The sequence below is a fragment of the Bosea sp. PAMC 26642 genome (genome assembly GCF_001562255.1).
GTDB lineage: Bacteria > Pseudomonadota > Alphaproteobacteria > Rhizobiales > Beijerinckiaceae > Allobosea.
This window is the reverse complement of sequence record NZ_CP014301.1, coordinates 4,665,405-5,124,187: the sequence shown is the minus strand read 5'-3', so window position 1 is coordinate 5,124,187 and position 458,783 is coordinate 4,665,405. Positions and strand designations below refer to the sequence as shown.

Below are 458,783 nucleotides of genomic sequence, written 5' to 3'. Positions count from 1 at the left end.
AGATGAGGAGATGATCTCTTGAAGGCTCCCAAAATTTCAACGGCCATCGGCGCTCTTCTCCTGGGCGCTTCGCTGGGTTCGTCGCCCTCAGCCCTGTTCGCCCAAGATACAGGGACGCTAGACCAGTCCTCAGCCGACCGCCTGGCGCCGAAGCCGGGCTATTCTCCTTATGCCGGCCGCAACTTTCCGACACGACCGTTTTTTGGCGACACGCATCTTCACACGGCTTTCTCGATGGACGCGGGCGCATTCGGCGCTCGTCTCGGGCCGAAGGAAGCCTACAGGTTCGCTCGAGGCGAGGAGATAACCGCGTCGGCTGGAGAGCGCGCCAAGCTGTCCCGTCCGCTAGACTTCCTCGTCGTGGCCGATCACTCCGATGGAATGGGGTTCTTCCCTCTGCTCGTGGGCGGCGATCCCGTGATCATGGCGAGCCAGCAAGGCAAGAAGTGACATGAGATGGTCTTCTCCGGCCAAGGCGCAGCGGCCGCAATCGACATTATCCAGAGCTTCGGCAAAGGAGCGATCGACAAAGAGATCATGCCGCTGCCTGGAACGCGCACGTTCCAGTCGGCTTGGCAGCAGACGATCAAGGCCGCCGAGGAGGCGAACGAACCCGGCCGCTTCACGGCGTTCATCGGCTTCGAATGGACCTCGAACACGGGCGGCAACAATCTACATCGCAACGTCATTTTCCGTGACAATGCCGCGCGCGCCAGCCAAGTCGAGCCCTTTACGACGCAGGCGCCTCTTGGCAGCGACAATCCCCGCGATCTTTGGAAGTGGATGGCGGCCTACGAGGCGAAGACCGGCGGCAGCGTTCTGGCGATCGCTCATAATGGCAACCTCAGCAATGGCCGGATGTTTCCCCTGATCGAATCATTCACCGGTAAACCGGTGGATAAGGAGTACGCGGAGCAGCGCGCCAAATGGGAGCGCCTTTACGAGGTGACCCAGACGAAGGGTGATGGCGAAGCCCACCCCTTCTTGTCGCCCAATGATGAATTTGCCGACTTTGAGACCTGGGACAAGGGAAACCTCGACGGCAGCGCCGTCAAAACCAAGGAGATGCTTGAATTTGAGTACGCCCGCTCTGCGCTGAAGAACGGCCTGTTGTTGGAACAGCAGCTTGGTGCCAACCCCTACAAGTTCGGCCTGGTTGGCAGTTCCGACGCCCATACCGGGCTCGCGGCAATGGAGGAGGACAATTTCTTTGGCAAGACCACGCCGCAGGAGCCGAGCCCAGAACGAATGATGAAGACCTTCTTCGCCAACCCGCAGACTGGTGTGAAGATCATGGATTGGGAGGTCTCTTCGTCCGGATACGCCGCCGTCTGGGCAACAGAAAACACGCGCGAGGCGATTTGGGACGCGATGCAGCGCAAGGAGACCTATGCGACGACAGGTCCGCGCATGGCGGTGCGGTTCTTCGGCGGCTGGGAGTTCGACGAGGCGGACGCCCGTGAGCGGCTGCCCGCCTATGTCGGCTATCGCAAGGGCGTGCCGATGGGCGGCGACCTGAAGAGCGCTCCGGCTGGTAAAGTCCCGACATTCCTCGTGGCCGCGCTCAAGGACGCGATCGGTGCCAATATCGACCGGATCCAGATCATCAAGGGCTGGGTCGGCAAGGACGGCAAGACGCAGGAGAAAGTCTACGACGTCGTATGGTCGGGAGACCGCAAGCCGGGTCCTGATGGAAAGGTTTCATCGGTCGGCAGCACGGTCGATATCCAGAACGCCACCTGGACGAACACGATTGGTGCGCCCGAACTGATCGCCACATGGAAGGACCCGGATTTCGACGCAGCTCTGCGCGCCTTCTACTACGTACGCGTTCTCGAAATTCCGACGCCGCGCTGGACCGCTTATGACGCCAAGCGCTTCGGCACGAAACCGCTGCCCGGCACACGGATGACGGTCACAGAACGCGCCTATACCTCGCCGATCTGGTACACGCCGTGACATTCCGGCGCTTCCCTCGACATCTGCTTCCGACCATAGCTCTGGTCGCGGGGACGACGCTTGCGTCAGCCTGCGGTTTCGAGGACCCCAAGGGGGCCGATGCGGCGCGCGGCGCACTCAACTGGGTCTATCCCGAGGCACTGCACGTGACGTCTGCCGTCTGGAGGGCCCAGCTGGAGGGCACCATACTGCGCGACCAGCGGCCGGAAGCGGCCAGAGCCCTCCTGGGCTATCGCAGAGCAGCGGCGGATCTTTCCAGGCTTCGGGACAGGCTCGTCTTGGTGATGGACGTGGAGACTGTGCCCAGCCTTTCCATCCTACTGATCGGGCCGATGCTCTGGACCCGGTTTGCGCCCGCGCAAAGCGGGGTGAGTGTAGTTTCGCATGTCGACGGAGCTCAGGCATCCGACGTCGTCATAGTGACGGAGGAGTCCGTCGTCGCTGCGCTGATGTCGGGACGGATCACTCCGTCGGCCGCGCGACAGCAGGGATTGCTGCGCCTCTATGGTCCTATCGAGGGGCAAGGTCGGATTTCCGCCTGGCTCGATCGTCTGCCTGCACCGATGACGGCCGTGACGCTGCCGCCATAACGCCACGCAACGTCATGAACCGAGCTCTGCGATGATCCTACGCCTACTCAAAGAGCCCCTGGCACACTTCCTGATACTCGCGCTGGCGATCTTCGGGCTCTACGGGGCTGTCAACAGGAACGACGAGCCACGCTCCGGCGAGATCGTCGTAACTGGCCCCAAGATCGAACAGCTTGCGGGCCTCTTTACCAAGACCCGGCAGCGCCCGCCCACTACGAGCGAACTGAAGGGCCTGATCGACGATCACGTTAAGGAAGAGATCCTCTACCGCGAGGCGCTAGCGCTCGGGCTCGACAAGGACGACACGGTGATCCGCCGACGCCTGGGCCTGAAGATGGAGTTTCTCAGTCAGGCGCAGGCCGAAGCGGCGACGCCGAGCGAAGCGGAATTGGAGGCCTTTCTAAACGCGAATTCCGATCGGTTCTATGTCGAGCCGATGCTGGCCTTCCGACAGGTCTTCTTTAGCCCGCAACGCCGCGGGGAAGGGATCGAGCAAGACGTGAACTCTGTGCTCGAGGTTCTGCGTGCCAAGCCCGATACCGATCCCGCGACGCTGGGCGACGCGACCATTCTGCCGACCGACCTGCTACCGACGCGCAAGGCCGCGATCGGCCAGATTTTCGGCGCGGCCTTCGCCGAAGCGTTGGCCCAGACCCCGCCCGGGGCATGGGCCGGACCTGTGAAGTCGAGCTTCGGCCTTCATCTCGTTCATGTCGGGGAAAGCCAGCCGGGTCGGGTGGCGTCGCTCGTCGAGGGTCGGGCCATCGTCGCACAGGAATGGACAAATGAGCGGCGTCGGCAAGCCGAGGAGGCGAAACTTGCCGAGCGGTTAAAGCGCTACCGCGTGAGGATCGAGACGCAGGCAGAAAGCGCAATTCAAACGGGGCGAAGCCCGTGATACGCCTACTTACAGCTCTGGTCTGCCTTTGGCAGATGCTTTCGGCTGCGCCGTCGACGGCCCATGAACTGCGCCCGGCCTATCTCGACATCCGCGAAACGGCGGGCGGCGATTTTGCCATCGTTTGGAAGACACCCGCGCTGGGTGAGATGAGGCTTGGGCTCTATGCTCGCTTGCCGGAGACGTGCAGTCCGAAGGGCGAGGCGGTCAACTCCTTCGAGGCGGGCGCCTATTTCGAGCGCTGGACGGCGCGCTGTCCAGGCGGCCTGAAAGGCCGCAGCCTGACAATAGACGGCCTGCGCACAAGCCTGACCGATGTGCTAGTGCGCCTGGCCTATGCCGATGGCTCGACAGGTGGCGCGCCTGACCCCTGAGGTGCCGACCCTCGTCGTCACCGCGTCACAGACCACGTTCGAGGTGGCCCAGACTTATTTTCTGCTCGGCGTCGAACATATCCTGATCGGCTTCGACCATCTGCTGTTCGTGCTGGCGCTGATGCTTCTCATCCGCGACCGCTGGATGCTGCTGGCGACGATCACGGCATTTACGCTTGCCCACAGCATCACGCTCGCAGGCGCGGCGCTGGGTTATCTGACCCTGCCGCAAAAGCCGGTCGAGGCGACGATCGCGCTCAGCATCGCCTTCGTCGCAAGCGAACTGGCCCGGTCCAGACCTGGTCAGCAGCGCACATCAGAAACCTATCCCTGGCTCGTAGCCTTTGCATTCGGTTTGCTGCACGGCTTTGGTTTCGCCGGCGCCCTGAAGGAGATCGGCCTGCCGCAGACCGACGTGCCGCTTGCCCTGCTGACCTTCAATCTGGGCGTCGAGGCCGGGCAATTGCTGTTCGTCGCGGCCGTTCTCCTTGCGATCAAGGTAGCGACCGCGACGATCCGTATCCCCTCTGTGCCTGTGCGCCTTGCTACGACGTACCTTATTGGAACGATGTCGATGTTCTGGCTAGTCACGCGTATCGAGAGCTTCTGGAGCTGATCGCTGAATGTTGGCAATACAGGCATGCGTCCGTCTGCGTGCTCTTGCTTGGCGCCATCGTGACCGACCAGATCTCGGCCTCGCCATCGATCCGGCAGCGCGGCTTATTAGCGACTTCGTCGATAACCAGCATAGCCTCTCGCCCGGTGAGAGCAGGCAGGACGGTGAGTTAATCTAGTCCGACCTCATTTTTGAACTCGGCGCGGCTGAGAACGTCTGCTTTCGGGCGGCGTACCAACGTCAGGAAGTGGCGCTTTCCGCTGGCGACAGACGGTCTTCGAAAAGCCACCTTAGTAACGATGAACTCTATGGGCGCTGCTGTCTCTTGACCTTCCCATGTGGGAAGTCCCATCTGTCCCCTCGGCATCAAGCAAATCGGTAGGAATAGTGTGAGGTTGGTCGGCGCACTGGCAAGCGGACTGAAGGCGGCCGCCCTGGTCGTCCTGCTGGCGCTTGCCTGGGCCACGCCTGCCACCGCGCATTCTGGGCACGGCCAGGCATCGAAGGCCATAGTCCACACCGCCGTTTCCCAACAGGGCACGCAGCGGTCATTGAACGACGCTTCGCTGGTCGAGACGGCCGGCGTCTGCCTTTCGGAACGCGAGCACGCCTGGACCGCACCGGATGACCGGCAGCGCGACGGCACCTCGGGCCGAGCCTGTTGCGGCACGATGTGCACCGTCGCCCTCATCGAACGCGGCATCGCCCCTCTTCCCCTAAGAACCCATCACGGCATTCGGCTCGCACCGCCGCCGGAGACGCCCCTCCTCGCAAGGTCTTCGGGTATCCACGCTAGGCCGCCACGAACCCTCGACATCGCCTGATCGACGGCCGGCATCCCGCCGCGCCGCCGGGAATGCCGTGCCGATGTCAGTGGGTTCCTCCTCATGTTCTCCTTATGCCGCAGCCTCGCTCGCTGCCTGATCGCGCCGTTGGCGCTCGCCTATCTCCTGTCGATTCCCGTCGCGGCCCATGAGGGCCACGACCATGGCGCCCCGGCGGCCGCGGTGTCGGCTTCTGGAACGCCCCGCCTGGCGCGTCACTCCGACGCCTATGAGCTTGTCGGAGTCTTGCGTGCGGGTCGGCTGACGCTGTTCCTCGACCGCTATGCCGGCAACGAGCCCGTTGCCGACGCGCGCATTGCGGTCGCGGTCGCAGGGGGCGCCGAGGTCGCGGCGACGCCGACGCCGGACGGCACTTACGTTCTGGCTTCCGACCAGCTTGTGGGCGCGGGTCCGCTGGAAATCGTAATCTCGATCACCCACCCCGGAGGCGACGATCTCCTGATCGGAACGCTGGATCGCCCGGCGGCCTCGACCGCGTCCCCCGCGCCCGCCGGGTCGGCGCCGACCGAACCGCGGGCCGCGAGTGTCACGATCGCCGGGAAGCAGGTGCCGGTGCTTCACCTGGCCACCGGCGCGGCCCTTGCGTTCGGGCTGCTGCTCGGCGTCGGCCTCCGACACGCCCGTCCAGCCATCCCGGCGATAGGGCTCGTCGTGCTGCTGCTGATCGCGGGCACGGCGATCGCGACCGCCCATGAGGGCCATGACCACGGCGACGCCGCCAAGGCCGCCCTTCCGGCGGGCGACACGCCCCGCAGGCTCGCGGACGGGGCCGTCTTCGCGCCGAAGTCGACGCAGCGGCTGCTTGGCGTGCGCACCCAGGTCGCCAAGCCCGAAGAGGCCGGCAGGACCGTCGCCCTGGTCGGACGCGTCATCGCCGATCCCAATCGCTCCGGCCAAGTCCAGAGCATCACCGGCGGGCGGATCGTCGCGCCGGCGGAAGGGTTGCCTCGGCTAGGCCAAGCCGTCCGGCGCGGCGACGTGCTGGCGACCGTCGAGCAGGCGGTGCCGCAGGCCGACCGGACCACCATCGCGGAGCGCGTCGGCGAGATCGAGCAGCAGATCGCCATGGTCGAGGCGAAGCTCAAGCGCTCGCGCGGGCTGGCCGAAAGGGCCATCGCCCCCCAGAGCCAGGTTATCGACGCCGAGATCGAGCTCGCGGGCTTGACGAAGAGGCGCGAAATCGTCGGACGCATCCGGATCGAACCCGAGGTGCTGCGCGCGCCGCTCGACGGCGTGGTCTCGGCGGTCCGGGTCGTGGCCGGACAGGTCGTTGGATCGCAGGACGTCCTGTTCCAAGTTCTCGATCCCGGCGGGTTGTGGGTCGAGGCGCTGTCCTATGGCGATGTCGACCTGTCGCAACTCGGCGGCGCCTCCGCGACGTTGCCAGGCGGCAAGCCCCTCGCGCTGTCCTTCCGCGGCTTCGGTCGGGCGCTGCAGCAGCAGGCGACGGTGGTACAGTTCTCGATCGAGGACGCACCCGCCACTTTGGCGATAGGGCAGCCCGTCCGGGTGACGGCCCAGAACGGGGCCAGCGTCGCCGGCATCATCGTCCCGCGCGACGCGGTCGTGCGAGGGGGCAACGGCGAGGCGCTGGTCTGGCGCCACACTGATCCCGAGCGCTTCGAGGCCAAGCCCGTCCGCACCGAGCCGTTCGACGCGACGCGGGTCGTGATCCGTGCCGGCATCGCGACGGGGGACCGCATCGTCGTGCGCGGCGCCGAACACCTCAACCAGATCCGCTGAAGGAGACTGCGATGTTCAACCTCCTCGTCTCGGCCAGCCTGCGCAACCGGCTCTTCGTCATCGCCGCCGCGCTCGTCCTCGTCGCCTATGGCTCCTACGTGCTGCCGCGCGTGCCCGTGGACGTCTTCCCCGACCTGAACCGGCCCACGGTTACCTTGATGACCGAGGCCGAGGGGCTCGCCCCACAGGAGGTAGAACAGCTCGTCACCTATCCCCTAGAGACGGCGATGAACGGCATGCCGGGCGTGTTGCGCGTCCGCTCGGTGTCGGGCGTCGGGCTCTCGATCACCTACGTCGAGTTCGACTGGGGGACCGACATCTACCGCTCCCGCCAACTTGTGGCCGAGCGGCTTTCGCTGGTGCGGGAGCAGCTGCCGCGCGGCGTCGCTCCGCAGATGGGCCCGGTCTCCTCCATCATGGGCGAGATCATGCTGGTGGCGCTGACGGCCGAGCGGTCCTCGCCCATGGAGGTCCGGGAGATCGCCGACTTCACCATCCGGCCGCAGCTCCTCAACATCGCCGGCGTCTCGCAGGTCATCCCGATCGGCGGGCAGGTCCGGCAGTACCGGATCACGCCGGACGTCGCGGCCCTTCAGGCGCTGGACGTCACTCACGAGCAGGTCGAGGCGGCGGTCACGCGCTTCGGCACCAACACCGGCGGCGGCTTCGTCGACCAGCAGGGTCGGGAGTACCTGATCCGAAACGTGGGGCTGACACGACGGCTGGAGGACCTGCGCAACACGGTCGTCGTGCAGCGGCAGGGCCAGCCGGTCCTGCTGCACCAGGTCGCGGCCGTCGAGTTCGCCGCGCGGGTCAAGCGCGGGGACGCAGGCTACCAGGGCAAGCCGGCCGTGATCATCGGCATCCAGAAGCAGCCGGACGCCGACACCGTGTCGTTGACCAGGCAGGTGGAGGCGTCGCTGGCCGAGATCCAGAAGACGCTGCCCACCGGCATCTCCGCGACTAACGTCCAGTTCCGGCAGGCCACCTTCATCGAGACCTCGATCGCCAATGTCGAGCGCGTGCTGCTGGAGGCGGCAGGCGTGGTCGCCGTCATCCTGCTGCTGTTCCTGATGAACGTCCGGGCGACCCTGATCTCGCTGACCGCGATCCCGGTCTCGATCCTGACCACGGTGCTGGTCTTCAAGTTCTTCGGCCTGACGATCAACACGATGACGCTGGGCGGGCTGGCCATCGCGATCGGCGAACTCGTCGACGACGCGGTCGTGGACGTGGAGAACATCCTTCGGCGCCTTAAGCAGAACCGGGAAAGCGCCATGCCCAAGCCCGTCCTGGCGGTCATCGCGGCCGCCTCACAAGAGGTCCGGTCGGGCATCGTCTACGCGACAGCCATAATCATCCTGGTCTTCATCCCGCTCTTCGCCCTGTCGGGCATAGAGGGCCGTCTCTTCGTGCCGCTCGGGGTCGCCTACATCGTCTCGATCCTGGCGTCGCTGGTCGTCTCGATCACGCTGACGCCGGTGATGGCCTATTATCTGCTCTCGGGCACGGCCGGTGGGCATGAGAGGGACGCGTTCGTCGTGCGTCATCTCAAGCGCGGCAACGCGGCGCTGCTGCGCCTGGCCTTCGGGGCGCGCGGCCTGATCCTGTCGGTCGTAGGCATCGGCGTGGCCCTGGCCGTCTATGGCGCGACGCTGCTGCCGCGGACCTTCCTGCCGCCCTTCAACGAGGGCACGCTGGTGGTCTCGCTGCAATACAATCCCGGCATCTCCCTGGCCGAGAGCCATCGCCTGGGGCTCATCGCCGAACAACTGGCGCTCAAAGTGCCGGAGGTGAAGTCGATCGGTCGCCGCACCGGACGCGCCGAACTCGACGAGCACGCCGAAGGCGTCCACTCATCCGAGGTCGACATCGACCTGCATCGCTCCGACCGGCCCAAGGAGGCGATCTACGCCGACATCCGGGCTGCGCTGAGCGTCCTGCCGGTCTCGGTCAACATCGGCCAGCCCATCGGTCACCGGCTCGACCACATGCTTTCGGGCGTGCGGGCCCAGATTGCGCTTAAGGTCTATGGCGAGGACCTCGACACGATCCGCAGCCTGGCCGAGACGCTGCGCGAGCGGCTGGCGGTCGTGCCCGGCCTGGTCGACCTCCAGGTCGAGCGGCAGGTACGCATCCCACAGCTGCGCATCGACGTCGACCATGAGAAGGCGGCGCTCTACGGGCTGACGCCTGCGAGCGTCACCCAAGCGCTGGAGACCCTCTCCAACGGTCGCACGGTCTCGCAGATCGTCGAGGGCAACCGCCGCTACGACGTGGTGCTGCGCCTATCCGACCAGGATCGCTCGACGACAGGGCTGGAGGACCTGCTGATCGCGACGCCGGGCGGCCACGTGCCCCTGCGCATGATCGCCTCGGTCTCCGAGACGGACGGCCCCAACCAGATCCAGCGCGAGAACGGCCAGCGCCGCATCGCGGTCTACGGCAACGGCGACGGGCAGCGCGACATGACGGCGATTATCGCCGACATCCGGCAGGTCGTGGCCGCGACGCCCCTGCCGCAGGGCTATGTCACGCGCATGGAGGGCACCTTCCAGGCGCAGGAGGAGGCGACGCTGCGGATCGGGCTGCTGAGCCTAGTGTCGCTGGCCATGATCTTCGTCGTGCTGTTCACTCGCTACCAGTCCGCGGTGCTCGCCCTGATCATCATGGGCAACATCCCGCTGGCGCTGATCGGCAGCGTGGTGGCGCTCCACGTCGCCGGGCAGCCACTGTCCGTGGCGTCGATGGTCGGCTTCATCACCCTCGCCGGCATCTCGGCCCGCAACGGCATCCTCAAGGTCTCGCACTACATCAACCTGGCGCTCCACGAAGGCGAGAGCTTCGGGCGCGACCTCGTCATCCGCGGCAGCCTCGAACGCCTCACGCCGGTGCTGATGACCGCGCTGTCGGCGGGGCTCGCGCTCGTCCCGCTGCTCTACGGCGCCGACCAGCCCGGCCGCGAGATCCTGCACCCGGTCGCCGTTACCATCTTCGGCGGCCTGATCTCGGCGACCATCATCGACACGGTGCTAACGCCGCTCCTCTTCCTCGCCTACGGCCGCAAGCCGCTGGAACGCATCGCCGCCGGCCGTGCGTCGGAAGGCGGGGAACTGACACCTGCCGAGACCTACTGAAGCGAAAGGAAGAACGAACATGCTCAAACCGCTCACCGCCCTGGCCATCGTTGCCTTCGTATCGACGGCCGGGGCCCATGAGGTCTCGAAGGGCCCCAACGGCGGGCCGGTGGTCGACGTCGCGGGCCACCATGTCGAGATGGTGGCGAGGGGGACCGAGTTCGTCCTCTACCTCAGTGACGCAGCCGACAAGCCGCTTTCCTCCGCGGGAACGAAGGCGGCGCGCGCCATCGTCCAGGATGCCGGCAAGACCGCGACCGTGGCTCTCTCGCCCGTCGAACCCAACAAGCTCGTCGGCTCCCTCTCCCAAACCCTGGGTAAGGGCGCCCGCGTCGTTGTCTCCGCCACGCTCGCCGACGGCCATGCGCTGCAGGCGCGCTTCACCAACGACTGACCCCCTCGAAGAAGGAACCGACCCGATGAAACTCTCGATCCCCACCACGCTGATCCTCCTCGCCCTTGCCGGTCCCGCTTTCGCGCAATCGTCCCATCAGGGGCATGGCGCAGCCCCCCCGGCCGGTGCCGCGCCCATGGGCATGATGAACATGGATTCGATGCAGTCCATGATGAAGACGATGATGCCGGCAGCCGGCGACGCCGCCTCGACAAAGGACTTCAAGGCCGCCGACATGAAGATGATGCACGCCATGGCCGTGCCCTACACGGGCAATGCAGACGTCGACTTCCGAACCAAGATGATCCCGCATCATCAGGGCGCGATCGACATGGCCAAGGTCGCCCTGGCTCATGCCAAGAACGAGACGACGAAGACGCTCGCCGCCCAGATCATAAAGGACCAGGAGCGCGAGATCGCCGAGATGCGCGAATGGCTCCGCAAGAACGCGCCGAAGTGAGCGGGCCGTCGGGTCTGACCTGACCGGTTACGGAATGGCCATGGCCGGGCCGTAACTGCGAAGCCGGCCGTATTCGGCGATTTGGTCGGGCGTCAGCAGCTCTGCCATCAGCAGGTGGTAGCGCAAATGGGCGGCCCGCAGGGTGCCCTGGCTCGCCGCGATCAGCCGCGTGGCGTCCCGAAGGCTCGCCGGCGTGACCGTCCTCTCGGCGAACAGGCCATCGAGCGCGGTCTCCTCGCCGACGATCCGCACCCCGATCGGGATCCTCTCCGCACGCATGGCGTCCATCAGCGCCTGGGTGCGGCTCCGCTGCTCGACCGTGAGGCCCAACGCGTCCGCCAGGTCCAGCACGTGGAGGGGGCCGGGGTAGCCGTTCAGTTCGGCGGGCAGCGCCAGACCCATGCCGCGACCGGCTCCGAGATCTGCGATCTGCTGCGGCGAAAGTGCCTTGATCCGGCGCGTCTCCAGACCGGCATAGGGAGCCGAAGCCGTGCCGCCGTGATGGCCGCCGACATGGCTTTGGGCTGCTGCCGGCGCCACAGTAAGCGAGCAGGCGACGAGGACAAGGATGGGGATCGAGCGCATCGGAAACTCCGGTTCTTCTGCGCTCGATCTTGTCTGGAAGGCCCGACCGGCCGCATGATCAGGATCATGTTGGCCTCGACTTTGAACGAACTTTGGGCCGGAACGGGGCCGCGACCGCCGCCTGGAAGCGGGCGAGACGCTCTTCCGCAGCGGCGACGCCGTTGGTCGGCTTTATCGTGTCGTGGACGGCGTGATTGCGCTTATCCGTCCGCTTCCCCATGGTGCGGACCTAACCATCCAGCGTGCGCGAGCCGGGACCATCGTCGCCGAGGCGTCTCTCTTTGCCGACACATATCATTGCGACGCGGTGGCGAGGGACGCCGCTCGCGTTCAGGGCGTCCCGGTCGAATGGGTCATCGATTTGCTCGAACGACGTCCAGATGTGGCGCGGGCGCTGACGTGCCATCTCGCCGTCGAGGTGCGCCGGGCCCGCGCCAGAGCGGAGATCGCGTCGTTGAAGACGGTCGCCATGCGCCTTGACGCCTGGCTGGCGCTGGAAGAGGGCGAACTGCCGCCGAGAGGACGATGGCGCGAGGTCGCGGCCGAGATCGGCGTTTCGCCGGAAGCCTTTTACCGCGAGCTGGCCGCGCGGCGTGCCGTCGTGGATTAAGCGCTTCCGGCGGCCTGACTTAGTCAGAACAGGCCAAAGTGCCGTACTCGTGAAACGGCGCGGGATGGAAACGGTAGCCTGCTTTCAGGTAGCGTCTCGCAGCCCAACTACGGAGAGAACTTATGAAACTAATCGTCTTGACCCTCACCACGCTGGTCGTCCTGGCGGCTCCGGCTCTCGCGAGCTGCCCCAGTTGCCCCTAATCGGGGCTGACTGATGACGCCGAAGCCGCCTCCGGGCGGCTTTTTCATTTCCAGCGAAAGGTGACTAATTGGGCTTGGCATTCTTGTAGTTGATGCCCTCGATGGCGGCCGCGAGCGTCCGGTTTATGGAGAGGGTGTAATATCAGCTTGTGGCGCATTCGTTCCGGAAGCAGTCCTGTTTCTCGCCCTCGCTGCTTTCTTGCTGAGCGGCAGCGAATCGGTCAACGTAAGTGAATCAGGCCGCGCTTTCGCGCGGTGGCGATTGGTTGACCCTCCGCGCGCAGCGGACTGATCCCGAGAGGCTTCCTCAAAAAATCTGCGAGTTTGGCTGTTGCGACAATTGTGTCGAAGCAGTTGGCATCGAGTTTTATGGGGTCTTATGGGATGGCTGAGCGATCGAAGCGTCCGGGATCATGGAAAGTAATGGGTGGCTATACATCGCTTAGCGATGCAGCCGCAGCCAGCAGCGCTGCGACAATCAATAGAATTTTGAAACGCGCCGCCGACCGTGCCGCCAAGGACGCCAAGAAGCGCGTCCAACGGGCTGGAAAGGCCAACATGTTCCGCGGCCTCGCCCGGAACTCGAAGAGCTCTTTCGAGATGGCCATGGGCCGGTCGCTGAGCCGGCACTTCGGCAAGATGAAGTCGTCGTCGCGGCCCTCCATCAAGATGAAGGCGCCAGACACCGGCGGCCGTCCCTTCCACTTCGACCACACCGCCGTCTCCCACAAGACGATCGCGATCCCACCAGGCGCGAGCGTCCCCGGCGAGCACACCTACGGCAAGCGCAAGAAGGAATTTGCCAAGCCGAAGACTCACACCTCGAAGACCTCGGCGCACATGGCCTACATCGAGCGCGAGGGCGCCGAGGAGAGCTTTGACCTCCAGGCCGAGCTCGGCCGCGCTATAGGCGGGGTCGACGGACGCGAGCGCTCGCTGTCCGAGATCCAGGGTTACCTCGAGGATGAGGAGAAGATCGCCGCCAACGCCAAGCCGGGCGCGGCGGCCTCCAAGGTGACCGAGATCGCCTTCTCTTTCGGAACCGAGGAAATGGGCGAGACGACCGAGGAGCGCATGGCGTTTTGCGATTTGGTCGAAGAACATCCCGAACGCGCCAATGCCACGCTGCAGCACCGTTTTATTTTGGAGCTGCCGCACGAGTGCTCCGCGGTAGACCGGCGCCATATTATGGAAGAGTTCACCCAGAAGTACCGCCACGACAGGGTGCCGTTCTGGGTCGTCCTGCACGCGCCCGTCGCCGGTAAAAACGACAGTCGCAACTTCCACGCTCATATCGTGCTGCTGAATCGGCCGGCTTGGAAGGAGGCTTGGCCGGAAGGTGGAAAACATCACGGGCGGGCGTCGAAGCCAGACATTGTGATGTGGAATTTTGCCGCATCGGAGCTCGTGCCCAAGACGCGCGGCAAGGGCGAAAAGAAAATTTACCCACTGCGCCAAAAAGTCCCTTCGGACTACCGCGATCATTTCGTGGGGGATGAGCGAAAGCGCTTTGCCGAGGTGGTCAACGCCCGGATGATCGCCTCGGGCGTCCCCGTCCGCTACGACGCGCGCAGCTACAAGGACATGGGCCTCGAAGTCGAGGCGATGAAGTCGGTCAAGAAGATGATCGAGGACAAGGTGCGCTCCGGCGATCGCCTTCGCATCGACAACGACCTGACCAAGCGCCTCGTCGAGCACGAGATCGACAAGCTCACCCGCGAGCGGGCGGCCGGCTTCGCGACGGCGGCCGAGCTGAAGCGCGCCACGCAGGCCAGCCTCACCGCCCTTCTGAAGGTCGAGAAGGAGGCGCAGTACCTCGGCCGCCGCGGCGGCCTGGCCAAGCTCGCCTCGAGCGCGATGAAGCGGGCCTACCGGACGGCGGCGCTGAGGTTCGCGCAGGCCAAGGAGCGGCACGTCACCAAGGAGGTCGCGCTCGCCCACGAGCGCCTCGAGCTGGAGCGCCTTGTCAAGGCGACCGACCCCGACGACATCAAGGCGCTGACCGCGACCCTGCGCTCGCGCATGAAGGCCGCCGTCGCCAAGGACCCGAAGGGCGCGGAGGCGCGGCGCCTGAAGGAGGAGATCGTCTCGCTCGACCCGCACCACACGGCCTACGTCCACGACGCGGCCAAGGTCGAACTCGGCGACTTGGTCCACCGGCACTCGCGCATCGCCACGCGCACGCTCGGAGCCATCCGGAGCGCGCTCGGCGCCTGGCGCGAGGTCGCGGAAGGCAAGTCGCCCTCCGTGCTGCCGAAGTACACGGCCGCCGTCCTCCAGCAGCAGGCCGAGGCCGCGCAGAGGGCGGCGCAGGAGCCCAGGCCCCCGCAGCCGCCGAAGTTCTACCCGAGCTCGGCCGACGAGATGATCGACGCGATGTTCTTCAAGCCGCACCACCAGTTGGCGCTGAAGGTCGCGCGCCAGATCACCGGCTTCATCGCGGAGCTCGGCGCCGTGAAGGTGCCCGGCAAGTCCAAGGCCGACGTCGTCCGCGAAGGCGTCCACGGCCTCATCGACGCCTTTAAGAAGGGCCCTCTCGAGGCCCAGGCCCACATGGCGACCGCGCCTGAGGCCTACCGTCAGCAAGCCGCCGCGGCCAAGCCGGCGACCGGCGTCCCCAAGCGCGCCTGGACGCCTCCGAAGGAGGGCTTCCTGCGACCCGAGGCGCCATGGGCCGGGCGGCCCGATCCCGTCTTCTCGGTCCCGACGGGCCCGGTCGAGCGCGGCCCGAGGCCTCCCGTCAAACCGATCCAGGAGAAACCCGAGCCCAAGGCGCCCATCACCGGGCCAGAAGCCGAGATGCCGCCGCCCGCAGAGGCGCCCAAGAAGCGCAAGAAGAAGCAGAAGGAGCGCCAGAAGGCGATCCTGTCCAGAAGGACGCGCGACTTCGATCTATGACAACGCGCGTTCTGCGACGCTGGTCTTGATGTTGCCCTTGACACGTCATCCATGCTTTTTTGGCTCGGCGCTGACGAACCAAACCAAAGCGTTTGAGGTCCTCCCACTGGCGCCCGACGAGCCTGGCAATGTTGTCATCGGCGGCGTAGCCGAGCTTGTTCCCAAGCTCGGCCTCAAACATGCAAGGCTCGCCGTCTAAGACATAGAATTCGTACCCGTCATGGATGAACAGCGTCGGTCCGGCGGTGGTCGCGGAGGTCGTCTGGCTGTCGGCCATGGCGGCGTCCTTTTACGCGAATCAACGGGTGTCACTCGGAAGATCGTGCCTGAATCCGGGGTTCCGGGCGAATCCTGTCAGAATCGCCGAGCTCCGATTCAGCCAGCTCTCGACATCACGCAGCCGCCCTGTCAGGGTGGCGCGGCTCACATCGTGAGACGCGCGGGATGAGGCCGACCAGGCCGTCTCGAGAGCCATTCATCGGCGGCCGCGAAGCGCCCCGATAGCGTCTGCAAGACCCCTCGGAGAGACTGAGGGAGGCCCAGCGAACCGATAACGAAGGTGGTCCGAACGCCTCACAGGAGGCTGATGCAACCTTTGTATGTCGTGCCCTAATCCCCCTCCTCTGACAGGCTCTGAGCGTTGTAGCTCACTCCTTCTCGAGCCTGTCTGTAAGTCCTTGAATTTGCTCGTTGTAGGGCATCTGGCGAAGCCGTCTCAAGCGACGTTTGGAGGGCTCTATCCCTTAGCCCGTTGTAGGGCCCGGGCAGAGAGCGTAGCCCGGCAGCCCGCTAAACGTCTCCCGGATCGTTGTAGATATGGGAGACGTTGTTCCTCTAAACGGCGAGTTGACCCTCGACGCCCTTCCTGTCTCCCGCTGACTGTAGAAAGTGGGAGAATGCACTGAGATTACACCCAATAAGGCTTGCCATTTAGGAGATCTCTGAATCGAAAGTGCCGATTTGTGAATCTTCCGCTGATCAGGCATTATAGGATGACTGATTCAGAGCCGGGAGATTTACCTTCCGATCATTTTAGGAGAGCGGAGCCCATGCCGACAGCACTGTTCGAACGCGAGGGCGGCGCCGGCTACTACACGGCACGCCAGGTGGCTCGGCTCGCCCGCGATAGGGGAGAACCCGACGCAGCAAGGCTATGGGGATGCGTCGCGCGCCAGGTTGCCACCAGGTCCGGCCTCGTTCCCGGACACTCCACGATCGGTCGCCCTGAGAGCGAGTGGTAGGTCACTTACGTTTCAGCGCCCACTCCGCGTAGGATGTATTCTTCGCCATGTGGCGGTTGAAGTCAGGCGCGCCGTCCTCCCACCAGACCGGACCGCGCTCACCCAGCGCGACCTTGGCGGCGTTGACCTCTGCTCTTGCCTCCACCAGGTCGCCCAGCCCCGACCTGGCGTTCTTGACGGCACGTCGCGCGTCCATCAGCTGGCTGACCAGCCGCTGCCTCTCGGCTTCTGGGATCGCCGGATTTGTCGATCTCCACAGTCTGCCTGCGATCATGAAGTACCGACCGTCCGGCGTCGTCGGGTAGGTCCTGACCGCCAATCTGGGTGTTCCCCCTGCCGATGCTGCTCCAGGCGCCCACTCCTCGTAGGCGAGAATCCTTTGCCAAGTGAGCGATTGAAGTCAGGGGTGCCCTCCTGCAACCGATCCCCGCGCCCTGAAGCGAATTGAATGGGGCCAGCGGCGCAACGGATTTCGCGCGGCCGGCTCCATGAGGGACGTGTCAGCTGACAGTGCCACCACCATGGGCATTGTAGATCCCGCCAGTCGTGAAGCTGGCGTCTTCCGCCGCAAGCTGAACATAGATCGAAGCCAATTCGGCCGGCTGGCCCGGCCGCCCGAGAGCCGTCATCCCCCCGAACTTTTCGAGCTTTTCGTCCGTCGCACCACCGCTGACCTGTAATGGCGTCCAGATCGGGCCGGGCGCGACGCCATTCACGCGGATGCCCTTCTTGCCGAGCTGCTTGGCGAGAGAGAGCACATAGTTCGTCGTCGCGGCCTTGGTCTGCGCGTAGTCGTAGAGGTCTGCCGAGGGATTGGTTGCCTGTTCGGAGGTCGTGCCGATGATCACAGCGCCCGGTTTCAGATGGGGAAGGGCCGCCTTGATGATCCAGAACGGCGCGTAGATATTGGTCTTGATCGTCCAGTCGAATTCGTCGTTGCTGATGTCGAGGATCGACGCCTTGGTCTGCTGGCGGGCCGCGTTGTTGACGACGATGTCGAGACCGCCAAGACCTGCCACCGCATCGGCGACCAGCCTTGTGCAGAAGGCCGCATCCCGCAGATCTCCAGGCAGCGCCACCGCCTTTCGGCCTTCCGCCTTGATCAGCGCGACCACCTCGCGCGCATCGGGTTCTTCGTCGGGATGGTAGTTGATCGCGACGTCGGCGCCTTCGCGGGCATAGGCGATTGCGGCCGCCCGTCCCATGCCGGAATCGCCGCCTGTGATCAGGGCCTTCTTCCCTGCCAGGCGACCAGAACCCTTATAGCTCGTCTCTCCATGGTCCGGCCGGGGCTCCATTTTGCTGGCGAGACCCGGCCAGGGCTGGGACTGCTTCTGGAAGGGCGGCTTGGGATATTTGGTCGTCGGATCCCTCATGGGCGCAGCAGTCGTTGGCGCTTGGGCTTGCGCGCCCGTCGCAGCGGCGGCCAACGCCAGACCGGTGCCCGCGGCGCCGACCAGATTGCGACGGGAGATGGAGTTCGAATCGTGAGCCATTGCCGAATCCTATGCATTTTGGGGATGGCGTTGGAACGCATGGGCGCACCTCGCCGTTCCTGACCCGTGATGACAGATGAGTGATCGAGAGACGGAAGGGACGAGATCATGGCGAGCGGTTGGGCTCCAGACGGAGCCGTTCAAGACCAAATCGACGACAGCATCGGCGACGCGGTGCGCATTGCACGGTCGCGCCTTCCCTCGGGGCCGGGCGAGGTCAACTGTCAGAGCTGCGGCGAGGAGATTCCCGAGGCGCGCAGGCAAGCGATGCCAAGTGTCCGCACCTGCGTCGACTGCCAATCCACGCGTGACGCGCCCGCCTCTGTGAGTGCGTACAACCGCCGCGGTAGCAAGGACAGCCAGCTAAGGTGAGGCGTGCACGCGTTGCCGCGCGACATCAACTCAAGAAGGGATTCGAGCGGATGCAACTTGAGGGTGGCTGCAACTGCGGCGCGGTCCGGATTCAACTGGCGGGCGAGCCGATCCGCACCGGGCTGTGCCATTGCCTGACCTGCCGCAAGGAGACAGGGTCGGCCTTCATGGCCTATGCGGTTTGGGACCAAGCCGCCGTGACAGTAAGCGGCGAGACCCGGAGCTGGACGGGGTCGACTGACCGACGCCATTTCTGTGGCATCTGCGGAAGCGCCTTGTTCGCAACCGACGACAGCACCGAAATCGAAGTCCGCATCGGCAGCCTCGATCAAGTCCCGACGGGGCTGACGCCGGATCATGAGCTATGGGTGCATCGCCGCGAGCATTGGCAGACGCCCGTCGCCGAAGCCCGCCAGCATGCCGGCAACCGTCCCTGATGGACGCAGTCCTTCGACGCCATGCTTTTGGTCCGATGACTGATCGAACCATCCCGCCTGCCGCTCGTTCAGGTTCTTTGCCACAAGCGCGAGGGATACCTGTCATGGCTGCGAATTTGACTGGGCTGTTCGAGACAAGACGTGACGCGGAGATGGCGGTGGAGCGTCTGGTTCAGGAACACGGCGTCGATCGCAGCTTTATCCTCATCGCGCCTGCAGGAGATGCCAACAGTGCGGGCGAGCAGACGGCCGGGGCTGACAGCGATGCTGCCTCGCCGGGCACGGGTGAGCGGTCCGACGCCAAGCTGACCGGGCCGATCGAGGTCTCGGTCGATATCCAAGATGACGCGACAGCGAGCACAATTCGCGACGCGTTCGCGGAATTTGGCGCTCACGACGTCGGCCGCGGATGAGGGGCGGCCCTGAAGCGGTGCAGGGTGGTGCTGATCACCACACTGCCGCTCTGAGGCTAGATGCCGGGTCTAGTCCTTCGGTACGATGCTGATCTCGCCGCTCGCCTCGAGGACGGCGAATTTGATCTGATCCTGTCGTTCCAGACCTTGTTGGATGCGGGCAGCCTTGAGAACGTCATCGATGCTGACTCGGGCACGCCTCAACGCGCGCTCATCGGCCTGGCCATGGCTCAAGAGGATGGTCGGCGCGCCGTCGATCACCAGGCTCAACCCACTATGCCCCCTCTTGAGATAGGACAGCGCGATGTCGATCCCAAACAGCGTGATGATCAGAACGAATGCATTGGTGATGGAAAAATCGTCCCCGAGCAGCGCCTGCTGCGTGGTCTCAGCGATGATCAGCAGGAGAACGAGGTCGAAGGGCGTCATCTGCGCCAGCGTCCTGCGCCCCGACAGCCGAACGATGACAAGCAAGACGACGTAGATTGCAAAGCCGCGAAGAACGGTTTCCATGATGGATCCTAGGGAAGAATGATCAGGGTCACGGCCGCGGGCGCGCCGTCGATTGAAACGGTACCGCGTACGATACCGGGGGCGTCTGGCTTGATCCTGATCTTGGCCATGGCGCGATCGCCTGGTCGAACGTGGACGATCAGCTCTTCGCCCGCCGCCGTGGCCGATGATTTCGATGGCCGAGGCTGGGCCCCTTCGATCGCGATGCTTCTGCCGAAGTCGGGGGATAGAAGAATTCTGCGGTCAGCTTCGCCTGTTGAGGCAAACGCGATCGAGATGGTGTCCTCAGTCTGCCAGCGGGCGAACCGGGGGTAATCGATCTCATTGCCGGCCGCTTGGATTTGAGCGCGAGCGAACATCCCTCCTTCTCCTGAAAACCCCAGCAGCGCAGCGACGATGATGAGGCCGTATCCGACCCAGGCCCAGCGCTGGACGGTCCAGTACTTCTCTTGAAAGGCGCGGTGCTCATCGAGCTCGAGTTGTTCGGCCACGGTCTTGGTCCCCACTCGCAACCCGCATATGTGGCTATCGCCTCGATCTGTAACGCTACCGGCTGGAGTTGGTTGCGTTGCGGTCGACTGCGTCCTGTGCGTCACTGAACCGGCATCAGTACGCGTCGATGGATTCAGTACGTTCCCCATTCCCATCCGGATCCCGCGCCCGGCGACGGTCGAGCAGGCGCATGACCGGCGTGACCGTTATGCCGTGCATCAGGATCGAAATCAGAATGATCAGGCCCACGATCGCCCAGAGCCTATCGGCGCCCTCGACACCGCCCATGTGGTTCAGGCCATAGGCGAGATAATAGATCGATCCGACCCCGCGTATGCCGAAGAACGCAAGCGTCATCCTCTCGGTCCCGTTCGCATCGTGACCGATCAGTCCGATCAGCCCTGTGACCGGGCGTATGACGAGAAGGATGACCAACGCCAGCGCGACGTCGATTCCCGAAAGGGGCGCCAGCAGCCCGCTGACGAGTGCGCCGCCGAATGCCAGCAGCAGAACCATCATCGCGATGCGCTCGATCTGTTCGGTCAGCTCGTGCATCTCGAGCTGGAAGTCGTGATCGCGATGGGCGTTGCGGAAGGTCAGCGCCGTGACGAACACCGCTAGGAAGCCGTAGCAATGGATCAGTTCGGTCAGGCCATAGGAGACGAAAGTCGCCGAGAGCGCGATGAGGCCATCGCCGGTCTTGGCCAGCTTGGTCTTGGCCGGCGCGTTGAAGGTCAGCCAGCCAAAGGCGCGGCCGATGGCGTAACCGGCCGCTATGCCGGCACCGATTTCCCAAAGCACGTTATAGGTCAGCCACTCTGTCAGCCACGGCTCGCCCGTGGCTGACGCGGCTGCGAGAGCGATTGCGAGGTGGACGAATGGGAAGGCGAAGCCGTCATTCAGTCCGGCCTCCGAGGTCAGCCCGAAGCGCACATCGTCCTCTTGACCCGATTGCGGCGGGCCGACCTGGACGTCGGCTGCCAGCACGGGATCGGTGGGCGCCAGCGCTGCTGCAAGGAGGAGCGCCATGGCCCATGGCACGCCTAGCCACCAACCGGCCAGCAGAGTGATCGCCGCGATGCTTAAGTGCATCGTGATCGCGATCAGCCGCCAAGTGATCGCCCATTTTCGGAAGCTGAACAGCCTGTCGAGCTTCAGGCCAGCGCCCATCAAGGCGATGATGACGACGAACTCCGAGAAGCGTTCGGTGATCTCGGGAAAATGCATCGGCAAGGGATCGAGCGCCACCCAAGGCAGCGAGAAGATCGCTGCTCCCAAGGCTATGCACACGATCGGCAAGGATAGGGGCAGGCGCTGCAGCGCCAAGGGCAGCCAGGCCACGAGCGAGATGAGAAGTCCGGCCCCCGTGAGCACGAGGATGTAGGGGTCGGGACCGAGGTCGGTTAGCGGTTGCATGTCAGTCAACCGCCGTTCAGCCCATTCGATCCCAGATACCCACGAAGTTTCGGCTGCAACCGCTCATCTTATGGAAGCAACGCCTGTCCTATCTCCCTGCGCCGAGGTACCGCCCTCGCGCAAGCTGTCGTCATGGTCGGCTTCAACGGAGGAGACCGTCGGCTACAAACGCATCCCAGCCCTCCAACGGCGCTTGCACGCCGTCGTCTCTATGATCTTTGATATCGCCCGCCTTGCTGTCCCGATCCTTGGCCGCGCGCGCCAGTGCCGCCTTACCCGCCGCGCGCCGTCGGTTCTCCGCGGCGGTACGCGCATCCTCCTCACGCCAGACGACCAGGAGGTCGCCATCGAGGACGTCGGCGATGTGCTGCGGCTCGCAGACGTGAAACGTCACGGCCTTGGCGCGACCACGCAGTTTCACGGTGCGCGTTCCGGCGCTTTTCAACCGCCCATCCTTCAACCACTTGTGACGCTCACGCGAAGACATGGAGAGGATGTCCTCCGCCTCGCTCGGGAGGACCGGCAGAGCTTCAATCCCGACCAGCGCTTTGGCGATTGTCACCGAGGCGTCGTCGAACGCAGCCTGCTCTGCCTCGGACATCCGCAGCACGATCCCGCCAGCGATGGCGACGACGCACTTTCGTGTTGTCCAGGGCAGGTGGCGTCGGACCTCCCGCTCGATCCCTTTCAGCCGCACTGACGAACCGAGCGTCGCCGCCGACGGCAGTGGCCATTCGGCAACCAGCGCAGGCGAAATTTCGGCAACCTGCTTGGAAGGCATCATGCCAACTCATAATTGGGAATGTGCATGATGAACCAGATCCGATCACACGTGTTCCAGCACGCGGGTGCCAGTGCGCGCATAGCCGACATCACAGCAGCTGCGGCTGCACCGGCACGGTCGTCGGCGGGGCATCTGACATGTCACCGCGTTGGGTCAACTCCGTCGCGGCGCTGAAGCGCAGGTCGAGGTCGCGATCTGACGCCAGCTCGCGCAGTGCAGCGATTGAGAGTTGGTCCCAGCTCTTGCCGCGATCGGGGCCGGACGGCACGCGCGGCAGCAGCCCCGGCTCGCGGCTCCACGTGACAAGTTGATCAAGCGAGGTTTGGTTCAGCATGTCGCGCAGATGGTGCGCGGTGACATACGCGTCGGGCATGGCGCGATGCGCCGGAAGCCCGATCTCATGGACGAGCCCTGCCGGCATGCGCTGATAGCGTAGGAGCTGGTTCGAGAACCGCGGCAGATGCGGCCATAGCCGCAACGCGCATTTCCAGGTGCAGATCCAGTCTGTCCCGCCGCTCAGCCTGGCCGTGCAATAGCGTTGCTCGAAGGCTGCGCGATGGGCCGCCAGAGCCACAACCCCGCTTTCGGGACGCAGGACGGAGGGCGCGATATCCTTCCAAAACGGCGCGCCGGCGACGTCTTCGTCACGGATATGATGGATCGCCATCGTGTCGGGCGAGATCGGCCGGCCGGGGTTCACGAAGAATGCGCCGCGCTGCTGGTCAACGTGCCAATGGCCGTCCGAACCCAGGGAGACATCCTGCCATCCGATCTCGCAGACGTCGTGAGGTCCGTTTCCTGCGGTTTCAAGGTCGATGACGCGGACGCGCGTGGTGAGCATGGGCTGGAGATCACCATCGCGACCGACCGATACAAGTCAGGAGCGACGCTCTGTCTCGGTTCGACGCGGTGCACTTTCTGGACTGAGGGCTGATCCGGTGAACCGATGCTCGCCGGCAGGCTCCCAGGGTCCTCCACGATATCGCCAGAGCAGCAAGCCCGTCGCCTTGGCTTCGAAGGGCACGAACGAGGACGAGAGCTTCTGGAAGAGGGCCTTGGCGGTCGCCGCATCGGTCTTGTTCTGGATCGTGACATGCGGGCGGAAGCCTTGCGCGTCCTATCGGGTCAGATGCGCCGACCAGCGGCCCGCGATCTCGGCCCGAAGGCGCTGCAGCTCCGGGCTGTCGATCGCATAGGCCGTGCCCTGGCCCAGGAAGCGCAGGGACGATGCCATGAGATGGAACGGCGCCTGTCGGGCCACCACCGACGCGAGCCCGTCCGTGATCTCGCCATGGCGGTCACCAGGCAGATGGTGGAACAAGGTCAGATGGGCCGGGATGAGGTTGCGGGAAGGCGGGAAATGCATCCTTCGCTCCGCATCGAACCGCGCGAAGCTCTCCTTGTCGAAACGCAGCGTCAGGATCAGAGGGGCATCGTCCATGCGGCTGCGCCTCCCGTCAGCGCCACATGCCCCGCATCTGGGCGCGGACATCGATGCGCGGGCCCTGGCTCGCTGCACGCGCCGCGTCCGACGCAGCGAGCGGCCAGGCCGTGCGTTCGAACCGGCCGAGCAGCGCATTGGGAATGAAGCGCGTACGCGCCGCATAGACATGGCGGTCACCGGTCGCGCTCTGCCCATGCGTGAAGAAGCGCTGCGGGACGACGAGATGCAGATCGTCCTTGGCCCGCGTCATCGCGACATAGAGCAGCCTGCGCTCCTCCTCGATCTCGTCGCTGGTACCGACGCCGAGATCAGACGGGATGCAGCCATCGACGACGTTCATCACGAAAACCGATGTCCACTCCTGCCCCTTGGCCGAATGGATCGTCGAGAGGATGAGGTAGTCCTCGTCGAGCAGCGGCACGCCGGCCTGGTCGCTGGTGGCATCGGGTGGATCGAGCGTCAGTTCCGTCAGGAAGCGCTCGCGCGAAGGATAACCGCCGGCGATCTGTTCGAGCTGGACGAGGTCGGCCTGCCGCGTCGAGGCGTCCTCGTGGATGCGTTCCAGATGTGGCTCGTACCAGAGCCGCGCCCGCTCGATCTCGGCCGGCCAGCCCGCGCGGCCTGAGCGCAACTCCTCGATCGCGCCCAGGAACCCCGCCCAATCGTCGCCGGCGCGTGGCGGCGGCGGGGCCGAGGCCAGCGCCTCCATCGGATCGGTCGCCGCCGCGATATGGTCCAGAACGCGCTGTGCCGAGGTCGGACCAACACCGGGCAGCAGCTGCATCACCCTGAAGCCGGCAACCTTGTCGCGCGGGTTCTCGACGAAGCGCAGCAGTGCCAGGAGATCCTTGATATGGGCGGCGTCGAGGAACTTCAGCCCACCGAACTTGACGAAGGGGATGTTGCGCCGGGTCAGCTCGATCTCCAGCGGGCCGCTATGGTGCGAGGCTCGAAACAGCACCGCCTGCTGCTTCAGGGTTGATCCTGCCTCGCGGTTTTCAAGTACGCGGCCGGCGATGAAGCGGGCCTGGTCGGCCTCGTCGCGGACGTTGACGAGTTGCGGCGGCGCGCCCGTCGCGCGGTCGGTCCAGAGGTTCTTGGTGAAGCGCTCGCTGGCGAGGTCGATGACCCCGTTGGCGGCGTTGAGGATGGCCTGCGTCGAGCGGTAATTCTGGTCGAGCGTGATGATCTCGGCGGGCGGCGAGAAGGCAGCGGGGAAATCAAGGATGTTGCGGATCGTCGCGGCGCGGAAGGAATAGATCGACTGCGCATCGTCGCCGACCACGGTGAGGCCATGTCCGTCCGGTTTCAGCGCTAACAGAATCGAGGATTGCAACCGGTTGGTGTCCTGATACTCGTCCACCATGACATGGTCGAAGCGCGCGCCGATTTCGGCGGCGAGATCGGGATTGGCCATTGTCTGCGCCCAATAGAGCAGCAGATCGTCGTAATCGAGCACGTTCTGGCGCTGCTTGGCCACTACATAGGCCGCGAACAACTCGCGCAACTCGGCGGCCCAGGCGACGCACCAGGGAAACGACCGGGTCAGCACGGCCTCGATCGGCATCTCCGCGTTGACGCAGCGAGAATAGATCGCGAGGCAGGTGCCCTTCGCTGGAAAGCGGGTCTCGGTCTTCGAGAACCCGAGCTCGTGCCGCACGAGGTTCATCAGATCGGCCGCGTCCTCGCGGTCGTGGATCGTGAAGGCGGGATCGAGCCCGATCTGGTCGGCATAGTCGCGCAACAGCCGCGCGCCGAGCCCGTGAAAGGTGCCGGCCCATCGCAGCGCGTCGGTCATCACGCTCGCGCCCTCACCCATGACCTTGCGGGCGATGCGCTCGACGCGGCGGGTCATCTCGGCCGCGGCACGGCGCGAGAAGGTCATCAGCAGAATGCGGCGCGGGTCGGCCCCCGTCACGATCAGATGCGCAACGCGGTGCGCAAGCGTGTTGGTCTTGCCGGAGCCAGCGCCAGCGATCACCAGCAGCGGCGCGGCACGGTCGCCGCCGACGCCATGGGTCACGGCGCGGCGCTGCGCCGGGTTGAGCGTGTCGAGATAGGGCGTGGCGAGCGGCGGCGAATCGATGGCGAGCATGATCCGGATTCGACCAGTTTCCGGTTTTGTTCGCAATCGCGCATCGTGCCGCAAGCCCGCGCACCCTCCGGCCTTGCGGACCGGAACTCATGAGCCGAAAGCTTGTTTGGCTTCTCAACAGGGAGATGGTCATGCGCAACGATCAGAGGGACAGGCTCATCCGGGCGCTCGCGGCACAGCTCGCAGCCGAGCGTGAGACAAGGGCGGCCATCGCCAGCGCCGTGGCAAACGGCCCGATCGACCGCGAGGTTCTGCTGGCGTTGCTGGAGGATCCCATCCCCGCCTGGTCGCAGGAGGATCTGAACCGAGCCGATCGCCTTGCTGCCTCTACTGCACATCATCGCGCGATCGCGGCTTGATCGAGACTGCTTCAAGTGTGCCGCGGAGGTGTGCGTTGGAAAAGCTGAAGGCGTATCGCCAAAAGCGCGATTTCGAGAAGACCAAGGAGCCCGATGGCGAAGCCTCCGTCGCCGCGTCGAACCGCCTGCGGTTCGTGATCCAGAAGCATGACGCAACCCGTCTGCACTACGATCTGCGGCTGGAACTCGATGGCGTCTTTCGCTCCTGGGCTGTGACCAAGGGACCCTCGCTCGATCCCGGCGACAAGCGGTTGGCCGTCGAGGTGGAGGATCACCCGCTGCCCTACGGCGATTTCGAAGGCACCATCCCGAAGGGGCAGTATGGCGGCGGAACGGTCCAGCTCTGGGATCGTGGCTACTGGGAAGCCGAAGGCAAGCTCAGCCCTGAAAAGCAACTTGAGAAAGGCGAGCTCAAATTCGTCCTCGCCGGGGAGCGCCTGCACGGCAGCTTCGTCCTCGTCCGCATGCGCCACGATCGCAATGGCGGTAAGCGAACCAACTGGCTTCTTATCAAGCACCGCGACGAACATGCCGTCGAAAGCCATGGCGACGCGGTCCTGGCCGACGACAAGTCGGTGGCCTCAGGCCGTAGCATGGCAACGATCGCTGCAGGCAAGGGACGCTCGCCCAAGCCTTTCATGCTGGACGACGATATTCTCGCCCCTGACGCGGAGTGGGACAGTCAGAAAGGACTGGCAGCGAACAAGAGGCACGAACCGACTAAGCCCGCGTCTAGGTCGAAATCTCCGTCGCCTAAGGCGCCTGCCTCCCACAAGTCCGTCGCTTCGGTTGCCCTTCCAGCCTTCATCGCGCCACAACTCTGTCGGAGCATCGAGCGTCCCGCCAGCGGCACCGATTGGGTCCACGAGATCAAATTCGACGGCTATCGCATCCAGATGCGGATCGACGCCGGCAAGGTGACCTTGAAAACGCGGAATGGTCTCGACTGGACCCAAAAGTTCGGCGCGATCGCGAAGGCGGCCAAGGGTCTCCCTGACGCCATCATTGATGGCGAGATCGTGGCGCTCGACAGTCACGGCTCGCCGGATTTTGCAGCGCTTCAGGCCGCCCTTTCCGAGAATAAGACTGATGATCTGGTCTTCTTCGCCTTCGATATGCTGTTCGACAAGGATACCGATCTGCGCGAGCGACCTCTGCTGCAACGAAAAGAGCAGTTGAAGGCGTATCTGGAGGATCATGCTGACGGTGTCGTGCTGCGCTATGTCGAGCATTTCGAGACAGGTGGCGATGCGGTCCTGAAATCGGCCTGCAAGCTGTCCCTGGAAGGCATCGTCTCCAAGGCCGTCGATGCACCCTACATTTCCGGTCGAAGTGACACATGGACGAAGTCCAAGTGCCGGGCTGGCCATGAGGTCGTGATCGGAGGCTGGTCCACAACCGAAGGCAAGTTCAGATCGCTCCTCGTCGGCGTCAACCGGGGCTCCCATTTCGTCTATGTCGGCCGTGTCGGGACCGGCTACAGCGCGGCGAAGGTGGATGCATTGCTGCCGAAGCTCAAGGCCGTCGCCGCGGAGGCATCGCCCTTCACCGGCGTAGGCGCGCCCAAGCGTGAGCCGGGCGTGACCTGGCTGAAGCCGGAGCTGGTCGCCGAGATCGAGTTCGCCGGCTGGACCGGTGACGGCATGGTCCGCCAGGCGGCGTTCAAGGGGCTGCGCGAGGACAAGCCGGCGGACGAGGTCGAGACCGAATTGCCTGCCGATCCGGCAGAGACGCAGACGCCTGAGCCCAGGCCCGCTCGCGCTCGCGGACGCGGTGGCAGGGCCGATGTCATGGGCGTTGGCATCAGCCACCCCAACAAGCCGCTGTGGCCCGATGCCGAAGATGGCAAACCCGTCTCCAAGCAGGATCTGGCCGAGTATTTCGGAGCGGTCGGCGACTGGATGCTGCCGCATATCAAAGGCAGGCCCTGCTCCCTCGTTCGCGCACCTGATGGGATCGGCGGCGAAATGTTTTTCCAGCGCCATGCCGGCATGGGGACGTCGAACCTGTTCGAGCTCGTCCGGGTCTTCGGCGACAAGAAGCCCTATCTCCAGATCGACCGGATCGAGGCGCTGGCTGCGGCCGCCCAAGTCGGGGGTATCGAACTCCACCCCTGGAACTGCCTCCCCGGCGATCCGGAGACGCCCGGGCGTCTCGTCTTCGATCTGGATCCCGGGCCTGGCGTGACCTTCGGCGATGTGATCGACGCTGCCAAGCAGATGCGTGAGCGGCTCGAGGCGCTGGGCCTCGTCAGCTTCTGCAAGACCACGGGCGGCAAGGGCCTTCACGTCGTGACGCCTTTGGCGTCGGGCAAGCGCGCCACCGTCGATTGGCCGGCGGCCAAGGACTTCGCACGGCGGGTCTGTGCCGAGCTAGCAAGCGAGGAGCCGGCGCGCTATGTCATCAACATGGCCAAGCGGCTTCGAAACGGCCGCATCTTTCTCGACTATCTCCGCAACGACCGAATGGCGACCGCCGTCGCACCCTTGTCGCCCAGGGCGCGTCCAGGCGCCCATGCGTCGATGCCGCTCACCTGGTCGCAAGTGAAGGCCGATCTCGATCCGAGCCGCTTCACCGTCAGGACCCTGCCTGGCGTGCTGAGGAAGACCAAGGCTTGGGAGGGCTACGACGACGCGGCGGGGTCGATCGCCGACGCCATCAAGAAGCTCGGCAAGCGTAGTGAGGCGGCCTAACGAGCCATGTAAGCTATCGACCGGAACGAACGGGCTCAGCTCGGCGTTCACCGGCCATCGGGAGAGAAGACCATGGCGCCGCGGACATTCTGGAAGGGCTATCTGAAACTCTCGCTTGTGACCTGCCCGGTCGCGATGATGCCGGCGCGGTCGGAAAGCGAGAAGGTCCGCTTCCATACCCTGAACCGTAAGACCGGCAACCGCATCCAGAGCCGGTATGTCGATGCCGTCACGGGGAAGCCCGTCGCCGATGACGACGAGGTCAAAGGCTATCCCAAGGGAGATGACGACTACGTCGTCCTGGAGGATGACGAGCTGGATTCCGTTGCTCTGGAAAGCACCCGGACGATCGACATCCAGACGTTTGCGCCAAGATCCTCGGTCGGCTGGATCTGGTATGACGCGCCCCACTATCTCGTGCCCGACTCCAAGGTCGGCGAGGAGGCGTTCTCGGTCATCCGCGAGGCGATGAAGCGGACGAAGACGGTAGGGATTTCCCGCGTCGTTCTGTATCGCCGTGAACGGGCCGTGCTGCTCGATGCGCGCGACAACGGCATTGTCCTGTGGACGCTGCGCTATGGCGACGAGGTCCGGCCGGAGAAGGATTATTTCGCCGGGATCAAGGACGCGGAGCCTGAAGCTGATCTTCGGCCGCTCATGGATAAGCTGATCACGACCCGGACGAAGGACTGGTCGCCCGATCTGGCCAAGGACCCGGTTCAGGACGAGCTTCTTGCCATCATCAAGGCCAAGCAGAAGGGCCGCAAGCCCACGAAAGCGGCGAAGCCTCAGGCCAACGAAGGCAATGTCGTGAACATCATGGACGCGCTGAAGCGGAGCCTTGAGCCCCGCAAGGCGTGATCAGCCGGCCTTTCTCCGCGGGGCTTCCTTTGCAGCGGCGGCCGGTTTTGGAGACTTCTTGCCGGCTCCTCCTTTGGCGCTCTCGCGCAACGCATCCAGCAGGCTGACGACCTTGGTCGGCGAGGGCTGCTTCTGCGGCTTGATCTTGCGGCCTTCGATCTTCGCCTGGACGAGTTCGGCCAGTGCACTCTCATAGCGGTCGTCGAATTCCTTGGGATCGAACTCGCCGGCTTTCGTCTTGATAATGTGCTCGGCAAGCTCAAGCATCTCGTCGTCGATCTTGATCGCGGGCACGCCGCTGAACGCGTTCTCCGCAGACCGCACCTCATAGTCGAAGTTCAACGTGGTCGCGATCAGACCCTCGCCATGCGGGCGGATCAGGATAGAGCGCATGCGGCGAAAGATCACTGTCCGGGCAAGGGCTGCAGACTTCTGACCCTTCATGCCCTCGCGGATCAGCGCAAAGGCCTCGGATGCGACCGGCGTGCTGGGCGCTACATAGTAGGGCTTGTCGAAGAAGATGTCGTCGATCTCATCGCAGGGCAGGAACGTCTCCACGGTCAGCGTCTTGTCGCTTTCGGGGATGGCGGCTGCGATCTCTTCGGGTTCGAGGATGACGTAGTCGCCGTTGCCTTTGTCGTATCCCTTGACCTGATCTTCGGTCTCCACCGGTTTGCCCGAGACCTCGTCGATGAACTGGCGATGGACGCGGTTGCCAGTCTTGCGATTTAGCGTGTGGAACGAGATCCGCTCCGATGTGGACGCGGCTGTGTAGAGGGACACCGGGCAGGTCACCTCGGCGATCTTGAGAACGCCCTTCCAGACAGCACGCGGAGCCATGGCCGTTCCTTGATTTGCGTCACCGGCAACGCAGTCGAGGAACTAGCTGGGGATGATCATGGTTCCATGGCGGTGAGTCCAAGAAAGTCAGGTCAGATGTCGAACCAGGATGCCGTCATCGCCAAGGCGCTCAACGCCGGCCTTCGCCGCTTACTCGTTGTGGCATTTGCCCATCAAGATGATGTGGGTGGCCGATCCGAGCGGATGCCGGCGCTTCGTCATGCGCTCGAGCGAGAGATCAAGCGTCTTGTGATACGGGGGGTGTCTCAGGATGGGGAGGATGTGGAGCTGACGGCGGCGGTTCGGAAGGGTCTGCAGCTCTACCTCGATGCCGCTTATCGAGAGGCATCGGAGCACCTGCCGGCTCCAGATACGATACAGTGATCGGCGCACGAACATCGCGGGAGGCCGACATTAGGCAGCCCACCACCGCTTACTTGAGGTCTTCCTCCACCGAGATTCCCAGCAGCGCCAGTGATCCAGCATCCATCCTGGCAGCGAACCAGCGATCGAGGGCATCGCGAAAGGGACGGTCCTGTCGCGGAGACGCTATGGCGAAGAGCGTCATCGAGGAATGGAACTTGCGGTCGTCCGGGGAGCCGAAGATCTCCTGCACTGAGCGGTCGTGAGTGGCCAGCACTGCCTGCGTGACCTCTTCGAGGCGCGGCCCAAGGAGTGGGTGCGCGAGGTAGGCGCGTGCTTCCTCCAGCGAAGCGACGCCGTAGAATTGCGCTGTCGGGGTGCGGCCAAGACCGCGCAGTTGCGGGAAGATAAACCACATCCAGTGACTGCGCTTGCGGCCCTCACGCATCTCGCTGAACGCAGTGTCGAACGTTCTAGCTTGTGCCTCCACGAACCGCTGTAAGTTGAATGGATTCTGCACCATCCTATGATCCCCTCGCAGATGGCCTTCAGCGCCTCGCACCATCGGAAAGCTCGATCCAGACAGGAGCGTGGTCGCTCGCTTTTTCCCAGCCGCGAACGTCGCGATCGACGCCGGCAGTGGCGAGCCGTTTTGCGATCTGCGGGCTCAGCAGGAAATGGTCCAGGCGCAGTCCGGCGTCGCGGCCCCACGCATTCCGGAGATAGTCCCAGAATGTATAGATGCGTTCGTCGGGATGCAGCGCACGGACAGCGTCGGTCCAACCCTGGCCTGTCAAAGTATGAAAGGCGTCCCGAACCTCTGGACGGAAGAGAGCGTCGTCGCGCCAGCGTGCGGGATTATAGACGTCAAAATCTGTCGGGATCACGTTGTAGTCGCCGACCAGCATGACCGGAATGTCCAGCTCGAGCAGTTCCGCCGCGTAACTGGTCAGGCGGTCGAGCCAGCGGAGCTTGTATTCGAATTTCGGTCCGGGCGCTGGGTTGCCGTTGGGCATGTACAGGCATCCGATCAGCATGCCATCAACGGCCGCCTCGATATAGCGGCTCTGATCGTCGTCGGGATCGCCTGGAAGGCCGCGTCGGGTCTCGATCGGCTCCCTGCCACGCGCCATGATCGCGACCCCGTTCCAAGCCTTCTGACCGTGCCAGATCGCGCCGTAGCCGGCCTTCTCGATGTCTTTCCTCGGAAAGCGCGCGTCGGGCGCTTTCAACTCCTGCAAGCAGACGACGTCTGGCTGCGCTTCTGCCAGCCAGCGCAGCAGCACCGACAGCCGGCCGTTGATGCCGTTGACGTTGAACGTGGCGATCTTCATCGCTCTGTTCGGCCGGTGATCCGCTCGGCCCACGCGGAAACCTCTTCCGCCATGGTCTTGAGATGGTCGGCCGCACTCAGGCCCGAGATGCTCTTTCGGGGCTTCAAGTCGTGGTCGCCGTCCTCAAGCCAGAGAATGTCGATCGCCGAGGAAAGCTGGTAGCCGGAAACGTCATCCCGCGTGCCGAACGCGTCTCGCGTTCCCTGCACGATGAATGTCGGCGTGCTCAGCTCGGCGAGGTGCTTCGTTCGGACCTGTTCGGGCTTGGCAGGTGGATGGAAGGGATAGCCGAGGCAAAGAAGGCCCCGAATGCGGCCTGCGGCAAAAAGCTCGTCGGCGACCATGCTCGCGACGCGGCCACCCATCGATTTGCCGCCGATGATCAGCGAGCCCGTCGCGCCGAGCGCGTCCACAGCCGCGATGTATTGCGGGTTCAACTTCTCCGCTCGCGGTGGTGGCTTGCGACCGGCGCCCGTGCGCCTCCCGGCCATATAGTCGAATTCGAACCGGGCCACCCGCAAGCCCGCGCCGCCCAGTGTTTCAGCGGTCGCGGTCAGAGTGCCTGAATCCATCGGCGCTCCGGCGCCGTGAGCCAGCATGACTGTGATGGGGGCTCGTTCTGGACCGTCAAACAGGACGTTCATAGCCGCTCCTTTGGGCAAGGCCTTTGTCCGGCACTGTGGCCGCTTGCGCTACCGAACAGCGCGCATTGAACCGACAGCGCGAGCTGGCGTCGTTCAGCTCAACCGACCAACCCGTCCGTCTCGAACGCGTCCCAGCCCTCCAACTGCGCTCGCGTTACCTCGTTCCCACCGTACCCAGCTTCGTCTGGTTTGTTGGCGCAACCCTTGGTCACTCATGTCAGCGCTGCCCTGCCTGCGGCGCGCCGCCGGCTCTCGGCGGCGGCTCGAGCAGCCAAGGTGCGTTCCTTTTGGCATGCGCCGTGGTCGCGGGGCTTGGCGTTAAGGCAAGGGTCGTCACAAACGTCTTCATCTTCGGCAACACCGCGAGGGCCCCAGCTCCGTTGAGCTTGCGTTTGACGGCATTTGATGCTGCTCGACCCAGCCGGCAAGACATGACCGCACCATCACTCGAAGGTGGCCGACATTTGCGTGTGCATCCCGCTCCTTCGGCCACGGCATCCCACGAGCTTGACGCGCACTTGCACGGTGCGGATTGTCTCGGCGGCCAGTCGCGTACCGGGTCGGACTTCGGGGGAAGACCATGCCGCTTGCACCATTGAGCGATGATGAACCGGGTCCGCCAATCGGTTTACGCCAGGATCATGCAGCTTTGCGTTCCGACACTGTTCAGGCGCTCGTCGAGAGCGAGGCGTCGTACAAGGCAGCGCTTCAAGCCGGCAACATGGGCAGTTGGGAGACAAATCTCCGCTCCGGGCTAAGGATATGGACAGAAGAGGGCATGGCGCTGTTCGGGGTCGATTTGCCCGACGGCAAAGGATGCGTCGGAGGTCCTAACGACGAGTGGGTGGCTGCTATCCATCCCGAAGACCGTGACCTCGCATTGCAACTGCGCAGTCAGGCCCAGACATGCGACACCTTTCCAGCGGAATACAGGATCAAGCGGCCGTCCGGCTCTGTGGTCTGGTTGTCAGGGCGGGGGCGCGTGCTGGAACGGGACGACGGGGGCAGGCCGATCCGTCTCGTCAGCATCATGGCTGACATCTCGGACCGCAAGGTCGCCGAACTGGCATTGCGTGAAAGCGAGGCAAGGTTTCGAAGTCTGTTCGAGAACGCGGCAGTCGGTATGGCCTATGCTGATCTTGCTGGCACCTGGATAACGGTCAATCAACGCCTCTGCGACATGCTGCAGGTTGCCGAGGCTGACCTGATTGGCCGTTCCGCAAACGACATGGTCGAACCGGCAGAACGCGGGCGCGAAGCCCAGGAGTTGGAGCGCCTGCTCTCGCGAGAGATCGCGCACGCGGCCTTCGAAGTCCCCTATCAACGTCGCGATGGCTCACAGATATGGATCGGGCAGACGACCTCCCTGGTCCTGAATGGCCATGGCGTGCCCCTGCACTTCGTCTCCGTCTACCGCGACATCTCCGAGCGACGGGCAGCGCAGGAGCGCCAGCGCTTCCTGCTGGCCGAACTAGCGCACCGATCGAAAAACCTGCTTGCCGTTATCCAGGGCATCGCGGGTCAGACCATACGTTCGGTCGAGAACCTGGCAGATTTCAAGACGCGCTTCACCCAGCGCTTGCAGGGCATTGCCGCGACCCAAGACATCTTGGTGCGTCAGGACTGGACCGGCGGGGACCTGCGCCAGCTCGTCACCACGCAACTTGAACTCTTCGACCTGGGCGAAGGGCGCATCACCCTGTCGGGCCCAGAGGTCACACTATCTGCCGACGCCGTACAGAGCGTTGGTCTGGCCCTTCACGAGCTCGCCACCAACGCGCTGAAGTATGGTGCCCTATCAGCGACCACGGGTCAGGTCCGTGTCGCGTGGTATTCCGAGCCGGATGGAAAAATGGCGCTAACCTGGATAGAGCAAGGCGGCCCACCGGTTGTCGCGCCCTTGCGGACGGGCTTCGGCAGCACGGTCTTGGACAGGATGGCAGCTTCGAGCGTCGATGGTGTCGTGGAGCTCGACTATGCGAAAAGCGGCTTGAGGTGGACGCTCGCCATTCCTTCCGAGCATATCACTGTCCGCTCCGAATAACGGCTGCCAGAGCGACAGTAACTCATCGCCAGATCGCCGACCCTTCGCGACGTCCTCGCAATGCACGGGACCGCTCTGGTGATCAGCCAACCTGCGGTCAGGTGAACTTCGTGGCGCGCGATGGAATTCAGCGGGTGGAACTGCTCATTCGGTCAAGATTGAAATCGTGAGGTCGAGCCGTGTTGATCAACCCGCTCATCCGGTCCGCCGCCGTTGCGCGCTGACCAGTTGGTCCTCCTCCTCGATCATGCGATCGACGAGCTGCTGAACGCCTTCTCCACGCGCGCCCTCCGTGACGAGATCGACGACCTCCTTCAGGGAGGGAATCGCGTTCGCGACCGCCACGCGATAGCCGCAGGCACTGATAAACGAGTGATCGTTTTCCGCATCGCCGACACCGACCACGTCAAGCTCGTCCAGATCTAGCCGCTTGAGTGCCTCGGCCAGTCCGGTCGCCTTGTTGACCGCGCTGGGGAGGATCATCACCGCCTCCTTGTTGAAGACGATGTGAAGCTCTAGCCCGAGGTCGCGAATGGCCTCCAGCGCCTCGACCTCATTGGGTTTCCAAAGTGCGATGATGGACCGGCCGACCGAAATGTCGGGTACCCCTGCTGCTGTGAGGCGGTTGACGAGCTCCAGCGATGGCCCCCCGGACAAAACCGCTTCGAGCTTGTCGGTGGGGTCGTAAAGTACAGCGCCGTTCTCGGCGACGACGAGGTCAAACAGGTCGAGCCGCGGGCAGACGCGGATCAGATCGTCGAGTTCGCGACCCGTTACCATGATCAGCCTGCGTCCCGAGGCCCGCAGCCGTTCCAGAGCAACGATCGTCGCGTCGTCGACGACGCCGTCGCGCGCGATCGTCCCGTCGTAGTCCGTAGCCAGAGCCTGGAACCGCATCGGTGCTACTCCGCCGTGTTCGTGAAAGATGCGTTGCCGAGGCCGGTCCCGATCGTGATCGCCGCCCAGCGCTTGACGTCGGACATGAAGGGCCGTTGCGACATGCCCTGCACGACCGCATCGTTGTGCATGACGACGATGGTATCGTGGTCTGCGATCTTCGGGATGGCGGCCGCCAGCACCTTGGGTAGGTTAAAGCGCTTGTCGTCCCAGTTCCCGCCTGGGAGGTTCATGCCGCCACGCGAGATTGTGCCGTCTGCCTCGATGACGCCCGGGCAGCCGATGCCGATAAAGGGCGCGAGGCTGAGCCCATCTTTCTCTGCACGCGATATGAAGTCCTTGAGGGCATCGACAAGCCAGTCGACCGATTTCGTCCGCCGCACATTTTCGTCCGCATGGCGCCAGAGGTCGGATTTCCAGACACTCGCCTTGGACAGGTCCTTGGCATCCTTCAACTGAGGCAGGACCACCCCTGCGCGGATGTTGCTGCCACCGATATCCGCCGCGAGGATCGCGTCGTGACCTTTGAACATCCAGGATGGCATCAGATGCAGGGTGCCGATCAGGCCGGCCTCATCAGGGTGTTGCCTGACCGCGGCGAGGTCAACGCCAATGCCCCGGGATTTGAGGCGCAAGGAAGCGGCGGCGATGGTGCGTTCGCCGATGATGCCCTCCTTGAAGCCCCCGCCGACGACGATGCGTTCGACGCCGCTCCAGTTCTTATCTTTGAGGAATCGTTGCAGGACGTCGGCGATGTCGTTCGAGAATTCGTCGACCGCCGTCTGCACGATGGCGGCGGCCATGGGCTCTTCGCCATTCAGGAAGCTGCCGAGCTGCTTCTTGCTGAGATCGGCGGTGGGCAGGTCACCCATCGGATCGGCACCGAACCTGCGGAGGTCCTGGCGAAATCCCTCGAGCTTGTCGAGGAATGCGCCTTTGCGAACCCGGTTGTTGAGGATCTCGCCCTGGTGCTTGACGTCGAAATTATAATTCTCGACGGTCGCGGCCGGCAGCACACTCGTGCCATGTCCATGCATTCTGTCGCCCTTCGCCATTCCCAAGCCCATCCGGCGGCTGGTGCTCGACCGCCAATCTGCAACGGCTTATCCGTGCCCAGGTTCCTAGAGCCGCGCGGATGCCGTGTCCCACAGCACTCATTTGGCCGAAAAGGTCACGGCCTTCAGCTTGTTTTCCATCCGGATCCTACACGAACGCCCGTAACAGTTGGCGTCACCGCGCGGCCTCAGCCCCGGCGCGCCGTCGCTGGGCCGGCCCAGTTCAAGAGCCGTTGCGTAGAACCTGTCGACCATTGCGCCGGTCTCGGCGGCAAATGGATGTGGACACCATTGCCGATGGTCGCAGCTTCGCCGTTCACCGGGACTTCGGAGCTGAAGCTCTGGTGCCGCTGCCATATCCCAAGCCGCTCGCGCCGCTCGCCTTGAGCACCAGTCCGATCGTCGGCATAAGCCCATCATAAAAGCTTGGAGAGCGGGCAAGGTGATTGGTTCCGATAGAAACGTGATGGATCATGTCCCGATCTCGTCCACCATGCCCTCTTCGGCGATGGCCCTAGCCGCTGATGTCCCGATGCGCCTTCGGCTCCATCATCGGACAGCCATTGCGCTCGAAGCGGAAGCGGGCCGACATCCTGTAGGCCGGCTTGCGCAGCCGCATGATCGAACCGAGCGGCCGGTGCGCGGCAAGCCCGTGCCAGGGAGCAAATGACAGGCCGTCGTCGAAGGCTTTCGACCTCGCCTCGCTCCAGGCCTCCTGGGGCTCGACGAAGACGCGCGCCACGGTGACGAAGGGGCTTTTGTTTTCCGGCCATTGGACCGTCGAATCCTCGACCGGCATCGTCTCCAGATCGGTGCAGAGCTGCGCGCGTAGTTCCCAGACGGCGCCATGGAAGTGGAAGAAATCGATTGCGGCCCGTCGCAGACCGTCGGGTTTTCCTGACAGGTCAACCTTGGCATTCGTCAGCGCGGTCAGCTCGGTCGATAACGGGAAGAGCGCGAATTTCGCAATATACGCGCCGTAGAGCAGCGGCACCTGGGTGAAATAGGTTTCGCCAAGCGGATTGGTCTCGGGATGGCCGCCCAACTGCGTCAGGGTGGCGCTCTTGCCGCCGAAGGCTTCGACGAGGCTTTCGGCGGCCTGCAGCACAGTCGAGAGCCCCTTCTTGGCGCCCGCGGCTACATCTGTCGTCGCGGCGAGCAGCTTGAGTTTCTCCAGAAAGGCCTTGCCTGTCGGGGCAGCGAAGACGGGGCCATTGACCATGACGAAGTCCTGCGTGGTGTCGTCTTCGACCCCTCCAGGCGCTCGCCGGGCACGCCCAAAATCTTCAGCGCGAGCCCGCGCGGCACCGAGACGTTGTCGTCGAGGACATCGCCGGGGATCGTCGAGACGCGGATCGCGACGGGATAGGTCGCCGGGGTCGCAAACAGCCCCTGTGCTAGCACGGGCGGCAGGTCTGCCAGGATCTCGATCTGGCCCTTCAGCAACGCGTGGCTCTTGGCATGGACGCTGCGAAGCGGATGTCCGCTATCCTCATAGGTGGTCTCGCTGATCGAGCGCATTGTCGCGACCAACCCATCCGCCGTCGCCGCCTCGTCGGCCTCAAGCTGCTCCACGTCAGGGTGATATCGCAGGGGATCGGTCGGCGGAGTGGGATGCGTCAAGGCGGATCTCCAGACGTCTCTCGTGAGGGCGCGTGCTTCGGCAACACGGCCACTGCCGAACTGTTCCCCATGCGAAACTTGGGTACCTGCCCTGAGGCGGCGGTCGTCGCCATGTAGCCGAGTGGCTGAGCGGCACCCGCCGAAGCGATTTGCCAGGCCTCGTGCCGAGAACCCGAGGTGGTCCGGGCTGCCGATTGCGTGATCGACCGGTCGGGATCATTCCCCCGGCTGAGGCGTTCCCATCCGACAGACCGCAAAGGAGACACGCATGACCTGGGAAACCCCCACGATCGAAGACATTGCCTGCGGCATGGAAGTGACCGCCTATGCGCCGTCCAGCGAAGACGACGATCTTCACGCTGTGCCGGTTGTCGCGTCCGTGACCGACGCTGACAACTGATCATCGATGAAGGCCGTCGTTCTCGGCTCCGCCGCGGGCGGCGGCTTTCCTCAATGGAACTGCCGATGCGCCAATTGTGCACTCGCCTGGCAGCGCGATCCGCGCGCGCCCTGGCGCACACAATCGTCCTTGGCCTTGATCGATCATCAGGCCTGCGTGGTGGTGAATGCGTCGCCAGATATCGGACAACAGCTGCGTGCGACGCCGTCACTCTGGCCACGGGCTTCGCGCCATTCGCCGATCGAGACGGTCGTCCTGACGAGTGCCGAGATCGATCACGTGGGTGGCCTGCTCTCATTGCGAGAGCGGCACGCATTCGAGATCGTGGCGCTCGCTCCCGTACGTGCCGCGGTCGCAGATAATCCGATGTTCCAACCCTTGAGCGCCGGTTGGATGACGGCAGAGGCTGATCTGCCCATCTCCGTGGCATCATGCGAGCTGACGCTATTCCACGTGCCGGGCAAGGTGCCGCTATATCTTGAGGGCACCGACCCCATCACTGAGAGCGATGCCGGCGAAACCGGTGGCGTGGCCGTGTCGGGACCGAACGGGTCGTTCGTCTACATTCCCGGCTGCGCCGCCCTGAGTGACGAGGTTCGACGTCGCGCCGAACATGCCGACATCATCCTATTCGACGGCACCCTGTTCGACGACGACGAGATGCGCCGGGCCGATCTGGGCGAGAAGACGGGGCGACGGATGGGCCATATGCCGATGACAGGCCCCGGCGGCTCGCTCGACTGGCTGGCGAGCCTGCCGGCGAGGCGCAAGATATATACCCATATCAACAACACCAACCCCGTGTTGATCGCAGGTTCGCCTGAGCGAAGCTGCGTCGAAAACGCCGGGGTCGAGATCGCCTTCGACGGCATGGAGATCGCATTGTGAGCCTGCTTTCGCCGGAAGCATTCCTGGAGGCGCTGCGCGAGGTCGGCGCCCGGCGCTACCACGACCGGCACCCGTTTCATCAGCGGTTGCATTCGGGCCTGTGTAGCAGGGGTGAGGTCCAGGCCTGGGCGCTCAACCGCTATGCCTATCAGGCGGCGATCCCGCGCAAGGACGCGACCCTGATCGCGCGGCTGGAGGATCCCGCGCTGCGGCGCGCCTGGCGCCAGCGGCTGATTGACCATGATGGCGGCGCGGATGGCGAGGGCGGCATCGAGCGCTGGCTGCGCCTCTGCGAAAGTCTCGGTTTCGAAAGACGGGACGTCATCGCCTTCAAGGGCGTGCTGCCTGCGACGCGCTTTGCCGTGGACGCCTATGTCAACTTCGTTAGGGAACGTCCGCTGCTGGAGGCGGTGGCGTCCTCGCTCACAGAGCTGTTCTCGCCGCAGGTGATCAAGACGCGCGTCAGCGGCATGCTGGCGCATTACGACTTCGTCAGCAGCGAGAGCCTAAGCTACTTCACGGCGCGGCCCGAGCAGGCCTCGCGCGACGTCGAGAGCGCGCTGGCCTATGTTATGGCCAATTCCCGAACTCCGGCCGACCAGGGCGCCGTCATTGCTGCGCTCGAGTTCAAATGCGACGTGCTCTGGGCGATGCTGGATGCGCTCGATCATGCCTATGGCGAGGCCGGACACGTTCCGCCCGGCGCCTTCGAGCCGGCCGCACGATGATCGGGGCGACGTCACAGCCGCGGCTGGCCCGTGGCGTCCGCCTCCAGGCAGATCGCGTCCGCGGCGGCTTCAACCTGCTCGCGCCCGAGCATGTGCTTCGCGTCAACGCATCCTCGGTCGCCATCCTCGATCTGTGCGACGGCCAGCGCAGCCTCGACCAGATCGTCGACCAGCTCGCCACGAATTATGCGATCGACCGCGACCGCATCGAACGCGATGCGAGGGCGCTCCTCGATGATCTCGTCGCACGGCGGATGGTGGAGGCATGAGCGCACCCGCCCCCTTCGCGCTGCTGGCCGAGCTGACCCATCGCTGCCCGCTCGCCTGTCCCTATTGCTCGAACCCGCTCGATCTCGACCGCAAGTCCGACGAGTTGGCGACTTCGGACTGGATCAGGGTCTTCGAGCAGGCTGCCGGCCTCGGCATCCTGCAGCTGCATCTCTCCGGTGGCGAGCCGGCGGCGCGGCATGATCTCGTCGAGCTCGTCGCAGCGGCCGCCCGTCTCGGGCTCTACACCAACCTGATCACTTCCGGCATCGGCCTTCCTCGCGAGCGGCTGGCCGCGCTGGCGCAGGCCGGGCTCGATCATCTCCAACTCTCGGTTCAGGATACGCAATCCGATAATGCCGACCGCATAGCCGGCCTGCGTGGATCGTATCAGCGCAAGCGTCTCTTTGCCGGCATCGTGGCCGAGGTCGGCCTGCCGCTGACGATCAACGTCGTCCTGCATCGCGGCAATATCGGCCATATGGGCGCGATGGTCGATGAGGCCATCGCGATGGGTGCACGGCGGATCGAGCTCGCCCATGCGCAGTATTACGGCTGGGCGGAGCGCAACCGCGAGGCGCTGATGCCCGATATGGCGGACGCGCTGGCGGCTCGCGACGAGGTCGGTCGCCTGCGCGCCGAGACGGCCGACCGCATCACGATCGACTATGTCCCACCGGACCATTTCGCACGGTTTCCCAAGCCGTGCATGAATGGCTGGGGCCGGCAGTCGCTGAATGTCACGCCTCGGGGCCTGGTCCTGCCCTGCCACGCCGCCCAGTCGATCCCTGGCCTCGCGTTCTGGACCGTGCGCGAGCATTCGCTGGCCGAGATCTGGCGGGGCTCGCCGGCCTTCGAGGCCTTCCGCGGCACCGACTGGATGGCCGAGCCATGCCGCAGCTGCGAGCGACGCGAGATCGATTTCGGCGGCTGCCGCTGCCAGGCCATGGCCCTGACGGGAGATCCGCGCAATGCCGATCCCGTGTGCGTGCTATCGTCCTTCCACGACAGGGTCGAGGCCCTGACCACGGCACAACGTAGCGACTCTTATGTCATGCGCGGCCGCCCGCCGAAGGATGCGCCCGAGACGACACTGGCTTGGGGAACCGAAGCGCTTCAGGACATGGTCTCGATGCACGGTGACGACGGGCGTGCATCCGCGCCGGGACTCGACGGCAGCCGGCGTGCCGGCGCCGATATCGGTAGCTGACGGCCATGGACGCCGTGTCGATCATCGGCTTTCTAGCCGCGGCCTGCTCGGTGTCGAGCTTCGTGCCGCAAGCGTTCAAGATCCTGCGCACACGCGACACTTCCTCCCTCTCGCCGCCAATGTATGCGCTGACGACGACGGGGTTCGTGCTCTGGACGGTCTATGGCATCGCGCAAGGACAGTGGCCGCTGATCCTGACCAACGCCATCTGCCTCGTCTTCGCGGGCTTCATCCTGGTAATGACGCTGCTGTCCCCAGCGAAGAAGGATGCCGTCGCCGACGCCATCGACCCGCGCCAGTAGGCGGCGGCCTTCGTTCCGCTGGAACGAGCTGGGAGGCACGCTCGGAATTGGGCTTGGTGCGGTTTAAGATTTCGAGACGTGCTCGGGCTTGCCCTTGCGTTTGGTCGAGGCGAGTTCGTCGAGTTGGGCCTCGGTCATCGATTTCGCCATCGACTTCGACGCGCCCTTGATCTCGCTCTTCTTGATCTCGCCGCGCTTGGCGGCAAGCGCCGCTCCCGCCGCCTTCTGCTGAGCCGCTGACTTTGCCGGCATCTTCGCCTCCTGAACGATCGCCGCATCGCGCGGCATCAAAATCAACCAACACAACGTGAGAGCGGTCCCGCGCCGTCAGAAGGCGTGCGGTCATTCGACGGTCCACTGGCAGATCTTGTAGTCGCGGGGGCGGTTGCGCGTGCGGTGCTTCAGGCGCTTGCAATTTTTTGAAAAGCTATACCGACAGCCGGGCAAGAAGTTCCGGAAGGGAGCGCACCGAGCGCGCTCCCTTACATCATTAGCTTGTCGGCACGGTAAGGCGCCAGATCGCATTGCCGACATCGTCCGCCACCAGCAGACCGGCGCGCTGATCGACCAGAACCCCGACCGGACGTCCGCGAGCCTCACCCTTGTCGTTGAGGAAACCGGTGAGCACGGGCTTGGGCATCCCGGCGGGCTTGCCGTCGATGAAGGGCACAAAAATCACGCGATAGCCGACCGGCTGCTCCCGGTTCCACGAACCGTGCTGACCGATGAATGCGCCGGCCGGATAGGCGCGTCCCATGCGTTCATCCTTGACGAAAGTCATGCCGAGCGACGCGGTATGCGAGCCCAGCGCATAATCGGGCTTGATAGCCTTGGCGACCAGGTCGGGACGGGGCGGCTCGATCCGCTTGTCCACCGTCTGGCCGTAATAGCTGTAGGGCCAGCCATAGAACCCGTCGCGCTTCACCGAGGTCATGTAGTCGGGCACGAGGTCGTCGCCGATCTCGTCGCGCTCGTTGACCGCGACCCAGAGCTCCTTGGTCGTGGGGTTCCAGTCGATGCCGACGGGATTGCGCAGCCCCGTGGCGAAGACCTGGGTGGCGCCCGTCTTCGGATCGATCTCGAGCACGCCTGCACGCTTCTCCTCCTCGGCCATGCCGTTTTCGCCGACATTCGAGTTCGAGCCGACGCCGACATAGAGGCGCAAGCCGTCGGCGCTGGCGACCAGGCTCTTGGTCCAGTGATGGTTGCGGCCCGCAGGAAGCTCGGCGACCTTGATCGGTGCCGCGGCGCTCTTGGTCTCGCCCTCGACATAGGGCACGCGCACCACTGCGTCGGCATTGGCGATGTAGAGCTGGTCGCCGATCAGAGCCATGCCGAAGGGCGAGGTCAGGTTTTCGAGGAAGATGCTCTTGGTCTCGGCGACGCCGTCGCCGTCCTTGTCGCGCAGCAGTGTGATCCGATTGGCGCTCGGCGTCTGCGAGCCGGCCTTCTTCATGAAGAGGCCCTGAACCCAGCCGCGGATGCCCCCTTTCTTGTCTTCCGGCTTGGGCGGCGCGTCGCTTTCGGCCACGAGGATGTCGCCATTGGGCAGCTCGTAGAGCCAGCGCGGATGCGCCAGGCCGGTGACGAAGGCGGTAACCTGCCCGCCATCGGCGGCGGTGGGCTTCTCGCCCACCTTCCAGCCAACCGCATCGGCGATCTTGAGCGTCGGGAACCAGCTCGACTGCGGTTCCGGCAGCGTCGGATTGGGGCCGTAGCCCGCCTCCTCCGGCAGGACGGACTGGCTGTTGCAGGATGCAAGCGCCAGCGCCGATATGGCAGCACTGGCGATGAGGATGGCGCGGCGGGCACTTGCCATGAGGTTTTGTCTCCTTTCGCCGACGGACGGCCGGCAGGTCATGGAAGCTCAACGTCGGCCCGGGGCTTTGGTTCTCAGGCGTTTGCGTGCATGGCCGTGCCGGCGGAACCACAGGGCCGGACAGATCGTTGCCCGTCAGGGGGGACACGCGACTTGCAAGGCATTTCCGATCACAGCGTCGCGACGAGCGGTGGCGACGGCGCCGCGGCGGCGCTGGTCAGCGCCGGCCTGGTTGCGGGCGTTGGCCTCGTTACGGTCGCGATGGTCGAGATCGGCCCGCTTTCGCTCCAGATGCTCCAGCATCTCGCCGTGATGAATGTTGTAGCCCCGCTGGCCGCACTTGGACTGGGTGCCCGGTTCGCGCCGGGCGGGCCGCAGGCGATCTGGATCGCCGGCCTGCTCCAGATGCTTTTGCTCTGGGCTTGGCATGCCCCTGCCATCCAGCAGGCCACGGCGCAGTTCGCGTTCCTGCAGGTCCTGCTTTTCATTCTGCTGGCGCTCTCGGCCGTGGTTTTCTGGAGCGCCGTGATCGCTGCCGGTTCGTCGCAAGGATGGCGCTCGCTTGCCGCCCTGATGCTGACCGGGAAGCTTGCCTGTCTGCTCGGCGCCCTGCTGATCTTCGCCCAGCGCGATCTCTATGAGTTGCCCGGGCTCGTGTTGGCACTATGCACGACAGGACCCTCGACGCTGGCCGACCAGCAGCTTGCGGGCTTGCTGATGATCACCGCCTGCCCGCTGAGCTATCTGGTCGTCGGCATAATCCTGGCCGCGCAGATGCTGGCGCGCCTCGACACCGGCGATGAGCCTTCCTCGCACCGGGCGGATGGCGATGTCGCTGCTCGCGCGCGCTAGGTCGGCAAGCCTGTCGGCGCTGGCGAGCTGGCGCCGCGTCGCGCTCGCCGCATCGGCGCTTGTCGTCGCGGTTCTGGTCGGCGCAACGCTGTTTGCGTGGCTGGGCGTCTACAACGTTGCGGCAAGCACGGGTCATTTCCGCTTCGTCGATGCCATCCTGCGCTTTGGCATGGAGAACTCGGTTAGGGCCCGCGCACCCGATACCACCCTGCCCGCCGGCGAGGACGCCGACATGATCCGGCTGGGAGCCGGGCATTTCCATGCCGGCTGCGCCTATTGCCATGGCACTCCGGGCACGCCGATCACGCCGGTCTCCGCCGCCATGCTGCCGCCGCCCCCCGATCTTGCGGACAAGGTCGGCCTCTGGACCGATGGCGAGCTGTTCTGGATCATCAGGCACGGGCTGAAATATGCGGGTATGCCGGGCTGGCCGGCGTTGGACCGCGAGGACGAGGTCTGGGCGCTGGTGGCCTTCCTGCGCAAGCTGCCGTCGCTCGACGCCCAGAGTTATCGCGCGCTGGCGCTGGGTGAGGTCGAACCCAAGCCACAGGACGGTCGGTCGATCGCGACAGGCGCGACGCCGCCCGACGCCGTCGGTGCCTGCGCGCGCTGCCATGGCGCGGAGGCGGCGCCGCTAAGCCGTCTGGTGCCGATCCTTCACGGCCAGCCCAGGGATATGCTCGCCAGCGCGTTGCGAGCCTATGCAGCGGGGACGCGACCAAGCGGCGTGATGCAAATGGCGGTATCAGGATTGTCCGACCGCGCCATCGAACAGCTCGCGACCTACTACGCCGGCCTGCCTTCGCCGATTTCATCAGATCCGTCGGCCGATGCCGGAGCCCTGGAGCGTGGTGCGGTGCTGGCCCGCGAGGGCGTGCCGTCGCGCGGTGTTCCCGCCTGCCTGAGCTGTCATGGTCCGGAGGCGCGGCCGGATTATCCCCGGCTTGCGGGGCAATCCGCGCGCTATCTGTCCGGCCAACTGGGCGTCTGGCGTGCCGGCCTCAACGATCGCAGCGAGACCGGCATGATCATGGCGCCGATCGCACGCCGGCTGAGCCCGGAGCAGGCAGCCGATCTCGCGGCCTATTTCGCGAGCCTCTCGCCATCTGCGGGCAAGGCAACCCCATGACGAGCCCGGCCCTGCCCGGCATCGCCATGGGCGCTCTGCTCATATCGGGCTGCACCGGGATCCAGTCCGCCCTCGCCCCGGCCGGCGACGAGGCAAGCCGCGTCGCGCTCCTGACTTTGATCCTGTTTGCAGGCGCGGGCGTCATCCTGCTGATCGTCGGTGCAGCCTTGGCCCTTGCCATTGGCGGATCGGATCGCACGCGGCGCCTGCTTGGCTCGGACCGCGCGATCAAGCTCGGCGGCATCGCCTTTCCGGTAGTGACGCTGACGGTACTGCTCGGCTACGGGGTCTGGCTGATGCGCGAGACGATCGCGACCGACCGGCCCGCCGCCCTGCGCATCGAGGTCACCGGCGAGCAGTGGTGGTGGCGCGTCGCCTATGCCGGCGCCGACGGAAAGCCGGTCGCAGAGGCCAATGAGCTGCGCATCCCGGTCGGGCGCGAGATCGATATCGTGCTGCGCTCGGCCGATGTGATCCATTCCTTCTGGGTGCCGAGCCTCGGCGGCAAGCTCGACATGATTCCTGGCCGCACCAACACGCTTCGGCTGAAGGCCGAACGACCGGGCGTGTATCGCGGCCAGTGCGCCGAGTATTGCGGCGGCCCCCATGCGCTGATGGCGCTGGAGATCGTAGCCCTGCCGCCGGCCGAGTTCGAGGCCTGGCTCGCCGCCGCAGCAGCGCCGCCGGCCCGCGCGGGCCAGGAGCGCGGCCGGGCCCTGTTCGAATCCGCCGGCTGCGGCGCCTGTCACGCGGTGCGCGGCACGGCGGCCGCAGGCGTGGTCGGGCCCGACCTGTCGCGCATCGGCGGCCGGCGTGCCCTGACCGCCGCCACGATTCCCAACACGCCCGAGAACCTCGCCCGCTTCATCGCGCATGGACAATCGGTCAAGCCAGGCAACCTGATGCCCGAGTTCAGGATCTTTTCCGATGAAGAGCTGCAGGCCCTGGCGGCCTATCTGGCGAGCCTGACATGACATCACCTTCGACGGCCGCCGATCCGACCTACCCCAATCTCCTGCCGAGGCCGGCGGGCGAGCTTGCCGCGCTGGAGAAGGTCTGGGCGGGCCCCAAGGGATGGCGCATCATCAGCGACGTCAACAACACGGTCATCGGCTATTTCTACATCGCCACGGCCTTCCTGTTCTTCCTGGCAGCCGGCATCCTGGGATTGCTGATCCGGCTGCAACTGGCCTTGCCGGGCAATGACTTTCTCTCGCAGGAGACCTACAACCAGATCTTCACCATGCACGGCACGGTGATGATGTTCCTGTTTGCCGTACCGGCCGTCGAGGCGGTCGGCGTGCTCTTGCTGCCGGCGATGCTCGGCGCCCGCGACATGCCCTTCCCCAGGCTTGGCGCATTTGCCTTCTGGGCCTATTTCGTCGGCGGCATCGTCTTCTTCTGCACGCTGTTCTTCGGCGTCGCGCCCTCGGGCGGCTGGTTCATGTACCCGCCCCTGACCGGCGCGCGCTTCTCGCCTGGCGTCGGTGCCGACTGGTGGCTGCTCGGCATCGGCTTTATCGAGATCTCGGCGATCGCCGGCGCGATCGAGATCATCGTCGGCGTGCTGCGGACCCGGGCGCCCGGCATGACGCTGGCGCGAATGCCGATCTTCGCCTGGACCATGCTGATCTTCGCCGGGATGATCGTCTTCGCCTTCCCGGCCGTGATCCTGGCGACGATCCTGCTCGAGCTCGAGCGCGCCTTCGACTGGCCGTTCTTCATCGCCGAGCGCGGCGGCGACCCGCTGCTCTGGCAGCATCTGTTCTGGTTCTTCGGTCACCCGGAGGTCTACATCATCTTCCTGCCGGCGGCGGGGATGGTCTCGATGATCGTGCCGACGATGACCGGCACGCCGATCGTCGGCTACCGGCTGATCGTCGTGGCGCTGATCGCGGTCGGCTTCTTCTCGTTTGGACTGTGGGTCCACCACATGTTCACCACCGGCATCCCGGCCCGCTCGCTCAGCTTCTTCTCGGCGGCGAGCATGGCGGTCGCGATCCCCAGCGGCATCCAGATATTCGCCTGGATCGCGACGATCGCGGCGGGACGGCTCAGGGTCACCGTCGCTTCGCTCTTCGTCATCGGCTTCCTTACGATCTTCACGCTCGGTGGACTGACCGGGGTGATGGTGGCGATGGTGCCGTTCGACCGGCAGGCGCATGACAGCTACTTCGTCGTCGCCCACCTGCATTACGTGCTGTTCGGCGGCATGGTCTTCCCGCTGTTCGCTGCGGTCTACTACTGGACGCCGGCCTTCAGCTCGCGGCCGCTGTCGGAGCGCTTGGGCAAATGGGCCTTCGGCCTGATCTTCGCCGGCTTCAACATCGCCTTCCTGCCGATGCACATCACCGGGCTGATCGGGATGCCGCGCCGCGTCTACACCTATCCGGCCGGCATGGGCTGGGACTGGCTCAACCTCGTCTCCACCATCGGCGCCTTCATGCTGGCGGCCGGCATCATGGTGTTCTTGATCGATGTCGCCCGCAATCTGCGGCTCACGAGCCGCGAGCCCGCCGGCAATGTCTGGGGTGCGGGCACGCTGGAATGGCTGCCTAACCACAGCTTCGGCATTCGTAGCACGCCGCGCGTGACGTCGCGCGAGCCGCTCTGGCGTCAGCCGGGCCTAGCCGACGCCGTGGATGCGGGGCGCTATTACCTGCCGCGCACCGCGACCGGCATGCGCGAAACGATCGTGACCTCCCCGGTCGAGGCGGAGCCGCAATATGTGATGCGGCTGAGCGGACCGGGCTGGGCTCATCTGGCCGCTGCGGTCTTCACCGCAGGCTTCTTCCTGCTGCTTACTGTCAAGGCCGTCGTGCTGGCCTCGATTTGCGGCGTGCTGGCGGTCGTTTCGATCATCGCCTGGATGTGGGACAGCGATCCCGCCCCTTCCGAGGAGGTCGATATCGGCGGCGGCATCGTCCTGCCGACCTACGCGTCCGGTACGCTGTCGCACAGCTGGTGGGCGATGGTGATCCTGATGCTGGTCTCCGCCGCGCTCTATCTCTCCTATCTGTTCGGCTACCTCTATCTCTGGACCGTCGCGCCGCAGAACTGGCCGCAGGCCTCCGCGCTGACCTCGGCCTGGTCGCCGCTCGCTCCCGTCGGGCTGCTGGTCGCGAGCGCGGTCCTGCTGTTCAGCGCCCATCGCCTACTGACCCGCAAAGGTGGGGCGATGGTCAGCCTTTCCCTGCTGATCGTGCTCGGCATGCTGGCGCTGCTGTTGGGGCTCGCGCTCGACAGCCTGTCGCACTGGCGCGATGGCTTGCGCCCGCAAGCCAGCGGCTATGCCGCGATGGTCTATGCCAATGCGGCGCTGCAGCTGCAGATCGCCGGCGCGGTGCTGGTCATGGCCGGCTTCGCCATCGCCCGCATCCTCGCCGGACGGCTGACCTCGGTCCGGCGCGTGGTGTTCGACAATCTGGCGCTATTCTGGGCGTACGCGATCGGCCAAAGCCTGTTCGGCCTGCTGCTGACCCATGGCTTCCCGCGGATGGTCGCTTCATGAGCAAACCGACGTTGCCGATGATGCGTGCCGCTTCTGCCCTGACGGGGCCGATCGTCTGGGCCGCGCACTTCCTCATCATCTACGCCCTGGAGTCGATCCTGTGCCGGGCCGATGCCGGGCCCTGGCACACATTCGTCGTGATGGTCGCGACGGCCATCGCGGCCGCGGTTTTGGTTCTGCACGCCGCCAGACAGCTGCGGTCGCTGCCCATCGAGGGCGTTAACGGCTTCCTTCCGCGCGCGGCGCTGACGCTGGACGGCTTGTCCATGCTGGCGATCGCACTGGCAGCCGCAGCCGGGCTTGCACTGCCCGCCTGCCGGTAGGAACCGGCGTCGGAGCTGCTGGTTATCGGCGCACGATCCGCATTCCAAGCAGGACGATGCAGATGAAAGAACTGGTTCTTCTTCGACCCGAAGCCCGCGGCTTCGTGCCTAACAACCCGGCCCTGCCGGTCATCCTTTACCGAGGCGCTTTTGAGCCGAAGAGCGCCGACCTCGCCGCTGAGATGGAAACGCGGTTCGAGGCCAATGGCTGGCCCCCGCAATGGCGCAACGGGATCTACGACTTCCATCACTATCACGCGACCGGCCATGAGGTTCTCGGGATCGCCGCCGGGAGCGTGGATCTGGTCATCGGCGGCGAGGGAGGTGAGACGATCGCGGCGAAGGCCGGTGATGTCCTGCTGCTGCCTGTTGGCACTGGACACTGCCGTGCGAGCGCAAGCAGCGACCTCTTGGTGGTGGGCGCCTATCCGCCCGGCCAGGGCGGTGAAATCATGCGCGAGGCGGCGACGGCTGCTCTGCTCCGCGACATGCGCCACCTCGCTATCCCGCGGCTGGACCCAGTCCAGGGCGACGGCGGACCGCTCGCGCAGCACTGGTCGACGCGATTGTCGGGATGACATCGCACCGGCCCGTGATCGCGGGGAACTCAGCGCCCGAGCTGGCGGCCGAGGAAGTCGGCGGAGCGGGTGGCGGCGTCGAGCTGGGACGCACCACTGAAGCCGTGCCCCTCGCCAGGATAGATATGCTTCTCGACGGGCACGCCCCTCGCCCGGAGCGTGGCCTCGATCTGGTCGGCGTTCCGCACCGGCACGACACGGTCGGCGTCGCCGTGCAGGATCAGCGTTGGAGCCTGCGGCTTGCCGGCATCAAGATCGCCCGGCCGGAACCCGAAATAGCTGATCACGGCCTTGATGCGTCGGTCCTGCGCGGCCAGCGACAAGGCCAGCGCACCGCCAAGGGAGACGCCGACCAAGGCAAACCGGGCGGGGTCGATCGCCGGATCGGCCAGCACCTCATCGATGACCTTCCTCAACCCGCCGAGCCAGAGCGGATACTTGGTGCCGATTTCGCCGTAGGAGGCACGGCGTTCGCGGGAGAGCTCGAAATAATGCGGAAACAGCACGGTGTAGCCCTGGGCGGACAGGGCTGCAGAAGCGAATTGATACTGCGAGCGGCGGGTGATGCCGTCGGCACCATGGAGGAGCAGCACGGCCGGTCTGCGCCCGGCACCCACGCCATCGCTGCGATCGATCGTGACGGTGGCGGCGGCCATCGCCGGGCCGGCGGCGAACGTTCCGGCAAGGCTCCAAAGCGCAGTACGGCGATCCAAGATCAAGCTCCGATGGGATAGATAGATGGGGATCGAAAGAGACCACGGGCCCGCTCCGGGAGCGGGACCTACTTTCAGAATAATCGCTGGCGCAAACGGGGATCGTTCAGGTAATCCGCAAAACGCCGCGTAATGGTCACATGCCGCCGAAGCCCTTCTTGATCTGGGCCACGGCCAGAGCCTGTGCTTCCTTGGCCTTGGCGACGACGGCGTCCATGCCGAAGAACTCGTGCGTCACGCCGGTGTAGATCTGGTGCGTGGTCGCGACGCCGGATTCCCTGAGTTTGGCAACGATCAGGTCGCCGTCCGACTTCAGCGGGTCGATCTCGGCATTGATAACGGTGGTTGGCGGCAGGCCCTTGAGATTAGCCGCAACCAGGTTGAGCCTCGGGTCCTGCGTGTCGCTGCCGCCATTGGTGGCGTGCTGGACGAACCAGGCCATCATCGGCGTGTTCAACGGCTTGGCAGCCGCCTGCTCCTTCTCCGACGGCGTGTCCATGCTTGTGGTCACCACCGGATAGACCGAGACGATCGCCACTGGCTTGGCCAGGTTCTGGTCGCGGGCGGCGATGGCGGTGTTGATCGCCAAGTTGCCGCCGGCGCTTTCGCCGACAAGCGCGATCTTGGTGGCGTCGTAGCCCCAGCCCTGCGCGTTCTTCAGGACGTATTTGTAGGCCTCGATCGCCTCGTCATGGGCGGCAGGGAACTTGTTCTCCGGGCCCATCGGATAGTCGACGGAGACGACAGCCGCGCCGGTCTGCTTCGCCAGCGCCGCCGGCGTCGAGTCATAGACGTCGAGATCGGCGATCACCCAGCCGCCGCCGCGGAAATAAACGATGATCGGCAGGTTCGACTCCTTGGTCGCGTTCTCTGGCACATACCAGCGCAGCTTCAGGTTGCCCATGTCGGCGAAGCGGCTGTTGGAGACCTTAAGACCTTCATGCGGCTTCACGTCGAGCTTCTTGTCCTTGATGATCTTCATCACCGCATCGGTCGGCGTCGGCTGCTTGCGCGCCTCGCTCGGCTCCAGGCTTTCGATCGGCTTGCCGCCGAGGCCGGCGAGCACGGAAAGGACCTCGGCCATGTCGACGTCGGGCTTGGAGGCAGTCATGACCATGGCCGCCGGGGCAGGCGCCGCCGTCTGGGCAAGAACGGGGGTCAGCGCGCTCGTGGCGAACAGCAACGTAAGCGAAACGGTCTTCAGGTGGATGGTCTTCATAAGGTCGAGAATTCCTCGTTGGGGTCGGTGCTCAACAGCCCCATCCGGCACATGTTCCCCGTTTGTCGGGCCGCCGGGCCCCGAAACGGCCCTCGTTGCCGGGATCGTGATTACCGGCAGTTTCAGGCCGCCGCGGTGTCAGTTGCTGCCGAAGCGCATTGGCGCGGTCGCCGGCACGATCCCTGCCATGCGCATTCTCAAGCACTGCCGGCGTTGCCGAGCGGACCGCGACGACATGTCCGGCGATAGACGAATTGTTCCAATCCGAAACTGTGGAACATGCCGCGGCGGCTCCTGTTGTAGGGCAACCGGCATCGGATCAGGCGCTCGCCCCGGATCATTACCGCTCTCGCCCGTCGGTCGCAGGAGACCAAGCCTTGCCCGCCCACGCCATCGTCGGGACCCAGACCGTCCCCACCGAGATCACCCTGAACGGCGAGCGCCGGTCGCTTGACGTCTCACCGTCGACGACGCTGCTGGATCTGCTGCGGCACGATCTGGTCCTGACCGGCACCAAGAAGGGCTGCGACCACGGCCAGTGCGGCGCCTGCACCGTCATCATCGACGGGCAGCGCATCAACAGCTGCCTGCAGCTTGCGGTGATGCAGGACGGCAAGACCATCAACACGATCGAGGGGCTGGCGCAGGACGGCGTCCTGCACCCGCTACAGGCCGCCTTCATCGAGCGCGACGCCTTCCAGTGCGGCTATTGCACGCCGGGCCAGATCTGTTCGGGCGTCGCCCTGATCGAGGAGGGCCACGCGGTCACGCGCGCGGAAATCCGCGAGCATATGAGCGGCAACATCTGCCGCTGCGGCGCCTATCCCAACATTGTCGATGCGATCGAGGACGTGCTCGTGCAGCGCGGCCAACTGCAGAGAGAGGCCGCCGAATGAACCGGTTTTCCTATCATCGCGCCGGCACCATCGAGGAGGCCGTGAAGGCGCTCTCCGACCAGCCGGCGGCGCGCATCATCGCCGGCGGCACCAATCTCGTCGATCTGATGAAATACAATGTCGAGAAGCCTTCGACGCTCATTGACGTCACGCGGATCGATGCCCTGAAGGGTATCAACGAGACCGAGGATGGCGGGCTGCGCATCGGCGCGCTCGTCCCCAACAGCACGGTCGCCTATGACGAGCGCGTCAACGTGCGCTTTCCGCTGCTGGCGAGTGCGATCTTGGCCGGCGCGACCCCGCAGCTGCGAAATGCCGCGACCACCGGCGGCAATCTGAACCAGCGAACGCGCTGCTACTATTTCTACGACGTCCAGACACCGTGCAACAAGCGCGAGCCGGGCTCGGGCTGCGGCGCGATCGGCGGCCTCAACCGAATCCATGCGATCCTGGGTGCCAGCGAGCACTGCATCGCCACGCACCCGTCCGACATGTGCGTCGGGCTCGCGGCGCTCGGTGCGGAGGTCCACATTGCCGGGCCCGCCGGCGAGCGTGTGATTCCCTTTGCCGACTACCACCGCCTGCCGGGCGACACGCCCCAACATGACAACACGCTGCAGCCCGGCGAGATCGTGGCTGCGGTCGTGCTGCCGCGCGGCAGCCAGGGCTATGCGGGCCATTACAGCTATCTGAAGCTCCGAGACCGGTTGTCATATGCCTTTGCGCTGGTCTCGGTCGCGGCCGCTTTGGAAATCGAGGGCGGCGTGATCGCCTCGGCGCGCATCGCGCTTGGCGGTGTCGCGCACAAGCCCTGGCGTCGACAGGACGCCGAGGACGCGCTCGCCGGCAAGACCGCAGACGAGCGGGCCTTCTCGGAAGCGGCGAGTCTGCTGCTCTCCGGCGCGCGGGGCCATGAACACAACGCCTTCAAGATCGATCTGGCGCAGCGCGCGATCGTGCGCGCGCTTGCCCAGGCGGCTGCCGGCACGCCGCAATCGCAGACCGACAAGCGTATCGCCTGAAAGGCTTCGGATCATGCTGAAGAACAGCACCTATGTCGGCTCGCCCCGCAGCCGGGTCGACGGCCCCGCCAAGGTCACCGGCACCGCGACCTATGCCGCCGAATTCACCGCGCCCGCGCTCGCTCATGGCTACATCGTCGAGAGCCGCATCGCGCGGGGCCGCATCACTACGATCGATGCGGCCGCGGCAGAATCCGTGCCCGGCGTCATTAAGGTCTTCACCCATGCGAACCGGCCCAAGACGGCCTGGTTTTCCTATAACTATCAGGACATGGTCGGCCCGCCTGGCAAGCCGTTCCGACCGCTCTACAGCGACAAGATCCAGTACAACGGCCAGCCGATCGCGCTGGTCATAGCGGAAAGCTTCGACGTCGCGCGCCATGCCGCGTCGCTCGTGTGCGTCAGCTATGACGAGCATCCGCATGAGACCGATCTCAGCCAAGCCCGCAGCAACAGCTACGAGCCGCCTAAAGGGCGCACTGGCATCGCGCCCCCGCCGCCAGCGCGCGGCGATGCGGTGAAGGCGTTCAGCGAGGCGCCCGTTCGGATCAGCGCCGAGTACACGATCGCCACCGAGCATCACAACCCGATGGAGCCGCACGCCACGACCGTGATCTGGAAGGGCGACGGCAAGATCACCGTCCACGACAAGACCCAGGGTGTGCAGAACAGCCAAGCCTATGTCGCGGCCGTCTTCGGCCTGTCGAGCGACGACGTCCAGGTCGTCGCACCTTATGTCGGAGGCGGCTTCGGATCTGGGCTACGGCCGCAGCACCAGCTTTTCCTGGCGGTGATGGCGTCGCTTTCGCTCGAACGTTCGGTCCGGCTCGAGCTGACGCGCCAGCAGATGTTCGGCCATGTCTTTCGGCCTGAAACCATCAACATGCTCTCGCTGGGTGCGGGCGAAGACGGCCGACTGCATTCGATCCAGCATCAGGCGGTGGCGGCGACCTCGCAGTTCGAGGATCACCAGGAGGTGGTGGTGAACTGGTCGGGCCTGCTCTACCCGGCCGAGAACGTCGATCTCCGCTATGAACTCGCCAAGCTCGACACGTATTCGCCCGGCGACATGCGCGCTCCTGGTGCGCCGCTTGGCCTCTTCGCACTCGAAAGCGCCATGGACGAGCTTGCCATCGCCACCGGCATCGACCCGCTCGAACTGCGGTTGCGCAACTATGCCGAGCGCGACGAGAACGACGACGTCCCGTTCAGCTCGAAGGAGCTGCGCGCCTGTTACCGGGAAGGCGCCGAGCACTTCGGCTGGAGCAAGCGCAGCGCCAAGCCCGGCTCGATGCGCGAGGGCCGCGAGCTGATCGGCTGGGGCATGGCCACGGGCGTCTGGGAGGCCAATATGATGAAGACCTCCGCTCGTGCTGTGCTCGGCAGCGACGGCAGGCTCTCCATCTCCTGCGCCACCTCCGATATCGGCACCGGCACCTACACTATCCTAACTCAGATCGCCGCCGATGCGCTTGGGCTGGCGATGGAGGATGTGAGCGTCTTGCTCGGCGATTCCTCGTTGCCGACTTCGCCTGTCCAGGGGGGCTCATGGACCGCCGCCTCGGCCGGCAGCGCCGTCATGGCGGCCTGCCAGACCCTGCGGGAAAAACTCGTCAAGCAGGCAAGCAAGATCGAGGGCTCGCCGCTTGCGAACGCCGCGATCGACGATGTCGCTTTTGCCGGCGGCAGGATCCTGACGCGGACCGATGCATCGCGATCGGTCTCCCTGGCCGATGTGGTAGTGGCGGGCGGCGGCGGTGAGATCGAGGCCGAGGAATCGGCGGGTCCAGGTCTCGTCGGCATGATGCTGCCCAAGCGCCATTCGTCGTATACGCATTCGGCAGTCTTTGCGGAGGTCCGGATCGACCAGGACCTCGGCGTGCTACGCGTCACCCGGATCGTCAATGCCGTGGCCGCCGGCCGGATACTCAACCCTAAGACCGCACGGAGTCAGGTCGTCGGTGGCATTGTCTGGGGCATAGGAATGGCGCTGCACGAGGAAACGCTGACCGACCATCGCCTCGGGCGGATCATGAACCACTCGCTGGCAGAGTATCACGTGCCGGCCAATGCTGACATTCACGACATCGAGGTGATCTTCGTCGAGGAGCATGACGACAAAGTGAGCCCGATCGGCGTCAAGGGGCTAGGCGAAATCGGCATTGTCGGTACCGCAGCTGCTATCGCGAACGCGGTCCATCACGTCACGGGCAAGCGGATCCGCAGTCTGCCCATCACCATCGACAAGATCCTCGCAGGGTGAGTGAGCCCGGCTCAATGGGCGAGGTCGGCTGGCTATGCTGCTCATCTGCGCTGCGGTGGGCTGCGCTTGTGTAGAACCGTCTCCCAGATCACTCGGATGTGGGGGGACGAATCCGCTTCGATACGGAACTCGGTTCCGAAGCGTGCTTCGTGGAGACACGAGCCAGTTCGAGACAGCCTTGGTCAACATGGCACTGAACGCTTGCGATGTACGAGCCGGGCGTGACACCGGGCGACATCAACAGAGTCGGATCAACACCGAAACGGCACGGTTCTCATCCTCGCGCCCCATTTCATCAGGGCCACTGCAGGGTCGGCGATCAGCCATACGTTCGAGCCTTTTCGAAAGCTTCGCGCTTATAGATCACGGGCGAAACGTGGGTCTACGCTGGGCACATGCGCGACATCATGCAAGGACTCTCGCCAGATCCCCTGCGCCGTAAGGCTTAGGCAGAAGCCTGGTACGGCTGTCCATTTCAACCTCCAGGATCTCGTGGCGCCCCGTCGCGAAGACGACGGGGAGTTGAGGATGCAGTTCACGAACGCGCCTCGCCAGTTCCATGCCGTCCATGTCCGGCAGACCTATGTCGGTGACCAGACGGTCAATCGCCTTCGTCCTTGCGATCCCGAGCGCCTCCTCGGCCGTCGCTGCCTCCACTACGACGAACCCTAGCGACTCGATCAGTGAAGCGGTGTCCATTCTGATCAGGGCATCGTCTTCCACCAGCAACACCGTTTCCGAAGCGCGGCGATCTTCAGCCTCAGGCGATGTCACTTCTGGAAGGACCTGCCGGATTTTCCGCGCCAGGGCTTCACGCGTATACGGCTTCGACAACAAGTTGACGCCGTCATCCAACCTGCCGCCGTGGACAATCGAGTTCTCGGTATAGCCTGAGGTGAAAAGGACCGTGAGTTGTGGCAGGCGCAGCTTCGCCTGTCTCGCAAGGTCCGCGCTCTTCAGGGGACCCGGCATCACAACGTCGGTGAACAGCAGGTCGATCTCGACCCCGCTTTCGACAATGCTCCGCGCGCTTTGGGCATCGGAGGCCTTGAGCACGTTGTATCCGAGTTCGGACAGGAGCCCGATGACTGTTTCGCGGACGGCGTCGTCGTCCTCGACGACGAGCACGGTCTCGTTCCCGCCCACGATAGGGCGCGCGTCATCGGGCGCAGTGTTTTCCTCTGCGCTCATCGACCGAGGGAGGTAGATCTTGATCGTCGTGCCCAAACCGACTTCGCTGTAGATCTTCACATGGCCGCCCGACTGCTTGACGAAGCCGTAGACCATCGACAGCCCGAGTCCTGTTCCCTTGCCCATCGGCTTCGTCGAGAAGAACGGCTCGAAAACCTTCGACATGACGTCCGGTGCAATGCCCGAGCCCGTGTCGGTCACGCTGACGACGACATATTGACCGGATGTCACATCCGCATGGCGCGCGACATAGACGTCATCGAGGAAGGCGTTTCCCGCCTCGATCGTCAAACGACCCGAGCCCTCCATGGCATCGCGCGCGTTGATCGCCAGATTGAGAATGCAGTTCTCGACATTCGTCGGATCGGCGAACGTGTTCCAGAGGCCTCCGGCGATGACAGTCTCGACTTCGATGGCCTCGCCGATCGAGCGACGCAACAGGTCATCCATGCCGCGGATAAGCCGTCCGACATTGATCGGCTTGGGTGCGAGCGCCTGACGGCGTCCGAACGCCAACAACTGACTGGCAAGCTGCGAGCCCCGCGCGACGCCTGACATGGCATTGGCAAGCCGTCCCCGCCCCTTCTCGCTCAGGTCCGCCTCACGGCCGAGCAATTCGAGGTTGCCGCTGACGACCTGCAGGAGGTTGTTGAAGTCGTGGGCGACGCCGCCGGTGAGGTTGCCGACGGCCTCCATCTTCTGTGACTGCGCCAACATGGATTCGACGCGCAGGCGTTCCTCGCCCTCCTGCTTGAGGCGTTCGTTGGCCCGTTCCAGCTCCGCTGTGCGCGCCTGGATCCTGCCCTCGAGCTCCGCACTATTGGCACTGAGCTGGGATGACGCTTCGGACATCGCGTCCCTCAAGGCGACGAACTCGCGCAGCCGTGTCGGCGCGGCGATGGGGGACGATAATTGCCCGAGCTTCGAACTTGCTGCCGTCAACGCCTTGAGCGGAGTTTCGATCAGGCGCCACAACAGAAGGGCAAGGGAAGAGGCGACCAGAAGCGCCATCGCGCCGCCTGCCACTAGCGCCTGGAGGGCCTCGCGCAGTGGTCGCTCTATCACACTTTGCCGGATGTTGGCGGCGATCAGCCAGTCTGACAGCTCGGAGCGGGCATAGCCGACGAGAACGTCCTCGCCGAGCGCGCTCTGGCCGATGAAAGTGCCCTCTCTGCCGACGGCCTTCTCCAGGAAGGCCGGCACGCCAGGGCGGCCCGTGAAAGCCTCATGCTGTTCTGATCGGGTCACGTAGACGCCGGCCCGATCACCGACCGCGACGAACCAGCCTGGGGGCGTGACCGTGCGGATGACGTCGTAGAACAGTTTGGTCTCGGCGCTGACATGCAGCAGATAGCGCGGCACGCCCCCAATCGAGACCGGAACCACGACCGCGACTAGAGGCGCATTGGCAATAGCCCCGGTGAAGACATCCGCCACATAGGGCTTCTGCGACGAGATGATCTGCCGGTCGACCCCCATGGGGGTCAGAGGCAGCGCCCTGCCGAAGACCTGACGCGTATTGACGAGTTGCTGGCCGTCGAGGTCTCGCAGGCCGATATCGGCGCCGATGAACGTCTTCACGGCCAGCGCCTGACGATAGAACGCTTCGAGGTTGCCGCTCCGGAGATTCTCCGAAGTGCCCAGCGTCTGGAGTGTCGCCTGCCACCCGCGTATGTGCTGGTCCACCACGGAGGCGGCCGTGCTCGCGACCTCCCTGGCCTCCTGCTGGAAGCGGCTGCGCTCGGCTTGTGCAAAGCGTGACATGAGCACGCTTGCGAAGATGGTGCCGGGCAGCACGATCACGCCGAAGAACGCGATGATGACGACCCTTGTCGGGAGGCCGGTTGCGACGGACCGCAGCATCAAATCTCGTTCCTGGCAGCGAATTTGGGGCCGCAGTTCACATGGTTTGGTCACCCGACACAAGGCAACCGATCAGGGGGGCGCCTATTGTGCGTGCCGGAGCCGACTGTAGATCGGAAACCGGCACTTCTCATTAAGGCAGCGACGGCTTGACGATAACGAATGAGCCATATCCCCCGCCTCAACGGGGCAAACTTGCACGCCGAAACATTCTTGGCCTGCGACGCTAAGCCCTAAGCCCCGCTTTAACGCGCTCGGGGGTCAACGGCAGTTGCCGCAAACGCACTCCGATCGCGTCGGCGACGGCATTGGCGAGTGTTGCCCCGGTTGGCCCCTGCGAGGCCTCGCCGGTGCCCAGGAACGCCGCTCCCTTGCGGTCGATCAGCACGACCTCGACCGGCGGAGTCTCGCTGAACGTCAGGATCGGGTAGCTGTCCCAGCCATCCGACAGGATGCGGGTATCGTCGAACTTCACCTCTTCCTTCAGCGACCATGACAGGGACTGGATCAGCCCGCCCTCGATTTGGTTGGCGATGCCGTCCGGGTTGACGATCTCGCCGGCCTCGTTGGCGGCGGTGGCGCGAAGGACACGCACCACGCCGGTGGCCCGGTCGACAGCGACCTCCAGCGCCACGGCGCAATAGGCGGCGATGTTCTTGTAGCGGGCGAAGGCAATGCCGCGGCCATGGTCGGGCCGTTTCTGCCAGCGCTCCCAGCCGAAGGCCTCTGCAGCCTTCACCAGGACGGCGCGGGCGCGCTCGTCCTTGAGGAAACGAAGCCGGTAGGCGACCGGATCGACCCCGGCTGCCAAAGCGAGCTCGTCGATGAAGGATTCGATCGCGAAGACGTTGCCATAAGCGCCGAGCCCGCGCGTCGAGGAGACGCGAACGGGCATCTGCGTGATGAAATGCGTCGTGACCTTGTGGCCGGGAAATTCGTAGAGCGCGATTGCGTTTCGGTCGGCGGCATAATTCGGCGGACCGCCATTCTGCGGCACTGGGATTACGAAGGGTTTCTCCAAATAGCGTGCCGACAGGAGGTTTCCGGCCTGGCCGCCGGGCCGCGTGCCGTGCGGGGTCGACCAGAGGTCGAGCGTCCAGTCGAGCACATTGCCGTCCTTGTCGAGGCTCGCCTGCGTCTTCACCACCATGGCCGAGCCATAAGGTTCCCAGAGATGCTCCTGGGCGCGGGTGTATTGCAGGCGCACCGGCTGCCCCGGCACGGCGGCCGCCAGCAGGGCCGCATCCGCCGCGGCGTCGTCGGCCATGTTGTGGCCGTAGCAGCCCGAGCCCTGGACATGCTGGCAGCGGACCTTGTCGTCAGCCAGCCCGAGCATCTGGGCGATGGCGGCGCCGGTCTCGAAGACTGACTGGCTGTGGGTCTGGATTGTCATGACGCCGTCGGCGAGTGTGGCGACCGCCGCCGAGGGGCCGATCGAGGCATGCATCTGGTAGGGCCGGCGATAGCTCGCCTCGAGCGTGCGGGCGACCGGCGTGGCATCGCTGCGCGTCTGAGCCTTGATCGGGATGTCGCGGGCCGGTTTGGTCGCGAGCAGCCAGTCATAGATGCCCTCATGACCTGGCATCGAGGCCTCGACATTCCAGCGCGCCGCGGTCTCCAGCGCCTTCATGGCCGCGAGAGCCTGGTCCTCGGTCTGCGCGACCACGCCGAGGAAGGAGCCGTTGCGGACGATCTTGACCACGCCCGGCATGGCCTCCACGTCTTTCGTCCCCAGCGAGGCCAGCGTCGCACTGTAGGCCGGCGGGCGCACGACGCGGCCATGCAGCATGCCGGCGGGCCGCAGATCCTGCAGGAAGATGTCGCCGCCGCTCAGCTTGGCCGGCAGATCGAGGCGCGGCACGGGCCGGCCGATATAGCGGTGGGCGCTCGCGGCCTTGAGCGTCGCCTGGCCGGCGGCGTCGACTGCGAGTTCCTTCCCGGTCACCAGATCCCAGAACGCCGCGCTGGCGCCACCCGGGGCGCTGACCATGCCATCGGTGACGCTGAGGCTCTGGGCCGGCTGGCCGAGCTTCAATGCAGCCAGGCCAACGAGGATGCCGCGTGCTTCGGCCGAGGCGTGCCGGACGGCGGTGGCGCAGTTGGGCATCGAGAAGGATCCCGCAGTGACGCCCTCATTGGGGACCAGCGCGGTGTCGCCGGAGATGATCCGGATCCGGCCGATGTCGATGTCGAGCTCTTCGGCGCAGACTTGCGCAACGGCGGTCAGGATACCCTGGCCGAGCTCGACCTTGCCGACCATCAGCGTGACGGTGCCGTCGGCGTTGATGCGAAGCCAGGAATCCAGGCGGGGCGTGGTGGCGAGGTCGCCCGGCAGGCGCGGGCGCTGCGGTGCAGGCGCCTGCGCTTCGGCATTGAGCGGGATCGAGAAGGCCAGCGAGAGCGAGCCTGCGGCCTTCAGAAGGCTGCGGCGATCGAGAACGGTCGTCATCGGTCAGGCCTCCCTGGAGGCGCGCTGGATGGCGCGCACGACACGGTTCTGCGTGCCGCAGCGGCAGAGATTGCCGTCGAGCTCGGCGCGGATCTCCGCCTCGCTCGGGTTGCGCTTTCGCGCCAGCAGCGCCTGCGCCGTCATCAGGATGCCGGCTGTGCAGTAGCCGCATTGAGCGGCCTGCTCGGCGATGAAGGCCTGCTGCAGCGGGCCTGGCTTGCCGTCGCGCATCAAGCCCTCCAGCGTGGTGACCGAGCCGCCGGCGGCGGCCTCTACCGGCTGCACGCAGGAGCGGACCGGCTCGCCGTCGACAAGCACCGTGCAGGCACCGCACTGGGCCTGCCCGCAGCCATATTTTGGCGAATTGACCGCGAGCTCGTTGCGCAGCGCCTGCAGAAGGGTCAGCCCCGGACGCGGTGCGACCTGCGCTGGCTTGCCGTTGAGTACGAAGTCCATGGCTTTCTCCTGCAGTCTCTGCGTGACGGCCGGGACCCGGCGCTCAGCGCCTGGCCAGCGCCTCAGGAAGGATGGTCGCGTCGATGTAGCGCGTCGGGTCATCGAGGGTCTTGCCCGCTGCGGCGTAGGTTGACCGCAGCCGCAGGACGGTGCGCAGCCCCTCGATGTCGATCATGGCGTCGCGCTTGATGCCGCGCTGCGGATCGGTCAGGCGAGCATGGATCTTCTCGGCGAGCTCGGGCGAGGTACCCTGGACGCGCTCTCGCAGAAGCGCGATCGCCTCGACCTTGTTGGCAGGGTCGACGAGCCAGGCGACGGAGGCATGGAAGGCGCGCAGGAAGCCCTTGGCCGGGTCGCGGTTTTCCGCCAGCCAAGTCTTGCGCGCCATTCCAGAAATGCCTTGATAGGGGCCGATCAGGCCGCGCATGTCGGCCAGACGCACCGAGCCGGCATTCTCCGCGATCAGGTCGAGCGGGGCGTTGAGGAGGGTCGCGGTCTGCTTCTGCTCGCGTAGGGCGGCTAGGCGCTGCGCGCCGCCGCCGACCGCGACGATGCTGACCTCGTCCGGCTTGATGTTCGACTTCGCCAGCGCCTCGCGCAGCACGAAAGCGAAGCCCGTCGTCATCGCATCGACCGAGAGCGTCTTGCCCTTAAGGGCGTCGATCGAAGCCGTGCCCGGGACCGCCATCAGCGCGAGCATGCCGTCGTCGATCCCCATGAAGGCCACGAAATCGGCCTGTCCAGGTAGCTGCGCCTCGCCTTGGCCCTCGACATAGGCGACGACATTGTCGATCGAGGTAAGGGCTATGTCGAAGTTGCCGCCGTAGACGTCGGCCGCCATCTGACGCGAATTCGGCGTAATCTCGAGCGTCGCCTGCAGCTTTTCGGCGGCAAAGAAGCCCTTCTGCTGGCCGACCCAGACCGGCCAGTTCGAGGCACCGGCGAAAGCCACGAGCCTGACCGGCTTGAGTTCCTGGGCCGGCGCTGCCGCGCTGCCGAGCATGAGGGCGCAGGCCGCGAGCGCGGCCCTGCGGGTGAGGTTCCATCCCCTGGTCATCTGGCGTTCTCCCGTTTTTATGATTGATGCGGTCTCAGCGTGTCATCAGCTCGGCAGCCTGGCGCTGCAGGTCGCTCGCCGCCCTGGCGATGTCGCGACCGATGAAGGCGCCGGTGCGCTTGATCGGCTCGCCATCGACGAGGACGGTGTCGACCATGCCGATATGGGCCTGCATCACCACGGCGGCGATCGGATCATGCAGCGGCGTCGTCGCCAGCCCGCGGCCCTTAAGCATGACGATGTCGGCGCGCTTGCCGGTGGCGAGCGAGCCAGTCTCGGATTCGATGCCGAGCAGGCGTGCGCCGTCGATGGTGGCGGCCGCGAGCACCTGGCGCGTCGTCAGCGTCACGGCCTTGAGCGGCTCCTTCTTCTGCTTGGCGGCGAGATTGTCCGACAGCCGCTCGGCCGCGAGCGCTGTGCGCATCTGGGTGAACATGTCGCCGCCTATGCCGGTGACGACATCGACGCCCAGGCCCGGCCTGCCGCCATTGCGCAGGACTCGGCCGGTCGCCGGCTGGCCATGGCCCATCAGCATCTCGACCTCGGGTGTGACGGAAAACTTGGCGCCCGCCTCGGTGGCGATGCGGTATTCGTCCTCCTCGAGATCGTTGGCGTGGACCAGAATCGATTTCGCGGAGAGCAGCCTGTCGGCGGCGAGCTGCGCCACGGCGCGCGGTCGCCGGCCCTGATAGAGCCAGGCGCCAACATGGAATTGGTGCAGCAGGTCGAGCTCGCGGGCCATGTTGAAGTCGCTGGTGGTGTCCTCCGGCGAGGATGAATCGGGCCCGCGGATGCCGAGGGCCAGCCTGACCCGCCCCTCGCGGCTGGCGAGTGGCCCAGCCAGGACGCGGCGGATATCGGCTTTCACCGCCTCGCCGCCTTGGGCCGCGCCTGGAATCGCATAGCCGAGGAAGGCACGGATGCCGGCGCGGCGCATCGCGTCGATGGCGGCGTCGGCATGGGCCGGCGTCAGCACCTCGCGGCTCCAGTCGAAGATCGTAGTGACGCCGGCATCGAGCTGCTCGAGCGCACCGGCATAGTCGCTGGCGGCGAGATCGGTCGCGCTCAGCTTGGGGCTATAGCGCCCGACGACGACCTGGAAGTACTGGCCCAGCGTATGATCGGCCGAGAGCCCCCGGATGATCGCCTGGCCGAGATGGATGTGGCTGTTGATCAGGCCGGGAATCAGTATGTTGCCCTGTGCCTCGATCACCTCGGCCTCGCCCGCGGGCAAGTCCTGGCCGATGGCCGCGATGCGACCGTCGCGGACCAGGAGGTCGCCGTTGCGCACTCCGCCATCGGGCGCATCCATCGTCACCAGCGTCGCGCCGCGGAAGAGCAGCGGCCGGTCGCTGCGCGCCTGGGCATGGACCTTCGGCAGGGTGGCGCCAGCGACCGCGAGCACGGCAGTGCCGCCCAGCAGCAGATCGCGACGGTCGGGTCTCGGTGCAGTCACAGCGTCTCTCCCTGGATTGTCGCTTTTTTGGTTTGGTCCGGTGGGCGCTCTGCGGCGCCCTTGCCGTCGTCTTCGGCGTCTTGTTGGCGACTTGGCGCGAGCCCCTGGGTCAGCCGCTAGCGGCGGCGACGAGCTTGCCGTAGCGCTCGGCATCGCCGCGGAGGTCGGCGTCGAAGGCCTCGGGAGTGGAGGTCGTGATCTCGACGCCTTGTGCGGCGAAGCGCCTGGCGAGATCGGGATCAGCCATCGCCTCGCGAACATCCTGGCTGACCTGCGTCACGATCGCCCTGGGCGTCGCGGCCGGCGCCATCAGTCCAAACCAGCTGTCGTAGACGAAGGCCGGCAGGCCGGCCTCCGCGAAGGTCGGGACATCGGGCAGCTGTGGCAGTCGCGCCGTGCCGGTAACCGCGAGTGCCCGCAATTGGCCGGACTGGATCAAGTCGCCGCCCACGCTGAAGAAGGTGAAAGCCATGGCGGTATCGCCCCGCAGCACGCTGAGCTGGGATTCGGGCAGGCCGCGATGCGGTACCAGGACCATCTGCGTGCCGGTCAGCTGCTTGAACAGCTCGGCGGCGATGCCGGTCGAGCTGCCGATGCCGGCCGAGCCATAGCTAAGATCACCGGGCTTGGCTTTAGCGGCAGCGATGAAGTCAGCCAGCGTCCTGAAGGGTGCGTTGGACGGCACGATCAGCAGCGACGGCGTGGTCGCGACGCGGCTGATGCCGGCGAAGTCCTTGATCGGATCGAAGCCGACATTCTTATTGACCACGCCGATCACCGTGTGACCGTTGGAGGTCAGCATCAGCTGCGAGCCGTCGGAGGGGCCTTTCACGACGCTGCTGGTGCCAGCGATGCCCGGCTTGTTTTCGACGATGACCTGCTGCTTCCAGCGCATCGAGAGCTTGTCGGCGACCGAGCGGGCAACGATGTCGGTCATACTTCCGGCTGAGAACGGCACGACGAGCCGGACGAGCTGGCTTGGATAGGCTTGTGCGGCGGCGCGACCGGCGGACAGGGCAGCGCCTGCGGCGAGCCCCGTGCCGATCATGAACTGGCGACGATCCATGGGTGTCCTCCTTGGAGACGAGCCGGGCTTTCAGCCTCTGGCGGGGGTGGGCGGCGATGCGCCGGGCAGTGGCATGGCGAGCAGCACGGTGGCCGGTCGCTTGGTTTCGTTGCGAAGCGCGCGCGACTCATTGGGGGCGATCCGGCAGGAGTCCCAGACGCCCAGCGTCACGACGCCTTCGGGCGTCTCGAAGGTGACCTCGCCTTCGAGGACCAGATAGAGCTTCTCCTCGGGCGAGACAGAGGGATCGATCCGCCCACCAGGCAGAAGCTGGCTCATACCCATCCACATCACATCGGAAGGGCCAGCCTCGCGGCCCTGCAGGCGGAACATCCGCATGTCGTGATGGCCAGGGGCCTCGTAGCGAGGGGCATCAGTCAGGCGCACGACATGCATGGCGGTCATCCGTTCGGGAAAAACACGACGCGGTCGCGGGACGAGCCCAGCACCGCGGCATAGGCTTCGCGCGCCCGCTCCAGCGGGTAGATCGCACTCGGCTCAATCTGGAAGGGCTTCAGGGCGCCCGAGCTGAAGCCGGACACCAGGTCGCGCAGTACCTCGGCCGTGGCGATTGAGGACAGCGACAGGGTGTCGATGCCGACATAAGTGTGCCGGCCGCGATAGAAGGCAAAAATGTCGAAGGGCACGGTCTGCTTGAAAGCGGCGATGAAGATCATTCGGCCGAGGATGGCCAGCGCCTTGGTGCCGGCCTCGTAGTAGGGCTCGCCGACCGTGTTGTAGACGATGTCGGCCCCCTTGCCGCCCGTCAGCTCGCGCACGCGCTGCGCCACATCTTCGCGGCTGGAATCGATCACCGTGACCGCGCTATGGGCGTGGCCGACATGCGGCTCGTCCTTGCGCACGACGCCGATGACACGCGCGCCCTGCCAGGAGGCGATCTGGGCGGCGGCCTGGCCGACCTTGCCGTTGAGACCAAGGATCAGCACGGTCTCGCCCGGACGGGGCATGCCGGCGCGGCGAAAGCCCTCCTGGGCGGTGACGAAGGGCACGCCGATTCCGGCTGCTTCTGCCAGCGTCAGACCCGTTGGCTTTTCGACGACGGCATCCACCTCGACAACGAGATGGCTGGCATGGGTGCCGTCACGGCGGATTCCGAGATCGCCCGACGACCCGAAGACCTCGCGGCCTAGCAGCTCGGCGGGGCCCTCGACGACGACGCCGGCGAAGTCGCGCCCTGGGGTCCGCGGAAACACGGCATAGGGCATCATCCCGATTGCGGCTTTTGCGTCGGATGGGTTCACGGCCGCGGCCCTGACCTCGACAATCACGTCGCCGGGGCCGCCCAGCGTTAGCGCGCGCCGCTCGATGGCGGGTGCGACCGCCTCGATCGTCTCGGCCTTCGCCTGCAGCCTCAGCGCCGTCGCCGTAGTGGAGGTGATCTTCGCCGGTGCGTTCATGCCCGTTCCCGTGCTCGTTTTCGTGTCATGACGCTCGTCCAGGCGAGGGGCCAACCGAAGGCAGGCCGAAGAGTTCGCGTGCCTGGGCGGGGGTGGAGATCTGCGCGCCGAGCTGCTCGATGATCAGCCGCGCCTTGGCGACCATGGCGGCGTTGGACGGTGCAAGCGTGCCCCTGTCGATATAGACGGCGTCCTCCAGGCCGGTGCGGGCATGACCACCAGCCAGCACCGACTGCGCCACCATTGGGAAGGTCGAGCGGCCGATACCGATCGCGGTGAAATGCGCGCCTGCCGGTAGCAGGCCGCGGGCATAGAGCACCGTTTCCGGCGAGGCCTGGAAGCCGTATTTCACGCCCATCACAAAGGAGGTCAGCGCCGGTCCTGACAATGTGCCGTCGGCCAGCAGATCGTGCAGCAGGGCGATGTCACCTGAATCGAACAGCTCGATCTCCGGTTTGACGCCGGCCGCGCGGATCACCTTCGCCATGCGCCGGACATTGCCGGGCGTATTGATCACGACCTGGCCACCCGAGTTCATGGTGTTGAGGTCGAGCGTGCAGATGTCGGGTTTTAACGCCGCGATATGGGCGACGCGCTCCTCCGGGTTCATCAGCGTGGTGCCGGGGTCGGCGATCTTCGGATCGTCCTGCGAGGGCACGAAGCGCCCGCCGGGTCCCGTGGTGATGTTGAGGATCAGCGCGCTGTTGCGGGCCCGGATGCGCGCGACCACGTCCTGATAGTAGTCGAGCCGCATCGAGGGCGCGCCGGTGCCGGGCTCGCGGACATGGATATGGGCGATCGCGGCCCCGGCCTCCACCGCGCCCAGGCAGGCATCGGCGATTTCTTCTGGTGTTACCGGTAGGTGAGGTGTCTGGTCGGGACGCGTCAGATTGCCGGTGACGGCGCAGGTGATAACGACCTTGTCAAGCATCGCGCGCATGGTCATCGCCTCACAGAGCCCTGCCGCCATCGACGATCAGGATCGATCCGGTCGAGTAGGTCAGATGCGTCGCGCAGGCGGCGATCGCGCGGGCGACATCCTGTGCCGTGGCAACCCGCTTCAGCGGGATTGTGGGAGCCACCTTCTCCAGCGCGGCGGCGTCGCGTCCCGGCACGAAGTCGGTCGCGACGATGCCGGGCGACACCGACATCACTCGGACCTCGGGGCTGAGCGCGCGGGCTAGCGACTTCGTCATCGTGTCGATGCCGGACTTGATCGCGGCATAGGCGAGGTTGGAGCCGACGCCGTTGAGCCCGGCAATCGAGGAGACGTTGACGATCAGCCCGTCGCCCGAGGCCTTGAGCAGCGGCGCGAAGGCACGGATCGCGGCAAACTGGCCGCGCCAGTTCACCTTGAACATGTCGTCGATGAAGTCGTCGGTCAGCGCGTCGAGATCAGCGATCGGGATCGGCCGGGTGTAGCCGGCGCTGTTGACCAGGATATCGCAGCGGCCAAACCGCTCACGAACCTCGGTGGCAAGGGCAACCAGCGAGGCGCTGTCCTCGACTGTGGCGGGACTAGCGAGATGGCCTGAGCCCGGCAGGCTCGCGACGACCGCGTCGGCGGCGGCCTTGTCGCTACGCCAGGTCACGACGAGGCGCGCGCCCTCCGAGGCCAGAGCCACGGCGGCGGCGGCGCCGATTCCCCCTGAGCCACCGAGCACGACCGCGACCTTGCCTGCGAGTACTTGCGTCATCGGGATCGGCTCACTTGATAGGGGGCGTCGGGAGCACGGCGTCGCCTTGCTCCATCACAAAAGTATAGGCGAGGGAGAACCAATCTCCGGACACGTCGGCGGCGGGTGCTGGACCCTGACCTTTACGGAAATCGCCGATCAAAGCCCGTGTCACGCCGAAGACGACGTCGCTTTCCAGATGCGCGTCGTCGTCGACGAAGACCTGGGTGATCAGAGTCTTGAAGCCGGGCTTGTAGGCCAGCACATGCAGATGCGCCGGCCGGAAGGGGTGGCGCTGCTGGGCGGCCAGCATCTCGCCGGTCGGGCCATGGGTCGGGACTGGATAGCCGGCCGGCTTCACCGACCGGAAGGCGAAGCGCCCCTGCGCATCGGTGGTGAAGACGCCGCGCAGGTTCATGTCGGCCTGGCTCTCGTCCTGGTTCTCGTACATCCCGCTGGGAGAGGCCTGCCAGACATCGACGCGAACGCCCTCGATCGGTGCGCCTTGCCCGTCGCGGATGAGGCAGTCGACGAAGAGCGGGGCGCCGGGCGTCGGCGATCGAAGGATCGAGCCGCCAGTCTCCGTCATCGGCGCATTGGCACGCCAAAACGGGCCGAGCAGCGCCGCGGCGGTCTCGGTGGCGCCGCCCTGGCCGTTGTTCAGAAGACAGACCAGCGTCGAGAGCCCGACGGCGTCGGAAAACAGCACCCCCTCATTGTGGCTGTCATTGGTCGCCTGGCCGATGCGGTTGAGGAAGTCGATCGCGTGCTCGAACTCGGCCTCGGTCAGCGAGACCTCGCGGGCGAAGGCGTGGAGATGGCGCACGAACGACGCCATCACGGTGCGCAGCCGCACATCCTCGGCTCCGTCCATGGCGGCGAGAACGGCCTGCGTCACGTCTTCCTGACGCGCGATGATCATTGAACCTCCCTGGCCGGACATGGTGCCGCCGGCTCCCGCGTCGCGGCCGATCCGGCCGCCGTTGCGCTTCACCATCAGGCTGCGCAATCGATTGCGCAGACCGTATGGCAGTCGATTGCAGCCGTCAAGCGCGGCCGCTACAAGCGGATCATGGCTGGGCTGGCGACGATCAAGGACGTGGCGAGGGAGGTGGGCGTGCACCCCTCGACAGTGTCGCGCGCGCTCGACCCTATGCAGCGCGACCGGCTCGGCGAGCCGATGGTCAAGCGCGTCCTGGAGGCGGCGGCGCGGCTCGGCTACCGGCCCGATGCGGCGGCTGCTAGTCTGAGGAGCGGGCGCTCCCGGCTCATCGGCATCATCGTGCCCGATATCGCCAATCCCGTGTTCTCGCCGATCATATCGGGGCTGGAGCGCACGCTCGCGGCGCATGGATATGCGCTGATCGTCGCTGACCAGCCGCCCGACCGCTTGGAGCAGCCCGACATCCTGCAGATGCTGGTGGCGCGCCGGGTCGACGGGCTGGTGCTGGCCAATGTCGCGCTGAGGGACGACGCGGTGGCGCGCTGCCTCGACTGGAAGGTGCCGGTCGTGCTGGTCAACCGTGCCGAGGCTTCGGCGCGGGTGCCCTCGGTGGTGTCCGACGACGTCGCCGGAATGAAGCTGGCGGTCGATCACCTGATCGGGCTCGGACACCGCGCTATCGTTCATGTCGCGGGGCCGCAATCGCTGTCCACCGGATCATTGCGCCGGCTCGGATTCGTCACGGCGATGGCGGCTGCGGGCATTGCGGCGGGGGAAGACGCCATCGTCGAAGCCACCGCCTTCACGCGCGAGGCTGGGCTTCCCGCCGCGCGCGAACTTCTCGCAAGGCGGCCAGACGCGACTGCCGTGGTCGCCGCCAACGACCTTCTGGCGCTCGGCGTTTACGAGGCCTTGCGCGAGCAGGGCCGGTCCTGTCCCGGCGACGTCTCGGTGATCGGCCACAATGACATGCCCCTGGTCGATATGGTCAGTCCCGCTCTTTCGACCATCCGGATCAGCCATCGCGAAATGGGCGAGCGCAGCGGAGACCTGCTGCTCGCTATGATCGGCGGCGCCAGAGAGGCGACGCCGCAGATCGTGACGGAGCCGGTGCTGGTGGCGCGGGGCTCGACCGTGCCGCCGCGCCACTGAGGCGTCAGTTCAGCCGCGGCTGGCCCGCGGTGTCCTGGTACCAGTCGAAGGGCTGATCACCGGTGTTGATCATGACGCTCTTGGTGTCGAAATGATCGTCGAAGGATTCTGGACCGAATTCGCGGCCGATGCCCGAGAGCTTGACGCCGCCCCACGGCGAGGCCGGATCGAGCCGATGGTGGTCGTTGATCCAAACGATGCCGCATTCGATCGCGGCCGCGACGCGGTGGGCACGGGCGATGTCATTGGTGCGGATCGCTGCCGCCAAGCCAAAGGGTGAATCATTGGCGAGCGCGATCGCCTCGGCCTCGGTCGAGAAGGACGTGACCGAAGTGAAGGGTCCAAACACCTCCTCCTGGAAGATGCGCATCTTCGCGGTGACGTCGGCGAAGACGGTCGGCTGGACGAAATAGCCGCCGCTCTCAGCGAGATCGGCGGGGATCTCCCCGCCCGCGACGAGGCGGGCACCATCCTCCAGGCCGTATTTCACATAGGTGAGGACGCGGTTGCGCTGCTTCTCGGAGATCACCGGCCCGAGCTGCGTCTCGGGGTTGGTCGGGTCGCCGATGCGGATCGTTTTGGCCTTGGCGGCGAGCTTCTCGACGAACTCGGCGTAGATCGATTCATGGACGATGTGGCGGCTGCCGCAGACGCAAGTTTGGCCGGCGCCGATGAACGCGCCGAAGGCGGCATAGTTGACCGCACGGTCGATGTCGAAATCCGGGAAGACCAGTACCGGTGTCTTGCCGCCCAATTCGAGTGTCTGGTGAGCAAAGTTGCGGCCGGCCTGTGCGCCGGCGAGCTGACCGGCTTCAGTGCCGCCGGTCAGGACCAGCTTGTTCAGGTCGCGATGCTCGCAGAGCGCCTTGCCGGTCGAGGGGCCGAGGCCCGTGACGACGTTGAAGACGCCGTCGGGCAGGCCGGCCTCGGAGAAGATCCGCGCCAGCGCCAACGTCGTCAGCGGGGTATATTCCGAGGGCTTGACCACGGTGGTGCAGCCCGAGGCGAAGACCGGCGCCAGGCTCTTGCACATGATCATCAGCGGGTGGTTGAAGGGCGTGCAATTCCCAACGACGCCAATCGGCGTGCGCAGCGTGTAGTTCAAATAGTTGCCCTCGACGGGTATGACCGCGTCACGGCGCGAGAGCGCCAAGCCGGCGTTGTAGCGGAAGAAGTCCGGCAGGCGGCGTAGCTGGGCGCGGGTCTCGTTGAGCGGCCGGCCATTGTTCATTGTCTCGAGATAATAGAGCTCATCGAGATGAGCCTCGAAGGCGTCGGCGATCTTATTGACCAGCCGCGCCCGGCTGCGGATGTCCATCTTCCCCCAAGCGACACTCTCGAAGGCGGCGCGGGCGCTCTTGACCGCCCCGTCGACGTCGCCAGCATCGGCATGGGCGATGCGGGCGATGACCTGTCCGTTGGCCGGATTGCGCACATCGAGCAGGGCGGGCGAGGTGGCGGGCACCTCGCGACCGTCAATGAACAAGCCGTGGGTCTCGATCTCGCTACCGGCTGGCGGCTGGGCGTGAATGGTCATCTGGAATCCTCCTAGTTTTTTGTGGGTTAGGCCTGGACGGCCGACCATTCGAGGGCGGACATGAAGCGACGCTCGGCGGCGCCCATATGCGCCTTGAGCAGGGCCGCCGCGGTCTTGGGGTTGCGCTCCTGGACCGCATCGATGATCCGGGCGTGCTCCTCGACCAGCTTCTGCGGATCGCGGCCGCGCACCACGCTGACACTGAGCCGCACCAGTCGGTCCATCTCCTCGATCAGGTCGCAGGTCGTGCGGCTCATCCGGGCGTTGCCGCAGCAGCGCGCGAGCTCGCAATGGAAGTCGCGGTTGTAGGAGACGAAATCGGGCCAGACTTCGTCGGAGAAGGTCCGGAAGCGGTCGAGCCCGGTCAGCATCTCGACGCCCGCGGTCTTGGCAGCCTCCGTGACGGCGGCGAGCTCAAGTACCTCGCGCAGGGCGAACATGTCGTGCGCATCCGCCATCGAGACCGGCGAGACGCGGTAGCCCTGGCGCGGCATCACCATCACCAGCCCGTCGCGGACGAGGTCCTGCAGCGCCTCGCGCACCGGCGACTTGCTGACAGCGAACTTCGCGGCGAGTTCCTGCTCGCGCAGTTCTGCACCCGGCGGCAGCGCGCAGGTGAGGATATCCTGCCGCATGATCTTGTGGATTTCGGTCCGTCTCATCGTCTTTCTGAAACCATCATTGATACCCCATTATGCGAGCTGTGAGATATTAGGTCAACTTAAAACTCGGACGGTGAGAGCCCCGCGACAGGAGAGCGCCCGATCATCGGTAAGCGATAATAGAGCAACATAAGCCATTTAATTCAATGCTTTATTGCAAATTCAGCCCATGCACCCCGAATGTGAACATGGTTTGAGCGCTTGACACCCCCCAAGGGACGGTGCGATGCAGGCTTCCAATAAGCGATGATATGTAAAGTATCACGAAACAAGTTTTGGGAGGAATTTGATATGCTGAAGCTCACTGCTACCGTCTCGCTCGCCGCGCTTTCGGTCGGGTTCCTCATCGAGGCCGCTCAGGCCCAGGGACAGGGCCCGATCAAGGTCGGATTCATGACCGTCCGCTCCGGGGCCCTCGCCGCCGGCGGCCGTCAGATGGAGGAAGGCCTCCAGCTCTGCATCGACCAGCGCAACGGCATGATGGGTGGCCGCAAGGTCGAAGTCGTCACCGCCGACACCGCCGGCCAGCCCGCTTTGACCAAGACCAAGGCGCAGGAATTGGTCGAGCGCGACAAGGTCGATGTGCTGATCGGGCCGCTGGCCGCCTTCGAAGCGCTGGCCATCGACGACTATATCCGCCAGGCCAAGATCCCGATCATCTCGCCCTCGGCAGCCGCCGAGGATCTGACGCAGCGCAAGCCCAATCCCTGGTTCGTGCGGGCCGTTGGCACCTCCGCCCAGGCGCATCACCCGCTGGCCGAATACGTCGCCAAGGAGCTGGGCTACAAGAAGATCGCCATCATCGCCGACGACTTCGCCTTCGGGCACGAGATCGCGGCCGGCTTCCAGCGGGTCTTCGAGGAGAATGGCGGTAAGGTCGTCCAGAAGCTCTGGCCGCCCCTGAACACCGCCGATTATGGTTCCTACGTCACCCAGCTCGACCCCGACGTCGATGCGGTCTTTGCTGCCTTCGCCGGCGGTAACGGCATCAAGTTCCTCGGCCAGTACAAAAATTACGGCAGCACCAAGCCGGTGATCGGCGCGATGACGACGGTCGACGAGGGGGTGCTCAAGAGCATGGGCTCCGAGGCCGTAGGCGTGATCTCATCGGGCTGGTACAGCGCCGCGATCCAGACTCCCGCCAACACCAAGTTCGTCGAGGCGATCCGCGCCAAGTACAAGGCCGATCCCGGCTACTATACCGTCGGCGCCTATATGGCCTGCGAGTTCCTCGCCAGCGCCGTCGACCAGCTCAAGGGTAAGGTCGACGACAAGGATGCCCTGATCAAGGCGCTACGCGAGGTCAAGATCAGCGAGAGCCCCTATGGCGCGGTCAAGATCGACGAGCTCGGCCAACCGCTGATGGACATCACCATCCGCAAGGTCGAGCAAAAGAACGGCCGCCTGCAGAACGTCGTGCTGAAGACCTATCCGGCTGTCAGCCAGTTCTGGACGTGGAAGCCCGAGGCATTCCTCAAGAGCGCGGTCTATGGCCGCGGCAACCCCGAGCCGATCGCGCGCTGAGCGGGTGCCGGCTGGGAGGGAGCGATGAATTTCTGGATTATCCAGGGCCTGAACGGGCTTGCGTTCGGCTCGCTCCTCTTCATCCTGGCGGCGGGCTTCTCGTTGATCTTCGGGCTGATGCGCGTCGCCAACCTTGCCCACGGCGCCTATTTCATGCTCGGCGCCTATGTCGGGCTGGCGGCACTTGATGCCGGGCTCAACTTCTGGCTTGCGGTGCTGGCGGGAGCGGCCGTGGTCGGCGTGCTAGGCGGCATCGTCGAACGGCTGGTCTTGCGCCGGCTCAGCGGCAAGCCCTTGGCGCAGGTGCTGGTGACGCTTGGCATCGCCTTCATCATCGCCGACGGCTGCCTCTGGCTCTGGTCTGGCGATCCGCGTCCCGTGCCAATGCCGCCGGGCTTCGAGGGCGTGTACCGCTTCGGCAGCGTCGCCTTCCCGAAGTACCGCCTTTTCGTTGTCGCGGTGGCGGTCGCGCTGGCGGTCGCGCTCTGGCTGCTGCTGGAGCGCAGCCGTCTCGGCGCGATGATCCGCGCCGGTGTCGACGACATGGACATGGCACGCGCCATGGGCATCCGCACATCGCTTCTCTTCACCACCGTGTTTTGCCTCGGTTCTGTGCTGGCGGGCGCCGGTGGCGTTCTGGCCGGGCCGATCCTCTCGGTCTATCCCGGCCTCGACTCCGACATGCTGCCGCTGGCGCTGGTCGTGGTCATCCTGGGCGGCGCCGGCAGCCTGACCGGCGCCTTCATCGGCAGCCTTATCATCGGGTTCATCTACAGCTACGGCCAAGCGCTGCTGCCCGATCTTGCTTATGTCATCCTGTTCCTGCCGATGGTGCTCGTCTTGACGCTGCGCCCATCCGGCCTGCTTGGCCGGAGGCTGGCATGAGCCGCCCGATCGCCTTGGCGCTCGCCGCCGTCATCGGGCTTGCGCTCCTCCCGGCAGCGATAGGCTCCGACTACTATGTCAACCTGGCAAGTCAGATCCTGATTGCCTCGATCCTGGCGATGAGCCTCAATTTACTCGTGGGCTTCGGCGGCCTGACCTCGCTCGGCCACGCCGCCTATATGGGGGCCGCCGCCTATCTGACGATCTACGCCACCGCCCATGCCGGGTTCGGGCATCTTGCGGGGCTTTGCATCGCGCTCGGCGGCACGCTGCTCCTGGCAATGCTTTTTGGCTATCTCGCCTTGCGCGCCACAGGCCTCGGCTTCCTGATGATCACACTGGCGCTCGGCCAGATCCTGTGGGGTCTTGCCTTCCGTTGGGTGAGCTTCACCGGCGGCGACAACGGACTCGGCGGCCTCAAGCGACCGCAGCCCTTCGGCATCGACCTCGCCCAGGCGACCAGCTTCTACCATCTTGTGCTGATCGTCTTCGCGCTGGCCTTCCTCGCCATCGCCTGCTTCACGCGCTCGCCCTTCGGCCAGAGTCTGGCGGGAACGCGCGACCAACCGCGCCGGATGCGCGCGCTCGGCTACAACGTCTCGCTCATTCAGTGGATCAGCTTCGTCTACGCTGGCGTCTGGGGCGGCGTGGCGGGCCTGCTCTATGCCTACTACCACCAGTTTGTCAGCCCGCAGGCGCTGCACCTGACGACCTCAGCCGAGACCCTCCTGATGGTGATCGCCGGCGGTGCCGGCACGTTGACTGGCCCCGTCGTGGGGGCAGCGCTGGTGTTGATCCTGAAGAACGTCGCCAGCGTCTACGTCACACGCTGGGTCATGCTGCTTGGCGTCGTCTTCGTCGTGATCGTGCTGTTCGTGCCCGAGGGGCTGGTGCCGGGCGTCGCGCGCTGGAGCCGCCGCCTGACCGCGCGCTGGCGCAGGCCGGCCGCGTCTGTCCCGGCTCCCCTGACCGCGGAGCACAATTCATGACGGCAGCTCTCGAGATCACCGGGCTGCAGCGCTTCTTCGGCGGGCTTCCGGCCGTGAAGGACGTGACGCTCTCGGTCTCGCCCGGCGAGCGGCGGCTCCTGCTGGGCCCCAACGGTGCCGGCAAGACCACCTTGTTCAATCTGATCACCGGCGACATCTCCGTCTCAAAGGGCGAGATCCGCCTGTTCGGCAACGATGTCACCGCTGCAAGGCCCGACCAGCGGGCTCAGCTGGGGCTCGCCCGGACCTACCAGATCATCACCCTGTTCCCGAAGAACACGCTCGCCCACAACGTCGTCATGGCGCTGGCCGGCCTGCGACGGGATAGGTTCGAGGCCTTCACACCGCTTAGCGCCCGCACCGCGCTCTGGGTCGAGGCGGAGCGCGTGCTGGGGCTCGTTGGGCTCGGTCCCCTGGCGCAGCGCCTGGTTTCCGAGACCAGCTATGGCGAGCGCCGCCGGCTTGAGATCGCCATGGCGCTGGCGCAGCAGCCCAAGCTGCTCTTGCTCGACGAGCCGCTGGCGGGCTTGTCGGCCGCCGAGCGCAGCCAGGTCCAGCAGGTGCTCGAGGCGATCCCGCGCAGCGTCACCATCATCATGATCGAGCACGACATGGACGTCGCTTTGGCCTTCGCCGACAAGATCACGCTGATGCAGCGGGGCCAGATTGTGGTCGAGGGTTCGCGCGCCGAGGTCGTGGCCGACCCCCGGACGAGGGAGGTGTATCTTGGCCACTGACCTATCGCCCACCGACAGCCTCGCCCGTCCGATCCCGGCTTCAGTGCCGGTCGCCGCAGACGCGCTCGTCTGCGTTGGCCTCAACGCCTTCTATGGCGAGAGCCATGTGCTGCACGACGTGTCCCTGCGCGTTGGAGCCGGGCGCGTGCTGGCGCTGCTCGGCCGCAACGGCGCCGGCAAGACAACCGCCATCGGTGCCATCGCCGGGCTCGTCCAGTCGCGGGCTCAGCGCATCACGCTCTTTGGCGACAACCTGGCGGGGCTAGGACCCGAGGCGATCTCGCATCGCGGCATCGGTCTTGTGCCGCAGGGACGTCGGATCTTTCCCTCGCTGACAGTGCTCGAGAATCTGACCGTCGCGGCGCGTCCGCCGCGCTGGGGCGATGCGCCGGGCTGGACGCTGGCGCGGGTGTTTGCCGCCTTTCCACGCCTGCAGGAGCGCCAGCGCCAGTTTGCCGGATCGCTATCGGGTGGCGAGCAGCAGATGCTGGCCATCTGCCGTGCGCTGATGACCAATCCACGCCTCATCCTGCTCGACGAACCCTCAGAGGGCCTCGCACCGCAGATCGTCGCGGAGGTAGCAGCGGTCCTGAAGCAGGTGCGCGATTCAGGCCTCGCCGTGGTCCTGGTCGAGCAGAATCTGAAGCTCGCCATCGAAATCGCCGACGACGTCGTGATCTTCAACAGCGGCCGCGTCGTCCACGCCGGGTCGGTCGCGTCACTCCATGACGACCCCCAACTCCTCGACCAGCATCTCGGCGTGTTCTGAGATGCGACACGCCATGCGACACCACCACCCAGAAGCGGGGACATGATGACTCAGATCCAGATCGACGACGCCATCCTGAACGTGGCGGAGCATGGCGCCGGCAAACCGCTCATCTTGCTGCATTCGCTGCTGGCCGATCGGTCGGTTTTCGATACGGTCGTGCCGGTATTGGCCCGTAGTCGGCGCGTCATTGTGCCCGACCTTCCCGGCTTTGGCGGCTCGTCATCGGCGGGCTCGACCATCGCAGGCGTCGCAGACCGTCTGGCCAGGCTGTTCGACGCGATGGATCTCGGAAACCAGGCCGACGTCCTCGGCAATGGTCTTGGCGGCTTCGTCGCCAGCACATTGGCCATCCGCCATGGCAAGCGGTTCGATCGGCTCGTGCTCGCCGGCACCGGGGTCGGCTTCACCGATCAGGGCCGGGCCTCGTTCCACATCATGGCCGAGCGCGTGCGCGGTCACGGCATGGAAGGCGTCGTTGACATCGCCATGAAACGGCTGTTCCCGGAAGAGTTCCTGACTGCGAACCCGGCGATCCTGGCGGAGCGCCGCGCCGGACTGGTCAAGACCAACCCGGCCTTCTTCGCACAAGCGTGTGAGGCGCTGGCGGGGCTCGATTTGAGCGCCGAGATGGGTACGATCTCGAATCCGACGCTGGTCGTGGTCGGCGAGTTCGACGCCGCGACGCCACCCGACATGGCGCATCAACTGGCGGCTGCGATCCCTGGCGCGACGCTCGTCGAGCTGCCGGGTATCGGCCATGCGCCAATGGCGCAAGCGCCCGAGAGCTTCATCGCCGCGATCTCCGGATTCCTTGGGCTCGACAAGGCCTGATCCCCTATCGAAAGTTAGTAAGCCGATGCCCGTCGCCACGATCGGACGCTACCAGATCAACTATATCGACGAGGGAGAGGGGCCGCCCGTCGTGCTGATCCACGGCCTCGCTGGCGACCTTTCCGCTTGGGCCGCACAGGTCGCCAGCCTTCGCCAGCGCCATCGTGTCATCGCGTTCGACAACCGTGGGGCGGGACGCAGTACACAGGTCGATGAGCCGATCTCAACGACCGATCTTGCCCATGACACGATCGGGTTGATGGAGCATCTCGGTATCGCGCAGGCCCATATCGTCGGCCGCTCGATGGGCGGGGCTGTCGCCCAGATCATCGCTCTGGAGCGGCCGGATCTCGTCGCGTCGCTGGTGCTGTGCGCCTCATTTGCGAAGCTCGACCCGCTTGGCATGCGCGTCCTGACCAACATGCGCCAGGTCCTCGAGTGGCGAGGCAACTGGGGCGACCATGCCCGGCATTCGATCCAGAACTTCGTCGGCTTTGCCTTCTATAACCGCGAGCCGGCCCAGATTGCTCGAATCGAGGCGCTTATCGGAGGGGAGACGCGATTGCCGGCCTGCTACATCCGCCAGAACCATGCCTGTCTCGAACACGACACGATGGATCGTCTGTCGGAGATCAACTGCCCGACCCTGATCATGGCCGGCGGCAACGATCCGATCTGCTCGCCGACCTGCACGGAGTGGATGTCGCGGGGGATCCCCGGTGCGAAGACCGTCATGTTCGACGGCTGCAGCCACTTTTTCCTGATGGAGGAACCGCAGCGGTTCATGTCCACTTTGGACGCGTGGCTTGCGAGTCATGCGAATGCGCAGCCTTGACTGTGCTGCCCTGCTGCCGGTCGCGGGGAGGTCGGGCTGGGGCCAGCCCTGTTTGAGGGGTCACACCATCACGCCAGATAGTGCCCTTGCTCGTCGTGGCCCATAATGCGGTCTTTCAAACAATAAGATCATGAACAGCGAGACGCGCATGTCGCGTCGGGTTCCGACTTGTCGAGGCCCCCACCCGAAACACGTTCACGAGCCGGCGATCTGGAGGGACGGCAAAGCGTTCGACAAGTGCGCGGTTGCTCAGGGGCCAACAGCCAGCACCGAGATTGGACAGGCGGCCAATCCGGTCATCTCCATCGCCAGCCAAGCTCTTTAGAACGCCCTCCCCGTTTCCAGCGCATTGAATAGTTCCTAGATTTGAGGACGCCTTCTTCCCTAATTTTGAGGCAAGGAGGCCATGATGGGGCCCGGTCATTTCAGCGACGATTTCAAGCGTGACGCCGTCGCACAGATCACTGAGCGGGGCTACCCCGTTTCAGAGGTGTCCAAGCGGCTCGGCGTGAGCCAGGCGTGGGGAAGCGCGTTCATCGCGTGCAGATGCAGCCGCATCTTGATGTCCTGGTTGTGATTGCCGAAGCCGCGGCCGAAAATGTTGACGCCGCCGGGCCTGCCCTCCTTTTCGTGGATGCCGATGCGCACCTTGATCGAGTGGTGCCGGTCGAGGTCGAGCTCCGCAGGCGTGACATCGCTGAGTCTGCGCTCGCCGAGGAACGTGCCTTCGGCCGTGATGCGCCAGATCGTCAGGATGCCGTATTGCGACCCTTCCAGCTTCCACCAGTGCGGTGTGTAGGCGCCGCGGCGGTCTCCATAATCGCCGGGGCATGTCCAGGTTCCGATCTTGCGCTCGTTGACCCACAGACTGATGTCCGAGGGCCAGTCGGAATTGGTCCCCGGCACCTCCGACGACATCTCCATCTCGAACTCGAGCGTCTCGACCTTTCGGTTCAGGACCTTCGCATTGTTGGGGAACTTGTATTCGACATAGCCGCGACCGAACCAGATCAGCGCCGCCTGCACGCGGCGCGGATCAAGAAACAGTTCCGGCACGTCGAGCACGCCGAGAATGCGCTCAGTCGAGCATAGGCCGCATGGGGCGGAGACGTCCGAATTCGTATAGAGCCCGAGCGGCATCTCGACCTCGACGACGTTGTTCTCGCGGCTCGGATCGTCAGGGTCGAGATTGACGACGATCTCGGTGTAGCGCGCGGCGCAGACCTTCTGCTGACCCTTGGTGGCCTTGCCGAGCGAGGTCGAGATCAGCTCGGCCTCCTCCAGCACCTGGACGTTGGTCACGATCGTCGATTGCGGCAATCCGAGTATCTCCGCGATCTGATTGATGTTCTTCGGGCCCTGCCGGTTGAGCAGCCTCAGGATGCGAAGCCTGACCGGAGAGGCCAAGCCGCGCAGCACCTGATATTGCCGGTCGGCGTTGACGACGAGGAAGCCCAGGTCACGCGGCTTGACCGCCCCTGATGTATCGCGGCGATTGCCGCGGGGGCCGCGCTGGAGTCGTGGCAGGCTCTCGTCCATCGTCACGGGCTTCTGTCAGCTGTCCAGCCTGATCACATTCCACGAAGCGGGCTGCAAGGCCAGCGTGATGCTGTCGGGCTTCGTCGAGACCTTCTTCAATGTGGCTGGTTTGACCTTGAGCGGCTGCTCCTTGCTGTTGACCGCCTTCAGGTCGGCGTGGCGCAGTTCAGTCGCTTCCGCGACCTTGAGCTTGCCGAAGCCGCGCGCATCGATGGTCACCTCGACGCTCTGTTCGAGGTCGCGATTGAGCAGGAAGAGCGAGACTCCCTTGTCGTCGCAGACCACGGACACTTTCAGATACGGCGCGTCGATCGGATAGAAGAGATCCTGCTTGCCCCTGGGATCGAAATAGGAGGCGGCGTAGCTTTCGGATTTGACGATCGCCTTGAGCACGGTCCCGCGCCCGAGCCGGCTCATCTGCGCGAAGGGCCAGAAGATGGTCTGGCGCCAGGCCGGGCCACCGGTTTCGGTCATGATCGGCGCGATGACGTTGACGAGCTGTGCGAGGCAGGCGCTCTTCACGCGATCGGCGTGATTGAGAAGCGAAATGCAGGCGCCGCCAAAGACCAGCGCGTCCTCCATGGAGTAGATTTCCTCAAGGATCGGCGGCGCCACCGGCCACCCTTCCTTGACGCGGTCGGCCCGCACGCGCCGCGTCCGGTACCACACGTTCCATTCGTCGAAGCTCAGCATGATGCGCTTGTCGGAGCGTCGCCGCGCCGCTACCGCGTCCGATATCGCGACGACCTCCTCGATGAACTGGTCCATCAGGTCGGGGCTGGCGAGGAAGGCCTTCGTATCGCTGGCATAGTTGTTAAAGTAGGTGTGCAGCGAGATGAATTCGACCTGGTCGAATGTGTGCTCGAGCACCTCGTCTTCCCAGCGGCCATAGGTCGGCATGTTGCGCCCGGAGGAGCCGCAGGCGGCGAGCTCGATCGACGGATCGATCCAGCGCATCATCTTTGCGGCCTCATGCGCGACGCGGCCGTATTCCGTCGCGGTCTTGTGCTCCATCTGCCAGGGCCCGTCGACCTCGTTGCCGAGGCACCAGAACTTGATGTCGTGCGGCTTCTTCCAGCCATGCTTGATGCGAAGATCCGACCAGGCCGTGCCGCCGGGATGGTTGCAGTATTCGACGAGGTTGCGCGCCGCGTCGCCGCCGCGCGTGCCGAGATTGACGGCGAGCATGGGCTCGATTTTCGCCGCCCGGCACCAGTCCACGAACTCGTTGGTGCCGAAGCTGTTGGGCTCGGTGGTGAACCAGGCGAGGTCGAGGCGCGCCGGCCGGTCCTTGATTGGGCCGACGCCGTCCTCCCAGTTGTAGCCGGAGACGAAATTGCCGCCCGGATAGCGCATGATCGTCGGGCCGAGTTCCTTGACGAGTTCGAGCACGTCCTTCCGGAAGCCGCGCTTGTCGGCGGTGGGGTGGCCGGGCTCGTAGATGCCGCCATAGACGCAGCGGCCCAGATGCTCGACGAAGGCGCCGAAGAGCCGCGGATCGGTGTCGCCGATGGCGAAGGCGCGGTCGAACGTGATGCTGGCTTGTCTCATGACGTGGCTCCGGGGGTTTTAACCGCTTTGCGTGAATGGGTGGCTCGGAAGGCTCCGGCGCTGTCGGGCGTAAGCACGGCGTCGCGGAGTTGGCGGGAATAGGGATGCGTGGGTGCCGAGAGCACGGCGCGAGCCGGTCCCTGCTCGACCACGACGCCCTCCTGCATGATGATCAGCCGGTCGCTAATGTAGTAGGCGGTGGCGAGATCGTGGGTGATGTATACGATCGACAGCCCGAGCTCGTCGCGCAGCCGGCCGAACAGGTTGACGATCGACATGCGCAGCGATGCGTCGATCATCGAGACAGGCTCGTCGGCGACGATCAACCTGGGCTTTGCGACGAGCGCGCGGGCGATGGCGACGCGCTGCAGCTGGCCGCCGGAGAGTTCGTGCGGAAACCGGCCCTTTATTTCCGGGAGCGACAGTCCGACCTGCCGTAGCGCCTCATCGACCGGTCCCTCGACTGCGCTTGTGCCGGTCGCGCCGCCGAAGCGCTCGGCCGTCATGAACAGATAGCGGTCGAGCCGTTTCAGCGGATTGAACGCCTCGAACGGGTTCTGGAAGATCGGCTGGACCTCGGCCATGAAGGCGCGCCGCTCATAGGTCGCAACGTCGCGTCCCCCGAGCCTGACCTGGCCGGAGCTGGGCGCGTGGATGCCGAGGATCATCCGCGCCAGGGTCGACTTCCCCGAGCCCGACTCGCCGATCACGGTGAAGATCTCGGGCTTATCCGCATCGAGGGCGAAGCTCACCTCCTTCACAGCCTCTACGCGCCGCGTCGAGAACAATCCGCCGCGCGAGAAGCTCTTGCTGACCCGGTCGAGTTCGAGCAGCGCGCTCATGCCGCCGCCCCTTCGTTAACGGCGTGGCAGGCGACCCGGTGGCCGGGAAGGGTCTCGATCATGGCAGGCGCGGTGGTTACACAGATCGGCATCGCCAGCGGACAGCGCGGATGGAAGCGGCAGCCGGGCGGAGGCGCCGCCAGATTGGGCGGGGTCCCTTCGAGGCCCTCGCGTTGCTGCGTGTCGCCGATACGCGGCAGGCTCGCGATCAGGTGCCGCGTATAGGGATGCAGCGGCCGCGAAAAGATCTCGGGCGTCTCGCCGTCCTCGACCAGCCGCCCCGCATACATGATGCCGAGCCGGTCGGTCAGGGCGGCATGGACGCCCATGTCGTGGGTGATGAACAGTACGCTCGAGCCCATCTCGCACTGGATCGTGCGGATCATCGCCAGCACGTCTTTCTGCACCACCACGTCGAGGGCCGTGGTCGGTTCATCGGCAATGATGAAATCCGGCCTGCAGATCGTCGCGAGCGCGATCACCACGCGCTGGCGCATACCGCCGGAAAGCTCGTGCGGATAGGCGTCGAGCACAGACGGATCGAGCTTGACGCGCTCCAGATGCGCTACGACCCGTGAGTCGAATTCGGCCTTGCTGCCGCCGAGATGGCGCCAGGCGAAGTCGCGAAAACTGTACCTGACCCGCCTGAGCGGATTCAGCACGTTCATCGAGCCCTGCATGATGTAGGAGAGGTGGCGCCAGCGGATGGCGCGCACCACGTCCGGTGGCGCCCGGCCGATCGCGTCCCAATCCGGCAGGAAGGAAAAGCGGGCCGAACCACCGACCATTTCGAGTGGCGGCTTCAGCAGCCCCGCGATCGTCTTGACCAGGGTCGTCTTGCCGGAGCTGGACTCGCCCGCAAGACCGTAGATCTCGTTGCGGTTGACCTCGAAGGTGACGCCGTCCACCGCCCTGACCTCGCGGTTGACGCCGAAATAATGGGTACGGAAATGCGCCTGGAGGTCACGGACCTGCAGCACCGGCACCGCATTGCCCGCATCGCTCATCGGCTGCCTCCCATTCGGGCGAGGCGGCTGCGCGGGTCGATATACTCGTTCATCGAGACAGCGAGCAGGAACAGGCCGATGAAGGTCATCGCCACCAGCGCCACCGGAAAGGCGATCCACCACCAGATGCCGGCCACGAGAGCGGTATGCTGGTTGGCCCAGTAGATCATCCCGCCGATCGTCGGTGTGTTGATGTCTGTGAAGCCCAGCACGGCGAGCGTGACCTCGATGCCGATCGACCAATTCATGTTGTTCATCGTGGTGGAGAACACGATCGGCAGCACATAGGGCAGGTGTTCGCGCGCCAGAATCTCGTGCGTCTTCATTCCCGAGAAGATGCTCGTCTGCGTGAACTCGCGCGTCTTCAGACTGAGCGCGATGGAGCGGATCAGCCGCGCGTCATAGGCCCAGCCGAGGCAGGCCATGATGGTGGCTAGCAGCGGCGTCGACATCGTGTCGCGCAGCACGAAATAGAACAGGATGAGGATGGGGAAGAGCGGGATGATGATGAAGGTGTCGTTGATCGACATCAGCACGCGGTCGATCCAGCCGCCGCTGTAGCCGGCAAGCAGGCCGACGACGATCGCGATCACCCGCGACAGCACGGCGACCATGATGCCGAAGCCCAGGGTGTTGCGGATCGCGAGGGTGAGCTGCCAGAAGACGTCCTGCCCGCGCGAGGTCGTGCCCAGCCAGTAGGTGACTGAGGGCGGCATGTCGGGCGGCACGACGAAGACGTCGCCCGCCGGATAAGGCGAGACGAAGGAGAGCCCGGCCATCACCAGCACGATGGCGACGAGCGCGAGCCCGATGCGGAATTCGAGGTTGTAACGGAGGAGGTCGCGCAGGATCGCCAGCATCAGCGCAGCTCCACGCGCGGGTCGATCAGCGGGTAGAGCAGGTCGATGACGAGGACGCCGACCGAGACGGCGATGATCGAGACGGTGGTGACGCCGAGCACCAGCCCGTAGTCGCCGGCATAGACAGCATCGACCAGCAGCGTGCCGACCCCGGGATAGCCGAAGACCTTCTCGGTGATCACGGCTCCGTTGAAGATGCCGCCGAGCGACATGGCGAGCCCGGTGACCTGCGGCGCCAGCGCATTGCGCATCACGTAGGAGCCGAGCACCCTGCGGCTGTCGAGCCCGGCGGTCTCGGCATAGACGACATAATCCTCGGTCACGATGTTGGAGACCAGCGAACGCATGCCGAGGAACCAGCTGCCGAGCCCGATCAGGATGAGCGACAGCGCCGGCAGGATGGAATGCAGGACCACGCTCGAGATGAAGGCCCAGTTCCAGCCCTGCTGCAGGTTCATCGCCGACCCGCCGGTGATCGGCAGCACCGGCCAAAGGAAGCCGAAGACGATGAGCAGCAGCAGCGCGACGATGTAGTAAGGGATCGGATGGACGCCCATGGCGACGACGCCCATCAGTTTCAGCGTGCGGTTGCGCTGGTAATAGCCGGCGAGCCCACCGAGCAGGTTGCCCAGCACCCAGGTGATGAGCGTCGAGACGATTAGCAGCCCGGCCGTCCAGGGCAGCGCCCGGCCGATCAGCGCCGAGACCGGCGTGGGGAAGGCGGAAAGAGAGGGGCCGAAATCGCCGCGCACGACCCGGCTCCAGAAGGTAAGGTATTGCTCGGCCAGCGTGCCTTTGAGCCCGTAGAGCTCCTGCAGCGAGGAGCGCATCGCCGCGATCGCCTCCGGCGCGGTGCTGCCGAAGGAGGTCACGACCGCGATCGACTGCTCGACCGGGTCGATCGGCGAGGCATGGGTGATCACGAAGGCCAGGTTGACCCCGATGAAAACCACCATGACGAACTGGGCCAGACGTTTCGCGAGATAGGCAGGGTAAGCGCTCATGCGATCCCGAAAGCTCCACCGGTCCGTGCGACGCGGGGCGTCACCGGCTGGCGATTGTCTTGGGAAGAAGGCGGGCCGCCCGGCGAGGCGGCCCGGGTTCCTTAATTGGCCGGCTTCAGGCGCACGAACATGTAGCGCGAGTTGCCCCAGTTCGTGACCGGATTGGCGTAAGGGTCTTCCGCGGTCGGGTAGCCCTTCCAGTAGGTCTGATCCATCGCGGTGAAGACGTTGTAGGCCATCAGCGGGATGATCGGCATTTCGCGGGTCATCAGCTTGACGTAGTCGCGGCCGAGCTCGACGCCCTTGGGATCGTCGAAGTCGATCTTGCGGATATCCTCGATGATCTTATCGATCTCGGGATGGGTCCAGCGCTGCCAGTTGCGCAAGGGCTGCGGCTTGCCGGGCTCGGCGACGAACTGGGAATGCCAGCTGTCCATGAAATAGGACAGGTCCTGGTGCCCGCCCCAGGTCTCGACGCTCCAGCCGATGAAGGCATCGAAATCGCCGGCCGCGCGCCGCGTCAGCAGCGTGCCCTGCGCGACGTCGATGCGCGCATCGATGCCGGCCTGCTTCCATTGCTGCACGATCATGGTGCCGGCCCGCGTCATCACCGGCCGGAGGTCGCCCTCGACCATGAGCCTGACCACGAAGGGCTTGCCGTCGGGCGTCAGCCATTGGTTGCCCTGCTTGCGGAAACCGGCGCGCGTCAACAGTTCGCCCGCCGCCGCGACATTGGTCTTCCACCAGCCGAGGCCGAAGGAATTGGCGATCACTGCCGGATCGGAGGGAATCTGGTCGCCCATGGAGGGACGCAGCATGTCGGCGATCTGCTTGCCGACCGTCGGATCATAGGGCTTGACCTTGCTCTTGCCGGTATCGATCTCGAAATCCTTGAGCCAGGCCTCCATCGGCTTGTGATAAGCCTCGGGATGAATGCCGGTCGGCGGCACGGCGATCGCCGAGATGGTCGCGGCACCGCGATAGGCCGCCATCGTCACCGCCTTGACGTCGATCATCAGCGCCAGCGCCCAGCGGACGTCGCGGTTCTTCAGGTGCTCGTTTTGGGTATTGAAGATCACCGCCGGCAGGGTCGGATCCGGGTGGCCGTAGGGGAAGCCCTTGAACCAGGCGCGGGTGCCCTTGTCCTGCTTTGCCAGCGTGAACATGCCCTCGGGTGCGATGTCGTGAATGACGTCGAGCTCATGATTGAGCTGCGCGATGACGCGCTTGTCCGGCGGACCCGGGTCGATATAGGCGAGATATTTCGGTCCCGGCTTGCCATACCGGCCGAGCGAGCTGCGCTGCCAGTCCTCGCGCAACTGCCAGATGTACCATTTCCCGTCAGGATCGAAGGAGTGCAGCGTATAGGCGCCGAGCGAGACCGGCTTGTTGAAGTCGAACTTCGCGGGATCCTCGACCTTGTCGAAGACATGCTTGGGCAGGATCCAGATCGCCCCCCAGCGCACGGTGAAGTTGGTGTGGAAGCGCGAATTGGGCTTCTTCAGCTTGAAGATGACCGTCTCGGCATCAGGCGCTTCGACGGAGGCGACGTTGTTCGCTAGCACCGCCGAGAAGCGCATGCTCCCCGCCTTGACCTGGATGTCGACGGTCGCCTTGACGTCCGCGGAGGTGAATTCGACGCCGTCGCTCCAGAACAGGCCGCGCCGCAGCTTGACCCGCATCTCGGTGAAGTCGGCGTTGTAGACCGGCTTCTCGGCAGCCAGGGAATTGTCCCAGGCGCCGTCGAGCCCCTTTTCGGGGTCGATGTACCAGAGGGTATCGAGCGCCGCCTGCTGCAGCCCGTTCGACTGGCTGCCGGCGTTGATCGCCCAGATGTTAAACCAGGCTGCGTTCTTGATCGTCCCTTCCGGATTCTCGAGAATCAGGAGTTCCTTGCGGGGAATGTTCTGCGGAATGCCCTGGGCCGCCGCCGGCGTCGGCAAGAACGGTATTGCGGGCGCAAGCAGCGCGGCCGTTAGCAGCCAGGCGCGTAGGCGCGTCATCGTCACCTCCCTGAAGACGGGGCGTTGTTCGCCCTTCGATGACACGAGCTTAGGCGGTGCCTAAAAGGGGGGCAACGATGGATGTGGTCCATATCAGAAGGTTAGATATGAATGGCATAAATCATTGAAAAATTTAGATATTACAAATCGTATTTTAGGACCTCGCCACATCCGGCAGTGCCGCTCGTCGCGCCACCGAGATTGCTCTCGGACTAATACTTCGGCGATCCGGCGAGACCGCGAACGATATTCTGGGTTCTGGCCGTCCTGGCGCGCCAAGATCGGGAGGAAGGTCAGGTCGGCGACGCTCCGGTTGAAGAATCCATTCTCGTCCATGCTATGTGGTGCAGAATCGGTAGATGGAGACGGGCCAGTATCGCTCGCTTGGCTCCAGCCGAGGCGAAGCGAAGTCGGGACGATTGCGTGCGTTCGGGCATAGTTGCGGCTCAAGACAGAAGTGGCCTGCCCCGATTGAGTGGTCCGATTTCAATCAAATGCATGGTCGGCTTTGCGGTCATGCCTGACGATGGGTTTGACGGCGGCATGCCGGCCCCGGAGGCCTGAAATCGAAAGCTAGCTGCCGCGGCGGCTCCATCATCACCCCGGCGTAACCGCCCCAACCTTTCGCCAGCATGCTTGTGAGTATGGAGTTGTTGCTGTGTGCCATGCCGGGCTAACAGCCGGCGGTGACGATGGTTCCCACTGTCCGTATCGCGCAGACCCGAGTCTGTTATCGGCGGCACCAAAGAGCCCAAGCGATCAAATGCCTTCCAGGAGTCTGGTTTCGGCGGCGGCTGTTGGGAAGGTGTCGTTTTCGGATATGCAGGGCACGTCTGCTTTCGGAAAGAGAACCGGCGTCTGGCTTTGGCGCGTCTCGGAATGCCGCCCAGCGGCACTGCAAGCTTCTTGCGGAGGTTTCCGCCTGTCTCCCGCGCGTTCTCTATTCCTGCAATCTGATTGAAATCTCTCTGGCGATATCAGCGAGATAGCTGCATTCAGCGGCAGACTCATTGTCCCACCACATTGCGCAGAGATTGTGGGACGGGATCGGCGGCTTCGTCTCCAGCACGCGCAAGGAGAGATCGTCGCCAGAGACCCTGATCATCTCGCGCGGGATCAAGGCCGCGCCGGTGCCGGCGTTGGCGAGCCTTGCGATCACCGTCAGCGGGTTGCAGGTGTTCATCCGATGGGGTTTGAGCCCCTTGGTGCCGAACCACATCTGGATCGTCGTAAATAGGCCCGAGGGCGAGCTGTTGGTGAAGATTGGCAGGTCAACCAGATTTTCCGGCGTGGCGACGTCGCCCTCGAAGGGCAGGTCCTTGCCCACGACCCAGACGAGGTCGATCAGCCAGAGGGGCACGATCGTGATTCCAGCGTGGGCCCTGGGCTGCGACAGGAAGGCGATATCGATCGAGCGGTCGAGCAGAAGCTGTTCCAGCCGCGTGCTGAAATCCACGGTGACGTCGACTTGGAGGGCTGCATGCCGTGCAGCCAGCGCCGCCAGCAGATCGGGCAGGATCAGCGCCGCAAAAGAGTCGGCGGCGCCGATGCGCAGGAGACCGCGCCCCGGAAGCGCGTCCTTCGAGCGGCGCTGAACCTGTTCGGCATGGGCGAGCATCCGCTCGACATCGGCATAGATCGCGCTGCCCAGCGTCGTCGGCACCGGCCGATACAAGGCGCGGTCGAACAACTCCGCTCCCAGAATTCGCTCCAGCTCCTTGACGCGCAAGCTGACGGTTGGCTGAGCGAGATTGAGATGGGTTGCTGCGGCCCGGAACCCTCCGAGCCGGGCCACCCAATAGAAAGCCTCAGCCTGACCGAAAGTGTAGCGCATGGGCAAAGACGATAGCGGTCGGCTATCGAGGCGCCAAGAGTTCTTATTTTCATTCGGCTTCGCGCAGGTGTTACGCTTCTCCCTGTTCAGCGCCACGCCAGACGTTCCGCGCGGTCGAGGTTCGCCACATAAAAGGGGATGTTCGATGGTCAATCTGCCGACGGATCGCCGACAATTTCTGACAGCGGGCGCCGGTGGCGCGCTGGCCGCGATGCTGCCGACCAGCTTGCTTTACGCTCAACCGAACGCGGGCAAGACGCTGACGATCGTCCTCCCGAGCAATCCGATCACGATCGACCCGATCAACCAGCTCAATCATGACGCGATGGTGCTGGGCCAGACCGTCTTCGAGAACCTTGTCGAATTCGATGTCGACGGCGTACTGAAGCCGCAGCTCGCCAAGGACCTGCCGACGATCTCGGCCGACAAGAAGACCTACACCTTCGAACTGCGCGACGACGTCACCTTCCACAACGGCAAGAAGATGACCGCCGAGGACGTGAAATACTCGTTCGACTATCTGCTCGACGCCAACAACAAGGCGCTGCGCCGGCCGCTTTTCACCAAGATCGCCAAGGTGACGGTGCTGGATCCGCTGAAGGTCCAGGTCGATTTGTCCGAGCCTTATGGCCAGTGGCTGTACTTCCTGACCAAATATATGGGTATCTTCCCAGCCGGCTCGCGCAAGGAACATGGCGACGACTATTTCAAGTCGAAGCCCGCGGGCATGGGCACCGGCTTCGGCATGTTCGAGGAGTGGAAGCCCAACGACTCGATCAGCTTCAAGAAGAACCCGAATTACTGGCGCAAGGGCCTGCCCGCCTGGGACCGGCTCGTCGTCAAGATGATCCCGGAGGACGCGACGCGCGTCGCCTATCTGCTGACCAACCAAGTCGACATCATCAGCGCGCCGCCAGCGCGCGAATTCAACCGCCTCAAGACGATGCCAGGCATCACCGGCGCCTCGCGCCCGACGCTGGGCGGCGCGCTGCTGATGTTCACCAACAACCTCAAGCCGCCGCTGGATGATCTCAACTTTCGCAAGGCGTTGTCCTGCGCCATCGACCGCAAGACAATCGGCGACAAAGTCTATTACGGCCTGCTCGATCCGGCCGCCGTGCTCGCCCCGCCGCGCGGTTGGTGGTTCAACGCCGAGGCCGAGAAGGAGCTCGGCTTCGATCTCGACCGTGCCAAGGAGTTCCTGGCGAAGTCGAAATATCCGACCGGCGCGGAAATCGACATCTCGATCCAAGCCGAGCCCTATCTGCTCGACACCAAGGATGCGGCGATCTTCCTGCAGGCCCAGCTCGCCAAGATCGGCGTCAAGATCAACCTGAAGGTCTACGAGTTCTCGGTGCTGATCCAGCAGATCGCGCGCGGCGAGCACCAGATGGCGATGCAGGTCTTCATGTCGCCGGGTGAGGCGACCTACATCATCGCCAACACGGTGATGCCAGGGCAGTTCCTCTCCAAGAGCACGGGCTATGATAACCCCGAGCTCAATGCGCTGATGGCCGCCTCCTTCCTCGAGACCGAAGAGGCCAAGCTAAAGGACCTCTACGGCAAGATGCAGGCGATCCTGGCCCGCGACGCGCCCATCGGCGTTCTCGGCTTCGTCCACGCCTCCAATCTCTGGAGACAGGGCGTCCAGGATTTCAAGGTCAACCAGGCGCTGACGATGAGCGTCGGCGAGGTGAAGGTCTAAGGCACGCCGCCCACCCCGGAACCATCACACATGCTTCGCCTCGTCGCCGGCCGGATCGTCTCGTCCTTCGGCACCCTTCTCTTCGTCGGCTTCGCGTTGTTTGCGCTGACGCGCGCTGGTCCGGGTTCGCCGGCCCGGATCGTGCTCGGGGCGGACGCGACCGCTGAGCAGCTGGCGCAGTTCGAGCAAGCCAACGGGCTCGACCGGCCTTTCCTGGCGCAGTATGGTGCCTGGCTCTCCGACATCCTGCGCGGCGATTTCGGGAAATCATTCGTCACCGGACGCGATGTCGGCACCGAGATCGTCAACGCCCTGCCGGTGACGCTGTCGATCGTGCTCTTCGCCTTCGCCATCGCGGTGGTCTTTGGGATCAGCATCGGCGTCGCGGCCGCCTTGCGCCCCGGCGGCGTGTTCGATCGCGTGTCGCGGCTTTTGTCGGTGGTCGGCCTGTCGGTGCCGGCCTTCTGGCTCGGCATCGTGCTGATCCGCTTCATCGCGGTCGATATGCGTTGGCTGCCGCCCGGAGGCTATGCGCCGCTCTCGGCCGGGCTGTCGGCGCATCTGCAGACGATCCTGATGCCGTCGGTCTCGCTCGCAGTGTACTACATCGCCGTGCTGGCGCGGATGACACAGGCCAGCCTGCAGGACACGCTGCGCGGCGACTATGTCCGTACCGCCCGGGCAATGGGGCTGTCCTCGCCGCGGGTCGTGGCCTACGCGCTGATCAATGCGCTGCCGCCGGTGATCAACCTCGCCGCATTGTCTTTCGGCTATATGTTCGGCTGGGCGCTGATCATCGAGCAGGTCTTCAACGTGCCGGGCCTGTCGCGCGCTTTGCTGAATGCGATCTCGCAGCGCGACTTCCTTCTGCTACAGGGCATCGTCTTCCTCTTCACCGTGATCTTCGTGTTGGCGAATCTCGCTGCTGATCTCGTCAACCGCGTGCTCGATCCGCGCCAAAGGGTCGCCGCATGAGGGGCCTCGCATCCACGCTGCGGATGATCGACTGGACCGGCTGGCTCGGCGGCGCGATCGTTCTCGTCATGGTCGCCGCCGCGATCTTCGCCCCGCTGATCGCGCCCTACGACCCCGTCGCACTCAGCATAGAGGACAGGCTGCTGGCGCCGGACATGGCGCATTGGCTCGGCACGGACCAAGCCGGCCGCGACGTGCTCAGCCGGGTCATCTTCGGCGCGCGGGCGTCGCTCGCGGTCGGCATCGGCGCCGTGGTCATCGGGGCGCTGATCGGCGTCTCGGCGGGGCTCTTCGCAGCCTATAAGGGTGGGCTCGGCGACCAACTGGTGATGCGCATCGTCGACGGCGTGGCCTCGATTCCCCTGCTGGTCTGGGCAATCGCGATTGTCGGCATCCTCGGCGTCGGGCCGGTGCGCGTCGGGCCGCTGCTTCTGCCGAACGAGATCAAGATCGTGCTCTTGGTCGGCGTGCTGTTCTCGCCGGTCTTCGCCCGGGTGACCTATGCGGTGGCGAGCCGCGTCGTCGGGGCCGACTATGTCCAGGGGCGCTATCTCCAGGGTGCGACACATTGGGACATCGTCACCGGCGACGTCCTGCCCAACTGCCTGTCGCCGATCATCGTTCAGGGCACGCTCCTGGTCGCGATCGGCATCGTCGTCGAGGCCTCCGTCTCCTTCGTCGGATTGGGGGTGCAGCCGCCACAGGCGAGCTGGGGTTCGATGCTGTCAGATGCGCGCAGTGCGATCTATTCCGGGGAATGGTGGCTGCCGGTGTTTCCCGGGCTGGCGATCTCGATCACCGTGATCGGCTTCAATCTGCTCGGCGACGCGGTGCGCGAGCTGTTCGATCCGCGCAGCGAAGCCAGGACACTTGTCGCATGAGTGTCGCTGGTCGCATGAGTGCGCCTCTGCTCGGCATTGAGGGTCTGCGCGTCGGCTTTCGCAGCGCGGATGGCGGTGTGGTCGAAGCGGTACGCGGCGTCGATTTCTCGGTGGCGGCCGGCGAGGCCGTCGGCGTCGTCGGCGAATCCGGCTCCGGCAAAAGCCTTAGCATGCTCGCGGTGATGCGGCTGCTCGGCTCGCCGGCGCGCACGACCGGCGGGCGCGTGATGTTCGACGGGCAGGATCTGCTGGGCCTCGACGAGGCCCCCATGCGGGCCATTCGCGGCCGCGACATCGCCATGGTGTTCCAGGACCCGCAAAGCTCGCTGAACCCGGCGCTGACCATCGGCCGGCAGATCACCGACGTCGTGCGGGCGCATCGACGCGTCTCCGGCACGGAGGCCCGGCTGATCGCGGCGGAATCGCTGGAGCGCGTCGGCATCCGCGAGGCTGGAAAGCGGCTCGACGCCTATCCGCACGAGTTCTCCGGCGGAATGCGCCAACGCGCTTTGATCGCCATGGCGATCGCCTGCCGCCCGCGCCTGCTGATCGCTGACGAGCCGACGACGGCGCTCGATGTCACCGTGCAGGCCCAGATCGTCGACCTGATCGCGGAGCTGCGACGCGATCTTGGCATTGCCGTGATCTTCATTTCGCACAACCTTCAGCTCGTCGCCGAGATCGTCGACCGTGTCGTGGTGATGTATGGCGGCAAGGTCGTCGAGGACGGACCCGTCGAGGCGATCGAGCGCGAGCCACGCCATCCCTATACCGGCCTGCTGCAGGCGTGCGTGCCGAGCCTGACCGGGCCTGTCGGTCCGCTGGTGTCGATCGAGGGCGCGCCGCCGCGTCTCGGCCGCATGCCGCAGGGCTGCCCGTTCTCGCCGCGCTGCCCGCATGTCGTCGAGGCCTGCGTCGAGGAAATGCCGCCGCTGGAGCGCGAGGCCGAGCGCCGCTTCGCCTGCTGGAGGCCGCAATGACCGTCCCGATCCTGTCGCTGCGCGGCATCACCAAATCCTATGGGCAGGGCACGGCCTTCGACCGCCTGCTGGGCCGCGACACGCGCTTCGTGGCGCTCGCCGGCATCTCGCTGGAGATCGTGCGCGGCGACGTCGTCGGCATCGTCGGCGAAAGCGGCTCGGGCAAGTCGACATTGGCGAACATCGCGACAGGGCTGACCAGGCCGACCTCGGGCGAGGTTCTGCTCGACGGCGAGCCGCTTTCAAACCTGATGCGCGACCATGGCGGGCCGTGGCGGCGGCGCATCCAGATGGCGTTCCAGGATTCGAGCAGCGCGCTCAACCCACGCAAGACAGTGAGCAGGTGCCTGACCGAGACGCTGGCGCTGCGCGGCGTGGCGAAGCCTGAGCGCGAATCCGAGGCATTCGCGATGCTGGCGCTGGTCGGTCTCGGCGCTGAACTGGCGCCACGGTTGCCGCATGAACTCTCCGGCGGACAGCGGCAGCGCGTCGGACTGGCGCGGGCACTGGCGATGAAGCCCGACATTCTGATCGCCGACGAGCCGGTCTCCTCGCTCGACGTCTCGCTGCAGGCGCAGGTGATCAATCTGCTGAGCCGGCTGACGCGCGACCTCGGCCTGACGCTGCTCTTCATCAGCCATGATCTGGCGCTGGTGCGCACGCTCTGTTCACGGATCATCGTGATGCGCAAGGGCGAGATCGTCGAGCAGGGACCGTGCCTCGACGTGCTCGATGCGCCATCCCACCCCTACACGCAGCTCCTGATCGCCGCTGTGCCGAAAGGCATCAAGGGGCGTCGCGGCCAGGCGGCCGCCACCCTTCCCAGCCCGCTGCGCGAGAGCGCCGGCTGATCTCTCCTCCGACCTCACGAGACCAAGACCATGGCGCAGCATAGCTACAGGATCGGCATCGATATCGGCGGTACGTTTACCGATATCGTGATTGCCCGCGACGACGGGCTGATCGAAACCCGGAAGGTGCCCTCGACACCCGACGACTATAGCCGCGGCATCGCCGAGGCACTGAGCCGGCTCGTCGCGGACTATGAAACCACGCCAGACCGCATCACCGGCATCGTTCACGCCACCACTGTCGCGACCAATGCGATCCTGGAATACAAGGGCGCCCGCACGGGGCTTTTGACCACCGAGGGCTTCCGAGACGTGCTCGAAATGCGCCGCCTGCGCATCCCCGTGCTCTACGACCTGCAATACGACAAGCCCAAGCCGCTGGCGCCCCGGTATCTGCGGCTGGAAGCGCGCGAGCGGCTCGGACCCGACGGTTCGGTGCGCCTCGCACTGAACGAGGGTGATGTTCGGCGCGCGGCCGCGCAGTTTCGCGAGCAGAAGGTCGAGGCGGTCGCAATCAGCTTCATGCACGCCTATGCCAACCCCGACCACGAGATCGCAGCCGAGGCGATCCTGCGCGCGGAGCTTGGCGAGGAGGTCTATATCTGCCGGGGCTCGGAGATCCTGCCCGAGATCCGCGAATATGAGCGCACTTCGACCGTCGTCGTAAACGCCTATATCGGGCCGGTGGTGCGCAATTACGCCGCCGCGCTGACGACGCGGCTGGCCTCGATCGGCGTCACCTGTCCCGTCGAGATGATGCATTCGGGCGGCGGCATCATGCGGCTGGGTTCAGCGGTGAAGCGCGCGGCCTCGCTGGTGGAATCCGGGCCTGCGGCCGGCGTGATCGCTTGCGCGCGGCTGGTGTCGGGCGGTAATGAGCCCAGCATCATCTCCTTCGACATGGGCGGCACCACCGCCAAGGCCGCGCTGATCGAGGATGGCGAGCCAGCCCGCACCACCGAATACGAGGTCGGGGCCGGCATCAACCTCTCCAGCAAGCTGGTCAAGGGCGGCGGCTATCCGATCAAGATGCCGTTCATCGATGTCTCGGAGATCGGCGCCGGCGGCGGCAGCATCGTTGCGATCGACAAGATGAATCAGGTGTCGGTCGGCCCCCAAAGCGCCGGTGCCTATCCCGGCCCGGTCTGTTACGGGCTCGGCGGCAAGCAGGCGACGCTGACCGACGCCTTCCTGACGCTCGGCTACATCAACGATGTGGCGCTGGCCGGCGGCACCTTTCCCTTGCAGGCCGATGCAGGACGCGCGGCGCTGAACGACCAGGTCGCGCGCCCGCTCGGGCTCGACCTAACAACGACGGCGCGCGGCGTGCTGACGCTCGCCGTCACCACGATGACGCGGGCGGTGAAGGCCGTCTCGACCTATCGCGGCCGCGATCCGCGCCATTCGACGCTGGTCGCCTTCGGCGGCAACGGGCCGGTCGTGGCCGCCGAAGTCGCCAAGGCGCTCGGGATCAGGCGCGTGGTGATTCCGCGGGCCGCCGGCGTCTTCAGCGCACTCGGATTGCTCCGCTCGGATGTCGAGCAGGAGTTCGTGCGCCCCTCGCGCCGCAGGGCCGGCGAACTCGACGACGCCGGTCTGGCCCGGCTCTACGCCGAACTGACCGAGGATGCCCGTCGGGTGCTGGTGCTGGAAGGCTACGAGCTTTCGCGCGCCGAATTCCGGTTCGCGGCCGATCTGCGCTATGTCGGGCAGGCCTATGAGCTGACAGTGCCGGCGCGGCGCCTCGCCTTCGATGAGCTGGCCGAACTGTTCCATCAGGAGCATGAGCGGACCTATGGCCACCGCTCGCAGAAGGATCAGGTCCATCTCGTCAATGCGCGGCTGACGGCGCGGCTGCCGCTGGTGGCGCCGCCGCAGAGGTTCGGCGCGGCACCGCCGCAGCGCCGGGTCGACCGGCCCGTGTCCTTTGAAGAGCGGGGCGCGGCCACGGTCGCTGTGATCGGCCGGGCCGATCTCGACGCACTCCCCCGGCACGGGCCCTTCGTCATCGAGGAATATGACTGCACCTGCGTCATCGGGCCGGGCCAGACTGCCCGCCTCGACGATGCCGGCAATATCGACATCGCGCTGGAGGCCGCATGATGACTGACGCGATCGACCCGATCACGCTTGAGGTGATCCGCAACGCGCTCGCCTCGACCGCCGACGAGATGGCGCTAATCGTGATGCGCAGCGCCTATTCGCCTGTGGTGCGCGACATCATGGATTATTCAACGGCGCTCTGCGACGCGCAGGGCCGCGTGATCGCGCAGGGGCTGACCCTGCCGATCCAGCTCTGCTCCTTTCCGCGCGTGATGCAGTTCGTGAAACAGCGATATGGCGCGACCCTGAAGCAGGGCGACGTGCTGATCGCCAACGATCCCTATGGCTCCGGCGGCCAGCATCTGCCTGACATCTACATCCTGAAGCCGATCTTCGTGGAGGAGCGTCTTGTCGGCTTTGCCGCTACGGTCGCCCACCACACCGATATCGGCGGCATCGTGCCGGGCAGCGTCGCGATCTACGCCACCGAAATCCAGCAGGAAGGCCTGCGCCTGCCGCTGCTCAAGCTCTATGAGGCCGGCGAGCCGGTCGATGCGGTCTTCCGTATCATCGAGGCAAATACACGCGCGCCGGTCGAGGTTCTCGGCGACATCCGCGCCCAGATCGCCGCCTGCAACGTGGCGGAGGAAGGGCTACGCTCGCTGATCGCGCGCTACGGCGCGTCCCTGCTCGACCGCTATATCGACGCGCTGCACGATCATGCCGAGGCGATGATGCGCGACGTGATCCGCGCCCTGCCTAACGGCGTTTACAAGGCGACCGACTATATCGACGGCGTTGGCGAGCATCCCGAGCCGCTGGCCATCGTCGCGACCGTGACGGTCGCGGACGACACGATCGATATTGACTTCGCCGGCACGGCCGGTCAGGTCGCGGCGTCGATCAACTGCCCGATCTCGCTGCCGGAATCGGCCGCCTTCTGCGCGATACGCTGCCTGTCGCAGCAGGACATCCCCAACTGCGAGGGCTATCTGCGCCCGATCACGGTGCGTGCGCCCGAAGGCTGCCTGGTCAATCCGCGTTATCCGGCAGCATGCGGCGCGCGCGGCGTCGTCGGCTACCGGGTGTTCGATGCGATCATGCAGGCGCTGGCGCAGATCGTGCCGGAACGTGCGATCGGCGGCTCGGAGGGCGGCCCCTATCTGCTGGCCGGCGGCGGCATCGATGAGGGCAAGCCCTTCGTGCTCAACGAGATGGTGGTCGGCACCTGGGGCGCCCGGGCCGGCAAGGACGGCATCGAGGGCATTTCCAACCCCGCTGCCAATCTTTCGAACCAGCCGATCGAGATGGTCGAGACCGACATGCCGGTCGAGGTGCTGCGCTACGGGCTCGTGCCGGATTCCGGTGGCGCGGGCGAGTTTCGTGGGGGGCTCGCCTTCGTTCGCGAGTTCCGCTTCCTGGCCGACGCGCGCTTCACGCTGCGCGGCGACAGGCGCGACCACCCGCCCTTCGGCATCGAGGGCGGCGGCACGGGCGCGCCCTCGGCGCATCTGTTCATCAGGACGGATGGCACGCAGCAGCATCTGCCGACGATGCCGATGGAGAGCTTCAACGCCAAACGCGGCGACATCTTCCGCCTGACCGGGGCCGGCGGCGGCGGCTATGGCGACGCGCTCAGGCGCGAACCCTGGCGCGTCGCCGACGATCTACTGGAGGGCAAGGTCACGATCGCGGGCGCCAGGCGCGACTATGGCGTGGTCTTCGCCGCCGATGGCGCGAGCGTCGATCAGGCGGCCACCCTGCGGGCACGCGCCGAGCTGATGGAACAGCGCTCATGAGCTTCGCACCGTTCGGAGCGGCAGCGCTCAACCAGCCGCTCATCGACCAGCCCGGCAGCCGGTCGCGTCTGGAGACGCCTGCGGCTGTGCTGGATCTCGACATTTTCGAGCGCAACGTCGCGACGCTCGCCGACACCTGCAAAAGCGTCGGCATCGCTTTCCGGCCGCATGCCAAATCGCACAAATGCGCCGAGATCGCGCGGCGGCAGATGGCGGCGGGCGCCTCGGGCATCTGCTGCGCCAAGCCGGGTGAATTGCTGGCCCTGTTCGAGGGCGGGGCCAATGATCTGATGCTGAGCGCGCCGATCGCGAGCGCTGCCAAGATCGACGCGCTCGCGAAAGCGGCGGCGAGGGGCGCGCGCATCGGCGTCGTGGTCGACCGGCTCGATCTGGTGGCGGCCTATGCCGAGGCGGCCGCACGCCACGGCACGCGCTTCGACGTCTTCGTCGATCTCGACACCGGCCTGACGCGCAGCGGCGTCGCCAACGGACAGGAGGCGGTCGCGCTCGCACGCGCCGTCGCGGAGCAGCCCAGCCTGCGCTATGTCGGCGTGCAGGCCTATCAGGGCCGCGTCCAGCATATCAATGATTTCGCCGCGCGCCGGTCAGCCAATGACGAGGCGAACCGGATCCTAGCCGCGATGCTGGATGTGCTGAAACAGGCCGATCTGGCACCCGGCATCGTCTCGGGCGGGGGCACCGGCAGCCATCTCCTCGACGGACAGGCGCGGGTTCTGACCGAGGTGCAGCCAGGCTCCTATGTCTTCATGGACGAGGCCTACAACCCCGTCGACATTTACGGGGCCGGCCGACCGGAATTCGGGCCGGCGCTACGCGTTGCGGTGACGGTGGTCGGCCATAGCTCGGCCGGTTTCGCGATCACCGACGGCGGCAGCAAAAGCTTCGCACTGGATGGCCCGCCGCCGCGCGTCTTCCGGGGCGGCGAGTTGGTCGGACGGACCGAATGGTGCGGCGACGAATTCGGGCGCATCCTTCCCGAGCCGGGCCAGTCGGTCATGCCGATCGGGGCGGTCGTCGAATGCACGGTCCCGCATTGCGACCCGACCATCAACCTGCATGATTTCCTGCATGTAGTGTCGGGCGACAGACTGGTCGAGCTCTGGCGGGTCGACGGGCGCGGGCGGGCGGATTGAGCGAAACCGAGCAGATTATTTTGGACCCCCAGTCAAAGTTCGCTCCGGGGTGATTAATTCTGGAGGGATTCGCGAACCAGTCGGCTGACGACAACGACCGTTCATCAGCAGGTGGCTAGGAGCAGGTTCGAAGCCAAATCGATCCATGAGCAATGTCCGGTTCCAAGCGGTATAACGATGTCGGCTTTTGGCGCGGGCGGGCCATGCCCAATTGCGATGGTAGGCGCACCTGTCAGGTATGGGGACGCGGCGCTGATGCACCGACCTTTGGTTTAGACCATTGCTGATCGAACGAGGCGATCAATCTCACCGTCGCAATAACGGCTACCGCGGAGATTGCAGTCGCGATCGAGAACAGCCAGCCATAGCCCAGCGTATCCGCGAGCTTGCCCGCGATCATCGAGCCGGCGAGATAGACCAGCAGCTGCGCGCAGGCCATGATGGTGAAGTCGGTGCCGGGCTGCTCCGATGTCGTCACCGCCATGAACAGCGAATAGAGCGCCACGATCTCCATGTAACGGATCAGGGTCTGGAAGCCGGCCGCGCCGAACAGCGGCCAGGCGCCGGTGACGACGCCGAGCGCATGGCCGGCGAAGAGCAGGAAGCACAGCGTCCGCAGGCCGCCGAGAAGCGCGAGCACGAAGGCAAGCCCGCGCGTCTTGACCATCCAGGCGGCGAGGATCGAGCCGCCGAGGCCCGCCGTCGTCGCCGAGATGCCAGAGAGATAGCCGATCTGTGTCAGCGGCACGCCGGCATCGACCAGATAGGCTCCTTCCATCGCCTTCACGAGGCCTTCGCTGGCCCGGTAGATCAGCGCGATCCAGAGGATCTGGCGCGCTTCCGGGCGCCTCAGGAAGGCGCGGATCGAGGGTCGTGGCGCGCGCGCATCCGGCACCGGATCGGTCTCGCGCATCATCGCAGCCGCGATCAGCGGCAGCAGTGAGACGGCGGCGATCGTGAGCAGCATGCCGGTCCAGCCGATATGCTCGTAGAGCACCAGCCCCAGCGTGCCGCCGATGACGACGCCGAAGGCGATCGAGCCGCCCTGGATCGCGTTGCCTATCGGCCGGTCGGCTTCCGGCAGATATTTCGCCGCATAGCCGTCTGTCGCGATGTCCTGCGTCGAGATCAGCAGCGAGGCGACGAAGCCGATCGCGATGATGCAGCCGATTTGGGTCGGCCCCACCGCGATCAGCGCCAGGATCGTCGCGATCACGCCGATCTGGGTCAGGAACACCCAACCGGCGCGATGCACCCGCGCGAAGGGCCGGATCCGGTCGATCCACGGCGCCCAGATGAATTTGATCACCAGCGGGAGCAGCAGGATGCTCATATAGCCGATCGCGGTGCGCGACACGCCGACCTCGCGCATGATCGGCGGCAGCGCGGCGACGAACAGATAGGACGGGATCGATTGCGCCAGATAAAGCCCGCCGAGCACGACGAAGAGCCGCTGCCGCCCTATTGTCGGCTGCGCCACGTGGCCGTCTGGTAACGTCGTCGCGCTCATGATGCGGCAACCAGGTGCTGGAGCAGGAAGGCGCGGCCGACCGCCTCGTCCCGGTCGGCGATGATCGGGAACGGGCAGAGCTTGCGGAAGGTCTCGGCCGTCTTCTCGCTGGCATCCGGCCGCACGATGGCGCAGGCGCGGCAGAGCCGGCCGACCTGCGCCCGCGTCGCCTTGAACCAGAGCGCCTGCTCGCGCTCGCCAGCTTGCGAGAGCCCGCGGCCGCCGCCAAACACGGTCAGCAGCGCGAAGGAGCTCTGCTGCCGCCCGATCTCGGCCAGCGCATCGAGATAGGCCCGCTCGTCCTCATCGAGATAGGGCGGCATGAAGCGCAGCGTCACGAGGCGGTCGGCACCGATATCGAGGCTGACCATGGCGCTCAGAAGGTCTTCTTGAAGCCGAGCGTGACCGTGCGGCCCCAGGCATAGTTGGCGAGGTTGCGCACCGAGGTCGCGGTCGGGTTTTGGTAGCTGCGGTCGAACAGGTTGTTCACCGCGACATAGGCCTCGCCGGAGAAGACCGGCGCCGTCAGCGCGACGTTCATGGTCGCGGCGCCCTTGAGCTTGTAGCGGGTGCCGCGCAGGTCGATCGCCTCATCGCGCTCGGAGAAACCTTCGCCCTCGACCCGCAGGCTGACCCCGTTCACGAAGCGGTAGGTGCCGTGGATCATGACGCGCCAGGGCGAGCCGATGCGGTTGTTGGGCAGGTTCGAGTCGAGGCGCCCGTCGCCATTTGTGTCGTAGCGGCCTTCGCGGAAAGAGGCGACCGTGCCCATGCTGAACTGCTCTGTAAAGGCGTAGTCGCCGACGAATTCGACGCCCCAGATCCGTTCCTTCTGCTGCGACAGCGTGTTGGTTACGGGATCGAACGTGACGCCATCTTCCGAGGTGCTGATATAGCCCGACAGCGAACCCTTGAAGGCGCCGTAGCTGCCGCGCACGCCGAGCTCGTAGTTGTTGACGATCTGCGCCTCCGGCGCGATCGAGCCGTAGCTGATGGAGCGGCGGCTCGCGGGCAGACAGTTCGGCAGCGCAACCGGGCAGGCAAAGGCGGTCGAGATACCGGCGCGGCGGGTGAAGGCGCCGACATCGGGCAGGGCGAAGCCTTGCGAGAAGCCGCCGAAGACCTCGCTCGACTCCGACAGCTTCACGGTCGCGCCGATATTGGCGGTCAGCGCCGAATAGTCGAAGTCGCCGCCGGTGACGTTGAGCGCCGGCAAGACGAAGCTCTGGAAGCCCTGCGCATTGTTGGCGGCAACCGCGGCATAGGCGGCCGGCCGGACATAATCGGAGACCGAGAGCGCGAAATGCTCGTAGCGCAGGCCGCCGCGCAGGACGACGCGATCGCCGATCGGGATCTGGAGCTGGCCGAAGCCTGCCGCCGTGGTCTGCTTCAGCGGAGTGAACACGTCCTGGCCGCTGGTCAGCGTCTGCCAGGTCTTCTCCTGGATCAGGTCGCCGCCCCAGGTCAGCTTGGCGCCCGGCAGGAGACGGTCGAGAGAGGTGTCGATCGTGACGTTGGCACCGCCGCGCTGCGAATAGAGCGTCGTCTGGTTGTCGGGGCTCGTCGGCGCGAGCGGGTTGAAGGAGTAGTAGACCTGGGAGTTATAAGGGTAGGAGAAGGTCGAGAAATTGAAGCGCTTCTTGATGTCATTGTAGAAGCCCAGCACACTGAGCTTGCCGAGCACGAAGTCGCTGTCGGTGTAGCGCAGCGAGAGCGACTTTGTGTCCTCCATCACGCTCTGGCCGTTGTAGAGCTGCGTCCGTTCAGGGCGAGCGAAAGGGGCGGCATAGTTGGTCAGGTATTTCGGGTCCTGGTCGAAGGCGATCAGCGAGCCGTTGAGCTCGATGCGCTTGCTCGCATCGAAGTCGTAGCCGAGCTTGGCCAGCAGGTTGCCGGCTTTGTAGCGGTCGCCGCCGCCCTGGCCGAGCAGGCCGTCGGAGGGCAGTTCGCGTCCCGAGCCGTCATACGTCCGCCCTGCGCCGCGCATCTGCCCCGAGATCAGGTAATCGATGCCGTTAGGCACCTTGCCGGAGACGGTCAGCGCGGCTTCTGGCGCCAGCGAGCGGCCGATCTTCTGGGTGAAGGCGCGAACTGCCGTATTGACGGTGACGGTCGGCTTGCCGTCGGTCGCCTTTTTGGTGATGAAGTTCACCGTGCCGCCGGTCGCACCCGCACCGTAAAGGCTCGACGCACCGGAGACGACCTCGATCCGCTCGACCGAATTGAGGTCGATCAGCGACAGGATGCGCGAGACGTCGCGCAGCGGCGTGTTCAGCGGCACGCCGTCGAGCATCACCAAAAGGTCGCGACCGCGATAATTCTCAGACGCGCTGGAGACGGTCTGCGTCGGCGCCGAATAGCCCGGCACCAGCTTGCCGAGCGCGGCCGCGGCATTGGGGCTGAACTTGAGCTGCTCCTCGATCTGCTCGCGCCCGACGACCTGCACCGATTGCGGCGTTTCGGCGGTGCTGCGCTCGGCACGCGCCGCCGTCACCGTGATCGTGTCGAGATCGATCACCTGCTGATTGGCCTGAGGCGCAACCTGCGCGACCGCGATCGAGGAGGCGACCAGAGCCAGAAAGCTGGTGGCGAGAGAGATGGATCTGAGCATGACGGGCACCTATCGACGGCGGCTGCTGCATCCGGGCGCGGTCGACGGAGGTTCCATCCGCATTTTCGCCGACGCATTACTTGAAGAGATTACAGACTGCTTGTTTGGAATTATCGTAATGTAGATCTATTCCATCGCCCCACGCATTTGAGCGGAGACAATCTCGCTTGTTCGATTGCAGTATCGATGCCATGCGGGTTTAATCTTGGACCTGCGCGAACGGGTCATGGGACTCAAGCGAATCGAAGTGTCGAAAACGATGAATGTGGCGGCGGCGACACGCTCCGGGGCGGGCCGAACAGCAGGAGAACCGGCGGCAGCAAGCGAGTCGGACGGCGAGGCCTTCTCGCCGTTCTGGCTGGTGTCGAGCCAGGTCGGGCGGGAGGAGGCGAGCGCGCTGTCGCGCAAGGTGCTCGGGCACTCGGTCGGGCGCGAGGCGATGGAGGCCGACCTCGCCTTGCCCTTCGCCGCGCGCTGCGCCTTGACGACAAGGCCTGATATCGGCCTGATGTCCTGCTTCAATCCGGCCCTGCAATGGTCCTGGCCCCAGCCGGCGGATGGCGCCGGGCCACGCCATATCTTGGTCCGGCCCGCCGAGGGACGCGTCGTGATCGAGCAGGGCGATCGGCGGATCGTCCTAAAGGCGCGCGAGGCGGCAGTGCTGGCGCTCGATCCCGCGACGCAGACTCGCTTCTCGCTCGTGCAGATCGGCCGGATCGACCTGATTACGCTCGACGCGGCGCGATTGCCGTTGCTGGGCGAGCGGGCGGCGCCGGGGTTGATGCAGCCGGTTCCGCGCGGCAATCGCGGCCTGCAGGTCCTGGCGCATTATGGCGCGCTCTTGCTGCGCGGGCTCCTGCCGTTGCACTCGGCCGCGCTTCAGGGGCTCGCGGTCGGGCATATCCATGATCTGATCGGCGTCATGCTGGCCGATCGCAGCCTCCCGGCACCTCTGGCCGCGAGCGACCGGCGCGCCGGGCGGTTGATGGCGATCAAGGCCGATATCGAGGCGCGGCTGGAGCGGCGCGACCTCGGCATCGACATGTTGGCGGGGCTGCATGGCGTGAGCCCGCGCGCCATCCAGAAACTGTTCGAAACGGAAGCGCGGACCTTCTCGGACTATGTCCTGGAACGGCGGCTGGAGCGCGCATGGCACCGTCTTCTCACGGTCGAGGGCGGCGGGCCGACGATCAGCGCGGTGGCCTTCGAGGTCGGCTTCGGCGACCTGTCCTATTTCAACCGCAGCTTCCGCAAGCGCTTCGGTCGCTCGCCCTCGCAGATCAGGGCAGCCCTGTCGGACAGATGAGCCTGGATCAACATCACTTGGCCTTAGCCGTGCATCTGGCTGCTCTCCGACCAGGCGCTGTGGGGCAACTCGATTAGGTCTTCAGAGATTTCCTGGCCCAAAGTTCTCGAGCCTCGGGTGTATGCGTCTGGTTTTAAGCGACCGTCCAGAGTCTGCTTATGGCGCCACGCGGTCGGCTAGAAGCGCAGTCCTGATGAGCGGAGTGTCACGCAGATCGAGCCTGAATTCTTCAGTATTTTCAGGGTGAAGTTCGGGGTAGGCCACAATCCGAACGTCTCGTGTGAATTTGCCGCGGTTTGCGAAGACCGCCAAAAGGCGACCGCCGGCGGCGACCCGCCATGACAACCCCGATCGGCCGCGATAGTTTGGCTGTACGCTTCGAATGCTGCGCCCACCGGAGGCCGATCAATCGTCATGGAATGGGGGATTCTCGGCCTGCTTCTCGGTTTCTTCTTTTTCGTCATCGTTCCGTGGGCGGCCCTTCGGGCCTCCGGACGCAGCAACACGGCCCTCGATCAGATCGCGCAACTGAAGTCCGAGTTGGCCGTGCTCCGGGAGGAGCTGGGGTCGATGAGAGGCGGCAGCGTTCCAATCCTCGTCGCCCCGCCGGCTTATGAGGTCGCGCCAGCGGAAACGGCGCCGGAAGCCGAGCCGCTGCTGTCAGCCGAGATGCAGGCGCCCGACTCGGAGCCTGCGGCCGAAACCGCCTCGCCCGAACCCGAGGCGCTCGAGCCGTTGGCTTCCCCGGCGGAAACGATCCCGCTGGCGGCGCGGATGTCGGCCGAAGCGCACGCCGAGCCGGCGCCACCATTCGAGCGCTTCGAGCAGGAGGCCCTCCAGGAGCAGAACGCACGAGAAGAGCGAGAGGTGCCGCTGGAGCTGGAGGCGCAGATCGAGCCGCCGCCACCGCGGCGCGACATCGAGGAGACCATCGGCTCGCGCTGGGCCGTCTGGGTCGGCGGCGTCGCGCTGGCCTTCGGCGGGCTATTCCTGGTCCGCTACTCGATCGAGGCCGGCCTGTTCGGTCCCGACGTGCGGCTGCTGATGGGCGCCGTCTTCGCCCTGCTGCTGGCCGGGGCCAGCGAATATCTGCGCCGCCGCGAGGCGCCGCTGCCGTTCAATGCGCCCGGCGCGCTCGGCAACGCCAACATCCCATCCGTCTTGGCCGGTGTCAGCGTACTGGCCGGCTTCGGCGTCGTCTTCGCCGCCCATGCCATCTACGGTTTTATCGGCCCGACGCCCGCCTTCGCAATGATGGCGCTGATCGGCCTTGCAGCACTCGCCGCCTCCCTGCTGCACGGGCCGGCACTCGGGCTCTTTGGGCTGGTCGGCTCCTATGTGACTCCTTTCCTGATCGCGAGCACGGCCCCGGACTTCGCCTCGCTCTCGCTCTTCATCGCCTTCGTGACGGCCATCGCTTTCCTGCTGCATGCGCGACGCCCAGGTCGGATCGTCACCTTGGCGGCCGTCGCCGGCCACGCAGCCTGGACCGTGCTGATCGCCTTCACAATGCGCGGGCTGCTCTGGCCCTCCTTCCTCGCCGGAGCCGGCGCCGTCCTGGCATGGCTGCTGCTGAAGGAACTGCCGCTGTGGCGCCGGCGCGGCGAACTCGCACCCTGGCGTCCGGTCCCGTGCGATCTCACCGGCCTCGTCGCCATTGCGGTGCCGCTAGTCATCTCGGGGGGGCTCTGGGTCGGCATCGGCGCGCCGGGGCCGCTGTACCTCGCGATCCTCGCGACAATCGCGGTCGGCCTCGTCGCCGCGGTCCGCCATCGCGACCTCGCGCCGCTGGCCCTCGTCGCGGCCGCCGGCGCCGTCGGCATGATCCTGCTTTGGCCTCGCCAGGACGGGCCGCTCGGCCTGTCGCCCGCGACCCTAATCGACCTGGTCCGGCTTAGCATCGCCCCGGATGCCGGGCCCGGACTGACTTGGACTGCCGCGCTTTTCGCCGTGGTGATCGGCGGGCTGCCCTTCGCGGCCCTGGTCACGCGCCGCTGGGCCGGCGCCGGGGGCTATGTCGAGCGCGGCTGTCTTGCTTTCGCCTCGGCGGTAGCGCCGGTCTGCCTGCTGCTGGCAACCACGCTGCGCGTCAACGGCTTCGAGCGCTCGCCCGGCTTCGCGGCACTGGCGGCGCTGCTGGTCGTGGCGCTGTTCCTCGCCTCCGAGTTCCTTCTGCGGGTCGAGCGTGCCAGCACCCGATCACGCAACCCGCTCGCTTTGATCGGCTCTGCCGCCTATGCCGCGGCCGGCGCGATCGCGCTCGGCCTCGCCGTGGCGCTGGCCCTGCGCGAGACCTGGCTTGTGGTAGGCTTCGCGATCGCTGCCGCCGGCCTCGCCATCCTCGCCCGCGCCCGCCCGCTCCCATTGCTGCGGACGATGTCGGCCAGCCTCGCGACCGCCGCCTTCGCACGCTGGGTCTGGGATCCGATCCTCACCGACATGGGCTCGTGGCCGCTGCTCAACTGGCTGATCCCGGCCTATGCCCTGCCGGCTGTGTGCTTCTGGGTGGCCGCACTGGCGCTGCGCGGCACGCAGGATCGGCCGAAAATGGTGCATCAGGCGCTCGCCGCCTTCTTCACCGCGGCCTTCGTGCTGCTGCAGGTCCACCAGCTCTTCGTCGGCCCTGATCTGACGCCCGATCTCGCCCGGATCGCCGGCCATTATGCCCAGCCGCGCAACCGGTTGTTCGAGGAGGTCGCCTGCCTCGTCATTGCGGCCGGACTACTGGGCGCCGGATTCCAGCGCCTGGGCCGGGGCGCGGGCAACGCGGTTTTCCGGATCGCCGGACTCGCCGCCGCAGCGCTCACGATCTTGCTCGCCATCGGCGGGCTCTGCGCCCTGCTCAACCCGCTGTTCGACGGCACCACGGTCGATGGCTGGCCGGTGCTAAACCGACTGCTCTGCTACGTCGTCGCCGGCGCTGCGCTCGGCGCGCTCGGCTTCGCCACATCGCGCGAGGGCGGTTCCCCGGTCGCGGATGCGCTGAGCGCCTGCGGGGCCTTCCTCGTCTCGCTCGGCCTCGTCCTGATAACCCGCCACGGCTTCGCTGGGCCGCAGCTCTCGCCGGTGGACGGCGCCTCGGTCGGCTACGCCGAATCCGTCATGATCGCCGTCGTGCTGATCGCGCTGACGGCTGCGGCACGGCTCTGGCACGATGCGGCGCAGGGCCGGATCGCCCGGCTCGCCGTCGTGACGCTTGGCTGCATCGCGGTCGGCTGGACCGTCCTCGCCCTTGGCTTCGGGCGCAACCCGTTCCTGGACAGGCATACGGTCGAGGGGCCGGTCGTGTTCAATCGCATCCTGTGGGGCTACGGGCTGGCGTCCCTCGCCCTTGCCGGTCTCGGGCTGTGGCTTCGGGAAGGCTTCCCCAGGCTTTCGCGCGCCTTCGGCCACGCGGCAGCCGCGGCAGCCATCGGTTGCGCCTTCCTGCTGCTGCGCCATGCGCTGCATGGCCCCCATCTGTCATCCGAAGTGCCGATCACCCTGGCCGAATCCGGGATCTACGCTGCGCTCGGCTTCATGGTGGCGATCGCCGTGATGATCGCGGGTTCGGTCCGCTGGCTGGGACGTAGCGTGCCGGTCGATCCTTTAGCCGCGACGCTGGCCGCCTGCGGCTTCTTTGCCGGCGTCGCCGTGATCGCCAGCCCGGCGGTGACCGACCAGCCTCTCGCCGGCGTGCTAATCCTCGACAACGCGCTGGTCGGCTACCTGCTGCCCGGAGCCATCGCCTTCGCGGCCACCGCCTGGGCACGGGCCCATCTCGCCCGGCCGCTGATAGCGCGGGCTTATGGCGTCGCCGCCATTCTGGGGGCGCTGGCCTATGTCGTTACCGAGGTTCGTCGCGCCTTCGTCGGCCCCGACCTGTTCAGCGCCAATGTCGGCGCCGGCGAGCTCTATGCCTATTCGGCCGCGATCCTGCTCTATGGCATCGCGCTGCTGGCGCTCGGCTTCCGGGCTGGGTGGCGCGATCTGCGCCTGGCCTCGCTCGGCATCGTCACCATCGCGATCTGCAAGGCCTTCCTCATCGACATGTCGGGGCTGGAGGGCCTGCTGCGGGCGCTGTCCTTCATCGGCCTCGGCGCAAGCTTAGTCGCCATCGGCCTCGCCTACCAGCGCCTGCTACGCCGCGGGACGAACACCGCCGCGTCCGAAGTATAGCTGTGTTGTCCATAACGGGACAATTTCCGCTATGACTTACTGCGCGACGTAGGACGGCTTTCCGGCAGGGAGGCCCAGTCCGCTTCTGGCGCTTTAAGGCAGCGGTAGGATCGCATTTGAATTGCGTTGACCGGCGGCGCTAACGCAGCAGGCGAGCTGGCGGCAGGGTCCGATGCCAAAGTAGGGACACAGGCTCGAAGGTTGCCGGGACATTCTGCTAACGGGCCAATCGAGGTGCCGGTCGATGCTCATGACAAAGCCGCCGCGACTATCATTCACACGGCACCTGACGAATCCAGCGCTCACAACGTCGATCAGCACTGAAGGCCGCTGCGGATGAGCTCGGAGAGGCGGTATCCATGTGACGTGCTACGATCGCCCCATAAACTGTTCTCGTCGCTTCGGTCCTCGCGCTAACTCGGCCTAAAATCTGTCGCGACATGAGATCTATCGGACAGGTCAACATCGCAGATTGATCATCTCGGCGGCGGAATGACCGATTCTCTCTCGATGAGGCGCGTTTGCAGAATGATGCGCTGGCCGGCGGTGGTGTCCCCGCGGGCGCGCCGCACAAGGGCAGCAGCGCTTTCCGAGCCCAGTTCGTAGCACGGCTGCGCGATGACCGTAATGGACGGCGTCGTTACGCCGGTCCAGTCCGCATCATGGAAGGCGATGAGCGACAGATCGCGGGGAATGGCGATGCCCAGCGCGCGCAACGCCTTAAACAGCTCGAGTGCAACCACGTTGTCGGATGCGATGAGGGCGGTTGGCCGGTCGGGCAGCGCCATCAGTTCGGCAACGATCCTGGGCGCGCCGCCCAGCCGGTTCACGCCGAGGCGGACATAGCGCTCGCAGCCTTCTCCGCCCGCCTGCGCGGCAGCCTCGAGAAAGCCTTCGATGCGGTCGCGTACGGTAGACAGATGAAGCTGGTGCGGACCGCGATACACCGGATCGTCGCACGCTGTCGCCGACACGTAGCTGATGCGCCGATGCCCGGCTTCGGTGAGCCGTCGCGCCACGGCGGCGCCGGCGGCCCGGTCGTCAGCGACCACTGTGTCGACGCTCATCGAAGGGATGTAGCGATCCAGCAGCACGATCGGCCGCCCGCTGGCTTCCACGGCACACAGGTGTTCCGTGTCATGCATGCTGGCAGGCGTGACGATCAGACCGTCGACGCGCTTGCCCAGCAACATGCGTATGGCGTCTCGCTCGCGTTCGACGTCCTCGCCGGAATTCGCGAGGATGACATCGAAACCCTCGGCCCGCGCCACATCGCTGATGCCGCGTACCGCCAAGCCGAAATAGGGGTTCTCGACGTCGGCGACGACGACGCCGATCGCGCGCGACCGGCCCGTCGTCATGCTGCGGGCGACCTCATTTGGCCGGTAGTCGAGGATCCGAGCGGCGGTCATCACCTTGTCCCGAACCGCTGGACTGGTGACGCTGTAGCCGCCGAGCACGCGCGCCGCGGTCGCCTTGGAGACGCCGGCCTCTCGCGCGACATCCTGCACGGTTGCATCTCGAGGCTTCGATGGTGAATCGCTCATGTGTTCGCCTTAGTTCCGCTACCCGACGATCGCAACGCGAAACGGTGGCGATTGACAGATGAGACCGGTCTCATTATCCCTTATAGCATCGTGAGGGGCGGGATGTCATGATGCGCAAGCTGAAGTGGGGCGTGCTCGGCGCGGCAAACATCGCGCGCAAACATGTCATTCCCGCCATGCTGGCGAGCCAGCGTTGCGAACTCGTTGCGGTCGCTTCGCGCGACGAAGAGCGTGCGCGTGCCGTGGCAAGCGAATTCGGCGTTCCCAAGGCCTACGGTTCCTATGAAGCTCTGCTGGCCGACCGGGACGTCGAGGCGATCTACAATCCGCTGCCCAATCATCTGCACGCGCCCTGGACGATCAAGGCGCTGGAGGCCGGCAAGCACGTCCTGTGCGAGAAGCCGATCGCGCTCGACGCCGCCGAGGCCCGCGAGATCGCCGCCGCCGCCGAGCGTGCGGGCCGGCTGGTCATGGAAGCCTTCATGGTGCGCTTCCATCCGCAGTGGCGGCAGGCGCGCGCGATCGCGGAAAACGGGCGCATCGGCGACGTGCGCGCGATGCAGACGATCTTTTCCTACTACCTGACCGACCCCGCCAATGTCCGCAACCAGCGCGACATAGGCGGCGGCGGGCTCTACGATGTCGGCTGCTACGCCATCAACACGGCGCGCCACATCTTCGGCGCCGAGCCGGAGCGGGCCATCGCGCTGGTGACAACCGATCCGATCCTGGGCACCGATTGCATCACCAGCGGCCTGCTGGCGTTTTCGCAGGGCCGGCAGCTCGCCTTCACATGCGCAACGCAACTCGTGCCGTGCCAGCGCGTGCAGATCCTCGGAACGCGCGGCCGCATCGAGATCGAGATTCCCTTCAACGCGCCCAGGGCTGCCGACGCGTCGATCGTCGTCGATGACGGCAGCGACCTCGCCGGCGGCGGCCGGGAACGGATCGTTGTTCCTGCTTGCGACCAGTATGCGCTGCAATGCGACGCCTTCTCGCGTGCCGTGCTCGGCGAAGAGCCGCTCGCCGCGACGATGTCCGACGCCGTGGCGAACATGCGCGCGATCGACGCTCTTTTCCGCTCGGTGCGCTCCGGCGCCTGGGAAGCGCCGTGAGCCGTACCGCCACCCACCGCCTCGTCTGAAGCAGAGAGAAACCTCGTGAGACCGTCTCCAGACCGCCCGAGCATCGTGATCATCGGCGGGGGCATCTTCGGTGTCTCCACGGCGCTACATCTCGTCCGCCAGGGATCGCGCGTCACGCTCGTCACCGAGGGTGTCCTCGGCAGCGGCGCTTCGGGCCGTTCGTTGTCCTGGCTCAACTCGGCTCGTGCTCGCTCGGCCGCCTATCACCGCCTGCGGATGGTCGGCATCGATCGCTACCGCACGCTGGCGTCACAGCATCCGCAAGCTCCGTGGGTACGCTTCGACGGCGGCCTCACCTGGGACACCGACGATGCGTCGAATGCGATCGACGCCGCCGAGGCGCATGAACGCAGCATCGGCTACGACGTGATGCGCCTGGCGCCTGAAGAGGTCGCTGCCGTCACGCCCGGCGTCGATGCGCGGGCCATCGCGCGGCAGGGCGCGTTGTTCAATCCCGGCGAGGGCTGGGTCGATCTCCCTGCCCTGATCGGCCTCCTCGCCGCGGAGCTTCGTATGCGGGGCGGCGAGATCGTCGAGAACGCCGGCGCCGCATCGGTGCTCGTCCGCAACGGCTCTGCCCGCGGCGCGAAGGCTGCCGACGACCGTCTGTTCGAAGCCGATGCCTGCCTGATCGCAACCGGTCCCCGCGCCCCCGCCATGGCCGCCGATCTCGGGGTGGACATTCCCGACGCGTCGCCGATCGGGCTTCTGGTCAAGACGGCGCCTGTGGAGACCGCGCTCCGTGCCGTGCTGAACACGCCGCGCGTGGCCGTGCGACCCACGCCCGACGGTGCTTTGGTGCTCGACTCCGCCTGGTCTGAGGAAGCGATGCACGTCAACGCAGACGGCAGCTTCGCTGTGCCGCAGGATACGATCGAGGGCCTGCTGCGGGAGGCCTCCGCCGTGCTGGGCGGCAACCCGAAGCTTACCTTCGGCTCCTATGGCGCAGGGCGCAAGCCCATCCCGGGAGACGGCGAGCCGGTTTTCGGCGCGCTGGACGGGATCGGCTCCTGTTTCGTTGCCTTCAGTCACAGCGGCGCGACGCTGGGACTGATCGCGGGCGAGCTCCTGGCGGACGAGATCGCCAATGGCCGCCGCAGCCCGCTGCTGGACGACTTCCGGCCTAGCCGCTTCCAGACCGCTGCCCGAACCTTGGCTGACGCCTGATGCCACGCGTCGCCCGACCGATCCGCATCGCCGACATCTGCCGCGAGAAAGGGTCGCGAATCCGCGCCCGTCGCTAACTACGAGCTGGCCCACAAAAAGCAAAAGAGGAGCGGGAATGATGACGCAACTTTCGTTCAAGAACGCGATGGCATCACTTTTGGTATCAGCGTCCATGCTGTGGGGCGTGGCCGCCGCACAGGCCCAATCCCTGCCGCCGCTGCCCAAGGCGGTCAAGGATGCCGGGGTGCTCCGCATCGGCGTGCGCTGCGACGCGCCGCCCTTCGGTCAGTCGGCCACCGACGGCAAGCCGGTCGGCATCGAGATCGACATCGCAAAGCAGCTCGCCGTCTATGCGCTCGGCTCGGCCGACAAGGCGGAACTGACCTGCGTCGCAACGGATGCGCGCATCCCCTCGCTGACCGGCCGCAAGATAGACCTGCTCGTGGCAACGCTGGGCCGCACCCCGCCCCGTGAGCAGGTGATCGATTATTCGACGATCTACTACTGGGGCAGCAGCAACGTCGCCGTGCTGAAAGACAGCCCCGTGCAGAGCCTTGCCGAGCTGAAAGGCAAGTCGATCCTGATCGTGAAGGGCGGCAACCAGATCAACTGGCTGCGCAACAACATTCCGGACGTTCAGTTCGTGCAGCTCAACAACGCCTCGGACAGCCTGCAGGCCCTGTTCCAGGGACGTGCGGACGCTTACGTCACCGACGGCACCACGATGGCGCTGCTGCTGGGCAACTATCCCAATCTGCGCGTGCTCAAGGGCGAGGTCGACCTTGGCTTCAACGGCGTCGGCATTCGCAAGGGCGAGCCCGAGATGAAGGCCTTTGTCGATGCCGCTCTCGCACGGATGAAGGACGAAGGCCTGCTCTCGAAGTCGGTGAAGACCCATGTCGCCGACGCCAGTCTGCAAGCGCAGATGATCCGCTCCTTCGAGACCCCGCCACCGTCGAACTGACGGCAGGCGCGCCGGCGGGCGGACCGTCGCCGGCGCGCCGTTTGCTGGTCCTCCTGGGGAAGCACCATGGACCTCGACTATATCCTCGGCGCGTTCCCGGATCTCATGAAGGGTCTGAAGATGACCCTGATGGTCAGCGCGCTGTCGATCAGCCTGTCCCTCATCCTCGGGGCGCTGGGGGCCGCCTTGCGTACCAGCGGCAACGCGCTTCTTCGGTATTTGGTCGTCGGCTATGTGGAATTCGTGCGGGGCACGCCGCTGCTGGTGCAGATCTTCTTCATCTTCTTCGGCCTGCCCAGCCTCGGCATCCGCTTCTCGGTATTCTGGTCCGGCGTCATTGCCCTGACGGTCTGGGCCACGGCGTTCCAGATCGAGAATGCCCGCGCAGGGCTTGCCTCGGTGGCGCCGGGCATTCGCGATGCGTCCATCGCACTGGGTCTGAAGCGCTGGCACCACGCGATCCTCGTCGTCTTGCCGATCGCCGCCCGGGCCGCCCTGCCACCCGCCATGAACACCGTCGTCTCGACCTTCAAGAATTCGGCCTACCTGCAGACGATCGGGCTCGTGGAGTTGACCTTCGTCGCCGTCGATCGCATCGCCTATGACTTCCGGGCGGTCGAGATGTTCGCGACGATCTGCGTGATCTACCTGTTCTGCGTCTTCGTTCTGGCAGGGCTGGCCAAGCTGGTCGAGCACCGGCTCGATCGTCCTTTCGCGGAGCGCTGACCATGCTGCTCCTGGAGTTCCGGAATTTTCTGCTGGCGGGCTTCGTCAACACGCTGCTGCTGTCGCTCGTGCTCACGGCGGGCGCCACCTTGTGCGCCGTCCTGTTCACGGTCGCGCTGTCGACGCGCTCCACGGTCTTGACCGGCTTCGTCTATGGCCTCGTCGAGTGCCTGCGCGACGTCCCGCTGATGGTCACCGTGCTGCTGGCTTATTTCGTGCTGCCGAAGGCCGGCATCTCGCTCAATCCCTTCTGGTCGAGCGCGCTCAGCATCTCGCTTTGGGGCGGCGCCAATGGCGCGCATATCATCCGCGCCGGCCTGACCGCCGTTCCGAAAGGGCAACGCGAGGCCGCCGACGCGTTCGGCCTGCGTGGCTGGCGCAAGCTCATTCTGGTCGTCCTGCCGCAGGCGATGCCGGTGATCATCCCTCCCTATGTCGGCCTGGTGACAGGCCTGGTGCAGGCGAGTTCGCTCGGCGCGGTGATCGGAGTGGAGGAAGTCTTCCGCGCCGGTCAGGTCATCATCGAGCAGACCACGCTCACGCGGGGCGGCAGTCCAGCCTATCTCGTCTACGGCTTCCTGCTCGTCATCTATTTCGTGCTGTGCTGGCTGATTTCCCACGTCGGGCGTCGCTTCGAGCAATACTTCACCCGGCATTTGACGGGAGCCGATGACGCCTCCCCTCTGCCGCGAGATGCGACACAAGTCGTGCCTGCCTGACGTCGGCGGCAGTGGAGTTCTTTGCCACCGCATGGCGCATCTACTGAAGGCGTTCGATGTCCTGATCCGTCCAGGGGACGTCTGCTTGATGGTAGTGAGCGAATGTTCGGAATTGGCGCGAGGCCGACTGACCGGCCTAGACGCTCCCAATATGACTGTAAGGCGATTGAATTCGCGCCTTCTATTGGCCTCCATATTTTTGTGGGAGCCGCTTATCCGGCGGAGAGCACTCCGTCAGCGTGATCGTGGTCGCGCCTTGACGCGGCCGCTTCGTACGTACCCGCCGTACTTCGGGGCAGGAAGGACGGCGCCTTAGTCAGATACCAAGGCGTCGCCTCACGCGGCGAGGCTACGCATCTCCGCGATAAGGTCGGCTTTGCCCTCAAAGCCAATGCCCGGCAGGTCCGGCATGACAATGTGGCCGGCCTCGACGCGCACGCCGTCAGGGTAGCCACCATAGGGCTGGAACAGGTCGGGGTAGGATTCGTTGCCACCGAGGCCGAGACCCGCTGCGATGTTCAGCGACATCTGGTGGCCGCCATGGGGGATGCAACGACGCCAGGACCAGCCGTTCTGCTTCAGCATCTCCAGCGTGCGCAGATACTCGACGAGGCCGTAGCTTAGCGCGCAGTCGAACTGCAGCCAGTCGCGGTCCGGGCGCATGCCGCCATAGCGGATCAGGTTGCGGGCGTCCTGCATCGAGAACAGGTTCTCGCCGGTCGCCATCGGGCCGGGATAATGCTCTGCGAGCCTGGCCTGGAGATCGTAGTCGAGTGGATCGCCAGCTTCTTCATACCAGAAGAGATCGTATTGGCGCAGCGCCTTGGCATAGGCGATCGCGGTCTCCAGGTCGAAGCGGCCATTGGCGTCGACCGCGAGCTTGCAGCCGGTCGGCAGCATTCGCAGCACGGTCTCGATGCGCTCGCAATCGTCGGCCAGCGGGGCGCCGCCGATCTTCATCTTTACGACCGTGTAGCCGCGGTCGAGATAGCCCTGCATCTCGGCCGCGAGGCCTTCCAGCCCCTTGCCGGGATAGTAGTAGCCGCCTGCGGCATAGACGAAGACCCGGGGGTCGGCGGTGACACCGGCCCGCTCGGCCAGCATCCGGAAGAGCGGCTTGCCGGCGATCTTGGCTACGGCGTCCCAGACCGCCATGTCGATGGTGCCAATCGCGACCGAGCGCTCGCCATGGCCGCCCGGCTTCTCGTTGGTGAACATCGCCGCCCAGACCTTGCCGGGGTCGAGGTTGCTGCCCTCCCCATCGAGCAGGCTGTCAGGCTCCGCCTGCAGAATACGCGGGGCGAAGCGCTCGCGGATCAAGCCGCCCTGGCCATAGCGCCCGTTGGAGTTGAAGCCGTAGCCGATCACCGATTTACCGTCGCGGACGACGTCGGTGACGACCGCCACGAGGCTCAGCGTCATCTTCGAGAAGTCGATGAAGGCATTGGCGATGGGCGAGGCGATCGGAGCAGTGCGCTCCCGGATGTCGACGATACGCATTTAAGATCCTGACGTGATGGAGATCGGAGGGGTTCAGTCGGCGAACTGACCGGCGGCCTGGATCAGCGGACGCCAGCGGCCGATGTCGTCTTTCAGGGTCTGTGCCAAGGCGTCCGGCGTGGCTTTTTCCGGCGTCGGTATTGTGCTGATGTCAGTGAAGCGCTTGCCGAGCGAGGGGTCCTGCAGTGCCTTCGCCAACGCTGCCGACAGCGTCTGAACCACGGCGTCAGGGGTCTTCGCTGGCACGAACAGGCCGTGCCACACGCTGATTTCCATGTTGGGAAGGCCGCCTTCGACCACTGTGGGCACATCGGGAAGCGCGGGGATTCGCTGCATGCTCGTGACGGCATACCCCTTGATGCTCTTCGACTGCAGCTGGGGCGCGGCAGTGGTGGCCTGCTCGCAGCCAAGGTCGACCTGGTTCGCCAGCAGCGCCTGCAGTACCGGCCCGCCGCCCCGGAAAGGCACCTGAGTGAGCTTCCTGTCGACGGCTGCCATGAACAGCAGTCCGCAGAGTTGGGAAGAGGCGCCCAGGCCCGAATGGGCAAAAGTCATCTCCTGCCCGCGCGCTTTGACGTCTTTAATCAGATCCGCGAGTGATTCAGGCTGGTATCCCGGCCGGGCGATGATCGCCATGCTGGCATCCGAGACGACGCCGACGGGCTTGAGATCGGCGATCGGATCGAAAGGCAGCTTGCGATAGAGGGTGACGGCCGTCGCCAGTCCGAGATGGTTGAGCAGGATGGTGTGTCCGTCGGGATCGGAGCGGACGGCTCGATGACTGCCGGTCGTGCCGCCAGCGCCGGCCACATTCTCGACGATGATGTTATGGCCGAGAATACGGCCCATCGTTTCGGCGGTCACGCGAGCGACCGTGTCGGTCGGCCCCCCGGCGGCAAAGGGAACGATCATCGTGATCGGCCGTGTAGGATAATTCTGCGCCGCAGCCGGCGTCGCGATCGCCGCCGCCAGCAGAATGCCAAGAGCCAGTTTCGCCATCGTTGCCTCCCCGTTTTTGGTTGACGGGACGATAGATCGAGCCGCAGGGAATATCAGCCACCTCTGACGTGGTCATTTATCATCTAAGCCGTTCCATTTGGAGATGGCCGCAAAGCTCTCCCGGAGGCTTCATGCGTAGTTTCGACCCGGTGTCCTTGCGCCTGTTTGTCGCCGTCTGCGAGGAGGGAAACATCGCGGCCGCCGCCCAGAGGGAAGCGATCGTTCCCTCGGCCGTCAGCAAGCGCCTCGCCCAGATGGAAGGCGAAGCAGGCGTCAAGTTTTTTGAACGTGGTCGTCGGGGCGTGACGCTCACGGCCGCGGGCGAGGCGCTCTGGCGCTATGCGCGCGAGTCCCTGCAGATGCTCGACCGGATCAAATCGGACCTCGGCGCCTTTGCGCAGGGCGTGCAGGGCCAGGTTCGCGTTTTCGGCAGCAAGTCGGCGGTCGCTCAATTTCTGCCCCATGATATCAGTTGCTTCGCCAAGATGTACCGCGACGTCCGAGTGAGTTTGGAAGAGCGGGAAATCTGGGAGGTTGTAAGAGGCGTCGAAGAGGGACGAGCCGATATCGGCGTTTGCTGGGATGCTGTGGACTTCCGAGATCTGACCCTCTTTCCCTATCACCGCGATCACCTCGCCGTCGTCGTACCCCAGGGGCACCCACTTGCCAGCCGCGAGTCCGTCGCCTTCATCGAGACTCTCGACTACGAGCACGTCGATATCTTGGCTCGCAGCATCATGCAGCAAAGACAACGGAGTGCTGCAGGAGCGGCCGGAAAGCAGCTGATCCACCGGATCCAGGTCTCGACGGTGGATGCTGCCTACCGGATCGTCGCCGCGGGACTGGCGGTCGCCATCGTCCCGGGCGAGGAAGCGCGCGCGGTTCAGCAGTCGCTAGGTCTGACGGTGGTCCCGCTAACCGACTCTTGGGCCCGCCGCCAATTTGTCATCTCGACAAGGAACAGGGGGTTGTCGCTTCCTGCCAGTCTCCTGGTCGAAAAGCTCCGGGATGCGGCCGGCGCTGACAACACTGATCAGCGAGCCCATCCAACGTCTGCTGTCGGGCTACCATCGGATGTCAGGTAATGGCGCAAAGGAGGTGCCTTGCGCGCACCACTTAAGGCCCATGCACTTATGACCATTCCAACTTGACTTGTATCGAATTTGTATCTTTCATGTGGCATCCTTCCGTCGGGATGCGCGCTTGATCCGCTACCAGGAAATCGCCGAAAGCCTTGAACGCGGCCTTGCAGCCGGCGGCGCCGGCGCCCGTGCGGTTCCTTCCGAGCATGAACTCTGCGAGCGCTATCGCGCGAGCCGTACCACCATCCGCTCCGCCCTTAAGCAGCTTCAGGAGCGCGGGCTGATCGAGCGCCGCCAGGGCCAGGGCACGTTTTACCGTCCACGCCATATCGCCAAGCATCTCGGCAGCCTCGTCGATTTCCATACCGAGGCGCGCATGGCCGGCCGCGTGCCGACCACGCGTGTGGTGTCGCTGGTCGCGCGCCCGACCGCCACTGACGAGGCGGCGTTGTTTGGGCCGGCGGCTGCCGCCGGCCTTGTCGATCTCACCCGCCTGCGCAGCCTCGACGACGAGCCCGCGGTCCTGCAGCGCTCGCGCCTCGGCCTCGCCACGCTGGGCAGGGCCACGACGGCCGATCTGGAGAACGCCTCGCTCTATCGCTACCTTGCCGAATGCCGCGGCGTGCACGTCGCCATAGTGGAAGAGACGCTTGAGCCCTGGGCCGTCAGTGCCGAAGAGGCATCGCCGCTGGCGATCGCGCCAGGCACGGCGGTCTTCCGCTCTCAGCGCGTGGCGCGGGACGCAGCAGGTGCCGTGGTCGAGGTAAGCGACAACCTGATCCGTGGCGACATCTACCGCTTCACCATCCATCGCGACGTCTCCGACGTGGCGATGGGAGCGACGTCATGAGCGTGGTCCTCGCCTGCGATCTCGGCGGCACGAGCTTCCGCGCCGCGCTGATCGATGAAACGGGCGCGACGCTTGCGCAAGCCACGATCCTCGGCCCCACCGCGATCGACCGGATGGGGTGGTCGGAAATTGATGCGACCGCCTGGTGGCGCATCCTCGTCGAGGCGACCGGACAGCTCGTCGAGGCTGAGCCCGACTTGTTCGGCCAGACCGAGGCCATCGCGATATGTGGCGTCACGCGCACGCAGGTGTTCCTCGGCCGTGACGGACGCCAGTTGCGCCCCGCGATGACTTGGAAGGACACTCGCTCCGAGGCCGCCGCCGGCCGCTTGCGCGAGCGGCTTGGCGACCATCCCGAGGCCGAGCGTATCAATGCCTTCCACCCGCTGGCGCGCCTCGCCTGGCTGCGGGAAGAGGAGGAGGCCTGCTTCCGCGCGCTTGCCTGCGTGCTCGAGCCCAAGGATTATCTGAACGCCCGCCTCACCGGCCGCCAGGCCGGCGATCCCGTCTCGATGGCCCGGCTCCTCGCGGCGCGCGAGCCGGCGGGGGGTGTCGCACCCTTCGCGGCGATTGGGCTCGCCGCCGGCATTCTGCCGCCGCTGCTGCAGCCCTGCGACAGAGTCGGCTCCGTGCTGCCGGGCCTACCCGCACCGCTGGACCGGCTGGTGGGGGTGCCCGTCTTCTGTTCGTCCAGCGACACCTGGGTTGCGGTGGCGGGCCTCGGCGCGCTGCGGCCGGGCTATGCCTACAACATCTCCGGGACCACGGAGGTCCTCGGCGCCGTCGGCTTGGAGCCGGTCGAGGCCGAGGGCCTGCTGACGGTGGACTGGCTTGGCCTCTGGCAGATCGGCGGGCCGAGCCAGAACGGGGCCGACACCGTCACCTGGCTGCTTTCGCTGCTCGCGCGGGATGCCACGGGGCAGCGCTCGACTGGCCAGCGCATCGACGCGCTGCTGGCCGGGCGCCGGCATCCGCAGCCGCTGCTCTTCCTGCCCTATCTCCAGGGCGAGCGCGTCCCCTACTGGAATCCTTCGCTGCGCGGGGCGATCATCGGGCTGAACCGTCAGCACGGCGACACCGACCTCGCCTATGCCGTGCTGGAGGGCGTCGCGTTCCTCAACCGGATCGTGTTGGAGCGGGCTGAGACCGCACTCGGCGCGCCGGTTGCCGAGATCCGCTTCGGCGGCGGGGCGGCGGCCAATCCGGTCTGGAGCCAGATCAAGGCGGATATATGCGGGCGACCCGTGGTCGTCGGTGTTTCCGGGGAGCCCGGGCTGCTTGGTGCCGCCATCGTCGCCTGGACCGGGCTCGGCCGCTTCGCCTCGCTGGCCCAGGCTCAGGAGGCGCTGGTTCAGCCGGCGCGGCGCTTCACCCCGGAGCCCGCGCGCAAGGCCGCTTATGAGGCGCTGTTTTCCCTCTACCGGCGCAGCGAAGCGGCGCTGGCGCCGGTCTCTGCCGACCTTGCGACGCTGTCGCGCAGCGCCGGCGACCTGCCCGGCGTCCACGCCCTGCCCTCACCCGCACTAAGGACTAACCGCCCATGAAAACCCTCGTCCAGACCGATTTCGGCCGCGACCATCTCCTCATCGGCTGTGTCCACACACTCGCCTTGCCCGGCACCCCGCTCTACGACCGCAGCGGCGGCATGCGTAAGATCGTCCAGCAGGCGAAGGAGGAGGCGAAGATTCTAGAGGAGGCCGGCTTCCACGCGTTGCTCTACACCAACGAATCCGACATGCCCTACGAGGCCAGCATGCCGATCGAAGTCGTCGCCGCGATGACCGAGGTGATCGCCGAATGCCAGGCGCAGGCCACGCTGCCCCACGGCGTCAACATGCTGATCGACCCGCCGGCCTCGATCGCGGTGGCCCATGCCACGGGCGGGCGTTTTGTGCGCGCCTTCCTGACCGGCGGGCTGGTCGGCGACATCGGCATGATGACGCCGGACGGGGCCCGCGCGCTGCGCCTGCGGGCCAATCTCGGGGCAGAGCACATCCGCATCATCTGCAACGTCACGCCCGGCTTCTCGATCAATCTCGACACCCGCCCTGTCGAGCAGAAGGCCTCGGGCGCGGTGTTCATCGGGCTTGCTGACATCGTCTGCGTCGGCGGCCCCGCCGCCGGCAAGGAGGCCGACATCGCCGTGATCGAGAGCGTCGCCCGGCAGGTACCCGATACCCCCGTCGCGGTCGGCACGGGCGTGGCCGAGGAGAACATCGCGCGTCTGGCGGAGGTGGCCGAGCTCTTCATCGTCGGCACCTCGATCAAATACGATCGCCAGACGCTGAACCCGGTCGAGCCGCGCCGCGCCCAGGCGCTCGTGCGCGCCTATGAAAACCGTAAGGCGGCCTGAGGCCATGGCGGAACCGATCACGCTCGTCACGGGCGCTTCGGGCGGCATCGGCGGCGCACTCGCGGTGATGCTGGCGGCGCAGGGTCACCGGCTGGTGTTGTCGGGTCTCGACCAAAGCGGGCTCGATGCACTGGCGACGGATCTCGCGGCACAGGGCGCTTCCGTCGCGACGCTCGCCGGCGACGTCCGCCAGCGCCATCTCGCCCAGGCCTGCGTCGATCTCGCGGTCGAGCGGTTCGGCCGGCTCGACCATCTCGTGACCGGGGCCGGCGCCTCCCGGCCCGTCCCGATGGTCGAGATGGCGGATGACGAGTGGGACAAGCTCGTCGACATCAACCTCTCGGCCGTGTTCCGCATCTCGAAGGCGGCCGCGCGCCAGATGATCGCCCAGGGCGAAGGCGGCGCCATCGTCCACATCTCCTCAATCGCCCATGCCAATGGCGGGGCCAATCTCGCCTACGGCTCGGCCAAGGGCGGCGTCGCGACCCTCACCTACGGCATGGCGCAGCAGCTCGGCCCGCATGGGATTCGCGTGAATGCGGTTGCGCCAGGGATCATCGATACGCCTATGGTGCGCGGCGGCTTCGCGCAGCAGTTCGACGCGCTGGTCGCCGGTGCTGCCGTGCGCACGCCGCTTGGACGTTTAGGACGACCAGAGGATGTCGCTGCCGTGATCGCCTTCCTGCTTTCGCCTTCGGCCGCCTTCGTGACCGGGGCGCTAATCCCGATCACCGGTGGAATCGAGATACTGTCTCCGATCTCGACGATCGCGAAGGGAGCCTAAGCCGATGGGCCCGATCGATATACGCGAGGTGATCGGCCGATACGGCACGGCGATCGCGGGACTGGCGTTGATCGTCTTCTTCCTGCTCTTCGCGCCGAACTTCGCAAGCCCGATGAACATCATCAACGTGCTGAAGGATACGAGCTTCCTTGCCGTCCTGGCGCTGGGCTTCGCGCTCGCCTTCACGGTTGCAGAGCTCGACCTCTCGATCGCGGAGATGGCGAGCCTGGCAGCGGTGGTCTGCGGCTGGATGGTGCATTCACAATATCCACCCGCCGCAGCCGTTGGCGCGGCACTCGCGGTCGGAATCGTGCTCGGAAGCCTGAACGGCTATGGCGTCACGGTGCTGCGCATCCCCTCGCTGATCATGACCCTAGGCACGGCGGCCATCGCCAAGGGGCTGGCCTTCATGATCACCCAGGGCGTCGCCTTCACCGGGCGCTGGCCGGTGAGCTTCACCGGGCTCGCGCGCGGCTACACCTTCGGCCTGTCCAATCTCGTGCTCTGGATGACGGCTGCGACGTTGTTCGCCTGGGTCCTGGTGAAATGGACCCGGACCGGCGCGCATATGGTCGCCACGGGCGAGGCGGACGAGGCGGCCAGGCTCGCCGGCATCGCCACCGCCCGCATGAAGCGCATCGGCCTCCTGCTCGCTGGCGTCTTCGCGGGGCTGATGGCGGCGCTGCTCGCCGCAAACCTGTCCTCCGCCGCGCCCAACATGGCGGGCGACTACCTGCTCTACGCGATCGCCGCCGTGCTGCTCGGCATGACCATGTTTGAGCCCGGCAAGCCCAACATTGTCGGGACGGTCTTCGCGGCGCTGGTGCTCAAGGTGCTCGGCAACGGCTTGGTCCTGCTCGGCGCGCCCTATTACATCCAGGACATCGTTCTCGGCGTCATCATCATTGGCTCGGTCGCCTTCTCGGCCAGCGCGATGAAGAAGGCGGCATTCAAAGTCTGAACTGTTCGCCAACGATCAAAACGAGGGGAGACATCATCATGTTGGGTTTCAGGAAGATGCTGCTGGCCGCGGCCGCTATGGTCGCGCTGGGCTCGCAGGCACAGGCCTTCGAGGTCGGGATCATCGGTTTTCAGTTCTCGTCGGAGACGCATGCCCGCGTCGCAAACGCCGCCGCCGCCGCCGCCAAGGCCAAGGGCTGGGGCGTGACGCTGCTGAATTCGGAAGGCGCGCTGCCCAAGCATGCCGAGCAGTTCGACGCGCTGATCGCCAAGAAGGTCGATGCCATCATCATCGCCATGGGCAAGCCGGTCGAGGCCGACGCCCAGTTCAAGGCGGCCAAGGACGCGAAGATCCCGGTCATTACCGTGCAGTCGGGCTCGAGCCCGCATGCGCTGTTCGACATCCAGACCAACGAGTACAAGGTCGGCGCTGACGCCGCGCTCTATCTGCTCGGCCAGCTCGGCTACCAGGGCAACATCGCCACCGCGCGCTTCGACCTCAACGTCGCCTCGCGCATCCGCGGCCGCCTCCTCGACGCGGTGCTGGCGGAGAACCAGGGCGTCAAGGAAGTCGGCAAGTTCTCGATGGCCCGCACCCAGAGCTGGCGCGACGACGTCCGTGCCGGCATGCAGGCTTTGCTGCTGCAGAACCAGGGCAAGATCAACGGCATCTGGGCCTCGTTCGACGGGCAGGCATACATCATTGACGACCTGCTGCAGGCACAGGGGATCAAGAAGGGCCAGATCCCGCTGGTCTCGGTCGATGGCGGCAAGGAGACCTATGCCCGCATCGCCGATCCGGCCTCGACCTTCATGGCGACGGTGGCAATCCCCTTCGAGGCGATGGGCAAGCAGGCGGTCGACGCCATCCAGACAATCGTCGTCGACAAGAAGCCCAAGGAAACCGTCGCGAGCGGGCCGTATCTCTTCACGGACGCGGTGCTGGTCGACAAGACCAACGTGCAGCAGTTCCTAAAGTGAGCCCAAGGCGCGTCATGCTCGGGGAAGGCCCCGAGCATGACGCTCCGGAGTGTCCGGTGAGCGCCACCAGAGACTGACGCACCCCCCAGACCGCCAGCCCCGAAGGGCAAGCCCATGAGCGATCCCACCCCCCTCCTGTCCCTGCGCGGCATCGGCAAGAGCTACGGCCCTGTCGTCGCCGTTCGCGAGGTCGATCTCGACATTTTCGCAGGGGAGGTCGTCGCGATCTGCGGGGACAACGGCGCTGGCAAGTCGAGCCTGATCAAGGTGATCTCGGGAGCGGAGGAGCCGACAGCAGGCGCGATGAGCATGCGAGGCAAGCCGGTCTCCTTCGGCTCGCCTCATGACGCGCTGGAGCAAGGCGTGGCCACCATCTACCAGGATCTCGCGCTCGCGCCGCGGCTATCCATCGCCCAGAACGTGTTTATGGGCTCAGAACTGACCAAGCCCATCCTACTGCCCTTCCTGCGCGTGCTCGACAAGAAGCGCATGATAGCGGAATCGCAGCGCTATCTCTCGCAGCTTTCGGCTGCGGTGACGGACATGACGCGGCCGGTCGAGCGGCTCTCAGGCGGCCAGCGCCAGGCGGTGGCAATCTCGAGGGCGCTGCGCTGGAACGCCGAGATCATCATCATGGACGAGCCGACAGCGGCGCTCGGCGTCAAGGAGAGCGCGCTGGTGCTCGGGCTCATCCGCAAGCTCAAGGCCGACGGGCGCACCGTCATCCTGATCAGCCACAACATGCGCGACGTGGTGGCACTGGCGGATCGTGTGGTGATCATGGGCGCGGGGCGCAAATATGTGGACCGCCCGGTTGGCGATCTGACGGCCGACGACATCGCCCACATGATTATGGCCGGCAACGCGAAGGCGGCCTGAGCGGATGCGCGAGGCCATCATCATTGACACCGATCCGGGCCAGGACGACGCGGTCGCACTGCTGCTTGCCTTCGCAGCCAGCGACATGCTCGATCTGCGCGCCATCACGACGGTTGCCGGCAATGCGCCGGTGGCGCAGACCACAGCCAACGCCCTGCGCATCCGCGATCTCGCCGGAGCCGCGGCCGCCTCCTTGCCTGTCCATGCCGGCGCCGAGGGGCCGCTGCTGTTCCCGCTAGCTACGGCCGAATTCGTCTGCGGGCCGGACGGGCTCGCCGGGGCCGGACTGCCTCCGCCGGCGAGCGAGGCCGATCCTGGCCACGCCGTCGAGGCGATCATCGCTCTCTGCCGGGCGACGCCCGACAGCGGCGTCACGCTCTGCCCGCTCGGGCCGCTGACCAATCTGGCGCTGGCCTTCCGGCTCGCCCCCGACATCCTATCCAAGGTGAAGCGCATCGTGCTGATGGGCGGGGCCATCGGGCTCGGCAACATGACGCCGGCGGCAGAGTTCAACATCCATGTCGATCCCCATGCCGCGGCGATCGTCTTCGGCTGCGGCCGCCCGATCGTGATGATTGGCCTCGGCGTCACGCTGCAGGCAATCGCGAGCCACGTGCAAGTCGCGCGGATCGGTGCACTCGGCACCGCCACGGGCACGGCCGTACACGGCATGCTGACGCGCCCAAGGCCGGGCGAGCTCGGCACGGCCGGGCATCCGATGCACGACCTCTGCGTGATCGCCTGGCTGCTCTGGCCGGAGCTGTTTTTGGGGCGCGACTGCCATGTCGAGGTCGAAACCGGCGCAGGGTCGCTCCGCGGGCGCACAACGATCGACTGGAATGGCCGCCTCAAGCGCGAGCCCAACACCCACGTCGTCGCCACCGTCGAGGCGACGACGCTGTTCGAGCGCCTGATTGAGCGTCTCGCCACCCTGCCCTGACTGCCTTTGAGGATCAGCTATGTCCCATCTGGTTGAGGAATTGCGCGCCGAGGCGACAGAAGCCATCGCCGCGATGCGCACGGCCGCGCTCGCCGCCCGCCATCTCCATGCCCGCGCCGAGCTGATGCGCCACATGCTGACGACGGCCCGCAAGGTGAAGGACAAGCCGAAGGCCGAGGCGGTCGAGGCCGTGGTGCGTGAGTGGATGGACGCCTGGAATCTAGACAGGCACGACTGGCCACAAATCGCATACGAAATGGAAAGCTTCACCGCCGCTTTCCACGACTATGCCAACGGTTCAAACGACGCCCACGACCAGCGTCTCCGCCAGAGCTGTGACGCGCTTGACGCCGCGTTGGCGCGCGAGGGCACCTCGATTTCCGAACAGATGGCCTACCGGTCCCAATGTGCCTATGGCTGGTGGGAACTGGTAAAGCCTGTACCCCTCAATCTCCCTGGAAAAAGGCCTCGACCTTCGGTTCCACAGCTCGGGCCCGGTCAACCATTCTGGGAAGTAGGCTGCGCAGATTTTTGCAGATGACGGCCGGCGAACCGGCGCCCCGAGTGGTTAATATGGTTACGGGTGATACCCGTGCACCCGAGAAGGCGCGGGCTCGGCTTGTGCCGCGGGGAAAACAGAAAAATGCCACTGGGGTTTGTCGAGAGTACCACCAAAAGGCGCCACACCGTTTCAGGGTCAGCTTTCGGGAAGTAGGCCTATGTCTGGAGGTGGCGCAAATTAGCGTAGTGAATTCGGGACCGGAGCATTGCTGCGTTTCAGCATACTTTGGCGCGAGACCCGCAAGATGCCTCCCGCGCGGTCATTGTAGAGAACCGCGTCAGCTGCGCCTGTGCGGTAAACTGAACACGAGAAGATCTAGTTGCCCATCATTGTTCGCGGTAGCCACAGGATAATCTCCGGAAATGCCAGCATCACCCCAATGATCCCGATGTGGGCGATGAAATGCGGCATGGAGCCCCTGAAAACCTCCTGGACTGGACGACCCGAATAACGGGCGACAACGAAGCAGTTCAGTCCCACCGGCGGCGTGATCATCCCGACCTCGGCCGTTACGATCTTGATGATGCCGAACCAGAGCGGGTCGAACCCGAGCACTTTGACGAGCGGCAGTACGATTGGCACAGTCAGGACGAGGATCGCGATCTGGTCCATGAACGTGCCGAGCACGATGTAGCCGCAGAGGATCAGCACCATGATGACCCAGCGCGAGACTTCGAGCGCGCCGACCCACGCGACGAGGTTCTGTGTCACCTGCGTCAGGGTGAAGAAATAACCGAAGATGTGGGCGCCGAGCAGGATCATCACGATCATACAGGTGCCGTTGGCCGAGCGGCGCAGCACGCGCACGAGCGAGGAGCGGTTGACCTTGCCGTACTGTCAACGGCGGTCGGATTCCAGGCCATCGGGGCGGAGTCAAAGCAGGCCAGTGGCGGCGCGGGCGGACGATATGCAAAGGGCCCCGATCGGGGCCCTTTGCATATCGTCGTGCTCGTTTCTGATTAGCCTGTGGTGATCTCTCCGGTTTCGGGATCGACGTGCTCAGCAGTGGCCTGGTTTTGCTCCGCCACGGCGAGGCTGCGCCGTCGGCCGGCAGATTGCTTCAGCCGATAGCTGTCGCCGTTCATTGCCAGGATGCTGACGTGGTGGGTGAGCCGGTCGAGCAGCGCGCCTGTGAGACGCTCCGATCCCAGGATCGAGGTCCAGTCCTCGAATGGTAGGTTCGAGGTCACGATGGTCGAGCCGCGCTCATAGCGCTGCGAGAACGTCTCGAACAGGAGTTCGGCCCCGGTCGGCGACAACGGTACATAGCCGAGCTCGTCGACGATCAGCAGCTTGACCGCCTGCAGATCGCGCTGAAGCTTGAGCAGGCGTCTCTCGTCGCGGGCCTCCAGCAACTGGTTGACCAGCGAGGCCGCCGTCGTGAACGTGACGGAGAAGCCCTTCTGGCAAGCCGCCAGCCCAAGCGCCAGCGCGACATGGGTTTTGCCGGTACCGCTGTTGCCGAGCGCGATGATGTTCTCACGGCGCAGGAGATAACCGCAGCGCGCCAGCTCCAGCACGAGCATCTTGTTGAGGCCAGGGATGGCGGCGAAGTCGAAGGTGTCGAAGCTCTTCACCGCCGGGAACCGCGCTGCCCGGATGCGCCGCTCGACCGTGCGGCGCTCGCGATCAAGGAGTTCGAGCTCGATCAGGCGCAGCAGATAGCGGGGATGATCGACACCATCACGCGCGCATTCGCGGGCAACCTTGTCATACTCGCGCAGCACCGTCGGCAGTTTGAGCTGCTTGAGATGGTGGGCCAGGAGGACCTGGGGCGTGCTGCTGGTCGTTCCCGTTGGCATCGCGTCGCTGGTGGTGCCGGTCATGCCGCTTCCTCCGGCAGGAGCACGGCATAGTCGGCAGCCGAGGTCGTCCTCACCGTCGTCCTGGGCAGATGAGGATAGGCCGACAGGTCGAGACGAGCTGGCCTGCGCTCGATCCGCGCCAGCGCGATCAGCTTGACCGCGTCGAAGCCGATGGCGCCGAGCGTGATCGCCTCGGTCACGGCGAACGTCACGACCTCAAGCGGCAACGCCTCCAGCAGCCGCAGCACCTGGATGAACTCGCGCTTGCCGCGATTGCCCATACGCGCCTCCAGCAGATGGCGCAGATGCTGGAAGACCTCGGGCAGAGCCCAGTCTTGCAGCGCCGCCGCCTGGTCGAGTGCATTGGGCTTGGTCTCGATCAGAGCGAGATAATGCAGCGGGTTGGAGACGAACACGCCTTCGCCGTAGCAGCGCGGGTGACGGGCAATCTCGGCCCCGCGGCACAGGATCACGACCGCGTCGACGAAGCCCTTCACCATGACGTCCTGGAAGCCATAAGCGGTCGGCACCGAGTAATCGTTGGAGCGGTAGCGGACCAATGCGGTCGATGAGACCCGGCCGCTGCGCTTCTCGCACGGTTCCAGCGGCACGGCCGGCAGGTCGCGCAACCCCGCCAGATCGGCGACAAGCCGTTCCCCGATCGTCCCGGCATGCCGTCCGGCGCGTTCGCCCTGCCGGAGGCGGCATTGCTCGGCCAGTCTGGCGTTCAGCGCCTCGAAGCTCGCCACCACCGGGATCGGCGTCATGAAGTTCGAGCGGGCGTACTTCACCAGCCCCTCGACCTTGCCCTTGTCGTTGCCCTTGCCGGGACGGCCGAAGCGGTCCCGGAACAGGTAATGGCTGACCAGTTCGGTGAAGGCGCGAGTTCGCTCGCGCTTGCCGTCGCCGCAGATCTTCGCCACCGCGATGCGCGTGTTGTCGTACAGGATCGACAGCGGCACCCCATCGAAGAAGCAAAACGCCGAGACGTGCCCGTCCAGGAACGCTTCCGTTGTCTCGCGGGGATAGGCCTTCACGAAGCAGGCATCCGACTGCGGAAGGTCCATGCAAAAGAAATGGATCTTCTGCCGGACCCCGCCGATCACGGCGATCGCCTCGCCGAAATCGACCTGAGCGTGCCCGGGCGGATGCGCCAGCGGCACGAAGGTCTCGCGCCCTCGCGCCCGGCCGACCCGCACATAATCCTTCACCACGGTGTAGCCGCCAGCAAAGCCATGATCGTCGCGCAAGCGCTCGAAGATCCGCTTCGCCGTGTGGCGCTGCTTCACCGGCGCGCCCCGGTCAGCCTCCAGGATCGCGTCGATCACCGGCAGTAGCGGGCCGAGCTTCGGCTTCTCGGCAGGCTTCGTTCGCGTGTACCCCGGCGGCAGCGAAAACCGGCACATCTTTGCGATCGTCTCGCGGCTCAGACCAAAAACACGCGCCGCCTCGCGACGGCTCTTCCCCTGAATGAAAACAAAATCACGAACCGCCGCGTAGACCTCCACAGCGAACATCCCCGCCAACCCCAAAAGGGATCAGCCTATCCAGTGGCCGACTTTTACGCCGCCCGCGCGACCACAAACGGCGGCGCTCCAATGGATGGTTTTGTCACCGCCCTGCACAAGCGCCATCGCGCCGCCCGATCCGCCATTGATCGCTCTCTGGATCAACTGTCTTAACTGGGCACCAAAGGGCTGTGGAGACGCCGACACGGTGCGGTCGCGCAACACCAGCCCGTGCATCTGCGCGCTACGGATTGCCGTCTGGCTGGCGAACAGTACGCTGGCCCAACGATCGACGATGACGACGCCCGTTGTTAGCAAGTCGAGTGTCTTGAGGCTTGCGTCGCGCAGCGCCTCGTATTGTTCGACCCGAAGATGGAGCTGGGAGGCCCGCTGAAGATGCGGGATCAACCGTTGCAAGAGGAAACGCTGGTCATCGTGCATGACCCCCTCGCCGACCGAGCGGGTCATATTGAAGGCTACCGCTAAATCGGGGCGCGAGATCAAGGGCGTCATGTAGTTATGGACAATCCCCTGCGGCTCCAGCACGTCGGCGTAGAATTCCGACTGTGCCAGTTCGCCGAGCGGCAAAATCTCGTCGGACAGCACAAGCGCCATCGCAGGTTGGACGAACATGTGAGCGGACCACGGGTTCGCGAAATGCCGCTCTTCATAGAGCTTGCTGCAATCGGGATCGAGCCGTCCCAATGAACGGCCGAGAATTTCACCGCGGTAGGGTGCCATCTGGTACATGATCCCGCCCATGCTGCCTGTCATGTCCGCGATCTTGATCAGCACTTCGGACCAGAGTTCCGGGCTGAGAGCCGCGTCGTAGATCAAGTCGATGATGGCCGCACTGCTGTCCTCGCGGTCCGCCCTCATACGCGCCGCTCCATGAAATCGAGTTTGATTGGAACGCTTCAAGCAAAATTACGATTGGGCATAAGCACGCCGGACAACGTCGGCGCAGCATAGTATTCGCATGGTCAGCGACGTCTGGATGACCGACGAGGCGTGCGGCACTGCACAGCCTATGCATGATATGAGCCAGCCCGGCGATTTAAGCCTGCAAATCAGGTGCGTCGTCACCCAATCGGGTGATGTGCTCGCTTGGTGAGTCGCACTAAATTCAAGCCCCGAACGGCGGCGGGGACGAACAAAATGGCGGCCTACGGAACATGATTGGCTTCCTGGCGGCGGCCGCAACCCTGGCGACGTTCTGTCAGACCGATATTCGCAGGCTCCGTTCCTGGGCCGTTATGGCGAATTGCCTCTTTATTCTCTACGCGTGGATTGGTGTCTACGCTCCGGTGCTTGTGCTTCATGTAATTCTATTACCAATAAATCTTCGAATGTTATTTCTGAGCGGTCGGACCATAAAGCAGTGATATTTCTATGCTTTGAGTTCCAGAAATGGGGATTGGGATGCGAGACGTGCTGGGCGGGGCACACAAAGCGATTGCGTCACCCGATGGGATGACGACAGACCGTGCGCGCGAAAGCCTTATAGCCTCCTTCAATACCTAGGAGGTCAACATGCATTGGTTACACATTTCTACGGCTGTTAGCATTGTTGTTTTGAATGCGTTAAGCTTAAATCAAACGGCAGCGCAGCCTTCGCCGGTCAAGACGCTAACCGCCTGTCAGGCTTGGGACGCGACGATCAGGAAAACCCTTGTTCTCCATGAGTATTTAGGAATTCTAGATCAAGCGCTTTCGAAAAGCATTCCACGAAAATTGGAGCTGTTGTCTACCAAATGTGACGAAAAAACGCTTATTACTGCTCTTGATGGATACGCCGTCTTGGCTCAACAACTCTACGATGATAGCGAGCCGGTATTCTAAGATATAAGCAGCATACCCGCTGGATGCGGCCGGCAGGCGGCCCAGCATTGAGGCAGGCTCAGGCCGTTGAGGTCGTTAACGGCTTCGATCTCGACCACGTGAGCGCGACCGACATCAGCAACTGGAACGGATAATCGCGACGTATAGTCCGGTTTTTGGCAGGCGCTTAGCTTCTGCTCTTGGCGCGATGGAACCCAATGTCTTTGTTTTAAGGTGCGTTCGTTCGCTGACCCTTGGCAGAGGATGTATGCGAACGCTTGCCAATGATCCGACACCGCAATGGGGCTTGCAGAAATTCGAGCCAGGGGTGCCGCCGCTAGCGGAGGCCTCTCGCCACTGACGAGTATTCCGCTGGATCTTGGGTGCAGGTCCGCCGCAACCTGGCGAGAGAAAGGGGCCCTCCGTCCTATTCGCGCAACGTCGGTCGATCTTGATGCGCAACTCCCCTTGCGAGTGGGGTTGGCCCGCGTATTCTCCGCGCCTGGCGCCGACGCCGAGGCGCCGGAGGATATGCAGATGCCTTTCCGCAACCTTGTCGCCGAGCCCGACGTGCTGGCCAAGCTATCCGCAGCCTTCGATGTGGCATGGACCGCAATAGGGCCATCCATTGATCCGCTGGATCGATCTGCGGAGCGAGAGTACTTGGGCTCGATCATCTTCGGTCTGTGGGAGTGCGGCGAGACGGAAGCGCTCGCCGCACAGGCGGTGATCAAGTTTCAAGAATCGCCGCGCCTTTTCTCGTCAGACGTGCGACCCGATGCGAGAGACCCCGAGAGCGCACCATCGCCGACAGATGCGATGATATTAAAATGAACGCGTTGCTGCCGATGGTGACGGCCAGGCAGATGGCCCAAAGCCAAAGTGATATCGACATCGGGTGACCGGATCAGAGTTTCGGGCCAGTCCCCATAGTGCGGATGGCCGCTGCGATTTCATCTGCAGCCTTATCCTCCACCGCCGCCTTCTCCTCCTCCGCCTTCCGCGCGTCTTCGGCGGTCTGCGCATCGAACGTCAGCGATGCTTGATAGATCTGCTCGCCGGCCTCGTCTGCCACCTTCACATGGAAGTCAGCATGAGATCCGTTCGGCAGTTTTTCACGCGCCATTTCGGAGAGGGCGATCTGGGCATCGTCCGTTGCCGCCTTCTCAGTCGGGAACTCCATGCTTTCTCGGACAGGCTCTGCGCTCTTGCCCTCGTCGGTCGTAACGATGAATTTCGGCATTCGACGAACTCCTCGCGGTTCGTCTACAACTTCGGATGTCAGGCCCTGTTCCGGCTGAGCGCTACGGTCATGACGGATCATCGTCCTGCGTTGAATGACCGTCGCGAGGGTATTTGAGACGGTTGATCTCGGGCGCGGCATTGAGCTTCAGGCTGTGCAAAGAAATACCCCGTCGCGCCGGGGGAGCACAACGGGGCAAAGGCAGCCTCTCCAGAAGTTCCACAACGATGGTCTCGCACCGCTAATTTTGGGTAAAGCGACCCGACCGATTCCGTTATGATGTTTTAAGCACTCCCAAATGCGGTGGTGCTCCCGCCGATGGCTGCGCACAATGACGCTTGATCCACTCCGCCCTAGTCAGTGACGGTTCAAGCTCCTGACGTGCTCCCTGAAAACCCGGCCAGTCTGAACTGGAATTTTCCACTTATGATCCCGGGATCGGGACGAGGAGAGTTCCATGGAAGGCATCGAAGTTCACCGAGGCGCAGATCGCGTTCGTTTTGAAGCAGGCTGAGGGTGGCGCGTCGATCGCGGAAGTTTGTCGGAAGGCCGGCATTTCGGACGCGACGTTCTATAACTGGCGTAAGAAGTATGCGGGCCTGATGCCGTCGGAGATGAAGCGGCTGCGGCAGCTCGAAGATGAGAACGCGAAGCTGAAGCGGATCGTGGCGGACCTGTCGCTCGACAAGGCCATGCTGCAGGATGTGCTCTCAAAAAAGCTCTGAGGCCTGCACGCAGACGCGAGCTCGTGGACAAGCTGCGGGGTGAGTGGAAGGTCTCGACGCGGCGCCTGCTCGGCGCTGCGGATCGACCGCTCGCTCTACGTCTACAAGTCAAAGCAGTGCGCGCAGGCCGAGCTGACGCATCGGATCAAGGAGATCTGCGAGACGCGTGTGCGATATGGCTATCGCCGCGTGCATATCCTGTTGCAACGGGATGGCTGGGCGGTGAACCCGAAGCGGATCTATCGCCTTTACAAGGAGTTGGGCCTGCAATTGCGCAACAAGGTGCCCAGGCGCCGGGTCAAGGCGAACCTGCGCGAGGACCGTCATCCGGCGACCCAGACGAACGAGAGCTGGGCGATGGATTTTGTCCACGACCAGCTCGCGACGGGCCGCAAGATCCGGGTCCTGACCGTGGTCGACATCTTCTCCCGGTTCTCGCCGGCCGTCGATCCGCGGTTCAGTTATCGCGGCGAGGACGTCGTCGTGACGCTTGAGCGGATCTGCGGCGGCATGGGCTACCCCCGGAACATCCGCGTCGACCAGGGCTCGGAGTTCGTCAGCCGGGACCTCGATCTCTGGGCCTATCAGAAGGGCGTCGTGCTCGACTTTTCCCGGCCAGGCAAGCCGACCGACAACAGCTTCATCGAGTCGTTCAACGGCAAGTTCCGGGCCGAATGCCTGAACACGCACTGGTTCATGAGCCTTGACGACGCCCGGGCAAATGGAGGCTTGGCGTAGAGACTACAACGAGGTCCGGCCACACAGCGCCATCGGCAACAAGCCGCCGATATCGCTGATGAACGGCTCTCCGGCGCCCCCGTCGGCATGAGCCCTAACCCCGGAAGATTCCAGCTCGCGCTGGCCCAAAATCGGGGAGCACATCAGGCTGAGCAAGGTCAGGCTCAGGCGACTTGATGGTCGGAGGCGAACGCCTGGCGGGGCTCGCCTCCGATGGTTCCAGTCAGGCGATCTGCAGCAGCTCGTTCATGGTGTCCGCGCCCGCAACCGTAACCTCCAGGAAGCGGGCCTCAAAGGGTTGGCTGTCAAATGAAGTGGCGTGGAGGCCGACGGCCAGGCCGCTGGCCAGTGTTCCGCCCGCCGCCTTGGCCAGCGTGTGGTTGCCCTGCAGCGCGGCCAGTACTTCGCCGGTAAGTTGCACCTGCGCGCCCGTGCCCGTGAACGAGCCCGTCCCCACATTCGACGTAAAGGCCCAGCGGGGCACGGCGATGCCGGTTTCGGCGTCGACGATCAGTGACACCGTGACGGTGTCGTTGGCGTCGACGTTGCGCAGTGCCGCTGCCTGTGAGGTGTAGTTCTGGCTCACCGTGCGAACGTCGTTTACCTCCATCTCGACCCGCATGTACGGGTTGCCGTCTGAGCCCCCTTCCAGCACCAGCTTGAGATAGTCGCTCTGGTCACCCGTGCCGATGGAAAGACCCATATTCTGGTAGCTGTCGGGTGTACGGCCGTCGAACGGGTTGTCGAACGTCGTCGATACGAGGATGTATTTCGCTTCCGGCGTTACGCCGAGCTGCGCCCCGTATTTTAGATCGTTCGCTTCGTAGTAAGAGTCCCCGGCCGGGACGGACGCGATGCGGACCTGGCCGTCCGCCACCGTGAAGCCGGCGTCGTCGATCCCAAGCTGCTGCGGGGTCGAGCTCCCGTTTATGCGAAGGCCCGTCAGGCCCGACCCGAAGCCCAGAGGCGCGCCGCCCGGAGCTGTGCCGTCGAAGGTGAACACGAACTTCTCGCCCGCGCCCACTCCGAAGGCGCCGTTCGTCGCGTCCGCGAAGAACGGATCGGCGAGGTTGAGCACGCCGTCCCCGTCGAGGTCGGCAGGAGACACCGCCAGCGGGGTGATCGAGAGGGACCGGATGTCCATGGAGCCGCCCGCGAGCGACATCCTGACCGTCTGGACCCCGGCTTCGAGCTCCACCTGGACCGCTTGGGTGCCCGCATAGGTGCTCCACTGGCCGGTGTTCGCAACGGGAGCCGGCGCCGCCGTCTCGTACACGACGCCGTTCTTCTCGAATGTGGCCGTGATGCTGCGCCCGGACGTGACCGCCGCCGTCAGGAAGGACAGGTTGTAGGTTCCGGCCTGCTGGACGTTGATGGTGTATTCCAGCCACTCGCCGCTCTCGACCCAGCCCACCGCGGTCCCGGCCCCGACGATGTCCACCGCTGTTCCGGGGCGATAGGTCGTGTTGCCGAGTTGCGCCGTGTTCGTGTCGTTGAACGCCACCCCCTGGCCGCCATTATCGTAGTTGGCGGCAGAAATGGTGATGCCATCGCCGTCGACCAGCCAGGGCGTCTGAGTGGCGTTGAACGGTGTCTGGCTCGGCGTGGGCGCCACGTCCTCGCTCACGATGGTCACGCCAGCGTTGGCCGCGGTGATGGCGAGCGCCTGGGTGCCGAGCCTGGCGTTGGCAATGGCGACCGACAGGGTCTCGTTGGGCTCTACCGCCGTGTCGTTCAGGATCGGCACCGTCACGGTCACGGAGGTCTGGCCCGCCGCGATCGTGGCCGTTGCGGTCGTCACAGCCGTGAAGTCCGACCCGGCCGTCGCCGTTCCGGCGACGGTCGAATACTCGACCGTCACGGCGCTCGACTGCGCGGCGCTCAGCTGGATCGTGAAGCTCGCCGTCGTGGCCGCTCCCTCCGTCACAGTCGGCGCGACCGCCGAGATGGAGACCGTCGGCAGTGGAGCCGTCACGGCCTGCAGCCCAAAGGATCGGAAGTCCATCGCTCCGCCCGCGAAAGCCACCCTCACCACCTGGACGCCGGCGGCGAGATCGACCGTGGTCGGAGCGCCGTTGGCGAAGGTCGTGTAGGAGTTCGTGTCGGGCGCCGCGACGCCGGCCACCGTGCGGTAGACAGACCCGCTCTGCTCGAAGGTGGCCGTCAACGAGCGACCCGGGTCGGGCGTGGCCGTGTTGAAGGTCAAGCGGTAGGCGCCTGCCGTGGGCACGTCGATCGTGTATTCGAGCCACTCGCCTGCTTCGATCCAGCCGATGTCGCCTGTTCCGGTCTGCTCGACGGCGCTTCCCGTGCGACCGCCATTGGAGCCGCCCTGAAGGCCGACGGCGTCGTTGTAGGCGACCCCCTGTCCGCCGTTGTCGTAGTTGGACGCGTCAACCGTGAGCAGCCCATTGACGAAGGCCGAAGCCGTGCCGCCGAACGGTGTCTGGCTCGGCGTGGGCGCCACGTCCTCGCTCACGATGGTCACGCCAGCGTTGGCCGCGGTGATGGCGAGCGCCTGGGTGCCGAGCCTGGCGTTGGCAATGGCGACCGACAGGGTCTCGTTGGGCTCCACCGCCGTGTCGTTCAGGATCGGCACCGTCACGGTCACGGAGGTCTGGCCCGCCGCGATCGTGGCCGTCGCCGTCGTCACGGCCGTGAAGTCCGACCCGGCCGTCGCCGTTCCGGCGACGGTCGAATACTCGACCGTCACGGCGCTCGACTGCGCGGCGCTCAGCTGGATCGTGAAGCTCGCCGTCGTGGCCGTTCCCTCCGTCACGGTCGGCGTGGCCGCCGAGATGGAGACCGTCGGCAGCGGAGCCGTCACGGCCTGCAGCCCGAAGGATCGGAAGTCCATCGCTCCGCCCGAGAAGGCCACCCGCACCACCTGGACGCCGGCGGCGAGATCGACCGTGGTCGGAGCGCTATTGGCGAAGGCCGTGTAGGAGTTCGTGTCGGGCGCCGCGACGCCGGCCACCGTGCGGTAGACAGACCCGCTCTGCTCGAAGGTGGCCGTCAACGAGCGACCCGGGTCGGGCGTGGCCGTGTTGAAGGTCAAGCGGTAGGCGCCTGCCGTGGGCACGTCGATCGTGTATTCGAGCCACTCGCCTGCTTCGATCCAGCCGATGTCGCCTGTTCCGGTCTGCTCGACGGCGCTTCCCGTGCGACCGCCATTGGAGCCGCCCTGAAGGCCGACGGCGTCGTTGTAGGCGACCCCCTGTCCGCCGTTGTCGTAGTTGGACGCGTCAACCGTGAGCGCGCCGTTCACGAACGTGGCGGGCGAACCGCCTAACGGCGTCTGCGTGACCGGAGCCGGAGGCTCGCGATAGTCGAAGCTGACGGAGCGCAGGTCCATCAGGTACAGCGAGCCAGCCTCCGGCGTCCCATTGAAGGTCAGCCGGATGGTTTGCACGCCCGCCCCCAGAGACACGCCTACCGGGGCGCTCGCCTGGAACGGAGCGGCCGAAAAGCTCGCTCCGCCGTCCTGGAGTGTCGCGGTCGCAAGCGTCGCGCCCCCTGCGATGGAGATCGCCACGGTAGCATTGGCCAGCGGCGTCTTGGCCAAGAAGCTCATGTCGTAGACGCCGGCCGTCGGCACGTTGACAGTGTACTCCAGCCATTCGCCCGGCCGGACATAGCCGACGTCGTTCTCGGTTCCGACGAACTCCACCGCGTCGCCCGTACGGAACGTGGTGCTGCCGCCGTCGCGCCCGGAATTGTCGCTATAGGCGACCCCTTGCCCACCCGTGTCGTAGTTGGACGCGTCCAGAGTGAGCAGCCCATTGGCGAAGGCCGGAGCCGTGCCGCCGAACGGTGCCTGCGGGCCGGTCGGAGGCGTCGTGGTCGTGTCGAAGAAATTCACGGTCCCGTCGGCGTCCGTGTCCGTCTCCAGTGCGTCGTTCACGTCGTTGTTGTTGGCGTCGTTTGCCGCCGTCAGCTCGTGCGGCTTGACGTTCTTGATGACGAACATGTGGTCGTTGTAGTCGTAGTTGCCGGCCCCGGGGTAATCCTGGATGGCGATATAGGTCCCGACGATCACGTTCCCGGCCTGGTCGAGCGCCTGGAAGAAGCGGATCAGGTGGCCTTCCCCGGTATCCACCAAGTTGCCGAAGTTCGGGTCGATGTCGTTGGCCTTCGGGTCCGTCCAGGACGAGTAGGTCGGCCGGCCGTCCACCGAGATGTAGAGCCCGAAGGGCCCAGCCTGGGTGATCGTGCCGCGCGCCGCGCTGGCGCCCGCGCCGGCGCCCGTCACGAGCTGGTCCGGCAGGACGGTCTGGCCCTGCTGGTCGTCGTTGGCGAACAAGTTGGTGACCTGTGACGAGCCCAGGCCATGGAAGCCGAGGCGCGCCACGTTGCCCTGATTCAAGAAGGCGGCGATCTGGATCACCTCGATCGACTTGGTGGCGTCGAGGCGCTCGAGATAGGGCATCAGGACTTCGTCCCCGATGACCTCGACCACGCCGCCGCCTGCGAGCTCGCCTTGCGCCACGTCCGTGCCGTAGCCGAAGGCTTCCACGATCTGGGCGACCGTCGGCTCGGAGTTGTTCTCCGAGAACTCCTGGGCGAGGCCCGCAAGCGTGATGACCTTTTGTCCCTGAGTGAAATCGTTGGAGACGATCGTCAGAGTGGTCTCGTAGAGCTCGGCGCCGGCCGTCGTTCCCGAGTGGGTCCCGACGAAGCGAACCGTGACGGTGGCGCTGGCGCCGGCCGCCACGGAGGTCGGCGTCGCGCCGACGATCTGGAAGGCCGGGTTGCCGATCTCGATGCTCTCGATCGTCAGCGCCGCCGCGCCATCATTCGTGATGGTGATCACGGCTTCGTTGCGGAAGGCCTGCTGGGCGTTGGCCGGCGTATCGATGTTGGTGAAGACGAGACGTTCGTCCGCCGCCGCCGAGTCCAGCCCGGCCACCGTCATGCTCTGGCCGAAGCCGACGGGCGTGACGCCCTCGATGACGAAGAGGTTATCGTTGTAGTCGTAGTTGATGCCCGTGTAGTCCATGATCCCCAGATAGACGTTGGGGATCACAGCGCCGTTCGCGTCCAACGCCTGGAAAATCTTGACGGTATGGCCCTGCTGGGCCCCGACCACCTCGACATTGCCGCGCGGATTGAGACGCGGATCGCTCGACAGTCCGGCGACAGAGATGCCGAAAATGTCATTTCCGACCCAGCCATCCGGGATGTCGGCCCGGGTGAAGGTGCGGGTGGCGAAGCTCGTGTCGTTGCCCGCGTTGGGCAGCAGGCGCTGGTTGTCGGTTCCCTCGTGGTTCCAGAACTGGACGTTGGCGCCCTTGTTGTTGGGGTTGTGGATGTGGAACGTCGCGCCGCCGGTGCCATGGAAGGCCGCGATCTGGGTGACCTTGGCCTGCGTGAAGCCGTCCGCTATCCGCCAATAGGGCGACAATACCTCGGTCTCGTCGGTCTTGGCGAACACGTCGTCGGTGCTGAGGGATGAATTCTCACCGCCTCCGCGCAGCGTCAGGTTCTCGATCACGTTGCCGAAACCGAAGATCTTCCAGATCTCGTTGACATTCGGCTCCTGGCCGCCTTCGTCCCTCGCCTGCCAGAACCCGGCCAGGTCGATGGTGGTGAAGGGCGTGTCGGCGTCGTTCGTGATCAGCTTGAGGGCGCCGGTGAACACCGTCGAAGTGGCGTCCACATTCGTGGTCGGAGGCGTGTAGGCCGCCCTGTTGAACAGAACCGTCACGTCGACCGACTGCCCGGCCGCGATCGACAGGCCGTCGAGCTGTGTTGGGTTGGCAAGCACGAACGGACCCGTGAGCTCGTGGCTCGTGAAGGTCAGGGCTTCCGTGCCGGTGTTGGTGATGCGCACCGTGCCGCTGTCCTTGAAGTCGCGGTCGGCGGAGTCCGGCTCCACGGCGTCCGGGTCCTCCAGGAAGCTGAAGTGCAGGCGGTTGTCGAGATAGGCCGGGTCGAGGCTCTGCACCGCAATGTCGGCGTTGGCGTTGCCCGGGGCTAGACGTACGTCCAGGTAGTCGATCGCGCTTGCGCCCGGCGCATTCGAGAGCACGCGCAGCTGGTACTGCGTGCCGGCATCGAGTTGCAGATAGGCGGTCTTCTCGCCTGCCGTTCCGACGCCCGGGAAGGCGAGCGTCTCGACCGCGACACCGTTCAGGAAGAGCCGCAGCCCCTGCCCGTTCGGCGCACCCGCATTGGCGGCGAGATCGAGGGCGTAGAGCCCGTCCTGGGCGACCTCGAAAAAGAACTCCACGGCCTGGTTGTTGAGGACCCGGGTCGAGTTGTCGGCCGTCTGCTCGAGCTCGATCCGGCTTCCCGTGGTGATCGAGACATAGTCGGGCTCGAACGGGGGAGCGGCCGCGCCGGTGGCAACTCGCAGCTGGTCGATGTTCGGACCGACCGCGTTGGGAGCGGTCACCGTGATGGTGTTCGCGCCCTGCACGAGGTTCACGAGCGCGGTCTGGAACTGCCAGGTGTTTTCCGCGTCGGGGCCGAAGCCTTCGAAGTTCACCTGGCCGAGTGAGACCCCGTTCACCGTCAGGCTCAGCGGACGGTCGGCCTTCGAGTCGGCCAGGGCGTAGCGGAACGCGATCTCGAACGAGCCCGCATTGGCTGAATTCACCGTCCAGGTGATCGACTGGTTGCCGGTGCCGACGAAGTCGACGAAGCCGGCGCCCTCTTGGTTGCGGTTCTCGGTCACCACCGTGGCGCCGACGAGCTGGGCGTTTTCCGCCTCATAGTAGGCGTAGGGCACGTTTTGAGTGGTGGGCTCGGGCGCAAGAACCTCGATCTGGTCGATGTTGGGCCCCGTTCCGGCCGTGGCCTGGAACGTGACCGTGTTAAGGCCGGCCACGAGGCTGACCGGTACGTCCACCACCTGCCAAGTGGTCCAGGCGGCGTCACCGGTGACGCCGACGGGCGGCAGGAAGCTGACGGTGCCGGCCGCGGCGCCGTTCACGACCAGCCCCAGCGGACGGTCGGCCGTTCCGCCATTCGCGAAGCGCACCTTGATCATGCCGGAACCGGCCTGGTCGGCCGGGACCGAGAAGGTGAAGGTCACGAAGTCGGCGTTGGACGCGCCGAAGTCGGCATAGCCGCCGGCGACCCCGTCGGTATTCACGGTGTTGCCGTCGAGGCCGAACGCGCCCGGCCGCAGGCCGCCGACCAGACCGGTCGTCGTGCTCGGCTCGGGATTGGTCGTGGTGCGGATCTGGATCTGCGACGTCCCGCCGGTCGCGGCGACCACGGACGTGCCGTCCGCCGGCGTGTTGTCCTCCGCCTGGATGGTGAGAAGCGGCACGAGACTGCCCGGATTCGGGTTGGTCGAGCCGGGCGTGAAGGTGGTGCTCACCGAGGCGCGGTTCAGGGCGTCGTCCGTGACTTCGACGCGGGCCGTGATCGGGCCGGTGTCGATGTTGGGATCGATGGTGAACTGCTTCTGGGCGTTGAGCGTGACGGTCTGTTGCAGGCCGTTGTTGAAGTTGACCCGGATGGCGGTGATGTCGCTGTCCAGGCCGTTGACCTGGAACACGACCGCGTCCGGATTGCTGGCATTGACCACCACGAGGGCGAGGTCGCCATTCTCGTCGGCGGAGATGTCTTGGGTGACTCCGCCCGGCGCGGGCGTGAGCAGCACGAGTTGGCTCGCCCCGGTGCCGCGGTTCAGCGTCATCAGGTAAAGCTGGCCGGTCAGCGGGTTCTCGATGATGTCGAGCGGATCGATGTAGTTGTTGATGATCGACCCGTCCGGCCGGCGCAGCACGTCGTCGCCGATGATCTTGCCGTCCTGATCGACAAGGATCGAGCGGACGTTGTCGCCCGTCGAGAACTGCGCGATCAGGAGCGCGCCCTTCAGGTTGGATCCGAAGGCGCTGCCCTTGTACTCGATGCTGCCGTTCGGCGACTGGTTGCGGCCGAGGCTGTAGGCGCCGGCGATGTCGTAGTTCGGGTCATAGGCAACGCCCGCGTCGTAGCCGTCCGTGTTGGGATTGCCGTCCTTGCGGTCGGTTACCTCGTTCTTGTCGACGCCGGCGGTCGGGTTGCCGCCGTTCAGGATGTACTCGCCGCGCAGAATGTTGGTGTGGCCGTAATACATCCCCTCCTTGATGGTGAAGAAGTAGTCGTCCTGAGTGGGCGAGTTCGTGATGACCTGACTTCCCGCCTGGGTCGGATCATCAAAGGTCTTGCCGCCCGACGCGGTGCCGTTCGCCGCCACGTAGAGCTGTCCATTGGAGTGCCAGACCAGGTCGTAGGCGTTGCGCACGCCGGTGGCGTAGATCTTCAGGACGGCGTCGGCCGCATAGGGATTGTAGAAGCCCGGATAGGTGCCGTCCGCGTTAAACCCCGTGTTCTGGGTGGTGGGCGCGGTCACCGGCTCGGTGCGCACGTTGAAGCCACCATTCGGCGCGTCGCGCGTCGGGTCGATCTCCAGGATGGCGGCGTTGAGCAGGCGCTCGGGGCGGTTGCCCCAGGCTCCGTCGGGTGCGCCGGCCGCGGAGTTCGAGCCCTGCGAGAGGTACAGGAGATACGCCGGCTCGCCGGGCTGGCCCGCGTTCGGATTGGCGCGGAATTCGAGGCTGTTGGTGACGTGGTCGCCGCCCGAGCGAGGCAGCCCGGTGATGTAGGTCTCGGCCGTCGCCCCCGTGAACGAGCCGCCCGCCCCCAGCGTTATCTTGCTGATCTGGCCCGAGAACTCAGGCGTGTTGAACGCCTTGTTCTCACGCGGGATGGGGTAGTTGTCGCTGATCCAGATGGTGTTGGGATCGGCGGGATCGAACACGAAGCCAATGATGCCCCGCCGGTCGCCGTCCTGGGCCAGGTAGTCCAGGATGAGGCTCTCCTTGGAGGCCTTGTTGATCGTTCCGTCCGAGTTCACCGTCCAGCGATAGATCTCGCCCATGATGGTGGCGACGTAGAGCTTGCCGTCGGGGCCGAACTCGATCGACGTAAAGCCGCCCGCCTCGTCGGCGAAGCCGTTCAGCAGCGTCTGCGTTGTGAACGCGACCTCGCGGGCCACCTCCACGGGCGCCACGCCGGTCACAAAGGTGGTGGTCAGGTCCTGCATCTGCCGCAGCGGCGCGGTTCCGTCCGTGATGCTGCCGAGATCGAGCACGTCCTCGACCAGCAGCGTGTAGCTGGTATTCTCCTTGAGCTGGGCCAAGGGCCGGATCGTGAGCGAGTCCGCGCCGCCGCTGATCTGGACGTTGATAGCGACCTCGACTCCGGTCAACGTCTCCACGAGCTTGATGCCGTCCACATGGGCGATGTTCGGCCCTCGGTAGCCGGGGGCCTGCACGTTGACGCCCACCACGAGGCTGGCCAGAGGGTTAATGCCCACGGGCAGCGAACCGTCATCGCCGATCTCCAGCGAAACCTGGTCGTTGAGATAGGCGGCGCGGGGCGCCACGAAGAACGAGTAGTCGAGATCGGCAGCCCGGTTGTCGGTTGGGGTGACGTCCGGAACCCGTTCGATCTCCACATACTGCATCTCGGTGTTGACGCCGCCGATGGAGTCGACGGTCAGCTTGCCGTCCTGGACCTGCACGATGCCGGTGACCAGCGTGGACCGGAAGCCTCCGCCGTTGAGGTTGCCGTTTCCGCCAGGATTGGCGGGCACGAAGGTCGAGCCGAACCTCTGGCCCTCGACATTGATCGCATAGGAGCTGTCGAACGCGCCGGCCGTGTCTCCGACGGAGATCCGCACCTGGTAGGTGCCGTTCTCGAGCCCGATCTCCCACGCCCGCGCATTGTCGCCGCTGGCTCCAGGATACTCGAAATGCGCGTAGGTCTTCTGCAGGTTCGACGCGCCCGTGACGGTGTTCTTGTACCAATGCGCGTTGGCGGGCTGGGCCAGCGGGGTCGTTCCGTTGGCGGTGCCGTCCGCGACACTGGTCTCGCTCACCCAGCCGTAGGAGAATCCGTTGCCGCGCGCGCCATAGGCCGCGCCCACGTCGGACAGATATCCGGTCGGGGTCTGATATCCGGCGGGCAATCCCTGGGTGGTCTGCCCGGGCGCCGGCTCGAAGTTTACCTTCACCACCTCGACGAAGGTCTGCTGGGCGCGCGGGTCGATCGGCCCGCCGGTGCCAACGTCATCCTTGCTGACCGTCACGCTGTCGAGATTAGGGCCGTTCGCGACCGTGTTGGCGATGGTGAGCGTGTTCTCGCCCGCCGCCAAGACGACCTCGACCGTGGTGGTCGTCCAGGCGTCCCAGCCATTCACGCCGGTACCCGGGAACGAGACCGTCTTGGTCTCGCCGCCGGAAACCACCAACGTCATGGGCCGGTCGCCATTGGGCGCGCCGCCTCCGTTGGAGAAGCGGAACGTGAACGTGTAGGTGCCGGCGGTGGGTGCCGTGACCTTGAACGACGCGGCGTCGCCGATCTGCGCGCCCATGTCCAGATAGCCGGTGCCGGTGAACCCGTCCCAGAGCCCGTCCGAATTGACGTCGCGCAGAAGCGGGAGCGTCGGCTCGGGATTGGTCAGCGTACGCGCCTGGGTGATCTGGTTTCCGGTTCCCGTCGTGTCAATCGGCGTGAACGCCTCGGCCTGCAGGGTCAGCAGGAACGGCACGGGCTCCACCGGCCCGCTCCCGCCGGGGGGCGTGAACACGATCTGGTCGATGTTGGGACCAGCTGTCGCGCCGGACGGGATGGCCAGCTTGATCGTGTTCGCGCCGGCGGTGAGGTTCAGCGTCACCGTCTTTTCGACCCAGGATTCCCATCCCGACGCCGTCGTGCCCGTCCCGATCACCGGGCCGGGAACGAAGTCCACCGCCGTCGCGCTTGCGCCGTTCAGCGACAGTTCCAGCGGCCGGTTGGCGGCCCCGCCATTCGCGTAGCGGAACGTGACCTGGTAGGCCCCAGCCGTTGCCGCATTGACCGAGATGGTGATCGCGTCGCCCGCATTGGCGCCGAAGTCCATATAGGCGCCATCCACCGCACCAGCCCGGAAGTTGCCGGTGGCGTCGGGATTGGCCGCGTTCACTACGCGGGTGAAATCGGCGCTGGTCGACACGCCCGTGTCCTGCACGGTGACCTTGGTGGCGTCCTCTGCCTGGATGGTGATCGGACCTCCGGTCGCGCCGGCGCCGACCACGAACGTCATGGTTTTGGACGCGACGTTGCCAGCCTCGTCGGTGACATACACGGTCGCGACCTTGGTCCCTGGCGTGAGCGCCGAGCCGTTGGCGACGAAGTCGCCATCGGCGTCGGGCAGGACGACCGTGCGGGTCAGGCCGTTGTCGAAGCTGATCTCCGTCTTGACGATATCGTCGTCGCGGCCTGCTACCGTGAAGTTGATCGAATCCTTGGCGGCCCCGGTGATCTCACCCTGGGGGCCGGACAGGAACAGGTTGCCGTCCGCGTCGGCCGAGATGTCAGCGGGCGGACCGGGCTGGCGGATCGTCAGGCTGTCGATGTTGGGGCCGTTGGTGCGGCCCGCCGGGATGGCCAGCGACAGCGTGTTGGCGCCGGCCTGCAAAGTGACCGTGACGGTCTGGGTCAACCAGACGTTGAAGCCGTCCACCGCCGGCGTGCTGCCCACTGCCGGAGTGCCGGTGCTGGCGAACTGAATAGTGGCGGGCGCCCCCGCTCCGACCGCCAAGTCGAGCGAGCGGGCGTCGCTGGACGCGTAGCGGATGTCGATCTCGTATTCGCCGGCCTCTTCGACGGTGACCACGAACGAGGCCTTGTCGCCGGGATCGTTGCCGAAGTCGAGATAGCCCGTCCCGGTATATCCGGCTCGAAGGCCGAACTGGTCCAGGATCTTGCCCGTGCCCGGCGCTTCCGGATTGGATGTTTGCGTCCGCAGCATCGTCGAGTTCGCGTCGGCAGCCTGGGTGAGGGTCACGACCGCGACCTCCCCCTGCACCACGACGGGCTCGAACGGCTCCGGCTCGGAGGCCGGATCGACCACGACCGTGAACGAGATGGGAGCCGAAAGGAGCTCGCCGTCGGTGCCGAACAGCTCGACCATGTAGGTTCCGGCCAAAACCGTGCCGGAAACCACCAGAGAGCCGCCCGAGAGCGTGATGCCCGCCGGAAGCGCTCCGCCGCCCGCCAGGCGTGCGCCGAGGCTGGCGAGGTCGCCGGCGTCCGGATCGGTCGCGACCAGCGCCGCGAGGCTGACCTGTCCACCGATCCCGGCCTCGAAGGCCTGCGTCGCGACCGTTCCGCTCAGGACCGGCGCCTCGTTCACGTCGGAGACGTTGAGCACTAGCTGGCTGGTGGTCGCCGAGCCCTTGCTGTCGGTTGCCGTTACGCTCACGGTCGTGCCGTTCGCCGTCTCGTGGTTCAGCGACACGCCGGTTGCAAGCTTGAGCTCAGCTAGGCCGCTGACCTGGTTGGTGGCGACAACGAAGCGGGCGTCCGTCGTCGAGAAGGTGATCGCGTCACCCTGCGCGTCCGTGGCCGAAAGGACTCCGATCACGCCGCCGGCCACGTTCTCCTGGACAGAGCCGGTCAGCGCCAGTCCGGTCGGAGCCGTGTTGGCCGCCTGGACGGGCTCGAACACGAAGCGGTCAACCCGCAGTGACTCGCTGCCGAGCGCCTGGCCCGACAGGGTCATGACCGTGCCGTTCTGGACCTGGACGACCGTGTCGAAGGCGATCGCCTTCAGGTTGCCCGCATTGGCGGCCGTTCCGCGCGCCGAGGACGGATTCACGAACGAGCCCGGCCCCGCGTCGCTCAGGACGACCGTGGAGGACCCGCCCACCTGCAGCGACGTCCCGCCCACCGAGACCGAAAAGGTGCTCGCGCCGTCGGTCTCGTCGAACACATAGGCGGTGACTTTGTAGAAGCCATTGGCGAGGCCGCTGGCCGACAGATTGGTCGACACGGAGCCAGAAGCGCCCTGGTTCAGCAGGACGAGCTGGCTGCCCGAGGCCGTGGCGGCTCCGCTGGCGAAGAACCCGGCCGCAGTGGACAGGCCGGTGAAGGCCTCCGCCTCGATGCTCTTGGCGACGTTGCCCTGGCCGCCCACCACCAGCTGGATCGTGATGGTGTCCGATAGCCCCGCAGGGTCGGTCGCACGAATGATCACCGGATAGGTCCCGGCCGTCATGGGCGTTCCCGAGACGTAGCCTTCCTGGTTGATGCTCAGGCCCTGCGGCAGGCCCTCCACGGTCAAGGTCAGGGCGTCGCCGTTCGGGTCTGCGAAGTACTGCGCGAAGGAGTTCACGTCGAAACCCGCGAAGGCCGCGCCGGTCTGCGCCACAAAGGGCTCGAGCAGCACGTCGTCCGCCACCGGCGCGTCGTTCACCGGGTTCACGGTCAACAGGAAGCTGTCTGAGGTGGAGCTCAAGCCGTCGCTCGCCGTCACCGTGACGGTGAACACGCCTTCGCCGAGAGCGGCGACGCTGCCGGCGAGGACGCCGTCGACCACCGCGAGGTTGCCGGCCGGCACCACCATCCCGGCCGCGTTCTTCACCACCACGGTGAAGCTGAGCGCATCGCCGTCCGGATCCAAGAACGGCAGGTCGACCTCGATGGAGCCCGTTTCCAGGAGCGTCCGGTCCGCGATGCCGCCGCCGACCAGGATCGGCGCGCCATTCTCATCGGCTGCCTCGAAGAACTGCACGTTGGAGAAGATCGACGAGCCGAGATTGGGACGGCTGTCGTCATCGTTGATAAACACGAGCGACGAGATCGACTTGCCGGCATGCGCGCCAAGGTCGATCACGAACCGGACCGAGCCGTCCTGGTTCGGGGTGCCCGAGCCGCGCAGGTCGATGAAGCCGCCCTGCGTCTGCGTCCCGCCGAGCTGGTAGATGCTGGCGTCGCCGTCGAATGGATCCTCGTCCAGGTCGAAGCCGATCGCCGAGATCTCGGGCGTTTCCGTTCCGGTGCCGGTGCGCAGATCGAGCTGCAGCTTGGTGTCGGCCGTGATCACATAGGTTTCGGTGAGGGTCGAGCGTTTCCAGAAGTTGCCGTCTAGTGTCAGGGCCGAAGGCGTCGAAACGACCTGGCCGCCATCCTGCGGGCGGTCCTGCGACGAATAGGCTGTCAGCGCGCCGAACGTGACCGCCACGGGGCCGCCCTCGTCCACGTCCGTCACCGACACGGCAATCGTCCTGGTAGTGGTGAGCGCGCCGTCGCCGACTGCGACTTCGACGGTGAACTGCGTGTCGCCGGCCAGCGCCTCGAAGTCGGGCGCCACGAGGAACGACAATGCGCCGGTCGTGGAATTGATGGTGAACAGCGCGTTGTCGGTCGCCGCATTGGCGGTGAGCGCGTAGCTGAGTGTGTCGCCGTCCGCGTCCGAGGCCGCCACCGTTCCGGCCGCGGCCTGGTTCTCGGGCGTGGACAAGGAAGTGGTCGAGACCACCGGAGCCACGTTTGTCACCACCGGCGCGTCGTCCGCCGGGTCGTTGGCGACCGTGACCATGATGGTCTTCAGCGACGTTCCCGTGCGGTCGGAGGCGGACACCTCGACCACGTAGCTGTTGTTGGCATCGGCGTCGGTCGGCAGCTCGAAGTCAGGCGCAGTATTGAAGGTCAGCGCGCCGGTGCTGGCGTTGATGGTGAAGCGGGCGTTGTCGGTCGCCGCGTTGGATGTGAGGCTGAACTCGACGCGGTCGCCGTCCGGGTCGCTGGCCGTGACGGTTCCGACAACCGCCGTGCCCTCGGTGACCTGGAAGGCGCTCTGCGCCACGAGCGGATTGGAGTTGCCGGCCGAGAAGTCAGCCGTCGCCCCTGCTGCCGTGATCGCGATGGCGTCGATGTTCGGGCCGGATACGAAGCCCGTGGGGATCGCCAGCGAGATGCTGTGCGTGCCGGCCGAGAGCTGGACGCCGCTGACCTTCTGGACACCCCAGTTGTTGAAGCCCTCGGTCGGGCCGGACGTGTTGGTCCCCGTGGCCACGAAGGGCAGGTTCGTGGCGGCCGCGCCATCCAGCGAGAAGGCCAGCGGCCGGGCACCATTGGAACCGTAGCGCACGTGGAAGTCGTAGACGCCTGCCTGAGTGATGGTGAATGTGTAGGTCGCCTTGTCGCCGGGCGTGTCGCCGTAATCGAGATAGCCGCTGCCGCTGAAGTTGGGCCGCAGCAAGGTCGGAGCCAGCGCCGTGTTGGTCTCCAGGTTCCAGGGATTACGTACCACCGTGTCGTTGGTGTTCGTATCGACATCGACCAGCGTGAGCGCGCCTGCCTCGGCCTGGATCAGGATCTGACCCACGGCCGGCGGGGGAGAGCTGACCGACAGGGTCAACGGGACGGAGTTCGAGTCCAGGGAGCCGTCGCGAGCGAAGACGAGCAGGCCATAGACGCCCGGAGCCACCGTGCTGGCGACCACCAGGGCGCCGTTCTGGACCGCAATTCCGGTCGGCAGGTCGCCGCTCGCCGCTCGGACGTCGAACGCCGTGACGTCCCCGTCGGGGTCGCTTGTCACCAGGCTCGCCAGGGAGATCGTGCCGCCCGTGGACGGAAGAGTGGTGCTGGCCAGCGTGCCGGTCACGGTGGGAGCTTCGTTCTGGTTGGTGACCGTCACGCTCAGCGTCTTGGTCGTCGTGGCTTGGCCGTCGCCGACAGCCACCTCGACGGTGAACTGCGTGTCGCCGGCGAGCGCCTCGAAGTCGGGCGCGGCCAGGAAGGCCAGCGCGCCGCTGGTCGGGTCGATCGCGAACAGGGCGTTGTCGGTCCCCGCGTTGGCGGTGAGCGCATAGCTCAGCACGTCGCCGTCCGCATCCGTAGCCGCCACGGCGCCGACCGCGACCTGGTTCTCGGGCGTGGACAAGGAAGTGGTCGAGACCACCGGAGCCACGTTGGTCACCACCGGCGCGTCATCCGCCGGGTCGTTGGTGACCGTGACGCTCAGCGTTTTGGTCGTCGTGGCTTCGCCGTCGCCGACAGCCACCTCGACGGTGAACTGCGTGTCGCCGGCGAGCGCCTCGAAGTCGGGCGCGACCAGGAAGGCCAGCGCGCCGCTGGTCGGGTCGATCGCGAACAGGGCGTTGTCGGTCCCCGCGTTGGTGGTGAGCGCATAGCTCAGCACGTCGCCGTCCGCGTCCGTAGCCGCCACGGCGCCGACCGCGACTTGGTTCTCGGGCGTGGACAAGGAAGTGGTCGAAACCACCGGAGCCACGTTGGTCACTACCGGCGCGTCATCGGCCAGGTCGTTGGTGACCGTGACGGCGAAGTCGCGCGTCAGCGACAGGCCGCCCGGGTCGGTGGCCACGATCTGGATGGCGACGCTGGCTTGGGTCTCGAAGTCGAGGCTCTGGCCAGTCTTGAGGCGGAGTTGACCACCTATGATCTCGAAGCGGGTGCTCGCGACCCCGTTCTCGAGCACAGCAAGAGTGTGAGAAGCGGAATCCGCGTCCGATACCGTCACTGCGCCGATCTGGGCCGCCGCGACGTTCTCGGCGACAGTCAGGCTGGCGACCGAGATGTCCGTCGGGGCGACCGGCTCGGGAGCAGCTTCCACGAGAACGAGCTCGATCTTGTCGAGATTCGGGCCTGGGCCGGTTCCGGCGAGGCGCAGCACGTTCAGGCCAGCCTGGAGGCTCACGTTCACGCCGAGGGTCTGCTTGGTCCACCCCTCCCACCCCAGCGGGTCGGGAACGGAGCCGGCGTCAGCGCCGTCGGCAGGCCGCAGGCGTAACGGAATGTCCGCGTAGTCGAGCGGATAGAATGTCGGGGTCGCGGTGGTGCCGAACGCGAAGGTGCCTATCACGGTGCCGTCGAGCTTGGTGAGCGAGATCGGGCGAGCCGTAGATCCATTCGCGTAGGTGATTGCGATAGAGTAGGTTCCCGCCACGGGTGCCGTGATGGGCAGCAGGACCGAGGCCGCCGCGCTGCTCCAATCGAGGTAGGAGTCACCCTCGGCTCCCACCCGGAAGATTTCTGAGTCGGAGCGGCTATCGAGATAAGCCATAGTGATGGCGCGGTTGACCGTGGTCGGATCCGTAACTGAGGGCGCCGGCAGCAGGCTCTCGGCCTGGATCACGATCCGGTTCGGATCGGGCGCGCGAAGCTCGACATAGTCGAGATTGGGACCGCTGGCTCCCACGGAGGTGAGCCGGACGGTGTTCTGCCCAGCCTCCAGAAACACGCGCGTCACCTGCTCGCCATAAGTGGCGAAGCTGCCGGTGGCCGGCAGGTCGAACATGCGATCGAAGGTGGTGAAAGCGCCCGCGTCCAGCTTCACGTCCAGCCTGAGGGGCCGATTGCCGGTCTCGAGCGCATAACCGACCGCGAGGTCGTAATAGCCGCTCGTGTCCACCTGCATGACGAACTCGGCATACTCGCCGGCCGGCGTCGCATTGCCGAAGTCGACATAGGCGTCACCGTCCGCCGCCAGGGCGCGCGGTAGGTCGGTCGGGCTAGCGGTCGCCGGCGTTACGATGGCCGGCGTCGTTGTGGTCGCGCCGACCTTGCCGAGGGTTGCGTTCTCGGCCTGGATGCGGATGGGTGACGGCTCGGCAGCCAGGGCCGCGAAGGGCAAGTCCGATCCGTCCTCCTCTCCCCCCGACACCGACATGAGGCTGAAGCTCATGGTCGGGGTCGTCACGGAGGGATCGGTCTCGGGACCGCTCGCCAGCGGGATGGAGCTCGACAGGGCGAGTTGCTGGACCAGGCCGCCGCTGCCGGTCACCTGCGGGATGGAGTTCGAAAGGGCGAGTTGCTGGGCCAGGCCGCCGCTCCCGGTCGCCTGCGTGATGGAACTGGACGGGTCGAGTTGGCGCGCCAGGCCGCCGCTACCGGTCGTCTGCGTGTCTGAGATGGCTGTCGAGCCTTCGTCACCCTCGCCGCCGTCCGAGGCGAGTGCGCCGGCGGAGCCGCCCTTCTTGGGCGGCGCGTCACCAGAGCGCACGCCGGGCGCCCCCGCGCTGGGCTCCTCGACGGGTCCGGCCAGGCCCATGCCGGGCTGTAGCGGCTTGCGAGGCGCGTTCTGCTCGGGAGCCAGGGCGTCGGAGATATTCCCCGACGCCTCTTCGAGCGAGAGAATCAGCGCACCGGTCGCAAGCGCCAGAGCGCCCTCTTTCCGGCCGCCCTGCTTCGATTTGCCGGTGTCACGAGCACTCATGATACGCTCCCTTGAACTCGCGGATCCGATCCGCGGCTGACGCTTTTTTGTTGGTCGGTACGGTCGTTTGTAGTTCAGCTCTCACGAAAGCTTTTGGTGATTGATTCAATGAAGGGTCGGATTAGGTAGTCCAGCGCCGTGCGTTCGCCCGTGAGGATGTAGACCTCGGCCGGCATGCCCGCAGAAAGCTCGAACCCCTCGCCCAGACCTTTGAGCTGGTTGGGATCTACTTCGATCTTCGCCATGAAATAGCTTTCGCCCGTCCGTTCGTCGGTCAGGCGATCGGCGGAAATCGACCGTAGCTTGCCTCTGAACTCGGGCAGGTTGCGCTGGGTGAAGGCCGACAGAACGATCTTGGCCGTCATGCCCCGGCGCACGACGTCGACGTCCAAAGGACGGACCCGCGCGTCGACGATCATGGGCGCGTCCTGGGGCACGATCTCCAGCAGCGTCTCGCCCGGTCGCACCACGCCAGCTTCCGTGGTCACTCTGACGTTCATGACCGTCCCGGCGATCGGGGCGGCCACGACGGTCCTGGCCAAGACGTCGCTGCGGGCCGGCAGCTTGCTCTGCAGAGACGCGAGCTCGGCTCTGACGCCGTTCAGCTCCTCGTTGACCTTCTCGCGCTCCTGCTGGCGCATCGTGAGGAGCTCGATCTCGGTCTCGCCCATCGCCTGCTTGTTCTTAGCGATCCGCGCCACATTGCTGGCGCGCGCGCCAGCAACCTCGGCCTGAGCGCGTTGGAGCGAGAGCAGCCGCGGAAGCCGTTCGAGCCCCTTATCGTAGAGCGTCTGGACGGACGCGATCTCGAGAGTGATCAACCGAGCCTGCTCGTTCTGCGCGACGATGACCCCGGACAGGCCGCCGCTCTCTTCCTCCAATTGAAGGATGCGCTGCCGCAAGATTCGCTCACGGCCGATCCGGGTTTCGCGGCGGTTCAGGAATAGATCGTCCTGGCCCTTCAGCGCGTCCAGCAAAGAGGCGGGATCAACTCGATCAATGGAGCGAGGGATCGCCATCATCGGTGAGCCGGCCTGCTCGGCCGTCAAGCGCGCTTCGAGCGCGATAAAGTGGACCAGTCGGTCCCGTAATTCGCCTAAGTTTGCCTTGGCGAGCGTGTCCTCCAAGCTGACAAGCTGCTGGCCAGGCGAGACATGGTCGCCTTCTCGCACGTGGATTCGGTGGACGATGCCGCCTTCGAGGTGCTGCACCGTTTTGCGGCTGCCGTCCGGGCTCACAAATCCGGGGGCAACAGCGGCCCCCGACAATGGGATAAGGGAACCCAGAACCCCGCCGATGACGAACACGCACAGGATCGTGGCCCAACCGAGATTTCGCGAGCCCCGGACCACGTCGGCAAGAGCCGTCGCGGGGGAGAAATTCGGGCCGGGCTTGCGCTTGGCGCGTGCCAATTTGGCGACGAACAGGATCGCAATCGCGCCCACCGCAAGCGCGGCCGCTATAAGGGCAACTCGTTGAACAGCTGGGTCGCGGGGCGAAAAACCTGAGACAACTGCGAGCGCTGACTGGCTCGATTCCTCGAGCAGGGCCCAGACACGCATCAGGATCGTCGACATGTCCATGATTGCTCTCCGGCCTTACTCGGCGGCGACGATGCGGGTTTCGGCTGAGGCCGGAACTTCGGATGATGAGCGCGGGTCGACGGAGGCTCCGGGCTGCACCGAATGAGAGGCTTGCCCCGGGTACGAGGATTGCGGCGCCGCCGGTCGGGGTTGGTGAACGGTGAGCTGCTTCAGGACCTCATCGAGCGGTCCGAATGCGCCGACGACGCCTTCCCGCAACACCAGGAGCATGTCGGCGCTCCGCAGCACACCAGGGCTGTGGGCCACGATAACTACAGTGCGGCCCTGCCGTTTGAGTTCAACGAGTGAATTTGCCAGCGCCTGCTCGCCCGCTCCGTCCAAGTTGGAGTTGGGCTCGTCGAGGACAACCAGTTTGGGGTCGCCATAGAGCGCTCGGGCGAGACCAATTCGCTGGCGCTGCCCGCCGGAGAGCCGGTCGCCAAACTGCCCGACCTGGGTCTCGTAGCCTTCCGGCAGACGCAGAATCATGTCGTGGACGTCCGCGAGCATGGCGGCCCGAGCCACCTTCGCGCTGTCCACCTGGCCCATCCGCGCGATGTTCTCAGCGATCGTGCCGGGAAAGAGCTCTACCTGCTGGGGCAGATAGCCGATATGAGGGCCGAGCTCGGCGGGATCCCAGGACGACACGTCTGCGCCGTCCAGCCGCACATGGCCCGCTACCGGCGCCCACGCGCCCACTATGAGGCGGCAGAGCGTGGACTTGCCGGAGCCGGAGGGTCCCAGGACCCCGCAGGTCGTGCCCGCCTCGATGGCCAGATCCACGCGCTTGAGGATCGGCTCCTCTGCGCCGACAGGCGCGTAGCGAACTTCCTCCAGAACGAGGCGGCCCTTCGGAGCCGCAAGCACCATTCGGTCGTCGCGATCTGGCGTCGCCTCGAACAAAGCGCGCAGGTTGCGGCGGGCTTGGCGCGCCGACACGAAGGTCCGCCAAGCGCCCAGCGCACGTTCCACCGGCGACAGCGCCCGCCCCATGATGATGGAGGCCGCGATCATGCCCCCCGAGCTGAGCTGGCCACGCAGCACCAGGGTGGCGCCGATGCCCAGAATCAGGATCTGCAGCGCGAGTCGCGTTGCTCGGGTGATGTTGGAGATCGTCTCCGTGACGTCCAAGGTCCTCTGGGTCGCCGCATGGACCTGGATCTGGTTGCGCTTCCAGCGGGCCAGCATGGCGCTAACCATGCCGAGCGGTCGGAGCGTCTCGCCATGGTCGATGATGGCCTGCGCCGAGCCTTGGAGCGCGCGCGCCGCGCCGGCCGTCTGCATGGACGGTCCCCGGGTGAGGATGTCGTTCAGCACCGCGAGCCCGAAGAGAAGAACCGCGCCGACCACCGCCACTGCGCCGAGAGCCGGGTGCATGAGCCAGATGACGCCGATGAAGACTGGCATCCACGGCGCGTCCAGGAAGGCCAGGATGGCTTCACCTGAAACGAAGGCCTTGATCTCGCTTACGTCGGAAGGGCCGGCCTCGCTGCGCACGCCGGCAAGGCGGGCCTCGACGCTTCTGCGTACGACGGCCTCGGAGAGCTGGGCGTCGAGCCACACGCCGGTGCGGGCAAGCATGCGCCGCCGCGCCTGCTCGAGCAGCCCGTAGGCGGCAACGCCCACCATTGCGGCCACGGTTAGCCAAAAAAGCGTGTGCGTGGACCCGCTGGTTAACACTCGATCGAAGACCTGCAGCATGTAGATGCTGCTTACCAACATGAGTAGGTTGGCGGCCAAGCTGAAAGACATCACCGGCTGAAGCTGCCGGCGCATCTGTTCGGAACAGGCATCGAAGATATTACTGGACGCCACTAAACCAACTCCTGAATGGAGGTTTTTTTAGGTGGCCTCAGCGTGACGGCTACAACTGGTCCGCGCACTACCCGTTTGGATAGGTTTAGCGATAATTTAACGTTTGGTTAACCTCCGGCGCAAATGGACTGCTAACCATCTCCGCGAGCGGGCGGCGGCTCCACTTGCGACATCCGTCGGAACGACGCCTGGCCTCGACGAGTTTGCGGCTAACGCAGTAGATCGCCTTCCGACGCTGCCGAGAAGTCGGCAGATCGTGGGACCCAAAAGCCCTGAGAAGAGGAGCGGCGAGTCACGTGGACCTGTCCGTCCTGATGCTCGAGCGCCTCGCCGTCATCACGGTGCACTTGGGCCGGAGAGCAGCCCTACCCCAAGACCTTGGTGAGTTGTACGCCATTCAGAAGCGCCGCGAGCTCAGCCTGCCGGTGCGTGGACGTTTTCAGGAATACGCTTTTCAGATGAAATCGGATCGCGGCCGCCGACACGTTGAAACCATTCGCGAGCTGCTCCACGCGGGCGCCGGAGGCGATTCCGGCGGCGACGCGAGCCTCAGCCGGCGTGAGTTCGAACAAGTCCTGAATGATCCCGGAACTCGGAACACGAGCCTGCTGGATCTCGGATACGATCGCGAGCATCTCGGCGCCTGCGAACAGGTTGACGGCGGGATCGATCGCTACTCGGATCTTCTGCATCAAAATTGGGCCGCAACCGCTGTGGGCCGGAAGCGCTGCATGGGACGCTGTCGACCGGGCAAGCTTCCGCAGCCCCGCCTCAACCCTAGAATCGTAAACCGGCGCCCTCCCGCGCCCGCTGATCCCGCCAGACTTGGAACGCGTGAGGAGTTTCTCAAACAAGTCGTTGCTCGCGACGATATCCATATGCACGTCCAGCATGGCCGCCGAGTGCCCAAGCTGGTTCAGGACTTCGAGTTGAGCGCGTATCCGTGCGTCCTCCGCATCGACGCAGGATTTGGCGGCCGCGGCCAGCAAAGTCTTGGCGTGCGTCAGCGCGTCGAACCAATGCGGCGCCTTTTTTTGCCCCCCTTGCCCGAGCACGAGAAGGACTAGGTCCATGTCCTTACCCAGCCGTTGCGCCAGGACATTTAGAACCTGCAGGTTCAAGATCGCCACCAATGCCGACGACAACGCGTCGATATCGATATCCGAAACGCCATCACGGTCGGCACGGCGTAACGAGCGTAAGACCAAGGCGTCGATTGTCTCGCTTTCCCGGCCAGAAGCGATGCCGGCATGCAGGATGCGCATCTGACGTCCGCGCCTGTAGACAAGTACGGCGACCTGTGAACGCGATTCAGCAACGATATAGTTCAGAAGCGAAGGCCACCTGCCCGGATTGGCAGCAGCCGAAGCGATACTGTTATTCAGTGAATCCAGGACACGCTTAAACATGACGCCTCGTGTAAAAGACGCCACTTAGTTACATTTTACCTCAAAGTTATACAATCTAACAGTGTCGGCTGGGTTATTATTGGAAGTATTATTTCTAGAAAAACTCGTAATCAATGGTTCTAGATTTTAAACTATGATGAGCCGGCCAGAGCTAGCTCAGAAAATCTGGACAGTGGGCGTAGGTGGATTTTCAGCCTGAACGCGGGATGATCGCCGTCCGATGCGACGAGATCATGCTTAGGATGCTGAAGCGGAAGCAGGCCAAGCTTTGAAGTCCGAATGCTCCGCTCTTTCCCTTGACCGGATGGCGGTCGAAGAGGTCGGCGCAAATCCCGAACGGCTCGCACAAGCCATTCATCAGCAGCTTGGACCGTGCGGCATGCGCAGCTCCAGTCATCACGACGACGACGAAGACGACCAGGTTGAGGATCTCGTCGATCGGCTCGGCCGGTGGGGCGCGCGCTCCCGATAGCGGCGCCTGGTTCGCTGATCACTGAATTTCCGTTCTCTGATGCTGCCAGTTGGCTTCCCTGTTCTGCGAAACAGGGAATTCGTCCGCAAGCCTTTGATTCTGCTCAGCTGCAAGCGCCGGCTGAGCCGGATAGAGCAGCCGGATGGCCAAGAGGGACGCCAGAAAGGCCAGCTACCGCACGGACCCGGCCCGCCATAGATATAAGGTCTACTGCTGCTTCGAGCATGAGCCCAACCCGCAGACATGGCTCCCGACCGCCCTCGGCGGCGTCCTGCCGGCTACGCCGCCCCTACAGCAGCGAATTTCGTACCTTGGAGATGGCTAGCGACGATCCGATTCATGAACCGGTTCGGGAGAATGTGGTGTCGCAAGCCACCTGCGTATCCTATTTACGTCGCGGGACGCAGATCGTGTCGGAAAAATGCTACGGCATTAGCTGCCCGCCGTTCACCTCGATCACCTGCCCGGTAAGGTAGCCGCTGAGTTGCTCCGAGCCGAGGAAGAGAAAAGCTCCGACGCAGTCCTCCGACGTGCCGACGCGGCCCATTGGCACCTGACGCCTCATGTTCTCGATCTGCTCGGCATTGGAATAGCGTTCGTGAAAGGGCGTGTCGATGACGCCCGGAGCGACCGCGTTCACTCTGATCCGGGCGGGCACGAGTTCCCGGGCCATTCCCTTGGTAAAGGCGCTGACGAAGCCTTTTGCGGCGCCGTACATGATCGCTCCGCCGCCTCCGCCGTTGCGGGCTGCGATCGACGTGACGTTGATTATCGAGCTGCCGCCGCCGGCCGGCATCAGCGGCGCGACGGCGCGCGTCAGCGCGAAGACCGACCAGCAGTTCAGCCGCATGACGTTCTCGTAATGGGCATCGTCCATCTGCGTGGTCACGACCCGGCCGAGCATGCCGCCGGCATTGTTGACGAGCACGTCGATCCGGCCGAACCGCGCCACGGTCAGCGCGACCAACGCCTCGACGTCCTCGGTCTTCGTCACGTCGGCCTGGACGCCCAGCGCTTCGCCACCCCCAGCCTCGATCGTGGCGACCACCGCCTCGGCGGCGTCGCGGCTGGCGTTGTAATGGACGACCACCTTCGCGCCGTGGCTGGCGAAGCCCTTTGCGACCGCCGCGCCGATGCCGGTACTGGCGCCGGTGACGAGGACGACTTTTTCTTTCAGGTCGGAGATCATGCGGTCCTCGGCGTCTGGCGGGAAATGGAGAAATGGCGCGCTACGGGTCAGGATGTCAGCGCGCCCGCGGTCATGCCCTGCACCATGAACTTCTGCAGGAAGACGAAGGCGATGACGAGCGGGAGGCTCGCGAGTACCGAGAAGGCCATCATCGTGTTCCACTCGGTCACGAACTCGGCCATCAGGCTGTAGATCGCCATGGTCAGCACGCGGTTCTCCCAGGATTCGATCAGGACGACGGCGAACAGGAACTCGTTCCAAGCGAGCAGGAAGGTGTAGAGGCCCGCGCCGATGAAGGCGGGGTAGGACATCGGGATCAGCGTCCGGAAGATCGCTCCGATGCGCGAGCAGCCATCGACCATCGCCGCTTCCTCGATGTCGCGCGGGATGTTGAGGAAGTAGCTGCGCAGCATCAGTACGCAGAAGGGCAGTGTAAAGGTCAGGTACACGATCACCAGCGAGGTCCGCGTATCGTAGAGCCCCAGCGTGATGAAGATCCGGAAATAGGGGATGCAGAGCAGCACCAGAGGGAACATCTGCGTGGTGATCAGAAACATCAGCACTGCGCGCTGCCCGACGAACTTGAACCGGGCGAGGGCATAGGCCGCCATCGCACCCAGCACCAGCGACAGCGTGGTGACGACCAGAGAAACGACCATGGTGTTGAGAAAGACGACCATGAATTTCTTGTTGGTGAAAATCTTGGCATAGCCCTCGAGCGTGAAGACCTGCGGAATCCAGTCCGGCGGCATCTTCATCACTTCGATATTGGGCCGCACTGAGACCGTGACCATCCAGGCGAGCGGGAAGAAGATGATCACGATGGCGAGCACGAGAAGGCTATAGGCGAGCAGGTTCAGCAGCCGCTCGCGGTTCCGCTGGCCGAGATGATAGGTCGAGATCGTCTGGGGGTGCGTGGCCTGGCGCATGTCAGTTCACGGTGCTCATGGTTCGGCGCACATAGACGGCGCTTACGACGAAAAGGACGAGGAACATCACGACGGCCTGCGCCGACGCGTAGCCAAAGCGCAGCTTCTGGAAACCGTCGAAATAGATCGCGCTCGCCAGGACCTCGGAGGAATGCGCCGGGCCGCCACCGGTCATGACGAAGACCGGGTCGAAGGCGCGGAAGGTCCAGATTGAGTCGAGCAGCACGACGGTCGTGATGACGCCGCGCAGCTGCGGCAGGGTGATGTGCCAGAACTGCTGCCACATCGTCGCGCCATCGATGTCGGCGGCTTCGTAGAGCTGCTTGGGCACGGCCTGCAGGCCCGCCAACAGCATCACCATGAAGAATGGGAAGGCGCGCCAGACATTCATGGCAGTGACCGAACCGAGCGCCGTGGACGGGTCGCCGAGCCAGGCGACCGACGCGTTGGGATCGATCAGGCCGATCGAGACCAAAAGCCCGTTGAGCACGCCGAAAGGCGCGAGCATCAGGACCCAGATCATGCCGGCAACCGTAGGCGCCAGCAGCCAAGGTACGATCAGCAGGCCCCGCGCGATCGAACGAAAGGTGTCGTTGATCTGCATGTTGAGGAGCAGCGCCAGCCCCAGGCCGATCACCAAATGCAGCGCAACGCTGAACACCGTAAAGACGACTGTCTGCCAGAAGGCTTTCCAGAACAGCGGATCCTTCAGGAGGGCCGCATAGTTGCCGAACCCGACCCACGTCTCGCGTTGGAGGTTGCTTTCGTGGAAACTCAGTCGGATGACGTCCCCGAGCGGATAGATCAGCAGCGCGACGAGGATCAGCAGCGCTGGCCAGAGGAAGGAATATGCCAGGAGCTCGTCCCGGTATCTGCGCTTGAACGCGAGCATGGGTCGCCGATCGGTGCGGGAGCGGCCGGCGCCCTATGCGGTCGCCGTCGTCCTTAAGCCATGGAGAAGGACGCGAGCGTGCGTCCTTCTGCGATGTCGTCGCGAGTGCGGGGCCGGCGGGCCTATTTCGCCGAGGCGAGGATTTTGGTCCACTCGGCTGCTGCATCGTCGAGCGCCTGCTTGGCCGACTTCTTGCCTTGGAGCGCGTTCTGAACCTCGGTCGTCATGATCTTGTTCATCTGCACGGCGTTGGGCATCACGAGATAGGGCGATTCCGCGTTGGCGCGGCCCATTTGGGTCACGAAGGCCTGGAACTCCTTGCGTTCCTTGAACCAGCCCTGCTCGGCGACATCGGTGCGCGCCGGGAAGGCGCCGGTGCCCTTGGCCCACATCTCGATGCCCTTGGGTCCCGACATCCAGCGGATGAACGCCCAGGCGGCCTCCTTGTCCTGCGCCTGGCTCGACAGGGTGTTGAGCGAGCCGCGCACCATCGTGCCGGTTGTCTTGCCGGCGGGCAGCGGTGCGATCTCATAGTTCAGCTTCGGATTGAGCTGCTTCTGGATAGCGATGCCCCACGGCCCCTCGAACATCATGGCGACGTTGCCGGAGGCGAAATTGGCGCGCTTCTCCTTCTCGCCGTTGCTTAGCACGCCGGGAACGGACACCTTGTCCTTGTTGATGCGATCGACGTACCACTCGATCGCGGCCACGCCTTCGGGGCTGTTGAACACGGCCTTGTTGCTGGTCGCGTCGATCAGCTTCGCGCCGGCCTGCAGCAGCAGCGGGTAGATCTCGTAGGTCATATTGGTCGGCGGCTCGCCCTGAAGCGTGCCGGTGATCGCGAACTGGCGCTTGTCGGGGTTGGAGAGCTTGCGCGACATCTCCGCGAACTCGTCCCAGGTCGTGGGCGCGGCAGAGAGGCCGGCGGCCTTGAACAGGTCGGTGTTCCAGAACAGTGCGACCGCGCCGCTTTCCACGGGCAGGTAGAACTGCTTGCCACGCCAAGTCTGGTGGAAAGTCTTTGGAATGTTCTCCCAGAAGGCCTTGGGCTCCTTGGCGATGCGCTCGTCGAGCGGGTCGATCATCCCGAGATCGGCGAATTCCGCGACCCAATCGACCTGCACCATCAGCACGTCGGGGAGCTTCTTGGCCTGATGCTGGACGATGGCGCGGTCATGGAAGCCGGTGAAGGGCGCGTCGACGGGGGTCAGCTTGATGCCGGGATTGTCGGCCTCGAAGGCGGCCTTCAGCTCGGACATGAATTTCTCGCCGACCTCAGTGCCTTTCCACTGGCCCCAGCGGACCTCTTTCTGCTGCGCGAGCGCAAGCGTTGGCAAGCTGATAAGGGAAGCGAATGTCATTGCGGCAAGCGTCAGCAATGATGACCTACGATGCAGGGTCATGGACGTCCTCCTCGTTCTCGGTTGTCGTTTCCTCGGTGTGTTTTCTTGACGTGGCGGCTTCGCTTTGCGCGGCCGCTCTTCTGGGCAGGCATCTCGTCGCGGGCGCGGCCTATTCCGCGGCGATCTTGCGAAGGGTGTCGGGCAGCGGCGGCGCTACTTTCGTTAGCGTGGTGTTCTCGTGCACGAGCACCGAGGTGCCGCCCACGTTCATCCAGGTGAACATGTCGCGGAACATGCCCTGAAGCGACGTCATCACCTGCGCGCCGACGGGCTCCGGCAGCGCCCAGTAGCGCGCCTTCATCACTTTCCACGCCTTCTTGCGGACATTGTAGAGGAACTGGACGTCGGTCTCGTCCTTCTGCCGCTCGCCTGCATGGTTGCCGAAGGTGTAGTCCCGGATCTCGTCGGCGAACGCCTTCGGCAGGGCGGGGTGATCGAAGGTCAGGTTGGTGAAGCCGAGCGCGAGATGGATCTCGACGGCGCCGGTGCCCGGGAATTTGGCCAGCTGATGGCCCGGCAAAGTCGAGGCGCCGTGCTGGACCGCGCCGCCCATGCCGAACTCGCCGCGGCAGATGTCCGAGATCGTCTTCAGCAACTCGTAGTCGACGGTGACGTCGGCGAGCTTGCCGTCGGGCTGCATCTTGCCGCCGTGATAGGTGCCGGAATTGATGCTGATCTTGCTAACCGGTTCCAGGGCCTTGTCCTTGGCCGCCAGTTCCTCACGGTAGACGGCCATGAACTCGCGCAGCTCCTCGGGCGTCGTGTTCTCGTGCCCGACCTCGCCGATCTCGGCGCCCAGCGAAATCGTCACGCCCTCGGGCTCGATGCCACGGACGAACTGCGTGAAATGGGCCGTCAGCTCGGCATTGAGTCGTTGCTGCTCGCGGACATTCGGGAGGGAGAGGTCGACCACGGTCGAGGCGTCGATGTCTATGCTGTAGAAGCCCGCCTCGATCTGCTCGCGCATGATGGCCTCGAGCTTGCGTATCTCGGCGGGGCCGTCCTTGGCGTAGGCGCTGGCATTGACCTGGTCGTGGTCCGCCTGGAGGAAGACGGGTCCTTCATGGCCCTCCCGCAGCGCCGCGGCGAGCACGCCGGCCGTGTACTCGGCCGGAGGTTGGGCCGCATAGATCGACTCGCCGACCGCCTGCTCGAAGATGAACAGCTTGGCGTCCATCTCCCTGGCGGCGCGGAAGACCGCCCGGCAGGTATGGTAGGTCCAGCCGCGCAGGTTCATGGCCGGAACCGTTCGCCCTCCCCACGCGCCGGCCGCCCGCGCGAGATAGAGCTCCTGCACCGAGGCCGGCACGATTCCCGCAGCCAGCGCCGCGCTGCGGATGGCCCAGATCGCAAGAGCGCGCGCCTGCGGCTCCGCCAGCGCCGCCGTCTCGGCCCAGCGGTCGATCATCGCATCGGACGGGCGCCGGGCTTTCGAGAAGTCGGGAGAGGAGGACGAGAGATCGACCTTCAGGCTCTCGAGGTCGGCGGTGAGTTCGGCGAGCGACGCGCAGCCCATGGAGAATGACACCTTCTAGAACATGTTCGAAATCGAAAGGGCCGGCCTGAAGCGTCAGTCCGGCGGGGAGAGCGATCGTCAGGTGACGGTGCGCGTTCTAGGTCTCGTCGCGCGGCGTTATGTGACGATCATGCTGGGTAATTGGTGTTGATCCTCGGTCTTGATGTCGTGGCACATGATGCCTCTCGTTTCGGGAGATCCATCCGCATGACGAAGATAGATGCATGATATCTTCGATATCGCAATCATCATTTTCGTTTTCGACCTTTCATCCGGTTGCCATCAAGCCAAGCACGGCCTCGCGATCGGGCATGCCGTTCCAGCCTTGTGCCCTCTCGCCCTTGAGGGCCGCCGTCGCGCTTGCTAGCCGGGCCGCCTCGATCGGCGTCATGCCCTCGCCGAGCCCCAGCGCATAGGCGCCGTGAAAGACGTCGCCGCAGCCGGTCGTGTCGGCGATCACGACCTTGAACGCCGGGACTGCGACGATCTCGCCGTCGAGCAACCAGAGGCTGCCGGCCGCTCCGCGCGTCACCGCGAGAATTTGGCCGTACCGCCGCGCACAGCGCCGCAGCAGGTCCTCGGGAGTGCCGTCGCCAGCAAAATCGCGCAGGCCCTCGCTGGAGAACACGACATGGTCGGAGGCTTCGATCAGGCGCTCGTTGTCGTCGTGGCTGCCGCCGTCGGCATCCAGAACGGTCGGTATACCGGCTCCGCGCGCGCGATCGAGCACGATCCTGGCGCCGGCGGGCCAGCGCGTGTCGGCGAGCACGACGGCGACGTCGTCGAGGGGATCGATCGGCAGCACGGTGGCATCGGGTGGCAGGCTTCGGCGATCGGAGACGATGCTGCGCTCCCCGCGATCGTCCACCATGACGATGGCGCGCAGGGTCCGACCCTCGGCGATCATCGCGACGCCTGCACAATCGACACCATGCTCGCCCATGATCCGGATCGCCGCCTCGCCAGCGGCGTCCGCGCCGACCCGGCCCCAATAGGACGCCACGCCGCCGAGATGGCAGATCGCCACCGCAGCCGTTGCGGCCGGGCCGCCGAAGCGCGACTGGTAACCCTGGACGCCGGTCTTGATCCCCGACGCAGGCAGCGCGTCGACGCGAAACACCTCGTCGTGGACGAGATTACCGACGCAGACGGTCCTGCGCTTCACAGGTTTCGCCCCGCCGGCCCGAACCAAAGGCGTCCGGCGCGCAGCATGTCAGTCCTGGCCGGCTCCAAGCCGGCCGGTCTGCGCCGATCCTCAATCATGTTCCGTCCCAGATCTTTTTTTGCGGTCCATCGCTCTCGCCCGGCCGCTTGTCACCTCGCGCCAGCTTTCGCCATCGCGCACCCGATGATGCAGCAAATATTCCTTTTCGCAAGAGCCATTTTCGATTACGCGCATTGCCTCGATCGTCGGATGCGCTGTATGGCTTGCCGCCAGGATGGACCAGCTCAGCAAACGCCACGGCGAGATTCTCGAACTTCTCAGTCGGCGCGGCTATCTCGCGATCGAGGAGATGGTCGCTGCCTTCAACGTGACGCCGCAAACGCTGCGGCGCGACCTGCAGGATCTGTCCGACAGGGGTCTGTTGCGGCGTCATCATGGTGGCGCCAGCGCCAATCTCAGCACGGCCAATGCCGATTACGGGCTGCGTCATGTCGAGACGGCCGATGGTAAAGCCGCTATCGGCCGCGCGGCTGCGGCCTTCGTCAAGCCGGGCAGCTCCCTGTTTCTAACGCCGGGAACGACCACCGATGCCCTTGCCAAGGCCATAGCCGAAAAGGCCCCCGGAGGCCTGCGGGTCATCACTAACAGCACGGCCGCTGCGGCGATCCTGGAGAACTGCCCAGGTATCTCCATCCAGATCACGGGCGGCCTCTGGATGGGCCATAACCGGGCCGTGGCCGGCGCGCCGGCTGTCGATTTCGTTGAGAACTACCGCTGCGACCTGGTCCTGACCAGCATCGGCGGCATCGATCCGGAGGGCAACCTGCTCGAATACCGCGACGAGGAGGTTGCCGTTGGGCGGGTCATGCTCCGCAATGCGCGGCGCAAGGTCGTATTGGCGGACCACAGCAAGTTCGGCCGCGTAGCGACGTGCAGGCTAGCCCATCTCGGCGACATCGACACATTGATCACCGATCGCGCGCCGGTCGAAGCGCGCGCACGCATGATCGACGGCGCCGGCTGCGAGTTGATTGTCGCGGAGTAAGGACTGGCGGCACAAGCCTGCCCGGGGAGCCTATACCGCCGGTCTGTGCAAGCGCCTTGGCGCGACGACACTTTTGCTCCTAGGCGCGCGAGCGGTCGGCAAACCGCGCTAGCAGGCCAAGAAAGGCGTTGTAACGCTCGTAGAGCAGCAGTCGCGGACTGACCCTGGCCAGAAAGCCCGCGAGCTTGGCTCGGCCCGATCTCGCGACAGCAGTACCAAAGCCGAACGCGGCGGTTCCGGATATGGATCGAGGATAACCCGGCCGGCATTGTAAAGTCGCTCTGTTAATCGGCTCTCTGTATTCGATTATCGTCGAGCATGATCATGGTTGCTGCGGCTGACTGGCGAAGCCGACATCGTCGTGCGCGCTAGGTGTTTAGTCCCGCAGTGTGATGGCGTATCTTTGTCGCCGTTGGAGAGGGACGCGCTATGGGCCAGGTTCTTCACGGGAGCGCCAAGACGACGCACACCGTTCGAGCGGAGCTACAGCGATCGCAAGCTTCGTCCGCGAAGCTCGCAAGGCGCTTCGGGATCAACGAGAAGACCGTGAGGAAGTGGCGGTCGCGCGCGGTGGTCGAGGACGAGCCGATGGGCCCTAAGGAGCGACGTAGCTCAGTTCTTTCCGCGATTGAGGAGGCCGCGATCGTGGCGCTGCGCGTCCAGGCCCGTCTGCCGCTGGACGACGTCTTCGTCGCGCTGAAGGACGTCATCCCGCATCTGACGCGGTCGTCGCTGCATCGCTGCTTGCAGCGCCATGGCATCTCCCGCCTGCCGAAGGCCGACCGCGAGAAGCCCAAACGGTTCAAGGCCTACGAGATCGGCTACTTCCACATCGACATTGCCGAACTGCGCTACGAGGGCGGCAAGGCCTACCTGTTTGTGGCGGTCGATCGGACCTCCAAGCTCGTCTTCGCCCGGATATACCGGAAGGCGACGAAGCTGGTCGCGGCCGGCTTTCTCAAGGCTTTGCTCATGGCCGTTCCCTACCGGATCCACACCGTGCTGACCGACAACGGTGTTCAGTTCGTCCAGCACGACAAAAAGGCCGAGTGCGGCTCTGTCGCTCATGTTTTTGGGCGGGTCTGTGCCGAGCGCGGCGTCGAGCACAGGCTCACCAAGCCTTATCATCCGTGGACCAACGGCCAGGCCGAGAGGATGGTCCGCACGATCAAGGAGGCGACCGTCCGCGCCTTCCACTACGCCTCGATCGACGACCTGCGACGCCACGTCCGGGACTGGCTGCTCGCCTACAACTACGCCAAACAGCTAAAGGCACTCCGCTTCAAAACGCCACTCGAGGCCATCAAAACCATCAGCGTCGAAAAGCCAGAGCTCTTCGTTCGTCAGCCAAGCCATGACATGCTGGGACTGAACACCTAGGCCCCGAGGCTCGGCCCTGCGATCGGGATTGAAGAAGCGCGCGCCGTCGAAATGGTCGCTGAGCGGGCCGGAATAGTAGAAGGTCCGTGGACCGCCCGTCTCGGCGGACTGAACCCGCCCTGCACCAAGAATGCTGCCGATCATTCCGAGGGCTAGGCGTCCGCCCCCTCGCCTAGTCAAACGCACAAATCGCCTCTCTCGTCATCCTCGCGATAGACGATGATGGCTAAGACAAGTCGCGTGACCAGCCCCACACGGCACGCCTCACGGCCTTGCGAAGGCTACTCGACGCGCGCCACAGGAGACGCCGAGATGATGCGCCGTTTTACCGCCATGCTCGCGCTGGGCTTGGTGCTGGTCCTTGCCGGTGTGCCGACCTCGGCGCAGACGCCACCTTCCGCCGCCGAAATCGCAGCGTATGACGGCCTGCAGTCGGCCGCCTGGATAGGCGATGTCGCCGCTATCGAAAGACTGGTGGCGGCTGGTGCAGTAGTCGACACACGCGACGGCCAGCGTCGGACCGCGCTTCATATCGCGGCCCATGCCCGGCAGCGCGAGGCTATGCGGACGCTGGTCAGGCTCGGGGCCGATCCGCGCGCCCTTGATGCCCAGCGCTACGACACGGTCACTATCGCCGCCGTGGCGGACGATGCCGAAACGATGCGCGTGGCTCTTGCGATCGGCGCGGATCCCAGGGCGATAACCAGCCCCTATGACGGCACTGCGCTGATTGCCGCCGCCCATCTCGGCCATGACGAGATCGTAAGAATGCTGATCGAGGCCGGAGCTGCGCTTGACCACGTCAACAACCTGGCCTGGACCGCACTAATCGAGGCCATCATCCTTGGCGATGGCGGCGCACGGCATGAACGCACCGTGAGCCATCTTGTGGCGGCAGGCGCCAGGCGGGACATTGGCGACCGCAACGGCGTCACACCCATCGAGATGGCGCGCCAGCGCGGCTATGGCGCGATGGTTCGCATTCTGGAAGGCAGATGATGGCCGTCACCAACGCTTGCTGAAGGATCACCTAGCACCCCGGTGTTGTGTGCAAAGTCCGGTTTCGAGTAAGCAATCGACTTCCGTTCTTGGCGCAGAGGGACAGCGGAGCGCGCCGCCGTTCACTACAGCATCAGAGCGGCGTCCCGATGTTGCCGATTAGCTGCCCCTTGTGGACGAAGGCGTGCTCTGTCTGGCGGAGCACATAGCCCGGAAGAGGGGCCAGAACATCTTCCGCCGTCGCCTTGCGTCCCATCGTCGGGTGAAGCCGTGCCACGAGTTGACCCTTGGCCACTTCGTCCCCGAGCGAGATGCAGTGTTCGACCAGGGCTGGGCGGGACGCCAGATACTGTCCCTCCGGACCCGCCGTGAAATGCACGCCTTCGAAGGGGATCTGCGGAAGCTGCGGCTCGAGCACGCCAAAGGCCGCCAACGCGCGCAGCAGGCCGGCCTCCATGATCTCCAGCTCGACCGTATGCATCCGGCCGCCGCCGCCCTCGACCTCGATCGAGGCGAGATCGGCCAGTTTGGCCGCGCCGCAGGCGGTCTCGTCGATGCCGTCGACATGCTGCACGAAGCGATAGCCCCAGGCTTCCATCAGAACGGTGAGGCGGGCGTCGTCGACCTTGCTGCTGCCGGTGGCGAAGCCGAATACCATCGGTACGACCGAGACATCGCTCCCACCCGCATGCACGTCGATCAGCAGATCGACAGCCGGGAACAGCTGGCTGGTGACGAAGGCGCAGAGGCGCTCCGTCGGCGTGCCGTCGGCCTTGCCGGGGAAGCAGCGGTTCATGTTCTGGCCGTCGAAGGGCGACAGGCGTTTGCCCTTCTCGGACGCTGGGAAGTTGATAGACGGCACGATAAGGATGCGCCCCGTGACATCGGCGGGAGCGAGGCGCTCAGCCAGGCGACGCAGGACGATCTGCGCCTCGTATTCGTCGCCATGGATGCCGCCCAGGAGCAGCACCGACGGTCCCTTGCCATTGTTGATGCAGCAAAGGATATCGCCTGCGACGCCGTCGAGCGGGCCTGCGATCGGGCCGAGATCGTGGATGGTCTTGCCGGGAGCGGTGAGGTCGAGAGCGGGCAGCATGGCAGTCCTTCAATCCTGATGGCTCGCGGAGGCGGCTTTTGCCGCCTCCGTTCGTGTGATGGCGTCGATGAGGAAGCGCTCAGGCCGCGACGCGGCTGAGCGTGACGTCGGCGGCGAAGCGCGCCGGCTCGTGGAAGCGCCGTGGCGAGAACGGGTTCAGCGCCTCGGGCTTCCGGCCGGAAACGACCCATTCCGTCATGAGCCTGGTGAAGCCGAGCGAGATCGCGAAGCCATGGCCCGACCAGCCATAGCCATAGATCAGGTTGGGCAGCGCCTCGACCTGCCCGACCAGAGGGATGAGATCGGCCGTGACCGTCTCGACGCGCGAGGCGTCGGCCTTAACGAAGCTCGAACTGTCGATGAAGGGCATCGTCAGAATCGCATCGGTGACGTTCTGCGTCATCGCGCTAAGGGAGCCCTTCCAGAGACCCTCGGGCGTATAGGCGACATGAGCGCCGCCCGACAGCATCAGCACACCGTCCGGCAACTGCTTGATCGCCAGGCGGCGATGCGCATGCGAAAGCAGATGATTGACCGTCTTGTTCAGAGGGTTGGTGACGTAGAGCATCTGCGGCATCAGGTTCCAGACCGGCCCGAACTCATAGGGCTTGAGGACTGGCTTCAGCAGCGCCTCGGCGCCCGCGTTCGCCACGACGATCAGCTTGTCGCCGACGGGAACGGTCTCGCCGTCAGCGAGCGTCACCGCGGTCGCGACTCCCCGCGACTGCACGATGCCGGTTACGCGGGCGTTGGTGCGGATGACGACGCCCGCCTTGGCGGCCTCCTTCGCGAACTGTCGCGTCGCGAAGCCATGGTCGCCGACGCCGTCATTGGGACAGTAGATCGCGCCGATGGTCCCGGCGGCGAGCTCGGGCTCGCGTGCCAGGGTTTCGTCGCGCGTCAGCACCTGCGAGGGCGTGCCGAGGCTCGCCTGCGACGCTGCGGTTGTTGCCATGCGGCCGCGGACCTCGTGTTCGCGGTGGCCATAGGGGATGTCGAAGACCTTGAGGCCGCCGACCCTGCGGAAGCCGACGCCCCCGTCGATCGACTGCTGATATTCACCCCAGAGCCGCTGGGAAAGCGCGCAGACCGGCAGTTCGCGCAGGTCGCGGCCATTGGCGCGCACGCCGCGTTCGCCCGGCCCACCGGAGGCGCCGCCGGCGACCTCTCCCGCTTCGAGGAGCGTCACCGTTTTGCCGGCGCCGGCAAGCTGATACGCCAGGCTGGTGCCGTAGATGCCGCCACCGACAATCACGATTTCGGAGGCGTTGCTGTGATCGGACATCGATCGATCCTTCGTCGTTTCAGGAGTTTTGATCAGGGAGGTGACGGTCTGCGAAATGGCAGCTCGCCGTGCTGCGGCCTCCCGGCGCAGGGTGGGGAAGGGGCTGCGTTTCGACGCAGGGTCTGGGCAGCGGCCCATCGGATGTCGTGACGGTTTCGCCACCGGTCGGACCGGAGGCTCTTGCCAGTGTTCTCGCGAGAGGGCAGCGCGTGTGGAAGCTGCAGCCCGACGGGATCGCGAGGGGGCTTGGGATCGACCCTTCGAGTACGGTCGCAGAGCGGTCGCGGTCCAGCGGCGAGGCGTGGGCCGCGATCGCCATCAGGCTTTGCGTATAGGGATGACGCGGCGCGGCGCAGACGTCGCCGACGTCGCCCTGCTCGACGAAGCTGCCGAGATACATGACGCCGACCGCGTCCGCCATATGGGCGACCAGCGCCAGGTCGTGGGTGATGATCACATAGGTCAGCTGCAGCCGCGCCTGCAGCTCGGCCAGCAGATTGATGATCTGCGCCTGGACGGAGACGTCGAGGGCCGAGACCGGCTCGTCGAGCACCAGGATCTGCGGCTCGCAGATGATAGCGCGGGCGATCGCGGCACGCTGGCGCTGGCCGCCGGACAATTCGTGCGGGTAGCGCGCCAGATGCGCCTGGTTCAGCCCGACCATGCCGACCACGGCCTCGATCCGTTCCTGCCGCGCGTTCCGCTCGCGGTGCAAGCCGTGCACGGTGAGCGCTTCGGCCAGGATGTCGAACACAGTCATGCGTGGATCGAGCGAGGCGCGCGGATCCTGCAGGACGAGCTGGACCTTGCGGCGCATGGCGCGCAGCCCCGCACCGTCGAGCGAGGAGAGCGCGGTGCCGTCGATTTCAACCTCGCCGCCGGTCGGGCGCAGCAGGCCGACGATTAGGCGGGCAAGCGAACTCTTGCCGGAGCCGGATTCGCCGACGATGGCGAAGCAAGAGCCGCGAGGGACACTAAGGGACACGTTGTCCACCGCACGCACGACCGGCGTGGCCCTGAGGCCGAAAAGACCCTTGCCACCGCCGAAATCGCGGCTCACCCGCTCGACGACGATGACGTCGTCGCGGCTGGCGCTGGGCGCTCGGGGCATGGGGAAGGGCGCGTTCATGCCAACCCCTCTTCGGCAAATACGCAGGCGACACGACGCTCGGCGACCGACCGCTCGGGCGGCTCCTGAGCGGCGCATTCCGCGCGGCCGGCATGGCGCGGACAGCGCGGGCGGAAGGCGCAGCCGTCCGGCAGGCGGCCGACCAGCGGGGGCTCGCCGGGTATACTCCGCAGCGGCTTGCCGCGCTCCTCTGCCGCGCCGGGAGCCGAGGCCTGGAGCGCTCGGGTGTAGGGGTGCAGCGGCCGCTCCAGTACCGTCTCGATGGCGCCGCTTTCGACCAGCCGCCCGGCATACATCACGGCAACGTCGTCGGCGAAACGCGCCACGAGGTTAAGATCGTGGGTGACGAGCAGGATCGCCATGCCGCGCTTGCGCTGGATCTCGCGCAACAGCACCAGGATCTGCTGCTGGATGGTGACGTCGAGCGCGCTGGTCGGCTCGTCGGCCAGCAACAGCTCAGGATCCTGGGCGAGCGCGATCGCGATGACGATGCGCTGCTTCATTCCGCCGGAAAACTGATGCGGATACATGTCGAGCCGGCGCTCGGGATCGGCGATGTTCACGTCGCGTAACAGCGCGACGCAGCGCTGCCGGACCGCCTGTGGGTCAAGGCGATGGCAGGCGCGCACGGCCTCGCCGAGTTGCTGGCCGATGGTCAGCACAGGGTTCAGGGCGCTGGCGGCGTCCTGGAACACGACGCCGATCTTACGCCGGCGCAGGTCGCGCAGGGCAGCGGCGGGCAGGCCCAGTGCGGTTTCGCCGCCAATCGCGATGCTGCCTGCGGTGATCGCTACCTCCTGTGGATTGGCCAATGTGCCGATCGCGCGCAGCAGGGTCGATTTTCCGGAGCCGGATTCACCGACGACCGCCAGCGTCCGACCGGCGCGGATCGTCAGGTCGACGCCGCGCACGACGTCGAGCAGCCCATCGGCCGTGCGGAAGGCGAGGTGCAGGTCGCGAACCGCGACGATGGGCGCATCGGGGCCGGAGGGGGCCTCGGTCGTCGAAGCCGGCACGGGCTTGCGCCGGCGCAGGAAGCCCAGCAGCGGCAGACGGCGGGCGCCGCGACGGCTGGTCGGGTCGTAGATGGTCCGGAGGGCGTCCCCGAGCAGGTTGAAGGCGAGCGCCGAAACGGCGAGGAACAGGCCGGGGAAGGTCGCCAGATAAGGGTGGCTGCGAATGTAGGAGCGGCTTTCGCCGAGCATCGTGCCCCATTCGGGGAAGGGCGGCTGGGTGCCGAGTCCGAGGAAACCGAGCCCCGAGGCCGAGAGCAGCGTCGAGGCGAACAGAAGCGTCGAGAGCGTCAGAAGCATGCCGGAGATGTTGGGCAGCACATGGCGCAGGATGACGCGGGCGGGGCTGGCGCCGAGCGCGACCGAACCTTCGATGTAGGGCTCGGCCAGCACGCTCAGCGTCACGGCACGGGCCGTGCGGGCAAAGACAGGGATCGATACGACGCCGACGGCGATGATGACATTCTGGGTGCTCGCTCCCAGGATCGCAACGACCGCGAGCGCGAAGACGATGTCGGGAAAGCTCAGCATCACGTCGATGGCGCGCATCAGCACAGCCTCGATCCAGCCGCGGCGCCAGGCCGCGAGGATGCCGAGCGGAACGCCGATGAGGAAGGCGACGACGACGCCGCCGACGCCAATGCCGAGCGTCGCGCGGGCTCCGACCAGAATGCGGCTGAAGACGTCGCGGCCTAGTTGGTCGGTGCCGAACCAGTGGGCCGCGGACGGCGGACGCAGCGTCTGCGCGAAGTTCTGCCGGAAGGCATCCTGCGGCGCCAACGCCGGGCCAACGATGGCAAGCGCGAGATAGAGCACGACCAGCGTCAGGCCGATCGCGCCCTTCGGCTGCGCGAGGATGCGCCGCAGCAGCGTCCAGGCCGCGTTGGGCTTGGCGGGGACGGGCTCTGCGCGATGGGGCAAGGCGACCATGTCCTGAGCCAGGCTCATGCCGGTCTCTCCTGCTCGCGTGTGCGCGGGTCGAGCCACTGCGTCAGCAGGTCGGTGACGAGGTTGATGGCGACGAAGAAGACCGCGAACATCAAGATCGCGTACTGGATCACTGGATAGTCGGCGCGGGAGACCGCATCCACGAGGAGACGGCCGACGCCGGGAATGCCGAAGACCGTCTCGGTGACGACCGAGCCGCCGAGCATGCCGCCGAACTGCACGCCGGCGACGCTAACGGCGGCGATCAGCGAATTGCGTAGCGCATGGAACAGCACGACGCGGGTTTCGCTAAGGCCCTTGGCCCGGGCGGTATCGAGATAGTCGCGCCCCATGCTTTCGGTCAGACTGGTCGCGACGAGGCGGCTGAACATTGCCGCCGGCCGCGTCGCGATGACCAGGATCGGCAGCACGAAGTGCAGCGGCGTCGAAGCGCCGGCCGCCGGCAGCCAGCCGAGATGAACGGCGAAGTACCAGATGCCGAGCAGGCCAAGCCAGTAGATCGGCATCGAGATCCCCGCCAGCGTCAGCACGGTGATCGCAGCGTCGGCGATGCCGCCAGGCCGCATGGCGCAAACGATGCCCGCGACCGTCCCGAGCAGGACGCCGAGCGCGAGGCCGCCGATCGAGACGATCAGCGTATTGGGGAGGCGCTCCGCCAGTTCGACGACCACGGGCCGGTGGGTCCGAAACGAGGTCGCGACCGAGGGGTCGAAGATGCCGCGCAGGAACTGCGCATAGCGGGTCAGCAAGGGCTCGTTGAGGCCGAGAAACGTGCGAATGCTCTCGATCTCTTCGTTCGAGGCGGTCGGCCCGGCCAGAATCTGCGCCGGGTCGCCCGGGATGAGGTCGACGAAGAAGAAGACCAGCAGCGAGACCGCAAACAACGTCGGCAGGGCGCTGGAGAGGCGTCTGAGAACGAACATCGTCGCGGCTCCCGCTTCGGCGCTGCTACTTCAGGGTCACCTTGTCAAAAACCAGCGTCTCGTTGGGCTGGACGGCAAAGCCCTGCACCCGGTTGGACACGCCGATCGCCTGGGTCTGGTACCAGAGGAAGAGGAAGGGCTGATCGTTCCAGACGATTTCCTGCACCTCGCCATAGATCGCCTTCTGTTTGGCCGGGTCGGTGGTGGCGCGGCCTTCCTTGAGCAGCGCATCGACGCGCGGATTGGAGTAGCCTGTGCGGTTAGCCCCGACGCCGGTAAAAAACAGGCGGTAGAGGGTGTAATCCATGCCCGCTGTGGCGCGGCCGACCATGCCCATGTTGTCGGTGCGGGCCGCAGGTTCCATGCCGATCACCTTGCTCCAGGTGCCGCGGTCGACCACCAGCGGCGTCGCCTTGATGCCGACGTTCTCGAACGACCCTGCAAGGGCCTGGCAGACCTGGACGTCCTTGATGTAGCGCCCGGTCGGGCAGGTGAAGCTGAGCAAGAGCTGCCCCGGCTTGTAGCCCGCCTCCGCCAGGAGCTTCTTCGCCCCTGCCGGATCGAACGGGATCGGCGGGAAGGTCTTGCGCAGCTCGTCCTGCGTGCCGGGGCCGACCATGCCGACCGACGGCGTGCCGAGCCCGCCGAGCACGCCCTTGGCGATGCCCTCGCGATCGACCGCCAGGTTCAGCGCCTTGCGCACCCTGGCGTCCGTCAGCGACCCCTTCAGCACCATCTCCATGTTGATCGAGAACATGCTGGGGGGCGTGACGACCTTGGCGTCCTTGAGCGCGTTGATCGCCGCCATCGATTCCGGCGGCACCCGCTCGACGATATCCGCCGCGCCGGTTTCCAACAGCGCCATGCGCGAGCCGTCCTCGGGCACGACGATGAAATCAATCGATTTCAGGGTCGCCGGATACTCGCCCTTGTAAGTCGGGTTTGGGACGAGCCGGAAGCCCTCGCCGCCTACGAAGCGATCGACCTTGTAGGGGCCGGACCCCACCGGCTTGCGGCCGTATTCGGCGCCCATCTCCTTGACGGCCTTGACGTTGACGATGCTGGCAGCCGTGCTCGCGAGCAGCAGCAGAATATGGCCGTTGGGCTCGGCGAGATGAAACTCGACCGTGTCCTCTCCCACGGCCCTGACCGTGCCGAGCGAGGCGTAGAGGCCGCGATAGATCGAGCCGACTTTCTCATCGAGCAAGCGATTGAAGCTGGCCGCGACGGCCTCGGCATTCAGGGGATCGCCGTTGCTGAAGGTTCTGCCGGCCATGATCTTCACAGTGAAGACCTTGCCGTCGGGCGAAAACGAATGGTCCGACGCCAGACTCTTCAGGACGTTGTTCTGGGGATCGAGCCGGAACAGCCCTTCCAGCACGGCGAGATCGACCGCGTTGCCGACGGGCAGGTCGTTGAAGGCGGGGTCGAAGGTCGCCGGGTCGGCACCGACGGCGACCCGAAGGACGCCCGCAGGCTGCGCCTGCGCGTGCGCGGCAAAAACGGAGAGCCCGGCGATCAGGGCGGCGCGAAAACAGGTCTGGCGTAGATTGCGCATGTACGGCTGTTCCCCAAGCTGGCACTTCATCGTTCCGGGGATCGCGGTCGCGTCCTCGGCATCAGGCGACGAAAATCCGCGTTTTGCGTTCTTGGCCGCTCCGTGGCCCGGCTGCCCTTGCTCCGGAAACTCGCGACGGAGGCAAGGAAAACACACGCATCGATCTATCTCAAATTCATAAGTTTACGATCTATATGAATTGAGGTTATGGCTCGACCCCATGAATTACCGTCAGGTTGAGACTTTCAAGGCGATCATGGATTCCGGCTCGATCACCGAGGCGGCCGGAATCCTGCGCATCTCGCAACCAGCCGTGAGCAAGGCGCTGAAGCAACTCGAGGCGGAACTTGGCCTGCGCCTGTTCTCGCGAACGACCAAGGGCATCGCCGCCACCGAGGAGGCCCGCCTGCTCTACACCGAGGTGGAGCGGACCTATTTCGGCATGCAGAACCTGGCGCGCTTCGCGGAGGGACTGCGCGATCGCCAGCAGGGCCGCATCGTCGTCAGCACCATCCCGGCGCTGGGGATCGCCTGGCTACCGGCGATGGTCGCGCGCTTTTCGGACAAGTATCCCGACGTGACGATCTCGCTGCATTCCAGCAATTCGGCCGATGCAGCGCGGCTGGTCGGCGCTGGCGAGATCGATCTCGGCATCGCGCAGCTGCGCAGCGACGAGTTCAACCTGTCCCGCCGCAAGCTCTTCGAGCTCGAGGGTGTGGTTGCGATGCCGGCCGGGCATCGCCTCGCTGACAAGGAGATGATCGTCGCGCAGGACCTCGCCGAAGAAACGGTCGTGGCGCTCGGACCGGAGGACGAGTTCAGGCGCCGTCTGACGCAGGCGCTCGACGGGGCGGGGCTGCGCTATCGTGGCGTCATCGACGCCAGCTTGGGCGTCACCGTCTGTGCGCTGATCGCCGCGGGCTGCGGCATAGGGATCGTCGACAGCGAGGCCGCGCGCATCAATCAGAGCACCGGGCTGGTTTTCCGCCGCTTCAGCCCGACCATCCGCGTGCCGATCGTCCTGTTTCGGCAAAGAGGGCGGCCCAGCGGAAAGCTTGTTGAAGCCTTCAGCGCCATGCTGCAACCGCCGCCCCAGTTTGGTTCTGGTTATGGCTGATCTTTTTTCTCGGTGGTGAATGGATCGGTGTCGGCAATTTTGACGACCGCATTGAAGGACGCATAGCCGCGACATCCTGCGCAGCATTCCCAACGATCATTCATTCGCCTCGAAGGCACCCGCTCCCCGATCACAGCATTAATACCGCCCATCAAACCGGTCACCGGCCGTCCACTAACCTAACGTCTGCTTCTTGGCGGCACGCCGGTGTCTGGTTATGGCGCGCGGTTGTCGCGCCGCGGACAATTGCAGGCCAGTTCTGCGGTGTCTTGCCTAAGCCGGGTTACTCAAGGAACGCTGCGCCCAATCGATAAAGGCGTTGATGGCGCCGATCTTTGGGTGTTTGGCACGATGAGCGATATGGAAGCCGTACCCGGCGAGCCGGAGAGGCGAGATTTGAATAAGCGCGCCGGTCGAACGCTCATTGCCGACGAGCACGTCGCTGCATATCGCAAGTCCTTGGCCTTTGACCGCTGCCTCGATGCCATGGGCTTCCTCCCGGAAGCTGAGCGTTGGCATGGATGAGAGGTCGGGCGTCAGCATGCCGCTGGAGGCGGCCTCCGTCTGCCAGCGTCGCCAAGTCGGCGCCTCGGCATCGGTTGCCGGCCATTCGATATCGATTAGCGGAAGCGAGGCGACGTCCACCGGATCGAGTGGTAGTTGGCGTGATCCGATCAGCCGAGGGCTGCCGACGACGAGAAAGGAATCGCGCATCAGCTCGACGGAGATTAGGCCGACTGGCGGCTTGCGCGCATAGCGGATCGCGAGGTCAGCTTCACCCGCTTCCAGGTCGACGACGGTGTCTGTGCCGATGATATCGAGCCTGAAATCGGGATGGCTCAAGCGCCAGTTTGACACGCGAGGCACGAGCCAGCGGGCCGCGAATGCGTTCGTGCAGGTCACACGCAGCTCGCTTGCCGCTTCACCACGCCTCAAGCCACTTAATGTGCCGGCGAATGCCTCGAACCCGTCGCGGAGCACGGGGAAAAGCTGTCGTCCGGCTGGCGTCAGGCTCAGCGGACGCGGTCTGCGGCGGAACAGGCTCTGGCCGCAGTGCCGTTCCAACAATCTGATCTGGTGGCTGACAGCCGTCGGCGTCACGCCGAGTTCGGCAGCCGCGCGCTTGAAACTCAGCAGCCGCGCTGCTGCCTCGAAGGCCTGAAGCGACTTGAGCGGCGGCAAGCTGCCCGCGCGGATTCGGGCCGAGATTCAGACCTTCGCCGACATCAATGTCGCATGGCTGAGCCGGATGCTATCGGCCACGGGGACGGTTGGGGCTGAGCATGTCGATCAACGGGCTCGCGCCATTTTCGCCGCTGTAGGCGGCGCGCAGCTCGTCGCCAGAAGCCGCGCTGATATCTCTGTCTACGACGCCTTGATCGAGGGCTACCGCGCAGCAGGGCTCATGCCCGCGTAAGTCGCCCCCAAGCATCGCTCCATAATGGCAGTCATCCGTTTTGGGATTGCCGCGCCGCACGTGGTTTTGCGAGGTCCGCGACGGGTCGAAAGTTGGCAGCCGAGGACCGTCGTTCGGACATTTCTGCTTTTCGGCATTGGCCGAATGTCGGCAGTTGGCGCTAACTCCTCGTCTGACGTCGAGATGTCGGACGGTCGCCGAGGGCATCCAGTGCGTCGTCGTTTCTGCGGCCCCAGGCGTAGAGAAGCTCGACAGGCTCGACGAAACGCGCTCCGAGCGGGGTGAGGCGATACTCGACGGCTGGGGGCACGGTGCCGGCGACATGCCGCGTCAGGAGGCCGCTGCCTTCCATGTCGCGCAGGGTCTGAACAAGCATCTTCTTCGAGACGCCGGGAATGCTCCGCTGCAGAACGCCGGTTCGCGCGCGCCCATCGTGCCGGGCATGAAGTGTGTGCAGGATCATGCTCGTCCATTTGGTCGCAAACAGCTCTAGGACGCGCCTGGGTGCGCAATCTTCTCGCCACGCGTCTTCGAGGGAGCCGGGCTTCATGCTGGTTACCGTCTTGTGCCTATGACCCTATTGGGTGCCGTCTAGCGCTCCATGCTCTGCCTGACTAGATCGCAGTGACGGATTGGAGAGATCATGAACAAGACGGCATTGATTGCAGGCGTCAGCGGCATCGTTGGAAACAACCTCGCGCTCAGCCTCGTCGCGTCTGGCTGGTCGGTGCAGGGGCTCGCAAGGCGGCCGCCGCACAACGCTCCAGGCGTCGCCCCCATCGCGGCCGATCTGCTCGATCCCACACATTTGTCGGCCGCGCTGGTCGACCGACGACCAAGTCATGTCTTCATCACCACTTGGCTGAGGCAGAAGACGGAGGCAGAGAATATCCGCATCAATGCCGCCATGGTCCGCAATCTCCTCGATGCGCTCCGGCCGACGGAAAGTGTGCGCCATGTCGCTCTCGTCACGGGTCTCAAGCACTACCTTGGTCCGTTCGAGGCCTATGGAAAGGGCAGCCTGCCGGCAACGCCGTTTCGAGAGGATCAAGCCCGCCTCGATATCGAGAACTTCTACTACGCCCAAGAAGACGAAGTTTTCTCCGCTGCCGAACGCGACGGTTTCGGCTGGAGCGTGCACCGGCCTCACACCATCATCGGCTATGCACTGGGCAACGCCATGAACATGGGCGTGACGCTAGCCGCCTATGCGTCCCTCTGCCGGGAGACCGGGCGTCCGTTCCGTTTCCCCGGCTCCGCTATGCAGTGGAACGGGCTGACCGACATGACAGATGCGCGCCTGCTCGCCAGGCACCTCGAATGGGCAGCTACGACGCCAGCTGCGCGCAATGAGGCCTTCAATGTCGTCGATGGCGATGTCTTTCGATGGAGCTGGATGTGGGGTCGCCTTGCCGATTGGTTCGGGCTCGAGCCTGTACCGTTCGACGGCACGGTGCGTCCTTTGGAAGAGCAGATGGTCGACGATGCGCCGGTCTGGGCCGATCTCGCGGCACGGCACGGACTGGTCGAGCCCGATCTCGGGCGCCTCGCATCGGCTTGGCATACGGATGCCGATCTCGGCCGCCCAATCGAGGTAGTGACCGACATGAGCAAAAGCCGGCGCCTCGGCTTCCTCGACTACCAAGCGACGGACGGCGCCTTCTTCGATCTGTTCACGCGCCTGCGAGCCTCGAAGGTCATTCCGTGATGTCCCCTGTTCCAGATACGGAGATTTGAGGCAGCGTGGTTGCACGAAGTCCAATGCGTCCTTGAGGCTCATTGGCTCTTCAACTGGCTGTGCTGCCAGCGCGGCTACTGGGGGCTTCAAGAGAAGCCGGTCTGCGATGTCGGCTTGGCCGCACAACCAGAATTCCCCATCCGCAAGGCCATGACGGATGTCTGGTTTCGGGCATCTCCCAAATGTCGGGAAGTGGCGCGTCACGCCCGTCACAGCGACGGGTGTTTGCGGTGCTTATCAGACGGCGCGCCCGGTAGGGATATGCGGCGAAGGTTGGTTTTTCGAGGTCGAGCCTCAGGACGAGATGTAACTGGCCGCGAAGCTGGCACTCCATCAGAGGTTGTTAAGCCTCGTCTGAGGCAAGGGCGTGTCGGGCAACAGCATATTTAGGGATCGAGACCCAGCGCTGTCGAAAGCGGATAACGCCGCTCTCGCACGGAATCTACAAGGTCGTTTTCTATTACCGATCTAAAGGTCGCGGCTCGTCGTGCCGATCTCGAGAATCACGACCTCGCAGACTTTTTCCAGCGCGGTCGGGCAACGTTCGACGCCATGCGGCACGACGATGAACTCGCCCTCCTCGATGACCTCGTCGCGATCGCGGAACCTCATCAGCAGCCGTCCTTTATGGACGAAGAAGACCTCGTCCTCGCGGCTGTTGAAATGCCAGCCGGCCTCGCCCTCGAGCTTAGCAAGCTTGATCTGCAGATTATTGACCGCCGCGGCGACCTGAGGGGGCCAGGTGTCGGAGAATCATCCGAAAGCGCTCGTCAGATTTTCCTTGTGAAACGGCGAGATGTGCCGATTGAGCATCGCGACATCCCGGATGCTCGTCTTGAGCTGGCTTGGCACATCCATGCCATCGGCCGGATATTTCCCGTCGAGAGCGGCTGTGCCGATGGTAAAGCCGGCCGCGCCGGCCTGCTTCAAGGCCGCGATACGGCCCGGCGTGTCGATCGATCCGGCCACATAGACGGGTTTGGACACGGCGGAACAGACGGCGTCGATGAGTGCCGGGACGTTTTCGCGCGAACGATAGGCTAGGAGATCAAGGCCGTGCACGCCGTCGCGTGAGGCCAAGGCCTGCGAACTGGCGACGATGTCCTCGATGCTACCCTCAAGAACGCTTGGATGTCCGGAGATCGTGCCCGGGAAGGGGCAGTACTGGATCGTCGTCCCGGCAATGATCGGCAGCACGTCGTCGACCCTCGTCCCGCCCAGCAGAATGTCGATGCCGATCTCGACCGCGGCTTTTGCCGAGACAATCTCACTGTCGCGATCGAGCGAAACCACCTCGAGATAGGAGGTCGCGCCGCCAGCCTTGATCGCCGTGTTGAGCGCCTTCAGCGTGTCGAGCGGCAGGCCGATATCCTTGAAACCGATATGCCGGACTCCCAAAGCCAGAGCCGTCGCAAGTTGCTCCATCGCATCGCCGACCGTGCGATCGTTGCGGGTGAGCATGAAAATGAAGCGAAGGCCCATCAGGACACCTGTTCTGTTCGGTCCGGCCTGCGGCCCAACCAGCCGCCATGCCTTCTGCGAACATGCTGGCTCAGTCTGTCAGTTTCGCAAACGCTGGGCGCTTGGCGGGGCTGCAGTGGGCGCTCTTTGTGTGCATCGCACACCAGCCCTATCAAGGAAGCCGAATATCCCCGACTTGTTTGCCATGGCCGGTCCTGATGAATTCTCGCGTGCCTCCTGACAGCCTGCCGATGGCATCGTTTGCGATTGGTCAGCCTGTACCGCGCAAGGAGGATGAAATCCTCGTGCAGGGGCAAGGGCAATATACCGACGACCTGAGCCTCGAGCGGCAGCTCTTCGCGGCTTTCGTCCGCAGCCCTCACGCGCATGGCCATCTGAGGGCCGTCGATACGGCTGATGCCCAGGCGATGAAGGGCGTCGTCGCGATCTACACCGGCGCGGATCTGACCGGCCAAGGCTACAAAGCCATCATCACGCCGCTCAATGTACCCGGCCGCGACGGCGCGTCGATGAAAACACCTGAGCGAGCGGCGCTGGCAACCGACAAGGTTCGCTTCGTCGGCGACCCCATCGCGATCGTCGTCGCCCACACAGCCGATCAGGCCCGCAATGCCGCGGAGGCGGTCGGGCTCGACATCGATGTCCTGCCTGCCGTCACCGATGCCGAGCAGGCGCTCGGCATCGAGGCCCCGCAACTCTATAACGACCTCGCCGGCAATCTGATCGTCGATTTCCAGTTTGGTGACAGCAACAAGGTCGCCGCGGCCTTTACCGAGGCCGCGCACATCACCCGGTTGCGGATCGTCAACAATCGCGTCGTCGTCAACCCGATCGAGCCGCGCGCCGCCCTTGCGAGCTTCGACGGCAAGTCGAAGCGTTACACGCTGCATGCGCCGAGCCAGGGCGCCTTCGGCATGCGCAACAACCTGGCCGCGGCCATGGGGGTGAAGCCGGCCGAGCTGCGCCTGGTCACCGGCCATGTCGGTGGCTCGTTTGGCATGAAGGCCTCTGTGTTTCCTGAATACGTCGTCCTCCTCCACGCAGCCCGCATGCTGAAGCGGCCGGTCAAATGGACCGATCAGCGCTCGGAGAGCTTCGTCTCGGACCATCATGGCCGCGACATGGTATTCGAGGCCGAGCTGGCATTGGACGCTCGCGGTCGCTTCCTCGCCACGCGCTTCACGGGCGTGGCGAATATGGGCGCCTATCTCACGCCCGTCGGCGCGATCATGCCGACATCGAATATCGGAAAGAACTCGGTCGGCATGTACCGGACGCCGCTGGTCGAAGTCCGGACCCGCTGCGCGGTGACCAACACGCCGCCCATCGGGGCGTATCGCGGCGCGGGACGGCCGGAAGGCAATTATTTCATGGAGCGCCTGATCGATACGGCGGCCCGTGAGATGGGGATCGACAGCGCGAGCCTGAGGCGACGCAACCTGGTTTCGCCCGCCAAACTGCCCTGGGCGACGCCGATGGGCACGATCTATGACAGCGGCGATTTCCCGGCGCTGTTCGAGCGAGCTCTCGAGGCGTCCGACTGGAAGGGATATCCCGCAAGGCTGAAGGCAAGCCGGAAGGCGGGTTTGTTGCGCGGGCGCGGGATCGGCTGTTTTCTCGAAGTGACGGCGCCGCCCTCAAATGAAATGGGCGGCATCCATTTCGAACCGGACGGCAGCGTGAGCATCGTCACCGGCACGCTCGACTACGGCCAGGGACATTGGACGCCTTTCGCCCAGCTCCTGACCAGCCAGCTCGGCGTTCCCTTCGAGCAGATCAAGCTCGTGCAGGGCGACAGCGACCGGCTGATTGCCGGCGGCGGCACAGGCGGCTCGAAATCGCTGATGGCGAGCGGCTCGGCGATCATCGAGGCGAGCGATCTGGTGATCGAAAAGGGCAAGCTGCTCGCCGGTCATTTCCTGGAGGCCAATGTCGCCGATATCGCGTTCGCAGCCGGCCAGTTCACCGTCGTCGGAACCGATCGCTCGATCGGCATCATGGACATCGCGGCCAGGCTTCAGGGTGGTGCCGCAGTCGCGCCGGACCTGCCGCAGTCGCTCGATGTCGATCATGTCTTCAACGCGGCGCCCTCGGCCTATCCCAATGGTTGTCACATCGCCGAGGTCGAGATCGATCCGGAGACCGGGCATGTCGAGGTCGCGCGCTATGTCATGGTCAACGACTTCGGCACCGTCGTGAACCCGATGCTCGTCGAGGGCCAACTTCATGGTGGCATCGTTCAGGGCATCGGCCAGGCGCTGTTCGAGCGGACCGTCTATGACGAGAGCGGCCAGCTGATGACAGGCTCCTATATGGATTACGCACTGCCTCGGGCGGAGGATGTTCCGTTCTTCTCGTTCGAGAGCCAGGGCATGCCGACGCAGAACAATCGAGTCGGCGCCAAAGGTTGCGGGGAAGCCGGGTGCGCCGGCTCCCTGCCCTCGGTGATGAACGCGGTCGTCGACGCCCTAGCGCCCTATGGCATCACGCATCTCGACATGCCAGCGACTCCTCAGGAGGTCTGGAGAGTGATTCAATCGGGAAAGAGCTTCCGCCAAAACAGCCCGCCGGCCACGGCCACCTGACGCAACGATCGACAGCGCCCGTTCACCTTTCTTATTGCGGAACGGCACCTATCCCCCGCAACGAATGCCCGGTTTGAGCTAATCGTACAGTGTCCGTAAAGGCGCCGAGACCAACGTCCGCTATTCGGCAGTCGGCCAATGTCTTCCCTTGGCGCATTCCACCCGGACAGGCGACGGACATATGGCCAGTTCCGTACATTATGACCACCGGTGCTTCATGCAGTCCAGTTCAATGCCTGCCCGATTGGCATCTCAAAAGGATCAGGCCGTCCGGGCGGCCTGATGATGGCAGGCGACGCTAACGTCGTTTTGCATGCGCAGTTCGGGACGCTCCACGCGGCAAATGTCGGTCGCCATGGCACATCGTGGATGGAAGGCGCAGCCCGGCGGCGGCGCTATCGGGCTCGGTACCTCGCCCGACATAGGTCGGCGTGCGCGGTTCGGCTTCTCGACATCGGGGATCGTGTCAAGCAGCAGCCGTGTGTAGGGGTGGCGTGGCTCGCTGAAGACCTGTTCGGCCGGGCCGCTCTCGACGATGCGGCCGAGATACATGATCGCGAGGTGATCCGACATGTGGCGCACGACTGAGAGGTTGTGGCTGATGAAGAGATACGTCAGGCCAAATTCCTGCTGGAGTCTCACCATTAGGTTCAGGATCTGGGCCTGCACCGACACGTCGAGCGCCGATGTCGGCTCGTCGCAGACCAGAAAATCGGCTTCCGTTGCCAGCGCGCGCGCAATCGAGATGCGCTGACGCTGGCCACCCGAGAAGGCATGTGGATAGCGCTGCGCATCTCCGCGCGAGAGCCCGACGATCTCAAGCAGTTCTCCGACGCGCGCCTGGGTTTCGGCCTCGTTCGGGCGAAGCTTGAGCTCCCGGATCGGCTCGGCGACGATGTCCCCGACGCGCCAGCGCGGATTGAGCGAGGCATAGGGATCCTGGAAGATCATCTGCACGCGTGGTGGCCCGGACCCGCCATCGGCGCGCGCGATGTCGCGGAAGCGCAGCGTGCCGTCGGTCGGCTTCTGCAGCCCGACCACCATGCGCGCCAGCGTCGACTTCCCGCAGCCGGATTCGCCGACGATGCTGAAGGTCGAGCCGCGCGCGACCGTGAATGAGACGTCCTCGACCGCGCGCAGGATGCGGCGCGGCTGGCGGCCCAGGAACCGCGACAGGGCCGGCGCCGAGACATCGAAGCGACAGGAAGCGGAAGCGACCTCCAGGATTGCGGCGCGGTCAGGCATGCGCGCCCTCCATCAGCGGGAAATAACAGGCGGCGGCGTGGGCCGACGGCGGGAGTACGGGCCTGTCCGTCCGGCAGAGATCGGTTGCAAGTCCGCAGCGCGGGTTGAAGGCACAGCCCTGCGGGATCGCGCCCAGCCGCGGCATCGACCCATCGATCTGGTTGAGCACGGCGTTGCGGGCATGGACGCTCGGGATCGAGGCCATCAGGCCTGCCGTGTACGGATGGCGCGGCCGGCGCGTCACCTCATTGACCGAGCCGATCTCGACGATGCGGCCGGCATACATCACCGCGACGCGGTCGGCCGTCTCTGCGATGACGCCCATGTCGTGCGTCACGAGCATGATCGCGGTGCCGTGCTCGCGGCAGAGCCGCTTCAGCAATGTCGTGATCTGCGCCTGGATCGAGACGTCGAGCGCTGTCGTCGGCTCATCTGCAATGATCAGCTGCGGCTCGGCGCAGAGCGCGAGCGCGATCACAACCCGCTGTCGCATTCCACCCGAGAACTGGTGCGGATACTGGTCTATGCGCGTCTCCGCCGCCGGGATGCCGACCTCGTTCAGCAGTGCGAGCGCGCGCTGGCGCGCCTGCCCCTGCGAAACCGGAAGATGGGTCAGGATGGTCTCGACGAGTTGCTCGCCGACGGTCAGAAGGGGATGGAGCGAGGTGAGTGGATCTTGGAAGATCGCCCCGATCCGGCGGCCGCGCAGCTTGCGCATAGCGGCCTGCGGCAGAGTGTCGATGCGTTGGCCGTCGAGGTGGATCTCGCCGCCGCTGATGCGGCCGGGCGGATCCAGGAGGCCGATCACTGCCGTGCCGGTCAGCGACTTGCCCGCGCCGGACTCGCCGACGACCCCGAGGATCTCGCCGGGCGCGATCTCGAAGGTGATGCCGTCGAGCGCCGTCAGCGGGCCGTGCCGGCCGTCGAAGACGATGCGCAGGTCCTTCACGGAAAGCAGCGCCGTCATCGCCCGGCCTGCGCAGGTTCGACCGGGTAGCTCGACGAGAAGATCGCGCTCGCTGGCGGATGCCCGTGGGTGCGCTCCGGATAGCGCGCCATCACGCCCTCGAACTGCGCTTGGGCGCGCCGCTTCTCGGCCGCTTCGTCGACGCCGGGAATGAGCCGGTGCTGCATCACGAAGCGCCCGTCGATGATCACGGTCGAGAAATCGCGGCCCTGCCCGGCGAGCAGCATGGTCTGGATCGGGTCGATGATCTGGCCGAGATGGGGGCGGTCGAAGTCGAACACCGTGATGTCAGCGCGCGCGCCGGGCTGCAGGCGGCCGAGATCGGGCCGACGCAGCGCATCGGCCCCGCCGATGGTCGCTGCGTCGTAATAGTCCTCGCTCCGGCAGGCCATGACGCTGCCGGCCGTCACGCGGGCGAGGATCATGCCGACCTGCATGTTCATGATCATGTCGGGCGGGCTGGTATCGGTGCCCATGCCGATCCTGAGGCCCATCTCCCGATAGCGGCCGAAATGGTCGATCGCATTGCCGTGCCGGCCCGAGACCAGCGGGCAGTGCACGATCGTCGCGCCGGCGTCGCGGATGATCGCGAGGTCGCGGCCGGGCCGCGTGATGTGACGGCTGCCGGAGACGAAGGTGCCGTGCGGCAGCAGGCTGCGCTCGTCGAGGAACCCCAAGCTGTCCAGCCATTCGGGCGGGCTCATGCCGTGCTGGGCCAGCACGAGGTCGTATTCCGTCTTCGACTGGCAGCAATGCAGCCGCACCGGCACGTCGAGCTCACGGCCCGCGGCAGCGGTCCGGCGCAGGAGCGTCGCAGTCGAGGTCTCGATCCGGTCCGGCGCCAGCATCGTCCGGATCAGGCCGTCGGCCGCGCCCTCGTGTCGCCGGCAGAAGGCGATCGCGGCGTCGAGCTCCGACAGGCCCCGCTTCTCGTCGTAATGCGTCGTGATCGTGCCATCAGCCTCGACCAGCTGGTTGCCGGTGCGATAGGCCGGGCCTACATAGGTGCGCAGGCCAAGCTTCGCCGCGGCGTCGGCCGCGTCCTCGAACTCCTGCGCCGTCTCGCCCCAGGCCCGGTAGAACAGCGAGGCGATCGGCAGGGCTGTCGTGATGCCGTTGCGGATCAGCGTGGCGAAAGCGTGCGCCTTCTGGAAGGCGAGCTCTTCGCGCGAGTACATCTCGTAGGGGCCGGCCTCCAGATAGGAGCGTGGCCAGACGCGGCCCTTCTGCCAGGCCGGCTGGTTGTCATAGGCGAGGATCGTGGTGTCGAGGTCCGAAAGCGCGTCGAGGTCGACGAAGCCGGGCCCGATCAGGGAATGGCCGTAATCGATGCGCCGCGCCACCTCGCCGGGGAAGCCGTGCCCGGTGAAAATAACTGCGCCGTCTTCGAAGACGATCTCGCCATGCTCGTAGAGACGGTGCCGGCCGTCGCGGTGGCCGAGCAGCCAGCGCGCGGTGAGCAGGATGCGGCCCTCTGGCCGCCTGGCGGCGCGCAAGCTCACGGCGCGGTCCTGATCGAGACGCCGTCGCGGGCAACGATCCGGCCGGCCTTGACGACGCGGCGCCGGGGCGAGCGCGTGACGATGGCCTCCGCCATGGTCTCGCCTGGCAGGATGACCAGGTCGGCGTTGCAGCCGACAGAGAGGCCGTAGCCGTCGATCTCCATCACCCCGGCGCCCCCGACAGTGCAGATATCGAGCGCCATCCGCAGTTCGTCGTCGCGGCGCAGGTTGTTACGCAGGCCCACGAACATGGCGCGCTCCAGCATGTCAGCATTGCCGTAGGGGCCCCAGGTGTCCCGGATTCCGTCCGAGCCCGAGCAGACGCGCACGCCGGCCTTCAGCAGCTTCCCGACCGGTGGCGCCGGGCGGCTCGCCGGTCCCGTCGTCATAATGGCGATGTCGAGTTCGGCGAGCTGCGCGATCAGCGGATCGACCAGAGCGGGCTCCGCGCCGAGGCAGAAGGCGTGGCTGATCGTGACCTTGCCGGTCATGCCCAGCGCACGGGTGCGCTCGATGATCAGTTCGGTCGAGAAGGCGCCCATCTCGCCAGGCTCGTGCAGATGGATGTCGAGCGGCTTGCCGAATGTCTGACACAGCCCGAAGACCGCATCGAGATGCCCCTTGGGGTCGCGGTCGATCGCGCAGGGGTCGAGGCCCCCGACGATCTCGCAGCCGGCCCGCATCGCCTGCTCCATCAGAGACAGCGTGCCGGGCCGGCACAGAAGTCCCGATTGCGGGAAGGCGACGAGCTCGATGTCGACGATGTCCCGGTAGTCGTCGCGGGTCGCCATCACACCCTCGACGCCCCACAGACCGTGCTCGGTATCGACGTCAACGTGGCTGCGGATATGGGTCGAGCCCATCAGCGAGGACTGGATGCTCTGCCTCGCCGACTGGCGCGCCGGCTCGATACCCAGCCGATTCTTGTTCAGGCGCTCATTGTCGATCTTGTCGATCAGGCGCGGACCGACCTCGTTGGTGTACCAGGGCAGGCCCCACAGGCTCTTGTCGAGATGGGTATGGGCCTCGACCAGCCCGGGAATGACGATCTCGCCGCGGCCGTCCTCAACGGAAACGCCGGCGGGGGCCGCTACGCCGGCAGCCACCTGCGTGATCTTGCCGGCCTCGATCAGCATGTCGACGGCGGGCCCGCCATGGGGACGGACATTGCGCAGTAGCAGGGAGACGGTCATCGCGGGCGTTTCCTCTTGGGGGCTTGTCAGCGCAGCTTCGGGTTCAGCGCGTCGCGCAGCCAGTCGCCGAGCAGGTTGACCGACAACACGATCAGCCCGAGCTGCAGCGAGGGGAAGACGACGAGCCACCAGGAGCCCGAGAACAGATACTGGTTGCCGATGCGGATCAGCGTGCCTAGCGAGGGCTGGGTGATCGGCATGCCGACCCCAAGGAAGGACAAGGTCGCTTCCGACAGGATGGCGAGGCCGAGATTGAGCGTGGCTGCCACCATGACCGGCGTCAGCGTATTGGGCAGGATGTGGCGCGCCATGATCCGGCGCGCCGGTACCTTGATGATGCGCGCCGCCAGTACATACTCCTTGCGCCGCTCGACCATGGTCGAGGCGCGCACCGTGCGGGCGTACTGAACCCAGTTCGTCAGCGAGATCGAGAGAACCAGAACGACGGCCGCGAAGGGCTCTCGCAGCGGCGGCGGCAGCAGTTCGCGGAAGATCGCCGAGACCAGGATCGCCATCAGCAGCGTCGGGATCGACAACACCGTGTCCCCGAGCCGCATCAGCAGATTGTCGATGCGCCCGCCGTGGAACCCGGCGAGCAGGCCGAGCGTGACGCCGATCGCCATCGAGACCAGCACGGCTGCCAGTCCGATCGCCAGCGAGACGCGCGTGCCGTAGAGGATGGCCGACAGCACGTCGCGACCCTGCGGATCGGTGCCCAGAAGGAAGGGCCATTCCCCGTCCTTGTTCCAGATCGGCGGGATCTCCGCCTTGTCGATGAAGATCTGGGCGAGGTCGTGGGGGTTTTGCGGTGCGATCAGCGGGGCGAAGAACGCCGTCAGGATCAGTAGCGCCAGTACGATGGCCGAGAGCCAGGCCGCCGGCGTGCGGCGGAAGCTCCAGCCGACGTCGCTGTCGAGGAGTTGGCGCCAACGCGAAGGTTGCACGGTCTCACCGGGCATTGGCGCCTCCGGCGATCGCATCCTCGCGCAAGCGCGGATCGACCCAGGCATAGGTCAGGTCGACAAGCGTATTGAGCGAGACGAAGATGAAGGAAACGACGATCAGATAGGCCGCCATCACCGGAATGTCGACGAAGGTGACGGCCTGAACGAAGAGCAGCCCCATGCCGGGCCACTGGAACACAGTCTCGGTGACGAGCGCGAAGGCGATCAGGTTGCCGATCTGGAGGCCCGTCACGGTGATGACCGGCATCAGGCAGTTGCGCAGGCCGTGATGGAAGTTGACGGCGCGCGTGGTCAGCCCGCGGGCCCGGGCGAAGCGGATGAAGTCGGTGCGCATCGTCTCCAACATCTCGGCGCGCACGAGGCGCATCACCAGCGTGATCTGGAACAGCGACAGGGTGACCCCGGGCAGGATCAGAGCCTTACGTCCCGACGGCGTCAGGAAGCCCGTGCTCCACCAGCCAAGTTGCACGGTCTCGCCGCGCCCGAAGGCCGGCAGCCATTGCAGCGTCACCGAGAAGGTCAGGATGAACAGGATGCCGAGCGCGAAGCTCGGCAGCGAGACGCCGAGCACCGAGACGAACTGTAGGGCCTTGGCGAGCAGGGTGTCCCGCGCGATCGCGGTGTAGACCCCGAGCGGGATGCCCACAGCCAGTGACAGGAAGGTCGCGACCAGCACGAGCTCGAAGGTCGCCGGGAAGCGCTCCGCAATCAGCGTGAACACCTCCTGCTGGTTGCGGTATGAGATGCCGAAATCGCCGCGCACCGCATTGCCGACGAAGGTCGCAAATTGCAGGACAAAGCCCTTGTCGAGGCCGAGCCGGACTCGCAGTTCGTCGCGCTGCGCCTGGCTTGCCTGCTCGTTGAGCATCAGCTCGACCGGATCGCCGACGAAGCGGAAGATCAGGAAGGCGATGAACGCGACTGCAAGCATGACGCCGGCAGCGTTCAGGAGGCGCTTGAGCAGGAAGGCCGGCATCGTCGTTCCATCCCCAGGACTGCGCGGACCGTGCCGCCAGCCCGGGATCGCGCCCGTGGCGCGTCCCGGGCTGGCGGCGTACTCACTTCAGCGTCGTCAGCCACAGCCTCGGCTTGTTGTCGGAGGCCTGCACGGTCTGCGCCACGCTGTTGCGCATCGCCCAAGCCATCGGCTGCTGGTGCATCGGGATGAAGAGGTGCTCAGCCTTGGCGATCTTGAGCGCCTCCTGCATCATCGCGATGCGCTTAGGCGTGTCGAGCTCGACTCCGGCCTTGTCGATCAGCGCGTCGATCCGGGGATCGCCCCAGTTGCCCCAGTTGAACACGCCGCCCGAGCCGCTCTTCGACCGCATCACCTGGATCAGGATCGAGTAGGCGTCGATCATCGGCTCGTTGGCCCAGCCGAAGGAGATCACGTCGAACTCGCCCTTGACGCGCTTAGGGGTCTGCTGGCTGCGCGGTCCAAGGCTGAGATTGGGCTTTAAGCCGGCCCGCGACCACATCGAGGCGACTGCCTGGCAGAACTCCTCCTCGTTGACGAGGCCGTCGCTCTGGCAGTTCATCTGAAAATTGAAGCCGTTGGGATAGCCGGCCGCAGCCAGGAGCTTCTTGGCGCCGTCGAGATCGAAGGGCAGCCGCACGTCCTGCGAGGCCTCGTAGCCCGGGATTGCCGGGGCGATCAGCGCGCCTGTGTTGCGCGAGAGGCCGCGCATGGCGCGCTTCTGCACCGCGTCGATGTCGATGGCGCGGTAGAGCGCCTCGCGGATGCGGATGTCCTTGAGCGGGTTCTTGTCCTTGACGTCACTCTCGAACAACGCGTCCTTGAGATTGAAGGCGAAGATCACCGTGCGCAGTTCGTTGGTCTGCAGGACCTTGACGTCAGGCGAGGCCGCAAGGCGCGGCAGGTCCTGCAGCGGAGCGACGTTGGTGAAGTCGATCTCGCCCGACAGCAGCGCCGCCACCCGCGTGGAGGCCGAGGCGATGGGCATGAACTCGATCGCGTCGATGTTGTGCTGCGGCTTGTCCCACCAGTTCGGGTTCTTGACGTAGACGGTCTTGGAATCAGCGCGGCGGCTCTCGACCACGAACGGCCCGGTCCCGTTGGTGTTGTCGGTGGCGTACCCCTTCACGCCCTTGCCGGAATCGGTCGGCAGCAGCGCGTTGTTGGCCTCGAGCCAGGGCTTGTTGAAGATGAAGATGTTGGTCAGGTCGTTGAGCAGCAGCGGATATGGGCCGTTGACCTCGATCTCGACCGTCGACGCGTCGATCTTCCGCGACGACTTGTAAGCCGGCAGATTGCCCTTGAGCGGCGAATCCGGATGCGTGACGCGCTCCAGCGAGGCGATGACGTCTTCGGCGGTGAACGGGTTGCCGTTATGGAACTTGACGCCCTGGCGCAGTTTGAAGCGCCAGACCGTCGGCGAGACCGTCTCCCAACTCTCGGCCAGAGCAGGCTCGATCTTGAGATCGCCGGTGTAGCGCACCAGCCCCTCATAGACATGGTTCAGCACCGACAGCGTGAAAGTGTCGCCATAGGAATAGGGGTCGAGCGAGGCGATCTCGCGGGCGGCACCCCATTTCAACGTCTTGGCGCTCGCCGTGTCGGGGACGCCGCCGGTTCCGCTCAGGGCGAGCGCAGCAACCGCTGCCAGCATCCAGTTCTTGCGTGTCAGGCCAGCCTTCTTCATCGCGCCAACTCCCGTTTGCCTGGACCGGAGCGGCGCATCGGCGCTCCCGGACTGCCTGCCTCTGCCGCAATTCCACGCAGACTGGCGCGAAACGCAGCACGTCGTGTGCAAAAAATTATCAAACTTGCATACGATACTGTAAACGTATTGTATGCGATTTCTGATGACAAGCGAAAAACTGGAGCGGAGCCTGAACCCGTGACATTGACTGCGCCGGCACAGGTCGCGGGAGCGGCCGCAGCAGTACGGAGACGGGGTACGATGAGCGAACCGCGGACGCCTGGATTGCGGGCGCAATCGGTCTATCGGGCGCTGCGTCGCGCCATCATCGAGCAGGCGCTCAAGCCCGGCATGAAGCTGCCGGAGGATTCGATCGGCGAGCAGCTCGGTGTTAGCCGCACTCTGGTGCGAGAGGCCTTCGGACGCCTTGCCGTCGAGGGGCTGGTCGAGCTCAAGCCCAATCGCGGCGCCTCGGTCGCCTACCCGACCCTGGAGGAAGCGCGCGACGTCTTCGACGTCAGGCGTGGGCTGGAGCGGCAGGTGACTGAAAGCCTGGCGGGCCAGCTGACATCCGCGCAGGCGGCCGAGCTCGAGGCGCATGTGCGGCAGGAGGAAAGCGCGCTGGGCCGAGATAGACCGGAATCGATCCGGCTCGCCGGCGAGTTCCATATCCGGCTTGCCGAAATGACCGGCAATGCGCTGCTGTTGCGCTATGTGCAGGAGGTCTCGTCGCGCTGCTCGCTGATCCTGGCGATCTACGGACGGCCGCATTCCTCCGAATGCGCCGTCTCCGAGCATCGCCAGCTGATCGAGGCCTTGCGCGCCGGAGACGCCGCGCGCGCCGCCCATCTGATGGACCATCACCTGCAGGCCGTGGTGACGCGGGCCCTGCTGACGCCGCGCGGCGAGCGCGACATCCGCGAAGTGCTCGCGCCCTATGCCTTGAGCGAAGGACTGACGACACCATGACCGAAACGTTGACCCCGCCACAGATCGGCGGGACCTCTGACTCCTTCGTCACCTTCGATTTCGCCGAGCTATCCCCGCGCGAGCGCTACAAGCTGCTGATTGGCGCGGTGGTGCCGCGTCCGATCGCACTCGTCACCACCGTGGACGGCCGGGGCGTCGTCAACGCAGCGCCGTTCTCCTTCTTCAACTGCCTCTCGGCCGATCCGGCGATCGTAGCGCTCGGCGTCGAGTATCGCCCCGCCGGCGGACAGAAGGACACCGGCCGCAACATCCGCGAGACGCTGGCCTTCACGGTCAACATCGTCTCCGATGCGCTGGTCGAGGGCATGAACATCTGCGCCACGCCCTTCGAGCCCGGCGTCGACGAGCTGGCCGAGGCCGGGTTGACCGCGATGCCGGGCGTGAAGGTACCCTGTCCATGGATCGGTCAGGCCCCCGCCGCCTTCGAATGCCGCCACCATACGACGCTCGGCATCGGGAATTCGCGCGAGATCATTCTGGGCGAGGTCGTCTATGCGCATTTCCGCGCCGATACGATCAACCAGCACCTGCATGTCGACCCCCTCGCGCTCGACGCGATCGGCCGCATGGGTGGCCACGGTTATGCAACGACGAGAGACTGTTTCGATCTGCCGACCATGTCTGTCGCGACCTTTGCGTCCGACCCCAAGTCAGCCAACCGGCGGCTCTGATGCACGCGTCGAACCTGTCAGATATCGATCCGCCCGATTTCGACGGGAGCTTCGATACGGATGTGGGATAGTCCGGCGGGAGACAGAAGAGAAGCGGACCAAGAGCGCGCTCCTCGCAGGGTATTCGCCAACGTCTGCTTCCCGCGATAGCGCTGAGGTCCTCTAATGGCGCCGAGGGGACGAGCTTGGTCGATGGCCGATTGGCCTCGGTCACGCAGAGATGGATGCGCCCTAAGCGTGCGCGGCCATGCCATGCCGAGAGTCGGAGCGAAGATTGTCCCTCGGCAACGGTCGTCACGAAGCCGTGTGCCCCGCTGGCCGACGAGATTTCGCCGAATAGCTTCAGTAGGACTGCAGTCGAACGGGAGGCTCGTGGCCTTTGCCGACGGGCTGTAACCTCGATCCACGGAGCAAGCGATGCTGCCCATTTCCACGACACGCCGCGGCCTGCTGGCTGCCGGGGCCGCCTTTGGCGCGACGGTGATCACACAGGGAGCGCCGGCCATCATTCAGCCGGCTCAGGCACAGGGATTGGCGCCGACGGGCTCGATGCGCGGGGGCGCCAACAATTACCGTCCGGGCGCGCCGATCGTGCAGCGGATCGGCAATGGCGGCTTCTGGATGTCCGGGACGGTGCGCCGGGCCGGCGATGGCGCGCCACTGCCCGGGATCCGTATCCAGATCTGGGCCCATACCACGGAGGGCTACGAGACCGATGCACAAAGCCACGGCGCGACGCTGACCGACGCCAATGGCGTGTTCCGTCTGGAGATGCCGCAGATCATCCCGGCCTTCGGGCAGGCGCACGGCCATCTCGCCTATGACGATGCAGCCTTCAAGACCGTGTTCCTGCGCCCGGTGATGCAGAGTTCCCGAGACAAGAGCCTGAAGGCCGACTTCGTGCTCCAGTCGGCGTGAGCCGCATGCCGTCGATGAGGGCGGCCCTGATCTGGGCCGTGGTCGCGGGCGCGATCGTCGTGTCGCTCGCCGTCGCTGCAACGAGCCCGCTGCTCGCCTGGCGTGGGCCGATCTATATCGTGGCTGGTTTCGCCGGCGTCTTGGCGCTGGCGCTCATTCTGCTGCAGCCCCTGCTCGCGGCCGGATACCTGCCGGGGCTCCCGGTCCCGCGCGGGCGTCGGGTGCATCGCTGGGTCGGAACCGCGCTTGTCACGGCGATCATCATTCATGTCGCCGGGCTGTGGCTGACCAGCCCGCCCGACGTCGTCGACGCGCTTCTCTTCGACTCGCCGACGCCGTTTTCGGCCTGGGGGGTCGTCGCTATGTGGGCCGCCTTCGCCGCGGCGCTGCTCGCCGCGCTGCGGCGGCCCCTGCGTATCAGGCCGCGGCTCTGGCGTCTTGGCCATACCGTGCTCGTGATGTTGGTCGTGCTCGGCGGAGTCGTCCACGCTCTGCTGATCGAGGGGACGATGGGGAGCGTCTCCAAGCTCGCGCTCTGCGCGCTCGTCGTCGGCGCCACCGCGGTCGCGCTGTTCGATCTCCGCGCATGGATGTTGCTGAGGCGGCGCAAGCCGCAGGACCGGCGCCTATGATCCTCGCGGCTCCCAGCGAGCCCCAGCGGGCTAACGGCCCTTCAGCCACCCCGTCGGCCGCGTGCGAGGCAGCGCGACGGGCCCAGGCGATGAGCGAAGAGCGTGACTGCCGCCGTGGGTCGGACGCTGACAGCCGCGAATCGTTGATCGGATACGTCCGCTTTCCGGCATCGGCCGAATGTCGGCAGTTGGCGCGTTGCGTCCGGGCATAGATGCGGCGCGCGCCCTTAATTCGTTGCGACGTACATTGCGCGAGCCGCGAATAGAGAAATGTCTGTACTGACCTGGGGGTCAGGTGGCGATGAAAAAAGGGTCGCCGTACACGCCGATTTTGACCTCGGCACCCTGGAGGAAGTTAGACCACGGTGATGCTGCGCCGACATGATGATCGACATGTCATGTTCTGACGCCGTGGTCAGCCGCGGCTCGCGGTGACCACCACCTCGATGATCGCGCCGCCGCCGAGATCGGCGACGCCGACTGTGGCGCGGGTCGGCATGTCGTCGCCGAAGAAGCCGGTCCAGGCGCCATCCATCTCCTTCTTCTGGGAGAGGTCGGTGACGTAGATCTGGGCTGCGACGATCGCCTTGCGGTCGAGCCCAACCTCGCCGAGATAGCCCTCGATCTTGCCCAGGATGTTCTGCGTCTGCGGGCCCATCAACTGGGTGGTGTCATCAGCGATGACGCCGCCGACGAAGACGAGGCTGCCGGTCTCGACGATGCGGTTCTGGATCGGGGTCCTGATACTGCGCTTGATGGTCATGGTCTGCTCTCTCGGGGGTGGGTGAAGCGGGAAATCTGGAGACCGTCGATCGGGACATTGGTCGATCCGGTCGCGATGATCTCGGCCATGACGGCGCCGGCTCCGGGGCCGAGCTGGAAGCCGTGGGCCGAGAAGCCGAACTGATGGTAGACGCCCTCGTGCCGGGCGCTGGGACCGAAGACCGGCAGGTCGTCGGGCATGCGCGCCTCGATGCCGGCCCAGGCGCGGGCGATCGGGGCCGCACGCATGACGGGGAACAGGTCCCAGACCGTCCTGGCGTTGGTCGCGAGCTTGCCCCAGTCGAGCACAGTGCGGTTCTCGTCGCGGATGGCGCGGCCGAGATAGCCGCCGCCGATCAGCACGGTGCCGTTGCCGAACTGCTTGAAGGAGAGCTTGCGCCGGCGCAGGATCACGACGGGCTTGATAAAGGCCGGCATCGCGGCGGTGATCATCAGCATCGGCGCGATCACCTCAAGTGGCACCGGCTCGCCGAGATCGGCCGCGATGCGGTCGGCCCAGGCTCCGGCGGTATTGACGATGCGGGGGCTGAGGAAGAAGCCGTTATCGGTCTCGACCCGCCAGTTCGCGCCGTCACGAACGACGCGGGTGACCCGCACGCCTTCGCGGATGTCGGCGCCGAGGCTGGCCGCCTTGCGCTTGAAGGCCTGGGTCGCGCGCAGCGGGATCGCCGCGCCGTCGCGGCGCGAAATCACGCCGCCGGGGCATAAATCGGAGACGGCCGGCACCAGCCGGCGCAGTTCAGCGGCGTCGATGAGCTCCTCATGATGGAACCCGCGCAGGGTCAGGTCGTCGACGCGGGCGCGGCAGGTGTCGAGATCTTCCTCGTCCTCCGCGACCAGGACCTGACCGTCGCAGGTGAAGCCGCAATCGTCGTCGACGAGGTCCTCGATCCTGTGCCAGAGCGCCATCGAGGCATTAGAGAGCGGAATCTCCGCGACATGGCGGGCGAGCTGGCGCACCCCGCCGGCATTGACGCCCGATGCGTGCCGGCCGGCATGGTCCTTTTCGAGAAGGATCACCGACAGCCCGCGCATGGCGCAATTCAGCGCCGTCGAGCAGCCATGGATGCCGCCCCCGATGACGATGACGTCGGCGCTACGACACTCCACGCTCACCTAACCACCGCTTTGACCGCGGCCTCGGTCGGCGGCAAGGCCGCGAGTTCGGCCAAGGTAATCGGTTTCACCGGCGGCCGCAGGCGGTAGTAGCCGACCTCTGTAGGCGACAGACCGTGCGCCTGTGCGATCAGTTCGACCACAGTCGGCCCGCAGAGCCGGCCTTGGCACGGTCCCATGCCGCAGCGCAGGAAGGCCTTCATCTGATTTGGTCCGGTGACGCCGAGCCGGCTCGCCGTATCGCGGATCTGGCCGGCGGTGACCTCCTCGCAGCGGCAGACGATCGTCTCGTCCGCCGGCGGAGCGAGGAATGCCCCGGCCGGGCGATAGAGCAGGTCCAGGAAACGGCGGCCGCGCAGGCTGCGCGCCAGCGCAATGCGGGTCGGTCCGGCCATCTCGTCGCGCTGCACCGGCGTCAGGCGGCCAAACCGGCGCGCCGCATCGAGCGACGCGAGCTCGCCGCGCAGGGCCGCGCTTTCAGCGCCGCCGATGCCGGCCCCGTCGCCGGCGATGGCGATGCCGGGAATCGATGAGGCGAACCAGTCGTCCACCGTCGGCGTCCAGCAAAGCTGGACGTGGTCGAAATGCTGCGCGCAGCCGGCGGCGTTGGAAAGGTTGATGCCGGGGATGACGCCTTGATGCAGCAGGAGCGCGTCGCAGGCGATGGTTTTGGTTCGACCGCCGCGGGTGACGCTGACGCCGGTGACCTTGCCGGAGCCTTCAGCCGCGAGAGCGGTGACGCCGGTCCTGAACGGCAGCTTGCCGCGGGCCGCCGCCATCAGCTTCAGGCCCTTGGCGAGATAAGGCGAACGCAGGAAATCGGGCAGCGCCGCCAGCGCCGAGAGCCAGTTGCGGCGCGGCATCGTGTCGAGCACCGCGACGATGTTGGCGCCGGCCGCCGCAAGCTGGCCGGCGAGCAGATAGAGCAAGGGGCCGCAGCCGGCGATTACGGTGCGGCCGCTCGGCACTAAGCCCGAGGCCTTGAGCGCGATCTGGGCGGCGCCTGCCGTCATCACGCCCGGCAGCGTCCAGCCGGGGATCGGGAAGGGCCGCTCCTGCGCGCCCGTTGCCAGGATGACCTGGTCGGTCGCAACCAGCCGCGCCTGGCCGCCGAGCGAGAGCCCGAGTTCGAAGCCGCCCACCTCGTCGGGTGCGACCGACCAGACGGTGCAACCCGGCGCATAGGCCGTGTTCGTCGGCCAAAGCCTGTCGACCAGCGCCCCGCCCTTCCAGTAGTCCTCGCCCAGCACGCCGCGCTGCGTAACCGGCGTCGTGGTGATGGCGCGGTAGATCTGGCCGCCCGGCGAGGGGTTCTCGTCGGCCAGGAGCACGGAGAGGCCGAGTTCGGCAGCGCGCGCGGCGGCGGCGAGACCGGTAGGCCCCGCGCCGACCACCGCGATGTCGTAATGCTCGGCGATCTGATCGATGGCGGTAAGCGTGATCATGACTTTGCCCCATCGGGGTGGCGGCGCCCAGTCTGGGTTTCGATCCGCATGCCATCGCGCAGCGGCACGAGGCAGCCCTGGCGGTTGCCTACGCCGTCTATGACGACCAGGCATTCGAAGCAGACGCCCATCATGCAGTAAGGCCCGCGGGCCGCGCCCGAGACCGGCGTCTGGCGGCAGGCCTGGACGCCGTTGGCGAGCAGCGCGGCCGCCACCGTGTCGCCCGTGCGCGCCGTCAGGGCGCGGCCGTCGAAGGTGAAGCCGAGCGCCTCGGCCGCCTTCAGCTCATGCATGGGCCGGAACATGGAACCTCCGTGCGGAAAAGGCATCGAGCGTCGTCGGCAAATCGCCGGACAGGATGGCGGGCGCGAGCGTCAGGACATGGTTGGCAGCCAGTGTCACGCCGGAATGGCAGGTGACGAGGAAGGCGCCGGGATGGCTGAGCGACTGGTCGTAGATCGGGAAGCCGTCGGGGCTCATCACCCGCAGCGCCGACCACGAGCGCACGACGTTCAGGCCCGCTAGGCGCGGAAACATCCGCACCGCGCGCTCGGCCATCACTGAAAGGATCGGCTGGCCGACGACCGTGTCGAAGCCGCGATCCTCCTGGCTGTCGCCGATCATGATGCCGCCCTCATCGGTCTGGCGGATCGTCACCATCGGGTTGTGCAGGAAGGCGTCGGTCTTCTCCGTGACGATGATCTGGCCCTTGCTCGGCTTCACCGGCGCATCGAGGCCGACCATGAGTGCAAGCCGCGCATTGCCGAGTCCTGCGGCCAGCACGACCTTGCCGGCCGCGATCTCGCCGAAGGCGCCCTTCAGCCGGAAGCCGCCGTCGCTCTGGGTGATGCTGTCGACGGTGCAGTTGGGCTTGTACTCGACGCCGCGACGCTGCGCGGCCTCGCGCAGCGCGCGAAACAGCTTCAGCGAATTCACATGGCCGTCGAGCGGGCTGTAGACCGAGCCGGCGACATCGGGGCCGATATCGGGCAGGCGACGCTTCGTCTCGTCATGGTCGAGGATCTCATAGGGAAAATCGGCCAGCGACATCTGGTTGTGCAACCGCAGCATGGTCTGGCGGCGCTGCCCCAGCTCGGCTTCCGACAGGCAAAGCATGAAGCCGCCGGGCTGGCTGTGGGCGACGTCGATGCCGGTTTCCGCGTGGAGGACATCGGCGAGCTGGTGCCATTGCTCGGCCGAGCGACGCGACCACATCGCGTAGTCGGGCATGCCGAGCCCCTTTGACTGGACCCAGACCAGCGCGAAATTGCCGCGCGAGGCGCGAAAGGCGACGTCGCCCTCGTCGAGGATGGTGACGCGGGCGCCGCCGCGCGCCAGGCCGAGCGCGATGGCGCCGCCGACGACACCACCGCCGACGACGACAATGTCGGCTTCGGATGAAGATGCAGGGGTAGTCACGTCTGTCAGCCCTTTCCGGATCCGACGAAGAGGCGGTCGAGCCCGAACAGCCGGTCGAGCGCGAAGAGCAGGATCGCGGTCATGGCGATGAGGCAGGCGGAGACCGCCGCGATGAGCGGGTCGATGTTGTCCTGGATGTAGAGGAACATCCGCACCGGCAGCGTCACGGTGGCGGGCGAGGCGATGAACACCGTCATCGTCACCTCGTCGAAGGAGTTGATCGCCGCCAGCAGCCAGCCCGAGACGACACCTGGCAGGATCAGCGGCAGGGTCACCCTGCGAAACACCGTGGCCGTGCCCGCGCCCAGCGAGATCGCGGCATGCTCGATGCGCCGGTCGATGCCATAGGAGGCCGCGAGCACGAGCCGCAGCGCAAAGGGGATGATGACGATGATGTGGCTCAGTACAAGGCCGATATAGGTGCCGGAGATCCCGATCTGGGTGAAGAAGCGCAGGAAGGCGATGCCAAGCACGACATGGGGCACCATCAGCGGCGACATGAACAGCGCCGTGATCGCCTCGCGGCCGGGGAAGCGGTAGCGCGCGATGGCGAGCGCGGCCGGCACCGCCAGCATGATCGCGATGGTGGAGGACAAAGCCGCCAGCCAAAGCGAGTCGCGGAAGGCGCGGATGAACTCGGGATAATCGAGGATCGCCCTGAACCAGCGCAGGCTCGGGCCGCGCGTCGGCAGCGACAGATAGCCCTCCGGCGTGAAGGCGACGACACAGACGATCAGCAGCGGCGCCAGCATGAAGACGACGAAGAGCCCGTGGAAGATCAGGGCAAGGGGGCCGTTTCTTCTCATTCGAACACCTGTGCGTAGCGACGCTCGATCAGGCGGTTGGAGCCGACGGTGATCAGCACGAGCGCGACCAGGAGCAGGGTCGCGACAGCGGCACCCAGCGGCCAGTTCAGCGTATTGAGAAACTCGTCATAGGCCAGCGTCGAGGCGACCTTCAGCCGGCGGCCGCCGATGATCGCCGGCGAGGCGAAGGCGCTCGCCGCCAGCGCGAAGACGATGATCGAGCCCGAGAGGATGCCTGGCACGATCTGCGGCAAGATCACGCGCCGCCAGATCGTCACCGGACCCGCGCCGAGCGAGAGCGCCGCGTTTTCGATCTGAGGGTCGAGGCGTTGCAGCGAGGCCCAGACCGCAAGGATCATGAAGGGGATCAGCACATGGATCAGCGCGATGACGACGCCGGTCTCGGTGAACATGAATTCGAGCGGCGTCGCGATCAGGCCCAGCGAGAGGAGCCCCTGGTTGACGAGGCCCGTCGAGCCCAGCAGCACGGCCCAGCCCAGCGTGCGCGCCACGACCGAGACCAGAAGCGGCCCGATGATCACCAACAGGAAGGCGCTGCGCCAGGCCGGAGCCATGCGGTTGAGGATATAGGCCTCGGGCACACCGATGACGATCGCCGCCAGCGTGACCAAGAAGGCGATGCGGAAGGTCCGCAGGAAGATCTCCAGGAAATAGCTGTCGGTGAAGACCTCGATCCAGTTCTTTAGCGTGAACTCCGGGACGATGCCCTTGTACTGCCCCCAATCGTAGAAGGAGAGCAGCACGGTCATGCCGAGTGGGATGATCACCAGACCAAGGAAGACCAGCAGGGCCGGCCCTGTCAGCAGGAAGGGGGCGTTGCGCTCGGTGACCGTCAGGCTCATGCCGCCGCTCCGGGCAGGAGCGCGGCGTCCGCCGCGGAGAAGCGCAGGTGAACCGTCTCGCCCTCGCGCGGCACGGCCGCGCCGTCATTGCCGCGTATCAGTGTGAGCACGCCCGCCGCGCTCTCGGCGGTGAGAAGCCAATGCGTGCCCTGGAAGACGCGGCCGAGGATGCGGGCCTCTAGGCCTGGCTCGCCGGCTGGAGCGAAGGTCAGGCGCTCGGGCCGCACGGCCAGTTGCAGCGGCCCCTTGCCAGCGCCTGGCAGCGCCAGCACGAGGTCGCCGACCGTGGCCGTGCCTTGCCCGTCTCCCGTGCCGGCCAAGACATTGGTCTTGCCGAGGAAGCTCGCGACGAAGGCGCTGGCGGGATGGTCGTAGACCTGGTCGGGCGCGCCGATCTGCTCGATGCGGCCCTGGTTCATCAGCACGATCCGGTCCGACAGCGCCATCGCCTCATGCTGGTCATGGGTGACGAGGATGGTGGTGGTGCCGACCGAACGCTGGATCTGGCGCAGTTCGCCCTGCATCTCCTCGCGCAGCTTGGCGTCGAGGTTGGAAAGCGGCTCGTCGAGCAGGAGCAGCGCCGGCTTGATCACCAGTGCGCGGGCGAGCGCCACGCGCTGCTGCTGGCCACCCGACATGCGGCGCGGATAACGGCCGGCGAAGCCCTTGAGGCCGACGAGTTCCATCACGGCGAGCGTCTGCCGGTCGCGATCAGCCCTGGCGATGTCACGCATCTCAAGTCCGAAGGCGATGTTCTCCGCCACGGTCATATGCGGAAACAGCGCATAGCTCTGGAAGACGATGCCGAGCCCGCGCTTGTTGGGCGCCACCGAGACGAGATCGATGCCGTCGAGGCGGATGCCGCCGTGATCGACATCGACGAAGCCGGCGATCATCTGCAGGGTTGTGGTCTTGCCGCAGCCCGAGGGTCCGAGCAGCGAGACGAACTCGCCGCGCTCGACGGAGAGGTTCATGGCATCGACGGCGGTGAAGCCGCCGAAGCGCTTGGTCAGGCCGTCGAGGACGAGATGGGACATGGGGCTTTCGAAGGTTTCAGCTCAACGATCGGGCGTCATGGTCGGGCTCGACCCGACCATCTCAGGACGCTCGGGGAGATACGCTCGGGTGAAACGCGAGCATGACGTCATGACTTGGTGTCGCGAGATTCTCGGGTCGCCGCGTTGCGGCGCCCCGAGAATGACGGTGGAGCCTTACCGCTCGACCTCTCGGTTCCAGCGCCGCGTCCACTCCTCGCGCTTGGCGTTAGCCATGTCCCAGTCGACGGCCTTTAGCTTCTTCACGTCCTCGCCATAGGGCAGGCCCTTCTGCTCGTCCGTGGTCAGCGTCACGGTCGTGTTGGCGGGACCAAAGCCGGCGCCGAGGGCCATGACCTTCTGGATCGGGGCCGAAAGCATGAACTGGATGAAGGCGTTGGCCTCGGCCGGGTTCTTGGCGCCCTCAATGGGGCAGGCGGCGACGCCGAGCGCGAAGCTGCCTTCCTTGGGATAGACGAAGGCGACCGGGAAGCCGGTATCGGCGAAGGCCTTGACGCGGCCCGAACCCCAGACGCCGAGCACGGCCTGGCCGTTCTGGAACAACTCGGTCATCTTCGCCGGTGAGGGCTCATAGGCGATGATGTTGGGGTTGATCTCGTCCTTGAAGGTTTGGAATCCGGGATCGATATTGTTTTCGCCGCCGCCGCCGATCTGCGCCATCGCGATCAGGGCATGCAGGCCATAGGTGTTGTTGATCGGCGGGGTGACGATCTTCTTGCCATAGGTCTTGGACTTGAGATCGTTCCACGAGGTCGGCGCCGGCCATTTGTTCTCGGCGAATATCTTGGTGTTGTAGAACAGGCCTGTCGCGACGAGGCCCAACCCGACCCCCTTGTTCGACGAGAACTTCATCACCGGCGCCACGTCCTTGTAGACGGGGCCGTCGGTCAGCGTGCCGCAGAAGCCGAGCGTGACCGCCTGATAGGCCGGGCCGTCATCGACGATGGCGACGTCGATCTGCTGGTTGCCCTTCTGCGCCTGGAGCTTGGCGAGGGTGTCGGTGGAGTTGCCGGCGACGTATTCGATCTTGACGTTGGCCTGCTTCTCGAAGAGCGGAATGACTTCCTTGCGCATCGTCTGCTCATAGGAGCCGCCATAGCCGGCCACGAACATCGTCTTCTGCTGTGCCATGGCCGCGGTGCCGGCGCTCAGTGCCGTCGTGGTCAGCAACATTCCTACCCAGGAAAACTTCATAAGCCCCTCCTCGTTTGCGAGTGATCTGTGAAGGTTCTGCGACAGATTGTAACGGGTCAAATCGAATCATTCGCGCAAGCCATACCGGAATGTTATGATCGCTCGTCAGAGGGCGAAGCCATGCTGAATCCCCGTCAGATTGAAGCCTTCAGAACCGTCATCGTGACAGGAGGGGTTACTTCGGCCGCCCGCGCGCTGCATATCAGCCAGCCGGCCGTCACGAGACTGATCCACGATCTGCAGTACGCGCTGGGGCTTACCCTGTTCGAGCGGCGCGGAAGCAGGCTTGTGCCCACCAATGAGGCTCTTTCGTTATACCGCGAGGTCGAGCGGCAATTCGTCGGGCTCGAGCAGATCCAGAACGCTGCGCGCAATCTGCGCGAGGGGCTTTCTGGGAGCCTGCGCATCGCGGCGCTGCCGACCTTCAACGTGGGGTTCCTGCCCCGCCTGGTCGCGGCCTACATGAAGGACAAGCCGGGTCTCGATGTCGCGATCTACGGCAGCATCTCCTCGCAGGTCGTCGACTGGGTCGCCACCGGCTTCTGCGATATTGGCTTCGCCCAGTATCCTCTCGACTTCCCCAACATCGACATTGAGGCGCTGCCTGCGGCGGCAGCCGTCGCGGTGTTGCCCGAGGGCCATCGGCTGGCGCATAAGGCCGTCCTCGAACCGGCCGATTTCATCGACGAGCCCTTCGTCTCGCTGGCGGGATCGACCCAGTGGCGCTACCGGACCGATGCGCTGTTCGCAGCCGCGAGGATCACGCGGCAGATGCGGGTGGAGACGCCGCTGTCGATGATCGCCTGTTCGCTCGTCGCATCGGGAGCCGGCATCGGCATCGTCGATCCATACACCGCCGTGGAGTATCGCGGGCGGGGCGTCGTCGTACGGCCGTTCCGGCCGACGGTTGACTACGAGATCGGCGTCGTCTGGCCGGCCGGCCGCTTCCGGTCGCCGCTGGCGCTGGGCTTCGTTGAGACGGTGAGGGCCGCGATCCAGGCGCTCGCCGAAAGCGAGGACGCCGTCGCCGAGCGATTGGCCGGCCCGGGCGCCCCGTGATGGAAGCGGGATGCGGACGAGTGGCCCCTGTCTCCGCCAAATGAGTGTTCCTTCGCAAGTGTCACTGCAGCCGATGGCGCAGACAACGCGACGCCTCCCGTCGGCTGCGTCTTGTAGCGCCCCTCCATCTCGAAGCGATCTACGTCCGCTGTCGGGCAGCCGCTGAATGTCGGGAAGTGGCGCGTTGTCACCCGATGCCGTCGCCAAACGGCCGGGCTTGCTGTCAGAGATTCGAGCGGCGGACGGTCAGGTCCGAGCGTTCGAACACGGCGGGCAGCAACTCGACACCGAGCCCCGGCCCTTCCATCGGCAGGACATAGCCGTCCTTGATGGTAGGCATTGTATCGACAAGTTCGTTGTACCAGCCGGTGTAGAAGGCGCGCACCGATTCCTGGATCAGCGTGTTGGGCTGGCTGAAGGAGGCGTGGATCGCCGCGATGAAGCCGACCGGGCCGATGCAGTCATGCGGCGCGAAGGGGCGGTGATAGGTGTCCGCCATCGCCGCGATCTTGCGGCCCTCGGTGAGACCGCCTGTCCAGCAGAGATCGGCCATGACGATGTGCATGGCGTCGCGGTCGAGCATGTCCTTGTAGGGGAAGCGCGAGCCTAGTGTTTCGCTGGCGCAGACCGAAACGGTCGTCGAGCGCGCGAATTCCGCCAGCGCCTGCGGCGAGTTCATCCGGATCGGATCCTCGTACCAGGTCGGGCTGTACTGCTCGAGCACGCGGGCGATCTTGATCGCGGTCGGCAGGTTCCAGAGCGAATGCATCTCGACCATGATCTCGATCTTGTCGCCCACGGCCTTGCGGATCTTCTCGAAGGGCTCGCAGGCTTTGCGCATCTGGTCAGGCGTGATGTGGAGGCCCTGGTTCTCGATTCCCGCAGGGTCGAACGGCCAGATCTTCATCGCCGTGATGCCGCTTTCCAGCAGGCTCTCGGCCACGGCGTCGGCGCGGTTCATGAAGCCGTCGAGATCCTCATAGGGGCCTTCGGTCTCGCCGAGATTCCAGGTCGAGATCGGCTTGATGTTGTGCGTGCGGACATAATTGTAGCCGGCGCAGGTGTTGTAGATGCGCTGCTTGTCGCGGCACAGGCCACCGAGCATCTGGTGCACCGGCTGGCCGCAGACCTTGCCGAACACGTCCCACAACGCGATGTCGACCGCCGAGGTCGCGCGGGATTCCACGCCGGTCGAGGCCTGCGCCATCGGCAGGTTGGTCATCTCGCGGTGCAGCGCCTCGATATGCAGCGGGTTCTTGCCGAGCAGCCGCATCGCCAGCGTATCGTGCAGATGCGACTCGACGGCGCCGGCCCCATAAAATGTCTCGCCGAGGCCGATGATTCCGGCATCGGTATGCACGCGTACCCACAGGACATTGGCGAACTCTTCCGTCCGCAGCGTTTCGATCGCGGTGATTTTCATGTCACGGTTCCCTGATGGATCTTTTTTGATTGGGTGGCAAGATGCTGCGCACGGAGGGATCGCTGGCAACGACATCGGCGAGGCTGCGGGCCTGCTGGTCCTCGATCGACTTCTCGGTGTAGCCGGTGACGTTGAACGGCGTGTCGAAGACGCTGCGGTTGCCGAGCAGACCGACCCGTGTGCCGCTGCCAACCTGTTCGCCGGCATATGGCGCGGGCGGCTGCCCGACCACTGCGTTAGGGTTGATACCCTGCACGTCGATCGTATCGAGCGTGATCGCGCCTCCGGCCTGCGCGAAGGCCGCGGCCTCGCCGCCTGCCCGCGCGACCGTGACTGTGCCGGCGCTGGTGAAGCGGTAGGTCAGCCCCGTCCCCGCTAGCAGTCGCGCCAGCGCGTCGGCCGCCGGCAGAGTGCCGGAAACCGCGCCCGAGCGGCCCGACAGCGCCTCTCCGCTCGGCCGCACGATCTGGATGCGCGTCGTGGCCGTGAAGTCGGCGAGGGCCGCGAGCAAGGGTTTGGTGGGAATGTCGAAGCGGTAAGACCGCACCTGCTGCGCGCCCGCCGGCGTCGTCAGGGCTTGCGCCGCGACCTCGCCGCCCGTCGCCGCCGCCATCGCCAGCACCGACACGCCATACAGCACCCACGCCCCGCCACGCCCAGCCATACGCCTCGTCCCCGTTGCCATCTCGCGAGGCCGACACGGCCTCCATCGATAAGAACGGGCGAGCCGCGCCGACCCCGTAACGGATTAGCAATTTTTTTCGGACGCGGCTGTTCAGCGATAGATCAGCGTCGCTACCCCCGGCAGACGCAGGATCCTGAGGCCGAGCGCCGACTGCATGGCCTCGATAACGGCCTCAGGATCGTCGGCGCGGAAGACGCCCGACAGCCGCAATTGGCGCAAGCCTGCATCGCGGATGAAGACCCTGCCCGGCTGCATCCGCGCCAGTTCGTCGACGACCTTCGACAGCGGCGCCTGATCGAGCACGATGAGCCCGCGCCGCCAGGCGAGCGCGGTCTCGGGCTCGACGGCGGTCGCGGGCCCGACATGTCCGCCCTGGGCCCAGACTTGCTGGCCGGCCGCGACCTCGACGGCGGCAGATGTCGACGTGACCGAGACGCGGCCGCGCTCGACGGTGACCGCCGTCGCGGCCGGTTCGAGATCGACAGCGAAGGCTGTGCCGAGAACGCGGGTCTCAACATCGCCGGCGCCGACCGTGAAGGGCCGCGCCGGATCGTGCCGGACATCGAGCCAGACGCGCCCGCGCAGGAGGACGAGGCGTCGATCCGAGCCTTCGATCACAACCTGCACGGCGCTGTCGCCGTCGAGATAGGCGTGCGAGCCGTCGACCAGGATGAACTCGCGCGGCTCGCCCGGCGGCGTCGCCAGATCGGCGCGCGCCCGGTCGATCAGCCCGGCGTCGCGCCATAGCGCGCCCGCCGCGACCAGGGCGATGCAGGCCGCCGCTGCAGCTGCCCAACGCAGGCCCCGATACTGTGTGCGCCGCTCCGGACCTTCGCGATGCCAGCCGCTCGCGCCCAGCAGCGCGGCCGGCTCCTCAAGATCGGACCAGAGCCGTTTGACCACGTTGAAGGCGTCGTGCCGTTCGGGATCCTCGGCCAGCCAGGCGCGGAAGCGCAGGCGCTCTGCATCGTCCACCCCAGGCTCCTTCAACCGGACGAACCAGGCCGTGGCCTCGCGCTCCCGCCTCTCGGCCTGATCTTGTCGTATGGGGTCTGTCGGATCGGCCATCGGATCTGCGTCTTCAGGCCGAACATACGGCCGTCATCATCAGAACGCTTCTAAGGCCTCGATCCCTCAATCGCCATCCCGTTGCCGGCGCCAAGCCCGGCATAGATCGAGCGCCTTCGCCATATCCTTCTCGACCGTGCTGAGCGAGACGCCGAGCGCTCGCGCGATGGCCGGATGCGGCAGTCCGTCCAGGCGCGAGAGCAGGAAGATGCGTTGCGTGCGCTGCGGCAGCGCGGCCAGCGCGTCCATGAGCGAGCCCAGGTCCTCGCGCGCCTCCAAGACCACGTCGGGAGACGGCGCATATTCGGGAGGCCCGGCGATGGCAGAGCGCGCATGCAGGTCGCGCACCTTGCGCGCCCGCAGGTGGTCGAGAGCCATGGTCTGGCCGGTTCGGAAGACGAGCCCGCGATCCGACGGAGCGAGCGCCCGGCCGGCGAGCTTGAGGAAGGTGTCCTGGGCGATATCCTCGGCGATGCTACGGTTTCCCACGATGCGGTGGATCAGCCGGCGCAGGCGGCCGCCTTCGCTCGTGCAGAGGCCGGCCAGATCGAGGTTCTGGGTGCTCATCGCTTCGTTCCGCATCGTCGGGTTGCGTGCCAGGCCGAGGCCGGCACGCCATGGCGGAAGTCATAAGCGATTGGCTTTTCGCTTGCAAATACAGTAGTTTACATGAATTCTAAAGATGCGACCGCGTGGCGCGATACTGATGACGCGACCTAAGCGCCCGGCGACGCGAATACGGCCTGCCACTGCTTGGCAGTGCGTCTTGCAACGGGCCATCGTGGAAGTCGGATCTATAGCTCCCTGGTTTTAAGGCGTTGGTGACACCCTCCCATCCCCGTGCCCTCCCTTCAGCGCGCGCTCTGAGACTTCGACTACCACCCAGGGGCGGACTGGAAACTGCACTTTGGGTGCGTCTTCACAGGCCAGGCGCCTCGCTCGTCGGATCGGCGCTGACGCAGTTCGTGCTGTTCTGGATCAACGCAGCGCAGAAAATGGATCGGTTTCATCGAGCGTAGCCGCTTGCAAGATGGATCAGGTCCTCTATTCTGAGAACTAAGCGGTCCCACTCTGCACTCCCACACAGAGTTGGAATCGGCGGCGGAATTTTCCTTGTTTTTCAAGTAATTCGGGACTGGCCGGTAGGTTCGAGTCCTCTCCTGGGCACCACTCTTTCTCGCTTTTGCGTCGAAGAGTTAAGCATTGATAACAAGTTACATGGCATTCGCTTTGACACTGCGGTTGACACCATGGCTCTTGCAATGTCCCGACCCTTCGCTACCAAGTAGGGTTCCTACTACCCCAACGTAAAGGTGCCACAGCTTCTCGCGCACCGTGGTGAGCGGCGCCGGCAAATCCCAGTTCTTGAACGGGGCGCCGGGCTCCGGGCTTACGCATCAACACCGGCAGATAGTGCCAGGGGGTCGTAGACGACCTGGTCGCGCTTGAAGCTGCGCGGGTGATCGGCGACCGTCTCGCGATCGGGCAACACAACGATCCGATCGACCTGTGCGCGCACCAGCACGGCGCGACCCGCCGCACGAGCGTCGATCCTGTACTTGTTGCGATCATGCATGATCAGGCAGGTCGTGGTCGCCCGCACAGACTTCTCGACGAAGCCGGCGAAGCGCCCCAGATACGGCATCAACCGCGCCTTCTCCCCCTCGAAGACTTCGATGACAAACTGGTCGCGGAACTCGGGGTGCTTCGCCGCCGGTCATAGGCCATGTACTGATCGGCAAGCCAGGCGTTGAGCTCATCGAGCATCTTCACCTTCGGCCTTGGCCGGAACAGCAGGTCGCGGATCGTGCCGACCTGGTTGTCGACCTGACCCTTCTCCCAGCCAGCCGCCGGATTGCAGGCCACCGGCTCGACGAGATGATGCGAGCACATCTGCAGAAAGCGCCGGTTGTACTCACGGGCGCGACCGACAAGGACCGTCTCCACCGCCGTCTTCATGCTGTCGTCGATGCTGCGCCGGCAGACCCCCGCCGTAAAAGGCGAAGGCCTTGTCATGCGCGTCGACGACATCTCCTGCGTCTCGTGAGAATAGGCCCGCGCGATCTGCATGCGGCTATGGGTAAGTTTGCCCAAATTCCGTTCAGGAGGTCAAATTGTATCCATATCTTGCGCCTGGCGTCGCCGGGTTCGGGTTGCTGTCGCATGCCCGGGAGGCATGGCCCTTCTAGGGTCGGAATTGTCCAGGCATCGACAGGGCATCGCGTCGCTCTAATGCAAATGCCCACGCCAACTGGGCTTATCGGTTCGATGTGCTGCGACGTTCGGTGGCATTTATGGATGCAATGAATATCGTTGCGTCGCTTATGGCGCCGCTCTGATCGCCGCTTCTGTTCAGTTGCGCGGCCCTACAGATCTATATTGGATACAATTTGATTAGTTTGGCACGGTCGTTGCAGGGTCGGGTGGAAAGGTCGCATCGCGGCTGGTGTATCCCGCCCGTTCGGAGGTTCGCATGCAGTGTCCGGTTTCGATCCCATCGCTCCGTTGCCACGTTCCGGGACGTATATTTACAGCTTTTGGCGCGTTGGCGGTTGGCGCAAGCCTCGTCCTCGGATCGTCCACGCCGGCCCTGGCGCAGGAGAAGGTTCTGCGGGTCGCGATGACCGCCGGCGACATTCCTGACTGGACGGGCCATCCCGACCAGGGCGCGGAGGGCCAGCGCTTCGTCGGCTTCTCGCTCTATGACAGCTTCCTGAACTGGGATCTGACGCGGTCGGACCGCGAGGCTGTGCCGGCGCCGGGCCTTGCCTCGAAATGGTATCCTGACCCGACCAACACCAAGCGCTGGATCTTTGAGCTGCGGCGCGACGTGAAGTTCCATGACGGCTGCCCCTGGAATGCGGAGGCCGCGCTGTGGAACATCGCGCGCATCACCGACGACAAGGTGCCGCAGTTCAACACGGTCCACTTCGCCCGAAACCGATCGCGCACCGTCAACGTCGCTGGCGCCGTCAAGATCGACGACTACACCATCGCGATCGACACCAAGGTGCCGGAGGCGGTGTTCCCCTACAACATGGCCGTCTGGTTCGTGATCTCGAAATGCGCGCTGGAGAAGGCGGGCAACGACTACAAGGTCTATGCACTCTCACCGCAGGGGTCGGGCCCCTACAAGTTCGGCTCGGTCGTACCGCGCGAGCGGCTGGAGCTGGTTCGCAACCCGGACTACTGGAACCCGGCCCGCGTCCCGAAACATGACCGGATGGTGCTCATCCCGATGCCGGAAGCCACCACGCGGGCGGCGGCGCTGCTCTCGGGCCAGGTCGATTTCATCGAGGCGCCGTCGCCCGACACGCTGCCGCGGCTGCGGGCGGCCGGGATGCGCGTGACCACGCTAACCTATCCGCATAACTGGCATTACCAGTTCAATTTCCAGCGCGGCGCCTTCAAGGACATCCGGGTCCGCCAGGCGGCCAACCATGCGATGGACCGCAAGGAGATGGTCGAGATGCTCGGCGGCATCGCCGAGGCGAGCGAGGCGCTGTTCACCCCGCACCAGGCGATCTACGGCAAGCCGAAGACCTATCCTTACGATCCTAAGAAGGCGACGGCACTGCTCAAGGAGGCCGGCTGCCATCCTTGCACCATTACGGTGGGGATATCGACCTCCGGATCCGGCCAGATGCAACCTTTGCCGATGAACGAGCTGGTTAAGGCTCAACTCGAGGCCGTCGGGTTTCGCGTCAAGTTCGAGGTGCTGGACTGGAATGCCTTGCTCGACCTGTTCTTCAAGGGCTGGGAGCGCGCGCCGACCTATGACGCGATCAATATCAGCCTCGGCTCGGTCGATCCCGTTTCCGGCATGATCGGCCATTTCGCCACCGCAAGGCGGGCGCCGGGCGGATATAACTGGGGCTGGTTCGACAACAAGGAGTTCGACGAACTCGCCGACAAGGCGATGAACACCTTCGAGCCGGAGAAGTCGCTCGCCATGTTCAACCGCCTGCACGAGATCGTCAGCGAGCAGGCCGGTCGGCTCTTCATCGTCCACGACCTGAACCCGCGCGCCATGTCGCCCAAGGTCAAGGGCTTCGTGCCGGCCCAGAGTTGGATGCAGGACTTCGTGACGATCAGCCTCGACTGAGCGTCACCGCGCGGGGGCGGTTTCCTCCCCGGCCCGCCCCGCCGCCACCCTTTTCCATCCGCCGCCCGTCGGCGCCGTCAGGAGGCCCATGCCATGCCCGCACCTCTGCATTTCATGACCGTCGCAGAATTGGCCAAAGGGATCGCGGCCAAGACCGTTTCCCCGGTCGAACTGACTAAGGCGCTCATCGCCCGGGTCGCGGCGCTCGACGGGATGACCCATTCCTTCATCGAGGTCACTGCCGATCTCGCGCTGGCTCAGGCCAAAAAGGCCGAAGACGAAGTGATGGCCGGCATCAGCCGCGGGCCGCTGCATGGCGTGCCGGTCGGGCTGAAGGACATCATCGACCTGAAGGGCGTGCGCACCACCGCACACTCGCACCAGCTTATCGACAATTGGGCCAAGGACGACGCCTTCGTCACCCAGAAGCTGAAGGCGGCGGGCGCAATCATTCTCGGCAAGCTCGCGACCCATGAATTCGCGATGGGCGGGCCGTCCTTCGACCTGCCGTTCCCGCCGGCGCGCAACCCGTGGAATCTCGCCCATTTCACCGGGGGCTCGTCGTCGGGCTCGGGCGCGGCGGTCGCGGCCGGCTTCCTGCCGGCGGCGCTCGGCACCGATACGGGCGGCTCGATCCGCCTGCCGGCGGCGTTCTGCGGCATCGTCGGGATGAAGCCGACCTATGGGCTGGTCAGCCGGCGCGGCGTGCTGCCGCTCTCGCAAAGCCTGGACCATATCGGCCCGATGACCTGGACGGTCGAGGACAACGCCATCCTGATGAAAGTGCTGGCCGGACATGACAGGCTCGACCCCGCCAGCGCAGACAGGCCCGATCCCGCGCCGGAGGCGTTGCTGGGCACTGGCGTAAAGGGCCTGCGCGTCGGCTATCTGCCGTCACTCGGGGAGCAGGCCGACGCCACGGGCGAGGTCAAGGACGCGGTCGCCTCGGTTGCGACGACGCTGGCCGATCTCGGCGCCGTGGTCGAAGAGATCACCCTGCCCCCGCTCGCCGACTTCGCTGCCTGCGGGTCTATGATTCTGCTCTCGGAGGCGTTCGCCATCCACGAGCCGCAGATCAAGGGCAAGCCGGAGCTCTATGGCGAGATCCTGCGGGATCGGCTGCTGCTCGCTGGGCTGATCGATGCCAGCGACTATGTCCAGGCGCTGCGCCTGCGCGCGGAACTGGTCGCGGCGGTGGCGCAGACGATGTCGCGCTTCGACATCGTCGTCTGCGCCGCGACCGCGACGCCCGCCCCCCTGATCACGGACGTTCCGAAATTCGGCCTGTTCAACAAGCCGCCGCTGACCTTCCCCTTCAACGTCACCGGCATGCCCTCGCTGACGATGTGCTGCGGCTTCTCGGCCGCCGGCCTGCCGCTCTCCGTTCAGATCGCCGGCTATGCCTTCGGCGAGGCGACGATCTACCGCGCCGCCCGGGCCTATGAGGCCGCGACCGCCTGGCGCGCGCGCCGGCCGACCCTCGAGGCCGCAACGCCAATGAGCCTCGCCGCCGAATAACGCTGCCACCCCCTCCCCTCCGCCTGTCCCAGTGAGGCCGCCATGACCGACACGCCAACCACGCCGATCCCGATCGAGGCCAAGCTTGCCGAATACGGCCTGAGGGTCGGCCCGGAGACGCTAGAATCCCTGAAGGGCTCCGTCGCCGATCTGGAGACTGCCGCCCGCAACATCCGGGTCAAGCGCAGCTACCTGCAGGAGCCCGTCCATGCGCTCCGGCTCTGGACCAAGTGAGGGAGGCCGCCATGACCGCGCTGCACGATCTGACCATCGCCGAGGCCGCTCCGCTGCTGAAGGCCAGGAAGCTCTCTCCGGTCGAATTGACCGCGTCTTATCTCTCCCGGATCGAGGCCTTCGACGGGCAGCTCAACGCATATCTCCGTGTGCTGCCCGAGCAGGCGGTGGCCGCGGCGCGCAAGGCCGAAAGCGAGATCATGAATGGCGGCTACAAGGGCGCGCTCCATGGCGTGCCGATCGGCCTGAAGGACATCTACAACACCAAGGGCATCCCGACGACCGGCCATTCCGCCCTCTACAAGGACCATGTCCCGGAGGAGGACGCCACCACGACGCGACTGCTGGCGGAGGCCGGCACCATCCTGCTGGGCAAACTCTCGACCTGGGAATTCGCCATCGGCGGCACGTCTTTCGACCTGCCCTGGCCGCCGGCGAAGAATCCCTGGAACCTTGCCCATGATCCGGCAGGCTCGTCTTCGGGGTCGGGCGCCGCGATCGCGGCCGGGTTGGCGATGGGCTCGATGGGCACCGATACCGGCGGCTCGATCCGCGGCCCCGCCGCCTGGTGCGGGATTTCGGGGCTGAAGCCGACCTACGGGCTGGTCAGCCGACGGGGCATCCTGCCGCTTTCCTTCAGCCTCGACCATGGCGGACCGATGTGCTGGACGAGCGAGGACTGCGCGCTGATGATGGACGTGCTGGCGCAGCACGACCCGCTCGATCCTGGCAGCGCCGACGTCGCCAAGCCCGATTTCGCCGGCTCCCTGCAGAAGGATGTGAAGGGGCTGCGCATCGGCGTCGTCAGGCATTTCTTCGAGACGGACGCCGAGATCGATCCCGAGATCACGGCGGGCATCGAGGCGGCGCTGACCATCTTCGGCGATCTCGGCTGCTCGGTGATCGACGTCACGCTGTCGCCGCTGTCGGTTTATGGCGACGTCGCGGCCCTGATCTCGCGCTCGGAAGCCTTCGCCTTCCACGAGGAAACGCTGAAGGCGACGCCGGAGCTTTACGGCGAGCTTGCCCGCCAACGCATCATGATGGGCGCCTTCGTGCGGGCCTGCGACTATGTCAACGCGCTGCGCGAGCGCGGCCGCCTGATCGCCGAGATCGCGACCGTGTTCGAGGGCGTAGACGTCCTGATCTGCCCGACCATGCCGGGCGTGGCGCCCAAGCTCGGCGATCTCGGCAACATGATGTCGCGCTCGCGGCCCTCCTTCACCCGCGTCTTCAATCTCACCGGCTCGCCGGCCCTGTCGGTCTGCTCCGGCTTCTCCGCGGCGGGGCTTCCGCTCAACATGCAGATCGTCGGGCGCCCCTTCCAGGACGATCTCGTGCTGCGCGTCGGCAGCGCCTTCGAGAGGGCGACCGCCTTCCGCGATCTGCGCCCGGCCCAATGGGCGCAGCATGCCATGGCGGCCGAGTGACCTGACCATCCCCCTTGCATGGAGACGACCATGAGCGAGACCATCTCAGCCGACGCCTTCCAGGTGCTGCTCGACAGGGCCGGCATCAGCGTTAGACCCGAGAACATGGACGAGATGCGGAGCGCCTATATGCTGCTGCAGGCCATGCGCGAACGCGTGCGCAAACCACGCGGCTATAATGCCGAGCCGGCACATATCTTCACCCCGGCGAGCCGTTGAGATGAAGAGCGATCCGACACTGCTCACCATCCGCGAGGCTTCGACCCTGATGGCGGAGCGCAAGCTCTCGCCGGTCGAACTGACCAAGGCCTGCATCGCGCGCACGCAGGCGCTCGATGCCACCTTGAACACCTATGTCGCCTTCACGCCGGAACTGGCGCTGGAGGCGGCCGAAGCAGCCGAAGCCGAGATATTGAAAGGCGAGCATCGCGGCCCGATGCACGGCATCCCGGTCGGGTTGAAGGACATCTACCATACGGCGGGAGTGGCGACGACGGGCCATTCCAACCTGCTGAAGAGCCGTGTTCCGACCGAGGACGCCTTCACCGTGGCGAAGCTGCGCGACAGCGGCGCGGTGATCACCGGCAAGCTCGGGACCTTCGAATTCGCCATCGGCGGCCCGTCATTCGACCTCTTCACACCGCCGGCCCGCAATCCCTGGGATCCGACGCGCACCACGGGCGGATCGTCGTCGGGCTCCGGCGCGGCGGTGGCTGCCGGCATGGTGCTGGGCGCGACCGGTTCGGACACCGGGGGCTCGATCCGCAGCCCGTCCTCGCTCTGCGGGCTGGCCGGCATAAAGCCGACCTATGGGCTGCTCTCGCGCCGGGGCATCCTTCCGCTGTCGCAATCGCTCGACCATGCCGGGCCGATGTGCTGGACGGTCGAGGATGCGGCGCTGATGCTGCAGGCCATGGCGGGCTACGACTCGCTCGATCCGGCCTGCGCCGACGTCGCGACTCCAGATTTCACGGGCAAGCTCGATGAGCCGGTCAGGGGCAAGACAATCGGCGTCATCCGCCATTTCCACGAGTGGGACCATGAGGCGGCGCCGCCCGTGCTGGCGGCGATCGAGGCGGCGATCGCCGTCTTCCGGTCGCTTGGTTGCGTGATCAAGGAGGTCACGCTGCCGCCGCTGATGGATTTCGCCGCGGTCGGCATGATCATCATGTCCTCGGAGGCCTTCGCGATCCACGAGGCCGATCTGCGCGCGACGCCGGAACTCTATGGCGAGATCGCGCGCGACCGGATCAGCATGGGCGGGCTGCTGACGGGCGCCGATTATGTGCAGGCGCTGCGGCAGCGGCAGGAACTGAGCGCCGCCGTCGCCGAGGCGATGGTCGGTGTCGATGTTCTGCTGACGGCGGGTTCGCCCTTCCCCGCGCAGCCGATCGACAAGGTGCCGAAATGGCTGATGTACCAGAAGCCATCGATCACCATGCCCTTCAACGTCACGGGCCTTCCGGCACTCGCCGTCTGCGCCGGTTATGAGGACGGAACCGGACTGCCTGTCGCCATGCAACTGGTAGGGCACGCCTTCGAGGAGGCGACCGTCTCCCAGATCGGCCATGCCTATGAGCAGGCGACCCAATGGCGCTCCATGCGGCCATCGCTGCTTGCGGCATAAGCCGTCTAAGCGCTGCGGCCCGCGAGACCGCAGCCTCTAGCTTCCTCAAAAACCGCAAAGGAACCTGCTGCGCCATGGCCGACGCCCGCAACACCGTTCAGGCCGGCATCCTCTGGATGATCCTGAGCACGGCCTGCCTGGCGGGCGGGAATTCGCTCGTACGGCAGATCGCGACGGAGCTGCACCCGTTTCAGATCAGCTTCCTGACGAATCTGATCATGCTCGTCTTCGTCTGGCCGCAGTTGAGGGGCGGGGCGGAGCTGCCCGACCGAACCGAGAAGCGCAAGCTCTACGCGATCATGACAGGCGTCGGTTGCATCTCGAACCTGACCTGGTTCTACGCACTCGCCCATGTGCCGCTGGCCAAGGCGACAGCGATGACCTTCGCCGCCCCGATCATCGTGACGGCGCTCGCCGGCGTGCTGCTCGGCGAGAGCGTCTCGCGCAGCCGCTGGGCGGCCGTAATGGTGGGCTTCGCGGGTGTGATGGTGATCTCCCGGCCGGGCTTCGTCGCGCTCGATGCCGGCACCATCGCCCTGATGATTTCGACCCTGTCGATGGCCGCGATGTATCTTGTGTCCAAGCGGCTGACGCAGATCGAGAGCATGAGCCGGATCGTCGCCGTCACAACCCTGATCCCGGTGGTGACCGGGCTCATCCCCGCGGTGCTCTACTGGCGGACACCGTCGCTCGACATGATGGTGTTCCTGGTGGTGATGGCGGTAGCGATGTTCGCCGGCCGGTTGACGTTGTTCTTGGCGCTGCGCAACGCGCCGGCCTCGACGGTCATGCCATTCGATTTCGCCCGGCTGCCTTTCATCGCGGTGTTCGCCTGGCTTGCCTACCAGGAGATTCCCGATCGCTGGGCGCTGTTTGGCGCCGCGATCGTGATGAGCGCCACCCTCTTCATCTTCCAGGACGAGCATCGCAAGCAGCGCCGGCTGCCGGCTTAGCCGGCCCGGCATTCCGCCGCCCGCAAGCTGCGGGCATCCGCCCCTCGAAGGAGAATTGAGCCATGCCCACACCGATCGCATCCGAAGCCGAGATGGGCGCCTTTCTGGCGCGCGCCGGATTTCAACTGACGACCGAGCAGATCGCTGAATATGCCGAAGCCTATGGCTACATCGTCGAGATGTCGGCCCGGATCAGGGGCGAGCGCAGCTACATGTCCGAGCCGGCCCACATCTTCAGCTTCCCCACCGAGGAGGTCGCCCGATGAGCACGGACATCCTGGCCATCAGCGAGGCTGCCGCCCTGATCGAGGCGGGCAAGCTCTCCCCGGTCGAACTCACCGAGATGTGCCTCGCCCGCGTCAAGGCCTTCGAGCCGGAGCTGCACGCCTTCGTCACCCTGACCGAGGATCGCGCCCGGGCCGACGCCAAAAAGGCCGAGTCCGAGATCAAGGCCTCGGGGCCGAGATCGCCGCTGCACGGCATCCCGATCGGCCTCAAGGACATCATCGACACCAAGGGCATCCTGACGACCTGCCAGTCCGCCCACAACCTTGGCAACATTCCCGACGCCGACGCGACCTGCGCCGCGGCGCTCGATGCCGCCGGCACCGTGTTGATGGGTAAACTCACCACGCATGAATTCGCCGATGGCGGCCCCTCCTTCGACCTGCCCTGGCCGCCTTCGCGCAACCCCTGGGACACGACACGCTTCACGGCCGGGTCGTCGAGCGGCACGGGCGCCGCGGTCGCGGCCGGGCTCGTGCTCGGCGGGCTCGGCACGGATACCGGCGGCTCGATCCGCGGCCCCGCTGCGCTGTGCGGCATCGTCGGGCTGAAGCCGACCTATGGGCTGGTCAGCCGTTCGGGCGTCGCACCGGCAGCCTACTCGCTCGACCATATCGGCCCGATGGCGTGGACCACCGAGGACTGCGCGCTGATGCTGCAGGCGCTCGCGGGGCATGATCCCGCTGATCCCGCCAGCGCGAACCGACCGGTGCCCGACTACACCGCCGGCCTCGGCAAGGGCGCCAAGGGGCTGAAGGTCGGGGTGCTGCGGCGCTGGCACGAAACGGACCGGCCCGTCGCCGACGCGGTGAAGGCCGGCATCGATGTGGCGATTGCGACCTATGAGAGCCTCGGCGCGGAGGTCGTCGAGATCAAGCTCTCGGCCATGCAGGAATACAACGCTGCCGGCTTCTTCATCTCGACGGTGGAGCGTGGCGCCGCTTATGAACGGATGATGCTGAAGAACCCGGAGAAATTCGGGCAGCGCTATCGTGATCGCTTGGTCTTCGCGGCGCTCTGCACCGGCATGGACTATGTCCAGGCCCTGCGGCGCCGGCGCGAGCTGATCGCGGAAATGGCGGCGGCGATGGCCGGCGTCGATGTTCTGCTCACGGCGGGCAACCCCGACGAGGCGCCACCGATCGACCAGGTGCCGCGCTGGGACAATCTCGACAAGCCGAACTTCACCATGGCGTTCAACCTGACCGGCATGCCGGCGATCTGCGTGCCTTCGGGCTTCGGCCCCAATGGCCTGCCCGTCTCGATCCAGCTCGCGGCGCGGCCCTTCGCCGAAGCGGTGCTGCTGCAGGCGGCGCATGCCTTCGAGCAGGCGACCTCCTGGCGTGATCGTCGCCCGGATATGCTCGGCCTGGCCAAGGCCGCCTGACTCCGCGCTACGCGGCACGGCTTCCGGGCCGTGCCGTCGGCATGACGCTCAGGCCGCGCGGGCCTTGGCAGCCGCAATGGGCTTGCGCGTATCCATCTTACGCCAATGCTCAATGATACGCTGGCCTGAACGATAGACGTGCTCGGCCGCGATGCTCTCGGCGCGCACGACCTGGCCGCCGGTGATGGCGGCGAATATCTGGCTGTGATCGTCATGGGCGCGGGCCATCGTTGCCACATCGAACCAGCGGAATTTCAGCTGGTTGAGCAGCGGAATGGCGCGCGACTTGCGCAGCATCATCGCCAGATGGGAATTGCCCGACGCTTCGATCAGCGTGTTGTGAAAGCGGTCGTTCAGATCGCGCCAGCGATCGGCGACCTCCTCGTTCCAGTCATCGACGGATTGCAGATCCTCGCTGTCCATCAGCGCCTTGTGGAGCAAGCCACGATGGACGTCCGAGAGACCTTGCTGGGCGACGAGACGCGCGCCGAGCCCCTCGAGGTTGGCACGGACGGCATAGATGCCCTCAATATCCTTGGCAGCAAAGGTCTTGACCGCATAGCCACTGTTGGGCCGGTATTCGAGAAGGCCTTCGGCGGCGAGCGTCGACAGCGCGGCGCGGATCGGTGTGCGCGATACGGCGAGGCTGTCCGCGAGATCGACCTCGTTCAGGCGGGTGCCGCCGGTGTATTCGCCCTCGAGCAAGGCCTCCCTGAGCTTGTTCGTGACCGAGACGCCGCGTGTCGCCATGATGTCCAATCCTGTCGCTAACTGGGTTTGAGCGCGATGATCGCGAGGTCGGGAATGATCACGCAGAAAGCGGAATCGCAGCGATCGTGTACATTGCGCAGGCACCTAGGGCTTGATTGACCCTAAGTCAACGGCACGCCGGTCTCTCTGACGAGAAAGTGTGCATAATCCCGGCAAACCGATAGACCTGTATGCAATCTCGGGCGCCCGCCGTCTCATTCGGCCGGCATGCCTGCGCTGGACGAGACTGGCGCGCCACGATGGTGACGCCCGAGACGAGCGATCAGCGCGAAAACGGGGGCCGCCGCCACCATGACGACGAAGATGCGGATGATATGGTGGGCAGCGACGAAGGCAACCTCGGCGTGGACCGCGAGCGCAATCAGGCTCATCTCGGCCAGGCCGCCCGGTGAGTAGGCCAGGATCAGCGCCATGGCGCGGAACCCGGTCAGCCAAGAGACCAGGGCAGCGCAGGCAGCGGTCCAGAACAGCAGGATTGCAGTCGAGCCCAGCGAGAGCAGGATAATGTGCCCGACGGTACGCGGCGCGGTGCCGGCGAAGCGGCAGCCGATGACGACGCCGAGGATTAATTGAGCGGCATTGACGATCTCGAAGGACGGCTTGAAGTCGCTCCAGCCCGCAAGATGAACGGCCGCGCTGACCAGCATCGGCCCGAGCAGGTATTTCGCGGGCAGGCTCAGTATGTAACCGATGAAGCAGCCGGCAAGGCCGCAGGCGACGAGCCAGATCTGCGCGGTTGCCGGCGTCGAGAGCATCGAAACCGCGCCGGCCATCCGGTTCAGCGAGACGCCCTCCAGCCACTGGATGGCGAAGGGCAGGGTCATGACGATGAGCAGGATCCGGACCGAATGGACCAGCGCGATGACCTGGCCGTCGCCGCCGCGCTCCTCGCCGATGCTGATCATCTCGACAAGCCCGCCCGGCATGCCGGCGAAATAGGCCGTGGTGCGGTCATAGCCGCCGATCGCGCGGAAGTACCAGACGACAGAGCCGCCGCAGAGCGCGATAAAAGCGATGAGCCCGAGCGTCGCCGGCCACCACTGCGAGATGCGCGCTACTAAATCGGGGTTGAAGGCCGCGCCGAGCATCACGCCGATCACCATGGTCATCGGCGGGCGTATGACCGGCGGCGCGGCCACCGGCGCGCGCAGTAGCGCCCCCAGCGTACACAACAGCATGGGGCCCATCATCCAGGGCAGCGGCAGCGACAGGCGTTGGAACAGCAGGCCGCCACTGACGCCGAGAGCGAGCGCAAAGGCGAAGCGGCGATAAGGGAAGCGGGACGGCCGCATGGCGGCAAAGCCGGCCCGGACGTCATGCATCCAGGCTCCGACGGGCGATGGTGGGAGCTTCATGGCGCTTGTTCGAGCCTGACCGGGGCAGGCACCGGCTTGGGTGCCAGATAGACCAGCGCGCTCGCGGCGATGACGATCGCCGAGCCGCCGAGAACCAGCAGTGTCGGGACATCGCCGAACCAGACGAAGCCGACGATCAGTGCCCAAAGCATCTTGGTGTAGGAGAGTGGCGCGATCGTCGCCACCGGCGTGTGGAAAAGCGCGCGGGTCGTGAGATACTGGCAGGCGCCCGACGCCAGGCCATTGCTGATCAGCAGCGCCCATTGCGCCGGCGTCGGCTGAACCCAGTTGAACGGCAGGCTCGGCAATACGAGCAGAGCCGAGCCTGCCAGGGTCCAGAAGGCGATGGCGAGCGAGGTCTCGTTGCGCGACAGGCTGCGTTGCTGGATCAGTGAAAGTGCGCTGAAGACCGTGCCGATGACAGACATGGTCAGGCCAAACAGGCTGCCTCCGCCCGTCGGCTTGATCATGAGCAGGACGCCGCCCAAACCGAGCAGGAGCGCGATCCAGCCGAGCCGCGTTACCTTCTCGCCGAGAAGCGGCGCCGACAGCAGCAAGACGAGCACCGGCTGCAGGAAGGAGATGGCGGTCGCGTCCGCCAGCGGCATGTGGCGATAGGCCACGAAGATGAAGAGCAGCACGGCGGTGAACTGCAGCGCCTGCAGCGCCATGCCGGCGCGATTGTGCACCTTCAGCGCGGCGAAGCCGCCGAGGCCGCGCGCCATCAGGAGCAGGGTCACGAGCGCGACGCTGTTGCGGAAGAAGATGATCTGGTTGACCGCAAAGGTCTCCGCCAGCGCCTTGACGACCCCGTTCAGGATCGAAAACAGCGCCAGGCCGATCAGCATCATGACGACGCCGCGTCGCGCGTCGCGTTCGTCCCGGGCCGGTGCGCTCTGGATCGTGCTCATCGGTTAATAGGTCAGGAAGATGCGTTCGATCTCAGCCGGCTCCGCGCTGACCGTCAGCGCCAGCGCCAAAAGAATCCGCGCCTTCTGGGGGGTGAGATTGTCCGTCGTCAGGAATCCGGCATCGCGCAGGCGCTTGCCCTTGAAGGTGCGGCCCGACCCCGCCCGCGTCGATTGCATCACGACAACGCCGGCCGCGACCGCCTCCTTGAGTACCTCGAAATCGGCCGGGCCGGCAAAGCCCGGCGCGAAGCCCGCCGAGATGATGCCCTTAGCGCCGGTGGCGACGAAGGCGCGTGCCGCGGTGCCGTCCGAGCCGGTATAGGCGAGCACGATATCGACGCGCGGCAGGGCCTCGAGCGTGCGGATGTCGAATTCGGTATCGGGCGCTGTCCTGCGCACCGGCTTGCGATAAAAGACGATCGCGTCGCCATCGGCATGGCCGAGCACGCCGAAATCCGGCGAGCGGAAGGTCTGCAGCCGGAAGGTCGAGGTCTTCGTCACCTCGCGCGCGGCATGGATCTCGTCGTTCAGCAGGACGAGGACGCCGAGCCCGCGCGCCTGCGGCGAGGCGGCGGTGCGGATCGCATTGGCGAGGTTCATGCCCGCATCGGTCGAAAGCGAACTCGCTGGACGTTGCGAGCCGACGACGACGACCGGAACCTCGACCTTGACGCTCAGGTTGAGCACATAGGCGGTCTCCTCCAGCGAGGCGGTGCCGTGCAGGATGACGATGCCCGCGAGGTCGGGATGCTCCACGACCAGCCGGTCGCAGGTCAGGACGAGCGCCTTCCAGTCCTCGAAGTAGATATTGGGGCTCGGCACCGCCTTGAACGGGACAGCGATGATGTCGGCGTGCTGGGCGACGTCCGAAAACATCGCCACGAGGGCGTCGGCATGAAGCATCGTCTCATTGGCGCCATAGTCGAGGATGTCGAAAGGGCCGACGCCGATGGAACAGATCGTGCCGCCGGTGCCGATGACCGCGACTTTGGGCAAAGCAGGCATGGTTTTCTCTGGCTGATCACGTTGCATCCGGGCAAAAGCGCTCGAATGCGAAAGGATTTATCGATGCTAAAAGTTTAAATGCCTTGCAGCAGCGAAAAGTCGGCTCCGTCCTTTCGCGCAAGGCCGTAGCGCTCCGGCTACTCGGCCGCCTCGCGGAATCGGGCGTTCTTTTCAAGACAGCCGATGAGCATCTGCGTGTCCATGATGTCCCCAAAGGTCAGGTAGAAGGCGATCAGCGAGGCGTTGTGCTCGGCGTCGGAATTGGCGGCGCTGCCGTCGGTGACCATGATCGTCTTGAAGTTCAGCATCATGGCGTCGCGGGCGGTGGACTCGCAGCAGACATTCGTCACGGTCCCGGTGATGATGAGCGTGTCGTAGCCTTGCGCGCGCAGCCGCGCCTCGAGGTCGGACGAACCCTGGATGAAGGCGCTGAACCGGGTCTTCTGAACGATCTCATCCTCCGGCCTGACCTCCAGGTCTGCCCAAAGCTCATGGCCCTTCTTGCCAGCCGACATGGATTCGACACGCGCCGCCCGCCGCTCGGGTCGGGTCAGGTTCTCGTGGAGATGGGACCAGGACGTCAGGCAGCTCTCGTCATGGGTGTTCTTGATCCAGAACACCTTGCCGCCGGTGCGACGCACGGCGTCGGCGATCAGATTGACGTTGGGCACGATCTCGCGGGCCGTGTCGCAGAGCGCATGGGCGACGCCGGGCATCATGAAGCCGTTCTGCAGATCGACGACGATCAGCGCGGTGCGCGCGGGATCGAGATCGGCATAGACGTACTCGACGCCGCGTCGGGCCAGGACATGCTGCGTGACATAGGCGGGAATCTCGACCTTGTGCATGGGACGCTCCCTAATCGGGGTCAGGAGGACAGGGCGGGCGAGCCGACCTTGAAGCAGCAGACCGTGCGGTCGGCCGCGGGCGATGTTTCCGGCGGACTGGCCGCGCGGCAAGCGTCTTCGGCGAATTTGCAGCGGGGCGCGAAGCTGCAGCCCGGCGGCAGGCGGCGCATATCGGGCGGCGAGCCGGGGATCGCCTCGATATCGACGCCGCGCGCGCTGCCATGGACGGAGGATGCAAGCATGCCGCGGGTATAGGGGTGCTGCGGGTTCATCAGCACGTCGCGCACCGGCCCGGATTCGACGACGCGGCCGGCATACATCACCGCGACGCGATCGGCGATCTGGGCCGCGACGCCGAGATCATGCGTGACGAAGATGACGCTCATGCCCATGTCGCGCTGGAGCTTGCGCAGCAGGACCAGCACCTGGATCTGCACGGTCGCGTCGAGCGCGGTCGTCGGCTCGTCGGCCAGCAGCAGTTGCGGCCGGCAGGACAAGGCCATCGCGATCATGGCGCGCTGTCGCAGGCCGCCGGAGAGTTCATGCGGATAGGCCTTCAGGCGACGCTCGGGCGAGGGAACCTTGACGAATTCGAGCAGTTCCAGCCCGCGCTTCAGCCCGTCGGCATAGGAACAGCCCTCATGCTTGACGACGGTTTCGGCGATCTGGTGGCCGATCGTGTAGACTGGGTCGAGCGCCGTCATCGGCTCCTGGAAGATCATCGAGATGGTGGAGCCGCGGATCTGCGTCAGCTCCTTGTCGCTCAGGCTCATGATGTCGTGGTCGCCGACCCGCATCTGGCCGCCGATCCTGGCCTTTCCCTTCGGCAGGAGCCGCATCAGGGCGCGCATCGTCACGGATTTGCCGGAGCCGGACTCGCCGATGATGCAGAGCACCTCGCCCGGCTGAATCGAGAAGGACACTCCGTTCACCGCAGAGACCGTGGCCTCGCGGCTGACGAACTTCACCGAGAGGTTCTCGACCTCGACCAGTGGCCGAACCGCGGCGAGTGCGACGGGGCCGGGAACGATGGATGGCGCTGTGGCTATCGTCATGGCTTGCTCCTCACGCTGTCGCAGCCAGCGCCGCAGCACCGACCCTGGGCTTGGCGACCAGCATCGGCGCCTTGCCCGCGAGGCTGTGGCCCGACCCCGGGTTCTGGACATGGCAGGCGGCGACATGCTTTTCGGCCGAGACGGCGCCGTTGAGCCGGGGGGATGTCTCGGCACAGACGCTTTCCGCCATCGGGCAACGGGTGCGGAAGCGGCAGCCGGACGGCGGGTTGATCGGGTTGGGCGGGTCGCCGGTGAGCGGCGCCTCGTGGACGCGCTCGGCTGGATCGAAGGAGAGCCGCGATGCCAGGAGCGCGCGGGTATAGGGGTGCTTGGGGTGCTCGTAGATCGCATCCACCGGCCCGATCTCGACGATCTCGCCGAGATACATCACCAGCACGCGGTCGGAGATGTACTGCACCACGTCGAGATCGTGGCTGATGAAGACATAAGTCAGGTTGAAATGGCGCTTGAGCTGGCGCAGCAGGTTCAGCACTTGCGCCTCGACCGATTTGTCGAGCGCCGACACCGCCTCGTCGAGGATCAGCAGCCGCGGTTCCAGCGCCAGAGCGCGCGCGATGTTGACGCGCTGCTTCTGGCCACCCGACAGTTCATGCGGGTAGCGCTGGGCGAAGAGATCGGGCTTGAGCCCGACCTTGGTGAGGAGTTCGCGGGCGATCTCCCTGGCCTTCTCTGTCGGGGCGCCATGGACCCGCGGACCATAGGCGATCGATTCCTCGACCGGCAGACGCGGGTTGAGCGAGGAATAGCTGTCCTGGAACACCATCTGCATGGCGCGCCGGAACTCTTTCATGGTCAGGCCGCGCACCCCGCCGATGGCTTCGCCGTCGAACAGGACCTCGCCCTCGTCATAGGGGATGAGATGCATCAGCAACCGCGCCAGGGTGGACTTGCCGCAGCCGGACTCGCCGACCACGCCCAGCGTCTCGCCCTTGAGCACCGTGAAGGAAACGCCGTCGACCGCCCGGACATGCCCCTGCGTCCGGTTGAGCATGCCCCCCTTGATCGCGAAATGCTTCTTCAGATCGGAGACGATCAGCATCGGCTGGGAGGGGCCGCCGCGGTCGCGGATGTCACCCTCGGGCACGCTCGCGAGCTGCGGCGGGCGGGATAGCTGTGCTTCTGTCGTGGACATGACGGACCCTTTCACAGTCTCACATCCATCGCCTGGCGCAGCCCGTCGCTGACCATGTTGAAGGCGAGGGAGGTGACGAAGATCATCACGCCCGGAAGCGCGCAGACGATCGGGTTGACATAGATGGACTGACGCAAGGTCGAGAGCATCAGGCCCCAGTCGGGGTGCGGCGGCTCGACGCCGAGGCCGAGGAAGGAGAGGCCCGAGGCGATCAGGATCGACACCGAGACCAGACCCGACGCGTAGATGAAGATCGGGCCGAGCACATTGCCGAGAATATGCGTGGCGATGATCGAGCGGGTCGAGCCGCCGGAGGCCCGCGCCGCCTCGACGAAATCGAGCCCGCGGACCTGGGTGGTCGCGGTTTCCGAGATGCGGCAGAGCGGCGGGATGAAGACCAGCGTCAGTGCCACCATGCCATTGGCCATGCCGCCGCCCATCGCGCCGGAGATCGCGACCGCCAGCAGGATCGAGGGGAAGGCGTAGAAGACGTCCATCGTGCGCATGATCGCCATGTTCAGCTTGCCGCCGATGAAGCCGGCGAGCACGCCGAGGAAGCCGCCGATCAGCGTGGCGAATACCACCGGCACCACCCCCATAAGCAGCGACATGCGCCCGCCATGGATCAGGCGCGAGAGGATGTCGCGGCCGAGTTCGTCTGTGCCGAGATAGAAGTCGCGGAAGCCGATCGGCCGGAGGCGGAAGGCCATCGAGGTCTTGTAGGGGTCCTTCGGCGCGATCCAGGGCGCGAAGATCGCCATCGCCACAATGAGGATGATCACGACGCCGAAGGCGAGCGTGACGTAGTCGTAGCGCAGCCTGTAGGCGACATTCTGCCAGTAGCCGCGGACCTTGGTGGCTGGGGCCTCTTCCGCGGCGACGAGGAGGCGAGTGGCTGTGGTGAAATCGGTCATGATCGCCTCCTCAGGAACGCTTGATGCGCGGGTCGACCGCTGTCTGGAAGAGGTCGATCACGAGGTTGGTAAAGACGAAAACGAGAGCGAGGATCAGGATCGTGCCCTGCAGCACGGGGATGTCACGCGTCAGGATCGCCTTGTTGAGCAGGAATCCCGTCCCCGGCCAGTTGAAGATCGTCTCGACCAGGATCGAGCCGCCCATCAGGTAGCCGAACTGCAGCCCCATCACGGCCAGGATCTGCGGCATGGCGTTCTTGAGCGCGTGCCGGATCACCGCGAGTTCGCCGAGCCCCTTGGCGCGCAGCGTGTTGACGAATTCGTTGCCCAGCACCTCGGACACCGCGGAACGGGTGGTGCGGGTGATCATCCCGACCGGCACCATGCACAGCGTGATGATCGGCAGGATGACGTGCTTGAAATGGGACCAGTTGAAGAGATCGAAGGTTTCCGAGCCGCCTGGGCCCATTCCGGTCGCAGGCAGCCAGTTGAGCTCGACTGCGAAGATGATGACCAGCACGATGCCGAGCCAGTAGTTCGGAATCGAGACGCCGACGATCGACAGGGCGGTGACGCCGCGGTCGGTCGCGCTGCCCCGGTAATAGGCGGCCAGCGTGCCGAGCACGAAAGCGATGCTGAAAGCCAGCATCACCGCGCCGAAGGATAGGAAGACGGTGTTGCCGAGCGCGCGCAGCACCTCGTCGATCACCGGCCGATTGGACTGGATCGAGACGCCGAGATCACCCACGACGGCGCGCATCAGCCAGGTCCAGTACTGGACCGGCAGCGGCCGGTCGAAGCCATAGGTCTTCATGATGAGGTCGACGACCTCCTGGCTGGCATCGGCGGGAAGCAGCATCTGGACCGGGTTGCCCGGCGCCAAGAAGACCAGCGCGAAGCAGAAGACCGTGACGCCGATGGCGATCGGGATCGCGTAGACGATGCGCCGGGCGATGTAGTGCCACATGGAAGTTCTCCCTTGGGTCGCGTCAGCTCTGGGTCGCAATCGGGGCTATGGGGGATCGGGTGGCCTGCGGCGCGGGGGCCACAGGCCACGTCTGGTCGCAGATCAGTTCGTGGTGCCGACGGTGATCGGCGTCAGGTCCTGGAACCAGCTCTGGGCCTGGACGAAGCCCTTGACCTTGGGCGAGAGCGCACGGGGATTCAGGTCATGGGTGACGAAGAGCATGGCAGCGTCGTCGTTCATGATCTCATGGACGCGGATGATCATCGCGTCGCGCTTCGTCTGGTCGAAGGTGTTGTAGATGTCCGTGATCAGCTTCTCGATCTCGGGGCTCTCGTAATGGCCCCAATTGCCGCCGGCGGGCGCCCATTGCTTGCGCATAGCGAAGCGGAAGATCCCGGAAAACGGATCCTGCGTGGCGCGGCTGACATTGACGGCGTGATAGGCGGGGAACTTCTCGCGCCCCTTGAAGGTGACGTCGAGCAGGGCGTTCCAGTCCATCACCTCGAGCTTGACCTTGAAGCCGACGGCCTCGAGCTGGGCCTTGACCAGTTCGTTCATCGGCAGTGGCTGCATCTGGCCCGAGCCCGAGGTCGAGATCGCCAGCGTGACCTCGCAGGGGTGGCACTTGGCCTCCTTGAGCAGCGCGGTCGCCTTCTTCTGGTCGAGCTTGTAAAGGACCGGCTTGCCAAAATAGGGCGAGCTCGGTGGCACGGTCGCATAACCCTCCTGGGCCAGCCCGTTGAGCATCTCGACCATTTCACCACGGTCCATCGCGTAGTTCGCGGCCTGGCGCACGCGCTTGTCCTTGAACGGACCATCGACGAAGTTGAACTGGTAGTGCCAATTGTGCGGATAAGGCAGGGTAATGACCTGCATGCCCGACGACTTTAGCCGTGCGATCGTGTCTGGCGAGGGCGCCTCGATGAAATCGACTTGGCCGGATAGGAGCGCAGCGGCGCGCGTCGTCGCCTCCGGCATCGGCTGCAGCACGAGCCGGTCGTGCTTGGGAATGCGCTTGGGGTTCCAGTAGGTCTCGTTGCGGCTCAGCTCCAGCCGTTCGCGCGGCACCATGCCGGCGAAGCGGTAGGGTCCGGTGCCCGAGGGCATCTGGGCGTATTTTTCATAGGAGCCCGCCTTCTCGAACTGCGCCTTAGAGATCATCATCCAGAAGCTCATCTGGATGTAGAAGAGCGAGTCCGGTTCCTTGGTGATGATCGCAATAGTGTGGTCGTCGATCTTCTCGGCACGGTCGATGTTGACCGTGCGCGTGCGCATCGCCGCATATTGCTTGGCGTTGAAATGCGGGACCTTGTCGTCGGTCAGGCGCGAGATGTTCCAGAGCACGGCCTCGGCGTTGAAGTCCGAACCGTCGTGAAATTTCACGTCTTTGCGGAGATCGAAGATCCAGCGCCGGCTGTCTTTGGGGTCGATCGTCCATTTGGTGGCGAGACCCGGCGTCAGCGACGCCTCGACGTCGGAGCGGGAAAGATCCCACAGGATCAGCGAGTCGTAGAGCGTGTAGCCGACGAAGCGGTAGCCCTCGAAGCCCTGGTCGGGCTGCCCGGTCACATCCGGGATGTCGCCTGCCGTCATCGCGACGCGCAGCGTGGTCTGGGCCTGTGCGGGAGCGATGGAGGATAGGGCTGCGGCCCCAAACGCCAGGGCGATGCCGGCGGCGAAGCGAGCGGCGTGCGAACGAAATGTGGTCGGGTGGTGAGGCATGCAGGCTCCCTCCGGGATGCGATGAGGTCGTGAGCGGCGTACCGGGTAATTTTAGCAAGGGCCGTGCCAAGCCGGCTCGATTGTGTCCAATGCAGCATGACCCCTGCTCCGCGCGGAAGTCGGGATCGGAGTCAATGAGCGCATTCTAGGGCGTTGAAATCGACTTCCTTGCCGTTTTCGGCGCGCGAGGCATTCTGTGATGCGGCGCCATCCCGATGATAACAGGCTCTATTGCACACAATTAAGCCATCCGCGGCGACCAAGACGCTGGGCTGGCTTCCCTGCCGCCAATCCGATACTGCAATGCACAATGTTTCGCCTCGGGGGGCGAGCGCTCGGATGTCCGCGGGCTTTTTCCACGGAAAAGACCGCACCCTCGCGGGCGCGGCCTTATGTCTTTAGAACGAGCGGAGTCGTTCACTCGGCCGCCTGCAGCACCGCGGTGCCGGCGCCGATCGTGGCAATCACCTCGTCGGTCGACTGGACGTCCCCGAAGAGCGCCAGGATGTTGCCGAGCGTCGCGTTGTGCTCCTCATCCGTTCGACAGGCATTGGCGTCCGACACGAAGACGACCTTGTAGTTCATCATCATCGCGTCGCGCGCGGTCGACTCGCAGCAGACATTCGTGGCGGTGCCGACGACGATCAGCGTGTCGACGCCCCGCTCCTGCAATTGCGCATGGAGCATCGACGAGCCCTCGACGAATGCGCCGAAGCGCTGCTTCTCGACCGTCCAGTCCTCGGGCAGGACCTCGAGTTCCGGATAGATCGCATGGCCGAAGCTACCGCGCGCGAAGGCGGCGATCATGCGCTGCTTGAAGTCGCCCTTGGTGAAGTTGTCGAACCAGACGCACCACTGCGCCTGCGTCTCTTCGGTGATCGTGTTCTGGATGTAGACGACAACGCCGCCGGCCGCCCTGAGCGCCCGCCCGATCCGGTTGACGTTGGGCACGATCTCGCGGGCATATGCGATTTCGGCGGGCTGGCCCGGCGCCATGAAGCCGTTCTGGAGATCGACCACGATCAGCGCTGTCCGCGCCGGATCGAGCGTCTCGAACAGTCTGACCTTGCCGCGCCGCTCGACGACGCGCTGGAGAACGTATTCCGGGATTGCGATGGTATGCATGGGACGCTCCTGATCGACGGGAAGAGGGTCGCGCTGACGCAGGGCCCGCCTCGGGCCGCGCCGACGATAGCCCCCCATCACAGCAAGGCCCATGCCAAATCCGCCTGATTGTATTCAATGCAGCACTGCCGTCAAAATAGTCGCCTCGCTCCGACACGAGGCCAGAGCGCCGAGATGAGCGGCTTCTGCGCCTAATAGGCCGAGACAGGAGCGCCGCTTTATTGGGCTCGCGCGCACTCAGTCACCGCCGGCGCCCGCAGGCCGGCAGGAGAATTGCCGCCGCCTGGGGACCCGATGCTTGGCCTTATTGGATACAATGATGCGGAAATGGCATGACGGTTGCATCGCTCGGGCTGACAAAAGCGGAACAGGGGACAGGGCGATGGGCGAGACGAGCGCGACCGATCTGAAGCTCGAGCTGGACGTGCTGCTGCGGCGCGCCGAAGTGGCGGTCCCGGCGGACCGGATGGAGGCCGTCCTCTCCGGCTACGGGGACCTCAAGCGCATGTGTGCGCTGCTGCGCCAGCCCCGCACAGCCGCCGCGGAGCCGTCCAACACCTTCTCCCTCGTCACCCTGATGAAAGGGGTCTGACATGTCCGCGACAGCTATGACCAAGCCCCTGCATGAACTCTCCATCGCCGAGACCGGCGCGGCCCTGCGCTCAGGCCAGGTGACTGCGAGCACGCTCGCGCAGGATGCGCTGGCGCGAATCGCGGCGCTGGACGGCGCGCTGAACAGCTTCATCACGGTCACCGCCGAGCGGGCGCTGGCCGATGCCGAGGCCGCCGACGCCGCTTTCAAGGCGGGCATCGATGCCGGTCCGATGCAGGGCGTGCCCTATGGGCTGAAGGACATCTACGATACGGCCGGCATCCGCACGACCTGCCACTCCAAGCTCCTGGTCGACAATGTGCCTGCGGCCGATTCCGTCGTGGCCGAGAAGTTGAAAGCCGGCGGCGGCGTGCTGCTTGGCAAGCTCTCGACGCACGAATTCGCCCTGGGCGGCCCGAGCTTCGATCTGCCGTTTCCGCCGGCCCGCAACCCCTGGAACCCCGAGCATATCCCGGGCGGCTCGTCCTCGGGATCCGGTGCGGCCGTGGCGGCGGGGCTGTGCCGCATGGCGATGGGCTCCGACACGGGCGGCTCGATCCGCGGGCCGGCCGCCTATTGCGGCACGGTCGGGCTGAAGCCGACTTACGGGCTGGTGTCCCGGCGCGGCGTCTTCCCGCTCTCCTACACGCTCGATCATTGCGGCCCTCTGAGCTGGACCGTCGAGGATGCCGCCCTCACCATGGAGGTCATCACCGGCCATGATCCGCTCGATCCGGCCAGCGCCGATGTGCCGAAGCCGGATTTCCGGAGCGGGCTGGAGGGGGATGTGAGCGGCCTCAAGATCGCGCTGCCCCGACACTTCTTCGCCGAAGCAGAGGGCGTCTCTCCGGAGGTCGTCGCGGCCATCGACAACGCGGCAAACCTTCTCGCCAAGGCGGGGGCCATCGTCGAGGAGGTGACGATCCCCGATTACGAACTGTTCAACGCGGTCGGGCGAGTGATCATGTTCTCGGAGGCCTTCGCCATCCATGAGAAGGACTACCGCGAGCGGCCGCTCGATTTCGGCAGGCTGACCTTCACCCGGATGATCCTCGGCGCGCTGACCAGCGGCGCCGACCTGACCCAGGCCTATCGCCTGCGCCGGGAACTGGCGGTGGCGGTCAACCACCAATTGCTGAAACAGTACGACGTGATCCTTTGCGCCTCGGCGCTGGCGCCGGCGGCACGCTTCGACAGTATGTCGGATGCCTTCCCGCCCAACTGGCCGATCCAGACCATGCCGTTCAACGTGACGGGGAACCCGGCCATATCGATGCCGGCGGGGTTCTCGGCGTCGGGCCTCCCGCTCTCGGTGCAGATCGTCGGGCGCCCCTTCGACGAGCCGATGGTTCTTCGTGTCGGGGCGAGCCTGGAGCGTGCGCTGGCACTCACCGGCATCAGACCGGCCACGGCCGCGCTCAGGCAGGCGGCGTGAGCGACTTTCGGAGCGATCGTCCCGGTCCGGAGGGACCATGAGCGAGGATTATGCCGACGGGTGCGTCGCCGCCGACATGGGCGATGAGGCGTCGCCCGAGATGGCCGGCACCGACCCCGATCTCGCGGGGCCGTCTTTGGAAAGCCTCGCGGCGGCCGCATCCATCCTGGCTGCGACCGCCCTGCCGGCGGCGGCGAACGCATTGCCTGCGGCACGGCCGCGCCATCTGCAGCGCGCCCATGGCTGGTGGTGCGCGGCAACGCCCAACATGCGCGGCTCGCTGTTGATGATCGCCGCCTTCGCCGCCTTCGCGGTGATGATGACGCTTATCAAGCTGGCCGGCGGGCGCGTGCCGCTGGCGCAGATCCTGATTGTCCGCCAGTTGGTGATGACGCTGATCCTCGGTCTGGTGGTCGGGCGTGCCCTGCCTCGGATCATGCACACCAGCCGTCCGGGACTGCAATTCCTGCGGGGGATGTTCTCGCTCGGCGCCATGCTCTGCGGCTTCACGGCGCTGATCTACCTGCCGATGGCGGAGGCCACGGCGCTGGGCTTCGCGCAGGTGCTGTTCGTCACGCTGCTCGCCATCGTCATCCTTGGCGAGGTCGTCGACCGACGGCGCTGGATCGCCATGGCGCTCGGGTTCGCCGGCGTCGTCATCATGCTGCGGCCGACGGGCGAGGCGATGAACGGCTATGCGCTGCTCGCCATTCTCGGAGCGCTGTTCGGGGCCGGTATCACGATCTCGGTGCGCGTGCTCGGTCATACCGAGAAGACGGAGACGATCCTGTTCTGGCAGGGTGCCGTCGTGCTGATCGCGCTCGGCGGGCCCGCCCTCTTTCTGTGGACGCACCCGACCCCGAACGAATGGGCGCTGATGATCGGGATCGGCGTCGTCGGCACGGCCGGGCAGTGGCTCGTCACCCGCGCCTATCAGATGGGCGAAGCGTCCGCCTTGGCTCCGCTCGATTTCGTCCGCCTGCTTCTTGCGACCGCGAGCGGTTATCTGGTCTTCGCCGAAATTCCGAACCTCGTGACCATCGTCGGCGCCGCGCTGGTCGCCGGCGGCACGGTCTATACGATGCGCCATAATGCCGGCGCGCGCCGTTTGGCCGTCGCGCGCCTGCCCGACAACACGCATGCCTGACGAAACTTCTGCCTGACCACACCCGCCCCCCGAACCGGACGACGACGCATGACCCATCATCACCTCAAAGCCAGCGGCGCGACCTGCCATTGGGGCTTCTTCGATGCGGCGCTCAAGCCGAAGCTCACCATCGCAAGCGGCGACACTGTGACTGTCGACACCGTGACCGGCGCGCCCGAGGTACATCCCAAGGCCGATGCCGGTTTCATGACCCCGCCCGAGATCGCCGACGTCCACGCCCATGCCGAGAAAACCTTGCCGGGGCACATCCTGACCGGTCCCGTCGCGGTCGAGGGCGCCAGGCCCGGCCATGTGCTGGAGGTGCGGATCGAGGATGTCCAGCTCCGGCAGGACTGGGGTTACAACGTCATCCGCCCGCTCGCCGGCACGCTGCAGAGCGACTTCCACGATGTCCGCCTGCTGCACATCCCGCTCGACCTCAATGCGAAGACCGGCAAGCTGCCTTGGGGCCTTGAGCTGCAGCTCGCGCCCTTCTTCGGGGTGATGGGCACGGCGCCGCCGCCCGCCTGGGGACGAGTGACCTCGATCGTGCCGCGCGCCTTCGGCGGCAATCTCGACAACAAGGAAATGGTCGCGGGTGCAACGATCTTCCTGCCGGTCTTCGTCGAGGGCGGGCTGTTCTCCTGCGGCGACGGCCATGCGGCGCAGGGCGACGGCGAGGTCTGCGTCACGGCGATCGAAACGGCTCTGCAAGGTCGTTTCACCTTCATCCTGCGCGAGGATCTCTCCTTTAACTATCCGCGCGCCGAGACGCCGACGCATTACCTGACCATGGGCATGGATCCCGACCTCGACCGCTGCGCCGAGATGGCGCTGCGCGACATGATCGTGCTGATCGGCGAGGTGGCGGGCCTGTCGCGCGAGGATGCCTATACGCTGTGCTCGATCGCCGCCGATCTGCGCGTGACGCAGACGGTCAACGGCTCCAAGGGAATCCACTGCATGCTCGCCAAGAAGCTCCTCGCGCCCAAGACACTCCTCGCGCAGAAGGCCGCCTGAGATGGATCTGGGCCTCAGGGGTAGGATCGCGCTGATCACTGGCGGCAGCCGCGGCATCGGCAAGGCGACCGCACTCGTCCTTGCAGGCGAAGGCGTCAGGCTCGCCATCGCGGCGCGCGGCGCCGACACCCTGGCCGCCGCGGCCGCCGAGATCAGGGCGGCTGGCGGCGAGGTCGTCACCATCCAGGCCGATTTCACGCTGGCAGAGGATGCCGCGCGCGCCGTCGCGGAGACAATCTCCGCCTATGACGAGCTCGACATCCTGATCGCCACTGCCGGAGGCAGTTTCGGCGAGCGCGAACTGGCGAATGCCAGCGATGCGGATTGGGAGAAGACCTTCCGGTTCAATGTCGGCCATTCGATCGCGGCGCTGCGTGCGGCGACGCCCGCTCTGGCCCAAAGCGAGATCGCCAATGCGGTCTTCGTCGCTTCGATTTCGGGTCGCGCGCCGGCGACGCGCGGCGCACAATATGCCGCCGCCAAGGCCGGGCTGATCCATGCCGCTCGCTCGCTCGCCTGGGAACTGGGACCACAGGGCATCCGCGTCAACGCGGTCTCGCCGGGCTCGACCATCTTTCCAGGCGGCGGCTGGGAACGGACCAAAGCCGAGCGCCCCGAGGATTTCGCGAAATTCGAGGCGGAGGATTTTCCGGGGAGACGGCTAGGCTCAGTCCACGAGATCGCCGACGCGATCGCCTTCGTCGTCTCGCCCCGCGCCGCCGGTATCAATGCGGCCGACATCCATGTCGATGGCGGCCAGCGCAGGCCGTCGATCCGGTAGAGCCGAGCCTGACAATCAGGAGGCGCGGCATGCCGACAAGCCGCGATCGAGCAGGATCTGATCGATCGCGCGGCGCGCCATGCCGACGATCACCGGATTCCTCCCCGTATAGTAGGGCAGCGCGATCACCGCGACGGACAAGGCCCAGCCCCTCCCCCGTACCCAGCTCGCCTCGTCCGGCGCAAGATGCGCGCGGAAGATCGCGCGTTCGGCCGCGGAAAAAAGGGTCCAGGCCGGCTGCAGGTCGCAGGCCGGGTCGCCGATGCCGACACAGCCGAAATCGATCACCGCGACGATCGCACCGTCGCGCAGGATCAGGTTGCCGGGATGGATGTCGCCATGCAGCCAGGCCGGCGCGTCAGGCCAGAGCGGGGCGGCGAGCGCCTCCTCCCAGGCCCGCGCGACGGCGCAAGCATCGATGTCTTCCGGCAGCAAAGCGATGGCTTCCCTAACGCGCCGGTCACGTTGCGCGAGCGGCACGCCGCGCTCGAAATTCGCGTCTCCGCATGGCGGTCCGCCCGACGCGTCGATCGCCCGGAGCGCCGCGATGAAGCCCGCCAGCGTCCGCGCCGCTGCGCCACCGTCGGACAGCCTGCCCGTCATCGCATCCTCGCCGGCGATCCAGCGGCAGATCGACCAGGAAAACGGATAGCCTTCGCCGGGCGAGCCCATGGCGAGCGGCGTGGGGATGGCGAGCGGCAGTTGCGGCGCCAGCCGCGACAGCCATAGCTTTTCCCTGCCGACCAGCGCCGCAGCCGCGGGGTAGCGCGGCATGCGCACGCAGAACTCTTCGCCGAGGCGGAAGATGGCGTTGTCGGTGCCGCCCGATGCGATGCGCGTCAGGGCCAGGTCGCGCCAGGCGGGAAATTGGCTGGCGACCAGGCGGCCGGCGAGTGCGGCGTCGATCGCCACCTCGTCGGCATGCAGCCTGGTCGCGCTCATTGCGGATGACGGTCCGTGGTTTATGCCGGCTTCATCGCGTCAGGACACGTTGGGGGGCAAGCGGCGGTGCCAGTCCGTATCGCGCTGATAGGCGTCGGCGATCTTGAGCACGCGCGCCTCGGCGAAGGGGCGGCCCTGGATCTGAAAACCGATCGGCAGGCCGTTCGAATCGAGCCCGCAGGGCACGCTGACCGAGGGCAGGCCGAGATAGTTGATCGGTCTGGTGTTGATCGAGACGTCTTGGAACGTCTCGATCGCGCCCGGCGTGCCGGCATCGATGTCGGTCGCCAGCAGCGTCGGCACCTTCATGCGCAGGGTCGGCGTGATGAAGGCGTCGCAAACGCCGAAGACCGTGGCCGCCACCGCCTTCAGGATCGCGCCGCGCCGAGCCAGTGCCTCGAGATAATAGGTGCCGGGAATGCCCTGTGAGGGATAGAGCCTGCCGCTTAGATGCACGGCATAGTCTTGCGGGCGCTGGCGCATCCATTGGGCATGGATCGTGCCGCCCTCGACGCGTGAGACGATGCCGCCATAAGTCGCGACCGCATCCATATGGGGTATCGTGACAGGCGCGATGACGGCGCCGCGCGCCTGCAGCACCGCGACCACGGCGTCGAAGGCAGCCTGCACTTCGGGATCGATCCCGTCGAAGAAGTAGTTGGTCGGAACGCCGATGCGCATGCCCCTGATGTCGCCGGTCAGGGCTGCCTCATAGTCGGGCACGGGCTCGGAGGCCGAGGTCGCGTCCTTCGGGTCGTGGCCGGCGATCACGCCGAGGAAACGGGCGGCATCGCGGGCCGTCTGGGTCAAAGGCCCAACATTGTCGGCCGAAAAGGAGAGCGGCATCACGCCGTGGCGCGAAACGCGGGTTTGCGTCGCCTTGATTCCGGTAACGCCGCAGATCGCAGCCGGAAGTCGGATCGAGCCGCCGGTGTCCGAGCCCAGCGCGCCATAGATCAGCCGCGCCGCGACCGCAGCTCCCGAGCCGGAAGAGGAGCCGCCGGTGCAGTAATCGGGATGCCAGGGATTGCGGCAATGGCCGTAATGCTGGTTGTGGCCGGTCGGGTTCTGCGCGAACTCGGCCATGTTCAGCCCGCCGAGTGTGACGGAGCCGGCGTCTTCCAGCCTCTCCATCACGGTTGCGGTGTAGCTCGGGCGGAAATCCTTGCGGATCGCCGAGCCGCAGGTAGAGAGCTTGCCGGCCTTGTAGTACATGTCCTTGTGGGCCAGGGGCAGGCCGTGCAGCGGCCCGAGCGTGGCGCCCGACTTCCGCTTCTTGTCGAGTGTCTCCGCCGCCTCCAGCGCGGCCGCGCCCTCGAGCCAGATCGCCGAGTTGATCACCTCGTCGACGCGCGTGAAGGCTTCGAGTGCGGCGGTGGTGAGTTCGACTGCGGTGACCGCCCCGTCCTTGAGCGCATCGGCGGCATCGGTCAGCGACAGATGCAGCAGCGAGCTTTTCGCCTGAGCGTTCATGGTTGCGGCTCCTTCGTCGCCTGGAGCGCGGCCTCGAAGCTCGACGGCTCGTCCTCAAAGGCGAGTTGGCCTCGCAACGCCGCGAAACCCTCGATGGTGGGGCTCATCGCATCAGCCATGATGCCGGCAGCCTCGTTGGGCTGCTCAATGCCTGACCAGGTTCGAGCCTGGACGGCCACGATCTCCCGCAGCGGGGTCTGCATGCTTATCTCCTCTCTGCAACCGTTCACGGACGACACAGAATTGCATGCAAAGCGCGTGCCGATCCGGCGCAAGACGACCTTTTGGGGCTAATTTGTATACATTGCCGTCTATCGCGCTCTATCTGGTCTTGGCGAGCCTAACCTCGTGGCGCAATCCCTCGCCGCCGTTGTAGCGAGGCCAAAGGTTCTTCTCGGTCGTCACCGTTTCGGAAACAGCGATGGGCTTTGCACACCGGAGACTTCGACCTGAACTCGCTGCGCAATGTCTGGGTCCCTTGGTCGTGTCCCTGATGGTGGTGTAGCTTCCGAGGGCCACGACGATCACCGGCTAGGCCGGGCTGGTCAGGCAGCCAAGGTTGGCATGCCGACGATGGGATCATCGCTCAATGCCGCGATGCTTTCCAGCGTGATGTAGCGGGCGCGCTAGGACGGCCCATTTGATGGCATGGACCACCCGCGTGGGCGGCGCATTATTCGGCAACGATCAACGAGGGAGAGCCACTATGAGCATCGCACGCATCGGTTTGGATCTGGCGAAGTCGGTTTTCCAGGTCGAGCACGCCACGCTTCAGCTTGCCCGCCAATGCGGCCTGCAGACGGCCGAGTCGCAGGTCGCCAGAATCGGCGGCCGCGACGTTCTGCTCGTCAAGCGCTCCCACCGCACGCGCGTCGAGGACAGCTACGCCCGCGCCCGGATGGTCAGCGGCCCTGACCCTGCTAGAGACCGACGAGACGCCTGAGGGACGGGCGCGCTGGTCCTATGTGCTGCTGGTCGAGACCCTGCGCCGGATCAGCGAGCGCCCCGCCGAGGACGCGCGTGAGCTGTTCCGCCGGATGGTGTTCAACGCCCTCGTCTCCAACATCGATGATCACCCGCGCAACCACGCGGCCCTCGCGCTGGGGTCAGGCTGGCGCCTTTCACCGGCTTATGACCTGACGCCGACGCGAGAGGATCGGCGCGACCTCGCCATGGCCTGCGGCGCACAGGGCAGGTTCGCCAACGGGGCCAACCTATTGAGCGAATGCCGCCGGTTTATGATTGCTCCGGATGAGGCGAAGGCGCTGGTCGATGAGATGGTCCGGGTAGTCGATCGCGAATGGTACGCGACGGCCCGCGCCTGCGGCGTCAACGAGGCCGACTGCGAGGTGATCCGTCGGGCCTACGTCTATCGAGGCTTTTCCGCTGGAACTCACCCCGACAGCAGAGCCGACTTATAGAACGGACGATCCGACGGCGCGCAGGTTCAACCAAGAACCCCGCTGGCGGCCAGCTTTCTCTAGGTCGATGGAGCCGTGGCTGACGCTGCAATGGGTGCTGAATTGTCTGGATTTTGGGTGTCGCGACGCTATGATCACAAGCCCAACCGTTCACATATTCCTTTCACACAGCAACCTAAGCGGAAGTCGAAAAAGCCTTTATAATTCAGTAGTTAGGTAGCTCTACTGGAGGTTCGAGTCCTCTCCTGGGCACCACTCTTTCTCGCTTTGCGTCAAAGAGTAAGCATCGATAACGAGTTACATGGTTCCGCTTTGATATTGCGGTTTGACACCATGGCTCTTGCGATGTCCCGACCCTTCGCTACCAAGCAGGGTTTTACTACCTGAACGTTAAGGTGCCTGGCCCTTCGGCCACTCGCCAAAGGCCAGCGCGAGAGCCAGCCCGTGGATGGCGATCACCACACGGTGGTCGGCGACGAAAGGTCGTTTTCTCGCTCCGGACGCGCCACTGCGTCCACGACACCGGCCGGCGGCACGCTGCTCGACATCCGCAAGGTGCTGATGCAGTTCGGCGGGCTGAAGGCGCTGAACGACATCGACATGGCGGTGAAGCCCGGCACGATCCATAGCCTGATCCGTCCAAACGGCTCGGGCAAGAGCACCATGATGAATGTGCTGACCGGCATCTACACGCCTACTGGCGGCGAGATCGCCTTCGAAGGGCAATCTTTGGTCGGGCGCAATTCGCCCCTAGATCGCTGCGCAGGGCATCGCGCGGACCTTCCAGAACGTCCAGCTCTTCGGCGAGTTGACCTGCCTGGAAAACGTTATGGTCGGGCTGCACCACAGCTATCGCAGTGGCTTCTTCTCGGTGGCGCTCGGCCTGCCGCAAGCCCGCAAGGAGGAGCACGACGCGCGCGAGCGCGCCGCCAGTAACCTGCAGTTCGTCGGGCTCGACGCCTTGGCCAACGAAGAGGCGCGCAACCTGCCTTATGGCAAGATGCGCCTGCTGGAGATCGGCAGGGCTCTGGCACTCGACCCCAAGCTGCTGCTGGATGAGCCGGCGCCGGGGCCTGACGGCGCCCGACATCAGGGAACTCATCGAGATCATCCGCAAGATCAAGGCGCGAGTCACTGAAGATCTGTTCGGACCACAGCATGACGCTCGCCTGCGCGCGCTACACGGACCGCTGGCGCGCCTGCTCGCGATCCTCTGACAGGATCGTGAAAGACGGAACCTGCGAACTCTTCCAAAAAGGAACTGGGCTCCATCATCCCGCCTTGCGGCTCTGCTGCTTTGGCAGCGGAGGCCGGGCGACTGGTGGGCGATTGCGACAGGGAGCCCGGCTTGGGCAGGGACAGGATGACATGGCGGCATGCGCGACGTCCCGCAGGGTTTGCCCTGCCGGGCGTTGCTGTTCTGCTGCTCGTCGTCGCGCCCGCCGAGGCCGCCGGGGACCGGGCGCTCGGAGCCTATCTCGCCGCCGAGTGCACCGCCTGCCACCAGCTCTCGGGCCGCGGGAGCAGCGGCATCCCGCCGATCGTCGGCTGGCCGGAAGAGCAGTTCGTCGCCGTGCTCGACGCCTATGGCAGCCGACAGCGCCACAACCCCGTGATGCAGACCATCGCCGCGCGCCTGAGCCGCGACGAGATCGCGGCGCTCGCCGCCTATTTCGGCGCGCTGGCGCCGAAGCCGTGACCGCGCGGAGGACAGGCCGATGAAACCGACGCGACGCCATCTTATGGCAGGCTCCGGCGCCCTGCTGGCGGCGAACACGCTGGCCGCGCCCACCGTCCTCGCGCAGGCCAAGCCGCGCGTGGTCGTGGTCGGCGGCGGGCCGGGCGGCGCCACGGCGGCAAAATATCTCGCCAGGGACAGTGCCGGGGCGATCGCGGTGACGCTGGTCGAGGAGAACGAGACCTACCAGACCTGCTTCCACTCCAACCTCTATATCGGCGGCTTCAAGCGCTATGAGGAGATCGTCCATCGCTACGACGCGCTGGCCTCGGCTTATGGAATCGCGCTCGTCCGCAGTCGCGCCACGCAGATCGACCGCGACCGCAAGGAGGTCGTGCTGACGGATGGCCGGCGCCTGCCTTACGACCGGCTGGTGCTCTCGCCCGGCATCGACCTGAAATATGATTCCGTGCCCGGCTGGTCGAAAGCCGCCGAGGAGGCCATGCCGCATGGCTGGAAGCCCGGCCGGCAGACGCAGCTGATCCGCGAGAGGCTCGACGCGGTGCCCGATGGCGGCATGATCGTGATGATCGCCCCGCCCAATCCCTATCGCTGTCCGCCCGGCCCCTATGAGCGCGCCTCGATGTTCGCGCATGTGCTGATGGCGACCAACCGCCGCAAGGCCCGGATCGTCATACTCGATCCCAAGGAGAGCTTCTCCAAGCAGGGCGTGTTCATGCCGGATTGGGAGAAGCGCTATGGCGCGATGATCGAATGGCTCGGTCCCAAAGTGCATGACGGCATCAGATCGGTCGATCCTGCGACCGGCACCGTCGTCACCGGCTTCGAGACTTACGAGAACTGTGCCTTCGTCAACGTCATCCCGGCCCAGATGGCGGGCGCGATCGCGCGCGATGCGGGGCTCGCTCCAGCGGGCGGCTACTGCGCTATCGACCCGGCGACCATGAAATCCGTCGTCGATTCCAACATCGTCGTGCTCGGCGATGCCTGCAACGCCGGCGACATGCCGAAATCGGCTTTCTCCGCCAACAATCAGGCCAAGGTCGCTGCGATGATTCTGCGTGGCGAACTGGTCGCGGGGCCAACCTTCCCGGCGCGCTACTTCAACACCTGCTGGAGCCTCGTCGACACCGACGACGCCATCAAGGTCGGTGGCCGCTACGAGCCGAAGGACGGCCGCATCGCCGCGGTCGAGACCTTCATCTCGCAGCCGGGCGAGAGCGCCGAGATCCGCAGGCAGACCCAGGCCGAGAACATCGCCTGGTACGACGCCATCTGCGCCGACATGTTTACCTGATGGCCAAAACCTCCCTACCGACGAAGGAACGATCATGAAAGCCCTCTATGCCAGCGCCACGATTGCCAGTGCCGCGATCCTTGCCGCAACGATGCTGCTCGGGACGTCCGCCCACGCTCAGGACGTTGCCGCCGGCGAGCGCTCCTTCAACAAATGCCGCGCCTGCCACCAGCTCGGCGAGACGGCGAAGAACACGATCGGCCCGGTGCTGAACGGCTTGTTCGGGCGGGCATCGGGTTCGGTCGAGGGATACAGCTATTCCGCCGCCAACAAGGCCGCCGGCCTGACCTGGGACGATGCGGTCTTCGCCGACTACATCAAGGACCCGAAGGCCAAGATCCCCGGCACCAAGATGATCTTCGCCGGGATCAAGAACGAGCAGGAGATCAAGGACCTGAGCGCCTACCTCAAGCAGTACGACAAGGATGGGAAGAAGCTCTGAGTGCCTCGCCCAATATGAAATGAACGATTCCAGCAGCTTTCTGTAGCCGCCATCCCTTCGTGCCGTCATTCCGGACAAGCCGCGCAGCGGCGCCGATCCGGAATCCATCGTAGAGCGCATCGCCTTACGATGGATTCCGGGTCTCCGCTTCGCTACGCCCGGAATGACGGTGCGTTTCTGACTCAACGTATCCCGCTCTTGACTAACGCCTCATCCCCGGCGTCTCCACCGGCAGGCCCCTGGCCCGCCCCGCGAGGTAAAGCTCCAGCGCGAGGTATTCCGGCGAGCCGTAGTCGAACTGAGTTGCGCGGACGCCGAGCGAGCAGGCGCGGAGGCGCCGGTGCAGCGATCCGACATCGTTCCATTCCAGCCGATAGGCCGGGTAGCCTGTGCCGGCGCCGTGGCTGACCGTGTCGCCGCGCAGCTTCTGGCCGATGAGGCCGTCATGGCATTGCTGGCAGGATAGGTTGAGCTGGCCCTGCCGGCGCTCGAAGAAGGCCTTGCCCGCCTCGTAATAGGGCTTAGCCGCGCCGTCGGTCTTCACATCCATCGGCAGGCCGCGCGAGAGCGAGCCGAGATAGGCGGTCATCGCCAGAAGCTCGGAGCTCTCATAGCCGAAGGCCGGCTGCCCCTGCCGCTCGACCCGGCACTGCTCGATCCGGCCTTCGAGGTTGAGCAGCTTGCCGCTGGCCGCATCGACCTGCGGATAATGCGTCGCCGCGCCGCGCAGGCTCTGCTGCGGGTCGGCATGGCAGGAGATGCAGGCCTGCCCGTTGGGCGCGGGCTTGCGGCTGAACAGCTCGCGCCCCTGCTCGACCCAGAAGAAGGCCGGGTTGCGGGTTTCGTCCGCCTGCTGCCGACGCATGTCGGGTGAGAGGAATTCCGTGCCGGACTTGATCTCCGACAGGGCCGGCGCAGCCGCGAGCAGCGCCAGCGCCGCAATCCATCCACGCAGCGATCGTCGCCCGATCACGTCACGGTCAGCCTGGCGGTCCGGGTATAGGTCGCGCCGCCGTCCTCGCGCCATTCGAAGACGATGTCGCCCGTCGCGACCGCCCGCGTCGTGAAGGAGACGAAGGGGTTGGCGGCAACGCCGGTGTGCATGTCGAAGCGCAAGATCGGCTCGCCGGCATAGGTCGCCGTCAGCCGGTTCAGGATCTTGCGCGGCACGGTGCCACCCTTGCCGTCGGACTGTCCGCCACGATCCATCGGATGGCGGGTCAGCACCTTGATCTCGACGATCTCGCCGGCGCGGGCCTCAGTGGGCATGGTGATGCGGGCGTTGAAGCTCATCTTGCTCTCCTCAGCCGCCGTCGATGCAGGCGCTCAGCGTCACGACGATGTCGGCATCCGCCATGACAAAGCCGCCGCCGCTCAGCGCCGCGACCGCGGTCACGGTCTGCGAGGCCGCTAGCCGCAAGGTGGTCGCCACCTCGGCGCGGCCGGCGCGGGGGCCGAGATGGAACCGCGCCATGTCGGGAAACGGGTTCTTCTCGGCAATCAGATGGATCCAGCGGACATGATCGGCTTCGGTCATCGGGCTCTCGACAAGAATCCGGGTGTCGACCGAATTGCCGTTCTCAACCAGAGCGGGGATGTCGAGCGTGATGCGGCCCCTTTCCGGCACGGCGCCGTCGGTGATGCGCGCGATCAGTTGGGCCAGTTCCGGCGAGGGCTCCGTGGCCGCACGAGCCGGCAAGGCCGCGACCAGCAGACCGGCCGCTGCGCCCGCGACGACGCGGCGGCGGTCGAGACCACCCTCAAAAGGTCTTGAGCGAGGCGAGATAGCTGACGACATCCTCGATCTCCTGGGCCGAGAGGGCCGGCTTGCCCCGGTACTGTGGAGCGACATCTTGCAGGTTTTCCGTCCGGAAATAGGGCGGCATCACGGTCTGCGGGTTCAGCGTCGAGGCGTCGACCAGCCGCAGCCGGATCTGGCCCGCGTCGAGGCGAGCCCCGACGCCGGCCAGAGGCGGGCCGATCGTGCCCTGGAAGGGCTCGGACGCATCCGCGCCCTGGTGGCAGATCAGGCAGTTGCCGCGCTCGCGATCGCGCACCAGCGCAGAGCCGCGCATCGCATTCCCGGCAAGATCGCCGAGCGAGCGCGGGATGGCGTCGCCGACGATCGTGTAGGGTTCGAGCGCGACAGCGGTCGAAGCGCCGCCGGATGCCAAAATGGCTCCAGCGAACGCCAGACGCGACATCACTCCCGCCGCCTTCACGCCTTCTTCAGATCGGCGTTCTTCAGCGGAAGTGAGCGGATGCGCTTGCCTGTCGCCGCGAAGATCGCGTTCAGGACGGCCGGCGCCGCGACCGCGATCGTCGGCTCGCCGACGCCGCCCCAGAAACCGCCGGACGGCACGATCACAGTCTCGACCGCCGGCATCGCCTCCAGCCGCATCACCTCGTAGGTGTCGAAATTCTCCTGCTCGACACGGCCGTCCTTGATGGTGATCTCGCCATAGAGCGAGGCCGACAGGCCGTAGACGAAGGAGCCCTCGACCTGGCGCTCGATCTGAGCCGGGTTGACGGCGTGGCCGGGGTCGGTCGCCGCCACGATGCGATGGATCTTGAGCTGACCAGCCGGGCTGACCGAAACCTCGGCGACGGCCGCGACATAGGAGCCGAAGCCCATGGTCTGGCAGATGCCGCGGAAAACGCCGTCGGGCAACTTGCTGCCCCAGCCGGCCTTCTCAGCCACCGCGTTCAGAACGGCGAGATGCTTGGGATGGTTCTTCATCAGGCCGCGCCGGAACTCCAGCGGGTCCTTGCCCACGGAATGCGCCAGCTCGTCCATGAAGGATTCGAGGTAGATCGTGTTCTGGTTCAGGTTGACGCCGCGCCAGAAGCCCGGCGGCACATGCGGGTTGCGCATGGCGTGGTCGATCAGCAGGTTGGGCACGCCATAGCCGATCGAGGCTTCGGGGCCGGGTGCGTTGAGACCCTGGAAGACGGCCGGATCGCGGCCGTTCTGGATCGTGCCGGGAAACAGCCCCGCCACGATCGACTGGCCGGAGATGCGCATGTGCAGGCCGGTCAGGTTGTTGTCCTTGTCGAAGGCGCCGACCATCTTGCACTGCGTGACCGGGTGATAGCGGCCATGGGTCATATCCTCCTCGCGCGACCAGATCAGCTTCACCGGCGTGCGGGGGATCTGCCTGGCGATTGCGACGACCTGGCGAACCCAGTCCTGGCTGGCACCACGCCTGCCGAATCCGCCGCCGAGATCGATCTTGTAGGCCTCGCATTTCGCCAACGGCAGGCCGGCAGCCTCGGAGGTCGCGGCGAGCGCCGCCTCGCCGTTCTGCGTGGGAGTCCAGACCTCGCATTTTTCCGGCGTCCACAGCGCCGTAGCGTTCATCGTCTCCATGGTGGCGTGGTTCTGATAGGGGTAGCTGTAGACCGCCTCGACGGTCTTCGCGGCTGCCGCAATCGCAGCCTTCACGTCGCCGTTCTGGTTGCCGACGATGGCGGTGGGCGCATCGAGCCCTTCCTTGAGCCAGGCGGCGATGCTCTCGCTGGAGACCCTGGCATGCTCCCCTTCGTCCCAGACGATCGGCAGAGCGTCGAGCGCCGACTTGGCCTGCCACCATGTATCCGCGACGACGGAGACGGCGCTTTCGCCGACGGGGAGTACATGCCTGACGCCGGGCATGTCCTTGACCTTGGCCGCCTCGAAGCTCTTCACCTTGCCGCCGAAGACCGGGCAATCCTTGATCGCGGCGTTGAGCAGGCCCGGCATCTTCAGATCCATGCCGTAGATCTTCTTGCCGTTGGTCTTGTCGACGGTGTCGAGCCGCGGCAGCGGCTTGCCCGCGATGGTCCAGTCCTTCGGGTCCTTGAGAGGAACGTCCTTGGGCGCCTCGATCTTCGCGGCAGCGGCCGCGACCTCGCCGTAGCGCAGCGAGCGGCCCGAGGCCTTGTGCGTGATCACGCTCTTTTCGGCAGCGCATTCGGCGGCGGGCACGTTCCACTGGTTCGCCGCCGCCTGGATCATCATCATCCGCGCTGCGGCGCCGCCCTTGCGGACATAGTCGTGCGATTCGCGGATGCCGCGGCTGCCGCCGGTCGAGAAATTGCCCCAGACGCGGTTGCGCGCGACGCTCTGGCCCGGCGTCGGGTACTCGGTCGTGACCTTCGTCCAGTCACAGTTCAATTCTTCAGCGACGAGCTGGGCGAGGCCGGTCAGCGTGCCCTGCCCCATCTCGGAGCGGACGATGCGGATCACCACCTTGTCGTCGGGATGGATCACGACCCAGGCGTTGATTTCGGGGACAGCGCCTTGCGCCTGCGCTTCGCTGCCCAACGGGATGGCGAACCCGAAAGAGAAGGCGCCGACGGCTGCGGCAGACCCTGCAAGCAGGCTGCGGCGGGAGGGTTTGAAAGCGGTGGTTTTGGTCGAGACGGTCATGATCATTCTCCCCTCAACCGCGACCGAGCGTGCCGCCGGCGACGACGTCGAGAATCGCCGTCTTGACCCGCGCATAGGTGCCGCAACGGCAGATATTGGTGATCTCGCTGGCGATGTCGGCTTCGGTCGCCTTGGGATTGGCCTGCAGCAGCGCCGCAGTCGCCATGATCATGCCGCTCTGGCAGAAGCCGCATTGCGGCACGTCGTGCTTGATCCAAGCCTGCTGGACCGGATGGGTGCCGTCGGGCGAGAGCCCCTCGATCGTGACGATCTTCTGCTCCGCCGTCACCGCATCGAGCGGGAGCGCACAGGACCGCGTCGCGACACCGTCGATATGGACAGTGCAGGCGCCGCATTGCGCGACACCGCAGCCATATTTCGTACCAGTCAAACCGATCTGTTCGCGGATGACCCAGAGCAGCGGCGTGTCGCCCGCCGCCTCGATGTCGAGCATCTTGCCGTTCACATTGAGCTTCGCCACCGTAAACCTCCCGGTTTCGATCAAGAAGGACGGCAAGAGTGCCAACGCGCCCTGCCGCAAATCCCGGCCTGCCGCACAGCGCGCCGGTTGAATTTCATTGGAAGCAATTGAAACTCAGATGCGCCAAAGAGCCAACCGCCTATGACGGATCGATCACGCCGCGTGATCAGCTGGATGTGGTGGAATTTCCTCCTTCGAGCCGGTCGCAACAGTCGATTTGGCCGGTCGATCAACCCGTTCGCAGTCCGATCGGCTCGCCGGGGGACGGGCGCGACGCGGCGCGGAATCACGGCAACGTGATGGGTGATGCACCAGCAGCGACCTGGTCTGGCGTCCGGTCAATTCCAGCCAGCCCCGGACCTAGCCCGTGGCGACGGCCTATAGGACGCTTTCGACCTTGTCCGCCGACGATCGTCTCCGAGGTATCGATGAACGCCGGACAGAAACCAATGCCCGCGGATCAGGCGTGGGCACGGCGCACCTCCGGCCCGTGAGCCTGCCGATGGCGCAGTTCCTGCTGGCGCGTCAGTTCGGCCAACAGCAGGGGATCGAGCGAGCGGACCAACGTTCCGACATCGTAGTCGATCAAGCCATTGGGACAATAACGATCATCGTCCCACCCCGGGTGGTTAATCACTACCCATCGAGGGTCGCGTATTGCACGGCTTCATAGGAGCGCCATGGTCTACGCCGGTGGATGACCCGCAGAGATGTCTTTCCAGCCCGGTAAAAGCAACAATACTAATCTGAATCCACCCCAGTGGGCCGGCGCAGCCGGCTGGCGCGCTGCAGATGGCGCCGCATTTGCGCCGCCGCGACCTCCAGATCCCCGGCCTCGATCGAGTCGAGGATCTGGAGATGCTCCCGGCAGTTCACCTCGACGCGCTCGAAGCCGAACACCCAGTCGTAGTTCGACAACCGCCGAAGTTGGTTCTGACGACGGATCGCCGAATGGATGAAGCGGTTGCCCGATGCCGCCGCCAACCCCTCGTGGTAGGCCGCATTCATCTCGAAGAAGCTGATCGCCGAGGTCTCGCGCCAGGGCTGTGCCAGTGTTCCGAGATGACGCCGGCGCATCTCTGCGATCCAGCCCTCGTCGAGCGAAAAGCCCGGTTCCAGAAATGCCATGGGCTCGATCAGCAGGCGGAAGCGATAGCGTTCGTCATGAACACAATGATCGCGGGGCTCCTGAAGGAAGCGCCAGCCATAACCGGGCTTCCGCTCGACCATCTCGAGTTCGGCAAGACGAGCCAGCAGCCGCTTCATCTCGGACCGGCCAAGCCCGTAGCGCCGCATGATCTCCTGCTCGGAGAATTCATCCTCCAGTTCACCAGCTCCGCGTTCATGGGCCAGCCGCACCAGCGCAAGCTCGATACCATCCGACGGGCTCGCGTTAGTCGCCGGTGCGCCGGGCGTGGTGATCAATTCGAGCCCGCGATGCGGATTGCGGCGCACCAACCCACGATCCGCGAGCCAAGCGAAGGCGGCGCGTACGGGTGTCCGCGAGACGTCGAGACGTCGCGCGATCACGCTTTCGTTGAGATGCGCGCCGGCGGTCAGACCATCCCCTCGCGCCAGATCGAGAATGCGCTCGGCGAGATCCTGCTGGAGGCGGGAAGGCTGGGACATGAAAGGCCCTTGATTGTCTTAATTGCAGATGAAATACATTAGTGGCCAACTGCAGGCCATGGGCCGGAAGAGACAATGATGATTCAGCCCTGCCCCTTCGTGGTTGTCTCCGGATCACCCCGTGAACGCGGGCGCCAGCATGGCGCGGCGGTACCAGCCCGCGTCAAGCGTTCGATCGAACTCTATGGCGGGCAACTTGGCGAACTTGGCTATGGGGCCGCAGCCAAGACGGCCCTGATTAGCGAATTCGCCCGCGAGATCGAGGCGTTCGGCGCGCATTACATCGAGGAGATGGCCGGCATCGCCGAGGGTGCCAGTGTGCCGCTCGAAGACATCATTATGATCAACGCCCGCACCGAGGTCATCGCCAAGGCGCGGCTGATTAGGAACAAGCCGGTCGAGGCGACCGAAGAGCTCGATGACGGCTGCACCGGCGCGATCATCCTGCCCGAGCGCAGCGCCAATGGCGCCCTGATCCATGGCCAGAACTGGGACTGGAAGGCCGAATGCGCCGAGACCGCGATCGTGCTGCGGGTGCGGCGCGATGACGGGCCGGATTTTCTGACCTTCGTCGAGGCCGGGGGCCTGGCCCGTTGCGGCATGAACGCCGCTGGCATCTGCATCACCGCAAACTATCTCGAATCCGAGCGCGACTTCACGCAAGCCGGCGTGCCGCTGGCGCTGATCCGCCGCAAGGTGCTGGAGCAGGAGCACTTCGCCTTCGCCATAAAGGCCGTCGCGACGACCCCGAAGGCCTGCTCCAACAACATGATGCTCTCGACCGTCGCCGGGTTCGGGATCGATTTCGAATGCGCGCCGGACGAGGCTTTCCCGCTCTATCCGACCGAGGGGCTGATCGTTCACGCCAATCACTGGGTCGGGCAGGTCGCGCTGACCAAGCTGCGCGACACCGGCACGCCGCGCGTGCCCGAAAGCTTCTACCGCGACTGGCGCGTGCGAAAGCTGCTCGACGAGGCCGGCGGGAAACTCACGGCCGACGACCTCAAGCACGCTCTGTTCGACGATTTCCTCACCCCGCATTCGGTGTGCCGTCCGCCGCGTCCCAACGACACCGGCAACCTCTCGGCGACGGTCGCCATGGTGATCATGGAGCCGGCGGAGGGGATCATGGAGGTCTGTCCTCTGCCCGCGTTGAACCGCAGTTTTACCCGATACAGCCTGACCGCCGATCCGCAGATGCTGGCGAAGGCCGCCGAATAGCCCGCCATTCAGCCGCAGCAAGCCGACACAACGATGGGGAACAGGCCGATGCTTCGACGTATTCAGACGACCGCCTTATCTGCCGGGTTGGCCCTCGCGACGCTGATTCCGGCCGCGCAGGCCGCAACTGTGCTCAAGGTCCAGCTGCGCGCCGACATCCGCTCGATCAACCCCGGCGTGAACCGCGACCACAACACCGACGGTGTCGTACTGCATGTGGTCGAGGGGCTCGTGGCGTATGGTGAGGATTCCGAGCCGAAGCCGCTCCTAGCGGAGAAGGTCGCGATCGCCGAGGACGGCAAGACCTACAGCTTCACGCTGCGCAAGGGCGTGCGGTTCCACAACGGCGCCGCGCTCAGTGCCGACGACGTCGTCTGGAGCTGGAACCGCTACATGGACCCGAAGACGGACTGGCGCTGCCTGTCCGAATTCGACGGGCGCGGTCTCGTCAAGGTCGAGAGCGTCACGGCTGCAGACCCCGCGACGGTGGTCTTCAAGCTCGACAAACCGAGCGCGCTGTTCCTGGGCTCGCTCGCCCGCACCGACTGCGCGATGACCGGCATCCTGCACAAGGATTCGGTCAAGGCCGACGGCTCCTTCGAGAAGCCGATCGGCACCGGGCCGTTCAAGTTCGGCGAATGGAAACGCGGCGAGCTGGTCCGGCTGCAACGCTTTGCCGAATACGCTGCCCTACCGAGGGCAATCGACGGGCTTACCGGCGCAAAGCGCCCGCTTGTCGACACCGTCGATTTCGTCGTGATACCCGACCTCGCGACTGCGAAAGCCGCCCTGCTCAGCGGCGATATCGATGTCGTGCCCGATCTCGCCAACGCGGACGTGGCGGAGCTGAAGGGGAACGGAAACGTCAAGCTGTCGGTGAAATCGCATATGGGGCTGGTCGGGCTGATCATCCAGACCCGCGACCCCGTGCTGAGCAACGCCAAGCTGCGCCGCGCCATCGCCGCCGCGATCGACAAGGCGGAACTCGTCTCGGCCGTGACCGACGGGCTGGGCAAGCCTAACGGTTCCGTCGTGCCGACGCTCTCGGCCTATCACAGCAAGGCGCAGGAAGAGGATGTCGCTTACGATCCTGCGGCCGCGCGCAAGCTCCTCGCGGAGGCCGGCTACAAGGGCGAGAAGATCGTGATGCTCGCCAACAAGCGTTATCCGCAGAGCTTCGACGCCGCCGTCGTAGCGCAGCAGATGCTGCAGGCGGCCGGGATCAATGTCGAGATCGAGGTGCTGGAATGGGCGACGCAGCTCGACCGCTACAGCAAGGGAAATTATCAGATCCAGGCCTTTCCGTATTCGGGGCGCCTCGATCCGGCCCTCTCGTACGAATCCGTGACGGGGCCGAAGGACAAGCAGCCGCGCAAGCTCTGGGACGATCCGCAAGCGCAGGCGCTGCTCGACCGATCAATGATCGTCGCCGACAAGGCCGAACGCCAGACGATCTTCGACGATCTGCATCGTCGCTTTCTGGCCGAGATGCCGATGGTGATGCTCTACAACGGCATCGTCGCAGGCGCGACGGGCAGGCGCGTCGAGGGCTATGTCTCCTCACTGACCTCGCTGCCACGCCTCTGGGAGGTTTCGCGGTCCCCCTGAGCGACATCGGCCCGGCCCGTGTCCGCCTCGGCCCAACGCGGCTTCGACCCAAGGCTGGTTCAGCCCATGTCCTTGTCGATGTGCCGTGTGATCAAGGCAGCGAGTTCCGCCGTATCACGCCGCCTCAGCGCATCGACCATCGCGTGATGATCGCGCGCACTGGCAAGCAGCGCATCATGCGAGGCCCAGATGGTGACGGAGGAGCCGCGGGAGCGGTCGCGCAGGGCCCAGATCGTCTCGTCCAGGACCGGATTGCCGCAGGAGGCGTAGATCAGATGGTGGAAGGCGCTGTTGATCTCGCTCTGGTCCGTGCGAGTGCCCGTGGTCGCCGCCGCGCTGAAGGCCGTGGCGAGTTCGTCGAGACGGATAATCTCTGCCTCCCCGATATGAGCGACGACCCCCGCCATGGCGCCGGCCTCCAGGATGATGCGGGTGTCGCGAATGGCGCGATAGGTCGCCAGATCGATCTCCGCAACGCGGTAGCCACGATTGGGGACGTGCTCGATCGTCTTGCGGATGGAGAGTTCTTCGAGTGCGCTGCGCACGTCGAAGCGCGTCGCCTGGAACTTCTGCTCGAGGTCGATCTGCCGGAGCCATTCGCCGGGGCGATACATGCGCAGCCGGATCGCCTGGGCGATCTCGCTGGCGAGCGCCCGCTTGGCGTCGCCGGGTTTGGCGCCAGCAAAACTGGAGATGTCACGTTTGGATTTCGGTTGCGGCTGCATGAAGGCGTTCTAGCCCATCGCGGCGGAGGACGCACAAGCCTGTTGCACGCCCCTTTACGACGTGCAACAAAATTGGCGCCAATTGTTCAGCCAGTTCGTGAGAAGCAGATATGACCGACGCCGTTGCGACAGCTGCGAGAGGTGCCCCTGCCGGCCAGGATGCGGCTGCGATCGCGCGAGCCCTCTACGATCTCGGCCCGACGCCGGTGATCGCCTGCAAGGCTGACCCGCGCTTCAGCTACTGCCTCTATGTCCCCAAGACGCTGGGCAAGACCGCTCAACCGCCCGAACTCATCGTCGCGATGCATGGCACCGGCCGCGGCTTCACCGGCTATCGCGACGCCTTCCAGGAGTTTGGCCGCTGGAACAACTGCATCGTTCTGGCGCCGCTGTTCCCGATCGGGGTGCTCGGCGACGACAATCGCGACGGCTTCAAATACATGCGCGAAGGCACGATCCGTTACGATCAGGTGCTGCTCGCCATGGTCGCCGAGGTCGAGGCGCGCTACGGCGTCAGCTTCCCCCGCTTCGGCCTGTTCGGCTATTCCGGCGGGGGGCATTTCGCCCATCGCTTCCTGATGTTGCAGCCGCAGAGGCTCTTCGCCTGCTCGATCGGCGCACCGGGCTCGGTGACGCTGCTCGACCCGACGCGCGACTGGTGGGTCGGCACGCGCAACATGGCCGAGCTCTTCGGCACGGCGCCCGACATCGCCGCGATGAAGCAGGTGGCCGTGCAGATGATCGTCGGCGCGGCCGATGTCGAGACTTGGGAAATCACCCACAAGCCGGGTGGCCGCAACTGGATGCCTGACGCCAACCATGCCGGCTCGACGCGGCCTGAAAGGCTCGCCAGCCTGAAGGCCTCCTTCGAGCGCGCAGGCATCATCGTTCGCTTCGATCTCGTGCCCAACATGGCCCATGACGGCCTGCGGGCCGTGCCGGCAGTCGAGGACTTCTTTGCAGAGACGCTGCTCAGGCACCGAGCTGCAAGCGCCAAGGCGGCCTGAGACCGCCAGCGCCGCACGTCAACGATAACGACAACAGGGGATATGCCATGAACCGCCTTCTCGCCTCCGCCTGCCTCCTGCCGCTGTTGGCCAGCCCGACGCTGGCGCAGTCGATCACGGTCGCGGTCGCCGCGGACATCCGCAGCAACAATCCAGGCGTCAACCGCGACGACAACACCGATGATTTCGCACTTCAGCTCGTCGAGGGCCTGGTCGGCTACAGCGAGGGCGGTGTCGCGACGCCGCTGCTTGCCGAGAAGGTCGAGACGTCGACCGACGGCAAGACCTACACCTTCACGCTGCGGCAGGGGATCAAGTTCCACAACGGCGCGGAGATGACCTCCGCCGACGTCCTGTGGAGCTGGAACCGCTATATGGATCCCAAGACGGACTGGCGCTGCACCTCGGAATTCGACGGCCGCTCTGGCCTCAAGGTCGAGGAGGTGACGGCGCCCGATGCGAAGACGGTGGTCATGAAGATCGCCCAGCCGAATGCGCTCTTCCTCGATTCGCTCGCCCGCACCGACTGCGCGATGACGGCGGTCCTGCACAAGGATTCGGTCAAGGCCGACGGCTCCTGGGACAAGCCGATCGGCACTGGCCCGTTCAAGTTCGGCGAATGGAAGCGCGGCGAGTATTTCACGATGACCGCCTTCGACGGCTACACATCGCCGAAGGAAGGCCCCAAGGACGGCTATGTCGGCGGCAAGCGCCCGCTGCTGAAGGAGGTCAAGTTCCTGATCGTCAAGGACCCGGCGACGGTGAAGGCCGGCCTCACTTCGGGCGCACTCGACATGGCCGAGATCCTGCCGAGCGATGTCGGCGAAATTCGCAAGATTCCCAAGCTCACCGTGGAGACCGCCCCCAACGCCGTGCGCCATATCTTCCTGATCCAGACCCGCGATGCGGTGATGGGTAACAAGAAGCTGCGCCAGGCCATCGCCTCCGCCCTCGACATGGATGAGGTCGTCGCCTCCTTCTACAACGACCTCGGCAAGCCGAATAATTCTCCGATCTATTCCGGCTCGAGCTATTACGGCGAGGTCCAGAAGAAGGGCCATGTCTACGATCCGGCCAAAGCCAAGAAGCTTGTCCAGGAGTCCGGCTACAAGGGCGAGAAGATCGTCATCCTCGCCAACAAGCGCCCGGTCGTGCCGAGCTTTCCGGCCGCGGTCGTCGCCCAGCAGATGCTGCAGGGCGTCGGCATCAACGCCGAGATCGAGGTGTTGGACTGGGCGACCCAGCTCGACCGCTTCAGCAAGGGCAGCTACCAGATGCAGTCCTTCTCGTTCTCGGCGCGCTTCGACCCCGCCATCGCCTTCGAGCAGTTCTCGGGCCCCAAGGACAAGCAGCCGCGCAAGGTTTACGACTCGCCGGAGGGCCAGGCGCTGATCGACAAGCTGATGCTGATCTCCGACAAGGCGCAGCGTCAGGCCATTGTCGACGACCTGCACAAGCGCATCATCGACGAGGTTCCGCTGATCTTCCTATTCAACGGCATCGACGTGATGGCGATCAACAAGCGCGTGCAGGGCTTCAAGCCGTGGCAGTCCAAGCTGCGGATGTGGGAAGTGACGCTGGCGAACTGAAGCGCGCCTGACCGGAGTCCCCGATGCTGCGCTTTGCCCTGACCCGGGTCGCCATGGCCCTGCCGACGCTGCTGATCGTGGCGGTGTCAGTGTTCGTGCTGATCCGGCTGATCCCCGGCGATCCGGCCTCGCTCATGCTGGGCGATCTCGCGACGCCGGCCTCGATCGCCGATCTGAGGGCGCGGCTTGGCCTCGACCAGAGCCTGTTCGTCCAGTTCGGCATCTGGTTCGGCAACCTGCTCAAGGGCGATCTCGGCATATCCATCAACACGCAGGAGCCGATCCTGCCGCTGATCCTGTCGCGCTTCTGGATCAGCGCCCAGATCGTGCTGATCGCGGTCCTCTGCGCCAGCCTGGTGGCGGTGCCGGCCGGCGTCATCGCCGCCTGGAAGCAGGATTCAGCGCTTGATCTCGGGCTCGTCGCGGTGGCGACGCTGCTGCTCTCGATCCCGACCTTCTGGCTCGGCCTGCTGCTGCTGCTGTTCTTCGGCCTGAAGCTCGGCTGGCTGCCGGTGGTGGGCTACGTCTCGATCGGCGACGATCCCTGGCGCGGCGCGCTCTATCTCGTCATGCCGATCCTGACGCTGTTCCTGCATGAGATCGGCGTGCTGCTGCGCATGGCCCGGGCCTCGACGCTGGAGGTGATGCGGCTCGACTACATCACCCATGCCCGCGCCAAGGGTCTCTCCGAGATGGCGGTGCTCTGGCGCCATGCCTTCAAGAACGCCTTTGGGCCGACCTGGACGCTGATCGGCCTCGTGCTCGGCAATCTGCTCGGCGGCATCGCGGTGGTCGAGACGGTCTTCACCATCCCCGGGCTGGGCCGGCTGCTCGTCGATGCGATCTTCGCGCGCGACTATCCCGTCATCCAGGGCTGCATGCTCTTCGTCGCCTTCACCTATGTGCTGGTCAACGTCGTCATCGACCTTTGCTATCCGATCTTCGACCCGAGGGTCGCGGCCGAATGAGCAACCCCCGAATGAAGCTCCCTCCTCTCAATGCCCTGATCGGCGGCGCTCTCATCGGCACGCTCGCGGTCGCGGCGGGGATCGGCGCGCTCTGGACGCCCTATGATCCGTTGCGCCTGTCCTTCCGCTACAAGCTCGCGCCGCCATCTCCGATGTACTGGCTCGGCACCGACGAGTTTGGCCGCGATGTGCTCTCGCGGCTGATGGCGGGCGCGGCGACGAGCGTGTGGATCAGCATCCTCACGGTTACGCTCGCCGTCGTGCTCGGCACGCTGATCGGCGTGTTCTCGGGCTATGTCCGGGGCTGGGTCGATCGCGTCATCATGGCGTTCAACGATGCGCTGCTGGCCTTCCCCGGCATCCTGCTGGCGCTCGGCCTGCTCGCCGTGGTCGGCGCCAACAAATACGGCATCATCCTGGCGCTGGGCATCGCCTATACGCCGTCGGTGGCCCGCGTCGTGCGCGGCACCGTGCTGTCGCTGCGCGAGAAGGAGTTCATCTCGGCCTCGCGCGTCATGGGCAATTCGGAAGCCTTCACCATGGCGCGCCACATCCTGCCGAACTGCATCGCCCCGCTGACGGTTCTGGCGACCTCGATGTTCGGCTATGTGCTGCTGGCCGAGAGCGCGCTCTCCTTCCTGGGGCTGGGCGTGCCGCCGCCGGCGCCGACCTGGGGCAACATGCTGGCGGGCGCGCGACCCTATCTTGGCCAGGCGATGTGGCTCGGCATCTTCCCGGGCCTGTGCATCTCGCTGACCCTGCTCGGCATCAATCTCCTGGGCGACGCCATCCGCGACAGGCTCGATCCGCGCATGCGGGGCACGCGATGACCGGGCCCCTGCTCGAGGTCGAGAACCTCACCCTTGCCATCAAATCCTCCGGCCGCGAGGTCGTGAAAAGCGTCAGCTTTCACGTATCGCGTGGCGAGATCGTCGGCATCGTCGGCGAGTCCGGCTCCGGCAAGACGCTTGCGGCGCGTGCCATCATGGGCTTCGTGCCGCCGGCGGTGAAGCTTGTCTCGGGCTCGATCCGTTTCGACGGCGAAGAGATCACCACCATGGCGCCCAAGCGCCTGCGGGCGGTGCGCGGCTCGAAGGTCGGCATGGTCTTTCAGGAGCCGATGACCTCGCTGAACCCGTCGATGACGATCGGACGGCAGCTCGAAGAGGGCCTGGCCCTCCACCGCAAGCTCGATGCGGCCGGCCGTCGCGCGGTGATCCTCGACATGCTCCGCCGCGTCGGCCTGTCGGATCCCGAGGGCGCGCTCGATGCCTTCCCGCACCAGTTCTCGGGTGGCATGCGCCAGCGCATCATGCTGGCCTCGGTGATGCTGCTCAAGCCCGCGCTGCTGCTCGCCGACGAACCGACGACGGCGCTCGATGCGGTCGTCCAGCGCGACGTGATGGAGTTGATGGTCGACCTGACCCAGGAGAACGGCACCGCCGTGCTGCTGATCTCGCATGATCTCGGCATGGTTGCGCGCTACTGCAGCCGCATCGTCGTGATGAGCCAGGGCGAGGTCGTCGAGCAGGGCGAAAGCGCCGATATCCTGGCGCGGCCGCAGCATCCCTATACGCGCAAGCTCCTGGCCGCGATGCCGCAGCGGGGCGAGCCGCGTGAATTGCCGCAGGCGAAGACGCCGATCGTCGCGGTGCGCGATCTCGTTGTCGATTATCCGGGCCGCCAGCGCTTCTTCCGCAAGAGCACGCCCAAGCGCGCCTTGCACGGCATCTCGCTCGATGTGCAGCCTGGCGAGGTCGTTGCCGTGGTCGGCGGGTCAGGCTCAGGCAAGACCACGCTCGGCCAGGCGATCGCAGGTCTCGTCAAGGCCAGCGGCGGCGACATCCTGTTCGACGGCAAGCCGATCTTCAAGAGCGAGACGGCCTATTGGGACTACCGGCTGAACTGCCAGATGGTCTTCCAGGATCCGTATTCCTCGCTCGATCCGCGCATGACCATCGGCAGGCTGGTGGCCGAACCGCTACGCCTGGTGCCGGGCATGGCGGCGCGAGACAAGACGGCGCGCGTGGCGGAGGTGCTGACCGAGGTCGGCCTCGCCGAGGGCTTCGCCGATCGCTACCCGCACGAACTCTCCGGCGGCCAGCGCCAACGCGTCGCGATCGCGCGGGCCGTTGTGCGCCGCCCGAGCTTCGTCATCGCCGACGAGCCGGTCTCGGCGCTCGACGTCACGGTGCGCGCGCAGGTGCTGGAACTCTTCGCCGAGCTGCAGCGTAAGCACGGCTTCTCCTGCCTGTTCATCAGCCATGATCTCGGCGTGGTCGAGCAGGTCGCCGATCGTGTCATCGTCATGAACGAGGGCCGGATCGTCGAGGAAGGCACGCGCGACCAGATCTTCGACAACCCGCAGCACGCCTATACGCGAAAGCTGCTCTCCGCCGTGCCGGGGCTGGAAAGCACGGCTGACGGCGGGGTGCGGTTGTTCTGGCGGCTGGGCGACGGCGCGGTGGCGCCAGCAGTATCCTGATGACCTCAGCACACAAACATCGGCCGTCATCCCGGGCGCAGCGAAGCGGAGACCCGGGATCCATTCCGGAACCTCTCCGATCAGTGTTCCGGAATGGATTGCCGGATCGGCGCGGCTTCGCCGCTTGTCCGGGATGACCGCAGTCTTGTTTGAGACGATCGAGAAAGACCCCCTGCCATGAAAAACGGAATGATCGTCTGCCCGCAGCCGGAAGCCGCGGAAGCGGGCGCGGCCGTGCTGGAACGTGGCGGCAATGCGGTGGATGCGGCCATCGCCTGCGCCTTCATGCAGGGCGTGGTCGATCCGCTGATGTCGGGCATCGGCGGCTTCGGCTCGATGCAGCTCTACATGCCCGGCCGCGGCGTCCATGAGATCGTCGAATTCTATGCGAAGGCCGCGCTGGCCGCGACGCCCGACATGTGGGCGCACAAGCTTCTCGGCCAGTCTCGCGACGGCTTCGCCTTCCTGCTCGAAGGCGGCATCAGCGAATTCGGCCATCTCGCCGTCTGCACGCCCGGCAGCGTCAAGGGCTACGACCATGCTCTGTCGCGCTACGGCACGATGGACTGGGCCGATATCATCGCGCCCGCCAGCAAGCAGGCCCGCGAGGGCGTACTGGTGCGCCCGCATATGCACTGGTTCTGGAGCCAAGACCAGAAGGGCACGGGGCAGGTCAACACCGTCGACAAGCTGCGCTACAGCGAAACCGGCAAGCGGCTCTATTTCCGGCCCGACGGCAGCCCGAAGCGGCCAGGCGACATCCTCGCCAATCCCGACATGGCCAACACGCTGGAGCGGCTGGCCAAAGGCGGGGCCGATCTTTTCTATCACGGCGAGCTTGCCGAGGAGATCGCGGCCGACTTTGCCGCCCATGGCGGGCTGATCTCGCGGGAGGACCTCGCCGCCTACGAGCTTTCGGTCGCCGAGCCGATCTGGGGCTCTTATCGCGGCAAGCGCATCTCGACCAGCCCGCCGCCAGCGAGCGGCATGCTGATGCTGCAGATCCTCAACATGCTGGAGAACTTCGACGTCGGCGCGCTGACACATGGCGGTTCGGAGCATGTCCGCCTGCTGGCGGAAGCGATGAAGCGCATGACCATCGACAAGGACGCCCATATGGGCGACCCGGCCTATGTCGATGTCCCGGTCGATCGCCTGATCTCGAAGGAGCATGCGGCCGAGCAGGCCAACAGCATCCGCCGTGGCGAGCGCGCCGACGTGAAACGTCTCGAGCGCTCCTCCTCGCGCGAGACCACCCATGTCTCGGTCGTCGATCGCCATGGCAACGCGGTTGCGCTGACGCATACGCTGGGCTCGCCTTCGGGCGCCATCACCGAAGGCCTCGGCTTCATCTATAGCGGCACGATGAGCCGCTTCGACCCGCGTCCAGGTCGAGCCGGCTCGATCGCGCCGGGCAAGCGCCGCTCCTCCTCGGCTGCGCCGACCATCGTCTTCGAGGACGACAAGCCCTTCATCGTGATGGGCGCGCCGGGTGGCAGCTACATTGCGCCGGCGATGGCGCAGGGCATCAGCAACGTCGTCGATTTCGGCATGGGAATGCTGGAGGCGGTCGCGGCTCCCCGCATCGTGGCGGTCTCCAACAGCATCGACATTTCGAACCGCATTCGCCGTAGCGTCAGCGAGGAACTCGTCGCAATGGGCTATGACGTGAAGCGCTCGGCCCAGAGCTATCCCTTCGCGGCCCTGCACGGCATCTGCATCGAGGATGACCTGTGCACGGGCGGCGCCGACCCGCAGCGCGACGGCATGGCGATCTCGGTGCCGGCGACGCCCGCGCGCTGATAGCGCTGCAGCGAGCGTAGAAGTATCGTCAACAGGTCGCGCCACTCGAACGACCAGCGCAACAAATACCCATTCTGTGGACGGAGACAGACGCTTGGACTCCGGGTGGTCTTGGACATAGTCTCGGCGCCATGGATTCCGCCCAGACGCAAGATGCGGCTCATCTCGATGCGCTCACCGGCAAGCTCTACAAAGCGCTGCGGAAGATCGCGCATCGCGAGCGGCTGCGCGTCGGCCGACCTGCAAGCTTCCAGACCACGGCGCTGGTCAATGAGAGCTATATCAAGCTGCGTCAGAGTCATGGCTGGAACAGCGAGGAGCATTTTCTGGCGAGCGCCGCGACCGCGATGCGCCACGCCTTGGTCGATGCCGCCCGCGCCCGCCTCAGCGTCAAGCGCGGCGAGGGCATCAACGCCGTGCCGCTCGACGACGAGCACGACATCGCCGCGCCCGAGGATGACGACGTCGTCAGGATCAGCGAGGCGCTGGCGGCCCTGCAAGCGGTCGACGAGCGCCTCGTGAAGGTCGTCGAATGCCGATTCTTCGCCGGTTATGGAGAGGAGCAGACGGCGCGCGTGCTGGGGATCAGCGACCGCACGGTCAGGCGCGACTGGCTGCAGGCCAAGGCCTTCCTGTTTCGCGAGCTTCAAGCCAGCTGAGACCGGAGAGTCCTTGAGCCTACGGCCCGGACTTCGTCGCCTGGTCGAGGATCGCCCGCAATTGCCGGGCCTCCGGCGTATGGACCGTGCCGACAGGCCCGGCCTTTGCGAGGATATCGTCGAGCGCGTCGAGATCCCTGCGGGCGCCGACGGCGTCGCCCGCGCGCAGCCGCCATTGCGCGCGAGCCGCGAGCGACAACCCGTAATAGATATGCCCGGTGCCAAAGCCGGCGCCGCTGCTCGAAATCGCCCGCTCGATCTCCGGCGCCGCATCGGCGTCGCGACCCTTGGCCATCAGGCCGATGGCGCGGCTCTGGCGCAGAACGATCGTCGTCGGGCTCGCCTCGCCCGAAAGGGCGGCGCTGAAGGACAACGCCTCCTCCAGCACGCCGAGGCCTTCATCGACGCGCAGCGACGCCAACAACATCCGGCCGAGGCTGAGCTGGAGAGCCGCCAGCGCGGCGGAAGGCCCGTAAAGCGCTCGCCGCTGCCCGACCGCCTGGCGTATCAAGGCCTCGGCCTCGGCGGTCTTGCCGCGCAGCAACGCCAGATTGGAGCGGTCGCCGAGCAGCGCCACGCCCGTCGCCGACCGGCACCCCCCATAGGCATCGAGCAAGCGCGTCGCATCGGCAAAGCTGCGCTCGGCGTCGTCTAGCGCGCCATTCTCGAGATAGTGGACGCCGAGATTGTGCTGCAATGTCGCGACCTCACAGTGTTTCTCGCCGACGCCTTCGGTGTGATCCGTGATCGCACCGCGCAGCAACGCTATCGCCCCGTCGCGTTGTCCGCGCTGGCGCAGCAACCCGGCCTCGATGACCGCGGCTCGAGCAAGCTCCCCGGTGTGCAGGGCCCGGTCTGTGTTCCAGTAGGCTTTCGCCTGTGCCAGTTCGCGGACCGCATCCTCGATCTGGCCGAGGCGTAGGGAGGTCGCGGCCAAGGATTGCCGAGATGTCGCCAGCGCCCGCGCGTCGCCGGCAGCTTGTGCCAACGTGATGTCGCGTTGCAGCAATGTGGTCGCCGCGGTGAAATCGTCGAGTTCGGCATAGAGTTCTGCCAGCGACCGCAGGATCGTGCCGGTGCCTGAACCGGCTTCGCGCTGGGCCTGGGCTGCCGTGGCATCGAGCACCCGCTTGGCCGTGGCGAAGGCCGGCCCACCCGTGTTTCCGGCCGCACGGACCAGGAGCGTGACGTAGTCGTGGACAGCCGAGGCGCGCTGGCTCTCGACCATCGCGCTCTGCCGCGAGGCCACGGTCTTCTGGCGTTGCCAAAGCAGGCCAGCGCCGCCTGCGGTCATCGCCGCGACGAGCAGCGTCGCCGCGATCAGCAGGCCACGATTGCGGCGCAGGAAACGACGCAGCCGATAGCCCGTATCGCCAGCGCGGGCGGCGACCGGACGGAAGGCCAGGTAGCGATCGAGGTCTTCGGAGAACGCCGCGACGCTGCCATAGCGCTCCTCGGGCTCGTAGCGCATCGCCTTCTGGATGATCACATCCAGATCTCCGACGACGCGGTCGCGCGGCACCGGCGTCTCCGCGAGTTGCGCCATGGCCAGACTCGCTTGCGGACAATTGTCCTGGATCAAGCGCAGCGCCCCGGCAAAGGGCGTGTTCCGCAACTGCCAGGGCGGCCGGCCGACCAGGAGCTCGAACAACAAAGCGCCGAGCGCATGAACATCGGTCGCCGTGGTCGGGTGCCGACCCTCGAACTGCTCGGGCGCAGCGTAGTCGGCCGTCAGGATCGCCTGCGTCAGGGTGTCGTCCCCGACCTCGGTCAGGATATCGGCGACCCCGAAGTCGAGCAGCTTGACCTGGCCCTCCGCAGTGACAAGCACATTGGCGGGTTTGAGGTCGCGATGGACGATGAGGTTGCGATGGGCATAGGAGACCGCGTCGCAGACGGTTTGGAACAGGGCGAGCCGCGCCATGAGATCGAGCTTGAGCGTAGCGCAGAACTCCGTGATCGCGACACCATCGACGAACTCCATCGCCAGATAGGGCCGGCCATCCGGCGCTGTGCCAGCGTCGACCAGCCGCGCGATCGCCGGATGACCGAGCCCCGCCACGATCTGGCCCTCCGTGCGGAAATGTTCGAAATGCCGGGCAGCTTCGGGACGCAGCAGCCTCAAGGCGACGACCTGTTTGGAATGCCCGTCCGCCCGCGTCGCGCGATAGACCTCGCCCTGCCCGCCCCGGCCGATCAGAGCTTCTATGCGGAACGCGCCCAGCCACATGCCGACGGGAAGCGACTGATCGGAGGATGACGCAGTTGCCCGCTCGACAGGGGCCCTGGTCGGCGGCCTTTCGAAGAAGGTTCCGGCAGCGTCTGAAGCATCGACCAGCGTCAGCGCCTCGGCGATGACGTCACTGGCCGCATCGGCTGCAGCCAGCACCGCCTCGCGCTCGGCCGGCGCGAGATCGACCAGCCGGTCGAACAGCGCACGCACCGCCAGCCAATGCTCCTTTCGCAGTTCGGCAGGCTGATTCATGGTCATCTCTGCGCGGCGTTCCAGGGTATCCATTCAGCCTTGACGATGCCCCCGCGCCGCGACGGACCGATCAGAGGCGCGCGGGCCCGATTTTTCGTCTTTTATCCGGAGGATGAACCTTCGAAATCGAAGATGGCACACTCCTCGGCCACTGGCACTGCCGCCTCGATGGTCTGGTCGCACGCAAGTGCCTTTCCGATGAGCTCCATCAGCCGACCCCACAATTGCTGACACAGCGGCGTTGCAGTGGCGTTCCAGAATTTCAGCAGTTCGAGCAGGGACGCAACGAGGACACACATGTCGTCGCGATGGAGCAGAGCGGCGATTTCGCAGCATGACCTCCGCCAGCGAGACCGGCAAAAAAAATGCGCGACGCAATGTCCGGATTTCCAAGCGCTTTGCGTGATCCCCGATACGACACTCAAATCCGGGTCAACGCTCATGCAACTCCAGTCGTCTCTGTCGCTCAACACCCCGATGCCCCGTCCGACGATGAGCCCATCGCCGCGCCGGAAGCATCCAGCGGGAAGCATCGCGCTGTTCATGGTCAGCTCGGACCTGAGCATCCGCTCCGCCAACGGTGCCGCCCGCGATCTGATGTCCACGGATATTGTCAAGGCCCGGCGCTTCGCGACTTGCGACAGCACGGTCAACAGCCGACTCCAGCGCTGGCTGCGCGAGAAGACCGTACGGAACGATGCCGACGAGTTGCGGCTGCGCCTCGATACCGATTGCGGCCGAACCTTTTCGATCACCGCGATCTGCACCGGTCATGACGCGGAAACGGGCGATTGCGACGAGGCCGAAATTGTCATCCTGGTTCAGGAGCCCGAGGCGACCGGACGCTCCGGGGTCGCGATGGTTGCGGCAGCCCACGCCCTGACGCCGGCCGAAACGCGCCTGCTCGAGCTGATCTACAAAGGCCTCGATACGCCGGCTGCCGCCGACAAGCTCGGCATCTCGAAGACCACGGCCCGGACGCATCTCCAGCGCATCTTCGCCAAGACCGAGACGGCCCGGCAAAGTGCGCTCGTCCATTTCGTCGCGAACTTCGTCAAACCCTGAGCCAACGCGAGAGATCGTCAGGGGCGCGCGGTCGGATCGCACGCGGCGCCGGCGGGCGCCCGACGCGGCCGGTCGGCTCTCAGGCAAACAGGCTGCGCCGTCCTGTCTTTATCTCCGCTCACGCAGCATTATGCCAGTTTCTGGATGAATTTGCTCGCGAAGATGCGGTTGAGCTGCTTGACCGTAAAATAGGCGGGCTTGCCGGTGCAGACCGGCGCATTGCACATCAGGTTGGCGTCGTCATCGGTGTGGACCGGATCGAAGCTCGAGCCCAGCAGAACATGGCCGACTTCATGCGCCATCGTCGTCTTGTCGATCGCACTCGCGGCGATCATGACGGCGGGGCGGTTCGGTTCGTGACCGGCGCAGCCCTGAAGTGTCGTACCCTTTTTGGTGTCGGTCCTGAGCACGGTCGCGAAATAGACGGTGATGTCGTTGGGGCCGACATTCTGCTTGCTGCCGGAGTTCTGCAGCAGCCGTTGTTCGTCCGAGACCTGATCCCATTGGCAGGCCCCGTCGATGATCTTAAGCGTCAGTTCCTCGCCGGGATTCAGACCGATGCTCTGGCCCGACATCATCACGACCTTGATGAAATACTGCGCGTAAACCTCCTCCATCACCTTGAGCTGGGTGAATTCGGGTACCGAAGGGTTGTCGATCGAGCGCATATGGACGTTCAGCCGGTGCGTCATCTTGGGCGTCGGCAGAGGTTTCGGGGGCGCTCCGGCCGTCGGCAGGAGTTCGTCGAGCTTCTCCATGGTTGAGCGGCCGATGATACCGTCCTTGGTGAGGCCGGCCGCAGCCTGGAACTGCCAGACCCGGCTTTCTGTCTCGCCGCCGAAGATGCCATCCGGCGGACCCTTTTTCGACGTGATCGCCATCGCAAGCCCAAGATCCATGAACGCCTTCTGGACAATGGCGACATGCGAACCGGTGGAGCCGCGCGAGATCGGCGGCGAATTCTTCGCCGCCTGCTGCAAACGCGGATTGTTGGCAAATCGCGGCGATTTGAGCGTCATGGTCGGCCTCCCGTCTCGGCACGCCGGCGGCAGAATGCTCCGGTCGCGCGTTTCAGCCTGTCAGCCACGCCGTCGTCGGCTTCCGGACGCGAATATTCTCACGCGCAGCGATAGACGAACGTTCCCTCCTCGACCGCGACGCTGGCCTCGACCAGCGGCTTTTTCTCGATCTGGAGATTGAGGATCTGGCGCGAGAGCGCCGGCAGCATCGCGTTGGTGATGATATTGTCGATCATGCGCCCGCCGGAGTCGGGCTCGTTGCACTGCGCCACGATGTGCTCGACCACCGCATCATCGTAAGCGAAACCGGCGCCGTGATTGTCGCGCAGGCGCTTGCCGATGCGGTTGAGCTGCAGCCGTACGATGCCGCCGAGCATGTGGGGCGAGAGCGGATAGTAGGGAATTACCACCAGGCGCCCGATCAGCGCAGGCGGAAAGACTTTGAGCAGCGCCGGGCGCAGTGCCACTGCCAGCGCCTCCGGATCGGGACGCGTATCCGGGTCGCCGGCCATACGCATGATCTCATCAGTGCCGACGTTCGAGGTCAGGATGATCAGCGTGTTCTTGAAGTCGATGCGCCGGCCGGTGCCGTCCTCCATCTGGCCCTTGTCGAAGACCTGGAAGAACAGCTCGTGCACGTCGGGATGGGCTTTCTCGACCTCGTCGAGCAGGACCACGGAATAGGGCTTGCGGCGCACAGCCTCGGTCAGCCGCCCGCCCTCGCCATAGCCGACATAGCCGGGAGGCGCTCCTTTCAGCGTCGAGACCGTGTGAGCTTCCTGGAACTCGCTCATATTGATGGTGATGACGTTCTGCTCGCCGCCATAGAGCGATTCCGCCAGCGCCAGCGCCGTCTCGGTCTTGCCGACGCCCGAGGGGCCGCAGAGCATGAAGACGCCGATCGGCTTGTTGGGATTGTCGAGCTTGGCGCGGCTGGTCTCAATGCGCTTGGCGATCATCGAGATGCCGTGGCCCTGGCCGACGACGCGCTTGTTCAGCGTCCCGGCGAGATGGAGTACGGTCTCGATCTCGTCCTTGACCATGCGGCCGACCGGGATGCCGGTCCAGTCGGAGACGACCGAGGCGACCGATTGCTCGTCGACATGGGCGTAGATCATGCGATCGGCCGGATCGATCTCACCCAGCGCCGCGAAGCGCTCAGTCAGCGTCGCGCGGGTGGCGGCGAGATCGAAGGGAGTTTCCGGTTCCGGGCCTTGTGCGAGCGCCGCGTCGGCTTCATCGGCAGCGTCCTGCCTTGCGACCTCGGCCTTGGGATCGGCGCTCGCCTCCGTGGGCTCGGCCAGCTTGGCCCGCAGCGCCTTGATCTCCTCGACGACTGCCAGCTCGCTGGCCCAGGCGGCCTCCAGCGCTTCGAGCTTCCCGGTGCGCTCAGTGATCTCGGTCTCGATTTCGGCCTGGCGCGTATCGGTCGTGCTGCCGAGATCCTGATCGGCGGTCAGCGCGGCCTTCTCCTGCTCCAATGCCGCAATGCCGACGCGCGCATCCTCGATCGCGGCCGGCGTCGCGCTCTGGCTGATCGCGACACGGGCGCAAGCGGTGTCGAGCAGGCTCACCGCCTTGTCGGGCAATTGCCGCGCCGGAATGTAGCGCGAGGAGAGCTGCACCGCCGCAACAATCGCGGCATCGGAAATGCGGACCTTGTGGTGTTTCTCCATCGGCCCGATCAGGCCACGCAGCATGGTGCAGCAGCGCGCGACGTCGGGCTCGTCGACCTGCACCGGCTGGAAGCGCCGGGTCAGGGCCGGGTCCTTCTCGAAATACTGCCGGTATTCCGACCAGGTCGTCGCAGCGATCGTGCGCAGCGTGCCGCGCGCCAGAGCGGGCTTGAGCAAATTGGCGGCGTCGCCGGTACCGGCAGGGCCTCCGGCGCCGATCAGGGTGTGCGCCTCGTCGATGAACAGGATCACCGGGGTCGGCGATGACTGGACCTCGTCGATGACAGAGCGCAGGCGTTGCTCGAACTCGCCCTTCATCGAGGCGCCGGCCTGCATCAGGCCGATATCGAGCGCGACGACACGGACATTGCGCAAGGGCGGCGGCACATCGCCCGAGGCAACGCGCTGGGCAAACCCCTCGGCGATCGCAGTCTTGCCGACGCCGGCCTCGCCGGTCAGGATCGGGTTGTTCTGGCGGCGCCGCATCAGCACGTCGATGACCTGGCGGATCTCGTCGTCGCGACCGAGGATCGGATCCATCTCGCCCGAGCGCGCCTTGACGGTGAGGTCCTGAGAGAAGCGATCGAGCGCGGTGGTCCCCTTGGCGCCCTCGGCAGCGGCCTCGGCGCCTGGCGTTCCGGCGGCGCGCAGGCCCGAGCCGTCCATCGGCCGCAGGTTCTCCTCCTCCGAGCCCTCCCAGATCTTGGCGTAGCCGGCAGCCAGCTCCTCGACCGGGATCTTGGCGAACTCCTTAGACGCCGCGACCAGTGCCCGGCGTAGTTCGAGGGATTTCAACGCCGCGACCAGTGCGTGGCCGGTCCGGATCTGGGTCTCGCCGAAGAACAGCGTGGCGTAGTGCCAGCCGCGATCGAGCAGGTCGACGACGCCGTTGGAGACGCCGGGCATCTCGGTCTCGTTCTTGCGAAAGCCTTCTACGACGGCGCCGACATCGGCCAGGAGCCGGGCCCGGTCCAGCCCGAAATGATCAGCCGTCAAGGCGATGTCTGTGGCGCGCTGCTGCAGGATCTGGGCGAGCCAATGCGCCAGTTCGACATTGCGATTGCCGGCGCCCTTGGCCTGGCGCAGTGCCAGGATGAAGGCCTCGTAGCCGACCCGGTTGAGCTTGCCTGTGACGGCTTCCAAGCTGATGTCGGCCATGATTGTCCCCTATCGTCCGTCTCGAGCCTGAAGGCTGCGCTTGTGCCGCACGCGCTCGGCGGGATGGAAACGCGCGTCGCGGCGCAAGGCCCCCTCGCTCTCGCTCCAGTTCGGCGCCATCCAGCTCGTCCAGCCGAGATTACCGGAGCGGCCGAGCGTGACCGGCTCGACCTCGCCCACCGGCAAGGCGAGTTCGACATCCCATTCGAATTGCTCGCCGAGATGGAAGAACACCGCATCGGCCAGCGGCTCGCAGCGGTCGCCGCTGGGCAGGAAGCGGCGGAACTGCTCCATATCGCGCGCCACGATGCGGATGCGGAACTTGTCCTCGACGCTGTAGACGCTGGCTCCGAGCAGGGCGTCGCTGCCCAGGCGGCAATGGAGCGCGCCGAGCCGCGTGCGGTCGGCGGGATCGAAGACCAGCCGCATACCGACGAACTGCTCGATCTCGACCTCGGCCTTGAACAATCCCGAGAGAAAGCCGCGCAGCCGAGAGGCGGATTTCGCCTGGGCGCCGAGCAGGCCGGCATAAGCGAGCTTCTCGGGATCGGGCACGCTGTCGCATTTTTCATAGGGCTTGGAACCCAAGCCGATCATGCTGCCGACATAGGCCGCGAAGCGGTCGAGCTCGAGGCGATCATGCTGGGCTACGGGGCGCGAATCCGCCCAGGCGCGATAGAACAGCTGCAGAAATCGGTGGTTCAGGATGTCGAGGAAGCGCGGAAAGGCTTCCTCGTGAGTGAGCTGCCACTGGAAGGTCTCTTCGGTGGTCGCCAGGGGCAGCGCGCCTTGCGGACCAAGCAGCCCCAGAAACTTGACGAAAAGGCGCAGGCGCCCCTGGACGTCGTCATCGGCCCGTTCGATCGTCGAGGCCGGGAAATCGAGGTAGGCCTGCTCGCCCAGCGCGACATATTCGTCGCGCCGCGAGGCGGAATCGCCGATGCGCGGGCGCTCGGGAAAGCTACGCTCGAGGCGCCGCAGCACAGCATAGAAATCGAAACGCCAAGGCTCGGCCTTTAGCCGACTGATATAGGGAGCGTCTTCCGCCTGCTCCTGCGCGCCGCTCACAGGATGCGCCTGCTGCCGGCGCGCGGCGGCCAGCGCATCACCTCGCCGCGCTCGACGGTGCGGATGACGGTCTGGGTGAAATGGTTCATCGCCGCATAGTCGGAGAGGAAACGGTCGAGCACCGCGCCCAGCAGGAAGACGCCGCTGCCCTCGAAGGCTTTTTCGTCCAGCGTGACCACCACTTCGAGGCCGCGCGCCGCCCCCGTGCCGGCCCGCTGCGGAAAGCGCCGGACCACCGGGCGGCTGTCGACGCTCTTGATGCCGCGGATGCGGCGCTCGACGGCGCTGTCGGAGAGATCGGCGAAAAGCGAAAGCAGCTCGCGCAGGGCCTCGCCGTTGCGGCCCGCGCCTCGCTGCACGAGACCGAGCTGGTTGAGGCTGAGCAGGTTGATCAGCCTCCAGGTGATGACACCGGTACTCGCCGTCTCGGCGCGCAGCTTCAATTGCGAAACGATCGGCTCACGCGGCGGTGTCGGTCCGGCCAGGCAGGCAATATCGAGCGAGACGCTGTCGAGCAGCTTGAAATCGGCGCCGCCTACGCCGGTAGGCAGATGCTCGGTCAGATGCCGGTTCGAGCACAAAGCCTTGACGCTGAGCTCGGCGACCGAGACGGCGTCACCGATGACGGCGGGCTCGACGAGCGAGACGAACATCTCCGTGCCGGTATAGTCGGAAGCCCTGCCATAGCGGCGTTCGGCGCTGGAGCGGCGGCGCGGCAGCCGGCGCTGGGTGTAGAGCAGGCCTTGCGTCGGCGAGGCGCCCTCGGGCGAGGAGTAGAGCGGGTGCACCGGCTGCTTCTCGCGCCCGCCGACATAATGGGCAAAAACCTCGATAATGCTGTGAGGTTCGTAATCGAGCGGCCGGCTGCGATCGGGCACGACATGGTATTCGTGCTCGTTGGCCCGGACCTGGATACGGTCTGTCGTCTTCTCAAACAGGTTGACGGCGGGCGCGGCATAAAGCGCGAACATCTCGCGGCTGACGGCGGCGGCAAGGCGGGTGTTGACCTCATCGAATACGAAAATGATCTCGACATTCTTGGTCTTGAGCTGCGGCATGATCCGCGCCAGCCCGTCCAGCCTGAAGCCCAGAAATTTGCGCGGGAACCAGAACAGCTCGCGCAGCAGATCGAAGCCGCGAAAGACGCGGGTGTCAGCCGGCAGCAGCGCCTCGCTCTCGTCGAAGCCGATCTGCTCGAGCACGCAGGATGCGGCCGAGGTGATCACGGGATCGCCGAATTCGTCGAGATGACGGAAATAGATGCCGATGCAATCGGAGAAAAGCTGCTCATAGAGCGCGATCGCGTCGGCCTCAGCCCCGAGTAGATGGAACTTCAGCTCCTTGGCATTGCAGCCGGCAAACCAGCTCTGCGGCTGCTTGGCTGAAACCGAAGGCGGCGGCTCGTCTTCGGCATCGACCATCATGCGATGCGTCAGCGAGAGACGAAGTCCCGACAAGCCGCGCGCATCGGTCGGCAGGCCGAGCGCCTGCAAGGCGGCGGGCGCGGCCATGTATTCGGCCGAGAGAATGTCGAAGGGCCAGAGCGTGACATCGGAGGTCAGGCGATAGCGGCAGGCGACGCGGCGATCACGTTCGAGATAGGTCGCGTCGAGATAGGAGCCGCGCCGGATGCGCACGCCCTCGCGCAGGCCCGGATCGGAGAAAGGAGGCTTGATGCCGGTCAGCAGAGCGGAGGGGGTCGGCGCGAGATAGTTCGGCAGCAGCTGTTCGAGCAGATTGTTGGTGAATTCCGGAAACTCGTGCTTGAGCTTGAGCTGAACACGGGCGGCGAGAAAGGCCGCGCCTTCCAGCAATCCGCCGACCATCGGATCCATGCGCTCGCCGACGAGGCCGCCGAGACGTTCGGCGATGCCGGGAAACTCCTCGGCGAATTCCTGGGTATGCTCGGTGAAGAGCCGCAGTTCCTGGTTGTAGAAGTCGAGAAACTCTTGGTTCATCAGCTTCTATCGATTCTTGATCGCGATCTTGCCGGTGTCGAGTTCGACATCGGCGACGAACTGGATCGGGAGGTTCAGTGGCTCGCAATTGAGGTCGGCCCGCACGATGAAGCGGATCTTCAACTCGGCCGGGTCAAAGCTGTCGTCGCGTTCGACCGCCACCGAACGCCGGATCAAGCGTGGCTCGAAAGCGACGAGGACATCGGCCAATTCATCCTTGATCGCATTGACGCGATATTCGTCGATCGACCGGTGCGTGATGTCGGGGAAACCGTGATTCAGTACAGAGCGGGCGACATGCTCGTAGCGCGAGAGATCGATCGACGAACCCAAATTGACCGTATTCACCAGCGCCTCGAGGTCGATCGCGATCTCCTGGCGCAACTTCTGTTCGGTGATCGCAGCACGAGGCGCTGCCCGCCTACCCGCGATGATGCGCTCGCCGCTCTCGCTGCGCAGATCGATCGGCGTCTTGGCGTCCTTGTCGCGATACGCCTCGCGAAACGCGAACATCAGCGGCGGGCGCAGCCGGTTTTTCAGGCGCGCATCCATCAGCCTGCGCCTCCGACGGTTCCCAAAGCAGACAGGCTGCCATCGAGGCAAGGGCGATACCAAAACTGCGGAACGATCGCCATCAATCAGATCCTCGTGTGACAAACGCCGCACGACCGCCTGCCGAGCCGGCGTGGCCGGAGTGCGGTCGAGGCCGAAGATTACGGTCTGCGCGGGTCAAGCCGCCTGCGCAAACCAAGCTCCTGAAAGGCGAATATGGCATGTGGTCCCGCCCTGAACTGCCTGACCCTAGCGGCCCGGACCAGGGCGGCTTTGCGAGCGGGTCATCTGCACCCGCTCGCGTCGCGGCCCCAGACGATCAGAGCTTCTTGTTCGTCTTGACGTCGTAGCCGCCGGTGATCGCGGCATCGAGCGAGCCGTCGGCCTTCTGCGGCTTATATTCGAATTTTATCTTGCTGAAGTTGAGTGAGAACTGGTCCGTCGGAATGGTGTCCCCACCGACAGCGTCTCCCGATTGATAGCTCGAAACCAGCAGGTCATCGAGCGAAATGACATAATATTCCTGCTGCTCGCCACCATGCTTGCGGACGACGAGCTTGGCTTTCTTGATGTGCTGGCCCGTCGCGCAGGCAACCATCAGATTGGGTGATGCCTTGTTCACCTTGGTGGTGAAGTGCAGGTCCTGGAACGAAACCTTTCCTGCACCGCCGCCGCCGCCAGACGCATGGGAACCCGAATTGGACGCGCCCCAGGAAAAGGATTCGATCTCGATGAAATCCTTGTGTTTTGAATCCTGGCTTTCGCCCTTGATGCCGTCGAGTTCAAGTAGAAAATCGCTAGCCATAACCTTCTCCCCAGTTGGAACCCATCGATGATCTGAACTGCCGTAGAGTAGATGTCCGGACTTTGAACCCTGAGGCAGACCCGAACATCATCAGAATGCAGGAGGTCTCGGCGATTTTTTTAAATGGGCAGCGTCAATGTGAGACGCCGATCTCAGGCTTTCGGCGCCGGCAGGCGGGAGACGAGGCTGAGGCCGATATCCATGCCTTCGAGCTGGAAATGCGGACGCAAATAGAACTTGGCCGAGTAATAGCCGGGGTTCTCCTCGTCCTCGAAGACATCGATGCGGGCATCGGAGAGAGGCTTGCGCGCCTTGGTCTCCTCGCTTGAATTCAGCGGATCGCCATCGATATATTCGGTGATCCACTCCTGGAGCCAGCGACGCAACGGCTCGCGTTCCTTGTAGGAGCCGACCTTGTCGCGCACCATGCATTTCAGGTAATGCGCAAAGCGCGACACCGCGAACATATAGGGCAGACGCGACGAGAGATTGTCGGAGGCCGTCGCCGCGACGCCGTCAGGGCCGAAGAAAGACTTCGGCTTGTAGAGCGACTGGGCGCCGATGAAGGCGGCCTTGTCGGTGTTCTTGCGGTGGATTAGCGGAATCAACCCGGCTTTCGCCAGTTCGGCCTCGCGACGATCGCTGATCGCGATCTCGGTCGGGCATTTCAGGTCGATGCCACCATCGTCGGTCGGGAAGGTGTGGGTCGGCAGGTTCAAGACCTCGCCGCCGGACTGGACGCCGCGAATCCGCGTGCACCAGCCATATTCCTTGTAGGCGCGGTTGATGTTGACCGCCATCGCATAGGCGGCGTTCATCCAGGCGTATTTTTCGCCTGTATGGCCGTCGGTGTCCTCTTCGAAGGCGAACTCCTCGACCGGTTCCGACTTGGCGCCATAGGGCACGCGTGCGAGCACACGCGGCAGGCAGAGGCCGACATAGCGGGAATCGGCTGCGTCGCGCAGCGACTTCCAGGCCGCGTAGTCGGGCGTGTCGAAGACCTTGCCGAGATCGCGCGGATTGGACAGCTCCGTCCAGGCGTCCATGCCCATCAGGGTCGGCTCGGCGCCGGCGAAGAATGGAGCATGGGCCGACGATGCCACCTTGGAGAGGTCGCGCAGGAGCTGCACATCGGTCGGCAGGTGACTGAAGTGATAATCGCCGACCAGGCAGCCGAAGGGCTGGCCGCCGAGCTGGCCGAACTCCTGCTCATAGACCTGCTTGAACAGTGGGCTCTGGTCCCAGCGGGCGCCGGGATAGTTCTTGAGATTGCGATAGAGCTCGTTCTTCGAGGCGTTCATCACCTTGATCTTGAGCTGCGAGTCGGTCTCCGAGTTGAAGACCAGATAGTTCAGGCCGCGCCAGGCGCTTTCGATCTGCTGGTAGACCGGAGCGTGCAGGATCTCGTTCATCTGCTCCGAGAGCTTGGCGTCGAGCCGCGCGATCATCTCCTCGATCGTGTCAAGCACGTCATTCTTGATCAGGGTCGAATCCGCCAGCGCCTGGTTGACCAGGGTCGCCACCGCATTCTCGACTTCCGATGCCGCCCGTTCCGTCTTCGGCTTGAAGCTCTGCTTCAGAACCGATGCGAACTCATCTGCGTCCTTGACCTGGGTGGCCGCGCCGGCGGCCCCCTGGATCTGCGTTTCCGCTGCCATTGCCGCCTCGCTTGAATTAGCTGTTGCCGGTCTGAGTGGGCTCCGGCGACTTGTCGCCGAGCTTGTCCTTGAGTGCCGCCATCAATTGCGGATCGGCGAGCAGCGCCTTGATCTGGTCGCTCGCTGCCATCTTGCCGTCCATGTAGCGCAGCAGATTTGCCAGCTGTTCGCGGGCCTCCAGCAGCTTGGCCATCGCCGGCACCTGGCGCGCGATCGCGGCCGGGTTGAAGTCGTCGAACTTTTTGAACTTCAGCGCCACCGAGAGCTTGTCGCCACCATCCCCCAACTTGTTGGGAACGTTGAAGGCGACAGCGGGCTCGATCGCAGCCATGCGCGTGTCGAAATTATCCATGTCGATGTCGAGGAACTTGCGCTCGGAGATGTCCGGCTTCTCAACCTCAGAAGCGTTGCCGGAGAGATCGGCCAGCACGCCCATGACGAAGGGCAGCTCGATCTTCTGCTCGGCGTTGTAGGGGTCCTCATACGTGATATGAACCCGTGGCGGCCGGTTGCGGCGGATGAATTTCTGACCTGAATCTCCAGCCATGGCCGCACTCCTCTTGCTTGATTTTCCAGCGCAATCCAAACCCGCCCCGCATACGGCAAAGCATCCTACTACAATGGGAATGCTTGTCGACCACAGATCGCGTTCAGTAAAATCACAGACATGACCTAGCTTCCATCGTCGGGACTGACCGCGACTCCCGGCAGGATATCGCCGAGCAGGGACATGAAATCATGCTGCGAAAGCGCGCATGCTTTGTCCATCAGGAGCGGCGTCGGATGAGACGGCTCCGCCTGCCGGTAAAACCTGGCAACGGCAGCCATGCGCGAGACCGCTTCCCTACGTGAGGCCACCGGAGCAGCGAAGGCGCTGGCCTGCACGGATACGTCTTCATCCGACGTCTCGATGTCCTCATCACCGCCGGACTTGCTGCCCTCGGGCTCGAACGAAGCGAGCCGCTCGAGCGGCAGCTGGAAGCGCAGCGCCTGCCCGACCGCGATCATCGCCTTGTCGACGTGCTCTGGAAACATGATCTGGATGACCTCGATCAACGACTTCCCGATCAGATGTTGCGCCTGGGCGATCAGCAGAACCGCCGGGCTCGACGGCTCGGTTCTACGGAAGTAGTCAAGGCAGGTGGACAGCGCATCCTTCACTTGAATGATGCTGGTGCAGGCGCCTGACGCCACCACGGCGACGCTCAGCGCCGGACCGTCCGCTGTGTCGTCGGGCGCCACCTGCGTGGCATGGCCGGGGACGCGGCGCGCGACGGCGGCGTCGAGGAAGCCGAGGATCTGACCGGTCAGTATCGACAGCCGCGAAAAGCTCAGGCTCTCGCCAGCCTTCTCGAGCCAGACCGCCGAGACCCGCGCCAGCGCGTCGCTGACCATCCTGACGCTATCGAGCGCCCCGGTCAGATCCGCGATGTCGACCTCGCCAAGCGCGGCCTGGATGGCGCCGGCATCGGGATGCAGTTCGCCTTCGACGAGACGTACTTCCCCAGCTGCGACGAGCTGGCTGCGAAAAGCCAGCGGTCCGAGGCGTCGGCTGGTCACCAGCGGCGTATGCTGCAGCGGCAGCACGACCGTGGCGTTGTCGTCGAGGCTCTGCAGCGCGACCTCGCGCGCGATCAGGTCGCCGGCTTGTGGTCTGGGATGAAATTCATCCCAGTGTTCGGTGAGATTGTCGGCAATCAGCTTCAGGCTGGATGCGAAGGAGGCGATATCGCGATTGAGCAGGGCGAACTTTGCCACCAGCACGAAAAGCCTGAGATCGCGCGTCTTGCCCAGGAGCTTGCCGAGATCGGCGAAGGCAGAGGCGAAATCGAGCGAGGCCCGGTCGAACGGAATCTGGCGCCCTTCGTCGTCGCGCCGGAAGAACGATGTGGGCAGCGCCACGTCAAGCCGGGCCACCACATTCATGAAATCGGGATCGTCATCGAGATCAGTGCCGCATGGTGCCTCCGGCGAAACCGCAGCGGCCAGATCGACGAAATTCAAAGCCGCCATGGTCACTCACCGGCCCTCTGCGAAGCTTGCGTCACGCCCATAGGGCGCACGGGCAGCCGATCACTCGACGCGCAGCCGCGTCTCGACGCGACGGTTGTCGCCCGCGAAAGGATCCGGCACGACCGGCTTGGTCTGACCATAGCCCTTCGCCAGGAGCTTGGCGCCGTCGACACCGCGCTCCCTGAGATAGCGGACGACCGATTGCGCCCGCCGCTGCGACAAATCCAGATTGTAGTTCGGCGAGCCGCGGGCATCGGTGTGGCCCTCGACCAGGAAGTTGTTGGACGCCAGGCGCGGATCGTTGAGCGCCTTTGCGAACTCGTCGAGATTTGCCTTGGCCTCGGATTCGAGCACGTCCGAATTGTATTTGAACTTGACCACGAGGTCGAAAGCGGACGCCGCCGCGGAGGGCGCCGTGACGACATGACCGGCCTTGCTGCACTCAGCCTCGGTGCCGACGCACAGGCCACGGCTCGGCCCAAGACCGCGCGTCGCCCCCAGCTGCGGCGGAACGCTGCCGAAATGTTTGATGATGTCGTCGGCCTTGTAGGTCTGGGCTCTCGCCGAAGACGAGATCGCCGTGCATAAAGCGCTTGTGACGCAAAGGCCGAGCACGATAATGGCGAACCTGCGCATGGTGCCGTTCCCGTTCATATGAATGACGCCAAATACTACTTTTCAAGATATAAGACAAATCGCTTATCACGTCAACTCGAAATCAATGTCGATGCCATGAGGTTGAACTAATGGCCACCGATCTGAGGCAAACTGGAAGAATTGCGTCTTTCGTAACGCCGTCGAAAGAAGACGAATTTTCACTAATCGACTTCGATGCCGATGAGAGCGTCAGCGGATTGTTTACATACAGAATAAAAACCGCCAGCAATACGGAGAACGCTGACCTTCCGAAACTTATCGGCGATAACTGCCACATCAAATTTACGCTTAAGAATGGACAATCGAGAATATTCAATGGCATTCTCGTAAACGCGCAGTGGCTCGGCCGGGAAGACGACCTGCAGATCTACCAATTCACGCTCAAGCCTTGGTTCTGGTTGCTGTCATATCGTTCCGATTGCCGGATCTTTAAAGACAAGAATGCACTTGAGATCATAAAAATCATTTTTGACAAGGAAAACAAGGCGAATTTCGACGATAGAACCACGGAAACGCCACCGAAGATCGAATACTGCGTCCAGTATCGCGAGACGGATCTGGAATTCGTCCTCCGCCTGATGGAGAAATACGGCATATATTATTACTTCAAGCATACGGAATGGGGCCACAAGATGGTCCTGACCGACTCGCGGTCCGGCCATGATCCGGTCCAGGCCGCGGCCGAGCCGACATTCAACGGCGCCGGCACCGCCTACCCCTTCATGTCCAAGCTCAACACGATGCCGCGCCCGATCGAGCATATCGGCGACTGGTCGACGCTGAGGCGGCTGCGGACCGGCAAGATCGAGCTCAAGGACTATGATTTCAAGCAATCGGGATCCGACCTGACCAGCCGAGCCGAGGATGGTTTCCCGAAGGCCAAGGACTATGAGAGCTACGATTATCCCGGTGCTTATCTGACCCGCGACGAGGGCGAGCAGCTTGCGCGAATCCGCGTCCAGTCGGAGCAGGCGCGCGACGACCGCCGCCATGCGAGCGGCGAGGCGCCGAGCTTGTATCCGGGCGCCTTGATGACCTTCGCCGATCATCCGGCGGGGTCGGAGAACGGCGAATATATCGTGGTCGGCGCTCAGCACAGCTTCAGCGGGCAAAGCTATCGCTCGGGAATGAGCCTCAACACGCCGAACTATCACGGCTCCTACGAGCTGCAGAAAAGCGACCGGCGCTACCGCGCGCCGATCACGACGCCAGGTCCCCGGGTGATGGGGCCGCACACGGCGAAAGTCGTCGGCAAGGACAATGACGATACTGAGGGCGATATCGATGTCGACGAATACGGTCGCATCCTGCTGCGCTTCCATTGGGACCGGGAGAAGAATTCAACCTCGTGCCGGGTCCGCGTCGCGCAGCTCTGGTCGGGAAAAGGCTGGGGCGGGCAGATCATACCCCGCATCGGCCAGGAGGTCGTCGTCGAGTTCCTGGAAGGCGATCCCGAGAAGCCGCTGGTGACGGGGACCGTTGTCAACGACGTCCACATGCCGCCCTATGATTTGCCGGCGAACAAGACGCAGTCCGGCCTCAAATCGGAATCGACCAAGGGCGGCGGCGTGCCGCGCACCTATAACGAGCTCAAATTCGAGGATCTCGAGGGCTCCGAGAGCCTGAGCATGCGCGCCGAGAAGGACCACGACATCGAGGTCCAGAATGTCGAGACCCGAACGATCGCGACAAAGTTCAGCGGCGGCGAATATTCCCGCAAGACGACGCTGGAACAAGGCAGCGACAAGCTCGACATCAACAATGGGAAGCTCGACATCACGGCGGCGACGGAAATCGTGATGAAGGTCGGCGAGAGCACGATCAGGATGCTGCCGGCCAGCATCGAGATCACCTCGCCTACGATCACGATCAAGAGCGTGGCGAAGACCGAGGTGCTGAGCGACGCACTCGTCGTGATCACGGCCGGCATGGTGACGATCAATTGAGTGGCAGCATGTCGCGGCTTCGCTTCAATACGGCGCTGGAGGTGTTCGAGACCTTTCCCGCCGCGCGCAAGCTCATCAAGGCGGCGCCTACGACCGAGCACCCGATCCTATTCCTGAGGAGGCTCGTGCAGATGGGCCCGGCCCGCGACGCGCTGGGTTTTTGCGCTTTCTTGCTGCCGCGCCGCGAGACGGTCTGGTGGGCGATCCAGGCGCTCAAGCTCATGCAGACGCCGGGAGTAGCGGGCGACCCGTGCGTGGCGGCGGCCGAGACCTGGGTCCGCAACCCCGACGACTCGCGCCGTCGCGCCGCGCTCGACGCAGCCGAGGCCGCCGACAATGAAGCGCCCGGCACCTGGCTCGCCTGGGCTGCGGGCTATTCGGGCGGGAGTATGGTCGCGACCCATTTCGTGCCTTGTCCCCCGGACCTCACGGCGAAGAGCGCACGCATCGCCGTTATGCTCGCTTTCGGGCTGCTGCCGGCTTCGGGACGCGACACCGCATTGCGCGCTTGCGTCGAAGCATGCATTCGTTTGGCCGATGATGACGATGGCAGAGCAAGATCGTAGCGTGGAGCGCAGCCCATGGCGCTGACGCTGACCATCGAGAACGAGGCCAGCCTTCCCGATGGCGGGCCGCTGAGCGTGACGCTGAGCGGCGGGCGGGGACTCGATATCGGCCGTGACCAGCATCTCGACTGGACATTGCCCGACCCGTCCCGAGCGATCTCGGGCCGGCATTGCGAAGTCCGTTACAAGGACAAGGCCTATTGGCTGCGCGACGTCTCGACCAACGGAACCTTCATCAACGGCGCAAGCCAGCGCGTGCAGTCGCCCTATCGGTTGCGGCATGGCGACCGGATGGAGATCGGCCACTACATCATCGCCGTCACGCTCGATCAGGATGAGCGCAGCGAAGACCGGCCCAGGACGCCCGTCGCGATGTCGCCAGCATCCGAAGGACTTTGGGGGGCGACGGGCGACGTCGCGCCCCCGATTCCCCGCCGCGATATGCTGCCGCCCAACAGCGCCCGCCCCATCAATCCCGGTTTCATCGATTGGGCCGCCGACCTGCCGGGCCCGGTCGCGCAGCCCGAACCGCTGCCGGCCATTCCGCTAGCGCCGGCGACACCGCAAGACGATTTCGCCTGGGCGCCCTATCAACCGCCGCCACCGGTTCCCGTCGAGCAGCCGGCTCCGATCCCGACCCCGAGACGGCCGGCGGCTTCGAGCGCGCCGGCAGCCGATCCATGGGACGAGGCGCCGGTGGCGGCCGCCCCCGCGGCTTTCGTGCCGCCGCCGATTCCGGTGCCGCAGGCCGGTCCGACGCCGATCTCGGCCGGCGAATTCATGCAGCGCTTTGCCAAGGGTGCCGGCCTGTCGCCGGAGGTCCTGAACGCACGTGATCCGGGAGCTTTTGCCGAAGAACTCGGCGCCCTGATGCGGCTCGTCGCGATCGAGCTGAAATCGCTGTTGTCGGCGCGCGCCGAGAGCAAGCGGATCGCGCGCAGCAGCAACCAAACGATGATCCAGGCCGAGGGCAACAACCCGCTGAAATTCTCGCCGACGATCGACGATGCGATGAGGCTGATCTTCGGCCGGACGACTGCCGGCTACCTCAATGCGGAGCTGGCCTTCGAGGAGAGCTTCAAGGATCTCAAGGCCCATCAGATCAAAACCTATTCGGCCATGCAGCACGCCTTGCGCATGTTGGTCGAGGATCTCGATCCGCAGGCGGTGGCCGAAAGCATGGCGCCAGATCGCGGGCTGGAGGCCCTGATCGGTTCGCGCAAGGCGAAGATGTGGGATACCTATGTGGCGCGCTGGGAGGCCAAGACCGCCCCCTTCGAAGACGGGCTGGTCGACGCTTTCATGTTGTATTTCGCCGAGTGCTACGACCGCGGCGGCAAGTGAAGCTGGCGTGCCGGTCACGGCCGCTCGAGGATCGCCTTGCGGATCAGGAGAAAGACGGGTCCAGCGGGATAGGCCGCGGGCAGGCGCGAGAAGCTGAGATTGATCCAGAACATCCTGTTCAAATTTACAATCGTCGTGAACTGGAAATGCTCGCCCAGCATCGACTCACGCGTCGCTGTGACGATGCCATCGTCGAAACCGGCTTTGAAGCCATGGCCATCAGCATAAGTGGCGTTGTACCGATTTTGGTAGGCGCGGATCGCAGCCACGGTCTTGGGTCCGCAAATCCCGTCCATGGCGAGCTCATCATATACGATCGGCTGGCCGGCGAAGCCACGGGCCTGAATTCAGCAGGAACTGCACCAGCTTGACGTCACCGGTCCAATTCGACTGGCGCGGCCCGACGCCGTGGTCGATCAGGAGCTTGTAGACCGGCTTGCTGTCGAAGATGTCGGTTCCCAGCCTTGCCATGACGCCTCGCTATGGGCCGATGATCACGGTCGGCATGCCCATCATGATCTTGTTGGGCGGACCGAGCGCTTCCAGCACTGTGTCGCCCATGCGGCAGGCCGGCAGGTTGTTGATTAGCACGGTCTGCGACCCGTCGATGACGACGCCGGGGCCGTGCGTCGGCAGCGGCAGCGGGCCCAGCGGCGTCAGGCAGAGATGGATGTCGGCGCCGCCTGCAGCGCCTGAGATCATCGAGCCCATGCTCGCTCCGGCCGCGTTCTTGGCAGTCTCTTCGGCAGCGATGGCTGCAGGCGCGCCGGGGGTGCCCGCCGCGGCGACGGTCGCGGCCTGCGCCACCTGGAGCGCTGCGTCCGAGGTCGCCTTGGCGGCCTGGATCGCTGCGGCAGCGGCAGCCGAGATACCGCGCCAGGCCAGCAGCCCGCCGATCACGACATTAGGGCTGCCCGGCCCCGGTTGCAGAATGCCGGGAAGCGGATGCAGGACAGGATCAAGGATACGCGCTGCGGGGCCTTTCGGCACGGGACTCTCCATCGGAATGAGCCAGCCTTACAGCAAGCTTGGGCAAGGCGGGTCATTCGAGTCAATGACGACTGGCGGCAATCGCTTCGGATAGCGTTGCGCGTTGGCATGAGACGCATCGGGTCACGCAGAGGAATGCGCCCTGAAAGCAGGGCGATAGTGACGCGGATCACGGTTGCGTCTAAGGTCTGACCACGCTGCAGGTAAAGAGAACCGGATGTCTTGGTACAGCAAGGTCGTGTGGTCGGAAGGTTTGTTCCTGCGGCCGCACCATTTTCAGCAGAGCGACCGATATCTCGAGAATCTGCTGGAAAGTCGTGTCCGCCACGTCACGCCTTATCCTTGGGGATTTGCCGTGCTCGAGATCGATCGGGACCTCGCCCAGCAAAGCAAGATCGGCCTGCGGCGCGCGGTCGGCGTGATGCCGGACGGCACGCCCTTCGCGATGCCCGACAACAGCCCGCTGCCGGCCGCGATCGATGTTCCCGAGAATGCAGCCGGCCAGATCGCCTGGCTCTCGCTGCCGCTCGCTTCATCCAACACCCGCGAGATCGAGGACCGCCTGGACGGCAGCGCCAGCCGCTTCGTGCCCGCGACCGAAATGCTGATCGATTCGACCGCGTCCCTGCGCATCGAGGAGGAGATCGACGTCGCCCATCCGCGCCTGACGCTGGAACTGCGGCGGACGGCGAAGGCGGGCTTCGTCGGGCTCGCGCTGGGGCGCATCCTCGAAGTGCGTGACCGGGCGATCCTGTTCGACGAGAAATTCGCGCCACCGGTGCTGGTCTGCAACGCCTATCCCGTGATCGACGGCTGGATGGACCGCGTCATCGGCTGGATCGACAACAAGCTCGAGGAGCTGGCACGCTATGCCGCCGATCCGACGGCGGGCGGCGGATTGCAGAGCGCCGATTATTTCGTGCTGCAGATGCTGAACCGGCATATCCCGGTGCTGAAGCATATGCGGAGTTCGCGCTTCGTGCATCCCGAACGCCTGTTCACGACGCTGCTGGCGATCGCCGGCGAACTTGCAACCTTCACCACGGCCGAACGGCGCGCCCGCGATTATCCGGCCTATGATCACGACGATCTCGAAGGCTGCTTTACGCCGGTGGTCCGCGACATCCAGGATTTCCTCTCGGCCCAGCTCGGGCGCCGGGCGATCCGGCTCGAGATCACCGAGCGCGCGCCCAACGCCTTCATGTCGACGATCCGCGATCGCTCGCTGATGCGCAATGCGACGCTGATCCTGGAAGTCGCCGCGCGCCGGCCTCTGACCGAGATCCAGGCGCAGTTTCCGCAGCTCTTCAAGATCGGCCCCAACACCAAGATGAACGAGATCGTGCATGCCCATCTGCCGGGCATCAACCTCGTGCACCTGCCGACGCCGCCGCCGCAGATCCGCGCACTGACCGATCACGTCTATTTCTATCTCGACCGGACCTCTCCGCTCTGGCCGGAGTTCAGCAGCGCAAGCTCGATCGGAATGCATTTTTCCGGTGACTGGCCCAACCTCGAAATGGAGCTTTGGGCCGTGCTGGAGGGCCGGCGATGAGCGACCCGGGTTCGCCTTCCGATCCGTTCGGCCGTTCGGACCGCACGATCATCGGGCCGAACCCCGGTGGGCGCCGTACACCCCTGCCCTCGCGCCCCGCCGCGCCTGCGTCTGTTCCCGCTCCCGGCACTCCCGGCGGCGACGAATGGCTCTCGGCTGCGCCGGCGCAGCCGCAGCGCGCGGCCCCGCCGCAGCCGGCTGATTCCCCCGGCGCATCCCTGCCCAAGCGCGACCAGCTGCTGACGCCCAACGCCAATCCGCTGCTCAGGGCGGCCGGCCCGTTGCTGCTGCTGCTGGGACGGATGCGCTCGTCGCTGAGCAGCGCGCCGCTGCAGCAACTACTCGGACAGGTCGGCGATTCCATCGACGCCTTTGAGCGCGATGTCCGCGCCACCGGCGCCTCGGCAGAGCAGACCCGCACCGCGAAATACATGCTCTGCGCCGTGGCCGACGACATCGTCCAGAATATTCCCGGCGAGGACCGCCATGTCTGGACGCAGTACAGCATGTTGTCGCGCTTCTTCGGTGAGCGCGTCGGCGGCGTGCGCTTCTTCGAGGAGCTGGACCGGGCCAAGGCTGACCCTTCCGTGAATTACGACCTGCTCGAACTGATACATGCCTGCCTGGCGCTCGGCTTCGAGGGCATCCACCGTACTTCGGCCGGCGGCGCGTCCAACCTCCAGACGATCCAGCGCAATCTGTTCGAGACCTTGCGGCGCGTGAAGCAGCCCGATCCGGAACTGTCGCCGCGCTGGCAGGGCACGGCGCTGGCCTCGCAGGTCGCGCGCTTCAAGGTGCCGGTCTGGTCGGTCGCTGCGATCGCCGGGGTCGCCCTGCTGGGCCTTTATTTCGTGCTGCGGGCGCTGCTCGGCGGCAATGCGGAGGCCTCCGCCTCCGCCCTTCTCTCGGTGCACCCGAAGAGCGAGCTCGGCATCGTGCGCAAGGTTTTCTCGGCGCCGCCGCCTCCCCTGCCGCAGCCGCAGGCCAAGGTCTGCGCCACCGTCAGCCCGCCTATCACCTGCCAGGTCACGCCCAATCTGATCCTGATCCGGCTGGTCGACATCACTTTGTTCGAGCCCGGCCAGGCTGCGGTGCGCGACGAGTTCCGCCCGCTGATCGAGCGAATGGCGAGCGCCCTGGAGCAGGAGGGCGGCGCGATCAAGGTCGTCGGCCATACCGACAATATCCCGATCCGGACCGCGCGCTTTCCTTCGAATGTCGAGTTGTCGCAGGAGCGCGCCAGGGCGGTCGGCGACCTCCTCAAGACGAAGCTGAGCAAGCAGGACCGGATCAGCTTCGAGGGCAGGGGCGCCGACGCGCCGATCGCGCCGAACGCCACCCGCGAGGGCCGTGCCAAGAACCGGCGCGTCGAAATCCTGATCCAGCGGAACGGATGAGCGGCGCCATGGATCCGATAGGCAAGGGTTGGCATCGATGAGCGTCGCGGTCTGGCTCCGGGTGGCCGCGATCGCGATCGGTACGCTCGCGCTCTGCGCGCTGATCTGGTTCGGCGGCCCCTTCATCGCGATCGGTGACGTGCGCCCGATCGAACCGCTCTGGGTGCGCGGGCCACTCGTACTGCTGTTCTGCATCGGGGCCGCCGTCTGGATCACCGTGATGGTCCTGAAGCGGCGGCGTGCAGCCGCGGCGCTGAACGATGCGCTGGTCAAGCAGGAGACGCCGACCGGAGACGGCGCAATGCTTGGCGGCGCCATGCGCGACGCGCTCGCCACGCTGAAGCGCTCCCGAGCCAAGGATGGCCGCGACTACCTCTACGATCTGCCCTGGTATGTCATCATCGGCCCGCCCGGCGCCGGCAAGACCACGGCCCTGGTCAATTCCGGACTGAAGTTCCCGCTGGCGCGTGGCACCTCGCCTTCCGCCGTCGCCGGCGTCGGCGGCACCCGCTATTGCGACTGGTGGTTCTCCGAGGACGCCGTGCTGATCGACACGGCCGGGCGCTACACCACGCAGGACACCGATGTGAAGGCCGAGCGCGCGAGCTGGCTCGCCTTCCTCGACCTGCTCAAGACCAACCGGCCGCGCCAGCCGATCAACGGCGTCATGGTGGCGATCAGCGTCGAGGACCTGCTGACCTCGACGCCCGAGCAGCTTGCGGCGCATGCCGATGCGATCCGCAACCGCCTGCTCGAATTGCATGAGCGGCTGAAGGTCGATTTCCCGGTCTACGCCGTTTTCACCAAAGCCGACCTGATCGCGGGCTTTAACGAGTTCTTCGGGGGCCTGAGCGAACCCCAGCGGCGCATGGTCTGGGGCCATACCTTCCAGACCGACGACAAGACCCGCAACATGATCGGCGATGTCGGGCCTGAATACGACGCCTTGATCGAGCGCCTGAACGAGCGCCTGCCCGACCGTCTGCAGGAGGAGCACAACCCGACCGCCCGCGCCCAGCTATTCGGGCTGCCGAGCCAGATGGCAACGCTGAAGCGCACGGTCGTCGACTTCCTCGCCAGCGTGTTCGAGTCGACGCGCTATCAGGCCAATGCGACGCTGCGGGGCTTCTATTTCACCTCCGGCACCCAAGAGGGCACGCCGATCGATCAACTGATCGGGGCCTTGTCACGCAATTTCGGCAGCGAGCGCGTCCATGCCGGCGCCTATTCCGGCAAGGGCAAAAGCTACTTCCTGACCGACCTGATCCAAAAGGTGATCATCGGCGAGGCCGGCTGGGTCTCGACCGATCTTGGCGCCGCACGGCGTTCGACGCTGCTGCGCGTGGCCGGTTTCGGCGTGGTCGCAGCCTTGTCGCTGGCTGCGCTCGGCCTGTGGTGGACGAGCTATTCGCGCAATGAAGACCTCATCACCGCGACCAATTATGGCCTCGCCGATTACCGCACGAGCGCGGCTCCCGTGCTCCAGGAGAATACCATCTCCGAGCGCAATTTCAGCCGCATCCTTCCGCTGCTGCACAAATTGCGGTACCTGCCGGCGGGCTACGCCACCAGGGACGAGCCGACCCCGACACAGGCGACCTTCGGCTTAAGCCAGCGCGAGCGCCTGAAATCGGCCTCGGAGGTCGTCTACCAGCAGGCGCTGGAGCGGATGCTGCGCTCGCGCATCATCTTCCGGCTGGAAGAGCAGCTCGAGGCCAATATCAACAATCCCGGCTTCGTCTACGAGGCGCTGAAGGTCTATCTCATGGTCGGCGGCCAGGCCCGGCTCGATCGCGATCTCGTCACCGCCTGGATGCGGCTGGACTGGGCAGAGAACCTGTTTCCCGGCGCCGCCAACGTCAAGGGGCGCGAGGCGCTGGAGGAGCATCTGGTGGCGATGCTGGAACTCGACGACGGCGCCGAGCCGCTCGTCAAGCTCAACCAGTCGCTGATCGAGAACTGCCAACGCACCTTGCGCCGGATGAGTATCGCCGAGCGCGCCTATGAATTGCTGCGCACGCAGGGTCGGGGGCAGAACAAGGACTGGGTCGCGGCGCAGCGCGGCGGCTCGGATGTCCGGCTCGCCTTCGAGGGGCTCAGTGGCGAGGATCTCGACGTGATCCGCGTGCCGTATTTCTACACCTATGACGGCTTCCAGAACGCCTTCGTCGACCGTCTCGGCGATATCGGCGAGCGTATCGAGAAGGAACGCTGGGTGCTGGGCGAGAATGTCGACCAGCAGGCGATCGTCGCGCAGTACCAGACGCTGTTCCAGGACCTGCTCAAGCTCTACGCCCGCGACTATGTCGCGACCTGGCAGAAGACGCTCCGGCGCCTGAAGCTACGGCCGCTCAACGCCGACAAGCCGAAATACGTCGCGCTCAGCGCGATCGCGGCGCCGACCTCGCCCTTCAAGCAGATACTGGAATCGATCCGCAACGAGACGCAATTGACGAAGGAGCGCCCGGCGCCCCGGCAGAGCGGCGCGGCCAAGGCCGCCAATGACGCCGCCGACGCGCTGGAGAAGCGCGCGACCGCCGCGCTCGGCAGGCTCGGGACCAACCTGCCGCTCAGCGCGCCCGGCGTCGAGCGTGTGCTGGCGGGCGGCAATGACGCGCTCGGCGCAAATATCGAGAGCCAGTTCAAGCAGTTCCATGTGCTTGTGGATGGGGATCTCGGACGGCGGCCGATCGACCAGCTCCTGCAGGTCTTTGCAGAGATCAACCAGAACCTCGCCATCGCCGCGACCAACCCGGCGCAGGCGAGTGCCGCCAATGCCGCGCTGGTGCCGTTGATCGCCGCGCTGCGGGCAAATTCCTCGCGCTATCCGGCGCCCTTCGACGGCATGATCGTCTCGGCCGTCAATGATTTCGAGGGTGACGCCACCGGCGCCACGGTCGCGCTGCTGCGCCAGGCGCTCGGCGATCAGGTCAGCCGGGTCTGCGCCGAGATCCTGACCAACCGCTATCCCTTCGTGAAAGCGAGCGCGCGCGACGTACCACTGGCGGATTTTGCGCGGCTGTTCGCGCCGGGCGGGATCATGCCGGGATTCTTCAAGGACAAGCTCGAACCCTTTGTCGACAAGTCGAAGGAGGAGTGGAGCTGGCGCGTCGACAGCCGCGTCGCGCGCGCGCTCTCGCCGACGACCTTGCGCGAATTCCAGCGCGCCGACGAGATCCGCGAGGCGTTCTTCCCGACCGGCGGCAACCTGCCTTCCTTCCAGATGATCGTGATGCCGACGGCTCTCGCCTCCGACGCCTCGGCCGGAAAGCTCGAGATCAACGGCTTCACCGTGACGAGCCAGCAAGGCGTCAACACGCCGACGCCGGTGATGTGGCCAGGAGCGGGCGTGCCACGCACTGCCGTGACGCTGACGCTCGGCAGCACGGGCGGCGGCATTTTCGGCGGTGGCTTCTTCTCCAGCGGCACCCCGGCTGCGCGAGGCGAGGCAAAGCTGTTCGAGCGCGACGGCGTCTGGTCGTTCTTCCGTTTGCTCGACACCGGCTCGGTGCTGAAACAGGGCGACAATGTCGTGCTGACGCTGGCGGCCGGCGGACGGCAGGTCGGCTACCAATTCGGCGTCGGCTCGCTGAAGAACCCGCTGGTGCTTCCCGCCTTGCGGGACATCCGCTGCCCGGCCGGGATCTGAGGCGATGGCGTGCGGGCTGTTCGGAAAGCTTCCAGGCAAGCGCGATTTCATCGCGATCGGCGCGCCCGCACCGTTCCTGTCGGTCTACGAGCCCTGGCTACAGGGCGGGTTGACAGCGAGCCGGCTGGAGCTTGGACCGCGCTGGCAGGAGGCCTTTCTGAACGCGCCGATCTGGCGCTTCTGGCTCGGCAAGGCCTATTGCGGCGAGACGGTCGCGGGCGCCTTCATGCCCTCGGTCGACGGCGTCGGCCGCTACTTCCCGCTGACCGTCTTCGCCATGGCCGCGGCGGGCGCCGCGATCCCGCCCCCCGAACTCGACCCACAGGAAGACTGGTTCGGCCAGATCGAGGATTTCCTGCTGCAGACCCTCGAACCCGAGGCAAGCTTCGAGACGACCTCTCAGTGCCTCTCCGCCCTGCCCGCACCCGACGATCAGCTGAAAGTGGCGCCGCCGGCCGAAATGGTGCGACTGTCGGACGGCACGATCGTCAGCGCGCTCGATGCCGCAAATTTTCCGGAGCGCCTCGGCCTGCTGCGCGTCGAGGACCACGCGCGGTCCTTTGCGAAAACGGCGGTCTTCTGGACCGTCGGCGGCGAGCAGTTCGAGCCGCTGGCACTGGTCGGCCAGGCCCTGCCCGATCCGCATCTCTTCGCAGGCTTGCTGACCGGACGCTTCGATGCTGTCATCGCAAAAAGGCGGGAGCGCCCATGAACGATATCAGCCCTTCGGCTGCGCCGTTCGAGACCGGCGCAATCACGCATGTCGGGCGCGTCCGGCGGGAGAACGAGGACAGCTTCGTCCTGCAGCCGGAATTCGGCGTCTGGGCTGTTGCCGACGGCATGGGCGGCCATGAGAACGGCGCCCTGGCGAGCGGCACGCTGGCTGCGGCGGTCGAGAGCATCGGCCCGGCGGCTTCCGCACCGGATCTGCTTGCCCGCCTCGAGCGCAGCGTGCTCGAAGCTAATGCCGATCTGCTGCGGCAGAGCCGCAAGCGCGGCGGCGTCGCGATGGGTTCGACGCTCGCCGCCCTTCTGGTGCATGAGCAGCATTTCGCCTGCGTCTGGTCGGGCGACAGCCGGATTTATCTGGTGCGCGATGGCCAGATCATCCAGCTCTCGCGTGACCATACCGAGGTCCAGGACCTCGTCGATAAGGGTGTTCTCTCGCCCGACGAGGCGCTGCGCTCGCCACGCCGGCATGTGATCACCCGCGCGATCGGCGTGCACGACATACCCGAGCTCGATCTCGACAATGGCGAACTCGAAGATGGCGACATCTTCATCCTCTGCTCGGACGGCCTGACCGGCCATGTCTCGGACGCGGAGATTCTGGCTGCGGTCGACGGCCAGGCTGCGCAGGCTGCCTGCGATGCTCTGCTGGCGCTGACGCTGGACCGTGGCGCCAACGACAACGTCACCGTGATCGTCGTGCGCCATAGCGCAGGGCCGGTCGATGGCGAGGCTACAGTCTGGCTGCCGAATCGACGCAGGCTAAGGAGCGGGAGGCCATGAGCGAGCTCGAACGCACGGTTATCGCGCCGCGCCATGGCAGCGCTGTCGGCACGCGGCTGAACGGCATCTACGAGATCGAGCGGTTGATCGCGATCGGAGGCATGGGCGAGGTCTATAAGGGCCGCGCGATCCAGACCGGGGACGCAGTCGCGATCAAGATGATCCGCCCCGACATGGCGCAGAACGAGAATGCGCTGGCGCTGTTTCGCAAGGAAGCTGCCGCGCTTCACAATCTCTACAACGAAGCGATCGTGCGCTATTACGTGTTCACGATCGATCCGGTGACGCAGTCGCCCTATCTCGCCATGGAGTTCGTCGACGGGCAGCCTTTGTCCGACCGGATCAAGCAGGGTCCGCTGAGCTTCGAGGAGGTCGATATCCTCAGGCGACGGATCGCGAGCGGGCTGCACGCCGCCCATCTGCTGGGAATCGTTCATCGCGACGTCTCGCCTGACAACATCATTCTGCCGGACGGCCAGGTCGCGCGCGCGAAAATCATCGATTTCGGGATCGCCCGCTCGACCCAGCTCGGCGAGGGCACCGTGATCGGCAGCGGATTTGCCGGCAAATACAATTACGTCTCGCCGGAGCAGCTCGGCCTCGGCGGTGGCGAGGTGACCGGACAGTCCGACATCTACAGCCTTGGCCTGGTGCTGACGGAAGCGCTCGCCGGCAAGCCGCTCGACATGGGCGGCACCCAGGTCCAGATCCTGGAAAAGCGTCGGCGGGTGCCCGACCTCGCCGCGGTCGATGCGCGCTTCCGCCCGCTGCTGGCAAGGATGCTGGCGCCCGATCCGGCGCAACGCCCGGTCGACATGGCCAGCGTCGCTGCCTGGCAGGCGCCCGTGGCCAATACTTCCGGGCGTAGCAAAAGCGCGTTGCGCATTGCCGCGGCTGTGGCGGTGGCGGCTGTGCTCGCCGGGGGCGGGTATGCGCTCTGGAGTGAGCAGCGGCCCGCTACCGATCCGTCCGCGAACAATCCGGCCGCGTCGTCGCAGCCGCGCAATGATTCCGCTTCGGTCGATCCCCGGGTGCTGGTCGCTCTCCCGCCCTTGAACGCGCCGGTCAGACCCGAACCGACCGCGCCACCGCCTGGCCTGACGGCGCCCACCGCACCCTCACTGACGGAAGCGCCCGCTGCGGCCAGTCCGCCGCCCGCCACAGCCAACGCAACGCCGCCCAAGGCCATCGAGCCTCCACCGCCCTTGCAATCGCAGCCGCAAGTCGCCGTCAGGACAGATCAGCCGGCACGGCAGCCGCAGCAGACGCAAGCCCCGGCGCGCGTCGAGCCGCCACGCGTTCCGCCGCCCGAGCCGCAGCAGGGCCGGGTCGAGCCCAAGGTCACGCCGCCGATCCCGACCGCAGCGGTGACCCCGCCGCCGGTGGTGACCCAGGAGCCGCGCACGCCCGCCGAGCGGATCCAGCATTACATCAGCGGCTATGATGGCGGCGCCTGCTTCTTCCTCTGGCCGCTAGACGTCGCCGAGAAGAAAGCCGACCTTGAGGGTTTTGGCAGCGGTTCGGAGCCCTTCGTGACGTTCGATACCGCGTTCAAGCAGGCGCAGGGTTTCGAGGCGACGATCAATCTGCGTCCGGTCACGGCGGCGCAATGCCCGATGGTCGATTTCCTGCGCCAGCTTGGCCAGGCCATCGACCGCAGCCCGCGACTGCAGATCGGTGCCTTCGCGATGAATAGCGGCGATATCCTGAGCGGCACGGTCGATAGCGTGGCGGGCCAGAACCTGGATGTCGTACTCATCGGCGATGATGGGCTCGTTTATAATCTCGCGAGCTATCTGAAGCGCGAGGGCAGCAAGACGGGCTTCAATCTCAAGCTCGAATCGAGCGGTTCGACGCCGCGTCCCCAGGTGGTGCTCGCTTTGGTGAGCAGGGCACCCTTCCCTGCCATGCTGGCCCCCAATCCGGCGCCGGCATCGGAGTTCTTTCCCAATCTCGCGCGCGACGTTGCCGCGTCAGGCGGGAAGCTGGGGCTGGGGATCAAATATTTCCGAATTCAGTAGGTCGTTGTCCAAGCGCGCTCGGGCTACCGGCGCGAACCTGGCTCGATCAGTGCCGGAATGGCGCCGATCGACCGTGTCAAGAATCCTCGCGGTAGAGGCTGCCCCATTCTGCTTGCCAGAGCGCAGCGGGATCGACGACGACGATCGGCGCCTTGATTTCGTTGGCAAGCCGGATCGCGGTGCGGAAAGCATCGACGGGCGCCATCTCGTCGCTGATGAAGTCGTTCACGAGTTGGCCTCCAGTCAACTCGGCCGGGCAGGCGACCGATGCACTGGCTGCGCCGTCCCGCTGCGACAGCGTCAGCGTGATCGCGTCGGCTTGCGCCTCATCGACCTGTTCGAACCGGTTGTCTGCCATGGTCCCTCTCACCACCAACTGCACTGCCGGCGATTTTAACGTTACGGCAGCGGCAATGCCAGCTCTACTTCTGCGCGCCCTGGACCCAGAGCTTGCGAACATCTCCGTAACGGTCGAGCCGGAGCTTGATCATATCGTTGAACTTCTTGTGGACTTCTGAGACTGACAATGTCTTGGTCTCGCCTCCGGCCTCGGCATAGAAGATCGGCCGGTTTGCCTGCGCGGGACGCGGAAGCAGTTCGGCGGCCTTGGCGCCCGGCGTTTCCTCCATCGTGGCGATGAAGGTCTGGGCCGCATCGGGACCCAGGAAGTGGATCAGATAGATTTCGCCGCCGGTCAGGTGGCGGCCCATCGCCTTTTCCAGGCGCAGCGTGTCGCGCTTCAGCATCTCGGCAGCGAGCAGCGCCGAGATATAGGGTTCGCGCCGCATGTCGAGGATGCGCTGCCGTTCGCCGGCATCGGCTACGGTGTACTGACGGCCGGAACGGCTGATCAAGCGCGCTTCCGCCTGCAAGCCATGACGCAGTCCGAACTCGGCGACGACGCCCAGCCAGGTCTGCTCGATGAACTGATAGAGCCCGGTCGCCGACGAGGTCTTGGCCTGAACGGCCGTCGCGAATGAGGATTCCTTGTCTGCGACCGCCATCAGCAGCGTTGGGTCTGCGCCGACGATGCGGCCCGCCCGCACGATCGTGTCGACGAGGTGGCGCCTGATCCGGATCGGGCCGAAAGTCAGGATCTGCTCGGGGTCGCCGCCACCCGCTGGCGGGCGCGCGATCGGTCGACCAGCAGGCAGTGGGGTTCCCGAAGGCACACGCGGCGGGACGAGCAGGATGTTCGGCGGCGGCTGCACCTTGCCGAGATCGGGGGGCTCTTCCGGAGTGTCCCCCTGCTCGCGGATCGCAGCCAGCGAAGGGTCGTTGCGATCGGCGAACTGCGTCGCCTGCCTTGCCGCCTCGAGGTCGCTTTCGACCGAAGACAGGATGAGCGACGGCCGCGCCGCGAGCTTGAGATCCGGCACATCCAATTCCGTTACCGGCAGCGCCGAAGGTTCCAGCTGCCGGGTCGCGATGACGAGCCCCGCTATCGCCACCAGAGCCACGATGCCTGCCGCGCAGAGGGCTATGACGACAGGCCCGCCGCGTTGCGCGGGGAACACCGTCTCAGCCATTGCACCTGCGTCGGACGGGCGAGCAGCGCCGCGATCGGTCGCGCGTTCCCGACCTGCGAGCCTGTCTGTCCGGCTCAGGCCCAGCTGCTTGCCAGCCACGATGCCACGGATCGCCTCCAGCCACACCGAAGAGCCCGCATCCTTGGCGAGCGCATCGAGATCGTCGATCATGCGCCGCGCCAGAACCGGAGAAACCGCAGCGTCGCGCTCGAGCATTGCAGCAGCTTTGCCGCGCTGGGCAGAGGCCAGTTTCAGCGCAAAGAACCAGAGTTGTAAGGTTGTGCGTCGACTTTGCAGCGGTGTGCCGACGCCAGGATAGACCAGAAAATTGCAATGGGGGCAGGCATAGCCGCGCAATTTGGGACGCGGCATAAAAGTCGCCTCGCGACCGCAGGCGCGGCACACCAGATGATCGCCGCCATGGCGCGCGCGCATCACCACGTCAAGGCAGCGATCTTCGGGAAACTCGGTCTGGAAATCCTTGAAGTGCTGGTTCATCGAAGATGACCGCTGCCGTGCTGGCCGACCCCGGCCTCGCGCAACAGCCGCGCATTGCGCCGGACAGGCCACCTTCGCACGATAGAAGGGAATGGCGAGGGCGACAACAATCAGCCGCTGAGCAAAGCAAGTCGCGCGACATCGCGCAGGCGCATCTGGATATCCTGCGCCGTCGCGCGCTCGGGCAGCCCTTCCGTGGCCGTTCGGGTCTGCGCCAGAAAGACATTCATCTCGTCGAGCAACTGAACCTGATCGCGCGAACCATCGAGGACGCAAAGGAATTTTCGAGCCACGATATCGTCCAGCACCACCGTCCGGTGGCGCAGATTGGTAACCTGCTGCGTTGTTCGGGCCTGCACGCGTGCCAAGGCGCTCGCGACGGGACGTTCTCCGAGCGTGGTCGTCAATTTGAGCGGCTCCAGCTGAATATCCAGCAATCCTGCCCTGAAGATCGCCATCAGCGCATCGTCCAAACGGCCGAGTTCGCGTGCGAGATCCGGGCTGCCGTCAAGGCCGATATCGCTTGCCGACTGCCGAGCCAAAACGTCATGGGCGATGCTTCCGGGCCAGGCGGCTTCGAGCCGGGCAAGAGCCGCCTTGGCGATCGGCAGGTCGATCGCCAATTGCACGGCGCCGAAAGAGAACTGCTCGACGCCGGGGCGAGCGTCGGGATCGCCTGCCGCGCGCCGGACGTCGGCAGAGAGATGATAATGCTTCAGGGACAAGGCCTCGCTGCCGGGCCGAAGGAGAATGTCGGCCCGGCACAGCAATGTCTCGCGGAAGAACCGCCCTATGACGAGATCAAGCGCCTGCTCCCTGGCAAGCCGGTCATCGATCGGGATCTGCGCCAGCAATTGCTGCGCCGGTTCGCGCGCCGCGCCGAACTGGTTCGGAAACGCGCTTTCCGCCAGAAACTGCAGACCGTGACGTCTGGCATCCTCGAGCACCTCATGCAGCGCGAAAGCGCGCGCCTGCGGGTTGAGGTCATCATGGTAGAGGACGTCGTCAGGTATCTCCTCGACTTGGCTCTGTCGCATCCTCAGCGCCGCGCCATGGAAGGAATCCGGGTCCGCGGCATCGGCGAAGCGCTTGAGCGCGAGGCGTGCGCGCCGCACGCGCTCCTCGGGATCCTCGACGTCGCGCGTCTCGAACAGCATGACGTCGCGTGCAATGTCGCGAATACGGCATCCGGGCAGAGCGTTGTAGCTGACATAGGCTACGCCCTGCGCGCTGAGCAGCGATCCGAAGATTGCCAGCATACTGTCACGTACCGGGGCGGGCACCCAAGAATAGACGCCATGGGCAATGATGTAGTCGAACTCGCCAAGCGCCGGCGTCACCGCCATGATGTCGAGGTGCTCGAAATGGATATGGCCGAGCCCGAGTTCCGCTGCACTGCTGCGTGCCGCCTCGATCGCGCGCAAGGACAGATCGACCCCGACAAAGTGGCCGGCGGGGTATTGGCCAGCCATCGGGATCAGATTGGCGCCGCGCCCGCAGCCGAGTTCGAGCACGCGCATCCCTGCAAGCGGCGGAGGCCTCATGCCATGCGCATGGGCAATCGTCGCAAGCCGCGCCGGATGCGTCTGCGAGAAAGCGTGGGCCGGATAGGCGACGGCATCATAGGCATTCGCGCCGGTTTCGGTCATGCTGCTCGCCTGTTCGCGAAAAGATCTCGCGGCCGGGACCGCGATCTGCCTGATCTGCACCCGGGTTCCGGGCGTGCGTCAGCAGCCGATGACCTTGAATTCGACGCGACGATCCAAAGCATCGCTCGCATCGTCCTTGCCGGTGCCGATCAAATTCTCCTTGAAGCCCACCCCGGACGCGATGATGCGCTCGCGGCTTTCGGGCGCGCCGGTCGACAGCAGGTCCATGACGAACTGGGCCCGAAGCACCGAAAGCCGCTCGTTGACCTGTGCCATGCCGGTGCGCGAGGTATGGCCGACGATCTCGAGGCAGGCACCCTTCTGGCGTGCGCGCGTCGCGATCTGGCTCAGCCACATCGGGTAGGGTTGGGTGATTTCGGGATTATCGACAAACTGCGTCGATCCTGGCCGGAACAACAGCTTGACCATAAGCTGGTTCGTGCCGAGACCGGCATCGACGAGTTCGCCAAAAGACTCGACAGCGTCGTCGCGGCGCCCCAGCTTGCTGTTGACGAGATAGGTGCCGACGCGGACACGGTACTGGTCGCCGCCGGCAAGCTGGCGCGCCGTGCGGTAGAAGGCCAGCGCCTCGCGATAATGCTTCGCCTCATATTCGAGGATGCCGTCGCTGATCAGCGCCGCCGCGTTGAGGCGCTCGACATAGGCCGGGTCGAGGGTATCGCCTAGTCTGGTGCCTTGGCAGGTCTTGATATAGGCGTCCGTCGCCGCGTCCTTGGTCCAGACCGGCGCGTCGCGGAAATAGCCCGTCGGCGTGGTGTCGACGCCGTCGGGCTTTGCGCGCGAGACGCCCTTCGAGACGACGGTCTTCGAGGCGAGATCGGCCAGGGTGAAGCAGATCCGGAAGGCATCGCGGGGCCCGCTGGCGACACCCTGATTGTTGACCGCCGTGAAGGTGCCGACGAGCACCACTGGATTGCGCGCCAGCGTGTCCGAATTGAAGGGCTGCACCGAGAAGCGGGGATAGGATTTCTGGACGAGTTCGATGAGGGTCTTTTCGGTATTCCGCGTCGCGGTCGATTGGGCGCCGGAGACCGCATCGATCAGCGGGTCGATGACAAGCTCGACACGGTCGCCGGTGACCTTGGCTTTGCTGAACAGATCGTCGGCCGCCTTGAGCACCGCCTCGGCATAAGGAATGGGCGTCGGCGGGGGCGGAGCTGCCGCCGGTGCGGGAGCTTGGGCCGGCGCCGCAGAGGGGGTCAGCGACGGGGCGGGAGCCGGCTGCGCCGCCGCCTGTCCGACCAGCGTCAGCATCAGGAGCCCGATGGCGGCCCGGCAACCGAGCGGCATCGCATGTTCGCGTTTGGGCAAGTAGCTCAGCGGCATTGCAGCAACAACTCCCGGTTGGCCGCCGAGAGATCGCCGATCTGGGCACGGAGGAGTATCTCACTGCAGACACTGGTGCTCGGCTTATTGGAGACGAGGGCTTCGGCAGGTCTCCGCTCAACCGGCACACGGTCGCTGCGCGGCGGCGCGGTGAGCGGCAGACCGGCCCGTTCAGGCGGCGAAACGATCAGCGTGCCCAGGCGGGCGGCCATGGCCTGCTCCTGCGCCTGTCGCTCCTGCAGGAGGCGTTGCTTCTCGCCTTCGAGCGCAGCGAGTTCGGTTTCCCGCCGCTTCACCTCGCCGGCGAGGCGCTCGCGCTCGGCTTGCTCGGCAGCGGTCTTGTCGAGACCCGGCCGGGCTGCGGGCGGAGCGAGTCTGATCGATGCATTGGCCGGCGGCGTCGGTAGCGGCGGCTCGCTCTCGCGGCGTGCCAGCTCGGTCGCCGCCTGCTGACGGCTCTTTTCCGCCTGTTCGAGCCGTTCGAGCAATTGCCTCTCGCGCGCCGCAAACTGCAGCGCGATGCGTTCGCGATCGTTCTGCTCGGTGAGGCGGCGTTCGATCAGGTCAAGCCGGGTGCGCGCATCGACCGTGAAGAAGCTCGTGGGAAAGCGTTGGATGAAGCCGTTCAACAGTGCGGAATCGTCGCTCGCGCGGATCTTGCGCCAGACATCGATGTCGGTCTCTTCCCGATTGATGTAGAAATCGCCAAGCAGCGAGAGCGATAATTCGGGAGTCTGGCGCCCGCCGGTGGCGTCGTAGACGACCTTCTGGACGCGCCGGAACATGGTCGCAATTTCCAGTCCCGGCTGCTGGATTTCCTGGACCAGCGCAGCCGTGAACGGGCTGTTGCGGCCGCTGCCGTCGGCCGCGACGTCGTTGGCCTGCGTCGCATAGGCGGTGACCATGCCCTGGGCCCGCGCGATCGGCGCCAGGCCGTTGCCGACGGCGAAACCGCGCGTGGCCTGCTTCCTGGCGAGCTGCCCGACGAAGGGATTGTTGCGGCAGGCGTCGAGCACCATGATCTTGACGCCCTTGGCGAAGCCGAGCGCCGTCACGACGTCATTCAGCCGCGTCGTCTCGTACTGGACGCTGACCTCGTCGACCACTCGCGCCTCGACGGGCACGAGATAATTCTCGCCGTTGAACTGCAGGCCGTGGCCGGCATAATAGAACATCACCGCATCGGCATCGTGCGCCAGACGCGCGAAGCGCGTCAGCGCCTCGTCCATGCCGCGCTTGTCGAGATTGACGCCGTCGACGACCTCGAAGCCGACCTTGCGCAACGACGCCGCCATGTCCTGCGCATCATTGACCGTATTGGGCAAGGCCGGGGCGTTACGGTAGGCGGAGTTGCCGACGACCAGCGCAACGCGACGCTCCTCGGCCGCGGCGGCCGGAGCGACCGCGAGCTGGGCCGCGAGGCCAAGCAACGCGCAGATCGTGACGATGGCGTTCATTCAAGCCTTCCTTTGGGCAGGCTACATAACCTCAAGTCAAAAATCCAGATTCATTCGGTTTCTGCATCCGGCGAATAGATGACTACGTTACGCCATTCTTGCCGCTGACATGGGACACTGCTAGCGTTGATGCGCAGGTTGCAGCGGGAGACATGCCGATGCCCGGAGTACGGCCGATCCTGGCTCTCGGCGTGGTACTGAGCCTTGCCCTGTCGGCGGTCGGCCTGGTCGCCCAGGAAAGGCCGCGCCAGCGCAGCCCGGCGCCGCCCGGAACGAAGCTTTCCTTCATCGATCTTGCCAGCGGCGCGCGCGTCTCGACCCGGCTGAAGGTCCGGTTCGCGATTGCGGGCATGGAGGTCGTGCCGGCCGGAACGGCGCGGCGCAACGCCGGGCACCATCATCTGCTGATCGATACCCCCCTGCCCGCGCTCGACCAGCCGATCCCGAGCGACTTCAACCATCTGCATTTCGGCGGCGGCCAGACCGAGACCGAGATCGCCCTGACGCCCGGCCGCCACAGCCTGCAATTGCTGTTCGCCGACCACAACCACGTCGCCCATGATCCGCCGGTGGTGTCTGAACGGATCGAGGTGGAGGTCGTCGCCGATGCGAACGAAGCGCCGCGTTCCGTCGCGGCGCCCAATGCCAAGGTCTTCTTCCTCGACCTCAAGGACGGAGCGACCATCCCGCCGCGCGCCAGGATCCGGTTCGGCGTCGAGAACATCGCGATTTCGCCAGCCGGCACCAAGCAGGACCGTGCCGGCCACCACCATCTGCTGATCGATACGGAACTGCCGCCGCTCGACCGCGAGATTCCCAGCGATTTCAACCATCTGCATTTCGGCCGTGGCCAGACCGAGGTCGAGCTCAACCTGCCGCCGGGGGAGCATACGCTGCAGTTGCTGATGGCCGACCACGAGCATGTGCCGCATGATCCGCCGGTGATGTCGCAGAAGATCAGGGTCCGCGTCATCGCAGCCGTGAGCGCGCCGCCTACAGCAGCCGGCAGCGAGGCCGGCAAATCGACACGCACGCCAGCGCCCAACGATGCGGCGGTCTATTTCATCTATCCGCGCAATGGCGAGAGAATCTATCCATCCTCGACGATCCGCTTTGGCCTGCGCAATATGGGCGTGGCGCCAGCCGGTGTCGCCAAGGCGAACACCGGCCATCACCATCTCCTGGTCGACGTGCCGACGCCGGCGCTCGATGTCGCAATTCCCAGCGACCTCAACCACATTCATCTCGGCGGCGGCCAGACCGAGAAGCGGATCACCCTGAAGCCCGGCGAGCATACGCTGCAGTTGATCCTGGCCGACGACCAGCACGTTCCGCATGACCCGCCGATCATGTCGGAACGAATCAAGGTGACCGTCGGCTTCCCGCGCAGGAACCCGGGGCGCCGCCGATGACAACCGTGTCCATGCCCGCCGCGATGAAGCTCGCAGGCCTAGCTCTCGTGATGGCGGCGGCGCTGGCTTCGATGGGAGCCCGCGCCCAGACCGCGTTGCGCCAGACGGCGCCGCGCGGCGCCCTGGTGTATTTCCATTATCCGCTCGACGGGCTGAGCGTGCCGGAACGCTTCACCGTGCGGATGGGTCTGAAGGAGATGGGCGTCGCGCCCGCCGGAACCGACAAGCCGCTAACCGGTCACCACCATCTGCTGATCGATGTCGATCCCGGCCCGCCGGATCAGCCGATCCCATCCGATTACAACCATATCCATCTCGGCAACGGCCAGACCGAGGTTGTCGTGACGCTGCCCAAGGGACCCCACACCTTGCAGCTTCTGCTCGGCGACCACGGCCACACGCCGCACAATCCTCCCGTAATGTCGAACAAGATTAAAGTGTATGTTCGCTGAACCCGTGAAGCGGTGCCGTGCCCGGCCGGCCGCATGGAGCCGGTGACGAAGATGGATGCGATGATTCGAGCCTGCCAGCGTGCATTTCTGGCCCTCGCCTGGGCCTGCCTGACCCTGCCCGCCTTCGCCCAGCCGGCCATCGCGCCGGAGCCGGCCCGGGTTGCGCTGGTCATCGGCAACTCGGCTTACGGGCGCGCCAACGCCTCCGAGGCAGCGGGCGACGCCCGCCTGGTTGCCGAGGCGCTGCGGCAGGGTCGCTTCGACGTCGTCACGGTGGAAAACGGCAACCGCGCCGACATGCAGGCGGCAATCGAGAGTTTCAGCCGCAAGCTCCGGCGCGGCGGCGTGGCGGTCGTGTTCTACGCCGGCCAAGCCGTGCAGCTGCGCGGCCGCAACTTCCTGGTGCCCGTGAACACCTCCCCGCAATCGACACAGGATGTCGCCCGCCAGGTGATCGATCTCGACCTGATCCTCGATCCGCTGATCGTTTCGCGTCCGCTCAGCGCTACCGTGTTTGTCGACGCCAGTCGCGAAAATCCCTGGCAGGAGGCGATCGGCGGCGGTTTGAAGGGCCTGGCGCCTGTCGATCGCATGGAGACCATCGCGGTTGTCTCCTCGGCGCCGCCCGGCCGCATCACCAGTGAAACCGGCCGCGAAACGGCCGCCGTCGCGGAATGGCTGAAGGCGATCCGCACGCCCAATCTCGACATGACGGTGGCGCTGAGCCGCACCCGCGATGCGATGGCCCGGCAGGCGCGCCGCCATCCGCCGCTCTGGCTTTCATCCCTTCCGCCGAAAGGGCTGGTCGTGACGGTGCCGGGGCGGCCGGCCGAAACCGCGCAGAACAGCCGCGCCGTGATCCCGATTCCCGACTTTCCAGCCCAGGCTGGCCGCCCCGACGCTTACGAACTGTCGTTCTGGGACACGATCAAGACGAGCGAGAACGCCGCGGAGTATCGTGCCTATCTCGACGCCTATCCGAACGGCCGTTTCACTGCGCTGGCCAAAGCGCGCGAGCAGCTTTTTCGCAACAAGGCCGGAGCCTCGAGTGCCAGCCTCGCCGCAGCAACGCCCGGCCGGCCGGTGAGCGTCAGCGGGGCGGAGAAAACGACCCGCGATTGCGAAGACTGTCCGGAACTGACGCTGATACCGCCGGGCAGCTTCGAAATGGGCTCCAACGAACTCTTCGAGTTCGAGAAGCCGGTCCATTCGGTCACGATCCGGAACGGCTTCCATCTCGGCACGCGCGAGGTCACCTTCGCCGAATGGGATGCCTGCGTCGATCAGGGCGGCTGCACCTACCGACCGAGCGATCGCAATCTCGGCCGCGGCCAGCGCCCGGTGACCGACATCCATTGGAACGACGCCGTTGCCTATACGGCGTGGCTCTCGCTCAAGACGAAACGCAAATATCGCCTGCCGAGCGAGGCCGAATGGGAATACGCTGCCCGCGCCGGCTCGACTGCGACCTATCCCTGGGGCCGGACGCTCGACAAGGAGCAGGCCAATTGCGTCGGCTGCAACGCGCAAGCCCGCAAGCAGACGGTAGAGGTGGGCCAATTTCCGGCCAATGCTTTCGGCCTTTACGACATGGCCGGCAACGCCGCGGAATGGGTCGCCGATTGCTGGAGCGAAAGCTATCGCGCCGCCCCGCGCGACGGCAGCGCCTACACAACACCAGCCTGCCGCGAGCGCGTCCTGCGCGGCGGTTCGTTCAACAACGACCCACGTTATCTGCGCTCGGCGGCGCGTTTCAAATACGAAACCGATGTGCGGTTTTATACCAATGGCTTCCGGGTCCTGCGCGAGCCCTGACACCCGCCGGCGGCTTTGTCGTGCTTTGGCCACCGGGTTCTTGCGGCACGCAGGGCCTGTAAATCGATGCCAAATCGGGCAGGCTTTTGCCGGTTTCGCGGGTCGCTTTCTGCGAATGACAGATGCGTACGTCGCGAAATGCCGAAATGCTCTTCAGCGGCTTCCGAACGTGCCCGATATTTGAATGCCGACCTTCACGGCCGTGCGGTCGTTTGCGTCCCGCGCCGGAAGGTCAACGGCGAACCACGGGCCTATGGTTGCCTGAACGATAGGCCGGCGCCGGCGATCGAGCAAAACAGCGGAGTGAACGGCCCAGGTCGCCTTGTCCCCCGCGAGATCGATCGTGAGATGGCGCAACAGGCCGTTCAGATCCCAATGAGTGGAGCCGTCGCCGTTAATCACGAACCCATTTCGATCGACATGCACATCGCAGAGGGTCTTGTTGAAGGCGATGTGGAGACCGGTGCTGGTTCCTTCCTCGCGGAAACTCTGACCGATGGCGGCGCCGGCCGCAGCCTGACGCCACCATCTGTCTCGGTGATCGACGCCAGGATCATCGGGAACGACCTTACCGGCACCTGGCACCACCGCCCGAATAGCCTCGTTAAGTGTCTCCGGAGGGAAAGCGCGTTTGTTCACAAGAGCAGCGAAAGTATCTCGCATTCCCGCGCGAAATTCGAACAAGAGACCAGCAGATGCCGGAGGAGTGAATACCTTTACAACACGGCCGATGAATGGAAACAGGCTGACGTTGAAGACGCGCTGAAAATGGTTCGCAGCGAAGAGCAGCTCCCATTTAAGCCGCAACTCGCCCTCTAGCGGAAATTTTGGCGCCGGAAGTGTATTGTCAGGCATGTTCCCGCCTCCTTCATAAGCTGTTTGTTCGCCTCGCCCCACCGGCATGGATTTGCCTCGTTAAAGAGGCCTTCTCAATGGATGGCATCGTTGTCCAAATCACCTGAGTGGAATTTCTAGAGTAATGGCGACGGCTGGCGTCATCCAATTGCATGGCGCCACCGTGAAGCGCGGCAAGAGGCCACGAAGGCAGCCACCCTCGATACGATCAGGTCCAAGTCGTAGCCGCCGTTTGGTCGCGCAGCTCGTGACTAGGACGCGGGGGGCTTGGTCCAGATTAGCGCACCGGAGGTTCGCGAAGCCCTAGCGGGAACTGGACAAACCGCAGGCCGCCGAACCATCGACATTGACGGCCAGCGATTGCAATACGCTATGCCCGCCATTCGTCGATTTTGCTCACCCCGCTCGCTTCTGCCTCGTCGAAGCTCGTCGCTTCACCCGGTGCCAAGGCCGGTAATCAAGGTCTGGACCAGTGCGATCGCCCCTGAAATCGGCCTGAACTGGCTCGTGGTGGAATTGTCGACGAGGAAGGTCAGGTCGGCGTGGCGGGCCAGAGGGCTCTCGGGCACGTCCGTCAGGACAAGGATGCGCTTGCCGCTGAGATGGGAGTCGAGCGTGATATCGACCACCGACTGCGTGTAGGGCGTGAACGCGATCGCCACGAGAAGGTCGCTGGACCGCATGGTGGCGATCTGTTCGGCCGCCATGCCGCTGCCGAAATCGAGCAGGCTGCACTGCCGCTCGCAGCGCGTCAGCCCATAGGCGAGATAGGTCGCGATCGGCCTCGATCGGCGCAAGCCCGCAATGTAGACATGCTCGGCCTGGCGCAGCATCTGCGTCGCCTGCTCCAGCGACTCCGGCGAAACGGTCCGCCGCAGATCCTCCAGCGAGGCGATGAGCGCATCGACGCAGCCGCTGAGCAGGCCGCCGAAATCCCGCGCCTCGCGCGGGGACGTCTGCCGGGCGAAAACCTCCTCGCGGGCGCGGGGAGCGCCCTCGATCAGGCGCAGGCGGAAGACACGTTGCATCTCGGAGAAGCCGCTGTAGCCGAACTCCTTGGCAAAGCGGATCAGCGTCGATGGCTGCACCTCAAGGTCGCCCGCGATGACGACCACGGTGTTCAAGGCAAAGTCGTTGGGCTTTTCCAGCGCCGACCGCGCGATGCGTTGCAGATGCGGGCTGAGCTGATCGAAGCGGTTGCGAAGACGCTGGCGCAGCGCCTCGAATGTCTCCTGTGCGACCTCTCCGGAAGAGGATGAAACGGCGCGTCGATTGAATGAATTTTCGTTCATTCATTCTTCTATCCTATGCGCCATGCCACGCAAAGCACCAAATTTGCACCACCAGTTGACATGACTGAAAAAATATTCATGCTCTTTGAAAATTAGTTCTGACTTTCGATCAGACAGGAGGCGGGCATAAGCCCGTCCGTTTCGGGGAGGACAACGATGTCGAAGAACACGATTTCACGGCGCGTTCTGCTAGCCGCAGGTGCCACTTCCGCGGTCTCGCTGTTTGCCGGCCCTTGGAAGCATAATCGCGTCTGGGCGCAAGGCGCGGCCAAACCGCTCCGGATCGGCATCACGGCCGATGCCAGCGGGATGTATGCGAACTCCGGCGCCAGCGACAAACGCGGCATGATGATGGCGATTGCCGAGGCCAATGAGCGCGGCGGCGTCCTGGGCCGCAAGGTCGAGTTCGTCCACATAGACACGGAGACGACGGCCGCCACCGGCAGCCGCGTCGCGGAGCGTATGATCAGCCGCGAGCAATGCGGTTTTCTGGTCGGCGCGGTCCATTCCGGCGTTGCCAACGCGATCAGCCAGGTCGCGCAGAAATACGGCGTGATCTACATCAACACGAACTCGTCCTCGCCGACCGAGGCCGGCCAGAACTGCCACCGCGTCAAGTTCGTCTTCGACGGCAACGGCACCAACTTCGCCAAGGCCGCGGTCAAGAGCGCGATCGAGCGCTTCGGGCCCGACTGGATGCTGCTGACCAACGACTATGTCTGGGGTCACGATACTGCCAAGGCGACCAAGGCCCTGCTCGCCGAATATGGCGGCAAGGTCATGGAAGAGGTCCTGATCCCGCAGGGAACGCGCGACTTCACCTCTGCCCTGCTGAAGGTGCAGCAGCGCAAGCCCGGCGTCATCTCGGCGGCGATCGGCGGCGACGACCAGAAGGCGATGCGCCAGCAGGTCGCGCAGCTCGGCATGGGCGACAAGCCGGCCTGGATCAACAGCCAGCAGGATTGGGACGACGTCTACGGCCTGCCGGTCGACAACCTCTTCGGCGTCTTCGGCACCACCTGGTACTACCGCCTCGACCTTCCCGGCGTCGCCGACTTCGTCAAGCGCTACCAGACGATGTACCCCGAGACGGCCATGCGCTCGCCGGGCAACGTCTTCTACAATGGCTACATGTCGGTGCGCGAGCTGCTGTCGGCCGTGGAACGAGCCGGCACGACCAGCAATATCGCCGTGATCAAGGCGCTCGAAGGCCACAAGATGCCGGCCAGGGACCGGATGCAGCATTTCGACGCGTCGATCGACGCCGACACGCATCAGGTCCAGCAGACCATCTACCTCGCCACCGCCAACCGCGCGCCGAAGGAGAAGGACGATCTCTTCGAGATCCTGAGCCATGCCAAGCCGGACGACGTGCGCGACACGGACTCCGCCAAGCTCTGCAAGCTCGAGCCCTACGACAAGACGCCGACCTTCGACGCCTGATCAGTCCCGCCATCCGCGGCCGTCAACAGGCGGCCGCGGACCACGCTATCGCTGCATCGGGACGCACCGCGCATGATCGATCTTCTGCCGCACATCATCAACGGCCTGACGTTGGGCCTGCTCTTCGCCCTCATCGCGCTCGGCTTCACCTTGATCGTGGGCGTAATGGAGGTGATCAATCTCGCCCATGGCTCGCTGTTTGCGCTCGGCGCCTATTTCGCGCTGACGGTGATCGGCGGCGGCTGGTTTTCCGGCACGCCGTTCGGCGCCTGGTGGCTGAGCCTGCCGCCCGGCCTGCGCTATGTGCTGGCTCTCGCGATCGGGCCGGCGCTGGCGGGGCTTTGCGGCATGCTGCTCGAACTCTGCCTGCGCCCAACCTATGGCAAGCCGCCTCTCTACGGCCTGCTCCTGACCTTCGGAGCCGCTCTCGTCGTCGAGGAGCTGATCCGGCTCGTCTGGGGCACGGGCGAGCAGAATCTTGCGCTGCCGCAGGCGATCAACAGCGCCTTCCTGCTGAACGGCATGATCTTCTCGACCTACCGCTTCTTCGCCGCCGGCTTCAGCATCGTCGCCATCGCCGCCGTCTGGCTCTTCCTGGAGCGCACCTCGACCGGGGCCGTGATCAAGGCGGGCGCGCATGACAGCGAGATGGTCCGTGCCCTCGGCTACGATCTCGCCAAGCTCCGGCTGCTCGTCTTCGGCTTCGGGGCGGCGCTGGCGGGACTTGCCGGCGTGGTGATGGTGCCGATCTGGGGCCTGCGTCCGCATGTCGGCGTCGATATCGTGATCCCGGCCTTCCTGATCATCGTCATTGGCGGCGTCGGCAGTTTTTGGGGCGCGGTCATCGCGGCGCTTCTGGTGGGTCTCGCCATGGGTATCACCGGCGCCTATGCGGCCGCCTGGGCGACGATGTCGATGTATCTGCTCCTCATCGCCGTCCTGGGATTCCGCAGCCGGGGCCTGCTTGGTCGCAAGAGCGCGCTGGAGAACTGACGCCATGATCTCGCTCTCGGACATCCCGGCCCGCCCGGCGGCCTGGATCACGCTGCCGATGATCGTCCTCGCCACGGTGCTCCTGGCTACGCCCTGGCTGCTGCCGGCCGTCGGGCTCTATCAGTATCTCGGCATCGAGATCGCGATCTGGATCATCTTCGCGCTCGGGTTCAACCTGCTGTTCGGCTATACCGGTCTGCACTCCTTCGGCCATGGCGCCTATCTCGGGATCGGCGCCTATGCCTTCGGACTGTTCCAGCACAATATTGCGGTCAGCCTGTGGGGCGGCCTCCTGGCGGCGGTTCTGGCGGCAGGCGTCGCCGGCGCACTTGTCGGGGCGTTTCTCTCCCATCGCAGGGGCATCTACTACGCGCTGCTGACCATCGGCTTCGGCCAGATCTTCTGGTTTTTGGCCATGAAGCTCCACCGCGTCACCGGTGGCGAGGACGGTCTTCTCGGGATTCCGCGACCGCCCCTGACGCTCGGCCCTTGGCAGGTCGCGCTGACCGACAACCTGGCGCTGTTCTATTTCGCTGCCGTCCTGCTGATGCTCGTGGCCGTGCTCGGCTGGCGGCTGGCGAACTCGCCCTTCGGCCGCGTGCTGCAGGCCATCCGCCAGAACGAGACCCGCGCGCGCTTCGTCGGCTACGAGGTCTGGCGCTTCAAATGGGCCGTCTTCACGCTTTCGGCGATGCTGGCCGGCCTTGCCGGAAGCCTGCTCGCGATGGCCCAGCAGAGCGCCTACCCGGACGTGATGAGCCTGCACCAATCCGGGCTCGTCGTGATGATGGTCCTGGTAGGCGGCGGCCTCGTCAGCTTCTGGGGGCCAGTGCTGGGCGTGGTCTTCTACTTCGTCGCCCGCGATGTGCTGGGCGGCCTGACCGAGACCTGGCTGCTCTGGTACGGCCTGATCTTCATGGCGATGGTGATGCTGCGGCCCGAGGGGCTGGCGGGCATGCTGCACGGCCTGTCGCGGCGCAGACCGCCCTTGCCGACGGCAGCAACGGCTCCCGCGACGGAGGCCGTGTGATGGCGCTCTTCGAAGCCCACAACATCCACAAGCGTTTCGGCTCTCGCGTCGTGCTGGAAAACATCTCGCTTTCCTTCGAGGAAGGACAGGTCAGCGGCATCATGGGGCCCAACGGCGCCGGCAAGTCGACCTGCTTCCACGTCCTCACCGGCCAGCACAAGCCCGACCGCGGCGAGGTCAAGTTCGACGGCCAGCGGATCTCGGGCCTGCCGCCGCAGCGGATTGCCCGGATGGGCGTCTCGCGCTCCTTCCAGCTGATGAACCTCTTCGACGACACGGTCGTCATCGAGAACGTCATGCTGGCGCTGCCGGCCTTCAGGGCGCGCCGGCTCCACGCGATGGCGGCCGTGTTCTCGGACCGGGTTTTGATCGATCAGGCGCTGGCCGTGCTCGAGCAGGTCGGTCTTGCAGCCCGGGCTTGGGACGCGGCCGCCTCGCTGAGCTATGGCGACCGCCGCGCGCTGGAGATCGCGGTAGCGCTCGCCGCCGAGCCGCGCATCCTCTTCTTGGACGAGCCGACATCGGGGCTTGGCGTCGAGGCGACGCGCCGCCTCGCTTTGCTCGTGGGGCGGCTGCGCGAGCGCTACACGATCGTGATGATCGAGCACGACATGCGCTTCCTGTTCGAGCTCGCCGACCAGATCTCGGTGATCCACTGGGGTCAGGTCATCGCCGAGGGAACCCCGGCGCAACTCAGCGACAACAAATGGGTGCGGCGCTCGGCACTGGCAGAGGCGACCCATGCTTGAGATCCGCGACATCGAAACCTTCTATGGCGAGACGCAGGCGCTGTTTGGCGCCTCGCTGCGCGTCGGCGAGGCCGAGGTCGTCTCGCTGCTCGGCCCCAATGGCGCCGGCAAGACCACGACGATCCGCTCGATCCTGGGCCTGACGCCGCCGCGACGCGGGCAGATCCGCTTCGACGGGCAGGACATCACCAGGCACCCCACCCATCGCATCTCGGCTATGGGCATTGGCTGGGTGCCTGACGACCGCCGCATCTTTCCGACGCTGACCGTCGCGCGCAACCTGCAGATCGGCATGCGCAAGACCCGGTTCCGGTCCTGGCAGATCGGCGAGATGGTCTCGATCTTCTCGGCGCTCGAACATCTGATGCCGCGCGAATGCGAGAACCTCTCCGGCGGCGAGATGCAGATGGTCGCGATCTCGCGGGCGCTACTGGGCTCGCCGGGGCTCGTCCTGCTCGACGAGCCGAGCCAGGGTCTCGCGCCCAAGATCGTCCAGGATGTGCTTGCGACGGTGCGGCGCCTGAAGGCCGAGGGCATCTCCGTGCTGATCGTCGAGCAGAACGCACTCGCGGCGCTGGAGGTCTCGGATCGCGCCTATGTGATGGACCGCGGCCGCATCGTCCATGAAGGGTCCGCCCGCGCCCTGCTCGATGACAAATCCCAGCGCCAGCGCCTGATCGGAATGTGACCATGAGCGCGATGCTTGACGTCAGCAACCTGTCGAAGACCTACATGCGCGGCCGGCTCGACCGAACGCCGACCTTCCGGCTCGACGCGGATTTCCGCATCGAGGAGCCGGCGATCGTCGGCATGATGGGCCCCAATGGCTCCGGCAAGACGACGCTGTTCGAGCTGATCACCGGCTCGAACAGACCGACGGAAGGCACGGTTACGGTTTGCGGCCGCGACATTCACCGCGTCCGCACCGACGAGCGCGACCGTCTCGCCATCCACTACCACCAATCCTATCAGGTGCGGCATTTCCGGTCGCTGCGCCCCAACGCCCTGATGGAGCGCGCGGGCAGCCAATACCCGCTGGTGCATCTGTTCGACGAGCCGCAGTTCAACACCCAGGACGGCTATATCGGCTTCATGCTGGATTTCTTCCGGCGGCTGCGGGCTGAAGGTCGGCTGGTCTTTCTCTGCGTCCACCCCAATGAGCGCTTCCACCTCGAAATCCTCGAGGAGATCTGCGAGCGCTTCATCTTCGTCAACAAGGGTGTCGTCACGCCGCTGCGCGACTATGCGGGCCTGCTCTCCTTCGAACCTGCGCGCGCCTATCTCGGCAATCTGCTGACGGAGCGCACTGCCGCCCTGGAGCCAGCGGCATGAACCGGCCCGAAGGACACCTGACGCCGCAGATCGATCTCGACGCGATCGACCGGCTTTTCGACATCCGGGGACTGCGCGTCTTCCTGCCCGGCGGCTATGGCGCGCTGGGCGAGGCGATCGCGCTAGCGATGACGCGCCACGGCGCCCATGTCGCCATCGCCGGGCCGAGCGGCGCCAAGGCCGAAGCGCTGGCGCACAGGCTGCGCGCGCAAGGCGTCGAGACCCACGGCTTCGAACTGGACGCGCGCTCTCCCACCGCGATCGCGGAGGTGGCGGATCGCGCCGCCGAGGCGATGGGCGGCATCGACGTGCTCGTCAACTGCGTCGGCATTCAGCGCGAGCAGCGGCTGATGGATGTCGATGAGGCGACCTTCGACAATGTTTACGAGATCAACCTGAAATCGGCGATGTTCCTGGGCCAGGCGGTGGCGCGCCATCAGATCGCGCAGGGCACGGGCGGCCGCCAGATCCACCTGCTTTCGGTCCGCTCGCAACTGGCGCTGCGCAATCGCGGCTATTCGGCCTATTGCGCCACGAAGGGCGGTCTCGTCATGCTGGTCAAGCAGCATGCGATGGAACTCGCCGAGCACAACATCACCGTCAACGGCGTCGCGCCGACTTTCATCCAGTCCGAACGCATCCGCCATCATCTCGAGCGGGAGGGTTTTCGCGATTTCATCCTAGACCGCAATCCGCTGGGGCGGATCGGCGATCCTGTCGAGGTGGTCGGGCAGGTCATCACCTTCGCTGCGCCGGCCGGCAGCTACATGACCGGCCAGGTCGTCTATATCGACGGCGGCGTCACGGCGAGCCAATGACCGCGCTAGCGATCCCGATATCTCATGAACCCGCCGGAGAACTCCATGTCTGACCATACGCCCAAGCTTCTGATTGGCGGAGATTTCCGGACGCATACGGCTCTGGAACCGCTACGCGTCCACAACCCCTGCACCGAGGAGTTGCTCTGGACGGCACCGCGCGCCGGCGAGGCCGAGGTCGAGGAGGCGCTTCATCACGCGCGCGCCGCGCTGAAAACCTGGTCCAAGGTGCATGGCTGGGAGCGCGCCAAAGTGCTGCGCGGCATCGCCCGGGCGATGGAAGCGCGCAAGGGCGCGCTGGCGAGCGCGCTGTCCCATGAGATCGGCCGGCCGATCTCCCAATCCGAGGGCGAGGTGCTGATCGCCATCGAGCAGTTCGACTGGTTTGCCGGCGAGGCCGAGCGTCTCTTCGGCGAGACGATTCCCTCGCGCCAGGGCGGGCGCCTCGCGACGGCACTGGAGCCCGTCGGCATCGTCGCCGCCTTCACCGCCTGGAATTTCCCGATCAACCTGCTGGCCCGCAAGATCGCTCCGGCGCTCGCCGCCGGCTGCCCCATCATATGCCGCCCCTCCGAGCAGACACCGTTGACCTCGACCCTGATCGCGGAGGCCTGCGTCGAAGGCGGCGCGCCGGTCGGCACCGTCCAGATGCTCTTCGGCCCGGCCGAGACGATCACGCCCGCTTTGATGGCAGCCGAGGAGGTGCGCAAGATCTCGCTCACCGGCTCGACGCGCGTCGGCCAGATGCTGCTCGCCGAGGCGGCAAAGACCGTCAAGCGATGCTCGATGGAACTCGGCGGCCATGCGCCGGTCGTGATCTGCGAGGATGCCGACGTCGACAATGCGGCGACGCTCTGCGCGCTGTTCAAGTTCCGCAACGCCGGCCAGGTCTGCATCGCGCCGAACCGCTTCTATGTGCATGAGAGCCTGGCCGAGCGCTTCGCCAGCGGCATGGTCAAGGCCGCCGAGGCTTTGGTACTGGGCGACAGCCAGGACCGGGCGACGACGATGGGCCCGCTGACGCTCGCGAGCCAACGTGACCGTGTCGAAGCGCTCTCAGCCGAGACGGAAAGCTCGGGTGCGCGTCGCCTCACCGGTGGACACCGGCCCGCCAGCCGCAACAAGGGCTTCTATTTCGAGCCGACCGTCTTTGCCGACGTGCCCGACGACGCCCGCATCATGCGCGACGAGCCCTTCGGCCCGCTGGCGCCGATCGCCACCTTCCGCGATTTCGACGACGCGATCATGCGGGCGAACTCCACGCCCTACGGGCTTGCCGCCTATGGCTTCACCAGCAGCCCGCGCTATGCGGAAGCGCTGAGTGCAGGCCTGAGCGCCGGCATGGTCGGGATCAACACATTCATGATCGCCCATGCCGAGGCGCCGTTCGGCGGCATCAATCATTCCGGCATGGGACGCGAAGGTGGCCGGCAGGCGATCCACGACTATCTCAACGTCAAGCTGACGCATTTCATCTCGCCATGAGATGACCTCGATCAGGCGGATGACAAGGGCCGTAAACGCCTGTCGCCCGACCGGTGAAATGCGCCAAGAGCGGAATATGGACTGCTGCCCGCGAGCCGACGTTGCCTCGGCTCCTACGCGGATGTTGGGTTGCCGTTCGGATGCGCTGGAGGCTCCGGTCGCCATCCTGCCAATGCATGGTGGCCGGTCTCAGTGAGCACATAAACGCCCCGCTCCTTGCGTTCGAACCAGCCATAGACGTTCCGGTGCAGGATCTTCTGCGCGTCGGGACATGATGGCTTGAGATCGCGCGGCCGCTGCGGCTGCGAGGTCATCGCAGCCGCGCAGGAGAGCGCTTGCTGGCGATATGCGGTCATGACGGGCCGGCGCGTGCCTCCTCCGGCGGACGGATCGCCCCGACGTCGTTTGTGCTCCTCCACCAGTCGCGAACGTCGTCGCGGATCCTTGCGCGGCAGGGGCGCCACGGGGGAGACGAGGACATCGACACGGCCTGACCGATCGACGCCCAGCAAACCGAAGCCGAGGCGCCGGCAGAGATTGCGATATCTCGGATCGCTTTCCCGCCCCTTGCCCCGGGTCGAGAGTTGAGCGGCCAGCCAGATTTCATCGCCAAGGCTCATCCGGTCCACGCCTTGCAGGATGAGCTCGAGATTGAAGGTCAGTTTCAGTTCGCCTATCACGACCACGGTCGGGTCGTCGTCCCGGAGCCCGACCAGATCGCAACGCCCGACCTCCCCCTTGATCGTGTAGCCGAGACCTTCGAGGAAGTTCTTCACGGGTAAGTAGAGAGACGTTTCCACGCGGACCTCCGGACAACCGACCACCAGATATGCCTCAAAGTCGTTTCACAGAGGCAAACTCCGGCGAGGGCCGGACGGGTTGATATCGGATCCACCCTTCGCAGCAGACAAGCAGCACGCCTTTGCGCCACGCCGAGCTTACGCCAACGGGGCGCGCCAGAGTGGCTTTCCCGCAGCCGGATTACGCCGCCAGCACGGTGACCGGTGTACCCGGCGAAACGCGCGCGTAGAGGTGGATGATGTCCTGGTTGATCATCCGGACGCAGCCCGAAGAGACGTTGGTGCCGACCGTGTAGGGCTCCAGCGTACCGTGGATCCGATAGCCGATGTCCCCGCTATCGTCGAAAAGATACAAGGCGCGTGCTCCCAGCGGGTTTTTTGGGCCGCCGAGTACGCCCAGACCTCTGGGCGTCTTTTCGAGCTTGTCTTTGATTTCGGGGTCGCGTTCGATCATTTCCCGTGGCGGGACCCAATCGGGCCAGTCGCGTTTCATATTGATCTTGGCAGCACCGGACCAGCCGAATCCTTCGCGACCGACGCCCACGCCGTAGCGTGTGGCAACCCCCGGCTTTTCGACGAAATAAAGATGGTACGACGCTGGATCGACGATGATCGATCCCGGCGCCTCGTTGCCGGAAAATTCGACAGTCTGGCGAAGATAGCCAGGATCGATCTGCCTATAATCCACTGCCGGCACCCGAAAGCGTTCGCCTGGGTAGGTAACGTACAGTTCGGCATAGTTTGCGCGCTGCAGTGTGCGTGTCGTCAGGCTCCGCCTTCCCGGCCCGATGTCGGGCAGCCCGAGAATGCTTCCAGTGCCACAGCCGACGAGGCCTGTTGCGGCGAAGGAGAGGATAGGCAATGTAAACCGGCGGCGATCGATCATCGGATGTCTTTCGGTGAATGCAAAGCGACCATCGTTCCTGATGGTTACCGCGCCGTAAACCCGACGACCTCTTGTTGAACCCTCGTCTTCGGCTCGGGCTCGCTGGTGCTCCCGCTCTTTCCATCTGGTTCGCGAGTAGAAGGAACTGAACCACCCAGGCGTGGGTTGAGCACGGCAAGATGCCCACTCAGGAAACACGATATGCCCGTCTTTGACGATAAAGGTCCGAAGCTTGTGTGGTCCGAATTCTCCGGACGGATGATTCCAATCTCGTGTGAGGCTTGGCGTCACGAGTGTGAAGTCGCGTTCCTGCTCGGTCTTCCAATCGCCATGCAGGCCGAGATGCTTGAGGGATCACCTAATGAGGGACATCCAAACCAGCTGGGAATTCGATCAACCCGCGGAGAATCGGCTGTGACAATGCTCCGCTTGGAGATCAGCCGCTTGAAAGAAATCAGGCGGCTGCGGCCGTCGCATCGCGGTGAAGACAGGCGGCCCGCGGCGTAGCCCCGGATCGCTCCCAATTCACGAGCACATGGGTAAGGGACAGTTGTCCCTGGAGGGACCGCGCGTTCTGAGCTTCGTCTTTTGTCGCGATTTCGTCGGGTAGCTCGACGCCGTCTTCATCCGCGTCGACCCTTTGGTCGGCTTCGGTGATGAAGTAGAACTTCGGCGTGGGCGCGCCCCGTTGCTCCTGCAACCTTACGTCCTACTGCGACTGGGGTTTGTATCGCCAGTTCAACTGTCCGGTTCCTTCGCTTGCTGCGTAGGAGCGGAAGTCCTCCGGGTCCCACCCGATATCGCCAATCGCGGTCTCCACAGCGGCGTCGGCGAGATCAACCTTCCCTCGCTTCACCCATCTCGGGATGGGGGCAGGGGTGGCCCCAGCGCGAATAGTATCTGACAAGTCGGCCAGCAGGACGAGAGCCGCCTCATGCGGCGTCCGGCCCGCCTTGACGCCAGCGCTCTGGAATTCGACGCGCTGGTTGCTCGGGAGCGTCTCAGGGGGAATGCCGAGGCGTGCAAGAGCCAGGTTGAAACGAGTGATGTACATCAACATTCGGACTAGCCTCCTGTCTCAAGCAAACGGAAAATAGCGCGGCACCGAACCACGCGCGAAATCGCGTGCGTTCGGTGCTGTCAGCACGGCGGCGCCTGTTGCAGGGAGTTTTTGGTCGCTTTGCGGTTCGAGCGACAGTGCAGACAGGTCACACTGGCATTGGAATTTGCGGTTAGATGTCCTGCGGCCTCGAAATCCGGGCCGGTTCAGTCGTGCCTCACGCGCCTGATTGCTGTTTTCGCGCAGGTGGTTAGCGGCCGGACGACAGTCTTCCGGAGCCAGAGTTCGCAAGAATCCGAGTCTGAGCGAAAGCTGTTTCGGCTTTGCACCAGCGGGGGAACCTAAAGAATCGGCCTACCGCCGGTTACCGCGATCGTGGCGCCCGACACGTAGCTCGACAGAGGGTCTGCGAGCGTGACGTAGGCGGCGGCGAGTTCCGCCGGCTGTCCGGGCCGCTTCATCGGAGACTGCCTGCCGAAGTTGGCCACCGTATCGGCCGGCATCGTCGAGGGGATCAGCGGTGTCCAGATCGGTCCCGGCGCGACGGCGGCTCCGCGCCTCTCCATATCACGCGTCAAACCACCAAGGCCAGCGCGTCCAGAGGGACGTCACCATCCTGGCTGCTGAACTTTAGCGATTGGGTGCCGGACTGCTGCTGAGAAACGCCCGTGATCTTGTGGCTGCCGGTATCATAGACCGTGCGCCTGCCGTTGCTTTCGACGACGAGGCGACACACGGACGGAAAGAATGCGTAACGCATGTCGTTCTGGCTGCCAGACGACGCGGGCGCGCCGAAATCCGGCGGCCACCGATCGGCGGAACCGGACGCCGCCTCGCGAACGCCCTTGGGGCTTTGCGGTATCTCCACATCGGCGTGGTCGTGCAGTTCTGCCAAGCTCCCGGCCAAATCCTCCATCACGGCATTGAAGGTCGCTTTCGTACGGCTGTTGAACATGTCGCCGACCATGCTCATTCCGCCTCTCGACCATTGTGCCATCCCACCGAATGCAGGATGGGAGAATTGAGCCATCGTGCCATTTCCGCGCCGGAGCGCCCGCAAGGCTTCCGCCACGGCGTCATCCGGAACGCCATGCTTCGTCGCAACGCTAGCGATCAGATCGGCTTCATTTGTCATGGTGGCTTTCCTCATATGCCAAAATGCGCCGACCGTCGTTGATCTGCGTCGTGATGTGCGATCGACAGCTTCGGTGGCGTCCAGGTTTAATGGATACAACCCTCGCAGCTGTGCTGCGAGGGTTGCTTTAGCTCACGGGCGAGATGCGCCGTCTCAGACGACGGGCGGACGGTACGGCCCGGCATTCTCATCGAAACGTGTCCAGCCGTCACGCTGATATTCGGCGCGCCGCGCTGTCGGATCGAGCGGTGATGCGCCGTCCATGATCGCTTCGATGCTGGCAGCGCGGTCATCGGCTGCGCGCACGGAGACGACCGAGCCACCCCGACGCACCGTCTCCGCGTAATAATGGGCATCGTCGTCGCTGACGCCCGCGCTCGTCAGCGCGCCTAAGAGCCCACCAGTCGCGGCACCAACGGCAGCGCCCGCGGCAGTGCTGGCCAGCCAACCGGCTGCGACGACGGGACCGATGCCGGGGATGGCAAGCATACCGAGGCCAGCCAGCAGCCCCGCGGCACCGCCAACGACACCCCCGATCCCGGCGCCCTCGGGCGCATTGCTGTCGCGGCCGTCCGCGTGGTTGCTGACCACGCTGATATCAGAGCTGGAAGTCCCGGCCGCTTCCAGGTTGGCTACGACGCTCGATGCGGCATCATGCGTTTCGTAGGATCGGGTGATGGTCTGGGTCATGCTAATCTCCTGATCGAAAGTGGGAACGAAATGGGTCAGTTGCGAACGATATTGCCGCGGTAGTCGATGGATACGGCGGTCGACTTCCCCTCATGGGTGGCCTTGCCGCGCCACACGCCCTGATCATCCTTCTTGAGGTCCATGACGGCGGAGTAGCCATTGGCTTCCAGACGGCTTTTGGCCTGTCCTTCGGTGAAGCTGTTGGCGCCAGGCAGTGGGGCATTGGCATCCGCAGGAGCCGTCGGCGAGGGCTGGGGCGACGTTGTCGCAGTCTGCGCGACTGCGCCAAAGGCGGTCGCGGTGCAGATCAAGGTCGTGATGAGAAACGTTTTCATGATGATCTCCAAAGCAGGCGGCGTGAGCCGAATGCCCATTCAAACAGCAACATGCTCGATTATGTTCCTCTCGGAATTTTTGAAGACAGCATGGAACCGGCGGCTTGTGACCGGGTTCGACGCGCTTGCTTCTGCTGGCACGCGAGTTCTGCTTCGATCCGAATTCACAGCCTCAGTCTGTGAGCGGAGAACCGTCCCATTTCGACGGTCCGGCGTGAAACCGGAACGGTGCATGAGCCGAGCGTGTTGCGTCTCCACAATCACAGGAGAGCCACGATGTTCATGCGCGTCGACAAATTGCAGGCCGAGTTGCCGGCACCGAAGAAGAAGGACCCCAATGCAGCTGCCGCTCTCCAAGAGCTTCTCGGCGGCAAGTATGGGGAAATGTCCACACTCGGGAACTACATGTTCCAGAGCTTCAATTTCCGTAGCAAGGACAAGCTGAAGCCGTTCTACCATCTCGTCGCGAGCATTACGGCGGAGGAACTCGGTCACGTCGAACTCGTCAGCAATGGCGTCGCCATGCTCAACAACGGCCCCGACAATGACGGCGACGAAGCCGATGGCGGTGACATCTCCGATGCGCCACATGAACTGATGAAGGACATCAGGCTGGCAGCAGGCTTCTATTCGAACGCCGGCGGCGCGACACCCGTGAACAGCAACGGCGTGTCATGGAACAACGATTTCATCACGACGACCGGCAATGTCGTGACGGATCTGCTGCACAATTTCCACCTCGAATGCGGAGCGCGGCTGCACAAGCTGCGGGTTTACGAAACCCTGTCCGACCCGACCGGCCGCGAGGTCTGTGGCTATCTGCTGGTTCGTGGCTCGGTGCACGCACACGCCTATGCCTTGGCGCTGAAGCAAATCACCGGCGTCGAGATCGAGAAGATGCTGCCGACGCCCAACATCAACCTCGACAAGATTCCGGAATGCCAAAAATACCTTCAGGAGGGCTCGCATCGGCGCCTCTACACCTTCAGCCCCAACGACTACAAGGCGATGTCGGGCATCTGGGGCGGTGGCGAGATGGCGCTTCCGGGCGATCCCAAAGGCGAGCTCGAGGTCGTGGACGGCATGCCGGAAGGCGGCAAGATCCATCAGCTCACCTGCGTTCCTTCGGCCTTCACGCCGGACTATGCGCCGGAGGAAATGTTCGAGATTGCCGAGAAGCTCTACAAGAAGTCCCGCTGATCACGACAGGCAGCCGGGCTTTTGGCCGGCTGCCGTCCGTCCTCATCTCCGTCTCGATCGACCATCAGCATAATGCGGTCTACGATCCGCCTCTCCAGAATTTCAGACCGGGCGGCGACCATCAGATCGATGACATCGATGGATGATCATCTCGTAATGCCTGCCGCTGGGGGATCAAAATACCTCAACAGCGGCACCCCGCCCGCGAACGGGGGCCGACGTCGTGACCGGCTGGGTTCTTAGCCGGCTTGCGCCGCCCGGAGGTCGCGAAGGATCGCAGTCCTTCCCGGTCCAGCACGTCGATGCGGCCCCGCCTGGATCGGATGAGCCTCTGCCCTTCGAGCACGTGCAACGCCACAGTCACGCCAGATCGACGCACGCCCAGGGCCTCGGCAATCCCCTCATGCGTTACCGGCAGGATGTCGTCATCGAGGGCGCGTCGGCACAGCGTGATCCACCTGGCCACTCTTTGCTCGAGCGACAATGCGAGTGCTCCGGCCGCTTCCGACAGGTACCGCCCCATTGCGTGCATCGCATAAGTCGACAGCCGGTCGCGGAATACGGGCTCTTCGGTCATCAGCCGGTGGAGAACATCCGGAGCGACCCGAACGAATGTGCCGCCCCGCAACACGGTCGCGACGACGAGCGGGAAGTCGGGAACGAACAGGGTCTGAAGCCCAATCGCGTCGCCCCGGCGCGCGAAGCCGATCTGGAAACGCGAGTCGTCGCGCGACAAGGTCAGCGTAACGACGCCATCCAGCGGAAAGTAGATGTCGCTCTCATGATCAAGCGAGACGCCGTCTTTCAGGCGGACACGTGACGCAACCGGCAAGAGCCGATCGACGACGTGCTGAACGGTTGTATTATCCCCCCCATCGACGGCGTTCATGGAAGCCTCCTTTGGGAAAACCATAATGCCAGACGAGCGACGCGGCACACTAACGTAGGTTAGCAGGACGGAACGCAGACGCAGGTCATGGCCTAGATCACGTCCTGGATCAGCCCCAATCGCTTGGCCTCGGTCGCCTCGATGTACCAGTTCTCCGGCGCTTTCGACAAAACATCCCCCATGGTGACCGACGACCCGCGAATGAGATTTTCAAAGCCCTCGTTCTGGATGGCTATCGACTGCTCGATCTCGTGGAGTTTGGCTTTGAGCCCGGCGACGCAAGTCGTCAGTGGACCATCGATGACCAACTCGGCCTTCATCTTGCGCTCGTGGATCATCAACCGCGCCCCGCGCGTGAGATAACGGTTCTGGCGCGCAAAAAAGCTCATGAAGGTCGCGCCTGCCGAGTAGATCGCGGCTTTGCCAAGGAAAACAAATCGGCGGCCCGGCTCGATCTCGCTCTGGAAACGGACGTCTTCGCCCATCATCCGGGCAACCTCAGGATCGCCTCCCAGCGTACTCAATTCGATCACTACGGCTCCCGTCTCGGGCGCGGCGGCAAGCTTTTCGCGGAAGGATGCGTACATTTTATAATCGACGGTCCCGGCGAGCAGGATAGCTGGGTTGGCGAAATCCTTCGCCGCCATGACGGCGCCGGCCGATGCGGACCTGCCGTCGCTACAGTCAGAGGCATCGTCATAGGCGGCTGTCTGGGATGTCGCTGTCATGGATGTTCTCTGTCGATGAACGGCGAAACGCTCGCACAGCGAACCGGTTCCATGGTCGCAATTCGCCCGCTCTGAGCGTTGCAAGGGCAATCGGTGACAAAGCCATAGCAGCACCCGAATCAGCTTCGAGAGGCTCGTGAGGGCCGCAGCCGATACGGAAGCGGGCACCGGCCCAGGACAATCCGGGCGCGAAACCGTCAAGCAGCCTGCCGGACGGATCCCCGTAGATGCAAAAGTCAAAGCAGCGGGGCGGTCACTGATGATGCCGCCAGGCCGCTCTCGGCTCCAGAGGGTCCTATTTGGGATTTTTGGGGGACGGGACGCCGACGCTTCGTGGCAGCCAGCGGCCCGATAATCCACGGAAGATACCCAGGTGATTTACCACTCGTTAACCATGGCTCGGTACACCAAAAACAACCGAAAATTTACCAAGATGACCGACGTGTTAACAAAACCCAGGCCGATCCGCCTCAAGGGGCGATCCTACCTTGCACTGACGCTGACGCCTGAGCTTCCCATCGAGGACTGGCTCGTGCGGCTCGATGATCTGGCCGCGCTGTCGGCCGGATTCTTCCTGAGGCGTCCGGTCGTCCTCGATATCGCCGGCATCGACATCGACCGCGCCGAGCTTCGCGATCTCGTCGGCAAGTTGACCGCGCGCAATGTCCGGATCATGGGCATCGAAGGCGCCCGCGCCTCGATGCTCGGCGCCGACCTGCCGCCGGCGATGTCGGGCGGGCGCGAGACCTCGGATGTCGAGCCTCCGAGAACCGAGCCCGCGCAGGAATCACCAACGCGGGATCCGCTCGTTCCCGAGAGCATCATCCCAAGCGACCCGCTGCCGGCCAAAAGCATACCCTCGATCATCGTGACCCAGCCCGTACGTTCGGGCCAGTCACTCTTCTTTCCCGATGGCGACGTGACCATCATCGGCTCGGTCGCATCCGGCGCGGAAATCGTCGCGGGAGGCTCGATCCACGTCTACGGCACGCTCCGGGGACGCGCGCTGGCAGGCACGATGGGCAATGCGTCCGCACGCATCTTCTGCAGCAAGCTCGAAGCGGAGCTGCTCGCCATCGATGGCTTCTACAAGACGGCCGAGGACATGGAGCCCGGTCTGCGCGGCAAGGCCGTCCAGATCTGGCTCGAAGGCGAAACATTCAAGGTCGGATCACTCGCCTGAGCACGGCGGTTCGAAACAAACGGGAGAGGTCAATGGGCAAGGTCATCGTGGTCACATCGGGCAAGGGCGGCGTCGGAAAGACAACGTCTTCCGCAGCATTGGGGGCTGCGCTTGCGCATGACGGCGACAAGGTCGTGGTCGTGGATTTCGATGTCGGCCTGCGCAATCTCGATCTGGTGATGGGGGCCGAGAGACGGGTCGTCTACGACCTCGTCAACGTGATCCAGGGCGAAGCCAAGCTGACGCAGGCGCTGATCCGCGACAAACGGCTGGAGACGCTCTATCTGCTTCCGGCTTCGCAGACGCGCGACAAGGACAACCTCACACCCGAGGGCGTCGAGAAGGTCATCGCCGCCCTGAAGAGCGTCTTCGACTGGGTTATCTGCGACAGCCCGGCCGGTATCGAGCGCGGCGCCACGCTTGCCATGCGCCATGCGGATGCGGCCATCGTCGTGACCAACCCGGAAGTCTCTTCGGTGCGCGATTCCGACCGCATCATCGGCTTGCTCGATTCCAAGACACTCAGGGCCGAGAACGGCGAGCACATGGAGAAACACCTGCTTCTCACCCGCTACGACGCGGCCCGCGCCGAGCGCGGCGATATGCTGAAGGTCGACGACGTCCTCGAAATCCTGTCGATACCGCTGCTCGGAATCATCCCCGAAAGCATGGATGTGCTGCGCGCGTCGAATATCGGCTCGCCGGTCACTTTGGCTGACGAACGCAGCGCTCCGGCGATCGCCTATTTCGAGGCTGCGCGTCGGCTCAAGGGCGAGAACCTGCCGATCATGATCCCGGGTGAAAAGCGGGGTTTCTTCGGCAAGATCTTCGGAAGGAAAGCGGCATGAACTTCCGTCGCTTTTTTGCCCGCTCCCAGTCGGCGCCTGCCGCCCGCGAGCGGCTCAAGGTCCTGCTCGCACACGAGCGCGCGTCGGTCGGCGATTCCGATCTCGTCGCCAAACTGCGAGACGAAATCCTGCGCGCCATCTCGAAGCACATGCAGATCGATTACGACAAGGTCAGCGTCAAGATGGAACGCGGGCCTCAGGTCTCGATCCTCGCGGTCGATATCGAGATCCCCTTCGATGCAGTGAGGAGGGCAGCCTGACGGCTGCCACTCCGCGGGATGTACGCAGAAGTACGGCGATTTTTCTCCCTTTGGTTGCGCCCGCCGGTCTCGCGCCGGCGGTGCGATTGTTATGGGTAGGGTCAGATGCTCTTGCCGTGCCGCTCGAAACTGGCCGGAAGCGGCGTGGTTCCGGCGCCTGGCTGCTGCGGCAGGGCATAAACGCCGCCCTCGACCCGGATCGGCTCCTGGAAATGGTCCTTGATCCAGGGAATGTATTCGAGGATCGTCGAGGCCGGGTGCCAGTAGGACAGGTGCACATGGACCTGGCTCATCTCCCCGGCATGGGGCACGACCGGCAGGCGATACGCATGGGCGAGGTCGGCGACCTGGATGTATTCGGTGATGCCCGCGAGTCTCGTGACGTCGGGCTGGACATAGGTCAGCGCGCCGGCTGCGAGGAACGTCTTGAAGGCATCGAGCGTGTAAAGCTGTTCGCCGAGCGCGACCGGGATCGAGGTCGAGCGTGCAAGAGCGGCATGGCCCGCCACATCGTCGTACCATAGCGGCTCCTCGAACCAGAAGATGTCGAGGGGCTCGGCCTGCGCGCAGAACCGCATACAGGTCGGCAGATCCCATTTGCCGTTGCCGTCGATCGCCATGCGCACGCCTGGACCGATCGCCTTGCGGACGGCGGCGAGGCGATCGATGTCGACATTGGGATCGTCATGGCCGACCTTGACCTTGATGCGCGTGAAGCCGTCGGTCTCGACGGCCTTCTGGGCTCCCGAAATCAGGTCTTCCTTTGAAAAGGACAACCAGCCGATATCGGTGTTGTAGGCTTCCAGCGTCTTGACGCCCTGGCCGCCGAGGAACTTCCAGAGCGGCAGCCCCGCCTGCTTCGCCGCGAGATCCCACAGGGCGACATCGACGGCCGCGAGCGCCAGATGGGTGATGCCGGCGCGCCCGACCCATTGCAGCGCCGGGTAGCGGGCGAGCTTCGTCCAGAGCCGCGAACGGTCGTTGGCATCTTCGCCGATCAGCAAAGGCGCATAGGAGGTTGCGATGCACGAGGTGATCAGGCGATCAGATGCAAGATGGGCATGGGTGCCGGTGAAGCCGTAGCCCTCGAGCCCATTATCCGTCCGGATACGCGTGCCGACGACGCCCCAGTGGGTGATGCTGTGGGTGGAGTCCGAGATCGAACTCTGCGTCAGCGGCAGGTGCAGGATGAATGGCTCAACGGCTACGATCTTCATGGGACGCCTTGAAGTTTCTGAAACGGGATGGGCCAACTCAGCGCAGCGATTGAGTAAGAATGCTGAGGGTGCGCTCATGGCGCGGACTGGAGAATAACGCCCCAAGCCGGGCAGAACCTGCGCGTGGGTCGCTTGTCATCGTCGTTCTCCGGGGACCAACCATATTCAGTGCTCGTGAGAAATAAAATAGAAAATTTTTTATTTTCCATATTGCATTTTTTACGAGCGCTGCGATCATGGCCGCATGAGCTCCGTCGTCCGCGCCACCTTGTCCGATCAGGCCTATGGGGAACTGCGATCACGCATCCTGTCGGGCACCCTCCCAGGCGGAATGCGGCTCCTGCCTGAAGAACTGGCAGTCAACCTTGCGATCAGCCAGACGCCGATCAAGGAGGCCTTGCTTCGGCTTGAGGCAGATGGGCTCGTCGTCTCCCCGATGCGCAAGGGCGCGGTGGTGCGCCGGTTCACGTTCGCCGATGTCAAGGAGTTGTACGAAGCGCGGATGCTGATCGAGCTGAACGCCATCGGCCAGCTCTTCGACAAGCGGGCGGTCAGTTCCGGGCTGCTTGCCGAGTTGTCGCGCTGCCTCGATACCCACAAATTCCATGCGCAGCGCGGCACGCTCGACGACGTCACAACGGCGCTGGTCCACGACCGCAAGTTCCATAGCGCGCTGATGACGGCTGCGGGCAACCGGCTGGTCTGCGAATGGCATCAGCGGATCCTCGGTCAGACCCACACGGTGTTCGTCTATCTGGCCGGCGACTACAGCCGCTCGGCCGACGAGCACCGCGACATTCTCGATGCACTGAAGGCCGGCTCGCCCGACCAGGCGCGGGACGCCTTGCGCCTGCACCTTCTGCACAGCCGGGACAACGCGCTCGAAAATGTCAGGCGCTCGCAGCTCGGCGAGACACAAGAGCCTTGAATGGGCCGTGGGTGCGAACGCAGCCGAACCTCGAGATCCCGCTCGCCCACGCAGGCGAAACCGCCTGCGCTGACTCGATCAGGGCATCGAGGATAGAGACGACGTCGATCGCATGACCATCAAGATCGTGAAGGTGAGATGATGAAAGCCCTGTCCATCGACCGCCCCGGCTCGGTGTCCTTCACCGAACGGGCCGCCGGCCTGCCGGGCCCCGGAGAAGCCGAGGTTCGGATCGATTTCATCGGCTATTGCGGCTCGGACCTGAACAGCTTCCGGGGCAAGAACCCGCTGGTCGCTTATCCGCGCGTGCCCGGACACGAGATTTCGGGCACGATCGCGTCGCTCGGCGCCTCCGGCACCGGAGCGCTCGTTCCCGGACAGCGCGTGACGGTGCTGCCCTATTTCAACTGCGGCCACTGCCGCGCCTGCCGCATCGGGCGGCCCAATGCGTGTCTGAACAACCAGACCCTTGGCGTGCAGCGTGAGGGCGCGCTGACCGAAAGGATCTGCCTGCCCGTCGGTAAGGTGATCCCGGTCGACGGAATGCCCGCGCGAGACGTGACGCTGATCGAACCGCTGGCTGTCGGCTTCCACGCCGCGCGGCGTGCGGAGGTCACATCCGAGGATACCGTCGTCGTGCTGGGGTGCGGCGTCATCGGACTCGGCGCCGCGCTGGGCGTTCTGGATCGCGGCGGAACGGTCATCGCCGTCGATCTCAGTGCGCAGAAGCTCGCAACGGCGAAGCGGCTTGGCGTCCAGCACGTCGTCGATGCTTCACAGGAGGATGTCGCGGACCGGATCGCCGCGCTGACGAACAATGAAGGCGCCCCTGTCGTGATCGAGGCGGTGGGGGCGGAGGAGACGTTTCGGCAGGCAGTCGATTTCGCCGCGCAATGCGGTCGCGTCGTCTATGTCGGCTATGCCAAGAACCCCGTGGCCTACGAGACGCGATTTTTCGTGATGAAGGAGATCGACATCCGAGGCTCGCGGGGCGCGGAGCTGCGTGATTTCCACGATGTCATCGCCTATCTGCGCGCGCATCCACAGATCGGCGACCTGATCGTGACTCGCGTCGCGCCGCTGGCGCAGGCCGCCCAGGCGATGATCGACTGGGATGCAGACCCTGGCGCCTACACGAAAATCCTAATCGATGTCGGAGACCGTTCGTGATCCAAGCCAACCCGCTCGGCATTTTTTCCTGACTGGCCACCACGCGCTCGTGACCGGAGGCGGCAGCGGCCTGGGTCTGGGCATCGCACGCTGCTTCGTCGCTGCCGGCGCCAGGGTGACGCTGGCGGGCACCAATGCGCAGAAGCTGAAAAAAGCGGCGCAGGAACCCGACGGCGGAGCCCTGCACGGCTTCTGAGACCTCGCAGCGGTCGGCGGCTTGCTGCCGGTCAGGATGACGATCGACCAAGCCAGCGCAAGCTGACCACCGGCCATGGGCCTATCAAAACTCGGCCAGATCGGCGAGGATCGGACAGTCCGGGCGATCGTCGCCGTGACAATTTCCCGCGAGATTCGAAAGCGTGCTCGCCATCGCCTCGAGCTCGGAGATCTTGGTCCGCAGATCGTGGACATGCTTCATCGCAACACTCTTCACATCGGCACTCGCGCGGCTCTTGTCCCGCCACAGCGCGAGCAATTCGCGCACCTCCTCGATCGAGAAGCCCAGAGTCCGCGCTCTCTTGACGAAGCGCAAGGCATGGATGTCCTCGTGAGAATAGACGCGGTAGTTGGCCTGCGTGCGAGCCGGGGCGGTGATCAGCCCGATGCTCTCGTAATAACGGATCATCTTGGCGGTCACGTTCGAGGCCATGGCGGCCTGTCCAATGTTCATCGATCGGCCTCCTCCTTGCGATCCGGACCTGCGGTTTATTCAGCCGGGGCCAGCTTTGCCGCCGGAGCCCGCGGCGACGTCATGAGCGCCGCTCCACCGAAGCGCCTCAGCCGCAGCGCATTGCCGAGTACGCTGACGCTCGAAAGCGCCATGGCCAGACCGGCGACCATCGGCGACATCAGGATGCCGAAAGCCGGATAAAGCGCGCCGGCCGCGAAAGGAATGAGCACGACATTATAGCCGAACGCCCAGACCAGGTTCTGGCGGATATTGGCGATCGTCGCCTGCGACAGCGCGATCGCTTTCACGACGCCGTTTAGGTCGCCCGACATCAGGACGACGTCCGCGCTTTCGATGGCGATGTCCGTTCCGGTCCCGATGGCGAGGCCGACATCAGCCTGCGCCAGCGCTGGCGCATCGTTGATGCCGTCTCCGACGAAAGCGACCCTCACTCCGCCTTCCTGCAGACGCCTGACCACCTCGGCCTTGCCGGTGGGCAGAACCTCGGCCACGACCTCGTCGATGCCGAGCCGGGCGGCGATCGCCGTCGCGGTCGCCCTGTTGTCGCCGGTGATCATGACCACCCGCAGGCCAAGTCCGTGCAGGGCTGCGATGGCGGCGGGCGTCGTCTCCTTGAGCGGATCGGCGACGGCGATGATCGCGGCGAGCCTGCCGTCGATCGCGGCATAGAGCGGGGTCTTGCCAGCTGCGCCGAGGCGCTGCGCCATGTCGGCGAAGTCGGAGAGATCGAGCCCGAGCCGTATCATCAGCCTGTCGGCGCCGACCTCGACGGCATGTCCCTCGATCCCGGCCCTGACGCCGAACCCGGGTTCGGCCGCGAATTCCACCGGCGGCGCGAGCACCAGGCCTCTCCGCCCTGCCTCCGCGACGATCGCCGCGGCGACCGGATGCTCGGAGCGCGCCTCGACCGAGGCGACGAGGCGCAGAACCTCGTCCTCCGCAAAACCCGGCGCAACCGAAATGTCGGTCAGTTCCGGCCTTCCTCTGGTCAGAGTGCCGGTCTTGTCCAGCGCCACGACCCTGGCATCCCTCAACGCCTGCAACGCGTCCCCTTGGCGAAACAGGATGCCCATTTCGGCGGCCTTGCCGGTTCCGACCATGATCGAGGTCGGGGTTGCGAGGCCCATCGCGCAGGGGCAGGCGATGATCAACACCGCAACCGCATTGACCAATGCGAAGGAGAGGGATGGGCTCGGCCCGAGTGCGAACCAGGCCACGAAGGTCAGCAAGGCCAATGCGATCACTGCCGGGACGAACCACATGGTGATCCTGTCGACCAGCGCCTGGATCGGCAGTTTCGAGGCCTGCGCGGCCTCGACAGTGCGGACGATCTGGGCGAGCAGCGTGTCGGCGCCGACCTTGCGCGCCGCGAACCGAAAGGCGCCGGTGCCATTGACGGTGCCGCCGGTGACGGGCGAGCCCGGCTGCTTGTGCGCAGGGACGGGCTCGCCCGTGACCATCGCCTCGTCGACATAGGAAACGCCGTCGAGGACCTCGCCATCGACAGGAATGCGCTCGCCGGGACGGACGATGACCACATCACCTGGCACGACGCCCGAGATCGGCATATCGATCTCGGTGCCGCCGCGCATGACGCGGGCGGATTTCGCCTGCAGCGACATCAGGCGGCGGATTGCCTCGCTGGTCCTGCCCCTGGCGCGCGCCTCGAACCAGCGCCCGGTCAGGATCAACGTGACGATGACCGCTCCGGCCTCGAAATAGGTGTAGGCCGTGCCTTCGGGTAGCCAGCCCGGCGCGAAGGTGGCTGCGGTAGAATAGAGATAAGCGGCGCTGGTTCCGAGCATGACCAGCGAGTTCATGTCGGGTGCACCGCGCAGCAAAGCGGGCCAGCCCTTCCGCAGAAAGCGCAGGCCTGGGCCGAACTGCACGAAGCTGGCCAGCAGGAACGAGAGCAGCTTGATATTGAAATCGCCGATCTGCTCGGCCAGGGCATGGTGCAGCGTCCCGGAGAGATGGATGCCCATCTCAAAGAGAAGCAGCGGTACGGTCGCTATCGCCGCAATGATGACCGCACGGCGCAGGCTCGCCTGCTCGGCCTCGCGCGCCTGCTGCTCACGATCGGCGGCATCGGTCCCGGCCGCCACGACTTCGGCCGCGTAGCCGGCAGCGCGCGCGGCCTCAGCCAACGTGGACGCCATGTCCCCGCCATCGAGAACGCGGACGGAAGCCCGCCCGGTCGCGAGATTGACGCTGGCGTCGAGGACGCCCGGCACGGCCTTGAGCGCTTTCTCGACACGGCCGACACAAGACGCACAGCTCATATCCGCGACGGCGAGTTCGACCACGCGCTCGCCCGGCTCGTAGCCCGCCTTGCGGATCGCCGCGACGATGGCGGCCCGATCGGCCTTGGCCGAGGACAACGTGACATGGGCACGCCCGGTCGCGAGATTGACCGTGACCGCCTCGACGCCCTCGACTGCGGCGACGGCACGCTCGACACGGCCGACGCAGGAAGCGCAGCTCATGCCGGCGACGGGGATGTCGAGGTGCAGCGTTCGCGTCTCGGCCTGCTCTCGGGTGGTTCCGGTCGCCATGACGTCTCTCCAGCTCATGTGACCGGAGATATGGTGCTTCCCATCATGGTAAGGTCAAGGGCCGAGAGCTTCGCTACTCGCTGTTTCGCTCAACGAACCCACCCGTCACGGGCGGGGCGACGTCCGGTGAATCTGCTTGAGACCAATCGCCCGTTCACGGCCATCGTCACCGCGAACCCGATATTGCAACTCGCCATCCATCGCGGGAGGGAGAATGCGCAGGATCTCATAGTACCCTGCCCCGGATCTGTCCGAGAAACTAAAGGACAGCATCACGAGGTCGCCGACCTTGATGTCGTTGACCAAATGGTCAGGCATGGTCATGCGTCTTTCGCTGGCATTGGGTCCACCGCCGGGCAAAGCCACTGGTCGGGGTCGGTCCAGCAATCCGACCATGCGCCGGGCCGTCCCCGATCGCAAGGGCTCTTCGGGCGGTTCAGACCTCCGCTTCGGACGAGCCCGGCCCCCAGCCGGGCGTGTGCCGTGGATGGCGGCGGGAGGAGGACGTGACCAGCGACGATTGGCGGGAACATGCAGCAGCCGGTCGCCGTTTCACACGAGCAATCGGAGTGCGGAGTAATGCCCAGGTTCTTTTTCACCACTCATGACAGCAGCAGCGTCGATATCGATGACGAGGGTCTCGATTTCCCAAATGAACGCGCTGCGAAGAACGCGGCTCAACGTGCCCTTGTCGACATCGCCGACGAGCATCTGCCGGATGGCGAGCGTGCCGACTTCAAGGTCGAGGTCGAGAATGCAGACCATGCCAAAATCTATGATGCCTCACTGAGGTTCGAGGCCCGGGAACCCGGACAGACAGCGGAAGACAACGACCGGGCGCTGGACGAGGCCGCCGATCGGATCGCAGCCGCGCTGAAGGGGATGAGGTGAGCAGATCGACCTGCGGCGTCAGGCGAACGTTCCGCTCTGCGACGTGGCGGCGATTCGTACTTGCCATCGAAGCGCGCCATCGCCTATCTGCCGTATGGTGAGGATGATGAAAATTGCCGGTCTGGTAAGCGTGTCCGCCGTCCATTGCTGGGAGTTGGTCCAATGCAGCGCCTGACAAGGATTCTCTTCCTTGCCGCCGCCGCTTGTACCTCCGGCGGAGCAGCGGCTCAGAGCGCCGATGATTGCGACCGTGCGCCGTTTCCGCTGCGAGGACAGCCGCATTCCATCGTCGATCGCGCTGCCCGCGCCGATGCCGGCGAACCCGCCAGCACCGTCACCGGCGTTATTTTCGCGCGATGCGAGGCCGGACCGACCAAATTATTCGTTTGCGGCGTCACTGCACGCCGGCTCCGATCCGGCCATCTTGGCGAAGAACGCCGGTTTTTCGGTGTCTATGATGCCGGGAAGTTCACCGTCACGGCGGTTGGTCGATTTGCAGAAAACGCGTGCAAGACCAAGGTCTATCGCTGATCTGCGGGCTCTGAGCAGAGCTCTTGCTAATGGCACGCTTCCGAGCTTCGTCGCGGCAGCCGTTACAGGATATGCGCGCCGAAATTCGAGGCCGGGTCCATGTCGCTGGCGAGCCTGCCCGTCGGCTCCGCTGCCGGGCCGCCGGTCCGGCCCAGCCACTTGCCCGAGCCCGGCGCGGCCTTGAGCTCGCCGTCCGCAACGACATCCTGACCCCGTACCAGCACATGCTGCGGCCAGCCCGTGACCTCGCGGCCGGCGAAGGGGGTAAAGCCCGTCAGGTCGTGCATCGCCGCGTCGGTAATCGTCACCGCGCGATCAGGATCCCAAATCGCGATATCGGCATCGTAGCCCGGCTGGATCGCGCCCTTGCCCGGCAGGTTGTAGATCTTTGCCGGCGCGGTCGCAGTCAATTCGACGAAGGCGTCGAGACCGCGGCCGGCGAATTCCGGGCGGCCTTTCGAGACCAGAGCGTCGAAGAGCAGCGGCAGCCGTGTTTCCAACCCCGGCAAACCATTGGCGATTTGCTTGAAGGTGGCATTCGGGCCGGCCGAGAGCTTGCCGGTCTCGTCGAAACGATAGGGTGCGTGATCGGACGAGACGGTTTGAATGTCGCCCAGCGCCAGGGCACGCCACAGCGCATCCTGATCAGCGACTTCGCGCGGCGGCGGCGAGCACATCCATTTCGCGCCTTCCATCCCCGGCTTGTCGAGATCGTGACGTGTCAGGAACAGATATTGCGGACAGGTCTCTGCGAAGACCTTCAGCCCCTGCCCGCGCGCATGACGCACGACGGCCGCGCCTTCCTTCGTCGAGACATGGAAGATCATGATCGGCTGGTCGATCAGTTCGGCCTGCGCGATCAGACGGGTGAAGGCCTCCGCTTCCGAACCGCGCGGATGGCTGATGGCGTGATATTTCGGCGCCGTATAACCGCGCTCGACCAGTTTGCGGCCCATCCATGAGATCATGCCATGGTTCTCGGCATGGACGCAGATCAGCGCGCCGTTCTCACGTGCGGTCAGCATCAGATCGAGCAGCGGTTCGTCATCGACCTTGATCAGGTCGTAGGTCATGAAGACCTTGATCGAGGCATGGCCTTCCCTGATCAGCGCCGGCAGGTCGGTCTCGATCGTCTTCCGGTCGGGGTTGGCGACGATCATGTGGAAGGCGTAGTCGATCAGCGCGCCGCGCTCCGCCAGCACCGCATAATCATCGACGACCTTGCGCAGATCGAGCCCGCGATGCTGTGCGGCAAAGGAGATCAGCGTCGTGTTGCCGCCGAAGGCTGCCGAGGTCGTGGCGCTCTCGAAGGTATCGGCGTTGAGCAGGCCGCCGGCGGAGACCTGCTCGACATGGGCGTGGGTATCGATGCCACCGGGAAGCACGAGCTTGCCCGTGGCGTCGATTTCCCGGATGCCCTGCGCGAGCCCTGTGCCGACTGCCGCGATCTTCCCGTCCCGCACTGCCACATCGGCGGAAAAGCTGCCTGAAGCGGTCCCCACGACCCCGCCGCGAATGACCAGATCATAGGGCTGGGTCGTCATCGTCTTCTCCAGTGGAGCATGGTGGGCAGCAGGCCGAACGGTGAAAGCGAGCTTTCAGATATCCTTGCCGTCATCTTACCGCCAGCGTCCCGATGGCCATCGCGACGGCGGCCTGCGTCGGGTCGATTACCGGTATACCGAGCGCCTGCTCCAGCGGCGCGCGATGGCGGGCCATGCCGGCGCAGCCCATGATCACGACGCCGGCGCCGTCCTGCTCCTTCAACTCCTTACCGATCGCGATCATCCGGTCGAGCGTGTTCTCACCCGCGGCGCTCTCGGCGACAGACATCTCCAGCGCCCGTTCGCCGGCCAGCCGGTCCATCAGGCCTATCTGGCGCAAATAGCGGAGGTGGCGTGGAATTGAGCGTGATTTGATCGCAATGACGCCGAAGCGATCGGCCCGCGTCAGCGCAGTCAATACGCCGCATTCGGCGATCCCAAAGACGGGGCTCGTCGTTCCTTCGCGCGCGACATGAAGGCCCGGATCCGAATAGCAGGCGATGACGAAGGCATCGACGCCGTCGGCGGCCTCGATACGGCGCCGTAGAGGGATCGCGACGCTATCGACATGCTCCTGCGTCTCGATGCCGATGGGGCCGTCGCGCAGGCTCTCGCAGATGATCTCCGGCCCATCGGAGAAGGCGAGCGGTGCCAAAGCGAGGCGAAGCCCCTCCGTGACGACCTCGTTCGAATTGGGGTTGATCACCAGAATACGGGCTTTGCGCATCATCAGTCCTGTTCGTTCAGCTGATGCATTCTGTAACCCTATCGCCGCGCAGGCTACAGGCATCGAGAACCCATCGGCCCTGATCGGCGAGATATTGCGTTTGTGCCGACGATACCTCACTGCTCAGACTCATCGAATCGTCTCTCATCAGGAAAATCGGCATGGCTGAAGCCGAGCATCTGCACGCCTTGCTTCGGAAAATGGAAAGCATTTCCGACCTGTCGGCGCAGGACAAGGAGAGTCTACTCGCGCTCCCGGTCACGATCAGGCACTATGACGGCAATACCGACATCATCAGCGAAGGGAACCGCACGCGGCATTGCTGTCTCGTTCTGGACGGCCTGCTCTGCCGCTACAAGACGGTTGAAAACGGCAACAGGCAAATCCTGTCGCTGCATGTGCCGGGTGACATTCCCGATCTGCATTCGCTCCATATCGAGGTGATGGATCACTCCCTCGGCACTCTTTCCCCCTCCCGCGTCGGCTTCATCCCGCATGAGGCCGTGCTGCAGCTGACCAGATCCTCCTATCGCATCGCAGAAGCCTTCTGGCGCGAAGCCCTGATCGACGCGGCGGTCTTCCGCGAATGGATGGTCGGCATCGGCCGCCGGCCTGCGCAGAGCCGGCTGGCGCATCTCCTATGCGAATTCGCAACGAAGACGCGTGTCGTCGGCCTTTCGGACGGTCTCGTCTTTGAACTCCCGATGACGCAGACCGAGATCGGCGACGCCCTTGGCCTCTCGACGGTGCATACCAACAAGACGCTGAAAGCACTGCGCAAGAGCGGGCTGATCGAGATCAGGGCGCGGCGGATGAAAGTGCTGGACTGGAACAGCCTGTGCGAATTGGGAGAGTTCGATCCGACCTATCTCCATCTCAGGAAATGACGCGACCCGCTTCGCGGAAGTCCGCGAATGCAACCAAATTCGCCTCTTCCCGGAACCGAGCATTGCGCCAGACATTTCATGTCGATGGCGAGGTTCTTCTTCGATACGCATGACGATGGCTCGGTCGATCTCGACACGTCCGGCGTCGATCTACCCGACGAAGCGGCTGCTCGCGACGAAGCCCAGCGGGCGCTGTCGGACATGGTGCGCGAAAAGCTGCCGAACAGCGAGCATCTGGATTTCGGCGTGATTGTGCGGGACGAGGCCGGAGCGCAGATTTACGTCGCCAGCCTGACCTTCGTAGCGCATGGCCCAGGCTGACCCAGACTGATCTCACCGACGCAGGGTAAAACGTCGGCAAAACGGATACCACCCATAGTCCTGGTCCTGAACGATGGAGAGACGACGATGAAGAGCGGTGTCGTACTTGCCGCAGCCCTCACGCTCCTTGCAGAGGTCGCTGCCAGCCAACCCCGTCCCTCGACAGTAGAAAGGTCCTGCGATGCCAACCGACGGAGCGTGGCGGCGAATGGCGCCATCGTCCTGGGAACGGGCGGGTTCACCTATGACCGCTTCGTCAACGACCGCAGCTTCTGCCAACTCGACGAGAGCCTTGACCCCGCTTGGGTGCCGAGCCGTGACGTACCGGCCTGTTTCATCGGCTATCGTTGCAAAAGCGGCTCCATATTGGACGATTGAGCAGGCACAAAAACCAGCGGCTGCGGGCGACGGTGCCCTGCAAGCGCCCCGGCGATCGCGTACCTGCTGCCGCCGGGACGCTCGGAGGGAAACCAGCGGCCTACGGCTGAGCCCATATCAGGCACTGACCAGCGACGATACCGCTCAGAGCGGCTCGACCGAAGACCGATGCATCGCCACGAACCGTTCCGCGCCGGCGCGAAACTGAACCCAGGCTGGAATCGTCATGTCCTCGGCGGAGAAGCGGGTGGGAAAAGCGACCGAACCACCGTCTGGATCCAGCAGACGCTCGTCGGGATTTCGCCGCGCGGCGCGGCACATCGCTCTGGCAAGGCGTTCAATGCGGGCCTCGTCCGACTGGGTTTCCATCTCGATACCTCCAATCCTCAAAGCGAGGAGCGCGGCGAATGTTCCAGGCGCGCGCGGGTCGTTCCTTCAACGGCATCCGCAGGCGGGATCGACCTGTCAGCGCAGGTTGATCGCCCAGCCTTTCGCGATGCTTGCGGCAAGTCTTGACAGGTGTGGCGCCCGCTGCGGGACAACGACGAACAGATAAACGGACTGCAATTTTGGCGCGATCCCACTGCCGTTCCAAACTTTCGATTGACATGGCGCGGGCGTTAATCTATCAATGGTCCTGTCGATATTTGCTTGGACGGCCGTTGTTGTTTCCGCGCTTTGGCGCGCTTCTGACGAACTCCCCCCTTTCGAAAATCGTTCTGAACCCACCGCGCAGTCGCTCGGTGGCCGACAGGTACTGCCAAAAAGGAGGGTTCTTCATGACCACCGGCACAGTGAAATGGTTCAATTCCACCAAGGGTTTCGGCTTCATCCAGCCCGATGACGGCAGCCAGGACGCTTTCGTCCACATCTCCGCCGTCGAGCGCGCTGGTATGCGCGAACTCGTCGAGGGCCAGAAGCTCAGCTTCGAAATGGTCCGCGACAACAAGTCGGGCAAGATGGCTGCCGAGCAGCTTCAGGCGGCGTAATCGGCGCTCATCCTCTTTCGGTGACCACGGATGTACTGGCATCGACGATGAGGACGAATTCCACAGGAAGGCCGGGCTCACGCCTGGCCTTTTTCATGTCGGGCGCAGCTGCTTGCGCATTCACGCAAGGGTAGGCCATGGCCGAAAAATCGAAGCTGCGCGTCGATGCCGACAATGCCTTCCTGCGGACGCAGACGCGCTCGCTGGTGCGCGACCGGATCCTGTCCGAGACCGAGACGCTGGCGCAGGCACGCGACGCCAACACGATCAGGCTGAGAGCCGAGCGCATGCAAAAGGAGGCGCTCGACCGCGAAGCCGCCGCTCTGCCCAAGCCGAAGCCGGGCAAATCTTCGTAGCTCCCGCTTCCCTGAGCGACACCTGATGTTGGAGAACCATCATGGACATCGACGTCACGCCGAAGGCCGGTGAGACTGCCTGGCTGCTCACCGACCTGCTCGGACGCTCGATGGGGCACGTCACTGAAGAACCAGAAGGCGAATTCAGGATCCAGCCGGCAGGACAGGCGCTCAAGACGATGGAGTCGATGAAGCGCGGTCCCTTCCCCACGCTCGACGAGGCGTTGGCCGAGATCGAGCGTTTTACGCGCAGCGTCTGCAGGCGTGTCGAGGGCGATGGGCCAAAAGCCGACGTTGTCGAGCCGTAACGCGCATCCGCCCCGATGACCGTGCCCGCGGCTTCAAATCCGCATAAAGCGCGCGGTCGCTTTCGTCTCACCTTATCCGATTGTGGGAAAGCGTGTTGGGCTCGCGCTGGCTCGCGGCCACCACGGCTTATTGGCGGACGGGCCTTACAATCACGAACCGGCTCCCCATGTGCAAAATGCGGTCGTCGAGAGCAAACCGTTATTGCGGTTGATTGGCTTCGGACGGGATCATCATGGCGCTCAACTTTCCCAATCCTGTCCGCAGCTTTGATGCAGGGCGCGCCTGCGTCAGCTTCTGGGGCTCGGATGCCTCGCTCGAAATCGCCTTTCAGGTCGATCTCGACGCGCTTCGCAAACTCGGGCACGGCGCGGGCGACAGCGGGCCGGAGGCGCTCGACGCCTTCGACCGGAACCGCGACACGATCCTGAAAGCCGCGACCGCCGCCTATTCACGGCATCGGGCAAGTTATCATCGCCTGACGGCGGCGGATTTCTCGGGACGCTAGGTTCGACGAGAATCGGGGTCACGCGCGCCAGTGCGCATTTTCCATCGAGGACAAATCATGGCCACGCTCTCCTACAAAGCCGGCGACATGGTCCAGCTGACGCCGGACTTCGCCAATCAGGCCAGGGTCGGTCCCTTCGAGGTCCTGCGGATGATGCCGGTGCGCGACAATGCGGAGAATCAGTATCGCGTGCGCGGGCCCGATGGGCTCGAACGGGCCATCGGGCAGCATGAGATCGTCGAAAAGCGGGCCGACGCCCGGGACTGAGAGCCCTCAAGCCTTGGCCGCCACTGCCGCCGACCAGGGCGAGATCACGTCGCTGCAACCCTGCGCGCCATCGCGATCGACGCGGATGATGTTGGGGCAGGCGAAGTTGATCGGCAGTACGCCATGCTCCACCACGGCGAGCGGGCCGGCCTGTTCCAGCGCCGACAGCACGTCGTCGGGCAGACGGAAATCGGCGGTGGTCGAGTCCGGGCCCGAGACGTCGATGCGGGGCTGGTGCGAGGCGGCGCCGACATCCATGCCGAAATCCAGGGTCCAGGCCAGCATCTGGTAGACGCTGGCAAGGATGCGGCGGCCGCCCGAAGCGCCGGCCGCCATGCGAGGCCAGGAGCCGTCTTTCGGCGTGACGATCACCGGGCACATGTTGCAGAGGGGGCGGGCGCCAGGCGCGATCGCGTTGGCGCTGCCGGGACGCGGATCGAACCACATCATCCCGTTGTTCATCAGGATGCCGGTCTGCGGCAACACATAGCGGCTGCCCATCGAGGAGAGCAGCGTCGTCGTCACCGCGACGAGATTGCCCTCGCGATCGACGACAGTGAGATGGGTGGTGCAGGTATCGGCCGATTCCGGGGTGGGGCTTGCCGCGCCGAGACCCGAAAGCCGGTTGTCGTAAGCCTCACGCATCACACGCGAAAGCTGCGCGAACCAGTCAGCCCCGGGGCCGCCGGCCGCGAGCGGGGCGTCGTCCATGCCGGCGACGACCTGCGCCAGCGTTGGGGCCGCCGTGAGCCCGCCGGCCGTGTGCAGGAGATGCGTCCCGCGCCAGTCGATCACCGGCGCGTCCCGCACCGTCGCCTCGCAGGCTGCAAGATCGGCTTCGTCGACGACGCCACCGGCGGCGGCGATATCGGCTGCCAGCAGTCGGGCCGTCTCGCCCGTATAGAAGTCCTGCAGCCCAGCCTTGGCCAGCCGTTCGAGCGTATCGGCGAGGCGCCCCAACGGCCGGAAACCCGGCATGCCCTGATAGGGCGGCACCGGCGGCAGGCCGCCCGGCAGATAGATCCGCGCGCTTTCCTCATAGAGCCGCAGCACCGAGGCCGAGGAGGCGATCTTCAGTGTGGTGTACCAGTCCTGCGCCAGGCCACGCCTCGCCAGCGCAATCGCCGGCGCGAGCAGGTCCGCGAGCGGCAGGCCGGTTCCGAAATCCTCCTTCAGCCTGGCATAGCCGGCGACGGAGGACGGGATGCAGAAGGAAAGCGGACCATGGATGTTGCGGTCGTCCACGACCTCCGGCCAGGTGAAGAGGTCCTTCTTCATCTCGCCGGTCAGGGGGTAGTCGGCCGGGTCGGCGCGGTGCGGCGCGACGGGGCCGAAGTCCACGACTTTCGCGCGGGTCTCGCCGCCCTTCAGGACGACGGCGAAGCCGATGCCCCCGAGCCCGCTGTTCCAGGGCTCGACAGCCGCCAGTGCGAAGGCCGCAGCGACCGCGGCGTCGGCCGCGTTGCCGCCGGCTTCCAGGATCGCGGCGCCGGCTTCCGCCGCCTCGCGATTCTGCGAGACCACGATGCCGTTGCGACCCTGCGCGGACGGTTTCGTGACGGTCCAGTTCTGGGTGCGATAAGGCAGTGCGCGTGCGGGCTCGGCAGTGGTCATGGCAGGTTCTCTTCGGTCGCGTTGGATGGCGCAGGCGGGTGCGCCGATCTGTTCTACGGCGTCCCGGTGCCGAAGTCGCGCCCTGGCGCGGCGTCGATCAGAGCACGGGTATAGCCGTGCGACGGTGCCGAGAAAACGTCCCGCGTCACGCCCTGCTCGACGATGACGCCCTTTTCCATCACCACGATGCGGTCGCAGATCTGGGCGGCGACGCGCAGATCATGGGTGATGAAGAGGATGGCGAGGTTGAAGCGGTCCTGCACGTCGGCCAGCAGGTTCAGCACCTGGCGCTGAACCGAGACGTCGAGCGCCGAGACCGCCTCGTCGGCGATCAGGATCTCGGGCTCCATGGCGAGTGCGCGCGCGATCGCGATGCGCTGGCGCTGGCCGCCGGAGAACTGGTGCGGATAGCGCTCCAGCGCCGAGGGTTGAAGGCCGACAAGGCCCATCAGATCGCGCGCGCGTTCCATCGCCTGAGCCTGCTTCAGGCCGAAGTTCATCGGCCCCTCGATGATCGAATCGCCGACGGTCCGGCGCGGGTTGAGCGAGCGGAACGGATCCTGGAAGACGACCTGGATCTTGCGGCGATAGGGCCGCAGCCGCCGCTCCGGCAGCATGGCGATGTCGATTTCTGGCACCAGGATCGCGCCCTGCGAGGGCGGCATCAGACGGGCGATGCAGCGCGCCACCGTGGTCTTGCCGGAGCCGGATTCGCCGACGATGCCGACGGTCTCGCCGCGATGGACTTTGATGTCGACCGCTTCGGCGGCACGGACTTCGCGGTCCTTCCTGAACAGTGCGGAACTGCGATAAGTCTTGCCCAGGCCGACCGTCTCCAGCGCGATCGCGCCCGTCACCGGCTTGCGATCGGCGGGCTTCAGACTCGGCACGGCGCCGATCAGCATGCGGGTGTAAGGATGGCGCGGCGCGTTGAGCACCTGCGCGGCCGGGCCCTGCTCGACGACCAGCCCTTTCTCCATGACCACGACCTTGTCGGCGATCTCGGCGACGACGCCGAAGTCATGAGTGATGAAGAGCACGCCGGTGCCCCGCCTGCCCTGCAGTTCCTTGATCAGCTTCAGGATCTGGGCCTGCGTCGTCACGTCGAGCGCCGTGGTCGGCTCGTCGGCGATAAGCAAGGCGGGATCGAGCACCAGCGCTGCCGCGATCATGACGCGCTGGCGCTGGCCGCCGGAGATCTGGTGCGGATATGAGGCATGGATGCGCTCCGGATCAGGCAGGCGCATCGCCTCCATGAAGCTCAGCACCTTGGCGCGCCGCTCGGCTGCGCCGAGATCGGTGTGGATGCGCAGCACCTCCTCGATCTGGTCGCCGATCGTCAGGACCGGGTTCAGCGCCGTCATCGGCTCCTGGAAGACCATGCCCATACGGGCGCCGCGCAAGGCGCGCAGGCGCTGCGGCGTGGCGGCCAGAACGTCCTCGCCCTCCAGCAGGATCTGGCCCGAGATGGGGCGGAGCGCCTTGGCCAGCAGGCCCATGACCGAGAAGGCGGTGACCGACTTGCCGGAGCCGGATTCGCCGACCACGCAGACGATCTCGCCGGCACCGACGCTGAAGGAGACGTTCTCGACGGCGAAAGCACGATCGCCGCCGCCGGGCAGGCTGATGCTCAGGCCCTGAACATCGAGAACCTTTGGCGTGTCGGCGCTCATCGGCCGGCCATCTTGGGATCGAGGGTGTCGCGCAGACCGTCGCCCAGCATGTTCACCGCCAGCACCGTCAAGCCGAGGAAGATGCCGGGATACAGAATGTTGTGCGGGAAGACGCGAAAGACGTTGCGGCCCTCGGCCATGATATTGCCCCAGGTCGGCACCTCCGGAGGAATGCCGATGCCGAGGAAGGACAGGATCGCTTCGACCAGGATGGCGGAGGCGGCGATGAAGGTCGCCTGCACGATCAGCGGGGCGATGGTGTTGGGCAGGATGTGGCGCACCATCAGGGTCGGCAGCCGCGTACCCTGCATGATCGCCGCCTCGACATAAGGCTCCTCGCGCACCGACAGGACGATCGAGCGCACGAGCCGAACGACGCGCGGAATCTCCGGCACGATGATCGCGACGATGACGGCGGCAAGCCCGGCGCGGAACAGCGAGACGACGGCGATGGCGAGCAGGATCGCGGGTATAGCCATCAGCCCGTCCATGACACGCATGATGACGGCGTCGAGCGGGCGGATATAGCCGGCGATCAGCCCGAGCACGAGGCCGATCGAGATGCTGACGGTCGCGACCGAGACGGCGATGAGCAGCGAGACGCGGGCGCCATAGACGACGCGGCTGTAGACGTCGCGACCGAGCGAATCCGTACCCATTCGATGCTTGAAGACCGTGCTCGTGCCGTCATCGGCCCTGATCGTGCGTTCGAAGCCCGGCACCTTGTTACGCGAGACCGGATTGATCGCGGCGGGGTCGAGCGTGCCGAGGAAGGGCGCGAGCAGGCCGATCAGCGCCATGACCAGCAGCACCGCACCGCCGATCATGACCGCCGGGTTGCGCAGCAGCCGATAGAGCACCTGCGATCCGGGGCGGGCGCGCTCCGGCAACACCGGCGCGATGATGCTGGGTTCGGCGCTCAATAGCGGATCCTCGGGTCGAACAGGCAATAGACCAGATCGATGCCGAGATTGACCGCGACATAGACCACCGAGAACAGCAGGATCACCGCCTGGATCGTCGGATAGTCGCGGGCAAGCACCGCATCGACAGTGAGCCGGCCGAGCCCCGGTATCGCAAAGACGCTCTCGGTAACGACGACGCCGCCGATGAGAAGGGCGATGCCGATGCCGACCACGGTGACGATCGGCACGGCGGCGTTCTTGAGGGCGTGCCGGAACAGGATCTTGCGCTCGACCTGCCCCTTGGCGCGGGCGGTGCGGATGTAGTCCTCGCTGAGGACTTCGAGCACGCTGGCGCGCGTCATGCGGGCGATCAGGGCGATGTAGATCACCGACAGCGTCACTGCCGGCAGGGTCAGGCGCTGGATGAAGCCACCGAAGCCCGCGGAGATTGGCTGATAACCCTGGACCGGGAACCAGCCGAGCGTGATCGCGAAAACATAGATCAGGAGATAGCCGATAACGAAGACCGGGACGGAAAAGCCCAGCACCGAGAAGCCCATCACGACGCGGTCGATCCAGGAGCCGTGCTTGTAGGCCGCGAGCACTCCGAGCGGGATCGCGACGCAGATCGCGATGGCCATGGTGAAGACGGCGAGCGACAAGGTCGGCTCGATACGCCCCAGAATCAGTTCGCCGATGGTCTTCTTGAAAAAGAAGCTCTCGCCGAGATTGCCCTGCAGCAGGTTGCCGGCCCAGATCGCGAATTGCGCGATGATCGGCTGATCGAGACCCAATTTTGCCCGGATCGCCGCGATCTGCGCCGTGCTGGCGTTGTCGCCGGCAATGACGGCAGCCGGATCGCCCGGCGTCATCCGCAGCATCAGGAAGACCAGCACGGCGACGATCAACAGGACCGGGATCGTCGCGAGCAGGCGGCGCAGGATGTAGCCGAGCATGGGCTTTTGACCGCGACGGCTATTTCTTCTCCAGATTCCAGAACACGGGCGCGGCAGCGGTCAGGATGCCGCTGATGTTCTGGCGCGTTGCGATCGGCACCGTGTACTGGCCGAGATGGACGTGAGTCACGACTTCGCGCCAGCGCATCTGCACGGCCTCGGTAATGGCCTTCTGCTTGGCCGGGTCGGTCTCGCGGGCGAAGTCGTCACGCAGCTTTTCCATCTGCTCGTCGCAAGGCCAGCCGAAGGCGGCCTTGTCGCAGCTCGCATTGAAGAAGCCGGCCATGACGGGATTGAGCACGTCGGCGGACACCCAGGCGGTCAACATCGCGTTCCAGCCACCGTCCGCGACGGGCGTCTTGCGCACGCGCCTCGCCACGACGGACTGCCAGTCCGAGGACTGCATGTCGACCTTGAAGCCGCCCTTCTCCATCAGCTGCTTGGCGACGGGCGCCAGATTGGTCAGGGTCTGCAGATCGGTCGAATGCAGCAGCACGACCGGCGTGCCGTCATAGCCCGCTTCCTTCAGCAACTCCTTCGACTTGTTGAAGTTGGATTCGAGCAGCCCGTCCATGCCCTTCTCGCTCGCCATCGGCGAACCGCAGATGAACATGGCCTTGCAGGTCTTGTAGTAGTCGGGATTGCCGACCACCGCCTCAAGGAAGTCCTTCTGATTCAGCGCATAGGTCAGCGCTTGGCGGATCTTGGGATTGTCGAAGGGCTTGATCGTGTGGTTGGGGCGCAGCGTGTACTGCAATCCGAGCGGGTTATAGTCGATCAGCTTGATCGCCTTGTCGGCCTTGAGCAGGGGGATCAGGTCGAAGGAGGGCTGCTCGATCATGTCGATTTCGCCGGCGAGGAGCGCGTTGACCGCCTGCTGCTGGTCGGAGACAGCGAGCCATTCGATCCGGTCGATCTTGGCGACCTTGCCGCCGGCCAGGCCCGAGGCTGGTTCGGCGCGCGGCTTGTAGTCCTTGAACTTGGTGTAGACGATCTTGTCGCCGGGCTTCCATTCGTCGGTCTTCAGAACGAACGGCCCCGAGCCGATGAACTCCGAGATCTGCGTGTTCGGATCGGTCTCGGCGACGCGCTTGGGCATCATGAACGGCACGTTCGAGGACGGTTTGCCGAGGCCGAAGATCAGCAGGCCCGTCGACGATTTGAGCTTGACGGTAAAGCTGCGCGCATCGTCGGCGGTGATGCCGTCGACGAAGGTCATCAATTTCTGTCCGATCGGGTCGCGCGCCGACCACCGCTTGATCGAGGCGATGCAATCCTCGGAGGTGACGGGCTTGCCGTCATGCCAGAGCAAGCCATCTCGCAAAGTGAACTTGTAGGTCAGCTTGTCGGGCGATTCCGTGAAGGTCTCGACCATCTGCGGCTTGACCTCGCCCTTATCGTCGAGCGCGAAGAGGGTGTCGTAGATCATGTAGCCGTGGTTGCGGACGATATAGGCCGTGGTCCAGATCGGATCGACGATCTTTACGTCGGAGTGCATCACGACCTTCATCGTCGTCTGCGCCTGGGCCGTCGGCATTCCGGCGAGCGAGCTTCCGGCAAGGAGCGCGGCGGCAACGGCGAACGACTTCCAGCGCAACGTCATGTGTTGTTTCCCTCGACCCTGATCGCAAATCACCGACGCCGATATTAATGCACGCGCCGTGCCAGACGCATACCCGCTCCCATGCAAAAGCCGGCACAGCTCATGCGGCAAGTTTCGTGAGCAGCCCGGCCATCAAGCGAGCGCGCTGCGCCAGACTTTCGACCTCGATATGCTCTTCCAGCGTATGATAACCGGCCCCGATCAGGCCAAGCCCGTCCAGCGAAGGCAGGCCAGCCGCTCCGGTGAAGTTGGCGTCGGAGCCGCCCCCTGCCGAATGATGCGACAGGTCGATGCCGATTTCGCCGGCCACGCCGCGGGCGATCTCGTATAGACGCAGCGTTTGCGCGTCCGGCTCCCAGACCGGCCGGGTGACGCCGCGCGTCACGGTGAAGCGCGTGCCGTCGGGATTGGCTACCGAGAGCGCCAGCATACGCTCGACGCCGCGATCGAGATCGGCCTGACGCTTGGCCATGCTCAGCGCTTCGGCACGACAGGTCGTGGCGACGCAGTTGACCCATTGCCCGCCGGAGATGACGCCGACGCTGAAGGTGCAGTCATCATCCGTCATCGCCTCGATGGCGAGCAGCTGCTGCGCCATCATGCTGATCGCCGAGCGGCCGTCCTTCAGGGTCGAGCCGGCATGGCTCGGCCTGCCCTCGGCCAGCAGGTTGAAGCGCGCAATCGCGTAGCGCCCGGTGACCACGCCATTGCCCGGCTTGGCCGGCTCCGGCACCAGAATATAGCGGTGTTTACGGGCCTGCTCCATGATCAGGTCTCGGGTGCCGGGGCTGCCGATCTCCTCGTCGCTGGTATAAAGCACGCTGACCGGCAGCGGCGTCTCGATGCCGGCTTTCGCCAGCGCCACGATCGCCTGCAACCCAGCATAGGCGCCGCCCTTCATGTCGAGAATGCCCGGCCCATAGCAGCGCGAGCCCTCGCGCCGGAACGGCAGGGCTTTCAGCGTACCGACCGGATGGACGGTGTCGAGATGCGACATCACCAGGATGCCGGGTTCGCCCTGCCTTGGATGCGGGAAGTCGCCAAGGATGCAATCGCCGAGGCCGGGCGGGCCGGGGAAGCGCGTGACGGCCGCGCCGGCCGCGACCAGATCCCCAGCGACCAGGCTCATCATGGCGTTAACCGCGGCGAGATCAAAGGTCGGGCTTTCGCACTCGACCCAGCGCCGGAGGCCGGCGAGCATCGTGTCGGCGTCGAAGGTCAGGCTCTGCCAGGACATGGTTCAGGCCGCAAGCCGGCTCTCGACAAGGCGCGCCAGCAGGCTCGCCCCGACCGGCAGGATGCCGTCGTCGAGCACGAAGGCAGGATTGTGCACCGGCACGCTGCCGGCGTGGCCGACCCAGCAATAGGCGCCGGGCACCGCGCGCAGCATGTCGGCGAAATCCTCGCTGCCCATGACCGGCCTGACCTCGGTCAATACGTTCTCGGCACCGACGATCTCGCCCGCGACCGCCGCGGCCGCGACGGACTGTTCCGGGTGGTTCACCAGCACGTCGAAGATCGAGCGGATGTCGACCTCGATCTCGACGCCGAAGCTCTGGGCGAGGCCGGCCGCGATCTCGCGCATACGGTCGCGGATCAGGGCCGCGATCTCCGGCGAGAAGGTGCGGATGGTGCCGGCAAGCGCGGCCTCATTGGGGATGACGTTATAGGCCGAGCCGGCATGGATCTGGGTGATCGAGAGCACGGCGGATTCGCGTGGATCGGCATTGCGGCTGACGATGGTTTGCAAGGCGGCGGCCAGCGTGATCGCGACAATGACGGGATCGCGCCCGACATGGGGCATGGCGCCATGGCTGCCCTTGCCGGTAATTTTGATGTCGAAGAAATCGGCGCCCGCCATCGCCGGGCCGGGAAAGACCGCGATCTGTCCGGCATCCAGATTGGGCGCGTTGTGCAGGCCGTAAATCTCGTCGCACGGGAAGCGCTCGAACAGCCGGTCGGCGAGCATGGCGCGCGCGCCGCCAAGACCCTCCTCGGCCGGCTGGAAGACGAAGATCGCCGTGCCGGTGAAGTCGCGGTTCTCGGCGAGATAACGTGCCGCGCCGAGCAGCATCGTGGTGTGGCCATCATGGCCGCAGGCGTGATTGCGCCCCGCAATGGTCGAGCGCCAGGGCAGGTTCGTGGTCTCCTCCATCGGCAGCGCGTCCATATCGGCGCGCAGGCCGATGCGCTTGCCCGGTCCGCCCTTGCCTTCCAGAATCCCGACGACGCCGGTCTTGCCGATGCCGCGATGGACCTCGATGCCCCATGAGGCGAGCTTCTCGGCGACGATGCCGGAGGTCCTGACCTCCTCGAAGCCGATCTCGGGATGGGCGTGGAGATCGCGGCGGATCGCGGTCAGTTCGCCTGCGAAGGCTTCGATCTGGGGCAAGGTCGGCACTGGGGCGGTACTCCTGGGATTATGAGTTCGATCAGCCGAAGACCGGACCGTGCGGTGCCGTACGGATACCGGGGCGCAGCCGCTTCCAAGGCAAGGCCGACGGGTCAACGGGCATCGGGCCGGGCGCGGCGCAGACGAGGATGGTTTCCGCGATCGGCTCGAAATCGGCGCGGAAATGCACCGAGCTCTTGTTGACGAGGATCGCCTGCTCGGTCGGCTCGATGCCGACCTGGCGGTACATCGCCTGGTCGGCCATCTGCGCCTTGCGCGAGCCGACGACGATGCGGACGCCGCCGATGCGAAGCGCAGCGCTGGGACCGAGATTGATCCGCGAGCCGCCATAGAAGGGGCCGGGGGCGATGAAGCGGCCGTCGGAAAGCTGCTCGACCACGAACTCGCCGTCGAGCGGGGCATCGCCCTGCACGCCGGACTTTGCGCCGAGCGAGACGGAGATGGTGGCTCCCACACCGGCAGCGTGGGCCACTTGGGCGGCAGCAGGATCGACGATGACGCCGATGGCGGCGCGCTGTGCGCCGTTGCGCAGCAGGGCGTGAGCCATTCCCATCGTATCGGAATCGCCGCCGGCGCCGGGATTGTCCTGCGTGTCCGAGATGACCACGGGCCTCGTCGCACCCGCCGCCAGCCGCATCGCCTCGCGGACGCCTTCGTCGGGCTGGAAGACGCGGCCGTTGAAGGCGCTCTCACTGCCCAGCACGCGCGCGGCAACCAGATCGGCGGCGCGGTCGGCATCGGCCTGTGTCGCGCCATAGGCGACGATGCTCGGGCCGCAATCGGGGAAATCCGCGGCCGGAAAGCCCGGCAGGAAGGAGAGCGTCGGCACGCTCTCTCCTTCCAGCGCCGCAAGCTCGGCATAGATCGTCTTGCAGGGTTCCATCGCGGTGGCCTGCCAGGCGATCGGGATCAGGTAAGGGACCTGCCGAAACGCCTTCGCGTGGCGCTTTTGCGTGCCCAGAAGGGTTTCCAGATAGACACCGGCGCGGCGGCCGGTCTCGGCCATGTCGATATGGGGATAGGTGCGATAGGCGACGAGCGCGTCGGCGCTTTCGACCATCAGCGGCGTGACGTTGCCGTGCAGATCGAGGCTGGCGACGAGGGGGATGTCGGGCCCGATCGCGGCACGCACCCGCCTGAGCACCTCGCCCTCGCCGTCGTCGAAGGCCTCGCTGACCATGGCTCCGTGCAGGTCGAGATAGACGCCGTCCACCGGCAGCGATGCAGCGATCCGCGTGACGAGTTCGTCGGCCAGCGCCTCGAACGCCTCGGCCGTGACATGGGCCGAAGGGCTGGCGGCGCACCACAGCGTCGGGACAAGCGTCCAGCCGGCGGCATTCGCGTGCTGGATGAAGCCCGAGGCGCCGACATTGACCTTGTGCACGGAGGCGAAGATGTCCTGCGCCCGCGACAGGGCCGGCCAGCCGCCGCCCTGGATGAAGGCGTCCATGCCGGCCTTGCTCGGCGCAAATGTGTTGGTCTCGTGCAGGAAGCCGCCGAAGGCGATGCGGGGTGACATGAGACCTCATCGGTTGCGGAGAGGCGGCAGGTAACCACGCGCTGCTGGGCAGGCCAAGGTTCAATTTCAGCCGGTTGCCCATGCAAGCGGCGCCGGACGCGCTGCTTTAGCGGGCAGTCCGATCAGGCGAGGACATGGCCGGCAGGCGTGAGACGACGCCCATGACGGGACGCAGATGCTGATCGAGAACCTCGCGCGCCTGCCTCTCGTCGCGGGCTTCAAGGGCAGCCAGCAAGGCGCGGTGCTCGCGTTCGATACGTGAGATGCGGTTTGGATCGACGCTCAGCGCCGTCATGGCAACGCGCTGCTGGCGCGAATCCAGCGATCGGTAGAGCTCCGACATGACCTCGTTGCCCAACGCGGCGACCATGGTCAAGTGAAAGCGCCGGTTGAGTTCGACCCGGGCGAAATGGTCGCTGCCGGCGATCACGTCCATCCTGTCCAGGATCGTGGCCATCTCGGCGGGAACCGCGATCTCCTCGCGGCAGATCCGGGCAATGGCATAACCCTCGATCATTCGCCGCGTCTCGTAGAGATCGGCCAGTTCCTGTGCCGTGACCTGACGCACGAGGGCGCCGCGCCGCGGAAGAAGATCGATGAAGCGCTCCGCCTCTAGGCGGTGAAAGGCCTCCCTTACCGGCGTGCGGGACACGCCCATGGCCGACGAAATTTCCTCCTCCTCGACGAAGGAGCCCCCTGCGAAGACGCCCCGCAGAATCTGCTCGCGGACATAGGCGTAAACGCGTTCCCGCGCCGGGCGCCCCTCAGGCTCCTGCGCTGCGACCGGGATCATGACATTCACTGCTGGCGGCCTCCGCAAGGTCGTTCTGCTCCAGCTTATGCCTTTCTTGTGCCGACATCAAAAATCCGTCACGTATACATGACGCATGACATATATGCGTAATGGGACTGGCAAACGGGCGCGAATGGCGCTTTTCTTGCCAGATGGGGACGCTGGCCAGGCGCGAATGCGCCGGCAAAACGATAACCGCGAGGAGACAGCAAATGACGATCTCACGCCGCACTGTGCTTGGAGCCGGCGTGGTCGCCCCGTTTGCGACGCTGCCGTTCCTCTCCCGCCCCGCCCGCGCCCAGCGCGCCAGCGGCATTCTGCGCTTCGGCCTCTCTGCATTCCCGCCCAATCTGCAGCCCTGGGTGTCAACCGGCGCCTCGGCCGGCACGGTCAAGCTGATGACGCATCGCAGCCTCGTCAGCTATGACTCCAAGGGCGAACTGCGCGGCGAAATCGCCGAGTCCTGGTCGATCGACGCCGAAGGCGCCTGGGTCTTCAAGCTGCGCCAGGGCTGCCTGTTCCACAATGGCGAGCCCGTCACGGCCGACGACGTGAAATGGACGATCGAGCAGATCGCCGGCGAAAAATCGACCGCCTATATGCGAACCCAGTTCCAGGACATCGAGCGCATCGAAATCCCTGATCCGAAGACGATCCGCCTCGTCACCAAGACACCTCAGGCGACGCTGCCGAGCTGGTTCGCCAACTACAATACCTTCGTGATCTGGCGGAAATCGGCGGCAAACGAACCTATCGGCGCGGGCCCCTTCCGGCTTGTCGGGCAGGAGCGCGGCACCTCGCTCGATCTCGTCGCCTTCGACAAGTTCTACAAGCCGGGCTTTCCCAAGCTGAAAGGCATCAAGTTCGTCGTCTATGCCGACGAGAACCTGCGCAATGCCGCGCTGCAGTCCGGCGATGTCGACATCATCGAGTATGTGCCTTGGCAGTCGATGGCTGCCGTCGAGGCCGACCCGCGGCTCAAGCTCGATTCCGTCGAGGGGCCGTTCATGGACGTGCTGTTCAACGGCAGCAAGCCGCCCTTCAACGATGCGCGCGTGCGCCGGGCCATCGCCCATGCGGTCAAGCGCGACGACATCGTCAAGGCAGCCTTCTTCGGCCGCGGCAAGCCGCTCGAGGGCGTACCGATCGTCGAGGGCACGCCTTGGTACGACAAGGATCTTGCCCGGGGCTGGAACTACGACCCGGCCCGCGCCAAGGCGCTGCTGGCCGAGGCCGGCTTCGCCAACGGCTTCCAGACCACGCTGCTGTCCACCGCGCAGTTCGGAATGCACAAGGACACGGCGGAAGTCGTGCAGCAGCATCTGGCCGCGATCGGCATTCAGTGCGAATTGCAGCTTCCCGACTGGTCGACCCGCGTCAGCCGCGGCATTCGCGGCCAGTACGACATGGCGATCCATGGCGTTTCGGCCGACAACAACGATCCGGACGGACTGACCGTGGTGCTCGACACCTCGCTCTCGCCAACCCATGGCCGCTCCTTCAAGGTCGACGCGCCGCGCACGATTGCGGCGCTTGCCAGGGGCCGTGCCGAGTTCGACCAGACCAAGCGCGTCGAGATCTACAAGGATATGCAGAGGGCGGCGCTGGAAGAGGTGCCGCTGGTCGGACTCGCCTGGCGCTCGCAGGGCTACGGCATGGACAAGGGCGTCAAGGGCTTCACCAACCTGCCGGGCGCGCTGACGACCTCATCGGGCGCCATGCTGGAAGAGACCTTCTTCGGATGACCGGCGCCTGGCTCGCGCACCGGATCGCGACGTCGCTGTTCATGGCGTGGATCGTCGCCACGATCGTGTTCATGGCGCTGCATCTGGTGCCGGGCGATCCAGCCGAGCTGCTGCTCTCGACCGGGGGCATCTCGCCGGATCCGGCCTCTGTGGCGGAACTGCGCGAGAAGCTCGGGCTGGAACGGCCGATCATGGTGCAGTACGGCGCCTTCCTCGGCGGGCTGCTGCGGGCCGATCTCGGAACATCGCTGGTCGATGACTATCCCGTGCTGAGCGAGATCGCGCTGCGGTTGCCGCGCACGCTGGAGATCATCTTTGCGGGAACCCTGCTCGCCATCGCGTTGGGCGTGCCAGCAGGCGTTTATGCCGCACTGCATCGCGGCGGACGCTTCGACCGCATCGCGTCGGGCGTGGCGGCGCTGCTGCTGGCGATCCCCGTCTTCGTGGTCGGCACGCTGCTCGTGCTGCTAATGGCGCAGACGCTCAGGCTGATGCCGGCGGGCGGCTATGTCGCGTTCACGCAGGACCCCGTGCTTCACCTCAAGCTGCTCGCCCTGCCGGCGGTCGCGATCGGCAAGGGGCTGGCGGCGGTGCTGTTCCGGATGACGCGGGCCTCGATGCTGGATGCGCTGGCAAACGACTATGTCCGCACCGCCCATGCCAAGGGCCTCGCCCCGGGTCGGGTGATCTTCGTGCATGTGCTGCGCAACGCGCTGAACCCTGTCATCACCGTGCTCGGCCTGCATATGGGCACGCTGCTCGGCGGGACCGTGCTGGTGGAATACGTCTTCAACTGGCCCGGCCTCTCGACGCCGCTGCTGCGGGCGGTCGAGGCGCGCGATTATCCGATGGTGGTGGGAATCGTGCTGACGATCTCGGTGATGTTCCTGCTGATCAACCTGATCGTCGAAATGCTGCATGCGACGCTCGATCCCAGGGTCACGGCGCGATGAGGCGACTCTGGCTGCCTGCAGCGTTCGTCGCGCTGATCATTGCCATCGCGCTCGCCGCGCCGCTGCTCGGCCTGCCCGACCCTGTGAGGCAGGACATCGCGCGACGCCTTCAAGGGCCGATGCCGGGCTCCTGGCTCGGCCGCGACGAGTTTGGGCGCGACGTGCTCTCGCGCCTGATCTGGGGCGCGCGGACGAGCCTGAGCGTCGCCTTCGCCTCGGCGCTCGCCGCAGGCTTGCTCGGCGTGGTGCTGGGTCTCATCGCGGGCTGGTTCCACGGCATCGTCTCCTTCCTGTCGGCGCGCAGCATGGACATAATCCTGTGCTTTCCGCCGGTGCTGCTGGCACTGCTTGTCGTGACCCTGCTGGGACCCGGCGCGGCGACGCTGATCCTCGTGCTGTCGGTGCTGTATCTGCCAGGATTTGCCCGCGTGACGCATGCCGAGGTGCTGGCGGTGCGCGGGCGCGAATATGTCGAGGCAGTGCGGGCGCTGGGCGCACCGACCTGGTACATCCTGCTGCGCACCGTGCTGCCCAATATCGCCGGGCCGGTGCTGGTGCAGCTTTCGCTGGCGGTCGCCGCCGCCGTCGTGCTGGAAAGCGGGCTCTCCTTCCTCGGCCTCGGCGTCGTGCCCCCTGCCCCGTCCTGGGGCCTGATGATCCGCGGCGCGCGCGCCACCATGGAGCAGGCGCCACTGCTGCTGGTCTGGCCCTGCGCCGCGCTGACCCTGACGATCCTCGCCATGAACCTGCTCTGCGACGCGCTACGCGATGCCGTCGATCCGCGCACGGCCGGACGGGCGAGCGACTAACCCCCGACCAATCCAGGAACCAGAACCATGGCTGCCAAGACCGACCCGCTCGTCCATATGGGCACGATCACCGGGGGCGAAGCCCGCGAGATCCTGAAGGACAACCCCGTCATCCTGCTGCCGATGGGCAGCCATGAGGACCAGGGTCCCCATGCGCCGATGGGCGACTATCTGCTCGCCGAGAAGATCGCCGAGCTCGCCGCGATCCGCGCCAGCAAGGCCGGCACGCGCACGCTGGTGGCGCCCGTCCTGCCCTTCGGCGGCGCCGACTGGTTCGGCTCGATGACCGGCGGCATCGCGATCTCACAGGCGACGCTCACGACCGTCATCGCCGAGATGGTCGATTCGCTCCACCGCAACGGGCTGACCCGCATCGTCGTGATCAACGGCCATGGCGGCAATGTCGGCCCGATCTCGGAAGTGGCGCGCGAGCTCTATCTGCGCGAGCAGATCGTGCTGCCGAGCCTCTATCTCTGGCGCATCGGCTACGGCCTGCTGCCGGGCATCCTCGGCGGGGCCGATAAGGCCGCTGCCGTCGCCGGACATGGCTCCGACCCGCTGACCTCGATCGGCCTGCACCTCTTCCCCGAGCTGATCCGCAAGGACCTGATCCCCGAAGGCAAGCCGCTGAAGAAGGACCCCCTGCTCGACCTGCAGTTCACCGGCCTCGGCACCGCAAGCTTCGAGGGCCATGAGGTTGCGATGCCCAACGAGTATGATGAGGTCTACAATCTCGGCGTCGCCAAGGGCGATCCGCAGCTGTGCTCGGCGGAGACCGGCGCCGCGCTGACCGAAAAGCTGACCGATATCTGCGCGCGCTTCGTCGCGCATTTCGCGGCCAAGGTCTCGACCTGAGCACGCCATGACCATAGCCCCGCGCGTCGCCACCTTCGCCTGCGAGAAGCAGCCCGCGACCGGCTCGCGCGGGATGGTCGTGACCAACCACCCGCTCGCTTCGGCCGCCGGCTCGCAAATGCTGCTTGCCGGCGGCAATGCGATCGACGCGGCCGTGGCCTGCCTGTTCGCGCTGACCGTGGTCGAGCCGATGATGGTCGGTATCCTGGGTGGCGGCGTCGCGCATATCAGGCTCGCGGACGGGCGCCATGTCGTGCTCGACGGGCTCTCGACGGCACCCGGCAAGGCAACGCCGGACATGTATGACTGCGTCTCCGACCAGATCGGCAAGGCGCGCGACGTGCGCGACCGGCTCAACGTGATCGGCCCCAAGGCGGTGGCAGTTCCGGGCGCGCTCGCCGGCTGGTGCGAGGCGCTGGCGCGCTTCGGCACGCTGCCGCTGGACGAGGTGCTGCAGCCGGCGATCATACTGGCCGAACGCGGCTTCGTCGCCAGCCCTTATCTCTCGAACTGCATCGCCGACAACGCCGCCGATCTCGCGCGCGATCCCGGCCTCGCCGCGCTGTTCCTGCCCGGCGGCGAGAAGCTGGCCGCAGGGGCCCGGCTGATCCAGAGCGACTATGCGAAAAGCCTGCGGCTGATCGCCAAGGACGGCCCCGCCGCGCTGTATGTCGGGCCACTCGGCAAGGCGCTGACGGATTTCATGGCGGGCAATGGCGGCCTGATCGAGCAGGGCGACCTTGCCGCCTACAAGGTCGCGACGCGCGAGCCGGTGCGTGGCAGCTATCGTGGCTACGACATCTTCGGCCCGCCGCCGCCCTCCTCCTCGGGCGTGCATATCGTGCAGATGCTGAACATCCTCGAAGGCTTCGACATCGGCGGGCTCGGCTTCGGCTCGGCGGACGCCGTGCACCTGCTGGCCGAAGCGTTGAAGATCGCCTTCGCCGACCGGGCGGCGGCGACCGCCGACCCCGCTTTCGTGCCGGTGCCGGTGGCCAGGCTGATCGACAAGGAATACGCCGCCGAACGGCGGGCGCTGATCGAGATGGGCAGCGCCAAGAGCTGGATGGCGGGGATTTCAGGCGGCGAGTCGGCCGATACGACCCATGTCACCGTGGCAGATGCCGCCGGCAATGTCGTTTCCACGACGCAGACGATCAACGGGCTGTTCGGCGCCTGCACGCAGATCCCCGGCACCGGGATGCTGACCAATAATTACATGTACAATTTCGACCCGCATCCGGGCCGGGCGCTCTCGATCGCGCCGGGCAAGCGCGTCTTCACCTCGATGGCGCCCATGATGGCGCTCCGGGACGGCAAGCTCGCCTTCGCGCTCGGCCTGCCCGGCGCGCTGCGCATCTTCCCCTCGGCGCTGCAGGCGATCGTCAACCTGATCGACCACGGCATGAGCCTGCAGGAAGCCGTCGAGGCGCCGCGCGTCTGGACCGAAGGCGGCGTGCTCGAACTGGAGGCCGCCATCCCCGATGCCGTGGCCGCCGAACTGTCGGCGCGCGGCCATGACGTCGTCCGCGCTCCACGCGTCGCTGGCGGCATGAATGCGATTGCGTTCAATGCCGACAGCACGCTGACGGGGGCGGCCTGCTGGCGCGCCGACGGTACGCCGGTCGCGATCTCCGGCGGGCTGGCGCGCGCCGGCGTCAGCTTCTCGACCAACTGAACCCCTTCCGCGCGATACTGGATCCGACCATGCCCGAGACCATCGTCCTTCTCGACTACTCGACCCCGGAGCGGGCCGAGAAATTACGAGAACTGCTGCCGCCGGGTTTCGTCCTGACCCATGGCACGGCGCGCGGCGACGAGCACATGAAGGAGATCATCGCGGACGCCGACTACGCCATCTCCGGTCAGGTTGCCGTCTCGGGCGACGTGCTGCGGGCAGCGAAGAAACTCAAGCTGCTGCACAAATGGGGCGTCGGCGTCGATAATCTCGATATCGTCGCGGCAAAGGAACTCGGGATCAGGGTGGCGCGCACCACGGGCAGCAATGCCGTGCCGGTGGCGGAGTTCACGCTCGGCTTGACGCTGTCGGCACTGCGCTACATCGCCTTTGGTCACGCAGAGCTGAAGAAGGGCGACTGGCGCGGGGGCAGGCTGCCCGGCGAGACCTTCCAGCTTTCGGGCAAGACCGTCGGCATCGTCGGCTTCGGCGCGATCGGCCAGAATGTCGCGAGGCTGCTGAAGGGTTTCGGCTGCACGATCCTGTATTCCAAGCGCACGCCGCTTTCGGCGCAGGAAGAAACGGCGCTGGGCGTCAAGCATGCGTCGCTGCCCGAGCTTCTGGTTCAGTCCGACATCGTCTCGCTGCATTGCCCGCTGACGCCGGAGACGACCAACCTGATCGACAAGGCCGCCCTCAAGGCGATGAAGCGCACCGCGATGCTGATCAATGTCGCGCGAGGCGGCGTCGTCAACGAGACCGACCTGATCGAGGCCCTGCGTACCGGAGAGATCTCGGGCGCTGCAATGGACGTGTTCTCGATCGAGCCGCTGCCGGCCGACAGCGAATTGCTGACGCTCGACAACCTCGTGGTGACGCCGCATCTTGCCGCCATCGCGGCCGACAATTTCGCGCCGACGGTGCGGCGCATGTTTGACAACATCGCCCGCGTCTCGCGCGGCGAGCCGGTGCCCGAGCGCGATCTGGTGGTGTGAGAAACCGTGAACCTGCGCTTCCTCGAAACCTTCGTCTGGGTCGCAAGGCTGCGCAGCTTCTCCGTCGCGGCCGAGAAATTGTGCACGACCCAGGCCGCGGTCTCGAACCGGATCGCGACGCTGGAGCGCGAACTCGGGGTCAGGCTGTTCGAGCGCGACCTGCGCAATGTCAGCCTGACGGCGCATGGCCAACGCGCGCTGGCGCAGGCCGAGACGATCGTACGCATGGTTGGCGAATTCGAGCGCAGCGTCGGCGACACCAACACCCTCTCGGGCAGCGTCATGATCGGGACGGTCGACTCGATCGTCTATGCTTGGCTGCCGAAGCTGATCGAACGGGTGAAGGCTAGCTACCCCAACGTCACGATCGACCTCAACGTCGATACCAGCCTGAATCTCGCCCGCCAGATGCAGGACGGGCAGATCGACCTCGGGCTGATCATGGGGCCGGTGGTGGCGCCCCATATCCGCAATATCGAATTGTGCAGCTTCGACTGCCTTTGGATCGGCGCTGCGACGCTCGGTCTCGACGGCCGCCCGCTCACGCTGGCCGAGCTGACCGATTACCCGATCTTTGCCTATTCCAAAGGCTCGCAGCCGCATCAGGCGGTGCTGCGGCTGGTCGAGACCTCGGGAATGGGACAGGGGCTGGTGCGCGTCTACAACTCCAATTCGCTGGCGACGATAACCCGGCTGATCCGCGACGGCGTCGGAATTGCCGTGCTGCCGCGCGTAGTGGTGCGCGAATTCCTCGACAATGGCGAGTTGCGGGTGCTCGATGTCGAGGCGAAGCTGCCGGCGCTGCATTTTCACGCCGTCTTCACCGATAATCCCGGCAACCTGCTTCCCAGCCTGCTCGCCGACATGGCCGTCGAGATCGCGGCGGATTTCGTGGCGGACTGAGAGCCTGCAAAACAGGCAGGCCCTGCCGTTGTCGCTCTCATAAGCAATTCTTGTCGAGACGGACAAGAATTTCGCGTTTGCGCACCCCCGCCGGCTCTGTTCTGCTCCTTTCAGCAGCGCAGGAGAACGCCGGTGAAAGTCTCGCTCGTCCAGATGAACTCGCAGGACGACAAGTCCGCGAACCTGAAAATGGCCAAGGCGATGATCGAGAAGGTCGTCGCCGAGGAGCAGCCCGATCTCATCGTCCTGCCCGAGTACTACGCCTTCCTCGACGGCAGCCCGGCGGCGATGCGCGACAGCGCCGAGACCTTTCCCAACGGCGAGAGCTATCGCCTGATGTCGGGGCTTGCCGAAAAGCACGGCATCACGCTGCATGCCGGCAGCGTCTGCGAGCGCGACGGCGACGACTATTTCAACGCCACCATCGTCTTCGGTCCCGACGGCCGGCAGATCGCGCATTACCGCAAGATCCACCTGTTCGACGTCGATGCGCCCGGCGGAGTCAGCTACCGCGAGTCCAACATGGTCTCGCGGGGCCAGGACGTCGTCACCTACAAGGCCGGCGACGCAACCGTCGGCTGCGCGATCTGCTACGATATCCGCTTCCCCGAACTCTTCCGCAAGCTGCGCGACGCGGGCGCCGACGTCATCGTCCTGCCCGCCGCCTTCACGCTGATGACCGGCAAGGATCATTGGGAGCTGCTCGCCCGGGCGCGCGCCGCCGAGACGCAGACCTGGTTCCTGGCGACGGGGCAGACCGGGACCCATGCGCAGGGCAAGAACGCCTGCTACGGCCACTCCATGGTGATCAACCCATGGGGCCATGTCACGGCCCAAGTGTCGGACGGCGTCGGCACGACCAGTGCAAGGCTCGATTTCGACTACACCGCCAAGGTGCGGGCTGCCGTGCCCGTCGCCAATCATCACGTCCTCGGCTGAGCGGAAAGCGCATCATGTTCATCGTCAATGAAATGCCCGAGCAGATCTCGCCGGATCTCGTCGCGCTGCTGGAGCAATGCGAGGTTGCGACCATCGGCCATGTGCTGCATTCGGGCTTCGTCGATCGCGAGATCCGCGCCGTGCTGCCGAGCAAGCGCGTCGCCGGCACGGCCGTGACCGTGCGCATCCCGCATGCGGATTCCACGGCACTGCACTACCTGACCAAACTGGTCCGGCCGGGCGACGTCGTCGTGATCGACCGCTGCGGCGATGACAAGCATGCCTGCTGGGGCGGCGTCATCACCCACGCGATGAAGAATGCCGGCGTCACCGCAGGCGTGATCGACGGCCCAGCGACCGACTTCTCCGAGATCGTCAAGACCGACATGCCGATGTGGTGCCGCGGCCCCTCGCCGATCACCACCAAGATCCTCGGCACGGAAGGCGCGATCAACGTGCCCGTCAGCGTCGGCGGCCAGACGATCGAACCCGGCGATGCCGTGCTCTGTGACGAGAGCGGCGTCGTGGTCCTGAAGCGTGCCACGGCCGAGGCTTCCGCCAAGATTGCGATCGCAATGCAGGAGCGCGAGATCGTCCTGCTCGAGCGCCTGCGCAAGGGCGAGAAGCTGCCCGACATTTCCGGCGCCACCGCCTTCGTGGAGGGCAAGCTCGCCAAGGCCTGAACGCCTTAAGCCTGACGACGGGCGGATAACCGCCCGCGCATCACAACAAAGGGGATTTTCCATGCAGACTTCGACCAGACTCGCGATTGCCGCCGCGGTGGCGTCCTTCCTGGGCTCGCAGGGCGCGATGGCCCAGCAGACCGTGACGCTGATGGCCTATTCCGGCCTGTTCCAGGAACGCTACACCAAGGCCGTGGTCGAGCCGTTCATGAAGGCGAACCCGACCATCAAGGTCGAGTATTTCCCGATGCCGAACTCGGCCCAGATGCTCGGCAACCTGCGGGCCCAGAAGGCCGCGCCCCAGGCCGACGTGGTGATCATGGACGTCTCGGTCTCGAAGGCCGCGACCGACGAGAAGCTGCTGACCAAGATCGACGAGGCAAGCGCGCCCAACGTCGCCGAACTCTTCCCCGCCGCCCGCATCGCCGATGTCGACGGCGTCGCCGTGACCTTCGACAACCTCGTCATGCTCTACAACACCGATGCGGTGAAGGAGGCTCCCAAGAGCTGGATGGACCTCGCCGACAAGAAATATGCCGGAAAGGTCGCGATCCCCGGGATGCCAGACATCCAGGGCCTCTCGCTCGTGCTGATCCTTGAGAAGGCGCGCGGTGGCACCGACTATCTCAAGAGCGTCGACAAGGGCATCGCGGCGATGGGCGAGATCGCCCCCAACGTCCAGACCTGGGAACCCAAGCCCGAGGTCTACGTCACCATCATCTCCGGCCAGGCCACGGTCGGTGCCGGCTGGAACGCGCGCGCACAGGTCAACACGGATACCTCGGGCGGCAAGCTCAAGGCCGTGCTGCCGAGCGAGGGGTCGGCCTTCCAGATCAATACGATCAACCATGTCGCGGGCGGCCCCGGCAAGGATGCGGCCAAGACCTTCATCAACTACGCGTTGAGCCAGGAGGCGCAGAAGGCCTTCACCGAGAGCATGTTCTATGCCCCCACCAACGCCAAGGCGCAGATCGCGCCTGAGGCGATCGACCGGACGGCCGTGAAGTCGATGGACAAGGTGATCGCGATCGACTGGATCGCGCTGGCCAAGGTGCGCGAGCCGATCATGGAACAGTGGCGCCGCAAGGTGATCCCGCTGAGCCGCTGAACGGACCCGGAGCAGGAACGATCATGACCGCCAGCCCTGATGCCGCCGCCAGCGAGGGCTTTCTCTCGCTGCGGGGCCTGACCAAGACCTATGGCAGCTTCACGGCGGTCGACGGCTTCAACCTCGAGGTGCCCAAGGGCGAGCTCGTTGCCTTCCTCGGTCCCTCGGGCTGCGGCAAGACGACCTCGCTCAGGATGATCGCAGGCCTCGTCCCGGCGACGTCTGGCCGTATCGTGGTCGGCGGGCAGGACCTGACCGAGGTCCCGACGCATCGCCGCGACATGGGGCTGGTCTTCCAGAGCTATGCGCTGTTCCCCCATATGAGCGTGGCGAAGAACGTCGCCTTCGGGCTGGAGATGCGCAATGTCGCCAGGGACGAGATCGCACGGCGGGTGAAGGAGGCGATCGCGCTGGTGCATCTTTCCGGCAAGGAAGAGCACCGGCCGGGGCAATTGTCGGGCGGCCAGCAGCAGCGTGTAGCACTGGCGCGGGCGCTGGTGGTGCGGCCCTCGATCCTGCTGCTCGACGAGCCGCTTTCCAATCTCGATGCGAAGCTGCGCGACGAGATGCGCAACGAGATTCGCGACATCCAGAAGCGGCTCGGCATCACCGCGATCTTCGTGACCCACGACCAGGTCGAGGCGCTGACGATGTGCGACAAGGTCGTGGTGATGAACCAGGGCCGGCTCGAACAGCACGGGACGCCGGTCGACCTCTACGAGCGCCCAGCCAGCGCCTTCGTCGCCAGCTTCGTCGGCCGGAGCAACAGGCTGAAGGCCACGGCCAAGGACGGGGCGGCCGAGTTCGCCGGGACGCGGATCGCCGCGCCGGCTGGGTTGTCAGGCCCCGTCGAGGTGATGATCCGCCCGCATCGCGTCATGCTTTCGGCAGGGGAAGGCTCCGTTGGCGACCACCGCGTCTCTGGCATCGTGGCGCGCAGCATCTTTGCCGGCGACATCCTGCAATACGATGTCGAGGTCGCCGGCCAGATCGTTTCGGTCGAACTCGCGACGCGCGGCGGCGAGACCGTTCTGGCGCCGGGCGCGCCGGTCACACTGTCCTGGCGCGCCGGCGACGTCTTTGTCTACGGGGCGACGGCATGAGCGCGGCTGCCGCCATCGCGGCGCCCGTGCCGCCGGAGCGCAAGACCGGGCTGATGCTCGTCGCGGCGCTGCTGGCGCCGATCGCGCTGGTCAACGGGTTCGGCTTCCTCGTGCCGGTGCTGAACCTCGCCCGGATGTCGTTCTACGAGGTCGAGCCGACCGGGGCGATGCGCGAGGTCTATGGTCTCGCGACCTGGCTCAAGGTCTTCAGCGACACCTTCTATGCCGAGCTGATCGTCAACAGCATCACGGTCAGCCTCGGCATCACGCTGTTGACGCTGGTCTGCTCCTATCCGATCGCGCTCTATCTGCACCGTTCGAGCGGGACGTGGCGGACGATTCTGCTGGTGCTGGTGATCTCGCCGCTGCTGACCTCGGCCGTGGTGCGGACCTATGGCTGGATCGCGATCCTGTCCGAGAACGGACTCCTCAACAATGCGCTCGGCGCGATCGGGGCCGGCCGGCTCCGGCTGATGTTCAACAAGACCGGCGTCGTCATCGGGCTGACCGAGATCCTGATGCCCTACATGATCCTGGCGCTGCTGGCGGGCTTCGGGCGGCTCGATCCGCGCGTAGAGGAAGCAGCCTCGACGCTGGGTGCGACGCCTTTCAAGGTGTTCTGGCGCATCATCCTGCCGCTGACGCTGCCGGGCATCGCGCTCGGCTGCCTGCTCTGCTTCGTGCTGGCGGTGTCGTCCTTCATCACGCCGAAACTGCTCGGCGGCGGCCGGGTCTTCCTGCTCGCGACGGAAATCTACGACCAGGCGATCGTGACCTTGAACTGGCCGCTGGCCGCGACGCTCTCGATTCTGATCCTCGTCATCTTCGGCGGCGCGCTCGTGCTCTACAGCCGCGCAATGCGCACCGTGATCTGAGGGAGGCGCATCATGGATGAACGGCCCGTCTCCCTGACCCTGAAACTGCTGGCGCTGGCGATGTTCGTCTTCCTGCTGGCACCGCTGATCGTCGTCGTGCCGATCTCGTTCTCGGGCGACAACTACATGATGTTCCCGCCGACGAGCTGGAGCCTGAAATGGTATCCGGCGATTTTTGCCAGCGGCAAGATGACGGCGGCGTTCTGGACGAGCCTGCTGCTCGCCGTCGTCGTCACCGCCTTGAGCCTTCTGATCGGGCTGCCGGCGGCCTATACTCTGGTCCGGCTGAAGCCGCGCGGCTCGGAGGCGCTGGCCGCGCTGTTTACCGCGCCGCTGCTGCTGCCGACGATTGTACTCGGCCTCGCCATTCTGATCGTGTTCTCGCGCTACGGCCTGCTCGCCACCTTCCAGGGGCTGGTCGCGGCCCATCTCGTGGTGACCCTGCCCTATGCGATCCGCGTGCTCTCGACGGCGCTGGCGACGCTGCCGATCGCCGTCGAGGAGGCCGCTGCCACGCTCAGCGCACCGCCGCTCACCATCTTCCGCCGCGTCACCCTGCCGATGATGCGCTCGGGCCTGATCGGCACGACGGCGCTGTGTTTCCTCGTCTCGTTCGACGAGGTCGTACTGTCGCTGTTCATGACGGGACCGCGCATCTCGACCCTGCCGGTGGCGATGTATCACCATGTCGAGCAGCAGGCGGACCCGCTGGTGGCGGCGCTCTCGGTGCTGCTCGTCGTCCTCACTCTGCTCGTCGTGCTGGTCGTCGACCGGTCGGCGGGGCTGGCGCGGACGTTCGTGAAATGACTTCGCCCGGACCCGAGATGCGATTGCGGCAACGAAACAGACCGCTCCAGAACTAGCCGAACCGACACCTTTCCCCACATGACATGACCCGCTCGCCCGCGAGCGGGAACACCGGAGCTTTGCCTGATGCAACAGGATATCCGCATCGCCGTCGATATCGGCGGCACCTTTACCGACATCGAGATCCTCGATGCCGGCACCGGCGCAATCCATCAGATCAAGACGCCGAGCACGCCGAAGGACCCCTCGATCGGCCTGCTGGCCGGCATCAGGGAAGCCTCGGAGCGCTTCGGCTTTCCGCTGGAGGCGGTGCAGTACCTGCTGCACGGCACGACGATCGCCACCAATGCGGTGCTGGAGCGAAAGCTGCCGGCAGGCGCCATCGTGACCACGGCCGGATTCGAGGACGTCATGCAGATCGGCCGGCATGGTCGCAAGGAGGTCTACGCCATCACGCTGGAGCAGCCGGCACCGCTGGTGCCGCGCCGGCTGTGCTTCGGCGTTAGCGAGCGCGTCGGGGCCGACGGACGCATCAGCGTGCCGCTCGACGAGGACGGGGTTCGCCGGGTCGCGGCGAAGCTCTCGGCGGCGGAGGTGAAGTCGGTCGCCGTCTGCCTGCTGCACGGCTATGCCAACGCGACGCATGAAAAGCGGATCGGCGCGATCCTCGCCGAGATGCTGCCGGGCGTGGCGATCTCGCTCGCCAGCGAGATCTCGCCGGAAATCCGCGAATATGAGCGCATGTCGACGACGGCGCTGAACGCACTGCTGATGCCGATCGTGCAGGCCTATACCGACCGCCTGGCGAAGGTGATCGCAGAGGAGGCGCCCAAGACGCAGGTCTATCTGGTGCAGTCGAATGGTGGCGTCTCGGGCCTTGCCAAGGCCGGGCGCGAGCCGGCGCGGCTCCTGCTCTCGGGGCCGAGCGGCGGAGCGGCGGCGGCACGGCGGCTGTCGCGCGAACTCGGCGAGCCCAATCTCGTCGCGGTCGACATGGGCGGCACCTCCTTCGACGTCTCGGTGGTGCATGAAGGCACCATCGCCATGGTCAACGAAGGCGAGGTCGACGGGCTGCCCGTGCGCCTGCCGATGATCGAGATGCGGACGATCGGGGCCGGCGGCGGTTCGATCGCCTGGGTCGACGACGGCAACCGCCTGCGCATCGGGCCTCACAGTGCCGGCGCCGATCCCGGCCCGGCCTGCTACGGCAAGGGCGGCACGGCTCTGACCGTCACCGACGCCAACCTGCTGCTCGGCCGGCTCGACGGGGCAAGCTTCATGGGCGGCGCCATGCCGCTCGACAGGGAAGCGGCCCACAAGGCGGCGCAGGCGATCGCGACAAGGCTCGACCTCTCGATCGACCAGGTCGCGGCCGGTGTCATCGACGTGGCGAACTCGGCGCTCGCGACCGCGACACGGCTCTCGCTGTTCGAAAAGGGCATGGATCCGGAGGATTTCGGGCTGCTCTCCTTTGGCGGCGCCGGCGGCGTGCATGCCTGCGAGGTCGCCGACGAGCTCGGCATCCGCCGCGTGATCTTCCCGGCCCATGCCTCGACGCTGTCTGCCTGGGGCATCCTCTGGTCGGATATCGCCCATGACCTCAACATCACCCGGATCGGCCTGTTCTCTGAGATCGCTCCGCAGCTTGCCGAGCGGACCGCAGCGCTGCTGGCGGAGGCCGACCGGCTGCTGGCCGAGGACGGTGTGCCGACAGAGGCGCGCCGCGTCGCTTGGGCGGTCGACCTGCGCTATGCCGGACAGGCCTTCGACCTGCGCGTGCCGCTCGACGATGTCGATTTCTCGCCCGAGGGTGTGGCTCGCGCGACCGAGGCCTTCCATGCCGTCCATCGCCAGCGCTTTTCCTATGACGAGCCTCACGTACCCGTCGAGATCGTTGCGCTGCGGCTGACCGCGATCGGCGGCCTCGCCAAGCCCGGTCTGGCGCCGGCGACGGAGGCGGCGGCCGCGAAGCCGCCAGGTAGCCGGCTCGTCCATGGCCGCAATGGCGCCGTCGCCACACCGGTCTGGGAGCGCGAGGCGATCGGCCCCGAGCCCATCGCCGGGCCCGTCATCGTCGAGGAAGCCTACACCTCGGTCTATCTCCCAGCCGGCTGGTGCGTCTTCGCCCATGAATCGGGCGCGCTGATCGCCGACCGGCGCTCGACCCATTGAGGATGACCACCATGTCCAAGATCGATCCCGTCAGGCTCGAAGTCATCCGCAACACGCTTGTCGCGGCGGCGGAGGAAATGAGCATCACGATCTGGCGCACCAGCCGCTCGACGGTGGTACGCGAGATTCTCGACTATTCCACCGCGGTCTTCGACGCGAGCGGCAACAACATCGCGCAATCGGCGCGCATTCCGGTGCATCTCAACTCGATGTCGGACTGCCTGCGCCGCATCCTCGACGATTTCATCCCGCTGGAGCAGTGGAACGACGGCGACGTCATCGTCACCAACGACCCCTATTCGGGCGGGCAGCATCTGTCCGACATCCAGACCTTCCGGCCTGTCTTCGTGGACGGCGTCCGCGTCGGCATCGTCGGGACCCTCTGCCATCATGTCGATGTCGGCGGCGCAGCGGCAGGCAGCTACTACGCCGCCGCGACCGAGATTTTCCAGGAGGGCATCCGTATCCCGCCGCTGCGGCTCGTCGACAAGGGCGTACTCAACACCGGCGTTTTCGAGATGCTGCTGCACAATATCCGCCAGCCCGACGAGACGCGCGGCGACCTCAACGCGCAGATCGCGGCGCTCGGCATCGGCGAGCGCGCCGTCACGCGCATGGCCCGCAAATACGGCCCCGACTCACTCGCCGCCGCCATGGCCGCGATCCTCGACGGCTCCGAGACGATGATGCGTTCCGCGCTCGCGGCGCTGCCGGACGGCGAGGCCTCCTTCGTCGAGCTCGTGGACGATGACGGCCAGTCCGACGAGCCGATCCGGCTCGAGGTCAGGATCGTCAAAAGCGGCGACAGCATCGCGCTGGACTTCGCGGGGTCGAGCCCGCAGGTGAGCGGGCCGGTCAACAACACGCGCGCCATGACCTGTTCGGCGATCTACTACGCGCTGCTCGCCGCGCTCGGGGGCGATATCCCGGCGAATTCCGGCTGCTACAGGCCGGTCAGCGTGACCCTACCTCCGGGCAGCGTCGTCGATGCCGTCTTTCCTGCGCCGGTGGCGGGCCGTATGGTCATCAACCATCGCATCGCGATTGCGGTGTTCGGGGCGTTGGCCCAGATCGCTCCGAAGCGCATCCCGGCCGCATATTACGCCATCTCCTATGTCTACGCGCTGCAGACCCTCGGGCGACAGGGCAAGGGCCAGGTCTATTTCGACATCGAGGTCGGCGGCTGGGGCGCCCATGCCGGCGGCGACGGCGCGAGCGCGCTCTCCTGCGGCCTGCACAACAACACAAATGCGCCGATCGAGATGGTCGAGGCCAAATATCCAGTCACCTTCACAAAATACGGGTTGATCCCGGATTCGGGCGGCGCCGGTGCATTTCGCGGCGGGCTCGGTCTCGTGCGCGAATGGCGACTGGACGCGGATGCGGGCAAGCTGGGGGCGCATTTCGAGCGTTTCCGTTTTCCGCCGCATGGCATCCAGGGCGGCAAGCCGGGCTCGCTGAGCAGCATGACGATCACACATCCGGACGGGTCCCGGACGGCGCTGCGCTCGAAGATTTCCGGCATTCCGCTGAAGGCCGGCGACATCGTCACGATCGAGACCTCGGGCGGCGGCGGATATGGCGATCCGCTGACGCGCGACCCGGCCCGCATCGCTGCGGACCTTGCGGACGGCATGATCACGCCTGGCGCCGCGAGCAGGCTCCATGGCTACCCAACCAAGACGGAGACGGCGGCATGAGCGCTCCCGCCCCGAAGGACGGCGTGCGGCTTACGCTCGCCGAGGTCGAGACCCTGACGCGCCGGGCGCTGCTGGGCTGCGGCGTCGATCCGCGCAACGAGGCGCCGGTGACGGCATCGGTCGTCGCGGCCGAGGCCGACGGCATCCACAGCCATGGGCTTGCGAGGCTGCCGACCTATTGCGAGCACGCCCGTATCGGCAAGATCGACGGCAAGGCAAGGCCGATGCTGGAGAGCCCCAAACCCGGCCTGGTGCGGGTCGATGCCCGCGACGGCTTCGCGCATCCCGCGATCGATTTCGGCCTGCCGGCTCTGGCGGAAGCTGCGCGCAAGCAGGGAATCGCCGCGTTGGCGATCACCAATTCCTATAATTGCGGCGTCGTCGGCTACCATGTCGAGCGCATCGCGGCTCAAGGGTTGCTGGCGCTCGGCTTCGTCCATGCGCCGGCGTCGATCGCACCGATGGGCGGGTCGAAGCCGGTTTTCGGGACGAATCCGATCGCGCTCGCCGTGCCCCGATCCGGCAAGCCGCCGCTGGTGATCGACCAGTCGTCCAGCGTCGTCGCCAAGAGCGAGGTCGTGGTGCATCAGCAGCGCGGCGAGCCGATTCCGCTCGGCTGGGCGCTCGACCGCGACGGCAACCCGACCACCGACCCGAAGGCCGCGCTCAACGGCGGCACGATGCTGCCGGCCGGCGGGTACAAGGGCGCGGGTCTCGCGCTGATCGTCGAGCTGTTCGCGGCCTGGCTGACCGGGGCGAACCTCTCGATCGACGCCTCGTCCTTCGCCGACAACGCTGGCGGCTCGCCTCGGACCGGGCAGTTCTTCATTGCAGTCGAGCCCGGCGGCCTTGCTGGCGCGGCCTCGTCTGAGCGCCTCGAGCGGCTGTTTGCCGCGATTTCCGAACAGGACGGCGCCCGGCTGCCGGGCGACCGGCGTATCGCAGCACGCCAGCGTACCACACGAGAGGGCGTCACGATTCCGGCCGCTTTGCGCGCGAGGATCGAGGGATATGCGGCGGTGACAGCGGCCCCCGATTGAGCATCCCAAGCTGCGACCGCGTTTCGTGAGCCGTCGTATTCGGCGACCGCCATTGACAGCTTCGACGACACAGCAAAGCCTGTATTTATGCAGGCAAAATATCCTCGAATCATCGTATAGCCGGCAAGCTTGTCGCCGGTTTGCCCTGCGACGACGGGCGACCCGATTTAGACGACATGCAGTGCCGCATGGCGGCCTTGAGGAGACCTCACTCAAAGATGAAGAAAGCCAAGCGCGCGCCGGGAGATGCCCGCGCGCAGATCGCAGCCATGCCGATCCGGAAAACGGCCGACGGTCGGACCGAGATCCTGTTGGTGACGTCGCGCACGACGCAGCGCTGGATCGTACCGAAAGGCTGGCCGATGAAGGGCATGAAAGATCATGACGCGGCGGCGCGCGAGGCGTTCGAGGAGGCCGGGGTCGTCGGCAAGATCGGCAAGAAGCCGGCCGGGCGCTACAGCTACTGGAAGCGGTTCGAGGACCACTTCGCGCTGTGCGAGGTGACGCTCTACCTGCTGGAGGTCCAGCAGCAACTGCCCGACTGGGCCGAGCGCGGCGAGCGCCGCTGCCAGTGGTTCAGGCCCGAGGACGCCGCCGATCTCGTCGATGAGGCAGAGCTCGGCAGCGTGATCCGGGCACTGGACAAAACCTGAAGCGTCGTCAGGTCGCCTTCGCCGCAGCTTGCGCCGCCAGAAAGCCCGGCACCAGCATCGGCGCAAGGCGCTCGACGGGCGCGACATGCTCTTCGCGGTAGTGGCCCTCGGGCGCGAGCAGGTTGATGGTGCCGACCACCCTGCCGTCATAGATCGCAGGGACATTGATGACCGAACCCAGCCCCATGCTCTCGATCAGTTCATGGTCGAAGAAGGCCCAGCGGATGCCGGCCTTGTCCTTGCCCAGATAGGACTGCTTGCCCTCCAGCACATGCTTGCCCCAGGGCGTCGGGCCCATCGGCTTGCGGCCCGAGACCGGATATTCGGCCGGGCGGTTCGAGTAGATGCGCGCAACCTCCGAGCCGTCGACATAGAGCAGCGTGAACAGCTCATGGCCGACGAGGCGCCTGGTAATGGCGTCGAACGCCTCGAACACGGGCGCGGGCTGGCCCGGCTCCTTGAGCAGGGCCGAAAGGGTTGCGAGATCGTCTGACATGGTCGCTCTTGGGGTTCAGGCGGAAGGATTGGACGGAAGGGGCGCTTTCGGGATCCGCTCGGGCAAAATGCCCTGCGGCTTGAGATGCAGGACGAGGATGAGCGCCAGCCCGATCATGATCTCGCGCAAGGCCGCAAGCTGGACCGGCTGCAATCCGGGCAGCCATTCGGTGGCAAAGCGCGTCGCCTCCAGGAAGATCACCACGATGTAGGCGCCGAAGACCGCGCCAACCGGCCGGCCGACGCCGCCTGCCGTAACGGCAAGGAAGATGTAGATCGTGATCAGCGGCTGGAAATGGTCGGGCGAGACGTAGGACTGGAAATGGGCGTACAGCGCGCCCGAAAGGGCAGCGATGGCAGCCGAGAGCGCGAAGGCCTGGAGCTTGAAGCGCAGCACCGTCTTGCCGGCGAAGGCTGCGAGTTGCTGGTCCTCGCGGATCGCCTTCATAGCACGTCCGTAAGGCGACAGGTCGAGCCGGCGCAGCAGTGCCCAGATTGCGAGCACGATCAGCGTGACGAGGCCGAGATAGAACCAGCTGAAGCCTTGCAGGCCGAGCTCCGCCTTGAGCGGCGCCTTGATGCCGGAAATGCCGTCCGAGCCCTTGGTCAGCCAGCGCTCATTCAGGGCGACAAGGCGGATGACCTCGGCGAAGCCGAGCGTGACGATGGCGAGATAGTCGTCGCGAAGGCGCAGCGTCGCGAAGGTGACGACAAGCCCGACGACCGCACCGACGACCAGCGCCGCCCCCCAGCCGATCAGGACAGGTGCGCCCGCCCCGGTCGCCAGCGCCGAGGCATAGGCGCCGACCGCAAAGAAGCCGGCGAGGCCGAGATTGACCAGCCCGATCCCGCCCCAGATCAGGTTGAGGCTGAGCGCGAGCAGCGCATAAATGCCGCAGAGCGTGAGCGTGAAGACGACATAGGACAGCATCAGGACGCCCTCTCGCCGAGAATGCCGCGGGGGCGGATGGTGAGCATCAAAAGGATCGCCACGAAGCCGACGGCGGTCCGGTAGGTCGCGGGAACCACGATCAGCGCCAGTTCCTCGGCCATGCCGAGCGCGAGCGCACCGACGACGGCGCCAGGGATCGAGCCCAGGCCCCCGAGCACGGCGGCTGCAAAGACCGAGAGCAGGACGCGGTAGCCGGTCAGAGGATCGATCGAGGTGTCGAGCCCGATCAGCACGCCGCCTACGCCCGAAAGCCCGGCTCCGAGGAAGACCGTCACGATCGCGATCCGGGCCGGGTCGATGCCCTTGAGCCGGGCGAGGTCGGGGTTGTCGGCGACAGCGCGCATCGCCTTGCCGAAGCGGGTGTAGCGCAGAAAGAGGAACATCGCCGCCATGATGGCCACCGAGAGCGCCAGGCTCTGCAGTTGCTGCGGGCCTATGCGCAACTCGCCGAAGCGCAGGTCGCGGGCGAGCGGCAGATCGTAGCCCTTCATGTCGTTGCCGAAGATGAAACGAACGATGTTCTCCAGCACGAGATTGAGCGCGATCGAGGCGATGGCGACGATCAGCGCGCCATTGTCGCGCAGACGCTTCAGCGCGGTCTCCTCGGAGAGGACGCCGACCACGCCCGTTACCGCAAAGGCAAGGGCGAGCGAGGGGATGACGGGCAACCCGAGCGTCGTGTTCGCCCACCAGGCGGCGAAAGCACCGATCGTGGCATAGGAGGCGATGGCGAAGTTGGGATAGCGCAGCACCGCGAAGATGGCCGAAAAGCCGATGGCCGGGACGGCGATCAGCGCCCCGGTCATCAGCCCGTTGATGAGCGCCTGGAGGATGAGGGTCACGGGACAACGTGCTCCGTCGTCATGGCAAGGAGCGCAGCGACGAAGCAATCCAGGGGGCGTGCTCTACGTCCTCCTGGATTGCTTCGCTGCGCTCGCAATGACGGTTGCGGACTGCAAACAGCATCAGGCGATCTTCACCAGCGCGATCTTGCCGCCCTGGACCTGCTCGTAGCGGAACTTGGAGTCGGTGATGTCGCCGATCTCGGTGAAGTCGCAGGGGCCGCTGGCGCCGTCATAGTCGATCGCCTGCTTGGCGGCGATGGCCTTGAGGCCGTCGACGGCGTTGTCGATCTTGGCGCCGCCTGACGCCTGACTGACCTTGCGGAGATTGTTTTTGATCGCCTCTCCGGAGGAATCGCCCGCCAGCGCGATCGCCATCAGCACGAGGTTGATATGGTCGTAGATCTGGGTGGTGTAGGGGTCCGGCGACGTCACGCCGATCAGCTTGACCAGCTTCTCATAGGCTTTCGAGCCCTCCGCCGGCGAAGGCGAGATCATGTAGGTCTTGTCGACGACCTCGGCGGGGACGCTCTCGACCAGCTTCTGGTTGACCGAATAGCCGAAGGCGATCTTCGTGCCCTTGAAGTCGGCCCGGTAGAGATCCTTCAGCATCACCGCGGTGTCGGGGGTATAACCGCCGAAGACGATCGCGTCGGGCTTGAAGCGCATCGCCTCATCGATCTCGGTGCGGTAGGCCGGCTTTTTGTCGTCATAGATTAACGACGCCGTCTCACCGTCGGCGGCCTTCACCGCCAGGGTGATGTTGTCGAACTGGCTCTTGGCGAAAGGGGTCTGCGGCGAGAGGAAGAAGACGCGCTTTGCCTTCTGCTCGATCGCGAACTCGCCGAACTTCTTGCCCTGCAGCGTCGTCGTCGGCTGGGTCCGGATCAGATAGCCCTGATGCGGCAGCGCCGTGATCGAATCCGCACCCGAGGTGGTGCACAGGAACGTCTTCGACTCCCAGCAAAGCGGGGCGACAGCGGTCGTGACCGAGGAGGCCCAGGTGCCCAGGATCGCCGACACCTTATCGACGTCGATCAGTTTGCGCGCGGCGCGAACGCCCGCCTCAGGATTGGTCTGGTCGTCTTCCGAGATCAGCTCGACCTTGCGGCCGAGCACGCCGCCGGCAGCGTTGACTTCGTCGATGACGGCCTTGACCGCCTTGACCATGACCGGGCCATAGGGGCCGCCGGCCCCTGTCAGCGGCGTCAGAGTGCCGATCCTGATCGGCGCGCCTTGGGCAAAGGCAACCCTCGGGAGAGCGGAAGAGCCGGCAAGCGCGGCGGCGCCAGCCAGCAGCAAACGGCGGTTCGTCAGGAACTCGGTCATGGTCATCCCCTATCGTCTGGTTTCATGATGGCAGGCATCGGTACGGTCATGCATCAGCCGCCGAGGAAGAGCCGGCGGATTTCGGGATCGGCCGCAAGCGCGGGGCCGCCGCCCTCGCGGCTGTTGCGCCCGGCGACGAGGACATAGCCGCGCGTCGAGATTTCGAGCGCTTCCAACGCGTGCTGCTCGACCATCAGGATCGGCAGGCCGCCCTGGTTGAGCGCGACGATCGCCTCGAACAGCTCTTCGGCGGCCTTCGGCGACAAGCCCGCCGTCGGCTCGTCGAGCAGCAGCAAAGCGGGTGCGTTCATCAGCCCCATCGCCATTGCTAGGATCTGGCGCTGACCGCCCGACAGGGTGCGGGCAAGGGCGCGGCGCTTCTGCGCCAGCATGGGATAGCGGGCGTAGAGTTCATCGCTGCGCTGGCGGACCTTGCCCGGCTCCTGGAAGCCGCTGATCTCCAGATTCTCGGCAACCGTCATGGCACCGAAGACGTTGCGCTCCTGCGGCACGAAGCCGATGCCGTGCCTGGCACGGCCAAGCGCGCCCTCTCGGGTCACGTCGGTGCCGTTCAGGAGGATCGCGCCCTCTCGCGCGGCGACAAGGCCGGCGATGGTCTTGAGCAGGGTCGATTTGCCGGCGCCGTTGGGACCGATGATCGAGACGATCTCGCCGGGTCCGACACGAATCGACGTCCCTTTCAGGATCTGCTCGGCCGCGCCATAGCCGGCGACGACGCCATCGACGTCAAGAAGGGCAGCTCCGTTCAATGCCGCCTCCCGAGATAGGCTTCCTGCACGCGCGTGTCGGCGGCAACGTCGTCGAAAGTGCCTTGTGTCAGCGTCCGGCCCTCGGCCATGACGATGACCGGATGGCAGAGCCGCTTGATCAGCGCCATGTCGTGCTCGATCAGGCAGATCGTCAATCCATCGCGATTCAGCGCGATCAGATGGCTGGCGATCTCGTCGGCGAGCGTGGGGTTTACGCCAGCCATCGGCTCGTCAAGCAGCAGGATCTTCGGCTCCGCCATCAGCGCCCGGCCGATCTCAACGAGCTTCTTCTGGCCGCCGGACAATGCGGTAACCGGATTGTCGAGGACATGGTCGAGCTTCAGACGCCTTGCGATACCGTGCGCGCGCTCGGACAGGTCTTTCTCGCGCTGCCTGGCAGCGCGAGAGCGCCACAAGGCCGCCAGCAAATGCTCGCCCGGCTGATCGGCGCCGTAGAGCATTAGATGCTGAAAGACACTGAGTTTCGGAAAACCGCGCGCAAGCTGGAAGGAGCGGACCAGCCCGGCAGCGACCAGTCTTTCGGGCGGAAGGCCGGTCGTCTCGACTTCACCGAGACGGACGGTGCCGCCCTTGGGCCGGTAAAGGCCCGAGATCGCGTTGAACAAGGTCGACTTGCCGGCGCCGTTCGGACCGATCAGCCCGGTGAACGAGCCTTCCGGCACGGCGAGATCGACGCCGCGCAGGACATGGACGCCGTAGAAGTCGAGCTTCAGTCCGTCGATCGTCAGCGCAGCTTTCATCTTCCCTGCCCCGCCTGCCTGAGCGCTGGCGACCGTTCCATCTGCGCCGGGAAATGCTGGCGGACCTGCTGCTTCCAGAAGGTCAGCATCTGGTCGTAATAAAGCGGGTCGCTGCGCAGGACCGTCTGGGCGATCATGCCCCGCACCAGGCACATGGTCGTATTCATCACCGTGCGGGCATGGTCGGGATCGACGCCGGTGCGCGCAGCCAGCGCGGTCCAGATCGCGTCGAGGCCGGCGTGGAATTCGCGCACGACCGGAACGAGATCGGCTCGGAAATCGGGATTGTGCCGGGCCTCGGGCAGATACTCCATCGTGACGTAGAACAGCCGGTCCGACATCATCTGCCAGATGTAGTCGACGATCTCGTCGCTCGATCCGCCGCGCTCCAGAAAGTCTTCGGCGAAACGGTGCAGGTCGCGGGTGGTCCTGGCCAGCATGTGGGAGACCGAGGCGCTGATGATCGCTTCGCGGCTCGCGAAATGATGCGTCAGAGCGCCGCGCGAGACGCCGGCCTTGCTGGCGATCTCGGGAGTGGAGGTGCGGGACAGGCCACGATCGTGCAGCAGATCGATGGTCGCGGCCATCAGGCGGGCCGAGGTCTCGGCGCTCCGCTCCTTCTGAGATCGACGGCCTTCCGAGATCGACACGGACCCACATCCCTCGCCGGCAAAAGTCGAGCCAAAGGTCTCGCATCATTTACAAACAAGCAAGCATGTTTTTTGTGCGCAACGATGTCATCTGGAGGCAGAGGCGTTCCCCCGATGGCGACGCATAGAGGGCAATCGATACCGGCTGTATTTTCCGAACCTTATGTGAATGATGGCGCTGCGGTCGCATCCGGCCGGGACATGCAGGACCTTCCATGGCTTACGATCTCATCATCGCCAACGGCACGATCGCGACGGCTTCGGACGTGTTTTCCTGCGATATCGGCATCCGCGACGGCGTCATCGTCGCGCTGGGGCATGATCTCGGCGCCGCGACGGAGACGATCGACGCCGCCGGCATGCTGGTCCTGCCGGGCGGCATCGACAGCCATGTCCATATCGCCCAGCCCAGCGGCGATGGCATCGTGATGGCCGACGACTTCGCCTCCGGCACGCTCTCGGCCGCGTTCGGCGGGAATACCACGGTGATGCCGTTCTGCGTCCAGGAGAAGGGAACGAGCCTGCGCGAGACGGTGAAGGCCTATCACGGGCTGGCAGACGGGCAGTGCTACACCGATGTCGCCTTCCATCTCGTGATCTCCGACCCGACCGAGCAGGTGCTGGGGCAGGATCTGCCCGCGCTGATCGAGGATGGCTACACCTCCTTCAAGGTCTTCATGACCTATGAGGGCCTCGCCCTGAATGACCGCGAGATGCTCGAGGTGATGTCGGTCGCGCGCGAGACCGGCGCGCTCGTCATGGTCCATGCCGAGAACTACGACGCGATCCGCTTTCTGACCGACCGGCTCGAACGCGGCGGGCACATCGCGCCGAAATTCCACGGCACCTCGCGTCCGATCCCCGTCGAGCGCGAGGCGACGCACCGGGCGATCTCGCTCGCCGAACTCGTCGATGTGCCGGTGATGATCGTGCATGTCTCGAATCGCGAGGCGATGGAGGAAATCCAGCGCGCCCGTTCGCGGGGCTTGAAGGTCTATGGCGAGACCTGCCCGCAATATCTCGTGCTGACCGAGAAGGACATGGACGGCCTCAACATGGAGGGTGCGAAATATGTCTGCTCGCCACCGCCGCGCGATACGGCGAGCCAGCAGGCCTGCTGGGAGGGCCTGGCGAACGGCACCTTCAACGTCTTTTCCTCCGACCATTGCCCGTTCCGCTATGACGACCCGGCCGGCAAGCTGATCCCGAAGGGCAAGACCTCCTTCCGCTGGGTGCCCAACGGCATCCCCGGCATCGAGACCCGCCTGCCGATCCTGTTCTCCGAGGGCGTCGGCAAGGGCCGCATCACGCTGAACCAGTTCGTGGCGCTATCATCGACCAACCACGCTAAAACCTACGGTCTGACGAAGAAGGGTTCGATCGCGATCGGCATGGATGCCGACATCGCGATCTGGGACCCTGAGCGCGAGGTGACGATTTCGCAGTCGCTGCTCCATCACGGGGCCGACTATACGCCCTATGAGGGGATCGCCGTGAAAGGCTGGCCTGTGCTCACGATCGTGCGCGGGCAGGTCGTTGTGCGCGACGGCGTGCTGGCGGGCAAGCCCGGACAGGGCGAGCATGTCGCGCGCGATCGCTCCAGCCTCGCCGTGCCCGCCGGGCGACTGCCCGCGGGATTCGAGCCGGCGGGACGTTTCGCATGAAGCGCAGGGCATGACGTCATCCAATCCACCACGCGACATCGCACGCATCGAGACGACACCATGATCCCCAACCTGAAGATCGATCCCGAGCGGCTCTGGGACACGTTGATGGAGACCGCGAAGATCGGCGGCACGGCCAAGGGCGGCATCCGCCGGCTGACGCTTTCCGAGGAGGACCGGCAGGTGCGCGACTGGTTCCGCGCGCAATGCGAGGCGGCCGGCTGCACCGTCGCGATCGACGAGGTCGGCACCATGTTCGCCCGCCGGCCGGGCAAGGACCCTGATGCGTTGCCGATCGCGATGGGCTCGCATCTCGACACGCAGCCGACTGGGGGGAAGTTCGACGGCGTGCTCGGCGTGCTGGCCGGGCTCGAAGTGCTGCGGACGCTCCATGCCCTGGACTACCAGACCAATGCCCCGCTCGAACTCGTCAACTGGACCAATGAGGAGGGCAGCCGCTTCGCACCGGCGATGTTGGCCTCGGGCGTGTTTGCCGGCGCCTTCACCCGCGAGGAAGCCTATGGAAAGCTGGATCGCGACGGCGTCAGCTTCGAGGCCGCGCTGGATTCGATCGGCTATCGCGGCGCAGAACCGGTGGGCCAGCGCAGCTTCGCCGCGATGTTCGAACTCCATATCGAACAGGGGCCGATCCTAGAAAAGGAAGACACGATGATCGGCGTCGTCACCGGCGTGCAGGGGATGCGCTGGTACGAGGTCACCGTCACCGGGCAGGACGCACATACCGGCGCGACGCCGATGTATCTGCGCAAGAACGCTTTGCTCGGCGCCGCTCGCGTGATCGACGCGGTCGATGCGATCGCGCATGCCCATGCGCCCGACGCGGTCGGGACCGTCGGGCTGATCGAGAACCGGCCCAACAGCCGCAACGTCATCCCCGGCGAGGTCTTCTTCACGGTCGATCTGCGCCACAAGGACGAGGCGGTGGTCGACATCTTGGAGACGGAATTCCGCGCGGCGCTGGAGCGCTGCCTGACGCCGCTTGGCCTGACCTATGACGAGGCGCTGTTCTGGAAGTCGCCCGCAGTGGCCTTCGCGCCGGAACTGATCGAATGCGTGAGGGAGGGAGCGCAGGCTGCGGGCTTTGCGACCCGCGACCTCGTCTCGGGCGCGGGCCATGACGCGGCCTATGTCGCGCGCGTGGCGCCGACCACGATGATCATGGTGCCCTGCGCCGGCGGCATCAGCCATAACGAGGCGGAATCGTCGACGCTGGAGGAATGCGCGGCCGGCGCGCAGGTGCTGCTGGAAGCCGTGCTGGCATATGATCGAAAGCTTGGCGGCTAAGCTCGGTCCAGGTCAGAACCGGCGCCGTCATTCCGGGGCGGCCCGCAGGGTCGAGCCCGGACCCATAAACACTGCCAGTGACAAGAGAAGCACCAACGCCGCCGCCCCTTACTGCGCCACCTGTGCGTCTGGGTTCCGGGCCTTTCGCTGCGCGAAGCTCCGGAATGACGTTGTGCTTCAGTCGCGACGCAATGGTTGCTTTCAATCCGGAATATTCTCCAGATCGGCCAGCCACGCCGCCGCCGAGGCGTCACTGGGTGCGCGCCAGTCGCCGCGCGGCGAGAGCGAGCCGCCCGATGAGACCTTCGGTCCGTTGGGGACCGCAGAACGCTTGAACTGACTGGTCTCGAAGAAGCGTTTCACGAAGATGCCGAGCCAGCGCTTGATCGTGGGCAGGTCATAGGCGAGGCGCTTGCCTTCCTCCATGTTCGGCGGCCAGGCGCCGCGCGATGCATCGGCCCAGGCATGGTGCGAGAGGAAGGCGACCTTGCTTGGCCTGAAGCCGAAGCGGGTGATGTAGAACAGGTTGAAATCCTGCAGCGCGTAGGGACCGACGAAATCCTCTGTCCGCTGCGCTGGCCCGTCACCCTCGCCCGGCACCAACTCGGGCGAGATTTCGGTCGCCAGGATGTCGAGCATCGCCGCCGAGGCATCGGTCCCGAAGCGCTGCGACTGCGCCACCCAGCGGATCAGATGCTGGATCAGCGTCTTCGAGACCGAGCCGTTGACGTTGTAATGGGACATGTGGTCGCCGACGCCATAGGTGCACCAGCCCAGCGCCAGCTCCGAGAGATCGCCGGTGCCGAGCACGATGGCGTTGTTGAAATTGGCCAGCCGGAACAGCACGGAGGTGCGCGCGCCGGCCTGCACGTTCTCGAAGGTGATGTCGTAGACCGGCTCGCCCTTCGCGAAGGGGTGGTCGATATCCTCCAGCATCTGCCGGCAGGCCGGCGTCATGTCGATCTCGCTCGCGCTGACGCCGAGCGCCTGCATCAGCTTCCAGGCATTGGCCTTGGTGCCCTTGCTCGTGGCGAAAGCCGGCAGCGTGTAGGCGAGGATGTTTTCGCGCGGGAGGCCGAGGGCATCGAAGGTGTGGGCCGCTACCAGCAGCGCCTGCGTCGAATCGAGGCCACCGGAGACGCCGATGACGATCTTCTCGACGCGGGCGCTCTCCATGCGCTTGCGCAGGCCGTGGGACTGGATGTTGTAGGCCTCGAAGCAGAGTTCGTTCAGCCGCGCATCGTCGCTCGGCACGAAGGGGAAGCGCTCGACCGTGCGCGCGAGGCCGATATCTGAATCCCGGTCGGGCGAAAGTTCGAAAGCCACGCGGCGGAACGCCAGCCTGTCGCGATGGGCATCGGCATTGTCGCCAAAAGTGTTCTGTCGGATGCGGTCCATCGCCAGCCGCTCGAGATCGATATCGGCTACGATGAGCTGCGGCTCAGGCGCGAAGCGCTCGGCCTCCGCCAGCAGCGCGCCGTTCTCATAGATCATGGCCTGTCCGTCCCAGGCGAGGTCGGTGGTCGATTCGCCCGTGCCCGCGGCCGAATAGGCGTAAGCCGCGATGCAGCGGCCGGAATGGGCCTTGCACAGGGCATGGCGCCAGTCCGACTTGCCGATGGTGACGTTGCTGGCCGAGAGGTTGAGCAGGACCGTCGCACCCGCCAGCGCCGCGAAGGACGAGGGCGGGATTGGCGTCCAGACGTCTTCGCAAATCTCCATATGAATCGCGAGATCGGGGACATCGGAGGCTGTCAGCAGGATGTCGGTGCCGAAGGGCACGTTCTGGCCGCAGAGAGCAATCGAGGTTACGCCGGCGCGCTCGCCCGAGGCGAACTGGCGGCGCTCATAGAACTCGCGGTAATTCGGCAGATAGGTCTTGGGCACGACGGCGAGGATGCGTCCGCGATGGATCGCCACCGCGCAGTTGAACAGCCGCCCCTCGACGCGGAGCGGCGCACCGACGACGGCGATCGGCTGGAGCGTGCGGCTTTCCTCGACCAGCGTCGTGAGCGCGGCGAGCACGGCGTCCAGCAGGGCTGACTGCTGCAGCAGGTCGTCGATTGCGTAGGCGCTGATGCCGAGCTCGGGGAAAAGCGCGATGGACGCGCCCCGCTCATCGGCGCGGCGCAGCATCGCGATCGTCTCGGCGACATTGAAGGCGGGGTCGGCGACGCGAAGCCGCGGCGCGGCGCAGGCGATGCGGATGATACCGTGGGTGTGGATGTTGCGGAAGCTCATGCTGAGGAGGCTCTTGGATGCTTTGTTGCGCCAGGGCAGACAGCCAGGCCATTGACCCTTATCGCGCAGGCGGCGTATGGCGGGCAAGGTTGGTGAATGAGTACTGGACTCGTCATGAGTTGACGCAAAGCGAGTTCTCGCGATGCGCTCGCGGCGCGGTCTGCTCTCGGACGCGCCGTGGCACCTGAGCGATTGATGTCGCGTTGCGCCTGCTGATTCCGCGTATCGCGAGAGAAAGATGGCAGCGCGATGAGACCGCAGGAGGTGCAAATGCGAGGTGCACGCGCCTGCGCGGCTGTGGTGCTATACAAACCAGACCACGTCTTGCTCGCCAGGCAAGCCGATGCGCTGCGCGGGTGCCCCTTTTTTGCGTTTGCTAACGGCTATTTGGACGCCGAACTCATTGAAGCCTTGGCCCCGACAGAGCTCCGGCTTTTTTCAAGTCCGGAAAACCTTGGCCTGGGTCGAGGCCTCAACGCGGTGATGGAAGCGGCTGCACGGGAGGGGTTTACCCATGTGATGCTGCTCGATCAGGATACTGAGCCACCAGCCGGGGTCCTCGAAACGCTGACCGAACGTTTCATGGCGCTGGAACGCCAAGGTGAGAGGATCGCCATCCTGGCGCCGCGCCTCGTGCCGCCGGAAGGGGAGTTCTACAAACCCATCCGATATGAATGGCGTGGAAAGCCCCGCGGGAACGATATTGCTGCAGTCGATTTCGCACCGACCTCGGGTTCGCTGGTAAGCGTCGCCGCCTATGCAGAAATCGGCCCCTTTAGAGATGATTTTTTCATCGCCGGCATTGACGTCGAATGGGGTTTTCGGGCTTGGGACCGTGGCTGGGGCTCGTACATTGAAATAGATCTCACAGTGCCGCACCGCTGGGGAGAGGCCGTGAGCAAGGAGGAGATGGGCAAGGCCCAAATTCTTCGCCACAGCCCGATCCGCAACTATTACTATGTACGCAATGTAATTGCAGCCGCGCGCCTTCGCCATGTGCCGCTGCGCTGGCGGATCAAGTCATGTGCGAGTCTTGCCGCTCAGATCGGTCTGCTGGCGCTGAGAGGACCGGCAGGGTCGTTAAGTTCCATATGCATTGGACTAGCCGATGGATTCAACAGCCGGCTTGGTCCAGCACCGGCTGGAATCGATTGAATGCCCTTGAGCCAAATCGCCAGCAATAGACAGATCACTCCATCCTCTTTGACATCAATAGCAGGCGCGGCACCGAAACAGGCGCTCGGACAGAGATATCTGTGGCTCCAATATCTGCGCGGCTTCGCCGCCAGCGCCGTGCTGCTTTATCATGCCGCGCATTACTTGGGAGAGCTTCGCGGGCAGTCTGCTCTCCTGCAGGTCTTTTCGGGCGCTTGGGGAACATACGGCGTGTCCATCTTCTTTGCGCTGTCAGGATATCTGATGGCGCAGCTTATTTCGCGCGACGATCCGCGTCGGTTCCTGCTGAACCGTATTATCCGCATTTATCCGCTGATGCTGGTCGTGGTGATGCTTGCCTTCGCAGGCTATGCCTCGACGGGCCCGATCCGTCGCCCAGACATTTTACCCCTCACGCTGATCCCGGCTGGACCGCGTGACTATTATCTCGGCGTGGAGTGGACGCTGCTGTTTGAGATGACCTACTATGTCGTCATTGTAGCCTTGGCGCTTGCCGGCCTGCGACGGTGGTTGGACGGCGTCTTCGTAGCCTGGCTGGTTTCCATCCCAGTGGTTTCCGCCATTGCCCTTGGCCCGGCGGAAACGCTGACTCCGACACTGACGCAACTATTCGGACAGTCGACCAATACAGCTTTCGTCCTGGGATTTCTGCTGCCTCGCGTTCTCGAACGATCGCCTCGAGCTGGCATTCTCGTAGCCTTGGCGCTGCCATTCCTGGGCGCGACCTTCATGCTCTCCCACGAGGATGCGCAACGTTGGACCAGCAGCATCTCAGCAACGCTTCTGCTCGCAGCCGCGATCAAGGCTTCACAGTTCGGCATCGCCCCGGTTTCACGCGTCGGCCTCAGACTGGGCGATGCCAGCTATGCCTTGTATCTCTGCCACGTGCCTATCATCCTGATATTCGAAAGATTTCTTCCGGCGTCAATGTCTGGACATTGGGTCTTTGGGATCTGGGTCGGAGCGTCGCTTGCAGCAGCCTTCCTGCTTGCCCCGCTTGACCTGCGCCTGCACATCCGGCTTAAGCGATGGGCCGACGGACTTTCGTCAAAGGCTCTCTCGCGCAGTACCAGCCTGTTTCTAGCCTGCTTCGTCGCTATTGGCATCTTCGCAGATATCAACACCCGGAGAACCCAGACGGCAGCCGATAATGCACGCGCGGCGCTGCTCGCAAACCCCGCAAAGCCGGTTTCGGATCTTCTGGTAGGGCTCGATTCCACCAGTCTACGCGACGACGGCCGGGCTCTCCTGCGCGGATACGGCATAGACCTTCGGCGGCCGGACGAGGGTTCGCATATCGCGATCCAGCAGAATAAAGAGATCATTGGCTTCGACCGCATGCGCAGAATGCGCCCCAATATCGCTATCGAAGCCTCTGGTGCCGATCTGAAGCGTTACCGGTTCGGATTTTCGGTCATGACAAAAACCCCGCTGGATTGTGCCAGAGGCCCTCTTTCGGCCAGTCTTATCCTCTCCGATGGACGCGTTGCACCGATCGATAGCAGTGCGCTGGCCGCGATGTGTCCCCCGCACTCATGAGAAAATTTCGTTCGTCGCTGTTCCGGTCCGATGACGGCGCGTCTGCTCAAGGCGGCGCGATCGAGCCTTGAGTAAAAGACTGCCCCCCATTGATACGCCGCGATAATCGGAAATGCTTGACAGATTAGTGAGGAATGTTTCTCCCCTACCCAATGGCGCTTCCTAAGCAGCTATTTAGATCCATGATGAGAGGGCGTGTTTTTGAAGTTTCTGGTTACGGGCGGGGCGGGTTTCATCGGCTCGGCGGTGGTGCGCAAGTTGATCGGGGAGACGGCTCACAGCGTCTGCGTGGTCGACAAGCTGACCTATGCCGGCAATCTCGCTTCGCTGGCGTTGGTGTCAGGCAGCAACCGCTTTCGCTTCGAGCAGGCCGATATCTGCGATGCTGCGGCCATGCAGGCGCTGTTTGCTGATTTCGCTCCCGACGTCGTCATGCATCTGGCTGCCGAGAGCCATGTCGATCGCTCGATCGACGGGCCGGACGACTTCATCCAGACCAATATCGTCGGCACCTTCGCGCTGCTGCAGGAGGCGCTGCGGTATTGGCGGGGGTTGGCGGAGGATCGGAAGGTGGCCTTCCGTTTCCATCATATCTCGACCGACGAGGTCTTCGGCTCGCTGGGCGACGAGGGGCTCTTCCGCGAGGACACGGCCTATCAGCCGAACTCGCCCTATTCGGCCTCGAAGGCGGCCTCGGACCATCTCGTGCGGGCCTGGCATCACACCTATGGCCTGCCCACGGTGATGACCAACTGCTCGAACAATTACGGGCCGTATCACTTCCCCGAGAAGCTGATCCCGCTGATGATCATCAATGCGCTGGAGGGCAAGCCGCTGCCCGTCTACGGCTCCGGCCAGAACGTGCGCGACTGGCTCTTCGTCGACGATCACGCCGATGCGCTGCTGCTGGTGGCGCAGAAGGGCGTTCTCGGCGAGACCTACAATATCGGCGGGCACAACGAGATGGCCAATATCGAGGTGGTGCGCGCGATCTGCGCGATCCTCGACGAGTTGCGGCCCGATCCGGCGGGGCCGCGAGAGCGGCTGATCGCCTACGTCACCGACCGGCCGGGCCATGATGCGCGCTATGCGATCGACGCCGGCAAGATCGGCCGCGAGCTCGGCTGGACGCCGAAGGAGACCTTTGAGAAAGGCTTGCGCCGGACGGTGGCCTGGTATCTCGACAATCCGTCCTGGTGGGGCGACATCCGGTCGGGCGTCTATCGCGGCGAGCGGCTCGGCTCCGGCTGAGCCCGCTACCCGAGCCCGCCCTTCCAAACGAAAGCGATCCACCATGCTCAGCGTCGAAGCCACGGCCCTGCCGGATGTGAAGATCATCCAGCCCAGGAAGTTCGGCGACCATCGCGGTTTCTTCTCCGAGGTCTACAACCGGCAGGCCTTCGCCGCGGCCGGGATCGCGCTGGAGTTCGTGCAGGACAACCATTCGCTGTCGGGTGCGGTCGGCACGCTGCGGGGCTTGCATTTCCAGTCGCCGCCCTTCGCGCAGGACAAGCTGGTGCGGGTCACCCATGGCCGCATCCTCGACATCGCCGTCGATATCCGCCGGTCGTCGCCGACGTTCGGGCAGCATGTATCGATCGAGCTGTCGCGCGAGAACTGGCGGCAGATGCTGGTTCCGGCCGGTTTCGCCCATGGCTTCGTCACGCTCGAGCCCGATACCGAGGTGATCTACAAGGTGACGAGCCTCTATTCGGCCGCCGACGATCACGGACTCGCCTTCGACGATCCGGCGCTGCAGATCGACTGGATGCTTTCCCATGACGGACTGACGCTGTCCGACAAGGACAGGACGCATCCGCGGCTCGCCGACCTGCCGCGCTATTTCGACTGAGAGGATGCTGGGGCCCGTCATGAGAGTTGTCGTCACCGGACAGAACGGACAGGTCGCGCTGGCGCTCGCCGAGCGGGCCGCGGCGTCGGGCATCGATCTCGTCGCGCTGGGACGTCCCGCATTCGATCTGGAGCGGCTTGAGACGATCGCGCCCGCGCTCACGGCGGCAAAGCCCGACGTGATCGTCAATGCCGCGGCCTACACCGCTGTCGATCTCGCCGAGAGCGAGAGCGGGACGGCGCACAGGGTCAATGCGGAGGCGGCCGGCATCGTCGCTGCGACCGCCGCCCGACTCGGCGTGCCGGTGATCCAGATCTCGACCGACTATGTCTTCGACGGGTCGCTCGACCGGCCCTATCGCGAGGACGACCGGACCGGGCCGGTCTCGGCCTATGGCCGCTCCAAGCTCGGGGGCGAGCAGGCCGTGATCGCGGCGACCGACAACCATGCGATCCTGCGCACGGCCTGGGTCTACAGCCCCTTCGGCAAGAACTTCGTGCGGACCATGCTGCGGCTCGGCGCCGATCGCGACGAGGTCGGCGTCGTCGCCGACCAGGCCGGCTCGCCGACGAACGCGCTCGACATCGCCGATGCGGTGCTCGGCGTCGCCCGCAATCTTGTGGAGCGTCCAGGCGATCCAGCGCTGCGCGGCATCTTCCATATGGCGGCGCAGGGCGAGGCCGTCTGGGCCGATGTCGCGGAGACCGTTTTCGCGGTCGCGACCGCGGCTGGCAGGACGCCCGTGCGGGTGACGCGCATCGCGACGCGGGACTACCCGACGCCGGCGCGGCGACCGGCCAATTCGCGGCTGGATTCATCCAAACTCGCCCAAGCCCATGGCGTGGCCCTGCCCGAGTGGCGCGGCTCGCTGCGGGCCTGCGCGGAGCGGCTCATCGCCGCGGAACAGACAGGACGGATATCATGAAGGGCATCATTCTGGCCGGCGGCTCCGGCACGCGGCTGCATCCGATGACGCTGGCGATGTCGAAGCAGCTGCTGCCGGTCTACGACAAGCCGATGATCTACTACCCGCTGACGACGCTGATGCTGGCGGGCATCCGCGAGATCCTGATCATCTCGACGCCGCACGACGTGCCGCATTTCCAGCGGCTGCTCGGCGACGGCTCCGAATGGGGGCTCGACCTCGCCTACGCCGAGCAGCCGACGCCGGCGGGCCTGGCGCAGGCCTATATCATCGCGGCGGATTTCGTCGGGTCGCAGCCCTCCGTCCTGATCCTCGGCGACAACCTGTTCTACGGCCACAGCCTGCCCGAGATGATGCAGGCGGCCGGCGCCCGGGCGACCGGTGCGACGGTCTTCGCCTATCATGTGCGCGATCCTGAACGCTACGGCGTGGTCGAATTCGACGCGGTCGGCAAGGCGATCTCGATCGAAGAAAAGCCCAAGGCGCCGAAATCGAACTGGGCGGTGACCGGGCTCTACTTCTTCGACGCCCAGGTGATCGACATCGCCGCCAACCTCAAGCCTTCGCCCCGCGGCGAACTCGAGATCACCGACGTCAACCGGGTCTATCTGGAGCGCGGCCAGCTCTCGGTCGAGAGCATGGGCCGCGGCTTCGCCTGGCTCGACACCGGCACCCCCGACAGCCTGCTCGAAGCCGGCGAGTTCGTCCGCACCCTGGAAAGCCGCCAGGGCCTGCGCATCGCCTGCCCGGAAGAAATCGCCGCCCGGCAGGGCTGGATCTCAGCGGCACAACTTGTTGCCCTTGGAGAAACGCTCGCCAAGTGTGACTACGGGCGTTATATCCTGCAAGTGTCGGGCGATATTGGCACCTGACTTGGTGCCAAACTCACGGGGGCTGAAACGGCCTATTCAGCGTAGACAAATTTTTCCGCGCGGCCAGTCCTTTGCCTTAGTGGTAAATGTACAGAGAGTGGCCGGACAGGAGATCGACTTTTAGTGGGCCTTCACGCCCTTTATAAAAACGCGTCCTGCGACATCCGGCAAGAACTTTGCTAGGAGCGAGATCATCGCCAGCCCAGTCAATTTGGCGGAGCCATTGCAGCCGGTGCGTGAGAGGCGGTTTGAACGCCCGCGCGGCTGCCCACAGTCCGTATGGCGTTGGTTGCCATGGCTATCAATATCCGGAGCTTTAAGAGGAAGCTCAACCCACCCCACCAAATGCGGAACCAAGCAATTTCAACGTCGGACCTATGGCCGACGCCGCAGGTCGCGCTTCGGGGGCTCAGCTGCCTGCTGCGCGGGGCTATCTCTTGACAGCGCAGTTCAGGGTCAGGCAACTACGGTTTGAATGCGCAAGACCAGTTCGCTCGTTTCGTCCTTTCGCGCCGATGCCTGCGCCGATGTGAGTGGGCCTACTCATCCCACTAGGCATGAATCCAAACCTCGGACGAAAAGCGCCTCAACAAGCTGCCAAGATGAAAAAACTCTGGACGGTCCCCCGGTCGTTGCATCGGACAGCCGAACGCATACAACGCGTTCGGGAGCAGATTTCACGATCAGATCACACCGCCAAGTCATCGACCGACCTGGTGGGTGTGACCTATGCGATGGAACGACCCGCCGGCGGATATAGCGGATGGTGGTCGCTTAAATTGACAGGTGAATCACCACCGAACCCGCGCGACTGGGTCATGGTATGCGTCAAGCGCAATGCGCAGCGGCTGAGCCTTCGATTGGGGCGAGCTCCAATTCTCGATGGCGCCAGCATCGTCCGTATTCCCGACGAAGTTACGGACGTCTTCCTGCGATATGGTGATGCCACGGAACAAGCTGAAATCAATCTGCGGATTTCATTGCGACGGCTCAGTAAAGCTCAGGCGATGTTGGCTATTTTAGGCGCCAACCCTTCGCAGTTTCGTTCGTTCCATCGGATGCTGACCGGTCGTGGCGCCAAGGCCGCCATTGAAGACCTATTCCGATCCGCGTTGCCGATTCGCACGGATAATTATCGAAGCTGGATCGCCGGCCATGATTGCCTTTCCGACGACGAGCCACAACAAATCCGGCAGCATATCGACACACTTGAAAACAGGCCTGTTTTCTCGATCATCGTGCCCGCGTATGAAACGCCCGCGGGCGCACTGCGGGCGATGATCGAATCGGTCAAGACACAAATCTATCCTGACTGGGAACTCTGCATCGCAGACGACGGCTCGAAAAGCCCCTACATCCGTGAGGTTCTCGAAGACGCCGCTGCCGGAGAATCTCGGATCAAGTTGGTTTTCAGATCCGAGAACGGCAACATCAGCGCCTGCAGCAATACTGCCATGGAACTCGCCACGGGCTCCTATCTGGCGTTGCTCGATCATGACGACGTGCTTGCTCCCCATGCCTTGGCCATGATGGCGGATGCGATAAATGCTCATCCCGACGCCGACATCTTCTATTCCGACGAAGACAAGCTCGACGACGAAGGCCGGCGCTACGATCCGTACTTCAAACCGGATTTTAATCGCGAGCTGCTTTACGGCCAGAATTTCATCAGCCATCTAGGCGTTTTTCGCACGTCGGCGGTGAAATCCGTTGGCGGATTTCGTCTCGGCTTCGAAGGGAGCCAAGATTACGACCTCGTCTTGCGCCTGGTCGCAGCGACGCACGGGCCGATCGTGCACGTGCCCCATGTGCTCTATCATTGGCGCCTCTATCCCGGTGCCGGGACATTCTCATCGACGCAGCATGATCGGGCTTCGTTAGCGGCGCGATCCGCTATCAGGGAGCAACTTGCATCGCGCGGCCAGACAGCGACGGTAGAAGCGGGGATAGCTGGATATCACCGCGTGCGGCGCCATCTCGTGAACTGGCCACGCATCAGCATCGTGATACCGACGCGCGATCATGCAAATCTTCTCGAAGAATGCCTTCAGGGCCTGCTGAACAAGACGGATTATCCAGATCTCGACATCATCGTCGCCGATAATGGCAGCTCCGAACCCGCAACATCTGCCCTGTTTGCATCGATGGCTGCTTTCGGTGTCAGAGTCGTCGCATGCCCGGGCGAATTCAATTATTCCAAGATCAACAATGACGCCGTCAAACAGGCTACCGGCGATCACATCCTCTTTCTGAACAACGACATCTCGATCCTGGAGCCAACATGGCTAAAAGAGATGGCAGCCCATTTGGCTGAAACCGACGTCGGAGCGGTCGGCGCCAAGCTGTTGTATCCGGATGGCACGTTACAGCACGCTGGCGTGACACTAGGTGTTCTGGGTGTTGCTGGACATACCCAGCGGGGGGCCGCTAAGGATTCTTTTGGCTATTTTGGCCAACTCGGCCTCGCCCGCGACGTCTCATGCGCAACGGCAGCGTGCCTTTTGGTCCGCCGGGACGTTTTCGAGCAAATTGGAGGTTTCGATCAAGACAATTTGAAAGTGGCCTTCAATGACGTCGATCTCTGCATCCGCATCGGCAGGTCGGGCCATCGCATAGTCTGGACCCCTTACGCCAGCTTGATGCATCACGAGTCAAAAAGTCGCGGATCCGATGTGTCCGGTGCCAAACTCAAGCGCTTCGAGCAGGAAAGGATCTATATGCGCGAGCGCTGGGGCAGCATTTTGGACACCGACCCATTCTGGAACCCGAATCTGTCGCTAGATTCCAACGATCCAGAACCCGCATTTCCTCCGCGGGTGAGACGGCCATGGCTGACGACAAATTCCGATTAAGTAACATTCGCCGGGCGGTTGTGACTTATCTGCGCCGATTACGGCGTAACGACCTCGCCTGGGTGTTGACCGCGCATCTGATCATCCAGCCTGAGGCCGCTGCGAGACTACTTTGGGATCAAATCCTGCGTAATCAACGGCTGCTGTCTCGTATGTTGCTTGCGGCTCCATCAGCGCTCCCCGGCAGCCGCCTCTACAATATCCGGAGCTATGAGGACGAGGTCGCATCTCGTAATACGGCAAGCACGTCCTGACCCAGCTACAGAAGACGCCACTATGCCTGCCAGGGGCGAACGCATTTGACCCCGTGCGCTTCGATGAGCGCTGATGCAGAGAAGAGTTGATCGCGTTCCTCGACCACGTCGAGACGGAATGCGCTCGCTCGGTGAGCTTGTGCAGGTAGGGGACGCTAAGGCTGAGAACCCACCCGGCTGGTCGAGACGTGGACGACGTCGATGCCGGCTCCAGCTGGGGGAGGCACACGTTCGAGCGGCAGTAGCCCGATCAGACCAAAGAGAAGCAGGACGGGCTCGTGATGCCCTTTGCCGCGACTTCGAGATGCTGCGTCGTCGCTACGAGATGCCCACTCGATATCAACAATCTGACACCTCTGTTCCCGCACCGCGGCTATCGGCGAAGGACGACCTACCTCGAGATGCGCGGCTGGCGAGTCAAGGGACGGGATGGTACGCATTGCGCGAATCGCGTCGGGAATAAACTATTAGCGAGAAACTACGCGGCCCCCACTAAAAGACCTTCCGCACTCCTGCCTCAACGTACGACCCGGTCAGAATCATATGCTTCAAACCCATGATCAAAAATCGAATGCTAATCTTCGAATTAGCGTTGATATTATTTCGCCGCTAATTTCTTTATTCATTTTCTATGCATCACTTTTAGTAATACATCCTTCTGTCTATTTTGCTCTAAAATTTTCGCTATATATTATACTTTTTAACATTTTGATTGGTATTTCTATAATCTCACTATTAATAAACGCTAAATACTATGTAGAAAATGCTATTCCATTAATTTGGATTTGTGGACTGATTATAAATATATTATTGTTTAGTTTTGTATGGCTAATAGGAAACTCACATGAATTATATTATATTTTCGTAATTTTATTTACAATGATATTTATTATGATTGTACTTACAAAATATATTTTGGTAATTTTCGAATTTAATTTAAAAAGATCGATTGCTAAAATATTTATTTTATCCACGTGTATTTTTTGCTCATTAATATCAATGGCGTTCCTAGTAGGATTTGATACATCCAATACATATTCACAACATTGGGCGTTTCAGGCGATCATCATCGATGGTTTGTTGCAAGGCTGGCGGCCTGAGAACCTTCTGATGCCGGGCACGGCCTTCAGTTATCATTATGGAGCCCATCTCTGGCTCCTGGCTGCCCACCAAGCTCTAGACATTCCCCTCGACGTTCTGGTTGCCCGATACGGGCCCCATACGCTGTTGACGACGTGTGCGCTGTCGATGTTCGCATTCGGCCAACGCTATCTCCGACTGCCGATATGGGCGGCGATCCTCGCCCTGCTGACGTTTTTTGGTACCGTTGGCGTGCCGCCGACGTTCGGCAACGCGTTCGCCATCTTCGCGCCCTTCAGTGCGGCCCTGCTCTTGTCTCCAGCGCTCGCCTTCATTGTGTTCTTCGCGACGCTTGCCGCAGGCATCGAGCTTTCTCGCGCAAAGGCGACACCTTTTGGCCTGGATATCGCGATCCTCGCGGCTCTTTCGTTCGTTGCGACCGGCGCCCGAAGCGTCGCGCCTCCGATCCTGATCTTCGCGTTCGGCGCATTGCTGCTGCGGAACGCGGTCTGTCGTGAGCCGTGGGACTGGCGCGGGGCTGCGCACATCCTGGGTTTGACGATCGGTTTTGCCGCCGGAATGTACGTCTTCTATGGTATTGGTGGCGACATCAGCGGCACGGGCTTCGTACGCATCGTTTGGCCATTGTCAGATCTGGTGGACAAAGACCAATTTCTCTTCACGGTCCCCGTTTCGTTGCTCGCAGCCGGCGTGCCGACTGCGATCGCAGCCGTTGCAGCGTTCGTCCTCATGGTCGTCTTCCAGGCGGGCGCGCTAACGCCGGGTTTCTTCTTCTGGCTGATCCGGCGGCGCTGCACTTCAACGCGGGATGCGCAATTCCTTCTGGCAGCGGCTGGGGTAGCAGGCATTTTCGCGTTCTCCGTCACAGTCGCTCCCGGTTCGAGCCACGTTACGTTTCTGCAGTACACTAATATCTGCTTCTGTCTGCTGGGTGCCCTCGGCTTCGCCCAGTTTGCGCAAATCCTGCACACCCCCTCGCCGAGGCGGGTCGCGGTCGCTATTGGACTATCCGTTCCTGCCCTGCTGCTTTTTATTGTTCAGATTCGGGAAATGCCAAAAGGCGGGCTGACTTGGTTTTACACTGCACCTCGCGCTGCATGGTCCGTTATCGCCGGCGGAAAGCAGGTTCCGCCTATCAAGTGCAGTCGCCCGGCAGACTCGGCGTTGTTGGCCGACCCATCCGTTAAATCGGAAAATGCTGTCGTCGCTTTCGTATTACCGCCTTCATATTGCCAGGAATTTTGGTGGATTGTCGAAAATTCAACACGAGCGATCAATTTCTATTCGCTGTCTTTCCCGCCCGGAAAACCAGTCGGCGTACTTCAATCGATTATAAGGGAGAGATACACGCGCCTTCTGTCTGCAGTGAATTCTTCAGAGAAAGGAGTGTTTCCTGCAGATGACCTCACGGCGATCGCTAAAACTTTGCTGCCCAACAAAGAGTTGTTCGCCATTGCAAAACGAGGCCTCGTGAATGGCGCGGGTGCGCCCGTACCTATGATCGTAGCGAATGAGCGATTTGCGATCTACCGATTTCAGGGCCAGTGAAGTCGGACGTATGTTATACCAACGGCCGCCGAGGCTGACTCACGGGGTCTTTTCTGCGGCCGGGTTAACTGATTCCATGGACGCGAGGAGGATCCGCGCCATGGCTGATGCGGTGAAGCTTCGAACGGACTACTCCGCCGTGGATCTGCGACGGCTCGCGGCGGGGTCGCGGCACGCCAACCAGAGCCGCCGGCTTCTGTCGCTGGCGGCGGTTCTCGACGGCATGGATCGGGAGCAGGCGGCGCAGATCGGCGACATGGATCGCAAGACGCTGCGCGACTGGGTTCACCGGTTCAACGAAAGCGGCCCCGACGGGTTGAAGGACATCCGCTCGAAGGGACATCCGCCCAGGCTCTCGGTCGATCAGCTCGTCGCTCTGGCGACCATCGTCGAGACCGGACCCGACCGGGCCGTCGATGGCGTGGTGCGCTGGCGGCGCATCGATCTCCAGAAGGTCGTCCGCGAGCGCTTTGGAATCGATTATCACGAGCGCACGATCGGCAAGCTGCTGAAGCAGATCAGCTTCTCCCACATCAGCGCGTGGCCGCATCCTCCCGCCCAGGACGAGCGCGTGATCGAAGCGTTCAAAAAACTTCGCTGTGACGCTGGAGGCCCATATCGCCCATGTGCCCAGGCGCAAGCCGATCGAACTCTGGTTCAGGACGAGGCCCGCATCGGCCAGAAGAACGGCCTGGTCCGGCAATGGGCCAGACGCGGAACCAGGCCGCGCCAGCCCGCCGATCAGCGCTATGAGAGCGCCTATCTGTTCGGAGCGATCTGCCTGTCGCTGGGGGTCGGCGCGGCGCTCGCCATGCCCTTTGCCGATACGCACGCCATGCAGGCCCATCTCGACGAGATCGCCAGGACGGTCGCAAAGGGCGCCCATGCCGTCCTGCTGCTCGACCGCGCCGGCTGGCACACGACCGCCAGGCTCGCGGTGCCGAGAAACATCTCGCTGATCTTCCTGCCCTCGCGCTCGCCCGAACTGAACCCGGTCGAGAACATCTGGCAGTACCTGCGCGCAAACTAGAGCATTTTTACGTTATTCCGGCTCGTACCCAGCAGCCATGAAGTACTTCTGGCATTCGCGGGGCGTGAAAGTTTCGAGGATTGTTCCGATCGCTCGCCAGAGGCCTTCGACGGTTCGCTCGGCGGCTTTTCGCAAGAGCGCCTTGAGCTTTGCGAAGGCGTTCTCGATTGGGTTGAAGTTAGGACTGTAGGGCGGCAGGAAGACGAGCGTGGCTCCGGTTGCCTCGATGGCCTGGCGCACGGCGTTGCCTTTGTGGGCGGGTAGATTGTCCATGATGACGATGTCGCCTGGCGCAAGCGTTGGCCCGAGAACCTGGCTTGCATAGGCGATGAAGGCCTCGCGGTTCGGCCCGTCGAGCACCATCGGCGCGGTCATGCCTGTAAGGCGCAGGCCGGCGACGAAGGTCGTGGTTTTCCAGTGGCCGTTGGGAATCCCGGCGCGAAGGCGCTGGCCACGCGGGGCCCGGCCGCGCTGTCTTGCCATCTTCGTGCTGGCGCCGGTCAAGGAGATCTGCGAGACGCGTGTGCGATATGGCTATCGCCGCGTGCATATCCTGTTGCAACGGGATGGCTGGGCGGTGAACCCGAAGCGGATCTACCGCCTTTACAAGGAGTTGGGCCTGCAATTGCGCAACAAGGTGCCCAGGCGCCGGGTCAAGGCAAAACTGCGCGAGGACCGTCGTCCGGCGACGCAGACGAACGAGACCTGGGCGATGGATTTTGTCCACGACCAGCTCGCGACGGGCCGCAAGATCAGGGTCCTGACCGTGGTCGACATCTTCTCCCTGTTCTCGCCAACCGTCGACCCGCGGTTCAGTTATCGCGGCGAGGACGTCGTCGTGACGCTTGAGCGGATCTGCGGCGCCATGGGCTATCCCCGGAGCATCCGCGTCGACCAGGGCTCGGAATTCGTCAGCCGGGTCCTCGATCTCTGGGCCTATCAGAAGGGCGTCGTACTCGAATTCTCAAGGCCGGGCAAACCGACCGACAACAGCTTCATCGAGTCCTTCAACGGTAAGTTCCGGACCGAGTGCCTGAACACGCACTGGTTCATGAGCCTTGACGACGCTCGGGCAAAAATGGAGGCTTGGCGCAGAGACTACAACGAGATCCGGCCACACAGCGCCATCGGCAACAAGCCGCCGATATCTCTGATGAACGGCTCTCCAGCGCCCCCGCCGGCATGAGCCCTAACCCCGGAAGATTCCAGCTCGCGCTGGCCCAAAATCGGGGAGCACGTCAAAACGAAGCCGGACCTAACTTATGACCGACGGGAAAACGGGGAGCACGTCAATAGGCCCCATACGGATCGAGCTTGGATCGCTGCGGCTGACCCTGCCGCCGCGCCTTGCGCTCTCCGGTTTCCCGCGCCCGGCGCGCCCAGACGATCGCCGTCGCGATGCCGACCCCAAACCGATCGGCCGCATGGCGGGAGGCAAGCCCGCTTCGGTCGCCGCAATAACGCGCTCACGCAAATCCTGGATGTAAGCCCGTGCCATCCAAGCCTCCCGCGTAAGACCAGGAAGGAATCGCACCGTTCGCGCGGCTTGGGAATCCCGCCAGAATCGGAAAACGATGAACCTGCTCTAGCACTACTTTGGCAGATTTTTGAGTTGGGCAGCATTTTTGGGATTCCCGCGGCGCGGTTTGCGTGATTCATGGGTGGTCGGCTTATGGAGGGCCGGCCATGGACGAGAGCTGGAAGTCCGATCTTGAGCGCTGGCTTGCACCGTTTCTCGATGCACTTGGGCACAAGGTACGGGCGCGGATGTGTCCGGCTTATGTGGCAGGGCTGATCGGCGCAGGTGATCGCAAGAGCATCCAGCCGATGGCGGCGCGCGACGGTGGCGTCGGCTACGACCAGCTTCATCACTTCATCGCCAGCGGGACTTGGGACGCCGCGCCACTTGAGAAGGCCTTGCTCACTGAGGCCGACAGGATGGTTGGCGGCGCTGAGGCCTGGCTGATCGTCGATGACACGGCCCTGCCGAAGAAAGGCGAACGCTCGGTCGGCGTCGCGCCGCAATACGCCTCGGCGCTCGGCAAGAATGCCAACTGTCAAACGCTGGTGTCGCTGACGCTGGCTTCCGGTGAAGTCCCCGTCATGGTGGGGTTGCGGCTTTTCTTGCCCGAGAGCTGGACGAGCGATCCCGCTCGGCTCTCACGTGCAGGTGTGCCGAAGGATTTTGGGCGCAATCGGACCAAGCCGGAGATCGCGCTCACCGAGATCGATCGCGTCCGGGCCGCCGGGGCGCGTTTTGGCTGCGTGCTGGCCGATGCCGGGTATGGCCTCTCCGCGTCGTTCCGACAGGGCCTGAGCGAGCGAGGGCTTGTCTGGGCAGTTGGCATTCCCTTCAAGCAGAAGGTCTATCAGGCCGGCGTGACGATGATCTTCCCCGTCGCCGGACGCGGCCGCCCGCGAAAGCGCCATGTCCCGGACACGGCGTCGGTCAGCGCACAGGCGATGCTGGAAGAGACGCCTTGGCGGATGCTGAGTTGGCGGCGCGGGACGAAGGGCCGCCTGAAGGCCCGCTTTGCCGCGAGGCGCGTGCGTGTCGCCGACGGTCCGCCACAGCGGATCGGCGCCATGGGCCCCCAGCATCTGCCGGGCGAGGAAGTCTGGCTGATCGGAGAACATCGCTCAAATGGAGACCGCAAGTACTATCTCTCGAACCTCCCGGCCGACACCTCGCTCACGCGCCTGGCCGGCGCGATCAAGGCGCGCTGGATCTGCGAGCAGGCGCATCAGCAGTTGAAGGAGGAACTCGGTCTCGACCACTTTGAGGGACGATCATGGGCAGGGCTACACCGGCACGCGCTCATGACCATGATCGCCTACGCCTTCCTCCAATCCCGCCGCCTCAAATAGGCGAAGCGGGAAAAAAGAAGCCAGGGTCCGCCACCACAGCCAACCCTTCCAGCAATCCGGGCAGCCATCATCTTCAGGCTCGAGCGGCCGCCTCCGACGCGATGTCCGCATTGCCGATGCTGGCTAGTTCATAAAAATCTGCCAAAGTAGTGATAGGTGTTTGGTCCCGGAGAGTCGTGACGCTATTCTGAGCCGAGAGGCAGAGGAGGGCTTATGGCAGGAGTTCTTCACGGCAGCGCCCGCACGACGCCGCGAGTTCGAGCCGAGCTCCAAGCGTCGCAAGAGAAGACCAGTGTCCTCGCCCGGCGATATGGGCTGAGCCGAACCACCGTTGCGAAATGGCGTGAGCGGACATCGACGTCGGATGCTCCGATGGGCCCGCGCGATCCGCGCAGTACCGTTCTGACTTTGGCGGAGGAGGCGATGGTCGTTGAGTTCCGGCGCCGCACGCTGCTGCCACTCGACGACGTCCTGGGCTGCCTGAGAGAGGCTATTCCAACACTGACGCGTTCGAGCCTGCATCGCTGCCTGGAGCGGCACGGCATCTCACGCCTCCCGCAGAGCGAAGAGAAGGCTTCAAGGCGGGGTACGTTCGCCGCGACGACGATCGGCTATGTCCATATCGATCACTGCGAGCTGCGCCTGGCGGACGGCAAGCTGCACATGTTCCTCGCGATCGATCGCGTCTCGAAGTTCACCTATGTCGAGTTCCACGATCGCACCAAGATGCTGAACGGGACCGCGTTCCTGGAGAATGTGATCGCAGCGTTTCCCTATTCGATCCACACGATCCTGACCGACAACGGGATGGCCTTCGCCGACCTGCCGAAGAACCGCAACGGGATCTCCCGGCAGTGGGGGCCGCACATGTTCGACCGCCTCTGCCTCGCCAACGGCATCGAGCACAATCTGACCAAGCCCTACCACCCTTGGACGAATGGCCAGGCCGAGCGGATGAACCGCACGATCAAGGATGCGACGACCAAGGTCTTCCACTACCCCGATCTCGAGAGCTTGAAGGCCCATGTCGTGGCCTTCGTCGCCGCCTACAACTTCGCCAAGCATCTGAAGGCCCTGCGATGGCGAACGCCATACGAGGCCATCTGTCAGGCATGGACGAAAGACCCATCACCCTTCAAGATCGACCCGCGTCACTTCATCCCGGGACCAAACACCTAAAGTCCCGACTTCAATCCCATCGAGAACGCCTTCGCCAGGCTCAAGGCGATGCTCCGAAAAGCCGCCGAGCGCACAATCAACGGTCTGTGGGGCGCCATCGGCCGCCTAATCGATCTCTTCCCGCCCGCTGAATGCGCAAACTACTTCAGCGCCGCAGGATATGATGCAACCTGATCGGATTCCGCTCTAATTAAATTGCATTTCGTAAAAAATACCTGTCATTGATTGCATCGCTGCGCCAATTGGAAAGGCGCAACGATGCGTCATGGAGGCGCTACTGAGCGCTAATATTGCCTTTATAGTCCAGTCCGACAGTGACGATACGGCTCCGTAGCTTGGCGTTTGCTCGCCAGATACCCTTCTCATCCTTCATGAGATTGACGATATCTGATATGCCAGCGTTCTGCAGCCGTAGTATGGCTTGCGAGTCGGTAATCTTGTTGTCACCAGGCGCCAGTTCACTGGGAGGCACCAAGTTCGTCACGTCGAGCTTATTGGATGGGCCAAGGCCGAGCGGTTCCCTTGGTGCTGCCGTTCCTTGCGGCGCCGCCGGTGCAGTGCTTTGAGCGACTGCACTACTCACCGCGAGGGCCGCTGCAAAGGACACCGTCAAAACGAGATAACGCATATCAACTTCTCCTATCGTGGTGTTCGTAGCGTGCCTATCGGGTCGGCCGTCTCGCGGACGCCCGGATCTGGCTCGTTAGAATGGTGGCTCATGAAAACGTCTAGTTTGGCCTGATCAACGCGGCTTGCAACGTCGAGGCCCGATCGTCATAGCGACAATGTCGGACGGGAAATATCCCATCCGACATCTTTCTGTCATCACAAGCGCAAGACGAAATTCCGGGCGAAGAACCGGCGCCCGCTTTTCACATCCTGCTTCAGATCACCGAATATTGCCGTTCATGGAGAACGGGAAGAAGCCGCCGGCTTTCGGGGGGAGAGTCGGATTGGCGTAAACGATATTGAGAACCTGGGCGGGCGTACGCGAAAAAGCGATTGCGGCGTCGTCGGTCGGAACGATGTTTGACGAGGACACGAACGAACCATTGCCGAACACGGCTGTATCGTTGACGCCCTGATCAGCCTCAGCGCCGCTGATCGAGTCTCTGAAGTTAGAGATTAACGTGGTCGCGTCGCGAAGGTTGCGTACATAACAGAGAGTCCGGATCAGACCTGCGTGATAGGCTTCGACCGCCAGAAGACCAGCCGCTGCTTCCAGAACACCCCTGTTCTGGATAAGTGGCGATGCGCCTTTATACGCCGTGACGCCGACATCTTCGAAGACGAACGAGGCCAACAGAAAGTTATTGACGCTGCCGAAGGCATCGAACGACGCATTGGGTGCAACGAGGCCTGCCGCGCGGGCCAATGCCGTGAAGCTTGCGTTTAGATCGATCTGAGGCCTTGCCACCGATCCGTTGGCACCGCCAAGTGCCCGACGAATGAACTTGACGTGGTTCTCTTCGTCGGCCGCAATTTCCCGCGCATAGCTTTGGATGAGAGGCTCGCCTGTGAAATCCACTGCGCGGCCACCTGACACGGGCCCCAGAGTGCCGATCCCACCGACGACGTCGGAGTCCGAGAGGCCGCGTCCGAAGGCCGCACGCAGATAAAATTCCGCTTCAAGATATTCAAGATTGAGAGCGAAATTCAGGATGTCGTTATCGGTGATGCTCTGGGCTTTCGCATCCGTCGGCCGATACGTGAACGCGGCAGCGGCGCCGAGGCCCAACGTCGCAAGGAAAGCGCGACGTCCAGCGGCGTAATTCAAAACCCTCGAATCTCCGGCGGGTCCGAAGGTGTCGTTCTTATCGGTTTCGATGGTCATTGGTGTTCCTTTCGGTTGCCCCCACCCAGGGTAACCGGAAGGCACACCTTTGGTTTCAGGAGAATTAAAATAAATTAACCTTAGTCGATCTCCGGCACGTGCTGGGTTCGGCAAAGAGATTAGCGGCAGATAGCAAATTTCATTTCAGACAGCCGGCACGGGCTCTTGGAATGCGAACGAGGATGATCGTCGCGCCGGAGCAACCTGATTTGAAAGGTATAATTGCGTCGTGCTGATCCGGGCACCATCCACTATGGAGCACGGCGTCTGACAACGCGTGATGAACCCGCGAGGCTTAGCCGTTTTCAGACTGGCGCGGTGTTTCCGAAAACGGTCGGCCTGTTCTAGAGCGGATTCCGAGCTGATTGAATCAACTGGGATTCCCAAATCAGCGTGGAGCTGATTCAGACTGCCTGCCGGATCGGAGGCCGGCTGGCATGTCGAAAGCTCTGTCTGTTGATCTTCGGGTTCGGGTGCTGGCGGCGGTGGCGCGGGGTTTGACGCACCGTTAGGCTGGCGAGCGGTTTGGTGTGAGCACGGCGAGTGTCAGCCGCTGGCGCAGGCTGGAGCGTGAGCAGGGCGATGCGTGGCCCGGCCCGCCTGGTGGCGACAGGCGCTCGCATCGGCTCGAACGGCATGGCTCGACGATCGTGGACTGCGTCGCAGTCAACCGTGACATCACGCTTGCCGAACTAAGGATCGCGGTTGAAGCGAAGGGGGTGAACGCCAGCATCGCCGGGCTCTGGCGGTTCCTCGACCGACACAAGATCACGCTCAAAAAAAGTCGGCGCATGCAAGCGAACAAAACCGCGCCGATATTCTGAACCGCCGGCAGGAGTAGTTCGAAAGCCAGCCCGATCTCGACCCCGAGCGCCTCGTCTTCATCGACGAGACCTAGGCCTCGACCAACATGGCGCGCCATCATGGCCGATGTCCGCGCGGCGAGCGGCTCAGGATGGCCGTCCCGCACGGTCATTGGAAAACGACAACCTTCGTCGGGGCGTTCACCCTGCGCGGCTTCATCGCGCCCTGGGTTCTGGACGGGCCGATCAACCGCGATGCCTTCGAGACCTATGTCGCCAAGGTGCTCGTCCCAGAACTGCGTCCGGGCGACGTCATCGTCATGGACAACCTCTCCAGCCACAAGGGACCCAGAGTGCGCGAGATGATCGAGGCGGCAGGCGCCGAAATGCGCTATCTGCCGCCCTCAAGTCCTGACTTCAACCCGATCGAGATGGCCTTCTCGAAGCTCAAGGCCCTCCTGCGCAAGGCCGCCGAGCGAACGGTCAGCGGCCTCTGGAACGCCATCGGCCACATCATCGATATCTTCGATCCTGCCGAATGTCTGAACTACTTCGGTGCCGCAGGGTATGATGCAACTTGATCGGAAAACGCTCTAAAGCGTCTTCGAGCGAAGTCGCTACCGGTCCATGCCAAGAAAAACTGGCAGAGATGAAGTTTAGAGACCGGCTCGATCAGATCGAGACCGTTCGCATGAGGGGATGGCGCCGGTGTCCGTGCGGACCGCGAAGAGTTCCGATCGGGTCAAGGTGTTCGGGCCGGGGCCGCTGCAGCGCCCGACGAACCCGTTTGCGTCGAAGACGACACTGTATCGGTTCCGGCTCGGGGATTGCGATACCGCTCCATGGCTCTCTGCAGACGGTCACCATCGGTCGTTGAATGAACAAAGCGGGCATGAGCCGGCCAAGGATCGATCTGATGCGTGACGATGTTGGTCTGAACGGCTTCGCCCGTCCCCGACATCACCGTGTCGCGCCGATCGAGATACTCGGCACACCCGCCAAGGCCGACCGCGGACGCGGCAATAAGCCCGGCGAGGCGCAAATTCAGCATGGGCGCGGAGAGCAGGACTTCGTACCGGAAAGGCCGGGAGCGCCCGGCAAAAGATGACCGTGCGGACCAATACGTGTCCCGTTCGCGGAGACGAATTCGCGCATGTTTCGCCGAAGTTCCATTTGTCCGTTAACGAAAAGATCCACGTCATTGGCTGGCACGGTCTGATCGAGAGGCGTTGCGAGCAATTGGCCAGGCCGGGCAGGTTTTACGAGATGTGGTGTCACGATCACGACAAGCTCGGTTTCGCGCTCCTGAAATTGAGTGCTGCGAAACAGCGCCCCCAAAACCGGTATCGAGCCGAGCCAAGGGAACTGGTCGATGCTGCGGTTCGACTGCACCTGCAAGAGGCCGGCGATGGCGAAGCTCTGCCCGTCCTGCAATTCCACGTTGGTTCTGGCACGTCGCTTTGTGAGGCCGGGCACAGAAATGCCGCCACCGACCGCCACCGCGAGAGATGCATCGATATCGCTGACTTCCGGTTCGAGCTGCAAATGAATCCGGCCATTGGCAAGCACGGTCGGCGTGAAAGCCAGCTTGACGCCAAATTCCTTGTACGAAACCGTAATCTGCGGAGCGCCACTGGTCGTCTGACCAGCGATCGGGATCGGAATTTCGCCGCCTGCGAGGAATTCCGCCTTGTCGCCCGACATGGCAATGAGATTGGGCTCCGCAAGCCGTCTGACCAGGCCCTTGTTCTCCAGCGCGCTGATAAAGACATCGAGTTGGTTTGCCGCGCCCGAGAAGCGCTGCACGATCGTCGCGAAGGGGATGCCACCATTGGTCGCGGCATCGACCGCGCTGCCCACAACGGCCGAAAGCGGGATGCTGCCGCTCGACCCGACCGGCGCGCCGTCCGAACTGCTGACCTGGCTGGATCGACCGAACGCTCCGACGGCACCTATGCGGTTGCGGCCGGCATATTCGAAACGCACCCCGAGCTCGCGGCCCGCAGTGCGATTTACCTCAACGAAACGGACTTTCAGCATCACCTGCTGCGGCGACTTGACCAGCGAGAGGTTAAGAGTGCCGGGCGGTGCGACCTGCAGCGCGCGATCGACGCTGGGAGCGTCCCGGGCGACTCCGGTCAAGACCGTGCGCTCGCCTTGACTGCGGACCTTCAAGCCCGTGTTGCCTGTGCTTTCACGAATCTGCGACTCGATCGCAGCTACGTCCGGCCGAACCTCGACATCCACGATACCGACCAGCTTCTTCTCCGCGTCATAGAGGGAGACGTTCGTGGTGCCGACCTTCTTGCCGAGAAGATACAAGGTGCGGTCGCTCACGGGAACGACGTCGGCGATGTCGGTCGAACCGACCAGGACATCAACGACGGGGGCAGGAAGCCTGATCGTCTGGGACTTGTTGACTGTCAGCGCGGCTCTGCTGAGGACGGCGTTACCCCCGGTGCGCACCAACTGGCGCACCTGCGTCTGTGCCGACGTCTCGAAGGATGCGCCGACCGCGCTCCAGGCCGCGACTGCCAGAACCAGGCAAAATACCCTGTTACAGCTTTGCCTCGTCGCGGCCCGGTCGGCCCTGGATTTACGCATGATCAAAAACGGTCCTGACATCGGCCTCATCATTTAGGTAGCAGTTGAACCGGCAACGCACCATGCGGGATTCAGTTGCGTGCACCCGAAAGACGACAGGCGCGCCTTCTCCGAGGCGATCACGGCTGGCATCGGCAGGCGTCACTAGGGAACAGGCCAGACCCGACATGCTGCCGTCTCGAACAGATCTGGTCGGTCGTGTCGCTTGTAATACGGTGCTTCAACAGTTGGCGATCAAGCCCTCGGCTAGCGAGCGACATTCGCCTAAAGCGGCGTGCCTCGGACGTTGCGCTGCCCGAGCTTGAGAAGACGAATGTTGTTGGCGATAACCAGATTTTTGGGGTCCAATGTGAGAGCTTTCGTGAACTGGATTTGCGCTGCGGCTCCGTTGCCCCTCAGCAAATAGGAATAGCCGAGATTATTGATCAATTCGAGGGTTTCGCCGCCTGTGCGGGCTGCCTGCTCATAGGCGCGATCGGCCAGATCGAAGCGCCCGAGATTGTCGTAGGCCGCCGCCAATCCCATCCAGGATACCGTATCCTCGCTGTTTTTTTCGACGGCATCGCGGAATTGCCGTTCTGCCATGGCGTAGTCGCTATTGGCAAGATGCGCACGGCCCAAGCCACCGGGGTCATTCGAAGCCGTCAATGCGGAGTCAACCGACGATGTCTCGGTTGAAGCGACGTCACCGCCCGCCGTGCTCTGACAGCCGCCCATGGCAATGCCGATCCAAAACACGGCCAGCCCAACGCGCATCAAAACCCTGCTCCCGTGCCGTGCGCACCACACAGGCACGAACCGAAGATCGGCACCCTCGTCCGGCGCTGAACAATGACGCTACTCATACGCATTCATGGCGCAGAAGCGCAACGTGACGATCGAATGCGGTTGTTTAGGGGCGGTCTTTCCCGTCGCCTTCTCACCAATGTCCCCAACCCTGTCGCCACTAGCTTATTGAACCGTACGCGTAACCGGTCGAGCGAGCGGTTATCCCGTCGCGAGGCGGTTTGGACCGAGGCAATCGACGCGTAGATCGCGCATAGCGCGATCGGCTTGCATCGACTTGTGACATCAAGTTGGCCTTGCGACGGGCACGTCGGATACACCGATCATGACCCAGTTCAAGGAACAGCGGATCGACAGGCCAAGGTGAAATTATCCAACGCGGTGCTATCGTTGTCAGTGAACGTCATGGACAGGATAAAAGGAGCCAACTGTCGGAAACCGATCGCGCCTGGGCCGGCATGAGCCAGCATATCCAGGGCCGCGGGCTTTTTCCGAAGCATTTCGGCCAAGTGCAACACCACGCTGGCTTTTCCGGTTTCAGTTTCAAGGAACGTCAGCGAACGTCTCTGCTCTGTGGCAAATGTTGCCAGAAGCGGCGATCCTCCTGGAGCGGGCCTTCCAACCGGCCTGATCAAGACACTGCGTGTGGCGTTTCCGTCACTGAATACGACCTGAGGTAACACGATGTTGATCCGACGCTGCGCGCCGGCGCAGGAAAGCAGAAGCAAGCCGAGCCCCCGCTTGGCTGGAACCGACACGGTTGTCCGCAGGACGACAACCTCGCCCTCGAATCGTTCCAATTGCCAGCCTCCTATGCCGACGATCAACCTTGTGTCAGAAATGGCGCTGGCGGGCCCGGCGAGAGACATCACCGCCGTCAACGTGCGAAGAATTCCCCTCGACGACTGGCGAAGTGTCTCCGACGCCTTTGTCAGCACGGCGTTCAAGAGCTTTTGTCAACCCTGGACTGCGCGGAAGGCTTTAGATGAGCGGCAAACGGGACCTCAATGCGATCAGTTTGCCTTCCGGTCGAAAATTTCGAGAAAATAGGCTGCATGGCTTGTCGCGGCCGCGCCGAACGAGGCAAGAACGATGATGCTCGTGATCGACACGGAATCCAGCCGAATAGCAATCCAGAATAAGGAAGCCGTCTGCTGATCATGAGATCTGTCGGTCGCGGCAAGTGACAGAGCGAAGGCAAAATAGAAACTCAAATTTGCAGCGATTGCAATAACCAGACGCCATCGCGCCAGGCGAGCAATGCAGACGATCGCCAGAAAAATCAGTGCACCCCCGAGCGACGCAGGCCCGAACAAGAAACGCAGCGGCGAAGGTTCAGAGCGCGCTTGTTCGAAAACATGAAAGACCTCAAGGTTGAGATACCACGCCAGCGGCAGTCTTGGATACGCTGAAAGCAGGCTGGTCGCCGCCTCCGCGGCTATGAATGCGGCAATGACGATCGCCGATCCGAGAGTCTGGACGTTCAGGGAGCGGTTCATGATCCAGCGTAGAACGGCGAGCTTAACGCCTCCTTTCTCGGCTGTGTCGATATGCGCTCGAATCCTAATGAGCTTGCATTAAAGCACCAGATTGGAACGTTTCATTCAGCGCAGGTGCAAATTTACTGGCTTCAGTAAAGGCGTCAGGTAGGAAAATTTCAGTGCTGCACTCCGGCTTAAATTTAGCATTGATCTTTATGTTAACACTTATTGCGATTGATGACCTTAAGCATTACAGAATCAAAAATAAAAATGTAATAATTTGCTTGATAATTGTGCTATTTAAATTCTTTGATTCATATAATTTGATCAATTGGCTAAATAATTTGATTTTTGCAGCGGTTCTGTTTCCTTTTTTGATCTTGTCTTACGCGAAAAACGCCATGGGCGGAGGCGATGTCAAGCTGATAGCCGTGGCACTGCTGTCCACTGGCCCTCAGCACGCGCTGACATTCGCCATCGTACTTTTCCTCTGCATCCTGCTCTACTGGGGCGCAGTCAAGCTCGACTTCGCGCCTTCGCGATCGATCGGCAGGAGAAGGAAAATACCGTTTGGCCCCGGCATCGCAGGGGCGTGGATCGTCACAATCATTGCATCTGCCGGGCCTTGGCTCGCGTAGCACCTCAAGTGGTGTATGAATCGTAAACGCGACTGACTGCGGATTGAACTTCTCGGTGTCAGCCGTGTTTACCTCTGGCAAACAATAAATTGGCGACGGAGAGCGACATGCGACAGGTTTTGCGACGTTTTTGGAAGGCTGAAGACGGTGCCGCGATGGTGGAATATGCTCTGCTCGTCGCGCTGATTGCCTTAGTGGCAATCGTCGGCGTGACTGCTACCGGCACGAGCATCAACGCCCAGTTCACCAAGATCAGCTGCAAAATCGCAAATCCGACGGGGGATTGCTCTTAGTGAGATCGAGTTCGGTCATATCTCTGGGCGTTGCGCTGCTATTTGGCGCTATTGCCGTTTTGCTGGCCCGCGGGTTGATCCAAGCCGATAAGGCGCCTGTCGCATCAGGCGGCATGATCGTGGTTGCGTCTCAAGCCGTCGCCTTCGGAAGCCCATTGACGGCTGAGAATCTGCGCGAAATTCGGTGGACCGGGGATGCGCGTATCGAGGGCGCGTTTGCGTCAATCGCTGAAATCAACAACGAGGGTCGCCGCCTCGCGCTGACGGGTTTCCAGCGAAACGAACCGATTCTCGCGTCGAAGATCACGGCGCCCAATCAAAGGGCTACGTTGTCGACACAGATCGACGAAGGAATGCGCGCCGTTTCAGTGCGCGTGGATGAGGTACGCGGCGTAGCCGGATTCGTGCTGCCCGGTGATCGTGTAGACGTCATTCTGACGCGAGGCGAAACCACGGGGCAGGACGTGACGGCAGCCTATGCGGATGTCCTGCTGCAGAATGCCAAGGTCCTCGCGATCGACCAATCCGCGTATGAGCGTCCGGACAAGCCCACCATCGCCAGAGCTGTCACGTTAGAGCTGAACGTGCAGCAGGCGCAGTCGGTCATCCTTGCTCAAGGGATCGGGCGGCTATCTCTCGTATTGCGGCAGACAGGCCAAACCGATGACAAGCCTTCCGTGCGCGTGACGGCAACCGATATCGGAAGCGCCGCTTCGATGGCGCGGCCGTCGGTTGAGACCGAAAGGCAAATCACCGAACTGAAGAAACTCGCCGAGCAGGCAAATGCTCGCGCTGATGAAAGTGTCCGGAAAAGCGCGGAAATCGAGGGCGCGCTGCGTACGGAGATTGAAAATCTGCGTCAGGCACCGGTTCCTACGCCTCAAATCGCCGCGGCTCCTCTTCCCCCCGCTCCAAAAACGGAGTCGGTAGTGAATGTCACCCGTAATGCCGCTAAACGCGAACAGTATACGGTCTTGACGGAGCGATAGAAGGATTTGGGCAGGTGGTCTTGGGTCCGGCAATTAGTTAGTTCTCGGTGCCAAAATTTAAGACGTTGGGCTCGAAAGCCGTCAGGCGCGGAGATGGTTGGGGGCGGATCGAAGTGCAGTGTTTCATTGTTGCCCCGGAAGCGGACGATGCAAAGGTTGCCGGCTTAGCCAAACTCGCGGCTCATTTCGGTCTTGCCGTTTCGGTCGTGCCGAATCTTGAAAATCTAGGTGGCCAGCAAGGTTACCGAGAGGCCGATAAGGCTTTGGTGGTCGTTCCAGATCTCCGCTCGGATGGCGCGCTCGCAGAGGCCTCGATCCGATTCGCGCAGGCTGAACACGCGCGGTCCTATCTGATTTACGTCAGCGATATCATCGCGCCAGTGGTTTACAAACGCCTTTTGCGTACCCGCGCCGCGGAATGGAGCAAGTGGGACGAACTGGCCCAGGAGTTCGGCGACGTCCTTCAGCGGCTCGCCGGGATCGGGCCGGCGCCGCGTGCGGCGAAAGTCGTCGCATTTCTGCCAAGCAAGGGCGGAGTCGGAACCAGCCTGCTTGTGATCGAGACCGCGATCAACTTGACGTTGCAGAACAAACGCGGTGGTTTCCGCGTTGCCGTTCTTGATCTGAACTTCGACGGCGGCACTCTAGCCGACGCTCTCGACCTGCAACCGCAATTCGATCTTCGCGAACTGACGGGGCGTCCGGATCGGCTGGATAACCAGCTAATTGAGATATTCGCCAGCCGATATTCCGACCGGCTGGACGTCTTTGCGAGTCCGCTCAGCCGCAAGACTCTGGAGCAGCCCAACCACGAAATGATCTTCGCGGTCCTCGATCTTATTGCCGACCGCTATGATCTGCTCCTTCTAGATATTCCGCATCAGAGCCTACCCTGGATCGACAATCTCCTGCTTGGCTCGGATGCGATCGTCGTTTGCGGGACCGGCACGGTGCCGGCTCTAAGGCAACTCGATGCCAAACTCGCGCATCTTGACGATTTATTGATCGGCGCCGCCAAGATCGGCATCGTTGTCAATCATTGTCAATCCAATCTGTTCGGCCGTATCGCGCGGCGCGCGGATATCGAGAGCGCCCTACACCGAAGGCAGATCTTCTGCGTCCGGTCCGATGATGGCGCGGTGCAGGAGGCGATGAATGCAGGTCGGCCTCTAACGGAACTTTCACCTGGAAACCGCGTCGTGAAGGATGTGCGGGTTTTGGCGCAATGGGTCGAAGAGACGGTGGGTGCGCCCCGGACGGACAACAAGAGCAACGACGCAAAGCGAGGGAAGCGGGGATGAAGCCGTGGAATGGAGACCGCTGGCGCACGGCGAGCTTGCGGTTGCATAGTGATGTCGCAGAGCCCGTCTCCGACGGCCTGCCTCCCGCGCCTCCACATCAAGAACCAAAGGTTTCGCGGCCGGCGCTGATCGATGAGAAGGTCAAGCTTCATGCCCAGATCATCGACGAATTTAACCTATCTCTCATGGAGAAGATTTCCGCCGAGGATTTTGCCCGTCAGGTTAAGAAATTCGTCGCAGACTACGCGCTCCGCGAGCGTTTGGCGCTCAATCAAAAGGAACTCGAGTCGTTTGCCGAAGATGTCCTTGATGAGATGATCGGGTTGGGGCCGATCGAACCGTTGCTCAAGGACCCGACGGTCAGTGACATTCTCATCAACGCCCATAGCGCGGTTTATGTCGAACGTAACGGGCAGCTCGAAGCGACCCCCGTGCGCTTCAAGGACGAGGCTCATCTTATCCGCATCATCAACAAGATGGTCGCCGGTGTCGGCCGGCGCGTCGACGAATCCTCTCCGATGGTCGATGCACGTTTGGCCGACGGGTCACGGATTAATGTCGCAATCAGACCGGTCGCGGTCGACGGCCCATTGGTATCGATCAGGAAATTTGCGAAACGTCCATTCTCGATGGAGCGGTTGATCGAAGGGGGCGCGCTGAAAGCTCCGATAGCCGATGTTCTCAAAGCGGCGGTAAGTGGTCGGATCTCGCTGGTTGTCTCTGGTGGAACCGGGTCGGGTAAAACCACGATCCTGAATGCTTTGTCGTCATACATCTCGCCGAAGGAACGTCTCATCACCATCGAGGACGCGGCGGAACTGCAATTGCAGCAACCCCATGTCGCGCGGCTGGAGACGAGACCGCCGAGCGTCGAGGGTAAGGGCGAGATCAGGCAGCGCGAACTCTTGAAGAATGCCCTGCGTATGCGGCCGGACCGGATCATCCTTGGCGAGTGCCGCGGTGAAGAGGCTTTCGATATGCTTCAGGCGATGAACACCGGCCATGAAGGCTCGATGACGACGGTCCACGCGAACACACCGCGCGACGCCTTAAGTCGGATCGAACAAATGATCGGCATGGCGGGCACGCCGATGTCGGTCAGTTCCATCCGCAGCCAGATAGCCTCGGCCATCCAGCTCGTGGTTCAACTTGAACGACTGCCCGATGGTCAACGACGCGTGACGAGCGTCGCCGAAGTCACGGGGATGGAAGGGGATATCATTCAAATGCAGGAAATCTTTAAATTCGTGCGGCAGGGGCTCGATGCCCAAGGTAAAATTGACGGCTCTTTCCGGGCCACCGGTGTGCGCCCTGCTTTCCTGCAGGAACTGAAGGGACTGGGTATCGATTTGCCTGCCCAGCATTTCGACCCGACGGTCACTCTATGAACGCGGCCATGTCCGAACCCTGGCTCATATATACTTTGATTTTTGCCATCGTTTTTATCGGCGCCCAACTGGCTCAATCTGCAATTCGACATATCCTTCAGCAGGATCGCCGCACAGCGAAGCGCTTCGCGGCCCTCGATAAGGTGGCGCGAGCGCTGCCTGATATCGACGTTCTTCGCAAAAAGGATTCCGGTGCCTTGGGTTCTGTGCTGATCTCTCGCTTGCGCCTATTGATCGTCCAATCCGGCACGCAGATTGCGGTCGTCCGCGTCTTACTGATTGCCGCTGGCCTGTGGCTGCTGTTGCTCGTGATCGCGCCTTTGCCCTGGAGCCTGTTCAATAGAGCCCTGTCGACCTTTCTGGCGGCCGGCAGTCTTGTCTATGGCTATCTGTCGCTCAAGCGGTCGCGCCGAATTGCCCGCTTTGGTGAACAGCTTCCCGATATCATCGATGTCATCGTGCGCAGCCTGAGGGCGGGACATCCGCTGCCGGTTTCCCTGTCGCTTGTGGCGCGCGAAATGCCTGCGCCCGCCGGGCCCGAGTTTGCCGTGGTCGTCGACGAGATCACCTACGGACGCGACATCTCCGGCGCTCTCGGACAGCTCGAACAGCGCGTCGGCTATCCAGAAATGCGCTTCCTCGTGGCTTCGATTACCATCGCACAGCAAACGGGCGGCAACCTCGCGGAGGTTCTCGCGCGCCTGGCGAGAATGTTGCGAGAGCGCTTTCGTCTCAAGCGCAAGGTTTTGGCTCTGTCGGCCGAAGGCCGTTTTAGCGGATATGCGCTGACCTCGCTCCCGGTGGGGCTTTTTGGCCTAATTCATCTTGTCAGTTCGACATATTATCTCGAGTTTTGGGCCAGCCCGGTTAGCTCGACCATCTTGCAGATCGCTGGTGCGCTGCTGTTGATCGGCAATGTCGTGATCTACAAGATGGTCCACTTCAAGGTGTAAAGGATGCCAGAGACCTTCGTGCAGATAGTTGTTCTGGCCCTCGTGTTCGGGTGCGTTGCGCTATTGTCCCACGGCGTTGTCAACGGGTTGGCGCGCAGAAGTCGGCAACGCCGGCGCTTTGGCGCCGTCGCCATGGCAACGGCGTCGTCAACCGTGCCTCGTGGAGCCGCCTCGCGACGCCTGACGGCTGTGGATCCGGGCAGCCTTGGCGTCGATGCGAATGCTCAGCGAAAACTCAGAAAAGATCTTATTCGCGCTGGCTATTTCAATGCGGATGCGGTCTCGATCTTCACGATTGTTCGATGGGTGCTTTTGGTTGCGCTTCCAGCGACAGGCGCGGTTTTCATCGCGATCTTCGCCGCGCATTGGGAAACGACGCCGAAAGTGGCATCGGCGGCGATCCTGTTCATCCTGGCCTACTATCTGCCGCGAGCCTTCGTAAGCCGTCGACAGCGCCTGTTGCAGGATCGATATCGTATCGTCTTTCCCGATTTTCTCGACATGCTGGTCGTTTGCGTCAATGCAGGATTAAGTTTGGATGCGGCTCTCGACCGCGTCACACGAGAACTTGGATCAGATGCTGCGGAACTGCGGGCCAATCTCGATTTGATGGCTGGAGAAATGCGTGCGGGCAAAAGTACGGTCGAAGCCTTGAAGGACTGTGCAGAGCGGCTAGGGCTGGCTGAAGCGCGCGCATTGGCAACCTTGCTGCAGCAATCGATTGAGTTAGGCACGGACATCGCGGTCGCGCTGACGACGTTTTCCGATGAGATGCGCGACAAAAGAATGGCACGCGCGGAGGAAAAGGCGGCGGCTTTGCCGCCGAAACTGACCTTTCCGCTTGCTGCTTTCATTTTTCCGGTGGTGCTCATGGTCATTCTGACGCCTGTCGTCCTGAAGATCATGAAAGCATCTGCCAACTAAATGATCGGCGCCAGGACAGGGGAAGGCCTTGCCAAACAGGAAACCGCTTCGCAGCCGCCTGCATTCAGTATCGAGGTTCACCTCGTGCGAATCTGGAACCGCCATCTTGGAGTTTGCTCTCCTGCTCCCTGTTCTCGTTGTTCTTTGCGCTGGCGGCGTTGAGTTGGGGCGGGCTTTGTTCATCCATGCCGCAATCGAGACCGCTGTGCGAGGCGGTGCCCGCCTGTTGGCGCTGGTGCCCGATCCCACCTGCTCGCCGACATGCTCTTGGGGCGCCATGGATGCGATCGCCGTTGCTCGCGACGAAATCATGAGCAATACGAAGCTCCCCGGCAGCGCGGTGACGGTCATGCCGGTTCGCACGCTGGTATCGGGCACGGTCGCGTTGCGCGCGGATGTGAAGGTCAACTTCGATCTCCTAGCGATCCTGGGCATCGAGCCATCTTTGACGTTGTCTGCCACTCATCAGGAACAAGCGATTGAGGATTAGAACCCGTTTGGACGATAGCGGTGCGGCTTTGATCGAGGCCGCGCTTGTCTTACCGGTTCTCCTTGTTTTGATTTTCGGCGCTGCCGACCTGGCGCTGTTTCTATGGCAGCAGAATTCCGCTCAGAAGGCTGTCCAGCTGGGCGCGCGGAAGGCTATCGTCTCGATGCCAGTCGCCGATGGTCCAGGCCTCACGCCGGCCGAAAGCACGGCATATTGGAACGACTTGCCGCTCGGCCAGAGATGCGCGCCTGAGCGTGATCGCAAAAGCATCTGTCCGATTTTCACGGTCACCTGCAGCATTCGTGAGCGCTGCATATGCCCGGGCTTCGTGCGCTGCAACTTCCTGCTCGTCGACGCCAGGCTGGCGCCTATCCGCGAGGCCATGCGCGCGATCCTTCCGCAACTGCGAGCCGACCAGATCGAGGTGAGCTATGCGATGAACTATCTGGGATATGTCGGGCGGCCGGTTCCCGTGCCGGTCAATGTCCAAGTCAAAATCCTCGATCTCCGCTATGATTTCCTGTTTCTGGGCAACCTTCTCGGCTCCTCGCTGGCGATCGGCGCCTCCGCGACAATGCCGAGCGAAAACATGAGCACCGATGACCGAGATTAGATCTGACGGAGTGCAGGTGGAAACCGTCGAAGATACGGTCAAGTCGGCCGATCAGGGCAGTATTTCGGAAAAGCGGCGGCGCAAAGTCGCGGCGTTTGGCCGGCTTGCCGGCGATGAGCGCGGCTTTACCTTGGTCTTTTTCGCCGTGGCGCTGCCAGCCTTGCTCGGGATCGTCGGGTTGGTGATAGACCTCGGTCGCCTCTACACGCTGGACACGCAGCTGGCTAATGCGGCCGACGCTGCGGCATTGGCCGCGGCAAGACAGCTGGACCGGACCGATGGAGCGCTGCAGAAGGCGAGAGACGCAGCCAAAAGGATGACCAACACACCTTCATTCGGCGCCAATGCCGATCTCGGACTCAGCTTCAGATTTGCAGCCAATCTAGCCGATCTGCGCGATAGCCCGAGCTTTACTCTCGCTGACGTCAACGGCGCCGCTGCGGTCTATGTCGAGGTTACCACATCCCGTCACTCTCTCACCGCGAGCTTCATCCAGTTCGTCGGAGCACAAACGGAATCAATCCGAAGAAAGGCAACGGCGGAATCGCAATACTACGCCTGCGACGTCACGCCCTTGATGATGTGCCAGCGCGACCCGGCGCGCTTCGTCGCCTCCGCCTCGAGTGGTCGGCAGTATCTCTTGAGAAACGCCGCCACAATGGCGGACGGCTCGCTCGTCACCTTCGACGCACCGGGTGACGGCAATGGAACGACAACGCCGCAACGACTTGCCTCCAATCGGCCGGCCTTCTGCTATACGAATACGATCAACTATCGCTCGGGCGTCCTCGCCAGACAGTTCGACGACGCGATCAATGTTCGGTTCGACCGCTATGCACAGGCTAACGCTCCGATCGCCCCCGAACTGGCCGCGTTCCCTCCGGCGCCGACCATCATCAAAGGGCAGCGCTATCAGAGTTGCATGTCGCCACCGAACGCGGCCGAGATCAATCCACCCTACCATCTCCCGCGGGATTCGGCGTTTCGGAGAATCGATGAAACGGCGCGTTATGATGACGGGTCAGGCGACTGGAGATCGACGCTCGCCTATGGTGGATCGGGTGCGAACGTGGCGTCCGCGCTCGACGAGTACATTCTCTGGAACCATGGCGACAAATCGCCGGTCTTCCAAGGCAGCCTACGTTCGTCTTCAACTAGGTATGAAATCTATCTCAAAGAGCTTGGTCTGAGCAACGCGACCGAGACGACGCCGGTTGTTGCGACGCAGCAGAATGCGCTGGCCGCGACATTGCCGACGGGAGGCCCGACGACCGGCTCATATGGCTCTCTGTCCGAGGCGCCAACACAGAGATGCTATGCTGGACGAGAGCCGGCAAACGAGCCCAGGCGCCGGGTGCTCTATATTGCGATCGTCGATTGCGCTGGTTTTGACCGGAATGCCACGGCGGCCAAGCTGTCGCGCTATGTCGGTAAATTCTTTCTCACCGAACCAGCCAATGCCGGCACCATGCTCGTAGAATTTTTAAATTGGATTACACCATCCGCCGATGACGACAAATTACGTCACATCGTCCAGTTGGTCGAAACCGGCTGATTCGAAGAGTTTCGATGACACACGGCTGCGGATGCGAAGCGTCGTTGTTCCAGCGAGGCAAGTGCAAGTCGATGATCCGAAGGCGCTTGATCGTCACCCGCACCATCACTCTAGTTTCACCAGGCACACAATTCCAACGCTACCGAGCACCGTCACCGACGCGTCCGCCGGGAAATGCGGCGCTGTCTGGCAATATTGCTCGGCGTCAGTGTATTCAGTTGCGGTGGTTTTCTCAAAGCGGTAGCCTGAAGCTTCCTGGATGAGTCCCAGTTTGGACGGGCGAGAAAAAAACGCCGAGACGTTCATGTCACCCGTTGTCGTCACAAGTCGAGCGCTCCTGCGCCAGTCCCCGCCGATGATGGCGAGCGATCGGATATCGACGAAGCGCGGATGCCTTTCCAGGCGGTCGACGATCCGATTCGCCTGCTGGGCATCCCAGTGATTGAGTCGGTGCTGTTCGGAAAGTATGCGATTGGACGAGCCTATGTAAGCAAGGACGAGCACGACGGAGGCGACGCCAAAAAGCGCCTTGGATCGCAGCGACGCGAGATGCCAGCCCACCATGATCAGGCCTGCGGCGAAAGCCGACATCGGCGCCAGCACGCGCGGAACGAGCCAAATAACCTTCCCCACTGCCGATGCCCCCACGGCCCACCCAAGTCCCGCAGCAAGCATGGCCGCACAAAGAATACCGGAGAGCACCAGGCCGTTCCTCAGCATGGGAAAGATCACTAGGATCGTCGAGATGGTCAGCAACACGATCAGGAGAATGGATGCGCCCGCAGGCAGGAGCCCCGGCATAGGCCAAAGCGCAAGCGTCAATGCCGTCCAAACGATGCTGAGCTTGGCTTTTACATCGACCAGGCCCGCGAAATCGGTACGCCCATCAAGCGGCACACCGCTGACGTGTGAGATCAATTTTGCCACAGCCAAATAAACCACAACACTCGCCAGCACCACGATCAACGCCCGGAATTCCGGCCACTGAAAAAATGGCTGTTGGAACGCTGGGAGTTCACGCCGGCTGATCCTGACGACCAACGCGATCAGGCAAAGCGGCAGGACATACGCGATTGTAGTTTGATAGATTGACAAAGCCGCAATCAGCAAAAGTGTCGCAATGCCAATTGAGACCCATTGGTTTGAAGAACGCGCTGCCAGGAATGCCCCTGCTGCCGAGAGGAGCAGGCCTATCATAATGTTAAGCGTGGCATCCGAGAATGTGAAAAACTCTGTGCCAAACGGATGCAGCGTCATGATGGCAAGGAAGATGCTCAATTCACTCCTCGTCGGATTATCAAGTACGAGTTTGGCGAAGAAAATGCCCGCGGCAGCGAAGAACAACACCGCAAGGATGAGCGAGCTGACGCCAATATCCGTGCCATCATAACCAATGAGCCCGCGCAGCCAGAAAATTGCTGCAAGTCCAAAGCGACCTTGTGGTAGCAAAAATTCGGGAGGATTCAATTTTTCTGCAAGATATGCAAATTCGTATCTGTCGAATGAATATAGCGGTGAAAATATAGTTTGCCCTCGTGCAGCAACCGAAAGTAAACTCGCGATAAATAACGTTATACCGTATTTTTGGAGGTTTTCGCGTAACAAATCTATAATTCTTCCGAATTTTGCGGAACTCCATTCGGACGCCCCTCGATTATGGATACCCGTGTTCGAAGGACGCATCTATCGTAATCCTGTTGACTGCACGCTCAGGCGCCGATAGAGCACCACTGCTTGAAGGCGATAGCCCGGAATAGAGATCGCGTGCAATATTCGGGCGCGTGGGGTCGCGCCTGCGACCGACATTCGCGCTCACCGCAGCAACGAGACCGAACGAATGCGTGTGCCATATAATCGCCCAGCGGTAACTGGCCGGGAGATAGATTTCATCCGCGAAGCGCTGGAGACAAGGCATCTATCGGGTGACGGTCCGTTCTCAAAGCGCTGCGAGGCATGGCTCGAAGCGCGGATCGGCGGCACAGCACGGCTCACCCATTCCTGCACGGCGGCGCTCGAGATGGCGGCGATTCTGGCCGATGTCGGACCGGGCGACGAAGTCATCATGCCGTCCTTCACGTTCGTATCGACCGCAAATGCTTTTGTGCTGCGCGGCGCCACGCCCGTTTTTATAGATATCCGTCCAGACACGCTGAACATTGATCCGGCGTTGATCGAGGCTGCGATAACTCCCCGGACCAAGGTCATCGTGGCTGTGCACTATGCCGGTGTCTGCGCCGAGATGGACGCTATCCAGAACATTGCCGACCGCCATGGCCTGATGATCATCGAGGATGCGGCGCAGGCGCTGCTGTCGAGCTATTTTGACCGCCCTGCAGGCTCGCTCAGCACAATCTCTTGTTTCAGCTTCCATGAGACCAAGAATTTGGTGTCAGGCGAAGGCGGCGCGATCCTCATCAACGATCCCAAACTGGTCGAGCGCGCCGACATCATTCGCGAGAAAGGCACCAACCGCACTGCCTTCCGCAAGCGCACCGTCGATAAATACACATGGGTCGATATCGGCTCGTCATATCTCCCCGCCGAGATTATAGCAGCCCATCTATGGGCGCAGTTCGAAGCTGGCGACGATACGACTACGATGCGGATGAATATCTGGAACCGCTACCATCAAGGCTTCCAGTCAGCCGAGCTCAAAGAATGCGTTGTTCGTCCCACCGTGCCGCAGCATTGCAGCCACAACGGGCACATCTACTATCTACTGCTAAAGAGTAAGATTGCGCGAGACGGCCTGATCGTCAGCCTTGCGGAAGACGGAATTCTCGCCCCTTTCCATTATATCCCGCTGCATTCAGCCCCGGCGGGACTTCGATATGGCCGAACTAGCGGTGAACTGGTCCATACGGACGCGACGAGCGATCGCCTGATCCGCCTGCCGTTGTTTCGTGACCTCGGCGACGACCAGGAGATCGTCATCGATCGCGTTCTATCCCATATCGGATCGGCTTGACGTGAGCGATACGCCACGTCCGACCCGGTTGGCCGCGGCGATGGGACCGGTCGCCGATCCATCGGACGTTACGGGCGACCCTTATCTTTCGGTTGTCGTTCCAGTCTATGGCGCGCCGGAGAGTCTTCGGCCGTTGCATGCCCGGGTCCGCGACGTGTGTGCAACGATGGGGGTTACTTATGAGCTCATCCTCGTCGACGACCGCTGTCCGAAAGGCTCCTGGCTTGTTGTCCGGCAACTCGCCGAAGAAGACAGTAGCGTCATCGGCCTTCGTCTCTCCCGGAATTTTGGTCAGCACGCTGCGATCCAGGCAGGCTTGTCTTCCGTTCGCGGGACGTGGATCGTGGTCATGGATTGCGACCTCCAAGACATTCCAGAAGAAATACCGGCCCTGCTTGCCAAGGCCGGCGAAGGCTATGACGTCGTTCGTGGTCGCCGGGCGGTTCGTGCGGATGCCTGGCATCGCCGGGCGGTCTCAAGCGCCTTCTACCGGCTGCTTGGATTTCTCACGGGAACCGAACAGATTGCAGAGGTCGCCAATTTCGGCATCTACCATCGCAGGGTGATCGACACCGTGACGAGCTGGGACGAGGAATTAAAGTATTTCCCGGCTATTATTCAGTGGGTAGGCTTCGCGCGCACCGATCTGAACGTTTCGCATGGCCAACGGCATGAGGGAAAGTCGAGCTATAACTATCATAGCCTGATCAATCTCGCGATGAGCGTCATTGTCGGCTTTTCGGACAGACCTTTAAAACTAGTGATGTCGGCTGGTTTGACGGTTGCGTTCTTGTCTTTGGTTGTTTCGTTCGCGGTCGTCTTGCTCCATTTCGTTGGGGCCGTCAGGGTCGAAGGATGGACGAGTATCATTCTATCGCTCTGGTTCATCGCGGGTTGCCTGGCTTTCGCGTTGGGGCTCACCGGATTGTATGTCGGACGCATCCTCGTCGAGGCTAAAGGCCGTCCGAACTTCATCGTGGACCAAACGATGAACGGCATTAAACTCGGCAACCGGAGCGGTTCCGAGAAAACGTCGTCCGCACGCACAAAAAGCAACTGACTCATGTTTGCGATTGATCTCGGCTCTCACTCCGGCAACCGTAGTTGAGGATTCACTGGTGCTTCGGTGTGCAATCATCCGGTTCCAGCTCAGAGCTAGAGCGCCATTTGGTGCGGCAAAGCGGATGAATTTCGTGTGCGTCCCGCGCTGCGGGCCGGAGGGTGTCTACCGTGCGGTCAAACCGAAATCCGTTTCAAATTACTCGAAGAACACACGATTTCCTATCGAGCCAGCGCTCCCGAAGACTCTACCGCTTTGCGGTGGTAGGCTTGGTTTCCAATGCCAGCCTGTTGTGCGTGTTCATCGTCTTGACGCACATGGGTCTGGGTGCCGTCCCGGCCGCGATGACGGTCTATGGACTTGGCGTCGCCGGGACTTATGCGGCAAACCGATCCTGGTCCTTCAGTTCCGATATCCCGCATCCCGTCGCGGCGTCACGTTACATCCTCGTTCATGCCGTTGGCGCCGGAACGCAGGCCCTGCTTCAGTTCGTTGCTCATAACCTGCTCGGATTCGACGCGGTTCTTATCCAGGCCTTTGGCATGATTGCCGTCGCTGTCTTGAGCTTCGTTCTGCTCGACATCTTCGCTTTTGCAAAAAGCAAGCAAGACGACCGGGGCAATTCGTCATTATGAACGGCCGCCCCTGATGAGAAGCCGCTCGACGATGTTATCATAGACATGACGCGGTCGCTCACTGATCTTTTTTGCAGGAACCCCCGCGACGACGTCATAAGGATCGACGTTTCTCGTGACGACGGCGCCAGCGCCGACAACGGCTCCCTCACCAATTTTGAGATCGGGCAGAATGGTCGCGTTCGTCCCTATGCTAGCAAAATCACTGACCTCGACGCGGCCTGCAACAGCTGCGCTGCCCATTACATGCACGCCTCGACCGATGACGCACTCATGATCGATCGTGCAGTTAGTGTTCAAGATCGTATATTCGCCGATCTTGCTGAATTTGTGAACAACAACGAATGGCATAACATGACATCCCACACCAACCTCCGACGTTGGTTCTATGAAAGCCCTTTCATGAATTAATGAAAGTGGCTTTAGAGCGATTTCACAGAGATACTGTGATGTTTTTAATCTTGCGTATCCATTTTCTCCGCCAATACACACAACAAAGTACTTTATATCATGTGTCAATTCCAATAATTTATCGATACTATTGATCAATACGGCCTTTGTAGAAAAATTCAAACAATCTGCGTCGGCGTCAAATATAAATTCTACTATTCCTATATTTTGCTCTACTATCATCTCGTGAATAATTCGTGCCTTACTTTTACTTCCCCACATCAGAATTTTTTTTGGTTTGGACGTTGTATTCACAGCCAAAACTCCCAGCGCGTTTGGATCATTGGCTGATGTAGATAGGCCAACTCCGCTTCGGATGGAAACCGTCAGCTATCGAAAGCGCCGCTGCGGCTACGCACCTGTCAGCCATGGCATTCGCAGCCAGTCCCGTGCAGGGTGTATGGAAGAAGGTTGCCTTCGCCGAGCTTTCTGCGATTGAGACATTGCGCTCTACTGCGTCGACGAGCAGGCGGCAACCGGGTCCGGCAGCCCGAACTTAGGGCGCTTCCTGCCTCGGTTGAATCGATTGTGATGTGACGTGCGTCTTGCGGGCTGATTCAACGTGCTCGTTGAAGAGGTGGGCGAGGGCACGAGCACCTGAGTGACGATCTTCGCGGGCGCGTTTTGAAGGCTTCGACGGACGGTTTGTCGGCGCGGCAGACGGCAGCGCGGTTCGGGGTGGGGATATCGACGGCGATCCGGTGGATTGCGCGGGCCAGGATCGGCGTGACAACGGCACAGCTGCAGGGTCGGCGACGGGTTTCGCGGCTGGATGCGCATGAGGCCTTCATCGTGGGGCTGATCGATGAGCGCAAGGACATCACGCTGAACGAGATGATGGCTCGCCTGGCTGCCGATAGGGCTGTCGCCATCGGCCACAGCGCACTGAGCGCCTGGCTACGGGCGCATGGCTGGACGTTCAAAAAAAGACCGCCCACGCACTGGAGCAGGATCGCCCCGATGTGCTGAAGCGGCGGCAGGACTGGTTTGAGGCTCAGCCCGATCTCGACCCGGAACGCCTCGTCTTCATCGACCAGACCGGCCTGTCCACCAATATGGCCCGCCTGCGCGGCCGCGCCCTTCGCGGCGAGCGCTGCCGGGCCGGCATCCCGCACGGGCATTGGAAGACGACGACCTTCGTCGGTGGCTTGCGTCTCACGGGCATGACCGCGCCCTTCGTCTACGACGGCGCCATGAACGGCGTGGTCTTCCTTGCCTATGTCGAACAAGTTCTGGTGCCGACGCTGAAGCCTGGCGACATCGTCGTCATGGACAATCTTCCAGCCCATAAGCTGGCCAGCGTCTGCGAGGCGGTCGAAAGGGCCGGCGCCACACTCTCGTTCCTGCCGCCCTACAGTCCCGACTTCAACCCGATGGAGAACGCATTCTCCAAGCTCACGTCGCTCCTGCGCGCCAGAGCCGAAAGGACCATCCCAGCCCTATGGGACGCCATCGGATCGGTCATCGACCTCTTCACACCAGCCGAATGCGCAAACTTCTTCAAAGCCGCAGGATATGATCCAAAATAAACTGGAAACGCTCTAGACGCTGGCCACGGCACGTCCTTTGTCTTAAGGACGTGCGGTATTTGATTTTAAGGTCGGGTCGGCGATGTGCCTCGGGGCAAGCACCGTCGGTCAGGATTAAGGCAGGTCGCCATTTTATGCCCAGCATCGATCAGACGATTGCATTGATATCGCCGACGCTGATGAAGAACCAGGACGGCTTCTGGGTGGGCAAAGGCACCGAACCCGTTTCCTATCCAGAAGAGTTTCATGGCGATTACGCTGCAATCGAGGCGTCGTCCTATTGGTTCGCGCATCGCAATCGGTGCATCAATTCGCTCGTCGAGCGTTTTCCACCCACGGGTCCGATCCTCGACATCGGGGGGGGCAACGGCATCGTGAGCCTGGCGCTTCAGCAGAACGGCTTCGACGCAATCGTGCTCGAACCCGGCCCGCAAGGCGCGGCCGCGGCGCGGATGCGTGGCCTACCGGTCATCAACGCGACGGTTGCATCGGCTGCAATTTCCGACAACAGCGTTGCGGCAATGGGATTGTTTGACGTCCTCGAGCACATAGCCGATGAGCCCGGCGTCCTGGCGGACCTTCACCGGGCCTTGATTCCCGGAGGCTGGATTTACATGTCGGTGCCTGCCTTCGGTTGGCTTTGGTCCAATGAAGACCAACTGGCGGGGCATATGCGCCGCTATACGACGCGCTCCGCAGCCGGGGCGCTACGAGTCGCGGGCTTCGAAGTTGTCCATACGAGTTTTATGTTCGCGCCGCTTGTCCTGCCACTCTTCCTGTTGCGTGCGATTCCCTCGCTATTTGGCCGCCTCAAAGGTCTCGGACGGTCGGTGTCGGACGATCACCATCTGCCCGACAACGTCGTCGGACGCATGCTTGCGAAAATGCTGGAGTCGGAACGACTGCGGTTGATGACCGGCGCGACGATGCCGTTTGGCACCAGCGTTGTAGCCGTTGCGCGGAAGCCGATGCTGCATGTGTGAGACGACGCGGCGGTCTTCCCGAGCAAGTCATTCAAACGCTGACAACCGCGGCGATCGGGTACAGTGCGTTCGTCGATAGATGCTACAGTGCCATCGGCGCTTAATACGATGCTGCATGTGTTCAACGGCTTCGTTGCGCTCAACACCGCTGACTGATCGGCAGCAATTCGGTGTCCAGGGCCCTCATGACCAGCCGGGCTTGCACGTTGCGTTGTGCCGTGCGACGGACTTGGTTTATGAGCATAAACCGTCCTTTGCTGTTCTGGGCAGCGGGCAGCGCTATTCAGGTCAGTCGCGCCATCGGATTGAAATAAACCAATAACGGCCCGCTCATTGCAAAGTTGCCCTCAACGGCCCAACATCGCCGCTATGATCGAGCGCGGCGTTTCTGATGGATTCGGCTAAATTGCACGCCCCAAGCCAATGGCCTGCGCCAAGCTGGACCAACCAGGCCCCTCATGATGGCCCATTGATCAGCGTAATCGTGGTGTCGTTCAATTACGGTCGTTACGTCGCCGCGGCTGTCGATTCAGTGCTGGCCCAGACTTATGGAAATCTCGAAATCATCGTCGTGGAAGGCGGATCGACGGACCTGGAATCGCGCAAGATCGTTGCCGCATTTGAACGCCCTCGCACCCGCACCCTCATGCAGGAAGAACCCAATCGGGCAGGTGCTAACCGCAATTTCGGAATTAGTCGTGCCAGAGGGCGTTATGTCTGCTGTCTCGACGCCGACGATACGCTCGCTCCCACTTATCTCGAAAAAGCTGTTTTCTTATTGGAGCGTCATGGCTACGATGTCGTCAGCAGCGCCATGCAGATGGTCGGCGAAGAGACGGGTATGCTGCCGATCCTTGAGCGGCCCGATCTGGCTGTGCTCGTCGAGGGCAACCATGTCCTCACCAGCGCCGTATTCCGCCGAGCCTATTGGCTGGCATCAGGCGGATTCAAGGACGTGGACAGGGCCATTTGGGGGCATGTCCACGAGGACTGGGCTTTCTGGACCCGCCTGGCTGCTCTCGGCGCACGATTCTATAACCTGCATCACGACCCGATGCTGCGCTATAAGGTTCATCACGGCAGCTTGAGCCGCAGTGTGGATGTCGCCCCCATGTGGCGCCAGCGGCAGCTGGTGCGCCAGATGAACGAGGACGTGCTTCAGCCGCTTGATGAATCCGTTGCATACTCGCGCAAACGAGCCAATCTGCGCCGGGGAACACCGCCGTTTCCTCCAACCGCGCTCGAACTGGCGCCGGCTTCCTCAGAGCCGCATCGACCAACCGTCCTCCTGGCCCTGCCCTACATGGTCATGGGCGGAGCCGAACGCCTGCTCGCGATCGTTGTCGGACATCTAGTCCAGACCGGCTGGCGGGTGGTCATCGTAACATCGCTGACCACAGCGGCCCATCAGGGCGACACCTCCCACTGGTTCGAGGCACATACGGCTGAAACCTTCCATCTGGCCAACGGAATGCCAAACGCGGTCTGGGAGGAGTTTTTGCATCATCTGGTGCGCTCGCGCCGGGTCGATCTGCTCTGGATCGTTGGCAGCGCTCTGGCTTATGATAGCCTTCGCAGTCTGCGCGCCGCTCACCCCGCGCTTCGTGTCGTCGATCTGTTGTTCAACACGGTTGGTCATACCGCGAACAACAGGCGTCGCAGGTTCCTGATTGATCTGAATCTCGTCGAGAATGCCGAGGTCGGCGACTGGCTTCTCGACCAGGGCGAGACGGCGGAACGTGTCTGCATGGTGAAAAGCGGCGTTGATACGGAGAGGTTCGCGCCTCTGCCACGTTGCCAGACGCTTTCGGATCGGATCGGTGCAGGGCCGGACGAACTTATCATCGGCTTTTCGGGGCGCTGGTCGGCGGAGAAAAATCCGCTGGCTTTCGTCGAGATCGCGCGGCTGGTCGATCATGGTTTGCCGCTGCGCTTCGTCATGACCGGAACCGGACCGATGCGAGAAGCGCTTCAGGCCGCCATTGTAAAAGCGGGTCTGCCAGCCCAGCGATTTCATCTGCTTGGGGAAGTCGAAGAGATCGTGCCGGTTCTGGCATCGTTTGATCTGCTGGTGCTTCCGTCGACCTTCGACGGGCGTCCGATGGTTGTTCTGGAAGCGCTGGCTCTCGGCGTGCCTGTACTGGCGTCGCGCGTCGGGGCCCTGCCCGAACTCATCGTCGAAGGACAGACCGGCTGGCTTTGCGCGGCCGGGGACGACGTCGCCTTTGCCCGCCGGATCGAGGCAGCCGCTCGAGACCGCGCCGGGCTACAGGCCATGCGCCGCCGGGCGCGTGAATTTGCGCAGACGCAGTTAGAGGTCAAGGCGATGCTGGATGCCTATGAAAACGGGTTGCGATCGGTTTTGCCGCGAGAGCAATGCGATCCAAGAGCGACAGCATGATCGACATCGCGCGGCTGCAGCGGCTGGCTGCCGCCCTATGGCAAGCTTCGAGACGCCCCAATGTCCACGGAGTCGTCCTCGTCAAGCGGCTGCTCAGCCGCGGCAGAGCAGCGGAAACCGCCTCGAAACATCTGGTAGACGCTCGTTGGTACGAGAAGCGCTATCCTGGCAGTCTCGGTCCAGGGGAAACGGCATGGCAAAATTATCTCGCCGACGGTGCGGCGAAGGGGCGCGATCCTGGGCCGCTCTTCGACACGCAATGGTATCTACTGCGAAACCCCGACGTTGCAACAGCCGGGATCAATCCGCTCCTGCACTATCTCGAACACGGGATGCATGAATTTCGCGATCCCAGCCCGCTTTTCGACAGTGTCTGGTATTTCTCGACCTATCCGCAAGCGAAGTTATCTGGTCTGGACGCCTGCAGCCATTACATGCTTCATGGCGCGGTCTTGGGGTATGATCCCGGCCCCTATTTCAGTACGAAATGGTATCTTGAGACATATCCAGAAATTGCAGCACTCGGCGAAAACCCGCTGCTGCATTACCTGCTGCGCGGCGCCGATCAGGGCCTCAATCCCAACAACGCATTCAACACCGTCGCGTATGTCGAATGCAATCCAGGCTATGGCGACAGCGGAAAGAACCCGCTCGTCTTCTTTCTCCTCGACGAGGAGAGGCGCCGTCAGGCCTGGATGAGGAACGAGGGACCAACGGCGGTTCCTCTCGGTCGCGAGACGATGGCCGAGATACACGCGCTGATCGAGCGTCTGGGCGACATTGAGCCCGATCTTCTGACGCTGCAAAGCGAGATTGAGGCCCTGCCTGTCCCCATGACCATTTACGACGAGACATCGGAAGCCTGGCGCGGGCTTTATCTGTCGCTATTTTCCATACCCAGGTCGATCGTTTTCGTCGGCTCTCTCGACGACACGCCAGAATTGGCCGATCTGGTGGCGAATGCGGACGATCTCTTGATCGTAGAGACGGACATGGCGACGATTCCCGGCGCGGAACATCTCCCTCGTGGGGCCGAATGGCGCGCCTTGTCGGAGTTCAGTTCGTCTCCAAATCTCGAACGCAACGTCGCGATCGCCACCGCGCTCGTCAACAACCTCCAACCGCGAGCCGTGCTGGTGTGGGGCAGCCGCGCCGGTTGGGAAATGATTGCGCGGCATGGCGCCGCCTTGCGACATAACACCAGGCTGTTCGCAACTTCAGCGTCGATGCCCGATGGCGAATCGATTGATACCCTGCACTATCTCAGTGCGCACATTCCTCTACTGAGCGCACTTTATGCACCTGATCCGCATCTGGTCGCGCTTATCGACAAAGAAGCAGGCCTGCCACCGGGTGAAAGGGACAAGCTTCGCAGTTATGGTGACTGGGCAGGGCCTGCAGATTTTCCGATGTCTGGCGGCCACGCTTCATGACCGAAATCACCGCCGTTCTCAATGTCCACGAGGAGGGCCGTCTTGCCCATGCCTCGCTTTTAAGTATCCGGCACGCACGCGACTTGGCCGCCGCCGCAGGCGTATCCGCCGAGATCATCGTCATTGCCGATTGCGCCGATGCGGCCACGCTAGACTACCTCGCGGAGCAGGACGATATCCGTATCGTCGAAACCGATGTCGACGACCTCGGCCTGGCGCGCAATGCTGGCGCGAAAGCTGCGCTAGGCCGGTTCATCGCCTTCCTCGACGGCGACGATCTTTGGGGACCCAACTGGCTGCTGCGTGCCTATGAGGCTGCGATTGCCGAGCCCAGACCGACGATCTGGCATCCCGAGGCATGCCTTTACTTCGGCGCGACGACCCGGCCCCGTTGGTTGATCCATCCCGATATCGAAACCGCCGATGGCGACTGGGTCACGCTGGGCGTTCGCAACCATTGGACGTCGTTGAGTTTCGGCGCATGCGATATCTATCGAAGGATACCTTACAGCAAAACCGACCTGACCGCAGGCTTCGGCTATGAGGACTGGTGCTGGAACGAAGAAACTGTTTCCCAGGGCTGTCTTCACAAGCCGGTGCAGGGGACGATCCACATGATCAGGGTCAGGGCCGACTCTCTCGTACGCCGAACTGTCGGAGCGAAAGCGCTGAGGACGCCCTCGACCCTGTTTCGCAGCCGCATCGGCTGGACTGCGCGGATCACCGCGGGTGTTGCATCGCAAGACGGGAACGGGCATGAGCAGCCGGTCTAGACGGGAATGAAAATGATCAAGGGACAACGAGTTCTGGTAACGGGAGCCGCGGGTTTTATCGGAAGCCATCTGACCGAGGCGCTTCTGCACGCCGGCGCGGATGTGACCGCGATGGTGCGCTATGGTTCGGCCTCATCGATCGGGAACCTCAGTTTCCTGCCGACTGATCTGCGCGCATCATTAAAAATCGTTGCAGGCAACGTCGAAGACAGTGATTTTGTCATCCGCGTCATGGAGGGGCAGGACATCGTATTGCACCTCGCAGCCTTGATCGCGATCCCGTATTCCTATGTCGCGCCACGTTCCTACGTCCGGACCAATATCGAGGGTACGCTCAACGTCATGGAGGCGGCGCGGCGCCTTGGGACGAAGCGTGTGGTGCATACCAGCACCTCGGAGGTCTATGGCACTGCTATCCGCACGCCGATCGACGAGGACCACCCGCTCCAGGCGCAGTCGCCCTATTCCGCGAGCAAGATTGGCGCAGACAAGATCGCCGACTCCTATTACCGCTCCTTTGACACGCCCGTCGTTGTCTTGCGGCCGTTCAATACCTTCGGCCCACGCCAATCAGGCCGCGCCTTCATTCCGACGATCATCTCGCAGGCCCTGGAGCGCGATGCGATCCACCTCGGCTCGCTGACGCCGGAGCGAGACATGACGTTCGTCGGCGATACTGTCGACGGCTTTATCCGAGCCGCCACGACGCAGGGTATCGACGGCGAAACTATTAATCTGGGAACGGGGGAAACCTTTACGATCGGCCATTTCGCGCACCGGATTCTTGGACTGATGAACGTCGACAAGCCGATCGTGCATGATGCGGCGCGCGATCGTCCGAGCAAGAGCGAGGTGTTCAAGCTCGTATCCGCCAATGCAAAGGCGGCTAGCCTGATGGATTGGCGCCCTAGAACGTCCATCGATGATGGGCTCAGAGCCGCCATCGACTTCGTTTCCGCGAATCGCGGGCTTTATTCACCTACTGTCTACACGGTCTGAGACGTCATGCAGGCAATCGTCATGGCCGGCGGCAAGGGATCCCGGCTCCATCCCTACTCGGCGATCTTCCCCAAGCCGCTTATGCCGCTTGGCGAAAAGTCGATCCTCGAGATCCTGCTGCTCCGGTTACGAGCGGCCGGCGTCACCGACGTCATCATTGCCGTAAACCATCTGCGACACCTCATCGAGGCGTTCTTCGGCGATGGTTCGCGTTTCGATCTCAAGATTAGCTACAGCGTCGAGGACAAACCACTGGGCACCGCAGGCCCGGTCGGTCTGCTATTCGACAGGCTTGGCGACGAATTCATCCTCACCAATGGCGACCTTCTGACGACGCTGGATGTCAGCGCTCTTCTCGCCGACCATCGCGCCCGCGGTGCCGACGCCACGATCGGTGCATATCGCCGGGAGCTGAAATCGGAATTCGGCCTGCTCGAGGTCGATGACAGCATGCGCATGACCGGATATCGCGAAAAGCCAACTTACGAACATCTGGTCAGCATGGGCATTTATGTGTTGCGGCGCGAAGCTGTCCGCCGATGGATCACGCCCGGTGACTATCTGGATATGCCGGTATTGATGCAGAGAATGCAGGAAGCGGGTCAGACCGTGCTCTGTCACAGCCAGGCATGTTTCTGGCTCGATATCGGCCGTCCTGCAGATTTCGCCGAAGCTCAGCGCATGATCGAAGATGATGCGCAGGCATTTGTGCCGGCCAATTCCGGCTGATGCGCCTTCTGGTCACAGGCGCTGGCGGCTTCGTCGGTCGACATGTCCTGGCAGCCGCCGCCGCGAGAGGCTGGCACGTCATGCGAGCCAGCCGTGCCGCGACCGCCGCAAATCCCTTCGAGATCGCGCTTGGCGCTGAATTTTGGTCGCGGTCGGATTTCGCCCGTGCGATCGCCGCATCGCGGCCGGATTGCATCCTGCATCTCGCAGGCGTAACCGGTGCGACTGACCGGCGGACCATGTTTGAGGCGAACACGCTGCTCGCTGGCGAGTTGCTCGCCGCCGCGGCTGAGCAAGCGGAGCCGCCCCGAGTGGTGCTGCTCGGTTCGGCTGCGGAGTACGGCTTTGTCGCGGCGGACGCTCAGCCCGCCGCGGAAAGTAGCGCCTGCCTGCCGACGACCGACTATGGCATCGCGAAATACGCCCAGACACTTCTGGGGCTGGCTGCAGCCGCGGGTGGGATGCCGGTGCTCGTTGCACGGCTTTTCAATCCGGTCGGAACGGGCATGCCGCCGCATCTGGCGCTGCCATCGTTTGCAAGACAGCTCATCGGTCCGATTGGAAACGAGGTCCGGATGAAGGTCGGCGATCTCGGTGTCAGCCGCGATTTCATCGATGTGCAAGAGACGGCCAGACTTCTGCTGGACCTGGCCGAATTGCCCAAATGGGATTGGCCTCTTGTCAACCTTTGCAGCGGCCGCGCGTTCGTCCTGCGCGACTTGCTTGATCAGATGATCGCCGCGAGCGGACTGCGCGTTGCAATCGAGACCAGCTCGTCGCTGCAACGTCCAGGGGGTATGCGGATCCTGACCGGCGATATCCGCCGCCTCGCGGCATTTGGACTTTCACCGAACGTACCGGACTTCCAGGCGCTGTTGCCGATGCTGTTGAAGGAAGCGCGCGGAGAGTGACGGCGCCTTCGTATATAGGTCAGCTACCACTCGGACGAGACGCGCGTCCATGCAATGAAGGTATGAAGGTCACTGGTCGAAATGAAGCTCGACGTCGCCAGCGCGCGCGGCACGATGCGTCTGCTGTCGTGACAAGAGAAGCAAGGGTTGGATGGATGCGCCATGGCGCTGATTAATGGGTCGGCGCAACGACTGCGCATCGGGCGCGAGGAGGCTGCTTTCGCCCTGGTCCCGGCCATCGTCCTATTTGCCTTGGCGATCCGCCTGCCGGTGGGCCTCGATCTCAGCGATGAAGCCTATTACGCGACCTTTATCGATGACTGGCTCAAGGGCGGCATCGCCTCCAGCACGCTCGACACTCTGCATCAGACGGCGGCTCTTCTGGTCTATCCTGCCGCAATCATGTTCTCCTGGTTCAAGGGTTCGAGCGAGGGGCTTTTTCTATTCTTGCGGGTTGTCTTCCTGATCGGCGCATTGGCTTCAGGAACACTCTGGATCGTTTTCTTGCGTCGTCTCGGCTGGTCCTGGCAAGCCTGGCTCAGCGGTGCTTGCCTTATCGCATATATACCCTTCGGCCTCCCGGCACCCTCCTATAATACACTCGGCCTGCAGGGCCTGATAATCGGGCTCGCCGGATATGGCTGCGGATCGCTGGCATCGATCGCGAGCGCGCAGCGCGGTTGGTTTGCCCTGTCGGTGGCAGCCTGGGGCGCCGCGACCATCGCTTATCCGCCACTGATCGTGCCGCTATTTGCGCTGTGCCTGGCAGACTTCCTCATATCGAAAGAGCGGACATGGCGCGGCGCCTTTCCCGTTTCAGCGGCGTTGACCGCTGCCGCCGGCTGGAGCGCAACAATTTTTCTCCTGTCGGCGCAACGGCTCTGGGATGGCATCGTCTATCTATCGCTGATCACCAGTTCGGATCAGTTTGGCCGCAAGATTTGGTTTACGATTGACCTCCTTCGTCTCAATCCGGCCTTTGCCAGCTTATGCGTTCTGGCGGCGCTGCTCGGCTTGGTCCGCAACCGGCTTGACCCAAGGCTCGTGGCGACGGCGATTACCGCCATTCTCCTATCGAGTTTGATCCTGACACCGGCGCTTTATGTCAGATCTCATGATGTCGTCGTGCTAATGGCCTTGTGCGGGCTTGGGCTCCTCGCAAAACTTCGCAAAGCATCCGATGCTTCCGACAGGCTCGTAGCAGTAATCTACGCAATATCACTCTTGGCCGGCATCGTCACGGCGGCAACTGCGTATAACAGCATCTATAATTTCTGCATCGGCGGCCTGCCGGCCGCCAGCCTGGCTCTGCTCGCGAGGGGACAAAGCCAAACACGGCATTGGCGCTGGTTTCAGACATTCGCGCTCGCTGCGTTTCTCGCCGCGATTCTATCCACGTCATTGCTGGTCCATTATGGCGAGTTGCCTGGCGCTTCCCGGCAGCGCATCCATCAGGGCTTCTTCGCCGGAATACATGCCAGACCGGACGACATCGCGTTGCTGGAGCAAGTGCGGCAGAGCATGAGGGCGCTGGCCAAGCCGCCAGCGTCGATCGTCGTCGTCTCACGTCTCCCAGGGATCGTGCTCGAAACGGGCGCACGGGTGAAGATGCGGACGCCGTTTCCCCTGGTGCTGAATGTCTCGGATTCTGGACTGGCCGCGACGTATCGCTTCTATGACGAGCCGCTCAATCGTCCTGAAGCGATCGTGATCTATGAAGACCGGTACTATCGCCCGATCACTCCGATCAGTCCCGGGCTCATCGCGTCATATACGAAAACGACGCAAGTCGAGGCCGGCCTTGGGCAGCTGTCGCTCCTCGTTCGGCCCAGAAACATCGCGCCATGATGCAATCATGCGACGGACACAGTCCGCACGCACGCAAGCCGTTCAGAACCAGCGGTAATGATTTGCTTGTCCTTTTCCGCGTGAACGGGCTCAGCTCTTTGTCCTCGCGCGAGAGTGCCCTAACCCGCCGGCAGGAATCGGCGATAGACCGCTTCATATGCATCCATCATTCGCGATCGATCGAACCGTTTCTCAGCCATGGAGCGCGAGGATGCCTGGATCACTGCAAATTCCATCGGGTCGGCAAGCCATCGAGCCAGCAGATCCGTTATCTCGATATGCCGATCTGGCGCGAGCACGAAGCCATTGACGCCGGGAACGATCAATTCCGGGATGCCACCCACCGGCGCACCGATCACCGGAACTCCACACCCGTTCGCTTCCATGATCACGTTCGGGCGGCCATCAAGCTTCGAAGGAACGACAAGGACGTCGATCTCCGCCAGAGCTGCGGCCGATGATTCCGCGAAACCTTCGAAAACGATCGTCTTGGAAGCGGAGCTCGACGCAATCCGCGCGGAAACCTGCGCTGCCATCGGGCCTTCACCATAGATCCGGAATCGCAGTTCCGGAATGACCTGATGGAGCCGCTCCGCCAAATCGACGAAACCCAGCGGGTTCTTCTCGGGCGACATCCTGCCAAGGTAACCTACGACGAAGGGCTTCTGGCCTGGTTCGCCCTCTAGATTTGTCGTCGGGCTGAAGCGACCGAGATCGATACCGCTTTCGATCACATGGATCTGCGCGTCGGCTTTCGCGGTATTCGAAGCGATGAAGCCACGCATATCCTGACTTTCAACGACGACCGCGTCGAAGCATTTTTCGTAGAGGAAATGGTCGAGGCTATGCGCTGACCTATTGTAAAGCGTATCGATTATCTTAACAGAGGGATTAATCTCTTTTACATATGGAATCTGACAGTAAGCAGATGGAGCGCCGACCTGTAACAGGAGTTCGATTTTAAAGTTTGCGACAATTTCTGAAATGAAGTTGACCGACTTCGAGATTTTTAGGCCTCTCATATCGATAAGCCGCTGGTCAGACCGAAAGTCCTCGGCGGCATCGGCAGTGTAACCGCCGCTGCCCTGCTCGAGAACGGCTATGAAGACGTCAATGTCACGCTGACGCATTTCACGCAGTATCGCCAGCTGCAGACTATCGTTTACCGTAAACGGGAGAAGCGCGAGGACAGCAGGGCGGAAAGACGTCGAGCCTGCCATTGCAATGTCCTTTTTTTCGTATTTTCGCAGAATAGTTTGAGTTCAGAAAGCTCGTCTAACGCAGAATGCAATGATTGTCGTATCTCTTCTATCGCGGCATCTTTCGAATGTGAGTGAATTTGCCATTCCTTTGAATTATTGAACCAGAAGTCCCGAGCTTCCATAAGATCCTGTACTTGGTCGCTATTCAAAGTTTTGCGCTGTGACATCGCCAGACATCGCTGACCGATCGACATCAAGGCGGGATCGTTGTCGCGATCGGCCAGAAACTGTCTGAACGCCTGGAAGTTTCCCATCGAAGGCGTTGTCAGCATCATGCCGACAAGCCGATGGGCTTCGACACGTGGCAGTGAGCTCAGAAAATCATGGCTTGAGACCCAGTCGATCATTCGTTGAACCGACAGGAGCAACGAGCGCTTTTCCGCAACGGGATAGAGATTGCGCAGTGTTGCGTAGGTCATCTCCAAGAAAGTGGTTACGGGATCGCCATGTGTCACGCCGCTGGAAGTAAGGCGCAAATAGGTCAGGCGTTCCGGAATGACACCAAAACGGCAATCATGGCGCAATGCACGCGTCCAGAGTTCATAGTCAGGCGCTCTGACCATCGTCGGGTCGTCGAGTCCGATCCGGATATGGGCTTCGCGAAGGATCATCGTCGATGACCGGCACAGCGGATTTTGCCCCACCCAAGTATCGACTGTGTTGAGGTTCAATCGTCGATTGCAATAATCTTCCACTTCCTGCCGTTGCGGATGTGGGTCGCCATTCACGTCAACTGCGTTGACATATGTTCCGACGATGTCGAGGCGATGATCGGCTTGTGCCAGATCGAGTTGAACTTGCGCCTTGCCTGGCGCGATCCAGTCATCCGCATCGAGATTGACCAGCCATTTGCCGCGCGCTGCTTCGACCGCCCGGTTGTAGCTCCAGGCACCGCCCATGTTGCGGTCGTTGACGAAAAGCCGGATACGCGGATCATCGAAGCTGCGGATCACCTCGCGGGAGCCGTCCGACGAGGCATCGTCGACCACTACGATCTCGAAATCCTGGACAGACTGCTCCTGGATGCTGCGGAGCGTCTGACCGATATAGCATTCGTAGTTATACGAGAGCACGATGTAGGACAGCAGTGGGGCAGCGCTCACGGCAGACATGACACGACCCGCCATACGTCCTCTTCAGACAGTTCGTCGTGGAAGGGCAACCCGATGACACAGGGCGCCAGCGCGTCCGTTCCCGACAGATCGCAACGCGGCACGTCCGCAAAGGCAGGGTGACGATGGCAGCCCAGCCCCCACCAGCGCCGCCATTCGATGTCGGCCTCCGACAGCCGCGTTAGGGTCGCCTCGACCTCGTCCGGCGGGATGACCGCATTCAGTGTCATCGTCACCCAATCTGTGCCGGCGCCAATCTGAAGCCGCGAGCGCTTGTTGTGAAGCAACTGACGGTATGTCGCGGTCAGCGCCCTTAACCGCTCGATTTGCTCCGGCAGGCCATCCAGTACGACGAGACCGATCGCGGCTGCATATTCCGACAGGCGATAATTGCCGCCGCGAACCGTCGACACGCGCTCCTGGCCAACGAAGCCGAACCCGGTCATGCCGGTCATCCGCTCGACCAGCGCCTGATCCGAGGACAGGATTGCACCGCCTTCGCCGATGCCCAGAACCTTCGTCGCGTGCAGGCTGACACAGACGGGCTGGAGACCAATCCCCGATAGGGCAGTCACCGCCGCCGCGGCATCGAAGACCACCGGGATGCCGTGCCGATCCTCGAAGGCGGCCCATGCCCTCAGATCGGGAGGGGCGCCAAATGCGCTGACCACGAGCACGGCTGAAGGCGCCTGCGGCAATTCAGTCAACGCGGCTTCGGCTATCGCCGGCGTCAGCACCAGCGTATCGGGATCGACTTCGAGCAGGTGCGGCGTCAGTCCGGCGTTGCAGACGGCATGCGCACTTGCGATGAAGGTAAAGGCCGGCATCAGACACAGGCCTGCTCCGGGATTGGCCCTGGCGCGCAGTGCGATCTCGATCGCGGCAGTCCCGTTGCAGGTCAGTGTGACGCCGCCAGCTCCGGTCAGCGCGCTCAGGCCGTCGGAGAATTCACGGCTTAGCGGGCCGTGATTGCTGTATGTGCGGGCCGCGTCGATTCGGGCGATGTGGGGTGCAATTGCCGCGACATCCGGCAATCGAGGGATCAATACCCTGATTTTGCGGGCATTGATCGGTCCACTGGTCTGCATAGGGAAGCCTCCGAAGATACCAATCCGTGTTTGATGGAGTGGCGTCAACTCCGATCGGGTCGATGGCTTCGCGCCGGCACGCCGACGACCGTGTCGCCCGCGGCCACGTCTCGGATTACGACAGCTCCCGCACCGACGACGGCCCAGGCACCTATCCTGCAGCCAGGAGCAACCTTGGCTCCGATGCCGAGACTCGCTCCTTCCTCGATGATAACGCCTCCGGCCAGCGACACCGCCGGTCCGAGGCTCACGAATGCGCCGATCGTACAATCATGGGCGATCGTGCAGCCCGGATTGATCAAGGCGTGGGAGCCGATGGCGACATCCGTCGTGGCCGAACACGGACCCAAAACCATAACGCCGTCACCGAGCAAAACATTCGGACCCAGAACCGCTGCCTGATGCAGCGCCGTAGTCCAGCGAGCATCAGCTAACTGAGCCGCCAGCCTGGCGCGTGTTCGTCCATCGCCGATGGCAATAACAAAGCATGGGTCGGGCTCGTCCCGCGCAAAATGGTCGCGAACCGGCAAACCGCGCAGGATGCCGGTCGTGTATCCAGGCTCGACGCAAAACCCCGTGACCGTGTCACCGGCGCTTTCAAGCACGGCAAAGACCTCTCGCGCCAATCCTCCAGCCCCGCAAATGAAGATGCTCATCGCCCTCAATCTCGAAACGACGACGTCGTCGCTTGAAACATTATGTGATACTGTCGTGCCCGCATCCGTTCAATCCAACAGACGCCCGCGCAAATCCTTGACGAGGAAGCCTTTCGATCTTGCAGCGATCGTGAAACAGCGTTCGACAGCGTGGTGTAGGGTTCCGTCGAGTTGATGTGCTTCTGCCTCGAAATCCTCCGGTGCCAAATGCAGGCTTCTCAGCGCGGAAAAAGCCGAGGGCCTGAACCAGAACATCGAACCCTCGAAAAATCCGAGCTTGACGCTGTCGGCCGCGCCCATCCGTTCTGCGACGCTGCGTACCCTTTCCTCGTTGTCCATCCAGTAGAGCGGGTCGGATCGGAAACAGTCTCGCCAACCGACCATGCCGATCAAGGCATCCTCAAAGGCGCTCAAAGCCCGGAATGTCGCGTGTTGCTCGCCGCACAGCATCGCAAACAAAAGCTTGCGGCGGACCTCGCCGTCTCGCAGATGCGGGCTTCGTTTGGTGTGAAGCTTCAGGACAGCGTCATAGCGGTCCAGCGCACCGGAATTCAGGACCGTCAAAAACGGCGCTATGTCGCGGCCGCGATTCTCGCAGGCGTGAAGAACGATGTCGGGAAGGCCGCTCACCAGAGCATCGAGCTCGCCCACCTTGTCAAATGGTACGGTCAGGTGCAGCGCAACCCGCGCATCGAGAACCTTGCGCGCATCCAGAATTTCAGGAACGATATCGAGGTAATACACATGCGCGAGAATTGCGAGGTTCAGGGAGGGGCGCCTGGAATGGCCCCCAATTTCTGCAAATCCGCTCCGAACCCGCCTACCCCATGGCGAAACGAAAAGCCGTCCGAGTGTGTTGGCCGCGATCTTCTGCCTGATATGCTGCAGGATCGCACGTGCGCGGATATGCGCAGGATAGCCACGTCCCCGTCCGGTTCTAAATTTTTCGAACACGATGCCCGCCCTTTTTAGACTACCGACCGATGGTCAAGAGTCTCGGTGCAAGGCCTTGTTCCAAAGCCGCTAGCTTCGTTCTGAAGCATTTCATCACTGAAATTGCCTGAATCCGCACTATGGCTTTCATTCGAAATTTCGCTCCGGGCCGAACACCAAAAGGGTTGTTAGCGTCTAACCTCCGCCCCACGATTTTAAAAGCGTCATTGTGGTAATTCACGTCAGGCGTCGCGGGTTCTCAATATGCTTTCGTAGGCCAATGACGAAAGCTATGATCTTAGATGTCGTTGTTCTAGGCTTCCGGCAGAGCTCGGCGCGATGCGATCACTCTTGGCGACGAGGGCAACCGGGGCACCTGGGCGGCGGCTAGCATAGGTTACGTAAAAGTCTACGCCAGAGACACGCTTTACCACCTTAATCAGTTCGCTGACCGAGTAGCCGCTCAAGCGGCGCCATCCGCTGCGTATGCCGCAAGGACCTCATCGGGCGCGCCATCCATCATCAGCTTTCCGCTCTTCATCCAGAGCGTGCGGTTGCAAAACCGTTTGATCGAATTGCTGTCATGGGAGGCCAGGAACATGATGCTCGCCTTCTGGATCATCGTGCGCAGCCGCTGCTCGGCACGCTCCGCGAAAGCCGCGTCGCCAACACCGATCACTTCGTCGAGAATCAGGACATCGGGATGAACCGCGGTGCTGACGGCAAAGGCCAGCCGCAACATCATACCGCTGGAATATGTGCGGATCGGCAGCGACAGGAACTCGCCGAGTTGGCTGAACTCTTCAACGTCGGGAATTATCGCTTCCGCCTGCTGATAGTCCAAGCCCAACATAATGCTGCGCATCTCGATGTTGTCATACCCCGTGGCGTCGGTATCCATACCCATTGAGAGGTCGATCAGCGAGGCGATGCGGCCTTCGATCGTGGCGTAGCCCGAAGTCGGTGGGTAAACGCGGCTGAGTACCCGCAAAAGCGTCGTCTTACCGGCGCCATTTCCACCGACGAGCCCGATCCGGTCACCGTCTTTGGCCTCGAAGCTGATCTCGTTCAGCGCTTTGACCAACTGAATGCTGCTGTCGCGATCATTTTGAAGGCCCCCGCCGACCGTTCGCCTCAAAATCTCGCTCTTGAGTGCGCGGCCGCGCGAATTATAGACCGCAAGCTCGACACTGGCCTTGTCCAAAACGATATGAGCCATGATGCCCTCAGAGCCAGTAGACGACGCGGTGCGAGTATTTGCCCGCGAATGCCAGGCTAACCAGCCACCCGAAGATCAGCAGGCCAAGTAAAATGAGATAGGAGGCCAAACTCGGCAAATTTCCGAGCAGCGGCTCACGCATAACATCCAACATGCTGGCAAACGGGTTCAAAATGAGCACCGGATGGTCGACGCGAAGCTGCGACGGCTTGAAAACAACCGGAGAGACAAAGAATGCGACTTGCATGATGCTCGCTATGATCTGCGGGATGTCACGAAAGCGCGCCGAGAGGATCGCAAGCAGATAGCCAGCCCATGCCAGATTGGCTAGCACGAGCAGCGCCCCCGGGATGAACAAGATGATGTGCCAGTTGATCGGTGACCCATAAATCAAGAAAACAATCGGCAAGATAATAATATTATGGGCAAAAACAAATATATTGCGTGAAATGGTTCGAAGAAGATAAGTAAATCGTGGCAACGCAATCTGTCGAATGATACTGTCGTTTTCGGTGAAGCTCGAGCAGCTTTCGGTTATCGTCTGTGAAATCAGTCCCCATAATACGAGCCCCGTGCCGAGATGCGGTAGGTAGTCAGCCATGGACGTGCCGAACAGCGATGCATAAACCGCTCCCATTCCAAAGATCATGACCGCCATGCTAAGCGTGAGCCAAAGCTGGCCTACGCGGGAGCGTCGGTAGCGACGGATCACATCGTTCTTGGCCAGCATCCACCACATGCGCCAGGCGCCGAGGCCTCCAAGGACGTCGGCAGCCCCTCGTATTACCAAACCCATGTAAATTTTCCCGGAGCCCTGCTTCTCTTGAGCATTCCTGACGGTCGTTCCAATGCATGGACGCGCGAGCATTGGCAAGCCGCCCCCTGTTGCGCGGATATCTCCACTTGCAGCTCCTGTAGGTGATTGGACGAAGTAGATCAAACGGTCGCAGTCCGGGCGAAATTTAGTCCCTGGCTGAGTGGCGTCGCAGCGGCATCTTGGTCGAGCGCTTCGACATAGATCCGCTGTCCAGAGCGTTTCTGGACTCGCGAACATGCACTGTGCCGCGTCGCTAGATGTTTAGTCCCGGCATTTGCTGGAGCGGATTGAGGTTGAACTTTTCGGGCTCGATCGTCCAGCGTTTGCAGATGAACTCGTAGGGCGTGAGGCCTTTGAGGGTCTTGAGCCTGCGGCCGAAGTTGTATGCCGCGACGAAGTCGGCGAGGTGGCGTTCGAGCTGCGCGTGATCGTCGTAGTGGTAACGTTTGACGGTCGCTTCCTTGATCGTGCGGTTCATCCGCTCGACCTGTCCATTGGTCCAGGGGTGCTTCGGCTTGGTGGTCCGATGGTCGATAACGGCTTTGGCGCAGGCGAGTTCGAAAGCGTGGGCGCGGAAGAGTTCTCCGTTCGCCATCGCCTCCTTGATCAGCGGCACGGCCGAGCCGCCAGCGCCGGGCGTCGTGAAGTGGATGCCGTTGTCGGTCAACACCGTGTGGATCTTGTAGAGGACCGCTTCGATCAACCGCCGGAGGAAATCGCCAGCCGTCCGCTGCTTGGCTTCACGATGAAGCTCGACGAAGGCGAACTTGCTGGTCCGATCGATGGCGACGAACATATAAAGCCTGCCTTCGGCGGTCCGCACTTCGGCAAGGTCGATGTGGCAGAAGCCGATCGGGTAGCTCTTGAACTTCGTCTTCGCGGTCGTCTCGCCTTCGACTTCTGGCAGGCGGCTGATCCCGTGACGCTGCAGGCAGCGATGCAACGATGACCGCGTCAGCATCGGGATCGTCGGCTGCAGGGCGTAAAGGCAGTCGTCGAGTGGCCGCAATGTGTGCCGCCGAAAGGCGACGATCACCGCTTCCTCTTCGACCGTCAGCACCGTCGAGGTCGGGTTCTTCGGCCCTGTCGGCACATCGGCGACCGAAGTGCGATTCTTCCACTTCGCGACGGTCTTCTGGTTGATGCCGTAGCGCTTCGCCAGAGCCCTCAGGCTCTCTTGACTATGCTGTATCGCTCGACGGACCGCCGATGTCGTTGTGGCGCTCCCGTGGTGAACCTGGCCCATAGCGCATCCCTCGATTCAGGCGTCGAGATTGCACCATCAAAGCCCGGGATCAAACATCTAGCGTGAGTCGCAGGCCATCGCGCGGATCAGAGGCACGACGCCCCCATTTGGGGCGATGGCCAGATTGTTATAATTCAGATCTTCGACGTCGAGCCTTGCGATCAGAAAAGCGGTCTCTACGGCGCACTTTCAACAGATGGTTTCACAGAGCGACGTCGACTTTCTTCTCGGCAGCGATTTGAATTTATTGCTCGCCGCCGCAGTTGCTGACTTGGCGAGGATCAGTAGCATCGCGTCCCGCGTGTCGGTAGGACGGCGAGCTTGCGACCCGTCCTGATAACGTCTGAACCGAGTAGCACGCCGCCTTGGCCTCTAAGCCAACGAGCCGTTGGGCCTGCGGCCGTCGTCTCGCCCATGCCGGCGATGAAATTAAGAGAATCGGCCCTCGCGCACACAATTTCTGGATAGCCCAAGACGCTCCAGAGCTGAGCTCGAAATTACAGGTGTTTTGACGAAATCTGCTACCCATAATTCCGCCGTCAATGCGCCGACAGGCCAGGCAGATGGCGGCACGCCGTTATCTAGATTTCAAGCAAAATCGACTTGTCTGCGCGGCGACGCGGAGCTATTTGTGCAATTGTAAATTAATGGCGAGAATTGAATTGAATCCAAAAACCGTCATCAACTCCCCACGATATGATACAGTACTTCAACAGGCGACGCTAATCTCTAATGGTTGTTAACTCGCTTGATCCTCTATCTGTCAGACTCCTGCTGCGACAGGTGATTACCCTGTTAGGGTGATCGGTTTGCGTCGCCGTTCGAATTAAAAACTTCCCGATTTTTGCTTTCTACCGGACTGTTCCTAGGGTGAGCCGATGACGCACGACTGACAAATCAACCCTTGTGACGACATGGAGAAAACCAATGACAAGACCGGCCTGCAGTAACCGGCTGAGTGATGCCCCCTCATCCATCCCGCCACAAGCACTGAGCTTGCTAAGCGCTGCCTTGGCCCGCGGTGCGGATAGCGAGATGATGGAGCGATTGATCGGGTTCCACGAGCGCGCTGAGGCCCATGAAGCCCGCAAGTCGTTCGAGAAGGCCCTGGCCGCAGCCAAAGCCAAAATCCCAGTGATTGCCAAGAACCGTCAGACGATGCTGGGCCGGCAGCCCTATCGCTATGAGGATCTGGCCGAGATCGCCCGCACGATCACTCCGATCTTGACCAGGCGTGGGCTTTCCTACCGCTTCCGCTCGCATAGCACAGGCGCGCTGGTCACGGTGGTCTGCGTGATCTCGCACCGCGATGGCCACAGCGAAGAGAACAGTCTCTCGGCCAGCCCCGACGAGAGTGGGGAGAAGAACAGCATTCAGGCGATCGGCTCGACGCTGACCTATCTCCAACGGATGACCCTGAAGGCTGCTTTGGGTCTTGCCGCATCCGACGACGATGACGGTCAGGCCGCTGGTGCATGCACCGCGATCTCACGACAGCAAGCGCGCGAGCTGCTGGACCTGGTCGAGGAGGTCGGAGCCGACAAGGATGCGCTGCTGCATTTCTTCCAGATCAAGGGCGTTACCGACTTACCGGCCGCGCGGTATCGACAGGCGCTCTCCATGCTCAACTCCAGGAGGAGCAACTAATGAGCGACGAACTTCAGACCATCACGTGTGAGCAAGGCTCGCCGGAATGGGCCCGCAGCCGGCTTGGAACCCCGACGGCCTCCGAGTTCGCCGCCATCCTGACCAAGGGACGGGGCGGCGCCGAGAGCAGAACCCGCCTGAGCTATCTCTACAAGCTCGCGGGCGAGCGCCTGACCGGCGAGCCGATGGAGACGGTCAGCTCCTTTCACATGGAGCGCGGCAAGCTAATGGAGGACGAGGCCCGCAGCGTCTACAGCTTCGTCACCGGTAGGGCTTGCGAGCGCATCGGCTTCCTTCGCCGCGGCCGGGCCGGTGCCTCGCCTGATGCCCTGATCGGCCATGACGGCCTGCTTGAGATCAAGACCAAGCTGCCGCATCTGATGGTCGAGACCATCCTGCGCGGCGAGTTCCCGCCCGAGCACAAAGCGCAATGTCAGGGGCAGCTGTGGATAGCGCAGCGCGAATGGATCGACATCGCGGTTTATTGGCCAGGAATGCCGATCTTCATCACCCGCGCCAGCCGGGATGAAGCCTATATCAGCGAGTTAGCTGACGCGGTCGATGTCTTTAACACCGAGCTAGATCTCACCGTCAAACGGATCAGGTCCTATGGCCTGGCCAAGGCCGCCTGATGTCTGGCCAATCCTCACCCGGCGCGGATCCCGCAGTGCCCCCGAAGCGGGCCCCCTCGCCCGCACGCCGCGAGTTCTCTCGGGCCCAGAAGGTCGAGATGATCAAGCGCGCCATGAGGGACGCGGGCCAGATTATCTGTGAGGGCTGCGGGCTCAATGTCGCGGGCAAGGTGATCGAGTTCGATCACATCGTCCCGGAGGCTCTCATCCTCGACAAGAGCGCCGAGCTCTCCATCGCCGACGGCCGCGTCCTGGGGCGCGACTGTTGTCATCGTGGGCCCGGCGGCAAGACGGCCCATGACCTCGCTGACATTTCCGAAGCCAAGCGGCGCGAGGCCAAGCATTTTGGCATCCGCAGCCGGGCGCGGCTCAGGACGGCGGGGTTTGCAGCGCCCGAACCGCAGCGATCTGCTTCCCGCCCTCTCGCCAAACCCGCCGCCTGGCGCCGCGACGATCTGTAACTCATGACCTCCATCAGGAACGCCAGCCATGACGACCGCATACCCTTCTGCTCATAGCCAATGCACCCTTGGGCGTTGGCCTATCCTCGGCGCCCTGCCGCTGACGGTATCCCTCCCTGCCTGCACCACCCGCAGGGTGATGAACTTCAGCCGCCTTGACGGGCGCTCCGATGCCACGGCCTTGGCGCAGTTTCAGCAGGACGATGCGATCTGCAAAGGCGAAGTCGCCAAGGCACAAGCCGTGGCGGCGCCGATCTATATGGGCCACAACCTAGCCGATGCGATGGAAGCCGGGATGCTGGAAGGGCAGCGCAATGTTGCACTCCGGCAGATCATGGCCGGCTGCATGGCCCAGCGCGGCTACTCCATGACCATGGTCAACGTCGCACAGTGATGACCCGCGCCATGATGCGTGCTTCCAGGCCGACTCTGCCTCGCGCGGAGCCGGCCTGGAAGCTAAGCCCTCTGGAACCGCGACTGCGGGCGGGCGATCTTCTGCGGCCGGACCGGCACCACCGGCGTGCGCGCCGTGAGGTACTTCAGCGCCTGGCTGGTGGAATCGACCTGGTCGTCATGCCGTCCTGTCGGAAACGCCAGGAGCTCGGAGAGATAATCCGCCAGCCAGTCCGCCTGCTGGGGCAAAAACACCTGCCCGGCTTCAAAACGCGCCGCCTGAGCCAGTAGCCGCGCCGCCTTGTCGAACCGGGCTCCCTGCAACAGCGGATAGAGCTGACCCGTCCGGCGGAGATCCTGGGATAGCGCCCGGCCGAGTTCGGTGTCCTCTATCAGCGTCGCATCGACGTCGTAGTCCTCGGCGACCGCGATCATCTTGCGCCGAAGCTCCGGGCTCTCCCAACGACCGCGCACCACGTCCAGCAGGTAGTATTGCTGGCCCCGCGCGCCCCAGACGGTGCCAACCGACCAATCCGCGGTCTCCGTCAGGGTCGATGCGGTATCCCAGGAGGCGATCACCAGCTCGAATTCATCAGGCCGGCGATCATAGGACCGGATCCAGTCGCGCTTGATCGCATTGCCCTCGGCCGGAAGTGGGTTTTGCTGGTATTGCGCCGAGAAGTTCAGCGTTCCAAGATTCCGCTTTGCAACCTCCAACCATGCACGCGGCTCGCGTTGGGGATGGAGTACCTCACCGGCCCGGCGGTGGTAGAGCGCATCCGGGCCGTCGCCAATCCGGTAGGTCGAATTCTCCATGGCGATGGCGGGGATCGACAGCACCTCCCATTCCTCCTTATCCAAGACGTGCCCGACGAGGTCGTCCTGGTGGAGGCGCTGCATCACGATGATGATGGCGCCGTTCATCCGGTCGTTCAGGCGCGAGTACAGCGTCGCATCGTAGAACTCTGTCACCCGTCGACGCTCAGCAGCCGAAAGGACAGCGTCAAGACCGTTGATCGGATCGTCGATGACGATCAGATCGGCGCCGCGCCCGAGCACCGAGCCACCGACAGAACTGGCAAAGCGCGAACCGCGCTCGCTGGTCTCGATCTCATTCTTGCGGTTGGTCTTGATTGTGAACGCGGGAAACAGTCCACGATACCACTCGCTCGTCACAACGCTGCGAAAATCCGCAGCGTGCTTGAGCGAAAGTTCGTTGGCATAACTGATCGCCATGATCCGCTTGCGCGGATCATGGCCCATCACCCAAGCGGTGTAGCCGATCGTGACGCAGATCGACTTGGCCGAGCGCGGCGGCACATTGATGATGAGCCGCTTGCACTCGCCTCGCCAGACCCTCGTCAACTGATAGGCTATCGCATCGATATGCCAATTGGGCAGATAGAGCGTCCCCGGATCGAGCGTCATGAAGCTACGGGCGATGAAGCTCGACATATCCTGACGGAGGATCTCTTGTAGCAAGAGCGCGTGATTAGACATCGCCCCCTCCCGTGCCGAGACCTCGGCGCCTGATGAATTCGGCGATCATCGCGTCGGTCTCGGCTGCGCTCAGCGCGTCCGACTGGCCCGCCGCGCTGTTGTCGTTCAGCCCGTCAGCTTTGAGCAACAGGCTCATCGCACGGAGGTCTCCGCCTAAACTCATCGACAGAAGCTTGTAGTAGAGCGCACGGCGAGCCGTAACCCTCACCCGCTTGCCGTCTATGTTCATCGTCTTCATGCGAGACAGCACGAACTCGCAATCGTTCTGGCCGACCACTTCTGTCGATTTCTTTCGTCCGGAGGGGTTACCGCTCCGGCCTTTCTGGAAACGGCTGTGTTTCGGCGGGTTCTTGTACCCGACAGCGGGCTGATCGGCGTCACGCGACATCGTCGCCTCCCACCGTCATCGCGTTGCTGCCGGCAATCTGGTGCCCGCGCTGCAGCGCCATCTCCGCGAAGCTCAATCCTGTCTCAGCGTGACGCGCCTCCCGCTTGAACAGCTTCTCCCAACGCGCGATAGCGACATCGACATAGAGCGGATCAAGCTCCATCAGGTAACCCCGCCGCTTGGTCTTCGCCGCCGCGATCAGGGTCGTGCCCGAACCACCAAAGCAGTCCAGGATGATCCCATTGAGCTTTGAGGCGTCCTTGATCGCGTCGCTCACCATCGCGCAGGGCTTGACGGTGGGGTGCGCCGCTAGATCCTCCATCCGTCCACGGCCGAAGCCGTTCGCGCCGGCATAGCTCCACAACGTCGTGCGATAGCGGCCGTGGCGGCCGAGCTCGATGTTATTGATGTGCGGTGCGTTGCCGCTCTTCCAGAGCGGGATCAACTCGGTCTGCGAGCGGTAGAGCGAACCCATCCCCGCATTGGTCTTGGCCCAGGTGATCACCGTCTTCAGCTCGGAGAAGGTCGAGTAACCGGCGGTGAGCATCTCGTGGAGGTGGGGGCCGTCGATGCAGGTGTAGATCAAGGCCCCGTCCTGGCAGGCGGCCACGATCTCGCCGAACACGCTGGTCAGAAAGGCGGTGAACTCGGGCTTGCTCATCTCGCCCGAGGCCATCGGGAAGGGGCGGTGCTTGATCTTACCGAGCCCGCCGACATGACCATCGATCCGGACGTTATAGGGCGGGTCGGTAAACGTCATCTGAGCGAGCTCACCGCCCATCAGCTTGGTGTAGACAGAGCGCTCACGTGCGTCGCCACAGATGATGCGGTGGTGTCCCAACAGCCAGAGGTCGCCACGCCGCGTGACAGCCTGGACACCGATGGGCTCCACCGCATCAGCCGGGTCCATCTTCAGCGCCGGGGCCACGTCAGTGTCTAGGATCACATCGATCTGAGGCGTCTCGAAGCCTGTCAGCTCCACCATAGAGTCGATCTCGATCAGATAAGACAGCTCGATCTTGAGGGTTTCGTTGTCCCATCCTGAGAGTTCAGCGAGACGGTTATCGGCCAACGCAAGGGCACGTATTTCGTCCGAGCCAAGGTGGTGGAGCGAGATCGTCGGAACATTAGACAGACCCAAGAGCTTGGCTGCCTCATAGCGCCCGTGCCCGGCGACAATGATGTCCTCGCTGTCGACCAGGACCGGTGTCACGAAACCGAACGACTTGATGCTTGCGGCGATCTGATTGATCTGCTTCGTGGAATGCGTCCGAGTCTTGCGCGGTGAAGGCTTCAGATCGGCAAGCGGCCGTGTGACCACCTTAGCCTCAAAGCGGACGACTGCGCCCATCAGTTCGGTGTCGGACTGCTGAATTACCGAATCTACGAACGGCGGGCGGCTACGCTGGCGTATGCGAAGCGGGTTAGTGTTATCGACTTTCGAGGTCATGATCGACTCCATCTGGAAATCGACCGGATCAATGAGCACCCGCGTCACTACTGCCCCAAGGCGCAATACGCCTTAGGCTGGTAGCAACGAGGGCTGCTCACTGACGTGAAATGCCTCGCTCGTGAATGCGCCTCAACCCGATCTGGGGGGCGTTACGCCCGCATTGGAAACGCGAGCAAATCGTAGATAGCCACTCCCGAGTGGCTTCGCAACAAAAATTTGATCAATGATAACAAATGGATAGTCTCTTCGGCCGCAGGCGCTCGCCAAATAGCCGGCCGTTGGCTCGCTCATGGGGATCGCGCCCTCTCTGCTCAGGATCTCGAAATTCACTGCAAACAACTCAGTCATTCACTGCTTGGCGAGTGCCAAATCCCTGCTTGATGAACTGGCCATCTTGGCTCAACCGCTTGAGATTATTCTAGATTCCCGCGCAAATAGGCGCTGCGCTTCAGTGTTTTGGAAAAAATTTGGCTGATCATTCCCTGCTCGCAGGGAAATCGAGGCTGTCGCCCTCGATATTTGGCTCGATCTGCGACACCAACGCCCGCCTGCCCCGGCGGTTCACCGAGCATCTTGCCTTGCTGGTTGAAGGGCTATCCCTGCAGCGCAAAACCGCGAACGTTCACACCGTCGCAGTGCATCGGTTCGGCGTGAACTCAATAAAAGACCAGCCGCAGGCGGCATGTTTGTCGACCTGCGTAACCAAAAGCGGCTCGAGAAAGTACTCCCTCACACCCGCTTATAGACATCCTCATATCGCACGATGTCGTCCTCGCCGAGGTAGCTCCCCGATTGCACCTCGATGATCTCGAGCGGGATCTTGCCGGGGTTCACCAGGCGGTGGGTGCAGCCGAGCGGGAGGTAGATCGATTCGTTTTCGCGCAGCATCACCTCGTCCTTGTCGCGCGTCACCACGGCCGTGCCCTGGACCACGACCCAGTGCTCGGCACGGTGGTGGTGGCTCTGGAGGGAGAGCTTCTGGCCCGGGTCGACGAGAATGCGCTTGACCTGGAAGCGGGTGCCGAGATCGAGCGTCTGGTAATAGCCCCAGGGACGGTAGACGCGGCGTGAGGAGATCACGCTGGGGTGCGCGCCTGCCTTCAGCTTCTCGAAGGCGCCCTTGACGGCTTCGGCCTTGTCGCGATGCGTCACCATCACCGCGTCGTCCTCGACGATGACGACGGCGTCCTCCATGCCGATCAGAACCGTGAGAGGGCCTTTGGTCTGAACGTAGCAGTTGCGGCTGTCGAAGAGTTCGACCGCGCCGCTGGTGGCGTTGCCCTGCGCATCATGGGGCGAGGCTTCCCAGACGCTGGACCAGTTTCCGACATCCGACCAGCCGAAGGACGCCGGCACCACCGCGGCGAGCTTGGTCTTCTCCATCAGGGCGTAATCGATCGATTTCTTGGGCGCGGCCTCGAAGGCAGTGGCGTTCAGCCGGACGAAGCCGATATCCTCCTCGGCCTGGGCGACGGCGGCCTGGGCGGCCTCGACGATGGCGGGCTCGAATTTCGAGAGTTCCGCGAGGAAGGCGTCGGCGCGGAATAGGAACATGCCGCTGTTCCAGAGATAGTTTTCAGCGATGTAGCGGGTGGCCGTCTCGGCATCCGGTTTCTCGACGAAGCGCTCGACCGCCTTGACGCCGTCATGCGTCGATGCGCCGGCCTGGATGTAGCCATAGCCGGTGGCGGGATGGTCGGGGATCATGCCGAAGGTGACGATACGGCCGTCGTTGGCCGCGGTTGCGCCTGCCGTTACGGCCGCCTCGAAGGCTCCGGTCTCCATGACGATATGGTCGGAGGGCAGCACCATCATGCTGGCGCCGGGGTGGCGCGACTGGACGAAGGCGGCCGCGGCCGCGATGGCGGGGCCTGAATCGCGGCGCGCCGGCTCGAGCAACATGTCGCCCTGCATGCCCATCTGGAGCATCTGGCTCGCGACAAGGAAGCGGAAATCGGCGTGGGTGACGATGACGGGGGCCGTGAACATCGGCCCTTTCACACGGGCCAGCGTCTTCTGGAACATCGATTCCTCGCCGATGAGGGCGATGAACTGCTTGGGGAAAGCCTCCCGCGAGGCGGGCCAGAGACGCGAGCCGGCGCCGCCGCAAATGATAACGGGAACGATCGAAGCAGATTGCACCATCTCTGAGTTACTCCTGCGAGTTCAACGAAAAGGAAGGCGCAAACGCCGCGAAACCGACCCATCAAGCTGTTCGGACATGCTGCCCTGGCGAAGGCTTGTCAATGCTGCCGGTGGCTGGGCGCCGGCAGCGCCGAGTCCCGGTTAACAGGCCCTTGATGTTCCGGTTTTAGGCCAACGGAGAGATCGAATCGCAGGTGCTCATCTGCCTAAACCGTGACCAGCGCCATCTCCTGGCGGGGCTGGTCGGAAAGACGAGAAGCCCTATCATCGACGCGCGACATGCTTGCGACGGGGTTTCGCCCATGACGATCAAGGCCTTCGTCTTCGACGCCTATGGCACGCTCTACGACGTACAATCCGTCGCCAGCCTTACCGAAGCGGCGTTTCCCGGTCATGGCGAAACGATCACTCAGATCTGGCGGATGAAGCAGCTCGAATACACCTGGCTGCGATCGCTGATGAACGCCTATTTGGATTTCTGGACGGTGACGCAGGATTCGCTCGTCTACGCGCTCGATGTGCTGGGGCTCGACGCGAACAAGGCGGCCATATCCGCTCTCGCCCAAGCCTATAACCATCTAGTGCCCTTTCCCGACAGCGTCGCCGCGCTGGACGCAATGGCAGACCGGAGGCTCGCGATTCTCTCCAACGGCAGCCCCGCAATGCTCACGGCGTTGCTCGCCAATAGTGGGCTGACAGAGCGATTCGAGGTCGTGATCAGCGTCGATGCGGCCGGGGCCTACAAGCCCGATCCTCGCAGCTACGGACTCGTCGAAGCCCATCTCGGCGTAAAGCCGGACGAGGTCGTCTTCGTCTCGTCCAACGGCTTCGACGTCGCTGGTGCGAAACGCTTCGGCTTCAGGGTCGCGCGGATCGCGCGTGTCTCGCCCTCCGCCCTGCATGCCGAGATCGGCGCTGCAACGCCGATCGCGCCGAAGACGCTGTTCAAGGCGCTGCGCATGCAGGAGGAGCATCTCGGGGAGGCCCCGGATTGGACGGTCGCATCGCTGGGGGACCTGCCGGCATTGATGGCGGGACTCTGATCTGCGCGATTCCGCTCAGGCGCCGGGAAGCGGCGTCACCCGTTCGGCGGCAGCGAGCGCGCGGTCGCTCTCGTCTTTGAGATCGACGCCGGTGAGGGAGCGGCGAAACGCCTGGTCGATCAGCCAGGCGAGCTTTGCCGCCGCGTCTGGGAAGGAGAGCCCACCCGGCCGTATGTTGGAGATGCAGTTGCGGGCGGCGTCGGTCAGGCCAGGCTGAGCGGCGAAGGTGAGATAGGCGCCCAGCGAATCGGGCGAGGACAGGCCCGGCCGCTCGCCGATCAGCACCAGCACCATGCGTGCGCCGAGCGCATGAGCCGCTTCGTCGCCGAGTGCGACGCGGGCCTGGCTGGCGATGACGACCGGCGCGAGCGAGCGGCCCTGCCGTTCGAGATGGGGCAGCAGCGCCGCAAGGAAGGGCGCAGCGTTGCGATGGACCGCCGTCGAGGACAGGCCGTCGCCGACGATGATGGCGAGGTCGCAGGGAGCATGGCGCGCCGCCAGCGCCTCCCGGCTTTCGGGCGAGAGACCGCGCCCGAGATCGGGGCGGCGCAGGTAGTCGGCCCGCGAGCGTGCGGCGCTTTCGGCCATGACCGTATCGAGGGCAAGAGCCGCGAGATCGGCCGCGACCGCGTCGGGCCGAAAGGGCTCGTGAACGGCGTCGCGCGCCTGGGCATGGGCGAGCCCGAAACGCAGCACCTCGCGGGTCGGCAGCGAGGCGCCCGAGCGGCCGAGCGCGATGCGGGCCGGCGTCAGCTCCGCGAGCCGCGTCCAGAGCTGCGCCGTCGAAGCGGGCTTGTCGGGCGTTGTCATGCCGCGCGGTCCTGGATAGCGGCGAGCAGAGCCTGCCCGCCCTGCCCAGAGGTGAGCCGGCCGGCCGCGTCGGTGATGTCCATGCGGGCGAGCCAGGCCTCGAATTCGGGCGCGCGCTTCAGGCCCAGCACCTCGCGGACATAGAGCTGGTCGTGGAAGGAGGTCGACTGGTAGTTGAGCATGACGTCGTCGGCGCCGGGGATGCCCATGATGAAGCTGACGCCGGCCGTGCCCAGCAGGGTCAGCAGCGTGTCCATGTCGTCCTGATCGGCCTCGGCATGGTTGGTGTAGCAGATGTCGCAGCCCATCGGCACGCCCATCAGTTTGCCGCAGAAATGGTCCTCCAGACCGGCGCGGATGATCTGCTTGCCGTCATAGAGATATTCGGGGCCGATGAAGCCGACGACCGTGTTGACCAGCAGCGGCTGATAGGCGCGCGCGACGGCATAGGCGCGCGCCTCGATGGTCTGCTGGTCGACGCCGTGATGGGCGTTGGCCGAGAGCGCCGAACCCTGCCCGGTCTCGAAATACATGACGTTGTCGCCGACCGCGCCGCGCTTCAGCGAGCGGCCGGCCTCCAGCCCCTCCTGCAGAAGGGCGAGCGTCACGCCGAATGAGGCGTTGGCGGCCTGCGTTCCCGCGATCGACTGGAAGACGAGGTCCACTGGCGCGCCCTGCTCGATCAGCGCGATCGAGGAGGTGACATGGGTCAGGACGCAGGCTTGGGTCGGTATGTCGAAACGCGTTATCAGCGCGTCGAGCAGGCGCAGCAAATCGCCGATCGCACTCATCGAATCGGAGGCGGGGTTGATGCCGATCACGGCATCGCCGCAGCCATAGCTCAGACCGTCGATGGTCGAAGCGAGGATACCGGGCACGTCGTCGGTCGGATGGTTGGGCTGGAGGCGGACGGCGAGCGTGCCCGGCAGGCCGATCGTGTTGCGGAATTTCGTGACGACGCGGCATTTCTTCGCGACGAGGATCAGATCCTGATTGCGCATGATCTTCGAGACCGCCGCCGCCATCTCCGGCGTGATGCCGGGTGCGAGGCGCGTCAGCGCGGCGGGCGTCGCCGCATCGGAGCAGAGCCAGTCGCGGAATTCGCCGACCGTCAGCGAAGCGACGGCGGCGAAGGCCGCGGCGTCGTGGCCATCGACGATCAGGCGGGTGACCTCATCCGTCTCGTAGGGAACCAGCGCCTCGTTCAGGAAGGTGCGCAGCGGGACATCGGCCAGCGCCATACGCGCCGCCATCATTTCCGCCATGCTGGAGGCGGCAAGGCCGGCAAGCTGATCGCCGGAGCGCAGCGGGGTCGCCTTCGCCATCAACTCCTTCAGATCGGCGAAGACGTAGCGCGTCGCCCCGACATCGTGCCTGAACATCATGGTCTCCGATCATGCGGCAGAACCGCGTCGCCGCCGCTGGCAAGATTCAGGCCCAGGATCGCGGTCCCTTCGGTAGCCGGCCTTCCGGGTCGACGACCCGAATCGCCGGTGCGCCATCGCTGTTCCAGCGCCAGAGCGCGACGCAGGAGCCGCCGGGCGACATATGCGAGGGATAGATGACACCATCCCAGCCCCGATCACCAAGCTGCTTCGCCACTTGATGCGTCGGTGGCATTCCGCCGCCCTCGATCTCCGCGCGCCACTGGCTGCGGTGGATCTCCATCGTCAGGCCGAGGCTCCCGAGGGTTTCCGCGTCGGTCAGGTCGGCCAGGCGCGCGCCGGTGACCACGAGTTGCGCGATCAGGGCCGGGTGCTGGACGAAGCCCTGATTGTACTCAGCCCAGGCGGTCGAGAGTTCACGGGCGGCATAGAGGCAGGGTTCGCCGACCGCGTTCCAGCGGCCGCCATAGCGCGCGGCGCCCTCGCCCACAGCGGCGCATAGGACCAGCGCGGCACATAGGCCCGCCAAAGGACGAGTTCGGCAGGCGCCACAGACTCAGGCATAAACGCCGGCGCGCACTGATTCCAGATAATCGAGCACCGTCCCGCCCTTCCCGTCCCGGACAAGGTCGAGCGCGGTCTTGCCACCCCATCCCGGCAGCGGCTGATGCTTGAACCAGATCGCGGCGCGGCCCTCGTCGCCAGCCATGTCGGCCGCCATGGTGATGATGCGCACGAGCGGGCTGAGAGCGCTATCGACGCGGCGCGCGCCGGTCTTTGCCGTCAGTGTGGTCCGCGCGACGCCGATCAGCGCCGCCAGCTCGGACAGGGTGACGCCGAGCGTATCGGCGACGCGCCGCGCCGACAGAAAAGGCTGTCCGTCTTCGCGGAAGACCGAGGCGGTGAGATCGAGAGCCATCGAGGCCATGTCGCAATTCCTGCGCGGATCGGTCAATTCGTGCGCAATATGCGCCTGAATTCCGTCGCGCTCAAGGCTTCTGGCCGCGGCCGCGGTCCGGTGGTAGCCAAGGCGCCGATGACGACCTCCAACAGATCCCACGCGGCAAGCGCGAGCCGCCTATGCGACCGCTCTGGACGCGGGCTGGCGCGGCTCGTGGCAACACTGGAGTGGCTTGGCGCGGGCATTCTGGCGGCGCTTTTTCTCGTCGTCATGGCGGCGGTTCTGCGGCGCTACGTGCTCGGCGGGGGACTGGTCTGGTCGGACGAACTGGCGATCTGGCTGAACGTCGCGCTGGTCGCGGTCGGGGCGCCGTTGGCGGCGACGAGCGCGCTCGCGATGCGGCTCGACGTGATCGTGCGGCTGCTGCCGGAGCGCGGGCAACGGCTTGCGGCGATTTTTGCCGATGCGGTCGCAGTGCATGGCTCGCTCGTTCTGGCAATCGGCGGAGCGAGCGTGGCCGCGCTGGTCGGCGGTACCTCGACCGCGCTCGGCCTGCCCGAAAGCTGGCGGTTCGCGGCCTTCGCCATCGGCGGCGGGCTGACCGTTCTGGTCGTGATCTGGCGGGCTTCGCTCGACCGCTCGCCGCGAGCTGCGCTGGCCTCGCTGGTGCTGGGCATCGCGCTCTATCTGGCGGCGCAGAGCGCAACCGGCCTGTTCGTACCGACACCGAGCCTCGTTGCGGCGATCGCGGCCGGGCTCGGACTGCTGCTGGGCGCTCCCCTGCCCTACGCGCTGCTGGCGGGCGTCTCGCTGACGGGGGCGGTCGGCGGGCTCTTGCCGGAGCCCGCGATCGTGCAGAACACGGTGTCGGGCGTCAGCAAGTTCCTGCTGCTGGCGATCCCGTTCTTCCTGCTCGCGGGCGAACTCCTGACGGCCGGTGGGCTGGCCGAGCGGCTGGTGCGCTTCGCGGCAGCGCTGGTCGGGCATCTCCGGGCCGGCCTGGCCCAGACTGCGCTCGTTTCCAGCGTGCTGTTCTCGGGCGCGTCGGGTTCCTCGGTGGCGAACGCCGCCTTCGGGGCCAAGGTGATGGCGCCGACGCTGGTGGCGCGCGGCTATCCGCCCGCCCATGCGGCGGCGATCGTGGCGGGCGTCTCGATGCTCGACAACATCATCCCGCCCTCGATCGCCTTCCTGATCCTCGCCACCGCGACTAACCTCTCGGTCGGCTCGCTCCTGGTCGGCGGCTTTGTCGCCGGCGGCGTGCTGGCGCTGGCGCTCGCCATCGGCATCCATCTTAGCGTGCGCGACGTCGTTGATGCGCAGCCCAAGGCGAGTGGACAGGAACGGGCTCGAAGCTTCGTGGGGGCGCTGCCGGCTATCGGGCTCGGCGTGGTCGTCGTCGTCGGCATCCGCTTCGGCATCGTCACCACGACCGAGGCCTCGGCGCTCGCCGTCGCCTATGCACTATTCACCTGTCTCGGCCTGCGCAGCCTGAATGCCGGTACCGTGTTCAATTCCCTGCGCAAATCCGCAACGGAGGCGGCCGCCGTCGGGATGCTGATCGGCGCGTCGGCCCCGTTTGCCTTCCTGCTCGCGCTCGATCGCGTCTCCGACCAGATGGCGGGCCTCGTCACCGCGCTCGGCGGCGGGCCCTATGCGGTGATGCTGCTTGCCAATCTGGTGCTGCTGGTCGCGGGGCTGTTCCTCGACATTGGCGCGGCGATCCTGCTGCTGGCGCCGTTGCTGCTGCCGGTTGCGATTTCCGCCGGGCTCGACCCGATCCAGTTCGGCGTCATCCTCGTGATCAACCTGATGATCCATGGGTTGACGCCGCCGCTCGGCATTCTCGTGTATGTCGTCGCCGGCATCACCCGCGTTCCGGCGGGCGCCGTGTTCAGGGCCGTCCTGCCGCTGCTGGCGAGTCTTCTCGTGGCACTTGCCCTATTATGTCTCGGCGCGGCGGCCTGGCCGTCGCTTCCACCGTCGTTCAAGGACCTGTTCTGATGCTGCCCACTCGCCGTCTGGTCGCCTCCGCCCTGCTGGCCGCGCCCGCGATACTGTCCTCGCGAGCCAGCCATGCCGCCGGCCGGCCGGTCACGGTCGCCTCGCTGTTCGGCGAGGACAAGCCGGAGACGAGGATCTGGCGCAGGATCGCCGCGACGCTGGACCGCACCGCGCCGGGCCGCTTCGACCTGCGCATCGTCGGCAATGCGGCGCTGGGCGGCGAAAAGGAGGTCGCCGAGGGGATGCGGCTCAGCTCGGTCCAGGCCTCGCTCTCGACGGTGTCGGCGCTGTCGGGCTGGGTGCCCGAGAGCCAGATTCTCGACCTGCCCTTCCTGTTTCGCGACCGCGATCATCTGAAGCGCGTGCTCGCAGGCCCACTCGGCGAGGAGCTGAAGGGCAAGTTCGAGCGCCAAGGCTTCGTCGTGCTCGGCTTCATCAATTACGGCGCCCGGCATCTGCTCGCTAAGGAGCCGCTGACGACCCCGGCCAGCGTCAAGGGCAAGCGCATCCGCGTGATCCAGAGCCCGCTGCACACCGAACTCTGGTCGGGTTTTGGCGCCTATCCGACGCCGATTCCGATCCCCGAGACCTACAACGCCCTGAAGACCGGCGTGGTCGATGCGATGGACCTGACGAAATCGGCCTATGTCGGCTTCAAGCTGCACGAGGTCGTGCCGTATCTGATCGAGACCGGGCATATCTGGGCCTCGGGCGTGATCTGTGTCTCCGCCGCGTTCTGGAAGGGGCTCGCCCCCGAGGACAGGGCGGCGCTCGCAGCCGCTGCGGCCGAAGGCGCGGGCTATTTCGACGAGATGATCGTCGCCGACGAGGAGGCCTCGATGGCGCGGGCGAAGGCCGAGGGCGGCAAGGTCGTGCAGCCGGAGGACCGGGCGGGCTGGGAGGCGGGCGCTCGCAAGGTCTGGACCTCGTTCGCCCCTAAACTCGGCGGGATCGAGAATATCGAGGCCGTGGCCAAGAGTGCATGAGATGAGCTTTTCCATCGACCACATCGTCATCGCCGTGACCGATCTCGCGGCGGCGATGCGCAACTACGAGGTGCTCGGCTTCACCGTGCTGCCCGGCGGCGAGCATCCGCGCGGCTCCCGCAATGCGCTCGTCGTATTCGAGGACGGGGCCTATCTGGAGATCATCGCATTCGATCGCCGCGTGCCGGGGTTTCGCTGGTGGGAGGTGCTGAGTGCGGCCGGGAGCGGTCTCGTCGACTACGCACTTCTGCCCGACGATCTCGATTCGCGGCTTGCGGCGGTGCGCGGCCATGGCATCGCAATCGACGGGCCGATCGACGGGGAACGGCTGCAGCCCAATGGCAGCCGCATCGCCTGGCGCTCGGCCCGCCCGCCGGAGCCCGACATCCCGTTCCTGTGCGAGGATGTTACCGAGCGGGCACTGCGGGTGCCGGAGGGCGCAGCGCGGCGGCATCGCAACGGCGCCACCGGGGTTGCCGGCGTGACGGTTGCGGTGCGCGACCTTTCCGTCTCGGCGGCGCGATACCGGGCCATGCTCGGTGCGGCGCCGGTGGCGACGGGCGGCGTTCCCGGGCTCGGTTTCGGGCTGGCGCAGTTCCGGATCGGCCACCAGACGCTGTCGCTGGCGGAGCCTCGCGCCGGGGCTCATGAGGGACTGCGCGATCACCTGTCGCGGCGTGGGCAGGGCGCCTATGCGATTTCCTTCCACGGCCCGGCCGACAGCGTGCTCGACCTGAACCTCAGCCATGGCGCGCCGATCGAGATAGTACGGGCGCTGTAACAGGCACGCCTATCCGTACGACCGGATCAGGCCGCTGATCAGCAGGTTCCAGCCGTCTATCAGGACGAAGAAGATCACCTTGAACGGCAGGGAAATCACGGTCGGCGGCAGCATCATCATGCCCATCGACATGACGATGGTTGCAACGATCATGTCGATCACCAGAAAGGGCAGCGCAATCAGGAATCCTATCTCGAAGGCGCGGCGCAGTTCCGAGATCATGAAGGACGGTATCAGAATCCTGAGATCGACCGACTGGGTCGGGTCGGTCGGGCGGATGCTCGGCGGGGCGACGTCAGAAAAGAGACGCAGATCGGCAGGACGCGTCTGCGCCAGCATGAACTCGCGGAACGGCTCGGTGATCCGGGTATAGGCCTCGCCCTCGGTGATACGGTTCTCGACCAGCGGC

Annotated in this window: 406 protein-coding genes and 16 pseudogenes (1 of these 422 only partly in view); 221 read left to right on the top strand and 201 right to left on the bottom strand. The window is 64.6% G+C overall.

Going from position 1 to position 458,783, the window contains the following annotated elements; genetic code table 11:
* Nucleotides 1-45: 45 nt before the first annotated feature.
* The 10 genes and pseudogenes from AXW83_RS24440 (at nt 46) to copM (ending at nt 11,016) form a co-directional block, all read left to right on the top strand.
* Nucleotides 46-1,959: pseudogene (locus AXW83_RS24440) on the top strand (DUF3604 domain-containing protein).
* Nucleotides 1,956-2,549 (top strand): hypothetical protein, encoded by a 594-nt coding sequence (locus AXW83_RS24435; protein ID WP_066618602.1) that lies wholly within the window; start codon nt 1,956-1,958, stop codon nt 2,547-2,549. The pseudogene AXW83_RS24440 and the gene AXW83_RS24435 overlap by 4 nt, the downstream one beginning before the upstream one ends.
* A gap of 31 nt (nt 2,550-2,580) precedes the next feature.
* The gene (locus AXW83_RS24430) at nt 2,581-3,447 is read left to right on the top strand and encodes a peptidyl-prolyl cis-trans isomerase (RefSeq protein WP_066618592.1); all 867 of its coding nucleotides are present in this window, start codon (nt 2,581-2,583) and stop codon (nt 3,445-3,447) included.
* A complete protein-coding gene (locus tag AXW83_RS28335) occupies nt 3,444-3,821 on the top strand; it encodes a hypothetical protein (protein WP_442855208.1) in 378 nt (125 codons plus the stop codon). The genes AXW83_RS24430 and AXW83_RS28335 overlap by 4 nt, the downstream gene beginning before the upstream one ends.
* Nucleotides 3,802-4,437, top strand: coding sequence for a HupE/UreJ family protein (locus AXW83_RS24425; RefSeq protein ID WP_442855207.1), 636 nt, complete (start codon nt 3,802-3,804; stop codon nt 4,435-4,437). Before AXW83_RS28335 ends, AXW83_RS24425 begins: the two co-directional genes overlap by 20 nt.
* A 395-nt stretch (nt 4,438-4,832) precedes the next feature.
* A complete protein-coding gene (locus AXW83_RS24420; RefSeq protein WP_066618589.1) occupies nt 4,833-5,261 on the top strand; it encodes a hypothetical protein in 429 nt (142 codons plus the stop codon).
* Nucleotides 5,262-5,324: 63 nt separating this feature from the next.
* A complete protein-coding gene (locus AXW83_RS24415; protein ID WP_066618586.1) occupies nt 5,325-7,025 on the top strand; it encodes an efflux RND transporter periplasmic adaptor subunit in 1,701 nt (566 codons plus the stop codon).
* An 11-nt stretch (nt 7,026-7,036) separates the two neighbouring features.
* Complete coding sequence (locus AXW83_RS24410) at nt 7,037-10,162, top strand: efflux RND transporter permease subunit (RefSeq protein WP_066618583.1); 3,126 nt, start codon at nt 7,037-7,039, stop codon at nt 10,160-10,162.
* A 19-nt stretch (nt 10,163-10,181) separates the two neighbouring features.
* Nucleotides 10,182-10,556, top strand: coding sequence for a hypothetical protein (locus AXW83_RS24405; protein WP_066618581.1), 375 nt, complete (start codon nt 10,182-10,184; stop codon nt 10,554-10,556).
* 25 nt (nt 10,557-10,581) lie between these two features.
* The gene (gene copM / locus AXW83_RS24400) at nt 10,582-11,016 is read left to right on the top strand and encodes a CopM family metallochaperone (protein WP_066618579.1); all 435 of its coding nucleotides are present in this window, start codon (nt 10,582-10,584) and stop codon (nt 11,014-11,016) included.
* Between the two features lie 27 nt (nt 11,017-11,043).
* On the opposite strand, the gene AXW83_RS24395 is transcribed toward copM, so the two are convergent.
* Nucleotides 11,044-11,601 (bottom strand): Spy/CpxP family protein refolding chaperone, encoded by a 558-nt coding sequence (locus AXW83_RS24395; protein ID WP_066618577.1) that lies wholly within the window; start codon nt 11,599-11,601, stop codon nt 11,044-11,046.
* A 121-nt stretch (nt 11,602-11,722) separates the two neighbouring features.
* Between AXW83_RS24395 and AXW83_RS28330 the strand changes: the two are divergent.
* The 3 genes and pseudogenes from AXW83_RS28330 to AXW83_RS24385 form a co-directional block, all read left to right on the top strand.
* Nucleotides 11,723-11,914 (top strand): annotated as a pseudogene (locus tag AXW83_RS28330) (cyclic nucleotide-binding domain-containing protein); the annotation flags it as partial.
* Between the two features lie 69 nt (nt 11,915-11,983).
* Entirely contained in the window at nt 11,984-12,211 is a 228-nt protein-coding gene (locus AXW83_RS27950) for a hypothetical protein (protein WP_236841765.1), read from the top strand.
* Between the two features lie 692 nt (nt 12,212-12,903).
* A complete protein-coding gene (locus AXW83_RS24385; RefSeq protein ID WP_168166153.1) occupies nt 12,904-15,312 on the top strand; it encodes a MobA/MobL family protein in 2,409 nt (802 codons plus the stop codon).
* Between the two features lie 1,242 nt (nt 15,313-16,554).
* On the opposite strand, the gene AXW83_RS24380 is transcribed toward AXW83_RS24385, so the two are convergent.
* Nucleotides 16,555-16,872: a hypothetical protein gene (locus AXW83_RS24380; RefSeq protein ID WP_335339327.1), complete on the bottom strand. Its 318-nt coding sequence runs from the start codon at nt 16,870-16,872 to the stop codon at nt 16,555-16,557.
* Between the two features lie 181 nt (nt 16,873-17,053).
* Nucleotides 17,054-17,929 carry an SDR family oxidoreductase gene (locus tag AXW83_RS24375; RefSeq protein WP_236841764.1) on the bottom strand — a complete coding sequence of 292 codons (876 nt, stop codon included), beginning with the start codon at nt 17,927-17,929 and terminating at the stop codon, nt 17,054-17,056.
* Nucleotides 17,930-18,157: 228 nt separating this feature from the next.
* Here AXW83_RS24375 and AXW83_RS24370 point away from each other — a divergent pair, with 228 nt between their 5' ends.
* From AXW83_RS24370 to AXW83_RS24360, 3 genes are all read left to right on the top strand, one after another.
* Nucleotides 18,158-18,421 (top strand): DksA/TraR family C4-type zinc finger protein, encoded by a 264-nt coding sequence (locus AXW83_RS24370; protein ID WP_066618568.1) that lies wholly within the window; start codon nt 18,158-18,160, stop codon nt 18,419-18,421.
* 50 nt (nt 18,422-18,471) lie between these two features.
* On the top strand, nt 18,472-18,858 hold the full coding sequence (locus AXW83_RS24365; protein WP_066618564.1) for a GFA family protein: 387 nt from the start codon (nt 18,472-18,474) through the stop codon (nt 18,856-18,858).
* A gap of 104 nt (nt 18,859-18,962) precedes the next feature.
* Nucleotides 18,963-19,271: a hypothetical protein gene (locus AXW83_RS24360; RefSeq protein WP_066618561.1), complete on the top strand. Its 309-nt coding sequence runs from the start codon at nt 18,963-18,965 to the stop codon at nt 19,269-19,271.
* A 69-nt stretch (nt 19,272-19,340) separates the two neighbouring features.
* Here the strand turns inward: AXW83_RS24360 and AXW83_RS24355 are convergent, their stop codons facing one another.
* From AXW83_RS24355 to AXW83_RS24325, 7 genes and pseudogenes are all read right to left on the bottom strand, one after another.
* Nucleotides 19,341-19,784, bottom strand: coding sequence for a DUF421 domain-containing protein (locus AXW83_RS24355; protein WP_066618558.1), 444 nt, complete (start codon nt 19,782-19,784; stop codon nt 19,341-19,343).
* Between the two features lie 8 nt (nt 19,785-19,792).
* Complete coding sequence (locus AXW83_RS24350; protein WP_156640363.1) at nt 19,793-20,275, bottom strand: hypothetical protein; 483 nt, start codon at nt 20,273-20,275, stop codon at nt 19,793-19,795.
* A 115-nt stretch (nt 20,276-20,390) separates the two neighbouring features.
* The gene (locus AXW83_RS24345) at nt 20,391-21,692 is read right to left on the bottom strand and encodes a cation:proton antiporter (RefSeq protein ID WP_066618548.1); all 1,302 of its coding nucleotides are present in this window, start codon (nt 21,690-21,692) and stop codon (nt 20,391-20,393) included.
* A gap of 142 nt (nt 21,693-21,834) precedes the next feature.
* On the bottom strand, nt 21,835-22,476 hold the full coding sequence (locus tag AXW83_RS24340; RefSeq protein WP_066618546.1) for a hypothetical protein: 642 nt from the start codon (nt 22,474-22,476) through the stop codon (nt 21,835-21,837).
* 88 nt (nt 22,477-22,564) lie between these two features.
* On the bottom strand, nt 22,565-23,317 hold the full coding sequence (locus tag AXW83_RS24335; protein WP_066618544.1) for a 3'-5' exonuclease: 753 nt from the start codon (nt 23,315-23,317) through the stop codon (nt 22,565-22,567).
* A gap of 36 nt (nt 23,318-23,353) precedes the next feature.
* Nucleotides 23,354-23,842, bottom strand: a pseudogene (locus tag AXW83_RS24330) (2'-5' RNA ligase family protein).
* Nucleotides 23,843-23,933: 91 nt separating this feature from the next.
* Nucleotides 23,934-26,015 (bottom strand): ATP-dependent helicase, encoded by a 2,082-nt coding sequence (locus tag AXW83_RS24325; protein ID WP_066618542.1) that lies wholly within the window; start codon nt 26,013-26,015, stop codon nt 23,934-23,936.
* Between the two features lie 131 nt (nt 26,016-26,146).
* Here AXW83_RS24325 and AXW83_RS24320 point away from each other — a divergent pair, with 131 nt between their 5' ends.
* The 3 genes from AXW83_RS24320 to ku (AXW83_RS24310) all read left to right on the top strand — a co-directional run bounded on the left by AXW83_RS24320 (nt 26,147) and on the right by ku (AXW83_RS24310) (nt 29,928).
* A complete protein-coding gene (locus AXW83_RS24320; RefSeq protein ID WP_236841763.1) occupies nt 26,147-26,374 on the top strand; it encodes a hypothetical protein in 228 nt (75 codons plus the stop codon).
* Between the two features lie 35 nt (nt 26,375-26,409).
* Complete coding sequence (ligD, locus tag AXW83_RS24315) at nt 26,410-29,067, top strand: DNA ligase D (protein WP_236841762.1); 2,658 nt, start codon at nt 26,410-26,412, stop codon at nt 29,065-29,067.
* A 72-nt stretch (nt 29,068-29,139) separates the two neighbouring features.
* Entirely contained in the window at nt 29,140-29,928 is a 789-nt protein-coding gene (ku, locus tag AXW83_RS24310; RefSeq protein WP_066618535.1) for a non-homologous end joining protein Ku, read from the top strand.
* Here the strand turns inward: ku (AXW83_RS24310) and ku (AXW83_RS24305) are convergent, their stop codons facing one another.
* Nucleotides 29,929-30,768 carry a non-homologous end joining protein Ku gene (gene ku, locus AXW83_RS24305; RefSeq protein ID WP_066618530.1) on the bottom strand — a complete coding sequence of 280 codons (840 nt, stop codon included), beginning with the start codon at nt 30,766-30,768 and terminating at the stop codon, nt 29,929-29,931.
* A 96-nt stretch (nt 30,769-30,864) separates the two neighbouring features.
* Between ku (AXW83_RS24305) and AXW83_RS24300 the strand changes: the two genes are divergently transcribed.
* Nucleotides 30,865-31,152, top strand: a complete 288-nt coding sequence (locus AXW83_RS24300; protein ID WP_156640361.1) for a hypothetical protein — start codon at nt 30,865-30,867, stop codon at nt 31,150-31,152.
* A 49-nt stretch (nt 31,153-31,201) separates the two neighbouring features.
* On the opposite strand, the gene AXW83_RS24295 is transcribed toward AXW83_RS24300, so the two are convergent.
* Genes AXW83_RS24295 through AXW83_RS24285 form a run of 3 tightly spaced genes read right to left on the bottom strand, consistent with a single transcriptional unit; the run spans nt 31,202 to nt 33,109 of the window.
* Nucleotides 31,202-31,654, bottom strand: a complete 453-nt coding sequence (locus tag AXW83_RS24295; RefSeq protein WP_066621178.1) for a DUF1810 domain-containing protein — start codon at nt 31,652-31,654, stop codon at nt 31,202-31,204.
* Between the two features lie 25 nt (nt 31,655-31,679).
* On the bottom strand, nt 31,680-32,465 hold the full coding sequence (gene xth / locus AXW83_RS24290; RefSeq protein WP_066618524.1) for an exodeoxyribonuclease III: 786 nt from the start codon (nt 32,463-32,465) through the stop codon (nt 31,680-31,682).
* Nucleotides 32,462-33,109, bottom strand: coding sequence for an alpha/beta hydrolase family protein (locus AXW83_RS24285; protein WP_066618521.1), 648 nt, complete (start codon nt 33,107-33,109; stop codon nt 32,462-32,464). The genes xth and AXW83_RS24285 overlap by 4 nt, the downstream gene beginning before the upstream one ends.
* Before the next feature lie 580 nt (nt 33,110-33,689).
* Between AXW83_RS24285 and AXW83_RS24280 the strand changes: the two genes are divergently transcribed.
* Entirely contained in the window at nt 33,690-35,153 is a 1,464-nt protein-coding gene (locus AXW83_RS24280; RefSeq protein ID WP_082767384.1) for a PAS domain S-box protein, read from the top strand.
* A gap of 195 nt (nt 35,154-35,348) precedes the next feature.
* Here AXW83_RS24280 and AXW83_RS24275 read toward each other — a convergent pair whose 3' ends face one another.
* From AXW83_RS24275 to AXW83_RS24260, 3 genes and pseudogenes are all read right to left on the bottom strand, one after another.
* Nucleotides 35,349-36,050, bottom strand: coding sequence for an HAD family hydrolase (locus AXW83_RS24275; protein WP_066618515.1), 702 nt, complete (start codon nt 36,048-36,050; stop codon nt 35,349-35,351).
* Nucleotides 36,051-36,055: 5 nt separating this feature from the next.
* On the bottom strand, nt 36,056-37,111 hold the full coding sequence (locus tag AXW83_RS24270) for an ROK family protein (protein ID WP_066621177.1): 1,056 nt from the start codon (nt 37,109-37,111) through the stop codon (nt 36,056-36,058).
* Nucleotides 37,112-37,619: 508 nt separating this feature from the next.
* A pseudogene (locus tag AXW83_RS24260) lies at nt 37,620-38,680 on the bottom strand (catalase family protein).
* Nucleotides 38,681-38,996: 316 nt separating this feature from the next.
* Between AXW83_RS24260 and pqqA the strand changes: the two are divergent.
* From pqqA to AXW83_RS24235, 6 genes are read left to right on the top strand one after another with little or no spacing between them, the layout of a single operon-like run.
* Complete coding sequence (gene pqqA / locus AXW83_RS26835) at nt 38,997-39,128, top strand: pyrroloquinoline quinone precursor peptide PqqA (protein ID WP_082767383.1); 132 nt, start codon at nt 38,997-38,999, stop codon at nt 39,126-39,128.
* 6 nt (nt 39,129-39,134) lie between these two features.
* Nucleotides 39,135-40,016 (top strand): pyrroloquinoline quinone biosynthesis protein PqqB, encoded by an 882-nt coding sequence (pqqB, locus tag AXW83_RS24255; protein WP_066618512.1) that lies wholly within the window; start codon nt 39,135-39,137, stop codon nt 40,014-40,016.
* Nucleotides 40,013-40,744: a pyrroloquinoline-quinone synthase PqqC gene (pqqC, locus tag AXW83_RS24250; protein WP_066618510.1), complete on the top strand. Its 732-nt coding sequence runs from the start codon at nt 40,013-40,015 to the stop codon at nt 40,742-40,744. The genes pqqB and pqqC overlap by 4 nt, the downstream gene beginning before the upstream one ends.
* Entirely contained in the window at nt 40,741-41,013 is a 273-nt protein-coding gene (gene pqqD, locus AXW83_RS24245; RefSeq protein ID WP_066618508.1) for a pyrroloquinoline quinone biosynthesis peptide chaperone PqqD, read from the top strand. The genes pqqC and pqqD overlap by 4 nt, the downstream gene beginning before the upstream one ends.
* The gene (gene pqqE, locus AXW83_RS24240; RefSeq protein WP_082767382.1) at nt 41,010-42,221 is read left to right on the top strand and encodes a pyrroloquinoline quinone biosynthesis protein PqqE; all 1,212 of its coding nucleotides are present in this window, start codon (nt 41,010-41,012) and stop codon (nt 42,219-42,221) included. The genes pqqD and pqqE overlap by 4 nt, the downstream gene beginning before the upstream one ends.
* A 5-nt stretch (nt 42,222-42,226) precedes the next feature.
* A complete protein-coding gene (locus tag AXW83_RS24235; protein WP_066618502.1) occupies nt 42,227-42,523 on the top strand; it encodes a SemiSWEET family sugar transporter in 297 nt (98 codons plus the stop codon).
* A 63-nt stretch (nt 42,524-42,586) separates the two neighbouring features.
* Here AXW83_RS24235 and AXW83_RS24230 read toward each other — a convergent pair whose 3' ends face one another.
* Nucleotides 42,587-42,775: a DUF3008 family protein gene (locus AXW83_RS24230; RefSeq protein WP_066621175.1), complete on the bottom strand. Its 189-nt coding sequence runs from the start codon at nt 42,773-42,775 to the stop codon at nt 42,587-42,589.
* Nucleotides 42,776-43,013: 238 nt separating this feature from the next.
* Nucleotides 43,014-44,342: a PQQ-dependent sugar dehydrogenase gene (locus tag AXW83_RS24225; protein ID WP_066618499.1), complete on the bottom strand. Its 1,329-nt coding sequence runs from the start codon at nt 44,340-44,342 to the stop codon at nt 43,014-43,016.
* Nucleotides 44,343-44,495: 153 nt separating this feature from the next.
* Between AXW83_RS24225 and AXW83_RS24220 the strand changes: the two genes are divergently transcribed.
* The 6 genes from AXW83_RS24220 (at nt 44,496) to AXW83_RS24195 (ending at nt 50,735) form a co-directional block, all read left to right on the top strand.
* The gene (locus AXW83_RS24220; protein WP_066618497.1) at nt 44,496-45,194 is read left to right on the top strand and encodes a cytochrome c oxidase assembly protein; all 699 of its coding nucleotides are present in this window, start codon (nt 44,496-44,498) and stop codon (nt 45,192-45,194) included.
* Complete coding sequence (locus tag AXW83_RS24215; RefSeq protein ID WP_082767380.1) at nt 45,142-46,323, top strand: c-type cytochrome; 1,182 nt, start codon at nt 45,142-45,144, stop codon at nt 46,321-46,323. Before AXW83_RS24220 ends, AXW83_RS24215 begins: the two co-directional genes overlap by 53 nt.
* The gene (coxB, locus tag AXW83_RS24210) at nt 46,320-47,297 is read left to right on the top strand and encodes a cytochrome c oxidase subunit II (RefSeq protein WP_066618493.1); all 978 of its coding nucleotides are present in this window, start codon (nt 46,320-46,322) and stop codon (nt 47,295-47,297) included. Before AXW83_RS24215 ends, coxB begins: the two co-directional genes overlap by 4 nt.
* Nucleotides 47,294-49,834, top strand: coding sequence for a cytochrome c oxidase subunit I (gene ctaD / locus AXW83_RS24205; RefSeq protein ID WP_066618491.1), 2,541 nt, complete (start codon nt 47,294-47,296; stop codon nt 49,832-49,834). Before coxB ends, ctaD begins: the two co-directional genes overlap by 4 nt.
* The gene (locus AXW83_RS24200) at nt 49,831-50,157 is read left to right on the top strand and encodes a hypothetical protein (protein WP_066618488.1); all 327 of its coding nucleotides are present in this window, start codon (nt 49,831-49,833) and stop codon (nt 50,155-50,157) included. Before ctaD ends, AXW83_RS24200 begins: the two co-directional genes overlap by 4 nt.
* 62 nt (nt 50,158-50,219) lie before the next feature.
* Nucleotides 50,220-50,735 (top strand): cupin, encoded by a 516-nt coding sequence (locus AXW83_RS24195; protein WP_066621173.1) that lies wholly within the window; start codon nt 50,220-50,222, stop codon nt 50,733-50,735.
* Between the two features lie 29 nt (nt 50,736-50,764).
* Here the strand turns inward: AXW83_RS24195 and AXW83_RS24190 are convergent, their stop codons facing one another.
* Together AXW83_RS24190 and AXW83_RS24185 are read right to left on the bottom strand one after the other, a co-directional pair.
* Nucleotides 50,765-51,448 carry a dienelactone hydrolase family protein gene (locus AXW83_RS24190; protein ID WP_156640357.1) on the bottom strand — a complete coding sequence of 228 codons (684 nt, stop codon included), beginning with the start codon at nt 51,446-51,448 and terminating at the stop codon, nt 50,765-50,767.
* Between the two features lie 136 nt (nt 51,449-51,584).
* Nucleotides 51,585-52,667: an alpha/beta hydrolase gene (locus tag AXW83_RS24185; protein ID WP_066618482.1), complete on the bottom strand. Its 1,083-nt coding sequence runs from the start codon at nt 52,665-52,667 to the stop codon at nt 51,585-51,587.
* A gap of 377 nt (nt 52,668-53,044) precedes the next feature.
* Between AXW83_RS24185 and AXW83_RS24180 the strand changes: the two genes are divergently transcribed.
* Genes AXW83_RS24180 through AXW83_RS24170 form a run of 3 tightly spaced genes read left to right on the top strand, consistent with a single transcriptional unit; the run spans nt 53,045 to nt 56,848 of the window.
* Nucleotides 53,045-53,563 (top strand): (2Fe-2S)-binding protein, encoded by a 519-nt coding sequence (locus AXW83_RS24180; RefSeq protein ID WP_066618479.1) that lies wholly within the window; start codon nt 53,045-53,047, stop codon nt 53,561-53,563.
* Nucleotides 53,560-54,585: an FAD binding domain-containing protein gene (locus AXW83_RS24175; RefSeq protein WP_066618477.1), complete on the top strand. Its 1,026-nt coding sequence runs from the start codon at nt 53,560-53,562 to the stop codon at nt 54,583-54,585. Before AXW83_RS24180 ends, AXW83_RS24175 begins: the two co-directional genes overlap by 4 nt.
* 13 nt (nt 54,586-54,598) lie before the next feature.
* Entirely contained in the window at nt 54,599-56,848 is a 2,250-nt protein-coding gene (locus AXW83_RS24170; RefSeq protein ID WP_066618475.1) for a xanthine dehydrogenase family protein molybdopterin-binding subunit, read from the top strand.
* A gap of 405 nt (nt 56,849-57,253) precedes the next feature.
* On the opposite strand, the gene AXW83_RS24165 is transcribed toward AXW83_RS24170, so the two are convergent.
* The 11 genes from AXW83_RS24165 to AXW83_RS24115 all read right to left on the bottom strand — a co-directional run bounded on the left by AXW83_RS24165 (nt 57,254) and on the right by AXW83_RS24115 (nt 70,402).
* The gene (locus AXW83_RS24165; RefSeq protein ID WP_066618474.1) at nt 57,254-59,902 is read right to left on the bottom strand and encodes a response regulator; all 2,649 of its coding nucleotides are present in this window, start codon (nt 59,900-59,902) and stop codon (nt 57,254-57,256) included.
* Nucleotides 59,903-60,128: 226 nt separating this feature from the next.
* Complete coding sequence (locus tag AXW83_RS24160) at nt 60,129-62,351, bottom strand: xanthine dehydrogenase family protein molybdopterin-binding subunit (RefSeq protein WP_066618472.1); 2,223 nt, start codon at nt 62,349-62,351, stop codon at nt 60,129-60,131.
* Nucleotides 62,352-62,354: 3 nt separating this feature from the next.
* The gene (locus AXW83_RS24155) at nt 62,355-62,807 is read right to left on the bottom strand and encodes a (2Fe-2S)-binding protein (protein WP_066618465.1); all 453 of its coding nucleotides are present in this window, start codon (nt 62,805-62,807) and stop codon (nt 62,355-62,357) included.
* Nucleotides 62,808-62,850: 43 nt separating this feature from the next.
* Nucleotides 62,851-63,864: an ABC transporter substrate-binding protein gene (locus tag AXW83_RS24150; RefSeq protein WP_066618462.1), complete on the bottom strand. Its 1,014-nt coding sequence runs from the start codon at nt 63,862-63,864 to the stop codon at nt 62,851-62,853.
* Nucleotides 63,865-63,898: 34 nt separating this feature from the next.
* The gene (locus AXW83_RS24145) at nt 63,899-65,320 is read right to left on the bottom strand and encodes an amidohydrolase family protein (RefSeq protein ID WP_066618460.1); all 1,422 of its coding nucleotides are present in this window, start codon (nt 65,318-65,320) and stop codon (nt 63,899-63,901) included.
* 109 nt (nt 65,321-65,429) lie between these two features.
* Complete coding sequence (locus tag AXW83_RS24140; protein ID WP_066618453.1) at nt 65,430-66,386, bottom strand: tripartite tricarboxylate transporter substrate binding protein; 957 nt, start codon at nt 66,384-66,386, stop codon at nt 65,430-65,432.
* A 30-nt stretch (nt 66,387-66,416) separates the two neighbouring features.
* The gene (locus AXW83_RS24135; protein WP_066621171.1) at nt 66,417-66,782 is read right to left on the bottom strand and encodes a cupin domain-containing protein; all 366 of its coding nucleotides are present in this window, start codon (nt 66,780-66,782) and stop codon (nt 66,417-66,419) included.
* Nucleotides 66,783-66,787: 5 nt separating this feature from the next.
* Nucleotides 66,788-67,804 carry a quinone oxidoreductase family protein gene (locus tag AXW83_RS24130; RefSeq protein ID WP_066618452.1) on the bottom strand — a complete coding sequence of 339 codons (1,017 nt, stop codon included), beginning with the start codon at nt 67,802-67,804 and terminating at the stop codon, nt 66,788-66,790.
* A 25-nt stretch (nt 67,805-67,829) separates the two neighbouring features.
* A complete protein-coding gene (locus AXW83_RS24125) occupies nt 67,830-68,735 on the bottom strand; it encodes a beta-keto acid cleavage family enzyme (protein WP_066621170.1) in 906 nt (301 codons plus the stop codon).
* Between the two features lie 19 nt (nt 68,736-68,754).
* On the bottom strand, nt 68,755-69,501 hold the full coding sequence (locus tag AXW83_RS24120) for an SDR family NAD(P)-dependent oxidoreductase (RefSeq protein ID WP_066618451.1): 747 nt from the start codon (nt 69,499-69,501) through the stop codon (nt 68,755-68,757).
* Between the two features lie 10 nt (nt 69,502-69,511).
* Nucleotides 69,512-70,402, bottom strand: coding sequence for a dioxygenase family protein (locus AXW83_RS24115; RefSeq protein WP_066621168.1), 891 nt, complete (start codon nt 70,400-70,402; stop codon nt 69,512-69,514).
* Nucleotides 70,403-70,552: 150 nt separating this feature from the next.
* Between AXW83_RS24115 and AXW83_RS24110 the strand changes: the two genes are divergently transcribed.
* Nucleotides 70,553-71,575, top strand: coding sequence for a LacI family DNA-binding transcriptional regulator (locus tag AXW83_RS24110; protein ID WP_082767377.1), 1,023 nt, complete (start codon nt 70,553-70,555; stop codon nt 71,573-71,575).
* A 4-nt stretch (nt 71,576-71,579) separates the two neighbouring features.
* On the opposite strand, the gene AXW83_RS24105 is transcribed toward AXW83_RS24110, so the two are convergent.
* Together AXW83_RS24105 and AXW83_RS24100 are read right to left on the bottom strand one after the other, a co-directional pair.
* A complete protein-coding gene (locus AXW83_RS24105) occupies nt 71,580-73,112 on the bottom strand; it encodes an aldehyde dehydrogenase (protein ID WP_066618449.1) in 1,533 nt (510 codons plus the stop codon).
* 26 nt (nt 73,113-73,138) lie between these two features.
* Entirely contained in the window at nt 73,139-73,774 is a 636-nt protein-coding gene (locus AXW83_RS24100; RefSeq protein ID WP_066618447.1) for a GntR family transcriptional regulator, read from the bottom strand.
* Nucleotides 73,775-74,065: 291 nt separating this feature from the next.
* Between AXW83_RS24100 and AXW83_RS24095 the strand changes: the two genes are divergently transcribed.
* The 8 genes and pseudogenes from AXW83_RS24095 to AXW83_RS27370 all read left to right on the top strand — a co-directional run.
* Entirely contained in the window at nt 74,066-75,298 is a 1,233-nt protein-coding gene (locus AXW83_RS24095; protein ID WP_066618445.1) for an ABC transporter substrate-binding protein, read from the top strand.
* Between the two features lie 24 nt (nt 75,299-75,322).
* Nucleotides 75,323-76,183: a branched-chain amino acid ABC transporter permease gene (locus AXW83_RS24090; protein ID WP_066618442.1), complete on the top strand. Its 861-nt coding sequence runs from the start codon at nt 75,323-75,325 to the stop codon at nt 76,181-76,183.
* Nucleotides 76,180-77,172 (top strand): branched-chain amino acid ABC transporter permease, encoded by a 993-nt coding sequence (locus tag AXW83_RS24085; RefSeq protein WP_066618434.1) that lies wholly within the window; start codon nt 76,180-76,182, stop codon nt 77,170-77,172. The genes AXW83_RS24090 and AXW83_RS24085 overlap by 4 nt, the downstream gene beginning before the upstream one ends.
* Nucleotides 77,169-77,909 (top strand): ABC transporter ATP-binding protein, encoded by a 741-nt coding sequence (locus tag AXW83_RS24080; protein ID WP_066618432.1) that lies wholly within the window; start codon nt 77,169-77,171, stop codon nt 77,907-77,909. Before AXW83_RS24085 ends, AXW83_RS24080 begins: the two co-directional genes overlap by 4 nt.
* The gene (locus AXW83_RS24075; RefSeq protein WP_236841760.1) at nt 77,899-78,678 is read left to right on the top strand and encodes an ABC transporter ATP-binding protein; all 780 of its coding nucleotides are present in this window, start codon (nt 77,899-77,901) and stop codon (nt 78,676-78,678) included. Before AXW83_RS24080 ends, AXW83_RS24075 begins: the two co-directional genes overlap by 11 nt.
* 42 nt (nt 78,679-78,720) lie before the next feature.
* Nucleotides 78,721-79,512, top strand: coding sequence for an alpha/beta fold hydrolase (locus AXW83_RS24070; RefSeq protein ID WP_236841759.1), 792 nt, complete (start codon nt 78,721-78,723; stop codon nt 79,510-79,512).
* 25 nt (nt 79,513-79,537) lie between these two features.
* Nucleotides 79,538-80,347, top strand: a complete 810-nt coding sequence (locus AXW83_RS24065; RefSeq protein WP_066618428.1) for an alpha/beta fold hydrolase — start codon at nt 79,538-79,540, stop codon at nt 80,345-80,347.
* Nucleotides 80,348-80,756: 409 nt separating this feature from the next.
* Nucleotides 80,757-80,864: pseudogene (locus tag AXW83_RS27370) on the top strand (transposase); the annotation flags it as partial.
* Here AXW83_RS27370 and AXW83_RS24060 read toward each other — a convergent pair.
* From AXW83_RS24060 to AXW83_RS24025, 8 genes are all read right to left on the bottom strand, one after another.
* Complete coding sequence (locus AXW83_RS24060; RefSeq protein ID WP_082767375.1) at nt 80,822-81,886, bottom strand: ArsR/SmtB family transcription factor; 1,065 nt, start codon at nt 81,884-81,886, stop codon at nt 80,822-80,824. The pseudogene AXW83_RS27370 and the gene AXW83_RS24060 sit on opposite strands and share 43 nt — an antisense overlap.
* Nucleotides 81,887-81,901: 15 nt before the next feature.
* Nucleotides 81,902-83,437, bottom strand: a complete 1,536-nt coding sequence (gene arfA, locus AXW83_RS24055; RefSeq protein ID WP_066618427.1) for an arabinosylfuranosidase ArfA — start codon at nt 83,435-83,437, stop codon at nt 81,902-81,904.
* Nucleotides 83,434-84,279 carry an ABC transporter ATP-binding protein gene (locus AXW83_RS24050; RefSeq protein WP_066618425.1) on the bottom strand — a complete coding sequence of 282 codons (846 nt, stop codon included), beginning with the start codon at nt 84,277-84,279 and terminating at the stop codon, nt 83,434-83,436. The genes arfA and AXW83_RS24050 overlap by 4 nt, the downstream gene beginning before the upstream one ends.
* Nucleotides 84,276-85,286, bottom strand: a complete 1,011-nt coding sequence (locus AXW83_RS24045) for an ABC transporter ATP-binding protein (RefSeq protein WP_066618423.1) — start codon at nt 85,284-85,286, stop codon at nt 84,276-84,278. The genes AXW83_RS24050 and AXW83_RS24045 overlap by 4 nt, the downstream gene beginning before the upstream one ends.
* Entirely contained in the window at nt 85,283-86,146 is an 864-nt protein-coding gene (locus AXW83_RS24040; protein WP_066618421.1) for an ABC transporter permease, read from the bottom strand. The genes AXW83_RS24045 and AXW83_RS24040 overlap by 4 nt, the downstream gene beginning before the upstream one ends.
* Nucleotides 86,146-87,150, bottom strand: a complete 1,005-nt coding sequence (locus AXW83_RS24035) for an ABC transporter permease (RefSeq protein ID WP_066618418.1) — start codon at nt 87,148-87,150, stop codon at nt 86,146-86,148. Before AXW83_RS24035 ends, AXW83_RS24040 begins: the two co-directional genes overlap by 1 nt.
* A gap of 101 nt (nt 87,151-87,251) precedes the next feature.
* Complete coding sequence (locus AXW83_RS24030) at nt 87,252-89,153, bottom strand: ABC transporter substrate-binding protein (RefSeq protein ID WP_066618415.1); 1,902 nt, start codon at nt 89,151-89,153, stop codon at nt 87,252-87,254.
* 940 nt (nt 89,154-90,093) lie between these two features.
* Complete coding sequence (locus tag AXW83_RS24025) at nt 90,094-90,948, bottom strand: LysR family transcriptional regulator (protein WP_168166152.1); 855 nt, start codon at nt 90,946-90,948, stop codon at nt 90,094-90,096.
* A 184-nt stretch (nt 90,949-91,132) separates the two neighbouring features.
* Between AXW83_RS24025 and AXW83_RS24020 the strand changes: the two genes are divergently transcribed.
* Genes AXW83_RS24020 through AXW83_RS23985 form a run of 8 tightly spaced genes read left to right on the top strand, consistent with a single transcriptional unit; the run spans nt 91,133 to nt 101,375 of the window.
* Nucleotides 91,133-92,692, top strand: coding sequence for an ABC transporter substrate-binding protein (locus AXW83_RS24020; RefSeq protein WP_066618410.1), 1,560 nt, complete (start codon nt 91,133-91,135; stop codon nt 92,690-92,692).
* A gap of 30 nt (nt 92,693-92,722) precedes the next feature.
* The gene (locus AXW83_RS24015) at nt 92,723-93,667 is read left to right on the top strand and encodes an ABC transporter permease (protein ID WP_066618407.1); all 945 of its coding nucleotides are present in this window, start codon (nt 92,723-92,725) and stop codon (nt 93,665-93,667) included.
* Nucleotides 93,664-94,548 carry an ABC transporter permease gene (locus AXW83_RS24010; RefSeq protein ID WP_082767373.1) on the top strand — a complete coding sequence of 295 codons (885 nt, stop codon included), beginning with the start codon at nt 93,664-93,666 and terminating at the stop codon, nt 94,546-94,548. The genes AXW83_RS24015 and AXW83_RS24010 overlap by 4 nt, the downstream gene beginning before the upstream one ends.
* Nucleotides 94,545-95,528: an ABC transporter ATP-binding protein gene (locus AXW83_RS24005; protein WP_210179626.1), complete on the top strand. Its 984-nt coding sequence runs from the start codon at nt 94,545-94,547 to the stop codon at nt 95,526-95,528. The genes AXW83_RS24010 and AXW83_RS24005 overlap by 4 nt, the downstream gene beginning before the upstream one ends.
* On the top strand, nt 95,525-96,379 hold the full coding sequence (locus tag AXW83_RS24000; protein WP_066618399.1) for an ABC transporter ATP-binding protein: 855 nt from the start codon (nt 95,525-95,527) through the stop codon (nt 96,377-96,379). Before AXW83_RS24005 ends, AXW83_RS24000 begins: the two co-directional genes overlap by 4 nt.
* 30 nt (nt 96,380-96,409) lie before the next feature.
* Nucleotides 96,410-98,482, top strand: coding sequence for a hydantoinase/oxoprolinase family protein (locus tag AXW83_RS23995; RefSeq protein WP_066618397.1), 2,073 nt, complete (start codon nt 96,410-96,412; stop codon nt 98,480-98,482).
* Nucleotides 98,479-100,221 (top strand): hydantoinase B/oxoprolinase family protein, encoded by a 1,743-nt coding sequence (locus AXW83_RS23990; protein WP_082767372.1) that lies wholly within the window; start codon nt 98,479-98,481, stop codon nt 100,219-100,221. The genes AXW83_RS23995 and AXW83_RS23990 overlap by 4 nt, the downstream gene beginning before the upstream one ends.
* A complete protein-coding gene (locus tag AXW83_RS23985) occupies nt 100,218-101,375 on the top strand; it encodes a DSD1 family PLP-dependent enzyme (RefSeq protein ID WP_066618394.1) in 1,158 nt (385 codons plus the stop codon). The genes AXW83_RS23990 and AXW83_RS23985 overlap by 4 nt, the downstream gene beginning before the upstream one ends.
* A gap of 232 nt (nt 101,376-101,607) precedes the next feature.
* On the opposite strand, the gene AXW83_RS23980 is transcribed toward AXW83_RS23985, so the two are convergent.
* Genes AXW83_RS23980 through AXW83_RS23970 form a run of 3 tightly spaced genes read right to left on the bottom strand, consistent with a single transcriptional unit; the run spans nt 101,608 to nt 105,496 of the window.
* The gene (locus AXW83_RS23980) at nt 101,608-102,885 is read right to left on the bottom strand and encodes an MFS transporter (RefSeq protein ID WP_066618392.1); all 1,278 of its coding nucleotides are present in this window, start codon (nt 102,883-102,885) and stop codon (nt 101,608-101,610) included.
* Nucleotides 102,882-103,256, bottom strand: a complete 375-nt coding sequence (locus AXW83_RS23975; RefSeq protein ID WP_066618390.1) for a hypothetical protein — start codon at nt 103,254-103,256, stop codon at nt 102,882-102,884. The genes AXW83_RS23980 and AXW83_RS23975 overlap by 4 nt, the downstream gene beginning before the upstream one ends.
* 5 nt (nt 103,257-103,261) lie before the next feature.
* The gene (locus tag AXW83_RS23970) at nt 103,262-105,496 is read right to left on the bottom strand and encodes a TonB-dependent receptor (RefSeq protein WP_066618389.1); all 2,235 of its coding nucleotides are present in this window, start codon (nt 105,494-105,496) and stop codon (nt 103,262-103,264) included.
* Here AXW83_RS23970 and AXW83_RS28075 point away from each other — a divergent pair.
* The 3 genes from AXW83_RS28075 to AXW83_RS23960 all read left to right on the top strand — a co-directional run bounded on the left by AXW83_RS28075 (nt 105,495) and on the right by AXW83_RS23960 (nt 110,960).
* The gene (locus tag AXW83_RS28075) at nt 105,495-105,620 is read left to right on the top strand and encodes a hypothetical protein (RefSeq protein ID WP_257722108.1); all 126 of its coding nucleotides are present in this window, start codon (nt 105,495-105,497) and stop codon (nt 105,618-105,620) included. The two genes, AXW83_RS23970 and AXW83_RS28075, sit on opposite strands and share 2 nt — an antisense overlap.
* 102 nt (nt 105,621-105,722) lie before the next feature.
* Nucleotides 105,723-106,802: a helix-turn-helix transcriptional regulator gene (locus tag AXW83_RS23965; protein WP_066618387.1), complete on the top strand. Its 1,080-nt coding sequence runs from the start codon at nt 105,723-105,725 to the stop codon at nt 106,800-106,802.
* Between the two features lie 414 nt (nt 106,803-107,216).
* Complete coding sequence (locus AXW83_RS23960; RefSeq protein ID WP_066618385.1) at nt 107,217-110,960, top strand: DUF2339 domain-containing protein; 3,744 nt, start codon at nt 107,217-107,219, stop codon at nt 110,958-110,960.
* Between the two features lie 476 nt (nt 110,961-111,436).
* Here the strand turns inward: AXW83_RS23960 and AXW83_RS23955 are convergent, their stop codons facing one another.
* Nucleotides 111,437-112,507 carry a LacI family DNA-binding transcriptional regulator gene (locus AXW83_RS23955; protein WP_066618384.1) on the bottom strand — a complete coding sequence of 357 codons (1,071 nt, stop codon included), beginning with the start codon at nt 112,505-112,507 and terminating at the stop codon, nt 111,437-111,439.
* Nucleotides 112,508-112,614: 107 nt separating this feature from the next.
* Between AXW83_RS23955 and AXW83_RS23950 the strand changes: the two genes are divergently transcribed.
* The 5 genes from AXW83_RS23950 to AXW83_RS23930 all read left to right on the top strand — a co-directional run bounded on the left by AXW83_RS23950 (nt 112,615) and on the right by AXW83_RS23930 (nt 117,228).
* Complete coding sequence (locus AXW83_RS23950) at nt 112,615-113,622, top strand: Gfo/Idh/MocA family protein (protein ID WP_066618383.1); 1,008 nt, start codon at nt 112,615-112,617, stop codon at nt 113,620-113,622.
* Between the two features lie 45 nt (nt 113,623-113,667).
* Complete coding sequence (locus AXW83_RS23945; RefSeq protein ID WP_066618374.1) at nt 113,668-114,819, top strand: NAD(P)/FAD-dependent oxidoreductase; 1,152 nt, start codon at nt 113,668-113,670, stop codon at nt 114,817-114,819.
* 118 nt (nt 114,820-114,937) lie between these two features.
* Nucleotides 114,938-115,783 (top strand): transporter substrate-binding domain-containing protein, encoded by an 846-nt coding sequence (locus AXW83_RS23940; protein WP_236841758.1) that lies wholly within the window; start codon nt 114,938-114,940, stop codon nt 115,781-115,783.
* Between the two features lie 66 nt (nt 115,784-115,849).
* Nucleotides 115,850-116,509 (top strand): amino acid ABC transporter permease, encoded by a 660-nt coding sequence (locus AXW83_RS23935; protein ID WP_066618368.1) that lies wholly within the window; start codon nt 115,850-115,852, stop codon nt 116,507-116,509.
* Between the two features lie 2 nt (nt 116,510-116,511).
* Nucleotides 116,512-117,228: an amino acid ABC transporter permease gene (locus tag AXW83_RS23930; protein ID WP_066618366.1), complete on the top strand. Its 717-nt coding sequence runs from the start codon at nt 116,512-116,514 to the stop codon at nt 117,226-117,228.
* 336 nt (nt 117,229-117,564) lie between these two features.
* Here AXW83_RS23930 and AXW83_RS23925 read toward each other — a convergent pair whose 3' ends face one another.
* Complete coding sequence (locus AXW83_RS23925) at nt 117,565-118,728, bottom strand: mandelate racemase/muconate lactonizing enzyme family protein (RefSeq protein ID WP_066618364.1); 1,164 nt, start codon at nt 118,726-118,728, stop codon at nt 117,565-117,567.
* Between the two features lie 33 nt (nt 118,729-118,761).
* Nucleotides 118,762-119,727, bottom strand: coding sequence for a tripartite tricarboxylate transporter substrate-binding protein (locus AXW83_RS23920; RefSeq protein ID WP_066618354.1), 966 nt, complete (start codon nt 119,725-119,727; stop codon nt 118,762-118,764).
* A 131-nt stretch (nt 119,728-119,858) separates the two neighbouring features.
* Between AXW83_RS23920 and AXW83_RS23915 the strand changes: the two genes are divergently transcribed.
* The 10 genes from AXW83_RS23915 to AXW83_RS23870 all read left to right on the top strand — a co-directional run bounded on the left by AXW83_RS23915 (nt 119,859) and on the right by AXW83_RS23870 (nt 129,097).
* On the top strand, nt 119,859-120,812 hold the full coding sequence (locus AXW83_RS23915; protein ID WP_066618350.1) for a LysR family transcriptional regulator: 954 nt from the start codon (nt 119,859-119,861) through the stop codon (nt 120,810-120,812).
* Between the two features lie 118 nt (nt 120,813-120,930).
* The gene (locus tag AXW83_RS23910; protein ID WP_066618348.1) at nt 120,931-121,659 is read left to right on the top strand and encodes a GntR family transcriptional regulator; all 729 of its coding nucleotides are present in this window, start codon (nt 120,931-120,933) and stop codon (nt 121,657-121,659) included.
* Entirely contained in the window at nt 121,656-123,203 is a 1,548-nt protein-coding gene (locus tag AXW83_RS23905; protein WP_082767370.1) for a xylulokinase, read from the top strand. The genes AXW83_RS23910 and AXW83_RS23905 overlap by 4 nt, the downstream gene beginning before the upstream one ends.
* Nucleotides 123,200-124,012 carry a BtpA/SgcQ family protein gene (locus AXW83_RS23900; RefSeq protein WP_066618346.1) on the top strand — a complete coding sequence of 271 codons (813 nt, stop codon included), beginning with the start codon at nt 123,200-123,202 and terminating at the stop codon, nt 124,010-124,012. Before AXW83_RS23905 ends, AXW83_RS23900 begins: the two co-directional genes overlap by 4 nt.
* A gap of 4 nt (nt 124,013-124,016) precedes the next feature.
* A complete protein-coding gene (locus AXW83_RS23895) occupies nt 124,017-124,796 on the top strand; it encodes an SDR family NAD(P)-dependent oxidoreductase (RefSeq protein ID WP_066618338.1) in 780 nt (259 codons plus the stop codon).
* Nucleotides 124,797-124,800: 4 nt separating this feature from the next.
* Nucleotides 124,801-125,757 (top strand): ABC transporter permease, encoded by a 957-nt coding sequence (locus tag AXW83_RS23890; protein WP_210179625.1) that lies wholly within the window; start codon nt 124,801-124,803, stop codon nt 125,755-125,757.
* A 38-nt stretch (nt 125,758-125,795) separates the two neighbouring features.
* A complete protein-coding gene (locus AXW83_RS23885) occupies nt 125,796-126,737 on the top strand; it encodes a sugar ABC transporter substrate-binding protein (protein ID WP_066618336.1) in 942 nt (313 codons plus the stop codon).
* Nucleotides 126,738-126,851: 114 nt separating this feature from the next.
* Entirely contained in the window at nt 126,852-127,616 is a 765-nt protein-coding gene (locus AXW83_RS23880) for an ATP-binding cassette domain-containing protein (RefSeq protein WP_066618333.1), read from the top strand.
* Between the two features lie 4 nt (nt 127,617-127,620).
* On the top strand, nt 127,621-128,556 hold the full coding sequence (locus tag AXW83_RS23875) for a nucleoside hydrolase (protein WP_066618331.1): 936 nt from the start codon (nt 127,621-127,623) through the stop codon (nt 128,554-128,556).
* A gap of 19 nt (nt 128,557-128,575) precedes the next feature.
* Nucleotides 128,576-129,097, top strand: a complete 522-nt coding sequence (locus AXW83_RS23870; RefSeq protein WP_066618329.1) for a hypothetical protein — start codon at nt 128,576-128,578, stop codon at nt 129,095-129,097.
* 336 nt (nt 129,098-129,433) lie between these two features.
* Here AXW83_RS23870 and AXW83_RS23865 read toward each other — a convergent pair.
* The 4 genes and pseudogenes from AXW83_RS23865 to AXW83_RS23850 all read right to left on the bottom strand — a co-directional run.
* A pseudogene (locus AXW83_RS23865) lies at nt 129,434-129,904 on the bottom strand (TRAP transporter large permease subunit); the annotation flags it as partial.
* Between the two features lie 173 nt (nt 129,905-130,077).
* A complete protein-coding gene (istB, locus tag AXW83_RS23860) occupies nt 130,078-130,920 on the bottom strand; it encodes an IS21-like element helper ATPase IstB (RefSeq protein ID WP_066620442.1) in 843 nt (280 codons plus the stop codon).
* A 20-nt stretch (nt 130,921-130,940) separates the two neighbouring features.
* Complete coding sequence (istA, locus tag AXW83_RS23855) at nt 130,941-132,440, bottom strand: IS21 family transposase (RefSeq protein ID WP_066614042.1); 1,500 nt, start codon at nt 132,438-132,440, stop codon at nt 130,941-130,943.
* A gap of 21 nt (nt 132,441-132,461) precedes the next feature.
* A complete protein-coding gene (locus AXW83_RS23850; protein ID WP_066618327.1) occupies nt 132,462-133,310 on the bottom strand; it encodes a hypothetical protein in 849 nt (282 codons plus the stop codon).
* 654 nt (nt 133,311-133,964) lie between these two features.
* Between AXW83_RS23850 and AXW83_RS27365 the strand changes: the two genes are divergently transcribed.
* Entirely contained in the window at nt 133,965-134,273 is a 309-nt protein-coding gene (locus AXW83_RS27365; protein ID WP_156640355.1) for a hypothetical protein, read from the top strand.
* 516 nt (nt 134,274-134,789) lie between these two features.
* Nucleotides 134,790-135,086, top strand: coding sequence for a hypothetical protein (locus AXW83_RS23835; RefSeq protein ID WP_156640353.1), 297 nt, complete (start codon nt 134,790-134,792; stop codon nt 135,084-135,086).
* Nucleotides 135,087-135,159: 73 nt separating this feature from the next.
* On the opposite strand, the gene AXW83_RS23830 is transcribed toward AXW83_RS23835, so the two are convergent.
* Nucleotides 135,160-135,495, bottom strand: a complete 336-nt coding sequence (locus tag AXW83_RS23830) for a DUF6894 family protein (RefSeq protein ID WP_066618315.1) — start codon at nt 135,493-135,495, stop codon at nt 135,160-135,162.
* Nucleotides 135,496-135,932: 437 nt separating this feature from the next.
* Here AXW83_RS23830 and AXW83_RS23820 point away from each other — a divergent pair.
* Nucleotides 135,933-137,049 (top strand): annotated as a pseudogene (locus tag AXW83_RS23820) (IS3 family transposase).
* 132 nt (nt 137,050-137,181) lie between these two features.
* Here the strand turns inward: AXW83_RS23820 and AXW83_RS23815 are convergent.
* The 9 genes from AXW83_RS23815 to AXW83_RS23765 form a co-directional block, all read right to left on the bottom strand.
* Nucleotides 137,182-154,962, bottom strand: a complete 17,781-nt coding sequence (locus AXW83_RS23815) for a carbohydrate-binding protein (RefSeq protein ID WP_066618311.1) — start codon at nt 154,960-154,962, stop codon at nt 137,182-137,184.
* Between the two features lie 74 nt (nt 154,963-155,036).
* On the bottom strand, nt 155,037-156,545 hold the full coding sequence (locus AXW83_RS23810) for an HlyD family type I secretion periplasmic adaptor subunit (RefSeq protein WP_066618308.1): 1,509 nt from the start codon (nt 156,543-156,545) through the stop codon (nt 155,037-155,039).
* A gap of 15 nt (nt 156,546-156,560) precedes the next feature.
* Nucleotides 156,561-158,360, bottom strand: a complete 1,800-nt coding sequence (locus AXW83_RS23805) for a type I secretion system permease/ATPase (protein WP_066618305.1) — start codon at nt 158,358-158,360, stop codon at nt 156,561-156,563.
* A gap of 365 nt (nt 158,361-158,725) precedes the next feature.
* Nucleotides 158,726-159,769 (bottom strand): helix-turn-helix transcriptional regulator, encoded by a 1,044-nt coding sequence (locus AXW83_RS23800; RefSeq protein WP_156640351.1) that lies wholly within the window; start codon nt 159,767-159,769, stop codon nt 158,726-158,728.
* Nucleotides 159,770-160,665: 896 nt separating this feature from the next.
* A complete protein-coding gene (locus AXW83_RS23785; RefSeq protein WP_066618284.1) occupies nt 160,666-161,430 on the bottom strand; it encodes an SDR family NAD(P)-dependent oxidoreductase in 765 nt (254 codons plus the stop codon).
* A 47-nt stretch (nt 161,431-161,477) separates the two neighbouring features.
* On the bottom strand, nt 161,478-162,359 hold the full coding sequence (locus tag AXW83_RS23780) for a carbohydrate ABC transporter permease (RefSeq protein WP_066618282.1): 882 nt from the start codon (nt 162,357-162,359) through the stop codon (nt 161,478-161,480).
* Nucleotide 162,360: 1 nt separating this feature from the next.
* Nucleotides 162,361-163,251: a carbohydrate ABC transporter permease gene (locus AXW83_RS23775; protein WP_066618281.1), complete on the bottom strand. Its 891-nt coding sequence runs from the start codon at nt 163,249-163,251 to the stop codon at nt 162,361-162,363.
* A gap of 122 nt (nt 163,252-163,373) precedes the next feature.
* Nucleotides 163,374-164,510, bottom strand: a complete 1,137-nt coding sequence (locus tag AXW83_RS23770) for an ABC transporter substrate-binding protein (RefSeq protein ID WP_168166151.1) — start codon at nt 164,508-164,510, stop codon at nt 163,374-163,376.
* A 253-nt stretch (nt 164,511-164,763) separates the two neighbouring features.
* Nucleotides 164,764-166,182 carry a class II fructose-bisphosphate aldolase gene (locus AXW83_RS23765; RefSeq protein ID WP_156640349.1) on the bottom strand — a complete coding sequence of 473 codons (1,419 nt, stop codon included), beginning with the start codon at nt 166,180-166,182 and terminating at the stop codon, nt 164,764-164,766.
* A 10-nt stretch (nt 166,183-166,192) separates the two neighbouring features.
* Here AXW83_RS23765 and AXW83_RS28070 point away from each other — a divergent pair, with 10 nt between their 5' ends.
* Entirely contained in the window at nt 166,193-166,321 is a 129-nt protein-coding gene (locus tag AXW83_RS28070; protein WP_257722107.1) for a hypothetical protein, read from the top strand.
* A gap of 117 nt (nt 166,322-166,438) precedes the next feature.
* Here AXW83_RS28070 and AXW83_RS23760 read toward each other — a convergent pair whose 3' ends face one another.
* The gene (locus AXW83_RS23760) at nt 166,439-167,335 is read right to left on the bottom strand and encodes a PfkB family carbohydrate kinase (RefSeq protein WP_066618273.1); all 897 of its coding nucleotides are present in this window, start codon (nt 167,333-167,335) and stop codon (nt 166,439-166,441) included.
* A gap of 349 nt (nt 167,336-167,684) precedes the next feature.
* Here AXW83_RS23760 and AXW83_RS23750 point away from each other — a divergent pair, with 349 nt between their 5' ends.
* The 3 genes from AXW83_RS23750 to AXW83_RS23740 all read left to right on the top strand — a co-directional run bounded on the left by AXW83_RS23750 (nt 167,685) and on the right by AXW83_RS23740 (nt 170,759).
* Complete coding sequence (locus tag AXW83_RS23750; protein WP_236841757.1) at nt 167,685-168,380, top strand: DeoR/GlpR family DNA-binding transcription regulator; 696 nt, start codon at nt 167,685-167,687, stop codon at nt 168,378-168,380.
* 429 nt (nt 168,381-168,809) lie between these two features.
* On the top strand, nt 168,810-169,760 hold the full coding sequence (locus AXW83_RS23745; RefSeq protein ID WP_066611647.1) for an IS481 family transposase: 951 nt from the start codon (nt 168,810-168,812) through the stop codon (nt 169,758-169,760).
* A gap of 312 nt (nt 169,761-170,072) precedes the next feature.
* Nucleotides 170,073-170,759, top strand: coding sequence for an ankyrin repeat domain-containing protein (locus AXW83_RS23740; protein ID WP_066618260.1), 687 nt, complete (start codon nt 170,073-170,075; stop codon nt 170,757-170,759).
* Between the two features lie 133 nt (nt 170,760-170,892).
* Here the strand turns inward: AXW83_RS23740 and AXW83_RS23735 are convergent, their stop codons facing one another.
* The 6 genes from AXW83_RS23735 to AXW83_RS23710 all read right to left on the bottom strand — a co-directional run bounded on the left by AXW83_RS23735 (nt 170,893) and on the right by AXW83_RS23710 (nt 178,711).
* Nucleotides 170,893-171,855, bottom strand: a complete 963-nt coding sequence (locus AXW83_RS23735; RefSeq protein ID WP_066618257.1) for a M14 family metallopeptidase — start codon at nt 171,853-171,855, stop codon at nt 170,893-170,895.
* A 79-nt stretch (nt 171,856-171,934) separates the two neighbouring features.
* Nucleotides 171,935-173,140 (bottom strand): NAD(P)/FAD-dependent oxidoreductase, encoded by a 1,206-nt coding sequence (locus AXW83_RS23730; protein WP_066618254.1) that lies wholly within the window; start codon nt 173,138-173,140, stop codon nt 171,935-171,937.
* A gap of 19 nt (nt 173,141-173,159) precedes the next feature.
* A complete protein-coding gene (locus AXW83_RS23725; RefSeq protein ID WP_066618251.1) occupies nt 173,160-174,269 on the bottom strand; it encodes an oligopeptide/dipeptide ABC transporter ATP-binding protein in 1,110 nt (369 codons plus the stop codon).
* Entirely contained in the window at nt 174,266-176,230 is a 1,965-nt protein-coding gene (locus AXW83_RS23720) for a dipeptide/oligopeptide/nickel ABC transporter permease/ATP-binding protein (protein WP_066618248.1), read from the bottom strand. Before AXW83_RS23720 ends, AXW83_RS23725 begins: the two co-directional genes overlap by 4 nt.
* Entirely contained in the window at nt 176,227-177,153 is a 927-nt protein-coding gene (locus AXW83_RS23715; protein WP_066618246.1) for an ABC transporter permease, read from the bottom strand. Before AXW83_RS23715 ends, AXW83_RS23720 begins: the two co-directional genes overlap by 4 nt.
* A gap of 25 nt (nt 177,154-177,178) precedes the next feature.
* Nucleotides 177,179-178,711 carry an ABC transporter substrate-binding protein gene (locus tag AXW83_RS23710; protein WP_066618244.1) on the bottom strand — a complete coding sequence of 511 codons (1,533 nt, stop codon included), beginning with the start codon at nt 178,709-178,711 and terminating at the stop codon, nt 177,179-177,181.
* A 220-nt stretch (nt 178,712-178,931) separates the two neighbouring features.
* Between AXW83_RS23710 and AXW83_RS23705 the strand changes: the two genes are divergently transcribed.
* Nucleotides 178,932-179,828 (top strand): LysR family transcriptional regulator, encoded by an 897-nt coding sequence (locus AXW83_RS23705; RefSeq protein ID WP_066618242.1) that lies wholly within the window; start codon nt 178,932-178,934, stop codon nt 179,826-179,828.
* Here the strand turns inward: AXW83_RS23705 and AXW83_RS27360 are convergent.
* Both AXW83_RS27360 and AXW83_RS23700 read right to left on the bottom strand, forming a co-directional pair.
* A complete protein-coding gene (locus AXW83_RS27360) occupies nt 179,819-179,992 on the bottom strand; it encodes a hypothetical protein (protein ID WP_156640347.1) in 174 nt (57 codons plus the stop codon). The two genes, AXW83_RS23705 and AXW83_RS27360, sit on opposite strands and share 10 nt — an antisense overlap.
* Nucleotides 179,993-180,101: 109 nt before the next feature.
* Entirely contained in the window at nt 180,102-181,010 is a 909-nt protein-coding gene (locus tag AXW83_RS23700; RefSeq protein ID WP_156640345.1) for a LysR substrate-binding domain-containing protein, read from the bottom strand.
* Between AXW83_RS23700 and AXW83_RS23695 the strand changes: the two genes are divergently transcribed.
* Nucleotides 180,997-181,245, top strand: coding sequence for a hypothetical protein (locus AXW83_RS23695; RefSeq protein WP_236841756.1), 249 nt, complete (start codon nt 180,997-180,999; stop codon nt 181,243-181,245). The genes AXW83_RS23700 and AXW83_RS23695 overlap by 14 nt on opposite strands.
* A 160-nt stretch (nt 181,246-181,405) precedes the next feature.
* On the opposite strand, the gene AXW83_RS23690 is transcribed toward AXW83_RS23695, so the two are convergent.
* Nucleotides 181,406-181,708 (bottom strand): winged helix-turn-helix transcriptional regulator, encoded by a 303-nt coding sequence (locus AXW83_RS23690; RefSeq protein WP_236841755.1) that lies wholly within the window; start codon nt 181,706-181,708, stop codon nt 181,406-181,408.
* 180 nt (nt 181,709-181,888) lie between these two features.
* Here AXW83_RS23690 and AXW83_RS23685 point away from each other — a divergent pair, with 180 nt between their 5' ends.
* Entirely contained in the window at nt 181,889-182,953 is a 1,065-nt protein-coding gene (locus AXW83_RS23685; protein WP_066618233.1) for an SDR family oxidoreductase, read from the top strand.
* 498 nt (nt 182,954-183,451) lie between these two features.
* Here AXW83_RS23685 and AXW83_RS27940 read toward each other — a convergent pair whose 3' ends face one another.
* Both AXW83_RS27940 and AXW83_RS23680 read right to left on the bottom strand, forming a co-directional pair.
* Nucleotides 183,452-183,685 carry a cupin domain-containing protein gene (locus AXW83_RS27940; RefSeq protein ID WP_236841989.1) on the bottom strand — a complete coding sequence of 78 codons (234 nt, stop codon included), beginning with the start codon at nt 183,683-183,685 and terminating at the stop codon, nt 183,452-183,454.
* A gap of 51 nt (nt 183,686-183,736) precedes the next feature.
* Nucleotides 183,737-184,465, bottom strand: a complete 729-nt coding sequence (locus AXW83_RS23680) for a beta/alpha barrel domain-containing protein (RefSeq protein ID WP_066618228.1) — start codon at nt 184,463-184,465, stop codon at nt 183,737-183,739.
* Nucleotides 184,466-184,695: 230 nt separating this feature from the next.
* Here AXW83_RS23680 and AXW83_RS23675 point away from each other — a divergent pair, with 230 nt between their 5' ends.
* Nucleotides 184,696-187,050 carry a xanthine dehydrogenase family protein molybdopterin-binding subunit gene (locus AXW83_RS23675; RefSeq protein WP_236841754.1) on the top strand — a complete coding sequence of 785 codons (2,355 nt, stop codon included), beginning with the start codon at nt 184,696-184,698 and terminating at the stop codon, nt 187,048-187,050.
* Between the two features lie 261 nt (nt 187,051-187,311).
* On the opposite strand, the gene AXW83_RS23670 is transcribed toward AXW83_RS23675, so the two are convergent.
* From AXW83_RS23670 to AXW83_RS23640, 7 genes are all read right to left on the bottom strand, one after another.
* Entirely contained in the window at nt 187,312-188,295 is a 984-nt protein-coding gene (locus AXW83_RS23670) for an ABC transporter ATP-binding protein (protein ID WP_066618221.1), read from the bottom strand.
* Nucleotides 188,288-189,262, bottom strand: coding sequence for an ABC transporter ATP-binding protein (locus AXW83_RS23665; RefSeq protein ID WP_066618220.1), 975 nt, complete (start codon nt 189,260-189,262; stop codon nt 188,288-188,290). Before AXW83_RS23665 ends, AXW83_RS23670 begins: the two co-directional genes overlap by 8 nt.
* Nucleotides 189,259-190,764: an amidohydrolase family protein gene (locus tag AXW83_RS23660; protein WP_066618219.1), complete on the bottom strand. Its 1,506-nt coding sequence runs from the start codon at nt 190,762-190,764 to the stop codon at nt 189,259-189,261. The genes AXW83_RS23665 and AXW83_RS23660 overlap by 4 nt, the downstream gene beginning before the upstream one ends.
* Nucleotides 190,761-191,957 (bottom strand): amidohydrolase family protein, encoded by a 1,197-nt coding sequence (locus tag AXW83_RS23655; RefSeq protein ID WP_066618216.1) that lies wholly within the window; start codon nt 191,955-191,957, stop codon nt 190,761-190,763. The genes AXW83_RS23660 and AXW83_RS23655 overlap by 4 nt, the downstream gene beginning before the upstream one ends.
* A gap of 26 nt (nt 191,958-191,983) precedes the next feature.
* Complete coding sequence (locus tag AXW83_RS23650) at nt 191,984-192,916, bottom strand: ABC transporter permease (protein ID WP_066618214.1); 933 nt, start codon at nt 192,914-192,916, stop codon at nt 191,984-191,986.
* Nucleotides 192,906-193,898: an ABC transporter permease gene (locus AXW83_RS23645; RefSeq protein ID WP_066618212.1), complete on the bottom strand. Its 993-nt coding sequence runs from the start codon at nt 193,896-193,898 to the stop codon at nt 192,906-192,908. Before AXW83_RS23645 ends, AXW83_RS23650 begins: the two co-directional genes overlap by 11 nt.
* Nucleotides 193,899-193,980: 82 nt before the next feature.
* Nucleotides 193,981-195,585 (bottom strand): ABC transporter substrate-binding protein, encoded by a 1,605-nt coding sequence (locus tag AXW83_RS23640; protein WP_236841753.1) that lies wholly within the window; start codon nt 195,583-195,585, stop codon nt 193,981-193,983.
* 261 nt (nt 195,586-195,846) lie between these two features.
* On the opposite strand from AXW83_RS23640, the gene AXW83_RS23635 reads away from it, so the two are divergent.
* The 4 genes from AXW83_RS23635 (at nt 195,847) to AXW83_RS23620 (ending at nt 198,796) form a co-directional block, all read left to right on the top strand.
* Entirely contained in the window at nt 195,847-196,554 is a 708-nt protein-coding gene (locus AXW83_RS23635; RefSeq protein ID WP_066618210.1) for a GntR family transcriptional regulator, read from the top strand.
* A complete protein-coding gene (locus tag AXW83_RS23630; RefSeq protein WP_066618208.1) occupies nt 196,551-197,246 on the top strand; it encodes a flavin reductase family protein in 696 nt (231 codons plus the stop codon). Before AXW83_RS23635 ends, AXW83_RS23630 begins: the two co-directional genes overlap by 4 nt.
* 417 nt (nt 197,247-197,663) lie before the next feature.
* Nucleotides 197,664-198,164: a peptidase associated/transthyretin-like domain-containing protein gene (locus AXW83_RS23625; RefSeq protein WP_066618206.1), complete on the top strand. Its 501-nt coding sequence runs from the start codon at nt 197,664-197,666 to the stop codon at nt 198,162-198,164.
* A gap of 5 nt (nt 198,165-198,169) precedes the next feature.
* Entirely contained in the window at nt 198,170-198,796 is a 627-nt protein-coding gene (locus AXW83_RS23620; protein WP_066618204.1) for a ferric reductase-like transmembrane domain-containing protein, read from the top strand.
* A 415-nt stretch (nt 198,797-199,211) separates the two neighbouring features.
* Here AXW83_RS23620 and AXW83_RS23615 read toward each other — a convergent pair whose 3' ends face one another.
* The 9 genes from AXW83_RS23615 to AXW83_RS23575 all read right to left on the bottom strand — a co-directional run bounded on the left by AXW83_RS23615 (nt 199,212) and on the right by AXW83_RS23575 (nt 207,477).
* Nucleotides 199,212-199,559, bottom strand: coding sequence for a Rid family hydrolase (locus tag AXW83_RS23615; protein ID WP_066618201.1), 348 nt, complete (start codon nt 199,557-199,559; stop codon nt 199,212-199,214).
* On the bottom strand, nt 199,556-200,689 hold the full coding sequence (locus AXW83_RS23610) for an NAD(P)/FAD-dependent oxidoreductase (RefSeq protein WP_066618194.1): 1,134 nt from the start codon (nt 200,687-200,689) through the stop codon (nt 199,556-199,558). The genes AXW83_RS23615 and AXW83_RS23610 overlap by 4 nt, the downstream gene beginning before the upstream one ends.
* A gap of 2 nt (nt 200,690-200,691) precedes the next feature.
* Nucleotides 200,692-202,140, bottom strand: a complete 1,449-nt coding sequence (locus tag AXW83_RS23605) for an NAD(P)/FAD-dependent oxidoreductase (protein WP_066618181.1) — start codon at nt 202,138-202,140, stop codon at nt 200,692-200,694.
* Nucleotides 202,137-202,433, bottom strand: a complete 297-nt coding sequence (locus AXW83_RS23600; protein WP_168166170.1) for a (2Fe-2S)-binding protein — start codon at nt 202,431-202,433, stop codon at nt 202,137-202,139. The genes AXW83_RS23605 and AXW83_RS23600 overlap by 4 nt, the downstream gene beginning before the upstream one ends.
* Entirely contained in the window at nt 202,426-203,559 is a 1,134-nt protein-coding gene (locus AXW83_RS23595; RefSeq protein ID WP_066618170.1) for an NAD(P)/FAD-dependent oxidoreductase, read from the bottom strand. Before AXW83_RS23595 ends, AXW83_RS23600 begins: the two co-directional genes overlap by 8 nt.
* 5 nt (nt 203,560-203,564) lie before the next feature.
* Entirely contained in the window at nt 203,565-204,365 is an 801-nt protein-coding gene (locus AXW83_RS23590; protein WP_066618168.1) for an ABC transporter permease, read from the bottom strand.
* Nucleotides 204,362-205,228, bottom strand: coding sequence for an ABC transporter permease (locus AXW83_RS23585; RefSeq protein WP_066618161.1), 867 nt, complete (start codon nt 205,226-205,228; stop codon nt 204,362-204,364). The genes AXW83_RS23590 and AXW83_RS23585 overlap by 4 nt, the downstream gene beginning before the upstream one ends.
* Nucleotides 205,225-206,265, bottom strand: a complete 1,041-nt coding sequence (locus AXW83_RS23580; RefSeq protein WP_066618150.1) for an ABC transporter ATP-binding protein — start codon at nt 206,263-206,265, stop codon at nt 205,225-205,227. The genes AXW83_RS23585 and AXW83_RS23580 overlap by 4 nt, the downstream gene beginning before the upstream one ends.
* 174 nt (nt 206,266-206,439) lie before the next feature.
* Nucleotides 206,440-207,477, bottom strand: a complete 1,038-nt coding sequence (locus tag AXW83_RS23575; protein ID WP_066618148.1) for an ABC transporter substrate-binding protein — start codon at nt 207,475-207,477, stop codon at nt 206,440-206,442.
* A gap of 120 nt (nt 207,478-207,597) precedes the next feature.
* On the opposite strand from AXW83_RS23575, the gene AXW83_RS23570 reads away from it, so the two are divergent.
* Nucleotides 207,598-208,536, top strand: coding sequence for a LysR substrate-binding domain-containing protein (locus AXW83_RS23570; protein ID WP_066618139.1), 939 nt, complete (start codon nt 207,598-207,600; stop codon nt 208,534-208,536).
* A gap of 223 nt (nt 208,537-208,759) precedes the next feature.
* Here the strand turns inward: AXW83_RS23570 and AXW83_RS23565 are convergent, their stop codons facing one another.
* The 5 genes and pseudogenes from AXW83_RS23565 to AXW83_RS26825 all read right to left on the bottom strand — a co-directional run.
* A complete protein-coding gene (locus tag AXW83_RS23565) occupies nt 208,760-209,959 on the bottom strand; it encodes a mandelate racemase/muconate lactonizing enzyme family protein (RefSeq protein WP_066618124.1) in 1,200 nt (399 codons plus the stop codon).
* A gap of 1 nt (nt 209,960) precedes the next feature.
* Nucleotides 209,961-210,623, bottom strand: coding sequence for a secretin and TonB N-terminal domain-containing protein (locus AXW83_RS23560; protein ID WP_236841752.1), 663 nt, complete (start codon nt 210,621-210,623; stop codon nt 209,961-209,963).
* A gap of 111 nt (nt 210,624-210,734) precedes the next feature.
* On the bottom strand, nt 210,735-211,619 hold the full coding sequence (locus AXW83_RS23555) for a FecR family protein (RefSeq protein WP_236841751.1): 885 nt from the start codon (nt 211,617-211,619) through the stop codon (nt 210,735-210,737).
* A 159-nt stretch (nt 211,620-211,778) separates the two neighbouring features.
* Complete coding sequence (locus AXW83_RS23550) at nt 211,779-212,279, bottom strand: RNA polymerase sigma factor (protein ID WP_066618096.1); 501 nt, start codon at nt 212,277-212,279, stop codon at nt 211,779-211,781.
* Nucleotides 212,280-213,111: 832 nt separating this feature from the next.
* Nucleotides 213,112-213,800: pseudogene (locus AXW83_RS26825) on the bottom strand (Mu transposase domain-containing protein); the annotation flags it as partial.
* A 457-nt stretch (nt 213,801-214,257) separates the two neighbouring features.
* On the opposite strand from AXW83_RS26825, the gene AXW83_RS23535 reads away from it, so the two are divergent.
* The 9 genes from AXW83_RS23535 (at nt 214,258) to AXW83_RS23495 (ending at nt 223,251) form a co-directional block, all read left to right on the top strand.
* Entirely contained in the window at nt 214,258-215,817 is a 1,560-nt protein-coding gene (locus AXW83_RS23535; RefSeq protein WP_236841750.1) for an ABC transporter substrate-binding protein, read from the top strand.
* Nucleotides 215,818-215,910: 93 nt separating this feature from the next.
* Nucleotides 215,911-217,335 (top strand): amidase, encoded by a 1,425-nt coding sequence (locus tag AXW83_RS23530; RefSeq protein WP_066618085.1) that lies wholly within the window; start codon nt 215,911-215,913, stop codon nt 217,333-217,335.
* Nucleotides 217,336-217,377: 42 nt separating this feature from the next.
* Nucleotides 217,378-217,569 (top strand): hypothetical protein, encoded by a 192-nt coding sequence (locus AXW83_RS23525; RefSeq protein WP_066618083.1) that lies wholly within the window; start codon nt 217,378-217,380, stop codon nt 217,567-217,569.
* An 11-nt stretch (nt 217,570-217,580) separates the two neighbouring features.
* A complete protein-coding gene (locus AXW83_RS23520) occupies nt 217,581-218,999 on the top strand; it encodes an Asp-tRNA(Asn)/Glu-tRNA(Gln) amidotransferase GatCAB subunit A (RefSeq protein ID WP_066618077.1) in 1,419 nt (472 codons plus the stop codon).
* Nucleotides 219,000-219,029: 30 nt separating this feature from the next.
* The gene (locus tag AXW83_RS23515) at nt 219,030-219,218 is read left to right on the top strand and encodes a hypothetical protein (RefSeq protein WP_066618071.1); all 189 of its coding nucleotides are present in this window, start codon (nt 219,030-219,032) and stop codon (nt 219,216-219,218) included.
* A 1-nt stretch (nt 219,219) separates the two neighbouring features.
* Nucleotides 219,220-220,626: an amidase gene (locus AXW83_RS23510; RefSeq protein ID WP_066618069.1), complete on the top strand. Its 1,407-nt coding sequence runs from the start codon at nt 219,220-219,222 to the stop codon at nt 220,624-220,626.
* A gap of 74 nt (nt 220,627-220,700) precedes the next feature.
* Nucleotides 220,701-221,579, top strand: coding sequence for a DMT family transporter (locus tag AXW83_RS23505; RefSeq protein ID WP_066618067.1), 879 nt, complete (start codon nt 220,701-220,703; stop codon nt 221,577-221,579).
* Nucleotides 221,580-221,641: 62 nt separating this feature from the next.
* The gene (locus tag AXW83_RS23500; protein WP_066618064.1) at nt 221,642-221,845 is read left to right on the top strand and encodes a hypothetical protein; all 204 of its coding nucleotides are present in this window, start codon (nt 221,642-221,644) and stop codon (nt 221,843-221,845) included.
* On the top strand, nt 221,842-223,251 hold the full coding sequence (locus tag AXW83_RS23495; protein WP_066618059.1) for an amidase: 1,410 nt from the start codon (nt 221,842-221,844) through the stop codon (nt 223,249-223,251). The genes AXW83_RS23500 and AXW83_RS23495 overlap by 4 nt, the downstream gene beginning before the upstream one ends.
* A gap of 48 nt (nt 223,252-223,299) precedes the next feature.
* Here AXW83_RS23495 and AXW83_RS23490 read toward each other — a convergent pair whose 3' ends face one another.
* From AXW83_RS23490 to AXW83_RS23440, 11 genes are all read right to left on the bottom strand, one after another.
* Complete coding sequence (locus AXW83_RS23490) at nt 223,300-224,001, bottom strand: GntR family transcriptional regulator (RefSeq protein ID WP_066618056.1); 702 nt, start codon at nt 223,999-224,001, stop codon at nt 223,300-223,302.
* Nucleotides 224,002-224,216: 215 nt separating this feature from the next.
* Nucleotides 224,217-225,377 (bottom strand): AbrB family transcriptional regulator, encoded by a 1,161-nt coding sequence (locus tag AXW83_RS23485; RefSeq protein ID WP_066618054.1) that lies wholly within the window; start codon nt 225,375-225,377, stop codon nt 224,217-224,219.
* Nucleotides 225,374-226,288 (bottom strand): DMT family transporter, encoded by a 915-nt coding sequence (locus tag AXW83_RS23480; protein WP_066618052.1) that lies wholly within the window; start codon nt 226,286-226,288, stop codon nt 225,374-225,376. The genes AXW83_RS23485 and AXW83_RS23480 overlap by 4 nt, the downstream gene beginning before the upstream one ends.
* A gap of 3 nt (nt 226,289-226,291) precedes the next feature.
* Nucleotides 226,292-227,293: an asparaginase gene (locus tag AXW83_RS23475; RefSeq protein ID WP_066621151.1), complete on the bottom strand. Its 1,002-nt coding sequence runs from the start codon at nt 227,291-227,293 to the stop codon at nt 226,292-226,294.
* A 137-nt stretch (nt 227,294-227,430) separates the two neighbouring features.
* Nucleotides 227,431-228,141 carry an isochorismatase family protein gene (locus AXW83_RS23470; protein ID WP_066618050.1) on the bottom strand — a complete coding sequence of 237 codons (711 nt, stop codon included), beginning with the start codon at nt 228,139-228,141 and terminating at the stop codon, nt 227,431-227,433.
* A 20-nt stretch (nt 228,142-228,161) separates the two neighbouring features.
* On the bottom strand, nt 228,162-229,196 hold the full coding sequence (locus tag AXW83_RS23465) for an ABC transporter ATP-binding protein (RefSeq protein ID WP_066618044.1): 1,035 nt from the start codon (nt 229,194-229,196) through the stop codon (nt 228,162-228,164).
* Nucleotides 229,197-229,206: 10 nt separating this feature from the next.
* On the bottom strand, nt 229,207-230,256 hold the full coding sequence (locus AXW83_RS23460) for an ABC transporter ATP-binding protein (RefSeq protein ID WP_236841988.1): 1,050 nt from the start codon (nt 230,254-230,256) through the stop codon (nt 229,207-229,209).
* A 104-nt stretch (nt 230,257-230,360) separates the two neighbouring features.
* Nucleotides 230,361-231,263, bottom strand: coding sequence for an ABC transporter permease (locus AXW83_RS23455; RefSeq protein WP_066618040.1), 903 nt, complete (start codon nt 231,261-231,263; stop codon nt 230,361-230,363).
* 10 nt (nt 231,264-231,273) lie between these two features.
* Nucleotides 231,274-232,230, bottom strand: a complete 957-nt coding sequence (locus AXW83_RS23450; RefSeq protein ID WP_066618038.1) for an ABC transporter permease — start codon at nt 232,228-232,230, stop codon at nt 231,274-231,276.
* A 102-nt stretch (nt 232,231-232,332) separates the two neighbouring features.
* Nucleotides 232,333-233,952, bottom strand: a complete 1,620-nt coding sequence (locus AXW83_RS23445; RefSeq protein ID WP_066618036.1) for an ABC transporter substrate-binding protein — start codon at nt 233,950-233,952, stop codon at nt 232,333-232,335.
* A gap of 417 nt (nt 233,953-234,369) precedes the next feature.
* Nucleotides 234,370-235,077 (bottom strand): isochorismatase family protein, encoded by a 708-nt coding sequence (locus AXW83_RS23440; RefSeq protein WP_066618035.1) that lies wholly within the window; start codon nt 235,075-235,077, stop codon nt 234,370-234,372.
* Nucleotides 235,078-235,459: 382 nt separating this feature from the next.
* Between AXW83_RS23440 and AXW83_RS23435 the strand changes: the two genes are divergently transcribed.
* Genes AXW83_RS23435 through AXW83_RS23415 form a run of 5 tightly spaced genes read left to right on the top strand, consistent with a single transcriptional unit; the run spans nt 235,460 to nt 240,052 of the window.
* Nucleotides 235,460-235,669 carry a hypothetical protein gene (locus tag AXW83_RS23435; protein WP_156640339.1) on the top strand — a complete coding sequence of 70 codons (210 nt, stop codon included), beginning with the start codon at nt 235,460-235,462 and terminating at the stop codon, nt 235,667-235,669.
* A 1-nt stretch (nt 235,670) separates the two neighbouring features.
* Nucleotides 235,671-237,104, top strand: a complete 1,434-nt coding sequence (locus tag AXW83_RS23430; protein ID WP_210179623.1) for an amidase — start codon at nt 235,671-235,673, stop codon at nt 237,102-237,104.
* A 37-nt stretch (nt 237,105-237,141) separates the two neighbouring features.
* The gene (locus tag AXW83_RS23425; protein ID WP_066618031.1) at nt 237,142-238,251 is read left to right on the top strand and encodes a DMT family transporter; all 1,110 of its coding nucleotides are present in this window, start codon (nt 237,142-237,144) and stop codon (nt 238,249-238,251) included.
* Between the two features lie 48 nt (nt 238,252-238,299).
* Nucleotides 238,300-239,271, top strand: a complete 972-nt coding sequence (locus tag AXW83_RS23420; RefSeq protein WP_066618028.1) for an acetamidase/formamidase family protein — start codon at nt 238,300-238,302, stop codon at nt 239,269-239,271.
* A 1-nt stretch (nt 239,272) separates the two neighbouring features.
* Nucleotides 239,273-240,052, top strand: a complete 780-nt coding sequence (locus AXW83_RS23415) for an SDR family NAD(P)-dependent oxidoreductase (RefSeq protein ID WP_066618025.1) — start codon at nt 239,273-239,275, stop codon at nt 240,050-240,052.
* A gap of 15 nt (nt 240,053-240,067) precedes the next feature.
* Here the strand turns inward: AXW83_RS23415 and AXW83_RS23410 are convergent, their stop codons facing one another.
* The 4 genes and pseudogenes from AXW83_RS23410 to AXW83_RS28325 all read right to left on the bottom strand — a co-directional run.
* Complete coding sequence (locus tag AXW83_RS23410) at nt 240,068-240,994, bottom strand: aminoglycoside phosphotransferase family protein (protein WP_066618022.1); 927 nt, start codon at nt 240,992-240,994, stop codon at nt 240,068-240,070.
* Between the two features lie 39 nt (nt 240,995-241,033).
* Complete coding sequence (locus AXW83_RS23405) at nt 241,034-242,467, bottom strand: amidase (protein ID WP_066618019.1); 1,434 nt, start codon at nt 242,465-242,467, stop codon at nt 241,034-241,036.
* On the bottom strand, nt 242,464-242,670 hold the full coding sequence (locus AXW83_RS23400; RefSeq protein WP_066618017.1) for a hypothetical protein: 207 nt from the start codon (nt 242,668-242,670) through the stop codon (nt 242,464-242,466). Before AXW83_RS23400 ends, AXW83_RS23405 begins: the two co-directional genes overlap by 4 nt.
* Nucleotides 242,671-243,012: 342 nt before the next feature.
* Nucleotides 243,013-243,148, bottom strand: a pseudogene (locus AXW83_RS28325) (IS256 family transposase); the annotation flags it as partial.
* A gap of 25 nt (nt 243,149-243,173) precedes the next feature.
* Here AXW83_RS28325 and AXW83_RS27935 point away from each other — a divergent pair.
* On the top strand, nt 243,174-243,410 hold the full coding sequence (locus AXW83_RS27935) for a hypothetical protein (RefSeq protein ID WP_066618014.1): 237 nt from the start codon (nt 243,174-243,176) through the stop codon (nt 243,408-243,410).
* A gap of 22 nt (nt 243,411-243,432) precedes the next feature.
* Nucleotides 243,433-243,888, top strand: coding sequence for a HipA domain-containing protein (locus tag AXW83_RS23390; protein ID WP_066618007.1), 456 nt, complete (start codon nt 243,433-243,435; stop codon nt 243,886-243,888).
* Between the two features lie 455 nt (nt 243,889-244,343).
* Here the strand turns inward: AXW83_RS23390 and AXW83_RS27930 are convergent, their stop codons facing one another.
* The gene (locus AXW83_RS27930) at nt 244,344-244,574 is read right to left on the bottom strand and encodes a hypothetical protein (RefSeq protein ID WP_066618004.1); all 231 of its coding nucleotides are present in this window, start codon (nt 244,572-244,574) and stop codon (nt 244,344-244,346) included.
* Between AXW83_RS27930 and AXW83_RS27995 the strand changes: the two genes are divergently transcribed.
* From AXW83_RS27995 to AXW83_RS23365, 5 genes are all read left to right on the top strand, one after another.
* On the top strand, nt 244,489-244,824 hold the full coding sequence (locus AXW83_RS27995; RefSeq protein WP_250636918.1) for an ATP-binding cassette domain-containing protein: 336 nt from the start codon (nt 244,489-244,491) through the stop codon (nt 244,822-244,824). The genes AXW83_RS27930 and AXW83_RS27995 overlap by 86 nt on opposite strands.
* A complete protein-coding gene (locus AXW83_RS27990; RefSeq protein ID WP_250636917.1) occupies nt 244,706-245,026 on the top strand; it encodes an ATP-binding cassette domain-containing protein in 321 nt (106 codons plus the stop codon). Before AXW83_RS27995 ends, AXW83_RS27990 begins: the two co-directional genes overlap by 119 nt.
* A gap of 225 nt (nt 245,027-245,251) precedes the next feature.
* Nucleotides 245,252-245,587, top strand: a complete 336-nt coding sequence (locus tag AXW83_RS23375) for a c-type cytochrome (protein WP_066617998.1) — start codon at nt 245,252-245,254, stop codon at nt 245,585-245,587.
* A 19-nt stretch (nt 245,588-245,606) separates the two neighbouring features.
* Entirely contained in the window at nt 245,607-246,884 is a 1,278-nt protein-coding gene (locus AXW83_RS23370; protein ID WP_066617995.1) for an NAD(P)/FAD-dependent oxidoreductase, read from the top strand.
* A gap of 91 nt (nt 246,885-246,975) precedes the next feature.
* Complete coding sequence (locus tag AXW83_RS23365) at nt 246,976-247,326, top strand: c-type cytochrome (RefSeq protein ID WP_236841987.1); 351 nt, start codon at nt 246,976-246,978, stop codon at nt 247,324-247,326.
* Nucleotides 247,327-247,528: 202 nt separating this feature from the next.
* Here the strand turns inward: AXW83_RS23365 and soxA are convergent, their stop codons facing one another.
* From soxA to AXW83_RS23330, 8 genes are all read right to left on the bottom strand, one after another.
* Nucleotides 247,529-248,299 carry a sulfur oxidation c-type cytochrome SoxA gene (soxA, locus tag AXW83_RS23360; protein ID WP_066617988.1) on the bottom strand — a complete coding sequence of 257 codons (771 nt, stop codon included), beginning with the start codon at nt 248,297-248,299 and terminating at the stop codon, nt 247,529-247,531.
* Nucleotides 248,296-248,619 carry a thiosulfate oxidation carrier complex protein SoxZ gene (locus tag AXW83_RS23355; RefSeq protein ID WP_066617985.1) on the bottom strand — a complete coding sequence of 108 codons (324 nt, stop codon included), beginning with the start codon at nt 248,617-248,619 and terminating at the stop codon, nt 248,296-248,298. The genes soxA and AXW83_RS23355 overlap by 4 nt, the downstream gene beginning before the upstream one ends.
* Nucleotides 248,620-248,629: 10 nt before the next feature.
* Nucleotides 248,630-249,124: a thiosulfate oxidation carrier protein SoxY gene (locus AXW83_RS23350; RefSeq protein ID WP_066617982.1), complete on the bottom strand. Its 495-nt coding sequence runs from the start codon at nt 249,122-249,124 to the stop codon at nt 248,630-248,632.
* Nucleotides 249,087-249,530: a sulfur oxidation c-type cytochrome SoxX gene (gene soxX / locus AXW83_RS23345; RefSeq protein ID WP_066617979.1), complete on the bottom strand. Its 444-nt coding sequence runs from the start codon at nt 249,528-249,530 to the stop codon at nt 249,087-249,089. Before soxX ends, AXW83_RS23350 begins: the two co-directional genes overlap by 38 nt.
* A 14-nt stretch (nt 249,531-249,544) precedes the next feature.
* Nucleotides 249,545-251,737: a xanthine dehydrogenase family protein molybdopterin-binding subunit gene (locus AXW83_RS23340; RefSeq protein WP_066621147.1), complete on the bottom strand. Its 2,193-nt coding sequence runs from the start codon at nt 251,735-251,737 to the stop codon at nt 249,545-249,547.
* A gap of 13 nt (nt 251,738-251,750) precedes the next feature.
* Nucleotides 251,751-252,218, bottom strand: a complete 468-nt coding sequence (locus tag AXW83_RS23335; RefSeq protein ID WP_066617975.1) for a (2Fe-2S)-binding protein — start codon at nt 252,216-252,218, stop codon at nt 251,751-251,753.
* Nucleotides 252,219-252,678: 460 nt separating this feature from the next.
* Nucleotides 252,679-252,807 carry a hypothetical protein gene (locus AXW83_RS28065; protein ID WP_257722106.1) on the bottom strand — a complete coding sequence of 43 codons (129 nt, stop codon included), beginning with the start codon at nt 252,805-252,807 and terminating at the stop codon, nt 252,679-252,681.
* Between the two features lie 152 nt (nt 252,808-252,959).
* Nucleotides 252,960-253,847 carry a GntR family transcriptional regulator gene (locus AXW83_RS23330; RefSeq protein ID WP_066617972.1) on the bottom strand — a complete coding sequence of 296 codons (888 nt, stop codon included), beginning with the start codon at nt 253,845-253,847 and terminating at the stop codon, nt 252,960-252,962.
* Nucleotides 253,848-253,922: 75 nt separating this feature from the next.
* Here AXW83_RS23330 and AXW83_RS23325 point away from each other — a divergent pair, with 75 nt between their 5' ends.
* A complete protein-coding gene (locus AXW83_RS23325) occupies nt 253,923-255,068 on the top strand; it encodes a C45 family autoproteolytic acyltransferase/hydolase (RefSeq protein ID WP_066617968.1) in 1,146 nt (381 codons plus the stop codon).
* A gap of 48 nt (nt 255,069-255,116) precedes the next feature.
* On the top strand, nt 255,117-256,676 hold the full coding sequence (locus AXW83_RS23320) for an ABC transporter substrate-binding protein (protein WP_066617965.1): 1,560 nt from the start codon (nt 255,117-255,119) through the stop codon (nt 256,674-256,676).
* Nucleotides 256,677-256,735: 59 nt separating this feature from the next.
* Here AXW83_RS23320 and AXW83_RS23315 read toward each other — a convergent pair whose 3' ends face one another.
* The gene (locus AXW83_RS23315) at nt 256,736-257,401 is read right to left on the bottom strand and encodes a GntR family transcriptional regulator (RefSeq protein WP_066617962.1); all 666 of its coding nucleotides are present in this window, start codon (nt 257,399-257,401) and stop codon (nt 256,736-256,738) included.
* A gap of 110 nt (nt 257,402-257,511) precedes the next feature.
* Between AXW83_RS23315 and AXW83_RS23310 the strand changes: the two genes are divergently transcribed.
* From AXW83_RS23310 to AXW83_RS23280, 7 genes are all read left to right on the top strand, one after another.
* Complete coding sequence (locus tag AXW83_RS23310) at nt 257,512-258,408, top strand: alpha/beta hydrolase family protein (protein WP_066617959.1); 897 nt, start codon at nt 257,512-257,514, stop codon at nt 258,406-258,408.
* 47 nt (nt 258,409-258,455) lie between these two features.
* A complete protein-coding gene (locus AXW83_RS23305; protein ID WP_066617957.1) occupies nt 258,456-259,997 on the top strand; it encodes an ABC transporter substrate-binding protein in 1,542 nt (513 codons plus the stop codon).
* Nucleotides 259,998-260,020: 23 nt separating this feature from the next.
* Entirely contained in the window at nt 260,021-260,965 is a 945-nt protein-coding gene (locus AXW83_RS23300) for an ABC transporter permease (protein WP_066617956.1), read from the top strand.
* Between the two features lie 11 nt (nt 260,966-260,976).
* The gene (locus AXW83_RS23295; protein WP_066617954.1) at nt 260,977-261,795 is read left to right on the top strand and encodes an ABC transporter permease; all 819 of its coding nucleotides are present in this window, start codon (nt 260,977-260,979) and stop codon (nt 261,793-261,795) included.
* A complete protein-coding gene (locus tag AXW83_RS23290) occupies nt 261,792-263,450 on the top strand; it encodes an ABC transporter ATP-binding protein (RefSeq protein ID WP_066617951.1) in 1,659 nt (552 codons plus the stop codon). Before AXW83_RS23295 ends, AXW83_RS23290 begins: the two co-directional genes overlap by 4 nt.
* A 177-nt stretch (nt 263,451-263,627) precedes the next feature.
* Entirely contained in the window at nt 263,628-265,253 is a 1,626-nt protein-coding gene (ggt, locus tag AXW83_RS23285; RefSeq protein ID WP_066617947.1) for a gamma-glutamyltransferase, read from the top strand.
* Nucleotides 265,254-265,384: 131 nt separating this feature from the next.
* The gene (locus AXW83_RS23280; RefSeq protein ID WP_066617945.1) at nt 265,385-265,912 is read left to right on the top strand and encodes an ECF-type sigma factor; all 528 of its coding nucleotides are present in this window, start codon (nt 265,385-265,387) and stop codon (nt 265,910-265,912) included.
* 19 nt (nt 265,913-265,931) lie between these two features.
* Here AXW83_RS23280 and AXW83_RS23275 read toward each other — a convergent pair whose 3' ends face one another.
* Nucleotides 265,932-268,397 (bottom strand): serine/threonine-protein kinase, encoded by a 2,466-nt coding sequence (locus AXW83_RS23275; protein WP_168166149.1) that lies wholly within the window; start codon nt 268,395-268,397, stop codon nt 265,932-265,934.
* A 101-nt stretch (nt 268,398-268,498) separates the two neighbouring features.
* On the bottom strand, nt 268,499-268,942 hold the full coding sequence (locus AXW83_RS27605; protein ID WP_168166148.1) for a hypothetical protein: 444 nt from the start codon (nt 268,940-268,942) through the stop codon (nt 268,499-268,501).
* Nucleotides 268,943-268,994: 52 nt separating this feature from the next.
* Here AXW83_RS27605 and AXW83_RS27600 point away from each other — a divergent pair, with 52 nt between their 5' ends.
* Nucleotides 268,995-269,462: a helix-turn-helix transcriptional regulator gene (locus AXW83_RS27600; protein WP_168166147.1), complete on the top strand. Its 468-nt coding sequence runs from the start codon at nt 268,995-268,997 to the stop codon at nt 269,460-269,462.
* Between the two features lie 128 nt (nt 269,463-269,590).
* Here AXW83_RS27600 and AXW83_RS23260 read toward each other — a convergent pair whose 3' ends face one another.
* The 10 genes from AXW83_RS23260 to AXW83_RS23215 form a co-directional block, all read right to left on the bottom strand.
* Entirely contained in the window at nt 269,591-270,481 is an 891-nt protein-coding gene (locus AXW83_RS23260; RefSeq protein ID WP_066617938.1) for a peptidoglycan-binding domain-containing protein, read from the bottom strand.
* 98 nt (nt 270,482-270,579) lie between these two features.
* Complete coding sequence (tssH, locus tag AXW83_RS23255; protein ID WP_066617937.1) at nt 270,580-273,315, bottom strand: type VI secretion system ATPase TssH; 2,736 nt, start codon at nt 273,313-273,315, stop codon at nt 270,580-270,582.
* Nucleotides 273,316-273,324: 9 nt separating this feature from the next.
* Nucleotides 273,325-274,383, bottom strand: coding sequence for a type VI secretion system baseplate subunit TssG (gene tssG, locus AXW83_RS23250; protein WP_066617936.1), 1,059 nt, complete (start codon nt 274,381-274,383; stop codon nt 273,325-273,327).
* Nucleotides 274,380-276,341, bottom strand: coding sequence for a type VI secretion system baseplate subunit TssF (gene tssF, locus AXW83_RS23245; protein ID WP_066617935.1), 1,962 nt, complete (start codon nt 276,339-276,341; stop codon nt 274,380-274,382). Before tssF ends, tssG begins: the two co-directional genes overlap by 4 nt.
* 6 nt (nt 276,342-276,347) lie before the next feature.
* Nucleotides 276,348-276,893 (bottom strand): type VI secretion system baseplate subunit TssE, encoded by a 546-nt coding sequence (locus AXW83_RS23240; protein ID WP_236841749.1) that lies wholly within the window; start codon nt 276,891-276,893, stop codon nt 276,348-276,350.
* Between the two features lie 319 nt (nt 276,894-277,212).
* Nucleotides 277,213-277,698 (bottom strand): Hcp family type VI secretion system effector, encoded by a 486-nt coding sequence (locus tag AXW83_RS23235; protein ID WP_066617934.1) that lies wholly within the window; start codon nt 277,696-277,698, stop codon nt 277,213-277,215.
* 152 nt (nt 277,699-277,850) lie between these two features.
* Nucleotides 277,851-279,356, bottom strand: coding sequence for a type VI secretion system contractile sheath large subunit (tssC, locus tag AXW83_RS23230; protein WP_066617931.1), 1,506 nt, complete (start codon nt 279,354-279,356; stop codon nt 277,851-277,853).
* A gap of 16 nt (nt 279,357-279,372) precedes the next feature.
* Complete coding sequence (gene tssB / locus AXW83_RS23225) at nt 279,373-279,903, bottom strand: type VI secretion system contractile sheath small subunit (RefSeq protein WP_066617929.1); 531 nt, start codon at nt 279,901-279,903, stop codon at nt 279,373-279,375.
* Nucleotides 279,904-280,028: 125 nt separating this feature from the next.
* Nucleotides 280,029-281,369, bottom strand: coding sequence for a type VI secretion system protein TssA (locus tag AXW83_RS23220; RefSeq protein WP_066617927.1), 1,341 nt, complete (start codon nt 281,367-281,369; stop codon nt 280,029-280,031).
* Between the two features lie 60 nt (nt 281,370-281,429).
* Nucleotides 281,430-282,005, bottom strand: coding sequence for an OmpA family protein (locus tag AXW83_RS23215; protein ID WP_066621143.1), 576 nt, complete (start codon nt 282,003-282,005; stop codon nt 281,430-281,432).
* Nucleotides 282,006-282,115: 110 nt separating this feature from the next.
* Between AXW83_RS23215 and AXW83_RS23210 the strand changes: the two genes are divergently transcribed.
* From AXW83_RS23210 to tagH, 3 genes are read left to right on the top strand one after another with little or no spacing between them, the layout of a single operon-like run.
* Nucleotides 282,116-283,972 carry a type VI secretion system Vgr family protein gene (locus AXW83_RS23210; protein ID WP_066617925.1) on the top strand — a complete coding sequence of 619 codons (1,857 nt, stop codon included), beginning with the start codon at nt 282,116-282,118 and terminating at the stop codon, nt 283,970-283,972.
* Nucleotides 283,973-283,980: 8 nt separating this feature from the next.
* Nucleotides 283,981-284,538, top strand: a complete 558-nt coding sequence (locus AXW83_RS23205; RefSeq protein WP_066617923.1) for a DUF6931 family protein — start codon at nt 283,981-283,983, stop codon at nt 284,536-284,538.
* A 15-nt stretch (nt 284,539-284,553) separates the two neighbouring features.
* On the top strand, nt 284,554-285,882 hold the full coding sequence (tagH, locus tag AXW83_RS26810; RefSeq protein ID WP_082767353.1) for a type VI secretion system-associated FHA domain protein TagH: 1,329 nt from the start codon (nt 284,554-284,556) through the stop codon (nt 285,880-285,882).
* Between the two features lie 14 nt (nt 285,883-285,896).
* On the opposite strand, the gene AXW83_RS23195 is transcribed toward tagH, so the two are convergent.
* Genes AXW83_RS23195 through AXW83_RS23190 form a run of 3 tightly spaced genes read right to left on the bottom strand, consistent with a single transcriptional unit; the run spans nt 285,897 to nt 286,872 of the window.
* Nucleotides 285,897-286,151, bottom strand: coding sequence for a hypothetical protein (locus AXW83_RS23195; RefSeq protein WP_156640337.1), 255 nt, complete (start codon nt 286,149-286,151; stop codon nt 285,897-285,899).
* 37 nt (nt 286,152-286,188) lie between these two features.
* Nucleotides 286,189-286,353 (bottom strand): hypothetical protein, encoded by a 165-nt coding sequence (locus AXW83_RS27355; protein ID WP_156640335.1) that lies wholly within the window; start codon nt 286,351-286,353, stop codon nt 286,189-286,191.
* A 9-nt stretch (nt 286,354-286,362) separates the two neighbouring features.
* A complete protein-coding gene (locus tag AXW83_RS23190) occupies nt 286,363-286,872 on the bottom strand; it encodes a PAAR domain-containing protein (RefSeq protein WP_210179622.1) in 510 nt (169 codons plus the stop codon).
* A 217-nt stretch (nt 286,873-287,089) separates the two neighbouring features.
* On the opposite strand from AXW83_RS23190, the gene tssK reads away from it, so the two are divergent.
* The 6 genes from tssK to AXW83_RS23160 are packed head-to-tail and all read left to right on the top strand — an operon-like array spanning nt 287,090 to nt 297,006.
* The gene (gene tssK, locus AXW83_RS23185) at nt 287,090-288,427 is read left to right on the top strand and encodes a type VI secretion system baseplate subunit TssK (protein ID WP_066617913.1); all 1,338 of its coding nucleotides are present in this window, start codon (nt 287,090-287,092) and stop codon (nt 288,425-288,427) included.
* Nucleotides 288,424-289,824, top strand: a complete 1,401-nt coding sequence (gene tssL / locus AXW83_RS23180) for a type VI secretion system protein TssL, long form (protein ID WP_066617911.1) — start codon at nt 288,424-288,426, stop codon at nt 289,822-289,824. The genes tssK and tssL overlap by 4 nt, the downstream gene beginning before the upstream one ends.
* A gap of 37 nt (nt 289,825-289,861) precedes the next feature.
* The gene (gene tssM / locus AXW83_RS23175) at nt 289,862-293,473 is read left to right on the top strand and encodes a type VI secretion system membrane subunit TssM (protein ID WP_066617909.1); all 3,612 of its coding nucleotides are present in this window, start codon (nt 289,862-289,864) and stop codon (nt 293,471-293,473) included.
* A gap of 4 nt (nt 293,474-293,477) precedes the next feature.
* Nucleotides 293,478-294,185: a type VI secretion system-associated protein TagF gene (tagF, locus tag AXW83_RS23170; RefSeq protein WP_066617905.1), complete on the top strand. Its 708-nt coding sequence runs from the start codon at nt 293,478-293,480 to the stop codon at nt 294,183-294,185.
* A complete protein-coding gene (locus AXW83_RS23165; RefSeq protein ID WP_082767352.1) occupies nt 294,182-294,985 on the top strand; it encodes a PP2C family protein-serine/threonine phosphatase in 804 nt (267 codons plus the stop codon). Before tagF ends, AXW83_RS23165 begins: the two co-directional genes overlap by 4 nt.
* Complete coding sequence (locus AXW83_RS23160) at nt 294,982-297,006, top strand: serine/threonine protein kinase (RefSeq protein WP_066617903.1); 2,025 nt, start codon at nt 294,982-294,984, stop codon at nt 297,004-297,006. The genes AXW83_RS23165 and AXW83_RS23160 overlap by 4 nt, the downstream gene beginning before the upstream one ends.
* A 76-nt stretch (nt 297,007-297,082) precedes the next feature.
* On the opposite strand, the gene AXW83_RS23155 is transcribed toward AXW83_RS23160, so the two are convergent.
* The 5 genes from AXW83_RS23155 to AXW83_RS23135 form a co-directional block, all read right to left on the bottom strand.
* Nucleotides 297,083-297,364 carry a hypothetical protein gene (locus AXW83_RS23155; protein ID WP_066617901.1) on the bottom strand — a complete coding sequence of 94 codons (282 nt, stop codon included), beginning with the start codon at nt 297,362-297,364 and terminating at the stop codon, nt 297,083-297,085.
* 64 nt (nt 297,365-297,428) lie between these two features.
* Nucleotides 297,429-299,033, bottom strand: a complete 1,605-nt coding sequence (locus AXW83_RS23150; RefSeq protein WP_066617899.1) for a transglycosylase SLT domain-containing protein — start codon at nt 299,031-299,033, stop codon at nt 297,429-297,431.
* A 110-nt stretch (nt 299,034-299,143) separates the two neighbouring features.
* Complete coding sequence (locus AXW83_RS23145) at nt 299,144-300,682, bottom strand: methyltransferase domain-containing protein (protein ID WP_156640332.1); 1,539 nt, start codon at nt 300,680-300,682, stop codon at nt 299,144-299,146.
* 78 nt (nt 300,683-300,760) lie between these two features.
* Nucleotides 300,761-302,029 carry an OmpA family protein gene (locus tag AXW83_RS23140; RefSeq protein ID WP_236841748.1) on the bottom strand — a complete coding sequence of 423 codons (1,269 nt, stop codon included), beginning with the start codon at nt 302,027-302,029 and terminating at the stop codon, nt 300,761-300,763.
* Nucleotides 302,020-303,486, bottom strand: coding sequence for a caspase family protein (locus AXW83_RS23135; RefSeq protein WP_066617895.1), 1,467 nt, complete (start codon nt 303,484-303,486; stop codon nt 302,020-302,022). The genes AXW83_RS23140 and AXW83_RS23135 overlap by 10 nt, the downstream gene beginning before the upstream one ends.
* 158 nt (nt 303,487-303,644) lie before the next feature.
* Between AXW83_RS23135 and AXW83_RS27685 the strand changes: the two genes are divergently transcribed.
* Genes AXW83_RS27685 through AXW83_RS23115 form a run of 3 tightly spaced genes read left to right on the top strand, consistent with a single transcriptional unit; the run spans nt 303,645 to nt 307,165 of the window.
* Nucleotides 303,645-304,898: a DUF4399 domain-containing protein gene (locus AXW83_RS27685; RefSeq protein WP_082767545.1), complete on the top strand. Its 1,254-nt coding sequence runs from the start codon at nt 303,645-303,647 to the stop codon at nt 304,896-304,898.
* Nucleotides 304,895-305,350 carry a DUF4399 domain-containing protein gene (locus AXW83_RS23120; protein ID WP_236841747.1) on the top strand — a complete coding sequence of 152 codons (456 nt, stop codon included), beginning with the start codon at nt 304,895-304,897 and terminating at the stop codon, nt 305,348-305,350. Before AXW83_RS27685 ends, AXW83_RS23120 begins: the two co-directional genes overlap by 4 nt.
* 51 nt (nt 305,351-305,401) lie before the next feature.
* Nucleotides 305,402-307,165: an SUMF1/EgtB/PvdO family nonheme iron enzyme gene (locus tag AXW83_RS23115; protein WP_168166145.1), complete on the top strand. Its 1,764-nt coding sequence runs from the start codon at nt 305,402-305,404 to the stop codon at nt 307,163-307,165.
* Between the two features lie 153 nt (nt 307,166-307,318).
* Here AXW83_RS23115 and AXW83_RS27340 read toward each other — a convergent pair whose 3' ends face one another.
* Together AXW83_RS27340 and AXW83_RS23105 are read right to left on the bottom strand one after the other, a co-directional pair.
* On the bottom strand, nt 307,319-308,020 hold the full coding sequence (locus AXW83_RS27340) for a hypothetical protein (protein ID WP_156640330.1): 702 nt from the start codon (nt 308,018-308,020) through the stop codon (nt 307,319-307,321).
* Between the two features lie 434 nt (nt 308,021-308,454).
* Entirely contained in the window at nt 308,455-309,312 is an 858-nt protein-coding gene (locus AXW83_RS23105) for a MurR/RpiR family transcriptional regulator (protein WP_066617884.1), read from the bottom strand.
* A gap of 156 nt (nt 309,313-309,468) precedes the next feature.
* On the opposite strand from AXW83_RS23105, the gene AXW83_RS23100 reads away from it, so the two are divergent.
* From AXW83_RS23100 to AXW83_RS23065, 8 genes are all read left to right on the top strand, one after another.
* Nucleotides 309,469-310,755, top strand: coding sequence for an ABC transporter substrate-binding protein (locus tag AXW83_RS23100; protein WP_082767351.1), 1,287 nt, complete (start codon nt 309,469-309,471; stop codon nt 310,753-310,755).
* A gap of 72 nt (nt 310,756-310,827) precedes the next feature.
* Nucleotides 310,828-311,748, top strand: coding sequence for a branched-chain amino acid ABC transporter permease (locus AXW83_RS23095; protein WP_066617882.1), 921 nt, complete (start codon nt 310,828-310,830; stop codon nt 311,746-311,748).
* Between the two features lie 4 nt (nt 311,749-311,752).
* Nucleotides 311,753-312,778, top strand: coding sequence for a branched-chain amino acid ABC transporter permease (locus tag AXW83_RS23090; protein WP_066617880.1), 1,026 nt, complete (start codon nt 311,753-311,755; stop codon nt 312,776-312,778).
* Entirely contained in the window at nt 312,778-313,527 is a 750-nt protein-coding gene (locus AXW83_RS23085) for an ABC transporter ATP-binding protein (protein ID WP_066617878.1), read from the top strand. Before AXW83_RS23090 ends, AXW83_RS23085 begins: the two co-directional genes overlap by 1 nt.
* Nucleotides 313,520-314,215: an ABC transporter ATP-binding protein gene (locus AXW83_RS23080; RefSeq protein ID WP_066617875.1), complete on the top strand. Its 696-nt coding sequence runs from the start codon at nt 313,520-313,522 to the stop codon at nt 314,213-314,215. The genes AXW83_RS23085 and AXW83_RS23080 overlap by 8 nt, the downstream gene beginning before the upstream one ends.
* A 2-nt stretch (nt 314,216-314,217) precedes the next feature.
* Nucleotides 314,218-314,859 carry an ATP-binding cassette domain-containing protein gene (locus AXW83_RS23075; RefSeq protein ID WP_066617872.1) on the top strand — a complete coding sequence of 214 codons (642 nt, stop codon included), beginning with the start codon at nt 314,218-314,220 and terminating at the stop codon, nt 314,857-314,859.
* The gene (locus AXW83_RS23070; protein ID WP_066617870.1) at nt 314,856-315,677 is read left to right on the top strand and encodes an SDR family NAD(P)-dependent oxidoreductase; all 822 of its coding nucleotides are present in this window, start codon (nt 314,856-314,858) and stop codon (nt 315,675-315,677) included. The genes AXW83_RS23075 and AXW83_RS23070 overlap by 4 nt, the downstream gene beginning before the upstream one ends.
* Before the next feature lie 45 nt (nt 315,678-315,722).
* Nucleotides 315,723-317,162 (top strand): NAD-dependent succinate-semialdehyde dehydrogenase, encoded by a 1,440-nt coding sequence (locus tag AXW83_RS23065; protein WP_082767544.1) that lies wholly within the window; start codon nt 315,723-315,725, stop codon nt 317,160-317,162.
* Between the two features lie 113 nt (nt 317,163-317,275).
* Here the strand turns inward: AXW83_RS23065 and AXW83_RS23060 are convergent, their stop codons facing one another.
* Complete coding sequence (locus AXW83_RS23060) at nt 317,276-317,962, bottom strand: DUF2161 domain-containing phosphodiesterase (protein WP_066617862.1); 687 nt, start codon at nt 317,960-317,962, stop codon at nt 317,276-317,278.
* A 181-nt stretch (nt 317,963-318,143) separates the two neighbouring features.
* Nucleotides 318,144-318,848, bottom strand: coding sequence for a L,D-transpeptidase (locus tag AXW83_RS23055; protein WP_082767350.1), 705 nt, complete (start codon nt 318,846-318,848; stop codon nt 318,144-318,146).
* A 201-nt stretch (nt 318,849-319,049) separates the two neighbouring features.
* Between AXW83_RS23055 and AXW83_RS28320 the strand changes: the two genes are divergently transcribed.
* Entirely contained in the window at nt 319,050-319,355 is a 306-nt protein-coding gene (locus tag AXW83_RS28320) for a DUF7696 family protein (RefSeq protein WP_442855205.1), read from the top strand.
* Here AXW83_RS28320 and AXW83_RS23050 read toward each other — a convergent pair.
* The 6 genes and pseudogenes from AXW83_RS23050 to AXW83_RS23025 form a co-directional block, all read right to left on the bottom strand.
* A complete protein-coding gene (locus AXW83_RS23050) occupies nt 319,303-319,548 on the bottom strand; it encodes a hypothetical protein (protein WP_066617857.1) in 246 nt (81 codons plus the stop codon). The two genes, AXW83_RS28320 and AXW83_RS23050, sit on opposite strands and share 53 nt — an antisense overlap.
* Before the next feature lie 9 nt (nt 319,549-319,557).
* Nucleotides 319,558-319,908, bottom strand: coding sequence for a hypothetical protein (locus AXW83_RS23045; RefSeq protein WP_066617855.1), 351 nt, complete (start codon nt 319,906-319,908; stop codon nt 319,558-319,560).
* A 341-nt stretch (nt 319,909-320,249) separates the two neighbouring features.
* Nucleotides 320,250-320,501: pseudogene (locus tag AXW83_RS23040) on the bottom strand (SDR family oxidoreductase); the annotation flags it as partial.
* Entirely contained in the window at nt 320,483-321,043 is a 561-nt protein-coding gene (locus AXW83_RS23035) for a hypothetical protein (RefSeq protein ID WP_066617851.1), read from the bottom strand. The gene AXW83_RS23035 and the pseudogene AXW83_RS23040, both read right to left, overlap by 19 nt.
* 153 nt (nt 321,044-321,196) lie before the next feature.
* Entirely contained in the window at nt 321,197-321,733 is a 537-nt protein-coding gene (locus tag AXW83_RS23030; RefSeq protein ID WP_066617848.1) for a hypothetical protein, read from the bottom strand.
* Nucleotides 321,734-321,768: 35 nt separating this feature from the next.
* Nucleotides 321,769-322,068, bottom strand: coding sequence for a PepSY domain-containing protein (locus AXW83_RS23025; RefSeq protein ID WP_066621124.1), 300 nt, complete (start codon nt 322,066-322,068; stop codon nt 321,769-321,771).
* 276 nt (nt 322,069-322,344) lie between these two features.
* On the opposite strand from AXW83_RS23025, the gene AXW83_RS23020 reads away from it, so the two are divergent.
* Nucleotides 322,345-323,268: a manganese catalase family protein gene (locus AXW83_RS23020; RefSeq protein ID WP_066617844.1), complete on the top strand. Its 924-nt coding sequence runs from the start codon at nt 322,345-322,347 to the stop codon at nt 323,266-323,268.
* Nucleotides 323,269-323,452: 184 nt separating this feature from the next.
* Here AXW83_RS23020 and AXW83_RS23015 read toward each other — a convergent pair whose 3' ends face one another.
* Nucleotides 323,453-324,157 carry a Crp/Fnr family transcriptional regulator gene (locus tag AXW83_RS23015; RefSeq protein WP_066617841.1) on the bottom strand — a complete coding sequence of 235 codons (705 nt, stop codon included), beginning with the start codon at nt 324,155-324,157 and terminating at the stop codon, nt 323,453-323,455.
* 92 nt (nt 324,158-324,249) lie between these two features.
* A complete protein-coding gene (locus AXW83_RS23010) occupies nt 324,250-324,885 on the bottom strand; it encodes a peptidase S14 (RefSeq protein ID WP_236841746.1) in 636 nt (211 codons plus the stop codon).
* A gap of 433 nt (nt 324,886-325,318) precedes the next feature.
* On the opposite strand from AXW83_RS23010, the gene minC reads away from it, so the two are divergent.
* The 3 genes from minC to minE are packed head-to-tail and all read left to right on the top strand — an operon-like array spanning nt 325,319 to nt 327,176.
* Nucleotides 325,319-326,068 carry a septum site-determining protein MinC gene (gene minC, locus AXW83_RS23005; protein WP_066617838.1) on the top strand — a complete coding sequence of 250 codons (750 nt, stop codon included), beginning with the start codon at nt 325,319-325,321 and terminating at the stop codon, nt 326,066-326,068.
* A gap of 32 nt (nt 326,069-326,100) precedes the next feature.
* Nucleotides 326,101-326,916, top strand: coding sequence for a septum site-determining protein MinD (gene minD, locus AXW83_RS23000; RefSeq protein ID WP_066617836.1), 816 nt, complete (start codon nt 326,101-326,103; stop codon nt 326,914-326,916).
* Nucleotides 326,913-327,176 (top strand): cell division topological specificity factor MinE, encoded by a 264-nt coding sequence (minE, locus tag AXW83_RS22995; protein ID WP_066617834.1) that lies wholly within the window; start codon nt 326,913-326,915, stop codon nt 327,174-327,176. Before minD ends, minE begins: the two co-directional genes overlap by 4 nt.
* 101 nt (nt 327,177-327,277) lie before the next feature.
* Here the strand turns inward: minE and AXW83_RS22990 are convergent, their stop codons facing one another.
* The gene (locus AXW83_RS22990; RefSeq protein WP_066617826.1) at nt 327,278-328,393 is read right to left on the bottom strand and encodes a mandelate racemase/muconate lactonizing enzyme family protein; all 1,116 of its coding nucleotides are present in this window, start codon (nt 328,391-328,393) and stop codon (nt 327,278-327,280) included.
* 244 nt (nt 328,394-328,637) lie between these two features.
* On the opposite strand from AXW83_RS22990, the gene AXW83_RS22985 reads away from it, so the two are divergent.
* The 3 genes from AXW83_RS22985 to AXW83_RS22975 all read left to right on the top strand — a co-directional run bounded on the left by AXW83_RS22985 (nt 328,638) and on the right by AXW83_RS22975 (nt 330,687).
* A complete protein-coding gene (locus AXW83_RS22985) occupies nt 328,638-329,321 on the top strand; it encodes a GntR family transcriptional regulator (RefSeq protein WP_066617824.1) in 684 nt (227 codons plus the stop codon).
* A gap of 138 nt (nt 329,322-329,459) precedes the next feature.
* Nucleotides 329,460-330,491 carry a zinc-binding alcohol dehydrogenase family protein gene (locus AXW83_RS22980; RefSeq protein WP_082767348.1) on the top strand — a complete coding sequence of 344 codons (1,032 nt, stop codon included), beginning with the start codon at nt 329,460-329,462 and terminating at the stop codon, nt 330,489-330,491.
* Entirely contained in the window at nt 330,472-330,687 is a 216-nt protein-coding gene (locus AXW83_RS22975) for an SDR family NAD(P)-dependent oxidoreductase (protein WP_066617822.1), read from the top strand. The genes AXW83_RS22980 and AXW83_RS22975 overlap by 20 nt, the downstream gene beginning before the upstream one ends.
* Nucleotides 330,688-330,771: 84 nt before the next feature.
* Here AXW83_RS22975 and cueR read toward each other — a convergent pair whose 3' ends face one another.
* The 3 genes from cueR to AXW83_RS22960 form a co-directional block, all read right to left on the bottom strand.
* The gene (cueR, locus tag AXW83_RS22970; RefSeq protein WP_066617820.1) at nt 330,772-331,161 is read right to left on the bottom strand and encodes a Cu(I)-responsive transcriptional regulator; all 390 of its coding nucleotides are present in this window, start codon (nt 331,159-331,161) and stop codon (nt 330,772-330,774) included.
* A gap of 35 nt (nt 331,162-331,196) precedes the next feature.
* The gene (locus AXW83_RS22965; protein ID WP_066617817.1) at nt 331,197-333,737 is read right to left on the bottom strand and encodes a heavy metal translocating P-type ATPase; all 2,541 of its coding nucleotides are present in this window, start codon (nt 333,735-333,737) and stop codon (nt 331,197-331,199) included.
* A gap of 105 nt (nt 333,738-333,842) precedes the next feature.
* Complete coding sequence (locus tag AXW83_RS22960; protein ID WP_066617814.1) at nt 333,843-334,061, bottom strand: hypothetical protein; 219 nt, start codon at nt 334,059-334,061, stop codon at nt 333,843-333,845.
* A 207-nt stretch (nt 334,062-334,268) separates the two neighbouring features.
* On the opposite strand from AXW83_RS22960, the gene AXW83_RS22955 reads away from it, so the two are divergent.
* Both AXW83_RS22955 and AXW83_RS22950 read left to right on the top strand, forming a co-directional pair.
* Nucleotides 334,269-334,628, top strand: a complete 360-nt coding sequence (locus AXW83_RS22955; RefSeq protein WP_156640328.1) for a DUF6894 family protein — start codon at nt 334,269-334,271, stop codon at nt 334,626-334,628.
* A gap of 162 nt (nt 334,629-334,790) precedes the next feature.
* Nucleotides 334,791-335,159 carry a hypothetical protein gene (locus AXW83_RS22950; protein WP_066617810.1) on the top strand — a complete coding sequence of 123 codons (369 nt, stop codon included), beginning with the start codon at nt 334,791-334,793 and terminating at the stop codon, nt 335,157-335,159.
* Between the two features lie 62 nt (nt 335,160-335,221).
* Here the strand turns inward: AXW83_RS22950 and hydA (AXW83_RS22945) are convergent, their stop codons facing one another.
* Together hydA (AXW83_RS22945) and AXW83_RS22940 are read right to left on the bottom strand one after the other, a co-directional pair.
* Nucleotides 335,222-336,703, bottom strand: coding sequence for a dihydropyrimidinase (gene hydA, locus AXW83_RS22945; protein ID WP_066617803.1), 1,482 nt, complete (start codon nt 336,701-336,703; stop codon nt 335,222-335,224).
* Between the two features lie 70 nt (nt 336,704-336,773).
* Entirely contained in the window at nt 336,774-337,430 is a 657-nt protein-coding gene (locus AXW83_RS22940; RefSeq protein ID WP_210179723.1) for an aspartate/glutamate racemase family protein, read from the bottom strand.
* A gap of 161 nt (nt 337,431-337,591) precedes the next feature.
* On the opposite strand from AXW83_RS22940, the gene AXW83_RS22935 reads away from it, so the two are divergent.
* The 9 genes from AXW83_RS22935 to AXW83_RS22895 all read left to right on the top strand — a co-directional run bounded on the left by AXW83_RS22935 (nt 337,592) and on the right by AXW83_RS22895 (nt 341,442).
* The gene (locus AXW83_RS22935) at nt 337,592-338,317 is read left to right on the top strand and encodes a Crp/Fnr family transcriptional regulator (RefSeq protein WP_066617800.1); all 726 of its coding nucleotides are present in this window, start codon (nt 337,592-337,594) and stop codon (nt 338,315-338,317) included.
* Between the two features lie 78 nt (nt 338,318-338,395).
* Nucleotides 338,396-338,638: a DUF6894 family protein gene (locus AXW83_RS22930; RefSeq protein WP_066617797.1), complete on the top strand. Its 243-nt coding sequence runs from the start codon at nt 338,396-338,398 to the stop codon at nt 338,636-338,638.
* 87 nt (nt 338,639-338,725) lie between these two features.
* Nucleotides 338,726-339,016: a hypothetical protein gene (locus AXW83_RS22925; RefSeq protein WP_066617790.1), complete on the top strand. Its 291-nt coding sequence runs from the start codon at nt 338,726-338,728 to the stop codon at nt 339,014-339,016.
* Nucleotides 339,017-339,184: 168 nt separating this feature from the next.
* Nucleotides 339,185-339,532, top strand: a complete 348-nt coding sequence (locus tag AXW83_RS27335) for a hypothetical protein (protein WP_156640326.1) — start codon at nt 339,185-339,187, stop codon at nt 339,530-339,532.
* 263 nt (nt 339,533-339,795) lie between these two features.
* Nucleotides 339,796-340,005 (top strand): cold-shock protein, encoded by a 210-nt coding sequence (locus AXW83_RS22915; RefSeq protein ID WP_066617786.1) that lies wholly within the window; start codon nt 339,796-339,798, stop codon nt 340,003-340,005.
* Nucleotides 340,006-340,142: 137 nt separating this feature from the next.
* Nucleotides 340,143-340,361, top strand: coding sequence for a hypothetical protein (locus AXW83_RS22910; RefSeq protein ID WP_066617783.1), 219 nt, complete (start codon nt 340,143-340,145; stop codon nt 340,359-340,361).
* Nucleotides 340,362-340,402: 41 nt separating this feature from the next.
* Nucleotides 340,403-340,669: a hypothetical protein gene (locus tag AXW83_RS22905; RefSeq protein ID WP_066617780.1), complete on the top strand. Its 267-nt coding sequence runs from the start codon at nt 340,403-340,405 to the stop codon at nt 340,667-340,669.
* 233 nt (nt 340,670-340,902) lie between these two features.
* Nucleotides 340,903-341,175, top strand: coding sequence for a DUF1488 family protein (locus AXW83_RS22900; RefSeq protein WP_082767543.1), 273 nt, complete (start codon nt 340,903-340,905; stop codon nt 341,173-341,175).
* 57 nt (nt 341,176-341,232) lie between these two features.
* Entirely contained in the window at nt 341,233-341,442 is a 210-nt protein-coding gene (locus AXW83_RS22895) for a hypothetical protein (RefSeq protein ID WP_066617777.1), read from the top strand.
* Nucleotides 341,443-341,448: 6 nt separating this feature from the next.
* Here the strand turns inward: AXW83_RS22895 and AXW83_RS22890 are convergent, their stop codons facing one another.
* The 9 genes from AXW83_RS22890 to AXW83_RS22850 all read right to left on the bottom strand — a co-directional run bounded on the left by AXW83_RS22890 (nt 341,449) and on the right by AXW83_RS22850 (nt 352,918).
* Entirely contained in the window at nt 341,449-343,056 is a 1,608-nt protein-coding gene (locus AXW83_RS22890; RefSeq protein WP_066617774.1) for a gamma-glutamyltransferase, read from the bottom strand.
* Between the two features lie 53 nt (nt 343,057-343,109).
* Nucleotides 343,110-344,729 carry an ABC transporter ATP-binding protein gene (locus AXW83_RS22885; protein ID WP_066617773.1) on the bottom strand — a complete coding sequence of 540 codons (1,620 nt, stop codon included), beginning with the start codon at nt 344,727-344,729 and terminating at the stop codon, nt 343,110-343,112.
* The gene (locus AXW83_RS22880; RefSeq protein WP_236841745.1) at nt 344,726-345,652 is read right to left on the bottom strand and encodes an ABC transporter permease; all 927 of its coding nucleotides are present in this window, start codon (nt 345,650-345,652) and stop codon (nt 344,726-344,728) included. Before AXW83_RS22880 ends, AXW83_RS22885 begins: the two co-directional genes overlap by 4 nt.
* Nucleotides 345,649-346,590, bottom strand: coding sequence for an ABC transporter permease (locus AXW83_RS22875; protein ID WP_066617769.1), 942 nt, complete (start codon nt 346,588-346,590; stop codon nt 345,649-345,651). Before AXW83_RS22875 ends, AXW83_RS22880 begins: the two co-directional genes overlap by 4 nt.
* A 19-nt stretch (nt 346,591-346,609) precedes the next feature.
* Nucleotides 346,610-348,193: an ABC transporter substrate-binding protein gene (locus AXW83_RS22870; RefSeq protein WP_066617768.1), complete on the bottom strand. Its 1,584-nt coding sequence runs from the start codon at nt 348,191-348,193 to the stop codon at nt 346,610-346,612.
* Between the two features lie 100 nt (nt 348,194-348,293).
* Complete coding sequence (locus tag AXW83_RS22865) at nt 348,294-349,430, bottom strand: M20/M25/M40 family metallo-hydrolase (RefSeq protein WP_066617766.1); 1,137 nt, start codon at nt 349,428-349,430, stop codon at nt 348,294-348,296.
* A gap of 3 nt (nt 349,431-349,433) precedes the next feature.
* A complete protein-coding gene (locus AXW83_RS22860; protein WP_066617763.1) occupies nt 349,434-350,594 on the bottom strand; it encodes a M20 aminoacylase family protein in 1,161 nt (386 codons plus the stop codon).
* Nucleotides 350,595-350,625: 31 nt separating this feature from the next.
* Complete coding sequence (locus AXW83_RS22855) at nt 350,626-352,125, bottom strand: M81 family metallopeptidase (protein ID WP_066617760.1); 1,500 nt, start codon at nt 352,123-352,125, stop codon at nt 350,626-350,628.
* 106 nt (nt 352,126-352,231) lie between these two features.
* A complete protein-coding gene (locus AXW83_RS22850; protein ID WP_066621113.1) occupies nt 352,232-352,918 on the bottom strand; it encodes a GntR family transcriptional regulator in 687 nt (228 codons plus the stop codon).
* Nucleotides 352,919-353,130: 212 nt separating this feature from the next.
* Here AXW83_RS22850 and AXW83_RS22845 point away from each other — a divergent pair, with 212 nt between their 5' ends.
* From AXW83_RS22845 to AXW83_RS22765, 17 genes are all read left to right on the top strand, one after another.
* Nucleotides 353,131-354,663: an ABC transporter substrate-binding protein gene (locus AXW83_RS22845; RefSeq protein ID WP_066617756.1), complete on the top strand. Its 1,533-nt coding sequence runs from the start codon at nt 353,131-353,133 to the stop codon at nt 354,661-354,663.
* Nucleotides 354,660-355,616 (top strand): ABC transporter permease, encoded by a 957-nt coding sequence (locus tag AXW83_RS22840; RefSeq protein WP_066617754.1) that lies wholly within the window; start codon nt 354,660-354,662, stop codon nt 355,614-355,616. Before AXW83_RS22845 ends, AXW83_RS22840 begins: the two co-directional genes overlap by 4 nt.
* A complete protein-coding gene (locus tag AXW83_RS22835; RefSeq protein WP_066617749.1) occupies nt 355,613-356,425 on the top strand; it encodes an ABC transporter permease in 813 nt (270 codons plus the stop codon). Before AXW83_RS22840 ends, AXW83_RS22835 begins: the two co-directional genes overlap by 4 nt.
* 27 nt (nt 356,426-356,452) lie before the next feature.
* Nucleotides 356,453-357,280, top strand: a complete 828-nt coding sequence (locus tag AXW83_RS22830; protein ID WP_066617746.1) for a creatininase family protein — start codon at nt 356,453-356,455, stop codon at nt 357,278-357,280.
* 7 nt (nt 357,281-357,287) lie between these two features.
* Entirely contained in the window at nt 357,288-358,958 is a 1,671-nt protein-coding gene (ggt, locus tag AXW83_RS22825) for a gamma-glutamyltransferase (RefSeq protein WP_066617743.1), read from the top strand.
* 29 nt (nt 358,959-358,987) lie between these two features.
* Nucleotides 358,988-359,953 (top strand): 2-hydroxyacid dehydrogenase, encoded by a 966-nt coding sequence (locus AXW83_RS22820; protein WP_066617740.1) that lies wholly within the window; start codon nt 358,988-358,990, stop codon nt 359,951-359,953.
* A 6-nt stretch (nt 359,954-359,959) separates the two neighbouring features.
* A complete protein-coding gene (locus AXW83_RS22815) occupies nt 359,960-360,856 on the top strand; it encodes a LysR family transcriptional regulator (protein WP_066617738.1) in 897 nt (298 codons plus the stop codon).
* 132 nt (nt 360,857-360,988) lie between these two features.
* On the top strand, nt 360,989-361,795 hold the full coding sequence (locus tag AXW83_RS22810) for a carbon-nitrogen hydrolase family protein (protein WP_082767346.1): 807 nt from the start codon (nt 360,989-360,991) through the stop codon (nt 361,793-361,795).
* A gap of 14 nt (nt 361,796-361,809) precedes the next feature.
* Entirely contained in the window at nt 361,810-362,478 is a 669-nt protein-coding gene (locus AXW83_RS22805; protein WP_066617735.1) for an RraA family protein, read from the top strand.
* A 127-nt stretch (nt 362,479-362,605) separates the two neighbouring features.
* Nucleotides 362,606-363,586, top strand: coding sequence for an ABC transporter substrate-binding protein (locus tag AXW83_RS22800; RefSeq protein ID WP_335339358.1), 981 nt, complete (start codon nt 362,606-362,608; stop codon nt 363,584-363,586).
* A 23-nt stretch (nt 363,587-363,609) separates the two neighbouring features.
* The gene (locus tag AXW83_RS22795) at nt 363,610-364,689 is read left to right on the top strand and encodes an ABC transporter ATP-binding protein (RefSeq protein WP_066617728.1); all 1,080 of its coding nucleotides are present in this window, start codon (nt 363,610-363,612) and stop codon (nt 364,687-364,689) included.
* Entirely contained in the window at nt 364,686-365,564 is an 879-nt protein-coding gene (locus AXW83_RS22790) for an ABC transporter permease (RefSeq protein ID WP_066617725.1), read from the top strand. The genes AXW83_RS22795 and AXW83_RS22790 overlap by 4 nt, the downstream gene beginning before the upstream one ends.
* A 12-nt stretch (nt 365,565-365,576) precedes the next feature.
* Nucleotides 365,577-366,371 (top strand): ABC transporter permease, encoded by a 795-nt coding sequence (locus AXW83_RS22785; RefSeq protein WP_066617722.1) that lies wholly within the window; start codon nt 365,577-365,579, stop codon nt 366,369-366,371.
* Nucleotides 366,372-366,497: 126 nt separating this feature from the next.
* Nucleotides 366,498-368,543 (top strand): hydantoinase/oxoprolinase family protein, encoded by a 2,046-nt coding sequence (locus AXW83_RS22780; RefSeq protein WP_066617720.1) that lies wholly within the window; start codon nt 366,498-366,500, stop codon nt 368,541-368,543.
* Nucleotides 368,544-368,554: 11 nt separating this feature from the next.
* Nucleotides 368,555-370,243, top strand: a complete 1,689-nt coding sequence (locus tag AXW83_RS22775) for a hydantoinase B/oxoprolinase family protein (protein ID WP_168166144.1) — start codon at nt 368,555-368,557, stop codon at nt 370,241-370,243.
* Nucleotides 370,240-371,283, top strand: coding sequence for an Ldh family oxidoreductase (locus tag AXW83_RS22770; RefSeq protein ID WP_066617719.1), 1,044 nt, complete (start codon nt 370,240-370,242; stop codon nt 371,281-371,283). Before AXW83_RS22775 ends, AXW83_RS22770 begins: the two co-directional genes overlap by 4 nt.
* Before the next feature lie 218 nt (nt 371,284-371,501).
* Nucleotides 371,502-371,936: an NUDIX hydrolase gene (locus tag AXW83_RS22765; protein ID WP_066617713.1), complete on the top strand. Its 435-nt coding sequence runs from the start codon at nt 371,502-371,504 to the stop codon at nt 371,934-371,936.
* Between the two features lie 7 nt (nt 371,937-371,943).
* On the opposite strand, the gene AXW83_RS22760 is transcribed toward AXW83_RS22765, so the two are convergent.
* The 7 genes from AXW83_RS22760 to AXW83_RS22730 all read right to left on the bottom strand — a co-directional run bounded on the left by AXW83_RS22760 (nt 371,944) and on the right by AXW83_RS22730 (nt 377,735).
* Nucleotides 371,944-372,432 carry a GAF domain-containing protein gene (locus AXW83_RS22760; protein ID WP_066617710.1) on the bottom strand — a complete coding sequence of 163 codons (489 nt, stop codon included), beginning with the start codon at nt 372,430-372,432 and terminating at the stop codon, nt 371,944-371,946.
* A 15-nt stretch (nt 372,433-372,447) separates the two neighbouring features.
* Nucleotides 372,448-373,362, bottom strand: a complete 915-nt coding sequence (locus AXW83_RS22755; RefSeq protein WP_066617702.1) for a branched-chain amino acid ABC transporter permease — start codon at nt 373,360-373,362, stop codon at nt 372,448-372,450.
* A complete protein-coding gene (locus AXW83_RS22750; RefSeq protein WP_236841744.1) occupies nt 373,362-374,225 on the bottom strand; it encodes a branched-chain amino acid ABC transporter permease in 864 nt (287 codons plus the stop codon). Before AXW83_RS22750 ends, AXW83_RS22755 begins: the two co-directional genes overlap by 1 nt.
* A gap of 123 nt (nt 374,226-374,348) precedes the next feature.
* The gene (locus AXW83_RS22745; protein WP_066621105.1) at nt 374,349-375,554 is read right to left on the bottom strand and encodes an ABC transporter substrate-binding protein; all 1,206 of its coding nucleotides are present in this window, start codon (nt 375,552-375,554) and stop codon (nt 374,349-374,351) included.
* A gap of 53 nt (nt 375,555-375,607) precedes the next feature.
* Nucleotides 375,608-376,324 (bottom strand): ABC transporter ATP-binding protein, encoded by a 717-nt coding sequence (locus AXW83_RS22740; RefSeq protein WP_066617701.1) that lies wholly within the window; start codon nt 376,322-376,324, stop codon nt 375,608-375,610.
* On the bottom strand, nt 376,321-377,085 hold the full coding sequence (locus tag AXW83_RS22735) for an ABC transporter ATP-binding protein (protein ID WP_066617697.1): 765 nt from the start codon (nt 377,083-377,085) through the stop codon (nt 376,321-376,323). Before AXW83_RS22735 ends, AXW83_RS22740 begins: the two co-directional genes overlap by 4 nt.
* Complete coding sequence (locus tag AXW83_RS22730; protein WP_066617695.1) at nt 377,082-377,735, bottom strand: TetR/AcrR family transcriptional regulator; 654 nt, start codon at nt 377,733-377,735, stop codon at nt 377,082-377,084. Before AXW83_RS22730 ends, AXW83_RS22735 begins: the two co-directional genes overlap by 4 nt.
* Before the next feature lie 215 nt (nt 377,736-377,950).
* Between AXW83_RS22730 and hydA (AXW83_RS22725) the strand changes: the two genes are divergently transcribed.
* Together hydA (AXW83_RS22725) and AXW83_RS22720 are read left to right on the top strand one after the other, a co-directional pair.
* The gene (gene hydA / locus AXW83_RS22725; RefSeq protein ID WP_066617693.1) at nt 377,951-379,399 is read left to right on the top strand and encodes a dihydropyrimidinase; all 1,449 of its coding nucleotides are present in this window, start codon (nt 377,951-377,953) and stop codon (nt 379,397-379,399) included.
* A 60-nt stretch (nt 379,400-379,459) separates the two neighbouring features.
* Nucleotides 379,460-380,704, top strand: a complete 1,245-nt coding sequence (locus AXW83_RS22720) for a M20 family metallo-hydrolase (RefSeq protein ID WP_066617690.1) — start codon at nt 379,460-379,462, stop codon at nt 380,702-380,704.
* A 201-nt stretch (nt 380,705-380,905) separates the two neighbouring features.
* Here the strand turns inward: AXW83_RS22720 and AXW83_RS22715 are convergent, their stop codons facing one another.
* Nucleotides 380,906-382,945, bottom strand: a complete 2,040-nt coding sequence (locus AXW83_RS22715) for an NAD(+) synthase (protein ID WP_066617687.1) — start codon at nt 382,943-382,945, stop codon at nt 380,906-380,908.
* A gap of 270 nt (nt 382,946-383,215) precedes the next feature.
* Between AXW83_RS22715 and AXW83_RS22710 the strand changes: the two genes are divergently transcribed.
* The 10 genes from AXW83_RS22710 (at nt 383,216) to AXW83_RS26800 (ending at nt 396,094) form a co-directional block, all read left to right on the top strand.
* Entirely contained in the window at nt 383,216-384,100 is an 885-nt protein-coding gene (locus AXW83_RS22710) for a glycosyltransferase (RefSeq protein WP_168166143.1), read from the top strand.
* A 6-nt stretch (nt 384,101-384,106) separates the two neighbouring features.
* Nucleotides 384,107-385,660, top strand: a complete 1,554-nt coding sequence (locus AXW83_RS22705; RefSeq protein WP_168166142.1) for an acyltransferase family protein — start codon at nt 384,107-384,109, stop codon at nt 385,658-385,660.
* Nucleotides 385,661-385,855: 195 nt separating this feature from the next.
* Nucleotides 385,856-386,911 carry a dTDP-glucose 4,6-dehydratase gene (rfbB, locus tag AXW83_RS22700; RefSeq protein WP_156640323.1) on the top strand — a complete coding sequence of 352 codons (1,056 nt, stop codon included), beginning with the start codon at nt 385,856-385,858 and terminating at the stop codon, nt 386,909-386,911.
* 43 nt (nt 386,912-386,954) lie between these two features.
* Nucleotides 386,955-387,512 carry a dTDP-4-dehydrorhamnose 3,5-epimerase gene (gene rfbC / locus AXW83_RS22695; RefSeq protein WP_066614007.1) on the top strand — a complete coding sequence of 186 codons (558 nt, stop codon included), beginning with the start codon at nt 386,955-386,957 and terminating at the stop codon, nt 387,510-387,512.
* Between the two features lie 19 nt (nt 387,513-387,531).
* A complete protein-coding gene (rfbD, locus tag AXW83_RS22690; RefSeq protein WP_066620428.1) occupies nt 387,532-388,437 on the top strand; it encodes a dTDP-4-dehydrorhamnose reductase in 906 nt (301 codons plus the stop codon).
* On the top strand, nt 388,434-389,309 hold the full coding sequence (rfbA, locus tag AXW83_RS22685; RefSeq protein WP_066617677.1) for a glucose-1-phosphate thymidylyltransferase RfbA: 876 nt from the start codon (nt 388,434-388,436) through the stop codon (nt 389,307-389,309). The genes rfbD and rfbA overlap by 4 nt, the downstream gene beginning before the upstream one ends.
* A 602-nt stretch (nt 389,310-389,911) precedes the next feature.
* Nucleotides 389,912-392,161 carry a glycosyltransferase family 2 protein gene (locus AXW83_RS22680; protein ID WP_168166141.1) on the top strand — a complete coding sequence of 750 codons (2,250 nt, stop codon included), beginning with the start codon at nt 389,912-389,914 and terminating at the stop codon, nt 392,159-392,161.
* Nucleotides 392,137-392,415: a hypothetical protein gene (locus AXW83_RS27330; protein WP_156640320.1), complete on the top strand. Its 279-nt coding sequence runs from the start codon at nt 392,137-392,139 to the stop codon at nt 392,413-392,415. Before AXW83_RS22680 ends, AXW83_RS27330 begins: the two co-directional genes overlap by 25 nt.
* 543 nt (nt 392,416-392,958) lie before the next feature.
* Nucleotides 392,959-395,064, top strand: a complete 2,106-nt coding sequence (locus AXW83_RS22675) for a hypothetical protein (RefSeq protein WP_156640318.1) — start codon at nt 392,959-392,961, stop codon at nt 395,062-395,064.
* Nucleotides 395,065-395,164: 100 nt separating this feature from the next.
* On the top strand, nt 395,165-396,094 hold the full coding sequence (locus AXW83_RS26800; protein WP_168166140.1) for an IS630 family transposase: 930 nt from the start codon (nt 395,165-395,167) through the stop codon (nt 396,092-396,094).
* Nucleotides 396,095-396,106: 12 nt separating this feature from the next.
* Here the strand turns inward: AXW83_RS26800 and AXW83_RS22665 are convergent.
* Nucleotides 396,107-396,604: pseudogene (locus AXW83_RS22665) on the bottom strand (IS630 family transposase); the annotation flags it as partial.
* Between AXW83_RS22665 and AXW83_RS22660 the strand changes: the two are divergent.
* The 4 genes and pseudogenes from AXW83_RS22660 to AXW83_RS28315 all read left to right on the top strand — a co-directional run.
* Nucleotides 396,597-397,280: pseudogene (locus AXW83_RS22660) on the top strand (IS3 family transposase); the annotation flags it as partial. The pseudogenes AXW83_RS22665 and AXW83_RS22660 sit on opposite strands and share 8 nt — an antisense overlap.
* A gap of 500 nt (nt 397,281-397,780) precedes the next feature.
* A pseudogene (locus AXW83_RS22655) lies at nt 397,781-399,096 on the top strand (IS701 family transposase).
* Between the two features lie 79 nt (nt 399,097-399,175).
* Nucleotides 399,176-400,141, top strand: a complete 966-nt coding sequence (locus AXW83_RS22650) for an IS481 family transposase (protein ID WP_066617671.1) — start codon at nt 399,176-399,178, stop codon at nt 400,139-400,141.
* Nucleotides 400,142-400,315: pseudogene (locus AXW83_RS28315) on the top strand (IS630 family transposase); the annotation flags it as partial.
* Between the two features lie 100 nt (nt 400,316-400,415).
* Here the strand turns inward: AXW83_RS28315 and AXW83_RS22645 are convergent.
* A complete protein-coding gene (locus AXW83_RS22645) occupies nt 400,416-400,769 on the bottom strand; it encodes a hypothetical protein (protein WP_066617667.1) in 354 nt (117 codons plus the stop codon).
* A 261-nt stretch (nt 400,770-401,030) separates the two neighbouring features.
* Nucleotides 401,031-401,975 (bottom strand): ferritin-like domain-containing protein, encoded by a 945-nt coding sequence (locus AXW83_RS22640; RefSeq protein WP_066617665.1) that lies wholly within the window; start codon nt 401,973-401,975, stop codon nt 401,031-401,033.
* A 437-nt stretch (nt 401,976-402,412) separates the two neighbouring features.
* Here AXW83_RS22640 and AXW83_RS26795 point away from each other — a divergent pair.
* Nucleotides 402,413-403,359, top strand: a pseudogene (locus tag AXW83_RS26795) (IS630 family transposase).
* Between the two features lie 463 nt (nt 403,360-403,822).
* Here AXW83_RS26795 and AXW83_RS22625 read toward each other — a convergent pair.
* The 4 genes from AXW83_RS22625 to AXW83_RS22610 all read right to left on the bottom strand — a co-directional run bounded on the left by AXW83_RS22625 (nt 403,823) and on the right by AXW83_RS22610 (nt 407,667).
* On the bottom strand, nt 403,823-405,382 hold the full coding sequence (locus tag AXW83_RS22625) for a type II and III secretion system protein family protein (protein WP_168166139.1): 1,560 nt from the start codon (nt 405,380-405,382) through the stop codon (nt 403,823-403,825).
* Between the two features lie 264 nt (nt 405,383-405,646).
* Nucleotides 405,647-406,138: a tetratricopeptide repeat protein gene (locus AXW83_RS22620; protein WP_156640316.1), complete on the bottom strand. Its 492-nt coding sequence runs from the start codon at nt 406,136-406,138 to the stop codon at nt 405,647-405,649.
* A gap of 365 nt (nt 406,139-406,503) precedes the next feature.
* Nucleotides 406,504-407,115 (bottom strand): hypothetical protein, encoded by a 612-nt coding sequence (locus AXW83_RS22615; RefSeq protein ID WP_066617660.1) that lies wholly within the window; start codon nt 407,113-407,115, stop codon nt 406,504-406,506.
* Between the two features lie 66 nt (nt 407,116-407,181).
* Nucleotides 407,182-407,667: a hypothetical protein gene (locus AXW83_RS22610; protein WP_066617658.1), complete on the bottom strand. Its 486-nt coding sequence runs from the start codon at nt 407,665-407,667 to the stop codon at nt 407,182-407,184.
* Between the two features lie 161 nt (nt 407,668-407,828).
* Between AXW83_RS22610 and AXW83_RS22605 the strand changes: the two genes are divergently transcribed.
* The 10 genes from AXW83_RS22605 to AXW83_RS22560 all read left to right on the top strand — a co-directional run bounded on the left by AXW83_RS22605 (nt 407,829) and on the right by AXW83_RS22560 (nt 416,793).
* Nucleotides 407,829-408,287, top strand: coding sequence for an A24 family peptidase (locus AXW83_RS22605; RefSeq protein ID WP_066617652.1), 459 nt, complete (start codon nt 407,829-407,831; stop codon nt 408,285-408,287).
* A gap of 107 nt (nt 408,288-408,394) precedes the next feature.
* Nucleotides 408,395-408,580, top strand: coding sequence for a Flp family type IVb pilin (locus tag AXW83_RS22600; RefSeq protein ID WP_066617649.1), 186 nt, complete (start codon nt 408,395-408,397; stop codon nt 408,578-408,580).
* Entirely contained in the window at nt 408,580-409,569 is a 990-nt protein-coding gene (gene cpaB / locus AXW83_RS22595; RefSeq protein WP_066617646.1) for a Flp pilus assembly protein CpaB, read from the top strand. The genes AXW83_RS22600 and cpaB overlap by 1 nt, the downstream gene beginning before the upstream one ends.
* Nucleotides 409,570-409,634: 65 nt before the next feature.
* Entirely contained in the window at nt 409,635-410,870 is a 1,236-nt protein-coding gene (locus AXW83_RS22590) for a CpaE/TadZ family protein (protein ID WP_168166138.1), read from the top strand.
* Nucleotides 410,867-412,258 (top strand): CpaF family protein, encoded by a 1,392-nt coding sequence (locus AXW83_RS22585; RefSeq protein ID WP_066617642.1) that lies wholly within the window; start codon nt 410,867-410,869, stop codon nt 412,256-412,258. The genes AXW83_RS22590 and AXW83_RS22585 overlap by 4 nt, the downstream gene beginning before the upstream one ends.
* A gap of 8 nt (nt 412,259-412,266) precedes the next feature.
* Complete coding sequence (locus AXW83_RS22580; protein ID WP_168166137.1) at nt 412,267-413,211, top strand: type II secretion system F family protein; 945 nt, start codon at nt 412,267-412,269, stop codon at nt 413,209-413,211.
* 3 nt (nt 413,212-413,214) lie between these two features.
* Complete coding sequence (locus AXW83_RS22575) at nt 413,215-414,135, top strand: type II secretion system F family protein (RefSeq protein ID WP_082767337.1); 921 nt, start codon at nt 413,215-413,217, stop codon at nt 414,133-414,135.
* A 106-nt stretch (nt 414,136-414,241) separates the two neighbouring features.
* Nucleotides 414,242-414,625: a TadE/TadG family type IV pilus assembly protein gene (locus tag AXW83_RS22570; protein WP_066617633.1), complete on the top strand. Its 384-nt coding sequence runs from the start codon at nt 414,242-414,244 to the stop codon at nt 414,623-414,625.
* Nucleotides 414,626-414,653: 28 nt separating this feature from the next.
* Nucleotides 414,654-415,238 carry a TadE/TadG family type IV pilus assembly protein gene (locus tag AXW83_RS22565; RefSeq protein WP_066617630.1) on the top strand — a complete coding sequence of 195 codons (585 nt, stop codon included), beginning with the start codon at nt 414,654-414,656 and terminating at the stop codon, nt 415,236-415,238.
* Between the two features lie 16 nt (nt 415,239-415,254).
* Entirely contained in the window at nt 415,255-416,793 is a 1,539-nt protein-coding gene (locus AXW83_RS22560; RefSeq protein WP_168166136.1) for a pilus assembly protein TadG-related protein, read from the top strand.
* 105 nt (nt 416,794-416,898) lie between these two features.
* Here AXW83_RS22560 and AXW83_RS22555 read toward each other — a convergent pair whose 3' ends face one another.
* The gene (locus AXW83_RS22555; RefSeq protein ID WP_082767333.1) at nt 416,899-418,476 is read right to left on the bottom strand and encodes a glucosyltransferase domain-containing protein; all 1,578 of its coding nucleotides are present in this window, start codon (nt 418,474-418,476) and stop codon (nt 416,899-416,901) included.
* Between the two features lie 154 nt (nt 418,477-418,630).
* On the opposite strand from AXW83_RS22555, the gene rffA reads away from it, so the two are divergent.
* The 3 genes from rffA to AXW83_RS22540 all read left to right on the top strand — a co-directional run bounded on the left by rffA (nt 418,631) and on the right by AXW83_RS22540 (nt 421,456).
* A complete protein-coding gene (rffA, locus tag AXW83_RS22550; protein WP_066617624.1) occupies nt 418,631-419,761 on the top strand; it encodes a dTDP-4-amino-4,6-dideoxygalactose transaminase in 1,131 nt (376 codons plus the stop codon).
* A 1-nt stretch (nt 419,762) separates the two neighbouring features.
* Nucleotides 419,763-420,821, top strand: coding sequence for a glycosyltransferase family 2 protein (locus AXW83_RS22545; protein WP_156640313.1), 1,059 nt, complete (start codon nt 419,763-419,765; stop codon nt 420,819-420,821).
* Nucleotides 420,822-421,090: 269 nt separating this feature from the next.
* Nucleotides 421,091-421,456, top strand: a complete 366-nt coding sequence (locus tag AXW83_RS22540) for a GtrA family protein (protein WP_066617611.1) — start codon at nt 421,091-421,093, stop codon at nt 421,454-421,456.
* Here AXW83_RS22540 and AXW83_RS26790 read toward each other — a convergent pair.
* Complete coding sequence (locus AXW83_RS26790; RefSeq protein WP_156640310.1) at nt 421,451-422,161, bottom strand: NeuD/PglB/VioB family sugar acetyltransferase; 711 nt, start codon at nt 422,159-422,161, stop codon at nt 421,451-421,453. The genes AXW83_RS22540 and AXW83_RS26790 overlap by 6 nt on opposite strands.
* Nucleotides 422,162-422,503: 342 nt before the next feature.
* On the opposite strand from AXW83_RS26790, the gene AXW83_RS26785 reads away from it, so the two are divergent.
* The 9 genes from AXW83_RS26785 to AXW83_RS22485 all read left to right on the top strand — a co-directional run bounded on the left by AXW83_RS26785 (nt 422,504) and on the right by AXW83_RS22485 (nt 433,512).
* Nucleotides 422,504-423,435, top strand: a protein-coding gene (locus AXW83_RS26785) for an IS630 family transposase (protein ID WP_442855258.1) whose coding sequence is annotated in 2 segments (ribosomal slippage) — nt 422,504-422,827 and nt 422,830-423,435 — 930 coding nt in all. Because the reading frame shifts where the segments join, the coding sequence is not laid out codon by codon here.
* A gap of 134 nt (nt 423,436-423,569) precedes the next feature.
* Nucleotides 423,570-424,418 carry a class I SAM-dependent methyltransferase gene (locus AXW83_RS22520; protein ID WP_066617585.1) on the top strand — a complete coding sequence of 283 codons (849 nt, stop codon included), beginning with the start codon at nt 423,570-423,572 and terminating at the stop codon, nt 424,416-424,418.
* 469 nt (nt 424,419-424,887) lie between these two features.
* A complete protein-coding gene (locus AXW83_RS22515) occupies nt 424,888-426,819 on the top strand; it encodes a glycosyltransferase (protein WP_066617580.1) in 1,932 nt (643 codons plus the stop codon).
* Nucleotides 426,816-428,252 carry a hypothetical protein gene (locus tag AXW83_RS22510; RefSeq protein WP_156640306.1) on the top strand — a complete coding sequence of 479 codons (1,437 nt, stop codon included), beginning with the start codon at nt 426,816-426,818 and terminating at the stop codon, nt 428,250-428,252. The genes AXW83_RS22515 and AXW83_RS22510 overlap by 4 nt, the downstream gene beginning before the upstream one ends.
* The gene (locus AXW83_RS22505) at nt 428,249-429,025 is read left to right on the top strand and encodes a glycosyltransferase family 2 protein (protein WP_066617576.1); all 777 of its coding nucleotides are present in this window, start codon (nt 428,249-428,251) and stop codon (nt 429,023-429,025) included. Before AXW83_RS22510 ends, AXW83_RS22505 begins: the two co-directional genes overlap by 4 nt.
* Before the next feature lie 12 nt (nt 429,026-429,037).
* Complete coding sequence (locus AXW83_RS22500) at nt 429,038-430,024, top strand: GDP-mannose 4,6-dehydratase (RefSeq protein ID WP_082767541.1); 987 nt, start codon at nt 429,038-429,040, stop codon at nt 430,022-430,024.
* Between the two features lie 6 nt (nt 430,025-430,030).
* Nucleotides 430,031-430,753, top strand: a complete 723-nt coding sequence (locus AXW83_RS22495) for a sugar phosphate nucleotidyltransferase (protein WP_066617574.1) — start codon at nt 430,031-430,033, stop codon at nt 430,751-430,753.
* Nucleotides 430,753-431,664, top strand: a complete 912-nt coding sequence (locus tag AXW83_RS22490) for an NAD-dependent epimerase/dehydratase family protein (protein WP_066617572.1) — start codon at nt 430,753-430,755, stop codon at nt 431,662-431,664. The genes AXW83_RS22495 and AXW83_RS22490 overlap by 1 nt, the downstream gene beginning before the upstream one ends.
* Nucleotides 431,665-431,826: 162 nt before the next feature.
* A complete protein-coding gene (locus AXW83_RS22485) occupies nt 431,827-433,512 on the top strand; it encodes a hypothetical protein (RefSeq protein ID WP_066617569.1) in 1,686 nt (561 codons plus the stop codon).
* A 119-nt stretch (nt 433,513-433,631) separates the two neighbouring features.
* On the opposite strand, the gene AXW83_RS26780 is transcribed toward AXW83_RS22485, so the two are convergent.
* The 8 genes from AXW83_RS26780 to AXW83_RS22445 form a co-directional block, all read right to left on the bottom strand.
* Nucleotides 433,632-434,732: a glycosyltransferase family 4 protein gene (locus AXW83_RS26780; protein WP_082767329.1), complete on the bottom strand. Its 1,101-nt coding sequence runs from the start codon at nt 434,730-434,732 to the stop codon at nt 433,632-433,634.
* Nucleotides 434,675-435,886 (bottom strand): glycosyltransferase family 2 protein, encoded by a 1,212-nt coding sequence (locus AXW83_RS22475; RefSeq protein ID WP_066617563.1) that lies wholly within the window; start codon nt 435,884-435,886, stop codon nt 434,675-434,677. The genes AXW83_RS26780 and AXW83_RS22475 overlap by 58 nt, the downstream gene beginning before the upstream one ends.
* Nucleotides 435,874-436,974 (bottom strand): DegT/DnrJ/EryC1/StrS family aminotransferase, encoded by a 1,101-nt coding sequence (locus tag AXW83_RS22470; RefSeq protein WP_066617561.1) that lies wholly within the window; start codon nt 436,972-436,974, stop codon nt 435,874-435,876. Before AXW83_RS22470 ends, AXW83_RS22475 begins: the two co-directional genes overlap by 13 nt.
* Before the next feature lie 44 nt (nt 436,975-437,018).
* Nucleotides 437,019-437,630, bottom strand: coding sequence for a NeuD/PglB/VioB family sugar acetyltransferase (locus AXW83_RS22465; RefSeq protein ID WP_066617558.1), 612 nt, complete (start codon nt 437,628-437,630; stop codon nt 437,019-437,021).
* 69 nt (nt 437,631-437,699) lie between these two features.
* A complete protein-coding gene (locus AXW83_RS22460; protein ID WP_168166135.1) occupies nt 437,700-438,584 on the bottom strand; it encodes a rhamnan synthesis F family protein in 885 nt (294 codons plus the stop codon).
* A gap of 442 nt (nt 438,585-439,026) precedes the next feature.
* Nucleotides 439,027-439,782 carry an ABC transporter ATP-binding protein gene (locus tag AXW83_RS22455; protein WP_066617553.1) on the bottom strand — a complete coding sequence of 252 codons (756 nt, stop codon included), beginning with the start codon at nt 439,780-439,782 and terminating at the stop codon, nt 439,027-439,029.
* A gap of 7 nt (nt 439,783-439,789) precedes the next feature.
* The gene (locus tag AXW83_RS22450) at nt 439,790-440,722 is read right to left on the bottom strand and encodes an ABC transporter permease (protein WP_236841743.1); all 933 of its coding nucleotides are present in this window, start codon (nt 440,720-440,722) and stop codon (nt 439,790-439,792) included.
* Nucleotides 440,723-440,852: 130 nt separating this feature from the next.
* Nucleotides 440,853-441,845 (bottom strand): IS481 family transposase, encoded by a 993-nt coding sequence (locus AXW83_RS22445; RefSeq protein WP_066617551.1) that lies wholly within the window; start codon nt 441,843-441,845, stop codon nt 440,853-440,855.
* Nucleotides 441,846-442,772: 927 nt separating this feature from the next.
* Between AXW83_RS22445 and AXW83_RS22440 the strand changes: the two genes are divergently transcribed.
* From AXW83_RS22440 to AXW83_RS22425, 4 genes are all read left to right on the top strand, one after another.
* The gene (locus AXW83_RS22440; protein ID WP_082767326.1) at nt 442,773-443,492 is read left to right on the top strand and encodes an ERF family protein; all 720 of its coding nucleotides are present in this window, start codon (nt 442,773-442,775) and stop codon (nt 443,490-443,492) included.
* Nucleotides 443,492-444,124: a lambda exonuclease family protein gene (locus AXW83_RS22435; RefSeq protein ID WP_066617545.1), complete on the top strand. Its 633-nt coding sequence runs from the start codon at nt 443,492-443,494 to the stop codon at nt 444,122-444,124. The genes AXW83_RS22440 and AXW83_RS22435 overlap by 1 nt, the downstream gene beginning before the upstream one ends.
* 98 nt (nt 444,125-444,222) lie before the next feature.
* Entirely contained in the window at nt 444,223-444,585 is a 363-nt protein-coding gene (locus AXW83_RS22430) for a hypothetical protein (protein ID WP_156640303.1), read from the top strand.
* Between the two features lie 28 nt (nt 444,586-444,613).
* Nucleotides 444,614-444,979, top strand: coding sequence for a hypothetical protein (locus AXW83_RS22425; protein ID WP_156640301.1), 366 nt, complete (start codon nt 444,614-444,616; stop codon nt 444,977-444,979).
* 62 nt (nt 444,980-445,041) lie between these two features.
* Here the strand turns inward: AXW83_RS22425 and terL are convergent, their stop codons facing one another.
* The 4 genes from terL to AXW83_RS22405 form a co-directional block, all read right to left on the bottom strand.
* Nucleotides 445,042-446,241 carry a phage terminase large subunit gene (gene terL, locus AXW83_RS22420; protein WP_168166134.1) on the bottom strand — a complete coding sequence of 400 codons (1,200 nt, stop codon included), beginning with the start codon at nt 446,239-446,241 and terminating at the stop codon, nt 445,042-445,044.
* A gap of 229 nt (nt 446,242-446,470) precedes the next feature.
* Nucleotides 446,471-446,866 carry a DUF5681 domain-containing protein gene (locus AXW83_RS22415; protein WP_156640299.1) on the bottom strand — a complete coding sequence of 132 codons (396 nt, stop codon included), beginning with the start codon at nt 446,864-446,866 and terminating at the stop codon, nt 446,471-446,473.
* Entirely contained in the window at nt 446,856-448,364 is a 1,509-nt protein-coding gene (locus AXW83_RS22410; RefSeq protein ID WP_236841742.1) for a site-specific DNA-methyltransferase, read from the bottom strand. The genes AXW83_RS22415 and AXW83_RS22410 overlap by 11 nt, the downstream gene beginning before the upstream one ends.
* 684 nt (nt 448,365-449,048) lie before the next feature.
* Complete coding sequence (locus AXW83_RS22405) at nt 449,049-450,464, bottom strand: mannose-1-phosphate guanylyltransferase/mannose-6-phosphate isomerase (protein WP_066617532.1); 1,416 nt, start codon at nt 450,462-450,464, stop codon at nt 449,049-449,051.
* A 302-nt stretch (nt 450,465-450,766) separates the two neighbouring features.
* Here AXW83_RS22405 and AXW83_RS22400 point away from each other — a divergent pair, with 302 nt between their 5' ends.
* Nucleotides 450,767-451,507 carry a haloacid dehalogenase type II gene (locus AXW83_RS22400; RefSeq protein WP_066621082.1) on the top strand — a complete coding sequence of 247 codons (741 nt, stop codon included), beginning with the start codon at nt 450,767-450,769 and terminating at the stop codon, nt 451,505-451,507.
* Nucleotides 451,508-451,522: 15 nt separating this feature from the next.
* Here AXW83_RS22400 and eutC read toward each other — a convergent pair whose 3' ends face one another.
* The 4 genes and pseudogenes from eutC to AXW83_RS22380 all read right to left on the bottom strand — a co-directional run bounded on the left by eutC (nt 451,523) and on the right by AXW83_RS22380 (nt 454,630).
* The gene (gene eutC / locus AXW83_RS22395) at nt 451,523-452,317 is read right to left on the bottom strand and encodes an ethanolamine ammonia-lyase subunit EutC (RefSeq protein WP_066617529.1); all 795 of its coding nucleotides are present in this window, start codon (nt 452,315-452,317) and stop codon (nt 451,523-451,525) included.
* Nucleotides 452,314-453,702: an ethanolamine ammonia-lyase subunit EutB gene (locus tag AXW83_RS22390; RefSeq protein WP_066617520.1), complete on the bottom strand. Its 1,389-nt coding sequence runs from the start codon at nt 453,700-453,702 to the stop codon at nt 452,314-452,316. Before AXW83_RS22390 ends, eutC begins: the two co-directional genes overlap by 4 nt.
* A 46-nt stretch (nt 453,703-453,748) precedes the next feature.
* Nucleotides 453,749-454,266: pseudogene (locus AXW83_RS22385) on the bottom strand (RES family NAD+ phosphorylase).
* Nucleotides 454,259-454,630 carry an antitoxin Xre/MbcA/ParS toxin-binding domain-containing protein gene (locus AXW83_RS22380; protein WP_066617518.1) on the bottom strand — a complete coding sequence of 124 codons (372 nt, stop codon included), beginning with the start codon at nt 454,628-454,630 and terminating at the stop codon, nt 454,259-454,261. Before AXW83_RS22380 ends, AXW83_RS22385 begins: the two are co-directional and overlap by 8 nt.
* 108 nt (nt 454,631-454,738) lie before the next feature.
* Here AXW83_RS22380 and AXW83_RS22375 point away from each other — a divergent pair, with 108 nt between their 5' ends.
* Genes AXW83_RS22375 through AXW83_RS22365 form a run of 3 tightly spaced genes read left to right on the top strand, consistent with a single transcriptional unit; the run spans nt 454,739 to nt 458,374 of the window.
* Nucleotides 454,739-456,607, top strand: coding sequence for a TRAP transporter large permease (locus AXW83_RS22375; protein ID WP_066621079.1), 1,869 nt, complete (start codon nt 454,739-454,741; stop codon nt 456,605-456,607).
* Entirely contained in the window at nt 456,607-457,593 is a 987-nt protein-coding gene (locus AXW83_RS22370) for a TRAP transporter substrate-binding protein (protein WP_066617516.1), read from the top strand. Before AXW83_RS22375 ends, AXW83_RS22370 begins: the two co-directional genes overlap by 1 nt.
* A 1-nt stretch (nt 457,594) precedes the next feature.
* Nucleotides 457,595-458,374 (top strand): VOC family protein, encoded by a 780-nt coding sequence (locus tag AXW83_RS22365; protein WP_066617513.1) that lies wholly within the window; start codon nt 457,595-457,597, stop codon nt 458,372-458,374.
* 9 nt (nt 458,375-458,383) lie between these two features.
* Here AXW83_RS22365 and fliP read toward each other — a convergent pair whose 3' ends face one another.
* A protein-coding gene (gene fliP / locus AXW83_RS27915; protein ID WP_066621073.1) for a flagellar type III secretion system pore protein FliP crosses the window boundary here: on the bottom strand, nt 458,384-458,783 show its 3' portion. The gene runs 335 nt beyond the window's last position; the window shows 400 of its 735 coding nt (coding positions 336-735); its start codon lies beyond the right edge, outside the window — the gene reads right to left on this strand; it ends in the stop codon at nt 458,384-458,386.

Excerpts from the sequence above, each read along its gene's own strand:
- AXW83_RS24030 (WP_066618415.1), bottom strand. The coding sequence starts at position 89,153 with ATGACGCGCCTACGCGCCTGGCTGCTAACGGCCGCGCTGCTTGCGCCC.
- ku (WP_066618530.1), bottom strand. The coding sequence starts at position 30,768 with ATGGCTCCGCGTGCTGTCTGGAAGGGCGTTCTCAAGATCGCCGAGGTG.
- AXW83_RS24005 (WP_210179626.1), top strand. The coding sequence starts at position 94,545 with ATGAGTGTCGCTGGTCGCATGAGTGCGCCTCTGCTCGGCATTGAGGGT.
- tssH (WP_066617937.1), bottom strand. The coding sequence starts at position 273,315 with ATGGCCGACATCAGCTTGGAAGCCGTCACAGGCAAGCTCAACCGGGTC.
- AXW83_RS27340 (WP_156640330.1), bottom strand. The coding sequence starts at position 308,020 with ATGCCTGACAATACACTTCCGGCGCCAAAATTTCCGCTAGAGGGCGAG.
- AXW83_RS23920 (WP_066618354.1), bottom strand. The coding sequence starts at position 119,727 with ATGGCGAAACTGGCTCTTGGCATTCTGCTGGCGGCGGCGATCGCGACG.
- rfbC (WP_066614007.1), top strand. The coding sequence starts at position 386,955 with ATGCTCAGCGTCGAAGCCACGGCCCTGCCGGATGTGAAGATCATCCAG.
- cueR (WP_066617820.1), bottom strand. The coding sequence starts at position 331,161 with ATGAACATTGGACAGGCCGCCATGGCCTCGAACGTGACCGCCAAGATG.
- AXW83_RS24430 (WP_066618592.1), top strand. The coding sequence starts at position 2,581 with ATGATCCTACGCCTACTCAAAGAGCCCCTGGCACACTTCCTGATACTC.
- AXW83_RS26780 (WP_082767329.1), bottom strand. The coding sequence starts at position 434,732 with ATGGCAGGCTCGACGTCTTTCCGCCCTGCTGTCCTCGCGCTTCTCCCG.
- AXW83_RS24125 (WP_066621170.1), bottom strand. The coding sequence starts at position 68,735 with ATGCTTGACAAGGTCGTTATCACCTGCGCCGTCACCGGCAATCTGACG.
- AXW83_RS22625 (WP_168166139.1), bottom strand. The coding sequence starts at position 405,382 with ATGCGTAAATCCAGGGCCGACCGGGCCGCGACGAGGCAAAGCTGTAAC.
- hydA (WP_066617693.1), top strand. The coding sequence starts at position 377,951 with ATGGCTTACGATCTCATCATCGCCAACGGCACGATCGCGACGGCTTCG.
- AXW83_RS22845 (WP_066617756.1), top strand. The coding sequence starts at position 353,131 with ATGACGATCTCACGCCGCACTGTGCTTGGAGCCGGCGTGGTCGCCCCG.
- AXW83_RS23960 (WP_066618385.1), top strand. The coding sequence starts at position 107,217 with ATGGAATGGGGGATTCTCGGCCTGCTTCTCGGTTTCTTCTTTTTCGTC.
- AXW83_RS22735 (WP_066617697.1), bottom strand. The coding sequence starts at position 377,085 with ATGAAAGCTGCGCTGACGATCGACGGACTGAAGCTCGACTTCTACGGC.
- AXW83_RS22375 (WP_066621079.1), top strand. The coding sequence starts at position 454,739 with ATGACGACCTCCAACAGATCCCACGCGGCAAGCGCGAGCCGCCTATGC.
- AXW83_RS27995 (WP_250636918.1), top strand. The coding sequence starts at position 244,489 with ATGGCGGTGAAGCCCGGCACGATCCATAGCCTGATCCGTCCAAACGGC.
- AXW83_RS22950 (WP_066617810.1), top strand. The coding sequence starts at position 334,791 with ATGCAGCGCCTGACAAGGATTCTCTTCCTTGCCGCCGCCGCTTGTACC.
- AXW83_RS23480 (WP_066618052.1), bottom strand. The coding sequence starts at position 226,288 with ATGAGCACGATCCAGAGCGCACCGGCCCGGGACGAACGCGACGCGCGA.
- AXW83_RS23880 (WP_066618333.1), top strand. The coding sequence starts at position 126,852 with ATGAGCGATCCCACCCCCCTCCTGTCCCTGCGCGGCATCGGCAAGAGC.
- AXW83_RS23725 (WP_066618251.1), bottom strand. The coding sequence starts at position 174,269 with ATGAACGCGCCCTTCCCCATGCCCCGAGCGCCCAGCGCCAGCCGCGAC.
- AXW83_RS23010 (WP_236841746.1), bottom strand. The coding sequence starts at position 324,885 with ATGACAGCGACATCCCAGACAGCCGCCTATGACGATGCCTCTGACTGT.
- AXW83_RS23585 (WP_066618161.1), bottom strand. The coding sequence starts at position 205,228 with ATGAGCCTGACGGTCACCGAGCGCAACGCCCCCTTCCTGCTGACAGGG.
- tssK (WP_066617913.1), top strand. The coding sequence starts at position 287,090 with ATGTCTTGGTACAGCAAGGTCGTGTGGTCGGAAGGTTTGTTCCTGCGG.
- terL (WP_168166134.1), bottom strand. The coding sequence starts at position 446,241 with ATGGGCCATGATCCGCGCAAGCGGATCATGGCGATCAGTTATGCCAAC.
- AXW83_RS23435 (WP_156640339.1), top strand. The coding sequence starts at position 235,460 with ATGGGCGAGACGAGCGCGACCGATCTGAAGCTCGAGCTGGACGTGCTG.
- AXW83_RS23930 (WP_066618366.1), top strand. The coding sequence starts at position 116,512 with ATGCTGCTCCTGGAGTTCCGGAATTTTCTGCTGGCGGGCTTCGTCAAC.
- AXW83_RS23925 (WP_066618364.1), bottom strand. The coding sequence starts at position 118,728 with ATGCGTATCGTCGACATCCGGGAGCGCACTGCTCCGATCGCCTCGCCC.
- AXW83_RS22380 (WP_066617518.1), bottom strand. The coding sequence starts at position 454,630 with ATGGCCTCGATGGCTCTCGATCTCACCGCCTCGGTCTTCCGCGAAGAC.
- AXW83_RS22575 (WP_082767337.1), top strand. The coding sequence starts at position 413,215 with ATGCCAGAGACCTTCGTGCAGATAGTTGTTCTGGCCCTCGTGTTCGGG.
- AXW83_RS22445 (WP_066617551.1), bottom strand. The coding sequence starts at position 441,845 with ATGGGCCAGGTTCACCACGGGAGCGCCACAACGACATCGGCGGTCCGT.
- AXW83_RS24110 (WP_082767377.1), top strand. The coding sequence starts at position 70,553 with ATGGCTGGGCTGGCGACGATCAAGGACGTGGCGAGGGAGGTGGGCGTG.
- AXW83_RS23495 (WP_066618059.1), top strand. The coding sequence starts at position 221,842 with ATGAGCACGGACATCCTGGCCATCAGCGAGGCTGCCGCCCTGATCGAG.
- AXW83_RS22365 (WP_066617513.1), top strand. The coding sequence starts at position 457,595 with ATGAGCTTTTCCATCGACCACATCGTCATCGCCGTGACCGATCTCGCG.
- AXW83_RS22915 (WP_066617786.1), top strand. The coding sequence starts at position 339,796 with ATGACCACCGGCACAGTGAAATGGTTCAATTCCACCAAGGGTTTCGGC.
- AXW83_RS23470 (WP_066618050.1), bottom strand. The coding sequence starts at position 228,141 with ATGCACAAGGTCGAGATTCCCGCCTATGTCACGCAGCATGTCCTGGCC.
- istA (WP_066614042.1), bottom strand. The coding sequence starts at position 132,440 with ATGTTCGCTGTGGAGGTCTACGCGGCGGTTCGTGATTTTGTTTTCATT.
- AXW83_RS23455 (WP_066618040.1), bottom strand. The coding sequence starts at position 231,263 with ATGACCGATTTCACCACAGCCACTCGCCTCCTCGTCGCCGCGGAAGAG.
- AXW83_RS23015 (WP_066617841.1), bottom strand. The coding sequence starts at position 324,157 with ATGAACGCCGTCGATGGGGGGGATAATACAACCGTTCAGCACGTCGTC.
- AXW83_RS23215 (WP_066621143.1), bottom strand. The coding sequence starts at position 282,005 with ATGCGCAGGTTCGCCATTATCGTGCTCGGCCTTTGCGTCACAAGCGCT.
- AXW83_RS23635 (WP_066618210.1), top strand. The coding sequence starts at position 195,847 with ATGAGCGAACCGCGGACGCCTGGATTGCGGGCGCAATCGGTCTATCGG.
- AXW83_RS23505 (WP_066618067.1), top strand. The coding sequence starts at position 220,701 with ATGGCCGACGCCCGCAACACCGTTCAGGCCGGCATCCTCTGGATGATC.
- ggt (WP_066617947.1), top strand. The coding sequence starts at position 263,628 with ATGAAAAACGGAATGATCGTCTGCCCGCAGCCGGAAGCCGCGGAAGCG.
- AXW83_RS22965 (WP_066617817.1), bottom strand. The coding sequence starts at position 333,737 with ATGGCGACCGGAACCACCCGAGAGCAGGCCGAGACGCGAACGCTGCAC.
- AXW83_RS23835 (WP_156640353.1), top strand. The coding sequence starts at position 134,790 with ATGCCTTTCCGCAACCTTGTCGCCGAGCCCGACGTGCTGGCCAAGCTA.
- AXW83_RS27685 (WP_082767545.1), top strand. The coding sequence starts at position 303,645 with ATGCCCGGAGTACGGCCGATCCTGGCTCTCGGCGTGGTACTGAGCCTT.
- AXW83_RS22470 (WP_066617561.1), bottom strand. The coding sequence starts at position 436,974 with ATGCAGACCAGTGGACCGATCAATGCCCGCAAAATCAGGGTATTGATC.
- AXW83_RS22435 (WP_066617545.1), top strand. The coding sequence starts at position 443,492 with ATGAGCGACGAACTTCAGACCATCACGTGTGAGCAAGGCTCGCCGGAA.
- AXW83_RS24140 (WP_066618453.1), bottom strand. The coding sequence starts at position 66,386 with ATGGATCGTCGCCAGTTCATGATCGGCACGGGGCTCGCCGCAGGCGCT.
- AXW83_RS24090 (WP_066618442.1), top strand. The coding sequence starts at position 75,323 with ATGAATTTCTGGATTATCCAGGGCCTGAACGGGCTTGCGTTCGGCTCG.
- AXW83_RS23940 (WP_236841758.1), top strand. The coding sequence starts at position 114,938 with ATGACGCAACTTTCGTTCAAGAACGCGATGGCATCACTTTTGGTATCA.
- AXW83_RS23645 (WP_066618212.1), bottom strand. The coding sequence starts at position 193,898 with ATGCCGGCCTTCCTGCTCAAGCGCCTCCTGAACGCTGCCGGCGTCATG.
- AXW83_RS24345 (WP_066618548.1), bottom strand. The coding sequence starts at position 21,692 with ATGCAACCGCTAACCGACCTCGGTCCCGACCCCTACATCCTCGTGCTC.
- AXW83_RS23990 (WP_082767372.1), top strand. The coding sequence starts at position 98,479 with ATGATGACTGACGCGATCGACCCGATCACGCTTGAGGTGATCCGCAAC.
- AXW83_RS22620 (WP_156640316.1), bottom strand. The coding sequence starts at position 406,138 with ATGCGCGTTGGGCTGGCCGTGTTTTGGATCGGCATTGCCATGGGCGGC.
- AXW83_RS24405 (WP_066618581.1), top strand. The coding sequence starts at position 10,182 with ATGCTCAAACCGCTCACCGCCCTGGCCATCGTTGCCTTCGTATCGACG.
- AXW83_RS24000 (WP_066618399.1), top strand. The coding sequence starts at position 95,525 with ATGACCGTCCCGATCCTGTCGCTGCGCGGCATCACCAAATCCTATGGG.
- AXW83_RS24170 (WP_066618475.1), top strand. The coding sequence starts at position 54,599 with ATGCTGAAGAACAGCACCTATGTCGGCTCGCCCCGCAGCCGGGTCGAC.
- AXW83_RS22610 (WP_066617658.1), bottom strand. The coding sequence starts at position 407,667 with ATGAACCGCTCCCTGAACGTCCAGACTCTCGGATCGGCGATCGTCATT.
- minC (WP_066617838.1), top strand. The coding sequence starts at position 325,319 with ATGACCGACGTGTTAACAAAACCCAGGCCGATCCGCCTCAAGGGGCGA.
- AXW83_RS22925 (WP_066617790.1), top strand. The coding sequence starts at position 338,726 with ATGAAGAGCGGTGTCGTACTTGCCGCAGCCCTCACGCTCCTTGCAGAG.
- AXW83_RS23590 (WP_066618168.1), bottom strand. The coding sequence starts at position 204,365 with ATGAGAAGAAACGGCCCCCTTGCCCTGATCTTCCACGGGCTCTTCGTC.
- AXW83_RS27930 (WP_066618004.1), bottom strand. The coding sequence starts at position 244,574 with ATGCCGGTCAGCACATTCATCATGGTGCTCTTGCCCGAGCCGTTTGGA.
- AXW83_RS23770 (WP_168166151.1), bottom strand. The coding sequence starts at position 164,510 with ATGTCCGAGCTGAAGGCCGCCTTCGAGGCCGACAATCCCGGCATCAAG.
- AXW83_RS24015 (WP_066618407.1), top strand. The coding sequence starts at position 92,723 with ATGCTTCGCCTCGTCGCCGGCCGGATCGTCTCGTCCTTCGGCACCCTT.
- tssM (WP_066617909.1), top strand. The coding sequence starts at position 289,862 with ATGAGCGTCGCGGTCTGGCTCCGGGTGGCCGCGATCGCGATCGGTACG.
- AXW83_RS28070 (WP_257722107.1), top strand. The coding sequence starts at position 166,193 with ATGTTCGAAATCGAAAGGGCCGGCCTGAAGCGTCAGTCCGGCGGGGAG.
- AXW83_RS23045 (WP_066617855.1), bottom strand. The coding sequence starts at position 319,908 with ATGTTGATGTACATCACTCGTTTCAACCTGGCTCTTGCACGCCTCGGC.
- AXW83_RS24340 (WP_066618546.1), bottom strand. The coding sequence starts at position 22,476 with ATGATGCCTTCCAAGCAGGTTGCCGAAATTTCGCCTGCGCTGGTTGCC.
- AXW83_RS22430 (WP_156640303.1), top strand. The coding sequence starts at position 444,223 with ATGATCAAGCGCGCCATGAGGGACGCGGGCCAGATTATCTGTGAGGGC.
- AXW83_RS23935 (WP_066618368.1), top strand. The coding sequence starts at position 115,850 with ATGGACCTCGACTATATCCTCGGCGCGTTCCCGGATCTCATGAAGGGT.
- AXW83_RS23020 (WP_066617844.1), top strand. The coding sequence starts at position 322,345 with ATGTTCATGCGCGTCGACAAATTGCAGGCCGAGTTGCCGGCACCGAAG.
- AXW83_RS22675 (WP_156640318.1), top strand. The coding sequence starts at position 392,959 with ATGCTTCAAACCCATGATCAAAAATCGAATGCTAATCTTCGAATTAGC.
- AXW83_RS23900 (WP_066618346.1), top strand. The coding sequence starts at position 123,200 with ATGAAAACCCTCGTCCAGACCGATTTCGGCCGCGACCATCTCCTCATC.
- AXW83_RS22775 (WP_168166144.1), top strand. The coding sequence starts at position 368,555 with ATGTCCAAGATCGATCCCGTCAGGCTCGAAGTCATCCGCAACACGCTT.
- AXW83_RS23415 (WP_066618025.1), top strand. The coding sequence starts at position 239,273 with ATGGATCTGGGCCTCAGGGGTAGGATCGCGCTGATCACTGGCGGCAGC.
- AXW83_RS22870 (WP_066617768.1), bottom strand. The coding sequence starts at position 348,193 with ATGACGTTGCGCTGGAAGTCGTTCGCCGTTGCCGCCGCGCTCCTTGCC.
- AXW83_RS24360 (WP_066618561.1), top strand. The coding sequence starts at position 18,963 with ATGGCTGCGAATTTGACTGGGCTGTTCGAGACAAGACGTGACGCGGAG.
- AXW83_RS23850 (WP_066618327.1), bottom strand. The coding sequence starts at position 133,310 with ATGAGGGCGGACCGCGAGGACAGCAGTGCGGCCATCATCGACTTGATC.
- AXW83_RS23520 (WP_066618077.1), top strand. The coding sequence starts at position 217,581 with ATGACCGCGCTGCACGATCTGACCATCGCCGAGGCCGCTCCGCTGCTG.
- pqqA (WP_082767383.1), top strand. The coding sequence starts at position 38,997 with ATGACCTGGGAAACCCCCACGATCGAAGACATTGCCTGCGGCATGGAA.
- AXW83_RS23625 (WP_066618206.1), top strand. The coding sequence starts at position 197,664 with ATGCTGCCCATTTCCACGACACGCCGCGGCCTGCTGGCTGCCGGGGCC.
- AXW83_RS22930 (WP_066617797.1), top strand. The coding sequence starts at position 338,396 with ATGTCGATGGCGAGGTTCTTCTTCGATACGCATGACGATGGCTCGGTC.
- AXW83_RS23275 (WP_168166149.1), bottom strand. The coding sequence starts at position 268,397 with ATGAATCAGCCTGCCGAACTGCGAAAGGAGCATTGGCTGGCGGTGCGT.
- AXW83_RS23355 (WP_066617985.1), bottom strand. The coding sequence starts at position 248,619 with ATGAGCTTCAACGCCCGCATCACCATGCCCACTGAGGCCCGCGCCGGC.
- AXW83_RS23410 (WP_066618022.1), bottom strand. The coding sequence starts at position 240,994 with ATGAGCGCGACCAGGCTGCATGCCGACGAGGTGGCGATCGACGCCGCA.
- AXW83_RS23145 (WP_156640332.1), bottom strand. The coding sequence starts at position 300,682 with ATGACCGAAACCGGCGCGAATGCCTATGATGCCGTCGCCTATCCGGCC.
- AXW83_RS23510 (WP_066618069.1), top strand. The coding sequence starts at position 219,220 with ATGAAGAGCGATCCGACACTGCTCACCATCCGCGAGGCTTCGACCCTG.
- AXW83_RS24160 (WP_066618472.1), bottom strand. The coding sequence starts at position 62,351 with ATGACGACCGTTCTCGATCGCCGCAGCCTTCTGAAGGCCGCAGGCTCG.
- AXW83_RS24215 (WP_082767380.1), top strand. The coding sequence starts at position 45,142 with ATGAGCCTTCCTCGCACCGGGCGGATGGCGATGTCGCTGCTCGCGCGC.
- AXW83_RS23485 (WP_066618054.1), bottom strand. The coding sequence starts at position 225,377 with ATGAAGCTCCCACCATCGCCCGTCGGAGCCTGGATGCATGACGTCCGG.
- AXW83_RS22465 (WP_066617558.1), bottom strand. The coding sequence starts at position 437,630 with ATGAGCATCTTCATTTGCGGGGCTGGAGGATTGGCGCGAGAGGTCTTT.
- AXW83_RS23735 (WP_066618257.1), bottom strand. The coding sequence starts at position 171,855 with ATGCTGCCCGCTCTCGACCTCACCGCTCCCGGCAAGACCATCCACGAT.
- AXW83_RS23740 (WP_066618260.1), top strand. The coding sequence starts at position 170,073 with ATGATGCGCCGTTTTACCGCCATGCTCGCGCTGGGCTTGGTGCTGGTC.
- AXW83_RS23810 (WP_066618308.1), bottom strand. The coding sequence starts at position 156,545 with ATGGACATGTCGACGATCCTGATGCGTGTCTGGGCCCTGCTCGAGGAA.
- AXW83_RS22960 (WP_066617814.1), bottom strand. The coding sequence starts at position 334,061 with ATGACCATGCCTGACCATTTGGTCAACGACATCAAGGTCGGCGACCTC.
- AXW83_RS22850 (WP_066621113.1), bottom strand. The coding sequence starts at position 352,918 with ATGATCCCGGTCGCAGCGCAGGAGCCTGAGGGGCGCCCGGCGCGGGAA.
- AXW83_RS24105 (WP_066618449.1), bottom strand. The coding sequence starts at position 73,112 with ATGACCATTCACGCCCAGCCGCCAGCCGGTAGCGAGATCGAGACCCAC.
- AXW83_RS23745 (WP_066611647.1), top strand. The coding sequence starts at position 168,810 with ATGGGCCAGGTTCTTCACGGGAGCGCCAAGACGACGCACACCGTTCGA.
- AXW83_RS23100 (WP_082767351.1), top strand. The coding sequence starts at position 309,469 with ATGTCGAAGAACACGATTTCACGGCGCGTTCTGCTAGCCGCAGGTGCC.
- AXW83_RS22600 (WP_066617649.1), top strand. The coding sequence starts at position 408,395 with ATGCGACAGGTTTTGCGACGTTTTTGGAAGGCTGAAGACGGTGCCGCG.
- AXW83_RS22755 (WP_066617702.1), bottom strand. The coding sequence starts at position 373,362 with ATGCTGTCCTATGTCGTCTTCACGCTCACGCTCTGCGGCATTTATGCG.
- AXW83_RS22370 (WP_066617516.1), top strand. The coding sequence starts at position 456,607 with ATGCTGCCCACTCGCCGTCTGGTCGCCTCCGCCCTGCTGGCCGCGCCC.
- AXW83_RS22830 (WP_066617746.1), top strand. The coding sequence starts at position 356,453 with ATGGCTGCCAAGACCGACCCGCTCGTCCATATGGGCACGATCACCGGG.
- AXW83_RS23120 (WP_236841747.1), top strand. The coding sequence starts at position 304,895 with ATGACAACCGTGTCCATGCCCGCCGCGATGAAGCTCGCAGGCCTAGCT.
- AXW83_RS24050 (WP_066618425.1), bottom strand. The coding sequence starts at position 84,279 with ATGAGCGCGCTGCTCGAACTCGACCGGGTCAGCAAGAGCTTCTCGCGC.
- AXW83_RS23400 (WP_066618017.1), bottom strand. The coding sequence starts at position 242,670 with ATGCAGACCCCGCTGCGGGAGATCGTGGCCGTCCAGGCTCGAACCTGG.
- AXW83_RS24100 (WP_066618447.1), bottom strand. The coding sequence starts at position 73,774 with ATGAGACGGACCGAAATCCACAAGATCATGCGGCAGGATATCCTCACC.
- AXW83_RS23895 (WP_066618338.1), top strand. The coding sequence starts at position 124,017 with ATGGCGGAACCGATCACGCTCGTCACGGGCGCTTCGGGCGGCATCGGC.
- AXW83_RS24035 (WP_066618418.1), bottom strand. The coding sequence starts at position 87,150 with ATGAGCGCTTACCCTGCCTATCTCGCGAAACGTCTGGCCCAGTTCGTC.
- AXW83_RS22715 (WP_066617687.1), bottom strand. The coding sequence starts at position 382,945 with ATGAGCTTCCGCAACATCCACACCCACGGTATCATCCGCATCGCCTGC.
- AXW83_RS23055 (WP_082767350.1), bottom strand. The coding sequence starts at position 318,848 with ATGATCGATCGCCGCCGGTTTACATTGCCTATCCTCTCCTTCGCCGCA.
- AXW83_RS28320 (WP_442855205.1), top strand. The coding sequence starts at position 319,050 with ATGCCCGTCTTTGACGATAAAGGTCCGAAGCTTGTGTGGTCCGAATTC.
- AXW83_RS23715 (WP_066618246.1), bottom strand. The coding sequence starts at position 177,153 with ATGTTCGTTCTCAGACGCCTCTCCAGCGCCCTGCCGACGTTGTTTGCG.
- AXW83_RS24335 (WP_066618544.1), bottom strand. The coding sequence starts at position 23,317 with ATGCTCACCACGCGCGTCCGCGTCATCGACCTTGAAACCGCAGGAAAC.
- AXW83_RS23440 (WP_066618035.1), bottom strand. The coding sequence starts at position 235,077 with ATGCATACCATCGCAATCCCGGAATACGTTCTCCAGCGCGTCGTCGAG.
- AXW83_RS22520 (WP_066617585.1), top strand. The coding sequence starts at position 423,570 with ATGCCCAGCATCGATCAGACGATTGCATTGATATCGCCGACGCTGATG.
- AXW83_RS22910 (WP_066617783.1), top strand. The coding sequence starts at position 340,143 with ATGGCCGAAAAATCGAAGCTGCGCGTCGATGCCGACAATGCCTTCCTG.
- AXW83_RS23490 (WP_066618056.1), bottom strand. The coding sequence starts at position 224,001 with ATGGCGACACGCGGCGTCTCGGTCACGAACAAGCTCAGGGAGGCCTTG.
- AXW83_RS23420 (WP_066618028.1), top strand. The coding sequence starts at position 238,300 with ATGACCCATCATCACCTCAAAGCCAGCGGCGCGACCTGCCATTGGGGC.
- AXW83_RS24275 (WP_066618515.1), bottom strand. The coding sequence starts at position 36,050 with ATGCGGTTCCAGGCTCTGGCTACGGACTACGACGGGACGATCGCGCGC.
- AXW83_RS24320 (WP_236841763.1), top strand. The coding sequence starts at position 26,147 with ATGCGCAACGATCAGAGGGACAGGCTCATCCGGGCGCTCGCGGCACAG.
- AXW83_RS23065 (WP_082767544.1), top strand. The coding sequence starts at position 315,723 with ATGTCTGACCATACGCCCAAGCTTCTGATTGGCGGAGATTTCCGGACG.
- AXW83_RS22485 (WP_066617569.1), top strand. The coding sequence starts at position 431,827 with ATGGCGCTGATTAATGGGTCGGCGCAACGACTGCGCATCGGGCGCGAG.
- AXW83_RS22455 (WP_066617553.1), bottom strand. The coding sequence starts at position 439,782 with ATGGCTCATATCGTTTTGGACAAGGCCAGTGTCGAGCTTGCGGTCTAT.
- minE (WP_066617834.1), top strand. The coding sequence starts at position 326,913 with ATGAACTTCCGTCGCTTTTTTGCCCGCTCCCAGTCGGCGCCTGCCGCC.
- AXW83_RS23950 (WP_066618383.1), top strand. The coding sequence starts at position 112,615 with ATGATGCGCAAGCTGAAGTGGGGCGTGCTCGGCGCGGCAAACATCGCG.
- AXW83_RS23705 (WP_066618242.1), top strand. The coding sequence starts at position 178,932 with ATGAATTACCGTCAGGTTGAGACTTTCAAGGCGATCATGGATTCCGGC.
- AXW83_RS23305 (WP_066617957.1), top strand. The coding sequence starts at position 258,456 with ATGAACCGCCTTCTCGCCTCCGCCTGCCTCCTGCCGCTGTTGGCCAGC.
- AXW83_RS22555 (WP_082767333.1), bottom strand. The coding sequence starts at position 418,476 with ATGCGTCCTTCGAACACGGGTATCCATAATCGAGGGGCGTCCGAATGG.
- AXW83_RS23220 (WP_066617927.1), bottom strand. The coding sequence starts at position 281,369 with ATGGCGGCTTTGAATTTCGTCGATCTGGCCGCTGCGGTTTCGCCGGAG.
- AXW83_RS24325 (WP_066618542.1), bottom strand. The coding sequence starts at position 26,015 with ATGCTCGCCATCGATTCGCCGCCGCTCGCCACGCCCTATCTCGACACG.
- AXW83_RS23905 (WP_082767370.1), top strand. The coding sequence starts at position 121,656 with ATGAGCGTGGTCCTCGCCTGCGATCTCGGCGGCACGAGCTTCCGCGCC.
- AXW83_RS22405 (WP_066617532.1), bottom strand. The coding sequence starts at position 450,464 with ATGGTGCAATCTGCTTCGATCGTTCCCGTTATCATTTGCGGCGGCGCC.
- AXW83_RS24010 (WP_082767373.1), top strand. The coding sequence starts at position 93,664 with ATGAGGGGCCTCGCATCCACGCTGCGGATGATCGACTGGACCGGCTGG.
- AXW83_RS24085 (WP_066618434.1), top strand. The coding sequence starts at position 76,180 with ATGAGCCGCCCGATCGCCTTGGCGCTCGCCGCCGTCATCGGGCTTGCG.
- AXW83_RS22650 (WP_066617671.1), top strand. The coding sequence starts at position 399,176 with ATGGCAGGAGTTCTTCACGGCAGCGCCCGCACGACGCCGCGAGTTCGA.
- AXW83_RS23830 (WP_066618315.1), bottom strand. The coding sequence starts at position 135,495 with ATGCCGAAATTCATCGTTACGACCGACGAGGGCAAGAGCGCAGAGCCT.
- AXW83_RS24235 (WP_066618502.1), top strand. The coding sequence starts at position 42,227 with ATGGACGCCGTGTCGATCATCGGCTTTCTAGCCGCGGCCTGCTCGGTG.
- AXW83_RS27335 (WP_156640326.1), top strand. The coding sequence starts at position 339,185 with ATGCATCGCCACGAACCGTTCCGCGCCGGCGCGAAACTGAACCCAGGC.
- AXW83_RS24095 (WP_066618445.1), top strand. The coding sequence starts at position 74,066 with ATGCTGAAGCTCACTGCTACCGTCTCGCTCGCCGCGCTTTCGGTCGGG.
- AXW83_RS23690 (WP_236841755.1), bottom strand. The coding sequence starts at position 181,708 with ATGATCCTGCACACACTTCATGCCCGGCACGATGGGCGCGCGCGAACC.
- AXW83_RS23365 (WP_236841987.1), top strand. The coding sequence starts at position 246,976 with ATGCTGCTCGGGACGTCCGCCCACGCTCAGGACGTTGCCGCCGGCGAG.
- AXW83_RS22935 (WP_066617800.1), top strand. The coding sequence starts at position 337,592 with ATGGCTGAAGCCGAGCATCTGCACGCCTTGCTTCGGAAAATGGAAAGC.
- AXW83_RS23730 (WP_066618254.1), bottom strand. The coding sequence starts at position 173,140 with ATGTCCGATCACAGCAACGCCTCCGAAATCGTGATTGTCGGTGGCGGC.
- AXW83_RS23980 (WP_066618392.1), bottom strand. The coding sequence starts at position 102,885 with ATGAGCGCGACGACGTTACCAGACGGCCACGTGGCGCAGCCGACAATA.
- AXW83_RS23965 (WP_066618387.1), top strand. The coding sequence starts at position 105,723 with ATGGGACTCAAGCGAATCGAAGTGTCGAAAACGATGAATGTGGCGGCG.
- AXW83_RS23405 (WP_066618019.1), bottom strand. The coding sequence starts at position 242,467 with ATGAACGCTCAGGCGAAAAGCTCGCTGCTGCATCTGTCGCTGACCGAT.
- AXW83_RS27330 (WP_156640320.1), top strand. The coding sequence starts at position 392,137 with ATGGCTGACGACAAATTCCGATTAAGTAACATTCGCCGGGCGGTTGTG.
- AXW83_RS22760 (WP_066617710.1), bottom strand. The coding sequence starts at position 372,432 with ATGTCAGACGATCTCGCAACCCTTTCGGCCCTGCTCAAGGAGCCGGGC.
- AXW83_RS23995 (WP_066618397.1), top strand. The coding sequence starts at position 96,410 with ATGGCGCAGCATAGCTACAGGATCGGCATCGATATCGGCGGTACGTTT.
- AXW83_RS23030 (WP_066617848.1), bottom strand. The coding sequence starts at position 321,733 with ATGACCCAGACCATCACCCGATCCTACGAAACGCATGATGCCGCATCG.
- AXW83_RS23300 (WP_066617956.1), top strand. The coding sequence starts at position 260,021 with ATGCTGCGCTTTGCCCTGACCCGGGTCGCCATGGCCCTGCCGACGCTG.
- AXW83_RS24370 (WP_066618568.1), top strand. The coding sequence starts at position 18,158 with ATGGCGAGCGGTTGGGCTCCAGACGGAGCCGTTCAAGACCAAATCGAC.
- AXW83_RS23240 (WP_236841749.1), bottom strand. The coding sequence starts at position 276,893 with ATGGATGCGCGCCTGAAAAACCGGCTGCGCCCGCCGCTGATGTTCGCG.
- AXW83_RS27605 (WP_168166148.1), bottom strand. The coding sequence starts at position 268,942 with ATGAACAGCGCGATGCTTCCCGCTGGATGCTTCCGGCGCGGCGATGGG.
- AXW83_RS23445 (WP_066618036.1), bottom strand. The coding sequence starts at position 233,952 with ATGCCTCACCACCCGACCACATTTCGTTCGCACGCCGCTCGCTTCGCC.
- AXW83_RS23290 (WP_066617951.1), top strand. The coding sequence starts at position 261,792 with ATGACCGGGCCCCTGCTCGAGGTCGAGAACCTCACCCTTGCCATCAAA.
- AXW83_RS23070 (WP_066617870.1), top strand. The coding sequence starts at position 314,856 with ATGAACCGGCCCGAAGGACACCTGACGCCGCAGATCGATCTCGACGCG.
- rfbA (WP_066617677.1), top strand. The coding sequence starts at position 388,434 with ATGAAGGGCATCATTCTGGCCGGCGGCTCCGGCACGCGGCTGCATCCG.
- ctaD (WP_066618491.1), top strand. The coding sequence starts at position 47,294 with ATGACATCACCTTCGACGGCCGCCGATCCGACCTACCCCAATCTCCTG.
- rfbD (WP_066620428.1), top strand. The coding sequence starts at position 387,532 with ATGAGAGTTGTCGTCACCGGACAGAACGGACAGGTCGCGCTGGCGCTC.
- AXW83_RS22390 (WP_066617520.1), bottom strand. The coding sequence starts at position 453,702 with ATGATGTTCAGGCACGATGTCGGGGCGACGCGCTACGTCTTCGCCGAT.
- AXW83_RS23375 (WP_066617998.1), top strand. The coding sequence starts at position 245,252 with ATGACATGGCGGCATGCGCGACGTCCCGCAGGGTTTGCCCTGCCGGGC.
- hydA (WP_066617803.1), bottom strand. The coding sequence starts at position 336,703 with ATGACGACCCAGCCCTATGATCTGGTCATTCGCGGCGGGGTCGTGGGG.
- AXW83_RS24120 (WP_066618451.1), bottom strand. The coding sequence starts at position 69,501 with ATGACGCAAGTACTCGCAGGCAAGGTCGCGGTCGTGCTCGGTGGCTCA.
- AXW83_RS22440 (WP_082767326.1), top strand. The coding sequence starts at position 442,773 with ATGACAAGACCGGCCTGCAGTAACCGGCTGAGTGATGCCCCCTCATCC.
- AXW83_RS22990 (WP_066617826.1), bottom strand. The coding sequence starts at position 328,393 with ATGAAGATCGTAGCCGTTGAGCCATTCATCCTGCACCTGCCGCTGACG.
- AXW83_RS23655 (WP_066618216.1), bottom strand. The coding sequence starts at position 191,957 with ATGACCGTCTCCCTGCTACTGCGCAATGTCCGTCCCCATGGCGGGCCC.
- AXW83_RS24155 (WP_066618465.1), bottom strand. The coding sequence starts at position 62,807 with ATGGACTTCGTACTCAACGGCAAGCCAGCGCAGGTCGCACCGCGTCCG.
- AXW83_RS22495 (WP_066617574.1), top strand. The coding sequence starts at position 430,031 with ATGCAGGCAATCGTCATGGCCGGCGGCAAGGGATCCCGGCTCCATCCC.
- AXW83_RS27935 (WP_066618014.1), top strand. The coding sequence starts at position 243,174 with ATGAGCATCGCACGCATCGGTTTGGATCTGGCGAAGTCGGTTTTCCAG.
- AXW83_RS24130 (WP_066618452.1), bottom strand. The coding sequence starts at position 67,804 with ATGAACGCACCGGCGAAGATCACCTCCACTACGGCGACGGCGCTGAGG.
- AXW83_RS23160 (WP_066617903.1), top strand. The coding sequence starts at position 294,982 with ATGAGCGAGCTCGAACGCACGGTTATCGCGCCGCGCCATGGCAGCGCT.
- AXW83_RS23550 (WP_066618096.1), bottom strand. The coding sequence starts at position 212,279 with ATGAGCACCCAGAACCTCGATCTGGCCGGCCTCTGCACGAGCGAAGGC.
- AXW83_RS22835 (WP_066617749.1), top strand. The coding sequence starts at position 355,613 with ATGAGGCGACTCTGGCTGCCTGCAGCGTTCGTCGCGCTGATCATTGCC.
- AXW83_RS22780 (WP_066617720.1), top strand. The coding sequence starts at position 366,498 with ATGCAACAGGATATCCGCATCGCCGTCGATATCGGCGGCACCTTTACC.
- xth (WP_066618524.1), bottom strand. The coding sequence starts at position 32,465 with ATGAAGATCGCCACGTTCAACGTCAACGGCATCAACGGCCGGCTGTCG.
- AXW83_RS22840 (WP_066617754.1), top strand. The coding sequence starts at position 354,660 with ATGACCGGCGCCTGGCTCGCGCACCGGATCGCGACGTCGCTGTTCATG.
- AXW83_RS24080 (WP_066618432.1), top strand. The coding sequence starts at position 77,169 with ATGACGGCAGCTCTCGAGATCACCGGGCTGCAGCGCTTCTTCGGCGGG.
- AXW83_RS23280 (WP_066617945.1), top strand. The coding sequence starts at position 265,385 with ATGGATTCCGCCCAGACGCAAGATGCGGCTCATCTCGATGCGCTCACC.
- AXW83_RS23955 (WP_066618384.1), bottom strand. The coding sequence starts at position 112,507 with ATGAGCGATTCACCATCGAAGCCTCGAGATGCAACCGTGCAGGATGTC.
- AXW83_RS22900 (WP_082767543.1), top strand. The coding sequence starts at position 340,903 with ATGGCGCTCAACTTTCCCAATCCTGTCCGCAGCTTTGATGCAGGGCGC.
- AXW83_RS27355 (WP_156640335.1), bottom strand. The coding sequence starts at position 286,353 with ATGGCAAGGCTGGGAACCGACATCTTCGACAGCAAGCCGGTCTACAAG.
- AXW83_RS23785 (WP_066618284.1), bottom strand. The coding sequence starts at position 161,430 with ATGATCTCCGACCTGAAAGAAAAAGTCGTCCTCGTCACCGGCGCCAGT.
- AXW83_RS24150 (WP_066618462.1), bottom strand. The coding sequence starts at position 63,864 with ATGACCAGGGGATGGAACCTCACCCGCAGGGCCGCGCTCGCGGCCTGC.
- AXW83_RS23615 (WP_066618201.1), bottom strand. The coding sequence starts at position 199,559 with ATGACCATCAAGCGCAGTATCAGGACCCCGATCCAGAACCGCATCGTC.
- AXW83_RS23210 (WP_066617925.1), top strand. The coding sequence starts at position 282,116 with ATGGCCACCGATCTGAGGCAAACTGGAAGAATTGCGTCTTTCGTAACG.
- AXW83_RS22580 (WP_168166137.1), top strand. The coding sequence starts at position 412,267 with ATGTCCGAACCCTGGCTCATATATACTTTGATTTTTGCCATCGTTTTT.
- AXW83_RS23370 (WP_066617995.1), top strand. The coding sequence starts at position 245,607 with ATGAAACCGACGCGACGCCATCTTATGGCAGGCTCCGGCGCCCTGCTG.
- AXW83_RS23720 (WP_066618248.1), bottom strand. The coding sequence starts at position 176,230 with ATGAGCCTGGCTCAGGACATGGTCGCCTTGCCCCATCGCGCAGAGCCC.
- coxB (WP_066618493.1), top strand. The coding sequence starts at position 46,320 with ATGACGAGCCCGGCCCTGCCCGGCATCGCCATGGGCGCTCTGCTCATA.
- soxX (WP_066617979.1), bottom strand. The coding sequence starts at position 249,530 with ATGTCGCGTCTGGCGTTCGCTGGAGCCATTTTGGCATCCGGCGGCGCT.
- AXW83_RS22765 (WP_066617713.1), top strand. The coding sequence starts at position 371,502 with ATGAAGAAAGCCAAGCGCGCGCCGGGAGATGCCCGCGCGCAGATCGCA.
- AXW83_RS22975 (WP_066617822.1), top strand. The coding sequence starts at position 330,472 with ATGTCGGAGACCGTTCGTGATCCAAGCCAACCCGCTCGGCATTTTTTC.
- AXW83_RS22745 (WP_066621105.1), bottom strand. The coding sequence starts at position 375,554 with ATGACCGAGTTCCTGACGAACCGCCGTTTGCTGCTGGCTGGCGCCGCC.
- rffA (WP_066617624.1), top strand. The coding sequence starts at position 418,631 with ATGCGTGTGCCATATAATCGCCCAGCGGTAACTGGCCGGGAGATAGAT.
- AXW83_RS23315 (WP_066617962.1), bottom strand. The coding sequence starts at position 257,401 with ATGCAGCCGCAACCGAAATCCAAACGTGACATCTCCAGTTTTGCTGGC.
- AXW83_RS23580 (WP_066618150.1), bottom strand. The coding sequence starts at position 206,265 with ATGTCCCATCTCGTCCTCGACGGCCTGACCAAGCGCTTCGGCGGCTTC.
- AXW83_RS23105 (WP_066617884.1), bottom strand. The coding sequence starts at position 309,312 with ATGAACGAAAATTCATTCAATCGACGCGCCGTTTCATCCTCTTCCGGA.
- AXW83_RS23515 (WP_066618071.1), top strand. The coding sequence starts at position 219,030 with ATGAGCGAGACCATCTCAGCCGACGCCTTCCAGGTGCTGCTCGACAGG.
- AXW83_RS23525 (WP_066618083.1), top strand. The coding sequence starts at position 217,378 with ATGACCGACACGCCAACCACGCCGATCCCGATCGAGGCCAAGCTTGCC.
- istB (WP_066620442.1), bottom strand. The coding sequence starts at position 130,920 with ATGCCAACGGGAACGACCAGCAGCACGCCCCAGGTCCTCCTGGCCCAC.
- AXW83_RS24285 (WP_066618521.1), bottom strand. The coding sequence starts at position 33,109 with ATGAACGTCCTGTTTGACGGTCCAGAACGAGCCCCCATCACAGTCATG.
- AXW83_RS23650 (WP_066618214.1), bottom strand. The coding sequence starts at position 192,916 with ATGCCCGGTGAGACCGTGCAACCTTCGCGTTGGCGCCAACTCCTCGAC.
- AXW83_RS23500 (WP_066618064.1), top strand. The coding sequence starts at position 221,642 with ATGCCCACACCGATCGCATCCGAAGCCGAGATGGGCGCCTTTCTGGCG.
- tssL (WP_066617911.1), top strand. The coding sequence starts at position 288,424 with ATGAGCGACCCGGGTTCGCCTTCCGATCCGTTCGGCCGTTCGGACCGC.
- AXW83_RS23575 (WP_066618148.1), bottom strand. The coding sequence starts at position 207,477 with ATGAAGTTTTCCTGGGTAGGAATGTTGCTGACCACGACGGCACTGAGC.
- ggt (WP_066617743.1), top strand. The coding sequence starts at position 357,288 with ATGACCATAGCCCCGCGCGTCGCCACCTTCGCCTGCGAGAAGCAGCCC.
- AXW83_RS23140 (WP_236841748.1), bottom strand. The coding sequence starts at position 302,029 with ATGCCGCTGAGCTACTTGCCCAAACGCGAACATGCGATGCCGCTCGGT.
- AXW83_RS22865 (WP_066617766.1), bottom strand. The coding sequence starts at position 349,430 with ATGTCCTGGCAGAGCCTGACCTTCGACGCCGACACGATGCTCGCCGGC.
- AXW83_RS23430 (WP_210179623.1), top strand. The coding sequence starts at position 235,671 with ATGTCCGCGACAGCTATGACCAAGCCCCTGCATGAACTCTCCATCGCC.
- AXW83_RS24070 (WP_236841759.1), top strand. The coding sequence starts at position 78,721 with ATGATGACTCAGATCCAGATCGACGACGCCATCCTGAACGTGGCGGAG.
- AXW83_RS24355 (WP_066618558.1), bottom strand. The coding sequence starts at position 19,784 with ATGGAAACCGTTCTTCGCGGCTTTGCAATCTACGTCGTCTTGCTTGTC.
- AXW83_RS23565 (WP_066618124.1), bottom strand. The coding sequence starts at position 209,959 with ATGAAAATCACCGCGATCGAAACGCTGCGGACGGAAGAGTTCGCCAAT.
- AXW83_RS23155 (WP_066617901.1), bottom strand. The coding sequence starts at position 297,364 with ATGGCAGACAACCGGTTCGAACAGGTCGATGAGGCGCAAGCCGACGCG.
- AXW83_RS22510 (WP_156640306.1), top strand. The coding sequence starts at position 426,816 with ATGATCGACATCGCGCGGCTGCAGCGGCTGGCTGCCGCCCTATGGCAA.
- AXW83_RS23620 (WP_066618204.1), top strand. The coding sequence starts at position 198,170 with ATGCCGTCGATGAGGGCGGCCCTGATCTGGGCCGTGGTCGCGGGCGCG.
- AXW83_RS23560 (WP_236841752.1), bottom strand. The coding sequence starts at position 210,623 with ATGGCTGGGCGTGGCGGGGCGTGGGTGCTGTATGGCGTGTCGGTGCTG.
- AXW83_RS23875 (WP_066618331.1), top strand. The coding sequence starts at position 127,621 with ATGCGCGAGGCCATCATCATTGACACCGATCCGGGCCAGGACGACGCG.
- minD (WP_066617836.1), top strand. The coding sequence starts at position 326,101 with ATGGGCAAGGTCATCGTGGTCACATCGGGCAAGGGCGGCGTCGGAAAG.
- ku (WP_066618535.1), top strand. The coding sequence starts at position 29,140 with ATGGCGCCGCGGACATTCTGGAAGGGCTATCTGAAACTCTCGCTTGTG.
- pqqE (WP_082767382.1), top strand. The coding sequence starts at position 41,010 with ATGAGCGCACCCGCCCCCTTCGCGCTGCTGGCCGAGCTGACCCATCGC.
- AXW83_RS22640 (WP_066617665.1), bottom strand. The coding sequence starts at position 401,975 with ATGACCATCGAAACCGATAAGAACGACACCTTCGGACCCGCCGGAGAT.
- AXW83_RS28075 (WP_257722108.1), top strand. The coding sequence starts at position 105,495 with ATGACGGGCACCTATCGACGGCGGCTGCTGCATCCGGGCGCGGTCGAC.
- AXW83_RS24165 (WP_066618474.1), bottom strand. The coding sequence starts at position 59,902 with ATGCTGCGGTCCGTCGCAACCGGCCTCCCGACAAGGGTCGTCATCATC.
- AXW83_RS23675 (WP_236841754.1), top strand. The coding sequence starts at position 184,696 with ATGGCATCGTTTGCGATTGGTCAGCCTGTACCGCGCAAGGAGGATGAA.
- AXW83_RS23460 (WP_236841988.1), bottom strand. The coding sequence starts at position 230,256 with ATGCTGATCGTCTCCGATCTGAAGAAGCATTTCGCGATCAAGGGGGGC.
- AXW83_RS23205 (WP_066617923.1), top strand. The coding sequence starts at position 283,981 with ATGTCGCGGCTTCGCTTCAATACGGCGCTGGAGGTGTTCGAGACCTTT.
- tssB (WP_066617929.1), bottom strand. The coding sequence starts at position 279,903 with ATGGCTGGAGATTCAGGTCAGAAATTCATCCGCCGCAACCGGCCGCCA.
- AXW83_RS23295 (WP_066617954.1), top strand. The coding sequence starts at position 260,977 with ATGAAGCTCCCTCCTCTCAATGCCCTGATCGGCGGCGCTCTCATCGGC.
- AXW83_RS24195 (WP_066621173.1), top strand. The coding sequence starts at position 50,220 with ATGAAAGAACTGGTTCTTCTTCGACCCGAAGCCCGCGGCTTCGTGCCT.
- AXW83_RS23330 (WP_066617972.1), bottom strand. The coding sequence starts at position 253,847 with ATGTCCCAGCCTTCCCGCCTCCAGCAGGATCTCGCCGAGCGCATTCTC.
- AXW83_RS23080 (WP_066617875.1), top strand. The coding sequence starts at position 313,520 with ATGCTTGAGATCCGCGACATCGAAACCTTCTATGGCGAGACGCAGGCG.
- AXW83_RS22500 (WP_082767541.1), top strand. The coding sequence starts at position 429,038 with ATGATCAAGGGACAACGAGTTCTGGTAACGGGAGCCGCGGGTTTTATC.
- AXW83_RS22785 (WP_066617722.1), top strand. The coding sequence starts at position 365,577 with ATGGATGAACGGCCCGTCTCCCTGACCCTGAAACTGCTGGCGCTGGCG.
- AXW83_RS23075 (WP_066617872.1), top strand. The coding sequence starts at position 314,218 with ATGAGCGCGATGCTTGACGTCAGCAACCTGTCGAAGACCTACATGCGC.
- AXW83_RS24280 (WP_082767384.1), top strand. The coding sequence starts at position 33,690 with ATGCCGCTTGCACCATTGAGCGATGATGAACCGGGTCCGCCAATCGGT.
- AXW83_RS22885 (WP_066617773.1), bottom strand. The coding sequence starts at position 344,729 with ATGAGCGCCGACACGCCAAAGGTTCTCGATGTTCAGGGCCTGAGCATC.
- AXW83_RS23320 (WP_066617965.1), top strand. The coding sequence starts at position 255,117 with ATGCTTCGACGTATTCAGACGACCGCCTTATCTGCCGGGTTGGCCCTC.
- AXW83_RS23985 (WP_066618394.1), top strand. The coding sequence starts at position 100,218 with ATGAGCTTCGCACCGTTCGGAGCGGCAGCGCTCAACCAGCCGCTCATC.
- AXW83_RS24060 (WP_082767375.1), bottom strand. The coding sequence starts at position 81,886 with ATGGACGAGAGCCTGCCACGACTCCAGCGCGGCCCCCGCGGCAATCGC.
- AXW83_RS26800 (WP_168166140.1), top strand. The coding sequence starts at position 395,165 with ATGGCTGATGCGGTGAAGCTTCGAACGGACTACTCCGCCGTGGATCTG.
- AXW83_RS23475 (WP_066621151.1), bottom strand. The coding sequence starts at position 227,293 with ATGCCTGCTTTGCCCAAAGTCGCGGTCATCGGCACCGGCGGCACGATC.
- AXW83_RS22490 (WP_066617572.1), top strand. The coding sequence starts at position 430,753 with ATGCGCCTTCTGGTCACAGGCGCTGGCGGCTTCGTCGGTCGACATGTC.
- AXW83_RS22475 (WP_066617563.1), bottom strand. The coding sequence starts at position 435,886 with ATGTCTGCCGTGAGCGCTGCCCCACTGCTGTCCTACATCGTGCTCTCG.
- AXW83_RS22905 (WP_066617780.1), top strand. The coding sequence starts at position 340,403 with ATGGACATCGACGTCACGCCGAAGGCCGGTGAGACTGCCTGGCTGCTC.
- AXW83_RS24045 (WP_066618423.1), bottom strand. The coding sequence starts at position 85,286 with ATGAGCGATGCGGGCAATGCGGTGCCGGTGCTGCAGGTCCGTGACCTC.
- AXW83_RS27600 (WP_168166147.1), top strand. The coding sequence starts at position 268,995 with ATGTCCACGGATATTGTCAAGGCCCGGCGCTTCGCGACTTGCGACAGC.
- AXW83_RS22895 (WP_066617777.1), top strand. The coding sequence starts at position 341,233 with ATGGCCACGCTCTCCTACAAAGCCGGCGACATGGTCCAGCTGACGCCG.
- AXW83_RS23425 (WP_066618031.1), top strand. The coding sequence starts at position 237,142 with ATGAGCGAGGATTATGCCGACGGGTGCGTCGCCGCCGACATGGGCGAT.
- AXW83_RS24175 (WP_066618477.1), top strand. The coding sequence starts at position 53,560 with ATGAACCGGTTTTCCTATCATCGCGCCGGCACCATCGAGGAGGCCGTG.
- AXW83_RS24365 (WP_066618564.1), top strand. The coding sequence starts at position 18,472 with ATGCAACTTGAGGGTGGCTGCAACTGCGGCGCGGTCCGGATTCAACTG.
- AXW83_RS22680 (WP_168166141.1), top strand. The coding sequence starts at position 389,912 with ATGAAAAAACTCTGGACGGTCCCCCGGTCGTTGCATCGGACAGCCGAA.
- AXW83_RS23115 (WP_168166145.1), top strand. The coding sequence starts at position 305,402 with ATGGATGCGATGATTCGAGCCTGCCAGCGTGCATTTCTGGCCCTCGCC.
- AXW83_RS22855 (WP_066617760.1), bottom strand. The coding sequence starts at position 352,125 with ATGTCACCCCGCATCGCCTTCGGCGGCTTCCTGCACGAGACCAACACA.
- arfA (WP_066618427.1), bottom strand. The coding sequence starts at position 83,437 with ATGAGACAAGCCAGCATCACGTTCGACCGCGCCTTCGCCATCGGCGAC.
- AXW83_RS22940 (WP_210179723.1), bottom strand. The coding sequence starts at position 337,430 with ATGCGCAAAGCCCGTATTCTGGTGATCAACCCCAATTCGAACGAGGTC.
- AXW83_RS23870 (WP_066618329.1), top strand. The coding sequence starts at position 128,576 with ATGTCCCATCTGGTTGAGGAATTGCGCGCCGAGGCGACAGAAGCCATC.
- AXW83_RS23570 (WP_066618139.1), top strand. The coding sequence starts at position 207,598 with ATGCTGAATCCCCGTCAGATTGAAGCCTTCAGAACCGTCATCGTGACA.
- AXW83_RS23340 (WP_066621147.1), bottom strand. The coding sequence starts at position 251,737 with ATGACCGTCTCGACCAAAACCACCGCTTTCAAACCCTCCCGCCGCAGC.
- AXW83_RS23135 (WP_066617895.1), bottom strand. The coding sequence starts at position 303,486 with ATGAACGCCATCGTCACGATCTGCGCGTTGCTTGGCCTCGCGGCCCAG.
- AXW83_RS24185 (WP_066618482.1), bottom strand. The coding sequence starts at position 52,667 with ATGAAGACCATCCACCTGAAGACCGTTTCGCTTACGTTGCTGTTCGCC.
- tssF (WP_066617935.1), bottom strand. The coding sequence starts at position 276,341 with ATGAACCAAGAGTTTCTCGACTTCTACAACCAGGAACTGCGGCTCTTC.
- AXW83_RS23670 (WP_066618221.1), bottom strand. The coding sequence starts at position 188,295 with ATGCCTGACCGCGCCGCAATCCTGGAGGTCGCTTCCGCTTCCTGTCGC.
- AXW83_RS22400 (WP_066621082.1), top strand. The coding sequence starts at position 450,767 with ATGACGATCAAGGCCTTCGTCTTCGACGCCTATGGCACGCTCTACGAC.
- AXW83_RS24135 (WP_066621171.1), bottom strand. The coding sequence starts at position 66,782 with ATGCATGTCGTGCGCCTGACTGATGCCCCTCGCTACGAGGCCCCTGGC.
- AXW83_RS24295 (WP_066621178.1), bottom strand. The coding sequence starts at position 31,654 with ATGGTGCAGAATCCATTCAACTTACAGCGGTTCGTGGAGGCACAAGCT.
- AXW83_RS23710 (WP_066618244.1), bottom strand. The coding sequence starts at position 178,711 with ATGCGCAATCTACGCCAGACCTGTTTTCGCGCCGCCCTGATCGCCGGG.
- AXW83_RS22770 (WP_066617719.1), top strand. The coding sequence starts at position 370,240 with ATGAGCGCTCCCGCCCCGAAGGACGGCGTGCGGCTTACGCTCGCCGAG.
- AXW83_RS24410 (WP_066618583.1), top strand. The coding sequence starts at position 7,037 with ATGTTCAACCTCCTCGTCTCGGCCAGCCTGCGCAACCGGCTCTTCGTC.
- AXW83_RS23090 (WP_066617880.1), top strand. The coding sequence starts at position 311,753 with ATGATCTCGCTCTCGGACATCCCGGCCCGCCCGGCGGCCTGGATCACG.
- AXW83_RS24225 (WP_066618499.1), bottom strand. The coding sequence starts at position 44,342 with ATGGCAAGTGCCCGCCGCGCCATCCTCATCGCCAGTGCTGCCATATCG.
- AXW83_RS23975 (WP_066618390.1), bottom strand. The coding sequence starts at position 103,256 with ATGGTCAGCCTCGATATCGGTGCCGACCGCCTCGTGACGCTGCGCTTC.
- AXW83_RS23680 (WP_066618228.1), bottom strand. The coding sequence starts at position 184,465 with ATGGGCCTTCGCTTCATTTTCATGCTCACCCGCAACGATCGCACGGTC.
- copM (WP_066618579.1), top strand. The coding sequence starts at position 10,582 with ATGAAACTCTCGATCCCCACCACGCTGATCCTCCTCGCCCTTGCCGGT.
- AXW83_RS23260 (WP_066617938.1), bottom strand. The coding sequence starts at position 270,481 with ATGACGCTCAAATCGCCGCGATTTGCCAACAATCCGCGTTTGCAGCAG.
- AXW83_RS22795 (WP_066617728.1), top strand. The coding sequence starts at position 363,610 with ATGACCGCCAGCCCTGATGCCGCCGCCAGCGAGGGCTTTCTCTCGCTG.
- AXW83_RS23890 (WP_210179625.1), top strand. The coding sequence starts at position 124,801 with ATGGGCCCGATCGATATACGCGAGGTGATCGGCCGATACGGCACGGCG.
- tagF (WP_066617905.1), top strand. The coding sequence starts at position 293,478 with ATGGCGTGCGGGCTGTTCGGAAAGCTTCCAGGCAAGCGCGATTTCATC.
- AXW83_RS23310 (WP_066617959.1), top strand. The coding sequence starts at position 257,512 with ATGACCGACGCCGTTGCGACAGCTGCGAGAGGTGCCCCTGCCGGCCAG.
- AXW83_RS23750 (WP_236841757.1), top strand. The coding sequence starts at position 167,685 with ATGGTCGCTGCCTTCAACGTGACGCCGCAAACGCTGCGGCGCGACCTG.
- AXW83_RS23800 (WP_156640351.1), bottom strand. The coding sequence starts at position 159,769 with ATGTTTAAGCGTGTCCTGGATTCACTGAATAACAGTATCGCTTCGGCT.
- tagH (WP_082767353.1), top strand. The coding sequence starts at position 284,554 with ATGGCGCTGACGCTGACCATCGAGAACGAGGCCAGCCTTCCCGATGGC.
- AXW83_RS22720 (WP_066617690.1), top strand. The coding sequence starts at position 379,460 with ATGATCCCCAACCTGAAGATCGATCCCGAGCGGCTCTGGGACACGTTG.
- AXW83_RS22820 (WP_066617740.1), top strand. The coding sequence starts at position 358,988 with ATGCCCGAGACCATCGTCCTTCTCGACTACTCGACCCCGGAGCGGGCC.
- AXW83_RS24230 (WP_066621175.1), bottom strand. The coding sequence starts at position 42,775 with ATGCCGGCAAAGTCAGCGGCTCAGCAGAAGGCGGCGGGAGCGGCGCTT.
- AXW83_RS24375 (WP_236841764.1), bottom strand. The coding sequence starts at position 17,929 with ATGAGGGATCCGACGACCAAATATCCCAAGCCGCCCTTCCAGAAGCAG.
- AXW83_RS23150 (WP_066617899.1), bottom strand. The coding sequence starts at position 299,033 with ATGAACCAGCACTTCAAGGATTTCCAGACCGAGTTTCCCGAAGATCGC.
- AXW83_RS22505 (WP_066617576.1), top strand. The coding sequence starts at position 428,249 with ATGACCGAAATCACCGCCGTTCTCAATGTCCACGAGGAGGGCCGTCTT.
- AXW83_RS23665 (WP_066618220.1), bottom strand. The coding sequence starts at position 189,262 with ATGACGGCGCTGCTTTCCGTGAAGGACCTGCGCATCGTCTTCGACGGC.
- pqqB (WP_066618512.1), top strand. The coding sequence starts at position 39,135 with ATGAAGGCCGTCGTTCTCGGCTCCGCCGCGGGCGGCGGCTTTCCTCAA.
- AXW83_RS22645 (WP_066617667.1), bottom strand. The coding sequence starts at position 400,769 with ATGCGTTATCTCGTTTTGACGGTGTCCTTTGCAGCGGCCCTCGCGGTG.
- AXW83_RS27365 (WP_156640355.1), top strand. The coding sequence starts at position 133,965 with ATGCATTGGTTACACATTTCTACGGCTGTTAGCATTGTTGTTTTGAAT.
- AXW83_RS22875 (WP_066617769.1), bottom strand. The coding sequence starts at position 346,590 with ATGCTCGGCTACATCCTGCGCCGCCTGCTCGCGACGATCCCGGTCCTG.
- AXW83_RS23325 (WP_066617968.1), top strand. The coding sequence starts at position 253,923 with ATGATGATTCAGCCCTGCCCCTTCGTGGTTGTCTCCGGATCACCCCGT.
- AXW83_RS24065 (WP_066618428.1), top strand. The coding sequence starts at position 79,538 with ATGCCCGTCGCCACGATCGGACGCTACCAGATCAACTATATCGACGAG.
- AXW83_RS23640 (WP_236841753.1), bottom strand. The coding sequence starts at position 195,585 with ATGAAGAAGGCTGGCCTGACACGCAAGAACTGGATGCTGGCAGCGGTT.
- AXW83_RS24040 (WP_066618421.1), bottom strand. The coding sequence starts at position 86,146 with ATGCTGGCGATCCTGCGCGACCTCCTCCGTTACAACCTCGAATTCCGC.
- AXW83_RS23085 (WP_066617878.1), top strand. The coding sequence starts at position 312,778 with ATGGCGCTCTTCGAAGCCCACAACATCCACAAGCGTTTCGGCTCTCGC.
- AXW83_RS23235 (WP_066617934.1), bottom strand. The coding sequence starts at position 277,698 with ATGGCTAGCGATTTTCTACTTGAACTCGACGGCATCAAGGGCGAAAGC.
- AXW83_RS23970 (WP_066618389.1), bottom strand. The coding sequence starts at position 105,496 with ATGCTCAGATCCATCTCTCTCGCCACCAGCTTTCTGGCTCTGGTCGCC.
- eutC (WP_066617529.1), bottom strand. The coding sequence starts at position 452,317 with ATGACAACGCCCGACAAGCCCGCTTCGACGGCGCAGCTCTGGACGCGG.
- AXW83_RS24415 (WP_066618586.1), top strand. The coding sequence starts at position 5,325 with ATGTTCTCCTTATGCCGCAGCCTCGCTCGCTGCCTGATCGCGCCGTTG.
- AXW83_RS23815 (WP_066618311.1), bottom strand. The coding sequence starts at position 154,962 with ATGAGTGCTCGTGACACCGGCAAATCGAAGCAGGGCGGCCGGAAAGAG.
- AXW83_RS22415 (WP_156640299.1), bottom strand. The coding sequence starts at position 446,866 with ATGTCGCGTGACGCCGATCAGCCCGCTGTCGGGTACAAGAACCCGCCG.
- AXW83_RS23605 (WP_066618181.1), bottom strand. The coding sequence starts at position 202,140 with ATGATCACGCTTACCGCCATCGATCAGATCGCCGAGCATTACGACATC.
- AXW83_RS23165 (WP_082767352.1), top strand. The coding sequence starts at position 294,182 with ATGAACGATATCAGCCCTTCGGCTGCGCCGTTCGAGACCGGCGCAATC.
- AXW83_RS24115 (WP_066621168.1), bottom strand. The coding sequence starts at position 70,402 with ATGATCATCGCGCGTCAGGAAGACGTGACGCAGGCCGTTCTCGCCGCC.
- AXW83_RS23350 (WP_066617982.1), bottom strand. The coding sequence starts at position 249,124 with ATGTCGTCAGCTATCTCGCCTCGCTCAAGACCTTTTGAGGGTGGTCTC.
- AXW83_RS23915 (WP_066618350.1), top strand. The coding sequence starts at position 119,859 with ATGCGTAGTTTCGACCCGGTGTCCTTGCGCCTGTTTGTCGCCGTCTGC.
- AXW83_RS24200 (WP_066618488.1), top strand. The coding sequence starts at position 49,831 with ATGAGCAAACCGACGTTGCCGATGATGCGTGCCGCTTCTGCCCTGACG.
- AXW83_RS22425 (WP_156640301.1), top strand. The coding sequence starts at position 444,614 with ATGACGACCGCATACCCTTCTGCTCATAGCCAATGCACCCTTGGGCGT.
- AXW83_RS22790 (WP_066617725.1), top strand. The coding sequence starts at position 364,686 with ATGAGCGCGGCTGCCGCCATCGCGGCGCCCGTGCCGCCGGAGCGCAAG.
- AXW83_RS22985 (WP_066617824.1), top strand. The coding sequence starts at position 328,638 with ATGAGCTCCGTCGTCCGCGCCACCTTGTCCGATCAGGCCTATGGGGAA.
- AXW83_RS23885 (WP_066618336.1), top strand. The coding sequence starts at position 125,796 with ATGTTGGGTTTCAGGAAGATGCTGCTGGCCGCGGCCGCTATGGTCGCG.
- AXW83_RS22890 (WP_066617774.1), bottom strand. The coding sequence starts at position 343,056 with ATGACCACTGCCGAGCCCGCACGCGCACTGCCTTATCGCACCCAGAAC.
- AXW83_RS22805 (WP_066617735.1), top strand. The coding sequence starts at position 361,810 with ATGTTCATCGTCAATGAAATGCCCGAGCAGATCTCGCCGGATCTCGTC.
- AXW83_RS23630 (WP_066618208.1), top strand. The coding sequence starts at position 196,551 with ATGACCGAAACGTTGACCCCGCCACAGATCGGCGGGACCTCTGACTCC.
- AXW83_RS23530 (WP_066618085.1), top strand. The coding sequence starts at position 215,911 with ATGCCCGCACCTCTGCATTTCATGACCGTCGCAGAATTGGCCAAAGGG.
- tssC (WP_066617931.1), bottom strand. The coding sequence starts at position 279,356 with ATGGCAGCGGAAACGCAGATCCAGGGGGCCGCCGGCGCGGCCACCCAG.
- AXW83_RS23780 (WP_066618282.1), bottom strand. The coding sequence starts at position 162,359 with ATGCGCCAGGCCACGCACCCCCAGACGATCTCGACCTATCATCTCGGC.
- AXW83_RS23775 (WP_066618281.1), bottom strand. The coding sequence starts at position 163,251 with ATGCTCGCGTTCAAGCGCAGATACCGGGACGAGCTCCTGGCATATTCC.
- AXW83_RS22980 (WP_082767348.1), top strand. The coding sequence starts at position 329,460 with ATGATGAAAGCCCTGTCCATCGACCGCCCCGGCTCGGTGTCCTTCACC.
- pqqD (WP_066618508.1), top strand. The coding sequence starts at position 40,741 with ATGATCGGGGCGACGTCACAGCCGCGGCTGGCCCGTGGCGTCCGCCTC.
- AXW83_RS23685 (WP_066618233.1), top strand. The coding sequence starts at position 181,889 with ATGAACAAGACGGCATTGATTGCAGGCGTCAGCGGCATCGTTGGAAAC.
- AXW83_RS22710 (WP_168166143.1), top strand. The coding sequence starts at position 383,216 with ATGCGAGGTGCACGCGCCTGCGCGGCTGTGGTGCTATACAAACCAGAC.
- AXW83_RS22800 (WP_335339358.1), top strand. The coding sequence starts at position 362,606 with ATGGCCCAGCAGACCGTGACGCTGATGGCCTATTCCGGCCTGTTCCAG.
- AXW83_RS23025 (WP_066621124.1), bottom strand. The coding sequence starts at position 322,068 with ATGAAAACGTTTCTCATCACGACCTTGATCTGCACCGCGACCGCCTTT.
- AXW83_RS22585 (WP_066617642.1), top strand. The coding sequence starts at position 410,867 with ATGAAGCCGTGGAATGGAGACCGCTGGCGCACGGCGAGCTTGCGGTTG.
- AXW83_RS23600 (WP_168166170.1), bottom strand. The coding sequence starts at position 202,433 with ATGCATGAGCTGAAGGCGGCCGAGGCGCTCGGCTTCACCTTCGACGGC.
- AXW83_RS24300 (WP_156640361.1), top strand. The coding sequence starts at position 30,865 with ATGTCGAACCAGGATGCCGTCATCGCCAAGGCGCTCAACGCCGGCCTT.
- AXW83_RS22955 (WP_156640328.1), top strand. The coding sequence starts at position 334,269 with ATGCAGCAGCCGGTCGCCGTTTCACACGAGCAATCGGAGTGCGGAGTA.
- AXW83_RS23465 (WP_066618044.1), bottom strand. The coding sequence starts at position 229,196 with ATGACGATAGCCACAGCGCCATCCATCGTTCCCGGCCCCGTCGCACTC.
- AXW83_RS24020 (WP_066618410.1), top strand. The coding sequence starts at position 91,133 with ATGGTCAATCTGCCGACGGATCGCCGACAATTTCTGACAGCGGGCGCC.
- AXW83_RS23095 (WP_066617882.1), top strand. The coding sequence starts at position 310,828 with ATGATCGATCTTCTGCCGCACATCATCAACGGCCTGACGTTGGGCCTG.
- AXW83_RS24395 (WP_066618577.1), bottom strand. The coding sequence starts at position 11,601 with ATGCGCTCGATCCCCATCCTTGTCCTCGTCGCCTGCTCGCTTACTGTG.
- AXW83_RS23450 (WP_066618038.1), bottom strand. The coding sequence starts at position 232,230 with ATGTGGCACTACATCGCCCGGCGCATCGTCTACGCGATCCCGATCGCC.
- AXW83_RS23035 (WP_066617851.1), bottom strand. The coding sequence starts at position 321,043 with ATGACAAATGAAGCCGATCTGATCGCTAGCGTTGCGACGAAGCATGGC.